Consider the following 453448-nt stretch of genomic DNA (forward strand, 5'->3'; position numbering starts at 1 on the left):
ACAAGACTGACACCGCCCCGACGAGTTCGCCTGCACCTGCGGCGGATCCGGGCGATCACCTCACCCACACCAGTCACACCCTCGACCTGCCCGGCGGACCGTTGCACTACACGGCCACGACCGGGCGGGTCGTGCTGCGCGAGGAGTCCGTGGAGGACGGCGTGTGGAAGGGGCACGTGCCCCGCGCCCAGGTGGGGATCACGGCGTACACCCTCGACGACGCCGACCCGCACACCCGGCCGGTCACCTTCGCGTTCAACGGCGGCCCTGGCAGTTCCAGCCTCTGGCTCCACATGGGACTACTTGGACCGCGACGCGTCGTGATGGGCGACGTCGGTGAGCTGGCAGTGCCGCCCTACGACCTTGCCGACAACACCGAGACGCTGCTGATCGACAGCGACCTGGTCTTCATCGACCCCGTCTCGACTGGTCGCTCGCGGGTCGTCGAGGGCGGCAAGCCCAAGGACTTCCACGCGTTCAAGCGCGACCTGGAGACCGTGGCCGAGGTGATCCGTCGGTGGGTCACCAAGGAGGGCCGCTGGATGTCGCCGAAGTTCCTGGCGGGCGAGTCCTACGGCACCACCCGCGCGGCCGGGCTCGCGCAGCTGCTGCAGGACGAGATGGGCATGTACCTCAACGGTCTGATGCTCATCTCCAGCGTGCTCGACTTCGGCACCGCCGAGTTCGACGGGCACGACGACCGCGGCCACGTGATGTACCTGCCCTTCTACGCCGCCACCGCGCACCGACACGGCAAGCACCCCGGCCGCTCGTTGCAGGACGTGCTCACCGAGGCCGAGGAGTACGCCGCCCGCGACTACCCGTGGGCACTCTCCCGCGGCAACCGGCTCACCGCCGACGAACGGGCCGACGCCGTACGCCGGATCGCCTCCCTCACCGGACTCAGCGAGGACTACGTCGACCGGGCCGACCTGCGGATCGAGCACTGGCGCTTCTTCGGTGAGTTGCTGCGCGACCAGGGCCTGACCGTGGGTCGCCTGGACTCCCGCTTCACCGGCCCGGCCGCCTCCGGCATCGCCGAGCACATGGACGCCGACCCGTCGATGGACGCGATCGTGGGCCCGTACGCCGCGGCGTACCAGGAGTATTCGCACACCGAGCTGCGCAACACCGACGATGCGCCCTTCAGCGTCTTCGGTAAGGGAGTGCTGGAGGACTGGAGCTACAAGGAGTTCGAGGGCCGCTCCGTCTACGTCGCCGACCGGCTGGAGCGGGCGATGCGCGCCAACGAGCACCTGCGCGTGCAGATCGCCTACGGCTACTACGACGGAGCGACGCCCTACTACGCCGCGCAGCAGACGGTCGCCCACCTGCGGTTGCCGCAGTCACGGCTGGACAACATCGAGCATCACTTCTACGACGCCGGGCACATGATGTACGTCCACCAACCGAGCCGCGAGCAACAGAGCCGCGACCTGGCGGCGTTCGTCCGCTCGGCCTCCGGGGGCCCGCGAATCAGTAGGTGATGGTGGCCGACCCGTTCTGGGCGGCGTTGTTCGCGCTGCCGCTGCTGGTGACCGTGTTGCCCGCGCCGGCTGTGTAGCTGCTGCCCGAAGCGCCGGCGCCGCCGTACGCGGCGTAGTTGGTGCCGGTCACCGCGCCACCGGCTCCGCTACCGCCACCGGCGTATCCGCCGCCACCACCACCTGTGCCCACGACGCGCGTGCCGCCGGAGGCCGATGTCGGGATTGTCACACCCGTGCCGCCGTTTCCGCCGCCGTTCGCACCGGTGCCGTTGTTGCCACCCGCGTTGCCGTTGTAGCGAGTGGTGGGGCTTCCCGTGCCGGTGGCACCGTTTCCGCCGGCCCCACCCGTGGCGCCACTCGGAGCCGCTCCGCCGACCGCGGTGAGGGCGGTGCCACCGGCGGTCGGGGTCAAGGTGACCGTTCCACCTGCGTTGGGGTTCGGTGTGGCGCTACCACCGGCGGTGCCGCTTGCGTTGTAGCCACTGGAGGATGCCGCCACCGCGCCACCGCCCCCACCGGCGACGACGAACGGCTTGCCGGTGGAGTCCAGGATCGCCGTGCCGCCTCCACCACCGCGGCCGAGGTCGGCCGACGTCGATCCGCCGTTGCCGTACCCCGCACCGCCCGTGCCCACACCCGCGGCACCACCGACACCGCCGACCACCACCGTGATCGTCGTGGCGGTACCGGGCAGGGTGATCGTCCCCGAGATGGTCGCCCCCGAACCACCGGTCACCGCCGTACTAGCGTTGGCCCCACCAGCGCCGACGATCGTGTACGTCAATTTCGTCGTGCCCGCTGGGATCGAATACTGGGTCGAGCCCACAGCGGGGGTCAGGGTGACGGGCGGACTTGCAGCCTCGGCGGGTGCGGCAGCGCCGATGGCGATGACCGGCACCGTCCACGCGATGTGCCCCGCGATGACGCGCCGGGACGGGCCCGTGCGCTTCATGCGAGTCGGCTCCTGCGTACTCATCCCGTAATTCCTAGAACTTTCTCTTTACCACACAGAATTTTTTCAGTGCGGATTCAGCTGATGTTCAGATCGCAACGCCGCATCTCTTGACCGCGACCAGACCAAAAATATACCAATGCCAGTCCAATCGGGCTCTTAGGCGTCCGCGAGTCGAGCGTTCATCGAGCAGTCACCGCCGAGGCGCTCTCGCCCGAGGAAACCGGTCACCATGCGCAGCCGTCGGGTCCAGCCGGATGGACCACGGACCCGGCCGGCACGTGATCACCCGGCCAGACCAAGGTGGCCGCTGCCCGGGGTCGGCGTGACGTCGGTGATGGCGGGTCCTGTGCGCCCCCACCACTCGGCCATGTACTGCACTTCGCTGCCGGCGATGCTCGGATTGGTGCGGAACCATTGCAGATCGGGATGGTTGCTCATCCCCGCGGCGAACACTGCCGCCGGTGCCAGCACCGGGTCGTCCGCCAGGCCTGCCAGGTCGACCTCGTCGGGTACGCACCCGGCGTGGGCGAGGGCCTGGAGCAGCGCGAACCGCTCGCCAGAGGTGACCATGAGCTCGACCAGTTGCTGCTGCTGCCCGGGGCGTGCGAGGTAGGTGAGCACGTGTGCCGCCGCTTGCGCCGCATACGGCTCGGCCGGGTCGACCATCTGCTGCACGGCAACGTCGGCCAGGACGTCCCGATAGGGACTGGCTGCCAGCATCAACAGCGAATGCTCCTGGCGTTCCACGAAATCGGGCGACAGCGCCTCGCGCAGGAGACGATCCAACATCGGGTCGTCCAGCCCCGACTCCCGCAGTGCGGCAAGCCGGTAGCTGCTGAGGGCGGCCGGGCTCTGCACCCGAGCACCCGCGGCGGTCGGTGCCGGGTAGCGCCCCAGCCTGGCCACGACCTGCTGGGTGAGGGTCGCCGACAGACGCTGCGCGAGCATGAACGCGGGTCGGCCGCGATCCATCCCATCGCTCGCGGCATGGATGATCGCGCGACTGAGGTCGGGGACCAGGTCCCCGGGAAGCGTGCCGCGGCAGATCGAGTTGAGCAGACCGTAGGCCGCACCCCACTGCTGCTCGCCCTCGGACCGCTCGAAGAGGCCCACCAGCCAGCGGAGCACGGCAGGGTCGGCACTGGTGCCGAGGACGGCCACGACCCGGGCGGAACCACGGGCTCCCTGCTCGGAGGAGACGCGCTCGACCGAGTCGAGCAGAATCCGGCTCGCGTCACCATCGGCCAGCAGCGACCCCACTGTGTGCAGTCGAGTCGTCGATGCGTGGTGCACCGATCGCATTGCCTCGGACAGCAGTTGATCCACCCAACTGTTCAGCACCGACGGCGGGAGCACCGGCCCGGTCGGTCGCGTGATGACGTCGGCCACCTGCATCCAGTCGGTCCCGAGCATGGCACCGGCGGGCACCCTGGTCTCCCAGTCGCCGAGGGCAGCGCCGAGCTGCACGCGCGACATCGGTGCATGCGCTTCCGGTGCGATCGCCGGACCGAACATCCGGTCGATGCCACAGATGACCCCGACAAGATGTCCGGCAGGCAGGCTCAACGCCGCTTCGTAGGCGCGGACCACCGAGAGCGGGACTCGTTCGGCACCGGTTTCGTAACGGCACAGGGTGCTGGGGCCCAGGTGACAACCCTGCGCTCGAAGCATCTCCAGGAACTTCCCTGCCGGGCCCGGCACTGTCGCGAGCCTGCTGAGCCGCAGCAGCCACGCGATGCGCGCCTGCGGGTCGACGCTGCGCCCACGCAGCGGTGTTCGGTCATACGGCATGGCGACCGGACGGCCACGCCCCGGAACCCAGCTCATCACGCCCCCTCGACGCGAGCCGTGCGACTACGCAGCTCGACGGGCGCACCCGGAGCATTCCCGTGCCGGCGTACGCCGGACGACGGCGGCGCGGGGTGATCCCGCAGGACCGCGTCGAGCATCTCCGGGTTCAGGCCACTGTGCGGCCCGAAGCACGCCTGCACATCGAGCACCATCGGCAGTCCGTCCGCGCCGCGCCGGACTCCCACCTCGAGGGGGCCGGTCAGGCCGAGAGCGCGGACCGCGGCCCGTGCGACTCCCTCCACCCCGACGGCGTGATCGTCCCCGACCAGGGTCATCGTGGCCTCCGTGTCGTCCCGGACGGACTCCTCCAACACCGTCGAGAGCCGGCCCTTGCCGTCCAGCGGCCGATAGAGGACGACGGAGTATGCCGGTCCGGGGACGAACCGTTGCACGAACCAGTCATCGCTCATGGCCGACCAGTCCACGTCGTCCGAGCCATTGAGGACCGTCGCCGCTTGCGCTCCGCTGGCCCAACGGGAGCGCAGCGTCAGCTGACCGCCCATCGCGTCCAGCGCGTCCTCGGCGTCGGCGAAGTCGCTCGGGACGCCGAAATCGGGGACCCCCACTCCATGTGACCGCAGGCTCCACGCGGTCAGCAACCGGTCGTGCGCCGTACCGGTGGGCCCGGGCCCCGGGACGACGACATCGACGCCGAGTGAGAGTCGACCGACCGAGATCGCCGGTAGGGCGTCACTACTCGCGGGTATGACGAGGTCGATGCCGTAGCGCTGCACGATCCGGGCCAGAGCGGGCAGGAAGCCGGGGTTCGTCGGCTCGGGCATGAGGTGGCACACCGCTGACGGGAGGCACATCGGCCGGCTGTCGGCGCAGTGCACCTGCAGGCCTCGGGTGGCCAGTTGCTCCACCAGGACATGTCCGGCAGCGCCCTCGGCGCCCGTGACGAGGATGCGGCGCCGTCCGGCCGTGAACTGCGGAGTCTCCCGCCCGTAATTCGCGTGCGGCTGATGCTCTGACAATGCGTGCCCCTTGGAAGGTCCCGAAAGGGAATAGCGCCGCGGCCCATGTGGTCGTGGCGCACTGATCTGGCGCACCGACCTTCGGAGACCGGTGCGTTTTATGAGAGGAAGATCGCCGCCCCCAGGTGGCTCGGCTTCTTCAGGTCTTGATTGGCTGCGAACGTAAGCCCTTACCTTTTCCTGGTCAAGCGTTTACGTTTTATTTACCTTTCGTTGACTGCTACTTACCGCTGGTGAACAGCGTCAAGTGTGTGTTACCGCAGGTCAGCGGGCCGACACATGCCCGTGAGGCCTGCCGGACAATCCCAAGGAGATGATGACCCCCTCCTGTCCAAGAGGTGGGGGTATTGCCGATTTTTTGCAGGGCTTCTTTCGCGCTCGCAACAGCTCGGCGCCGTATTGCAAGGCTCCCTAGTCTGCTCGCCACACGGCCACCCGGCACAGGACGGGAGACCTATGAGAGGAGTCGGCGTGAGGGGTTGCGTTGGCTATGCGCCGGGGGTGTACGACCTCTTCCATGTCGGCCACCTCAACATCCTGCGGCGAGCCCGCGAGCGGTGTGACTACTTGATCGCGGGAGTCGTCTCCGACGAGATGGCCGAGCGGGCCAAGGGGCGGACCCCGGTCGTCCCGACATCAGAACGGCTGGAGATCATCCAGCACATCGTCTTCGTCGACGAGGCGATCATCGAGACCGTCCCGCGCAAGTTGGACACCTGGCGCGAGCATCCGTTCGACGTCATCTTCAAGGGGGACGACTGGCGCGGTACCGCGAAGGGCGACCGGCTCGAGCAGGATTTCGCCGCGGTCGGAGTGACCGTGTGCTACCTGCCGTACACGATCCACACATCGAGCACGTTGCTGCGGGAGGCGTTGCACCATGCCGCGTCGTGAGGCAGCGGCGAGCACCTCGGTCACACCGGGCGGGGCGAGCTGAGTGTCCGTCGCACAGCGCAGCCCGGTGACCAGCCGCACACCCGACGAAACCCTGCGCCAGACGATCCAGCGGCTCTCCGGTGCGCAGAAGACCTCCAAGGGTGCGCCGGCCTACTCCCGGTTCGTCAATCGCAAGGCCGGCCGCCTGATCGCCGCGGTCGCCTACCACTGCCACCTCACGCCCAATGCCGTCACGCTGATCAGCGCGGGGTGGTCACTGGCGGGTATCGCGTTGCTCGTGTTCGGTTCACCGACAACGGCTCTCGGCATCGTCGTGACCCTGTGCCTGGCCATCGGGTACGCGTTCGACTCCGCCGACGGCCAGCTGGCCCGGCTCCGCGGCGGCGGCTCGCCCGCCGGCGAATGGCTGGACCACGTGGTCGACAGCGGGAAGGTCTGCGCGCTGCACCTCGCGGTACTCGTGTCCTTCTATCGCGCCGGCGACTCTGCCCGCGAGCTGCTCGTCCCGTTGATGTGGACCTGGGTCGCCAGCGTGCTGTTCTTCGTCATCATCCTCAACGACCAGCTGCATCGAGCACGGGGCACCGCGCCGGCGAAGGATGCTGCGGCGCCCGTCCTGCGCAGTCTGCTCGTCGCGCCCACCGACTACGGCGTTCTGCTGCTGACCTTCGTGCTCATCGGGCAGCACCAGCTCTTCCTCTGGGTCTACGGACTCCTGCTGGTGGCGAACATCGCGTATCTGGCAGCCGGCCTGGCGAAGTGGTTCCGCGCGTTGTCGCACCCCGAGACCACGGGTGCGCCCGCATGACCCCGACCCTGCTCATCGCGAACCCTTCGGCGGATGTCTACGGCTCGGACCTGCAGATGCTCCAGACCGTATCGGCGATGCGCGGCCGAGGCTGGCGAGTGGTCGTGGCCATCCCCGGCAACGGACCGTTGGTGCCCCTCCTCACCGCACGCGGCGCGGAGGTCGAATTCCTTTCCTTCCCCGTGGTGCGCCGATCGAACATGTCCGCCGCCGGGATACTTGCTCTGGGCGTCGACGCCGCGCGGTCGCTGCCGGGCATGCGGCGCCTCTTGAAGTCCGTCGCTCCCGACGCCGTCTACGTGAACACAGTCACCATCCCCTGGTGGATCACCGCGGCGCGATCCGGCCGAATCGGTGTGGTCTGCCACGTGCACGAAGCGGAGGCGGAGGATCGCCGAGCGATCAGAGTCGCACTGAACACACCATTGCTCGCTGCCAATTCGCTCATCGCCATCAGTCCGTCGGTGGTGGATGCGACCGTTCGCGACGTGCCGGCGCTGAAGCGACGGACACACCTGATCTACAACGGTGTCCCCCAGCCATCCGCCGAGCCCACCGCCGCCCCGGAACCACGGCCGTTCCGGCTGGTCGTCATCGGGCGCCTGTCGCCGCGCAAGGCGCCTCACATCGCACTGGAGGCTGTGGCTCAATTGCGTCGCGCCGGACGCGACGTCCGCCTGGAAGTCTGTGGGACGCCGTTCGCCGGGTACGAGTGGTACGAGGAGGAGCTCCGCGCCCGCGCCGAGGACGACGACCTCGCAGGCTCGGTGACCTTCTCCGGATACGTCTCACCCGTCTGGCCGGCACTCGCCCGATCGCACGCCGTCCTCGCGCCGTCCCTGCGCGAACCCTTCGGAAACGCCGTGGTCGAAGCGCAATTCGCGTGCCGGCCGGTCATCGCCGCCGCCGCGATGGGACACCTCGAAACTGTTCAGCACGAGGCGACGGGCCTGTTGGTCCCCCCAGGGCAGGCCGATGCGATGGCTGCCTCAGCGGCTCGCCTGATGGATGACCCGGGCTTGGCGACGTCCCTGGCCCAGAGGGCGAGGGTCCGCGCTCTCGACCGGTTCACGGTCGACCGCTACGGCACCGAGGTTGCCGACCTCATCGGGGGCCTGTGCCGTGATCGCCGCCAAGCGCACAGGCACGTTGCGTCCACCCGACCACGAGAGGTCGTGCGTGGCGCATGAGTCACACGACAGCAGCCGGAGCGGTATCGCCGCCGACGGTCCGAATTCTGGGGACGCATGGAATCCCCGCCGCGTACGGCGGATTCGAGACCGCGGCCGAGAACGTAGCGCTCTACCTCCACGCCCACGGGTGGCGGGTGGTCGTCTACTGCCAGGAGCAGGGTGTCGGCCCGATGCGGGAGGACGTCTGGCGCGGCATCGAACGCGTCATCGTGCCGGTCGACCGCGACGGATGGCTCGGCACCTCGACCTTCGACTGGATCACCGTGAGGCACGCGGCACGCCATCGTGACGTGTGTCTGACGTTCGGGTACAACACCGCGATCTTCAACGTGCTGCAACGGATTCGTGGCATCCCCAACGTCATCAACATGGACGGCATCGAGTGGTCCCGCGCCCGGTGGGGGAAGTTGCGCCAGGCGATCCTCTACACGAACGAGCGGATCGCGTGCGCCGTGGGCGATCACCTCATCGCCGACCACCCCTGCATCAACGATTACCTCGAGCGCAAGGCACCGGCACGCAAGATCTCGACGATCACCTACGGCGCCCACCGCGTCAGCGAGGCATCGACCGAGCCCGTGCTCGACATGGGGCTGACGCCCGGCAACTACCTCACGTTGATCTGCCGCCCGATCCCGGAGAACTCGATCCTCGAGCTGGTGCAGGCGTTCTCGGCGAAGTCCCGCGGACATCAGTTGGCGATCTTCGGCAACTACACACCCGACACCGATCCCTACCACCGAGCCGTGATGGACGCGGCGAGCGACGAGGTGCGCTTCGTCGGTGCGATCTACGAGCCGGCGCAGGTCGCGGCGCTTCGCCTGCACAGCGCGATCTACCTGCACGGCCACACGGTCGGTGGCACGAACCCGTCGTTGGTCGAGGCCATGGCGGTGGGCAATCCCGTTGTGGCGCACGACAATCCGTACAACCGTTGGGTAGCAGGCGACGGTGCGCTCTACTTCGACGACGTCGAGTCGGCGAGCAGCTGCATCACCGAGCTGCTCGACTCAGCCGACCTGCGCGAGTCGCTGTCGGCGGCGAGCCGAGCGCGGCACGCCCGTGAATTCACCTGGGAGCACGTCGCCGGCCAGTACGAGGCCGTCCTGCGGCAGTTCGCGACGTCCCATGACAGATCCGCCAGGACGAGAGCAGGAGTAGGAACATGAAGATCGGTGTCGTCGGACTCGGCAAGATGGGGTTGTCCCACCTGTCGATGATCAATGCGCATCCGGATGTCGAGGTCGCAGGCATCGTCGACTCGGCCGGTTACCTCCTGGACGTCCTCGGGAAGTACACCGGCATGCAGAGATTCAGCGACTACGAGACCATGCTGGACACGGTCGAGTTGGACGCGGTCCTCATCGCCACCCCGACCCGCATGCACGAGCCGATGGTCCGCGCCGCGCTCGAACGAGACCTGCACGTGTTCTGCGAAAAGCCGCTCTGCCTGACATCGGCCGAATCCATCGCCCTCGGCGAACTCGCCGACGAACGTGGGCTGGTGACCCAGGTCGGCTACCACAACAAGTTCGTCGGAGCGTTCCAGGAAGTACGAAATCTCCTCGACGCCAAAGCGATCGGACAGGTCACCCACGTACTGGCGGAGGCGTACGGGCCCGTCGTCCTCAGGGCGAAGGGGTCGACCTGGCGCAGCCGTAAGTCCGAGGGCGGCGGCTGCCTCTACGACTACGCGGCGCACCCGATCGATCTGCTGACGTGGTATCTCGGCGCACCGGTCGGCGTCGGCGGCTCCCAGCTGCGGCGCGTCTTCTCCGACCATACGGAGGACGAGGTGCTCGCGACCATGTACTTCGAGGAGGGAGTGAGCAGCCAGATCAGCGTCAACTGGTCGGACGAGTCCTGTCGCAAGATGACCACGAAGGTGACGATCTGGGGTACGGCCGGCCGCATCCAGGCCGACCGTCAGGAATGCCAGGTCTACCTGCGCGACACCGTCGAGCCCCCGCCCGGCTATCAACACGGCTGGAACACCAAGTACACCACCGAGTTGACCGACCCGACGTGGTTCTATCTGCGCGGGGAGGAGTACAGCGCGCAACTGGACTACTTCGTGCAGCGCGTCCGGGCAGGCAAGGTCGAAGGCGTCAACACGTTCCAGAGCGCCGCGGTCACCGACCGTGCCCTCGAGCTGATCTCACAGGACGCCGCCGTCGGGACCTCCCTGCGCGAGTTGCGCCCTGCGCAACCGACCCCAGCAACGACCACCGATCGCATGAAGCGACGCATCTTCCGGAAGCAGCCATGACGACACAGATCGCCCCTTCGCCCGCCCACCGGACCGACCGGATGCCGCGACTGCTCTTCGGGGACAACCAGTTCTTCGGTGTGAACCACATGTCGGAGGAGAAGGCGCGCCAGCAGGCGATGCGCTTCCAGAACCTCGATTCCATCGTTCGGGTCCTCGACGCGGCATGTGACGAAGGCATCGACACCTTCATGTGCACCACGCACGACCGGATCGGCGAGATCTGCGCTCACGTGCGCGCAAACCCCGAGCGCTACGCGGACTTCACCTTCTACCCGTGCATGCCCTACGCGCACAAGTACGCCGATGCCGTCACCGAGGACGGCATGCTCGGGGCGATCCGCCGGTTCCTGCCCGAGGAGGGTCTGTTCAACGCCGCGTTCCGGGGTGGCCGCGCACTCGCGACCAAGGATGTCGAGGGCATCATCACGCTGCTCGTCGACGCCGAGATGGCAGCCTTCCGAGGTGTTCGCACCCCGGTGATCTGGCTGCAGAACGTGGTCGTCGATCTCCTCCTCGGACTCGACTTCAAGGACGCCTTCTCGATCTTCGATGAGCACGTACGCACCCGGTACGGCGCCGAACCCGGCTACATCACGATGAACCTGCCGCGCGCGCTGGACATGTTCGACGACATCGGCCTGGTCAACCCCATCGTCTGCTCGAACATCAACAAGCTCGGATTCCGCATGTCGGGCGGGATCGAGGAGTACCAGGCCGCACTGCGCGACCGGCAGTTCCGAGCGGTCGCGATGTCGGTCTTCGCGTCCGGCGCGATCCCGCCGCGTGAGGCCCTGGAGTGGGTGTGCAGCCAGCCGCAGATCGAGTCCATCGTCTTCGGAGCATCGAGTCGGGCGAACATCGCCCAGACCGCCGAACTCGTTGCGGAGTTCTGCTGACCATGGCTGCGGGCACTGCATTCGCTTCGTCCCGGGCGCGGGGCCGCGGGCTGCTGCATCCTGAGCCGCTGAGGAGGCCGGCGTTCGACGTGAAGGCGGCGACCGTCCTGCGCGCCACACGGACTGCCTACCGCGAGCATCTGGCGCATGAGCGGATGGATCCGGAGGCGCTGCAAACGCTGCAGGATCAGCGGACGATCGCGCAGGCTTCGTTCGCCATGCAGCATTCGCGCTTCTACCGCGACCTCTACCGGTCCGCGGGATTCTCCATCGAGGACCTGCGAGACCCTGCAGCCTTCTGCCAACTGCCCACCATCGGCAAGGAGGACGTCCGCGAGCGCTTCGCCGACTTCCGGACGGATGAGGCCATCAGCGCGAACACGGCGCTGAACGTCACCGGCGGCAGCACGGGAGAACCCCTGCGGATTCTGCGTGATGTGCGGGTGCCGGCGCGGGCCCTGGAGTGGCAGTTGTTCCACTGGTGGGGCTTGGACCCGTCTGTGGATATTGCGATCGTGCAACGCCACACGAAATCCCAGAAGGATCGACTCCGCCACGCGGCGTCCTGGTGGCCGTCCGTACGGTTCCAGCTCGACGCGTTCCGGATGAACGAGGAGACGATCGGACAGTTCCTCGCGCAATGGCAGTCGGTCGAGCCTTCCTTGTTGATCGGCTACGCCGGTGCGATCAGCGAAGTAGCCGCAGAGCTCCTCGCGCGGGACATCCGTGTCCATCAGCCGCGAGCAGTCGCCACGACCGCGGCCCCGCTGACCGACCCCCAGCGAGCCACCATCTCGGAGGCGTTCGACGCACCCGTCTACGACCACTACCGGTCATCGGAGGTGCCCTGGATCGCGGGTGAGTGTGCCGCCCATGAGGGACTGCACGTCTTCGCCGACGTCCGCAAACTCGAGCTTCTCGACGAGACCGGCGTCCCCGTGGCCGCGGGCACCGTGGGTGACACCGTCGTCACCGACCTCAACAACAGGGTGTTCCCGCTCATCCGTTATCGACTCGGTGACCGAACCGCTGCGATCGACGCCCCGTGCGCGTGCGGTGTCACGCTCCCTCGGATCCAGCCCATCAGCGGGCGTCAGACCGACGCGTTGCGTCTGCCCGGTGGGCAGGTCGTGGCGGGTGAGGGCCTCGCGCAGATCTTCAGCCGACACCCTGGCGCGGTCCGACAGTTCCAGATACATCAGATCTCCGACCGCTCCGTGGTGCTGCGATGCGTATCGGCGCACCGGCCCGACTCCGCGCGCGACATCCAGGTGGTCGCGTCGAACCTTCGAGAGCTCCTCGATCACCAGGTGAAGGTCGCCGTCGTGCTCGTCGACCGGATACCTCACGCGGGTGGGAAAGTCAGATGCGTGACCAGCGACGCGCGGTAGCGGAGCTGGTGCGGGACTCGACCGCGACACCGTTGACGGTGCTGCAATCCGGGCCCCGACCGCTCCCGACCACCAATCCCTACAACATTCTGCTCGCCCAGAGTGTGGAAGCACGTGACGCCATCGACTACCGGTACTTCTCATGGAGAGAAGCGCTGCTGGGACGGCATGAGGTCTTCCACGCCCACTGGCCGGAGGCGATGCTGCAGGGCCGCACCCCGCTGAGATCGGTTGCTCGACAGGCCCTGTTCGCACTGCTCCTGGTCAAGTGGAAGGCGCGTCGAACGGCCGTCGTACGCACGGTGCACAACATCGGTCTGCCCCAGGGGATCTCGCGTCGAGAAACCCTGCTGCTGCACGCCTTCGAGCATCAGACCGTGCTCGGCATCTGCCTCAACGAGCACACCCCGGTACCCCACGCACGTGCTCGACATGTCATCCCCCATGGCCACTACCGCCCGTGGTACGACCGTTATCCCCACAGCACGGCACGGACCGGACACTTCGCCTACTTCGGAATGATCCGGCGGTACAAGGGGGTGGACGGTCTTGTGCGGGCATTCCAGGAGACGACCGATCCCGCCCTGAGTCTGACCGTCGCCGGCAAACCGTCGACGCCGGCGCTCGGCGCGGACCTGGAACGACTGGTCAGCACAGATCCTCGGATTAGCTTCGCCCCCGGCTTCCTGGAGAACCCCGACCTCGTCACCGCGATCACAGAAGCGGAGATGGTGGTCCTGCCGCATCCGGAGATGCACAACTCCGGAAGCGCTCTGGCCGCACTGTCACTGGACCGTCCCGTGCTGATCCAGGACAACGCGGTCAACCGCGATCTGCAGTCGGAGGTCGGCGCCGGCTGGGTCCACCTCTACGCCGGCAACCTCACGGGTACGGACCTGGTGGACGCACTCGAGGCGCTGCGCGCGAATCCGCCGAAGGGTCGCCCACGGCTGGAGACCCGTGAGTGGGACCTCTCCGCGGCCCTTCACGAGGACGCCTACCGTCACGCCGCATCCATCGTCAACGCGGGTCCTCGTTCCATGCGCCCGGGCCTGCGATGAGCACGACCGAACAGCACACCGATCTTCGCACCGGCCGAGGACCAGGTCCGGTGCATCGTCCTCTCACTCTCGTGGTCGCGATACTCACCTTCCGCCGCTGTGAGGAGTTGCGCAGACATCTCCCCGAGGTCGCCAGACATGTCGAGTCTCTGACCGCCGCCTCGCCAGGACCGATCTCGGCATCCGTCCTCGTCGTCGACAACGATCCGTCGGGGTCGGCCGGTCCCGTCGTCGAGGAGATGGGCCCGGCCGTGCGCTATGTGTGCGAGCCCGATCCGGGGATCGCAGCTGCCCGCAACCGCGCGGTCGACGAAGCGGCCGGAGCGGATCTCCTGGTGTTCATCGACGACGACGAACGACCGCTTCCAGGGTGGTTGCCCGCGTTGGTCGACACATGGGCGGTTCATCGCCCGGTGGCTGTTCCAGGACGGGTCCTCCCCCGGTATGCGTCTCCTCCTGAGACGTGGTTGATCGCGGGCGGGTTCTTCGACCGCCCGGTTCGGGCCTCGGGCACGCGTATGCCGACCGCCGCCGCGGGAAACCTCCTGATCGACCTACGGCAGCTGCGCTCCTCAGGTCTTCGCTTCGAGGAGCCCTTCGGCAGAACGGGCGGTGAGGACAGCCTGCTGGGCAGGCGCCTCGTTCAGCAGGGACTGCAGATCATCTGGTGTGCCGAGTCGGCGGTCGAGGACGTCATCCCAGCTGAACGTCTCACGAGGTCGTGGGTACTTCGCCGAGCGTGGTCACAGGGCAATCTGCAGAGCTTGATCGACGTGCGTCTCGCGGCGGGTCGGTGGCGACGGGCGTACGTGACCGCCTACCGGCTCGCGGCAGGGTGCGCCCTCATCGGCAGGGGGATGCCGCGAGTAGTCATCGGCTACGCGTGTCGGAGGAAGCGTCTTCAGGCGCAAGGGGCGGGCGCGTCGTTCCGAGGGATGGGCATGATCGCCGGAGCCTGCGGACGTCGGTTCGAGCAGTACGCACGATCTGACGCACCCACCTGACGACCCCAGGCTTGCAGCCAGGTATCACGCGTCATGGTTGTTCGCGACGTGCGCGCGCCACCACCGGAGCGCTGCCCAGGAGCAGCGTCAGCGTCGGCGCTGCTGTCCACAGGGGCGTGCCCAGCAGATCCCAGACAGTGACGCACGAGAGGAACAGCACCAGCGCATTGACCCGGCTCCCGGAGATGGCCGCCGTCAGGAATCGGAGAGCGACGACCGCGATGATTCCTGCGAGGACCAAACCGAGGATCCCGTAAGGCGCCCACAGATCAGCCGTGATGCTGTGCAGTTCGAACTGACCCGAATAGAACATGTACTTGTCGAGGCCGCCGAGCCGCGGGTCCGCACCGATGGCTTGCATGGCGTTCTCGGCGATCGAGATGTCGTGCATGTTGGGCTGGACGCCCATTCCGTAGCCGAGCGGATGCTCCATCAACAGGCTCTTGAACCCCACCAGCTCGGGACGGCCGCCCAGGAGCAGCGATCCTGAACGGTTGAGTTGCAGGACGGTGCGCTGCTCGGTCTCGGCTCCCAGATATCCCCGGAGGATCAGAGTCTGGCCGAGAGTCAGGATCGCTGCCAGAACGACGACGAGCAGACCGGCCTTCGCGAATGACGCGCGAAGGTCGTCCCCCCACGTGTATCGACCCGCGCACAACAGGAGGGCGCCGGTCACGATGTACGTCGCGAAGAGTGACCTGGAGTCGGTGCCCGCAGCGACCGCCATCAAACCACCGAGCGCTGCGAGTTGGGGCCACTTCATGCGCGTGGCCACGGCGATGCTGAGCACCACGATCGTCACGGGGGTCGCGTAGCCGAACTTCCACGATCCCGTCGAGTAGACGAAGGTCATCCTCGGCACGCTCATCAGACTGCCCAGACCGAAGCACAGCCCCACCAACCACAACGGCAGGATCGTCCGGGCCCAGAGGACGGTGCACACCCCGAGGAGAATCCCCCCGAGAAGGGCAGCCGCAGCGATCTGTGCGCGGCCCACCACGACATGGTCGACCGCGGTCGATCGGCTGAGGAACAACCCAGCGACCATGGCGGCCATTCCGCACGCGAGCGCCCATTTGGCTCCCCAGTACCGGCCGAGCGTGGGGAGCGACAGCGGAAGCAGGAGGAATGCGAGCACGTCCCCACTGGTGACCCCGTAGTGCACCGTCAGCCGCAGTCCCAGCAGGAAGAGGCAGAGCACCGCAAGGACCTGCTCGACGAGGACGGTCCTGTTGACGATCTCGGTGTCACGTTCGCGACCGGCGCTCGAGCCCGCCCCGCCCTGTGTCGACCCCGCCGGGGCGTCCGTCTCCCCTCGCGGCTCGTCCACGCGGCCCCGGGGGAATGCTGTGCTGTGCGACACGTCGGACCGACCTCAGACGCCGTTGTAGATCGGCGAACACTCCACGCAGCTGACGTCCGTGCTGCTGACGAGGAGAGGCTCTCGGTCGTGGCGCTCGGTCACCTGCTCGAAGGCTCGGGCGATCGGCTCCACACTCCGCGCGATCCGCTCGAGCACCTTCCTGCACTCACGGCGCGACATGCGCGCTGGGTCCTGGATGTCGTCGTCCCTCCCGGGAGCCCGGACCGCGCCTCGTGCGCGGGAGGCGTCCTCACGCAACTGCCGAAGAGCGTCGGACGGTGTTGCTCCGCAGCTGTTCGAGCGGCACGAGCTGCGGTACGTCAGCGCGTCATCCAAGAGACGTGCGAACTCCGGCACCGTGAAGACCTTTCGCACGACCGAGGGACACATGGAGACGACTTCGGAGCGGTGCACGCGCGTCATCACGAGAATGAGGTCGGCCTCCAGCAACATCGCGGCGGTCAGCCTGGTCGAGCGGAAGGTTGCTGCGCCGTCTGACAGATCCGCGGGAAGCTTCTGTTGCATGGCCGCGACCATCTCGGAACCCTTCAGCGCACGGGTACCTGCACTGACGACCGAGATCGCGAGCGCATCCTGCAACGACGACCTCAGCAGGAGCGCTGTGGCGGGAGACCTGCAGATGTTCGCGGTGCACACCACCAGGACCTTGAAGCAGTCGCTCGCCACGTCATCTCACCCCCCTGCGGACACTTGCCTGCACGGTCGCGCCGGTACGGACGCTCGGCTTCCCGACGAGCTCGACAGGAAGCTCGGGCGAGTCCAGTTCAGGAGCATCCGCCTGAGGTACCGCTGTGGTGTGCCGGCCCGATTCCGCGCCGCCGTACGTGCGGTCACGACCTGACCGGAAGCGCTTCCTCGCCAGGACCACCCCGAGCAGTTTGGCGCCCCCCTGCTCCAGCGCACGGACACTCTCGGCCAGTCGCGACTGCGAGACGGATCCCGCACCCGCCACGAGCACCGCCCCGGAGGTGAGGTGGGCGATCAGAGCAGCGTCGGTCACGGGACCGAGCGGCGGACAGTCCAGGATCACGATGTCGTAGTCGTCGGCCAGACATTGCACGAGCACCGCCATCTGCGACGAGCTCAACAGCTGCCCGGGGTTCGGGGGCACGGCGCCGGAGGGCAGCACGAACAGCTTGTTGTCGGCGCCCGACGGCTGTACGACGTCCTCGAAGGCGGACAGCCCGGACAGGATGGACGAGAGGCCGGCACTCCCTTCGATGCCGAGTCGTTGCGCCACCGCCGGTTTGCGCAGGTCGGCGTCGATCAGGAGGACTCGGTCGCCGGCCTCGGCGCACGCGAAAGCGAGGTTGAGCGCCGTGGTCGTCTTCCCCTCCGATTCCTCGCTCGAGGTGATGACCACGGAACTGCGCCCGCTCCCGACCTGCATGAACCTCAGGTTCGTCCTCAACTTGCGGTACGACTCCGCACGCCCACTCAACGGAACGTCGCGCACCGGCAGCTGAGCTCCTCCGGACCACCGAGACCGCCGTGGCATCGTCACCTCGCCGAGCACCGGCTTGTCGACGACCTCGCTGAGATCGGCGGCGCACCGCACCTTGTCGTCGAGCTTGTCCCGCAGCACCCCGATCGCGAAGGCGAGGATCAGGCCACCGAGGAAGCCGGCCGCGATGTTCCGTTTCGTCGCCGGCACGGCCGGTTTCGTGGGGACCCGCGCCGCACCGACCGCGTAGACGTCCACTGTCGGGCGCCCGCGAGAGTCCTTGGGCGACAGGCTCTTCGCGGTCACACCCAGGACGTCGGTGACCTTGTTCGCGATCGCTGCCGCGTGCTGTGGAGACCGGTCGGACGCACTGATGTGGATGATCACCGTGCCTGCGGCGACACTCGTGGACACTTCACGAGCGAGCTGTGCTTCGGTCGCGGGGAACGGGAGCATCGTCGCAACCTCCCCCAGTACCCGGGGGCTGGTCGCGAGCATCGCGTACGACTCCATCTGGGCCTGCGTGTAGGACGACCCCTGCGACAGATCGACCGCGCTGTTCCCGTACGACAGCGAGAAGTACACGCTGGCGCTGGAACGGTACATAGGTGTCGTCGTCACCGACCACAGCAGCGCGGCGATCACACACGTGGCGAGCAGGCCCAGCATGATGCGCCAACGCCGTCGAACGATCTGGGCATAGGTGTGAATCGTCATCGCGAACAGTCCCCTTCGACATTCATTGCGCTAACTTCCCCTTCCGGCGAACAACCGACTGAACGGTGTGAACGATGTCCTCGACGTCGCGGCGCACGGCCGGCGCGAGCGCCGCCGCGCCCGCGATGGCGGCCACGCACGCGCAGGCGCTCAACAAGATCTGTGTGAGGGGCGCCAACGGCACCACCGAGCAGGTGACGAAGCCGGCTGCGCCGCACAGGACAGCCATGGCGGTCACGCGCGTTGCATCACGGACCATCGCGCGGACCGGACACTGCGTCTTGCGTGCGGCGAACCAGAGCGAGAACGGCCACTTGATGGCGGCGGAGACGGCGTACCCGGTCGCGACGCCCACCACGCCCCACCTGCTGCCAATCACCAGGCACGCGATGCGGATTCCCGTTTCGACGTACGAGAGCTTGACGAGCTGGCCGGTGATCTCCCGCGACAGGTAGATCCAGAAGCAGGCGAAGGAGAACGTCTGGACAGCGCCCGCGACGGCGAGCATCCGGAAGATCGGGACGACCCCGCTCCATCGGTCTCCGAGGACCAGGACGATGACCGGCCTCGCCGCTCCGGCCAGGAACGCGATGGGAAGGACGAGCAGGTAGCCGAGGGCCAGCTGGCCGCGAAGCACATATCGGTCGTGCCGAACCGAATCGTCCCGCAGCCGCGACAGCACCGGGAGCGCAACGCTGGTGGTCGGTGAACGCACCTGGCCGAGAGGTGCCATCAGGAGCTGGAATCCCCGGTTGTACAGACCGAGCGGTCTCGCCCCGAACCGCGTCCCGATGATGAAGGAGTCGGCGTTGCTGCCTACGTACTGGATGAGCTGGGCGCTGACGTAATGCCACCCGAAACGCAGCAGATGCCTCATCGGTTCGTGACGCGACGGTTTGCCGGGGATCCACCGCGAGACGCCGACGACGATCATGAGTCCGATCACCGCCTGCCCCAACTGTTGGGCGACCAGGGCCCAGTAGCCGGCCCCCCACACCGCGAGCAGCACAGCGAGGGCGGCCGCCAGCATCACCGAGACGACATCGGTCGCGGCCAGGACGCCGAATCGCATGTTCCGATTCAGGTCAGCGCGGTACTGGGTCGCCAGACCGTCGAACAGGAAGACGAACGACAGCACCATGGCGATCCGCCGCAGTTCGGGCTGCCCGTAGATCAGTGCGATCAACGGCGCCCCGGCGATGATGACAACGGTGAGTGACGCGCCCAGCCCGGTATTGATCCAGAACAGATTGCTGCGTTGCCCGGCCGACAGGGTCCGCGCCTGGACCGCCGCGTAGGACAGACCGAAATCGCGAAAGATCTCGGCCACCCCCACGATGGCGACCACCATGGCGAGCAGACCGTAGTCGCGGGGACTCAGGATCCGGGCCAGCGCGACGACCCCGGTCATCTGGATCAGGATGCGCACGACCTGGCCGCCCACAGTGACGATGGCGCCTCGTGCCGCGCGTTCGCCCAGCCCCTGGGAGGGGATCCTCGTCTCGTAACCACCTCCCTCCTCCTCGTCCACCTCAGGAGGAGGGAGCTCACTGACCCCGGTCACTGGCGACTGCCTGCGATCCCGTCTCGGTGGTGCATCCCACGTCGGTTCATGAATCGTTCCACTTCGAGATCGCGTGGAGCTTCTTCGCATTCTCCTTCGTCACGGTCTGCATCCACTGCAGCTTCACGCCCTTGGCCATCGCCTTCATGGCCTGCTGGTTGATCGTGGTCGCGTCGTAGACCCGCAGACCGTCGAACGAGACGGTGACCGGGACGGTGGTCGCGTTACCGGAAAGGTAGGCGGCAAGCCCCGGACTGCCGGCTGTCTGCAACCCTGCCGTGGAATCCGTCGCCTGCACCTGCCACGTGCTCGGTTCCGGAGTGCCGTCGGCCCAGACCTTCGCCCGCAGTGTTGTGGGGGTGGTGCCCGTTGCGTCGAAGCGCACATCGAAGGTCTTGCCAGGTGAAGCCGTTAGACCGGAGATCGCCTGAAGCGGCACCGTCGCGACCTCGGTGGTGCCGGACATCCGACTGATCGCGAGGAACACCTGGCCGTCGTTCCTGATCCACACCTTCGCCCGGTAGTCGCCCACACCGGCCACACGACGGCCGAGAACGTATACGTACAGGCTTCCCGTGCTCTGCATGGTGTCGGAGGAGAACTGCACGCGTACATCCGACTGAGTCGTCGAGACCGCATTGGCGTACGCGCTCGGACCGGTCCCGGCCTGGGTGATCTTCATCCGCCCGACCCCGCCGCCGACCGACAGCCCCGAGCCGCTGGAGCTCCACGCCCCGCCGCTGTCCAGAGAACCCCACCCGCTGGCTACCGTGCGACCGAAGTCGTCCGCCGCGAGGGTGGTGGGTGGCGCCTGGGCGACGGTCACGGCATGGGACACGGAGTTGGTCGCGCCCTGGTTGTCGGTCACCGTTAGCGTCACGGTGTAGGTGCCCGCGGACGTGTACGCGTGCGTCGGATTCACGCCCGTACCGGCGGTGCTGTTGTCACCGAAGTTCCACGAGTACGACGCCACCGTGCCATCCGGATCGGTAGACCCCGACCCGTCGAAGGACCCCGTCAGGTTGTTCACCGACGAGGTGAACGCCGCCACCGGAGGCTGATTCACCGGCGGTGCCGTCACCGTGATGCTGTGCGTCACCGAGTTGGTCGCGCCCTGGTTGTCGGTCACCGTCAACGTCACGTTGTACGTCCCGGCGGACGTGTACGCGTGCGTCGGATTCACGCCCGTACCGGCGGTGCTGTTGTCACCGAAGTTCCACGAGTACGACGCCACCGTGCCATCCGGATCGGTAGACCCCGACCCGTCGAAGGACCCCGTCAGGTTGTTCACCGACGAGGTGAACGCCGCCACCGGAGGCTGATTCACCGGCGGTGCCGTCACCGTGATGCTGTGCGTCACCGAGTTGGTCGCACCCTGGTTGTCCGTCACCGTCAGCGTCACGGTGTACGTACCTGCGGAGAGGTACGCGTGCGTCGGGTTCACGCCCGTACCCGCGGTGCTGTTGTCACCGAAGTTCCACGAGTACGAGGCCACCGTCCCATCCGGATCACTCGAACCAGACCCGTCGAACGACGCGTTCAGGTTGTTCACCGACGACGTGAACGCCGCCACCGGAGGCTGATTCACCGGCGGCGCGGTCACCGTGACGGTGTGCGACACGGAGTTGGTCGCACCCTGGTTGTCCGTCACCGTCAGCGTCACGGTGTACGTACCTGCGGAGAGGTACGCGTGCGTCGGGTTCACGCCCGTACCCGCGGTGCTGTTGTCACCGAAGTTCCACGAGTACGAGGCCACCGTCCCATCCGGATCACTCGAACCAGACCCGTCGAACGACGCGTTCAGGTTGTTCACCGACGACGTGAACGCCGCCACCGGAGGCTGGTTCGGGAGGGTTCCACCGCCTGCGAGGTAATGCGCCTGGACGGTGCTCGCACTGAGCTCGCTGGAGTACACGGCCACTTCGTCGATGGTGCCGGCGAAGTAGTTGCTGCCGGCCCACGAGCTGTCGCCGCCCACACGCCAGTACCCCGTGTAGCTCTGCGCTTGCGTCTGAGAACCGCTGGCAACGTACTGCCCGTCGACGTAGAGGTTCATGCCGTCCGGGCCCTGGGTGGCGACCATGTGGTGCCACTTGCCGTCGTTGTAGGAGTTGGGCGAGGTGATGATGGTGGCCGAGCCGGGATAGACGCCGAAGTTCAGCCGGCCGTCCGGCGTCATGTAGACGTGACGGTCGTAGTTGCCGCTGTTCCCGCTCTGCTGGTCACCGAACCCGATGAGCTTGCCACCGGACGTGGTGGTGGTGTTGAACCACAGCTCCTCGGAGTAGACCGTCGGGTTACTGACCGGGTCGCTGGAGCCGATGGTGCCATCCGTGCCGTTGAAGGTCACAGCGGTGCCCTGGGAGCCGAGCGCGCCCGGCTGACCCAGCGTGACGCCGCCCGAGTAGACACCAGTCTCCCCATTGGCGCTCGCGTCGGCCGCGGTCGATCCCGCCGTGTCGTCCAGCCGCCAGTAGAGATCGGGGTTGGAGTTGTAGACGGCCTTGCCGTAGGCATCGGTCGGGGTCGTCGGGGTCGGCAGACTGCCGCCACCGTCGGTGTAGTGCGTCTGGACCTGCGCCAGGCTGAGCGCGGCAGGGTAGATCGCCACGTCGCCGATGGTGCCCGCGAAGTAGTTGCTGCTCGGCTGGTTGGTCCACCCGCTGAGGTTGTCGCCACCGATCTTCCAGTAGCCGGTGTAGCTCTGCGCGGAGGTGACGCCGGCGTTGGCGGCCACCTTCTTGCCGTCGACGTAGAGGGCGATGCCCGCGGTCGGGTCCATGGAGGCGACGATGTAGTGCCAGGCTCCGTCGTTGTAGGTGTTCTTGCTCTGGATCGTCTGGACGGACCCGGGGTAGACACCCCAGATGATGTGTCCGGCGTTGTCCATGTAGACGTGCCGGTCATAGCTGCCGCTGGTCCCGGTGTTCGAGTCGCCGTAGCCGACGATCTTGCCGCCGCTGGTCGTGGTGGTCTTGATCCACGCCTCCACACTCAGCGCCGGAGTCGTCGCGACCGTGGAGTTCGTCGCTGCGAACCCGTTGGAGCTCCCGCCGAAGGTCGAGGCCGTCGTGGAGTCACCGCTGATGGGACCTGCCGCCCCGCGAGTGACATCCGACTGAGCGGTCGCGTCGTTGAACCCCGCACTGTCGTAGATCGTGCTGCCGCTCGGCTCCCCCAGCGTCCAGAAGTCGCTCGCCCCGTCCTTCGCGACGTCCTGTGCGTACGGGCTGGGAGAACCACTACTGGCCGTGACCGAATTGGTCGTCGGCAAGGTGTAGGTGTTACCGAGCGAATCCGAGGCGGTGATCTTGTAGGTGTACGCCTTCCCGCCGACGAGACCGGTATCGCGATATCCCATCTGCGGGCAGTTCCAGTACTGGTTGCTCTGGATCGTCGTGTAGATCGGCGCCGCCGTGCCCGACCGGTACACGTTGTAGGTCAGATTCGCGTTGTCCGGGTCGGTCGCCGCCTGCCAGGAGACCCGTGCGGATCCGCCGGCCATCGCGAGCGCAGAAGGAGTCGGCGCGGCGTAACAGGCTGTCGGCCCCATCTTGTTGGGGGCCTTGCTCCGCACCGCGAATCGCACGAGCCCGTACTGGGCCTTGCCGTTGACGGAGGGGAACTCACCGCCGATGGACAGATAGTTGCCGTTACCGGTGATCGACCAGCCGGACTGCTTCTGCGCCGTGTAGGAACCGAAGAGGAAGTTCGGGTACCACGTGAGGATCTTGGCGTACTGGTAGGCGCTGTAGTTCCACCCGTACTGATCGGGTCCCCGGTCGTAGTTGCCCGACGACGTCGTCGAGAACGCCAAAGCGTGCTTCTGGTTGATGCTCCAGTCGCTGAGCTGGGTCAGCCCACCGATCATCTCGCAGTTGTGCACGTGACTGACGGTGTAGAGCGCCCCGTTCATGGGAAAGGTGTTGTAGGTGTCGCCCTGGCAGTCGTTCAGCCAGTTGATCGATCCGTCTGCAGGGTTCAGTGAGAATTCGCCCTCGAAGGATGCGCCGGACCCGAACGCGTAGCCCGAACCGTAGATGGACGTGCCGTCCGTGCTGAGACCCATGATCGCGCCGTGCACCGCGTCAGGGATCTTCGTCGACGCAGCCCATGGAACCAAGCTTCCGGTGACCGGATCGACAGCCGCCAAGCCGTCGACCTCCTGACCGTTCAGCGTCACGAACTGGCCGCCGATGACGACCTTGGACTGATCCGGGGTCATGATCATCGTCCACGGAACGTAGTTGTCCGTCACCGGCGCCCAAGGCAGTCGGGCGCCGTTCGTGATGCTCATGGCGGCCAGGTGATGGCGGTAGACGCCGTCGTCATAATCGAACGCGCCACCGGCGTACACCGCGCTGGATGAGACGGTAATGGCCTTGACCTCACCGCTCAGATTGGGGCTGAAGCTGGGGACGAGCGCACCGCTCGCGACGTCGAACGCAGCGATGTGACCCCGGGGTTGGCCGTCGACCGTCGTGAAGTCGCCGCCCACGTAGATGCGTGAGTTGTCGGGGGACTTGGTGATGACCAGTGCCTGCGCGTTGAGGGTGTGGTTGAACGACGTGATGAGGTTTCCGGTGGTGATGTCGTACGCGATCAGGTTGCCCACATTGACCGATCCGGGTCCCCCCACCGCGACGCCCGGCGGACGCGCCTGGGAGAACTCGCCCGCGACGTACACGGTGTTGCCGATGGTGACCTGACTCCACACGACGCCGTTGATCTGCCAGGTCGGCAGGGCGTCGTCGCTCACGGTCGCGGGGGTGCCCGCCGGCGGATCCGTGTCGGCTCGCGCCGAGGTCGCGCTCGAGACGATCACCATCCCGAAGGTGAGCAGCACCATCGCGGTCGCCATCGCGATCAGGCGAGTCAACCGCTGCGACAGGGTGGTTCGTAGTGCGGTCATCGTCGCTCCTGAACACTGTGATGCGGGGTGAGGGGTCGTCACCGGGTGGGCCGAGTGGGTGGGTGTGACGGCCGGACGGGGGGTCTGCTCAGTCACGTCACTTTTCCTCTGAACGTCGCAAGCTGGTGGAGCCCGTCGAGATCGACGGTCATGGTGACCTGGCTCAGATCCGCTGCCGGCACCGAGAACCCGTACACGGCGTTCCCGGACTTGCCCGGTTGAACGGTGCTGGCGAAATCGACCGAGTTCTGGTCGTAGACGAGGTGGGCGAGGCGGGCCGGTGAGCCGTAACTGACGGTCACGACCACGGCGTCGAACGACAACGGCTTCTTGGTGCCGTTGGTCAACGTCACGTAGAAATCGGTGACCGGCCGGCCGGGGAACACGCCCGGCCCCTGACCGGTGACCTTGCTCTGGGTCATCCGGGTGATCCTGAGCCGCAGCCCGTCCGCGTACTCGACGGGCTGGGTGAAGGGCCTGGCTCCACCGATCGCGGAGATACTCGGCCGCACCTTCCGGCCGCTGCGCTCGACCGGTACGACCGCCGATGATGCGAGCGGGTCGCTCGGGATCGCGGTGCTCGCGCCCTTGGGCAGCTTCTGCTGGGTCGAGGCCTGCGACGTGTCATCCTGCGGGCCGGCTGTCGGGGTCGACGTCAGCCCCGCGACGGCGTTCGGCACACCGGACGCGGTCGACCCCGGCCGGTCGGCCGCGCCGTCGTGCGCGGAGCTCGCGCATCCCGTCACGGCGACACCGAGTGCCACACAGGCGACGGCGATCAAGGATCCTCGACGTCCTCGTCCGGAGTGACTCAGCGTTTCTGATGCCATCAGTAGGCTCCCGTTCCACGTATCACGGCACGCACCGTGCGCCAGAGGATCTGCACGTCGAGGAACATCGACCAGTTGTCGACGTACCGGAGGTCGAGTCGAAGCGACTCGTCCCAGGACAGGTCGCTGCGCCCGCTCACCTGCCAGAGTCCCGTCAGCCCCGGCTTGACCCGAAGTCGTCGGACCGCGTCCGCGCCATAGCCGTCGACCTCGGACCGCAGGGGTGGCCGCGGGCCCACGATCGACATGTCGCCGTGCATGACGTTGACCAGCTGTGGCAGCTCATCGAGTGAGAACCGCCGCAGCACCTTGCCGATCGGGGTGACCCGAGGGTCGTGCCGACGCTTGAAGAGCACCCCGTTGCCGTCGTCGCCATCGATGCGCACCATCGCCAGTTGGTGCTCGGCGTCGGGCACCATCGAGCGGAACTTCAACATGGTGAAGTCCTTTCCATCGATCCCCACCCGCGTCTGCCGGTAGAACACCTGGCCGCCGTCGCGGACCTTGATGAACACGGCGACGAGCAGGAGCAGGGGTGACAGGAGAACGACCAGCAGCCCCCCGACCACCCGGTCGAAGAGCGCCTTGCTCGCCGCGTTGAGACCGTGCAGTGCCGGTCGCTCGATGTGCAGTAACGACAGATTCGCCGCCGGCCGGATCGACATGCGCGGTCCGGTCACCTCGACCACCCCGGGAGACACGACCAGCTCGATACCGAGGTCGTCCAGCTCCCAGGACAGGCGTCGCAGTTCGATCCCGTCGAGGTCGGAGGGGCTGGCCACCACGACGACGTTCGCGGCGTACTTGCGCGCGACCTGGACCGTCTCGTGCACCGACCCCTCCCGATGGACGCCGCCGACCGTGTCGACGGTGTCCCCGGTGCAGATCGCGACGGGACGGATGCCGTGCTGGGTCTCGCGGTGCAGGTCGGCGACCAGGTTGCGCACGGCATGGTCCTGCCCTGCCACCACGGCACGCTGACACGCGAGTCCCTGCCACCTGGCCCGGTAGAGCTGCCTGCGCAGCGCGAACCGCGCCACGAGCGACGTGCCCAGGAGTGTCGGGAAGTAGACGAGGACGAAGAAGCGCGACAGGTAGGGACGGTCGACGTAGATCGCGTAGGACACGAACGCCGACAACGCCAGCAGGCGGATCGCAGCGGAGATCAGCGCCCGGTACTCCTCGGCTCCGATCCCGAGATAGCGACGCTCGTAGCCGTGGCACACCGTGACCGTGCCCACCCAGGCGAACGGGCTGAGAACGAGGAGCACCACGTACGGCAGCGGGATGGGATCGCGCAGTGGGACCGCCCCGGAGACCGCCACGGCGGCGACGCCGCACACGATCGCGCAGAGCACATCGACCACGAGCGTCGCCGCGAGATACGGCCTCGACCAGTCCTGGGCGCGCGCACGCTCGATGGGAACGGCGAGCGCGGTGCCTGCGCCCCACGCCCCGGCGACCGCCGGCCCGTCCACTGTGACGGGCGCCGGCGCGGGCATCGGGATCGGGGAGACCGCTTCGAGGTCGCTCACGGAAGGGTGCACGACGCCCGAATCTGCGAAATCGGTCACGACCCTCCCATCAGGTGGTCCGAACATGGGTGATGCCAAGCCCTTACGGCTGGTCAAGTTCGAAAGAGCATTCCACCTACGGCCCGATGGGAGCGCAGCTCTGCTATGATCCGCGGCCGCTTGCAAAATATCGCGTATGGAGGTCCCCGGCGCCGCTCGGTGTGGTATGCGCCCACTTCGGGCCACACAGGGTGCGGCTCGCGATTTAGGGAGCGAGGGGAAGATGGAGGAGCCGCAGAGCCACTCGGCCTCCTCCTACGATGCGCGTCGGCGCAGTGCGGGCCCATTCGAGAGGTGTGGTGACCGCAGCGCCGACAACCCTCCTGGGCCGACGCAGGCGAACGTCTGAAGTGACCGCATCGCCGACAACCCCCACACGGCCGACGTTGGCCGACCTAGGAAAGTTTCAGTTGGTCCACCACGTGACGGTGGCCGCAAGGCCCTCGTCGAGGGACTCGGGCTCGATGTCGGGGAAGAGTTGCAGCAGAGTGTCGTTGGCAGCTCGCGAGTGCTTCACGTCGCCGATCCGACCGGGCACGTGCTCCACCTGCGGATGTGCGCCGGCGGCACGCCCGATGGCCGACACCAGGTCGTTGATCGAGGTCTGCGTGCTGTAGGCGAGGTTGACCGGCTCGGGGTGCCAGACGCCGCGTTCGACCGCGGCCAGCAGCACCCGGCACACCGTCGCGACGAAGAGGAAGTCGCGGGTCTGCTCCCCGTCGCCCTCGATGCGCAGGGGGCGCCCGGCCAGGGTCGCGTCGAGGAAGGCCGGGATCACGGCGGCGTACGCGTGATCGGCCCGCTGGCCCGGCCCGTAGACGTTGAACGGGCGGAAGACCAGCGTCTGCAGGCCGTAGGACTGCTGCGCGGCCAGCAGGTACTGCTCCCCGCTCAGCTTGCTCGCGCCGTAGGGCGACATCGGCCGCACCCAGTCGCGCTCGCCGATCGGGGTGGCCGGGTTCGCGCCGTACACCGCGGAGGAGGAGAAGAACACCACGTGCCGGACACCGGCGGCGCGTGCCGCCTCGATCAGGCCGACGGTGCCGGTGACGTTGACCTCGTTGCAGCGCACCGGATCTTGCACGCTGGAGGGCACGCTTCCGATCGCCCCGAGGTGCACGATGTGCTCGACGCCCGCGACCGCACCGGCCAGCACCTCGGGGTCGGTCAACGACCCGATGACCACCTCGGCCTGGACGTCACCCAGGTTGTCGCGCAACCCCGTCGAAAGGTCGTCGAGCACCCGCACGGTGTGCCCCGCCGCGAGCGCCGCCCGGGTGAAGTTGGAGCCGATGAAGCCCGCTCCCCCGGTGACCAGGATCGTTGCCAACGGCTCAGCCGGCCATGGCCTTCTGCAGGTTCTCGTCGATCGCGCCGAGGAACTCCTGCGTCGTCAGGTAGGGCTGGTCCTTGCCGATCAGCAGGGCCAGGTCCTTGGTCATCTTGCCCTCTTCGACGGTCTCGATGCAGACGCGCTCGAGGGTGTCGGCGAAGGCGGTGACCTGCGGGGTCTCGTCCATCTTGCCGCGGTAGGAGATGCCGCGGGTCCAGGCGAAGATCGACGCGATCGGGTTGGTCGACGTCGGCTTGCCCTGCTGGTGCTGCCGGTAGTGCCGGGTGACCGTGCCGTGCGCGGCCTCCGCCTCGACGGTCTTGCCGTCGGGGGTCATCAGCACCGAGGTCATCAGGCCGAGGGAGCCGAATCCCTGCGCCACCGTGTCGGACTGGACGTCACCGTCGTAGTTCTTGCAGGCCCACAGGTAGCCGCCCTCCCACTTCAGGGACGCCGCGACCATGTCGTCGATCAGCCGGTGCTCGTAGGTGATGCCCAGCGCGTCGAACTTCGCCTTGAACTCGTTGTCGAAGATGCGCTGGAAGATGTCCTTGAACTGACCGTCGTAGGCCTTGAGGATCGTGTTCTTGGTCGACAGGTAGACCGGCACCTTGCGGTCCAGGCCGTAGGTGAGCGAGGCGCGCGCGAAGTCCTCGATCGACTTGTTGTAGTTGAACATCCCCATTGCGACGCCGCCGTCGTCGCCGTACTTGGCGACCTCGTACGTCGTCTCCTTGCCGCCACCCTCGGGCGTGAAGGTGATGGTCACGGTGCCGGCGCCGGGCACCTTGAAGTTCTGCGCCTTGTACTGGTCGCCGTGCGCGTGACGGCCGATGATGATCGGCTTGGTCCAGCCCGGCACCAGCCGCGGGATGTTGCTGATGATGATCGGCTCGCGGAAGATCACGCCGCCGAGGATGTTGCGGATCGTCCCGTTGGGGCTGCGCCACATCTCCTTGAGACCGAACTCCTCGACGCGCGCCTCGTCCGGGGTGATCGTCGCGCACTTCACGCCGACGCCGTACTGCTTGACGGCGTTCGCGGAGTCGACGGTCACCTGGTCGTTGGTCGCGTCCCGGTTCTCGATGCCCAGGTCGTAGTACTTCAGGTCCACGTCCAGATAGGGATGGATCAATCGGTCCTTGATGAACTGCCAGATGATGCGCGTCATCTCATCACCGTCGAGTTCGACGATGGGGTTCTTGACCTTGATCTTCTCCATGCGGGCGGTAGCTCCTCGAGGGACGGTGTGTCGTCGGGCGGCCCGTCGCGGATGGGAACTGGGCCGCCCTGCGAGAGTATCGCGGGGCGGCCCGTTGGCCGGAATCGGTGGGGTTAGCCCACGGTATGGACCGCGTCGGCGACGATGGTGAGGACGATCCGTTGCTGGTCGCGACCGCCGTACCAGGGATAGGGCCGACCGGTGTAGCGCTGCGACAGCGCCTCGATGTGCTCGACCGCGCCATCGGTGCTCATGGACACGACCCGTCCGCGCACCTCGAAGTATCGCCACGGCTGCTGAGGGTCGGAGACGGCCACTGCCACCCGGGGATCGCGCTGCACGTTGCGGACCTTCTGGAAACCGACGACCGTGTTGACCAGGACGTGTTCGCCGTCGGTGTCGACCCACGTCTGGGTGATCTGCGGGCCGCCGTCCGGCATGAGCGTGGTGACGAAACACGGGCTGGGCGCACGCAGCAGAGCGAGCAGTTCAGCGGGCAGGTCCATGTCGGCTCCTCGGCGGGGTGTCGTCCTGGGGTCAGCCTAGGGACGGGCGCGTCCGTCGTCCGGCATCCCCTCTCGGCCATCGCCCGCAGGCCGTTTCGGCCCGCAAACCCGCGCTGCTACCGTCGAAGTCATTCACTGGGCGCGCCCTTCTGCGCGTGCCCGCCGTCCACACGAAGGGGTTCCCACCCGTGAGCACCACGCCCGTCAAGGTCGCCGTCACCGGCGCCGCCGGCCAGATCGGCTACAGCCTGCTTTTCCGCATCGCGAGCGGCGCGCTCTTCGGGGCCGACACCCCGGTCGAGCTGCGGCTGCTGGAGATCACCCCGGCGCTGAAGGCGCTGGAGGGCGTGGTCATGGAGCTGGACGACTGTGCGTTCCCGACGCTCGCCGGCGTGCAAATCGGCGACGACCCCAACACGATCTTCGACGGCGTGAACCACGCGCTGCTGGTGGGCGCCCGTCCGCGCGGACCCGGCATGGAGCGCGGCGACCTGCTCGAGGCGAACGGCGGCATCTTCGCCCCGCAGGGCAAGGCACTGAACTCCGTTGCGGCAGATGACATCCGGGTCACCGTGACCGGCAACCCGGCCAACACCAACGCGCTCATCGCCATGTCGAACGCCCCCGACATCCCCAAGGAGCGCTTCTCCGCGCTGACCCGTCTGGACCACAACCGCGCCATCTCGCAGCTGGCCGCCAAGACCGGCGCATCCGTGACCGACATCAAGAAGATGACGATCTGGGGCAACCACTCCGCCACCCAGTACCCCGACCTCTTCCACACGCTCGTCGGTGGCCGCGTCGCCGCCGAGGTGGTGAACGACCAGCAGTGGCTGGAGTCGACCTACATCCCGACCGTCGCCAAGCGCGGCGCAGCGATCATCGACGCGCGCGGCTCGTCCTCGGCCGCGTCCGCCGCGTCGGCGACCATCGACCACGTGCACGACTGGGCCGCCGGCACCCCCGCCGACGACTGGGTGTCGATGTCGGTCTGCTCCGACGGTTCGTACGGCGTGCCCGAGGGCCTCATCTCCTCCTTCCCTGTCACCGTCGCCAACGGCACGTGGTCGATCGTCCAGGGCCTGGAGATCGACGACTTCTCCCGCGGCAGGATCGACGCCACCGTCAAGGAGCTCGGCGAGGAGCGCGACGCGGTCAAGGGTCTCGGCCTGATCTGACCCACCGCTCCACGACGAAGGCCCGGCGCGAGCGATCGCGCCGGGCCTTTCGTATATGCGTCTCAGATCTTGACGACGGCGAAGATCACGACGACCGCCAGCGCGAAACTGCACAGCGTCAGGACATCGACCATCCGCGAGCGCACGGCGAGGCCGTCGGTGACCGACGCGGGCAGGAGACGCAGGAACGCGGCGAGCAGGAGCACGACCGCGAGCGCGTACCCGCCGGCACGCAACGACCCGAAGTAGGCGATGAGCAACGCCACGACGCTGGCCAGCGCGATGGTCCACCAGGCGGGACCGAGGCGCGCGGGCTTCATCGAAGCCGGCGCTCGGCCGCCTCGACGACGTTGACCAGCAGCATCGCGCGCGTCATCGGCCCGACACCCCCGGGGTTCGGCGACACGTGACCGGCGACCTCGGCGACATCGGCCGCGACGTCGCCGGCGATCTTGCCGTCGACCCGCGAGACACCGACGTCCAGGACGGCCGCGCCCGGCTTGACCATGTCGGCGGTGACCAGGTCGGGCACCCCCGCGGCGGCCACGACGACGTCCGCGGTGCGCACGATCGAGGCCAGGTCACGCGTGCCGGTGTGGCACAGCGTGGCCGTGGAGTTCTCGGTACGGCGGGTCAGCAGCAGCCCTAGCGGCCGGCCCACGGTCAGCCCGCGCCCGATGACCACCACGTGCGCGCCGGCGAGCGGCACCTCGTAGCGGCGCAGCAGCTCGATGACGCCGATCGGCGTGCACGGCAGGGGGCCGCTCTCCCCGAGGACGAGCTTGCCCAGGTTGAACGGGTGCAGCCCGTCGATGTCCTTGTCGGGGTCGACTCGCGACAACAGCGCGAATTCGTCCAGACCCGTGGGCTGTTGGACCAGAAACCCGGTGCAGTCGGGGTCGGCGTTGAGCTCGTCGATGACGGCTTCGACCTCGGCCTGCGTGGCGCCGGCGGGCAGGTCGCGACGGATGGAGTTGATGCCGATCTTGGCGCAGTCGCGGTGCTTGGCGCCGACGTACCAGTGGCTGCCCGGGTCATCGCCGACGAGGACGGTACCGAGCCCCGGAGTGACGCCGCGCGCCTTCAGGGCCTCGACGCGCACCCGCAACTCGTCCATGATCGTCGCCAGGGTGGCCTTGCCGTCCATCACGATCGCCGTCACGGCGGACATCCTCGCACGGGCGCCTAGGCGAGCGGGGTCTGGTCACGGGCGCCCGGTAACGTCACCGATCGTGAGCTGGACCGTCCGCACCGTGGCCTACACCGATCCCGACGCGCAGACCCTCATCCGCGAGCTCGACGACGACATGACCGCGCGGTACGGCGGCGTCGATGCGACGCCGGTGGCGCCCGACCAGTTCGCGCCGCCCGTCGGCACGTTCGTGGTCGCCGCCGACGAACGCGGCCTGATCGGCTGCGCCGGGCTGCGTGCGGCGAGCGCCGGCGACGTGGAGCTGAAGCGGATGTACGTGCGTGCGTCGCGGCGTCGCGAGGGGCACGCGGCGCGCCTGCTCGGCGTACTGGAGGAACGGTCGCGGGCCCTGGGGTTCACCCGGCTGATCCTCGAGACCGGGACGGCGCAGCCGGAGGCGATGGCGCTCTACGAACGCCTCGGCTACGACGCGATCCCCGGCTTCGGCTACTACAAGGACGAGCCGCTCTCCCGCTGTTACGCCAAGCGCCTCACCTGAGCGGCCGGCTTCAGCCGGGCAGCACCGACAGACGCACCTGGCGGACGGGGTTGTCGACGTTGAGGTCGACCAGGCAGATGCTCTGCCAGGTGCCGAGCGCCAACTGACCGTCGACGATCGGCACCGTCGCGTACGGCGGGATCAGCGCCGGCATCACATGCGAGCGCCCGTGGCCCTTGCTGCCGTGCTGATGGATCCACCGGTTGTCGGCGGGCAACAGGTCCCGCAGCGCGTGCAGCAGGTCCTCGTCGCTGCCCGCGCCGGTCTCCAGGATCGCGACGCCGGCCGTGGCGTGCGGGACGAAGACGTGCAGCAGTCCCGAGTCCACCCCGCGCAGGACTCCCTCGCACTGCCGGGTGATGTCCAGGACGACCTCGCCATCGCCGGTGCGGATCTCGATCGTCTCGGTCTGCATGACCCCATCCTCCCGCTCAGTGCGCGAAGTGGCGGGTGCCCGTGAAGTACATCGCGATGCCCGCCGCCTGCGCCGCGTCGATGACCGACTGGTCGCGCATCGACCCGCCCGGTGCCACGACCGCGATGACGCCGGCGTCGATGAGCACCTGCAGCCCGTCCGGGAACGGGAAGAACGCGTCGGATGCGGCGACCGCGCCGCGCGCCCGCTCGGCGCCCGCACGGTTCACCGCGAGGTAGCAGGAGTCGACCCGGTTGACCTGGCCCATGCCGATGCCGACGGATGCGCCGTTGCGCGCCAACATGATCGCGTTGGACTTGACCGCCCTGATCGCGCGCCACGCGAACTGCAGGTCGCGCGCGATGTCCTCCTCGACCGGATCGCCGGACACCAGCCGCCACGAGGCGAACTGGTCGCCTCCGACGACCTTGCCGGCGTCGTCGTGCACGATCGCGTCGACGTTGTCGGAGTGCTGCATGAGCATGCCGCCGGAGATGTGCCGGATCTCGCCCACCTGCTCACGCGGGTCGGCCAGCAGCAGCCGGATGTTCTTCTTGCCCTTCAGGATCTCCAGCGCCTCGGGATCGAAACCGGGCGCGACGACGACCTCGGTGAAGATGTCCTTCACCGTGTCCGCCATCTCGGCCGTGACGTCGCGGTTGGTGGCGATGACCCCGCCGAACGCCGACGTCGGGTCGCAGTCGTGTGCTCGCCGGTGCGCATCGGCGATGTCGCTGCCCACCGCGATCCCGCACGGGTTGGCGTGCTTGATGATCGCCACCGTCGGCGCCCCGCCATGGTCGTACGCCGCCCGGTGAGCCGCGTCGGCGTCGACGTAGTTGTTGAAGGACATCTCCTTGCCGTGCAGCAGTTCCCCCTGTGCCAGACCCGGCGAGGGCAGGAAACCGTCGTAGTAGAGCGCCGCCGCCTGGTGCGGGTTCTCGCCGTACCGCAGCGCGCGCGCCTTGTCGTACGTCGCGCCGACCCACGCCGGGAAGCCCTCACCGTCGCTGGTGTCGGTGAGCACATTGCCCATCCACGACGCCACGGCCACGTCATATGTCGCGGTGTGCACGAACGCCTCCGCCGCGAGCCTCTGACGCTCGCCCAGCGTGAACCCGCCCGCGCGGACGGCCGCCAGCACCTCGTCGTACGTCGTGGGGTCCGTCACCACGGCGACCGAGCGGTGGTTCTTGGCCGCACCGCGCACCATGGACGGGCCGCCGATGTCGATCTGCTCGACACACTCGGCCTCGCTCGCGCCGGAGCCGACCGTGTCGGTGAACGGGTAGAGATTGGAGATCAGCAGGTCGAACGGCTCGATCTCCAGATCGGCCAGTTGCGCCACATGCGAGGGGTTCTCGATGTCGGCCAGCAGCCCTGCGTGAACCTTCGGGTGCAATGTCTTGACCCGCCCGTCCAGGCACTCGGGGAAGCCGGTCAGGTCCTCGACCGCCGTCACCGGCACGCCGAGGTCGGCGATCAGGCGCGCGGAACCGCCGGTCGAGACGAGCGCGACGCCCGCATCGTGCAGGCCGCGCACCAGCGCCTCGAGACCGGTCTTGTCGTAGACCGACACCAACGCCCGGCGGATGGGGCGTCGGCGTTCGTTCGCGTGCTGTGTCACGGGATCTGGACCTTTCGTCCGTTGACGGTGAAACCTTCGCGGGCCATCCGGCCCACGTAGTCCACGAGCTGGGGGCGCTCGACGGACTTGATGCGCTCGGTGAGCGCGTCGACCGTGTCGTCGCCGTGCACCGGCACGGTGGCCTGGGCCACGATCGCGCCGGTGTCGACGCCCTCGTCGACCACGAAGAGGGTGGCGCCCGATACCTTCACGCCGTACTCCAGCGCATCGGCGGGGCCGTGGATGCCGGGGAAGCTGGGCAGCAGCGCGTTGTGGCTGTTGAGGTAGCGACCGCCGTACCGCGCCAGGAACCGCTCGCCCACCAGCTTCAGGAAGCCCGCGGACACCACCAGGGCCGGGTCGTACGCCGCGACCATGTCGGCCAGTTCGGCGTCCCAGGCCTGCCGGTCGGGGAAGTCGCGCACCCGGCAGACGAAGGTCGCGATCCCGGCGCGTTCGGCACGGGCGAGGCCCTCGATGTCGGGGCGGTCGGCGCCGACGGCCGCGATCCGCACGCCGTACGCGGGGTCGGCGGTCGCGTCGATCAGGGCCTGCAGGAGGGTGCCAGACCCGGAGACGAGCACCACGATGGACACCGGTGCAGCGGCTACGGACACGATGAGCAGGCTACCGGGTGGCGTGGGGGCCTCCCGACCGCGCACCAGCGCGGGCGATCGCCTCAGACGTGCGAGCGGCGCACCCTGATGTAGTGCAGGGCGGCGGCAGCGACGAGCGCTCCGACCACGAACTCGAGCGCGAAGAGGGGCAGGACGACCAGGCCCACCTGAGCGCGGGCCAGCGGCGCACCGCTGACGTGCGCCCCGGCGATCCAGGCGAGCAGCGACATCCCCACCGTCAGCAGGCCGGCGGCGCTCGCCGCGGCCGTCAGCTTGGTGCGCAGCCCCGACAGGGTGCTGAGCGCCCCGGCGGCGCGGGCCCCCGCGTAACCACCGGCCAGGACGACGACGAGCGGCACCACCCGCAGGTACACCGGGAACGCGCCGGGGTCGGGGATCGCACCGAGCACCGGGATGCTGGGCAGCAGACCGGTGTGCACGGCACCGGATGAGACCGTGGCGGTGCCGAGGTGGACGCTCGCGCCGCTGGTCCACCCGGTGATGAGCACGATCATGTTCGGCACGCTGGCCAGCTGCGCCAGCGCCAGGATCACGGTGCCGACCGCGCCCGGGCCGAGCAGCCCGTTGACCTGGCCGATCCGCGACGTGTGGGTCGCGACGAGGAGCACGAGCACCAGGGTGGCGACCGCGAAGAGCGCGAGTGCGGCCTCGCACGCGGGGCGCACACCACGGCGTACGCCGTCCGGCACCCGCTCCCACCAGTCCGCGCACACGGCGTACGCCGGGGCGTCGGGCTCGGCGCGCAGGGCCCAGCCGAAGCCGGCCGCCGCCACCACGATGGCGCCGGGGACGACCGTGAGGAAACGGGGTGTCGCCGTGCCGGTCGCACCGAGCAGGGCCAGTAGCAGACCGGCGATCAGGTATCCGCCGATGAAGAGGGCCACGGGGTGCCACCAGCGACCGGCGTCGCGCCCCTCGTGCTCGACCTCGCGCAGAAGGGCCTTGGCACCGGCGCGGGCGCACCAGAGCGCGAGCGCGGTGAAGATCAGGGGGGCGAATGTGACTACGTGCGTGACGCTGCCGGCCGGTGCGCGCAGCGACCCGTGATGGGCCAGCACCCACCCGTCGCCGGCGACGGACATCGCGTCCAGCCAGCTCACGCTGCTGCGCGAGTCGGCGGTCCAGGCGACGAGCGAGGGGACGAGGAGCACGAGCGCGAGCACGACGGCGCCGACCGCGCCGTACACCAGGGCCAGACCGCCGAGGCGGCGGTTGAAACGGCCTGCCGGGCGCAGGACGGTCACGTTGCGGTCGCGTTGGAGCACACTCATGGTGGCCCTATGCTCGCCGCTCGCGGGCGTCGGATGGGTGCGGCGCGCCGACGGTTCCCAGGGACGCGGAGGAGCCCGGACATGGAACGAGCGACGCAGGTCACCCTGCGTCGCTCGTCCTATCTGAAAACCGCTGTGGCTAGCGGGCGTCCATCTCGGTGAAGTGACGCTCGGTCTCGCCGACGTAGATCTGGCGCGGGCGGCCGATCTTGGTGGCCGGGTCCTCGATCATCTCGCGCCACTGGGCGATCCAGCCCGGCAGGCGACCGATGGCGAAGAGCACCGTGAACATCTCGGTCGGGAAGCCCATGGCCTTGTAGATCAGGCCGGTGTAGAAGTCGACGTTCGGGTAGAGCTTGCGCGACACGAAGTAGTCGTCCTTGAGGGCGATCTCCTCGAGACGGATGGCGATGTCGAGCAGCGGGTCGTCGACGCCCATCTTCTCCATGACCTCGTGCGCGAACTTCTTGGCGATCGCGGCGCGCGGGTCGTAGTTCTTGTACACGCGGTGCCCGAAGCCCATGAGCTTCACGCCGTCTTCCTTGTTCTTGACCTTGTTCATGAAGGTCTCGACGTCGTCGCCGCTCTCGTGGATCTCGCCCAGCATCTCCAGGACGGCCGAGTTCGCGCCGCCGTGCAGCGGACCGGACAGCGCGTGGATGCCGGCCGAGATGGAGGCGAACAGGTGCGCCTGCGCCGAACCGACCAGTCGCACCGTGGAGGTGGAGCAGTTCTGCTCGTGGTCGGCATGCAGGATGAAGAGCATGTCCAGCGCCTTGGCGATGGTGGGGTCCACGTCGTACGGCTCGGCGGGGAAGCCGAACGTCATGCGCAGGAAGTTCTCGACCAGGTTGAGGCTGTTGTCCGGGTAGAGCAGCGGCTGACCCTGGCTCTTCTTGTGCGCGTACGCCGCGATCGTCGGCAGCTTGGCCATCAGGCGGATCGTCGACAGCTCGATCTGGTCGGGGTCCTTGATGGAGAGGCTGTCCTGGTAGAAGGTGCCGAGCGCGGAGACCGCGGCCGACAGCACCGACATCGGGTGCGCGTCGCGCGGGAACGCCGCGAGGAGGTCCTTGAGGTCCTCGTGCAGCATCGTGTGCCGGGAGATGCGGGAGCGGAACGCGTCCAGCTGCTCAGCGGTCGGCAGCTCGCCGTAGATGAGCAGGTAGGAGACCTCGATGAAGGTCGACTTCTCCGCGAGCTCGTCGATGGGGTAGCCGCGGTAGCGCAGAATGCCCGCGTCACCGTCGATGTAGGTGATCTCGGACTGGCAGGACGCGGTGTTGACGAAGCCGACGTCGAGCGTGACGTTGCCGGTCTCCTTCAACAGAGCGGCGATGTCGTATCCGGAGCTGCCTTCTTTGGCCGGGACGAGCTTGAAGTCCAGCTTGGTGTCGCCGGCCGAGAAAGTGGCCGTGCCCTGATCCGTCATGTGCCATCCGTCCTTGTTGTTCCTGGGCGCGTGCTGCGCGCGTCTGGGCGCGTCGAACGCACCCGAAATTGAGGCATCTTGGACGGTACCTCAGGTCGAGAACACCCCCGGACCGACCCCCAGCCGCAAAAAGCGCGTTGTTTGTGGCCCTGTCAACCCACGCTGAGACGCTGTACGGCGGCGGCGATCCGCTCGTCCGTGGCGGTGAGTGCGATCCGTACGTGCTGCTCCCCCGCTGCGCCGTAGAAGTCGCCGGGCGCCGCGAGGATCCCGCGTTCGGCGAGGCCCTGGATGCTGTCGCGGCAGGGCCGGTCCTGCGTCGCCCAGAGGTAAAGACCCGCTTCAGAGCTGTCGATTCGCCATCCCGCCCCCTCCAGCGCGGCGCGCAGGGAGGTACGCCGCGCGACGTACACCCGCTTCTGCGCGGCGACCGCGTCGTGGGCAGTCAGACCCGCGATCAGGGCCCGCTGGATCGGCCACGGCACGATCATCCCGGCGTGCTTGCGCACCTGCACCAGGCGGTCGACGAGGCGGGGGTCGCCGGCCGCGAACGCGGCTCGGTAGCCCGCCAGATTGCTCTGTTTGGACAGCGAATACACCGCCAGCAGGCCGGAGTGATCTCCGCCACATACGCGGTCGTCGAGGATGCTCGGGGTCGTCGGACCCTCGGCATCGTCGCGCCAGTCGAGCTCGGCGTAGCACTCGTCGCTGGCCACCACCACGTCGTGCTCACGCGCCCAGGCGACCACCTTCGCCAGGTGCTCGATGGGCAGCACGCGACCGTCGGGGTTGCCGGGAGTGTTGAGCCACAGCAGTTTCGGAGGCATTGGGCCGAACGTCAGGGTGCTGTCCGAGGCGACCGGGGTGGCGCCGGCGAGGCGCGCGCCCACGTCGTACGTCGGGTAGGCGATCCGCGGGATGCCGACCACGTCACCCGCGCCCAAGCCCAGCAGGGTCGGGAGCCAGGCGACGAACTCCTTGCTGCCGATGGTCGGCAGCACCCCGTCCGGATCGACGCCGGTGGCGTGCCGCCGGGCGGCGAACCACGCCGCCACGGCCTCCCGCAGGTCGGGGGTGCCCCACACCTGCGGGTAGCCGGGCGCGTCCGCCGCGTCGCGCAACGCCTGCTGCACTGGCTCCGGGGTGGGGTCGACCGGCGTACCGACCGACAGGTCCACCACGCCGCCGGGGTGGGCGGACGCGGTGGCCTTGGCCTGCGCGAGCGAGTCCCAGGGGAAATCGGGCAGCGAGGCGATGCTCACGGGTTCTTACTCGTCGTGCTCTTGGATCGGCAGATCGGCGATGACCGGGTGGTCCTTGTTGATCATGCCCATCTTGGCGGCGCCGCCGGGGCTGCCGAGGTCGTCGAAGAACTCGACGTTGGCCTTGTAGTAGTCGGCCCACTGCTCGGGGACGTCGTCCTCGTAGTAGATGGCCTCGACGGGGCAGACCGGCTCGCACGCACCGCAGTCGACGCACTCGTCCGGGTGGATGTAGAGCGAGCGTTCACCCTCGTAGATGCAGTCGACGGGACACTCTTCGATGCACGCCTTGTCCTTCAGGTCGACACACGGCTGAGCGATCACGTAGGTCATTGCGGGCAGACCCTTCCTGCATGTGGTGGGGCGCGGACGCCATCGGGCGCGTCCTTCGGCTCGACTTAGTATGACGGCCCGATGCCTGAGCCTCCCAACCAGCCTGACCTCACCCGCACCCTGACGGTGGGGATGCGGGTGGTGTTGCGGCACCGGCTCGACGGCGGGCTGACCGATGCGCTGGGTCCGCTGGTGTCCGCGGACGACACGACGCTCGTCGTACAGACCCGGCGCGGGCGCGTCACGGTCGCGCGCGTCGACGTGGTCGCGGCCAAGGAGGTGCCCCCTGCCGCAGTACGCCGGGGCGCGCCGCACCTGGCGCCGTCGATGGCGGATCTGCAGGAGCTGATGGTGGCGGGGATGCCGCCGCTGCGCTCGGAGTGGCTCGGCCGGTGGTTGCTGCGGGAGGCGTCGGGGTACACCGGTCGCGCCAATTCCGTTCTGCCGCTGGGTGATCCGGGCGTGCCGTTGTCCGATGCTCTCGCCTTCGTCGCCTCTTGGTATGCCGACCGCGGCGGAGTGCCGCTGCTGCAGGTCTACGGCCCGTCGGGCTTCTCCGTCGCCGACGACGCGGTCGGTGGCGCGGCGATCGATGCCGGGTGGACGGCCTTCCAGCGCACGCTGGTGATGACGGGTTCGGTGGACGCGCTGGCCGTCGGTGGCGGGTCCTCTACGGCGACGGTCGCGGACCGGCCGGACGACGCCTGGTGGTCCGGCGCGGCACCGCGCGAACAGGAGCACCGCGCCACGGCGACGGCGATCTTCGACCAGATACCGGACGCCGCGTACCTCACGCTCCGCGCGGATGCCATCCGTCCCGAGGTCTCGGGCGGTGCGGATGCCGGCCGTCCCGAGGTCACGGCCGGCGAGGTGGTCGCGGTCGGGCGCACGGCCTTCGCGCACGCGTGGGCCGGGGTGCTCTCGGTGCACGTGCCGCCGGCGTACCGGCGCCGCGGTCTGGCCCGCCAGGTGATGACGCTGGCTGCGCGCGAGGCACGGGCGCGCGGCATCCGCTCGATGTACCTGCAGGTCTCGCAGGACAACACACCAGCGGTGCAGCTCTACGAATCGCTCGGCTTCGCGATCCACCACGAGTACTACTACCTCCGCGCCCCCACCGCCCCACGAGCTGCACGAGCCGCACGCGCCCCACGCTGACGGCGTTCGCGACCGTTGACGGCGTTCGAACGCCGTCAACGAACGGGAAGACCGTCAGGGTGGGAGACCCAGGGCCGGCCCGGCACCGGTTCGAGGCCCGCCTGCACCAGGATCTGGCGCAATCGAGCTGGCTCGAACGCGTCGTCCCAGATCCAGCGGACCACCCGATGAGTGCGTCGGATCGCGTCTTCGCGGAGCTTCTCCCGCCAGACGACCTCTTCGGCAGCGCCCCCTGAGAAACCGTCGGCGCGGTACTTCACTCGTCCGTCGAACTCGCCGATCAGATCACCCCATCCGAAGTCGCCGTAGGCCGCGCGGCGTTCGCCGTCGAGGAGGCGCACTTGCAGTTCGGGTTGCGGGAACCCCATCTCGAACATCCGCGCTCTGCTGAGCGACTCGCCTTCGGAGCCGCTGCGGTGGTCTGCGAGGCTCACGACTCGCTGCGCCTGCCGGCGTCCTATCGCGCGGGATGGGAGGGCAGCGATTTCGGCGGTCAGCTGGGCCCGGACGCACTTCCCTTCGCGCAGCGCCGCGTCCGCGGTCACCAGGGCCGAACAGAACAGCGTGCTGCGCGCGAGGTCGACGACAGTGCGCGCGACCGACGTCACCGGCAACCCCGAGACGTAGTCGGCGGGCGGCACCTCGTGCACGCGATGCCGCCGCACGAGCGCGCTGGAACCGGCGGCGTCCGATGACACGGTGACATCGACGTGTTGAGGCCACGCGCCCACGATCGGCAGCCCCCACAAGGCCGCGGCGGCATGGAAGGAGAACAGGGGGTGCGGCCGCTTGTACATCTTCGCCGCCGTGGCATGCACCAGGGTCAGGTGCCGCTGGCCGCCGTACATGCCGTCCCACTCGTCCGACTCCACGTAGCTTCCCCGACGGATGCGGCGCAGTGTCGAACCGTCCAAGGGGTCCTCGCGGGCGCGGGTGAGCTCGACAGCATGGACGATCAGCGATCGTGGGTCCGCCTTGGGCATCCCCCGACGGTGGCACTTCTGCGTACCCGACGTCCGAAGTTGTCCACAGGGCGTCCAGGCTGACGGCGTTGGCGTTCATTGACGGTGTTCGAACGCCGTCACCGAACGCAAAGACCGTCAGGGTCGCGGAAGGAAGCGCGGCGGGGCGTCAGGTGGTGCGGGGGGTGAGGCGGCGCAGGGAGGACTCCCCCACCACGACCGCCGCGAGCAGCACCACCCCGAGCCCCGCGCCGAGCAGGCAGACGCCCGACCAGTGGTAGGTGGAGGCGACCCTCGTGGCGACCCACGAGCCGGCGGCACCGCCGACGAAGTAGGCCGTCATGTACGCCGCGTTGACCCGCGCTCGCGCGTCTCCGGCGAGGGAGTAGATGCGGCTCTGGTTGGTCACCTGCAGCGACTGGCAGGCGAGATCCAGCAGCACCACACCGATCAGCAGCGCGATGAGCGACGCCCGCCCCCCGGCGAGCAGCGCCCACGACACCAGGAAGAGCAGCGCGGCGCCGACCGAGGCGTAGAGCTGGTGACCGCCGTCGGCGAGCCGTCCGATGAGGGGCGCGGCCAGCGCACCGGCGACACCGGCCAGCCCGAAGAGGCCGATGACGCCCTCGGAGTAGTGATACGGCGACCCCGACAGGAGCCCGGTGATCGCGGTCCAGAGCACGCTGAACTGGGCGAAATTCAGTGCGCCGTAGAGCATCCGACGCCGCAGTATCGGCTCGGTGCGCACCAGCCGCGCGACCGACCCGAGCAGTCCGCCGTACGACGTCCGCACCGTCGGCGGGCTGTCCGGCAGCCCTCGCCAGAGCCCGGCCGCGAGCAGCAGCACGAGTGCTGCGGCGACGAGGTAGACCGAGCGCCAGCCGCCGACCTCGGCGAGCAGCCCCGCCAAGGTGCGGGCCAGCAGGATGCCGATGAGCAGCCCGCTCATGACGGTCCCGACGACAGAGCCGCGGTCGTCGTCGGAGGCGAGCGCGGCCGCGAGCGGCACGACCACCTGGGCGACGACCGAGAGCAGCCCCACGATCAGGAGCATCACGAGCAGCCAGGCCTCGTTCTGGGCGAACGCGGTCAGCACCAGAGCCACAGCGGTCGCCAGCGTCATGCCGACGATGAGCCGCCGCCGTTCCAGCAGGTCGCCGAGGGGCAGCACGAAGAGCAGGCCCGCGGCGTACCCGAGCTGGGTGACCGTCACGAGGATCCCCACCGCACCGGACGCGATGTGCAGATCGCGTCCGATCAGGTCGAGCAACGGCTGGCTGTAGTAGAGGTTGGCCACCGACACGCCGGCGGCGAGAGCCATCAGCAGGACGAGCGGCCGCGACAGCTGCGATCCGCCGGTGGCGGTCGTCTCAGCGGGGGCGGCGGTGGGCACGGCCTGGCTCCTGACGGTCGAGGTGGGTCATCGCCTTGCGCAACCGGTTCGGCTGCCGATGTGTTCCACCGAGCCGGTGAGGAGCGGCGCCTCAGCCGCAGACGACCAGGTCCGCCGGCTGGTAGGTCGTGGTGAGCGACTCGTTCTTGACGACCTTGCCACCTCGCTTGACCACCCGGGTCACGGTGACCTTGAATCCGGGCACCGCCGGCTGCGGGAGGCAGCCGGGCGTCTTGATGTGCTGCACTCCGGCCTTCTTGATGTCGAACTGCGGCCCGGTGGTGCTCGTGACGGAGAAGACCGATGTGCCGTAGAGGCGCATCACCGAGTAGTTGGACTCGGTACGCGCCTCGATGACGATGCCGTGACCGGTGTCGTTGGTCCACTTGTTGTCGATGGTCGGGACCGACAGCGTGGCCTCGCGGCCCATCGGGTAGCGCGAGATCCAGTAGGAGTGCGCCTGGTGGGTGTCCTCCTGCACCCCCGCGAAGAAGGTCGCGTTGTACATCGTGGTCGACACCTGCGACAGCCCGCCGCCGGTGCCGAGCACGTCGCGACCGTCCTGCAGCACCGGTGCGTCGACGTAACCGTTGGCCTTCGTGATCGGCGAGAGGGCGGCCAGCAGGCTGAACTGCTCGCCGGGCGCGACGTAGGTGCCGTTGAGCTTGGAGAGACCGTTCTTGATGTTGATCGTGCGGGCGGCGTTCTGCGCGCCGAGCGGGTAGCGCGACCGGAACTCGCTGATCACGGTGGTGCTGATCTGCGACGGGTCGACCGTGACGCCCTTCTGCGGGACGACCGAGGCGGTGACGGTACGTCGGCCGGCCTGCAGCGCCGCGATCAGCGCGGCACCGGTCTTGACCGGATCGACGGCGGTGCCGTTCTCGCCCGCGATGACCTTCTTGGTCGGCACGATGTCGTTCATCTCGACCTTGGCGTTGCGCGCGGGCGTCGCCAGCTGAGCGCCCAGCGTGCTCATCAGGGTCGCCATCGCGGACGGGATGATCGCCAGTTTCAGCGAGTTGCCGCTCGGCACCGTCTTCAGCACCTCGGACAGCTGGGCCGGGGTGATGCTCACCTGCTGCGAGCCGTTGACGAGGGTCACCGGACCGGACAGCGCCGCGGTGGCGGGTCCGGCGGCGAACGCGTCGACGGTCTTGTCGGTCAGCACCGGCGACTGCCGGGTCAGCGTGGCGGTGTACGACGTCCGACCGGGCCACCCCGCCGCGATGCTGGTGGCGAGCGAGGCGGCGTCGACCCCGCGACCGGGCTGGGCGTGGGTGACCTTGACCTTGCCGCCCAGGAGTTTCACCGTCCCCGGCGCCGGCGCGCCCTTGATGGAGGCGCTCGCGGCGGCGATCGCCGCTTGCAGCTTCGCCTTGTCGACGGTGGTCTTGAGCTGGCGGGTGGGACCGCCGGTGTAGCGCTTCCACAGTGCGCTGGGGGACAGCGTGAAACCGGTCAGGCCGTTCAGGGCTCCGGTGGGGTCGTATGCCAGGCCCGCGCTCGCCGGGGTGATCTGCAGAGTGCGGCCGGCAGCGGTGAACGTGACCGGCTTGCGCTCGGCGGCCGCGACGTGAGCGGCCAGGCGCTGCTCGGCGGCGGCCTTGCTCTGCCCCCCGACGACGACTCCGTCCACGGTGGTACCGCTCGGCACCCAGTCGGTGTGGACGACCGCGACCCCGGCGTACGCCGCGAGCGCGACGACGAGCACTCCGATCCCGCCGACCAGTCCCCAGCCCTTACGGGATCGCCCCGAACCCTCGCTCACGGATGTGCTCCAAACCGTCCTCGGTAGTAGGTGAGGGCATCCTGCGGCCGCTCGGCGTCCCGCATGGCGACCACCGCTCCGACGACCAGGGTGTGATCCCCGGCGGCGTGCGCGTCGACCGTGCGGCACTCCAGCTGAGCCAGGGCGTCGTCCACCAGGGCGACCCCCGTCGCCCCGCCACGAGTATGCGGCACCCGGTCGAGCTGATCATGTAACGGACGCCCGCGGGTCGCCAGCCACGCCGCGGTGCTGCGCGCGCTGGCCGGCAGGATGCTGATCCCCCACACGCCCGCCTCGATGATCGCGTCGTGGAAGCGCGCCTCCTGCTCGACGCTGGCCACCACGAGCACCGGGTCGAGGGACACCGACATGACCGCGCTGGCGGTCATCGCGTGATCGAGGCCGCCGGCGTACGTCGTGAGGACGGTGACGCCCGTGACCAGTCGCCCGATCACCCGGCGGTAGTAGTCGGGGTCGACGCCCTGCACCGCTCCGGTGCCCGGCTGCTCGGCGGTCATACCGGCAACCCCTGTCGCGGCGTCGCCTGCGCGGCGATGAGTTCCCCTGTCGCAGCATCGATCTCGGCGAACCCCTCACGCCCGGAGAGGACGGCGACGATGTCATTGGAGAGGGCGTAGTAGTGACCGTCGTGGACCGTGACCTGGGTGCGATGGCACCGCAGCGCCTCGGCCTGCGTCTCGATGCACGACTGATCGACCACCTCATGGGTCACCTGCCCATCCGGGACCACCGACGGGGGGAACGGATCATCCAGGCCGAGGGTGGTGCAGCCCTCGATGGAGGACTCGAGGCACATCTGGCGGTCTTGCTGCGCCCACGATCGCGGGGTGAGGGTGGCGAACAGACGCGGACGTTGTCCGGCAGCCAACGATCCGACCCCGGAGACGACCGCCCGGTGCACCTGGATGTGATCGGGGTGGGCGTACCCGCCGTGCTCGTCGTAGGTCACGACCACGTCCGGCGCCAGCTCGCGTACGACGCCCGCCACGGCTGCGCCCACGACCTCGACCGGCGCGGCAGCGAATGCCCGCGGGTGCCGGGACGCCGGAGATCCCGCCATCCCCGAGTCCCGCCAGTCACCGGGCAGGAACCGTGACGATGTGACGCCGAGCGTCTTCATTGCACACGCGAGCTCCGCACGGCGTACGTCGGCCAGCGGGTCCGCGACGTCGTCCGGACGGGGCTGCCCTGCCGGCAACTCCAGGTGGGCGAGGTCGGCCGGGATGACCTCGCCCTCCTCGCCCAGGGTCGCGGTCAGCACGTGCACCTCGTGCCCCTCGCGCACGTGATGCGCGATCGCGATCCCGTTGGCGAGCGTCTCGTCGTCGGGATGCGCGTGCACGAAGAGCAGGCGTGCCATCGAGGCCTAGCGGCGTGCCCGGGACAGCGCGCGACCGCGTTCGTTCTGGTCGAGGATCAACTTGCGGATGCGCACCGACTCCGGTGTGACCTCGACGCACTCGTCCTCGCGGCAGAACTCCAGGCTCTGCTCCAGCGACAGCTTGCGCGGCGGGAAGATCTTCTCGAAGTTGTCGGCGCTCGAAGCTCGCACGTTGCTGAGCTTCTTCTCCTTGGTGATGTTCACGTCCATGTCGTCGGAGCGCGAGTTCTCGCCGATGATCATGCCCTCGTAGACCTCGGTTGTCGGGTCGACGAAGAGGGTGCCGCGCTCCTGCAGGTTGACCATCGCGAACGACGTCACGGCGCCCGAGCGGTCGGAGACCAGGGACCCCGACGTACGGGTGATGATCTGGCCGAACCACGGCTCGTACCCGTCGAAGACGTGGTTGGCGATGCCGGTGCCGCGGGTCTCGGTGAGGAACTCGGTGCGGAAGCCGATCAGGCCGCGCGACGGCACCTTGAACTCCATCCGGATCCAGCCGGTGCCGTGGTTGGTCATCTGCTCCATGCGGCCCTTGCGCGACGCCAGGATCTGGGTGATCGCGCCGAGGTACTCCTCGGGGGTGTCGATCGTGAGGCGCTCGACCGGCTCCTGGAGCTTGCCGTCGACCTCGCGGGTGACGACCTGCGGCTTGCCGACGGTCAGCTCGTAACCCTCGCGGCGCATCTGCTCGACCAGGATGGCCAGCGCCAGCTCACCACGGCCCTGCACCTCCCACGCGTCCGGACGCTCGGTGGCGAGGACACGCAGCGACACGTTGCCGATGAGCTCGCGGTCGAGGCGGTCCTTGACCATCCGGGCGGTGACCTTGCTGCCGCGCACCTTGCCGACCAGCGGCGAGGTGTTGGTGCCGATGGTCATCGAGATGGCCGGCTCGTCGACGGTGATGAGCGGCAGCGCGATCGGGTTCTCCGGGTCGGCCAGCGTCTCGCCGATGGTGATCTCGGGGATGCCCGCGACGGCGATGATGTCGCCGGGCCCGGCTTCCTCGGCGGACTGGCGCTCCAGGCCCTCTGTCATCAGCAGCTCGGTGATCTTCACGCGCTGCTGGGTGCCGTCGTGGCGGCACCACATGGCCTGCTGGCCCTTGCGGATCACGCCGTTGCGCACCCGCAGCAGCGCGAGGCGGCCGAGGAAGTTGCTGGAGTCGAGGTTGGTGACGTGCGCCTGCAGCGGGGCCTCGTCGTCGTACGACGGGGCCGGGATCGTCTTCAGAATGGTGGCGAAGAGCGGCTCGAGGTCGCTGCCCTCGGGCATCTCACCGTTGCCGGGCCGGGTCAGCGAGGCGATGCCGGCGCGGGCCGAGGCGTAGACGACCGGGAAGTCGAGCTGATCGGCGTGGCCGTCGGCGTCGTCGAGCAGGTCCATGAAGAGTTCGTAGGTCTCCTCCTCGACCTCCTCGATGCGGCTGTCGGGGCGGTCGACCTTGTTGATGCAGAGGATGACCGGCATCTTCGCGGCGAGCGCCTTACGCAGCACGAAGCGGGTCTGCGGCAGGGGGCCCTCGGACGCGTCGACGAGCAGCACGACGCCGTCGACCATGGACAGGCCGCGCTCGACCTCGCCCCCGAAGTCGGCGTGACCGGGGGTGTCGATGATGTTGATGGTGACCGGGTGGCCGTCCGCGGCCGGACCGTCGTACGAGATCGCGGTGTTCTTCGCGAGGATCGTGATGCCCTTCTCGCGCTCGAGGTCGCCGGAGTCCATCACCCGCTCACCGGTGGTCTCGACGGTCTGGCGATCGCTGAACGCACCCGTCTGCCAGAGCATCTTGTCCACGAGCGTGGTCTTGCCGTGGTCGACGTGAGCGACGATGGCGACGTTGCGTACGTCGTCCCGAGTTTTCATGGGCATGATGTCGATTATCTCAGGGAAACGGGGCGTTTCTGACCACGCACCATCGGTGGCCGCCCACGACCACCGGCGATCCTGCCGGCGAGCAGCAGCCCGAGAAGGGCCATCAGCACGGGCACGCTGAGCAGCGTGACGAAGGTCGCAGGCCGCAACTGCGCGCGGTACGCCGCGATCCAGGCGCCTCCGATCGCCGTCACGACGCTGCCCGCGAGCGAGGACGCCAGGTAGATCGCGGACTGGTAGCGGCCCTGCTCCTGCACCGGGGCGAGGGCCAGCGAGGCCACGGACAGGGCGGGCACGACGGTGCCGATCCCCAGGCCGGCCACGGCCCAGGCGATCAGGGGCAGCGCCACCGGCACCGTGGGGACCGCGAGCGCGACCGTGCCGGCGAGACCGGCGGTCATGGCGGCGAAACCGGCGCGCACCCGCAGGGTCGGCGACGTCCGGGCCTGAATCTTGTCGCGGCCGTGCACCCACGACCCCGCGGCCCAGAAGACGCCGGTGATGGTCAGCGTGATGCCGGTCGTCGCCGGCCCGAAGCCGCGCACGCGGGTCAGCGTGAGCGGTAGGAAGCCGCCCGATATCCCGAACCCCGCGCTCGTGAGGGCGCGCAACGCCACGACCGCCGGCATACCGCGTGCGGCGCGCAACGTGCCCGCCGGCAGCGCTCGCCGGGTGAGGACGAGCAGGGCGGGCAGGGACGCGAGCATCAGTGCGGCACCGAACCACTCCGCGGGGCCGCCGAGCAGGGCTCCGGCGAGGACCAGGATCGCGGCCACCAGCGAGCAGCCCGCCCCCGCACGCACCAGACGTTTCCGGTCGTCCGGCCAGGCGCCCGACGGGTCCGACAAGCCCCGTGCCGGGCCGCGCAGAGCAGGAGAGAGGAGCGCGTACGCGGGCAGCAGGAGCAGCGCGGTGACCGTGAAGGCCCAGCGCCAGCCGAGGGATTGGGCGATCAGACCCGACACCGGAGGTCCGACGACCGAGGGCAGCACCCACGCCACGGCCATCGCACCGAACATCCTGGGACGGAGCACCTCCGGGAGGGCCTGCGCCAGCAGCACCGTGACGCCGATGTCCAGCCCGGCCTCGGACACCCCGGACACCCACCGCGTGCCCACCAGCACCAGCATCGTGGGGGCCAGCGCCGAGCCCAGCTGCCCGACGACGAAGAGCGCCGCGGACCGGCGCAGCAGCCAGGACGGTCCGCGGCGGTCCACGATCACCCCGAAGAGCGCGACCGCCGCGATGTAGGCCACCATCGGCGCCGCGCCGGCCGCGCCGAAGAGTGCCAGGCCGTGCAGCTGGGTCGAGGCCGCGGGCAGCACCGTGCCGGTGGCGCGGTCGGCGTACGCACCGAGCGTCACCATCGCCAGACCGCCTGCGGTGACCGGCAGCCTGCCGCGTGACCAGAGACCGGTGGTGAGAGCGGCGTCCGGCGCTTCGTCGATCGTCTCGGATGTCACAGACCATATGTTCTTAGTTAAAGTCGACTTGAAGTCAAGGGGTGGCCTGAACCGGAGGGACACGATGGACACGCGCGACGAACTGAGCATCGGACAGGTAGCCGAGCGCAGCGGATTCGCCGCTTCGGCGGTTCGCTACTACGAGTCCGAGGGGCTGCTGCAATCCACCCGCGATGCCGGCGGACGACGGCGCTTCCGGCGTTCGGTGCTGCGCCGCCTCGCGTTCATCCGGGCGGCGAGCAACGTCGGATGCTCCCTGGAGGAGATCCGCGAGGAGCTCGATCGGCTGCCGAGCGGCCGCACCCCCACCAAGGCCGACTGGCAACGCATCTCACGGCACTGGCGTACCCGGCTCGACGAGCGCATCGAAGCGCTGCAGAAGCTGCGCGACGGCTTGGACTCCTGCATCGGGTGCGGCTGCCTGTCCCTCGGGACGTGCCGGATGTCCAACCCGCAGGACACCGCCGCGTCCGACGCCCGCGCGCCCGGCGCGGCGTTCCTGCCGGCGGCCCTGCGGCGGCCGGGCGGTTCCCCTTCCTCTGCAAAGGTGTAATGATGTAATCAAGTAATCATTACCGAGGAGGACACCATGAACCACTCCCGTACCGGTGGACGCGGCCGCTCCGGCGGCTGGCAGCAGGCGGACCTGCCGTCCGCCGATGACGCGGCCGGCTGGTTCGCCGGCCGCCTGCCGAACGACCTCTACACCGGGGCCCCCACCGTCACCGTCGACCGCGACGAGATCGTCGTTGTCGGTGACATCGATGCCCCCGACCTGCCCGAAGGCACCGATGCGGCAGCCACCGAAGCAGCCGTCTCCGGTCGGATCACGCGCTTCCGGGAAGAGACGCGGGGCGCGCGGATGGCCCTGGCGGACGAGGCGCAGGCCCGCTACCGGCGCAAGGTCGCGTGGGGAGCCCGGATCGGCGACACCGAGGTCGTCTTCACCAACATCGCCGTCCCGGTCATGACGCGCCTGCGGCAGGACGAACGCCGCGTGCTCGACACCCTGGTGGACGCCGGGGTCGCCCGATCCCGCGCGGACGCCCTGTCCTGGGCCGTGAAGCTCGTCGGCGAGCACAGCCAGGAGTGGCTGGCGGAGCTGCGCGAGGCCATGACGGCGGTCGACGACCTGCGGGCCAAGGGTCCGCAGGTCTGAGAGACCGACGACGCTGACGGTTTGCGTCGGTGGCCAGGGCTGCAGCCCTGGCCACAGACGCACAACCCCCACCCGTGTCTCCGTGCGGTCTCAGCGGACGAGGACCGGGGTAGCGGCGGCCGGGTCTCGCTGGCCAGTACGACGGTCGCCCCGGCTCCACGCGCGTTCCCCGAGGAGGCACAGCGCGGCAGGCAGCAGCACCAGTCGCACGATGGTGGCGTCCACCAGGATCGCGACCGAGAGCCCGACGCCTATCTCCTTCATCTCCACCAGCCCAGAGAAGGCGAACACCGAGAACACCGACACCATCACGACCGCGGCGCTGGTGACCACGCCGGCGGTCTGCTCCAGGCCGAGGCGCACGGCGATCCGGACCGGCACCCCCGCACGCACGTGTTCGCGGACCCGGCTCAGCACGAAGACGTGGTAGTCCATCGACAGACCGGTGAGCACGGCGAGCAGGAACGTCGGGATCCACGTGATGATCCCGCCGGTGGAGTGGAAGTCCAACGGACCTGCGCCCCACCCGCGCTGGAAGACTAGTGTCACGACACCGAACGCCGCGCCGACCGACACCAGGTTGAGCGCTGTGGTGAGCACCGCCAGCACCGCGTTGCGGAAGACGACGCCCATCATCACCAGCACCAGCCCGAGCACCACGATCAGCACCCGCCACAGCGCGATGTCCGCGTGCCGGATCGTGTCGTAGGACTGCGCCACATCACCGCCGACCGCCCAGGTGGCACCGGTCGGCCGGACCGCCTGCGGCACCACCGTCTCCCGCAACCGGAGGACCTGCTCGCCCGCCCGGGAGCTTCCCTGCGCGGCCGAGGTCGCGACAGTCGCCACCGCCGTACGGCGATCGACCGAGACCACGACCCCGGCGGGTGACCAGTCACCGGTGGCCGCGGCACGGCGTTCCACGGCCTGCGCAGTGCTGCCCGCGTCCGCGCCGCTCACGACGACCCGTGCCAGGTTGCCGTGGCTCGGATACTTCGCCTGGATCTGCTGCATCGTGCGCACCTGCGTGATGCTGTGCGGCAGCGCTTCCAGCGAGTCGGTCTGCAGGCGCATCCCGAGGGCCGGCGCGGCGAGCGCCACCATGACGGCACCCCCACAGATCAGCGCGGCCGCCGGTCGGCGTAGCACCGGGCGCAGCAGCCGACCGCTCACGGCACCGGTCGGGATACGCCGGGAGACCCTCCACCACAACGGGATCCGCGGACGGTCCACCCACTTGCCGAGGAGGGTCAACATGGCGGGGAGCACCGTGAGCGAGCCCAGCACCGCGATCACCACGACCAGCAGTGCGCCCGTGCCGAGGCTGTCGAACGTCGTATCGCGCGCTGCGTAGAGGCCGCCCATGCTGATCGCGACCGCCAGACCCGAGACCACGATCGAGTGGCCTGAGGTCTCGCCCGCGACGCGGATCGCGTCGGCCCGGGTCGCGCCTTTGTCACGCTCGGCGCGTTCGCGTTTGAGATAGAAGAGCGAGTAGTCGACGCCGACCGCCATCCCGATGAGGAGGATCATGCTCGAGACCGTCGGCTCCATCGGGATGATCAGCGAGATCGGTCCCATCAGACCCATCGTGGCGAAGACGCTCGTGATTGCCAGGACGACCGGCAGCCCCGCCGCGATCAGCGCGGCGAAGACGATCACCATGATCACCAGTGTGATCGGCAGGCTGATGAGCTCCGCCGACCCGAGATCCTTACCCACCCGGTCGTTCACGGCCTTGTTCACCGAGACGTCCCCCGCCTCGTCGATGCGCAGACCCGGGTACGCCGTGCGGGCGGACTTCGCGACCTGCGCGATGCCGCGCACGTCGGCGTCGCGGCCGCGCACAGTCGCCGCCAGGAGCAGCGCCGTGCCGTCCTTGGACAGGACCGGCGGCGCCACGGACGCGACGACGGGCTGGGTCGCGAGCCGGTCGCGCACGTCGGACGCGGCTCTCAGGGCCACCGGCCGGTCGAGAGCACCACGCGGGGACCCGATCAGCACGTACTCCTGGTCGGGCGCGTCCAGACCGGCCGCCGCGATCATCGCCGCTGCCCGGCCGGACTGCCCCACCCGGTAGTCGGCGTCCTTGGTCTGATGGGTGCTGATGGCCGATCCGAGGCCCACGGCCATCACCACCATGAGCGCCCAGACGCCGACGGCGCGCCACGGATGCCCCGCACTCCAGCGGCCCAGTCGTTGGGCCGCACCGATCCGTGCCATGACTCCTCCTGCGATTGGAATGGGTTGTCGTCACAGGGTTTCGCCGGACGGGCGCGGCGTCAGGAGAGCCAGCACCCGCACGGGGGTGTAGCTGGGTGCACCCCCGAGGTCTGCAGGTCGGGAACCTGAGTGCACCGCCGTGCGGCCCGGATTCGGCGACGATGGTCGGATGAACCGACGACCCGGCCTCCTCGCGTCGATCGGGCTCAACCTCGCAAGCCTGGTGATGACGCTGCCGGCTCTCGCACTCCTGGGGCTGACCGTGGCGGGCATCGCATCGTCCGTGGCGATCGTCGGCCTGTTCGTCCTGACCGTGACCCTGGTGCTCCTGCGACAGCTCGCCGGGGTGCAGCGCCGCCTGGTCAGCGCGGGCCTCGGCGAACCGGTCGCCCGCGCGTACTCCGACACGCGGGGCCTGTCACCGGTCGCCCGGGTCCGCCGCTGGTTGACCGACCGAGCGCGGTGGGCCGACGCCGCGTGGGCGCTCTTCACCTGCACCGTCGGCGCGATCGTCTCGGTCGTCGCGCTGGCCGTCGTCCTCTACCCGGTCTGGAGCATCACGTGGTACTTCCTGTGGCGATCGCTCCCGGCGGACCTCCCGCAGCCGTATCACTTCCTGCACGTCGCGGACCCGGCGCGCGGAGCCATCTTCACCGTCGTGAGCGTGCTGGCAGGGATTGCCGGGATGCGTTGGCTCACACCGGCCCTCACCCGGTGGCGTCTCCTGATGGACGCATCGATCATCGCCGACTCGCGCACCGCGGCCCTCGAGGAACGGGTCGAAAGGGTGACCGCTTCGCGCACCAGCACCGTCGACGCGGCGGCCGCCGAGCTGCGCCGCATCGAGCGTGACCTGCATGACGGCCCGCAGGCCCGGCTGGCCGCTCTGGGCATGGAGCTGGGTCTGGCCGAGCAACTCGCGCTGCGGGATCCGCAGGCGGCGGCCGGCCTGATCGCCGAAGCACGCGCGAACGCGCACACGGCGCTCGCCGACATCCGATCGGTCGTGCGTGGCATCTATCCACCGGTGCTCGCCGATCGCGGCTACCCGAGTGCGATCAGCGCGTTGGTCGCAGACCTCCCACTCGCGGTCTCCCTCGATCTCGAACCAGGCGAACGCCTTTCGCCGCCTCTGGAGTCGGCGCTCTACTTCGCCACCAGCGAATGCCTGGCCAACATCCTGAAGCACGCGCACGCCGGCCAGGCGTGGGTCTGCCTGCGGCGCACCCCCCGAGCGATCCGCGTCGAGGTCGGCGACGACGGGGTCGGTGGCGCGGCTGCCGACGGGGCGGGTCTGCGCGGTGTCGCACGGCGGCTCACGGCGTTCGACGGCATGATGAGCGTGACCAGCCCGCCCGGCGCGGGCACGAGGATCGAGATGGAGGTGCCGTGCGAGCCGTCGTCGGGGAGGACAACGCGCTCCTTCGCGACGGACTGACTCGCATCCTCACTGCGTACGACATCGACGTCGTGCAGGCCGTAGACAACGCGCCGGCCCTGTCCCGAGCACTGCTCACCGAGCGACCCGACATCGCGATCGTCGACGTCCGGATGCCGCCGACCTTCACAGATGACGGACTGAGAGTCGCCATCGAGGCGCGCGCTCAGCTGCCCGACCTGCCGGTGCTGGTGCTCTCGCAGTACGTCGAGCAGCTCTACGCACAGGAGCTGCTCGACTCCGGCTCGGGCGGGGTCGGCTATCTGCTGAAGGACCGCGTCTCCGACGTCGCGGGGTTCATCGACACCGTACGGAGGGTGGCCGCCGGTGGGACCGTGCTGGATCCCGACGTGGTGCGCCATCTATTGACCCGGCAACGGGCAGGGACCCCGGTCGACCGGCTCACCGCCCGCGAGCGCGAGGTCCTGGAACTGATGGCCCAAGGCCGCTCGAACGCGGCGATCGCGGGTGCACTCTTCGTGACCGAACGATCGGTCAGTAAACACACCAACTCGATCTTCACGAAGCTCGATCTGCCCATCGACGCCGACGACAACCGGCGGGTCCTGGCGGTGCTCACCTACCTGCGCGGCTGAACCGGCGCCCCACCCCGTCGGCGCCGAGCGCACGACGAGGTGCGCGGTTTGCGTTTGTGGCCAGGGCTGCAGCCCTGGCCACCGACGCACAACCCCCACACCGACGCCAAACGGGTCAGTGCAGCAGAGCCCTGATCGCGTCCACGATGGGCAGGTCCGCGGGCAGCCACGGGACGTCGTACAACTGGGCCGGCGTCAGCCAGCGGACCTGGTCGTGATCGACCAGCCGCATGGTGCCGGTGGTGATCCGCGCGAAGCGCACCTGCATCACGAAACCCGGCTTCAGGGGCCAGCCGGTGGCGTCGTCCAGGGCGACCGGGCCGGTCACCTGCGCGCCGAGCTCGACGGTGACGTCCAACTCCTCGGCGAGCTCACGATGCAGGGCCGCCTCGAGCGACTCGTCGTGCTCCACCTTGCCGCCGGGGAACTCCCACCCGCCCGCGAGCGCGCTGGGCGCCGTACGCCGGGCCGCCAAGAGGACCGTGGGGTGCGTCAGGTCGTCGACGATCGCCGCGCCGACCACCAACCGGGTGATCGGCTGTGCAGCCGCGTCGGTCACGTCGCGATGTGCGCGGGAGTGCGATCCGCGGAACCGGCGCCAGCGCGCGTACTCGCAGCGCTCGACCCACGCGCGGCGTGCGCTCCCCGGCGGGCGTGCGGGTTGGTGAAGAACGCGACCGCGACGATCGCCACCACCGCCAGCAGCGCCGGCAGATAGAGCGACTCGCCCATCGCCCGGGCGAACCCGGACTGGACGGCCGCGGGCAGCGATTTGCCGGGAGTCTGCGCGCCGCCCGAGAGCGCAGCGCCGCGGGCACCGAAGTGCGACGTCAGCCGGGACTCCATCAGCGAGGCGATCGCCGCACTGCCGAGGACCGCACCCACCTGACGGGTCGTGTTGTAGACACCCGCACCGGCACCGGCGTTCTGCGGCGGGAGCATCCGGGTGGCCGTCACCGACAGCGGTGCCCACATGAAGGCGTTGGCGAGGCCGAGGACCACCATCGGAAGCAGCAGGGCCCAGATGTGCGTGCCGGGTCGCAGGATGTACCCCAGCCACGCCACCGCCACGCAGAGGCAGGTGAGGCCGAAGCCCGCGATCAGGCTCGGGTGGTACCTGTCGACCAACTTGCCCACGACCGGCGACAGCAGCAACGTCACCAGGGCCATCGGGACGAGCAGCAGCGCGGCCCTCGTCGGCGTCAGGCCGCGGACGGCCTGCGCGTAGAGCATGAACGGGAAGACCATGGCGGTGATCACGAACCCGACCACGGAGATCCCGACGTTGGCGAGGCTGAAGTTGCGGTCGGTGAAGAGCACCAGCGGCACGAGCGGCTCGGCCTTGTTGAAGCGCTGCCACACCACGAATCCGGCGAGGACGAGCACGCCGAGGACGATCAGCAGGGGCACCGAGATGATCCCGGTGATGGTGCCCCAGTGGTATTCGTGGCCCTCCTGGATCCCGAAGACCAGCAGGAACATGCCGACCCCCGACAACCCCACCCCGAGCCAGTCGAAGCGGTGGCTGTGCACCGGCAGGCTCGGCACCAGCCACATGGCCAGCCCGAACCCGATGACCCCCACCGGGACGTTGATGAAGAAGATCCACTCCCAGCTGAGCTGGTCGACCAGCACCCCGCCGAGGATCGGGCCCGCGAGCGTCGCGACACCGGCGACCGCGCCCCAGAAGCCCATGGCCTGACCGCGGCGTTCGGCGGGGAAGATCCGGGTGATGACCGACATGGTCTGCGGCGCGAGCAGCGCGGCCCCGAGGCCCTGGAAGACCCGCGCCACGATCAACGTGCCGATGCTGCCGGTCAGGCCGCACCACAGCGACGCCAGCGTGAAGATCGCCAGGCCCACCAGGTAGACGTTCTTCGGTCCGTAGCGGTCACCGAGCCGGCCGGTGATGAGCAGCGGCACGGCGTACGCGAGCAGATAGGCACTGGTCACCCACACCACGTCGTTGATGTCGCTGTGCAGGCTGCTGATGATGTCGGGCGTCGCCACCGACACGATCGTGGAGTCGACCAGGATCATGAAGAAGCCGACGCACAGCGCGATCAGGGCAGGCCAGGGGCTGAACCCCTCGGCGTCGGCCTGACGGCGTGTCTGGCTCTTGGTGAGCGTGATCTGGTCTGGCGTGTCTGCCACGTGCCGCTCCTCCCGTGCTACCCCTGCGGTACGCCGTGACGGGCGAGGGCCACCGCCGTACGGCGCTCATGCCGTTCCAGAATATTCGATCGCCGCGCGCAGGGCGGTCTCCGGCCGTGAGGGAAGAGCAGCCTCACCTGCGTGGACAGCACCGCGGGGCGCAGGCACCGTAAAGGCAGAAGAACACTTCCCTGCAGGAGGAACCGACCATGACCGACGCCGAGCGCCTGGCCTCCCCCGGCGGCGCGCACCTGCCCGACGACAGCGCCACGAACGATTCCCCGGCGTACGAGCCCCACCCCGACGAGCCGCACGACGCGAGCATGGCCGGCCGGCTGAACTGGCTGCGCGCGGGCGTGCTCGGCGCGAACGACGGCATCGTCAGCGTCGCGGGCATCGTCGTGGGCGTCGCCGGCGCGACGGCCGGCAGGCAGCCCATCGTGGTCGCGGGCGTCGCCGGACTGGTCGCGGGTGCGCTCAGCATGGCGGCCGGCGAGTACGTCTCGGTCAGCACCCAGCGCGACACCGAGCAGGCGTTGCTGGAGAAGGAACGCACCGAGCTGCGCGAGATGCCGGAGGAGGAGCTCGAGGAGCTGACCGGCATGTACGAGAGCAAGGGGCTGCCCCGGTCGCTCGCCGAGCAGGTCGCCCATCACCTCACCGAGCACGACGCACTCGGCGCGCACGCCGAGGTCGAGCTCGGGATAGACCCCGACGAGCTCACCAACCCCTGGCACGCCGCGTTCGCGTCGCTGGCGGCGTTCTTCGTCGGTGCGCTGCTGCCCTTCATCGCGATCCTCGTGCCGGGTCACTCCTGGCGGGTGCCGGTGACGTTCGTCGCCGTGCTGATCGCGCTGGCGGTCACCGGCAGGGTCAGCGCCGACCTCGGCGGGGCGCCGCGGCGGGCCGCCGTCCTGCGCAACGTGGGCGGTGGAGCGGTCGCGATGGTCATCACCTACGCGGTGGGCCACCTGGTCGGCGGAGTGATCTGACCTTCGCCGCACGGGCGGGGCGGGTCAGCCCCGCGGGTCGAGCAGGCCGGCGTCCTGCGGCGCCCACGCCGGGTCCGAGCCCAGATCGACGATGCGGTTGGTCTCGTCGACGAAGACCACGCTCGGGGTCATGAGGGCAGCCTCGGCGTCGTCGTACTGGCCGTAGCCGATCACGATGACCAGGTCGCCGGGACTCACGAGTCGGGCGGCCGCCCCGTTGATGCCGATCCGGCCCTCGCCGGCCGGGCCCTCGATGACGTACGTCGAGAGGCGGTTGCCGTTGTCGATGTCGACGATGTCGACCTTCTCCCCCTCGAGCAGGTCGGCCGCGCGCATCAGGTCGGCCGACACCGTCAACGACCCGACATAGTGCAGGTCGGCGTGCGTCACCGTGGCCCGGTGGATCTTCGATTTCATCATCGTGCGCTGCATGCCCACGATTGTCCCCGACCCGCCCCCAGCATCCGGCCGGGGACCGGTGCACGGTCATAGTTGAGGTCACCATGAGCAGAGCGCGTTTCCACGGGACCATCACCGGTATCGGCACGACCAGCGGAGTGCGGGTGGTCGTCGGCCAATGGCGCGACACGCCGTACGGCAGCTTCGACGACGTGATGCTCCAGACCAGTGAGGGGCACCGCCGGCTGCTGGCGCCGACGGCTCAGGTCGCCGAATTCATCGAGCAGACCTACGAGTTCGACGAAGTGAGCATCACCCCCGTGACGGTGGTGACCGACGGCGAGACGGTCCGGCTCACCGCCGACGACCTGTCGATCGCGTGGACCGTCGGGCGGCGTACGGCGATCGGCAGGCTGCTGCGTGCCGTGCCCGCGCGCCTCGCGACGGCTCCCGCGTGGAGTCGGCTGATCGACCCGGTGGCCCGCGTCGTGATGCGCGGGGTCCGCACCGCGGGCACGGCGCGCGCCGGCCGGCGGGAGTTCTACGGAGCCCGCGACATGCACGAGCTCGTGCGCGCGTCGGGTGAGTACGCCGGCCGCGACCTGGGTGATCTGGCGCCGGTCAGCCCGGCGGTGTCGTTCGGGTTCGGTTCTGCGCCGGCGCGCCCGGCGGTGACCACGATCGTGACCACGGTGATCGAGCGGTCAGCGCAGCCCCAGCCACAGGCCCAGTGACGCCAACGCGACCCCGCCGAGCAGCGTCCCCAGCCCGCTCCACAGCGCCGGCCCGCGCCGGCCGTCCTGCAGGAGTCGGGCGGTCTCGAAACTGGCCGTGCTGAACGTGGTGTAACCGCCGAGGACGCCGGTGCCGAGCACGGCGAGGGCGTCGGACCCGAGCGCGCCGCGTTGCGCCAGACCGGCCAGCACCCCGAGTGCGAGGCACCCGGTGAGGTTGACCAGGATCGTGCCGACCGGGATGTGCGTCCGCACCCGTGCCTTGATCAGCCCATCGACGACGAACCGCAGCACCGCCCCGACGCCCCCTCCCACACACAGGAGCAGGTAGGTGCCGACACTCACCGGTGCACCCGCTGCGCCGCGGTGATCCCCGCGAACGACGCGAGCAGACCCACGCCGAGCGTCAGCCCGCAGTAGCCGACCGCCATCCCCGGCTCGCTGTCCCGGATCAACTGGGCGGCCCCGTCCGCGAAGGTGCTGTAGGTCGTGAAGCCGCCAAGCACGCCGGTCCCGAGAAGCAACCGGACGGTCCGCCGGCGTCCGTGATCGGGGCCGCGGCCGGCGAGCAACTGCACCAACGCGCCGAGCAGGAACGCCCCGGACACGTTGATCGCCAGGATCGTCCAGTTGACCCGGTCAGCGGGGGTGGGGAACCACAGGCTCATCGCCTCGCGGATGCCTGTCCCGACGAAACCCCCGAGCGCGACGTACGCCGCGTACCTCGCGCGCAGGTGCACCGGACGCCCGTCGTCGTTGACGTCGACATCGGGGTCCTCGGGCAGCCAGGGGTTCCGCAGAGCCGCCCGGGCGGCGTCGGCGGGTCTGCTCATACCGCGGAACCACCCGCGCCAGGACTCCCGGCGGCGGCCAGCACCGGCACCTCGTCGTCCTCGACCAGGCCCTTGATCTCCGAGCGTTCCTCGACCGCCGGTGCCGAACCCCACAGGTGGCGCGCGTTCGACTCGGGCAGCAGGTAGACCGCGACGGCGCCGATCACGCCGGTGGCGATCAGGTAGTACGCCGGCCAGTCGAGGTCGCCGGTCGCGCTGACCAGCGCTCCGACGACCAGCGCCGTGGTGCCGCCGAAGAGGGAGATGGCGACGTTGAACCCGATCGACAGTCCGCCCGCGCGTAACGGGGTGGGGAAGAGCGACGGCAGCGTGGAGGGCATGGTGGAACTGAAGCAGATGAGCAATAGGCCCATGATCAGAAGGCCCAAGAACGACGAGATCGAGGACCCTGCGCGAGCCAGCACCACGGCCGGCAGCGAGAGCACGATCAGCCCGATCGCGCCGGTCAGCGCGATGGGCTTACGGCCGATCCGGTCCGAGAGACGCCCGAACATCGGGATGAAGACCAGCAGCACCGCGATCACGACGATCTGCAGGATCTGCGAGGTCAGGTCGGAGAGACCGCCGCCGGTCTTGTCCGGGGCGGTGGTCGTCAGGTACGTCGGCATGTAGGACGTCAGCATGTAGTTGGGGATGTTCCACGCGAGCACCAGCGCCACGCACACCAGCAGCGAGGGCCACAGCTTGAAGATCGCGCCGAGCTCGCCGCCCGTGCTGCGCTCCTTCTCCTCCTTGTCGGCCTTGGCCTCCATCGCGGCGTACGCCGGGGTGTCGGCGAGGCGGGACCGCAGGTAGACCCCGATCAGGCCGAGGGGAAGGGCCACGAAGAACGGGATGCGCCAGCCCCAGGTCAGCAGCTGGTGCTCCGAGAGCACGCCGCCCGCGACCGTGACGAGCGTCGCGCCGAGCAGGTAGCCGGTGAAGGTGCCGAACTCCAGCCAGCTGCCGAGGAATCCGCGTTTGCGGTCCGGCGCGTACTCGGCGATGAAGGTCATCGCGTTGCCGTACTCACCACCGGTGGAGAAGCCCTGGATGAGCCGAGCGACCAGCAACATGAACGGCGCCCACAGCCCGATCGAGCTCTCGCTGGGGATGACGCCGATGACGAAGGTGCCGGCGGCCATCATGATCATGGTCGTGGCGAGGACCTTGTTGCGACCGATCCGGTCGGCGAGCGGGCCGAAGAACAGGCCACCGAAGGGGCGAACCAGGAAGGCCACCGCGAACAATCCGAAGGTCAGGATCGTCCCCGTGGTCTTCGGAAGGTCGTCGAAGAAGACCTTCTGGATCGTGGGTTCGAAGTAGGCGTAGACGCCGAAGTCGTACCACTCGGTGATGTTGCCGATGGCCGCGGCGCCGATGGCCCGGCGGACCGTCGAGTTGTCGGTCACCGTCACCTCGTCGGCGGTCCACTGCTGTTCGTCGCCCAGCTGAATCATCTGGTCCTCTCACATAGGCAACCTTCGACGTTACCCGTGGGTCCCATTCTCTTGAGAATCGAGTGAGCGCGATCGAGACGGCCGATCGGGCCCTGCGCGGGGTGCGCTGAGGCAGGGATCACACCGCTCCCGTGGCGTATATCCCCTGCTTCATCACCGCGGCCGGCTCCCTGCAACGAAGGGGAATTCGCCGTCGTTCCCTCTACCCACGCGCCTACCGCGGGGACCTCACCCGCCGACCGCAGGACCTCGACCGGTACTAGGAGCACGACGCCGATGAGGTGGACCTGAGCACGAGACCACCGCTGAACGCGTGACCAACTTCACCTCATACGAGTGTCCGCAGTTCCGTGCGTACGTGCACACGGAACTGCGGACACTCGACGTCGGACCGGTTACCGCCTGCGCATCGATCCGGTCGGGAACGACACCGCCAGGGAGTAGCCGTCACCCTGCTTCGAGGACACCTTGATCCGGGTGCCCGACCCAGCGACCTTCACCGACCCGGCCGGGTTGGCCGCGTAGTAGTAGGCGTTGGGGTTGGTGTCGTCGAACGTCGACACGGCCGGCCGCGACGGCACCTTCGCCGCCAGACCCTGCTTGTGCAGGGTGAAGGCGTCGGTTCGGTCCAGGCCGAACGTCGCGTCGTACGGCTGGATCCTGTTGTTCACCGCGACCCCGTCCGGCCACACCATCGGGGCGGCGTGCGCGTCGACGGGCAGCACCAGTCCCCCACCGGGGTGGGCCGAGGTGTTGTTGTCCTTGAACTCGTTGTTGACGTACCAGATGAGCACGCCGTCCTGGTAGGGGAAGTGCTCGACCACGTCGGGGCGGCGGGGTCCGAAACCGAAGTTGTACGGGCCCTGCTTGAGCGTGGTGTCGTATCCGCTGTAGCGGCGCGACTCGGCCAGGTAGTAGTTGGTCGCCACGCGGGTGTCGGTGCCGTTCATCCGGGTGAACCCCGCAGGTGTCCAGACCGAGCTCGCCGACTCCGCGCCGTCCGTGGTCGTGGTGGTGCCGACCGTCGTGGCGATGTCGTCGAGGAACGCGCCGGCGCCGTTCGTGCCGCCGTCGGTCTGGTAGAGGAAGCGGAAGGTGAGCTTCTTGCCGGCGTACGGCGTGAGGTCGTAGGAGATCGTGCTCCACCCCGTGCTGGTGCCGGTCACCGGCGTGCCCACGTTGGTCCAGGTGGCGCCGCCGTCGGTCGAGACCTGCCCGTAGAGGTAGTCGTAGTCGGCCTCGATGTCGTACCAGGCCGACGCAGAGATCTTCCCGGACGTCGCCCCGGTCAGGTCGACCGACCGCGTGAGGCTGTTGTTGAGGTCGTCGTCGCGCCCCGACCACCACTCGTACGAGCCCGTCTTCGGGGTGTTGTACTTCGTGGCGATCGTCTTGTCCGGCAACGAGATCGCCAGGGTCTGCGGCTTGCTCGCGCTGTCCTGGTCGGCCGGGCCGAGCGAGACCTTGCCGGAGTTGCCGTAGCGCACGGTCTGGGTGTCGGACCAGCCGAGCTGGGTCTTCTCCCACGCGCCCATGTAACCAGGGGTGGTCCCGATCGCGTTGCCGCCGTGATTGAGCCACGAGCCGCTGTTCATCAGGCTCCAGAACGACACGCTGTTGGTGCTGGTGTTTGTGGTGTCGTAGAGGTCGGGCAGGCCCAGGTCGGGGCCGTACTCGTGCGCGAAGACGCCGAGGCCGCCGTTCTCCGGCTCGGTGGTGTAGTCACGGATCCAGATGCCGGTGTTGCCGATCTGGGTGCCGCCGTTGAGGTTGCCGGTCGGGCCGGCCTTGCCGGCGCCGGTCTGCACGGCCCAGCGGTGGGACCAGATGGCGTCCGCGCCCTGCGCGCCGCCGCCGGCCTCCTCACCCTCGCCGGCGTGGATCGCCTGGAAGTGGTCGATGTAGCCGTCGGGCTCGTTGAAGTCGCCGTCGTGGTCGTAGTCGTAGCGGTCCCAGACGTCGTACTTCTTCAGCTCGGTCTTGATCTGCGCGTCGGTCTTGCCGGCCGACTTCTGCGCGGTGTACCAACTCGTGGCCGTGTCGCCGATGTAGGACCAGTAGCGGTCGGCCTCCGAGCCGGTGTTGGAGCCGTAGCGCGCCTCGTTGTAGGGCACGGTCACCCAATCGGACACGTCGCCCTGGGCCTTGTAGCGGCCCTGGGACTGGGACTTGTAGAAGTTCGAGAAGCTCTCGCCCGTGGTCCCGAACATCATGTTCTTGTAGTGCGCCTGGTTGAAGTCCTTCTCCCAGTACGTGGAGTTGTCGTCCGACGCGGTGCCGTCGATGGTGCGGTCCGGCTCGGGGATCTGGTTGTGCCGGGGTCCCGCTCCGCCGCCGGCGGTGGGGTCGGTCTTGGTGCCGAAGTCGGTCAGCACCGTGAAGATGTTGGCGGTCTGCTGCGGGTCGTACTCGACGTACTTGGGCTTCGCTGCCTTCGCGTTCCTGCCGCGCGCCTTCTGCTGAGCGGCCGTCGGCTTGCCGTCGTCGACGACGATCACCCGCTTGCCGTTCACAGTGGCGGTCTTGGCCTCGCCCTTGATCAGCTGGTCGACCGCGGTACGCCGCAGCTCGGCCTGCTTGCTCTGCAGGGGATCCGGCTTGTTGTCCGGACGGACCACGGTGCTGGGCGATGTGCCGCCCGACGTCGGGGCGCCTCCCGCCGATGCCGCGTAGGTCACTCCCGGGGCCAGCGCCAGGGCCGTCGCGGCCAGGGCTCCCGTCATGAGCACGGTTCGCTTCACGTTTCCTCCTGGGTGTCGCCGGCCGCGGGATGTAGCGGCGGGCGCCGTCAGTGTCGGCTGACGCACCCGTCATCCAGAAGGGCTGCGACGCCCTCGAAGGCGGAAACTGACAGAGAGTTGATCTTTTCCTGACTGTTTCCTGTGTACTCGCCGGTACTTCGGAGCGAGCCGGTCAGAGCCGGCTCAGCAGGACACGCAGGTCACGCTCGGCGATCAGGCGGTGCTCCCACTCCTCGTGGATCACCGCCCGCAGGCACCGCCGGACCTCGTACCGACCTGGCGGCGGGTAGCCCGGGCCGGTCACGTCGGTGTCGCTCGCGAGATGCTCGTCGGTGAGCCCGGCGAACAGCGCCCGCATCTCGGCCATCCGGTCCGCACGCAGAGCGAGCAGCTGCTCCAGCGTCGGGCGCGCCGTGCGGTCGTTCGGCACCCCGTGGTCGTTCGGGTCGTGTTCGTCGTGTGGCAGGCCGAGGGGGTCGAAGGGTGACGGGTCATGCAGGACAGCGTGTTTCGCCCACCCGTCGACGACGAAGACCAGATGCCGCAACGTCTCGATGAAGGACCACTCGTCGTCGACCCGCTCGTGCAGTTGGTCCGGCGGGAGACTCTGCGCGAGCGCGACGGTCGATGCCCAGCACGCCTCGATCACCCCCCACGCCTCCCGGAAACCGTCCGCGTCCGTCGGCCGCAGCTTCACGCGCTCCGGATAGCGCCGGTCCAGCTCGGCCTCGACGAACGGCGTGACGTCGACGCCGTTCACGGTCAGATTGCGCACCAGGCCGTCCAGCTCGAGATCGGTCATGTCGACGCCCCGGAGCCGCGCTCCCGTCAGGTAGACGTTGCGCATCCGCGCGCCGCTCAGGTCGACCTGCTCGAACCGCGACCCGGACAGACCGACTCTCGTGAAGCTGGAACCACCCAGGTCCACATCCGTGAAATCACCCATGCAAAGACCCTGCCACCGTCCACCGACACCGGACAGTGGCTCGCCTCTCGTCGTGGGTGTCCGCACTCCGGTGCCCCCGTCCGCACGAAACCGCGGACACTCGCGGACCGCTCACCCCTCCTGCTCGGGCCACCCGTCGAGGAGCTTCTCGATGTCCGCCAGCTGCGCCGTGGAGACCCACGACGGATTGGACCCGACCGGCAGGCGCTGCACCTCCAAGTCGTCGATCCCGGTGGCGCGCAGCTCCTCGTCCGACACGGTGTCGTGCAGCAGAGGAATGTGCAGGCTCACGTCACCTCGCGCTTCACTGCTCACCCACCCCACGCCGGCGATCCCGCGCGTCACCGTGCCACCCGCGGCGGAGACCCACAGGATCGCCTTATGGCCCGGTCGCATCATTCGGCTGCGGTAGTTGTCCGCGACGCACCAGTCCCGCACGACGTGCTGTCGGTGCTCCAGCAGGGCGCGGCGGACGCGCGCATGCTGCTGCGGGTCGCACTTGATCACCCAGGCGCCGAGGTTGTCCTCGGTGATCTTGCGCTGGGCCACGCTCCAGTCCTACCAGCCGCCGGGGCCGCCGGCACCGGGTGGGAGCGACGCACAATGGACGCGTGCCGCACAACGACCTTCCCCCGCTGACTGACGACGGGCACCACATCGTGGTCGACGGTCGCAAGTGGCGGGCCACCGATCCCGCCATCCCCGACGCTCTGCGCAAGGAACTGGTGGCGGAGTTGATGAGCGCACGCCGCGATGTGCGCACCGACGCCGAGTCCGCCCGCCCGCGGGTACAGGACGCGAAGGTCGCGCTCGGTGAGCGTGGCGACCCGTGGTGGGAGCCGACGCCCGACGGCCGCCGTACGAGGCTCGCCGCGACGATGCGGACGCTCCTTCGTCACCGCGACGCGGAGGCGACCATCTGCCCGAGTGATGCCGCCCGGGTCGTGGGTGGTGAGTCGTGGCGCGACCTGATGGACGACGCCCGCTCCGTGGCAGGCGAGCTGGCTACCGGCGGGGTCGTCGTCGTACGCCAACACGGCCAGGACGTCGACCTGGACGCGGCGGTCGGGCCGGTGCGCCTGGCCCGCGGCCCGAACTGGTGAGCATCACTGCCCCGTCGATGGTGCGCCCCGCAATGCGGTCCACCGTGGCGCGACTGCCAGCGCGACCGCGAGCAGGGACAACACGACGGCGATGATCACCGAGGTCACTGCGACGCCGAGGTAGCCGTGTCGGCCCGGATCCATGAACGGATAGGGATACCAGCCGACGATCCCGCCCCGCACCAGGCTGTAGACGAGGTAGGCCAGTGGTCCCAACAGCCACCCCAGCGCGGCCCGGACCGCCATCGCCCGGCGACCGGTGAGCAGCAGCCAGTCGAGGATCACCACGATCGGCATGATGTAGTGCAGGACCGTGTTGTCCCACGGGACGGCGGTGAGCTCGGATGCCGGGTAACCCGACAGCAGCACGATGAAGATCAGGATCACGGTCGTCATGAAGAACGCCACCGCACCGCGGTACAACTCCAGCCCTCGACTCGACCACCGACCCGCCGCCGCGAACGCGCTCAGCATCAGGCTGATGACCGTGAGCAGATTGGCCTCGACGGTGAAGTAACTGAAGAAGTGACCGGCACCGAACCTGTGCTGAGCGACGAGAGTCGCGACCTCGGTCACCAGGGCACTGAATCCCAGGAACGCGAACAGGACCCTCACTGTCACGATCGGCCACACCGTGGGCGGGCGTTGCGGGTGGATCACATGTTCACTGACCACACCGCGCCTCCGGAGCCTGGGTTACCGGGCCGATGCTAGCGGCGGCCCGCCTCTCCGGCCGTGCCCCGCGCCGGAGCACCGTCGGGAGCGGCGGCATCTGCCGGTCCTGAGGTCACATTCAAGCGGCCGAAGTGCCAGGAGAACGGTGACTCCCTGACCATGGACATCACGAGGGGTCGCCCCTGATGGAGGCGACCCCTCGTCGTCAAGACCGGTCAGGAAGTCAGCGTTGCGAGGTGGGGCTGGTGGTGCCGAAGATGTAGGGCTGTTCGGTGTAGACCGCCCGGTAGTCCCGAGTGGCCGAGCTGGTGTAGCTGTAGGAGGTGGCGCCGGCGGAGTTGGTCGTGAAGGCTTTGAGGTCGGTCCAGGTGCTGCCGCCCTTGGCCCGGTACTGGATGACTCCTGTTTCGCTGGCCCAGGGGATGTTCATGTCCAGGCTGTAGGCGTAGCGCACGGCGCGGGTGTTGATGGTGACCTTGCTGCCGGACCGGGAGGTCTGCAGGCCGGCCCAGGACCCGACCTTCACCGTGGTGACCGGGGCGTTCTGGGTGTACGTGTGGCCCTGGTCGTCGAAGGCGAACCGGCCCTTCCAGGTCATCACGCCGACGTAATCCAGGTTCTCGGATTCGTCGATGATGTCGGTGTCGAAGAGCACCGTGTACGCGGCGTCGGAGACGTTGTCCCCGCCGGCGTACCAGGAGGCTGTGACGACTCCGTGCAAGACGCATCCACCCGTGAGGGAGGGCATGTCGGACGGGTCGCCTTCGAAGTCGGAGGTGAGGCGGATCGTGCTGGGCACGACCAGCTTGCAGGTGCCGTACGGGGTCCCGGACGTGGCCGGGTGGATCCGGGCGATGTTCCGGATCATGGCCTGGCGGTTCACGTGATGAACCGTTCTCGTGGCGGTTGCAGCGCCGGCGGGCGCGGTGACGGCGACCCCCAGGGCTGCGATGGCGGGCACTGCGCCCAGGGCGGCAAGACGACGAATCATGGATGGGCCTGCTTTCGCGTGGTTGGCGTGGTCCCCCAAGTCGGCCACACCCGGTCGCAGCCTATGGGTCACCTGTGCCCGAAGTGGGCTGATTCGGTCGAGCTGTCCCGATGCGATCCGTTGCTGAAGACGCGCGCAGCCAATATCGATCGCCTGAACCCTAGAGACGGCGCCGGGGAGGTCCCCGTGGCGCCGTCCGAAGCACCATCCTCGACCGCCGCCTGCGGCCGCCTCGGGCGGGTCGGTGGTGTCGCAGTCAGATCCCGGGGTCGCATTGGCGGCGACTACGCGCTGACTCTTGCGCCCGCTCTACCGCTCCTGTGCTGCCACGGGATCGACGACCCCTCTGCGTATGGTATCAAGCGGTATCATGGTGGCATGGCCATGACCTTGAGGATGACCGACGAATTGACCGAAGCGCTACGACAGACCTCCGAACGGGAAGGTCTGTCGATGCAGGCCGTCGCCGTTCGAGCGATCGAGGAGTACACATCCCGTCACGCGCACCTGCGCGACCAGCTGCTGAGCACCCTCGTGGTGGAGGACCGCGCCGTGATCGCGAGGTTGGCGGACGCGTGAACGACGACGAGCCGACCGAGTTCCTGACCTTGGAGGACATCCTCGCCGTCGGCAAGGCGTATCTGGGCCGCCGTCCTCAGGTGCGCGATTACGGCATCCTCGAAGCCGCCGCGGGCCGTCCGCGGGCAGTGGTGTTCGGCGAGCCCGTCTACCCGGACATCCACTTCAAGGCCGGGGCGTTGCTGCACTCGCTGGTGAAGGGCCACGCCCTGGTGGACGGCAACAAGCGACTTGGGCTCGGCGCGCTTAGGTTGTTCTACGCCCTCAACGGCTTCACGGTCATCGCTGATGACGACCAAAAGTTCGAACTCGTAATGGACGTGGCCGAAGGGCGCCTTGTGGCAGTGGAGGACATCGCGGCCCGCCTGGAGAAATTCGCTCGTCACAGTTGAGAGCGGGACCTCAACCCGTCACGGTTGCTGCCGCTGGCGCGATCGGTTCGGGCCGGGTCGACGTCGCCGATCGCCGGGAGCTGGCGATGGGGTCTTGGTCGCCCGTACCTACCCGCGCGTAGCCCACGACCTGTCCCGACATGTCATACCTTCGGGCAGAATTGTCACAAGGCCCAGGATCGGACCCTAGATGCTTGCGTCGCGGACCAGCCCAGGATGGACGTCTAGGGCATACCCCAGGTGCACACCTCATTCGGATGCTGGCGGCCACTACGCCGGCGGTGGCACATCCTCCCTCGGACGCCGGCGGTCTGTGTACAGCGGCAGCTGGTTCAGCCCGAGACAGCGGACGCGATGGGGCTGACACGAAAAAGACGCTAGGCGTTGCGGTGACTGATGAGCGCTCGCTCCTCGTCCGTCAGGTTCGCCTCGGCAAGAAACTGGGTAGCCACGTTGCTATCCTCGTAGGGGTAGTCGACCGCGAACAGCACTCGTTCTGCGCCGAATTTGGCAAGGCAGTACTTCAACGCGTCCTGGTCGAACATGCCACTCGTTGTGATCCAGAGGTTGTGCTGGAAGTACTCGCTGGGCTTGCGCTCGAGTCCGACCATATTCAGTGATTCGCGCGCCCAGGCGTAGGCCTTTGCATACATGTTGTCGGTTCGCCACAGCCAGAACGGGAGTCCCTCGCCGAGGTGGCCGAGGACCACGCGCAGGTTTGGGTGCCGGTCGAACGCGCCGCTCATGATCAGGCGCATCGCGTTGATACCGGCTTCGGCCTGGAAGCCCCACATCGCCTGCTGCAGTCCGTAGGAGTTGTAGGGCTCGAGCATCTGCGGACTAGGCATACGAGGGTGCAGGTAAAGCGTGCTGTCGGTTTCCTCCAAGGCGGCCAAGATCGGCTCATACTCCGGCTCGTCCAGGTAATGGCCGCCCGTGTGGCAACTGATGAGCACGCCACCGAACCCGAGCGTGCCGACGGCGCGACAAATCTCGTCGGCGGCAGCGTCGGGGTCCTGCGGTGCCACGGCCGCGAGTGCGCCGAACCGGGTCGGGTTCCCTGCCACGATCTTGGCGAGCGCGTCGTTCATCTCGCGCGCCAGTGAGGTCGCTGTTGCCGCATCGCTCCATAGCTGAGCACCTGGCGGGTTCAGGCTGAGCACCGATACGTCGACACCAGACTTGTCCATATCGTCGATTCGGGTCTGCAGGTTGGTCAGTCGACCGCTGATGTAGTCGTTATTGATGAAGCTGCGGCTGTACGCGCGTTCGGCGTCCTCGCCAGTAGGCGCTGGGGTGCTTGCCGTCTTCTCCCAGTAGTCGGTAGTCACGAAATGTTCCTCGACCGCGATGACGCGTGAGCTGGTTTGATCAGTCATTTCTCGTTCCGTCCTTGTTGTTGTTCTGTCGCCATCGACGTTACGAAGATGGGTCGACGGCAGGCTGCCCCCTGCCGTTCCTAGGGACGCCAGGGTCACCCTCGGATGAAGTCGGCATATGAGTGGCAGCAATCTGCTGGGCGAGATTGAACGGTGCTTCTACGAGACGTCTGTAGCCGGTCATCCCGGTGCAGATGTAGTGGAGCCGCTTGCTGCAATTTGGGTGCGGACCTGCTTTGCCGATGAGCCTCAAGCATCGTCGCGTCTTTGATGGCGGTCGTCCGGGCTGAGCGCAGCTAGCCCATCCAGCATCGGGTTGACCAGTCCAGCAAGCAGCGAGAAGTGTCCTTCGCCTGGCGCACGGGTTAGTGATGCATCTGTTAGCTGTTCGGCCACCCATCGGCCATGGCCGAAGGGGACGTTGCGGTCCTGGTCGCCGTGCCAGACCGAGACGGGGACTTTGACCTCATCGAGGTCAAACCCCCACGGCTTGGTGAAGGCGAGCTCGTCGTCGACCCACCCGTCTATGCCGCTGCTCAGTCCGTCCCGGTTGGCCGCGGCTAGGTCATCGGCAAACTGCCCGGCCAAAACAGCCGCGTCTGCGGGGGGCAGGTTTTGGGTGACGTCTTCAGCGTCGTCCTTGCTTTGCGGCTGAGTGAGTGCAGCCGCAGAACGCTCGACGATTGCACGAAGCTGGGCCTCGCTCTGTAGGGCCGCGTTCCACTCGGTGACCTCATCGCGGCTCATGCCGGAGAGGAAGTCGAGTCCTGCGCCGTCGTACGGCGCGATACCGGAGATCACCAGCGCCCCTATGACACCTGGCAAACGTGCTGCGCATGCGAGGGCATGCGGGCCGCCACCGGACCACCCGGCTACGAAGAATCGTTCGGCTCCGACAATCTGGAGTACTTCGGATGCGTCAGCAACGACGTCGACCACCGCACGTCCAGCGAGCCTGGTGGAGTCCGCGTAACCGGCCCGCGAGAGCGTGATGAGCTTAGATCCGCGTTCGTGCACCGCGTTCTCGAAGTTGCGAGTGGGCAACGTGCCACCTGTGCCGTGGTGATACAGCACCGGCACGCCATCCTCAGGTCCACTGACCCGCACCTCGAGAACTCGTCCGTCCTTGAGCGTCAGCATTGCCATGAGACTTCCTTTCTGTACGACTGCCGGAGTCCTTCGTGGAAGGCGGGGGCGAGTGTAGACGTGGTGTCGAAGGGCTCGGCGTTCAGGTTCAGTCGCCGTCTAGCGCGGACAAGCGGCGACTCTGGTAGAGGAAGAACAGAGTCAAATACACTGCGCCGAAGGCGATCCCGCCCGCCAATGCGATGTTGTGTGCAATCGCAAGCGGCTCCTGCAGGAGCAGCACGACCGTCGTTCCGCCCACGACCCCATCGACGAAGGCGACCATCGTGGCGAGGGTGCACACGCTCAGCAGTCGACTTCGACGAAGGCCCATTCCGCCCAGTGCGTCGTCGGTGGACGCAGCGGATACGGGCGGAAAGAATGTGGACGCCTCAGGGGCGAGGGTCGCGTAGTAGGAGCGGATTTGCGCCATCTCTGTGAGGTGAAGCAGGTTCTCTCCGCTGGTGTCCACGAGGCGAATCACGGTGAACAGTCCGAGCAAGAAGATTGTTGGAGCGATGACAGCCAGGGAGGGCAGGAGCAGCTCCGGGCGACTGGCCGCGAACCCGAGGGCGATCAGGGAGCTCGACAGCACACCCAAGAAGATCGAGGCGCGTCCCACGGCCTCGCTCACGGTGGTGCTCGCAGCCGACTGCAAGGCGAACTGTTGGGTCGTCAGTGCGGTCAGCAATGCCGACGCCTGCTCAGACGTCGGTGCATCACCTGATGCGACAGAGTCCTCAGAGAGCATGGCTGTCTCCGTTCTTGGGGCTGGCGTAGATGGGTGGTTGGTCTTTGGGCTGAACCGTGGGTGAGACGTCAGCCAGGACCTTGTTCACTGCGTCGACGTGCCCGGCGTGTGAAAGGGCCGCGAGATAGCCGTCGGGTCGGATCAGCGCGAGGGTTAGGTCGTTCGCGCCGTACGCCGCATGCAGCGAGCCGTGGGTATCGACGATCTGGTCGGGTTCACGTGCCTCGACGGCGACGCGCAGAGTTTGGATGTCGACGCCCGGGTGATGGTCGATCGGCGGCATGCCGCCGAAGGCCAGCAGGGTGAACCGTCCGCCCCGGGTGAGGTCGAAGAGGCGGTACTCGCCGTCCTGCGTCCTTAGTCCTGTGGCATCTGGTGCCCGGTCACCGGCGCGCAGGTCCGCGTTGTCATCGCGATCGTCGAGCGCCAATGTGGAGCCGCGGTAGTTCAGATCAAGTTGCAGGGTGCTGGCATCACGACGGGTGGCCATGCCTCCCTGCACCGTCTGTGCCAGTCGGGCGTTGGAGAGGCCGAGGACCAGCTCGGCGATGGGCCGCCGCTCGGCCTCGTAACTGTCGATCAGCGCGTTCGGAGCGCCCTGCACGACCGCCGCGAGCTTCCATCCGAGGTTGTGGGCGTCTTGGATGCCGGTGTTCATGCCCTGCCCCCCGGCGGGTGAATGCACGTGTGCGGCATCGCCTGCCAGGAGCACCCGGCCTCGCCGGTAGTGATCTACGAGGCGGATATTGGCGCGCCAGAGCGATGACCACGTTGGCTCGTGTAGGCGAAGGTCGGTGCGGCCGCTTCGCCGTTCCAGGATCGACTGCAGGTTGTCGAGACCCAGCTGTGGATCCTGTCCGGGGGCGATGCTCGATTGGTACTGGAACACGTCAGTCGACGGCAGCGGACACAGACTGAGGAAGCCGTCCGGGTGGCGCCACATCTGCCAGGCGTCCCGGTCGAGGCCATCGACGCCCACGTCGGCGACGATCATCCGCACGTCCTCGAGCGTCTCGCCCTCGAACGGGATCGCTGCCTGTCTGCGGACGGAGCTGCGCCCGCCGTCGCAGCCCACCAGCCACTGCGCCTCGATGGCCTCGACCCCCTCGCCGCTCTCGACCACCGCCGAGACACCGAGGTCGGACTGCGTGAAGCTGAGCAGCGGCGCGCCGAACTCCACTGCACCACCGAGCTCGGACAGTCGCAGGCGTAATGCCTCCTCGACGCGCCATTGCGGCGTCACCAAGCTCGTCGTATAGGGGATGTCCGGCCGGTTTTTCAACGATTCCGGCTCAGCGCCACCGAGGGTCACCCGACCGTCGGGGGCGGTGGAGCGGATCGGCATCGCTAGTTGCCCGTGGGCGAGGACCCGTCCGGCAATGCCGAGGTCCTCGAACACCTCCAGGGTGCGGGGCTGAATTCCTTTGCCGCGCGAGCCTTCCTGCGGACCAGGCACCGCCTCAAGCAGGCGGTGGGAGATGCCGCGCCCGGCGAGCTCTACGGCCAGAGTCAGACCGGTCGGGCCGGCCCCCACGATCAGTACCGCGCAGACAGTGGATGTCTGCGCCGTTGGTGTCGCGTGTGTTGTCTCACCCATTATTTCTCCTACGAGGCCGGTGACTTCTCGAGTGCGACTGGGATGTTCGCGAAGAGGTGCGTAGCGAGGAAGGCCAACGTGGGGATGATGGCGTCCTCCAGATAGCCCTCGGCGTGCCGTGCGCCCGGCAGAAGGAGGGTCTGTGCGGCCACGTTTGACCGGGCAAGTGCGCAGGCCATAACGGACACTTCCGTGGCGGGCACCAGCTCTTCGGTTGAGTTGACCAGGAACATTGGGCGGCAGCGACTGGTGATCCGATGTGACGCTGTGGCGGCAGAGACTTCGGCCGCGTCGGTGGAGCCGACCAGGTTCATCACCAGCCACTTGTAATAGGCGGCGTCGGCGCCGCTCTGATCGATCGACGCGCTGTTTGCGGTCGGGTCAACGTTGATCCGGTGAGCTGGGGTGGCTTGGTGGCGTTGCATGAATGCGTCGAGCACGATCAGGCCCGACCAGGAGACGACGGGCAGGCTGTGGCGGATCCCGATCTCGACCGCGAGGTTGCCTCCGGAGGATCCGCCGACGACGGCGATGCGATCGCGGTCGAAGACCACATCGGACTGTTTCAGTGCAGTCAGAGCACGGGAGACGTCGTCCACCTGTGTCGGGTAGAGGTTGGTCCGCGTCTGTGCGTCAGCGAGCCGGTAATTGGGAGTGGCGACCACGTAGCCGGCGCCGGCGAATACACGCGCCGCTACGCGCTCCTTGCTTTTGTCTCCTTGCCACCAGCCTCCGCCGTGAATCAGCAGGATCGCCGCCCCGTTGGCGGTGTCGGGTTGATGGACGTCGAAACGTTGACGTTCGTCCTTGCCGTAAGGGACGTCCAGGATCGTGTTCATGGCTCGAGCCGCCCCAGGGAGGCTGACGGCGCCGGCAGTGTTGTTTGGTGTGCGACCGGCGCTTCGGTCGGAGCCGGTGGCAGCGGCCAGCGGCGGAAGATCCCGACGTGGATGATGATGGCGGCGGCTGCGCTGTTCAGTGCGTAGGTGATCCAGCCCGTCGCTGCGCTTCCTGTAAATCCCAAACCCTGTGCCGCGGCGCTGAACACGGCGAGGCTAAGGACACCCAGCGCGACCATGAGCAGGACAGCGACAAAAATCGCGGAGCGTTGCTGCAGGTGCTTGGTTGGCCAGCCTTCAAACAGCATTCCTACGACCAAGCCGGCAGTGGTGAGTGCAGCGCCGAGTGCCCCGACGAACAGTTCGTCGCGGTAGCAGCCCGCGAGAATTGCATGCGTTAGCAGGCCAAGGACAACTGTGGCCACGTTTCCAAGTACCAGTCGTTGCGCGCGTGATTGCACCTTCGCCAGCGCAAGGCCCTGGAGCACGACCCAGCCGGCGACCTGAAAGACCGACACCCAGGACAAAACGGCAAGGAAGGTAACGGGCGCGACGAGTCCGGTGGCGACGAACAGTTGCTCCAGCGCTAAGCCCAGCACCCACGTGAGGGCCAGGGCGAGAGTGCCCCCGGTCAGGCGACCACGAGAGCGCAGTGGCCACCCTTCGGTGACCAAGGTGAACTGGAGGAAGACAGTGAAGATGGCTGCGCCCAGCGGCAGTAGAACGGGGAAAGGTGCGGCGTGCCGGGCGGTGCCCTGAGCGATGAACAGCGCACGGATGTCGAAGCGCTGCACGATTGTTTGTCCGAGCGCGGCCAGGGCGGTGCCCGCGACGGCAACGATTGCGATGTCAGCCCACCCCGACCATCGCGGCCGAAGTTGCGCGCCGGGCCAGTCCTCCCACCACAACGCGACCAAGGCGGTGACGGGTAGGGCGTAGAGCACGAGGACTCCAAAGACCCGAAGTGTGCTGTCCGCTCCGCCCCAGGCGAACAGGAAGACTACCGTCAGCAGCGCCACGATGGTGAGCCCAAAGAGTCCAGTTAGTGGCTGGGCGGCGTGCTCTGCTTTGAGGATTCGGCTGACGCCCTCGTTGTGATGTGCGGCGTGGCTGATCGGTGGACGCGTGGCCAAGGGGTGGCTTGGCCGGTAGTGCCGATTGGGCTGCTCTGGTCTGTTCGTCATTGGTCTATCTCCACGAGTCCTGCCGAAATGAGCGGGTGAATGTTGGGTGTTGGGTTTGACGGTGCGACCTGGGCGCTTTGGGTGGAAAATCCCGTGAGAGTCGCTGGTCGCGGGGTCCTCGTACCTGACCGGTGACGGCGTGCAGTGTCAGAATCAGGGCCACCGCGAGGAGAAAGCTCGTGGGCGACCAGGAGCGGCCACAAAGCAGCAGGAGCAGTAGCGCGGCGCAGAGCACGAGCCGAGTGTTGGTGAGCGAGTCGGCGCGAGGAACCCGCAACACCCAGCTCATCGTGTTCATGGACAGCAGGTACGCGGCCGCACCTAGGGCGATGGCTGTAGCGGCTGGCACGCCAATCGCTTCATCGGCGCGACTGAGTCCGAGCTGGATCCCGGCGGCGGTGGCGGTAATGCCCACGATCAAGGGGAAGTGCAGGTACGCGCACACAGTTGCGGCCGACTGGCCGCTGCGGGTGCCTTCGAGGGTGTTGTAGCGGCGTTGCCAGGAGCCGCGTTCGAAGAAACCCCACCACAGGGCGACGGCCGTGACGCCCGCCTCCGCCACGAGCACGCGACGATGCCAGGTGGTGAGCTCGTGATCCGATGCCAGGGTGAGGGTGTCAACGATCTGTTCACCGATCACGATGATGACGAACGCGGCGCAGCGCTCGGCCAAGTGACTTCGATCGACGGGCAGGAGGCGGCCCCACAGGCTCGCCAACCGTGGCATGAGTACATCGACCACCATCGCTACGCCCCAGATGAACGGTCGGAGGCTCGACGGCAGCAAGGTTGATGCCAGCCACACGGTTCCGATGGCGGAGAAACCCGTGGCGTAGAAGCGAGCCAATCGGCCGCCGTCGCGTGCCGTGGCTCGAATATGAAGATAGTAGGCCGCGACCATGAAACGGACCGTCGCGTATCCGAGGGCGAAGGGGACTTCGCCAGTGCCGGGTACCACGGGGATCGCTAGTCCCATCACGCCGGTTGCTCCGGCCGCAGCGATGACCAACCCTTGCGCGATGGTGTCGTCAGCGGGGAATCGGTCAGCGGCAAAGGTGATCCCCACCCATGCCCACCACACCGGGACAAAAAGGAGGACAGCCGTGATCGCGGTCCGCCCTGACGCGTCTTCTCGGTACGTTTTGGCGATTTCGGCGACGCAGAAGACGAAGATGAGGTCGAAGAGCAGCTCTAGGCCGGTGAAGCGTTCGCCGTGACCTGGAGAGTTCCTGTTCCGGGCAATGACGGGTTTGCTCACCATGGAGTGCTCCTGCGTGGGGCATTGAAACGAAGCCAACGTGAGATTGAGTGCGAGACGCAGCCACCCGTGCCATAGATTCACGCGGGCGGCTGCGTCGTCATCCCCGCCACGGGGTGGACGGCGGCCACAGGGGTGGGTGTTCAGCTACCCGATGCCGACCTGCGTGTTAAAGGTCTCGGTGTCATAGAACAGCCACTCCTCATCCATCGTGCCGTTCTTGTTCCAGACGCCGACGGTGGCCATGTTGTACGCCCACGCCTTGTTCGTCGGAGCGATCTGCCCGCCCTTGCCGTCCGCCATCGGCCTGGTGAAGGTGCCGGCCATGACCCCGGTGACACAGGTCAGATTCCCCTTCGCCACCCGCAGCAGGTGGTGATGGATGTGCGTGTCGGGCGAAGAGACGAAGATCTCCTGCATGTCCTTGAGGTGCTGGTCCAGACCGTCGGCGTAGTGCCCATCAGGGAAGTGCACCCGGATGTTCTGGGCGTGGCTTTCCCCGAACCGGGCCCAGTTCGCCGTGCTGAAGACCTCGAAGTCGAGTTCATCGAATGTCTTGAGGTGCTGGAGTTCCTCGGCGCTGAGCCCTGCTGGGAACGGCGGGTCGGGAAGGTCGGTTGATGCGGGGTCGGGCAGCAGGTCTGGAGTGACCGGACCTCGGTCTGTCTTGCTTGCGCGCCCGACCGTCGTCATGGACAAGCTGGTGCCGGCCATGACTGCCGAGATCGCAGCGACTCCCAGAACCGTCGCAGCCGGAGCTAGCGTCCGCGGATTGACCAGCCTTCCGTGGGTGCCTTTCGGCGAGCCGGGGCCGTGCTCTAGATGACGTGCCATCGTTCCTCCAACGGGTTGGGATCAGCTCCTCGCTGATCGATTACTGAACGTGGACCCGCGGTGTGTCCGGACGGTCACGTCTCGCGAAGCCATACCGACCGTAGGAAGTCGAAGTGACTGTTGAGTGCGCTGTTCCACGCACCTGCGGCGCACCAGCTGTGAGGCCGACACCGTTCCTGCGGACACCGTCAATGCGGCGCTGTACCAGGGTTCGCTCCGGATCTGGTTGGTGGGGGCGGTGTCGCCGAGGAGTTCAACTGGAGAACTCCAGGACGGTCACCACGTCGTCCAACGACGTGAGCTGGACTAGTTCGGCGTGATGGAACGCGACCAGCTCGGGCATCGAGCTTTGGCTGGTGACGATCACGTCGCTTCGTCCCGGGCCGGGTAGCAGGGGCTTGATCTGCGCGAAGTCACGTGCGTCGTCGAGCAGGATCAAGACCTGCAGAGCCGACAGAACGCTGCGCAGTAGCCCCGACCGTGCGCCGATGCTCTGCGGCATGGCGTGGGAAGGAATATGCAGGCCGACGAGCATGTCCTCAAGAGCGTCGAGCACGTCGGTTGGTGTGCAGGTCGGGTCGTGCCCGTGCAAGTCGACGTAAAGCTGGCCATCGGGATATTGCCCAACGATCTGGGTCGCGTGCCGGACTGCCACGCCTGTCTTGCCAACCCCAGCGGCTCCGGTCAGGTGCAGGACACGTCGCTGCGTCGCTGACTCTGCCAGCGCAGCAAGCAGCCGGCGGCGTCCCCCGAAACCAGGTAATGGCATCGGCAGCTGGGCTGGCCGGGGCAGGGCTGTCTCCTTAGGTTGTGCCTCGGTGTCGACCGGCCGTGAGGAGTTGTGACGAAGCGCGTCCGCCAGTGCGCGCTTCAGCTGCGGCCCCGGTTCGCATCCCAGTTCCGTTGTGAGCCTGCGGCGAACCGTCCTGTAGAGGTGCACCGCCTCCGCGCCACGCCCTGTGTAGGCCAGCGCATCCATCAAGCTTGCCGCCAGCGCTTCATTGAACGGGTGATGTTCAGCTGCCGAGCGAAGGGCCGGAAGGATTGCTGCGTAGTCGGTCGCCCGCCGACACTGGCCCGCAGCCGTGAGGATCGCGCTGACCCTTTCGTCCTCGATCGACGCGAACTCCGGCATGTCGTGCATGCCCTCGGCTCCAGCCGGCGATGAGGCGACCGCAAGAGCCTGCAGCGACTGCTGCAAGGCCGCGGCGTGCTCGCCGGTGTCACCGAGCTCTCGCGCCCGAGCAGCCACCTGGCGAAATTCTGTGACATCGCAGGCATCCGGATCGACCGCCATTCGGTAACCGCGGCCGATACCGGTGATGAACCGACCGGAGTGTCGGCGACCGAGCCCGGGCTGGCAGGCGCGACGTAGTGCGCCGACGTGGCGATGAATCTGGTTGACAGCTGTGGGTGCGGGTTCGCCGTTCCACAGGGCATCCACGATCGAATCCACGGTCAGTGTCTCGCCAACGTTCGCGAGAAGTAACGCGAGCAGGCCGCGTTGCTTGGGTTGAGTCACCGCGATCTCAACCCCGTCACGGACGATGCGGACCCCGCCGAACAGGAAGAACCGCACATTTTCCGGTGATCTCGTCATGACGGGTCACCGGCCTACGAAGACCGTGCCCAGCACGATCAGATCGAAGACGGCAGGGCGCCGACCGCATGCTGGAGCGGCGTCTCTGAGGCTTAGGTGTCGAACCATCAGATCTTCTCCTTTGACATCTACTGTTCAGTCAGTTACTGATTGAGCAGTAACTGACTAGTCAGCAAGTGTGCATCCAACGGTTGCTACTTCGCAAGAGATCGAAGTCACGCTGATCGCGTGTGGGTGCAGCACCGGAGGCGCGGGCGGATGACGCGGCGACTCAGTCACGCCAGGAGGGTGCGCAGCCAGGACGGCCGAGGATGGGCCAGGGATGAGACAGGCGGTTCTAAACGCCGTCGCACATCGGCCTGGGCCCTTCCGATCGGACGCATTCAGAAGTCACTTCGACTTCTTATCGTCTGAAGTGAATCCGGGCACCGGACTCATCCCGTGCCCTTGCGGCGCCGTCCTTAAGACCGCCGTAGATCACTACAGACGCAGGAGAGATGCCATGACCGTGCGAGTTGCCGTCGTCTACTACAGCGCTACCGGCAGTGTCCATCGCCTGGCGGAGGGCGTCGCCGACGGCGCCCGCACCGCGGGAGCCGACGTGCGGCTACGTCGCACTCCCGAATTGGCCCCGGACACCGCGATCGCCGCCAACCCGGTATGGCAGGCTCACGTCGACGCGACGAAGGACAGCGTTGAGACGGCCACGCTTGCCGATCTCGAGTGGTGCAATGCGTTAGCACTGGGCACCCCGACACGCTTCGGGACCCCCGCGGCGCAGCTCAAGCAGTTCATTGACTCCACCGGTGGCCTCTGGCAGGCCGGCGGATTCAATAACAAGCCCGCCACCAGCTTCACCTCATCCAGCAATCAGCACGGCGGGCAGGAGTCCACGATCCTGGCTTTGAACAACGTCTTCTACCACTGGGGATGCATCATCGTGTCCCCTGGCTACACCGACCCGCTGGTCTCAGCAGCCGGCGGGAACCCTTACGGCACCTCATGGCCCTCCGGCGACGGGGAGCTACCGGACGCGGCAACAGTGACCGCCGCCCACTACCAAGGCAAGCGTCTGGCCGCCATCGCTCAGCGCCTACAGGGCTGATGCCGCAGTGGTCGCGGCGCACCAGGTCGCCGCCGTTCAGCTGACGCGTTGAACCGCCCACCTCGGGGGGTAGGCGGTTCAACGCGTCGCACAAGCGCAGCTACAACCTGCCGTGGCTTCCTGTGAAACCTCTACATTGCGGACCCTAGACAGTAACTGACTAGTCAGTTACTGTCTGAGCATTGATCCTGCTTGATCGGCGGGTGAGGGGACACGTCGGAGCGGTCTATTCGACCGCACTGATCCGTATTCAGGAGGAGCATCGGATGGCATCAACACAGTCGCGTGACACTCGCATCGCTACCGATTCGGAGGCACTCATCGGTAGTGACGATGTGACCCTCGCTGGTTTGTTGATGGAAACCGCCAACGGCTTAGGACTGCGGATGGATGAGGGCCTGCGCCGCACCTCCGACCTGCCGGTCTCTACTTTCGAGGTACTTGTCCGTCTTCTTCGTTCACCCGGAGCCTGCATACGGTCAGGCGACCTGGTCCGTGAGCTCGCCATCACCACCGGCGGGGTGACGCGGCTGCTGGACCGATTGGAACAGCAGGGGCTGGTGGAGCGCAGTCGTGAGGGCACCGACCGCCGTGCGGTGTACGCCAAGCTCACGCCGGCCGGCCGGCGCACCGTCCTCCATGCGCTCCCTGGCCACATCGATGACCTTGTCAGCATGTTCTCCGCTCTGGCTCCGTTGCAACGGCAACAACTCGAAGCGGCCCTACGAGTCCTGCGGGACGTCGTCAACGAGCGAGACCCGGACGCGCGCCGCAGGAAGGCTCGCCACGCGGCTGAGCGGTCATCAGAGAAGGCGTCCTGACCGTGAGCCGATTGCTCGCGCTGGCTTGTGGCTCGTGGGGTAACGAGAACCGGTCATCCATGAAGTAGATACGAACATCGGGAGAATGAAGTGCCGCAGTTGATCAGATACCTCGCACGCGGGTATTTCACCCCACGCCATGGAAGGCGGTCGGTGCCGGCATTGATCGCCTGCGTGCTCGCGATTGCAGGCCCGGCGGCATTCGCGAACGCTTCTGACCAGATGACGGCCCGGGTGCTGGTCAACGGCCCAATCCTGACGGCTGCAGCTACCCAAGTGGGGTCGGTGCCAGCGGGGCAGCCGGTCACTGTGCAGGTGTGGCTCACGCCGCGCGTGTCTGCAGCCGAGCAATTCGCTGTGGCAGCGTCCACCCCGGGGACTGCAAGTTTTCACCAATACTTAAGTCCGAAGGCATACGTTGCCCGGTTTGGGCCCACCCCCTCGCAGGCGCAAAACGTCTCACGGTGGCTGACCGGTGGTGGTCTTACCGACGTCAAGGTCGCTCCCGGGCGCGACTATGTCTCCGGGGTAGGCCCGGCGCGGTCAGTCGGTCCCTTATTTGATGTGAGGTTGAACCGGTACCGGACGACGGACACATCGACGCTGTTCCAGGCCGCTGACCGCCCAGCATCGGTACCGGCTTCCATCGCGCCCGATGTGACGGGTGTGACTGGTCTCGACGACAGGCGGACGGCAGGTGCGGATGCAACGACGATGCGCGCGGCGAGTCCGGTCTGCTCGCACTACTGGGCGCAGCACGTGCACGCGATTGTGCCGGCGTTCCATGGCTTGAAGAAGGGCGTCCTGCCGATCTGCGGTTACTCCGCACGGCAGTTGCGTAGCGCGTACGGTGCCACCTCGGCGGCAACGGGGACCGGCGTGACGATCGCGCTCACCGAAGATGAGGCGCCTACCGCGATGGCGTCCACCCTGCGCATCTACGCCGCACGCAATCACCTGCCTGCCCCGAAGGCCGGCCAATACCGTCAGATCTCGGCTGGCCGAAGTTCGTGTGCCACGAGCATCTCCGCCTCCCGACCACTCCCACAGGCGCAGTACGAGGACGAGGCTGAGATGGACTCCGAGGCTTCCTACGCGATGGCGCCGGACGCAAAGCAGCTCATGGTCATCGGCACCGGATGCGACGAGGACTCGGCCCTACTCAACGCCGATCTGGCCGTACTGGACGGAGACGGCAGACATCCGAGCGCAACGATCGTGTCCAACTCCTGGCAGATCCCACAGGGCGAGGTCTCAGCTTCCACGCTGCACGCCATCGACGTGCGCGCAGCCGCAGAGGGTGTGGGGATGTACTTCGCCTCCGGCGACGCCGCGGGTCTGACCGCCACGGCGTCCGACCCGTTCGTGACCGCGGTGGGCGGCACCACACTCGGAATCGGCGCGGGCGGCACCAAGGTGTTTCAGACGGGCTGGTCACTCGACACCGCCGAGGCCGACCACGGCCAATGGGATGACCTGCAAGGCGGCAGCGCAGCCGGTGGTGGAACCAGCGACACGTACCCACAGCCGCGATACCAGCGGAACGTTGTGCCCGCGTCCATATCTCATATACGAGTAGGCACGAAGACTGTTGTCGGCCGGGCAGTTCCTGACCTCGCCGCCGACGGCGACCTCACGAGCGGCATGCTGACTGGCTACACCTTCAGCGGCAAATACGTCACCGCCGTCAACGCCGGCACGAGCTTGGCCACCCCCCTGATCGCCGGCCTGCTTGCCGACGCCCAACAGGGCCAAACCACTAGCTTCGGCCTGATCAACCCGCTGATCTACCGCCTCTACCGGACAGCGGCGCTGCTCGACGTCCTACCAGTCGATAAGCACACCCCTCAGCAGAACCGGATCGCGTACACACCCCCAGACAGCGACGATGCTGCCGAACTCAACCTCTTCGACTACCAGTCCCCGAGAGCAACGAGCCAGGTAACCACCCGCGGCTACGACACCATGACCGGCCTCGGCACCCCGAATGGGCCCAGATTCATCAGCGCCCTACGCAGCGAGTCAGCAGGCGGGTGCCATCACGTTCGGTAGCCGGCGCTCCGCTGCCCGGCCATCGCGCTGGTCAGCATGACCTACCCGCGGCGTGGTCGCTAACTCAGACAGCAGACGCCATCCGCAGATTGAGCACCCGCCACCTGCCCCAATGCGAAAGGACACTCACTCATGACTGATCTCCTTACCGGCAAAACGATCTTGATCACCGGCGCGTCAGCAGGGATCGGCGCACACGCCGCTCGGCTGTTCGCCCGAGAAGGAGCGAACCTGGTTCTGGCCGCGCGTCGACTCGCGCAACTCGACCAGGTAGCACGATCAATCCGAGAAGACGGCGGTGATGTTCTTGCCGTGCAGGCCGACACCACTTCAGCAGACGATATTGACCGCGCCATCACCACCGCCTTCGATCGATGGGGCGGGCTTCACGGGGCACTCAACAACGCCGGCCGCAGCCAAGGCGGAGGGCGACTAGCCGAAGTTCCGACCGACACCTTTGAAGCAGTCCTCGACGTGAACTTTCGAGGAACGTGGCTAGCCATGCGTGCGGAGATCGCCGCCATGACCTCCCCCGGTGCGACGGGCGGATCGATTGTAAATATCAGCAGCATCGGCGGCACGTTCGGGACGCCCGGGCAAAGCATCTACGGGGCGACCAAGGCTGCCGTCATCGCGATGAGTCGCTCCGCCGCCACCGAATACGGGCGTGACAATATTCGCGTCAACGCCATCGCGCCCGGGGCGACCATGACAGACATGATGACCGCATGGCAGGAACGCGAACCTGGAATCGTCGACAAACTCGGCTCGCTGGCAGCACTGGGTCGAGTCGGGCAACCTGACGAAATCGCTGAAGCTGCTGCCTGGCTAATTAGTGACCGAGCAAGCTACGTGACAGGCATGGCTCTCGGCGTCGACGGTGGCACCGCACCATGGCCGCACTAGACACACAGCTGTGGCGCCCCCAAACGCACCTAGCCATCACGCGCAGCTGGATTCACCGACAAATACGAAGGGCTCCACAAGCACACAACCAGTACTTCTGTGCCGGCGAGCCGTTGGGACGCCCGCCGGCACAGGCCCCCGACCAAAATGACGGTCACGACCGGCGTTCTAGGCGTCACGATGTGCGCCTGGTCGACGCTGGCTTCGAACAACGCCGCGAGCCGCGGACCACGATCCTGCTGGGCGGGTCGACACCCGTGGGTAGCCCCGGACCCGTCACGCCGCTCCCCCCACCCACGGTTCGGAAGTCACATCTGCGACAACTTCTAGACCACTCTGGTGGTGGATCAGGCTTCCGGCTCGATTCTCGCTGGCGCGTCGAGGGTCCGTCGAGAGTGGTCCGGAAACGATCGACAGTGGACCACTTCCCCGGTCCGCCACGAACCCGTGCTCGAAAATCGCCACGATCGGACATCTCGAGCACCGCCTGCACTGGGCACGGCTTTCGAGCACCAGTCTTCGCGAATCTGAGCGTGCGGCTGGAGGCCCACGCAGCTGCTCGAAATGAATCGCCACTGAGCAGAGGCCGCGAGGGTCTGGGTTGAAGCTCGTCACCTCGTTATGGGTCGAGCTCCACCGCAACTCATACACTGCCCCGGTGGGGGCCTACATCCGGTTTCAGAGCGCAGCGCCGAACCGCCACGGTCGATTTCCTGGGGTCTTCGCCATGGCCAACGGACTAGCCAAGAAGCAACTACTGAGCTCCCGCGACGCCGAATGGCTGCGTTCGGCGAACGCTCACGCCAACGCCGCATACGCCGACCCTTCGCTGACCGGCAGCGGGTGTTACGACCTCGACCGCTTCCCCGGGGCGCGCGCGTGGTTCAAGGCGACGGCCACCTACCTGCTGGAGATGACCGGCGAATACCTCGAGCTTCTCGACCGCTACGACGTGCCGTGGGTGGAGCTGCGTACCGCCCGCCCTGGCCGCGTCGTGTACGAGGACAACGTCCAGGTCGTCACCACGCCGTTCAGCTACCCAGCGGACTGGCCCTTCAGCCGCTAACTCGCCGCGCCCTGATCGGCCTGCGGAGCATGCCACAAGCCGATGACTTACGGTCTGAGTTCCGGCGTTCCATCACCTTGGTTGGATCAGTCACGCTCTGCCCAGAAGTGGTAGAGCCAGGAGTCGTAGAACCGTTCGGCGAGCCACGTGTCCTGTCCCCGTGGCATGGGCTCGAGGAAACGCCGCTGCATCTCCCATTTGAGGTGTTCGTCCGATGCGGGTGGGGACTCCGAATTCACCGCGACATACGTCGTGGTGAACTCGGAGCCGAAGACTTTGTCAAGGACCATGGCGACGCGCGGAATCCTCCAGTGCGCCAGGGGAAGGACGATCTCCCGCGGCCGCCCCGCTCGGATGAGTTCGCGCTTGACGTAGTAGAGATTGCTGACGACGTCACGGGACTCCCCTTCGCGGACGATGTCCGCCTGGCAGACGCCGTGCTCGATCAGATGGTCTGCCATGCGGTCGCATTCGCGGAACGGCTGGGCCACGTCATCACGACAAAATTCAAGACTGCGGTCACCCGACGTGATGACCAGCGGCTTTGATGCCGCAGCGTCGTACCGCGCGACCGCCCAATTCAGCGTGTCGTACACATGACGCGGGAAATGCCAGGTGATGGGATCCGGCTGGGACCCCAGCAGGATGATGGCTTCGCGTCGATCCACGGCGACCTCGATCCTCACTCGGGCGTCTTCCCACGCACGAACGTAATCTTCGATGGTAGTGAGCGCCTTGATGGGGCGGGTCCGACACCTGATCCCCATCCCACCGGCGCCTGACGGCCGAACGGAGCATCGACGATGAACAGCTGGGGCAAACGGGCGGACATGCTCGTACACGAGGAGGCGCCGTTCAACGCCGAGCCCACATCGGCCGCGTTGGCAGCCTCCTACCTCACCCCCACCGACACGTTCTACAGCCGCAACCACGGCCCGATCCCGACGCTCGATCCGGCGACCTGGCGCCTTGAGGTCGACGGGCTCGTGGACCGCTCACTTCGACTCTCCCTGCAGGAGTTGCAGGACCGGTTCGAGGAGCACGAGGTCACCGCCACTGTGCAGTGCGCGGGGAATCGCCGGGCGGGATTGATCGCCGTGCGCAACATCCCCGGTGAGGACCCGTGGCGGGACGGGGCGACCTCGACAGCGGTCTGGGCCGGGGTCCGCCTGGCCGACGTGCTGGCCGCGGCCGGCGTCACGCAGGGCGACGCCGCGGCGGACGAGGTGCACGTGGCGTTCCAGGCCCCGGATGTCTCCGAGCTGGCGCGACCGTCTCAGGCGTACGGCGGTTCCATTCCCCTGACGAAGGCGACCCGCCCGGAGGTCTTGCTCGCCTGGTCCATGAACGGCGAGGCGCTCCGCCCGGTGCACGGGGCCCCGCTGCGGGTGGTCGTGCCGGGCTGGATCGGCGCCCGCAGCGTGAAGTGGCTCGAGCGGGTCGTCGTGCGACGCGGACCATCGGAGAACTACTTCCAGTCCGTGGCGTATCGGTTGCTGCCCCCCGACGCCGACCCGGACGCGGCCGGTCCGGGCGACGGCCTGTCTCTGGGGCCGATCGCACTCAACAGCGCGATCCTCTCCCCTGCCGACGACAGCACGGTCAGCGCCGGCACTGTGCTGGTCGACGGGTACGCCTTCGCCGGCGACGGACGTCAAGTCGCGCGGGTCGACGTGTCGTCCGACGCGGGCGAGACATGGGTGCAGGCCGATCTTGGCCGCGACCGCGGGCCCTGGGCGTGGCGGTTGTGGCATGCCGAGGTCCACCTCGCCGCCGGGGATGCCGTGCTCGTAGCCCGAGCCTGGGACGGCACTGCCGCTGCCCAGCCCTCGGAGGCCGCGCAGCTCTGGAACCCCAAGGGATACGTCAACAATGCCTGCCCCCGAGCGAGGGTGCACGCCGTCCACCGGTGATCTGAGACCGACGGGCCTTTCAGGAGGACGCGGCACCCCGCCTCGAGCCACACGCGGTGTCAGGAAAACGTCCAAAACTGCTGCTCGGAAGCCCTGCTCAGCGGAGGCGCTTCTCGAAAATCTCCGATCGGGGCGACTTTCAAGTACACGCCGTCTTAGCAGGGGCAGGTTCCAGATCGAGCTCGCAGGTCCTACAGCTCCCATGTGTGTCGCGTAAGCCGATCGGCTACCGGTCGGCCCTGTGTCGGGTGTCCAGCAGAAGCCCCCGACGCGGTCACCTCGCCTCGAGCCTTCTGCGCCGGAGTCTGGCAACGGTCGTCGAGCCGGCATTGGTTCGCACGTGGAACGGTGGAATCTGGCAGTTAGCGGAAGAGTGCTGTCAGCCGGTTCAGCAGTTGGTCGAAGCGGTTGAGGTCAAGCCAGTCTTCCCAACCTGGGGCCTCATGAACGTCGATGCCGGGGTCGGCATCCCAGTACTCAAGGTCGGCCCATCCGCCTTTGAAGAGCACGACGCGTCCGTACTGCTCGCCCTTGCGCAAACAGACGCCGACCGAATCCGGAACAACCGCTTGTGCTCGGTTCGTAGTGATCGGAGGCGGCCAGCCGCTCTCCTCGTCGCGCCACGTGAGTTCGTCGGGCTGGATGCCAGCTGCGCTCCACTCTGCTCGGCGCGCCTCGATGAGCCGTGCAGCCTCATCGAGGTCAATGCGAGACTCCATAGGGCTGAGTATCCCTGGGACTCGTGGCTTCTGAGGTGCCGCAGAGAAAGACCGGGCCGGAGTCGCCCGCAGTCGACCACGCTTCCGCGGCCCTCACCGATGGGCGATCGTGCCACGGGAATTGATGGCCTCGATCTTGGTGATAGAGGTGTTCTGTCCGTGCAGCTCTCACTGAGCGCTCGATGGCGCCGGCCGGGGGAGGACGGCGAGGGCGCTGTCGGCGATGCCGGTGACAGTTTTCGGGTCAACACCGGCTTTGCCCACCGCCTCGATGCCGCGCAACACCGCCAGTAAGAGGGCCGCCAGCTGCTGTGGGTCGGCGTTGTTGTCAATGTCGCCGTGGCGCTGGCAGGCCAGGATCTGCGTGTGCAGCAGCGCCAGGAGCGCGTTCATGGTCTCGGCGGACCGGCGGGCGACTACCGGGTCGTGCTGGGCGAGTTCGGCTGTGCCTTTGGCCAGCAGGCACCCGCGACGATCGGTGTCCTCGCAAGTGTTCTCCGCCACGAAGTGGGCGTACGCCGAGAGCCGGGCGAACGCTTCCTTGTCCGAACCACCGGTCAGCCTGAGTGCGGCCTGCTCGACGATCGCGGCAGCCCACTCGTCGAACACCCGGTGGAACAAGGCGCTCTTGTCGCCGAAGGCCCCGTAGAGGCTGCCCTTGCCCAGGCCGGTGGTCGCGGCGATCTGGTCCATCCGTGTACCGGCATAGCCGGTTGCCCAGAACTGCTCCCGGGCCAGCTCTAGGACCTGGACCTCATCAAAGCTCCGTGGTCGCGACACGCGGGCCACGATACCGCTTTCTTGACTAGAAGGTCCATAACCTCCTAAGTTATGGACGTCACGTTCCAGAATCGCCCCAGGTCAGTCGTCTCGCGCGGCCCCGTTCCAGGAAGCAAACACATCATGAGCAGCATCAGCATCATCGGCTTGGGGGGCATGGCCCGCGCCCTGGCCACCCGGGCGCTCAGCGGCGGCAACACGGTGGAGGTCGTCGGCCGCGACCAGGCGAAGGCACAGGAGCTGGCCGCCGCGCTGGGTGATGGCGCCTCGGCCGGGACCTTCGGCGCTACCCCGGCCGGTGATCTCGTTGTCCTCGCCGTGCCCTACGCCGGCGCCGTCCCGATCGTCACCCAGTACGGCGACGCGCTGGCCGGCAAGGTCGTCATCGACATCACCAACACCTCCAACGCCGAGGCCACCGGGCTGGTCACCCCCGACGGCACGTCCGGTGGGCAGGAGATCGCCAAGGCCGCTCCGGGAGGTGCGCAGGTGGTGAAGGCGTTCAACACCGTCTTCGGCCACGTCTTGGCGAAGGGCGGTTCGCTGGACGTGCTCGTGGCTGGCGACGACGCGGCCGCCAAGGAGAGCGTGGCGGCACTCATCGAGAGCATGGGGCTGCGCCCGCTGGACGCTGGAGGCTTGAACGTGGCGCGCTGGCTGGAGGGTGTCGGCGTGCTGATGATCAGCCTCGCCGGCCATGGCGTGGGGGACTGGAACTTCTCTCTCGGGGTGAACCCCGCCGGCTGAGAGCACCCGCACCACCTTTGATCGCGTGCCAGAGCGCACAACCGATGCGGGCTTGAACAGCCCCCACCATTAGAAGGAGTACTAGTGAAGGTCTTCATCACCGGCGGGACCGGCCATTCCGGTTCGTACATCGTCCCCGAGCTCGTCGCCGCAGGGCACGAGGTCACCGGACTGGCCCGGTCGGACACTGCTGCGGCGACGTTGTCCGCGCTCGGCGCGACCGTACGCCGCGGCGACCTGCAGGACCTCGATGCTCTCAAGGAGGCGGCCGCGGACAGCGACGGCGTCATCCACGTCGCGCACCGGCAAGATCTGCTCCCGTCCGGCGGCATGAACGCGGTGGCCGCCGCGGAGCTGCCGATCATGCTCGCCTACGGTGAGGCACTCGCCGGGACCGGCAAGCCGCTCGTCGCGGCAGGAAGCATCGGCTCGTCCGGTCAACTGGGGCGCCCGGCAACCGAGCACGACCCGGCTCTTCCCGTCGGCGAGGAGCACAAGGGCACCTTGCGGGTCCGCAACATCGTCGAGACCGCCGTGATCGACCTGGCCGAGCAGGGAGTGCGGTCCTCGGTCGTCCGGATCGCCAACATCGCGCACGGCACCACCGACCGTGTCGGCTTTCTACCCACCCTGATCGCGCTAGCGAAAACCCAGGGCTTCGCCGGCTACCCCGGTGAAGGCACGAACCAGTGGAACGCCGTGCACATCCGCGACGTGGCCCCGTTGTTCCGCTTGGCGCTGGAGAACGGACCAGCCGGCAGCTACTGGCACGCTGTCGCGGACGAGGGCATCGCGTTCCGCAGAATCTCCGAGGCCATCGGTAACCGCTTGGGCCTGCCGGCCGTGAGCGTCCCCCTGGACGAGCTGATGACCCCGGGGTACTTCGGGTTCCTCGCCAACATCGTCACGCAGAGCTACCCGGCATCCAACGCCATCACCCGCCAAAAGCTCGGCTGGGAACCCGAGCAGCCCCGCCTGTTCGCGGACCTGGACAACGGCCACTACTTCCCCACCAGCTGAAAGGCCCAGAACCGTGACGACTGTGGCGCTCATCGGGAGCGGCAACATCGGCAGCACCATCGCGCGGCCGTGCCCGGAGGTTCTATGAGAAGCACGGCTGGCAACCTGTCCACCGTCGCTATCGAACCGACTTTCCACCGCGCCCCTGGCTATTTGAGTACGCGCGACGACCCGGCACCTGAGCCCTGCCCAGCGACCAGTCGAGCGAATGCATCCGTTCGCGCTCCTGTGGGCGGGTTGTGGCACGCTCCGCGTGCCGATCGGGTTGTGGCACGCTCCGGGTTCCGATCCGTTGGGGGGACAGGGCAACAACAGTTCTGTTGTCTGACTGGTCAAGGAACTCGCGCCAGCGGGCACGCGCTTCTCCGCACTGCATTCGCGGTTCAGGCGCGGCCGACTATGAACCTGTAGATCGGCGCGCTGTGCCGGTCGTCGCTGACGGTGGCGGTCCCAGCGGGCGTACCGGCTGGAAGTTGCGTCGTCGCGGTGAAGCCCATGTCCCTGCCCGCGGGGGTGAACGGGCCCAGTCGTAGGACTGACCCGCCGGGAAGGCTGACGGTCAGACGTGTGGGCGGGAGCGGTTTCGGTGACCATTGACCGCCGGTGTCATCACACCCGCTGGTGTACCAGTGCCCGTGCAGCGTCAGGGCCGCGCCGGGGTTGACCGTCGGTGGTGCTACGCCGTAAGTGCCGGTAGGCGGTTGATCGTCGACGTAAGGACCTACACAGGATCCGCCCGAGCCGCTCTGGCTGCTCCCGCAGGCGGCGAGCAACGGAAGCAGCGCCAAGCCGCCAACGATCCATCCTCTTCGCCCCATCGACGCATCGTCCCACTCAAACGCGCCTAAGATCCGTTTGATCATTCAATCCGATTGAGACTTGTCGCCACGCGACGGCTCAGCGGTCGAAAGACGATCGGGAAACGGCATGCTGTCCGTTACAGGAGACATTGGGGGTGGCCGCCGCCTTTCTATGCAGCGGACACCGCAACTACTGATGACCGGCAATTCCGCTGGAGATCTTGCGCCTGAGTCGCCAACCCCGAGGTGGCGGCACCACAATCTGGCCGGTCTCAACCTGCACAACGAGTTCACGCATCCTGGCAGCCACATCCCCCTCCTCGACCCGCTCCACATGGAATCGCCGCCGGCCTCCCCACGGTCCCTCATCAACCGACAAGACGCCGATAATCCACCGCTTGGTGAACTGAGCCGCCGCGAACTGCAGCACATTGATCGCTCCAACAGCGAGGTCGCCAGCGAAATCACCAGAACCGTTTTGTACCTCGCGCAAGGTCTGGCCGCGAGGTACGGCGCAGACGTAGACCCATCGCCCGTTGGGGGCTTGAACATGCAGATCTTCGGGCGATCTGCTCCGCGCGCGCATGGCGAAAGTATGCGCGACTCTCAACTGGGCGACAGTGACGTGCCCCGCGCCGGTCCCACCTGCGGGGTAGGCATCCCCCCAGTCCTGTGACTCGCCAGCCGGGCGGCCCGGTCAGTTCGTGACCCGGTTGTGGCACGCCCCGCGTGCCGATCGGACTACAGGCAGTTCAGTTAGACCGCTTGCCACCACGTTGCCGGGTGATCGCAAGCAAAGCTACGCCCGCGCTGATCATGAAGAAAGGCACCGAAAAGACGGGATGGTGAGCGGTCGCGATGACCGCGCCGAGACAGAAGAAGACGACTGCGCTCAGCCCAAGTGAATAACTCTCCCGCATCGCCGAAACCTACCCCCATGACTCGTCCGTGCGCTGCGCCACATTGGCGAGGTTGTGGGACAGGCCGGGACGAGCTGATCTGAGTTCTGAAGCCAAAACGCTCACCGATCAGCCATCGTGTTGTGGCATTGAGCAGTAGCCTGCGGGCGTGCCCACCCTCATCAAGGACGTCCTGGTGGTGGTGCTCGTCGCCGTCCTCGTTTTGATGCCTTACCGCGCGCGTGACGGTTGGAGAAGCCCCTTCCTCAGTAGGCTCAACCGCACGATTGGCGGGTGGGCACGAAGCCGCAACGCGGAGGGACGGGAGAACTTCGTCACGCGGCTCTTGCGGAACCTCTAGATCCCGGGATTCTCGACGGGTAGCCCACCGTGAAAGCAACGCATCTTCTGCCTCAACTGGCTTCGGTCGTGCTTGAACCTCAAGGACCCACGATTTCGAATCGTCAACGTAGACAATGTATCTAGCGTAGTCTAGTAAATAGCCGATAATAACGATTGTGACAATTGAGCCCCGGCAGAGGGATTACGACCCCTGGCCGAACCTCCGGTCGTCGACTTGGGACCTCCTTCCGCCGGCCCCCCTGCACTTTCGAGGGTGCGGTCGAGGTGGTCCGTAAACGATCCACGTGCGGACGCACTGAGCGATCCGCCCACGGGCACCTCGGTCAGGTTGGCAGGTGCGCCAGCACGGGTTCGTCGGACCAGAGCTGAACCTCGATGTAGGTGTTGATGCGGTGACGCTGGTGGCCGGCGTACCCGGCGAGCCCGTCTGGTGCGGTGTCCCCGGGAGGTTCGTACTGGGTCAGAAGTTCGCTGAGTTCGTGGAGCCGGTAGACGCGGTCCGCGTGCTGGGGGTGTGGTGCTGGTAGTCCCATCGGCAGTCCGAGGCCCATGGCGGTGATGCTGTCGGCGTAGGTGAGGCTCGTTGCATCGTCAGGCAGCGCGGCCAGGGGTAGACGTACTTCGGCGGTGTCTTGGTAGAGACCGGCGAACCAGGTGCTCTCGCCGAGCACGAAGTAGTGCGGGGCGCGGCGTTGTGGTCGTCCACCGGCGGCGACGAAACGTTCCCGCAGGCGGGCCTCGGTGGCTGTGCGTAGGGCCATGTAGCGAGGCCCGAATCGACGTGCCGACACCGTCTGATGCTCTAGTGAGGCGAGGTCAGCAAGAACCAGCGCAAGTTCGAACTCGGGCAGGTCGGACAGATTGCGGAACGCGTGCTTGCCAGCACGGTAATAGTGCGTGACGTAGGACGGCGCGACGGTCACAGGCTCCATCCTGGCCCCCGTCAGTCCTCGCATGGCAAGCCGTGATTCGTTCGCCGATCGCTCTCCGAAGAGCCGTCGGGCTGGGGACTGTGTAGTGAGCAGGGTCGTTTCGTCTCGTGGGGTAGATCTGGCCGCGAGAGGAGGAGCGCGACGGCACACTGGTCATCCATGGAACCTGACGATCTGCTGTCGCTGATGGGTGCTCGGCGCGGTCATTTCGTCTTCGAGTCCGGCTATCACGGCGACCTCTGGCTCGACCTGGACGGCATGTTCGCTGCGCCGGCCCAGCTTGCCAGCATCCTCAATGATCTCTCGCGCCAAATCGCTGCGGTCGGACCGGATGTGGTGTGCGGGCCTATGACCGGTGGGGCGCTGGTGGCATTCGCTGTGGCCACCAAGCTCGAGGTCGGTTTCCGGTGGATCTACCGCGAGCAGACGCCGAGCGGTCAAGGCCTGTTCCCGTACAGGTATTACCTCGATGCGGCCGGCGCGGAACTGGCCAACCAGCGCGTCGTGGTCGTTGATGATGTCATCAACGCTGGATCGGCCACTCGGGAAACGCTACGGCTGCTGCGTGAGCAGCACGCGATCCCGGTCGCAGTCGCCGCGCTGCTGACACTCGGGCAGGCACCAGAAAAGCTGGCACGCGACGAGGGCCTCGACCTCGTGACCCTAGCCAACGCCGAAAGCCCGCTGTGGATGCCCGATCACTGCCCGTTGTGCGCAGCGGACGAGCCCGTCACTTCTGCCTGAGCTGTTCGACTGGATGACGAACGGCTCGCGACGACTCGACCCGCACGAGGATCCGTTGCGGCACGCGCTGCGGGGTGGCGCCAGCTCGCTAGCGGCCACCGTGCAGGGCTTTCATTTAGTGAGCCGACAGCACGTCGTCCACGAGTTCCATGAGCGTGCGAGTGGGGACGGCGCCTAGGACGCGTGCTGCCACCCGATGGTAGCGATCCAGCACCAACGTGGTGGGCGTGTCACCGCTGCCTAGGTATGCACCGAGGCCTGATAGGGGCTGCCCGTCGTCATCGCGCAGAGAGGGGTAGGTGATGCCACGGTTTTTGAAGGTAGCCCGCGCGGTGGCAGCACCCTCTTTGGTGTCGATTCCCATCAGCAGAACCGGTTGCTTGGTGGTTTCCACTGGGTCCACGCTTCTTGCAGACCTGGCAATTCTGCCTGACAGGGACCACACCACGACCCTCACACGTTGAGGACCACAACATCCCCTGCAGCGTTCGCGCTGCTTGACCAATGCGCCCCGTTCAGTTCGGTGCCTGAGACCGTCACCGGCTGACCGCGACGTGCAACCGCCAGCTGCTCGACGGCACTCCACCGCCGACATCGTTCCCTTTGCCTTGTGCCTGCGAGGAAATTCCGCCATCGCTACTGCACCCCGCCAACAAGACGGACACCGCTACAGCCGCCACAAGTCGCTGACCGGCCCCGGCTTGGCCCCATCGTGTGACTCTCCGCATGATCACCATCATTCCCCTGGGTCGCTGTTCGCGGCGTGGCTGCGGCGGACAAACCCATAGCCTGCAGGCATGCCCACCCTCATCAAGGACGTCTTCCTGGTGCCGGTGCTCTTGTCCATCCTCCTTTTGATCGGCTACCCCACACCTGACGGCTGGAGAAGCCCCCTCCTCATTTCGCTCAACCGCACGATTGGGACGGTTGGCAGGTGGGCACGAAGCCGCAACGCAGAAGGACGGGAAACCTTCATCACGCGGCTCTTGCGGAACCTCTAGATCCCGGGAATCTCGGCAGGCAGACCACCGTAAAGCGACGCACCTTCTGCCTCAACTGGCTTCGATCGCGCTTGAACTCAAGGACCAACGACTCCCAATCATCAATGTTGGCAGTGTATCTAGCGCTATCTAGTAAATAGCCGATAATAGATATTATGACGAGTAGCGCGATAGTCGGGAGAGGGGTCCTTTGGCAAGCCCCTCTCCCGGCGATGCCAATGCGACAGGGGCCTGGGGCGCTCTGCTCGGAAGGCCTTCTATAGCAGGCCGGCGTCTGGTCCCTAGGTCATGCTGTTGTGGTGAAGCTGTTCAAGGTGGCCGCGGTGACCGGTGCGTGTGCAGTCGCGCTGTCGGCGTGCAGCAGCGGGAGTGGCTCATCTCCAACCCTGTGCGCAGACTCACTCATTGGCACCGGGGTGGGGATCTCCTCCTCTGGGTTCGGCGCTGGAACCAAGCTTGCGGTGCGGGTGCGCGTCGCTCGAACGTGTCACGAGACGGTTTTCGTAACCAGGAAAGGGCCCACGACCTGGACCGGCGCCGACATCGATCCACGGGCCATGAAGGGTGTGCACACGATTTCCGTGACTGTCCGAGACCGCTCACGCCGCATCATCGCGATGAACCAAGCCGTCAGCGTGCGTCAATTAGAGGTCACCGACGGCTGCACCACCACCATCTACAACGCCGCTGTCCAAGTCTCCCCAGGACGCATCACTGCAGCGACGCACGCGTAGGGCGTCGGCACCTAGCAACTGGTGCCAAACCCTCCGGAGCCCACTGGCTCACCGCAGCGCGTCAGGTCGACTCGTTACGCCATGATCCCGAGATGACGTTCACATACGCAGACCGCCCAGTAGCCCGTCACCTCGACGCCGACGACGCCGAAGCCCTGACCGAAGAGCTGAACTTCTACTTCATGAACCTGACGACGCGAGATGTCGCAGCCAAAGTCACGGTGCTCGCCGGACCGCAAGTGTGGTGCGAACCTAACGGGCGGATGCACGCCCTGCTCATCGTAAAAAGCGACGTCGAAGACGCGCCCTACGACGACATCAGCCTCCAGATCCACGGGAACGAACTCGATGAATAAGTCACGCCCACGCCACTCCCCCGGCCCTACGGTTCAGAAGTCACGTCTACGACAACTTCCGAACCGATCTACTAGTGGACCAGGCTTCTGGACCGGTTTCAACCGTCGTGTCGAGGGTCCGTCGAGAGTGGTCCGGGAACGATCGAATCTGGACCAAGCGGCGGTTCTCGTCGGAAGTCGACAAGGAGGGACCCGCGCGGTGCTGGCTGCGGCTGCGGTGTCCGCCGCGCGGGCCGGTGCTGGACCGTTGTCTGAGCGATTTGCCGATGACGCTGACTAGGAAAGCGATACTCTTCAGCGCCAATTGGTCGATTCGCTACAGGGGGATGGTGTGCCTCACAGTCTTGTTACCGCCTCGCACAGTGTGCGAGTTACAGGCCTACCCGCATTGCTGATCATCTTGGTCATCATCGCGTTGCTCGTCATCGGCGTGATCGCCGTCGTACGAACCATTTCCGGACGGCGCCGATGAACGACCTAGCCGGCCTCCCCAGCAAAGGAGGTGGGTACACAAGTGTCGGCTTCTGGGTTGTGATGGCCCTCATCGTCTTCGTGGGTCTGCCCCTGACCTTGCGGCGACTGCGCCGCGGTGGCCCCGGCCCGGCTATGAACTGGATCCCCGATCGATGCGCGGCAAAGCCAATCAGCGGTACCGCGAGCACGGATGGCAGGAACCCTTCGACGACAACGGTGACCGCAACCCCGATCGCACACAGCTGTAGGGGTGGATGCATGAGACGCGGGAAACAGATCCGAATTCCTATCAAAACCGGCACCTACCGTGCCCGAGCGACCATTGACGGGACTGGCCACCGGGAAATTGACTGTGACGGTGCAGCTGGCCAGGACAGATCGCTGACGGTTTACCCAGCCGGTACAGCTTTCGAACTCTGGTCGGCCGTAGGCCGGACCAAGAACCTGATACTCCAGGACTGGTCGGGCGCGCCACCGGCACGGAGCCTTACGAGTGGGGCTGAGCTGCAATGAGTCACGACCAACAGGCCACCCCATCCCTAAGCCGAGACGCCATCGGGCGAAGGGCTCAGAGCCGTTGGGCCGTAAGGATGGTCGCCATTGCCATCGTGGTCCCGGTGGCAGTCCTGGTGCTGAACTCCACAATTCTGCGGGAGAACCACCCCACGAGTAGTGCTCATCAAGCTCATCACCGTTGGGTCAGCGTGGCTGTGCTCATCGTGGTAATCCTGTTCGTGTGCGGCTTCACCTTCCTGGTGATCCGCAGGGGTCGACGCACGCCGAGCAGCCTGTTCGCGCCTCCTCTGGTCGCGGGGCTGCCGCGCCGTCAACGCCGGTCGGCGATGCGCAACATCCGGCGTGGCACACCCAGCTCAGACCCCACCCAAGCCCAGGTCGAACGAGAAGTCGCCCAGACCACCGTGCGCTCTAGGCGACGCACACTGGTGATCTTCGGAATCTTCCTCGTCCTCGAGCTGGTGGAGGCAGTCACCCGGCGCACCACCCCAGCACGCATCTTCTTTGCCGCCGCAGCAGTGCTGTTCGCCTTCTTCCTCGTCATGACGTTGCTGCAGCTACGTGGCGCGCGCACCTACCTCGCGAACACCCCCGAACCACCCGCACCACAAGGTTGAACCTGTTCGAATATCACCGTCATCGGACATGTCGAGCAGCGTCGGCACCGAGCACAGCTTTCGAGCAGCAGTCTTCGCGGGTCGACGCGTGCGATAGAACGCCCATACTGCTGCTCGAAAGGATCGTCACTTAGCAGAGCCGTGGGACCCTCGAAGCGTGAGCCGCTTCGCTATGAAATACCGCCGCCTCTGTCAGTTCTTAGGCATCACCTACAACGAGGACGGCACCTGGAGCGCAGGACACTTCAACGTTCCTCGCACCGCCGCCGGCAAACCACGGTTCGGCTTCAACGAGCCGCCCGTAAATAGTGCGTGCGATGTCCGCTAGGCGGTCTCACGGGATTGCGACAAGTCAGCGCTGGTCCGCTAAGCGGAGATCAGCACACCGCCTCGTGCAGCGCATTCCCCGCTCCCGGCAGAGAGGGCTGATCGGAACCTGTCTTCTCCCAGCATCCATGTATAACCTCAGCGCACCATGACACCCGACCGCCGCTAGAGCCACCGGCGGGCACGGGCTGGCCGCTGGCCGCATCAGCAACGATCGGACCCCTGATGGCGCTTCACCAGTTTTACGTCGAAAGTATCTCCATCCGACGAGGATCACCCGGTGGTTGGATCTTTACGGGCGTCCTAGCCGCGGTCTGCATACCCATCGCGATTTGGAAGAAAACTCGCCGCAAGTAGCCGCCGAAGTGAGGCTCGAGCAGCTGCTCGAGATAAATCCTTACGGAGCGCCACCGCAGCGTCGCCGCCGCCACACATGACGTTAGCGACCGTCCTCGTCGAGGATGCCAAGGTCTAACCTGGCCCGATGTCCACTGCTGATCGTGAGGGTGCCGACGGCCAGACAGTTGAAGACATGGCTCGCCGGCTGTTCCGGTTCGGATCGACCACTGCGGCCACCCCGTTCTTTGGTCTGCTGCTGCTAGTCCCCAGTGTCCGAGCGGACGCTGTCCGCAAGTGGGAGTCCCTGCCCGAACACACCAAGGAGTGGTATCGCGCGGACGCCCGGCGGGCCCTGGCGCGGCAAGGACGAGGGACTGGCCGCCGTGAATGAGATCCTGAAGGTGGCCATCACCGCACTGATCGGCAGTGCTCTGTCAGCACTTCTCGCACCGCTGCTACGGCGGATGCGCTGGACACGGCTAGAAGCAGCCCTTCGCTTCCCAGGTCAACGCTGGCAACACGGGCAGCTCACGGTGGGGCCGGGGGTGCTGAGATTCCAGCCCTACCGGGGGCAGTTTCGACTGCGACAGGGCAGCACCCACGACCTGCACGTCCTCAGCTTCTCTCGAGCGCCACATCGATCCCCGGGTCGACGCACGATCTGGTCGCTCAACCCCAGAACGCAGATCGTCGACCTCTCAACCACCAACGGACAACTCGAGCTTGCGGCCGTGCCCAGAACGCTGCGTCTGATCATGGACCAATTAGAGCCGCGCGGCTGATCTGTCAACGCCAGCGGGGACCTGATCGACAACCCCCATCGAAGTATGCAGCGGGTTCCGTTCGCGGTGGAGGCTGCGGACACATCTGTCCGGAAACCAGGATTAGGACCCTAGACGGACACATGTCACCCCTTCTCGCGCTGTCGTTCTGGTGTACCCCAGAACGACAGTTGCGGCAGGGCAATTCAGGAGTGGCCGTAGGCCACGCGGCGGGCGAGCTGGGGTGAGAGAACATCCCTGCATGGAGAACAGGGGGAGGGAGTGGTTGGCCGCGGCTTTAGCCGGGATGTTCACCACGGGTTCTTCTGGGTGTTGAGTTTTCTGTCGCAGGACCTGAGGCATCCTCCCCACCTCGGGGTTGCCGACATCGTCGTTGACCATGCTGTTGGGCTCGCGGTAGGGGTTGATACTGGCTTGCTTTTCCAGGTCGCGCTCGGGGGGTCGGACAGGTGGGCGGGGATACCTTGGCTTTGACGGTGGCCCTTCTTCTTCGCGTTTTGGTGCGCCGCGGTCACCTTTATCTTGCTGCAGGCGGAGAATCGGCCTACGTGGTTCGTTGTAGAGGCCCTGGTCTTGGCCTGCGCCAGCTTGACGGTCGGCGCATGGGGCTTCCGCGCCCAGGAGATGCGGGACGCTGCTGGCTCTCAGCTAGTGGGTTCGCACGACCCGGCGGGGCTGCACTGATGCTCGGACAGGCAGAGGAGTGCCCGCCGTCCGCTGGTTCGAAGACGAGGGGTGAGAAGTGGCTGAGCTGATCGTGCACCGGGCCAGCAAATTGGGGATCTTGCGTTCCTACGCGGTCTTGATCGATGGGCAGCGGCGCGGTCGTATCCGGTGGCGCGCCACTGAGCGGTTCGTGGTGCCCGATGGACCAGTGACCGTGCAGGCTCGGATCGACTGGGCGGGATCGCCCGTCTGGCACGGTCACGCCGGGTCGGAGCCAACGCGGGTGACGATCAGCACCGGCGACCCCGTCCTGGGGATGGTGTCCCGAGATCGCATGCTCGTTCTGCACGAAGACGGGCACCCACTTACTGCCGAGCAGCAACACCTCATGGAGCAGGGCAACTCTGCGGTGCGGTGGTTCAACGGCCTCATGCTGGTCTCGGCTCTCTTCCTTGTGGCCCTCTTCACCTCGCTGACCACCCACCACCCGGCCTTGGTAGGAGTGGCTGCGCTGCTGTACATCGCGGCCGTCGGTGTCGGGCTCGGGGTGTTCATTCGCTCCAGGTTGGCCGCCTCCAGCGACCAGTCCGCTGCACCCTCATGAGCCGGCACGCGGAGGGTCACGGCCAGATCCGGTATGACTCGCTAGCGCGCCGGCCATGGTGGTTCAAGTGCTCCAGCGCGGCGGTCGGGTTGTACTTGGCCTACCTGGTCATCACCCGTATCGAGCACGGTGCGCCGTGGTGGGGCACCGCCGGGGTAATTGCGATGTGCGCGTTGATCGCGATGCCGTACACCGGCATCGTGAGGGCAGTAGTCGATGAACGTGGCGTGCGGCCCCCCGTGCGACGTCGCATCCCGTGGTCCCAGATCGAATCGGTCCAGGAGCCTGGCAGGTACGGCAACGGTGTCGTCCTGCGGATGGTCGATGGCCGCTATGGCGAGTCGGACTGCGGACCGGCCGACCGCTTACCGTGATGGAGTGTGCGGGATTGTCGTGAGTCGACGCCCTTTCCGACGCGAGCTCGCCACCCATATGCATCCAGCAGCGCCCAGCACTGGCAACATCGCCACCACAGCAAGTCCAGCCGCCAGACCCACGACGTCGCTTACGGCCAGGACGGCCGCTTGGACTACGAGCAACGCCATGAATAGCGCCGCGATTCGTCGCCAGGTGGGGAGCCTCTCAGCGCTATGCGTGTTCACCAGTTCTGACTGCCCCACGCTGAGCGCGTCAACCGGCGCCCGACCCGCGCCGACGTCTGTGATGTCCCGGTGCCAGTACTCCAGCACCATTGAGGTTTTCGCATCAGCACTACCCACCCATAGTCCGCACCGGTACCAGCTGAACACGATCAGAGCCCGCACGTCCCCTCCAGGTACCTCGACGGTCGTCGTATGCCCCCCGCGAAGACGGTGCCGGTCTCCGTTGACGTAAAACGAACCGAACGACAGCGGCGGACTCGCGCCCTTCACAATCGCGGTGCGCACGATCACCTGAGGCATGCGCGCATCGTGGCAGATACACCCCGCGCCCGCCTTTCTCTCAGCACTACGGCGCCAACGGCAGCACATCCCGGTCGCTGTGGTGCGAACTTCACCATTGAGGCAATCTCTCCCTCAGAACGACACTGCAGGTTGCCACTGAGCACGATCAGTGGGCGCCATACTCAGGGCGTGGCCCCCGACTCTCCACTGACATCGCTGGAGAGCTGGTTTTTCCACCATCATCGCCAAGTGCGACTGGGATGCGCGGCCTTCATCGTCGTAGCGGTGGTGTGGGCCCTGTATCTCCTCGCGAACGGCCTCGTTGGCGACGCCGTGGTGGCGGTCGCATCCTGCGGTGGACCCGTTGCGCTGCTCGCTGGCACCAGGGCGATCGAACAACGAGTTACCCAGCGCGACGTGGTGTAGCACGTGAGGCCAACGTCATGAGCCAGCCAACAGACACACGCGGCGAGATCCGGTACGACCTGCGGGCACGCCGCCCACGGCTCGCGAAGTGGATCGCGGGATTGGTGGTCGTAGTACTGGCCTGGACAGTCGTGCGGGACGCCGCTCGGGGGGCATCGCCTATGCACTACGTCATCCCAGCCTTCTTCGCCGTGCTGTTCTGCATCAGCTCGACCCGGACCCTCAACACCGTCGTGGTCAACAGACAAGGCATCCGCCGCCCGACCCGGCGATTCATCCCTTGGTCACAAGTGGAAGCCGTCCACCAAAGCAAGTACTCCGACCTAGTCTCACTGCACCTGGTTGGAGGCCGCGATTGCAGCACCGGGCTACCCGCCGAATACGCGGAGCGAGTGGTTCAGATCGGCAACGTGCCACTGTCCTAACGCAGCAATCTAAGACACTCTAGTAACGGGTACCTCAGGCTAGGACAAATCAAAGCTAGGCGACCCCTGCTGCCGTTCGGTCCCGGTGTCGAAAAAGTGATCTAGGTAGTCCTCGGTGTCCAGCCCGCTGGACCGCATCAGGGAGAAGACCCCAGCTCCAGGCTCCATTTCATCCGAGAGCTGGTTCGCCTGGGCAAGCCCGGTGTACTCACCGTCAAGGTCGGCGGCGTACTCAAGCGCTTCGGCTTTGGCCAGTTCGATCGCTGCATCCATGTCCGTGGCCCGCCACAACGTGATGCGCTCTTCGTACACCTGATCAGCCACCGCATAGCAGTGCCGGCGCGGTAGACGTCCCTCTGAGGTCGAGACATTCGGCTAGATCTGTCCTGAAACCCGCGATGAGCGGCAGGGAGTCGATCCACTCGCACCTACGCATGGGAGAGGCAACAGCTAGGGGGACGGCCGTCGGGATGCCCTTGCCCACGCCCCGTGCGCCGCGCGGGTCCGTTCCCCATCGGAAACCTGGCCTGCTCATCGCGTGACCTCCGGACCCACGTCACAACATTCCTCTGAGACGCCGCAGGCTGAACACTCGACAGCTATCACCGAACCTCCCATCCGGGCCGAGCCATTCCCGCTCTCTCTGCCGCCTCCAGATGGCGATCGTTGGCCGTCATTGGTCCCGAAAATCTGTCGAAACGCACACCCGCTCTGCGTTCTCAACACCTCCCACCCAAGCGGCACGCATGCTACGAAGGTTCGTAGATGGGCCGCCCGTGATCGGGCGGGCCATGCGGCATTTCTAGGGGTCCGTCGGTTGCTGACGGACGTCGTTGAGGCGGTGATCCGGGTGCACGGTGGCGTGAAGTTCGACCGCGGCGCGGCGAGTGCGGCCCGCGCGTATGTCGAGCGCGATCGCTCCCGCGCAGACGACTACTACCTCGGTGAAGGCAGCGGCGTCGCCACCCGACTCATGGCCGGCCCCGACGGACCGGTGAGAAACGCGGGCGCGATGACCGGCGAGACGTACGAGGCGTGGGTGGCCGGGACCGACATCTCCACTGGATGCAGGAAGGGTGTCGTCCGCAATGACGCGAACGCGCTGCGGTTCGTCGAGGTGGTGGTCAAAGGGCCGAAGACCTGGTCGCTCGCGGCGCCACTGCATCCCGAGATCTCCGATGCGCTCGACGCAGCCCAGGACAAGGCGGCGGCGCTTGGCGGCCCCGCCTGGCCCGGAGCGGCGTCGGTGGCCAGTCCCGGAGAGTGACCAGACGGGCGTGCCCGAACGCCTCCTGGCAAGGCCGTCCGGGGGTCGCTCCGGCCGCGGTCAGCGCACCGATGCAGGCCCCACCGCGGGCACCCCACGGCGGGGCCTGGCGGCACTTCGGACGGCCCGTTCGAGGCCACCGTTCTGAAATTCTTGCGGACTAGGTGCGGACTAAACGACCCCCACAAGCCTCTGACCTGCGCAAACGCGCCGATTCAGACGTTGAAGCGGAACTCCACCACGTCGCCGTCGGCCATGACGTAGTCCTTACCCTCCATGCGGGCCTTGCCGTGTAAACGCGCTTCGGCGACGGAGCCCAGCTCGACCAGGTCCTCGTACGAGATGACCTCGGCCTTGATGAAGCCCTTCTGGAAGTCGGTGTGGATGACGCCGGCGGCCTGCGGGGCCGTCGCACCGACCGGCACGGTCCAGGCGCGCGTCTCCTTGGGCCCGGCCGTCAGGTAGGTCTGCAACCCGAGGGTGTGGAAACCCTTGTGCGCCAACTGATCCAGCCCCGACTCGGTCACGCCGACCGACTCCAGCAGCTCGGTGGCGTCGTCCTCGTCGAGCTCGGCGAGGTCCATCTCGAGCTTGGCGTTGAGGAAGATCGCCTCGGCCGGCTCGACCAGCGCCTGCAGGGACGCCTGCAGGTCGGTGTCGGTCAGCTGCGCCTCGTCGACGTTGAAGACGTAGAGGAAGGGCTTGGCGGTCAGGAGACCCAGCTCGCGGATCGGGGTGAAATCGAACGAATCCCGCTGGGAGAAGAGCGTGTTGCCCGCATCCAGGACGTCCTTGGCGGCGAGCGCGGCGTCCAGCACCGTCTTGTCCGTCTTCTTGCCCTTGACCTCCTTGTCGAGCCGCGGCAGCGCGCGCTCGACGGTCTCCAGGTCTGCCAGGATCAGCTCGGTCTCAATGATCTCCTTGTCACGCACCGGGGAGATCGACCCGTCGACGTGCACCACGTCGTCGTCGTCGAAGGCACGGATGACCTGGCAGATGGCGTCGGCCTCGCGGATGTTGGCCAGGAACTTGTTGCCCAGGCCCTCCCCCTCCGAGGCGCCTTTGACGATGCCGGCGATGTCGACGAAGGACACGGTGGCCGGAACGATCTGCTTGCTGTCGAAGATCTTGCCCAGCACCTCGAGGCGCCCATCGGGCAGCGGGACCACCCCGACGTTGGGCTCGATGGTCGCGAACGGGTAGTTCGCGGCCAGGACGTTGTTCTTGGTCAGCGCGTTGAACATCGTGGACTTGCCGACGTTGGGCAGTCCGACGATTCCGATGGTGAGGGCCACGGGGACAAGAGGTTACGCGGTCGCGGCGAGGGCATCCACCACGTCGCGCGCTCCGAATAGGACTCATGACCCGTTTCCTCGATCGTCTGCGGTCGGCCATGCCCCCGAGACGATCCCCCGGCACCCCCGATGACGGGCCTGCCGCACCGGCATCGGGCGCCGCGTCCGACACCGCCGCCTCCCTGGAACGCGCCGACGGCGGGTCGCGGACCAAGCGAATACTCAATCCCCACAACCCGATCGGCACGGTCGGACGACTGCGCGCCATCCTCATCGGCATCCTGGCTGCAGGCCTCGGGATGGCCCTCGGCCACCTCGTCGCGTCGTTCCGCAAGGCATCGGCCTCCCCGGTCCTCGCGGTCGGCGAGGCAGTGATCGACCGCACACCGACCGCGCTCAAGGACTTCGCGATCAAGCAGTTCGGCACGAACGACAAGCTCGTGCTGTTGCTGTCGGTCTCCGCCGGTGCACTCGTCCTGGCCGGCATCGCGGGCCTGCTGGCGCGAAGGATCTTCCTGCTCGGCCTGGCCCTCGAGCTGGTGCTCGTGGCCGTCGCCGGGTACGCCGCGATGACCCGCCCCGCTGCTGTGGCCTCCGACATCGTCCCGACCATCGTCACCGCCCTGGCAGGCACCCTGGCGCTGTTCGGACTCTTCTGGCTGTCCGGCGATGCCTTCACCCAGCGCACGGTCGACCGTGTCCTGCGACGCCCGACGGCGAGCGATGAGCCCACTCTCGCGAGCACCCGCCGGGTCTTCCTCGCAGGATCGGGGGTAGTGGCGGCCGGCGCTGTCGGCAGTGCGGCGATCGGCCAGAAGCTCGGCGCCGTACCTAGCACGGCCGGGTTGGCGCTGCCCGTCGCCAAGGAGAAGGCGCCGGCGATCCCCGTCGGCCTCACGGCGCAGTACCCCGCGATCACCCCCTTGCGCACCCCGAACAGCAAGTTCTACCGGGTCGACACCTCCCTGACGGTGCCGAACGTCGAGCGCGACTCCTGGCGGCTGCGGATCGACGGCGACGTCGACCACCCGCTCGAGCTCAGCTACGACGACATCACCAAGCTCGACCTGATCGAGCGCAACATCAGCCTGACCTGCATCAGCAACGAGCCGGGCGGCAGCTACGCCGGCGGGGCGACCTGGCTCGGCGTGCGCACCAAGGACCTGTTGAAGATGGCCGGCGTCAAGGATGCGGGCAAACCGGGCCGGCAGGTCTTCAGCACCTCCACCGAGGGCTTCAGCATCAGCACCCCGCTCGGTGCGATGACCGATGACCGCGACGCTCTCCTCGCGATCGGGATGAACGGGCAGGCACTCCCCCGGGCGCACGGGTTCCCCGCGCGCCTGGTCACGCCCGGCCTCTACGGGATGCTCGGCTGCACGAAGTGGGTGACCCGGATAACCGTCACCGACTACTCCAAGGCGAAGGCCTACTGGACCAAGCGCGGCTGGACGATCGACGGCCCGATCAAGCCCTCGACACGCATCGACACGCCCGGGTCCTTCGCGACGGTCAAGGGCGGCAAGGTCGTCATCGGCGGCGTCGCGTGGGCCCAGCGGCACGGCGTCGTACGCGTGCAGGTGAGTCTCGACGAAGGCCCCTGGAAGGACGCCACCATGGGTCCGGACGTGAACGTGGACTACTGGCGACAGTGGGCCTACGTGTGGAACACCACGGCGACAGGGCAGCACGCTGTCCGTGCGCGGGTCGTCTACGGCAAGGACTCGCTGCAGTCCGAAGCACGCAAGGACGTCTTCCCGGACGGCTCGAGCGGGGTCGTCAACCTCATCTTCAACATCGGGTGAAGGATTGGGCGCCAATCCAATCCGGCTCACTGTGCACTCCGAATGACTCATGTACTTCAACCAACGAACTCGTCGTAGCGCGAGACCTCACCAGGAGATCCACATGAAGACGCGTTCCATCACCTCGGCTGCCGCCGTCACCGCGATCGGCGCCATCGCGCTGACCGCCTGCGGCAGCAGCAGCGGTTCCGGCAGCTCCAGTGCCGCCCCCTCAAGCTCCTCCAGCTCCTCGTCCTCCTCGGGCTCGACCGCGACCGCGGCCGTCCCCTTCGGCCCCGGCTGCTCGGCCGTACCGAAGACCGGTAAGGGCTCGTTCGGCGGCATGACGCAGGACACGGTCGCCACCGCGGCCTCGAACAACCCGCTGCTGTCGACGCTGGTCACCGCCGTCAAGAAGGCAGGCCTGGTGGACACGCTGAACAACACCCAGAACCTGACCGTCTTCGCGCCGACCAACGACGCCTTCGCCAAGCTCCCCAAGGCGACCCTCGACAAGGTTCTCGCCGACAAGACGATGCTGACCAAGATCCTCACCAACCACGTCCTGGCGACCCGCCTCGGCCCGGACAAGATCGTCGGCACCCACCAGACGCTCGCCAAGACCAGCGACACGGTGAGCGGCACCGTGCCCACCCTGACCGTCAAGGGCGGGGCCACCGCGAAGATCATCTGCGGCAATGTGCAGACCGCGAACGCCAACGTCTACATCATCGACACGGTCCTGGTCCCGGCCAGCTGATCTGTAACGAATCTCGTTCACTGTGACGTCGGTAGCGCTGTCGTGGGGCCCATCAGTCAAGATGGGTCCCATGGCAGGCACCTTGCGGACAGTGGACACCGGGCTCCACGAACCGGGTCCGGAGCTTGCCGACCTGCTCACGGCGGCGGGTCGAGGGGATGAAGACGCGTTCGCGCGGCTCTACGACGCGACCAGTCCCCGTATCAACGGTCTGGTCGTCCGACTCATCGTGGACCGGGCGCAGGCCGAGGAGATCACCCAGGAGGTCTTCCTGGAGATCTGGCGCACCAGCCCCAAGTTCGATCCGCAGAAGGGGTCGGCGCTCAGCTGGATGTTCACTCTCGCCCACCGCCGGGCGGTCGACCGTATCCGGTCGGCGCAGGCCACCCGACGGCGGGACGAGACGTACACGCGGGAGTCGCAGGAGACGGCGTACGACTCCACGGTCGATCAGGTGACGGCCTCACTCGACGCAGAACGGGTCCGCAGCGCCCTGGGCACTCTGGGCGAGAACCAGCGGCAGGCCCTCAGCCTGGTGTATTTCGAGGGTCACACGCACGCAGAGGTCGCCGAACGACTCGGCATCCCCCTCGGCACAGCGAAGACACGAATACGCGATGGACTGCAGCGGTTACGCACCGCGATGGGAGGTGAGCGATGACCAACGACACGCACATCGATGCCGTGGGCTACGCCCTCGACGCCGTCGACGACCTGGAACGGGCCCGCTCCGAGCGTCATCTGCAGGACTGCGAGTCCTGCCGCCGCGAGGTGGCCGAGGTCGCCGAACTCACCGTCACACTGGCCTCAGACGTCCCCCCGCTCGCTCCATCGCCCGACGTGCGTTCCTCGCTGCTGGCACAGATTCAGCACACCCCGCAGACGCCTTCGTCGCGAGCCGAGCGTTCGATCGGGGCGAGGTCGGCGCGTACGTCGGGCAGGAAGCGCCGCGCGGTCCTCGGCCTCGTCGCGGCTGCCGCCGTGGTGGTCGCCGGCGCGGGTGTCATCCACGCCCAGCCGTGGGCCGGCTCGTCGAACGGGGTCACCAACGCGCAGTCCCGGATCGAGCACGCACCCGACGCGACACGCCAGACCGTGCAGTTCCAAGGCGGCACCGTCACCGTGATCAGCTCGCGCTCGCTCAATCAGGCCGTCGCGACCCTGCACAAGGTCGCCGCGACCAAGGGCGACACGACCTACCAGGGCTGGTTCATCAAGAGCGACGGGCCCACCAACGCCGGCATCCTCAAGACCGATCACACCAATCGGCTCACCGCCAACGTCCAGGGCGCCAAGGAGTTCGACATCACCGTCGAACCCGCCGGCGGGTCCCAGGTGCCCACGAAGACGCCCATCCTGGCGCTGCCGCTCACGACGACCTGACGGGCCCCCTCGGGGATCTACCCTGCAGGCATGCTCATGCACCTGCGGCTCACCGTCCCGGACGACCTCAGTGCGTCCGTGGCGGCGTTGCTCTTCGAGCACCCGGCAGCGACCAACCTCTCGAGGGTGCGCGGTGCAAGCCTGCGGCCGCCCGGCGATGTCATCGAGGTGGACGTCGCTCGAGAGGCGACCAGCCAGGTGCTCGACGCGCTGCGCGGCACCGGGTTGTGCGACCGGGGAGGGGTGGTCCTGAGTCAACCGTCGGCCACTCCCTTCCGGGCCGCTCGTGAGATCGATCTGGCCGTCGAGGGCGATCCCGACGATGCCGTGGTGTGGGACGTGCTGCTCGAGCAGGCGCAGGACGCCGCACGGCCCACCCTCAGCTACGAGATCTTCCTCGTGATCGCGGTCGCTCTCGCCTCCGTCGCGGTCATCACCGACTCCTCCATCCTGGTGGTGGGCGCGATGGTGGTCGGGCCCGAATTCGCCACCGTGGCGGCGATTTGCACCGGCCTCGCGCTCGGAGGCGGCCGCCTGGCGCTGCGGAGCATCGCCGTCCTACTCGGCAGCTTCGCGTTCGCGGTCGCCGTCATCTCCCTGATCGCCGTGCTCGCGCGTTTCGCCGGGATCGTCCACCCCGAGATGGTGGCTCGCGCACGTCCGCAGACGCAGTTCATCTGGCAACCGAACACGTGGTCGTTCGTCGTAGCCCTTCTGGCGGGGGCGGCGGGCGTGCTCGCTCTGTCCGTCGAGAAGGCGCAGGCGATGGTCGGGGTGTTCATCTCAGTCACCACGGTCCCGGCGGCCGGCAACTTCGCGCTGGCGCTCGGCCTGTGGGTGCCCCACGAGATGACGGGGTCGGCTGCTCAGCTGGGCCTCAACCTGGTAGGCATGGTCGCGGCGGGCACGCTGACCCTGATCGTGCAACGTCGCGCGTGGCACCACGTCCAACGAGTGGTCAAGCCGGTCCTCCGTGCAGGGCGCGCCTGAGTCGGATCGCCACATTGTCGGTGCACCGTGCCACGCTCCGTCCATGACTGTGATGGAGGCTCTTCTCGCTGGTGCCGTGATCGGCGCGCTGATGGCCGTGATGACGCTACGTGCGGTGTACCTCGCCCGCGGCGTCGCGCTCACGACCGAGCGCGACCTGCTGCGCGAGCGAATCGTCGACCTGGAACTGGCCGACCGCGACGGCCAGCGCACCGCGGGTGTCCTCGCCCCATTGGGCGAAACGCTCCTGCGCGTCGAGCGCCAGGTGGGAGTGCTCGAACGCGACCGCCTGGCGCAGTGGGGCGAGCTCGGGGCACGACTGGATCAGGTGGGGGCGACCACCACCCGTCTGCAGCAGGAGACGGCCGCGCTGGCCGGGGCCCTCAAGTCCTCCAACATCAGCGGCACCTGGGGTGAGACCCAGCTGCGGCGCCTGCTCGAACACGCGGGAATGCTGTCCCGCTGCGACTTCGAGGAGCAGGTCAGCGCACGGGCCCGGGACGGCGTCGCGGTGCGCCCGGACGTCGTGGTCCACCTGCCGGGCGAGCGCAAGCTGGTGATCGACAGCAAGGCGCCCCTGACCTCCTACCTGGCCGCCCAGCGAGAGGGCATCGACGACGCCGCGCGCTCGGCGGCGCTGCGGGCGCACGCCCGTGCCCTCAGCGGGCACCTGGACGCGCTCGCCGCCAAGGGCTACTGGACCGCCTTCGCCGGCTCTCCGGAGATGGTGGTGGCGTTCGTCCCGTCCGACGCGGTGCTGTCAGCGGCCCTGCTGGCCGATCCGGCGATCTTCGAACGCGCCATCTCCCGCCGGGTGGTGCTCGCGTCGCCGAGCACTCTGCTGGCTCTCCTGCGCACGGTCGCATTCAGTTGGCAGCAGGACGACCTCAACGCCAACGCCAGGGAACTGCTGGAGCTGGGCAGGACGCTCTACGAACGGCTGGCGACCCTCGGGCGACACACCGACAAGCTCGGAAGCTCGCTGCACCGGTCGGTCGAGGCCTACAACGCCCTGCTCGGCACCATGGAGAGCCGGGTGCTGGTGACCGCACGCAAGATGCACGAGCTCGGGCTGGCAGATCACCCCCCGGCCTCCCCGTCTCCCCTGCAGGACGCCGTACGCCCGCTCACGGCCCAGGAGCTCATCGACGCGGTCGATCGCGACATGGAGCAGACCGGTGAGAGCGCCCGCCCCCAGCTCGACTTCCGCGCCGGGGTGTCAGGAGAGGAGGATGAGGCTCAGCGCAGCGCGCCGGCGTCGTGACGCACTTTGTCGTCGCCGTTGCCCGCGAGCTTCAGGTCACGGCGCAACTCGTTCGGCAGCGCGAAGAGCAGGCTCTCCTGCGCGGCCTGCACGGCCGTGACGTCCTCGTAACCGCGTGCGGCCAGATAGTCCAGCACGTCCCGCACCAGCACCTCCGGCACCGACGCACCCGACGTCACGCCCACGGTCGTGACGCCGTCGAGCCAGCTCTCGTCGATCTCGTCGGCGTAATCCACCAGATGACCCGCGCGCGAGCCGTGCTCGAGCGCGACCTCGACGAGGCGGACGGAGTTGGAGGAGTTGCGGCTGCCGACCACGATCATCAGGTCGGTGTCCGGCGCCATCTGCTTGACCGCCAACTGACGGTTCTGGGTGGCGTAGCAGATGTCGTCCGACGGCGGATCCTGCAGCTTCGGGAACTTCTCCCGCAGTCGCCGCACGGTCTCCATCGTCTCGTCCACCGACAGCGTGGTCTGGGAGAGCCAGACGACCTTCTCCGGGTCGCGCACGGTGACCTCGTCGACGTGGTCGGGGCTCTGCACGAGGGTGATGTGCTCGGGCGCCTCGCCCGCGGTCCCCACCACCTCCTCATGGCCTTCGTGCCCGATGAGCAGGATGTCGAAGTCGTCGCTCGCGAAGCGCACGGCCTCGCGGTGCACCTTGGTGACCAGAGGGCAGGTGGCGTCGATCGTCTTCAGCTTGAGGGCAGCGGCCTCCTCGTGCACCACCGGCGCTACGCCGTGCGCGGAGAAGATCACCGTCGCGCCCTCGGGCACCTCGTCGGTCTCCTCCACGAAGATCGCGCCGCGCTTCTCCAGGGTGGTCACGACGTGCTTGTTGTGCACGATCTCCTTACGCACGTAGACCGGCGGACCATAGAGGTCGAGCGCCTTCTGCACGGTCACCACGGCGCGGTCCACTCCAGCGCAATACCCCCGCGGGGCGGCGAGCAGGACCCGCTTGGTGCGCGAGGGTGCGGCCGCCACTGGAGTGCTCGTCATGCCCATCAGTCTACGGTGGCCGCGTGACCGCGCCGCTTCCGGAGAAGGCCGCCGACACCACGGCCGAGCAGCCCTGGCCGGTGCGCACCCTGTCGATGCGGATCAGCGAGTACGTCGACAAGATGTCGCCGCTGTGGGTCGAGGGCCAGATCGTGCAGTTGCAGCGGCGGCCGGGCGCTCCGACCTGTTACGTCACTCTGCGCGACCCCGACGTGGACATGTCGCTGTCGGTGACGGTGCACGTCAACACCCTCGATGCGATGGGTCCGGGCATCGGACCCGGCGCCCGGGTCGTGGTGCAGGCCAAGCCGACGTTCTGGACCAAGCGTGGCTCTCTGCACCTGGACGCCCGGCAGATGCGGCCGGTCGGCGTCGGCGATCTCCTGCTGCGCCTGGAGCACCTCAAGCAGCTGCTGCGCAGCGAAGGGCTCTTCGACGCCTCGCGCAAACGTCCGCTGCCGTTCCTTCCGCGCCGGGTCGGCCTGATCTGCGGTCGCGCGAGCGCCGCCGAGAAGGACGTCGTGGAGAACACCCGGCTGCGCTGGCCCGCAACGCAGTTCGAGATCCGACAGGTAGCCGTGCAGGGGCCGGGCACTGTCGAGCAGGTGGGCGCGGCCCTGGCCGAGCTGGACGCCGCGCCCGACGTCGACGTCATCGTGATCGCCCGGGGCGGTGGCGCGTTCGAGGATCTGCTGCCCTTCAGCAACGAGGCCCTGCTGCGCGCGGTCTCCGCCGCGCGCACCCCGGTGGTGAGCGCCATCGGGCACGACGTCGACACACCGCTGCTCGACTTCGTGGCGGATCTGCGCGCCTCGACCCCCACCGACGCCGCACGCCGGATCGTGCCCGACCTGGCCGAGCAGCACGCCGGGCTGGACAGGCTGCTCGATCGAGCAGCGCGCTCATTGCGTCACCACGCAGCCATCGAGCGACGGCACCTGGATCAGCTGTGCGCGGCTCCGGCGCTGCGCGACCCGATCACCATGGTGACGCGCCGGGCGGATGCGGTGCAGCAGCTGCGTGCACGCTCCTCCTCCGTCGTGACCCGTCGTCTGGACCGGGCACACGATCAGGTGGGTCACCTCGGCGGACAGCTGCGGGCACTGTCGCCCTGGGAGGTGCTGCAACGCGGCTATGCCGTCGTGCGCACCCAGGACGGGCAGGTCGTCACCGACGTGGCCCAGGTGGCACCGTCCGACCTCCTGCGGGTCACCGTCGCCCAGGGAGACTTCGCGGTGCGCCCGGTGACGAAGCCGTGAGGCGCGCATGACGCGGGAACCTGCCGCCCGACCGGTTCGCACGGCACGACCATCGACCATCCGAGGAGTTCTAGACATGGCCACCAGCGAGCAGCAGGCAGCCGACGGCGCGGACGAGGTACCGGCCGCCGACGCCCACGACGACATCGCCCACCTGGGGTATGAGGACGCGCGCGACCAGTTGGCCGCGATCGTGACCCGGTTGGAGAGCGGCGAGCCCAGCCTCGAGGACAGCATGCGGCTGTGGGAGCGCGGCGAGGCGCTCGCCGCGCACTGCCAGAAGTGGCTCTCGAACGCGGAGCAGCGGATCGATGCGATGACCGCCGATCGGGACTGACCGGGACCCACGAAGCAGGGCCCTACCCGGATCTCAGGGCCTTGAGCGCTCAGCCGGTGCGAGACCCCGCGAGCCTGCCCGACCACGCCTCCGCGCCCGCGAGGACTGCGGTGAGGATGCCGAGCCCGGCCGAGACGCTCACGCCGTACTCGAAGGCTTGGGAGAAATCGCCCCGGCTGCTCGCCAACTGGCCGAAGAACACCGATCCGACGACCGCGATGCCGAGTGCCGTCCCGGTGCGCTGGAACACCTGGTACGCCGCGCCGGCCGAACTCGCCTGCTCCACCGGCACCTGGGAGACCACCCGCGTCTGGTTGGCGGGCAGCACCAGGCCGTTGCCGAAACCGGCCACCACGAGCGGCACTGCGATCCACCAGCCCACATGCGAACCGGACTCGATCTGCACCGCGAGGATCGTCAGCAGCAGGCCGGCGGCGAAGAGCAGCGACCCCGTCACCAGGAAGGCGATGGGGTGGTCGGGGCCCTTGGAGCCCGACAGGCGCGAGGCCGGGATCGTGGCCGCGGCGAATGCCGTGACCGTCAGTCCCGCCTGCCACGCGGAGTAGCCCTGGCCCATCTGCAGATAGACGGTGAGCACGAAGAAGATCGAGGTGAAGGCGCCGAAGTAGAGCAGCCCGGTCACTGAACCGAAGCTGAAGCTGCGCAGCGAGAACAGCCGCAGATCGAGCACCGGCGCCTTGCCCCGGGACTCCACGCGGCGCTCCCACAGGACGAAGAGGGCCAGGAAGAGCACGGCGACCGCGTACAACGGGTAGCGCAGCGCGCCGGACCACTCCCGCTGCTCCACCAACGGCAGCAGCAGCGAGACGATCCCGACGCAGAACAGCAGCGAGCCGACGGGGTCGAGCTGGGGACGCCGACCGGTGCCGCGGCTGCTCGTCACGCCGGCCCGGGTGAGCAGACGCGCGGCGAACGGGATCGCCACCAGGCCGATGGGCAGGTTGACGAAGAAGACCGTGCGCCAGCCGTGTTCGGTGCCGAACAGGGCGATGAGCCCGCCACCCGCCAGCGGCCCCGCGGCGGTCGAGACGCCCGCGATCGCCCCGAAGTAGCCGAAGGCCCGGCCGCGCTCGGGACCGCGGAAGAGCTGCTGGATGATGCCGTTGACCTGCGGGGTGAGCAGTCCGGCGAAGATGCCCTGCAGCAGCCGGAAGACGACGATGGCGAGCGGGGACCAGGCCAGCCCGCACGCGACGCTGGCGATCACGAAGCCGGTGATCCCGATGAGGAACATCGTGCGCCGCGAATAGGCGTCACCGAGCCGGCCGGCAGGGACGAGCACGAGACCGAACGTCACGGCGTACCCCGACAGCACCCACTGCAGATCGGACGACGTCGCCTTGAGGCCCTCCTGCATGGAGGGCAGGGCGACGTTGACGATGCTCACGTCGAGCAGGCACATGAACACCGCGCCGAGGCAGACGTAGAGCGCGAGCCATCGCGCCGGGTTGCTGCCCTCGGGGTACCCGTCGGCGTCTGTCACGACGTCGGGTGCAGCGTGCTGTGGCTGAGCGGCCGAAGGGCCTTGGCGAACAACGTCAGCTGCGACCACGGCGCGGTCCCGATCACGGCGGTGTGCAGGCCGCCGAGCGGGGTGGAGCGCACCAGCGCGCGCTGCTCGCCGTCGTTGCGGTCATAGCGCGTCCAGGTGGCGCCGCCGAGGGAGACCGTGCCGACCTTCTTGGCGGCTCCGGTCTGGCGTGTCACCCACGAGGGATCGTCGCTGCTGGTCTGCACGACCGCGGCGTAGTGGGTGCCCGGGGTGGTGTAGCCCGCCTGCCAGGTGTCCGGCGGGTCGTCGGTCATGAGCGTCACGTTGGTGGCCGTCCAGCCCTTCGGCAGCCCGTCGGCGACGGCGACGTCCCATTTCTGATCGGCGCCGACCTCCCGGGCGATCGCCGCGACGTTCGCGACCGGTTGCTGGACCGAGCCCACCCGCGGCACGAGCGCGATCAGCACCAGACAGCCCGCGATGAGCACGATCATCGAGATCACCATGTTCTTCGCGGTGCCGCTCATCCCGCGCCGTGCGGGGGCCGGTGCGCCGGCCTGAGCCTGCGCGGAGGGTGGAGTGCTCACCCCACCATCGTCGCCCATGGCCGAGCACCAGGCGCAGCCGCCCGTCGTCTCACCCCCGATAGACTCACCGAGCGAGATCGAGGGGCCCCGCTGGCGGGCCCGACCCGCCGACCGAGGAGTCGCATGTCCACCGATGAGGCAAGCCGTCACAGCGCCGAGGTGCCGGATCGCAACCTGGCACTGGAGCTGGTGCGGGTCACCGAGGCAGCCGCCATGGCCGGCGGCCGCTGGGTCGGGCGCGGTGAGAAGAACGACGCCGACGGCGCGGCCGTGGCCGCGATGCGCCGGGTCATCTCCTCGGTCGCGATGAACGGCGTGGTCGTCATCGGCGAGGGCGAGAAGGACGAGGCGCCGATGCTCTTCAACGGCGAGCACGTCGGTGACGGCACCGGGCCGGGCGTCGACGTCGCCGTCGACCCGATCGACGGCACCACCCTCACCGCCAAGGGCATGAGCAACGCGGTGTCGGTGATGGCGGTGAGCGAGCGCGGCTCGATGTACGACCCCAGCTCCGTCTTCTACATGGACAAGCTTGCTGCCGGGCCGGACATCGCCGACGTCGTCGACATCCGCCTCCCCGTGGCCGAGAACATCCGGCGGGTGGCCAAGGCCAAGCGGGTGAGCGCCGCCGACGTCACCGTGGTCGTGCTCGACCGGCCGCGTCACGAGCAGCTCGCGAGCCAGATCCGCGACGCGGGAGCGCGCATTCGCTACATCGCCGACGGCGATGTAGCGGGCGCGATCATGGCAGCACGACCCGACACCGGCATCGACCTGCTGCTCGGCATCGGTGGCACCCCCGAAGGCATCATCACGGCGTGCGCGATGAAGGCCCTGGGCGGCACCATCCAGGGCATCCTCGCGCCGAAGGACGACGACGAACGCCAGAAGGCCATCGACGCCGGCCTGCACCTGGACACCGTGCTCAGCACCAACGAACTCGTCCGTGGCGACAACGCCTTCTTCGTCGCGACCGGCATCACCGACGGTGAGCTGCTGCGCGGGGTGCGCTACCGGGCCGACGGATGCTTCACCCAGTCGTTGGTGATGCGCTCCAAGAGCGGGACGATCCGGTTGATCGACGCGCATCACTCGCTGGCCAAGCTGCACGAGTACGCGACCGCGGCGGGCTGAGGAAACCGCCGTGCACGCCTCGACGTTGGTCATCGGTGAGGCCCTGATCGACATCGTGCGCCGCCCGGACGGGTCGGAGCGCGAACACGTCGGCGGCTCGCCGTTCAACACCGCCGTCGGCCTGTCCAGGCTCGGCCACCCGGTCTCGCTCGCGACGTACATCGGCGACGACGAACGCGGTCTGGCCATCAGCGACGCCCTGGCCGTCGACGGCGTGGACCTCACACCGGGAAGCGTGAGCGCGGCCCGGACTCCGACCGCTCTCGCGACGTTGGACCAATCCGGCGCTGCCACCTACGAGTTCGACCTGGCCTGGGATCCCTCCACCCCGCTCCCAGGAGGGCGGGGGCATCTGCACACCGGATCCATCGCCACCGCCCTGCAACCGGGCGCCAGCGCCGTCCGGGACGCCGTGGTCGCCCATCGCGCGCAGGGCACCGTCTCCCTCGACCCGAACCCTCGGCCGACCATCATCGGGGAGGCCGCGTCGGTCCGCTCCGGCATCGAGGAGCTCATCGGCCTGTCCGACGTGGTCAAGGCCAGCGACGAGGACATCGCGTGGCTGTACGGCGACGGCGTCGATCTCGGCGAGGTGCTGCGCCTGTGGGCTCAGCTGGGTCCTTCACTGGTGGTCGCCACCCGCGGTGGCGACGGCGCGCTCGTGCACCTGAGCGGCACCGGTGAGCTGGTCGACGTGCCGGGTCGGCGGGTGGACCTGGTCGACACCGTGGGCGCCGGCGACTCGTTCATGTCCGGGATGCTGTCGCAGCTGTTGGACGACGGGCTGCTCGGCGGCGCCGACGCCAGGGAACGCCTGCGCGCGGCAGGCCGCGACGCGTTCATGGCCGCTGTCGATCGTGGGATCGCGACGTCGGCGGTGACCGTCTCGCGGGCCGGGTCGCAGCCGCCGACCAGGGCCGAGCTGGGTCTACCGGGGCCCGGGACGGACTGACAGGTCGTCGACCGACGCGTCCGCGGGCATCTCTATGGCGAGGCGGACGGCGGCCGCGATCGACGACGGTCGGATGTAGAGGCCGCCGTCGTACTGGCCGCCCTGGGCCTCGACCAACTCGCGCTGCATGTCGGTGTCGACGCGTCCGGGGTAGATCGTGGTGACCCGCACCCCGTGCTCGCGCTCCTGCTCCCGCACCGAGTCGGCCAACGCGCGCACGGCGAACTTGCTGGCCGAGTAGAGCGCGGAATCGACGCGCGCGGTGAGACCGGAGCCGGAATTGATCACGACGACGGTGCCCTGCGCGCGGCGCAGCTGCGGCAGGAGCAGGCGGGTGAGGTCCGCCACCGCGACGACGTTCAGCTCCATGGTGCGCCGCCAGTCGGCGCGGCTCAGCGACGTCAGCGGTCCGTGTCCTACCAGACCGGCCGAGTGCACGACGGCATCGAGTTCACCGATGGATTCCGCGGCGGCGGCGGTGGCTTCCTCGTTCGCCAGATCGGCCACGAAGGGCTCGGCGGAGCGCAGGGCGACGCAGGTCTGCTTCACCGACGCCTCGTCACGACCACCGATCAGCAGGTGGTGACTCGCGGACAGGCTCTCGGCGACGGCCCGACCGATTCCTCGGGTGCCACCGGTGATCAGGACCGTCTTGCCAGTGCCGCTCATGGGGGCACCCTACGAAACGCGGTGCGCCCCCTCACCACCGCAGGCCTGCCTTCAACAGCGCGGCCTCGACGTGCAGCCGCTCCTCGCGCGTCAGGGGCGGCCGTGCGGGATGCGGCAGTTCGAGCGCGGCGCAGCACTCCAGCAGGACGTCCTCATAGGCCAGCTCGATCGCCGTCAGGCGGCGTTTGCGGGCCGGTCCCCCGCCTGCCCGCACCAGTTGCAGCTCCGAGCCCAGCCGGTGCAGATCGTCGGCCAGCCGCTCGATCGGCCGGTGGGTGGTGTGCAACGCCTGTGCTCCCCGGCGCAGCCGATGAAGCAACCACGGGATCTTGAACGCCAGGCTGATCACCGCGGCGGGCACGATGCATATCAGCAGGTACTCGACCACGCGCATCCGGCCTCCCCGCCGTACCCCGCAGGGCCGGACCCATGGATCGGACCCGGCCCTGCGGTACTACTGTCCTGCCGACGATCAGGAGGCCTGCCGCGGCTCCGCACTCTGCGCAGCCGCATTCGACTCCCGGGTGCGTGCCCGCTCGAGGGCGGCCTTGCGCTGCTCCTCGTTGTCCCGGGCGATCTCGGCGGCGCGGTCGTCGTCGCGGGTCAGGCAGTCGCCGGACTCCGGGTCGAAGACGTGCATGAAAGACGGGTCGAAGACCAGATCGGCCTCCTGTCCCTCCCGCACCCGTGAGCGCGAGTCGAGGTTGACGACCATCTGGGTGCGCATCCCCTCACCGTCCAGGTCGCGGTCCAGCTCCTCCAGGGTGCCCTGCAGGGACGGGTCGGAGTCGAACGGGATGTAGGCGTACTGCTCGTTGCCCAACCACTCCGTCACGTCGACCACGGCCTTGAACGGCACACCGTGGGAGATGTTGTCGCCGAGCGAGGCGTCCTTGATGTGCTCGGGCCGCAGTCCCACGATGACCGCGTTCTTGCCCTTGACCTTCTCCGCCAGCTCACCGGACAGCTCGACGTCGGCGATGGGCAGCTTGAGGGTGTTGCCCTCGACCCGTGCGGGCAGGAAGTTCATCGGCGGAGAGCCGATGAAGCCGGCCACGAACAGGTTGACCGGCTGTTCGTAGAGCTCCCGCGGCGACGCGCACTGCTGCAGGACACCCTTCTTCAGTACGGCGACCCGGTCGCCGAGGGTCATGGCCTCGGTCTGGTCGTGGGTGACATACAGCGTCGTGACGCCGAGCCGGCGCTGCATGCGCGCGATCTCGGTGCGCATCTGACCGCGCAGCTTGGCGTCCAGGTTGGACAGCGGCTCGTCGAAGAGGAACGCATCGGCCTCCCGGACGATGGCGCGGCCCATCGCCACACGCTGGCGCTGGCCACCGGACAGGTTCGCCGGCTTGCGCTCGAGGTGCTCGCGCAACTCCAGCATGTCGGCCGCGTCGTTGACCTTCTGCTTGATCTCGTTGTCGCTGTGCTTGCCCTTGGCGAGGCGCAGCGGGAACGCGATGTTCTCGAACACGGTCAGGTGTGGGTAAAGCGCGTAGTTCTGGAACACCATGGCCAGGTTGCGGTCCCGGGGCGCCAGGTCGTTGACCCTCTTGCCGTTGATGTCCAACTCACCGGAGGTGATGTCCTCCAGGCCGACGACCATCCGCAGCAGCGTGGACTTCCCGCAGCCGGACGGCCCGACGAGGATCATGAACTCCCCGTCGGCGATGTCGAGCGAGATGTCGTTCACGGCGGGGAATCCGTCGCCGTACTTCTTGACGAGGTTCTTCAGTTCGATGCTTGACACTGGCTAGCTCCTTCGTGCGATGCGGCGGGTAGGCCGGTCAGCCCTTGACGGCGCCGGAGGTGAGTCCGGCGACGATCCGGCGCTGGAAGAGCAGCACCAGGATGACGACGGGAATGGTGACGACGACCGCTGCCGCACAGATGGCACCGGTCGGCTGCGTGAACTGGCTGGCTCCGGTGAAGGAGTTCAGTGCGGCCGGGACGGTCTGCGCGCGGGCCGCGGTCAGGTTGCTGGAGAAGACGAAGTCGTTCCACGCGGTGAAGAACGCGATGATCGCCGTGGTGAAGACTCCGGGCGCGGCCAGCGGGGCGACGACCTTCACGAACGCCTGCCAGCTGCTGGCGCCGTCGACCTGTGCGGCCTGCTCCATCTCCCACGGGATCTGCTGGAAGAAGGCCGACAGGATCCAGATCGACAACGGCAACGTCAGCGTGATGTAGGGGATGATCAGCCCGGGCAGCGTGTCGAACAGGTGCAGCATGCGCCACAGGTTGAACAGCGGCGTGACCATCGCGATCACCGGGAAGAACGACACCGTGAGGGCGGTCACCAGGATCGCCTTCTTGCCGGGGAAGTCCAGCCGGGCGATCGCGTACGCGCAGAACGTCGCCAGGATGACGCTGATGAACGTGGCCACGATGCACACCACGACGGAGTGCCACAGAGCCGGCACGAACAGGTCCTTCGCGCCTCCAGTGAAGATGAGGCTGTAGTTGTCCCAGGAGATGCTCTTGGGCCAGAAGTTGCCGAAGACGTTCTGCTGCTGGTCCGCCAGCGCCGCCGTGCTCTTCAGCGAGGTCGCGACGATCCACAGGATCGGGATGAGCGTCCAGAGCATGATCGGCACGGAGACACCGGCGAGACCCCACTTGGTCCGGCCGTTCATTCTTGTGTCCATTACTTGGCGCCCCCTGTCAGGTCGACCTTGAAGAGCCGGACGAGTCCGGCGGCGATGATCAGGACGAAAATGAACAACAGCACGGCGAGCGCTGATCCCATGCCGATCTCCGTCTGATTGACGGTGGTCTGACCGACCAGCATCGACAACGAGTTGGTGTTGTTGGCCCCGCCGGTCATCACGAACGGGTTGTCGTAGATCCGGAACGCGTCGAGCGCGCGGAAGACGACGGCCACCATGATGGCGCCCTTCATGCTCGGGAAGACCACCTTGATCTGGCGTTGCCACCACGAGGCACCGTCGACTTCGGCGGCTTCCTCCATCGACTGGTCGACCTGGGCCAGACCCGCCAGCAGCAGCAACGACATGAACGGCGTGGTCTTCCAGATCTCCGAGAGGCAGACGATCGTCAGCGACGACCAGGTGCCGCCGAACCAGTTGTACGACGGGTCGAAGGCGCCGAAGGAGATGAAGTGCAGCCAGTGGTTGACGAAACCGGTGTCGAACTTGAACGCGTACAGCCATGAGAACGCGGAGACGACGGTGATGATCGAGTAGGGGATCAGGACCACGGTGCGCAACGTCCTGCGGGGCAGCACGATCTTGTTCATGACCATCGCGATCGCCATTCCGAAGACCAGCTCCACGACGAGCGTGACGATGGTGATCAGGGCGGTGATGCCGGTGGCCTTCCAGAACAACGGGTCGCTGAGCGAGGTGATGTAGTTCTGGAACCAGACGAACCTACGGGCGGCCGGGTCGGTCAGCCGGTAGTTGAACAGCGACAGGTAGAGCGCGTAGACGATCGGGTAGAACGTCACCAGCAGCATCACGACGAATGCCGGGCCGGCGAGCTTCCAGCCGAGGCGACGTTCGCCCCTGGTCCGGTCCGAGAGGCCGGCTTTCTTCTCGGAGCGGCGAGCGGTCGAACGCTCGCCGGTCGTGGTGTCCGCGACGGTACTCACAACAATGCCTTCCCCTTCAGGACGTTGGAAATGAAGGTCTGCGCCTTCTTCGGTGTGTTGCTGTTCACCGAGGAGGGCGGGCTGAACTGCTGCTGCAGTCCGGTGGAGATGTCAGCCCAGTAGGGCGACAACGGTCGAGGCGTCGCCGTTCCCAGCGACTCCAGGATCGTCGCGGCGATGCCGTTGGGGAACGCCTTCTTCACTGCGGCATCGGAGAACGCCGCCTTGCGGCTGGCCGGGTTGCCCGCCTTGGCCATGTACGACGCCTGGTTGGTCTCGTCGGTGATGCACGCCGCGGCGTCGTAGGCCAGATCGGCGTGCTTGCTGGTCTTGCCGACCGCCAGGTCGATGCCGCCGAACGGCGGCGCGGCCACCTTCCCGTCGACCGTGCGCGGGTAGAGGGTCGCCGCGATGTCGCTCTTGTTGCCGGTGAGCGCGGCGTAGGTGTAGGGCCAGTTGACCAGGAACGCCGCGGCACCGCTCTGGAAGAGGTTCAGCGCCGCCGTCTCGTCCGAGGACCCCATGGCGGGGCCACCGAGACCGGACTTGGCGATCTCGGAGATGATCGTCGCCGCGTCCTCACCGGCCGGGGTGTTGAGACCGAGCTTGGTGTCGTCGGCCGTCGCGCTCGGGTTCTTCACGATCGAGCCGCCGCCACCGGCGACCAGGGCGTTGATCCACACCGAGTAGCCCTCGTAGAGCTTGGCCTGGACCCCGATCTCCTTCTTCTCCTTCTTCGCGGCCGCGATGATCTGCGCCCAGGTGACAGGCTTGCTCATGTCGAGGCCTGCGGCCTGGGCGACCGACTTGCGGTACCAGAGCAGCTGGGTGTTGGCCCAGAACGGTGCCGCGATGAGCTTGCCGTCGAAGGTCGCGCCCTTGATCGCCGACGGCACCCGGTCGTCCTCGAAGTTGGAGACCATGTCGGCCGGCACGGGCGCGAGCAGCTTCGCCGAGGCGAACTGGGTGACGTAGGCAGGGTCCATGCTCATCAGGTCCATGGAGCTGTCGCCCGAGATCAGCCGTCGCAGCAGTTGGGTGCGCTGGTCGTCGGCGGAGTTGGGCAGCAGTTGCACCTTGATGTCGTACTTCCCGCCCGAGGCCTTCGAACAGGCCAGCGCGAGCGATGCCTGACCGCCCTTGCTCGCATCGGTGTTGCCGACGTCCGGGTTGATGTACCAGGTGAGGGTCTGCTTGCCGCTGCTGCTGCCGCTGCTACCGCAGGCCGCGAGCCCGCCGCTGGCGAGCATCACACCCGCCGCTGCCAGGGCTAAGCCACGACGTCGTGGCGTTGGGTTCTTCATTCGGTGGGGCTCCTGCCTCGACGGTCGTGCGTGTCGTGTACGACCTCAGTGTGACGCACACCACTCTGGCCATGGGGACCTTCGACGGCAAGGCGATCGCACAGACTTGTGCGAATGTGTCCGAATCGGTACCTACCCGTCGGTATCGGCTCAGATCGTCGTGGTAATCGGTCCGAGGGTCGCCCGGCGGCCCCGGCGGGAGCACGGCATACCCTGGCGGCCAGCGAACCAGCACCCATCCCCGCGAAGGAACGACCCTCTTCATGTCTTCTGCACCTCGCTTCAACTACGAGGACCTGCTGCCCATCGGGGCGGACACCACGACCTACCGCCGGCTCACCGCCGACGGCGTCCGGACCGTGGAGGGACCCGGCGGGCGCACCTTCCTGGAGATCGACCCGGCGGCGCTGCGACTGCTCGCCGATACCGCGATGCACGACATCGCGCACTATCTGCGCCCCGCCCATCTCGCGCAGCTGCGTCGCATCGTCGACGACCCGGACGCGAGCAACAACGACAAGTTCGTGGCGCTGGACCTGCTGAAGAACGCCGGCATCGCCGCCGCCGGCGTGCTGCCGATGTGCCAGGACACCGGCACCGCGATCGTGATGGGCAAGAAGGGTTCCCACGTGCTGGTCGACGGCGGGGCGCCCGACGAGGCCGCGCTGGCCCACGGTGTCCACGACGCCTACACCCGGCTCAACCTGCGCTACTCCCAGATGGCGCCGCTCACCACCTGGGAGGAGACCAACACCGGCTCCAACCTGCCCGCGCAGATCGAGCTGTACGCCGACAGCGCGGCCGGCCACGAGACGACGTACAAGTTCCTCTTCATGGCCAAGGGCGGTGGCTCGGCCAACAAGTCCTTCCTCTTCCAGGAGACCAAGGCGATCCTCAACCCCGACGCGATGCTGGCGTTCCTGGACGAGAAGCTGCGGGGGCTCGGCACCTCCGCCTGCCCGCCGTACCACCTGGCGATCGTGATCGGCGGCACCAGCGCTGAGTTCGCCTTGAAGACCGCGAAGTACGCCAGCGCCAAGTACCTGGACGAGCTGCCGACGCAGGGGTCGCCGGTCGGGCACGGGTTCCGCGACGTCGAGCTGGAGGAGCGGGTGCTCGAACTGACCCGGCAGTTCGGGATCGGCGCCCAGTTCGGCGGCAAATACTTCTGCCACGACGTGCGGGTGGTGCGTCTGCCGCGGCACGGCGCGTCGCTGCCCGTCGCGATCGCGGTCAGCTGCTCCGCCGACCGCCAGTGCCTGGGCAAGATCACGGCCGAGGGCGTCTTCATCGAGCAGTTGGAGACCGACCCGGCGCGCTTCCTGCCGGAGGTCACGCAGGAACAGCTGGACGGGGACGGCGACGAAGCGGACGTCGTCGAGATCGACCTGAACCGCCCGATGGACGAGATCCTCGCCGAGTTGACCAAACACCCTGTCAAGACTCGACTTTCGCTGACCGGGCCGCTGGTCGTGGCGCGCGATATCGCGCACGCCAAGATCAAGGAGCGCCTGGATGCCGGTGAGGAGATGCCGGACTACCTGAAGCAGAACGCGGTCTACTACGCCGGCCCGGCCAAGACCCCGGAGGGCTACGCGTCCGGTTCGTTCGGACCCACCACGGCAGGTCGGATGGACTCCTACGTCGAGCAGTTCCAGGCCGCGGGCGGCTCGATGGTGATGCTCGCCAAGGGCAATCGCAGCAAGCAGGTGACCGACGCGTGCCGCACGCACGGCGGTTTCTACCTGGGCTCGATCGGCGGTCCCGCGGCCCGTCTCGCGCAGGACTGCATCACCTCCGTGGAGGTGCTGGAGTATCCGGAGCTGGGCATGGAGGCCATCTGGAAGATCGAGGTACGCGACTTCCCGGCGTTCGTGGTGGTCGACGACAAGGGCGAAGACTTCTTCGCCGCCACCGCCAAACCCACCGCGTTCACCATCGGGAAGCGGCCCGGGCTGTGAGCGGGTTCGAGGACCTGCTGCGGGCCAACGAGGCGTTCGCCGACGCCTTCACCCTTCAGGGGCTGGAAGGCGCCGCGGCCGCGGGCGTGGCCATCGTGACCTGCATGGACTCGCGCATCGACCCCCTGGCGATCGTGGGTCTGCAGGTGGGCGACGCCAAGATCGTCCGCAACCCCGGCGGCCGGGTGACCGACGCGGCACTCGAGGCGCTGGTGCTCGCGGTGCAGCTGCTCAAGGTCGACCGGGTCATGGTCGTCCCGCACACCCGGTGCGCCGTCGCGTCGGCCACCGAGTCAGAGTTGCGTTCCCGCGTCAGCGCATCCGCCGGCACGGATGCCGCGTGGCAGCGGTTCCACGTCGTCGACGACCAGCTCCGGACGCTCGCCGACGACGTCGCTCGCGTGCACAGCCATCCGTTGATTCCCGACCGGGTGCAGGTGGGTGGTTTCGTCTACGACGTCGACACCGGCCTGCTGCACCAGCACGTCTGACCCGCACCATCACCTCCACCGATCGGAGCACCCGTGCCTGAGGCGCAGCCCATCCCGCAGCGGTACGACGAGGCGGCGCGCCGCCTCGCCCGGACCGCGTACGAGACCCTGGAGCCGCTGCACGTGGTGGCGTACTTCAACCCGGTCATCCGCGAGCAGCAGAAGAGCAGCGGTCTGTCCAGGATGGCCCGCTACCTCGCGGGTCGCGGCGCGCCGCTGGGCGACTGCCCGGGCGCGGTCGTGGCCGCCACGTTCTACAACTTCAACCCGACCGCCGTCGGGCCCGCGTGGGACGAGGCGGTCGCGTACGGGCTGGACCGCACCTACGCGATGCACCTCGAGGCGATCGAAGTCACGCTGCGCACCGCGCTCGGCCCCCTGACGCAGGACCCCGAACTCGCCCGGGTCGCAACCCGATTCGCACAGATCGCCCAGAGTCTGTCGTACGCCGGCCGGCCGCTGGCCGCCGCGTGGGCGTCCACCGAGACACCGGACGCAGCTGCCGCGCCGCACCTGCAGCTCTGGCACGCATTCGCCGCACTGCGGGAGTACCGCGGCGACGGGCACCTGGCCACGCTCGTACAGGCCGGACTCAGCGGCGCCGAGGCGCTCGTCTTCCACGAGGCGCCGCACCCCGACCCGACCCTGCGCCGACGAGCGCTCGGCGCGGACTTCGCGCGGGCGTCGCGCGCCTGGTCCGACGAGGAGTGGGGCGCGGCGACGCTGTCCCTGCAGCGGCGGGGCCTGCTGGACGACCAGGGCACCATCAGCCCGGCCGGTGTCGTGCTGTACGACGCGTTGGAGGTCGCGACCGACGACGCCGCGGCCGGCATCTTCGACGGGGTGGGCGATGCCACGGAGCTGATCGCCGCCGGCCGTCCGTTCGTCAAGGCCGTCCTGGACGCCGGGATCCTCCCGGGGACCGTCGCCAAGGGCGCCTGAGGCACCGCGCTCATGCAGGTCAGCGGGCTGCGGGTCCATCCGGTGAAGTCGACGGCGATCCGGCCGGTGCAGGCGGCGTACGTCAGTCGCGCCGGCGTGCGCGGCGACCGCGAGTGGATGGTGGTGGACGGTGACGGCAAGCTCGTCTCGGCCCGCGAGCTCCCCCGCCTGTTCTCGGTGACGGCCGACAACCGGGCGACCGGCGTCGACGTCGATCTGCGTCTCGGCGCGCCGGGGATGCCGAACCTGGACGTGCAGCATCCGCGGACCGACCTCGTCACGGTCCGGATGTTCTCGGAGCCGCCGATGCAGGCCCGTCCGGTCGGCGAGGAGGCCGACGAGTGGTTGCAGCAGGCCGTCGACCATGACGACCTGCACCTCGTGTGGTGCGACGATCCGACCCGGCGCGCGCTCGACCCCGACTACAGCCGCGACGGCGACCACACGGCGTTCGCCGACGGATTCCCGCTCAACCTGGTCACAGACGCGTCGGTGGCGCAACTGGACACCTGGGTCCGCGAAACGGCTGTCGAGCGCGCGGAGGCACCGACCGTCATCACCGCGGCGCGCTTCCGCGCCAACATCGAGATCAGCGGTGCACCAGCGCCGTTCGCCGAGGACCAGTGGTCTCGCATCCGGATCGGCGAGGTCGACTTCCGGGTGCCGCTGCCGTCCGCACGCTGTGTGATGACGACCATCGACGAGGACCTGCGCAAGGGGAAGGAGCCGATCCGGACGCTGGCCCGGCACCGCAGGTGGGAGGGCGCGACTTGGTTCGCCGCCAACCTCATCCCGGACACCGAGGGCACCATCCGGGTCGGCGACGAACTCACCGTGCTGGAGCAGGTCGCGCCCGGCTGAGATCACCGCAATGGCGCCTCACATTTCTGCGTAACGAGGCATTCTGCGCGGGTCGCCACCTACCGTTGCTGTGTCACGTCATCCTCGGAGGACCCCGATGGCACCTTCTCCTGCGACCTCAGGCGGCCGGATATCACGCCGAGCCGCCGTGGGCGGGGGCCTCGGCGCGGCCGCGTTGGGCGTGCTGGTGGGGTGTGAGGCGCTCGAGCGGAGGACGAGCACCAGCACGGGTGCGGGAACGAGTGCGACTCCGCCCTCGAGCACCTCCACGCGGGTGACGCCGCAGCCGGTGCAGACCCCCAGGGGTTCCGGCGAACCGATGCCGCAAGGCGACCTGGCCGGGTGGAAACAGGTCATCGCCGAGGACTTCACCACCGACATCGGGGTCGGCGGCTTCGTCGTGGGGGACGACGGGCTGCTCACCGACAGCTGTGCCGCGCACGCGGCGTACGGCTCGCGGCTCAGCGGATACCAGGACGGCCCCACGGACAACGGCGGCCTCTACCGGGTCGCGCGCACCGTCTCGGTCACCGACTCCATCCTGGACATCCACACCCGCACCGACCCCGTGACGGGGAAGCTGCTCAGCGCAGCCATCTACCCGTTTCGGGCAGGCCAACCCTCCAATGCGCACACCTACGGCCGGTGGTCCTACCGGCTGCGCTCCCTCGACGCCACCGGGACCGGCATCATCTGCGTCAGCCTGCTCTTCCCGGAACGCAAGCAGGACTGGCCCAGATCCGGTGAGATGGACTGGCCGGAGTGCGACGTCAGCGGGGCCGTGGGCGGGAACCACCACCCGGCGGGTTACCGCACCAACATGGCAGAGCAGATCTCGGGCCTGGGGCTGCGGTTGCACGACTGGCACACCTTCACCCTCGACTGGCGCAAGGGTTCCCTCTCCTACCTGGTGGACGGCATCACGGCCTTCTCGACCAAGACCCACGTGCCGTCCGGCTCCCTGAAATGGGACATCCAATGCTCTCCCGATCCCGCGCGGCGCACCCTTCCGCGCAATCTGTCCGCGCACGTCCAGCTGGACTGGGTGGTCGCCTACGACCCTGCGTGAGCCGGTCGACGTCTCACCCGGCCACCCCGGCGTCTTCCGTATCGCGCATGGATCGGACACCCTGAACCAGGCAGATCCATTTTGGACTATCGACGAACGGTCGACTGCGAGGCTCGCATGTCCGCACATCTCCCCCTCCCCGCTGCGGTGGCCGGTGCAGACGGGGAACCACACCGCGGTACCGGCGGGGCCTGCGCGTCTGCAGATCGACCGGGTCGTCGGATACGACCGGTCCTGAGCCGACCGACGCCCCCGCCCGCTTTACGCGCGGCACATCGAACCTTGACCGAATCCATCGACTTCTCCGAGGCCCGGCCGCCCTACCCCGAAATTAGCCTCGTGCACGAGGCCACCTCCCACGCCTCCGGTCGACCCGCCCGAGCGGTCCGGGAGGACGCGAGCAGAGGCAGGACACCATGAGGGCGCACCCGATCAATCGACGCGCACTGCTCGGCGGGTCCGCCGGCCTGGCACTCGGCGCAGCCGTCTCCGGTGCAGCCGGAGCCACCAGCGCGTCCGGAGCCGCGCTGCCGGTCGGCGATCTGCCCGGCTGGAAGCAGGTGATCCGCGAAGACTTCACCACGGCCGTCCCGAGGGGCGGTTTCGTCGCCTCTCCGACCACGTACGGCGAGCTCGCCACCACGTGCGCGGCCTACCGCGCCTACGGGAAACGACTCGGCGTCTACGGCAACGGACCGGTGAACACGTACGGCTACTACGACGTGAGCAAGACGCTCTCCACGTCGGGTTCGCTGCTGGACATGTATCTGCACCATGACACCGCGACCAACCGCAACGTCAGTGCGGCCGTCTTCCCCTTCCGCGCCGGCAGCACCACGAACGCCCACCTCTACGGCCGATGGTCCTACCGGATGCGCTCCTACAACGCCACCGGGACGAACTGGGCGTGCGTGTCGCTCCTGTGGCCGGACGTGGACAGTCAGTGGCCGATGGCCGGCGAGATCGACTGGCCCGAGGGAGACGTGCGCGCCGTGCCGTCGGGCGCACGCGGCAACGTCGCCGGGTTCTTCCACCCGCGCGGCGCCCAGTCCGGCCACGAGGGGACGGTGCCGATCCCGGGCCTCAACGGCCTGTGGACCAACTGGCACACGTACACCATCGAGTGGCTCCCGAACTCGTTGAAGTGCTACCTCAACAACCACCTGGTCCTCTCCCGCACGACCAGGGTCCCGTCGACCCCGATGCGGTGGATCACCCAGTCCTGCCCCAGCAACGACAACAGGGGCGCGCCGCTGCGACCCGCCGGATCGGCTCACGTGCAGATCGACTGGGTCGTCGCCTACGACCGGGCCTGATCCGGCGGCCCGGCATGCGCCGGGACGGCCAGCTGTTTACGATGTGACATATGACGTCTACTCGTAGCTCGGCCACCGATGAAGAGAGCCTGCTCGACGCCGCCCGGGACTGCGTCCTGGCCGTCGGGTGGCGTCGTACGACGGTCACGGATGTGGCTCGCCGTGCCGGCGTCTCCCGCATGACGTTCTACCGGCGGTGGCCGGACATGACCGCGCTCACCGCGGACCTGATGACGCGTGAGTTCGCCGGGGCCGGAAGCTCCGTACGCGGCAGGTCGGCCGACGACGAGGTGGACGCCGCCTCGATCGCCGCCCGCGTGTCGTCCGCCGTGACCGAGATCCGCAAGGACCCGCTCTTCCAGAAGATCATCGATGTCGATCCGGAACTCCTACTGCCCTACCTGCTCGACCGGCGCGGCCGCGCGCAGGACACCATGCTGGCGGCACTGGTCGACCGGATCCGCGAAGGCCAGAGGAGTGGCGGCGTGCGCAGCGGCCGGCCCGAGGTGCTGGCGCGCACCGTGCTCCTCATCTGCCACGGCTTCGTCATCTCGGCCCAGACCATGCAGGACAGTCGGTACTCCGATCGCATCGCACGGCGTGAGCTGACCCAGGCGGTCGAGAGCTACCTGGCCTGAAGAAAGGCCACTCACACGACTGCGCCCCGTGCCGCACAAGCGGCACGGGGCGCATCACGCGCTGCGGGGACGACTCAGGCCACAGACACCGTGACGTCGATGTTGCCGCGGGTCGCCTTGGAGTACGGGCAGAACTGGTGAGCCTGCTCGACCAGCTGCTGCGCGGTCGCCTCGTCGACGCCGGGGATGTGCGCGACCAGCTTCACGGCGAGGCCGAATCCCTCGCCCGTCTTGCCCAGGCTCACCGAGGCGGTCACGGTCGACTCGCTGGTGTCGTGCCCGGCCCGGGAGGCCACGGCGTTCAATGCCCCGGAGAAGCACGAGGCGTACCCGGCGGCGAAGAGGGTCTCGGGATTGGCCTTGGGGTTGGACTTGCTCCCCGGCTTGCCGAGCACCACATCGATGACGCCGTCCTCGCTCTTGACGTGTCCGTCGCGGCCGCCCTCGGCGGTTGCGTCCATCGTGTAGACGACCGAGTCGAGTGCTTCGTAGGGCATGGGGGAACACCTTTCGTTGGGGAGCTGTCACCTAGGTCAACGTGCTGCGGTGACAACCATTCCCCCGGCCAACCGCCTCGAGAGGCCTCTCAGTCCAGCGCGAGCTCGGTGGCGACGACCGCCGCGAGCTGCTCGGCCAGGTCGTCCGCCTGCTGGGAGGTCTGCGCCTCCACCATCACGCGCACGAGGGGCTCGGTGCCGGACTTGCGCAGGAGCACCCGCCCGGTGTCCCCCAGGGCCGCCTCGGCGTCCTGGACGGCGGACAGCACGGTCGCGTGGTGGTCCACGGCGTCCTTGTCGACATGTGGCACGTTGACCAGCCGCTGCGGCAGCCGCGTGACGCAGGCGGCGAGCTGCGCGAGCGTCGAACCCTGCGAGGCGACGCATGCCGCGAGCAGCAGCCCGGTGAGGACGCCGTCCCCGGTCGTGCCGTGCTCGAGCAGGATGACGTGGCCGGACTGCTCGCCGCCGAGGGACAGGCCGGACCTGCGCATCTCCTCCAGCACGTAGCGGTCGCCGACGCCGGTCTGGCGCACGGTGATCCCCGCGGCACGCATGGCGTGATGCAGGCCGAGGTTGCTCATGACGGTCGCTACGAGCGTGTCCTGCGCCAGCCGGCCACGACGCTTCAGGTCGATGGCGAGCACCGCCATGATCTGGTCCCCGTCCACGTCGTGCCCGTCGCCGTCGACCGCGAGGCAGCGGTCGGCGTCACCGTCGAAGGCCAGCCCGAAGTCGGCTCCAGCGGCCGGTACGGCCTGGCGCAACGGTTCCAGGTGGGTGGAGCCGCAGCCCTCGTTGATGTTGACGCCGTCGGGAGCGGCACCGATGAGCGTGACGCGGGCCCCGGCCTTCTCGAAGACGCGCGGTGCGACGTCGTACGCCGCGCCGTTGGCCGTGTCGAGGACGATGTGCAGGCCGTCCAGGCGGTGCGGGAGCGCTCCGAGCAGGTGGGCGACGTAGCGGTCCGCGCCTTCCTCGTACGCCGTCACGCGACCGACCGACGCCCCGATCGGGCGGTCCCAGTCCTGGGTCAGGTGGGTCTCGATCGCGTCCTCGATCGTGTCGGGCAGCTTGTGGCCCCCACGCGAAAAGAACTTGATGCCGTTGTCGGACATCGGGTTGTGCGAGGCGGAGATCATCACTCCGAGGTCGGCGCCGCTGTGCGCCGTCAGGTGGGCGATGGCGGGGGTCGGAAGGACCCCTGCGTCGTGCACGTCGACACCGGCCGACGCCAGACCCGCCACGGTCGCGGCGGAGAGGAACTCGCCAGAGGCCCGCGGGTCGCGCCCGACCACGGCGTGCGGCCGGTGGCCGGCGAACTGGCCCTCCTCGGACAGCACGCGCGCTGCGGCGGCGGCGAGACCGAGCGCGAGCTCCGCCGTCACCTCACGATTGGCCAGGCCGCGCACCCCGTCGGTGCCAAACATTCGTCCCATGGGCACACCTTCCTACATCACGAACATGAAGAAGCCCCGGCGCCTGGGGTGTGTTCCAGGCGCCGGGGACCTCTTCCGACGTACGCCGCGGGATCCCACGACGTACCGGAGCGAAGCGGAGAACTTCGCGGGGTGACTCAGCGCTTGCTGTACTGCGGCGCCTTACGGGCCTTCTTCAGACCGGCCTTCTTGCGCTCGGGCACACGGGCGTCCCGGGTGAGGAAGCCGGCCTTCTTCAGCGGGGCTCGGTTGAGCTCGGGGTCGATGCCGTTCAGCGAACGCGCGACGCCGAGGCGGACGGCGCCGGCCTGGCCGGAGGGGCCACCGCCGGAGACGCGCACGAGCACGTCGTACGCACCGTCGAGCTCGAGCACCCGGAAGGGCTCGTTGACGAGCTGCTGGTGGACCTTGTTCGGGAAGTACTCGGCCAGCGTGCGGCCGTTGACCTTCCACTCGCCGCTACCGGGCACGATGCGCACGCGGGCGATGGCCTGCTTGCGACGGCCGGTGCCGGCGCCGGGCTCCGATGCGGAACGACGGACGGGCGCCTCCGCGTCGTCGCCGACGGGGCCGGCGGACTCTGAGGTGTATTCGGACAGTGCGGGCTCGTCGGTCTCGAGGACGTCGAGCTCGGTGGTCTGGTCGTCAGCCACGATTCTCCTGAAGTCTTGAAAGGGTGGTGGGCAGCCGGCGCGTTACTGCGCGACCTGGGTGATCTCGAACGGGACGGGCTGCTGGGCACCGTGCGGGTGCTCGGGGCCGGCGTACACCTTGAGCTTGCTCATCTGGGCGCGACCGAGGCTGTTCTTCGGGACCATCCCGCGGATGGCCTTCTCGACGGCCTTGGCCGGGTCCTTGGCCATCAGGTCGGTGTAGGAGGTCGCCTTCAGGCCGCCCGGGAAACCGGAGTGGCGGTAGGCGATCTTCTTCTGCATCTTCGAACCGGTCAGCGCCACCTTGTCGGCGTTGATGATGATCACGAAGTCACCGGTGTCCATGTGCGGCGCGTAGGTGGTCTTGTGCTTGCCGCGCAGCAGGCTCGCCGCGTGCGTGGCCAGGCGGCCGAGCACGATGTCCGTGGCGTCGATGATGTGCCAGGCGCGCTCCTGCTGGAGCTGCGCCGTCTTGGGCGTGAAAGTGCGCACGTTCGTCAACTTTCTGAATCGTTTGTCGTGCTGGGCTGTCGGACCTGCCACCGGCCGATCGCCCGGTGAGGGCGCATCTGCGGCGACGACCGAACGTCGATGGGCGCGTGAACGCGACCCCTCAAGTTTACGGAGTTCCCGTCGTTCAGCCCAAATCAGGCTGACGCCCTGTCATACCAACGAGATTCGAGGACGTAGGGCACTGCTTCGGTCGAATGCAGAGAGATTGTGCAAAGCTATTGTGCATGCCTTCATCCTCCGCGTCGACCCCGCAGACCGGCTCGCAGAGCCTGCGCGTGCTCGCCCACCCGCTCCGCTCGCGCCTGCTGGCCCGGCTCCGCGTCCACGGTCCGGGCACGGCCACCGAGCTCGCCGAGGCGCTCGGCACCAACTCCGGGGCGACGAGCTACCACCTGCGGATCCTGGAGGAGTCCGGACGGGTGCGGGACACCGGCACGGGCACCGGGCGGCGCCGGGTGTGGGAAGCGGTGGCCCTGCCCGCACGCGAGTCCGCCGAGCCCGACGCCGACGCCGACGAGACCGCCGCCGCGCGCTGGCTCGAATACGACCTGGTGCAGTACGTCGCCGAGCGCACCGATCGGTGGATCGAGCAACAGGACGGCTGGCCGACGCCGTGGCGCACCGCGTGCGGCCTGGACGACCACGACGTCCTCGTCACCACCGAGCAGCTCTCCGCGATGGCCGAGGAGCTGGCGGAGGTCCTGCAGCGGTACCGGCGGGTCGGAGCCGGCAGCCCCGGGGCTCGGCGCGTCGCGGTCTACACCACCGTGCTTCCCGTCGATCCCGCACCGCGCACCGCCTGAGCGGGCAGGTCAGCGCGGCTTTCCGCCGCTGACCAACCGGTACAACTCGGCGTCGGGCGTGCGCACCACGATGCTCCACTGCGTGGATGCACGGACCGCCGCGCGGAGCCGGACGAAGTCCGCGTACGACTGGTTGCCGTAGCGCTCGTCGTACGCCCCGATCTGGTCGGAGACGAAGAGATAGTGAGCGGTGGCCGGCTGCTTCGCGAACTCGGCGGTGACCTGACGCAGATCGGTGACGGGGTCGTACTTCGCGCCCGCGGTGGTGGGGTACCCGGTGGTTCCGGGCTTCGCCTCCAGATCGCGGCTGGTGTAGATGACGTCCTGATAGCGGGCGGCCTGCAGTGCCGGCGAGGCGTTCTGCGTCCCCAGGTCGAGTACCAGCGACCCCGCGAGAGCCTGCGTCTCGAAGATGTAGTCGGCGCGCACGGCCCCCGGGCTGATCACCCGCGCCCAGTCCATCCCCGTCTGACCCACGACGGCGATGGCCAGCATCCCCGTGGCCGCCAGTGCGACCACCGGGGTGCCCAGCCGCGCCCGGGCGAGCCACCGGCCCACGCCCAGGTGTCGCCCGGGCACCTTCCGCAGGGCGAGGATCGCGAGCCAGGGCAGCGCGAACAAGGTGATCCGGAAGATCCCCTCACCGCCGTAGTTCGTCCCGAGCGAGAGGGTCACCGGGCTGGCGGCAGCGATCGCCAGCGTCCATGCGACCCGGTCGCGAGTGCGTACGAACATGAGCAGGGCGACGAAACCGATCACGAAGAGCGCGGACGCCGGGAGGAGGAACGTCGCCTGCGTGACGAGCGGCTCGCCGACTGCTGACGGCGGGTGGGTCGGCGGTGCGATGTTCGCGATGACGTTGCCCACCTCGCCCGGTTCGACGTACGCCCGCAGGATGCCGAGGTTGGCCACTGTCCAGGCGAGCGCCGGCACCAGGACTATCAGCGGCGACCACCACGGCTTGATCGCCCGGGTGACCACCAGCACGCCGAGCGCGGCAGTCACGATGAACGGGGTGATCTGATGCTGGACGACGATGGCGCACGCCACCGGCACCGCTGCGAGCACCCGCAGCCGGGCCCGGCGCTGGGACTCACCCTCGGGCGGAGCGAGCAGCAGCGCCACGATGCTCAGCCCGGGCGCGAAAGCGAGGACCTGCGGCGCGAAATAGACCGTGTTGAGGGTGTTGCCGAGCGCGAAGATCCCACCGGCGATCCACGCGCGCCGCGGCGAGAGGATCCGGCCGGCGAGGACCCGGACGGCGAGCGCCTCCATCCCCATCGCGAACACCGGCCACCACGTCGCGACCGTGAACGGGTCGTGGATGCCGCTGGCGGAGATGAGCCATGCCTGTCCGGTGAAAAGACCCGACCACGCCTGATAGATGTCGGTGCTCGGACGCACCTGGTGGTAGGTGAGGACGTAGCGGATCACCCCGACGTGCCGGGCGGCGGTCGGGAGTGCCGGCAGCGCGTAGACCAACGCCTGGCTGGCGATCACGACCACAGCCGCCGAGATCACCGACACCCATGGCCTGACCCTGCGCGTTACTGCAGCCACGAACGCCGTAACGATCAGCGCCAAGCCGAGGAACCAGGTGGGCAGCACCAGGGCCGTCAGGCCTCCGCGTACCGGCCCGGAGTGGTGCGGCTGCGCGCTCAGCAGGCTGATCAGCACCCCCACGACCGCGGGCCATCCGGTCCACAGCGCGTCGCGGGAGGTCAGCGGCCGCACCGACCAGAGCAGCCAGTCGACGTCGCGGTGTCGCACGACGAACGCAGCCAGCGAGATCACGCTGGCGCCGCCGACCACGGCGTACGCACCGCCTGGGTGCCATTGCGCGGACAGCGCCATGCCCATCCCGACACCGGTGACGACCGTGGCCGACCCGACCCAGCTGAAGAGCACCAGCGACGAGGGGCGCAGGCCCTCGACCCAGATGCAGACCGCGAGACCGGGCACCAGCTGCAGCAGCAGCCAGGTGCCGCCGCTCCCCAGGTCGTGCACCCCCAGCACCCGTGCAGCCAGCACCACCGCGACGGCGCCGAGCGTGACGATCGCGATGTCGACGTACGAGGTGACCGACAGCCCGCCGCCTGAGGAGGACGCCGGCGGGGTCCACGGTGTCCAGCGAGCCCACCGGGCCCGCAGCGAGGTCCCTGGCGTGCGGGTCGCCTGCCCCGGCTCGTGCGGCGGGGCGTACGGCCCGGCGGCGCTTCTCGCGACCGGCGGACCGACCGCGCCGGTGCCGCGCGGGGCCGACCGGGGCATCCTGACCTGGAGCCGTGCCATCAATGTCCCTCCGCGGGTCCACCGCGTGTCGGAGCCGCCCCCGGAGGTGGCAGGAACGGCGGGGTGGTCGGGGTCGGACGATCTGCCCTGCAGCGTGCGCAGCGACATCAACAGGGGCACGACGCACAACATCCCGAAGACGAGCCGCCCGACGTTCCACCAGGTGCTCTGCGGGAGATAAGTCGAACCGCCGGACAGCAGCATCATCGCGACGAGGAAGCCCAGGCTGGTCCTGCTCGACGGCGAGCGGCCGTGCAGCGCCACGACCGACCGGCGCAGCCACAGCGTCTGAGCGCTCAGCCCGGCCAGCGTGCCGATCGCGGCCGCCTCAAGATGGAGTGAGGACAGCAGGGCGAAGGTCACCACCAGCTTGGCCACCACGGCGATCCCGGCGCTCCAGGCGATCGGTGCCGATCTGCGCACCGTGATCAGCATCCGCGAGGACGCCGCACCGGCCGCCACCGGGAGGGAGGACAGGCCCACCAGGAACACGATCCGAGCCAACGGAGCCGGGTGGTAGCTGGGGGTGACGAAGACCCGCAGGAGCGGTGGGGCGGCGACGGTGACGGCCAGGAGAGCCCACCCGAGCAGCCAGTAGAGACCGTCCCGTGAGGCACCGATCACCCGCCAGCGTTCCTCGACGTCGAGGATGCTCTTGAATCTGGGCAGCCAGGCGCGGTTGGTGAAGAGCAGGATCAGCGTGACCGCGTTGCCGATCACGAACGCCACCTGGTAGCGGGCCACCTCCCCCGGACCCAGCGCGCGCTGGATGATGAACCGGTCGCCGGCGGTGAGGATGAAGTCCGACAGACCCGCGAAGACCAGGGGTATGCCGAGCCGGAGCGCGATCCGCGTGGTCGCCAGGTCGGCGATCCCCCGCCACCGCGGCCGGGTCCAGATCACCCCCAGGACCAGGGCCGCCCACTGCGCGGTGACGATGCCGAGGCCGTACATCTGCGCCGACCGGTGGACGCCGAGCACCAGTGCCAGACCGATGAACTGCCCGCTCACCGTGGACACGACGCTCACCGTCATGAACCGGGCCAGACGGTCCTCGGCCTGCAGGAGCGCCAGCACCATCTGCACCGCGGCGCCCGGTGCCGTCCAGGCGAGAGCGACGTAGACCATGTGCCGGCTGCCGGTGAAGCCCAGCGCCGGGCCCCACAACGGCGAGAGGACGAGGAAGGCCGTGATGACGACGAAGGCGAAGACGATGCCGGTGGCGAGCAGTCCGCGTCCGCGCCGATCGTCCGCACCGTCCTCGACCCGCTGCATCTCCAGCGCCTGGTCGAGACCGAACGTCGCCAGGACCGCGACCAGCTGGTAGAGCGCGATGGCCGCGGACAGGACACCGAAGTCCGAGCGCGGCAGCAGGTGGGTGAGGAACGGGGAGACCAGCGTGGAGATGAGCAGCTGACCGGACCAGGCGAGGACGTAGAGCAGGCCGCGGCCGAACAGTCCGTGAGTGGCGGTGGCGTCGACCGCCGGGGCGTCCGTCGCCGCTGCGGTCATGCGCGGCGCCGGGCGCGCTGGGGGTTCGGCTCGGCGCACCACATGGCGCCGATTCTAGGTGCGGAATCGCTCGGATGTAGGGCAGTTGACGGACTCTCGCGACCGCTCGGTACCCACCCTGGTAACGGTGTCGACACCCGGGGATCCAGCACCCCAGCGGCTACCCTCGTCCGCATGACTGCCAGTGACGGATCCGTCGGCCCGGCGATCCGTCCGCAGGACAGCATGCACCGGCGTCTCAACACCTCCCTGCGGATCGGGTACCGGTTGCACGAGAGGGGTCACCGCCGCCTCGGCCTCGCGGTCGACGCGCTGAACAGGTTGGTGTTCACCGCGGACATCCCCGGCCGTCTCGCGCTCCCGGACGACGTCACGTTCATGCACAACGGGCTCGGCACCATCGTCGACGAGCACGTGGTCTTCGAGGGCCCGGCCCTGATCTACCAGCACGTCACGCTGGGTTACGCGGTGCGCTGGGGAGGCGACGACGCGGTGCCCACCATCGGTTCGCACGTCATCATCGGGGCCGGTGCGACGGTCGTGGGCGGCATCCGGATCGGGTCCGGAAGCTTCATCGGCGCGGGCGCGGTGGTCAATTTCGACGTACCCGACAACCACATGGTCGCGCCGGGGCGCGCCACGATGAAGCCGCTGGAAGTGCCTGGCGCGCAGAAGTACTGGGAGACGTGCTGATCGGGTCGTCGCGGCCGGTACGGGCGTCACCGTGAGTGATGACGACCGCGGCGCGGGCGGCCACGAGCACCGGTTGCCGCCGACGATCGCCGTGCTGGTGGCGATCGCGCTCTACGCACTGCTGCCCAACACCCTGCTCTTCGCCCCACGGTTCGTCATCCCGGCGATCGAGATCCTGCTGCTCATCGCACTGGTCGCCACCAACCCCCGGCGGCTCACCCGCGAGACGCGCTGGTCGGGGTGGCTGTCCATCTTCCAGTGCGGGTTGCTCATCGTGGCAAACCTGGTTGCGCTCGGCATGCTCGTGCACGCCGTCGTCCACGCCGCCAAGAGTCACGACCTCCTCTACGGCGGACTGCAGGTGTGGGCCACCAACGTCATCGGATTCGCGCTTCTCTACTGGGAATTGGACCGCGGTGGTCCGGTACGCCGCCGCGAGGCTCCCCGCTCCCAGCTCCCGTCGGCCGACTGGCGCTTCTCCCAGGACGAGAACCACGACGCGGCCGCCGAAGTGGCGCGGACATCCTCGATCACCAGCAACTGGCGGCCGGTCTTCGTGGACTACCTCTACCTGTCACTGACCAACTCCAGCGCATTCAGCCCCACGGACACGATGCCGTTGACCAGCCGCGCCAAGCTGCTGATGGGCACCCAGGCCACGGCTGCGCTGCTCACCTCCCTGCTGGTCGTGGCGCGGGCGGTCGGGGTCATCGGCTGACGGACCGGCGTCCGTCGGTTCCACGGTCGCCTCCCGTGACCCGCAGGTTCGCGGACTCCCCCGTCGGTGATGTTTGGGGTCGCCTGCCGGACGGGTACCTCCACCATGGCCGCGCCTGCGATCAGCTGCGCGGACACGAGCACGACGAATGCGGCGTACGCCGCGCGGACGGACGGCACCACATGAGAGCACTCACCTGGCAGGGCACGGAAAAGGTCAGCGTCGAGACCGTGCCGGATCCGAGCATCCAGGCACCGACGGACGCGATCATCAAGGTCACCTCGACGGCGATCTGCGGATCCGACCTGCACCTGTACAAGGTGCTCGGGCCGTTCCTGCACCCCGGCGACGTCCTCGGCCACGAGACCATGGGTGTGGTGCAGGAGGTCGGCTCCGACGTGCACCACATCGCGCCCGGTGACCGGGTCGTCATCCCCTTCAACATCTCGTGCGGGCACTGCTGGATGTGCGAGCGCGGGCTGATGGCCCAGTGCGAGACCACCCAGGTGAAGTCCCAGGGCAAGGGCGCCAGCCTCTTCGGGTTCACCGACCTGTACGGCGCCGTGCCCGGCGGACAGGCGCAGTATCTGCGGGTGCCGCAGGCCCAGTTCGGTCCGATCAAGATCGAGGGCGACGGCCCCGACGAGCGCTACCTCTACCTGTCCGACATCCTGCCGACCGCCTGGCAGGGCGTGGAGTACGCCGAGGTCCCCGACGGCGGCACGATCGCGGTGCTCGGTCTCGGCCCGGTGGGTCAGCTCGCCACCCGGATCGCCCACCAGCGCGGCCTGCGGGTCATCGGGGTCGACCTGGTCCCCGAACGCCTCGACGCGGCCGCCAGGTTCGGCATCGAGGTCCTCGACATGAGCCAGTCCGACGACGTGGCCGCCGAGCTGCTCGACCGCACCGACGGCCGCGGCCCGGACAGCGTGCTGGACGCCGTGGGCATGGAGGCCCACGGGTCGCCCCTGCTGGAGACCGCGATCACCGCCGCCGGCCACCTTCCGGACATCATCGCCAAGCCGTTCACCGACAAGGCCGGGGTGGACCGCACCGCAGCGCTCATCACCGCCATGAAGGGCGTGCGCCGAGGCGGCACCGTGTCGGTCAGCGGCGTCTACGGCGGCGAGGCCGATCCGCTGCCGATGATGGAGATGTTCGACCGGGGTATCTCCATCCGGATGGGCCAGTGCCACGTGAAGCGCTGGATCGATGACCTGATGCCCTTCGTGGAGGACCCCGCCGATCCGTTCGGACTGACCGAGCTCGCGACCCACCGGCCGTCGCTGGAGGACGCACCCGCGGCGTACGAGATGTTCCAGAAGAAGCAGGACGGATGCGTCAAGGTGGTCCTCAAGCCGTGAGCGCGTCCGACGAGAGCGACTGGCTGCCGTTCTACCTGCGTGATCACTTCGCCGGGGCGACGGCGGGTGTGCAGCTCTTCGACCGCGTCGCGAACGGCCATAGCGACGAGACGGTGCGCGAGGAGGTCGCGCAGTTGCGCGTGGAGGTCGGCGAGGACCGTTCCGCACTCGGCTCGATGATGACGGCGCTGCGGATCCGGCAGCTGTCCCTCACCATGCTGGTCGGCATGCTCGGTGAGTACGCCGGCCGTCTCAAGCCGAACGGCGCGCTGCTGCAACGGTCCTCCGGATCCGACGTCTTCGAGCTGGAGACTCTGAGCTCCGCCGTGCAGGCCAAGTCACGCGTGTGGGAGACCCTTCTGGTCCTGGCCGAGCACGACAGCCGGCTGGATCCCGAGCGACTGCAGCAGCTCCTGGACCGCGCCGAGGACCAGCGCCAGCGTCTCGGCGACCTGCACGCCCGGTTCCTGCAGCAGCTGATCGGTCGCTGACCGACGCCGCCAGGGTCGCGGCGCGCTCGATGGGGCGCGCCGCGACCCTGCTCGCTCAGCGGGCGCGACGTACCCGGCGTTCGTCCCACACCGGCTCGTCCGACTCGTAGACGTCGCCTTCCTGACCGAAGACCAGGAAGCGGTCGAAACCGCGGGTGAACCACCGGTCGTGCGTGACCGCCACGACGGTGCCCTGGAACGCCGCGAGCCCCTCCTCCAGCGCCTCGGCCGAGTGCAGGTCGAGGTTGTCGGTGGGTTCGTCCAAGAGCAGCAACGTCGCGCCCGACAGCTCCAGCAGCAGGATCTGGAACCGCGCCTGCTGGCCGCCGGACAACGAGTCGAAGGTCTGCTCCGCGGAGCGCGCCAACTCGTAGCGGTCCAACGCCCGCGACGCCTGCTCGCGAGCCATCCCGTCGCGGTGCTCGTCGCCGCGGTGCAGGATCTCCAGCAGCGTGCGTCGCAGCAGCGCCGGGTGCTGATGGGTCTGCGCGAACCACCCCGGCCGCACCCGGGAGCCCAGGCGCGCGATGCCCTGGTGCAGCACGGGATCCGGCTGCACGTCGCCGACGGGCTGGTGCTCCAGGTCGGGGTCGCTGCCCCCGGCTGCGAGCAGCCGCAGGAAGTGCGACTTGCCCGACCCGTTCGACCCGAGAACGGCCACGCGCTCGCCGTACCAGATCTCCAGATCGAAGGGTCGCATCAGGATCTCGCTCGGCGACGACGTGCCGCCCGCAGCGAGCTCGAGGCGCTCGCAGATCACCGCGCGCTTGGCGGTCCGGCCGCCGGTGAGGCGCATCGTGACCTTCTGCTCGTTCGGGGTGACCTCCGGCGGGCCCGCCTCCTCGAAGCGGCGCAACCGGGTCTGCGCGGCCTGGTAGCGCGCCGCCATGTCGGAGTTGTAGGCGGCCTTCTGCTTGTACATCAGCACGAGGGCCTTGAGCTTCGCCTGCTCCTCGTCCCAGCGCTTGCGCAGCTCCTCCAGCCTGTTGTTGCGGTCTATACGTGCCTGCGCGTACGACGCGAACCGTCCCGGGTGCATCCAGGCGATCGACCCTGCGCCGGTGGGCTCCAAGGTCGCGACGCGCGTGGCCACCTGGTCGAGCAGCTCCCGGTCGTGGCTGACGAAGAGCACCGTCTTGGGCGACTCGTTCAGCGCGCTCTCGAGCCAGCGCTTGGTGGGCACGTCGAGGTAGTTGTCCGGCTCGTCGAGCAGCAGCACCTCCTGCGGCCCGCGCAGCAGCGCCTCCAGCACCAGCCGCTTCTGCTCACCGCCAGACAGGGTGGCGACATCGCGCCACTGCGCCTTGTCGTAGGGCACCCCGAGGGCCGCGACCGTGCAGACGTCCCAGAGGATCTCGGCCTCGTAGCCGCCCACCTCACCCCAGTCGACGAGCGCCTGGGCGTAGGCCATCTGGGTGGGTTCGTCGTCGCGCTCCATCATGGCCAGCTCGGCGGCGTCCACCGCCCGCGCCGCCTGCGCCACGAGCTGCGGGGCGACGCCGACCAGCAGATCCCGCACGGTGGCACTCGTGCCGTCGCGGCCCACCTTGCCGATGAACTGGCGCATGACGCCGAGTCCCCCGGTGCGGGTGACGGCACCGGAGTCGGCCTGGATCTCCCCCGAGATGATCCGCAGCAGCGTGGTCTTCCCGGTGCCGTTGGGCCCGACCAGTGCGACCTTCGCGCCCTCACCCACCCGCAGGCTCACGTCGCCGAGCAGCGGCCTGCCGTCGGGCAGGTGATATCCGATGCCGTTCACGTCCACGTGGCCCACAGGCGTCGATTCTCCCTGTCGACGCATGATGCGTCATTTCGTTTTCTCCGCCGGATGTCGGTGGCCGCTCCTATCGTCGATGCACGGGAGAGATCTGGCAGGAGTAAGCGAGAGAGGACCGATCATGCCGGCACCGGGAGTACACACCGAGAACGAGGACGTCGCGCTCTTCCTGGGCGCGCAGATCGGCGCCATCCGCAACGCGGCGTACGGGCTGACCGAGGCGCAGGCGCGCGAGACGCCCTGTCGCAGCACCCTTTCCATCGGAGGTCTGATCACGCATGCGATCTACGTGATGGAGGGCAGGTTGCGGCGCGATGCGGAAGGCACTCGCACGACGGAGCTCACACCGGAGGGTTTCGCCAGATTCGCCGGCAGCTTCGCCCTGGCCGAGGACGACACCCTGGAGGCTGCGCTGCAGCGGTTCGACGCCGCTGCCGAGGCCTACCTGGCCAGCGTGCGCTCCGCCGATCCCGATGCCACATCCATCGAGCCGCCGGCGCCCTGGGACGGCGTGCTGGAGGACACCCCCACGAAGGAGCGGTTCTACCTGCTGCACCACATCGAGGAGCTGGCCCGGCACGCCGGGCACGCCGACATCATCCGGGAGCAGATCGACGGAGCCGACGGAGCATCGCTCGCGGCCGCGTCCGAGGGGCGCCCGGCCAACGACTTCGTCAAGCCCTGGTCGCCGCCCGGGTGAGAATGGCCCGGTGAGCGCCACCATCGACCTGAACGCCGACCTGGGTGAGAGCTTCGGTCGGTGGCAGCTCGGCGACGACGACGCCCTGCTGGAGCTGGTCACCTCCGCGAACGTGGCCTGCGGTTTCCACGCCGGCGACCCGGCCACGCTCGTGCGCACCTGCCAGGCCGCGGCTGCGGGCGGCGTACGGGTGGGCGCCCAGGTCGGCTATCGCGACCTGGCCGGATTCGGGCGCCGCTTCATCGACGTGTCACCGCAGGATCTCTTCGCGGACGTCGTCTATCAGATCGGGGCGCTCGACGGGATCGCCCGCACTCAGGGCACCCGGGTGGCATATGTCAAGCCGCACGGCGCGCTCTACAACACGATCGTGCACCACGAGGAGCAGGCCGCCGCGGTCGTGGCTGCCGTCCGCGCGGTCGACGAGAGCCTGCCGATCCTCGGGCTCCCGGGATCCGCGGTGCTGGCCGCGGCACGTGAGTCCGGTCTGCGGGCCGTCGCCGAGGCGTTCGCCGACCGCGCGTACACCGCCGACGGCGTCCTGGTCGACCGCCGCCGTCCCGGCGCCGTGCTCAACGACGCGGAAGCGGTCGCCGAGCGTGTGGTGGCGATGGTCGTCACCGGGCGGGTGCGTTCCATCGACGGGTCGGACGTGGAAGTGACCCCGGACTCGGTGTGCCTGCACGGCGATTCGCCGGGTGCCGTCGCCATGGCACGGGCGGTGCGCTCAGCCCTCTCGACAGCCGGGGTGCGGATCGCCTCGTTCCTGGACTGAGGGTCGGGCGATGCGACTGCTGCCGTGCGGGGAGTCGGCCATCCTGGTCGAGCTGGACTCCACCGAGGAGCGGGACGCGCTGCACGACTGGTTGCGCTCGTCGCGCCCGGCCGCCGTCGCCTCATACGTCCCGGCGCATCTCACGGTGCTCGTCGTGGTCGTGACACCCGCGCAGGTGCCGTCGGTCGCCGACTGGCTGCGCGCCCTGACACTGTCCGACCCGCCCGCACGGCCGACCGGGGCGCCGGAGGAGCTCGTCGTGGAGGTGACCTACGACGGCGCCGATCTGCGCGATGTCGCCGACCATCTCGGCATCACGCCGGACGAGGTCGTACGACGGCACACGCAGCAGCGCTGGCACGTCGAATTCGTCGGTTTCAAGCCCGGGTTCGGCTACCTGATCGGTGACAGCGGCGGCCTGCACGTGCCCCGCCGGGAGTCGCCGCGCACCCGCATCCCTCGGGGCGCGGTCGCACTGGCCGGCGACTACTCCGGTGTCTATCCATCGCCCTCACCCGGCGGGTGGCAGCTCATCGGGCACACCGGACAGGTGCTCTTCGACCCGGACGCCACGCCTGCCGCCCGGCTGACCGCCGGCACCGTGGTGCGCTTCGTCGAGGTGCCTGCCCGTGGCTGAGCTCGAGGTGCTGGCCGTCGGGCCGCAGGCGCTGGTCGAGGATCTCGGCAGGCCGGGGGTCGCGCACCTCGGCGTCCCCGCCTCCGGCGCTGCCGACCGCGCCTCGCTGGCGCAGGGCAATCGGCTCCTCGGCAACCCCGCGGGCGCCGCGGGCATCGAGGTGCTGCTCGGCGGCTTCGCCTGCCGCGCCGACTCCCCCGTGCTGCTCGCCCTCACGGGCGCACCGGTCGCCGCCACGCTCGATGACGAGCCGGCGCCCTTCGGCGCCCCGTTCGCCGTACGCCGAGGCCAGCGGCTCACGCTCTCGACCCCGGAGCACGGGATGCGGACCTACCTCTGCGTGCGCGGCGGCCTCGGCGGCACCCGGCACTTCGGCAGCGTCGCCGCCGACCCGACCTCCGGGCTCGGCACCCCGCCCCTCGCGCCCGGCGACCGTCTTTCGATCGGGACCGCGTCCGATGAACCCACCGCAGGCCTCGCGGTCGCCGGTGTCGACACGGCGGGCGCCCCCATCGAGGTTCGCGCCACATGGGGACCGCGTCAGGACCGGCTGACCGGGCGCGCGGCCCGGCAGTTGGCCGAGGGCGTCTGGACCGTCAGCCCGCAGCTCGACCGGGTGGGCATCCGCCTCGACGGCGCCACGCTCAGCCTGCGCAGCGACGAACAGCTGAGCAGCGAGGGCGTCGTCCGCGGCGCGGTCCAGGTGCCGCCGTCCGGTGCTCCGGTGATCTTCCTGGCCGACCACCCCACGACCGGCGGGTACCCCGTAGTGGCCGTGGTGACCGATCGCGACACCGACCGGCTCGCTCAACTGCGCCCCGGTGACCGACTCCGGCTGCGGCTGCGCCCCGTGTCCTGGAGCACCGACTGAGCCTGCAGCTCAGATCGGGTCGCGCGTCCTGCGGGACTGCGCGGCCCGCGCCGCCAGTTCGTCGTCGGGCGGGTAGGTGACCTCTTCGAGGCACAGTCCGTGCGGTGGCATGACCGTCACCGCCGGGTGGCGACCGCGCTCGCGCAGCACCTGAGTCGGCCACTGCACCTCCCGGCGCCCTTCGCCGACCGGCAGCACGACACCCACCAGCGACCGCACCATCGAGTGGCAGAAGGCGTCGGCGAGCACGGTGGCCGCCACCGTGCCGTCCTCCTCGCGCACCCAGCGGTAGTCCAACAGGGTGCGCACCGTGGTCGCACCCTCCCGCCGTTTGCAGAACGCCGCGAAGTCGTTCAGGCCCACCAGGTTCTGCGCCGCGGCGTCCATCAGACCCACGTCGACGGGGTGCTTGACCAGGACGGTGTCGCGGCGCCGCACCGGGTCGAGGGTCGCCGGGTCATCGCAGATCCGATAGCTGTAGCGACGGCTGGTGGCCGAGAAGCGCGCGTCGAAGCCCTCCGGCGCCCGCTGCACCCGGCGGACGACCACGTCGCGCGGCAGCACCCCGTTCAGGCGACGCACGGCGGCATCGGCCGGCGTCCGTGGTGAGCGAGCGGGCAACCCCTCGTACGACGCGTCGTCCAGGTCGAGGTGGCAGACGGCGCCTCGCGCGTGCACTCCGGCATCGGTGCGCCCCGCGACGGTCAGACGGGGTGCGTCCTGGCGCAGGATCGTCCCCCACGCCTGCGCCAGTGTCTCCTCGACGGTCCGCAGACCGGGTTGTGCAGCCCACCCCGAGAAGTCGCTGCCGTCGTACCCGAAGTCCATCCGCAGCCGCACGCGTAGAGGGTATCCGGCGGCGCGTCAGGTCACATCGGCCAACGGACCCCGTCGTACGCCGCGGACGTGCCACCATGCGCTGGTGCCCCCACCCGCAGACTTCACCCGACGCCGGGTCGCGGTGGCCGGCGGGTTCGCCACCCAGGGCCTGGTCTTCATCGCGCTCAGCACCAGGCTCCCGGCGATCCAGCACCGGTTCCACATCGGACCGGGCGAGTTCTCGGCACTGCTGCTGGCCCTGGTGGCCGCCGCCGGGGCCGGCTCCCTCACCGCCGAGCAACTGGCACCCCGGCGGGGAAGCGCCACCGCGCTACGCGTCGGTTTCACCCTCATGCTCCTCGCGCTGCCGGTCGTCGGGTTCAGTCATCGGCTGTGGCTGCTCGCGATCGGGATGGCGCTCTACGGCTGGGCTCTCGGCATGGTCGACGCCACGACGAACATGCAGGGAGTGACACTCGAGCACGCGGTGGGTCGCCCGATCATGCCGACCTTCCACGCCGCATGGACCCTTGGCGGCATCCTCGGCACCCTGCTGGCGCTGGCGTTGACCCACGTGTCCCTGGGGGTCGCCGCGCTCGTCCTCGCTCTCCTGCCCCTGGCCGCCATCTTCCTGCCGTACCTGCGGGCGAGCGGACCCTTCGAGGCGGAGCCGCCGACGGACCTGGGACCCGCGGGCGTCGAGGTGCCGTGGCGTCGCATCCTCGTGGTCGGCGCGGCCCTGGTGCTCTTCTACATGGTCGACACGGCGGTCACCACGTGGGGGCCCACCTACCTGGACCGCACGTTCGGTGCCCCGGGAGGACTCGTCGCGGTCGCCACGCTGCCCTACCTCGTGGCGTCCCTGATCGGTCGTGGGTCAGGTGATCGCCTGGCGGCGCGCTTCGGGGCCACGCCGCTGCTGCGGGTGGGCGCCTGCCTCGGCGCGGTGGGACTCGCGATCGTCGTCCTCGCGCCGTCCTCGTACGTCGCGATGGGCGGCTTCGTGGTCCTCGGCGTCGGTGTCGCGGTGGTCGCGCCCCTGAGCTTCTCCGCGGCGGCGTCCATCGCCCACGAAGGGTCCGGGCTCGACCCCGCGGCCGAGCGCGCACGGGTCGACGCGGTCATCGCGCGCTTCAACCAGTTCAACTATCTAGGTGCGGTGCTGGGGTCGGTGATGACCGGAGCGGTCGGGAAGGATTCGCTGCGCTACGGATTCGCCCTCCCGATGGTGCTGATCCTCGGCATCGTCCCGCTCGCCCGGGCCTTCGGCCGCGACGCCGGCTCCCGGGGAACGACGACAGGGTCGCAGCGCGCCGTAGAGGGCGCGCCACGACCCTGATCTGGCTGGAGAACGCTCAGCCGTTGGTCGCCTCCGGGTCATCCGAAGCGGACTCCGCGTCAGCCGCGGTCGCCCCGGCCGAGGCCGTCTGCGCGCTCTTGTCGTCCGCTTCGGTGGTGCCTGCGGGAGCATCCTGCTCATGTTCAGGGGTCGTGCCGACGTCGCTGGGATCGGTCATCGATTCCTCCTAGGGGCGAAGTTGTGCCGCCCCCAGCCTCGCATCCCGCCGGCCGCCCCGCGGCAGCGCCGGGTCGCCATGTCCGGGGACGGCGAAGGGCCGCCACCCCATCGGGGTGACGGCCCTTCGACCAGGGTGTCCTGGGTCAGTCGTCGGATTCGGACGAGGCGTCGGACGCCTCTTCCGGCGCACCGGCCTGTGCGGCCTCGCCGCCGGCCGGCTCGAAACCGGCCGCAGCTGCTGCCTCGGGCGTGGTGAACCAGACCTCGGCCACCGTCGACTCGAACCAACGCGAACCCTCGACGTGGTACTTCATGGAGTCCTCGTTGCCCTTGACCACGAACTTCTCGGGGTCGGGCGACGCGCCGCCGTCCAGGGGGGCGGCCGAGTCGGCGCCGTACTTGCCCTCGGCGGTCTTCGCGGAGTCGTCAGCCTTGTCGGCAGCTGAACGCCGGGTGGCGCCCTCTGCCTCGGCGACGACGGCGCGCTTGGGCTTGGCGTTGACGGTCTCGCGGACCAGCTCGATCACGGCCATCGGGGCGTTGTCGCCCTTGCGCGGCGCGATCTTGGTGATCCGGGTGTAACCGCCGCTGCGCTCGGCCATGTCGGGCGCGATCTCGGTGAAGAGACGGTGTACGACGCCCTTGTCGCGCACCACCGTCAGCACCCGGCGACGGGCGTGCAGGTCACCGCGCTTGGCGAAGGTGACCAGGCGCTCGGCCAGCGGACGCAACCGCTTGGCCTTGGCCTCGGTGGTGGTGATCCGGTCGTGCTCGAACAACGCCGTGGCCAGGTTGGCCAGGATGAGCCGCTCGTGCGCAGGACCGCCGCCGACGCGGGGGCCCTTGGTAGGGGTAGGCATTGAATCTCCTTGGTCTACGAATCACGCTGCGGTGGCAGCGGATTCAAAGCGGCTCAGTACTGCTCGTCCTCGGCAAAACTGACGTCGGTCTCGGGTGCATCCTCATCGTCGTCGTACCGGTCGGCGATGGCGCTCGCGTCGAACCCGGGAGGGCTGTCCTTGAGCTGCAGACCCATCTCGACCAGCTTCTCCTTGACCTCGTCGATCGACTTGGCACCGAAGTTGCGGATGTCGAGCAGGTCGGCCTCGCTGCGTCCGACGAGCTCACCCACGGTGTGGATGCCCTCGCGCTTGAGGCAGTTGTAGGAGCGGACGGTGAGGTCCAGGTCCTCGATCGGCATCGACAGGTGAGCCGCAAGAACGGCGTCCGTCGGCGAGGGGCCCATGTCGATGCCTTCGGCCTCGACGTTGAGCTCGCGGGCCAGACCGAAGAGCTCGACCAGCGTCTTACCGGCCGAGGCCATCGCGTCACGGGGGGCCATCGAGTTCTTGGTCTCGACGTCCACGATCAGCTTGTCGAAGTCGGTGCGCTGCTCCACACGGGTGGCCTCGACCTTGTAGGTCACGGACAGCACCGGGGAGTAGATGGAGTCGACCGGGATACGGCCGATCTCCTGGTCGGCGGACTTGTTCTGCTGGGCGGAGACGTAACCGCGGCCACGCTCGACCGTCAGCTCCATCTCGACCTTGCCGGAGTCGTTCAGCGTCGCGATCTGCAGGTCGGGGTTGTGCACCTCGACACCGGCGGGCGGCGCGATGTCCGCGGCCGTGACGGCGCCGGGGCCCTGCTTGCGCAGGTACATGACCACAGGCTCGTCCTGCTCGGAGGACACCACCAGGCTCTTGATGTTGAGGATGATCTCGGTGACGTCTTCCTTGACACCGGGGATCGTGGTGAATTCGTGCTGCACACCATCGATGCGCAGGCTGGTGACGGAAGCACCGGGGATGCTGGACAGCAGGGTCCGGCGCAGGGAGTTGCCGAGCGTGTAGCCGAAGCCGGGCTCCAGCGGCTCGATGACGAACCGTGAGCGGTTGTCGGCGACGACTTCCTCGCTCAGGGTGGGGCGCTGTGCGATGAGCACTGTTTCTTTCCTTCCCACGGGCGACCGCTATTTGACGCCTCGTGTACGCAGCGCGTGAGCTTCGGTCCACTCACGCGCGTTCTGCAGCGACCTTCACCGGTTGTCAGCGGATTCGAGGCGTATCCGCCAGGAATCCGCTGACAACCGAAGAGGGATCAGTTCTTGGAGTAGAGCTCCACGATCAGCTGCTCGGTCAGCACGCTGTCGATCTGCGCGCGGGTCGGCAGCGAGTGCACCAGGATCTGCAGCGTGCCGGGCACGACGTGCAGCCAGGCCGGGACCGGGCGCTCACCGAAGGTCTCGCGAGCCAGCTGGATCGGGAAGATCTCGCGGGACTTCTCGCGGACGGTGATGATGTCGTACTGCTCCACCCGGTAGGACGGGATGTCGACGTTCTTGCCGTTGACCTGGAAGTGGCCGTGGCTGACCAGCTGACGCGACGCCCGACGGGTGCGGGCGAGGCCGGCGCGGTAGACCACGTTGTCCAGCCGCGACTCCAGGATGGTGAGGAGCACCTCACCGGTCCGGCCCTGACGGCGGACGGCTTCCTTGTAGTAGCGGACGAACTGCTTCTCCATGATGCCGTAGGTGAAGCGAGCCTTCTGCTTCTCCTGCAGCTGCAGGAGGTACTCGTTCTCCTGGATCCGGCCGCGGCCGTGCTGGCCGGGCGGGAAGGGGCGCATCTCGAAGGATTTGTCACCCCCGACGAGGTCGGTCTTGAGGCGACGCGACTTCTTGGTGATGGGGCCGGTGTAACGGGCCATGATTCAGATCTCCTTGAAAGACTCGGGTCGGCGCTCAGCTACGACGCTTGGGCTGGCGGACACCGTTGTGCGGCTGAGGGGTGACGTCCTGGATGGCGCCGACCTCGAGGCCGGCGGCGGCCAGGGAGCGGATCGCGGTCTCACGACCGGAGCCGGGGCCCTTGACGAAGACGTCGACCTTCTTCATGCCGTGCTCCATCGCCCGACGCGCGGCGGCCTCGGCGGCCATCTGCGCGGCGTACGGCGTGGACTTGCGGGAGCCCTTGAATCCGACCTGACCGGACGAGGCCCATGCGATGACGGCGCCGTTGGGGTCGGTGATCGAGACAATCGTGTTGTTGAAGGTGCTGCGGACGTAGGCGTGGCCTGCCGCAACGTTCTTCTTCTCCTTGCGGCGCACTTTCTTGGCGCCGGCCGCGGGGCGGCTCTTGGGAGGCATATGTATGAATCTCCTGGTTCGACTTCAGCGAGTAACGAGGGTGGAAGAGCGAAGGGACGGACCCCGGCGGGGTCTTACTTCGCCTTCTTGCGGCCGGCGACGGTGCGCTTGGGGCCCTTGCGGGTACGCGCGTTGGTCTTGGTGCGCTGGCCGTGCACGGGCAGGCCGCGACGGTGACGCAGGCCCTGGTAGGAACCGATCTCCACCTTGCGGCGGATGTCGGCGGCCACCTCACGGCGCAGGTCACCTTCGAGGCGGAAACTCGCCTCGAGGTGGTCGCGGAGCTGAACCAGCTCCTCCTCGCTGAGGTCACGGACACGGGTGTCCGGGTTGACGCCGGTTGCTTCCAGCGTCTGGGTGGCGCGGGTGCGACCCACGCCGTAGATGTAGGTGAGTGCGACCTCGACGCGCTTCTCGCGCGGCAGGTCGACACCGATGAGGCGTGCCATCTGGCGGTTCTCCTGTGTGTCTTCGGAGGTCTGGTGCGGGTACCGGTCCCATGACCAGCCGGAGAGGGCTGAGATGGGTCCCCGGCCTCCGAGCCGGGGGTGACGTCCGGTGAGGGGTGCTCACCGGGGCCGGGTACCTGCAATAGCGACGACGTACGTCGTCGCACTGATATCTGTCGTCGTATGAAGTTGTGACGTGCGCGTTCTAGGCGAAGAACGCGACCGCTGCCGGTTGGCTGCGGGTCAGCCCTGCCGCTGCTTGTGGCGGGCGTTCTCGCAGATCACCATGACCCGGCCGTTACGGCGGATCACCTTGCAGTTGTCACAGATCTTCTTGACGCTCGGCTGGACTTTCATCGCACCTTTTGTCTTCGAAGTCGGTGCCCGACACCCGCGAACGGGATCGGGCAGTGATGGGTTCGTGCAGTTGCTCCGTCAGCGATACCGGAAGACGATGCGGCCACGGGTCAGGTCATACGGGCTGAGCTCCACCACGACCCGGTCCTCGGGGAGGATCCGGATGTAGTGCTGTCGCATCTTCCCTGAGATGTGGGCCAACACCTTGTGACCGTTACTCAGCTCCACCCGGAACATCGCGTTCGGGAGAGCTTCGACGATCGTGCCCTCGATCTCGATGACACCGTCCTTCTTGGCCATGTCCTCCAACTCACCTGCGGAACGGGTGCGCCCATGATGGACGTCCCTGGAATGTCGATTCGCGAGTCTGCCTGCGACCCCCCGGTCCGCGTCCTCACCGCACGAGGGCCGCAAGGGCCAGCCGTGAGATCGAGACGAGGAAGAGGTGGTCGCGCAAGCCGAACCCGTCCTGGGCACGAAGTAGCGCGGAACACACCCGTGAACCGACACATCAGCTTACCTGTCCCACTGATCCCGCCCAAATCGCGCCGAACGACGCACCGGTCACGCGGTCCCGGTGTTGCGCCCCCGATGGCTCACCGGGGCCGCGTCGGCCGCGCCGTGACCGTCACGGTCGCGGTCGTGGTCGCGGTGCGGGTCACGGTGGTGCCGGGCGCGGTCCGGGTCACGGTGGGGGTGGTACTCGCGGTCGCGGTGCGGGTCACGGTCGTGCCGGGTGTTCGAACGGTGGTGACGGAGCCGGTCACCGTGACCGTGCGCGGCGCGGCCGCCAGCGTCGTGGTGAGGACCCGGGTCTGCTCACGGCCCGCCGCCGTCGACACGCTCGAGACGGTCGTGGTGACGGGGGCGGCCGTGGTGGTGACGGTGGTGGAGGCGGTGGTCGTGCTCGCGGCGGCGGACGTGCCACCCCCGCTGCGGGCAGTTCCCACGGCGAACCCCGCGATCGCGAAGGCGACCGCCCCGAGCAGGCCGCCGAGCAGCAACGGCAGCACGGGGGTGTGGCCGTCGCGAAGGTCGCGGCGGTACTCGAAGTCGTCGTCGTCGTCCTGCTGGGTCTGCGGCTCGCGGGGGAAGAAGTTCTCGAAGTCGCTCATCGCCCACTTTTCTCGCTGCGGCCCGTCGCCCGGTCCGATTGACCCGTCAACCGGTCATCCTGCCTCAACGATGCAGGTCATGCCCCGGTTTCGTCAGCGCAGGGGCGCGTATGTCGCGCCCGCCGCCGCGAGGTCGGCCTCGCCGCCGTCGACCGCCGTCAACACCCACAATCCGCCCGGCGTCGCCGCGACCGTGTGCTCCCAATGGGCCGCCCGCGCCCCGTCATCGGTCCGGACGGTCCAGCCGTCCTCCAACTCGTGGGTCTCGTGACCGCCCAGAGTGACCATCGGCTCGATCGCGACGGTCGCCCCCTCGCGGATGACCGGCCCGGAGGCACGCACCCGTTCGTTGAAGACGGTGGGCTCCATGTGCATCTCCTGCCCAATGCCGTGCCCGGTGTAGCCGTCGACGATGCCGAAGTCGACCGACAGGCCGTCCGCCTGCCAGGCCGCCGCCCCCGCGGCCACCCGCTCCTCGATGACCTGGCCGAGCTCGTATACACCGCGCCCGGGCCGGAACGCGGCGATGCCGGCCCACAGCGCGTCACGGGTGGTGCGGGTCAGCGCGCGGTCTCCTGCGGTGGCGTACCCGCCGACGGGCAGGGTGATGGCCGCGTCACCGTGCCAGCCGTCCACGATGGCGCCGCAGTCGACCGAGACGAGGTCGCCGTCCTCCAGCACCCGCTCCCCCGGGATGCCGTGCACGACCTCGTCGTTGACCGAGATGCACAACGTCGCCGGGAAGCCCTGATAGCCGAGGAAGCTCGGCTTCGCCCCGGCATCGCGGATGAAGGCGTGCGCGAGGTCGTCCAGGCGACCGGTCGTCGTACCCACGACGGCGTGTTCGCGCACCATCTGCAGACACCGACCGACGACCAGACCCGCCGCGCGCATCGAGTGCAGCTGGTCGGCGGTCTTGACGGGCAGTCGTTCCCTGCCGAACATCACACGGTTCCGTCCGGCGTCAGGCCGTGCGGGAGACGAGCTGGTCGAGTGTCTCGTCGATACGCCGGGTCACCTCGTCGACCTCACCCATGCCGTCCAGCTCGTGCAGCAGACCGCGCTCGGCGTAGGTCTGCGCGAGCGGGTGGGTCTCCTTGTTGTAGATCTCCTGACGTTCCCGGATGACCTGCTCGGAGTCGTCGACGCGTCCGGAGGTCTTCGCGCGCTCGGTGAGGCGCGCGACCAGCTCGTCGTCGTCGACCATCAGGCGCAGCACGCCGTCGACGTGGTGGCCGTCGCGGGCCAGGAGCGCGTCGAGAGCGTCCACCTGGGCCATGGTGCGCGGGTAGCCGTCGAGCAGGAACCCGTCGGCCGCGTCGGGCTGCGCGAGCCGGTCGGCGACGATCTGGTTGGTGATCTCGTCGGTGACGTAGCCGCCAGCGTCCAGGATGTCCTTGACCTGCTTGCCGAGCGGGGTCTCGTCCTTGATGTTCGCCCGGAAGATGTCACCGGTCGACACGTGCGGGATCCCGTGGGTGGCGCACAACCGCTCCGCCTGCGTGCCCTTGCCGGCCCCCGGGGGGCCCAGGATGATCAACCTCACACCCGGCCTCCTGCCGTCTGCTCCTTCTTGGCTGCCTTGGTGGCCTTCGGCTTCGACTTCGCACCGGGCTCGTCGGACCGCAGAAATCCCTCGTAGTGATGCTGCTGCAGCTTGGAGTCGACCTGCTTCACCGTCTCCAGGCCGACGCCCACCAGGATCAGGATCGAGGCGCCGCCGAACGGGAAGTTGGAGTTGGCACCCACCATCGCCAGAGCGATGAGCGGGATCAGGGCGAGGACACCCAGGTAGACCGCGCCCACGACGGTGATGCGGGTCAGCACGTAGTTCAGGTAGTCCGCCGTCGCCTTGCCCGCGCGCACGCCGGGGATGAACGACCCCGCCGACTTCAGGTTGTCCGCGACCTCTTCGGGCTGGTAGGTGATCGAGACGTAGAAGAAGGTGAAGAACACCACGAGGACCGTCGACAGCAGCATGTAGGACCAGTGGTCACCGCGGTTGAGGTTGTTCAGCACCCACTGCGCCCAGCCCGCCGCCGGCTTGCTGCGGTCACTCGGTTGGGCGAACCCGGCGAGCAGCACCGGGAGGGACAGCAGGGAGGTCGCGAAGATGATCGGGATGACGTTGGCCATGTTGACCTTGAGCGGCAGGTACGTCGACATCCCGCCGTACATCCGCCGGCCCACCATCCGCTTGGCGTACTGCACCGGGATGCGTCGCTGGGAGTTCTCCACGAAGACCACGGCGACGGTGACGACGAGGCCCATCACGACGACCAGCAGGAACTTGCCCCAGCCCTGGTCGTGGATGGCCCACACCGAACCGGGCACCCTGGCCGCGACGGCGGTCAGGATCAGCAGCGACATGCCGTTGCCGATGCCGCGCTCGGTGATCTGCTCACCGAGCCACATGATCAGGCCGGTGCCGGCGGTCAGGACCAGCACCATAATGATCAGGTAGAAGACGCCCTGGTTCGGCATGATCGTCGGGCAGGTGCTGGAGTCGCCACCGAGCAGCGTCGAGGGGTTCGCCTTCGCGGCGGTGACCAGGGTCGCGGACTGCAGGAGCGCCAGGCCGATCGTCAGATAACGCGTGTACTGCGTCATCTTCGTCTGGCCGGACTGCCCCTCCTTCTTCAGCTCCTCGAAGCGAGGGATCACCACCGTCAGCAGCTGCACGATGATGCTGGCCGTGATGTAGGGCATGATCCCGAGCGCGAAGACCGACAGCTGCAGCAGGGCGCCGCCGGAGAAGAGGTTGGCCAGACCGAGAAAGCTCTGGTTGGACCCGGCGCCCTTCTGGCAGGCCTGGATCAGCTTGAAGCTGATCCCGGGGGTGGGGATGTGCGATCCGAGCCGGAAGATCGCCATCACCAGGAGGGTGAACAGGATCTTCTTGCGCAGGTCCGGCGTCTTGAACGCACGGGCGGCGGCGGTGAGCAACAGGTCCTCCTACGGGCGGCCGACCTCCGGTGAGGTGACGACCTGTTCTACGGACTGACCGGGCGCTTCAGCATCCGGTCCGCCGTCCCGGTCGACGTGCGAGGCGGGTGGGCAATGAGCTGACAATACCTGGCATGCCGACGCCCCGGCGGCGAGACCCTCGTGAGGGTGCCACGCTACCGGGGCGCAGGCCTTGTTCGTACGCCGGTCGGCCTACCGCCGGGGCGGCAGGCCTGCACGGGTCACGCCGAGGTGATGGAACCGCCGGCGGCCTCGATCTTCTCTTTGGCGGAGTGCGAGAACGCGTCGACCGTCAACTGCACCGACACACCGATCTCGCCGGTGCCGAGCACCTTGACCGGCACGCCCTTGCGGACCGCGCCCTTGGCGACGAGCTCGGAGGTGCCGACAGCGCCACCCTCGGGGAAGAGGGCGGTGATCTTGTCCAGGTTCACGACCTGGTAGGTCACCTTGGCGGGGTTCTTGAAGCCCCGCATCTTCGGCAGACGCATGTGCAGCGGCGTCTGACCACCCTCGAACGCGGCGGACACCTGGTAGCGGGCGCTGGTGCCCTTGGTGCCACGACCGGCGGTCTTGCCCTTGGAACCCTCACCACGACCCACGCGGGTCTTGGCCTTCTTCGCACCGGGAGCGGGTCGCAGGTGGTGCACCTTGAGCGCGTGCTCCTTGATGGGCGCCGAGGTGGTCTCGGCGTTCGTCTTCTCAGTCATCAGTCAGTCTCCTCGACGGTCACCAGGTGGGCGACCGAGCGGACCATCCCGCGGAACTCGGGACGGTCCTCCTTGACGACGGTGTGGCCGATGCGCTTGAGACCGAGCGATCGCAGGGTCTCGCGGTGCTGCGGCTTGCCACCGATGTCGGAACGAATCTGCGTCACCTTCAGCGATGCCATCACGCACCTGCCTTCGGGGACGCGGCAGCCTCCGCCATCGCGCGCTGCATACGGGCCGGGGCCACGTGGTCCAGCGGCAGTCCGCGGCGGGCAGCCACGGCCTCGGGCCGCTCCAGGCCCTTCAGCGCGGCCACCGTGGCGTGCACGATGTTGATCGCGTTGTCCGAGCCGAGCGACTTGGACAGCACGTCGTGGATACCGGCGCACTCCAGGACGGCGCGCACCGGACCACCGGCGATGACACCGGTACCGGGCGAAGCCGGCTTCAGCAGCACGACACCGGCGGCCGCCTCACCCTGGATGGGGTGCGGGATGGTCTCGCCGATCATCGGGACGCGGAAGAAGCTCTTCTTGGCCTCCTCGACGCCCTTGGCGATGGCCGAGGGGACCTCTTTGGCCTTGCCGTAGCCGACGCCGACGCTGCCCTGGCCGTCTCCGACCACGACGAGCGCGGTGAAGCTGAACCGGCGGCCACCCTGGACCACCTTGGACACGCGGTTGATGGTGATCACGCGCTCCAGGTACTGGTTGCGGTCGTCACCTCCACGGCCACCGCGGCCACCGCGGTCGTTGCCGCCGCGCCCGCCGCCACGACCACCACGGTCGTTGCCGCCGGCTGCGGCGTTGCTGTTGTCGGATCCGGTGCCCTGACTCGGGCCACCGGCACCTCGACGCTGGGGTCCAGGCATCAGTGGTTCCTCACCTTCGTGATTGCAAGTTCGGTCATGGCAGCCATCACAGGGTCAGGCCACCCTCGCGGGCGCCGTCGGCGATCGCTGCGACGCGGCCGGCGTACTTGTTGCCTCCGCGGTCGAAGACGACGGATTCCACGCCGGCTTCCTTGGCGCGGGCGGCGACCAGCTGGCCAACCTGCTTGGCCTTGGCGGTCTTGTCACCGTCGAAGATGCGCAGGTCCGCTTCCATCGTGGAGGCGGACGCCACGGTCTTGCCGACGGTGTCGTCGACGACCTGGACGAACACGTGACGCGAGGAGCGCGAGACGACCAGCCGGGGACGCTGCGTCGTACCCGAGATGCGCTTGCGCAACCGGAAGTGACGACGTGCCCGGGCAGCCTGCTTGCTCGTTGAGCGCTTGATGATCTTTGCCATGGCTTACTTACCAGCCTTTCCGACCTTGCGGCGGATGCGCTCGCCTTCATAGCGAACGCCCTTGGCCTTGTACGGGTCGGGCTTGCGCAACTTGCGGATGTTCGCCGACACTTCGCCGACGAGCTGCTTGTCGATGCCGGTGACCGAGAACCGGGTGGGGTTCTCGACGGCGAAGGAGATGCCCTCGGGGGCGGTCACGGTGATCGAGTGGCTGTACCCCAGAGCGAACTCCAGGTTGGAACCCTTCGCGACCACGCGGTAACCGGTGCCGTGGATCTCCAACTTCTTCGTGTAGCCCTCGGTGACACCGACGACCATGTTGTTGATGAGGCTGCGGGTGAGGCCGTGGCGGGCGCGGGACTCACGCTCGTCGTTGGGCCGCGACACCTGCAGCACACCCTCGTCCTGGGCGACCGTGATCGGCTCGGGCAGCGTCAGATCCAACTGACCCTTGGGTCCCTTGACGTTGACGGTACGACCGTCGATCGACACATCGACTCCGGCCGGGACCGGAACGGGGAGACGTCCGATACGAGACATCGTTGATTCCTCCTTAGTTCCTGGTCACCAGACGTAGGCGAGGACTTCCCCGCCAACGCCCTTGTTTGCTGCCTGCCGGTCGGTCAACAGACCGGAGGACGTGGACACGATCGCAACGCCGAGGCCACCGAGCACGCGAGGCATGTTCGTGGACTTGGCGTAGACACGCAGACCCGGCTTGGACACCCGTCGGACGCCCGCGATGGAGCGCTCCCGGTTGGGGCCGTACTTCAGGTCGATGATCAAGGTCTTGCCCACCTCGGCGTCCTCCACCCGGAAGCCACCGATGTAGCCCTCGGCCTGCAGGATCTCGGCGATGTGGGACTTCAACTTCGAGAACGGCATGGACGTGGAGTCGTGGTGCGCCGAGTTGGCGTTCCTGACCCGCGTCAACATGTCCGCGATCGGATCGGTCATGGTCATTGGGCTGCTCTGCCCTTCCTCACCGCGGTTTCGGGGCCACGGGATGTCCGCGGCCGACCTACGGTGTAGTTCGTAGTGATGTCCTGGCTCGCATCGGTGCGACCCATGACGGGAAGTTGTTCGACGTACGTCGAGCTCACCAGGAGCTCTTGGTCACACCGGGCAGCTCGCCACGGTGTGCCATCTCACGCAGGCAGATGCGGCACAGGCCGAACTTGCGGTACACCGCGTGCGGCCGGCCACAGCGCTGGCACCGGGTGTAGCCGCGGACGGCGAACTTCGGCTTGCGCTCGGACTTCTTGACTAGGGCGGTCTTGGCCACGGGTCAGTTCTCCTTGAACGGGAAGCCCAGTGCGCGCAACAGCGCCCGGCCCTCGTCGTCGTTGCTGGCGGTCGTCACGACCGTGATGTCCATCCCGCGGACCCGGTCGATGCGGTCCTGGTCGATCTCGTGGAAGACCGACTGCTCGGTGAGGCCGAACGTGTAGTTGCCGTTGCCGTCGAACTGCTTGGGCGACAGGCCACGGAAGTCACGGATGCGCGGCAGCGCGACCGAGACGAGGCGGTCCAGGAACTCCCACATGCGGTCGCCGCGCAGCGTGGTGTGCGCGCCGATCGGCATGCCCTCGCGCAGCTTGAACTGCGCGATCGACTTGCGGGCCTGAGTGACCGCCGGCTTCTGGCCGGTGATCGCGGCGAGGTCCTTGATGGCACCGTCGATCAGCTTGGAGTCGCGGGCTGCGTCGCCCACACCCATGTTGACGACGACCTTCACGACGCCGGGCACCTGCATGACGTTGCCGAAGTCGAACTGCTCGCGCAGCGCGGCCTTGATCTCGGCGTGGTAGCGCGCCTTCATGCGGGGCGTCGACGATGCCGATGCCGTCGTGGTCGGAGTGGCAGTAGCAGTCATCACAGGTCCTTTCCGGAACGCACCGCGACACGGGTACGGACGGTCTTGGTGCGCCCGTCACGCTCGACCTGCTCGACGCGGGTCCGGATACGGGTGGGCTTGCCGGTCTCGGGGTCGACCACGGCCACGTTGCTCACGTGGATCGGCGCCTCGACGACCTCGATGCCGCCGGAGCCACCACCGGGCTGACCCGCACGCACGTGCTTGGTCACCCGGTTGATGCCCTCGACGAGCACCCGACCGTTCTCGGGGTACACCGCGATGACCTTGCCCTGCTTGCCCCGGTCACCGCCGTTCTTCTGCGAACGGCCGCTGATGACCTGGACCAGGTCGTTCTTCTTGATCTTCATGGTCGGCTTGGTAGGAGCCGCCACCTTCTTCTTCAACGCCATGGTTCAGAGCACCTCCGGGGCCAGCGAGATGATCTTCATGAAGCGCTTCTCGCGCAGCTCGCGGCCCACCGGGCCGAAGATGCGGGTGCCCCGGGGGTCACCGTCGCCCTTGAGGATCACCGCTGCGTTCTCGTCGAATCGGATGTACGAGCCGTCGGCCCGGCGGCGCTCCTTGCGGGTGCGCACGATGACAGCCTTGACGACGTCGCCCTTCTTGACGTTGCCACCGGGGATGGCGTCCTTGACGGTCGCCACGATCGTGTCACCGATGCCGGCGTAGCGACGGCCCGAGCCGCCGAGAACCCGAATGCACAAGATCTCCTTGGCACCGGTGTTGTCGGCGACGCGAAGTCGCGACTCCTGCTGGATCACTGGTTTTCTCCTGTCGTCTCACTGGTTCTCACCGCGCAGCGGTGAGCCTTGCGGAACTAGTGGTTTTTGGGTTACTTCGCTCGTTCGAGGATCTGCACGATGCGCCAGTGCTTGTGCGCTGACAACGGGCGGGTCTCCATGATCTGGACGCGGTCGCCGACACCACAGTCGTTGGTCTCGTCGTGCGCCTTGATCTTCGTGGTGCGACGGATGACCTTGCCGTAGAGCGCGTGCTTGACGCGGTCCTCGACCTCGACCACGACGGTCTTGTCCATCTTGTCGCTCACGACGTAGCCCTGCCGCGTCTTGCGGTAGTTGCGATCGTCATCGGTCACGGTCTTCTCCTGCGTGTTCTCGCTCATGTCAGCTCACCTTCGAGGGGGACTCGTCGGTGGGCGCCTGGCCGATGCCGAGCTCGCGCTCACGCATCTCGGTGTAGAGCCGGGCGATGTCCTTGCGGACCGCGCGCAGCCGGGAGTTGTTCTCCAGCTGGCCGGTCGCGGACTGGAACCGCAGATTGAACAGCTCCTGCTTGGCCTTGCCCAACTCTTCGTCGAGACGCGCGTCGTCGAACTCACGCAGCGCCTTCGGCATGAGGTCCTTGGAACCGGTAGCCATCAGAAGTCACCACCTTCACGTGCGACGAAGCGGCACTTCATCGGCAACTTGTGCATCGCCAGGCGCATGGCCTCGCGTGCGACGTCTTCGGACACACCGGACAGCTCGAACATCACGCGTCCGGGCTTGACGTTGGCGATCCACCACTCGGGCGAACCCTTACCGGAACCCATCCGGGTCTCGGCCGGCTTCTTGGTCAGCGGGCGGTCGGGGTAGATGTTGATCCACACCTTTCCGCCTCGCTTGATGTAGCGGGTCATGGCGATACGAGCGGACTCGATCTGCCGGTTGGTGACGTAGGCGGGCTCGAGAGCCTGGATGCCGAAGTCACCGAACGTGACGCGGGTGCCGCCCTTGGCGGCGCCGCTGCGACCCGGGTGGTGCTGCTTGCGGTGCTTCACACGACGGGGAATCAACATCAGGCCTGCACCCCCTCGGCGGTCGGCGCGGGTGCGTCGGTCGCGGGGGCAGCGCTCTGCCCGGCAGCCGGCGCGTCGTCACGACGGGGACGGCTCGCGCCCCGGTCGCCACCACGGTCGGTGCGCGGACCACGGTCGTCACGCCGGTGGGCCGGACGCGACGGCGCGGCGGCCTGCTCGCGTGCCAGTTCCTTGGCGGTGAGGTCACCGTTGTAGATCCAGACCTTCACGCCGATGCGACCGAACGTCGTCTTGGCCTCGTAGAAGCCGTAGTCGATGTTCGCGCGCAGCGTGTGCAGCGGGACGCGGCCCTCGCGGTAGAACTCGGTGCGGCTCATCTCGGCGCCGTTCAGACGACCGGAGACCATCACCCGGATGCCCTTGGCACCGGCGCGCTGGCTGGACTGCATGCCCTTGCGCATCGCACGACGGAAGTTCACCCGCGCCGACAGCTGCTCGGCGATGCCCTGCGCGACCAGCTGAGCGTCGGCCTCGGGGTTCTTGACCTCGAGGATGTTCAGCTGCACCTGCTTGGCGGTGAGCTTCTCCAGCTCGCCACGCAGCCGGTCGGCCTCGGCGCCGCGGCGACCGATGACGATGCCGGGACGCGCGGTGTGGATGTCGATGCGGACCCGGTCACGGGTGCGCTCGATGTCGACGCGGCTGATGCCCGCGCGCTCCATGCCCTTGGACATGAGGCGACGGATGGCCACGTCTTCCTTGACGTAGTCGCGGTAGCGCTGGCCGGCCTTGTTGCTGTCGGCGTACCAGCGGCTCTTGTGCTCGGTGGTGATGCCGAGGCGGAAACCGTTCGGGTTGACCTTCTGACCCATGGTTATCGCCGTCCTTCCTGCGAATCCGGCTGGGTGACCTGCACGGTGATGTGGCTGCTGCGCTTGAGGATCTGGCTGGCCCGACCCTGGGCACGCGGGCGGAACCGCTTCATCGTGGGGCCCTCGTCGACGTACGCGGCGCTGACCACGAGGGTGCGCTCGTCGAATGCCTGCGAGTGCTTGTCGGCGGTGACGCGGGCGTTGGCGATGGCGCTGCGAAGCACCTTCAGCACCGGCTCGCTCGCCGTCTGCGGCGCGAAGGTGAGCACGGCGATGGCTTCGCCGGCCTGCTTGCCGCGGATCATGTCCACGACTCGTCGGGCCTTCTGCGGCGTGACCCGGACGTACCGGGCCGAGGCTGTGGCCTGCATCGCGCTCCCTTCGGAAATCGTCTCTGTATTCGTCATCGGTGATCCCCCCGCGTCAGCGGCGGCGCCCCTTCCGGTCGTCCTTCTCGTGACCCTTGAAGGTGCGAGTCGGTGCGAACTCCCCGAGCTTGTGGCCGACCATCGACTCGGTCACGAAGACCGGGACGTGCTTGCGACCGTCGTGCACGGCCAGGGTGTGGCCGAGCATGTCGGGGGTGATCATCGACCGGCGGGACCAGGTCTTGATGACGTTCTTGGTGCCGGCTTCGTTCTGGACATCGACCTTCTTCTGAAGGTGGTCGTCGACGAAGGGACCCTTTTTCAGGCTACGTGGCATGTCTTATCGCTTCTTTCGACGGCGACGCACGATGAGCTTGTCGCTCTCCTTGTTGGGGCGGCGGGTACGGCCCTCGGCCTGTCCCCACGGGCTGACCGGGTGGCGACCACCGGAGGTCTTGCCCTCACCACCACCATGCGGGTGGTCCACGGGGTTCATCGCGACACCGCGGACGGTCGGGCGCTTGCCCTTCCAGCGCATCCGGCCGGCCTTGCCCCAGTTGATGTTGCTCTGCTCGGCGTTGCCGACCTCGCCGATCGTGGCGCGGCAGCGGACGTCGACGTTGCGGATCTCACCGGACGGCATCCGCAGCTGTGCGTACGGGCCGTCCTTGGCGACGAGCTGCACGCGGGCACCGGCCGAGCGGGCGATCTTCGCACCGCCACCGGGCCGCAGCTCGATGCAGTGCAGGACCGTACCGGTCGGGATGTTGCGCAGCGGCAGGTTGTTGCCGGGCTTGATGTCGGCCGACGGACCGTTCTCGACCAGGTCGCCCTGGCTGAGGCGGTTCGGCGCCACGATGTAGCGCTTCTCGCCGTCGGCGTAGTGCAGCAGCGCGATGCGCGCCGTGCGGTTCGGGTCGTACTCGATGTGCGCGACCTTGGCGGGGATGCCGTCCTTGTCGGAGCGACGGAAGTCGATCACCCGGTAGGCGCGCTTGTGACCGCCACCGATGTGCCGGGTGGTGATGCGCCCCGAGGAGTTGCGACCGCCGGTCTTGGCGAGCGGGCGCACCAGAGACTTCTCCGGTGTCGAGCGCGTCACCTCGACGAAGTCCGCCACGCTCGACCCACGCCGGCCTGGCGTCGTCGGCTTGTACTTGCGGATAGCCATACTTACGTCCTTACGTCCTTGTCCCTCTAAGTCCTATGTGCGACAACATGTCTCGCGGGTCAGCCGGCAGTGCCGACCTCACCGAAGATGTCGATCGCACCTTCCTTGAGGGAGACGATCGCGCGCTTGGTGTCCTTGCGCTTGCCGAGGCCGGCCTTGGTACGACGCGTCTTGCCCTTGCGGTTCAGCGTGTGGACCGAGGAGACCTTGACGTCGAAGACCTTCTCGACGGCGATCTTGATCTCGGTCTTGTTGGCACGCGGGTCGACCACGAAGGTGTACTTGCCCTCGTCCATCAGGGCGTACGACTTCTCCGAGACGACCGGCTTCAGCAGGATGTCGCGGGGGTCCTTGATGTGGATCCGGCTGGTCACTTCGCGTCCTCCTGCGTGGTGAGCTTGGCGGCCTGCAGCGGTCCGGCGAGGAACGCATCGAGCGCGGCCTTGGTGAAGACCAGGTCATCGGCGCAGAGCACGTCGTAGGTGTTGAGCTGGTCGGCGTACAGCGTGTGCACGGCTTCCAGGTTGCGCACCGAGAGGAGCGCGTTGCGCTCGTCACGGCTGAGCACCACGAGCAGGTTCTTGCGCTCGCTCACGTTGCCGAGCAGCGTCGCAGCCGTGCGGGTGGAGGGCACGTCGCCCTCGACCAGTCCGGTGTAGACGTGGATGCGGCCGTGGCGCGCCCGGTCGGAGAGGGCACCGCGCAGGGCGGCGGCCTTCATCTTCTTCGGGGTGCGCTGGCTGTAGTCGCGCGGCTGCGGGCCGTGGACGACGCCACCACCGGCGAACTGCGGCGCACGAGTGGAACCCTGACGCGCGCGGCCGGTGCCCTTCTGGGCGTAGGGCTTGCGGCCACCACCGCGGACTTCGCCGCGGGTCTTGGTGGAGTGCGTGCCCTGCCGTGCGGCAGCGAGCTGCGCGACGACGACCTGGTGGATCAGCGGCACGTTGGTCGCCACGTCGAAGATCTCGGCGGGCAGCTCGACGGTGCCGTCGGTCGCGCCGGCGGGAGTCTGGATGTCAACGGAAGTCATCGGCCTCAGGCGCCTTTCTCGGTCGACTTGGCCGCAGTGCGCACCAGCACCAACCCACCCTTGGGGCCGGGGACGGCACCCTTGATGAGCAGTACGCCGCGCTCGGCGTCGACCGCGTGAATGGTCAGGTTCTGGGTGGTCTGGCGCTCGCCGCCCATCCGGCCGGCCATCCGCATGCCCTTGAAGACACGGCCCGGGGTGGCGCAGCCACCGATCGAGCCCGGCTTGCGGTGGTTCTTGTGCGCGCCGTGCGAGGAGCTCACGCCGTGGAAGCCGTGACGCTTCATGACGCCGGCGAAGCCCTTGCCCTTGGTGCGGCCGATCACGTCGACCACCTGTCCGTCGCCGAAGGTCTCCGCGGTGACGTCCTGGCCGAGCTGGTAGTCGGCCGCGTCCGCGGTGCGGATCTCCACGAGGTGGCGACGGGGGGTGACCCCGGCCTTCTCGAAGTGACCCAGCATCGGCTTGGTCACCTTGCGCGGGTCGATCTCGCCGTAGGCGAGCTGCACCGCGTGGTAACCCTCGCCGTCACCGCGTACCTGCGTCACGACGCAGGGGCCGGCTTCGACCACGGTGACCGGGATGAGTCGGTTGTCGGCATCCCAGATCTGGGTCATGCCGAGCTTCTTGCCGAGGACGCCCTTCACGGAGCGCTCAGTCGTGTGTGTCATGGATGAGTCACCTACCGATCTAGAGCTTGATCTCGATGTTGACGTCCGCCGGCAGGTCGAGTCGCATGAGCGAGTCGACGGCCTTCGGGGTCGGGTCGATGATGTCGATGAGCCGCTTGTGCGTGCGCATCTCGAAGTGCTCGCGGCTGTCCTTGTACTTGTGCGGCGAACGGATGACGCAGAAGACGTTCTTCTCCGTCGGCAACGGCACGGGGCCGACCACCGTTGCGCCGGCACGGGTCACCGTGTCGACAATCTTGCGCGCCGAGCTGTCGATGACCTCGTGGTCATACGACTTCAGCCGGATGCGGATCTTCTGTCCCGCCATCTGAGTGCGTCTCTCTCTCGCCGTCATCGTGCTGTGAAAAGAACTGTTGTGCCCTGCCGTTCCTCCGACCCCCGCGCTCGGGTGTGTCGCCCTTACGCCGCATGCACGCCTAGAACGAAACTGCTACCCGTGGGTGGTCTTGGATCCGGTGGGACCCCGCCTGCGCTTCCCTCACCCGTCACGCGCCGGCCACTTGGGCTGCACGTCGTACGTTTTCGGGCGGCGGGTCCGGTCGGTGCGAACGACATCCCGGTACGAACCGGCGCCGTGCACCGCCCGACGCCCGCGCGTCAAGCAACCCCGACAGTCTGCCAGAGCCCCCCGCAGTGCTCCAAATCGAGCAGCCCGCGGCCGCATATGACCTCCCGCACGTCGTACGCCGCGTAAGCCCGCCCGCTGCCGGACCTGCTCACGTAGCGTGTGAGCGCATGGGGGTCATCGACATCGACGGGGTCCTCGTGCAGTACCCGAAGGTGCGGGCGCTGGACGACCTGCGCGTGCAGATCCCCGAGGGGATCACCGGCGTCGTCGGGGTGAACGGCGCCGGGAAGTCCACTCTCATCAAGGTGCTGCTCGGCCTGCTGCCCCCGACCTCCGGCACCGCGCGCGTGCTCGGCATGGACACCGCCACCGAGGGAGCCCGGATCCGGGAGCTGGTCGGTTACCTGCCGGAGCACGACTGCCTGCCCGCGGACGTCACCGCCGCCGACTTCGTCCTGCACATGGCGATGATGTCCGGCCTGCCCCGGGCCGCCGCCCGCGAGCGCACCTCGGACTCGCTGCGGCACGTCGGCCTCGACGAGGAGCGACACCGCCCGATGGGCGGCTACTCCACGGGCATGCGCCAGCGCGCGAAGCTCGCCCAGGCGATCGTGCACGACCCACGGGTGGTGCTCCTGGACGAGCCGACCAACGGGCTGGACCCCCGCGCGCGCGACGACATGCTCGGGCTGATCGACCGGATCGGCCACGACTTCGGCATCTCCGTGGTGGTCACCAGCCACCTGCTCGGCGAACTGGAGCGCACCGCCGACTACATCGTGGTCATCGACGGCGGTCGCCTGCTGCGCGCCTCGAGCACCCAGGACCTGACCCACACCACCGGCAACGTGCTGGTCGAGGTGCTGGGGCCGCCCGGCAGCGACCGCGCCGTGGGACAACGGCTGGTCGAGCACGGCGTACGCGCCTGGCCGGTCGGCGAGCGCATCGAGGTGCGGGTGGAGGACCCGGCCACCCTCGATCTGATCCGCGACGTGGTGGTCGACCTGGACCTGGGCCTGGTGCGCATCCACGAGGTGCACCACACCCTGGAGGAGGTCTTCGCCATCGAGGGCAGAGACGACGGTGCCGCTTCGAACGACAGAGCCGGAGGGCTGCGATGAGCACCCCGGCGGGTCGACGCGGTGTCATCCACGACATCGGCTACCGCTCGTTCGAGGGCCGCCGCCGCGGGACGGGGGCGATCGCCGCGTCGCTCTACGTGACCTCGCTGCGCAACTGTTTCGGGCTCGGTCGGTCCGGCAAGTCCAAGATCGTGCCCTGGCTGATGGCCGCGCTCATCCTGCTGCCCGCCGTCGTGCTCGCGGGGCTGATCCTGCAGCTGAAGAAGATGGCGCTCTCGGACCAGGCCGACCTCTTCGCCCCGTTGTCGAACTACTTCGGGCTGCCGTACTGGACCCAGCTGCTCGTCACGATCTTCGCGGCCGCCCAGGCGCCGGTGCTCTTCTCCCGCGACCTGCGCTACCGCACGATCGTGCTCTACTTCGCCCGGCCGCTGTCCCGCTCGCTCTACGTGCTGATGCGGCTCGCCGCGCTCGCGACCGCGCTCTTCGCCGTCATCGTCGTCCCCGTCACGATCTGGTACGCCGTCGCCCTCACCTCCGACCTCGACCACGCCGAGCACACCCGGCACTACTTCTCCGCACTGTTCGGGATCACGGTGCTCGCGCTCATCCTGGCGGCCGTGAGCGCCCTGATCGCCGCCCTGGCGACCCGGGCCGGCCTCGCGGTCGCCGCGGGCATCGCCGTGCTCCTCGTGAGCTCGGGCGTGGTGACCGCCGTACTCGGTGCCAGCTCCGCGTCCGGCAGTACGACCACCGCCCAGATCGCCGCGGCGTTCAACCCGTTCACCGCCGTGGCCTCCCTGACCTCCGTCATCTGTCATCAGCCCACCCCCAGCGACACGATCGTGCGCCCGCACGGGTTCGGGTGGGGCGCGTTCTTCGTGGTGGTGGCGCTGCTGTGGATCGCCGTGCCCACCCTGCTGCTGATGTGGCGCACCCGGAAGGCGGCGTCCCTGTGACCGAACTGCTGTTGCACGACGTGTCCCGCTGGTACGGCAACGTCGTCGCCGTCAACGACGTGACCATGAGCATCGGCCCGGGGATCACCGGTCTGCTCGGGCCCAACGGAGCCGGCAAGTCCACCCTGCTGTCGATGATGGCCGGGCTGCTGCCACCGTCCAAGGGAAGCGTCACCATCGACGGGGTGCCCACCCGCGGCGACGTGCGGATCTACCGGCGGATCGGGCTCGTGCCGGTGGCCGAGCCGCTCTACGACTTCCTCACCGGCGCGCAGTTCGTCCGGCTCAACGCCGACCTGCACCAGGTCCCCGACCCGGCCGCCGCGACGGCGTACGCCGTGGGCGAGGTCGACATGGCCGGCGCCGCCGACCGCCGGATCTCGACGTACTCCAAGGGCATGCGGCAGCGCATCAAGGTGGCGAGCGCCCTGGTGCACGACCCGGACGTGCTGCTGCTCGACGAGCCGTTCAACGGCATGGATCCGGTGCAGCGGCGCCACATGATGGGGCTGCTGCAGCGCTACGGCGACGGCGGCAAGGTGATCGTCTTCAGCTCCCACATCCTGGAAGAGGTCGAGCAGATCGCGCGGCAGGTGGAGGTCGTGGTCGCCAGCCGGCACGCGGCGTCCGGCGACTTCGCCGAGATCCGCCGACTGATGACCGACCGCCCCAACCAGTACGTCGTGCGCAGCTCGGACCCGCGCGCGCTCGCCGGGCTCCTGCTGGGCGACGACTGCGTACGGGGCGTGCGGCTGCGCACCAAGGGGCTGCTCGAGGTGGAGTCCGACGACGCCGGCCGGTTCGCGCGGGTCGTGCCGCGACTCGCGCGCGAGCACGGCATCCGGATCCTGGAGCTGACACCCACCGACGAGTCGCTCGAGAGCGTCTTCAGCTACCTGGTGGGTGCATGAACTCGGCCATCCTGCGCCTCGGCGTCCGCTCCCTGGTCGGCCGTGCCCGCGTCTACCTGATGCTCGCCCTGCCCGTGCTGCTGGTGCTCCTGGCCCTGCTGTTGCGCTCGCTCGCGGGCGCCGACTTCGGCCCCGGCGACAAGATCGGCTTCCTCAAGGTCTTCGGCGTCGGCGTCGTCGTACCGATCGTCACGCTCATCGCCACCTCGACCCTGATCAGCTCCGAGCTGGACGACGGCTCGATCATCTACCTGCTGAGCAAGCCCGTCCCGCGCATCGCGATCGTGGCCAGCAAGGCCGTCGTGATCCTCGCCGCGGTGGTGCTGTTCGCGGCGGTCCCGCTCGGTCTGGCGGGCCTGATCCTGGCGGGCGGCTCGGACCGGATCGCGCTGGGGGCGTTCGCCGGCGCGCTGCTGTCCGGGACGGCGTACGTCGGGATCTTCATCGTCCTCGCGACGCTGCTGAAGCGCAGCGTGGTGGGCGCTCTCGTCTACTGGCTGGTCTGGGAGTCGACCCTCTCCTCCCTGATCGGGCCGGTGAAGTGGCTGTCGGCACGGGCCTGGGGTTCCTCGGTGATCGACAGCATCTCCACGGTCTCCTCCGACGCGAAGGGCGTGCCGTGGTGGTACGCCGTGCTGACGATGCTGATCGCCGTGCTGGCCGGGGTCTTCCTCGCCGGTCGCCGGTTGTCGTCGATGACACTCTCGGACGAGTAGTCGCCCACGCCACAACGGACCGCGCGGCGCCGTTGCGCTCGCTCGCACCCTGCGCCGGCACTCACACCGGACCGCGCGACGCCCTTCTGCTCGTTCGCGAGTTCGGACCGTACGGCGTCGTCACACGGCCCACCTGCCAGCGGGTCCGGTCAGGACGTCAGCGCCTGGGTGCCGGTCACGTTCAGCAGGGCGAGCTTGGAGGCGTCGGGCGAGCCCGGTGCCGCGGTGTAGACCACGATGCGCAGGTCGCTGCCGGGCACTGTGAGGACGTCACAGTCGATCTCAATCGGACCCACCGGCGTCGACGTCGCGGTCTTGGTGCTCGACCGGTGCCGCGCAACGTGCGCCCGGCTCCAGCGGCGCTCGAAGTCGGGACACTCCGCGCGCAGCCGGGCGATGAGGGCGGCCAGCGCGGGATCGTCCGGATAGCGGCCGGCGGCCTCGCGCAGATCCGCCGCGAGATCGTCGGAGAACTCCTCGGCGTGCTGGTCGTCGAACGCGATGACCCCGGGCGCGTGACTGAAGTGGTGCCAGGCGACGTTGCGATCCACCCCGCGCAGCCCGGACGGATCCCCGGTCAGCGCGGCCCAGAGCGGGTTCCACCAGAGCAGGTCCCACGCGGCGGAGTGCACCCCGATCGGGACGTCGCCGAGCCGGTCGAGCAGGCGCTGCACGCCGGGTGCGATGTGCTGGGACACCAGCCGCTGCGACGGCACCGCGGCACCGCTGACGCGGTAGAGGTGGTCCCGCTCGCCGTCGGTGAGGCGCAGCGCCCGGGCCAGCGCGCCGATCACCTGCGGCGACGGGTGTCGGGCCCTGCCCTGTTCCAGCCGCACCAGGTACTCGACGCTGACTCCGGCCAGGGTCGCCAGCTCCTCCCGGCGCAGACCGGGTGCGCGCCGCCTGGCGCCGGCGGGCAGGCCCACCTCGCTCGGGCCGATCCGATCACGCCACGCGCGCAGCACTTCGGCGAACTCGTCCACGCTCTCCATCATGCGCCCCGGTCACGGGATCCTGACTGGTACCGCCAGGGCCTACCCACGCCGCGAGCGAAGGCCGCAGCGTGGAGGCATGACAACGACACTCATCACAGGAGCCGGCCGCAGCCTCGGGCTGGAGACCGCTCGACGCCTCATCGACGCGGGCCACACCGTGTACGCCGGCCTGCGCAACCCCGACGCCGGCGACGCCGTGCGCTCGATCGGCGCCCACGTCGTACGGCTGGACGTCACCGACAGCGCCTCCGTGCAGGCGGCGCTCGCCGAGCTGCCGCAACTGGACGTGCTGATCAACAACGCCGGCATCCTCGGCACGGCGTACGGCGTCGACGACCTCAACGCCGACGCGATGGCCACGGTGCTCGACACCAACGTCACCGGCATCGTGCGCGTCACCCAGGCGGCACTGCCGCTGCTGCGCCGATCCGCGAACCCGGTCATCGTCAACGTCGCCTCGGGCGTGGGGTGGCCGCGTTACCTGCAGGACCCCACGCACGACGAGTACCCGGTGCAGGCCGTGCCGTACGCGGCGTCCAAGGCCGCCGTCATCGCCCTCACCGTGCAGTACGCGAAGAGTCTCACGGGGATGCGGGTCAATGTCTCCGATCCCGGCTACACCGACACCGACTTCAACGCGCACAGCGGCCACCAGACCGTCACCGAGGGCACCGACGCCACCGTCGCGCTGGCCACCCTCGACCAGGACGGCCCGACGGGAGAGTTCCACGACCGGACCGGCCCGATCGCCTACTGACGTGGGTGGTCCAGGGTCTCGGCGAGGGCCGTCGCGAACAGGTCCGGCAGCGTGATGCCGGCCGCGGCGGCCATCACCGCGACCACGCTGGTCCGCGCGAACGAGCAGTAGAGACCGGCCTCGAGGAACCACGGCTCGCCGTGCTCGTCGATGCGGAAGTCGAAGAGGCTGTAGTACCGGGCGCCCATCGCCCGGTGGCACCGGCGCGCGGCCTCCTGGACCCGTTCGGTCAGCGGGTCGGCGGCGTCCACGATCCACGCGTGCTCGGCGTCCTTGGCCATCAGCTTCAGGCCGCCCTCCACGCCTGCGCCGATCTTGTCGGCGTGGTCGCGGATCGGCTTGGTGTCCGGGTGGACGCTGTACTCCTCCAAAGGCAGGCCGACCAACTCGCCGCTCCGCTCGACCAGCCCGACCCGGACCTCGCGGCCGAGCTCGACGTAGGACTCGACGAGCACTTCGTCGGAGTGGGCGAAGGCCGCGGCGAGCGCGTCGTCGTACTCGTCGCTCTCGCGCACCAGGCCGATGCCGAGAGAGTTGTCGGCGTCGACCGGTTTGACGACGGCCGGCGGGGCGATGCTCGGCCGCTCGCCGATGCGCAGCACCTCCCCCGCGGGCACGCTCACGCCCGCGGCTGCCACGACGGACCGGGCGCGGGCCTTGTGAGCGCCCAGCGCCATCGCATCCGGAGTGTTCCCGACGTAGGGGATGGCGAGCACGTCGAGCAGCGCGCGGTACGACGTCATCCCGGGGATGCAGAACAGCTGCGGCACCGCGACGTCGAGGTCGAGCGACGCGAGGTGCGCGAGCGCCTCGCCCACCTCCATCGACGGCGCGGCAGCGATCGCCTCCGGGGTCAGGTCGGACGGGAAGCACCACCGCCCCCCGGGCGCGACGTACGCCGCAACGAACTCGTAGCGCTCCGGATCGGCCGTGGCGACGAGGGCGTCGGCGGCGTAGAGACGCGACAGGTCGGCGTAGAAGTCGCTCACCGGCGACCCCGCCAGGTGCAGCACGCGTAGCGTCATCAGTCCCCCGCCGCCTGCACCAGCTTGCCGATGTTGAAATCGATGCGGATCCAGTCCTTGAACCGCACGAGGTTGTGCAGCAGCAGCGACGGGATCTGCAGGTGGTGCACGAGCAGGAACGGCAGCGGGTCGGCCGCATCGAAGATGGCGTCCTTGCCGCGCCCGATGGTCCGCAGCCGGCCGGGGACGGCACGCGGCTGGGTGATCAACCGCCATACCTCGTGGTAGATCCAGTAGGTCGGGCGGCTGGACGGCAGGGGTGTCACGAGCGGATGGCCGTCCTGCAGATAGGCGTCGGCGAGCTCCGGGTGGTTGTAGAACATCGTGATCGCCGAGTGCGTCCGCGGGTTGCACTCGATGGCGTAGACCTGCCCGTCGCGCGCCTCGATGAAGTCGAAGGAGACCTGGCCGGTCAGTCGGTGAGACCCGACGAAGCGGGTCACCCAGTCGCGGATCGCCGGCTTGTCGACCATCTCGTAGTTGATCTGGAACGCCGAGGACGGGCAGCAGCAGTAGACCTGCACGCGCCCGTCACGCACTGTGCTGTGCGTGCAGTACTCATCCCCCGCGACGAACGCCTGCAGGATCCACGGGTTCGCCGCAGAGATGTCCTTGCCCGCCAGGAAGTCCTCCAGCTCCTCGGGGGTCGCCGTCGGCAGCCGGGTCATGTCGAGGCGGTTGACCGGGTCGTAGGCGAGGTTCTTCAGGATGAACGGCGTTGCGCGCGAGGCGAAGTCGAAGTCGCGCAGCTGCTGCGCCGACGTGATCCGGTGGCACTCGGGCACGGTGACGCCGACCCCGGTGGCCATCGCGGAGAACTCGAACTTGTCGTCCAGCCTCGCGACGACCTCCGGCGTGCCGTGCAGCACCTCGCAGTACGCCGCCAGCGCCTGTCCCGCGACCGCGTCCGGATAGCTCGCGGCCGGAGCGCAGACTGGGACGTAGACGTCGACGCCCTCGGAGCGCACGATGTCGAGCAGCGCGTCGGTGTAGTCGGGCCCGCCGGGCGTAGGCACGGTGTAGAACCGGTCGACGGCACGGGAGAAGCGGTGTCCGGTGTAGCGGTAGGCCGGCGTCTCGACCAGGACGACGCGGTGTCCGGCGCGGTGGAAGGCCCGGGCCAGCGCCAGAGCCTTGGTCATCTTGCCGCCGCTGATCAGGATGGTCCGGCTCACCGCGGGCCGTGCTGGGGCGACGTCCTCGCGCCGCCGACGTACGAGCTGAACGCCCGTGACCGCGAGGTTGAGTGGCAGCGCTGCCGTCAGCAGCGTCAGGATGCCGAGCGTCTTGAGGGTGGCGCGGGACGCACCGGTCACGCGGCGATCCGTTGCGGGTAGTCCGCCACCATGCCCCGGTGCATCACGCGGTCGCCGACGACGCCCTCGTGGTCGGCGCGGTGCAGCACGCAGCCGTTGTCCCACATGACCACATCCCCGGGCGACCACGCGTGCCGGTAGAGGTTCTCCTCGCGCGTGGAGTGCTCCAGGAGGTACTGCACCGTCTCGCGTGTCTCGTCCTCGCCCATCCCGCTGATCGAGCGGCAGCGGGCCGCGGTGGTCAGATAGAGCGATGTGCGCCCGGACACCGGATGCTCGCGGAAGATCGGGTGCTCGGCGGACGTCTCGTCGTCCGGGCCGAGATCCAGGCCGGTGACCACGTGGGTGATGGTGCGGCCCCGCAGCCTGTCCTTGACCTCATCGGGAAGGGTGTCGTACGCGCGGTACTGGTTGCTGAAGAGGGTCTGCCCTCCCGAGCGCGGGATCTGCACGGCGCGCAGTGCGGTGTACGCGGGCGGCCGGCTGACGTAGCTCGTGTCGACGTGGAAGGTGCTCTTCGGCGGCACCGCGCGGCCCACGTTGCTGATCAGGTTGAGGTCCGCGCATCCCGGCACCGGCGTCTCACCGGTGGAGAAGGTCAGCTGCCCGAACGCCTGGAGGAAGGCGACGAAGGTGCCGTCGTCGATGTCCTGGTCGGGCAGCACCAGCACCCCGTGCTCGGAGAGCAGGGCCTGCAACGACGCGACCGTGCCCGGGTCGATGCCCACGAGTGAGAGGCCGCTCACCCGCATACCGACCGGTCCTACGGCGACGGTGTCCATCACGACTCCTCTGTGTCCTCGTGTTCGGTGTGGATATGGCGGTCGGCCGTCACCGGTCGACGCGCCGGATGACGGTCAGCCCGTCGCGCAGCGGCACCAGCACCTGCTCGACGCGCGGGTCGCGCGCGACCTCCCGGTTGAAGACGGCGATGGCCTCCCCGTTCGAGGTGGGCGGGCCGTCCAGGTACGGCTGGCCCTGCAGCAGGGTGTTGTCCACGCAGACGACGCCGTGCGGGCTGAGGAGGTCCAGCTCCAGCACGGTGTTGAGATATCCGGTGTATCCGGCCTTGTCCGCGTCGACGAAGACCAGGTCGAAGCGCTGGCCGGCACGGGCAAGCTCGGCCAGGGTGTCCAGGGCGGGGCCGACCCGCACGCTCACCTTGTGCCCCTCCGCCGAGGAGGCGAGGCACTCGCGGGCGATTGCGGCGACGTACTCGTCGATCTCGCACGCCACGACCCGCCCGTCCGGGCCGAGGGCCTCGGCCATCGCGAGCGCCGAGTACCCGGTGAACATCCCGATCTCCAGCACCCGTTCGGCACGCGTCAGGTGGACCAGCATCTTCAGCAGCTGCCCCTCGACGTGCCCGGAGAGCATCTCCTGCTCCAGGTAGCCCGCTCCCGGACCGCCCGCCCAGTCGACCTCCGCGGTGCGCCGCGCGAGCGCCCGCAGGTCCGCCGACTCCGGCGTGGTGCACCGTTCGAGGTAAGGGTCCAGACCCGCGACCAGATCCCGGCAGTCGCGCAGCTCCTGCAGCCACTCCTGCCCGAGGTCGGACCCGACCGATCCGGCCTCCGCCTGCTCCACCAGCCGCGCCAGGTGGCGCGCGGCGATCGAGACCGGCGTGACCGGCCGTGCGGTGCCCGCGGCGTACGGCGTCGAACGGGTGGGGAGCACGACGTCAGCCCGCGACCAGATCCGTGGCCTCACCCGCGCGCGAGTCGATGAACATGTCCTCGCCCTCACCGCCCCGCGGATAGTGCCCGCACAACTCGCGGTGCACCTCCAGCGTGCTGCGCATCTCCGCCTCGGGCAGATCGTTGATGAAGTCGCAGGTGCCGATCGGGTGGGGCACGGCCGCGCGCAGCAGCCCGTCGCGGGTCTGCACGATCGACTCGGTGCCGCGCTGCAGCAACTCGGGTGTCAGGTACGGGCTGTTCAGGGTGAGCCCGATCCGGCTCATCAGCCAGAAGATCCGGTCGCGCTCGCTGATGCTGATCAGACCGCGCTGCTCGGCCAGGGTCGTGGAGAACGCCATGTCGATGTTGACCGCGTGACCGTGGAAATAGGGCACGGGCGGGGTCAGCTCGAGCGTCGGACTCCAGGTGTGACCGAAGGCGATGACGCGGTCCAGGTCGAGCTCCTGCAGGTTGGGCACCTCCAGCTCCAGCATGGTGTTGATCGCGTCGTAGGTGACTCGATGGGCGATCTCGCGCAGCTCCGGCGTGCCGTCCAGGTGCCCGAACCGGGTGGTCAGCAGGTCCTCGCCGTACTTCTCCAGCAGGTCGAAGATCGAGGCATTGCCGACGATCGCGATCTTCAGCATCTCCGCCATCCCGTTGCGGACCTGCTCGATCGGCAGGGTGCGCAAGAAGGAGAAATCGAGCAGCACCTGCTGGGAGGCGTGGAAGGCGCCGAGCCGGTTCTTGTACGACCCGTGGTTGACGGCCACCTTGATGGCGACGCTGGCGTCGATGAGCCCGATCAGCGTGGTCGGGATCCGGATGTAGTTGGTGGCCCGACGGAAGGTCGCGCACGCCATCCCGGCCACATCGGTGGTGAGGCCGCCACCGACCACCAGCACCGGCTCGGTGCGCACCAGCCCGAAGCGGCCGAACGCGTCGACGATGCTCTCCAGCGTGCGCAACGTCTTGTCCGGCTCCTTGATGCGCACCGGGAAGACCGTGAGGGCGATGCCGTGGTGCTCGAAGTACCGCTCCATCTGCTCGCGGTGGAGCCCGTGGACGGTCTCGTCGACGACCATCAGGCACCGGCCGTAGCGCCGGTAGCTGTCGGCCAACTGCTCGTTCTCCACGGAGAAGACGCCGTCGACGTACGACAGGGAGTAGCTGATCTTCTCGTAGGCCTCGACATGGAACGAGGTCTGCGTGGCCTCGAAGGTGGCATGCGGATTCGACATGGGGTTCCTGACTGGTTGAGGAGAGGGAGGGGCGGGGTTCAGCGACTCGGGATCAAGCTCTCGAGTTCCTCGAACCGCACCTGCTCCACCCGCCGCTGCGCGGCACCGAAGTCGTGCTTCGCGGTGTTCTCGTTCGGGAAGGCGACGCAGGTGAGGCCCGCGGCACGGGCCGCCTGGACACCCCCGACGTTGTCCTCGATCGCGATGCACCCGGCGGCGTTCTCCCCCAGCTGGGCCAGAGCGAACTCGTACGCCGCCCCCGAGGGCTTGGGCTCCTCGACATCGGTGGCGTCGACGATCACGTCGAAGACGTCACTGGTGAGGTCGGGGTTGAGCGCATCGAGCAGCGCCGAGATGTTCTGCCGTGACGTGGTGGTCACCAGACCGACCTTGTACCCGGTGGTCTTGGCATCGCGGATGGTCTGCACCACCTCCGCGCGCGGACGCGCGTCGGACGACGCGAGGTCGCGCTGGAAGATCTCCGACTTCGTCTTGTGCACCGCGTCGGCGTCGACGGTCTCGCCGCGTTCCTTCGCGTACTGCGCGATCCTGTCGCGGCCGCCGTTCTGGCCGAGCATCTCCAGGTAGTCGTCGCGGTCCCACTGCCAATTCAGGCCGTGCGACGCGAAGGCCTTGTTGAACGACTGCCGCTGGAGTTCGGAGGTGTCTGCGATGGTGCTGATCGAGCCGAACAGGACTGCTGACATTGAGACTCCTGATAGGTACGAGGCAAGGGGCGCCGGCAGGTCGCATCGGCACAGCCGTCACTTCGCACCTGCCACGCAGGTCTCGGACCGGCCACACCTGTGCACTCCTCCGCGCGCCGACGACTCCTCGTGCCGCCGTCACGCGTAGGCTCCCGGCAGCCACCGAGGTGATGGACACCGCGGTGACTTGTGAACTAGTCCGAAGTTAGTGGACAATCCGTCCAGGAGCAAGGAGCGAGGTGGAGCATGGCCGCCGCACCGGACAGCTCTCCCGACGCCCGGGTCGTCCGCACCCGCAACGACATCCTCGCTGCCGCGCTCAAGATCCTCGCCGACGAGGGCCAGGAGTCCCTGACCCATCCGCACCTCGCCCGGGTCGCCGGCTACTCCCGGGCCACGGTCTACAAGCACTGGCCCACCCGCGCCGATCTGCTGCAGGACGCCTTCGACTGGCTGCACGACATGCCGCACCACACGCCGACCGGTGATCTGCGCGAAGACCTCGTCGCCGAGTTGACCATGTTCCGCACCGTCATCCGGACCTACCGGGTGGACCGCCTGCTGGCCGTGCTTGCCGATCTCGCGGTGTCGAGCGCGCAGATGGCCCAGGTCCGCGACCAGATGGTGGCCGACGGAGAGGCGGTCGTGCGGTCTCTGCTCGGCACCGTGACCCACGGTCCGGCGCTTGATGCAGCGGCCCTGATGCTGACCGGCTTCGTCATCAACGCCGCGATGCTGCACGGCGGCCCGCCGGACGACGAGCTGATCGCCGCGGCCGTCGACCTCACCCTGGCGGGCATCCGGGCCGAGGACTGACCGACGTCGCGGGAAGGCGCGCGCTGCATCCAGCGCGCCTTCTCACGGCGTCAGGACGAGGGGGCGATCCGCACGCTCGCCTCGTCGTTCGGCACCCACCCGAGGGGGTCGCCCCACCCCAGGTCGCCGACCCCGTGCTTGTCGAGCGCCAGCGCGACCAGCGTGCGACGGTGCGCGGCGAAGGTCAGCACGTGCGCGATCATCCCGCCGTAGGTGAAGACCCGCGGGGGCGTGCACGTGGTGTCCACGAACGTGTCGTCCAGTTGGCCGAGGTCGATGGCTTCGTGGACACGCGCCCCGAAGGTCGCACCGTCGGTGCGCAGCCGTTCGCGCATCGAGGCGACCGACTCGTGCTGCTCGACGTCCCAGTCGTACGGGCGCAGCGCGAGCGCGGCGTTCCACATCGCCATCTGCCCGACCAGGCGGGACAGCAGGCGCCGCAGAGTCATCTGGTCCGGGTCGTCGTCCAGGCCGTACTCGATGGGCTCGTCGAGCACCTCGTCGGGCAGCCGCGCCGCCCGCTCCACGAACTCACCCGTGAGCCAGACGTGATGGTCCACCATCCGATCGATCAGATTCATCGAACTCACCTTCCGCAGTCCGGGCAGCCGGATGCTCCCCGGGGGTTGGAAATGCACGTTGTTCGGGGACTCGATCGCCACGCCGGCCGGTCCGCGCCGCCACTGCGCGGGCGCCATCCCGAAGCCGCGGGCGAACGCCCGGGTGAAGGCCTCGTGCGAGCCGTATCCGGCCTCAGTCGCGACGGCCAGGATGGTGGCGTCGGTCGAGCTCAACCGGTACGCCGCGCGCTCCAGCAACAGCCGTCGCCGCAGCGCGACCGGTGACTCGCCGGCGACCGCCGACACGATGCGGTCGAGGTGGGAGCGCGAGACGAAGAGCTGCGCCGCCAGATCGGCGGGCGCGCTCCCGGCGTCGTCGAGGGCACGCGCGAGCATCGCCACGAAGTCGCCGAAGAGGTCACCGTGCGTTGCCATGCACCGATTCTGGACCGGCGCCGGCGTGCCCCACTTGATCGATTTCGCCCGTTCAGGCGGTGCGGACGAACAGATCGGGTGTACCCGCGCGCTCGATCCAGCGCGCGGGTACACCCGATGGGTGAGGAGGTCAGGCCTTGGCGCGTTTGGCCAGCCGCAGCCAGGTCTCCACGACGGTGTCCGGGTTGAGCGACATCGACTCGATGCCCTGGTCCAGCAGCCAGTCCGCGAGGTCGGGGTGGTCCGAGGGGCCCTGACCGCAGATGCCGACGTACTTGCCCTTGTCGCGGCATGCCTTGATCGCCATGGTGAGCATCTTCTTCACCGCGGGGTCACGCTCGTCGAAACCGGCGGCCACCAGGGAGGAGTCGCGGTCCAGGCCCAGCGTCAGCTGGGTCATGTCGTTGGACCCGATCGAGAATCCGTCGAAGTGCTCCAGGAACTCATCCGCGTTCACCGCGTTGGAGGGGATCTCGCACATCATCACGACCTGCAGGTCGTGCTCGCCGCGCTTGAGGCCGTGCGTGCCGAGCAGGTCGATGACGCCCTTGGCCTCGGTGGTGGTGCGTACGAACGGGATCATCACCTTGACGTTGAGCAGCCCCATCTCCTCGCGCACGTAGCGCAGCGCCTCGCACTCCATCGCGAAGCACTCCGCGAAGTCCTCCGAGAGGTACCGCGACGCCCCGCGGTAGCCGATCATCGGGTTCTCCTCGTGCGGTTCGTACGCCTCGCCGCCCAGCAGACCGGCGTACTCGTTGGACTTGAAGTCGCTCATCCGCACGATCACCGGCTCGGGCGCGAACGCGGCCGCCAGCATCGAGACACCTTCGGCGACCCGCTTGACGAAGAACTCGCGCGGGCTGTCGTACGCCGAGATGAGCGGGGCGATCTGCGCCTTCAGGTCCGCATCGAGCGTGTCGAAGTCGAGCAGCGCCTTGGGGTGGATCCCGATCTGGCGGTTGATGATGAACTCCAGGCGCGCGAGCCCGATGCCCTTGTTCGGCAGCCGGGAGAACTCGAAGGCCTGGTCGGGTGTGCCGACGTTCATCATCAGCTTGACCGGGATGTCGGGCATCTCATCGAGCGCGGTCTCCTTCACCTCGAAGTCCAGCTCGCCGTCGTAGACGAAACCGGTGTCGCCTTCGGAGCACGACACGGTGACCTCGCGCCCCTCGGCCAGGTCCTTGGTCGCGCTGCCGGTGCCCACGACCGCGGGGATGCCGAGCTCGCGGGCGATGATCGCGGCGTGGCAGGTGCGCCCGCCGCGGTTGGTGACGATCGCCGACGCGCGCTTCATGATCGGCTCCCAGTCGGGGTCGGTCATGTCGGCCACGAGCACGTCGCCCTTGGCGAAGTCGTGCATCTGGTCCATCGAGGTGAGCACCCGCACCTTTCCGGCGCCGATCTTCTGCCCGATCGCCCGCCCCTCGATGATGACCTCGCCGCGCGAACCCATCACGTAGCGCTGCAGCGTGGAGCCGGCCTGGCGCGACTTCACGGTCTCCGGACGCGCCTGCAGCACGTACAACTTGCCGTCGACGCCGTCCTTGCCCCACTCGATGTCCATCGGGCGGCCGTAGTGCTCCTCGATCTTGAGGGCGTGGGTGGCCAGCTCCTGGACCTCGTCGTCGGTCAGGCTGAGGCGGCCGCGCTCCTTCTCGTCCACGTCGACGAACTCGATGGTCTTCCCGACCGTCGCGTCCTTCGTGTAGACCATCTTGGTGGCCTTGCTGCCGAGGCCGCGCTTGAGGACGGCAGGCTTGCCCGCGCGCAGCGCCGGCTTGTAGACGTAGAACTCGTCGGGGTTGACCGCGCCCTGCACCACGGCCTCCCCCAGCCCGTAGCTGGAGGTGATGAACACCGCATCGGAGAAACCCGATTCGGTGTCGATGGTGAACATGACGCCGGAGGAACCGATGTCGGAGCGCACCATCTTCTGCACGCCCGCCGACAGCGCCACCGAGGCGTGGTCGAAGTCGGAGTGCACCCGGTAGGAGATGGCCCGGTCGTTGTAGAGCGAGGCGAAGACCAGCTTGATGGCGTGCAGGACGTTGTCGATGCCCTTGACGTTGAGGAAGGTCTCCTGCTGACCGGCGAACGACGCGTCGGGCAGGTCCTCGGCGGTCGCGGAGGAGCGCACGGCCCAGCTCGGCTCGTCATCGTCGCCGACGAGCTTCTCGTACGCCGTCCGGATGTCGTCCTCGAGGTCCTTGGGGAAGTCCTGCTCCTCCACCGAGGTGCGGATCTGATCCCCCACCCGGGCCAGCTCGCGGGTGTCGTCGACGTCCAGGTCGTCCAGCAGTGCGTTGATCCGGTCGGCCAGGCCGGTCTCGCCCAGGAAGCGCCGGTAGGCCTCGGCGGTGGTCGCGAACCCGTCGGGTACGCGGACGCCCGTGTCGGCGAGGTTGCTCACCATCTCCCCCAGCGACGCGTTCTTGCCGCCCACCCGGTCGACGTCGTCGAGCCCGAGATCGGCGAACCATTCGATGTTGCTGCTGGCCATGACGGCGTACCTCTTCTACCGGGCGCTCAGTGAGCGCGGTTCAGCTTCTGGGTCTGCATGATCACCGCGGCCATCTCCTCCACCGACATGGCGGCGGAGTTGATGCTGGGGATCCGATGTGCTCGAAACATAGCCTCGGCGCGACGCAACTCGTAACTGCACTGCGTGAGCGACGCGTACGCGGAACCGGGTCGGCGCTCGCCGCGCACCTGCGAGAGCCGGGTGGCGGTCGTGAGGATGCCGAAGCACTTCTTGGCGTACGCCCGGATCGGACGCGGCAGATCGGTGGACTCGAAGTCCTCCTCGACCAGGGGGTAGTTGGCCACCAGCAGGCCGTGCTGGAGCGCCAGGTACATCGTGGTCGGGGTCTTGCCACACCGTGACGGCGCCGTGAGGATCAGGTCGGCGCGCTCGATCGCCCGCAGGCTCTGGCCGTCGTCGTGCTCGATCGCGTACTCGACGGCCTTCATCCGCGCGTCGTACTGCAGGGGGTCGCCCACGCCGTGCGCGCTGCCGGAGTCCCGGGTGGCGTTGACGTGCAGCACCCGCTCGACCAGGTCAAGCTGGGACCCGAAGAGGTCCACGAACGCGCATTCTGTGCGCATCAGCACCGCGCGCAGCTCCTCGTCCGCGACGGTGGAGAAGACCAGCGGGATCACCTCGTCGGTCTTGGCGTCGTCGAGGTTGGCCAGCACCTCCTCGGCGTGCGCGACCGTGGTGATGAACGGGACCTTCTGCCGGATGAACCGGACGGTGGGGAACTGCTGCAGGATCATGTTCCCCAGGGTCTCGGCGGAGATCCCGGTGCCGCCCGCGAGGAAGAAGACCGGTGTCGCGTCGTCCATGGGCATGGGGCTCACCCTCGCACAGGAGGGCGAGCCCGTCGGCCTGACCGGGCGGACCGGCTCACCTCAGGCGCCGAGCTTCTCCGCCGCCGCCACGAGCACACAGGTGGCGACCGCCTGCATGGCCTGCGTGACCTCGTCCAGGGGCGGCATGGTCGGCGCGAGTCGGATGTTGCGGTCGCGCGGGTCGTCGCCGTACGGGAACGACGCGCCGGCCGGCGTCAGGGCGACCCCGGCGGCCTTGGCGAGCTCCACGACCCGCGAGGCGGTGCCGTCCAGCACGTCCAGGCTGACGAAGTATCCGCCGGCCGGGGTGTTCCAGGTCGCCACCTCGTGCTCTCCGAGGCTCTCGCGCAGCACCCGCTGCACCTCCTCGAACTTCGGGGCGATGATCGCGCGGTGCGCGCGCATGTGCGTGCGGACGCCGTCAGCGTCGCCGAAGAACTGCGCGTGCCGCAGGTGGTTGACCTTGTCCGGGCCGATCGAGCTCTTGGCGAGGTGACCGGTGTACCAGGCGATGGTCTCGGTCGACCCCGCGAGGAACGCGACGCCGGCGCCGGCGAAGGTGATCTTGGAGGTGGAGGCGAAGACGATTGGCCGGTGCGGGTGGCCCGACACCTCCGCGAGCGACAGGATGTCGGCGCTCTTGGCCTCCTCGTCGGTGAGGTGGTGGAAGGCGTACGCGTTGTCCCAGAAGATCTTGAAGTCCGGCGCGGCCGTGTCCATCGCGGCCAGGGCGGAGGCGACCTCGAGGGTGCAGACGGCGCCGCTGGGGTTGGCATAGGTCGGGACGATCCACATCCCCTTGATGCTGGGATCGTCCGCGACCAGAGCCTGCACCGCGGCCACGTCCGGGCCGTCGGGGGTCATCGGCACGGTGAGCATCTCGATGCCGTAGTGCTCCAGCAGCGAGAAGTGCCGGTCGTAGCCGGGCACCGGACAGATGAACTTGACCGATTCCTCGACACCCCAGGGGTTCTCGGAGTCCACGCCGCCGTGGAAGAGGTGGTAGAGCAGGGTGTCGGACATCATCGTCAGGCTGGCGTTGCCGCCGGCCACGATCTGATCGGTGCCGACACCGAGCAGCTCGGCGAAGATCCCCCGCAGCTCGGCCAGCCCGGTCAGGCCCCCGTAGTTGCGCACGTCGGTGCCGTCCGCCGCGAGGTGACCGTGGGGCAGCGACAGCAGCTCCTCGGACAGGTCCAGCTGCGCCGCGCTCGGCTTGCCGCGCGTGAGGTCCAGCTTCAGCCCCTTGCCGACCAGGTCGTCGTACGCCGCGCGCTGGGTCGCTGCGAAGTCACGGAGTTCATCGGCCGACAGGTCGGTCAGGGCCACGGCGGTTCACCATTTCTGTGCGGGTGGGGCGGAGTCTGCATTCTCTCAGGGCGGCCGGGGCGCGAAGGACCCCGTCTCAGTGCGCGAGGCACGCGACCGGCGTCCTCTGGCAATCTGCGGCGCCATCGATAACGTATGGCTATGGTCATAGCTGTATCTACTTATCTTTGGGAAGGCTCGATCATGACCGCGACCGACGACTACCTGGCCAACAACGCGACGTACGCCGACAGCTTCCACGGGCCGCTGCCCCTGCCGCCCGCCAAGCATGTCGCGGTCGTCGCGTGCATGGACGCCCGGCTCAACGTGTACGGCGCGCTCGGCATCGCCGAGGGCGAGGCGCACGTCATCCGCAACGCCGGCGGCGTCATCACCGAGGACGAGATCCGCTCCCTGGCCATCAGCCAGCGGCTGCTCGGCACCACCGAGATCATCCTGATCCACCACACCGACTGCGGCATGCTCACCTTCACCGACGACGACTTCAAGGCGTCGATCGAGAAGGACACCGGCGTACGCCCGGCCTGGGCGGCCGAGGCGTTCGGCGATCTGGAGGGCGATGTGCGCCAGTCGGTCGCCCGCATCAAGGCCAGCCCGTTCATCCCCCACAAGGACCAGATCCGCGGGTTCGTCTTCGACGTCGCCACCGGGAAGCTGAAAGAGGTCTCCTGACCACCTGCCCGGTGTCCGCAGTTCCGGGGCGCCCTCGCCTCGAATCTGCGGACAACCGGCATGCGACCATCAGGTCGCATGGACGACATCGAGTCTGTGCTGACCGGAGTGGGACCGCGGTTGCGCGCCGTACGGGAGCAACGCCGCTCGACGCTGGCCGACATCGCCGCCGTCACCGGCATCTCGGTGAGCACGCTGTCCCGGTTGGAGTCCGGGCGGCGCAAGCCGACGCTGGAGATGCTGCTGCCCCTCGCGCGCGAGTACGCCGTCCCCATCGACGAACTCGTCGGAGCGCCCGCGACCGGGGATCCGCGCATCCACCTGAAGCCCGTGCGCCGGCACGGTCAGACCCACATCCCGCTCAGCCGACGCCCCGGTGGCACGCAGGCGTGGAAGATCGTGCTCCCGCCCGGGGTGCCGAACGCCGTCCCCGAGCCGAAGACGCACGCCGGATTCGACTGGCTCTACGTGCTGTCCGGCCGGCTGCGGCTCGTCCTCGGCGACCGCGACATGGTGCTCGCCGCGGGCGAGGCCGCCGAGTTCGACACCCGTGTGCCGCATTGGTTCGCCAGCGCCGACCCCCAGCCGACCGAGGTGCTCAGCCTGTTCGGGACCCAGGGCGAACGCGCCCACCTGCGCGTCCGCGCGTAACCCGGCCCATACACAGCGTTTGTCCGCAGTTTCGTGCAGACGGGTGCACGGTTTTGCGGACACCCGACGTACGCCGCCGCGGTTGTCAGCACTCCTGTGACACCGACACCACGAGAACGCGGACAACCGGCACGATGTCGGGATGGCGTTCACCGCACAGCTGTCGACCCTGATCGACGACCTGGCATCGCCCGACCCGGTGGTCCGGGACGAGCGCGCCTACCCGGAGCTGGCACGGATGATCCGCGCGGGCGAACTCACCCGCGCCGAGGCCTTCGACCTGGGCCGGCTCATGGTCGAGCGGCTCGCCCGTCAGACCGTGCAGGCCAGGTCCTTCGCGTCCCTGATCCTCGCTCGGCTCGCCGAGCACGGCACCTGGTCCGACGCCTGGACGCGGCCCCTCCTCGCCTGGTGGACCGGCGAGACGGACCTTCGCGGGTACGACGATCGGTTGGGTTGGCTGCACGCCGTCGCTCACGGCGCCGACTGCGTCGGACAGCTCGGGGCGCGGGGACTGCACGACCCCGCGGCCCTGCTGGCGGCCGTCTCCGAGCGACTCGTGACCGCCACGGATCAGGTATGGCGCGAGCAGGAGGACGACCGGGTGGCCGCAGCCGTCGTCGCGATCCTCTGGCAATCGGGGGCGGCGGACGACACCTGGTTGGGGCCGGTCCGGGCACTGTTCGACGCAGGCGAACCGGGCCCGGTCCCTGCACACGCCTCGAACACGATGCGCACCCTGCGCAGTCTCTACGTCGCGCTCGACCACCCGGTGGCGCCGACCGGCGATGTGCCGAGGCGCGTGGAGGGCGCGGATGACCTGCAGGTCCGGCTCGCCGCACTTCCGCACTCCGTCACCCCGACACTCTGGGTCGAGCGCTGATCGGATGTCCGCACTTTCGCGCAGGCGGGTGCACGAATCTGCGGACACCCGACGTACGCCGGTGCGGTTGTCAGCGGATTACCGACGCCGGCGCCAGTAATCCGCTGACAACCGAGGGGTGCCGACCTACGGGAAAGGCCCCGGCCCGCCGAAGCGGACCGGGGCCTTCCCGGTGATTCACCTCCTCGCGGAGGCGGCGATCACTTGGTGATCTTGGTGACGCGACCCGCGCCGACCGTCCGGCCACCCTCACGGATGGCGAACCGCAGACCCTCGTCCATCGCGATGGGCGCGATGAGCTCGACGGACATCTCGGTGTTGTCACCGGGCATGACCATCTCGGTGCCCTCCGGCAGCTTCACGACGCCGGTGACGTCGGTGGTGCGGAAGTAGAACTGCGGGCGGTAGTTGTCGTAGAACGGCGTGTGACGGCCGCCCTCGTCCTTGGACAGGATGTAGACGCTCGCCTCGAAGTTCGTGTGCGGGGTCGTGGTGCCCGGCTTCACGATGACCTGGCCGCGCTCGACGTCCTCGCGCTTGATGCCGCGCAGCAGCAGGGCGGCGTTGTCGCCGGCCTGGCCGGAGTCGAGCATCTTGTTGAACATCTCGATGCTGGTGACCGTGGTCTTGACCGCACCCTCGTTGAGGCCGACGATCTCGACCTCCTCGTTGATGTTCAGGACACCGCGCTCGATACGACCGGTGACGACGGTGCCACGACCGGTGATCGTGAAGACGTCCTCGACGGGCATCAGGAACGGCTTGTCGGTGTCGCGCACCGGCTCCGGGATGTTCTCGTCGACGGCGTCCATGAGCTCCAGGACGCTCTTGCCCCACTCCTCGTCGCCCTCGAGGGCCTTGAGAGCGGAGACCTTGACGACGGGGAGGTCGTCACCGGGGAACTCGTAGGAGGACAGCAGTTCGCGGACCTCCATCTCGACAAGCTCCATGATCTCCTCATCGTCGACCATGTCGGCCTTGTTCAGCGCGACGACGATGTAGGGGACGCCGACCTGACGGGCGAGCAGCACGTGCTCCTTGGTCTGCGGCATCGGACCGTCGGTCGCGGCGACGACGAGGATGGCGCCGTCCATCTGCGCGGCACCGGTGATCATGTTCTTCACGTAGTCGGCGTGCCCGGGGCAGTCGACGTGCGCGTAGTGACGCTTCTCGGTCTGGTACTCGATGTGCGCGATGGTGATCGTAATACCGCGCTGCTTCTCTTCCGGCGCCTTGTCGATCTGGTCGAACGCGGACTGCGCGTTCAGGTCCGGGAACTTGTCGTGCAGCACCTTGGAGATGGCCGCGGTCAACGTCGTCTTACCGTGGTCGATGTGACCGATGGTGCCGATGTTGAGGTGCGGCTTGCTGCGCTCGAACTTGGCCTTACCCACTGGATGCTCCTTCAAAAACTATTGCTCTGACGCCGGGGCGTCCTGATGGTTTCGTGTTGCTTTGGGAAGACGACGTATGCCGTCCCTGAGCGTCCCGCCGCGTCACCTGCAGAGCAGACGACGCGACGGGGAAAGCTCATTCGCCCCGGATCTTCTTGATGATCTCTTCCGCCACGTTCTTGGGAACCTCGGCGTACGAGTCGAACTGCATCGTGTAGTTGGCTCGACCCTGGGTCTTGGACCGCAGGTCGCCAACGTACCCGAACATCTCGGACAGGGGCACGACCGCTCGCACGATCTTGGCCCCGCTGATGTCCTCCATGGCCTGGATCTGGCCACGGCGGGAGTTGAGGTCGCCGATCACGTCACCCATGTAGTCCTCCGGGGTGCGGACCTCGACCGCCATCATCGGCTCCAGCAGTGCGGGGTCGGCCCGACGGACCGCTTCCTTCAGCACCATGGATCCGGCGATCTTGAACGCCATCTCCGAGGAGTCGACGTCGTGGTAGGCGCCGTCCAGCAGGGTGGCCTTGATGCCCACCAGCGGGTAGCCGGCGAGGACACCGAGCTGCATGGCCTCCTGCATGCCCTGGTCCACCGACGGGATGTACTCCCGCGGGATGCGACCACCGGTCACCGCGTTGTCGAACTCGTAGAGCTCGCCCTCGGCGGTGTCCAGGGGCTCGATGGTGACCTGGACCTTCGCGAACTGGCCGGACCCACCGGTCTGCTTCTTGTGGATGTAGTCCAGCTTCTCCACCTTGCGGCGGATGGTCTCGCGGTAGGCCACCTGGGGCTTGCCGACGTTCGCCTCGACGTGGAACTCCCGCTTCATGCGGTCGACCAGGATGTCGAGGTGAAGCTCGCCCATGCCCTTGATGATGGTCTGGCCGGTCTCCTCGTCCTGCTCGACCTGGAAGGTCGGGTCCTCCTGCGCCAGCTTCTGGATCGCGGTGCCCAGCTTCTCCTGGTCGCCCTTCGTCTTCGGCTCGATGGCCACCGAGATGACGGGCTCGGGGAAGGTCATCGACTCCAGGACGACCTGGTTGCTCACGTCGGACAGGGTGTCACCGGTGGTGGTGTCCTTCAGCCCGATGAATGCGTAGATGTGACCCGCGGAGGCGGTCTCGACCGGGTTCTCCTTGTTGGAGTGCATCTGGAAGAGCTTCCCGACGCGCTCCTTGCGGCCCTTGGTCGTGTTCATGACCTGGCCACCGGTGGACATCCGGCCGGAGTAGACGCGCACGTAGGTCAGCGTCCCGAAGAACGGGTGGGTCGCGACCTTGAACGCCAACGCCGAGAAGGGCTCCTCGGTGTTCGGCTTGCGGACGATCTCGGTCTCCTCGTCGCCCGGCTTGTGGCCGATCATCGGGGGGACGTCGAGCGGGTTGGGCAGGTAGTCCACGACGGCGTCGAGCATGGGCTGCACGCCCTTGTTCTTGAACGCCGTGCCGCAGAGCACCGGGTTGACCTCGCCGGCGATGGTGATCGCACGGATGCCGGCCTTCAGCTCCGCCTCGGTCAGCTCCTCGCCGCCCAGGTACTTCTCCATGAGGGCGTCGTCGGACTCGGCGACGCGCTCCACCAGGTGGGTGCGGTACTCGTCGGCCTTGTCCTGCAGCTCGGCCGGGATCTCCTCGACCTCGTAGTCCTCGCCCAGCTTGGTCTCACCGCGCCACACGAGGGACTTCATGCGGACCAGGTCGACGACGCCGATGAAGTCGGACTCGCTGCCGATGGGCAGCTGGATGACCAGCGGCGTCGCACCGAGACGGTCCACGATGGTCTGCACCGTGTAGTAGAAGTCGGCGCCCATCTTGTCCATCTTGTTGACGAAGCAGATGCGCGGGACCTTGTACTTGTCGGCCTGACGCCAGACGGTCTCGGACTGGGGCTCGACGCCCTCCTTGCCGTCGAACACGGCCACGGCGCCGTCCAGCACGCGCAGCGAGCGCTCCACCTCGACGGTGAAGTCGACGTGCCCGGGGGTGTCGATGATGTTGATCTGGTTGTCTTTCCAGAAACAGGTCGTCGCGGCGGACGTGATCGTGATGCCGCGCTCCTGCTCCTGCTCCATCCAGTCCATCGTGGCCGCGCCGTCGTGGACCTCACCGATCTTGTAGTTGATACCGGTGTAGAAGAGGATGCGCTCGGTGGTCGTGGTCTTGCCGGCATCGATGTGGGCCATGATGCCGATGTTGCGGACCTTCTTCAGGTCGGTCAGCACTTCCTGCTGTGCCACGGTGTGGTTCCTTATCCGCTCGTCGAATGTTGTGGTGCGGCTCCCGTGTGGTCGCCGTTCTGGCCGGCGACCACACGGGTCAGCCGTGGATCACCAGCGGTAGTGCGCGAAGGCCCGGTTGGACTCGGCCATCTTGTGGGTGTCCTCGCGGCGCTTGACCGCGGCACCCAGGCCGTTGCTCGCGTCGAGGATCTCGTTCATCAGTCGCTCGGTCATCGTCTTCTCGCGGCGCTGCCGGGAGTAGCCGACCAGCCAGCGCAGCGACAGGGTCGTCGCCCGGCCGGGCTTGACCTCGATCGGCACCTGGTAGGTCGCGCCACCGACACGGCGGCTCTTGACCTCGAGGCTGGGCTTGACGTTCTCCAGCGCGCGCTTCAGCGTGACGACCGGGTCGGTGCCGGTCTTGTCGCGGGTGCCCTCGAGGGCGCCGTAGACGATGCGCTCGGCGACGGACTTCTTGCCGTCCAGCAGGATCTTGTTGATCAGCTGGGTGACCAGCGGCGACCCGTAGACCGGGTCGATGACGAGGGGGCGCTTCGGGGCGGGACCCTTACGTGGCATTACTTCTTCTCCCTCTTCGCGCCGTACTTGGAACGAGCCTGCTGGCGGCTGCGGACACCCTGGGTGTCCAGCGAACCGCGGACGATCTTGTACCGCACGCCGGGCAGGTCCTTCACGCGACCGCCGCGGACGAGCACGATCGAGTGCTCCTGCAGGTTGTGGCCGACGCCGGGGATGTAGGCGGTGACCTCGATGCCCGAGGTCAGCTTCACGCGGGCCACCTTGCGCAGCGCCGAGTTCGGCTTCTTGGGGGTCGTGGTGTAGACGCGGGTGCACACACCGCGCCGCTGGGGGCTGCCCTTCAGCGCCGGCGTGGAGACCTTCGTGGCCTTGTCCTGCCGACCCTTACGGACGAGCTGGTTGATGGTAGGCAACCTGTTGACTCCGTCTGTTCGTGTCTCGTCGTTCGCCCGGGCTGCTGCCCGGACGATTCCTTGGATTGCCGGCGCCACCCCTACCGACCCCCGCACTCGGGTGTGTCGGCCTGGCGTACGCCGGAGCCCTCCCCCGCACTTCCTGACATCCCGTGTCGATCGACACGATCCGGTCAGGCTGCCCGGCGAGGGCGTGTGTCGTGGCCTGATGCGCCGCGAACAACCTCTTCAGCGCGGAAACGCACGTGTTTGTTCCCGTGCACCGCGCCATGCCGGTCGTTCGAGCGCAGGGCAGAGCCACGCACAGTCCTTAAGCGTACCGGGCCGGTGATACCGCTCCAAATCCACTCCGGGGCCGCGCGCGCGGGCACCCGGTGCGCGTTCGGCGCCCTATCCCTCCGGAGCCGGGTGCAGGTCCGCCGCGTGCCCGGAGGCCGGTCGTTCATGCCGCTGCCGGGAGGGGATCGTCGCGAGCACCACGAGCAACGGAGCAGCGATCAGCATGCCGATCGGCGGGATGCCGGTGCCGGAATCGTTGGCGAAGAAGCCGATGACCCAGCAGATCACGGCGGCGGCGAGCCCGTTGCCGAGGAAGGGGATCTGCGACCACAGCCGGGCTATGGGGCGGCTGAAGCGTCGACTCGGGGCCACGAGCACCACGACGGCGAGCACGAGCAGGAGCGGCACGAAGAGGGTGAGCGGCGACGACGTCAGCATCTGCGCGTTGAGCTTGCCGATCCTGCCGAGGGTCCCCGCCTGACCGTGGTGGCGCAGTCCCGCGACGAAGTCACCGAGGTGGGTCCGGTACTTCGGCGGCCGCAGATAGTCCAGGACCGCCAGTCCCCCCACCACCAGCGCGGTCGACCCGCCGATCATCGCCACCCGTTGCCACGTCACCCGCAATCCGGCGGCGTTCAGAGCGAGATAGGCGAACGCCGGGATCATGGCCACCGGGCCGCCGGCATCGGCGCCCCATGCGGGAGAACCGTCGACGAGGATCGCCGGCACCGCGACGAGCACCACGGTCGCGGTCGCCAGGTCGCGACGGCCGGCCCTGATCAGGGCATCGGCCAAGAGGGCCGCGATGAGCAGTGCGCTCGTCGCGAGCATCGCGTACCCGACGTTGCCCATCCCGTAGTAGCGCCCGCCGTACAACGGTTGCAGACCCATCATCGAGGTGAGCTGCAGCCGGGAACCGTGCATGGCGTCGTCGAGGACGGTGTAGCCGGTGACCACCAGGATCACCAGAAGCGGGCCGATCGGGTGCCGCCGCCAGGGCCCGGCCCACGCGATCACCGAGATCGCGACCGCGATCAGCAGGACGCCGGCGGTGAGCGCGACGCCGGGATGGCCCGTGCGGTACCAGGGCAGCACCCCGATCAGGAACGTCGCCGCAGGCAGCGACGCCAGCGCACCGGCGGTGACCCCGATGCCGGCCCGCAGGAAGGGATGCGACGCCGTCGAACGCTCGGCCCGCCGCGTCCGCCATACCCCCAGGCGCCACAGGAGCACGCCCAGCACGACGATCACCGCTCCGATGATCAGGGCTCTCGGGAAGAAGGTGCGCAACACGGAGTGCTGGACCGCCAGCTCCTGGCCGAGGTCGCGCGCCAGGGTGACCGGGCCGTACGCGCTGCTGGACGGCTCGACCGAGGGGACCCTGGCCTCGGGAAGGGTGGGCGCCGCGCTTCCGAACCGGTGCAGGATCAGCGCGGTCAGGTCGACGGTGCCGATCATCCCGATCTGGCGAGTGTTCAGCGATGTCAGGCGACCGTGCGGCACACCGGGCCCGGTGATGACGACGGAGCGCAGATGCTCCCGGGAGGCGTCGTCCGCGAGCGAGGCCACCACGAGCGTCGCGTCGGCCGGGACCTTGGCGACGACCTGACGCAGGGCGGAGTCGTCACCGGTGGTGAGGCTGACCAGCGTGATCGGGCACGACGTGAAGTCGGCCTGTGAGACGCGGGGTACGTAGTGCGCGACCTTCCCCTGACGGTCCGCCGCCCCGAGGCTGGCGCCGGCGCCCACAGCGGTGACGCACTGATGGGCCGCCGCCGCCGTGGAGGCCAGTCGCCCGATGTCCGCCTTGGGGGTCCGGGACAGCGCGATCTTGCGCCATTGCGACCACTGCGGGAAGTACCCGGTGCTCGCACTCGTGAGGGTGGCGGTGGGCACGCGCGGACACTGCCCGACCGCGGCACCGGGAAGGGTCTCCTTCACCACGGCGCCGACCGCCGTGCGGGTGCCGGCGGACAGGGTGAGCCACGCGTCACCGGTGCAGCTGTGCCCGGACAGATCCCGCGTGAGCATCGCGCCGACCGCGCCCTTGCGGGCCAGGGAGTAGAGGGTGGGGTTCGCCGTGGTCGAGGTGGAGTTCCAATCCAGCTGCGGCACCCGCACGACCACGATCGGACCCGGTTGGGAGATCTGCTGCAACGCGGGACGGTGGGTGAGCACCGAGGTCAGGAGCACCCCGCCCAGACCGGATGCGAGCACCAGCACGCACACGATCAGCCAGCGCCGGGTCACCGGGTCAGGGTACGGCCACCGTTCGACGGTCCGGCCTGGCGGCTGAGAAGGGCATCAGGAACCCGTTGGTACTGTCGTCCCCGCTCAGTCACCCACCGTCGGAAGTCATCGATGTCCACCCATGAGGCGACCGTCCGCCCCTCACCGGCGGCGCACAACGGCAGCGGGCTGCGTCAAGCGTTCCGCTTCGGCGTGGTCGGCTTCGTCGGCTTCGTCGCCGACGTCGGCGGGTTCAACCTGCTGCGTATCGAGGGCCCCGGCCCGCTGCACGACTACCCCATCTCCGCGAAGGTCATCTCCAGCATCGCCGGGGTCATCGTGGCGTGGCTCGGCAATCGCTACTGGACCTTCCGTCATACCCGCCGGGACCGGATGCACCACGAGTTCCTGCTCTTCGCAGTGGTGTCGGCCGTCGGGATCGCGATCGCCGCCGCGTGTCTGGCCGTCTCGCACTACCTGCTCGGCTACGACTCGCAGCTGGCAGACAACATCAGCGGCAACGGGATCGGGTTGGTACTCGCCACGGTCTTCCGCTTCTGGGCCTACAAGCACCACGTCTTCGTCTCGCGCAACGGCGAACCATTCACTGCCGCCTACGAAGACGAGGACGATGAGGCCTGAACGCGCGGCTCCTTCTTGGGATACGTGAAGCGCTTGCGCGCAGTCATGGTGAACATCTCCATGCCGAGCGGAATGGTCTTGCGCAGCTCCCCGGTGACCGAGGACTCCCCCACCCGTGGGTGATAGTTGACCGGGACCTGCACCATCTTCGTGCTGCTCTTGGCGGTGAGGAGCAGCATCTCCAAGCCGTACGCCGACCCGTCGAGCGTCGAGTGCTTGAGCAGATGGTCGGCGTGGGCCCGTGTCATCACCCGGAACGTGCAGCCCACGTCCGAGAGGCTGGTGGTGTTGTAAAGCACCTCGACCCACTTGGCGACGCCCCAGTTGCCCCACTTGAGGAACCAGCCCATGTTGGCGCCGTCCCAGATGAACTCGGCCACCGTGCGCGAGCCGACCACGAAGCCGCACTCCGGCATGAACGCGAGCAGCTTGCGCAGGTCCGCGGGGTCGAAGGTGCCGTCGGGTTCGCAGACAGCGACCAGATCCGTACGCGCCTCGCGCAACCCCCGCTGGATCGCGGCACCGTAGCCCTGGCGGCTCTCGTGAACTTCCCGGGCGCCGGTCTTCGCGACCTCCTCGGAGGTGCCGGCGGCCGCGTTGTTGTTGACGACGAGCACCTCGTCGACCTCTGCCATGGCTTCGAACGCCGTGATGCAGGCGGCGATGCTGTCCTTCTCGTTGTAGGTGGGCAGCACCACCGTGAGCGAGAGACGGTCGGGCATGTTCACTCCTTCGATCGGCCGGTGATCACGAGCATCTGACCGGCAAGAGGTTTGGCCGGCGCCGCCAGGTACCACGCCACCAAGGACGAGAGGGGGGAGCCGGGGGATGTCATGGTCAAGAGCATGGAGCGGGGCCTGACCAGCTCCACCCGCATGCCGGGCGAGGAGCGGTGGTCGCGAAGTAGCCCGAGCAGATTGAAGGCAAAGCCCGCATCGAAGGACGCGTCCGTGAAGAGTGGGGTGCCAGCCGAGTCTCGAAATAGCGAGACCGACGGCTGCCCGGCACGCCGCCATGCACCGCCGCGTCGTCCTGCCGCGTCACCGCGTCCTTCCCATCGAGTGGGGCCGGCTCGTCCGGCCTCCCTACGTGTCGCACCGTAGCTGAACGAACCTGAACGAACCTTGCAGAACCTGCAGCTACCGTATCGCCGTGCACGCGACCCAGACCCTACCTGCCGTCCGCCGCCGCGCCGCTTTCGCACGCACCGCAGGCGGTTACTGGGTTCTCCTGGCCGTGTTGGCCCTGTATCTGGCGTACGCCGGCGTCGACGGCCTGTCCGGGTCGGAGGTCGTGCGCGCCGTTCTCGGCGTGGCCGTGACCCAGCTGCTGCCCGGTGTGCTGCTGTGGCGGTGTGTCCGCCCTCGTGACGGCTGGCTGCTCGAGGACCTGGCGATGGGGTTCGCGATGGGCATCGCGATCGTCGTGCCGACCCAGACGATCGCCGGGTACAGCCACCAGCGGTGGATCGCGCTGGTGCTCCCGCTGCTGGTCGCGGCGCTCCTGCTCGCTGTCCCCGTGACGCGGCGCCGGATCATGTCGGCACGCTGGTCGCCGCTGCCGTGGTGGCTCGGCGGGGGTATCGCGGCGCTGTCCGCGTCCACGTTCCCGATGCTGGTTGCGTACTTCCGCGTGAACCAGCCGCGCTGGGCCACTGGAGTGGGTCAGCCGCACGTCGACACCTATCTGCACCTGGCGTTGTCCTCCGAGCTGCTCGAACGCGGCCCGGCCGCCTGGCCGACGGTCATCGGGGAGGCGCTCGGCTACCAGTGGTTCGCGCACGCGTGGATCGCCCAGGTGACCGCCTCGACCGGTGTGCCGCTGGACGAGGTGCTGATGCGCTTCCTGCCGGCGATCATGCCCATCGTCTCGGTGACCTGCGTCGCGGCCCTGTGCCTGCGACTGACCCGCAGCGCCGGCATCGCCCTCGGGGCGGTCGCTCTGGCGTCACTCGCGGGTGTGACCGCGCCGGTGCGGACGCTGGCGATCAATCCGATGATCACCCCGCAGTCCCCCACGCTGGGCCTGGGGATCCCGACCCTGATGGCGTTGATCGCGATCCTCGCCATGCGGTGGCGGGGAGAGGCTCTACGCGGCGCGATCGTGATGGTGCCGATCCTCACCGTCATCGCCACCGGCACGAAGGGGTCGACCGCACCGGTCGTGATCGCCGGGCTGGGTCTGGCTCTGCTCGCGGCGCTGATCTGGCGCCGACGTCTGGTGCCGCATCTCGTGGTCGACCTGCTGATGATGGGGGTGGCGCTGGTGGCCACGCTCGCCATCGTCTTCCACGGGTCCGCGTCCGGCCTGATGCTGGGGGTGACCGAATCCGCCAAGCAGACCCGGCTCGCGGGTGAGCTTGGCGGCGCACCGACGTACTTCCAACAGCGCGCCCTCTCCGCGATCACCATCCTCATCGGGCTCGGGCCTGCGTTGCTGGGATTCGCCGCGCTGTGGCGCCGGGAGGACCGGCGCGACCCGGTCATCTGGGTGCTCCTCGGGGCCTCGATCGCGGGAGCCGCCGCGACCGGGTTGTTCTCCCACCCCGGCAAGAGCCAGGGGTACTTCCTACTGACCGCCCTCCCGCTCGCCGCCATCGCCACGGCGATCGGGGCGGACCGGGTGCTGCGTACGTTGAGCGTGCGAGGGCGGGCCTTGCTGCTCGGCTTCGCCGGCCTGGGCGCCGTGGCGTTCGTGCTTCTGCCGACGCTGGTCCTCGGACCGCTTCGGACACACACCTTCCGGCGGTTGGAGGAATCGGTGCTGATCGGCCTCGTCATCCTCGTGGCGGCCGGCGTGATCGCGGTGATCGCGACCCGTGACACCGATCGTCGGTACGGCGCGCGCATCGGCCTCAGCGCCGCTGCCGGGGCTGTCGTCCTGTCCGGACCGGTGGTCTACGGCCAGTACCTCTCGAACGTCAAGGAGCCCTCAGCTCACCAGCACATCAAACTCAGTGAGGCCGGGGCCAGCTCGAACGCCCAGATCGCCGCCGCCGTCTACATCCGCGACCACTCCGGCGTCGAGGACCTGGTGATGACCAACCGGCACTGCACCCGTCAGAGCGCCCCGTACCACTGCGACACCCGCCGCTGGCTCGTCACGGCGTTCTCCCAGCGGCAGGCTCTGATCGAGGGCTGGACCGCGACCAACACCGCTACCCGGCTCGCTCCACACGGACGCGACTCGGTGACCATCGACTACTGGCATCCGCAACTGCTGCAGTTGAACGACGGCTTCTACACCCACCCGACCGCGGCCGCCGCACGTCAGCTGTGGGACAAGGGGGTGCGCTGGGTCTACGAGGAGAACACCATGAAGCACGCGAAGACCCTGGCGCCCTACGCCACCTTGCGCTTCCGCGACTCCGGCGCGAGCGCGTGGCAGCTGAACCGCCCCAGCTGACCGCCGATCTGCGGGTTCCCCGCACACCGGCACCGACGTAAGAAGAAGGACCGGCACCCACCTGCGCCGATAGGCCGCGGGTCGGAAAGTGACCGCACGACCGTCAACCCACCTCGGTGGGCCGGTTGCACGGTCGGGTCATGTCTGAGGCGCCTGGAAGGAGCCGCCCGTTCCGGCTGCCGCTCCCGGCTTGCCTCGCGCAGGAAAGTGACCGCAGCGCCAGTAATCCACCCGGGCGACGTGCGTCCTAGGAAAGTGACCGCAACGCCACACTCCGACGCACCCGGCGGCCGACAACGGCAGTGGACGGCAACGCGCCTCATCCAGGCCGTCTCAAACCGGCACCGGCGCAGGAAAGCGACCACACCGCCGACGACCCACCCCTCGCCCGCACTGAACCTCACGAACGAAGCGCGCCCCACGAACCTCTCGGTCCGTGGGGCGCGCTTCTGCTACGTCGGTCAGTCGAGCCCGAGCGACGCGTCGTCCAGGCGGACGGCCTCGCCCGACCCCGGCCCGAAGGACGGGTAGTCGTAGCTCTGGTAGTCCGGCAGGGCGTACAGCGCCGCCTTGGCCTCCTCGGTCGGCTCGACCTTCACGTTGCGGTAACGCGTCAGGCCGGTGCCGGCGGGGATGAGCTTGCCGAGGATGACGTTCTCCTTCAGCCCCAGCAGCGGGTCGCTCTTGGCGTGCATGGCCGCCTCGGTGAGCACCCGGGTGGTCTCCTGGAAGGAGGCCGCCGAGAGCCAGGAGTCGGTCGCGAGCGACGCCTTGGTGATGCCCAGCAGGTCGGGACGACCCGATGCCGGACGGCCACCCTCGGCGACGGTGCGCCGCGAGCTGTCCTCGAACCGGCCGCGCTCGGCCAGCTCACCGGGCAGCAGGTCGGTGTCGCCGGCCTCGATGATCGTGATCCGGCGCAGCATCTGCCGCACGATGACCTCGATGTGCTTGTCGTGGATCGAGACACCCTGCTGGCGGTAGACGCTCTGCACCTCGTCCACGAGGTGCTTCTGCACCGCACGGGGGCCGAGGATGCGCAGCACCTGCTTGGGGTCGATGGCGCCCTGCACGAGCAGCGCGCCGACCTCGACGTGGTCGCCGTCGGAGACCAGCACCCGCGCACGCTTGCTGACCGGGTAGGCGTGCTCTTCCGAGCCGTCGTCCGGGGTCAGCAGGATGCGACGTGCCTTGTCGGTCTCCTCGATCTGCACGCGGCCTGCGGCCTCGGCGATCGGGGCGACACCCTTCGGCGTACGCGCCTCGAACAGCTCCACGACGCGGGGCAGACCCTGGGTGATGTCGTCACCCGCGGCGCCACCGGTGTGGAACGTGCGCATCGTCAGCTGGGTGCCGGGCTCACCGATGGACTGCGCGGCGATGATGCCGACCGCCTCACCGATGTCGACCAGCTTGCCGGTCGCGAGCGACCGCCCGTAGCACTTGGCGCAGGTGCCGACCCGGGACTCACAGGTGAGCACCGAGCGGACCTTGACGTTCTCCACGCCGGCCGCGAGCAGCCGGTCCAGGTTGACGTCACCGAGGTCGGAGCCGGCAGCTGCCAGCACCTCCCCGCCGGACTCGACGTCCGTGGCGAGCGTCCGCGCGTAGACCGAGGTCTCCACGTCGTCGTGCTCGGTCAGCGAACCGTCGGCGGCACGCTGTGCCACCGGCAGGGTCAGGCCACGGTCGGTGCCGCAGTCGTCCTCGCGGATGATCACGTCCTGGCTGACGTCCACCAGACGACGGGTGAGGTACCCGGAGTCGGCGGTACGCAGCGCGGTGTCGGCCAGACCCTTGCGGGCACCGTGCGTGGAGATGAAGAACTCCAGCACGGACAGGCCTTCACGGAAGTTGGACTTGATCGGGCGCGGGATGATCTCGCCCTTCGGGTTGGCCATCAGGCCACGCGCACCGGCGATCTGCCGGACCTGGTGCCAGTTGCCACCGGCACCCGAGGACACCATCCGGAAGATGGGGTTGTTCGGGTCGAAGTTGGACTGCATCTCTGCAGCGACCTCGTTGGTGGCCTGGGTCCAGATCTCGATGAGCTCCTGACGGCGCTCATCGTCGGTGATCAGGCCACGCTCGTACTGACCCTGCACCTTGGCGGCCTTGCCCTCGTAACCGCTCAGGATCTCCAGCTTGCGACCGGGGGTCTGGACGTCGGAGATGGCCACGGTGCAACCGGACCGGGTGGCCCAGTAGAAACCGGCTTCCTTCAGCGCGTCCAGGGACGCGGCGACCTGAGCCTTGGGGTAACGCTCGGCCAGGTCGTTCACGACCGTCGACAACGCCTTCTTGTCGATGGCGGTGTTGAGGAAGGGGTAGTCCTCGGGCAGCGTCTCGTTGAAGAGCACCCGACCGAGGGTCGTCTCCAGCGTGAGGCTGGAGATGCGACCGAGCTCGTCGGCGACAGCGCCTTCGGGCAGCGCGTGTCCGGTCGGCGGCACCTGGTCGGTGAGCCGGATCCGGACCGTCGAGCCGAGCTTGATCTCGCCACGGTCCAGCGCCATCCGCGCCTCGGCGGGGGTGCCGAAGGAACGCAGCTGCTCCTGGTCGCCCTCACCGACGGTCACCTGTCCGTCACCGGAGGTGAGGAAGAAGATGCCGGTGATCATGTCCTGGCTGGGCATGGTGACGGGACGGCCGTCGGACGGCTTCAACACGTTGTTGCTCGACAGCATGAGGATGCGGGCCTCGGCCTGCGCCTCGGTGGACAGCGGCACGTGGACCGCCATCTGGTCACCGTCGAAGTCGGCGTTGAACGCGGTGCAGACCAACGGGTGGATCTGCACGGCCTTGCCCTCGACCAGCTGCGGCTCGAAGGCCTGGATGCCGAGGCGGTGCAGGGTGGGCGCACGGTTCAACAGCACCGGGTGCTCGGTGATGACCTCTTCGAGGACGTCCCAGACGACCGGACGCGCACGCTCGACCATCCGCTTGGCGGACTTGATGTTCTGCGCGTGGTCCAGGTCGACCAGACGCTTCATCACGAACGGCTTGAACAGCTCCAGCGCCATCTGCTTGGGCAGACCGCACTGGTGCAGCTTCAGCTGCGGACCGACCACGATGACCGAACGGCCGGAGTAGTCGACGCGCTTGCCCAGCAGGTTCTGGCGGAAGCGTCCCTGCTTGCCCTTCAGCATGTCGGACAGCGACTTCAGCGGACGGTTGCCGGGGCCCGTGACCGGGCGACCACGACGGCCGTTGTCGAAGAGGCTGTCGACGGCCTCCTGCAGCATCCGCTTCTCGTTGTTCACGATGATCTCGGGCGCACCGAGGTCGAGCAGACGCTTGAGGCGGTTGTTGCGGTTGATGACTCGACGGTAGAGGTCGTTCAGGTCGGAGGTCGCGAAGCGGCCACCGTCCAGCTGCACCATCGGGCGCAGGTCCGGCGGGATCACCGGGACGCAGTCCAGGACCATGCCGACAGGGCTGTTCTTGGTCTGGATGAACGCCATGACGACCCGCAGCCGCTTCAGGGCGCGCGTCTTGCGCTGGCCCTTGCCGGTCGCGATCGTCTCGCGCAGCGACTCGGCCTCGGCGACGAGGTCGAAGGTCTCCAGACGCTTCTGCAGCGCCTGGGCGCCCATGCCGCCCTCGAAGTACAGACCGAAACGGGTCCGCATCTCGCGGTAGAGGACCTCATCGCCCTCGAGGTCCTGGACCTTGAGGTTCTTGAAGCGGTCCCAGACCTGCGTCAGGCGCTCGATCTGAGCGTCCGAGCGCTTGCGGATCTGGTTCATCTCGCGCTCGGCGGACTCGCGCACCTTGCGGCGGGCGTCAGCCTTGGCGCCCTCCTTCTCCAGCTCGGCCAGGTCGGACTCGAGCTTGGCGGCGCGGGTGTTCACGTCGTTGTCGCGACGGTTCTCCAGCTCCTTCTTCTCCACCTCGATCTGGGCCTCCAAGGAGGGCAGGTCGGCGTGCCGCTGGTCCACGTCCACCGAGGTGATCATGTAGGCGGCGAAGTAGATGACCTTCTCCAGGTCCTTCGGAGCAAGGTCGAGCAGGTAGCCGAGGCGGCTCGGGACACCCTTGAAGTACCAGATGTGCGTCACGGGGGCGGCGAGCTCGATGTGGCCCATCCGCTCACGGCGTACGGCGGAGCGAGTGACCTCGACACCGCAGCGCTCGCAGATGATGCCCTTGAAGCGCACCCGCTTGTACTTGCCGCAGTAGCACTCCCAGTCACGGGTCGGACCGAAGATCTTCTCGCAGAAGAGTCCGTCCTTCTCCGGCTTCAGGGTGCGGTAGTTGATGGTCTCGGGCTTCTTGACCTCGCCGTGGCTCCACTGGCGAATGTCCTCGGCAGTTGCGAGACCGATGCGGATCTCGTCGAAGAAGTTGACGTCCAGCACAGTTGCTGTCCTTCTTTCGTTTGTTTCTAGCTAGTCAGGAGATGAAGAGCGATCCCCGTACGGCGGCGGCTTGCGCACGCCGCCGTACGGGTGGCGATCACACTTCTTCGACGCTGCTGGGCTCGCGCCGCGACAGATCGATGCCGAGCTCCTCCGCTGCGCGGAAGACCTCCTGGTCGGAGTCACGCAGGTCGATGATCTGACCATCGCTGCTCAGGACCTCGACGTTGAGACACAGCGACTGCATCTCCTTGATGAGCACCTTGAACGACTCCGGGATGCCCGGCTCCGGGATGTTCTCGCCCTTGACGATGGCCTCGTAGACCTTCACCCGGCCGATCACGTCGTCGGACTTGATGGTGAGCAGCTCCTGCAGCGCGTACGCCGCGCCGTAGGCCTCCAGTGCCCAGACCTCCATCTCACCGAACCGCTGACCACCGAACTGCGCCTTACCACCGAGCGGCTGCTGGGTGATCATCGAGTACGGACCGGTGGAACGGGCGTGGATCTTGTCGTCCACCAGGTGGTGCAGCTTCAGGATGTACATGTAGCCGACCGAGACGGGCTCGGGGAACGGCTCACCGGAGCGACCGTCGAACAGCTGCGTCTTGCCGGACGCACCGATGAGGCGCTTGCCGTCCCTGGTGGGACGGGTGGAATCGAGCAGTCCGGTGATGACGCCCTCGGACGCACCGTCGAAGACCGGGGTCGCCACGCGGGAACCGGGCGGGGCCTGGTGCGCGTCGGCGGCGATCTCGGACTTGAACGAGGTGTCGCCGGTGTTCTCGGCGATGTCCCATCCACGGCTGGCGGCCCAGCCCAGGTGCAACTCCAGGATCTGCCCGAGGTTCATCCGGCGCGGGACACCGTGCGGGTTGAGCACGACGTCGACCGGGGTGCCGTCCTCCAGGAACGGCATGTCCTCGACGGGCAGGATCTTGGCGATGACGCCCTTGTTACCGTGTCGGCCGGCGAGCTTGTCGCCGTCGGTGATCTTGCGCTTGTTGGCGACGTAGATGCGCACCAGCTGGTTCACACCCGGGGGCAGCTCGTCACCCTCCTCGCGGTCGAACACCTTGACGCCGATGATCGTGCCGGTCTCGCCGTGCGGAACCTTCATCGACGTGTCACGGACCTCACGCGCCTTCTCACCGAAGATGGCACGCAGCAAGCGCTCCTCCGGGGTCAGCTCGGTCTCGCCCTTGGGCGTGACCTTGCCGACCAGCAGGTCGCCGTCGCGGACCTCGGCACCGATGCGGATGATGCCGCGCTCGTCCAGGTCGGCGAGGACCTCCTCGGCGACGTTGGGGATGTCGCGGGTGATCTCCTCCGGGCCCAGCTTGGTGTCGCGGGCATCGATCTCGTGCTCCTCGATGTGGATCGAGGAGAGCACGTCGTCCTGCACGAGACGCTGGCTGAGGATGATCGCGTCCTCGAAGTTGTAACCCTCCCAGGGCATGAACGCCACGAGCAGGTTCTTCCCGAGGGCCATCTCGCCGCCGTCGGTCGCGGGACCGTCGGCGATGACGCCACCGGCCTCGAGACGGTCACCCTCGGTGACCACGACGCGCTGGTTGTAGCAGGTGCCCGCGTTGGACCGGGTGAACTTCGCGATCTTGTACGTCGAGTAGGTGCCGTCGTCGTTCATGACGTTCACCAGATCAGCAGAGACCGCCTGAACGACGCCCGCCTTCTCGGCGCGGACCACGTCACCGGAGTCCAGTGCCGCGCGGTACTCCATGCCGGTGCCGACCAGCGGCGCCTCGGAGCGGACCAGCGGCACGGCCTGACGCTGCATGGCCGCACCCATCAAGGCGCGGTTGGCGTCGTCGTGCTCCAGGAACGGGATCAGCGCGGTGGACGCGGAGACCATCTGGCGTGCGGACACGTCCATGTAGTCGACCTCGCCGGCCGGTACGTCGCTGGCCTCGCCGCCCTTGGTGCGGCCGAGCACGCGCTCCTCGGCGAACGTGCCGTCATCGGTCAGGGCCGCATTGGCCTGCGCGATGACGAACTTGTCCTCCTCGTCGGCGGACAGGTAGACGACCTCGTCGGTGACCCGACCCTCGGTGACCTTGCGGTACGGGGTCTCGATGAAACCGAACGGGTTGATCCGCCCGTACGACGCGAGCGAGCCGATCAGGCCGATGTTCGGGCCCTCAGGGGTCTCGATCGGGCACATCCGGCCGTAGTGGCTGGGGTGCACGTCGCGCACATCCATGCCGGCGCGGTCACGGGACAGACCACCCGGGCCCAGCGCGGATAGTCGACGCTTGTGCGTCAGTCCGGCGAGCGGGTTGTTCTGGTCCATGAACTGGCTCAGCTGGCTGGTCCCGAAGAACTCCTTGATCGAGGCCACCACGGGGCGGATGTTGATCAGGGTCTGCGGGGTGATCGCCTCGACGTCCTGGGTGGTCATCCGCTCGCGGACGACGCGCTCCATCCGCGACAGACCCGTACGGACCTGGTTCTGGATGAGCTCGCCGACGTTGCGCAGGCGACGGTTGCCGAAGTGGTCGATGTCGTCGACCTCGACGGGCAGCGTGACCTCGTTGCCCTCACGGGTGCCGGCCATCTCGGTCTCGCCGGCGTGCAGCGCGACCAGGTACTTGATGGTGGCGACGATGTCGTCGACCGACAGCGTGGAGGTGTTGAGCGCGACATCGAGGCCGAGCTTCTTGTCGACCTTGTAGCGGCCGACCTTGGCCAGGTCGTAGCGCTTGCCGTTGAAGTACAGGTTGTCCAGCAGGTTCTGGGCAGCCTCGCGGGTGGGCGGCTCGCCCGGACGCAGCTTGCGGTAGATGTCCAGGAGGGCTTCGTCCTGGGTGGTGGTGTGGTCCTTCTCCAGCGTCCCGCGCATGGAGTCGTACTGGCCGAAGGTCTCCAGGATCTGGGCCTCGCTCCAGCCGAGGGCCTTCAACAGGACCGTGACCGACTGCTTGCGCTTGCGGTCGACGCGGACGCCGACCTGGTCGCGCTTGTCGATCTCGAACTCGAGCCAGGCACCGCGGCTGGGGATGATCTTCGCGGTGTAGACGTCCTTGTCGGAGGTCTTGTCCAGGTTGCGCTCGAAGTACACGCCGGGGCTACGCACCAGCTGGGAGACGACGACGCGCTCGGTGCCGTTGATGATGAAGGTGCCGCGGCCGGTCATGAGCGGGAAATCGCCCATGAAGACGGTCTGGCTCTTGATCTCACCCGTGGTGTTGTTCATGAACTCCGCGGTGACGAAGAGCGGCGCGGCATAGGTCATGTCGCGCTCGCGGCACTCCTCGATGGAGTACTTGACCTCTTCGAACCGGTGGTCGCGGAACGACAGGCTCATGGTCTCGGCGAAGTCCTCGATCGGAGAGATCTCCTCGAAGATGTCCTCCAGACCCGAGCGGTCGTTGACCTCGGCCTTACCGGCGGCCTTCGCCGCGGCGACCCGCTCTTGCCAGCGCTCGTTGCCGAGCAGCCAGTCGAAGCTCTCCGTCTGGGGAGCCAACAGATCGGGCATTTCCAGCGGTTCGCGAATCTTCGCGAACGAGAGGCGGCCCGATGCCGTCTTCGCCGTAGTGAGTTTCGATGTCGCAGTGCGCGAGGCAGCCAAGGAGAGTCCTTCCACAGGCCTGACGGGCGGGCGGTTCGGTCACGCGTTCCCAACCGGCATCCGACCCTGTCGTCCTGGTCGCGGACAGCGCGACACCGGCTCTGCAAATCGAGTGTCTTCACCGCGGCGGTAGTAGCCGACCGGGCCGATGAGGACGCACGAAGTGAGTGCCGTGGACAGTGAGGATTGGCTGATGGAGGGCAGCGCAAAGCACAACACTACACCTGAAGGCATGGGCTGTCCACCCGCCACCAGGCTTCGACCGCCTCGGACCGGTCACCGGTCTTCAGTCGGACGCACCCGGACCGGCCAGCCTGCGAATCCCCCGGCCGCGCGTACGTGCGCTGGCTGGTGATCGCGGCGCTCGGTCCCGACGCGCTTGCGTGGTTTGCAGCACCGAGAGTGCACCCTGAAGACTTCCGGGTCAAGGACCACGCGCCAGAAATCTTCGCGGGGCCGCCCACGACGGGCACGCCGAGCACAACGAGGACGGCGGGACCAGCGAGCACTCACGCCCGCCAGGACGGGGGAACGGAGGCTGGGCGGAACGGGCGAGGGCCGGCCCGGGTGATCTCCCGGGCCGGCCCTGCCACCGGTCGATCAGGCGGTCACACGCCGGCCGTGCTGGAGATCCATCCCCGGCTGTCGGTCAGGTTCGCGTAGTTGGACGTCGCGTGGATGTCCGAGCCCGGGTCGGCGGTATCACCGGTCGAGCACACCCCGACGACCACGCCGCCGACGAAGAGGGGGCCGCCGGAGTCGCCGTGGTTGGACGCGCCGTCCTGACCCTGCACGTGCACGGCCCGTCCCCCGTAGGCGTCGGTGCTGGAGCCGAGCACGTTCACGTCGGCCTTGTAGAGGTAGTCCGGCTGTGCGCCGCCGGCGCGCAGGCCGTAGCCGTAGATGGTGCCCGAGTCGCCGGAGGCGGGGCTGTAGGAGTTCGCGAGCGGCGCGTAGCTCCCGATCGAGGCCGAGCGCGACAGGTGGACGAGCGCCACATCGCCGTCCGGCGAAGCCTCGAAGTCGTCGGCCGCGATCGCCGGGCCCGGGTTGGAGGTGTCGTTGCTGAAGTAGACGTTCATCGAGCTGGTGCCGTCGATGCAGTGCTGGGCGGTGAGCACCCAGTCGGCCGAGATGGCCTCACCGGTGCAGCCGTAGGTGCCGCTGCCCTGTTGGAAGACCAGTTGGGCGATGTAGGGGGAGCTGGCCTGCGTTCCGCCGATGATGTGCGGCTGGGCGTGCGCGGCGGGGGTGCTCGCGTGCGCGGGTCCTGCGGCGACCGCGGCGAGCGCCAGGGTGGCGGCGAGCCCGCTCATCGTGCGAAAGGCTGTGCGTGCGTTGCTCATGCGTTACGTGTCCCATCGTGAGGGTCGGCGTTGCGTGACATGTGTGTTGCGTGCGTGACGCGGACGCCCGGTCTGGAGCGTCCGTGCGGATGAGCACACACCAGACGCACAAGATCGACAAGCAATATTCGAAGCCTGGAGAGACAATTTACTTCGGCCTTACCGGCCGGTAACGTGCGCGATCCTCCCTGGAAAACGACGAACGGCGGGACCGACCCGTAGGTCGATCCCGCCGCTCACGCGCAGTACGCGCGGGTGGGCGTGGCTGGGCGCGAACGCCCCGTCACACCCGGGTGATCACTTGAGCTCGACGGTCGCGCCGGCGCCCTCGAGCTGCTCCTTGGCCTTGTCGGCCGCAGCCTTGTCGACCTTCTCCAGGACGGCCTTGGGGGCGCCGTCCACGAGGTCCTTGGCCTCCTTCAGGCCGAGGGAGGTGAGGGCGCGCACCTCCTTGATGACCTGGATCTTCTTGTCGCCCGCGGCGGTCAGGACGACGTCGAACTCGTCCTGCTCGGCCTCGGCCTCGGGGGCGGCGCCACCGGCACCGGCGGCGGCGACGGCCACCGGGGCGGCCGCGGTCACGTTGAAGGTGTCTTCGAACTGCTTCACGAACTCGGAGAGCTCGATGAGGGTCATTTCCTTGAACGCGTCAAGGAGCTCGTCAGTGCTGAGCTTCGCCATGAGGTGGCGTCCTTTCTGTTGGTACTGCTGCCGTGAGTGGCGGATGTACTGGTGGATTGCCGACGTCCTGCGGATGCAGGGAGGTCAGCTCTCGTCGCCACCCTCGGCGACGTCGGTCTCGGGTGCCGGCGCGGTGGCCGGACCCTCCTGCTCGGTCTTGGCGCGCAGCGCCTCGACCACGCGCGCCGTCTGGGACAGCGGCGCCTGGAAGAGCGCAGCCGCACCACTGAGCGATGCGTTCATCGCTCCGGCGAACTTGGCGAGCAGGGTCTCTCGCGACTCGAGAGCCGCGAGCTTGTCGATGTCAGCCGCCGTGAGGGTGTTCCCGTCGAGGACACCACCCTTGATCACGAGCAGCGGATTGGCCTTGGCGAAATCACGCAGGCCCTTGGCCGCCTCGACCGGTTCACCGGTGACGAAGGCGATCGCGGACGGTCCCTGCAGCTGGCCGTCGAAGGCGGTGACGCCCGCATCGGCAGCAGCACGCATGGTCAGCGTGTTCTTCACCACGACATAGGTCGCGTGCTCACGCAGTGAGCTGCGCAGCTGCGAGAGCTGCGCCACGGTCAGGCCGCGGTACTCCGTGAGAACGGCCGCATCGGACTGACGGAACTTCTCCGTCAGTTCGGCGATGGCAGCAGCCTTGTCAGCTTTCGCCATGCGGACCTCCTTCGATGGTGTGGCCGTCGGCGTGATGGGCCCGCATACGAAGAAGAGCCCCGGCGCGGTGGCGCGGGGCTCGTGTCGACTGCGCTCTCGCGCGTCATCGGATCCGACGCGATGGTCGGATCTGCCTCTTGCTCACCTGCGCTGGTTGCCCTACCTGGAAAGGCGGGACCTTCGGCGGGCTCGGGTGAGCCTGCAGCCGGCGGTCTTTGGTGCGCTCAGTCTAGGAGCGGCGCGGCCGGAGGACCAAATCGGCCCTCCGGCGCACCGATCAGGTGGACTGCACGCCGCTGATGTCCGCGACCTGGGAGGCCGGCGGCACCGTGATGGTCACCGGCTTGCCGAAGTCGTAGTACTTGATGGTCGAGGTGCCCGTGGCGGCTTTGGTCACCGTCGAGACGGGCAGCCCCTTCGCATCGAGCGTGTCGGTGACGTTCGTGCCCGCGGCCGGCGATGCGGTCAGGGTGGTGCCGCTGGCAGAGGACGACGCCACCGTCCACTGCTCGGCGTTGCTCAGGCTTCCCCCGCCGGCCAGGTTGAGCAGCGGTTTGAAGCTCTCTGCGAGGGTGCCCGTGCTGTTCTTGGTGACCTTCAGGTAGGGCTTGGCGCCGAGTCCCGTCCCGGAGATGTAGGCCACCCCGTCGACGATGATGACCGTCACCTTCTTGCCCCGGATGACCTCGTGCACGGTCGCATCCGTGCGGGCGCCGGTGATCTTGGACTGCGACGTCGAGGTCAGGACGCTGGACGTCGTCGTGGAGGAGTAGGTGCCGCCGGCCTTGACGATGGCCGCCTTGATCCGGTTCTGCAGTGTGCCCGCGCCGATCTTCTGGCCCGCGGTGTACGACGACGCTGCCGCACTGCTGGACGGTGTGGAACTCGAGGTCGAGCGGGTGCTGGAGCTCGTGCTGGAGCCGCCGGACGTGGCGCTGGAGCTGCCGCTGCTCGAGGTGACTCCCGGCGAGCCCCCGCTGGAGCTGCAGCCCACGACGAAGATGGAGCCGGCGGCAAGTACAGCGACTGCGGCGGCTGTGCTCGGTCGATGGGTCGACGTGCGCGAAGTGTTCATGGGTTCCCCTCGTGGCGGCGTGTGTCGGTACGACGCCCGTCAACCTAGACAGGTTCCCTGGAGTTCGGGGCGCGGACGACGAAGCGCCCCCCACCCGAGAGGGTGGGGGCGCTCCGTACGTCGATCGATCAGGCGTCGGCCGTGGCCTCTTCCAGCAGGTTGCGGGTGCGGGAGGAGTCCAGCGGGATGCCGGGACCCATCGTCGTCGACATCGTCGCCTTGCTGATGTAGCGGCCCTTGGAGGAGGCCGGCTTGAGGCGCAGGATCTCCTCGAGGGCGGCGCCGTAGTTCTCCACCAGCAGCTTGTCGTCGAAGGACGTCTTGCCGATGATGAAGTGCAGGTTCGCGTGCTTGTCGACGCGGAACTCGATCTTGCCGCCCTTGATCTCGGTGACGGCCTTGGCGACGTCCATCGTCACCGTGCCGGTCTTCGGGTTCGGCATCAGGCCACGCGGGCCGAGGACCTTGCCCAGACGGCCGACCTTGCCCATCAGGTCCGGCGTCGCGACGACGGCGTCGAAGTCGGTCCAGCCGCCGGCGACGCGCTCGAGGAGCTCGTCGGACCCGACATAGTCGGCACCGGCGGCCTCGGCGGCTGCGGCGCGGTCACCGTTGGCGAAGACCAGCACGCGGGCGGTCTTACCGGTGCCGTGCGGCAGGTTGACGGTGCCGCGGACCATCTGGTCGGCCTTGCGGGGGTCCACGCTGAGGCGGAACGCGACCTCGACCGTGGCGTCGTACTTGGTGGTCGAGGTCTCCTTGGCAAGGCGAACCGCGTCGAGGGGGCTGTAGAGCGCGTCGGCGTCGATCTTCTCGACGGCGGCGCGGTAGGACTTGCTGCGCTTCATGGTGCTGCTCCTTGTGGGGTGGTGCGTGGAGTCGTGGTCCTCGGGCCGAAGCCGGCCCTGCCACAGGACGCCGGCGGACGGGATGCCCGCCGGCGCAGAGTCGATCAGGCCTCGGTGTCGATGCCCATCGAACGAGCGGTGCCGGCGATGATCTTCGACGCCTGCTCGATGTCGTGCGCGTTCAGGTCGCTCATCTTCTGCTCGGCGATCTCGCGCACCTGAGCCTTGGACAGCTTGGCGACCTTGGTCTTGTGCGGCTCACCGGAGCCCTTGGCGACGCCGGCGGCCTTCTTGATCAGCTCGGCGGCCGGCGGGGTCTTGGTGATGAAGGTGAAGGACCGGTCTTCGAAGACCGTGATCTCGACCGGGATCACATTGCCGCGCTGGGCTTCCGTCGCGGCGTTGTAGGCCTTGACGAACTCCATGATGTTGACGCCGTGCTGACCGAGCGCGGGACCCACCGGGGGTGCGGGGGTGGCGGCGCCGGCCTGGATCTGCAGCTTGATGAAGCCGGAGACCTTCTTGGACTTGGGGGGCATGCTGAACTTCCTTTTCCTGGTGATGGGCCCACGCCGTGGGCGATGACCCGGTTGCAAACCTCGCCGCAGCGGCGAGGGCGGTGCTGCCGATCAGATCTTGGCGACCTGCTCGAACGACAGCTCGACCGGTGTCTCCCGGCCGAAGATGGACACCAACACCTTGAGCTTCTGGGTGTCGGGGTTGATCTCGGAGATCGTCGCGGGAAGGGTCTCGAAGGGCCCTTCCATGACGGTGACGGACTCGCCGACGTTGAAGTCGACCTCGGGCGCCTCGGCGCCCTTGCCCTGCGCGCCCGAGCCGGACGTCGTACGACCGGTCTCCTTGCCCTCGGGCTCCTCGAAGACCGGGTTCAGCATCGTGACGACCTCGTCGATCGTCAGCGGGGACGGCTGGTGGGAGTTGCCGACGAAGCCGGTGACGCCGGGCGTGTGCCGCACCGAGCCCCAGCTCTCGTCGGTCAGATCCATGCGCACCAGCACGTACCCGGGCATCCGGACGCGGGTGCCGACCTTGCGCTGGGAGTTCTTGATCTCGGTGAACTCCTCCATCGGCACCTCGACCTGGAAGATGTAGTCCTCCATGTTGAGGTTGGAGATGCGGGTCTCCAGGTTGGCCTTGACCCGCTTCTCGTACCCGGCGTAGGAGTGCAGCACGTACCACTCGCCGAACTGCGAGCGCAGTTCCGCCATGTAGGTCTCGCGAGGGTCCTCGTCGGCGGTCAGCCCGTCCTCCTCCGCCTCCTCCTCAGCGGCGACGTCGGCCTCATCGGCCTCGGCGTCGACCTCGGCCTGGGTGCCCTCTTCGACCTCGGGGGCGTCCGGGATGCCGGACAGGTCGACGTCCTCGGTGCTGGTCTCGTCGAGATCGGTGACGTCGACGTCGTCGGCGGCCACGTCACCCGGGTCGGGGGTCGCGCGCTGCTCGGAGTCGATGTCGCCGTCGGCGCTCTCCGCGTCCAGCTCGGCCGCAAGGGTGTCGTCCGCGGACGCCGTCTCACCGGCTCCGGAATCGACCCTCGCTGCGTCCGCCTCGTCGGCTTCGGCGCTCTCGGGCGTCCATTGATCCGTCATTGACCTGCTTCCTTCATTGCGTCGTGCGTGTGTCGTGCGGGGCGCGCCCAGGCGATCTGCCGGTGCCGGCTGTTCCTGCGCGTACGTCGGTTCGGCGACGTAGTCACTCTCCGAGTACGAAGCTGACCAGACGCTCGAAGACCTGGTCCAGGCCGACGACGAAGCCCATCACCAGGCAGATGAAGACCACCACCACCGCGGTGTAGTTGAGCAGCTCCTGCCGGGTGGGGCGCACCACCTTGCGCAGCTCGTCGATGACCTGACGAATGAACAGGACGAGCCGGGCGACCAGGCCCCTGCGGGCAGGCGTGCCCGCGCTCGCACCGCGCTGTGCAGCGGTCGTGCTGGCATCCGTCACCGGCGGCGCTCCTTCTTCTCGTCTGCTTCTTCTCGTCTGAGGTACGTCTGCATCGGCTTGTCCTCATCGGTCGACGCCGGACGTGGATGTCCTGCTCCGGCCGACGTTGTCGACGCAGGGCACGAGGGACTTGAACCCCCAACCCCCGGTTTTGGAGACCGGTGCTCTACCAGTTGAGCTAGTGCCCTTCACGGGTCACCAGAATGCAACCCCGGGTGGCACGACCGCCCTTCGCCGCTTGCCGCCGCACCCACCGGGTCCGGACAGCAGCCAGCGTGGTTGCGGTCAACCACCCAGCGATCGAGTGTACGCGACCGCCGCGACGTGGCGCGAACCCGCGCTGGGCGCCGGCTCCCAGCGGACACTCCATCCCCGGGCGGGCGCTGCTCACAGCCGGTCGAAGATCGCGGCCGTGGCGTCGAGCGTCGGCTCCTCGAACACGAGGAAGGTGCGGGTGTTGACCACTCCGGGCATCTCCTGGATCACTCCCAGCACGAGCCGGCCCAGGTGGGCGTTGTCGATGGCCCGCACCAGCAGGATCACGTCGAACTCACCGCCGACCAGCCCGATGTGCACGACACCGGGCAACTCTCGGAGCCGCTCGCGGACCACCCGCCAGTCCGCCTGACGCAGGTTCAGGGTCACGTACGCCGTCGTGCCGAGGCCGGTGGCGACCGGGTCGAGATCGGCGCGGAAGCCACGGATCACGCCAGACTGCTGGAGTCGGTCCACGCGCGCGTACGCGTTGGCGCGGGAGATGTGCAGCAGTTGCGCCAGTGCACGGACCGACATACGCCCGTCCTTGGACAACTCGACCAGGATCCTGGTGTCGATGACGTCCAGCGGTGTCATCTGTCTCACTCTTCCGGGCCGGCAGCGCGCTCTTCTGGACGAATGGTCACCAGGCGAGTCTTGATCGAGCACTCTATCTCCGTTTCGACCCGGGTGTTGCGTACGACTGGCGCTCCGCGCAGCATCTCCCCATGACATCTGAGGACGTGCTGGGTCTCCTGCCGGCGGACGATCCGGTCCGGCTCATCGATGCCGATGGCACGAAGGTGCAGGGATCGGGCAGCGAGCGCTACGAACTGCCGTCGGACGCAGACCTGCTCCGCGCGTACGAGCGCCTCGTCGTGGCACGCAGGCTGAACGACCAGGCGAACGCCCTGGTGCGCCAGGGCCGCCTCGCGGTCTACCCCTCCTCGCATGGGCAGGAGGCGTGCCAGGTGGGGGCGGCGCACGTGCTGAAGCAGGGCGACTGGCTCTTCCCCACCTACCGCGACACGGTCGCGGCGGTCGAGCGCGGGGTCGACCCGGTCGACGTGCTGACGCTGCTGAAGGGCGACTGGCACAGCGGCTACGACCCGTACGAGACGCAGGTCGCGCCGGCCACCACCCCGTTGGCCACCCAGTTGCCGCACGCGGTGGGCGTGGCCCACGCCGCGCGCCTGCGCGGGGAGTCCACGGTGGTGATGGCACTGACCGGCGACGGCGGCACCAGTGAGGGCGACTTCCACGAGGCCCTGAACTTCGCGGCCGTCTTCAAGGCGCCCGTCGTCTTCTTCATCCAGAACAACGAGTACGCCATCTCCGTGCCGCTGGCACGTCAGTCCGCTGCGGCTTCGCTGGCGCACAAGGGCATCGGCTACGGCGTGCCCGGGCAGCGCGTCGACGGCAACGACATCGCCGCGGTGCTCGCGGTGCTCGGCGACGCCGTCGAGCGGGCGCGCCGCGGCGAGGGCCCCCAGCTCATCGAGGCGCACACCTACCGCATGCAGGCCCACACGAACGCCGACGACGCCACGCGCTACCGGCTCGACTCCGAGGTGGCGTCGTGGGTCGACCGGGACCCGCTGACACGGCTGGAGAAGCACCTGCGCAGCCGTGGCCTGATGACCGACGAGACGCATGAGCAGGCCAGGGCGGCGGCGGACGCGGTGGCGGAGCACGTGCGCGAGGGACTCAACCGGGACATCGAGCCGGACGCACGCGAGTTGTTCGCCTACGTGTACGCCGAACAGACCCCCCAGTTACGTGAGCAGGCCGCGCAGGTGGCCGAGGAGTCGAGCCGAGAGGTGGCCGGGCGATGAGCACGATCGAACACGAGAAGCTCACCATGGCGCAGGCGCTCAACCGGGCGTTGCGGGACGCGATGCTCGCCGACGACTCCGTGCTGATGTTCGGCGAGGACGTCGGCGCCCTGGGCGGCGTCTTCCGGGTGACCGACGGACTCAACGAGCGGTTCGGCGACACCCGGTGCTTCGACACCCCACTGGCGGAGTCCGGCATCGTCGGGATGGCCGTCGGGATGGCGATGAACGGGATGCGCCCCGTCGTGGAGATGCAGTTCGACGCGTTCGGCTACCCGGCGTTCGAGCAGATCGTCAGCCACGTGGCCAAGATGAGGAACCGCACGCGCGGGCGGGTGCACCTGCCGATGGTGATCCGGGTGCCGTTCGGCGGCGGCATCGGCGGCGTGGAGCACCACTGCGACTCCTCGGAGGCCTACTACGCCCACACGCCCGGGCTGCACGTCGTGACACCGGCCACTCCGAGCGACGCCTACACGCTGCTGCGCGCCGCGATCGCCTCCGACGACCCGGTGGTCTTCATGGAGCCCAAGAAGCTCTACTGGAGCAAGGAGGAGGTCGCGCTGGGAACGGACGGACCCGGCATCGGCACCGCTGTCGTACGCCGCGAGGGGACCGACGCGACCCTCATCGCGTACGGCCCGTCGGTGCCGGTCGCCCTCGAGGCCGCCGAGGTCGCCGCCCAGGAGGGTCGCAGCCTGCAGGTGGTCGACCTGCGCTCGATCGTGCCGTTCGACGACGAGACGGTCGCCGCCGCGGTCCGCAGCACCGGTCGCGCCGTCGTGGTCGCCGAGTCCGCCGGCTTCGCGAGCGTGTCCTCGGAGATCGTCGCCCGGGTGACGCAGCGCTGCTTCCATTCGCTGGCCGCGCCGATCGGCCGGGTGACCGGTTTCGACATCCCCTACCCCCCGCCGAAGCTGGAGCACTTCCAGCTGCCGAGCGTCGACCGGGTGCTCGACGCCGTCGACGATCTGCAGTGGGAGGACCAGTGAGCGACCAGACCTTCCTGCTCCCCGATCTGGGCGAGGGGCTGACGGAGGCCGACATCGTGCGGTGGCTGGTCAGCGAGGGTGACACCGTCGTCGTGGACCAGAGCATCGTGGAGGTGGAGACGGCCAAATCGGTCGTCGAGGTGCCGTCGCCGTTCGCCGGCGTCGTGGCCACGCTGCACGCCGCCGAGGGCAGCACCCTGGACGTCGGCCGGCCGCTGATCACGGTGGCGAGTGCGATCTCGACGCCCTCCCCCGACGCCACCCCGGCGCAAGAGTCCGCTGCGAGCTACCGCGAGGAGGAACGCGCCGGGTCCGGCAACGTCCTCATCGGCTACGGCACCTCCAGCGACGCCCCCACCGGTCGGCGGCGTCGACCGCGCGCAGCCCACGCCGCTGCCGCATCTTCTGTGTCTGCCCCGCCTGCTGCGTCCAGCAGGGACACGATGCTGCCCGCGGCCTCGGCGCCGAACGGCCACCGCGCCGAACCTGCCGCCCCCGCCGCCGCGAAGCGGGTGCCGCTCGTGATCTCTCCCCTCGTCCGCAGCCTGGCCCGCGAGCGCGGTCTGCGCCTGGACGCCATCGAGGCCACCGGGGCCGGCGGAGTGATCACCCGCGCCGACGTCGAGCGCTCCTCGGCCGCGCGATCCACGGCGGCCCCCGTCCCCGCGGTCGGGCCGGTCACCGGCGAGGTGCGCATCCCGCTCAACGGCTTCCGCAAGGCCGCTGCGGCGGCGCTGAGCCGCAGCAGGTCGGAGATCCCCGAGGCGACGGTGTGGGTCGATGTGGACGCCACCGCACTGTGGGAGCTTCGCGAGCGCACCCGTGCCGCCGGCTCATCCGGACCTGGCCTGCTCGCGTACCTGTCGCGCTTCACGGTCGCCGCGCTCAAGCAGTACCCCGTGCTGAACGCGCGACTGGACACCGAGCGACAGGAGATCGTGCAGTTGCCGCATGTGAACCTGGGGATCGCGGTGCAGGGCGACCGGGGCCTGGTGGTGCCCGCAGTGATCGGCGCGGACGCGATGACGACCTCGCAGCTCGACACGGCCATCCGGCGGGTGACGGCGACCGCGCGCGAGGGCCGCAACACCACCGAGGAACTGAGCGCGGGGACGTTCACGCTCAACAACTACGGCAGTTTCCGCGTCGACGGCAGCGCCGCGATCATCAATCACCCTCAGGTCGCGATCCTCGGTTTCGGCCGCATCCTGGATCGGCCCTGGGTCGTGGACGGACAGATCTGCGCACGCAGGATCACCCAGATGAGCTTCGTCTTCGACCACCGCGTCTGCGACGGCGGGACTGCCGCGGGTTTCATGCGATGCGTGGCCGATGCGATCGAGGACCCCGCAGCGGCGATCGCCGGACTCTGAGGCACGCCCCCGGCAACGCGCCGGGGGCGTCCGCCCGCCGTACGAGCTCCCCTCTCCCGTAGCGTCGGCTCATCATGCGATCGATCGCGCGGCTGCCCAAGGCGCACCTGCACCTGCACTTCACCGGCTCCCTGCGGGTGCAGACCCTGCACCAGCTGGCCGCCGAGCACGAGCTGCGGCTGCCGGAGTCGTTCCGCGGCGAATGGCCGCCGACCCTCAGCGCGGCCGACGAACGCGGCTGGTTCCGGTTCCAGCGGTTGTACGACGCCGCGCGGGCGTGCGTGCAGGAGGAGGCCGACCTGCGCCGACTGGTGCGGGAGGCCGTGCAGGACGACGCGGCCGAGGGCTCGCGCTGGCTGGAGATCCAGGTCGACCCGACGTCGTACGCCGGGCGGCTGGGCGGCATCTCGCCAACCCTGGAGATCGTCCTGGACGAGGCGGCCACGGCCGGTGCGCAGTTCGGCGTCGGCGTCGGCGTCATCGTGGCGGCCTCCCGGATGCGGCACCCGTTCGAGGCGCGGACCCTGGCGCGGCTGGCGGCCAAGTACGCCGGCACCGCCAGCGGCACGGTGATCGGCTTCGGCCTGAGCAACGACGAACGCCGCGGCGACACCAGCGAGTTCGCGCCCGCGTTCCACATCGCCCGGTCCGCCGGTCTGGCGTCGGTGCCCCATGCCGGTGAGCTGCTCGGGCCCCAGGCGGTGAGCGAGACGCTGGACAGCCTGCTGCCGGACCGGCTGGGGCACGGGGTCCGGGCGGTGGAGTCCACCGCCGTCCTCGACCGGGCACTGGATGCCGGAGTTGCCTTCGAGGTGTGCCCCGGATCCAACGTCGCGCTCGGCGTCTACCCCGACCCCGCGGACGTCCCGCTGCGGCGGCTCTTCGACGCGGGCGCGCAGATCGCCCTGGGGGCGGACGACCCGCTGCTGTTCGGAAACCGTCTGGTCGCGCAGTACGCCTCCGCGCGCGAGGACCACGGATTCACCGACGCGGAACTGGCCGAGCTGGCCCGCCGTTCGCTGCATGCCTCGCGGGCGCCGACGGAGCTCAAGCGCGCGGCGCTGCTCGACATCGACGCCTGGCTGGCCGAGCCGGCGTAATCGCCCATCGACGGCGAACGGCCGCGCGCACCCATGAGGTGCCCGCGGCCGTCCGCTGTCGCGCTGCGTCAGCGACGCGAGGTCGGGCTGGTCGCGCCCCAGATGTAGGTCGCCTCCTTGTAGACCACGCGGTAGTCACGCGCGGCGCTGGAGGTGTAGCTCCAGGAGTAGTTGCCGCTCTTGTCGGCCACCACGTCCTTCAGGCCGGTCCAGGTCGACCCGCCGACCGTCTTGTACTGGATGACGCCGGTCTCCCCCGCCCACGGGATGTTGACCTCGTTGGCGGTGGAGTAGCGCACCACGTGAGTGCTCAGGGTGACCCTGCTGCCGGAGCGCGAGGTGTTCAACCCCGCCCAGGACCCGACCTTGGTGGTCGTCTGAGGGCTGTTCTGGCTGTAGGCGTTGTCGAAGTTCTCGTCGTAGGCCCCGTCGCCGGCCCAGGTGTGGGTGCCGAGCGGGGTGTCGTCGTACATGTCCCACGTGGTGCTCTTCTGATCGTCGAAGAGGATGAAGTCGGACGGGTTCTCCTCGCTCCCGATGATCCAGGCGGCGTTGGGTCCGGGGTGCAGGGCGCACCCGCCGGTCACCCGCACGGGCACCTGGTACTCGGGCTGCACGACACGGGCCGTGGCCGGGACGATGAGGGAACAGCTGCCGATGACCGGAGCGTCGCCGTCGGCGTGGGTGCGGACCTTCGCGCTGAAAGCCTTCAGCGCGCCCTGGTGGTGACCGACGACCGCGGCATCTGCGTGGCCTGCGGTCGCGGCGCCCAGCGCCAGAGTGAGTGGGATCGCGGCGAGCGCGACGGAACGACGGGACATGGAGGTCTGCTTTCCTGGGACGGCACGGCCCCCTGGCCGTGCACCGCCCGGAGCGTACGTTGAGCGGCACGGCCGCCGGTGGTTCCCCGCCTCCACGAGACCGAACCGTGATGATCGGCCGCAGACGACTCCGGGTCAGTGAGCGCGCTCTCGCAGCCCCAGGTAGTCGCTCATGGCGCGCATCTCGAACTCGAACAGCGCGCCCGGGTCCTCGATGCCGCCCTCGAAGCGACCGAACAGTTCGAAGCTCAGGGCCCCGAAGAGCTGTGTCCAGGCGAGCAAGCCCCGGGCCACGAGCGCGCCCGGGAGTTCCAGCACGTCGAGGAAGGCGGCAGCGGTGACCATGTCCGCCCGCAGTCCTCGACCCAGCCGGTCCCCCTGTGCTGCCGTCGACGACCTCCCGGCCGCCGCGTCACGCAGGATCTGCGCGAGCAGCAGTTGTGGGCGGCTCGCCGGCCCGACGGTGTCCTCCGGAGCCTGGTAACCGGGCACGGGACTGCCGTAGAGCAGCGCGTACTCGTGCGGGTGAGCGAGCGACCAGGCTCGGATCCCGCGGGTCAGAGCCATCCATCGTGCGTGCGGATCACGGCGGGGCGCCGTGCGTTCCGCCTCGTCGGCGGCGTCGGCCAGTTCGTCGTACGCGTCGACCACGAGCGCGGTGAGCAGGTCGTCCCGACTCGGGAAGTAGCGGTAGACGGCCGAGGAGACCATGCCCACGTCTCGGGCGACCGCGCGCAACGACAGGTCGGCGCCGTCGGTGGCCAGGTGCTCTCGCGCGACCCGCTTGATGTCCTCGGTCGTCTCGGCGCGGACCCGCTCACGCGCCCCGGTGCGGCGTTCTGTCATGGGCCGATCATGACACATTCGAGAGCAGTGCCAACAAAAAAGAGCAGTGCTCTTGACATGGACCCAGTACCGGAGCGATGCTCGTAACCGAGAGCACCGCTCTCGTATTGCTATCGACAGAGGAGATCATCATGGACAAGCACGTCGTCGTCGGAGCCGGTCCGGTCGGCTCGGCAGTGGCCCAGCAGCTGGTGGAGCGCGGCGCGGAGGTCGTCGTCGTCACTCGCAGCGGCACCGCGGTGCCCGGCACTACGGCCGTCGCCGCCGATGCGTCGAACGCCGCTCGCCTCAGCGAGATCTGCGCAGGCGCCCGCGCGATCTACAACTGCATCAACCCGCCGTACGACCAGTGGCAGGAGACCTGGCCGCCGATGGCCCAGGCACTGCTCGCCGCGGCCGAGAGCTCCGGTGCGGTGCTCGTCACCACCGCCAGCCTCTACCCGTACGGTCCGGTCGACGGCCCGATGACCCAGGGCATGCCGGACAGCGCCACCGGCCACAAGGCCAAGGTGCGCGCCCGGATGACCGCCGACGCCATGGAGGCCCACCGCGCCGGACGGCTGCACGCGGTGGAGGTCCGCGGCAGTGACTACCTCGGCGGCAACTCCTACATGGAGGCCACCATCACGCCTGCCTTCCGCAAGGGACGCACGGCGTACGTGCCGGCCGACCTGGACGCGCCGCACACCTTCACGAACGTGCAGGACATGGCGCGCACCCTCATCGCGGCGGCCTACGACCCGAGCAGCTGGGGCAAGGTCTGGCACGCTCCGAGCGTCGCACCGTCGACGATGCGCGAGCTGGCGACGATCGCCGCGGCTCAGCTCGGCGCGAAGCCCAAGGTCCGGTCGATGCCCTACGCCGCCGTGTGGATCGGTGGGGTGTTCAACCCGTTCATCAAGGAGATGCGCGAGACGCAGTACCAGTTCCGCGGGCCGTACGTGATGGATTCGAGCGCGGCGCAGGAGCACTTCGGGATCACGCCGACCCCCCTGGAGGACTCGGTGCGCCTCGACCTGGCGCACACCGCTCAGAGGGCGTGACCGACCATGACCGGCTCGGCGACCAGCTGCACGCCGAACGCGTCGTGTACCCCGTCGCGCACCTCACGCGCGAGGGCCGCGACGTCGGCGGCGGTGGCGCCGCCGCGGTTGGTGAGCGCCAGCGTGTGCTTGGTCGACAGGGCCGCCGGACCGGGCATCGCGTATCCCTTGCCGAAGCCCGCCTTGTCGATCAGCCAGGCGGCCGCCGTCTTGATGCCCTCGTCGGACGGGAACCTCGGCGGCCGTGGGGCGTCCGGGCCCAACCGGGCCGCAGCGCGCTGCTCGAAGAGGTCGAACTGGGCGGAGCTCAGGATCGGGTTGGTGAAGAACGAACCGCAGGACCAGGTGTCGTGGTCGGACTCCTGCAGCACCATCCCGCGCCGGCCCCGCTGCTCCAGGACCGCTGCCCGTGCGTCGGCCAGGGGCACCCGGTCACCCACCTCGACACCGAGCCCGGCGGCCAGGTCGGCGTACGCGATCGGCTGGGACAGGTCGGCGGGGCGCAGCTGGAAGAGCACGTCCAGCACGACGTACCGCTCGCGGCCCTTGAAGAGCGAGTGCCGGTAGGTGAAGTGGCAGTCAGCGTTGGCGAAGGTGCGCACCGCCTCCTCGCGGCGGTCCCAGACCCGCACCTGCGCGATGGTCTGGGAGACGTCCTGGCCGTACGCGCCGACGTTCTGCACCGGCGTCGCGCCGGTCAACCCCGGGATGCCCGACAGTGCCTCGATGCCGGACCAGTCGCTGGCGCAGGCCTGCTCCACGAGGTCGTCCCAGGGCTCTCCGGCGGCGACCCGGACGAAGACTCCCCCGCACGCGTCGGCGGAGTCCACCTCGACACCGCGGGTCGCGATCCGCACCACGGTGCCGTCGAAGCCCTCGTCGGCGATGACGACGTTCGAACCTCCGGAGAGCACCAGGAGCGGCTCCTCGGCGTCGTCACACTCGCGGACGGCGTCGACCAGCTCGTCGGTGCTCGTCACCGTCACCAGCCGGCGCGCGGGACCGCCCACCCGCATGGTCGTGAGGCCGGCGAGAGGGACGTCGAGCTCCTCCTTCACGCCAGGGTCACGGTCGCGAGCGCCCGCGACAGCACCGCCGTGCCGTCGACCGTCGCCGTCAACGCGATCGTCGCCGTGCCCGCCTGCTCGTCGACGGACTTCACGCTCGCCTCGACCCGCACGTCGGCGCCGCCGTCGTGCGGCACCGGCACCGGCGCGCTGAAGCGCACGGAGTAGTCCGACACCCGGCCGGCGTCGCCGAGCCAGTCGACGACCACCTGCACGGCGGCGCCCATGGTCCACATGCCGTGCGCGATGACGTTCGGCAGGCCCACGGCGGTGGCGGTCGCCTCGTCCCAGTGGATCTGGTTGAAGTCGCCACTGGCCCCTGCGTAGCGCACCAGGGTGGCCCGATCGACATGGATGGTGCGGCCGGGCAGTTGCTCGCCGACCTGGGGAACCGGGCTCATGCGTCGCCTCCGCCGCGGATCACCAGCAGAGATGTGGCGGTGGTGGTCAGGTCGCCACCGGTGGTCTTGATCTGCGTCTCCAGGGTCACCATCGAGTGGCCGCCGGCGGCCCGGACCCGGGCGATCGTGGTCTGCGCGACGACCTCGTCACCGGCGACGAGCGGCCGGTGGTGGGTGAACTTCTGCTCGCCGTGCACCACCCGCGAGTAGTCGATGTCGGCCTCGGGGTCCAGGATCGCGGCAGCTTCCGCACTCTGGGAGATGCCGATCGCGTACGTCGGGGGCGCGACCACGTCGGCGTATCCCCGGCGTCCGGCCTCGGCGACGTCGGTGTGGGCGGCATCGCGCGCACCCACCGCGGCGGCGAACTCGGCGATCTTCGCCCGGGAGACGACGTACGGATCGGTCGGCGGATAGGTGCGACCTTCCACCTGTGGATTCACGGCCATGGCACGCGAGCCTAACCGGCACCCGGCGGGGGCAGAGGCAGGGCGGCCGGGATCCATCCTCGGCGCCACGTCCGTCAGGGACGGAACGGACGAACCGGCCGCGCCGGGAGCGGTGGACGCTCCCGGCACGGCCGGTTCGGTGGTCGTACGGGCTGACCGAACGGGTCAGCGGGTCTCGCGGTGTGCGGTGTGCTTGCTGCAGCGCGGGCAGAACTTCGCGATCTCCAACCGGTCAGGGTCGTTGCGCTTGTTCTTCTTGGTGATGTAGTTGCGCTCCTTGCACTCCGTGCACGCCAAGGTGATCTTGGGACGGATGTCTGCGCTCTTGCTAGCCACTGGGCTACCTGCCTTCGGGTGATACCGGTTTTACTCAAGGACGATTCTCGTAGCGGGAGCGGGGCTCGATCCCGCGACCTCACGATTATGAGTCGTGCGCTCTAACCAGCTGAGCTACCCCGCCAGGTGGAACAGTCGCATCGGGAAAAATCTTCCCGATGCAGGCGTTACCGAGCCCCCAAACGGAATCGAACCGTTGACCTTCTCCTTACCATGGAGACGCTCTACCGACTGAGCTATAGGGGCCTGCGCGACCTTGGGACGGATCCGACCGACGTGAGTCCACGTGGTCGCCCACCGTCCCGGCAGCGCAGCGAAGAGGCTACCTCAGAGCCGCTTCGATCATGAAATCGTGCTCGGCGCCTGCGCCCTGATCGATCCGGTCATGTGCACCGTGCCCTTGCGGGCATTCGTCAGCGCCAGATCCCATGACGAGTCTCGTTGTTGTGCAACGAAGTTCACGGAAGACGGGATCAGGATGGGTTTCTTGAACTCCACCGTGTAGGTGAATCCGTCGGGCAGGCGGTTGGCCAGAGCCGCGAGCGCGTGCGACGCACTCCACATCCCGTGCGCGATGGTCGTGGGGAAGCCCAGCGCCTTGGCACCCAGCGGGTGCAGGTGAATGGGGTTCACGTCGCCGGCCACCGCGGCGTACCGGCGTCCGATGTCTCCCGGCACCCGCCACAGCGCCCCGGCCACCGTCGGCAGCTGAGGGTCGACGCTGCGCAGGGGGGCAGTGCCCGCCACCTTCTGGCCGCGGAAGAGATAGGTGCTGACCTCCTGCCAGACCGTCTCACCGGCCACCGACACCTCGGCGACCAGGTCGACCTGTGCGCCGCGGAAATGCGGGCGCACGTCGGTCGCCCTGACCTCGATGTCCAGGAGCTCACCGGCCAGGACCGGACGGTGCTGGACGATCGTGTTGGTCAGGTGCACGCTGCCGACGAGCGGGAACGGGAACGCCGCGTCGGCCATCACCCGGGTCTGCAGGGGGAATACCAGCACGTGGATGTACGTCGCGGGCAGGGTGTCGCGGAGGGCGAACCCGCACACGTCGTCGTACGCCGCGAGCTGGTCGCGATCGACCGACGCGCCGAGCTGCCGCACGACCAGGTCCGGAAGCTCGCGGCCCTTGCGGAACGGGGCCCGGACCACGGCCTGGGCGAACAGCGGCCCGAGCGAGGGCGCCGAGGACAACTCCACGGTGCGTGTCACCTCAGGCCCCCAGCTGACTCTGACCGCAGACGCGCAGGACCTGGCCGGTGACGCCGGCGGACCCGGGCTCGGCGAAGAACGCGATGGCCTCGGCCACGTCGACCGGCTGCCCGCCCTGCAGCAGCGAGTTGAGCCGCCGTCCGACCTCCCGCGTCGCGATCGGGATCCGCGCTGTCATCTCGGTCTCGATGAACCCGGGGGCCACCGCGTTGACCGTGATGTGCCGGTCCGCGAGCTCCTGCGACAGCTCGCGCACCATGCCGATCACACCGGCCTTGGACGCCGCGTAGTTGGACTGGCCGCGGTTGCCGCCGATCCCGCTGATCGAGGCGACGCTGACGATGCGGCCGCCGTCGCGCAGGCCACCGGCGGTGGCCGGGTCGAGCAGCACTTTGTTCATCCGGAACTGACTGCGCAGGTTGACGTCGAGCACGCTGCCCCACCGGCCCTCGTCGGTGTTGACGAAGAGCTTGTCGCGGGTGATGCCGGCGTTGTGCACGATCACGTCGAGGTGGCCGGACAGCCGGCTGACCGCGGCGGCGATCCGCTCGCCCGCGTCGGGCGCCGTGACGTCCAGTTGCAGTGCGGTCCCGCCGATCTCGTTGGCCACCGCGGCCAGCGAATCGCCTGCCGCCGGGATGTCGACGGCGATGACCTCGGCGCCGGCCCGGGCGAACACCCGGGCGATCTGCGCACCGATGCCGCGCGCGGCACCGGTGATGACGGCCACCTGGCCGCGCAGCGGCGCGTGCACGTCCTCGGGCTGCTGCACCGGTGCCTCGAGCACGCGGATCGGCTGGCCCGAGACGTAGGCCGAGCGGCTGGACAACAGGAAGCGCAGCGGGGCCTCGAGGACGCCGCGGTCACCGGATGCCTCGCTCGCCACCCAGAGCAGGTTGGCGGTGCCGCCGGCGCGCATCTCCTTGCCGAGCGAGCGGGTGATGCCCTCCAGCGCCTGCTGCGTGGCGGCTCCTTCGGCATCGTGGACGTCGGCCGGCGGCGTGCCCAGCACGACCAGGCGGCCGTTCTTGCCGAGCGCCTTGAGTGCCGGGCCGAGGACGGCGCGCAACTGCTCCAGCTCATCGAGGGTGCGAGCGCCGGAGCCGTCGAAGACGACGGCCGCCGGCTTGCTGCCGTACTCCGTGTCCGCGGTCGCCTCGACGCGTGCCACGCCGGCGTCGGCCAGGATCGCCTCCACCGCAGCGACGTTCGGGCCCTCGCCGATGCCGCCCACGGCGACGGAGCCGTCGACCAGCACCTGCCCGGGCTCGTAGCGATGCAGGATCGTGGGGCGGGGCAGCCCGAGCTGCACCGCGATCTTCTTGCCGATGCCCTGGTTGACCAGGGTCGTCAGGGTGTCGGTCATTCCGCTGCCTCCAGGATCGCGACGACGCCGATACCACCGGCGGCACAGATGGAGACCAGGCCGCGGCCCGATCCCTTCTCGTGCAGGAGTTTCGAGAGGGTGGCGACGATGCGCGCACCGGTCGCGGCGAACGGGTGTCCTGCCGCGAGCGAGGATCCGGCGACGTTCAGCTTGGAGCGGTCGATCGCGCCGAGCGGCTCGTCCAGGCCCAGGCGCTCCTTGCAGAACGCCGGGTCCTCCATGGCCGCGAGGTGGCAGAGCACCGTCGAGGCGAACGCCTCGTGGATCTCGTAGAAGTCGAAGTCCTGCAGCGTCAGGCCGTTGCGCTTCAGGAGACGCGCGATCGCGTACGGCGGAGCCATCAGCAGGCCCTCGTCACCGAACACGTAGTCCACAGCGGCGGTCTCGGCGTCCACGAAGCGCGCCAGCGGGGTCAGCTCGTGCTCCTGGGCCCATTCCCGCGAACCGAGCAGCACCGCGGACGCGCCGTCGGTGAGCGGCGTGGAGTTGCCGGCGGTCATGGTGGCCGCGTCGCCCTTGCCGAAGACCGGCTTGAGGGTCGCCAGCTTCTCGACCGAGCTGTCCGGCCGCAGGTTCTGGTCGCGGGTGACCCCCAGGTAGGGCGTCACCAGGTCGTCGAAGAAGCCGCGGTCGTACGCCGCCGCGAGGTGCTGGTGGCTGGCCACCGTGAGCTCGTCCTGCGCCTCCCGGGTGACCCCCCAGGCCTTCGCGGTGATGGCCATGTGGTCGCCCATCGACAGCCCGGTGCGGGGCTCGCCGTTCTTCGGCTGCTCGGGCGCGAGCTGCGAGGGCCGGATCTTGAGCAGGGCCGAGATCCGCTGCTTCGGGGTCTTCGCGTAGTTGGCCTTGAGCAGCGTCTTGCGCAGGTCGTCGTTGACCGCGAGCGGGGCGTCGGACGTGGTGTCCGAACCGCCGGCGATCGCCGAGTCGATCTGACCGAGCGCGATCTTGTTGGCCGTGAGGATGGTGGCCTCCAGGCCGGTCCCGCAGGCCTGCTGCACGTCGTACGCCGGGGTGGCGGGTGACAGGTGGGAGCCGAGGACGGCCTCGCGGGTCAGGTTGAAGTCGCGCGAATGCTTGATCACGGCACCCGCCGCGACCTCGCCGAGGCGCTCGCCCTGCAGGTGGTAGCGAGCGACCAGGCCGTCGATCGCAGCCGTCAGCATGTCCTGGTTCGAGGCCTTGAGGTATTTGCTGCCGGACCGGGCGAACGGGATGCGGTTGCCGCCGAGCACGAACACGTCGCGTGGGCTCATCGATTCATCTCCTGCAGGTGAGGGGTCCCCGTCGGCCGGGGAGAAGTTACCGGTACTCAAAGTAGCAGATACACCGCGTTTCGGATACTCTGCTCTCCATGACCAGATCCCGCACGCACCGTGTCGACGGGCGCGACGCGCGATGGACCGCCCACCGCGAAGAGCGGCGGGTGCAGTTGACGGAGTCCGCCCTTCGGGCGATCCGCAGGCACGGCGCAGGCGTGGGCATGGACGAGATCGCGGCCGAGGCGGGCACCAGCAAGACCGTGATCTACCGCCACCTCGGCGACCGACTCGGCCTCTACCTCGCTGTTTGCGCGTCGGTGGACCGGCTGATCCTGGCGGACTTCAGCGCCGCGCTGGACCGCACCGATGCGGCCCGCCGGCCGTCGTCGGTCGACCCGCGCAGCGTGCTCATCGCCGCCATCGACAGCTACCTGGCACTGGTCGAGAACGACCCCGAGGTCTACCGCTTCGTGACCCGTCCCCCGCAGGTCCAGGTCCCCCGGGATTCCGACCCGGTGATCGGCCTGTCGGCGAGCATCGCCGAGCGGCTGAGCGACCTACTCGCCGCCAATCTTCGCGAAGGGGGACGCGACGAGGCGCTGGCCCCGATTCTGGCCGCCGGACTCGTCGGTTTCGTGCGAGAGTCTGCCGACAGCTGGGTCACCGACCCGCAACGTGTGCCTCGCGCGGAGATCGTGGAGCAGCTTGCGGAATTCGCCGCAGTCGGCTTGAACGGATTCATCGAGAACCATCAGAGAGAGTCGTGATGACCACCACCTCCACGTCAGACCCGCAGCCGGACGCCGCCCAGCAGACGCCTTCGAAGGCTCAGGACTCGACCACGGCAGCGTCCAGCCCGTCGTCGGTCACCCCGACGCCGGGCATCTCACCGGTCGCGGAGCAGCTGCGCCGCACGGTCGACGGTGCGTGGTGGGAGCTGCGCGAACGCGCCCGCACCGAGCTGGCCCCCGAGGATCTCCTCGGCGAGCCGGGACTGCCCGTCGAGGAGCAGCGCGAGCGGGTGCTGCGCCAGCTGCTGCGGGTCGCGGAGCAGGGCTACGGCCGGGTGGGCTTCCCCACCGAGTACGGCGGCACCTACAACTACGGCGCATCGTGCGTCCTCTTCGAGATGCAGGCCCTCGGCGACCTCTCACTGCTGGTGAAGACCGGCGTGCAATTCGGCCTCTTCGGCGGCGCGGTGATGCGCCTGGGCACCGAGCGTCACTTCGCCACGTACCTCGAAGACATCATGACCTGCAAGCTGCTGGGGTGCTTCGCGATGACCGAAGTGGGCCACGGCAGCAACGTGCAGCGCCTGGAGACCACCGCCGTCTACGACGATGCGACCCAGGAGATCGTCCTGGACTCCCCCACGGAGTCCTCCGTCAAGACCTACATCGGCAACGCCGCGCGGGACGGGCGGATGGCCGTCGTCTTCGCTCAGCTGCGCACGGCCGAGGGCGAGCACGGCGTGCACGCCATCCTCGTCCCGATCCGTGACGCCGAGGGCACGCCGCTCCCCGGAGTCACCATCGGCGACAACGGCGACAAGGCCGGCCTGCCCGGCGTCGACAACGGCACCCTCGCCTTCCACGGCGTACGCGTGCCGAAGGCCAATCTGCTCAACGCCTTCGGCGACATCGACGACAACGGTCGCTACGTGTCGGACATCGAGAGCTCCAACCGCCGCTTCTTCACCATGCTCGGCACGCTCGTGCGCGGGCGGGTCTGCGTCGGCGGCGGGTCCGGTGCGGCCGCGAAGAAGGCGCTGGCCATCGCGCTCCGCTACGGCTCGGTCCGCCGCCAGTTCGAGGCGCCCGGTCAGGAGGAGGAGACCGTCGTCCTGGACTACCTGGCGCACCAGCGCAAGCTGCTGCCGCGCCTGGCGAAGTCCTATGCGCTCAGCTTCGCGCAGAACTCGGTGACCGAGTTGCTGCAGGAGCTGCACGGGACGCCCCAGGTCGACGGCCAGGAGCGCGACGAGAACGCCGGCCGCGAACTGGAGACCCGCGTCGCCGGGCTCAAGGCCACCACCACGTGGCATGCCGTCGACACCATTCAAGTGTGCCGCGAGGCCTGCGGCGGTGCCGGCTACCTGGCCGACAACCAACTCGGTCAGATGCGTGCGGACGTCGACGTCTTCGCGACCTTCGAGGGCGACAACACCGTGCTCATGCAGCTGGTCGCCAAGGGACTGCTCACCGAGTTCGCCGAGGTGTGGGGCGGCCTGGCCGGTCCGGAACTGGTGAGCAAGCTGAGCAAGCAGGTCGCGGGCGGGGTCGTCGAGCGCACCACCGGGCGCGCCGGCATCCAGCGACTGGTCGACCTGGCCAAGGGCCGCGACAACGAGAGCGCGATGGACGACCACGGCTGGCAGCTCTCGATGTTCGAGCAGCGCGCCGACCACGCCTTGGAGACGCTTGGCATGCGACTGCGCAAGGCGAACAAGGAGAACGCGTTCCAGCTCTTCAACAACGCGCAGGACCACGTGCTCTTCGCGGCCCGCACGCACATCGACCGGGTCATCCTCGAGGAGGCGCAGGCGGCGTACACCGAGATGACCGGCGGCCCCGCCAAGGAGCTCCTCGGTCGCACCCTCACGCTCTACGCGCTCGACTCGATCGAGCAGGACAAGGCCTGGTTCATCGAGCACGGTCGCCTCAACACGACCCGCTCACGGCTGGTCACGGCGACCATCAACGAGCTGTGCGGCGAGCTGCGCGGCCACGTGACCGATCTGGTGGACGCGCTCGGCATCCCCGACGAGCTGATCACCGCACCCATCGCCCAGCGCTGAGGGCCGAGCGGTCGGGGAACGTCAGGGGGTCGCAGACGACGCGTCGCCGTCCGGCGCGCTCGTGACCTGGTCGATCTGCCGTCCGCCGACCGCGACCGTCAGCAGCAGCCCGACGGCCACCAGGGCGGCGCACACCCACATCGAGGACCGATAGGCGCGGGCCACTTCGTGCCCGACCCGGTACTGGTCGCCGCTGAGGCCCACCACCAGGGGCAGCGCGGCGATGGCGAGCAGTCCCGCAGTACGGGACACGGCGTTGTTGATGCCACTGGCCAGTCCCGCCTCGTGGTCGGGCGCCGCGGCGAGGACGGTGCCGGTGAGCGGCGCGACCAGCATGCTGAGCCCGAACCCCATCAGCAGGATCCCGGGCAGCAACTGGGTCAGGTACGTCGGATGGTCGGGCGCCAGCGCCAGCCAGCCGAGGCCCACCGCGAGCAGGGCGCTCCCGGCCATCATCGGCAGCCGGGCTCCGAACCGGGTCGCCACACCGCCGAACCGGGACGCCAGCACCAACATGATGAGCGAGACGGGCACGGTGGCCGCCCCGGCGGCGAGCGGCGTCCACCCACCACTGACCTGCAGGTAGACGGCCAGGAAGAAGAAGCTCCCTGCCAGCGCGGCGTAGACCGCGAGCGTGACCAGGTTGATCACCGTGAAGACCCGGTCCGCGAAGAGGGAGGGCTGCACCATGGGGTGCTCGGTGCGCCGCTCGACGACCACGAACGCGACGGCGGCGAGCACTCCGACGACCAGCGGCAGGACGGTGCGCAGCTCGGCACCGTCGTTCGGCCACGCGGTGAGCGTCCAGGTGATCCCCGCGAGCGCGACCGGCGCCAGCACCAGGCCCGGGATGTCGAAATGGGTGCTGGCCTCGTCGTCCTTGGACTCCGGCGCGGTGCGCAGCAGCCAGAGCACCACCGCCGCCAGGGGCACGTTGATCCAGAACGCGAGGCGCCACTCGATGCCGACCAGCCAGCCGCCGACGAGGGGCCCGGCCGCGGTCGCGATGCCGAGCATTCCGGTCCAGGCGCCGATGGCCTTCATCCGGTCCTCCTTGCGGAAGGAGGCCTGCAGCATCGCCAGCGACCCGGGCGTGAGGAGAGCGGCCGCGACCCCCTGGAGCATCCGGGCGCCCACGAGGATCTGGATCGTAGGGCTGAGGGCGGCGAGCGCCGAGGTGACCGCGAACGCCGCGATGCCGGCGCCGTACACCTTCTTACGGCCGAACCGGTCCCCCAGCGAGCCGCCGACGAGGATCAGCGCGGCGAGGGTCAGGGTGTAGCCGTTCACCACCCACTGCAGCCCGGCGAGGTCGGCGTGCAGATCGCGCCCGATGCGTGGCAGCGCGACGTTGGCGATGGTCCCGTCGAGGAAGGCCATGCCCGAACCGAGGATGGTCGTCGCGAGCAGCCGGCGCCCAGCCGGGTCCCCCATCCGCAGCAACGGGCCGTCGTCAGCACGGACCGGCGCGGAGGTCATCGGGGCAGGTCGGGCTGATCAGGCCGTGGGAGGCCGTCGATGAATCGCAGCCGCGCGGACCGTTCCGAGCGCCATCGGCAGAACACGAGCGAGCCGATTGGAATGACGACGAAGATGACGAGGAAGGCCAGGTACCTCCACCCGCTGAACCGCACGCGGTCCTCGTCCATCAGCGTCGCGAAGCCGAATACGACGAAGAACCATCCGACCAGGGCGACCCACACCCACGGAGATGGCCCGCGACGGATCCTCGACATCGCACCAGTATGGAGCCGAGCAGCCGGTCGTGGTGGGCGCTCGGAGCATGGTCCACGCCAGACGCGGACAGCGCGCCCCGAAGGACGCGCTGTCTGCATCGAACACTGCTGGTGCCAGGTGAAGGATTCGAACCTTCGAAGCTTTCGCGACGGATTTACAGTCCGCTCCCATTGGCCGCTCGGGCAACCTGGCATGAGTGCGAGCGCAAGGGTAGCAACGGGTGCCCGACCACTCCAATCGGAAAGGTGACACACCCGGTCCGGGCGGGCCGATCGCCGTCGAGGCGACCGCGTCGGGGCGGGTCCGGCATACTCGATTCCCGCCGACGCACCACCCCCAGCCGAAGGAGCAGCCATGGCCGACTCGTCGTTCGACGTCGTGAGCAAGGTCGACAAGCAGGAGGTCGACAACGCGATGAACCAGGCGTCCAAGGAGATCGGCACCCGCTACGACTTCCGCAACGTCGGCGCCTCCTGCGAGTGGAGCGGCGAGACCATCGTCATGAAGGCCAACACCGCGGAACGGGTCCTGGCGATCCTCGACGTGCTGCAGACCAAGCTCGTCCGGCGTGGGGTGTCGTTGAAGTCGCTCGACATGAGCGACGACGGCGAGCCCAAGCTCTCGGGCAAGGAGTACCGGCTCTCGGCCACGCTGAAGGACGGCATCAGCCAGGAGGACGCCAAGAAGATCAACAAGCTCATCCGCGACGAGGGGCCCAAATCGGTCAAGTCCCGCATCGAGGGCGATGAGCTGCGGGTCTCCTCCAAGTCCCGCGACGACCTGCAAGAGGTCCAGCAGCTGCTCAAGGGCGCCGACCTGGACGTCGCGCTGCAGTTCACCAACTACCGCTAGGACGGCTCGACCACCCGCACTCGTAGACCGGCCGACGTGGACTCGAAGACCACGTCGGCCAGGGATGCCACCACGAGATCGGCATCCAGTTCGTGGGCGGTATGGCTGGTCGTCAGAGCGAGGGTCGCGCACCCGGCGGCCCGTGCGGCGGTGAGCCCGTTGGGCGCGTCCTCGACCACCAGGCACTGATCGGGCTCGACCCCGAGAAGGCGGGCTGCGATGAGGAACGGCTCGGGATCGGGCTTGCCGCGGGTGATGTCGTCGGCGGTCACCAGCCTGGTCGGCGTCGGGATGCCCGCCGCGCTCAGCCTGGCGGCGGCGAGGTCGCCGGTGGCGGAGGTGACGATCGCGCAGCGGTCCCGGGTCGCCTCGACGGCCTCGACCGCGCCGGGCAGAGCCACCACATCTGCGGTGTCCCGCAGCTCCAGCTCCTCGATCCGGGCCAGTGCGGCCACCGGTTCGACCCCCGGCGCGACCTTGGCGATGATCGCCGCCGCCGGCATCCCGGCGATGCCCTCGAGGGCCGACCGCGGCACGTCGTGCTCGTCGGCCCACTGCACCCACGCGCGGGCCGCGGCCGGCATCGAGTCGACCAGCGTGCCGTCGTTGTCGAAGAGCACCGCACGGAAGGTGCGTCCGGTCAGCGGCATCAGGCGCGCACCATCCGCACGGCGAGATCGGCGAACTCCCGGGCCAGATCGGTCGCGGCCGTGCCCGCGTCGTCACGGAACCAGCGCGCGACGTCCACGCCCATCCCGGCGATCGCGCTCGCGGCCACGTGCGTGTCCCCGACGGCGAATTCCCCAGCGTGACAACCTCGTTCGAGGATGTCGATCAGGGAGTCCTGGATCCGCGAACGCCAGAGCTCGACCTCGACGCGGTGCTCCGGGGTCAGCGCCTCGAGCTCGTAGTTCACGATGCGCGCCGTGGTGTGTCCGAGCGCGTGGCCGGTGACGAACGCCGTCACCCAGGCGTGCAGCAGCGCCACTGCGTCGTCCGGGCAGTCGTGGACCGCGGCGTCGAGGGAGGCCATCGTCGCGCGGTGCCCCTCCAGCGACAGTTCGTGCAGCAGCGACTCCTTGGTGCGGTGGTGGACGTAGACCGCGGCGGGGCTCATGCCGGCGGCCGCCGCGATGTCTCGGGTCGTCGTACCGTGAAAACCCTTGTCAGCGAAAGACGTCCGCGCAGCATCGAGTAGTCGGTCTCTCGCGGCCCGGGCCGGCGGCGCGGGAATGGCGGCGGACATGTTGACGAGCATGCCGCAGATTTGGGACGCTAAGCAAGCGCTTAGTCAGTGACGGAGCGCTGCACCGTTCACTTCCGATGCCCCCTTCGCGACACGAGGACACCGCCATGCCCCGCAACATCTACTCCGAGGACCACGAGGCGTTCCGCGCCTCCGTGCGCGAATTCGTCGAGCGCACCCTGCGCCCGCGGGCCGAGGAGATGGTGCGCGACAAGACCATCGCGCGCGACATGTGGCAGGAGGCCGGCAAGCAGGGCTTCCTCGGCCTGGACATCCCCGAGGAGTACGGCGGCGCCGGAGTCGACGACTACCTCTTCAACGCGGTGGCCGCCGAGGAGATCGCGAAGTTCAACGCGGCGGTCTCCTCCTCCTTCGGCATCCACTCCGACGTCTGCCCGCCGTACATCGTCGACCTCGGCACCCAAGAGCAGAAGCAGCGGTGGCTGCCCGGCATGGCCGCCGGCGAGAAGGTCTGCGCGATCGCGATGACCGAGCCGTCCGGCGGTTCCGACCTCGCGGCGCTGAAGACGACCGCCGTCCGTGACGGTGACGGCTGGCTGATCAACGGCTCGAAGACGTTCATCACCAACGGTTTCGGGGCCGACCTCATCATCGTGGCGACGCGCACCGACCCGGCGAAGGGCGCCAAGGGCATCACCCTCTTCATGGTCGAGGACAGCATGCCGGGCTTCACCCGCGGTCGCAAGCTCGACAAGGTCGGACAGGAGGAGGCCGACACCGCCGAGCTCTTCTTCGACAACGTGCGCGTCTCGGACGAGAACCGGATCGGCGAGGAGGGCATGGGCTTCATCGCGATGATGCAGCGCCTGCCGCAGGAGCGCATCGGGGCCGCAGTCAGCAACATCAGCCACGTCGCACAGATCCTCGCCGAGACCCTGGACTACGTGAAGGAGCGCAAGGCCTTCGGGCAGCCCATCGGAAGCCTGCAGCACAACAAGTTCAAGCTGGCCGAGATGGTCACGCGCGTCGAGGTGACCCAGGCATACGTCGACGACTGCCTGGTGGCGCACGCCGCAGGCACTCTCACCTCGGTGGACGCCGCGAAGGCCAAGTGGTTCACCGCGCAGGTGCAGAACGACGTCCTCGACGAGTGCGTGCAGCTCTACGGCGGCTACGGGTTCATGAACGAGTACCGGGTCGCCCGCGCATGGCGCGATGCCCGGGTCACCAAGATCTGGGCCGGTTCCAACGAGATCATGAAGGAACTGATCGGTCGCGATTTGGGTCTTTGACCCCGCTCCCGCGCAAGTCGTCCGCAGATCGTGACCTCGGACGGCGGCACGGGACGCCGACGGGAGGCATGATCGACCTATGCCGTCCGTGAAGCTGCGCCTGCCGAGCTCCCCACCGCCCGGATGGCCGAGCGAAGACCGCGGCCGGCTGCACCACGAGTCGGTCACGGCTCGACTCGGCACTGCTGTCGGCATCGCGTTCGGCATCTGTTTCGTGACCGGCGTGATCAGCCACTACCAGTCCCACCCCTGGATGTGGCTCCCGCCGCCCGCGACACCGGCCGGCGGATACCGCTTCACCCAGGGACTGCACGTCATCACCGGCTTCGCCTCGATCCCGTTGCTGCTCGCCAAGCTCTGGTCGGTGCAGAACAAGCTGGCGCAGTGGCCGCCGGTCCGCTCGGTGCTGCACGCGCTCGAGCGTGCGTCCGTCGCCGTCCTGATCGCCGGGGCGCTGGTGCAGCTGACCACCGGGATGCTCAACGTGTTGCAGTACTACCCGTTCAAGTGGCCGTTCGCGTCGGTGCACTACGCGCTCGGGTGGGTGGTCATCGGCGCGCTCCTGCTGCACATCGCCGTCAAACTCCCGATCATTCGCCGCGGGCTGTCCACGAAGCTGGACGGACCCATGGTCGACGAGCACGGCCTGACCCGTCGCGGCGCCGTGACGGGCGTGGGCATCGGGGCGGGCATCGTCGGGCTCACCACGGTCGGCCAGGTGGTCGGCCCGCTGGCGAAGGTGGCACTGCTGGCGCCCCGTCGACCCGACCGCGCGCCGCAACAGGATCTGCCCGTCAACCGCACCGCGGCTGCTGCCGGAGTGCGCAAGACCGCGGTATCCGCGGACTACCGGCTGACCGTGCGGGGCGGCACCGGCACCGGCACCCGGACGCTCACTCTGCAGCAGATCGAGGCGATGCCCGCGCAGACCCGCGATCTGTCCATCGCGTGCGTGGAGGGCTGGAGTCGGCGCGCGACCTGGACCGGGCCGTCGCTGCTCGACATCGTCGCGATGGTCGGAGGCACCGCGGACAGCATCGTGACGGTGAGCTCCCTGGAGAAGCACGGGTTCAGCAGGTCGACCATCACGGCAGGACAGTTGAAGGAGGCCCTCCTCGCGACCCACCTGCACGGTGAACGGCTCACCCTCGACCACGGATACCCGCTGCGCCTCATCGCCCCGGACCGAAAGGGCGAGCTGCAGACGAAGTGGGTCGACACGGTGGTGGTCTCGCATGCCTGAGCGCATCGTCCGCGGCGCCCTCGGCGTGCTCGGGATGGCGGCCGCCGTCTGGGGGCTGCATCTGCTCTGGGTGGACCGGCCTTATATCAAGACCCTCAACTTCGGCGAATGGCTGATCAGCGGGATCCTGCTGCACGACCTGATCATCGCGAACGTCGTGCTCCTGGTCGGGTGGCTGCTCGCCAAGCTGCTGCCGCCGCATCTGCGCGGGTTCGTGCAGGGCGCGCTGCTCGTGATCGCCCTGGTCGGCTCGGTCGCGTTCTTCGTGGTCTGGCGTCAGGGCACTGCCAGCAGCCCGTCCCTGGCGCTGCTGCGGCAGAACTACGTGGCGAACTTCGGGATCATCGCGGCCGTCGTGGTCGTCTGCACGGCGGTGCTGTACGTGCTGTCGCTGCGGACCATGAGGAAGTCCCGGCCGGAGTGAGTCCAGTGCTCCACGAGCGCGAGGCCCGCCTCCTCGGCGTAGCGCTGCAACACGTCCGCTGACGCGACGGCCCACGGGAAGGTCGGCGCGTCCTCGCCGTCCGTGCTGAAGCTCGCGGTGAGCACCTCGTCCGTGCCCGGCACGCTGGTCGCGGCCTCCAGGATCACCGTGCCGTCGGCGGCGGTCAGCTCGCGCATCCGGCGCAGCAGCGCCGGCACGTCGCCGCCGATGCCGCAGTTGCCGTCGAGCACCAGGACCGTGCGCCAGCGTCCTTCGCCGGGCAGCCGGGAGAAGATGTCCCGGGCCAGGGCCAGGGCACCGCGTTGCAGGGTGATCTCGACCGCGGCGTCCGCGATGTCGACGCCGAGGGCTGCCGTGCCGGCAGCGGTCAGTGCTCCGACGATGCGACCCGGGCCGCATCCGACGTCCAGCACCGGGCCCACGCAGCGCTCCAACACCGTGGTGTCCGCGGCGTCGGCGTCGGCCAGATAGCGGGCCATGTCCAACTCGATCCGGTGACCGGACGTGGTGTGCAGACCGAGAGGGCCGCGGTCGCGCAGCGCCTGTTCGTACGCCGCCAGTGCGCCGATCCTCATACGTCGGCCCCTGCGGCAGTCGCCGCCATCGCCGTCGTCCAAGCACCGGCGAACGCGCTCGCCGGCACGAGAGCGGCCACCTGCGCCGCATCCTCCGGGGTGTCCACATCGAGCAGCGGCGCCAACTCCTGCACGCGCAGACCTGCGTGCAGCATCCGGGCCAGCTGATCGGCCCCGGTGTGGTCGGTCGACATCGGAACTCCTTCGATCACCTCGGGTGCCATGGCGGGATCCGCGAAGCCGATGGCCCAGTAGCCGCCGTCGGTCGCCATCCCGAGGCACGCGTCGTAGGAGTTCGGATCGAATCCGCACATGGATGGGGTGACCTGGGGGGTGTCCATCCCGACCAGCAGGCACGGCCCGGGCGGGAGGCCGCCGATGACCGTGGCCAGCCGGCGGTCCAGCCCACCCTCGGGCTGGGCCACGACCGACCAGCCGGCCGGCACCCATTCGCCTGCCTCGCCGTCGAGGGCCAGCACGTGACGGTGAGCCGGGACCATGCTCATCGCATCCAGGGTGTCGCGGATGGCTGCGGCCGCCACCGCGGCCGCCTGCTCCGGGCTGATGGCGACGGTGAGGCGGGTCTTGACCCGACCGGCCACCGGTTCCTTCGCGATGACCATCACGCTCGCGAGCGTGATGGTCATCGGGCGAGCACCACGGTCATGTCCCGCATGGCCTGCACGGTGCCGCGCACGGTCCCGGTGACCTTGGATCGTCCGTGTCGGGGGTGATAGTCGACGTCGGTCTCCACGACCCGCCACCCGGCCTTCGCCGCCAGCACCATGGTCTCCAGCGGATATCCGCTGCGCCGGTCGATCTGGGCGAGATCGATCAGAGCCGTGCGACGCGCCACCCGCACGGCGCCCACGTCGTGCACGGGCAGACCGAGCGTGCGCAACCGCCAGGAGAGCACACCGTTCGCGAGACGCGCGTGGGCCGGCCACGCACCGCGGGCCACCGGTCGGCGCCGGCCGACGGCGAGGTCGGCACTGCCGTCCAGGACCGGCGCCGCGAGCGCAGGCACGATCGAGAGATCGAACGAACCGTCGCAGTCGACGAACGCGACAAGATCGGCGGTCGCCGCCATCAGCCCGGCGTGGCAGGCAGCGCCGTACCCGCGCTGGGTCGCTGTCACCACGTGCGCGCCGAGCGAACGCGCGATCTCGGGGCTGCCGTCGGTGCTGCCGTTGTCGACGACGAGCGCTCGGGTGCCGTCCGGGAGGTCGCCCAGGACGTGCGGGAGAGCGGCTGCCTCGTCCAGGCAGGGAAGGACAATATCGATCATCACCCGACAGCCTGCCTCATCGGGGACCCGTGCGCTGCATTCGCGCGGCCGGGGATGTGTCGACACCGTCCGCACCTCTGGAGCCTTAGGCTCGCCAACGTGCCCCACCACTTCCTCCACATCCTCGCCATCGCACTGCTGTGGGGTGCAGGCGGATCGGCGGTGGCATGGGTGCTGACCTGGCCCGTCCGCCGTCGCGGCTGGACGGGCGGACACGTCTCGATCGCCGTGGTGGCGACCTTCGCGACCGTGGCGGCGATCGCCGGGAACGCCCGCGCGATGCTCATCAGCACCGACGACGGACACGCGACCATCGTCGCCGCCGTCATCGCCGGACTGTTGGCATCGGTGGCGGCGCTGCTGAGCGCACGCACCTTCCGGCGCGACAGCGCGTTCCTGCACACCGACATCGCCCACATCAACAGCGGTGGCGTCCCGACGCGGAACACCGAACCCATGTCACCGGAACTGCGCGGCCTACACCACGCGATGCGCGAGATGGGTGCCAACCTCGCCGACGCCCGAAAGCGGGAGTACGCACTGGAGGCCTCACGCCGCGAGCTGGTCGCCTGGATCTCCGATGATCTGCGCACCCCTCTCACCGGCCTGCGGGCGGCCGCCGAGGAGCTCGGGGACGACATCGGCGCCGATCACGCGCGACACCACGACCGCATCACCGCGGAGGTGCAGCAACTCACCGAGATGGTCGACGACCTCTACGAGCTCAGCCGGTTGCATGTGGGGATGGGCAAGCGCCGCAACGAGCGGGTGGACCTCTCGGCGCTGCTCTCGACGACCATGTCGAACCTCGAGCGGGTCGCGCACGCGGAGAAGGTGCGCCTGACCGGCTCGGCGGCGGTCGCCGCCGAGGTGATGGGTGATCCGGGCCAGCTCAACCGCGCGCTGACCAACCTGGTCTACAACGCGATCCGTCACACCCCCGCGCGCGGCGCGGTCACCGTCGAGCTGCGCGCCGGGGAGAGACCCGGCCAGGCGCTGCTGCGGGTCACCGACCGGTGCGGCGGTTTCGCACCCGGCGACGTGCCCCGCCTGCGGGACATCGGCCTGCACGGCGACCCGCTCGACGACGCACCGTCGGGCGAGACCGCCGGGGGAGGTCTCGGGCTGACGGTGACCCGTGAAATCGTGGACGCGCACGACGGCGCCGTCGAGTTCGAGAACACCGACGACGGCTGCGCGTTCACGATCGTGCTCCCACTCGCGAGCTGAGGCCACCTGTTGCGCATCCTTCTCACCGGCGGTGCCGGTTTCATCGGGCAGCACGTCCTGCGCGCCGCGCTCGCGGCCGGGCACGACGTGCTCGTGCTGGACAATCTGCGCGCCGACGTGCACCCGGTCCCGTCGTGGACCCCACCGGACGGTGCGCATTTCCTGCGCGGCGACGTCCGCGACGCGGACGCCTGCGACGAGGCGCTGCGCGAGGTGGACTCGGTGATCCACCTCGCCGCGAAGGTCGGGCTGGGCGTCGATATCTCCGACCTGCCGGACTACGCCTCCTCCAACGACGTCGGCACCGCCACCCTGCTCGCGCGGATGGCGGCCGCAGGACGGCGCGAACTCGTGCTGGCCGCCTCGATGGTCGTCTACGGCGAAGGACGCGGCGAATGCGAGGTGCACGGGCTGAGCAGGGGTCTCCCCCGCACTCCGGAGCACCTCGAGGCCGGTGACTTCGAGCCGCGGTGTGTCACCTGCGGGCGGGTCCTGGCCCCCGCACTGGTGGCCGAGGAGGTCGCCGCAGACCCGCGCAACGCGTACGCGGTGTCCAAACTCGCCCAGGAGCACTACGCCACGACATGGGCCCGCGAGACGTCGTCGTCCGCGACCGCGCTGCGCTTCCACAACGTCTACGGACCGGGCATGCCGAGCAACACGCCGTACGCCGGTGTCGCCTCGCTCTTCGCGGCCGCGTCACGGCGGGGCGAGGCGCCGCGCGTCTTCGAGGACGGCGGCCAGCGCCGCGACTTCGTGCACGTGCGCGACATCGCGAGCGCCGTGGTGGCCGCGGCCGAACAGCCGCGCGAGGGCTTTCGCGCGTACAACGTCGGATCGGGCACCCCGCGGACCGTCGGCGACCTGGCCACGGAACTCGCGACCGCTCTCGACGGGCCGGCGCCCGTCGTGACCGGCCAGTGGCGCCTCGGCGACGTCCGGCACATCACCGCCGACTCCGCCGCCATCCGCCGTGACCTGGGCTGGGCACCGCGCGAGGACTTCGCGGCGGGCGTCCGCGAGTTGGCGGTCAGCGGCTCGTGAGAACGTAGGGGTGGAGCCGACGGCGCCGCCCCGCGGCGCCTCACCACCACCAAGCACCTGACGAGAGACAAGGACGTTTCCATGCCAGAACAGAGCACCCGCACCGCCATCGTGACCGGCTCGGCCCGAGGGATCGGCGCCGCCGTCGCCGAGCGGCTCGCCGCCGACGGGATGGCCGTCGGCGTCCTCGACCTCGACCAGGACGCCTGCACCGCCGTCGCCGAGCGCATCGTCGCTGCCGGCGGCAAGGCTGTCGGCGTCGCGTGCAACGTCGCCGACGAGAGCGACGTGCAGGCCGCCGTCGAGAAGGTCGCCGCCGAGCTCGGCGCGCCGACCGTGCTCGTCAACAACGCGGGTGTCCTGCGCGACAACCTCATCTTCAAGATGAGCGCGAACGACTGGGACACCGTCATGAACGTGCATCTGCGCGGCAGCTTCCTGATGACCCGCGCGGTCCAGGCGTACATGACCAAGGAGAAGTACGGCCGCATCGTCAACCTCTCGAGCACCTCCGCGCTCGGTAACCGCGGCCAGGTCAACTACGCCGCCGCCAAGGCCGGCATGCAGGGCTTCACCAAGACGCTGGCGATCGAGCTCGGCAAGTTCGGTGTCACCGCCAACGCGATCGCCCCCGGATTCATCGAGACCGACATGACCAAGGCGACCGCAGAGCGCGTCGGGATGGACTTCGAGGAGTTCAAGAAGGCCGCAGCCGCGGGCATCCCCGTCGGCCGTGGCGGCAAGCCCGAGGACATCGCCGCCGCCGCGTCGTTCTTCTGCAGCGAAGAGGCCGGTTTCGTCAGCGGTCAGGTGCTCTACGTGGCCGGTGGCCCCAGGGACTGACCAGCACCTCTCTCGAGCGGCTTCGGGCTTCGGCCCGGGGCCGCTCGATCGTTTCAGGAGGCGGCCGACTGGAGGCGGTCGCGGATCTGCCGCCCGATGTCGCGCATCCGGGTGATCACCTCGTCCAGCATGTCGCCGTCGGTCGCCTGGTCCCACTGCGCGATCACGGCGTATGCCGTCCGCTCACCTCCCGCGTGCGCGAGACCGGTGTCCGCGCGGATTCCCGCGTTCGTGCCGGTCTTGTTCACCAGCGTGAAGCGGCCGGGATCGCCGCCGCCGATGCTGTTGTGCGCCAACGGGTCCAGTCCGAACGCGTCCGCGACCATCGACAGGTCCGTGTCGAGTGAGAGCCACTCCCCCACCTCGGCGCTGATCCGACCGGCGTCCAGCAACTCCATGAAGCGGATCAGCGCCGACGCACTTGCGACCGAGAGCGTCGGCGCGACGTCGGGATCCGCCGGGTCACGATGGCCTCGCGCATAGTCCAGCAGCACCAATGGGGCCAGGCCGAGGCGATCGGCGTACTCCCGCACCTGCGCGATGCCTACGTGATACAGCAGGACGTTGGTCGCCAGATTGTCACTGTGCGCCCCGATGAGTCGGCACACGTCGACGGCGGGCAGGACCTCCTGCTGCAAGGTGTGCCACACCCCGGAGTCGCGCACGAAGACCCCGTCGGCCCGGCACAGCGGCGCCTCGCGCGACAGGGTGCCCGCCTCGAACATCTCGGCGGCCACCCCCAGCAGGAGCAGCTTGCCGATCGACGCCGCGGGGAGCACCAGGTCGACATCCTCGGCAAGCCACGGCGCGTCACCCACCGACCCGACCTGGACGCTCCAGCGCAGCGTCACAGCGAGTCGGGGAAGTACCTGCGCCGCGAGGTGATCCGCTCCTCGAGGGCGGCGGTCTGGTCGATCAGGGCGCGTCGGATGCCCGCCGACAGGCCCTCGCCGTCGATGGCGGCTCGCGCGGCCTCCAGCGTCGCCGGCTCGACCACGACGTGCGGGAAACCGGCGCGGGTGAGCTGCTCGGCCGGCATTCCTCCGAAGGTCTGCGCCAGCGAGCCGACCTGGGCGAAGTACCGCGCGACATACGGCCGGACCAGATCGATCTGGGAGGGCCGGAAGATTCCTCCGAGAACCGCACCGGCCTCGTAGTTGGACAGCTGCTGGCCGCCGAACACCTGATGCCACGCCCACTCCTTGGAGTCCTGCGTCGGGATGGAGGCCTTCGCGGTGAGCCCGTCGAGGGCGGCGGACATCGAGCGGTCCTGCGCCAGGTGGGAGTCGACGTCGGCCGCGGTGAGTGCGCCCAGGGTGCACAACCGCCGGATCGCCAGCCAGCGGAAGTCGGGGTCGCCCTCCAGGGCGGCGGGGGTGTGCCGTCCGTCGGCCCAGTCGCGCAGGGTCGCCTCGTCGTGCGTGGTGTGCGCGACCATCGTCGCGGCGGCGATCCCTGCAGGCAGGCTGACGTCGTCCGCTGCCAGCATCGTGCGGGCCGCGTCGTCGAACGCCTCCGCTGCCGCTGTCGATTCGTCGGGCGGCAGATATCCGCCGAGGAGGGCACCCCGACTCTGCGACGCGACGTACGCCAGCAGGGTGAAGCTGGTCTCGGCCGGCCAGAAGTCGAGCACGCTGTCGCGCACCAGACGGGGATCGACGCCGCCGGTCAGCATGCCGTTGAGCAGCGCCGACCACGCGGCCGCCCTGGTGCCGGAGTCGGGCAGCGTGCGCAGCCCGGTGCGCAGCGCCTCCAGGCTGGACGTGTCGAGCGCGACCTGCGCCCAGGTCTCGTCGGAGGCGTTGGGCAGCAGGATCTGCGGCACTTCCCGGCCGGTGAGCTCGCCGAGCGGGGTGACGTCCGCCGCGGCCTCGACCTGGGTGCGCCAGATCTGCGCGCCGTCGGTGTAGCCCGCCACGTCGAGCACGTGCGGCCGGTCGGCCGGGTGACCGGCGGGCGGCGTACGCCGCAGCTCGGCGTCCGCGACCGTGTCGCCGTCGGTCTCGGTGTGGACCTGCAGCACGTCCGCGCCGGACGTGCGCAGCCACTGCTCGCTCCACTGCGTGAGGTCGCGCCCGCTCGCCTTCTCCATCGCGCCGAGGAAGTCCGCCAGGGTGGCGTTGCCGAAGGCGTGCCGGGACAGGTAGTCGCGCACGCCCGCGACGAAGGCGTCGTCGCCGACGTAGAGCACCAGTTGCGCCAACGCTGAGGCGCCCTTGGCGTAGGAGATGCCGTCGAAGTTGGTGAGGGCCGAGAGCGCGTCGGGCGCGGGCGAGCCGGCGATCGGGTGGGTGGAGGGTGCCCGGTCTGCGGCGTACCCCCACGTCTTGCGCTGCGCGGAGAACGCGATCCGCGACTCGTCGTGGTCGGTCGCCTCCTCGACGGCGCGGCCCGCCATGTACTCCGCGAACGACTCGTTGAGCCACAGGTCGTCCCACCAGCGCAGGGTGACCAGGTCGCCGAACCACATGTGCGCCATCTCGTGCGCGATCGTGTTGGCGCGGGACAGCAGGTGGTCGGGCGCCAGCGTGCCGCGCATGATCATCGTGTCGCGGAAGGTGACGCACCCAGGGTTCTCCATGGCTCCGGCGTTGAACTCCGGCACGAAGAACTGGTGGTAGTCACCCCACGGATAGCGCACGCCGAAGAGCCGGTGGTAGTGGTCGAAGGACTGCTTCGTGACCTGGAAGATGTCCGGCGCCTGCTCGTCCAGCTCCTTCGCGAGGGCGGCGCGCACGTGCACCTCCAGGTGGATGCCGTCGTGCTCGTCGGTGACGGTGGCGTAGGGGCCGGCGCAGACGGTGAAGAAGTAGGTGGCGATCGGCTTCGTCGTCGCGAGGGTCCACTCGCCCGGCGCCGTGCGGGTCGCGTCGCCGTTGCCCGCGACCACCCAGTCCTGCGGCGCGCGGACGCGCACGTCGTACGGCGCCTTCAGGTCGGGCTGGTCGAAGCAGGCGTACATCCGCGGCGCCGCGTCCATGAACGACATGCCGTAGACGTAGGCCTTGCCGTCCTCGGGATCGACCGCGCGGTGCAGTCCCTCGCCGTCGCGGCTGTAGCTCATCGTGGCTGCGACGTGCACCTCGTTGTCGGCGGCCAGGTCGGTCAGGGCGACCCGCCCGTCGTCGATCGCCGCGGGGTCGACCGCGGTGCCGTTCAGGGTGATCGACCCCACGCGCGCGGCCTTCAGATCGAGGAAGGTCGACTCCCCCGGCTGCCGGGCGCTGAACCGGATGGTCGTGACAGAGCCGAACTCGGTGTCACCCCGGTCGAGGTCGAGGTCGACGTCGTACGACGTGACCTCGATCAGGGCTGCGCGTGCCTCGGCCTCGGTGCGTTGCAGAATCGCCATGGCCACACCCTGGCATGGCGCCCGACCGACCCACCACGGGGTCGGATCACTTCTGGATCTGGCCGTACGCCATGCCCTGCAACCGCTTGATGCGCTCCTGCGTCGGGGGGTGCGTGGAGAACGCGCGCGACACGTCCTGCGCGCGGAACGGGTTCGCGATCATCATGTGGCTGGCGTTGACGACCTTCGGTTCCGGTGCGAGGGGCGCGCGGGCCACACCGTCCTCCAGCTTCTGCAACGCCGACGCGAGGGCGAGCGGGTCGCCCGTCAGCTTGGAGCCGTCCTCGTCGGCGTCGTACTCGCGGGTGCGGCTGATGGCCAGTTGGATCACGGTCGCCGCGATCGGCGCGAGGAACGCCATGGCGAGCATGACGATCGGGTTGGGGCGGTCCTCGTCGTCACCGCCGCCGAACATCCCGAAGAACATCATCATCTGGGCGGCGGAGGTGATGATCCCGGCGAGCGCTGCGGCAACGGAGGAGGTCAGGATGTCGCGGTTGTAGACGTGCATGAGCTCGTGCCCGAGCACCCCGCGCAGCTCACGTTCGTCGAGCAGCTGCAGGATGCCCTCGGTGCAGCAGACCGCTGCGTGACTCGGGTTGCGACCCGTGGCGAAGGCGTTCGGAGCCTGGGTCGGTGAGATGTAGAGCGCGGGCATCGGCTTGCCGGCGGCGGTCGACAGCTCGCGCACGATCCGGTACATCGCGGGGGCCTGTGCCTCGCTGACGGGGTAGGCCTGCATGGCGCGGATTGCAAGCTTGTCGCTGTTCCAGTAGCCGTAGAACGTGGTGCCCAGCCCGATGAGGGCGAAGATCCAGATGAACCGCCCGCCGGCCACGAGGGCGCCCACGCCCAGCAACAGCACCCAGATGCCACCGAAGAGCAGCGTGGTCTTGAGCCCGTTGAAGTGCCTGTGCATGCCCTGAAAACGCTTACCGGGAGGCGCTTTGTTCCGCAGTCGCGGACGGGTCCTGCGACATCACCCGAACAGCCCCAGGGCGGCCTGCGGCAGCACGCTGCAGACGAGTAGCGCGAGCACGGACGCGCCGACGACGAACAGGTGCACCGGGTGCACCGGGTCGGGCTCCTCGGGATCGATCGAGGCGCCGAGCATGATGCGCACCCACCGCAGGTATGCCGCCACCCCCAGCATCGCGTTGGCGGCGGCGAGCACCGCGAGCACCCACAGGTGGCCGGTCGTGATCGGTTGCAGGGCGACGATCTTCGCGGTCAGGCCCGCGAGGGCGGGCGGCAGCCCGGCGAAGGTCAGGAGGGACAGCAGCAGCGCGCCCCCGAGGAGGGGATGACGACGCAGCAGTCCGCCGTACGACGCGAGGCGGGTGACGTGCTGGCGCCCCTCGGCGTGCGCGAGGGCGGTGATCACGGAGAACGCGACGATGGTGGCCAGCGCGTAGACGGCGAGGTACTGGGCACTGCGGCGACCCGAGTCCGCCGTGGCCGTGGTGAACGGAAGCACGATCCATCCGGCCTGCGCGACGGTGGACCACCCGAGGAAACGCAGGGCTCCGCGCTCGCGCAGGGCCATCACGTTGCCGACCGTCATGGACAGCACGGCGACCACGCCGACGGAGGCCATCGACGCGGAGCTGAGGTCGGTGACCGTGCGGAAGACCGCCACGAGGGCCGCGACCGCTGCCACCTTGGAGGTGGTCGCGAGCAGCGCGCCCACCGGCACGGACGACGCGCCGATGGTCTCCGGGGTCCACAGGTGGAACGGCGCCAGGGAGAGCTTGAAGGCCAGCCCCGCGACGATGAATCCGACAGACAGCACCAGGATCCGGCGCAGGTCCGGGTTGTCGCCGGCCTGCAGCGCGGCGTGCGCCTCCAACCGCGCGGTGCCGGTCGCGGCGAACCACAGGCCCGCGCCCATGGCCAGCACCGCGAACGAGACCAGCGACGTCGTGAGCAGCGTGAGCCCGGCGTCGATGGCCGCGTGCCGCGCCCGCAGCACGACCAGCGCGATCGTCGGCAGCGTCGACACCTCCAGCGCGACCAGGAACGAGCCGAGGTCGTGCGCTCCGGCGACGGCGACCGCACCGGCGGCGCTGGTGAGCAGCAGCGCCACCTGGATCGGGGCGCGTTCGTGAGGGATGCGGATGGGGTAGGCCAGCAGAGCGACGCACATCGACGCGAGCAGCGCGACCAGCTGCAGGCCCGCGCCCACATGATCGACGGCGTACCAGCAGGTGCCCTCGGTGCAGAGCGTGGCGCGTGAGCGGTGCGCCGTGTCCAGGAGCACGGGGGTCGCCGTCGCCGCGCCGGCCGCGAGCAGCAGCGCGCCGAGCATCCAGTGGACCCGCCCCAGCGTCGGGAGCAGCGCGTCGAGCAGGAGGATGCCGATCGCCCCGACCGCGGGGATCAGCACCGGCGCCAGCGTCAGCCAGCCGAAGGTGGGGTTCACGGCGCACCCCCGACCAGCACGCGGGAGACGTGGGCGAGGCCGTACGCCGTCTGATGCATGACCGGGATCGGCCACACGCCGAGCGCCACGACACCGGCCACTAGCAGCGCGATGACGACCCACTCCACCGAGTGCGCGTCATCGGCGACGACGTCACCGTCGTACGGGAGGGAGCCGGTGCCCGCCCAGACGCCGCGCAGCACCCGCAGCGCGTACGCCGCCGCGAGGACCGACCCCGTGGCCGCGGCCACCGCCAGGATCCGGAAGAGGGTGAGCGGCCGGTCGCCGGGGGACCAGGCCGAGAAGAGCGTGAGGATCTCGCCCCAGAAGCCCGCCAGACCGGGCAGTGCGAGCGACCCGGCGAACCCCACGACGAGCGCGAGCCCGAGGCGCGGGCTGACCTGGCGCAGCGCGTGACGCGCGGTCTGCAGGTCGTCGCCGCCCCAGCGCTTCTTCAGGCCCCCGACGACGACGAAGAGGAGCGCCGAGATGACGCCGTGCGCGATGTTGCCGTAGAGCGCGGCCTGGACCCCGAGCGTGGTGCCGGTCATCAGGGCCAGCACCACGAACCCCATGTGCGCCACCGACGACCACGCGATGAGTCGCTTGAGGCTGCGTTCGACCAGGCAGACGAGCCCGCCGACCAGGATCCCGATCACCGCGAAGACCGCGACGAAGGGCGCGACGGTGTGCAGGCCACCCGGCAGGGGGAAGACCACCAGGCGCACCACGGCGTAGGTGCCCATCTTCAGCAGCACCGCCGCGAGGAGCACCGAACCGCCGGTCGGCGCGGCCGTGTGCGCCGCGGGCAGCCACGAGTGCAGCGGCCAGATGGGGATCTTGATGCCGATGCCGATCATGAGGAGCGCGGCGACCACGGTCTGGGTGCTCCCCGCCAGGTGGGCCGTCTGCAGCCGGGTGAGGTCGGAGGTGCCCGCAGACACCACGAGCACCAGGATCCCGACCAGCATGAGCGTCGAGCCGAGCACGGTGTAGAGCACGAACATCGTTGCGGCTCGGTCGCGCTCACCGGGGCGGGTGGTGTCGCCGAATCGCGCGATGAGCAGCCACATCGGCACCAGCACGAGCTCGAACGCCAGGAAGAACGCGATGGCGTCCTGCACGAGGAACGTCGCGAGTGCGCCTCCGGTGACCATCAGCAACGCGCCGAGATACGTCGCGGAGGGCTCCTTCCACCCGGCGTGCAGCACCACGAGCACGCCGATCGCCGCCGTGAGCACCACCAGCGGCGCGCTGATGCCGTCGATGGCGAGGTGCAGCCGCATCCCGATGGCGGGCACCCACGAGTGGTCGATCGCCGGACGCTTCCAGACGGAGAGGAGGGCCGCGGCCAGCGCGACGACTGCGAGCGCGAGGGCGACGCCGTACGCCGCCGCGGTCGCGATCCGCAGGCGGCTGCGGTCGGCGGCGATCAGTGCGACCCCACCGAGCAACGGTGCGAGTGGGGCGACGAGCAGGGCTGCTACCACAGGGATATCCCGATCAGGCCGACGGCGACGACACCGACGGCGACCGCGACCAGGCCGGCGGTCGGCGTGCCGTTCTGCAGCCGCGCGCCCGCTCCGGCGAGCCCACGCGCCCCCTTGGCGGTGGAGTGCACGCCGGTCTCCAGCCCGCGCTCGCCGTCGGCCACCAGCCGCGCCAGCGCCAGCACCGGACGAGTGAGGGCGACGTAGACCCCGTCCATCCCGAGGCCGCGGTCGGCCCTGCTGCGCAGGGTGATCGGCAGACGCGCAGCCGCGTCGCCGTACGGCGTGCCGAGGGACTGCACCCGGACGAAGACGGCGACGGCGGCCATGAGCAGCAGGGTGGCGGCGATCAGCGCCCACGCCGGATGCGCCCAGTCCAGGTCGATCAAGGGGGTCGTCACCACGAGGCCGCCCACGACGGCGAGGATCGCGAGCACCCGCAGCCCGAGCCGCGAAGCGGCGTCCGGCCGCGGGATCCGCTCCGGTTTCGGCTCGGGTTCGGGTTCGACGGGCACGGGGGCCGCCTGGCCCACCTCCCGGCCGCGCCGGTCGACCTGCGCGCTGGTCACGAACAGCTCCACGATGCCCACCTCCTCGACGGTGACCGAGTCCTGCACGATCTCCAGCGCCTCGTGCCGCTCCACGACGGAGCGGTGGTCGAGGATCAGCCAGGCACGCATGCAGTAGGCGGCTGTCAGGGCGACCGAGAGTGCCAGCGCCACGAACGCGATCCGACTGACGCCGTCGCCGTCGACCGCGCGAGTGGCGGCCTCGTCGACGATCAGGTCCTTGCTGACGAAGCCCGCCATCGGGGGCACACCGGCGAGCGACAGCAGCCCGATCGCGACCAGGGCGCGGGTCGCGGGGTGGGCGCGGGTGGCGCCGGACATCCGCGCGACGACCGTGCCGCCGACCAGGACCGACAGCCAGCCGAAGACCAGGAAGAGCAGGGCCTTGAACATCGCGTGCGAGACCAGGTGGTTCAACGCCAGATCGCCCCGGTGGCCCACCGGCACGACCGCGATCCCGATCAGCATCAGACCGACCTGGGAGACGGTGGACCAGGCGAGCAGCCGCTTGAGGTCGGTCTGGCAGTAGGCGAGGAAGCCGGCCAGCACGGTGGAGACCCCGGCGACCAGGACGAGGACGGTGCGCGCGGTGTCGGAGCGCTCGAGCAAGGGCAGCAGCCGGGCCAGGACGACGGTGCCGGCGGCGACCATGGTGGCCGCGTGGATGAGCGCCGAGGCGGGCGTCGGGCCCTCCATCGCGTCGGGCAGCCAGTCCTGGAACGGCACCTGCGCGGACTTGCCCGCGACGCCGACGATCACCGCGATGAGACCGCCGGTGAGCAGTGCCGAAGGGCGCGCCTGCCAGTGCGTGACGATCCCGGAGATGGCGGTGGTGTGGGCGCCGGTGGCGAGCAGGATCAGGCCGATCGCGAAGGGCGCGTCCGCCAGCCGGGTGACGAGGAACGCCTTGTACGCCGCCCGCCGGGCCTTCTCCCGCTCGCTGTCGTGGCCGATGAGCAGGTAGGAGCACCAGCCCATCAGCTCCCAGCCGACGACGGTGAGCAGCACGTCGTCGGACAGCACCACCAGCTGCATGGCGGCGGTGAAGAGGCTCACGGTGGCGGCGAACCCGGCGTACCGCGCGTCCTCGCGCAGATACCAGCGGGCGACCAGCTGGACGACGAGCGCGACCAGCGCGACGGTGACGGCGAGCAGCACGGCGAACCGGTCGACGCCGAGCCGCATCGGCGCCTGCAGCACCCGCCCCAGCGGCAGTGCGCCGACGGTGCCGCTGGACCCCTCGGCCGTGCCGCGCAGCTGTTGCACCATCAGCGCCGCAGCCGCGACCAGGCCGAGGAGCGAGCCGAGCAGGGCGATGACGAACGCGGGCACGCGGGCCCGGCGCACCAGCACCAGGGAGAGGCCGGCGGCCAGGGCCGGCAGCAGGACGATCAGCTGCGAGGGGTGCACCGGCCAGCCGCTGCTGTCGGTCAGCGTGTCGATCACAGGTCGTCCTCACCTGCCACGGTCACGTCGATGTCACCGCGCGAACGGTAGACGGCCAGGATCACCGCGAGCGCGACGGCGATCTCGGCGGCCGCAATCGTGATCAGGAAGATGGTGAGCACGTGCCCGGCGCGGGCGGTGTCGCGGATGGTGGATCCGAAGGTGACGAAGAGCAGCCCGGCGGCGGCCAGCATCAACTCGACGCCGACCAGCACCAGCACCGCGTTGCGACGGGCCAGCACACCGAAGAGCCCGGTGCCGAAGAGGATCGCGACCAGCAGCAGCGGTGGCCAGAGGTGGATCACGAGTCCTCCCCGGTGCGGCGGGTCGCGCGCGCGGGCACCAGCGACCGGCTCATCGCCAGCGCCCCGACGAGCGCCGCGAGGAGCAGCAGCGACAGCAGCTCGAACGGCCAGACCCACGTGGAGAAGAGCATCCGGGCGAGCCCGTTCGTCGAGCCGCCGTGCACCCGCACGGTGCCGCCGCGGACGCCGGTGATGAGCACGATGCCGAGCAGGACCCCGGCGGATCCGGCGATGACGAGGGCGACCGCGCGCTGCAGCAGCGGGGTGTCGTGGTCGTGGCTGCGGCCGATCGGCGCGCGGGTGAGCATGAGGGCGAAGAGCACCAGCACGACGATCGCGCCGACGTAGACCAGCAGCTGCACCAGCGCGACCAGCTCGGCACCGAGCACCAGGTAGCACCCGGCCAGGGTCGCGAGGCACACGATCAGCCACAGCGCGGCGTGCATCAGGTGCCGGGTCGTGACCGCCGCGAGCCCACTGGCGGCGCAGAGGATTCCGAGGATCGAGAAGAAGATGTCGTACGTCGTCACGGCGCCGGCTGCTCCGTCTCCGGAGGTTCCGTGGATCCACCGACGTGAGACGGCTGGGGTGAGGTGGGCGCGCCCTGATCCAGCGCGGGCGGCGCGGGGACCGTGGCCATCCACTGGCCCAGCCGGTCCTTCTCGTGCAGCAGGTCGCGGATGTCGGTCTCGGCGTACTCGAACTCCGGGCTCCAGAAGAGCGCGTCGAACGGGCAGACCTCGATGCAGATGCCGCAGTACATGCAGAGGCTGAAGTCGATGGCGAAGCGGTCGAGCACGTTCTCCTTGCGCTCGCGCCCGCCCTCGGTGGTCGGGGGCACCGTCTCCTTGTGGGAGTCGATGTAGATGCACCAGTCCGGGCACTCCCGCGCACAGAGCATGCAGGAGGTGCAGTTGGACTCCTCCAGGGCGATCACTCCGCGCGAGCGCGGTGGCAGCCGCGGTGAGACGTCGGGGTACTCCTGGGTGTGCGCGTGCTTGGTCATCGCCCGCGCGGTGGTGCCCATGCCCTTGAGCAGTCCGGGGACGAAGCCCTTCTTGTCCTGATCGGTCATGTCGTCAGCACCACCCCTGCAGCGGTCAGCACGATCTGCAGCAGCGCCAGGGGCACGAGCCCGAGCCAGGCGACCCGCTGCAGCTGGTCTTCACGCAGCCTCGGCCACGACATCCGCATCCACAGGATGATCACGGCGAAGAAGAACCCCTTGAGCAGCACCCAGAACGGACCGATCTGGTGGTCGAAGGGGCCGGTCCAGCCGCCCAGGTAGAGCACGGCGAGCAGCAGCGAGACCACCACGATGCCGGCGTACTCGGCGAGCAGGAAGAGGGCGAACCGCAGGCCGGTGTACTCCGTCCACGGACCCATCACGACCTCGGAGTCCGCGACCGGCATGTCGAACGGCGGACGCTGCAGCTCCGCGGTGCCCGCGACCAGGAAGACGATCGCCCCCGGCAGCTGCCACAGCAGCCACCACGGGGTCCACGCGTGGGCGATCGAGACCAGGGAGAAGGATCCGGCGGCCATCGCGAACGAGGCGCCCGCGAGGATCAGCGGCACCTCGTAGGAGACGAGCTGGGCCGCGGAGCGCAGGCCGCCGATGAGCGCGTACTTGTTGCCGCTGGACCACCCGGCCATCAGCGTGCCCACCGTGCCGATCGCGCCGACCGCGAGCACCCAGAGCAGGCTGCCGGTGATCCCGGCGGCGACCAGGTGCGGCCCGAACGGGATGACCGCGAGCGCGAGCAGGTAGGACACGATGCCGAGCGCGGGCGCGAGACGGAAGACCGGCTTGTCGGCGGCGAGCGGGACGATGTCCTCCTTCTGGGTGAACTTCACCCCGTCCGCGACCAGCTGCGCCCAGCCGTGGAAGCCGCCGGCGTACATCGGGCCGAGGCGTCCCTGCATGTGCGCCATCAGCTTGTGCTCGGTCTGCCCGACGAGCAGCGGCAGCACGAGGAACCCGATCAGCACGCACAGCGACCGCAGCACGACCTCGCCGAACGTGCTCACCGTGGACCCCAGGTGGGGTCGGGGATGCCGGGCGGCTGCATCCGGCGGCGCGGCGCGCGTGCCGGTTTGGCGTCGGTCTTCGCCGGTTCGGCCTGACCGGTCGGGGTGTCAGCTGGGTCCTTGGCGCCCGGCCACGGCTTGCTGACCCGGGCGGTCAGCACGAAGGACTTGCGCAGCGGGGTGCCGACGAACCCGTCCGGCAGCAGCAGCGGCCGCAGACCCAGGCCGGTGCCGTCGTCGAATCCGTCGAAGGGGATGCCGAACATCTCGTGGGTCTCACGCTCGTGCCACGCCGCACCGCGCCACAGACCGGTGCAGCTGGGCACCGCTTCACCGTCGGGCACCGTTGTCGTGACGAGGGTTTCGCGCAGGGCACCGGGCGTCGGGTCGTAGAGGTGCGCGACGATGTCGAAGCCCGGCTCGTCGGCGCGGTCGGTCTCGTCGACCGCCGTCAGGAAGTCGAACATCGCGAAACCGCCGCTGCGCGCGTCACGCAGCGTGTCGGTCCAGTCCGCGAGAGCGCAGCGGACGGTGGGGATCTCGTCGGTCACGAGCCGGCCTCCGGGGGTGCCGGAGGTGCGACCAGCGGGCGACTCACCTCGGCCGCGGTGGCGCGGCGACCGGCGTACGGACCGAGCTTCTCGCGCAGCGACGCGGTGCTGGGGCGCTCGCTCGCGATGCGGTCCTGCAGCGCGAGGATGCCCTGCAGGAGCGCCTCGGGCCGCGGCGGGCAGCCGGGCACGTAGACGTCGACGGGGATCAGCTGATCGACGCCCTTGGTGACGCAGTAGGAGTCCCAGTACGGCCCGCCGGAGTTGGAGCAGGCGCCGAACGAGATCACGTACTTCGGCTCGGGCATCTGGTCGTAGAGCCGGCGGATGGCGGGCGCCATCTTGTCGGTGACCGTGCCCGAGACGACCATCAGGTCGGCCTGCCGCGGACCCGGAGCGAACGGGATGACGCCGAGGCGGATGAAGTCGTGACGGGCCATGGAGGCTGCGATGAACTCGATGGCGCAGCAGGCGAGCCCGAAGTTGAAGACCCACAGGGAGTAGCGGCGGCCCCAGTTCAGCACCAGGCGCATCGGCTTGGGTGCGGCTACCTGCGCGGGGCCGACGCGCGGCAGGGGGAGATCGGTCGTCATGGCGGCTCCCCTCTCAGTTGTCGAGCGTCCAGCGCAGCAGCCCGCGCCGGGCGGCGTGCGCCAGGCCGACCAGGATGACGGCCGCGAAGATGCCCATCTCCAGCAGGCTGGCGCGGTTGATGGCCTTGTCCCGCAGTACGAGCGCCCAGGGGAAGAGGAAGACGGAGTCGACCGCGAAGACCAGGTAGAGGAACGCGAACGTCATGTAGCGCACGTGGGTCTGCGCCCAGCCGCCCGCGACCGGGTCGACGCCCGACTCGTACGTCGATGCCTTGGCCTGGCTGGGCGCGCGCGGCGCGAGCAGGCGCCGGGCCAGCATGGCGGCGACGAAGAGCAGCACGCCGGCCGCCGTCACCCCGGCGAGTACGAGGTACCCGCTCAACCCAGAACTCACGGTCCGCAGCCTAACGAGCGGGGGTCTCCGCGTTCGGCACCGTCCATTTCCCGTGTCGCCGCCCGCTCTCGCGCTCAGGTGTGATGATGCGCGGATGAGCGATCTGGAGTCGATCGAGGACCGGCTCACGGCGTGGTCGCAGGAGTACGCCGACCTGCCGCTCTACAGCTCCATCACCGCGAACGCCGCCCGCGACGACGAGGTGGCGGGGCTGTTGCTGTCGGCTCAGCCCGGCCAGGCGCGCCCCGTGCTCCTCCTGGCGGCCCTGCACGACCTCGTACTCGATCACCCCGGTCTGCCCGTCGCCCAGTGGTATCCGAGCGTGGTCGGGCCGGACGCGGTGGCGACGGGAGACCCGTGGCCAGAAGTGCGCGACGCGGCCATGGCACACGCCGACCGGCTGCGCGAGGTCATCGCGACCCGCTCCACCCAGACCAACGAGGTCAACCGCTGCGTCTACCTGGCCGCGCTGCTGCAGCGCGCCTGCACGGACGTGCCCGATCTGCCGGTCGGGCTGGTGGAGATCGGCGCCAGTGCCGGGTTGCTGCTGGGCATCGACCGCTACCGCACGACGATCGAGACGCCTGGCGACTCGCACGGTGAGCGGGCGGCGTACGGGCCGGCGGACTCCAACGTGCAGTGCCTGGGCGAGGACCGCTCCGCCCGACCTGCCGGCGGGTTGCGACTCCCGGCGATCGCGAGCGCCCGCGGCATCGACCTGCACCCCGTCGACCTGTCCGACGAGTCCGCCGTGCGGTGGCTGGCCGCGTGCCTGTGGCCGGAGGTGCCGGGCCGGTACGAACGGTTCACCGCAGCCGTGGACCTGCTGCGCGCCGATCCGCCGGCCGTCGATCGCGGCGACATGATCGACGACCTGCCGGCCACCCTGGCACGAGCGGGCGGCGACCACCTCGTGCTCTTCAGCTCCTGGGCGCTGACGTACGTCGAGCGGTCCCGCCGTCCGCTGGTGGCGCGCCATCTGGCCGCCGCGGCCCGTGACGGGCGACCGGTCAGCTGGATCACCGCCGAGCCGCCGCGCTGCATGCCCGAGGTCGAGCTGCCGCCGCATCTGCGGGACGCGCAGGGCGGCACGGTGCTGGGGGCCCGCCGCTGGCGCGACGGGGCGGAGTTGGAGCCGGCGTACTGGGGCACCGCCCATCCGCACGGTCACTGGTTCGACTTCGCCTGACTGCGCACCTGAGCCTGACGGCGTTTGCGTTCGTTGACGGCGTTCGAACACCGTCAACGAACGCGAACACCGTCAGCGTGCTTGCCCGACCGGCCTGATCACCCGGGGTGGGTGTGCCGGGTCTGAGCACGGCCGGCGACGTGCTCGAAGATCAGGGTGGTCTCGGTGAGGGCCACGTCCTGGGAGGCGCTGAGGTTGTCGACCACGAAGTTGCTGAGCGCGGAGGGCGATTCGCATGCCACGTGCAGCTGGAAGTCGTTGGCGCCCGCCAGGAAGTACACGTTCAGCACCCCCGGCAGCGCCGCCAGCCGACCGGTGAGCTCCCTGATCCGCGAACGCGATCCGGCGCGCAGCCGGACCGAGACGAACGCCTGGATCGGGCGTCCGATCGCCTCCGGATCGATGTCCGCGTGGTAGCCGCGGATCACCCCGCGCTCACGCAACAGCCGCACCCGGTTGAGGCAGGTGGACGGCGCGATGCCGGCCGCGCGCGCCAGGGCCTTGTTGGCCATCCGGGCGTCCGCCGCGAGCAGTCCGAGCAGCACCTGATCGGTGTCGTCCAGCGGCGCCGCGCTGTGACCCACACCACCGGACCGAACTTCCTTCATCAACACCCGTCCCATGGCAGCAGAATCGACAGAAGTTCATCCCGCCGCGACTCTGGCGAATAATCGACAGAATCCTAGCGTTGCGACCCGTCCAAGTTCGATCCTGGAACGACGAGTTGTCATCGACCCAGGAGGATCACCGTGCGCGTCGGCGTACCCAAGGAAGTCAAGAACCACGAGTACCGGGTGGCCATCACCCCGATCGGCGTGCACGAGCTGGTCACGCAGGGCCACGACGTCTGCATCGAGAAGGGTGCCGGCGTGGGCTCCTCGATCCACGACGAGGAGTACGTCGCGGCCGGTGCGAAGATCATCGACTCCGCCGATGACGTGTGGGCCGACGCCGAGATGATCCTCAAGGTCAAGGAGCCGGTGGAGCAGGAGTACCACCGCATGCGCGAGGGCCAGCTGCTCTTCACCTACCTGCACCTGGCCGCCGACAAGCCGCTCACCGACGAGCTGCTGAGGCGCAAGGTCACCGGCATCGCGTACGAGACGGTGCAGCTGCCCTCCGGCGGCCTGCCGCTGCTCTACCCGATGTCCGAGGTCGCCGGGTGCCTCGCACCGCAGGTCGGCGCGCACTCCCTCATGAAGGCGCAGGGCGGTCGCGGCGTGCTCATGGGCGGCGTCGGCGGCGTCGCCAACGCCAAGGTCGTCGTCATCGGCGCGGGTGTCTCCGGCCAGAACGCCGCGAACATCGCGCTCGGCATGGGCGCCGACGTCACGATGCTCGACACCGACCTGGACAAGCTGCGGATGTCGTTCTGGCGCTACAGCAACCGGGTGCACGGGCTGGCGTCGTCGTCGCTGGCGATCCGCCAGCAGCTGCTGGAGGCCGACATGGTCATCGGTGCGGTGCTCATCCCGGGCGCGCGCGCCCCGAAGCTGGTCACCAACGAGCTGGTCTCGCAGATGAAGCCCGGCTCGGTGCTCGTCGACATCGCGGTCGACCAGGGCGGCTGCTTCGAGGACACCCACCCGACCACGCACGCCGACCCGACGTACATGGTGCACGACTCGGTCTTCTATTGCGTCGCGAACATGCCCGGTGCGGTGCCGAACACCTCGACGTACGCGCTCACCAACGCGACGCTGCCCTACACGGTCGCGCTCGCCCGCAAGGGCTGGCAGCAGGCCTGCCGCGACGACCACTCGCTCGCGCTGGGGCTCAACACGTACGACGGCTCGCTCACCAACGCCCCGGTCGCCGAGGCGCACGGGCTGACCTCGACCTCGGTGGAGGACGCCATCGCCTGACCTGCACCGACTGCAGCGACCGACATGCAGTTCGTGGTCTCGTCGTCGGTCGATCCGCGCAGCCGCGCGGATCGACCGGTGGCGGCGCCGCGGACTGCATGTTCGTCGTTACAGGGCGAAACGTGGCCGACACATTGAGTTGCTTCACTGGCCCGCATGCACCTGACACCCGCCGACACCGAGAAGCTGCTGCTCTCGGTCGCCGGGATGGTCGCCCGCGACCGGCTCGCGCGCGGCGTCCGGCTCAACTACCCCGAGAGCGTCGCCCTGCTCTCGACGTGGGTCATCGAGCGGGCCCGTGAGGGCGCGCTGGTCGCCGACCTGATGGAGTCCGGCCGTGAGGTCCTCACCCGCGATCAGGTGATGGACGGCGTGGCCGAGATGATCCCCGACGTCCAGGTCGAGGCGACGTTCCCCGACGGACGCAAGCTCGTGACGCTGCACCACCCGATCGCATGAGCGGCGGCAACGACGGACCGGGCGCCATCCGGGTCGCGCCCGGCACGCTCACCATCAACGAGCGCGCCGACGGCGACCGGCGCACGCTGGTCATCGTCAACACCGGCGACCGGCCGATCCAGATCGGCTCGCATCTGCACCTGCCTGACGCGAACGTCGCCCTGGACTTCGATCGCGCTGCGGCGCAGGGCTTCCGGCTCGACGTGCCCTCCGGCACCTCGGTGCGTTTCGAGCCGGGGATGTCTCGCGAGGTCGGTGCGGTGCGCCTGGCCGGGCGGCAGAAGGTGCCTGGCATCCAGACGGGGAAGCACGATGGCTGAGCTGGACCGCGCGAAGTACGCCGCGCTCTACGGCGGGACGACCGGCGACCAGGTGCGCCTCGGCGACACCGACCTGTGGATCGAGATCGAGCGCGACCTCACCGCGACGATGCCGGACGGATCGATCTCCTACGGCGACGAGGCCGTCTTCGGCGGCGGCAAGTCGATCCGCGAATCGATGGCGCAGGGCACCCGCACCAGCGCCCAGGGCGCCCTCGACACCGTGATCACCGGTGCGATCGTGCTCGACCACTGGGGTGTCGTACGCGCCGACGTCGGCATCCGCGACGGGCGCATCGTCGGGATCGGCCGCGCCGGCAACCCCGACATCACCGACGGCATCACGCCGGAGCTGGAGATCGGGCCGGGCACCGACGTCATCTCGGGCGAAGGCCGCATCCTCACTGCCGGCGGCATCGACATGCACGTGCACTTCCTGTCGACCAGTCAGGTGCACGAGGCGCTGGCGACAGGTCTGACGACCCTCGGCGGTGGCGGCACCGGGCCCTCGGAGGGCTCGAAGGCCACCACCGTGACGCCCGGCCCCTGGCACCTGCAGTCCGTGCATCGAGGCCTGGACCATCTGCCGGTCAACCTGCTGCTCATGGGCAAGGGCAACACCGTGAGCGCAGAGGGCCTGCGCGAGCAAGCGCTGGCGGGGGCGGCGGCGTACAAGGTGCACGAGGACTGGGGCTCGACGCCGGCGGCGATCGACGCGGCGCTGCGGGCGGCGGACGCGTACGAGATGCAGGTCGCGCTGCACTCCGACAGTCTCAACGAGGCCGGGTACGTCGAGTCGACGCTGCGTGCGATCGGCGGCCGGTCGATCCACGCGTTCCACACCGAGGGCGCGGGCGGCGGTCATGCACCGGACATCCTGTCGATCGCCTCTGAGCCGAACGTCCTTCCCGGATCTACGAATCCGACGCTCCCGCACACCGTCAACACCGTCGCCGAGCACCTGGACATGCTCATCGTCTGCCACCACCTGAACCCCTCGGTGCCGGAGGATCTGGCGTTCGCGGAGTCCCGCATCCGTGCAACCACGATCGCGGCGGAGGACCTGCTGCACGACATGGGCGCGCTCTCGATCACCTCCTCGGACGCGCAGGCGATGGGCCGGATCGGGGAGGTCATCACCCGGACCTGGCAGGTCGCGCACGTGATGAAGGCCCGCCGCGGGTCGCTCGGCGCGTCGCTGCCCGCCGACAACGAGCGCGCCCGCCGCTACGTCGCGAAGTACACGATCAACCCCGCGATCGCGCACGGCATCGAGCACGAGGTCGGGTCGATCGAGGTCGGCAAGCTGGCCGATCTGGTGCTGTGGGAGCCGAAGTTCTTCGGAATCCGCCCGTCGGTGGTCGTCAAGGGCGGCGCGATCGTCTGGGCCTCCCTCGGCGACCCCAACGCCTCGATCCCGACCCCGCAACCGGTGCTGATGCGGCCGGCGCTCGTGGCATCGGCCGGAGCGGACCTCTCGATGTCGTTCGTGTCGCCGCTCGCGCTGGACGGCGGGCTCGCGGACCGGCTCGGGCTGCGGCGCGCACTGGTCGCCGTGCGCGGCACCCGCGACGTCGGCAAGGCGCAGATGGTCAACAACTCCGCCACGCCGCTCATCGACATCGACGCCGAGACTTTCGCGATCGCCATCGACGGCGAGGTCGTGCAGCCGGCGCCCGCGGCGGAACTGCCGTTGGCGCAGCTCTACTCGATGTTCTGAGATGTCCTCCGCCACAGGCTCGCTCGCGACGTTGCTGCTCGGCGACGCGCGGCTGCCCACCGGTGGGCACACCCAGTCCGGCGGTCTGGAGCCCGCGTTGCTGGCGGGTATGCCGAGCGGCGACATCCCGGCGTACCTCACGACGCGCCTCCGCACCGCGACCCTCGTCGACGCGGCGACGGCGGTGGTCGCGCTGCGGGTGCTGCTCGCGGGTGGTCCGCTCGAGCCGGTCGAGCAGGCGTGGGCCGCGCGGACGCCGAGTCACGTCGTACGGCAGGCGTCGGTGGAGCTGGGTCGCGGGTACGAGCGCCTCCTCGCCCGCCTCACCGAGGAGCGCGACGTGCGCAGCGGGCAGGTCCGCCGGGGTGCGCCGCGGCCGATCGCCATCGCCCGGATCGCCGCCCGACTCGACGTGTCGGCCACCGACCTCGCCCGAGTGATCTGCCACGACGATGTGCAATCCGTGTGCGCCGCAGCGCTCAAACTCGCGCCGCTGGATCCGGTCGACACCGTCGTGTGGGCGCTCGAGGTGGCCCCGCTCGTGGAGCAGATCGTCGTGCAGGTCGCCGACCTGCGCACGCCGGCCGACATACCGGCACCGGCCGCACCCGCCGCCGAGATCTGGCAGCACGCCCACGCCACCGCCCGAAGGAGACTCTTCCGTGCCTGATTCGCCCGGCTCGCCCCACCACCCCACCCGCACACTGCGCCTCGGCATAGCCGGCCCGGTCGGCACCGGGAAGTCCTCGCTGATCGCGACGCTGTGCCGGACGCTCGCGGGCCGGCTGCAGATCGGCGTGGTCACCAACGACATCTACACCGATGAGGATGCCCAGATGCTCCGTGCCGCAGGGGTGTTGGACCCGGCGCGCATCCGCGCTGTCGAGACCGGTGCGTGCCCGCACACCGCGATCCGGGACGACATCACCGCCAACGCGATCGCCGTCGAGGACCTCGAGGCCGACTTCGCACCCTTGGATCTGGTGCTCGTGGAGTCCGGCGGCGACAACCTCACCGCGACCTTCTCGCCCGCGTTGGTCGACGCGCAGATCTTCGTGCTCGACGTCGCCGGCGGCGGTGACGTGGTCCGCAAGGGCGGGCCGGGCATCGCCCGCGCCGACCTGCTGGTCGTCAACAAGATCGACCTCGCCGAGCATGTCGAGGTCGACGACGAACTCATGGTCGAGCAGGGGCGCGACGCCCGGGACGGCAGGCCTGTGCTCGGGCTCTCCCGCAAGCGTCCGGAGACCGTCGCCGCCCTGGCCGACTGGGTCGTCGCGATGATCGCGGCCCACCGCGACGGCACCCACCACCCGGTCGATCCGGGTCCGATGGCGCCGCACGCCCACATCGACGGCACGGTGCACTCGCACGAGCACGCGGCGCACACTCCTTGACCGACCGGGAGACCGTCGTCCGCGTCGAGTCCTGCGGCTCCGAGCCGGCGAGGGTGCACCTGCGGACCGGGGTGCTGGCTCCGCGGCTGGTCGCGCGGACCGCGGACGCCGTCGAGGTGGCGCTGGTCGCGACGACCGCCACCCTGCTCGGCGGCGATCATGCGCGCGTGCGCCTCGAGGTCGGCGCAGGGTGCCGCCTCGTCGTACGCGATGTCGCAGCGACCGTTGCGTACGACGGGCGAGGTGGGACAGCGTTGTGGGACAACGTCATCGACGTCGAGAAGGGCGGTGTGCTCGTGTGGCAGGCCGAGCCGTTCGTCGTGAGCGACGGCGCCGACGTACGCCGCTCGACCCGGGCCGAGGTGGCCGAGGGCGGCCGGTTGCTGCTGCGCGACACCGTCGGCATCGGCCGGTCCGGGCAGGCCGGTGGAGCGCTGCGCTGCCGCACCCGCATGACGTACGACGGAACGCCCGCCGTCGCGGAGGATCTCGATCTGTCACCCGAATCGCGTTCGCTGCCAGGGATGCTGGCAGAAGCCCGGATCATCGACACGATCACGGCACTCGGTTGGCGACCCACCCCAGCAGCCGACCACTTCGAACTGGCCGCACCCGGTGCCGTGGCACGCCGCCTCACTCAGGATGCACACGCCTCGGACCTGGACGCGACGTGGTCCCGGTGGAGTTCGCAACTCACCCGAGATTGATCCCCTCACCGTGTGCTACATCGTCCACGGCTACGTGTCGGAGGACTGGCCCTGCGGCGTCGTACGTTCTATCCGCGCCAGTGACGGGAACTTCCACCACACCTGGGACCGCGCGGACTGCCGGTCATCCGGCCCCCGCGCGCGGTGGCGAAACCGGCCCCGCACGCGGTCATCACCGACGCCTTGTCCCGCTCCGATGAACGGACCGGGCTGAAGATCCGCCTGGCGCCGAGCTCGGCCTACGCTGCGGGGAAATCGCCCGCACCCACGCCCGGGACCTGACCCCGCGACTACGCCGGGCACCTGGCCCTGACCGTCACCGGCAAGGGCGGCCACCAGCGCCGCATCCCGTACACCGGAGACCTGGCCCGCCACCTGACCGAGGCTGCGGCCTACACCGGCGACGCGCACCTGTTCCCCGGCAACGACGACGGGCACTTGTCCCCCGCCTACGTGGTCAAGATCCTGTCCAACGCGCTCGGGGCCGCTACACCGGCCACACCCTTCGCCACCGTTGTCTACGCGCCCACCCGCGACCTGTTCACCGCGCAGACCCTGCTCGGGCTCGCCTCTCCCGTCACCACCCGCCGCTACGTCGAGCTGCCCGCCGAAGCGCTGCGCGAGGCCACCGCGGCCGCCGTGCTCTAACTGGCCCCGCGCGGTCCCGCGCGGGGCCATCCGATCCCGTGTGGGAGCTATGAGCAGGTGGACACGTCGGCGCCGTCAACGTCGACGGCGCCCGTTGCGCTCCAAGCTCCCGTGACGCCGTCCAAGGCGTGGGGGAAGGCAAGCCCGGAGAGTCCCGCGTCGGTGGCGGTGAGGTTGGTTTGATGGGAGGTGCCGAAGTCGAACACGAACTGATCGGGGGCGTGATCCGTGACGTAGAGCGTCTTGGCGACCTGGCGCGAGGTGTGGCCGTCTGCGCTGCTGAGGGTGACGACGTAGGAGACATATTCGGCGCCCCGGTTCTCCTGCGGGGTCCATGTCACGGCGACATCGGTCGGACTGCCGTCGACGTTGCTGATCTGCGCGGCCGATCGCTGCCGTACTCGTGGAAGAGCCGGCGCGCCCAGCCGTGGACGTTCTGGTAGTCGATGAGCACCGTTATCCGGTCCGGATCGGCCACCCTCGACACCCTTCTGGGGAAAAAAAATCCCCGCCAATCCCGGAGGACGGCGGGGCGGAATGACGCAAATGTAACAGCGTGGGATCTCAAACGCCATATCGACCACGAAACCAAAGACGAAACCGACCACGTAATGCTCAACGCAACTGGGCGACAGGTCGTGTTGGAACGCTGTGCACCGGACCCGTCGAGCAAGCGGACTGGCGACGGCCCGGCGCGAGCGGCGGGAGCAAGCTAATAGCTACGGTGCCCCTAACCGCTCTGGGTGCATGCTCCGGCGGGAGCAAGATGGAGGGATAGGGCACCCAACTCGCCCTGTCGCCGGGACCGTCGCGAGAGGTGCAGAGTGTCCATGCCGCATGACGACGGGGACGCGAGTCACCTTCCCCAGCTACCTGACGAGAGCTACGCGGACTACCTACAGCGCAGTGGGATCTCGGTGGTCCCTGATGAGAGCGTCCGCGCTCGGGAGCAAGAGCGCGGAGCGCCCGTGCTCGGTTGTGTCCTCATCTACGAGGTTGACGAAGACGGCTTCGTATACGCGCTTGCTCATCATCCCGACCTCCCCCCAGACGCCCTCGATGCGTTCTGCCGGGAAGGCATGAGCCGCTGTGCGCACTTCGCTGAGCACGGCCCAGACGGAGAGTTCCTCTGGGAGAAGCGATCCGATGCGGGGTATCAGGCCTGGATCGTCGCCCACCAGCTCCCATCGCTCTAGTCCCGCAGATAACGCCCTGTATCTGCGGTGCCTATGGCACCGAAGCGCGCAACGGCGGGCCTGTCGGGGCCGCCATTACCGTCCGCAGCACTGATTAACTGCGGAAGGTGCCCCGATGAGCCGCCCCACCCCGACGCCGCCCCCGGCGGGATCAGCTGGGCCGCGGCTGTGGCCGCGTTCCTGGAGCGACCCACCGCCGCCACCACCCGGCGCACCTAGGCGACCGCGCTGCGCCAGATCGGCGCGCAGCTGCCCGAGGGCACGCCCCTGGCCGCGCTGGACGCCTAAAACTACGAGGCCGCGCTGCGCTGCGCACCGCGTACGACGCCGCTGCACCGGCCACCTTCAACCTGGCGATCAACGCCCTCCGCGGCCTGCTGGCGTACGCCGCCTATCGGGAGTGGTGCACCGACGCCACCGCCTACCGGTTCGGGCGACTGGTGCACGTGCGGCGCATCCCGCAGCAGCACGACCGCGCGCTGAGCCGAGAGGACTATCGAGCGGCTGTGCACCGATCCGCGCCACGCGCTGCGCGAGCGGGCACTGTGGCGGATGCTCTACGAGACCGCCGCCCGCGCGGAGGAAGTCCTGCGCCTGGACGTGGGCGACCTGGACCTGACCAACCGCACCGCTCGCACCATCCGCAAGGGCGGCGACCGGGACACCCTGCACTACGCCTCGGGCACCGCGCGGCTACTCCCCCGGGTACTCGCCGGCCGCGACCGCGGCCCGGTGTTCCTGTCCAGCCGGCCCCCACGCACCGACGCCCTGCCTGCCCTGTCCGACCTGGACCCCGCCACCGGGCACGCCCGGCTGTCCTACCGCCAAGCCTCCGCCCTGTTCACCGACGCGACCCACGGCGCGACCCTGCACCAGCTGCGGCACTCCGCACTGACCCACCTCGCCGAGACCGGCGCCAGCAGCGCCCTGCTGATGGCGAAATCACGGCACGCCGCACTGTCCAGCCTCCAGCGCTATGTCGCGCCCTCTCAGACCGCCGTCGCGCAGCTGACCGCCGGCCTGGACCCGCACGGGCGCCGGCGGAAAGTCGACGGCTGAGCCTTTCGCCCGAAAGACTGGGCACATGAGCGTTGAAGCCACCCCATACCGCTGCCCGTCCTGCAACGAACAGGCCGTCAGCCGTGTCCTCACCCCGGTTCGCAGCTTCGGCACCAACGACCCCACAGCGCACACCGACCAGTACATGTGCAACAACGGCACCAACCACATCCCGTTTGGGTGGACCCCCGACAGCAAGGGTTAGCAGCCGCCCTGGGACCAGATGGCCCCGTGCGGTACCGCGCGGGGCCAGAGCGATGCGCGTAGGTTGCGCCCATGACTCACAAGCGCGACGGTCTTCCCTGCGTGGTCTGTGGGGCGGAGTCGACCATTCACCCGATTCGGACCGGTTCGGTCGTGAGTGAGCCAGACGAGCAGGGCAGAAGCCAGGTACGACCCGGGCCGGTAGTCGATTTCTGCGAGCAGCATTTCCGCGACGATCGGCAGGGACTTGTCGCGCTCAGCTGGTGCGGACAAGGAGAGGGCCACGTCACGACCGGCGTTGGCCCGTGTGCCGTGCACGGTGGCCGCCTCGACCCGTTGCCGTAGGTCACGACGAAAGGCGGGCAGCTGCCGAGTCAGCAGCCGCGTCGGGCTGCCTCAGCCTCGACCGCTGCGGCGAGGACTCGCTCGGGTGTGCTGCCGGCCGCCTCAGCCGTTGCGGCGAGCCGGTCCAGCAGGTCATCGGCCAGGACGCCGCCGGCGACCTCAGCGCGCAGCGCGCGCACGATCAACGCACCCACCGGCACGCCCAGCCGCTCGGCTCGCACCTCGAGCGCGTCGTAGAGATCTTGCGGCACCCGGTTGGACAGCTTGCGACCCCAGATCGCCGGCTCGCTCGGTGTTCCACGGCGGCCACTGGCGCGGCCGGCGTCGGTGTAGTGCTGCCCGTTGTCGGGGGCCGGTGTCAGGGGCGCGGTCTGCGCGGGGCGTGCCTCGGGTGGCATGGTCAGCCTCGTTCCTTGTTCGCCTGCTCGGTGACGATCTGCGCCAGCTGCGCGAATTCCTCCACGATCGCCCCTATCTCTGCGCCGCAGGCCGCTGCGGGTCCGCCGGCCCCCTCGGCCTTGACCATCACCGCGCGGCGCGGGACGACGCCCAGCACGGGCCATTGCTCGCGTAGCTGTGCGAGCAGCTGCGCCGGGTAGGACTCCCGGGCCGTGTAGTTGGAAACCACCACCCCCAGCACTCGCGGCGCCCCGTCGCAGTCGGCGCGGACCCCCTCCAGCGTGCGCGTCACCCGCGCCAGCGCCTCGACGGCCCCGAGCACGGCCTCGGTCACCAGCAGCACCACATCGGCGGCCCGCAGTGCGCACTCTCCGATGGGGGCCGCCAGGCCGGACACGGTGGTGACGGTCGAAGTCGACTGACGCAGACCCGGGTGGCCTCGGCGTCAGGACGACGAACGCGAGCCGTGCCCGCTGCGGACCGGATCGTCCTCCTCTTGGGATGGGGCGACGAGGACGGCCGCACGCTCGGCGGACTCCGCGGCGGCGTCCTCGCGAGAGGGCGCACCGGCCACCAGGTCGCCGAACCAGGTCAGCCCGTGCGCGATGTGCCGGTCGAAACCGCCGGCCCTGCCCCGCGCGCGCACCTGCTTGCGCGAGCCCTCGGGGTAGCGCCGGTACCAGGGCGAGCCGGGTCGCGCGAGGCGCACCGCACCGACGTACGCGACGATCGGCACGATGGCGGCGAGCACCACCAGGCGGTACTTCCCCTTCGCCGCACAGATCAGGCAGCAGACGAAACTCGTCAGCAGGATCGCGACGGTGGCCCAGCGCACGGGCGCGTTGCGGTCGGTGAGCTCGTCGACGTTCTCGGGGGTGAAACCGAGCAGCGTCAGCCCCATCACCATCCCCGCGAGCGCAACGGCCTGCACCGACGCCCGTCCCTGACGCGCCCAGTACACGTCGCGCAGGTGCAGGATCAGCGCGAACTCATCGAGTACGAGCGAGGCGCCCGCACCCACGCAGAGCCCCGCGATGTTGAGCGACGTCGAGTCGTACGACGCGAGCGAGGTGAGAGCGCCCGCGAGGAGCAGGAAGAGCCCCGGCACGGCGTGGTGGATGTGCAGTCCGGTGGAGCTGACGTTGTTACGGAACGGGCCACGGCCGCTGCGGATCGTCCGGGTCACGAGGCGGGTCAGCAGGAACGTCGCGATGAACGCCACGAGGCACAGCGCCACGGGCTCCTTGCCGGCCTCCACGATCCGGTCCTGCCACCAGGTCACAACCGCGAGCGTATGCCGCCCGTCTGGGCGATAGCTCCTTCTCGCACGAGCACATTCTGAAAGCGTGCTGTCGCGAAGCAGCAGGAAATCCTGTGAAACCGGGGGGTACGGGCGGGATGAAATCGCCTGCGGCCTAGGTTGGAGAAGGTAGACCGACCCCACGGGAGCACTCGCCACATGAGCAGCAAGTCCCAGCAGACCCTCGATCGTGTCGTCATCCGATTCGCCGGCGATTCCGGCGACGGTATGCAGTTGACCGGTGACAGGTTCACCGCCGAGACCGCGAGTCTCGGCAACGACCTGTCGACGCTGCCCAACTTCCCCGCCGAGATCAGAGCGCCGCAGGGCACACTGCCGGGCGTCTCCTCGTTCCAGCTGCACTTCGCAGACCACGAGGTGCTCACCCCCGGCGACGCGCCCGACGTACTGGTCGCGATGAACCCGGCCGCCCTGCGTGCCAACCTCGGCGACCTGCCTCGTGGCGGCGTGATCATCGCCGACGCCGACGAGTTCACGAAGCGCAACCTGGCCAAGGTCGGTTATCCCAGCAACCCGCTCGAGGACGACAGCCTCGAGTCGTGGGCGCTGCACGCCGTGCCGCTCACCTCAATCACGGTCGCGGCGCTCGCCGACTTCGAGCTCACCCGCAAGGAGAAGGAACGCGCGAAGAACATGTTCGCGCTCGGGCTGCTGTCGTGGATGTACTCCCGGCCGACCAGCGGCACCGAGTCGTTCCTCAAGCGCAAGTTCGCGGGCAAGCCCGCCATCCTCGCCGCCAACCTGGCGGCTCTGCACGCGGGCCACGCGTACGGCGAGACGACCGAGTCGTTCGCGGTCTCCTACACCGTGCGGCGTGCGCCGAAGGCAACCGGCACCTACCGCAACATCACCGGAAACCTCGCCATCGCCTACGGATTCGTGGCCGCGGCACACCGCGCGGACCGACCCCTGGTGCTGGGCAGCTACCCGATCACCCCGGCCTCGGACATCCTGCACACGCTGTCCAGCCTGAAGCGGTTCGGCGTGACGACCATCCAGGCCGAGGACGAGATCGCCGGCGTGGGTGCCGCGCTCGGCGCGGCGTTCGGTGGCGCGATCGGCCTCACCACGACGTCGGGGCCGGGCCTCGCCCTCAAGGCGGAGACCATCGGGCTCGCCGTCTCCCTGGAGCTGCCGCTCGTGATCGTCGACGTGCAGCGCGGCGGTCCGTCCACCGGGTTGCCCACCAAGACCGAGCAGTCCGATCTGCTGCAGGCGATGTACGGCCGCAACGGCGAATCGCCGGTCGCCGTGATCGCCCCTGCGACACCGGTCGACTGCTTCGACGCGGCGCTGGAGGCAGTGCGCATCGCGACGACCTACCGGACGCCGGTGATCGTGCTCTCGGACGGCTCGCTGGCGAACGGCTCCGAGCCGTGGCGGCTGCCGCAGATCGGCGACCTGCCGAATCTGCACGTCGACGCCCCGACCGAGCCCAATTCCGTCGACGACAAGGGCAACCCGGTATTCGCGCCCTACCTGCGCGATCCCAACACGCTGGCGCGGCCGTGGGCCGTTCCGGGCACGCCGGGGCTGGAGCACCGGGTCGGCGGCATCGAGAAGGCCGACGTCACCGGCAACATCAGCTACGACCCGGACAACCACGACCACATGGTCCGCACCCGCCAGGCCAAGATCGACGGCATCGACGTGCCCGACGTCGTGGTCGACGACCCGTCCGGCGACGCCCGCGTGCTGGTCCTGGGGTGGGGTTCGACGTACGGCCCGATCGCGGAGGCCACCCGGCTGTGCCGCGCTGCAGGATCGAAGGTCGCGCGGGCGCACCTGCGCCACCTGGCGCCGTTCCCTGGGAATCTCGGCGAGGTGCTGCGCGCGTACGACCGCGTGGTGCTGCCGGAGATGAACCTCGGCCAGCTCGCACTGCTGTTGCGCGGGAAGTACCTGGTCGACGTGCGCAGCCACACCGCCGTTCGCGGCCTGCCCTTCACCTCGACGGAGATCGCAGCCGTCATCCACGAGCACCTGGAGGACCTCACATGAGCATCGATCTGGGTATGCCGAAGCTCGGCACCTCCGGAGTCCCGCGGCTCGGCGACGACGAAGCGCAGACGAAGAAGGACTTCACCTCCGACCAGGAGGTGCGCTGGTGCCCCGGGTGCGGCGACTACGCGATCCTCGCCGCGATGCAGGGCTTCCTGCCCGACCTCGGGCTGCGCCGGGAGAACATCGTCTTCATCTCCGGAATCGGGTGCGCCGCCCGCTTCCCGTACTACCTGGACACCTTCGGCATGCACTCGATCCACGGGCGCGCGCCCGCGATCGCGACCGGCCTCGCCACCTCCCGCGAGGACCTGTCGGTGTGGGTCGTGACCGGTGACGGCGACGCGCTGTCGATCGGCGGCAACCACCTGATCCACGCCCTGCGCCGCAACGTCAACATCAAGATCCTGCTCTTCAACAACAAGATCTACGGCCTCACCAAGGGCCAGTACTCCCCCACGTCCGATGTCGGCGCGGTGACCAAGTCCTCGCCGCTGGGATCGGTGGATCAGCCGTTCGACCCGGTGTCGCTGGCGCTCGGCGCGGAGGCCAGTTTCGTTGCCCGCACCATGGATTCGGACCGCAAGCACCTGACCGCGACGCTGCGCGCGGCCGCCGAGCACCGGGGTAGCGCCCTGGTCGAGATCTACCAGAACTGCCCGATCTTCAACGACGGCGCCTTCCAGCTGGTCAAGGACCGTGACGAGGCGAGCGCGCGCATCATGCAGCTGGTCGACGGCGAGCCGATCCGGGCCGGCGAGGGCGAGACGGCGCGCGTCGTCGTACGCGGCCCCGAAGGCCACCTGGCCGTCGAGCCGGAGGCCACCGCTGATCCGGCACGCGTCGTGCGGCACCGGGTGAACGACAACGACCCGAGCCAGGCGTTCGCGCTGAGCCGCCTGGACGACCCGTCGTTCGCGCAGCTGCCGATGGGGGTCTTCCGATCGGTGTCGAGACCGACGTACGACGACGGGGTCCGCAGCCAGGTCGCCGCCGCGATCGACACGGCCGGCGGCCCCGCCGACGACCGGGCACTGGAGCAGCTGCTGCACGGTCACGACACCTGGACCGTCTCCGACTGATCCCTGCCAGCCGTGGATCGTGCGCGGCGAGGTGGCCGGTTTGCGTCGGTGGCCAGGGCTGCAGCACTGGCCACGGACGCAGAACCCCCACCCGGTTCGGCGGCGTCCGTCGGCCCGATAGCCTTCGATTTCAAAGCCTCCACCGACCGATCGAGGGACCGCCCGATGGCGAACGGCAAGCCGGCCCGCTCCGAGACGAGCACGGGCACGGCGTACGGGTTCGTCGCCTACCTGCTGTGGGGCGCCTTCCCGCTCTACTTCCACGCCATCGAGCCCGTCGGCGCGTGGGAGGTCCTGGCGCACCGGGTGCTGTGGACGCTGCTCGTGTGCGCGGTGATCCTGGCGGTGCGTCGGCGGATGGGCTTCGTACGCGAGGTGCTGGCCGAGCCGCGCCGCCTCGTCGCACTGAGCATCGCCAGCCTGCTGATCGCCGCGAACTGGACGATCTACGTGCAGGCGGTCGTCACCGGCCACGTCACCGAGGCCGCCCTCGGTTACTTCCTGAACCCGCTGGTCACCGTCGCGCTCGGCGTGGTGGTGCTGAAGGAACGGCTGAGGGTGCTGCAGTGGGTGGCCGTCGCGATCGGCGTCGCCGCGTGCGTCTACCTCGCCGTCGACTACGGCAAACCGCCGTGGATCGCGGTCAGCCTCGCTCTGTCGTTCGCCGGCTACGGGCTGATGAAGAAGCGCGTCGGCGGCCGCCTGACCGCGTTGGAGAGCCTGTCGTTCGAGACGGCGGTGCTCGCGCCGATCGCCGTGATCCTGTTGGCGGTGCTGACGATCCGCGGTGACTCGACCTTCACCACGGAAGGCACAGGCCACGCTGTTCTCCTCGCGGTGTCCGGCATCGTCACCGCGGTGCCGCTGCTGCTCTTCGCCGCCGCAGCACGTCGGGTGCCGCTCGTGACGATCGGGCTGCTGCAGTTCCTCACTCCGATCCTGCAGCTCATCTGCGGGGTCGCCCTGCTGGGCGAGCACATGTCGTCGGCGCGCTGGATCGGCTTCGGGATCGTGTGGATCGCGCTGGTGCTGCTCGTGATCGACTCGGTCATGAGCGCCAACCGAGGGCGCCGTCTCAGCCGGTCGGCGGCCAGTCTCGCCGCCTGATGGAGCAGGTCTGGTACGCCGCGTACGGCTCGAACCTGTCACGTGACCGGTTCAGTCACTACCTCTTCGGCGGCCGACCGTCGGGTGCCTCGCGCACCTACCCCGGAGCCCGCGACCGTACGCCGCCCACCGGCGACCACCCGCTGCTGCTGCCCGGCCGGCTCTACTTCGCGTGGGAGTCACCGACCTGGACCGGCGGTGTCGCGTTCTACGACCCGACGGTGCGGGACGGGGCGCCGACGGTCGCGGCACGCGCGTACCTGCTCACCGTGCAGCAGTTCAGCGATGTCGCCGCCCAGGAGATGCACCGACCGCCCGGGGACGAGGTGGACGTCGCCGGCCTGCTCGCGCACGCACCGGTGGCGACGCTCGGCCCCGGCCGGTACGAGACGTTGCACCAGGTCGGCGAACTCGAGGGTGTCCCGGTCGTGACGTTCTCCGCGCCCTGGACGATCGAGACCGCGCCGCTCAACGCACCCAGCGCGGCATACCTGCGCCGGATCGCGGACGGTCTGCGCGAGGCGCACGGCTGGTCGGCGGAGCAGATCTGCGACTACCTGCTCGACTGCCCCGGCGTGCGACCCACCTGGAGCCGCGCGTCGCTCGCGGGAGCGACCGACTAGCGCGGCCCTCCGTCACCCCCACTCCAGGAGTTCGAAAGCCTCGCCGCTGACCGGCAACTCGTCCAGCAGCGGCCGGAAGTGCGGGTCGGTGTCGTGCCCGTCGAAGCTGATGGCGGCGATGCCGTCCTCGGCGAGCGACAGCAGACTGTCCCGCACGCACGCGCGCAGGAGTGCGAGCCCGTCAGTCTCGTCACGCTCACGACACTCGGCCACCACCACCGGCTCCGGTGCATCGGCGAAGACGAACGCCGCGGCCCTGACGCGACCCTCACCGACGACCCTGGTGTGCACGAGGTCGAGCTCATCGGCGAAGTCCTCGAGCAGGGGCTCTTCGAACCCTGGTGCCACGGGAGCCCAGTCGGCGTGCATCCACTCATAGATGTCGGTCCATGCACGCTGCAACTCGGAGAGGTCCACGGCGGTGCCCGCGACGGTCGCGACGGGCGATCTCGTGAGCCGCGCGGCATCGACCGTCTGCACCCGTTCCGGCGGGCAGGTCTGGTAAGCGTGCGCGCCCAGGCCTCGTGCGAATTGCACAGCCGCGGAGGAGACGAAGCCGCGTGAGCACATCGGCTTGGGATCGGTTCGCAGGTCCGCCAGGTACCTCGCGATGCTGCGACCGTGGCCACGGCGGCGGCGCTGCGGCGCGACCACGACCTCCACCCAGTACCGGTCGTCGCGCACAGGGCTGGTGAACAGATGACCCGCGGCCACGACCATGCCGTCCTCCGTCCCCACGACCGCGCGCGTGGCATCGTCGCGCCACCGGTCCGCGCGCAGGTCGATGCCCGCGAGCCAGTCAGGCGCCGCCGTCACGTCGCCGGCGGTCGCCGGGCGGATGTCCATCACCCCATCCTGGACCGCGACGAGCGCGCGCATGCGGGCCGGAATCCGAACGGTTTCCGCCAGGGCCTGGCGGTGGCATGCTGCACAAATGGAGACGGAGACTCTGTACGACGCCGCCGGCGGAACGGTGGGGCTGACCCGGTTGGCACATGCCTGGCACGAGCGCGTGATGGCCGACGAGGTCGTGGCGCATGCCTTCCATCACGGATTCCGTCCCGACCACAGCGAGCGACTCGCGGCGTACTGGGTGGAGGCGCTCGGTGGCCCCCGTGCGTACACCGGCACGTACGGCGACGAGACGTCCGTCGTCCGCCTGCACGCGGGCGAGGGCGAGCACGAAGACATGGACCAGCGCGCGATCGCCTGCTTCGATCAGGCACTCGCCGACACCGGTCTCGCCGGGGACCCGCGCCTCGCCGGTGCCTTGCACGACTACTTCGCGTGGGCCACCACCATGTCCATGGCGAAATACCCGCGCAGCGCGGACGACGTACCTGACGGTTTGGACATTCCGCAGTGGACGTGGGACGGCCTGAAGGAATCGCGTTGAGGCAGAGGGTTGCTCGCCCGCCCCACTGCTCGACGTAGGGGCCGACGTGTTCGCGAGCACCACTCCCACTGACGCCGAACGCGCGGCCGCGCGGCCGGGCGATCACCGTGTCGCGCGCGCCGACGTGATCATGGACCGCGCCTTCACGCTGGACGCCCCACCGGCCACCGTGTGGCCGTGGCTCGTGCAGCTGGGGAAGGCACGTGCCGGCTGGTATCTGCCGCGGTCCATCGAGCGTCTCCTGCCCCACGGTCGGCGTGCCGCCCGAAGCCTCCTGCCGCAGTGGCAGGCACTCGCCGTGGGCGACGTCATCCCGGACTACGGCGGCACGCAGGAGACCTTCCGCGTGGAGGAGCTGGAGCGGCCCACGTCGATCGTCTACTCCTCGCAGCGCGGGAGGACGGCGATCACCTGGTCGATCACGCTGCAGCCCGACGCGAGCCCGGACCGCACGCGGGTCTGCCTGCGGCTGCGCGCGGCGCCGGTGCGAAGGAAGCGTCTGATGCAGACCGCCGGAGGATTCTTCGACGCGTCGACCATCGCGGTCATGGCGGCGGGCCTGCGCGAGCGTCTCGCCGAAACCCCGGTTGTCAGCGGATCTGTGGCGCCGACACCACCAGGACGCTGACAACCGAGAGGGTCCCTCCACCATTGTCAGCAAATCTGTGGCGCCGACACCACCAGGACGCTGACGATCGGGTGGTCAGTCGAGCCTGATCAGACCCTCCCGGTACGCCGCGCTGACTGCTGCCGTGCGGTCGTTCACCCCCAGCTTGGCGAACGCGCGGAGCAGGTGGGTCTTGACGGTCGCCTCGCCGATGAAGAGCCGCCGACCGATGGCGGCGTTCGACAACCCGTCCGCGACGAGGGCGACGATCTCGATCTCGCGGGCCGACAGTTGCGCGGAGCGGGCGACCTGGCCCCGCGCGGACAGCCTGGCAGCAACCTCCGGGGCCAACACCTCCTCACCGCGCACGGCGCTGCGGATCGCGTCGACCAGGGTCTGCAGCGGCGCATCCTTGAGCAGATAGCCGCGGGCGCCCGCCTCGATCGCCCGGACGATGTCGGTGTCGCTGTCGTAGGTGGTGAGCACCAGCACCGGAGGCGCTCCCGGGGTCGCGCTCAACCGCGCGGTGGTCTCGACACCGTCCATGACGGGCATCCGCAGATCGGTCAGGACCAGGTCGGGCGCGAGATCCGCGACCAAGTTGAGGCACTCGGCGCCGTTACGGCCGGTGCCGACCACCTCGAGTCCGTCGTGCTCGCTCAGCATCGCCACGATGCCCGCGCGGACCACGGGATGGTCGTCGACGACGACGATGCGAAGGGGTCGCGTCTCACCCTGGGCGGCGGTCATCGCGGCACCCGCACCGACAGCCGGGTGCCCCGTCCGGGCCCGGTCTGCAGGTCCACCTGGCCCCCGACGGCATCGGCGCGGGACCTGATGCCTCCCAGACCGAACCCCAGGGGCGCAGCCGCGGGGTTGAAGCCGACACCGTCGTCACTCGTGCACAACGTGATGCAGTCGCCTCGCGTGTAGTCCAGGGTCACCCCGAACATCGTGGCGCCACTGTGTTTCCGGGAGTTGGTGAGGCACTCCTGTGCGATGCGCAGCAGGGCCGTCTCCACGGCGGGCCCAGCGCCCTGTGGCGGCCCCATCACGTCGAGACGACCCTCCATGGCGGTCGCCTGACGGATGGTGTGCACCAGTCGTTCCAGCGCCTGCACCAGCGTGTGACTGCTCACCGCGGACAGTTCGGCCACGATGATCCGTGCCTCGTCGAGGTTGTCCTGGGCGGTCGTCTCGATGAGGCGCAGCCGCTCGGCCACCCGGGCACCGTCGCCGCGCTCCTGCGCCAGCTGTGCCGCCCGGCTGAGCGCCACCACGGAGGTGAAGCCCTGCGCCAGGGTGTCGTGGATCTCCCCCGACAACCGCTCGCGCTCGGCGTGGATGCCCTCCAACCGCTGCGATCTCGCCAGTTCGGCCTGGGTGGCGCGCAACGTGTCGATGATCTCGGCACGCTCCTGCGACGTGCGGGCGATGGAGTCGACGAACCAGCCCATGCAGACGGCGAAGGCCCAGCCACCCCCGACGGTCGCGAGCACCACCAGGAAAGCCTTCGTGTCGGCCCCCGACCAGAGCCAGATCACCGCACCGAACACCACGAAACCCGCGGTCACCAGCCAGGTCGCAGCCGTCCGCTCCATCAGCGCCCAGGTCTGGGTCACGACCAGGAAGGCGCAGACCGTGCCCGCCTGGTAGGACCCGACGGTGATCATGATCGCGGCGCACCACGCGAGAACGGGGTAGACGGTGGATCCCGGCGGGTCGGCCGCGAAGCCGCGGCCACCTCGTACGCCGTATGCCGCGACGAGTGTCAGCACGCCCACCACCGCCACACCGAGCCGTGCACCGTGCACCGTCGTGAGCGCCAGGACCGGGACCGTGACGAGGCACCCCACCAGGTGCAGGACATGCCAGCCGCGGTTGCGACGCCACCAGGGCGAGGGCAGCGCGACACCGACCGCCCGCACAGCGCCCTGTCCGCTCACCGTCCCGATCATGCCGGACGCTTGGAGATCCAGCGGAAGGTGAGCAGAGCGACGACCAGCGCGGCCAGGCTCCAGCCACCGAGGACCAGGGCGGTCTCGGCGTGCTGCCAGCTGTGCGCGACCTCCTGGGAGCGCAGCGAATCGGGCAGGAACACCGACCGCTCGCCCTGCGCGATCCACTTGAGGGGGAAGACGGCGGCGATCTGCTGCAGCCACCGCGGCAGGTCGGGGTAGGACAGGTAGACCCCCGAGATGAACTGCAGGATCAGAGCCGGAGCGACCACGATGGGCGTCGCGCTCCGCGCGTTGGGGATGAACGAGGAGTAGGCGATCCCGCAGATGGTGCCGGTGCCGACGCCGAGCGCGAACGTCCACGCGAAGGTCAGCCAGTGCTGCGCGTCGCTCGGCAGTTGGACCCGGAACACCGCCCACGCCACCAGGATCAGCAGCCCGAACTGCGCCGCCGAGGACACCAGCACCATCCCGATCTTGCCGAGGAAGTAGGACGCCGCCGGCAACGGAGTGCCCCGCAGTCGTTTGAGGGTGCCGTCGTCGCGTTCGGTCGCCACGCCGATGGCCATCGACTGGAAGCTGGTCAACAGCAGCCCTGCGGCCGTCATCGCGGGCAGGAAGTGACGGGCGGCGTTCACCCCCGGGGCGGCGTCCGCACCGCCGAACTGGTTACTGAAGACGGCGGAGAAGAGAGCCAGCATCAGCACGGGGAAGAGGAACACGAAGAACAGGGCCTCCCTCTCGCGCACGAATTCGCGCAACTCGATGCCGGTCCGGTCGATGCCCAGGGTCAGGGTGCGCATCAGAACTCCTCTCGGGTGGGGGTGGTGGCGGCGATCAGCCGCAGATAGGTGTCCTCGAGAGACGGGCGGCGTACCTGCAGGCCGGGCACCTCGGCACCGAGTTGCTCCTGGAGGCGTCGCACGGTCGCCGTGGGCGTGCTGGTCTGCTCCTCGCGTACGCCGTCCGCTGCGTGCCAACTCACGGTCGCCACCGCCGCCTCCCGCCCGCCGAGTGCCTGCGGCGTGTCCAGGGCCACCAGCCGGCCGTTCGCCATCACGGCCACCCGGTCGGCGAGGTGCTCGGCCTCCTCCAGGTAGTGCGTGGTGAGCAGGATGGTCGTGCCGTCGCGCGCCAGCCCGGCGATCAGCTCCCAGAACGCCCGTCGCGCCTCCGGGTCGAAACCCGTGGTGGGCTCGTCCAGGAAGAGCAGTTCGGGGGCGCCGATGATGCCGAGCGCGACATCCACCCGGCGCCGCAGACCTCCGCTCAGCGACCCGATCCGCTTGTCCGCGTGCTCGCCCAGCCCGACGACGTCCAGGGTCTCCCCGACGTCGCGGGGGGTGCTGTAGGAGCGCGCCACGCTCCGGACCACCTCCCGGGCGGTTAACGACCCCAGCCCGGTGCTCGTCTGCGCCACGATGCCGATCCGGTCCAGCCAGGACCGGCGGGCGCTCGGGGCGGCGCCCAGCACCGCCATCTGCCCGCCGTCCGGTGTCGTGTATCCCTCCAGCATCTCCACGGTCGTGGTCTTGCCGGCGCCGTTGGGCCCGAGCAGGGCGAGCACCTCTCCGTGCCGCACCTGCAGATCCAGGGCATCGACGGCGACCCGGTCGCCGTACCGCTTGCTCAGTCCCGTCGTGTCGATCGCGAGGTCAGCCATATCGTCAGCATCGCGATCCGGCCGATGCCCGCGCGACGCCCGAACGGTCTACTCGGCGTCCACCGATCGGTGGACGCCGAAGACTCAGCCGAGGACGCGCTCGAGGTAGGGGTTACCGAAAACGCGACTCGGATCGAGCGCGTCGCGCAGCGCGACGAAGTCATCGAATCGTTCGTAGCGCGAACGCAGTTCAGCGGCGTCCAGGTCGTGCATCTTGCCCCAGTGCGGCCGCGCGTCGTGGTCGCGCAGCATCGACCAGAACGCCTCGAAGTACGCGCGGTGGTCACGTCGGTGGTACTGGTGCACCGCGACGTACCCCGTCTCCCGCCCGTACGCCGTCGACAGCCACAGGTCGTCGGCCGCCGCGAACCGCACCTCGACGGGGAACGGGATCCGCGCGTCGTGCCGGTCGCACCAGGTGCGCAGCTGACGCAGCAGATCCGGCACCGCCGCGCGCGGCACGCTGTACTCGCTCTCCCGGAAACGCACCGTGCGGCGGGTGGCGAAGACGTCGTACGACGTGTCGGTGTAGGTGCGCGCCGAGAGCGCCCGGGCGACGACCTGGTTGGCGGCAGGCGTCAGCCGCGGCACGCGGGTGAGCAGGCGGTTGACGCCCTCGAAGACGGTGTTGGACAGCAGGTCGTCGTCGAGCCGCGCGCGCCACGCGGGCAGGGGGTCGCGGCGCGCGACGTCGGCCACCCTGGTGTTGGTCTTGGTCTGCACCCGATCGGTGTGCGGGAACCAGTAGAACTCGAAATGGTCTGCGGCATCGACGGTCTCGTCCAGTGACGCCAACACGGAGTCGAGCACATCCGGCTGCTCGTGCGCCTGCAACAGGAACGACGGGACGCATTGGATCTGCAACGCCGTCACGATCCCGAGCGCGCCGAGCGACAGCGCGACACCGCCCCACTCGGGGTCGTCGCGGTCGTATCGCCGCACCTCTCCGTCGGCCGTCACCAGCTCCACTCCGGTGAGCTGACCGGCCAGCCCGGTGTACGCCGCGCCGGTCCCGTGGGTGCCCGTCGACACGGCCCCGGCGATGGTCTGCCGGTCGATGTCGCCCATGTTCGTGAGCGCGAGGCCCTCCCTGGCGAGCAGCGGCCCGAGCACGTGCAGCGGCGTACCGGCACCGACCCACACCCGCGCCGTCTCGCGGTCGACCGCCCGCACTCCGCTCAGGCGGTCCACTCGCACGAGCACGTCCGTCGCCTCGGCGATCGCGGTGAAGGAGTGGCCAGAGCCGACCACCTTGAGCGCGCCCCCGGAGGCTGCCGTCATCCGGCACAGCTCCTGCGCGTGCGGCACGTCGCGCACCATCACCTCGGCGCGCGGCGTTGCACGCACGGTGCCCGCCCAGTTCGTCCACTCCGCCACCGGTACCTCCTGTGCTCCTCGATCCGTCCCGGACCTGCTGACCCGGCTGAGCTGACGGTGTTCACGTTCGTTGACGCCGTTCGAACGCCGTCAACGAACGCGAACGCCGTCAGCGTGCACCCCGGGGCGACAGCTGTCAGCCGAAAGTGCGCCCCTCACCTCGGTACGTCAGCGCCCGCTGCACCACCGCACCGTCGCGCACCAGCAGCAGTTCGTCGAACCGCTCGCACATCTCACCGGCCTTGGCGTAGCGGAACCACACGGGATCGCCCACCCGCAGCGACCGGGCGCCCGGCCCGCGCAGCGGGGTCTGCACCTCCCCCGCGCCCTCCTGCCCGAAGTACGAGAGACCCTGCGGGTGCACCGGTTTCGGTGTGCGGGACTTCGACGCCGGGCCGGACGCGACGTACCCGCCCGCGAAGGTGACGGCGACGGCGGGCGTCGGCTTGCGCACCACGGGCGACACGAAGTACGCCGCCGGCGTCAGGCCGCTGTCGTCGTAGGAGTCGAAGAGGGTCGGCGTGAAGAGGCCCGAACCCGCGGCGATCTCGGTCACCGACGGGTCGCGCCGGGTGGCCGCGATGCTGCCGGTGCCTCCGCCGTTGACGAACTCCAGCGGCGAGATCTCTGCGACGGCCCGCACGATCTCCGTGCGCCGCGGCAGCAACTGCGCCATCGAGCGGAGCTTCATCGCGCGGACGACGCGGCTGCTGTCGGGCACGCCCGCCACCTGGGCCTCGTAGAACATCAGCCCGACCAGCGTCACTCCGGGGGTGTCCGCCACCAGCCGGGCGATACGACACACCTCCTGCGTGGTGTGCACGCTGGAGCGGTGCACGCCGAGGTGCAGGCGACCGATCCGCAGCGACGCGTCCACGTCGATGCACACCCGCAACGGGGTCGTGCCCGCGGCGGCCGCGAGCATCGCCACGTGCTCGGGCAGATCCACCATGAAGGTGACCTGTTCCGCCAGCGACGGCGCCGCCGCCGTATCGGCGATGGTCTCGGAGTCGACCGTGGGATAGCCGACCACCACGTCGCGCACGCCGCACGACACCAGCCAGGCGGCCTCGGCGGCGGAGTAGGCGAGCACCCCGGAGAAGCCGGGCGACTCCAGCGCCCGCTCGATCAGCGCGCGGCAGCGCACCGACTTGGAGGCCAGCCGCAGCGGCCTCCCCTGCGCCCTCGCCACCATGGCGGCGAGGTTGGCGTCGAACGCGTCGAGGTCGACCACCGCGGTCGGAGCCGCGGGCGCCGGCACCGACGACCACAGGTCGCCGCCCGGCACGCCCGACTCCGTCCGGACACGGCCCACCCGCGGGCGGGAGGGTTCGTGCGCGGACACCGGGTCAGACCGTGCGCTCGGCCACGGAGATCGGCAGGGCCCGCAGGGCCTGTACGGCGTCCCCGTCGGGCAGGTCCGCGAGCAGGTCGGCCGCCTGGTTCGCGACGGACATCGTGTGGTCGCGCGCCTGCTGCATGGCCTTGTGCGCCCGCAGCAGACCGAGCGCCTCGTCCAGCTCGGCGGGATCGGAGATTGGGCGCGACAGCAGCTGCTGCAGGCGCGCGTCGTTCGGGTCGGCCGACGATCGCACGTAGAGGACCGGCAGCGTGGTGACGCCCTCGCGCAGGTCGGTGCCGGCCTTCTTGCCGGACTCCTCCTGGTCGGAGGTGATGTCGATCAGGTCGTCGGACAGTTGGAAGACCATGCCGAGCAGCTCGCCGTACCGCACTACGCGCTCGATCGTCGTGGCCGGGAGGCCGCTGAAGATCCCGCCGTAGCGCGCGGCCAGCGAGATCAACGAGCCCGTCTTGTCCTCCAGCACCCGCAGGTAGTAGGCCATCGGGTCCTGACCCTCGGGCGCCTGCCGGTCGTCCTCGATCTGTCCCGCGCACAGCCGCACGAAGGTGTCGGCCTGGATCCGCACGGCTTCGGCACCGAGACCGGCGACCAGCTGGGAGGCCCGCCCGAAGAGCAGGTCGCCGATGAGGATCGCGGTGGAGTTGTCGTAGACGACATTGGCCGCGGTCACCCCGCGCCGCAGCGTCGCCTCGTCCATCACGTCGTCGTGGTAGAGCGACGCGAGGTGGGTCAGCTCGACCCCGGCAGCGGCGTCGATGACGCGCTCGTTGCACCCGGTGCCGAGCTCGCTCACGAGCAGGGTCAGCAGCGGCCGGAACCGCTTGCCCCCCGCGTCCAGCAGGTGCCGGGAAGCGCCGGCGATGAACGGCTCGTCGTGCCGCAGCACCTCGCGCAGTCGTTGGTCGACCAGCTCCAGCCCGTCGCTCAACCGTTGGTCGAAGGCGCTGTCGAGGCCGGGTACGACGGTCACTCCGGTGACCTCATCGCATGAACTGCGAGTAGTTGTGCGCCATGTCCAGCAGCGGCGTCGGGAAGACGCCGAGGGCCACGGTGAGCACGGCCGCGACGGTCACGGCGATGCCGGTGAGCGCCGACGGGGTGAGCACGACGGTGTCGCCGGTGGGCTCGGAGAAGTACATGAGCACGATGACCCGCACGTAGACGAAGGCGGCGACGGCGCTGAAGATCACACCGATCAGCGCCAGCCAGGTGCCGCCGTGGCCGACGGCAGCGGAGAAGATCGCGTACTTCGCGGTGAAGAGCGAGGTCAGCGGGATTCCGGCGAAGGCGATCATCATCAGCGCCATGAGCGCCGCGACGACCGGACTCGTCTTGCCCAGGCCGGCCCACTGCGACAGGTGAGTCGCCTCGTTGCCGCCCGAGCGCACCATCGCCACCAGCGCGAAGGCGGCGATCGTGGCGAACCCGTAGGTGATGACGTAGACGATCGTGCCGGACACGGCCTGCCGGTCGAGCGCGACGACGCCGACGAGGATGAAGCCCGCCTGGGTGATCGAGCTGTACGCGAGCAGGCGCTTGATGTCGGTCTGGGTCACCGAGAGCACCGCGCCGACGACCATCGTGAGGATGGCGACGACCACGACGATCGGCTGCCAGTTCCACTTCATCCCGGGGAACGCCACGTAGAAGACGCGCAGGAACGCGCCGAACGCCGCGACCTTGGTGCAGGCGGCCATGAAACCGGCCACCGGGGTCGGGGCGCCCTGGTAGGCGTCCGGGGTCCAGGAGTGGAAGGGCACCGCGCCGATCTTGAAGAGCAGGCCGACCGCGACGAGGAAGATGCCGGGGATCAGGATCCCGTCCCGGCCGCTGCCGGTCGAGACGGCCGACGCGATCGTGCTGAAGTTCAGCGACCCGGCGTACCCGAAGACGAGGGCGGCACCGAACAGGAAGAATGCCGAGGAGAACGCGCCGAGCAGGAAGTACTTCATCGACGCCTCCTGCGACAGCAGGCGGCGGCGCCGGGCGAGCCCGGTCAGGATGTAGAGCGGCAGCGAGAGCACCTCGAGCGCGATGAAGACCGTCAGCAGGTCACCTGCGGCGGGGAAGAGCATCATGCCGCCGACCGCGAAGAGCACCAGCGGGAAGACCTCGGTGGAGGTCGCGCCGAGGCGCACCGCGTTGGTCTCCATGGGCGACCCGGGCACGGACGCGCCGGACTGGGTGAAGGCGTCGATCGAGGAGCTGTCGAAGCGCTCCGCCATCACCAGCACAGCGAGGAAGGACAGCACCAGGACGGTGCCCTGGAACATCAGGGCCGGGCCGTCGATGACGACCGATCCCCCGGCGGTGATCGCCTTGTGGTCGCGCGCGCTGAAGATCAGCGTGAGGAACGCGGCGAGCAGCCCGAGCAGCGTGACGGCCACCTGGACGACGTACCGCGACCTGCGCGGCACGAACGCCTCGATGACCACGCCGAGCATGGCGACGCCGAAGATCACCAGCATCGGTACGACGGCGGCGTACTCGATCTTGGTCTGGGAGAAGCCGGTGGCGGCGGCGATCACTTCGAGTTCACCTGACTAGTCGGGACGCTGGGCGCCGGGTCGTGCATCTGGACCAGATTCATCGTGGCGTTCGTGGCGGGACGCAGCACGTCGAGCACCGGCTTGGGGTAGAAGCCCAGCGCGACGATGATCGCCACGAGGACACCCGCGACGACCCGCTCCCGCAGGTCGAGGTCGGGTACGACGAGCACCCGCCCGCGCGCAGCTGCGTGACCCGTCGGCGCGTGGCCGGCGGCGTGGGCACCGTGCTGGTCGCCCTCGTCGGACGCGGCGTACTCGCCGTGCTCACTGTGCTCGCCGTGCACCGAGGCGTGCGGGCCGTCGGCCTGACCGGCCTGGGTCGCGACGCTGCCGCCACCGGCGGGTACGAGTTCGCCTGCACGACCGTCGCCTCCACCGTGTTCTCCGGGCTCGCCATCGCCGGCCTCGTGCGCCAGCGGCGCCGGACCCGTGAAGACGTTCTTGTAGAGCAGCAGCACGTAGAGCGCGGCCAGGATGACGCCGACGGCTGCGACGCCGCCCGCGACCTTGTAGCGCTGGAAGGTGCCGGCCATGACCAGGAACTCGGAGATGAACGAGTTCATCCCGGGCAGGGACAGCGCGGACAGTCCGGCGATCAGCATCACACCGGCGAGCACGGGCGTGACCCGCTGCCAGCCGCCGTAGTCGCGGATGTCGCGGCTCTTGCCGCGCACGACGAGGAAGCCGCCGAAGAGGAAGAGCGCCGCGGTGGTGAAGCCGTGGTTGACCATGTAGAGGTCCGACCCGGCCTCGGACGTGCTCGTCATCGCGAAGATGCCGAGGACGATGAAGCCGAAGTGGCTGATCGAGGTGTAGGCGATCAACCGCATGATGTCGGTCTGTCCGATCGCGACCAGCGCGCCGTAGATGATCGAGATCAGCGCCAGCACGATGATCACCGGCGTGGCCCACTTGCTGGCGTCGGGGAACAGCTGCAGGCAGAACCGGATCATCCCGAAGGTGCCGACCTTGTCGAGCACGCCGACGAGGAGTACGGCGGTCGCGGGGCGGCTCTCGGACGCGGCGTCGGGCAGCCAGGTGTGCACCGGCCACATCGGCGCCTTCACCGCGAACGCGAAGAAGAAGCCGAGGAAGAGCCAGCGACCCGGCCAGGTGCCGAGGTGCAGCCCGGTGAGGTTGGACAGCAGGAAACCCTGGTGCCCGCCCGGACCGTAGTTGTAGAGCGCGATGACGGCGATCAGCATCACGAAGCCGCCGAGCAGGCTGAAGAGCAGGAACTTCACCGCGGCGTACTGCCGGCGGGCGCCGCCGTAGGACCCGATCAGGAAGTAGACCGGGATCAGCATCGCCTCGAAGAAGACGTAGAAGAGGAAGACGTCGGTGGCGGAGAAGACCCCGACCATGAACGTCTCCAGCACCAGCATCAGCGCGAAGTAGTTCTGCATCCGGCGGGTGCCGTCGGCGGGCACGTCGCGCCACGCCGCGAGCAGCGAGACGGGCACGAGCACCAGGCTCATCAGGATCAGCGCGAGCGCGAGCCCGTCGATGCCGACCTGGTAGGAGACGCCGAACTGACGGATCCACTCGTGCGTCTCGACGAACTGGAACTGGTGGTCGGTGGTGCCGGTCTTGAACTGCGTCCACATCGCGATGCCGACCACGAGCGCGGCCAGCGAACCGACCAGGGCGACCGGACGAGCCGCGCGGCCCGCGACGCCGGTGGGCAGCGCGAAGACGACGACCGCGGTCACCAGAGGGATGAGGCCGAGCACCGTCAGCCAGGGAAAGCTCGAAGTCATCACTGCACCACCCAGACCACACCGAGGATCGCGACGACGCCCACCAGCATGGTGAGGGCGTACGACCGCACAAAACCGTTCTGTGCCCGCTTGACCCGGGCCGACGTACCACCGATCGCGGCCGCCAGACCACCCGAGGCGCCGTCGACGCCGCGGTTGTCTGCGAAGACCAGAGCGCGCGTCAGGTACAGGCCCGGGCGCTGGAACACCGCCTCGTTGAGGTCGTCCTGGCCGAGGTCGCGCCGCGCGGCCTGGGTCACGAGCGACCCGACCGGTGGAGTGACCGGCACCTCGTCACGCCAGTAGCGCAACCAGGCGAGCGCGACACCGGCCGCGACCAGCAGGAAGGTGATCACCATCAACAGGGCGGAGGGGATCTTGGGGTCTCCTTCGGTGTGGCCGGTGACCGGCTCCAGCCAGTGCTGGATGATGCCGGTCGGTCCGAGGATGAGGCCGAGGAACGCCGACCCGACGGCCAGGATCATCATCGGGACGGTCATCGTCAGCGGGGACTCGTGCGGGTGCACGTCGTCGGTCCAGCGGCGCTTGCCGTGGAAGACCATGAAGAACAGCCGCGACATGTAGAACGCGGTGATGCCGGCGGCGATCAACGCCGTGAGGCCGAACACCCAGGGGCGCCAGCCGTCTCCGACGAATGCCGCTTCGATGATCTTGTCCTTCGACCAGAACCCCGACAGCAGCGGGAAGCCGATGATCGCGAGGAAGCCGAGCCCGAAGGTCACCCAGGTGATCCTCATGACCGCTGACAGTCCGCCGAAGCGGCGCATGTCGACCTGGTCGTTCATCCCGTGCATCACCGATCCGGCGCCGAGGAACATGCCGGCCTTGAAGAAGCCGTGGGTCAACAGGTGGAAGATCGCGAAGACGTAGCCGACCGGGCCGAGCCCGGCGGCCAGGATCATGTAGCCGATCTGGCTCATCGTGGAGGCGGCGAGCGCCTTCTTCATGTCGTCCTTGGCGCACCCGACGATCGCACCGAACATCAGCGTGATCGCCCCGACGATGCAGACCGCGAGGCGCGCGTTCGGCGCCGCGTCGAAGATGACGTGGCTGCGCACGATCAGGTAGACGCCGGCGGTGACCATCGTCGCGGCGTGGATCAGCGCGGACACCGGCGTGGGGCCTGCCATCGCGTCGCCCAGCCAGGACTGCAGCGGGAACTGCGCGGACTTGCCGCACGCCCCGACGAGCAGGAAGAGGCCCATCCAGGTCAGCGAGGTCTGGCTGGCGTGCGGCGCCGCGGCGAAGACGCCGTTGAAGTCGAGCCGACCGAAGGTCAGGTACATCGTGAAGAGCGCCAGCAGCATGCCGAGGTCACCGACGCGGTTGACCACGAACGCCTTGTTGGCGGCCGTGGCGTAGGCCGGGTTCCAGTTCCAGAAGCCGATGAGCAGGTACGACGCGAGGCCGACGCCCTCCCAGCCGACGAAGAGGCCCACGAAGGAGTCCGCCAGCACCAGCGTCAGCATCGCGGCGACGAACAGGTTCAGGTAGGCGAAGAACCTGCGGCGATCCGGATCGTGCTCCATGTAGCCCAGGGAGTACACGTGGATCAACGTGCCGACGAAGGTGATCAGCATGACGAAGGTCAGCGACAGCTGGTCGACGCGCAACCCGGCCGCGAGATGCAGCGAGCTGGTGTCGATCCAGTCGAAGAGGTGCACGTCGCTCTTCAGCCCGCGGTCCTGCGTCGACATGCCGCGGGTGTGCAGCAGCATGATCAGGCCGAGCACGAACGAGGCCCCGGACAGGCAGACCGCGAGCAGCGGTCCGACCTTGTCCAGCGCCTTGCCGCCGACCATCAGCAGAGCGGCACCGAGCAGCGGCAGCGCGATGACCAGCCACGCGTACTGGTTGATCCCGGTGGCGGCGGTTGTGACCGCGCCGGGATCGGACGAGGGAAGACTCCCCACCAAGGACAGCAAGAGCAGGCTCCCTTACAACTTCAACAGGTTCGCGTCGTCGACCGAGGCCGACCGGCGAGCACGGAAGATGGACATGATGATCGCCAGACCGACGACGACCTCGGCGGCGGCCACGACCATCACGAACAACGCGATGACCTGACCCTCCAGCGAGCCGTACATCCGGGCGAAGGTCACGAACATCAGGTTGGCGGCGTTGAGCATCAGCTCCACGCCCATGAAGACGATGATGGCGTTACGCCGCAGCAGCACCGTGGCGGAGCCGATGCTGAAGAGCACCACCGACAGGTAGAGGTAGACCTCCACGCTCATTTCGACTCCCCTCGGTTGGCCTCGGACATGTCGCCGGCCTCGGTCTCGATCTCGTTGCTGACCGCGACCTGCTTGCCGGCACCGAGGACCTGGCCGCGGGCCTTGAGCACCCGGTTGATCGACAGGTCGCTGGGGCTGCCGTCGGGCAGCAGCGCCGGGGTGTCCACGGCGTTGTGCTGCGCGTAGACACCGGGCGCGGGCAGACCGGCCACGTTGACACCCTCGCGGATCCGTCGGCGCGACCAGTCGGCCTGGCTGGCCTTCGGGGTGAGCCGCTCGCGGTGAGCGAGCAGCATCGCGCCGATCGCCGCGGTGATGAGCAGCGCGGAGGTGACCTCGAAGGCCCACACGTACCGGCCGAAGATCAGCTGGGCGATGCCGCCGACGTTGCCGCCCTGCGCGGCGTTCGCGGCGTCCAGGCCCTTGCCACTGGCGAACGTCGCCCTGCTGACACCGGAGACCAGCAGCGCGATGAGCGCGAGGGACAGCAGCAACCCGGCGGCCTTCTGTCCTCGGATGGTCTCCACGAGGGAGTCGGAGGAGTCGACGCCGACGAGCATGACGACGAAGAGGAAGAGCATCATCACCGCGCCGGAGTAGACGAAGATCTGGATGATCCCCAGGAACTCCGCCTGCTCGGCGATGTAGAAGACGCCGAGCATGATCATGCACAGCGCCATGCCCATGGCCGCGTGCACGGCCTTGCGCGCGAAGAGCAGTGCGAGGGCGCCGACCACGGACAGCGGTGCGCCGAAGAAGAACAGCGTGGACTCAGCCCCGCCCAGGTGCATCATTTCTTGGTCTCCGAGTCGAGCAGGGCGCGGTCCATCGGACCGTCGCCGTCCGGTCCCTTGTCGGGTCCGCCCTGAGCCACCGGCCGACGCGGTCCGCCCCCCGGACCGTGGGTCTGGTCGGGCCCGCGGTCCTCGAACGCGACGTTGGGCTCGCCGGTGACGGAGCCGGACTCCGAGGGGGTGCCCTCGTCGCGCGTCGCCGGGTCGAACTCGTCCTGCCGGGCGGCGGCGTGGTGGTCGGCGTTCTGCTCGACCCAGTCGCGCTGCGCGGGGGTGGCCCCGTCGACCTTGCCCTGGTAGTAGTCGCGCTCCTCCATGCCCTCGACCATCGGGTGGGGCGCGGGCAGCATCCCCTGCTGGATCGGGGCGAGGAGCTGGTCCTTGGTGAAGATCAGGTCGGCGCGGTTGTTGTCGGCCAGTTCGTACTCGTTGGTCATCGTGAGCGCGCGCGTCGGGCACGCCTCGATGCACAGCCCGCAGAAGATGCAGCGCAGGTAGTTGATCTGGTAGACGCGGCCGTACCGCTCGCCGGGTGAGAAGCGCTCCCCCGTGGCGTCCACGTTGTTCGCGCCCTCGACGAGGATCGCGTCCGCCGGGCAGGCCCAGGCGCACAGCTCGCAGCCGACGCACTTCTCCAGCCCGTCCGGGTGCCTGTTCAGCTGGTGGCGGCCGTGGAAGCGCGGCTGGGTGGGCCGCTTCTCCTCGGGGTACTCCTCGGTCGCCACCTTGCGGAACATCGTCGAGAAGGTGACACCGAAACCGGCGACCCCGGCGAAGATGCCGGGCCGCTCGGGCTTGGAGGGCGGCGCGCTCGCGTGCGCGCCGTGGGTCTTCTTGTCAGCCACGGGGTTCCTTCTGACGTACGTCGTCTTCTCGGCTGGACTCGCGCGTCACCCGGGGGCCGGACGCGGCGGTGAGGACAGGCATCGGCTCGACCAGGCGCTGCCCGGGGAGCGGTGGCACCGGGTGTCCACCCGCGAACGGGTCGACCTCGTCGGGCACCTGCGTACGGTCGGCGGCTTCCTGCCGTCGTGCGGCGCCTGCGTCCCAGATCCACGCCGCCGCGAGCACGAGCACGGCGGTCGCCGCGATCACGATCAGGGTCGCGCGGTGGATGTTGCGGCCGAACAGGCTCACCTGCGTCTCACCGAGGAAACCGGCGTTCGAGGCGCGGATGAAGGCGATGACGACCACCCAGACCAGGGTGCTCGGGATCATCAGCTTCCAGCCCAGCTTCATGAACTGGTCGTAGCGCACCCGCGGCAGGGAGCCGCGCAGCCACACGAAGAAGAACATGAAGATCCACAGCTTGACGACGAACCAGAGGACGCCCCACCAGCCGTGGTTGAACAGGCCGCCGTCGATGGCCGCGATCCCCGGAGGGGCCTGCCAGCCGCCCAGGAAGAGGGTGGTGGCGAGCGCGGAGACGGTGAACATGTTGACGTACTCGCCGAGGAAGAACATCGCGAACTTCAGCGAGGAGTACTCGGTGTGGAAACCACCGGTGAGCTCGCCCTCGCCCTCGGCGAGGTCGAACGGCAGTCGGTTGGTCTCGCCGACCATCGTCACCACGTAGATGATGAAGGAGAAGAACGCCGGGATGATGTACCAGACCCCGTGGCCCTGGGCCAGGACGATCTGGCTGGTCGACATCGAGCCCGCGTAGAGGAAGACCGCGACGAGCGCCAGGCCCATGGCGATCTCGTACGAGATCACCTGGGCGCTCGAGCGCAGCCCGCCGAGCAGGGGGTAGGTCGAGCCGCTGGACCAACCGGCGAGCACGATGCCGTAGACGCCGACGCCGGCGACCGCGAGCACCAGCAGCACCGCGACGGGGGTGTCGGTCAGCTGCAGCGGCGTGTAGTGGCCGAACATCCACACGTTGCCCGAGACCGGGATGATCGCGAACGAGACGAACGCCATGGCGCCGGCGATGATCGGCGCGATGATGAACATCAGCTTGTCGGCGTTCTTGGGGGTCAGGTCCTCCTTGAGGGCCAGCTTCACCCCGTCCGCCAGCGTCTGCAGCAACCCGAACGGGCCGACCCGGTTGGGGCCGGGGCGCTGCTGCATGCGGCCGATGACGCGTCGTTCGAACCAGATCACCAGCAGCGTCTGGACGAGCAGGAAGACGAAGAGCAGCACCGCCTTGATCAGCGACAGCCACCAGGGCGTGTCGCTGAAGTCCGCGGCCGGCGTGCCGGTGGCGGCCGCCAGACCCGAGAGATGACCCAGCTGCGTCATACCTGCACCTCCGTGCGGCGTCCGAGGGAGACCAGGTCGCCCGCGTCGGCGTGCAGCGTCGCACGCACGGCGCTGCCGGCCGAGTTGGTGGGCAGCCAGACGACGTGGTCGGGCATGTCGGTCACGGCGACGGGGGCGCTGATCGCGCCCGCGCGGGTGCTCACCGTGAGCTGGTCACCCTCCTGTACGCCGACCGCCTCCGCGGTGGCCGCGGACAGGCGCGCCGTCGCGATGGGCGCGGTGCCGGCCAGGAACGGCTCACCGTCCTGCATCCGGCCGCGGTCCAGCAGGTGCGACCAGGTCGCGAGCACGGCCTGTCCGACGAGCGGTCGCGGCACGCCGGCGGCGCGGACGCGCGGGGCTGCGGGGCGGGCGCCGGTCCACGGACCGAGCTCCTGCATCTCCTCGCGGATCTGCTCGGTGGTGCGGGTGCCGAGGAACTCCCCCAGCTCGCCGGCGAGCAGGTCGAGCACGCGGTAGTCGCTCATGGCCAGGCTCTCGATAGCGCGCTCGAAAGGCCGCACGCGACCTTCCCAGTCGACGTACATGCCGGTCTTCTCCTGCTGCGGAGCGACCGGGAAGACCACGTCGGCGTCCTGCGTCACCGCGCTGGCGCGGATCTCCAGGCTCACCGTGAAGGCCCGGCGGACCGCTTCGGTCGCGAGGGCCGGGTCGGGCAGGTCGGCGGTGTCGACACCGCCGATGACCAGACCGGCCAGCTCACCGGATGCTGCCGCGGCGAGCATGGCGGCCGTGTCGCGGCCGGCACCGGCCGGGAGGTCGGCGCCCCACACCGTGCCGACCTGGGACCGGGCGGCCTCGTCGTCGACCGGGCGGCCGCCGGGGAGCAGGTTGGACAGTGCGCCGACCTCGAGCGCGCCGCGCTCACCGGCGCGACGGGGCACCCACGCGATGCGGGCACCCTTGCGGTCGGCGAGCCGCAGTGCGGCCGAGAGGGCACCCGGGACGGTCGCCAGTCGTTCACCCACCAGGATGATCGAGTCACCAGTCAGCCGTGCGCCGTGCTCGGCGAGCTCACCGGTCGTGGCGCTCAGCGCCTCGACGACCTCGGCCTCGGTGCCGGGGGCGGCCTGGATCAGCACGCCGCCCATCTTGGCCAGGCCGCGGGTCGCGAACGGCGCCACGGACAGCACGGCGGCCATGCCCTTGCGGGAGGCCTTGCGCAGTCGCAGGAAGATCATCGGCGACTCCTCCTCGGGCTCCAGCCCGAGCAGGAGGACGGACGACGCGTGCTCCAGGTCCTCGTACGTCACGGCACCGGGCGCACCCGGTCCGGTGGCGGCGACACCGTGAGCGAGGAACGCCGCCTCCTCGGCCGAGTGCGGCCGGGCACGGAAGTCGACGTCGTTGGTGCCGAGCACGAGACGCGCGAACTTGCCGTAGGCATAGGCGTCCTCGGCGCTGATGCGGCCGCCGGTGAGGACACCGACACCGCCGTGCTCACGTGCCGCGGACAGTCCCGCGGCAGCGGCTTCGAGGGCCTCGGGCCATCCGGCGACCCGCAGCTCACCGTCGGCTCCACGCACGAGCGGCGACTGCAGACGGTCGGCGGCGTCGGCGTACGTGAACGCCCAGCGGCCCTTGTCGCAGTTCCACTCCTCGTTGACGGCCGGGTTGAGCAGAGCCATCCGGCGCAGCACGTGGCCGCGGCGGGTGTCGGTGCGGGTCGCGCAACCGCTGGCGCAGTGCTCGCAGACGCTCGGCGTCGAGACCAGGTCGAACGGGCGGGACCGGAAGCGGTACGCCGCGCCGGTGAGCGCGCCGACCGGGCAGATCTGGACGGTGTTGCCGGAGAAGTAGGACTCGAACGGCTTCTCCTCGTAGATGCCGACCTGCTGCAGCGCGCCGCGCTCGATCAGGGCGATGAACGGGTCGCCGGCGATCTGGTCGGAGAAGCGGGTGCACCGGGCGCACAGCACGCAGCGCTCGCGGTCCAGCAGCACCTGGGAAGAGATGTTGATCGGCTTGGGGTAGGTGCGCTTGACGTCGTCGAAGCGGCTGCGCGGACGACCGTTGCTGATCGCCTGGTTCTGCAGCGGGCACTCCCCGCCCTTGTCGCAGACCGGGCAGTCCAGCGGGTGGTTGATGAGCAGCAGCTCCATCACGCCCTGCTGCGCCTTGTCGGCGACCTGCGAGGTGTGCTGGGTCTGCACGGCCATGCCCTCGGTCGCCTCGAGCGTGCAGGACGCCTGCGGCTTGGGCATCGGTCGCATCGAGCCGTCCGGGCCCTTGGTGGACACGTCGACCAGGCACTGGCGGCAGGCGCCGACCGGGTCCAGCAGCGGGTGGTCGCAGAAGCGCGGCACCTGGATGCCGACCTGCTCCGCCGCGCGGATCACCAGGGTGCCCTTGGGCACGCTCACGGGGACGCCGTCGACCGTCAGGCTGACGGCGTCGGGCGCCGTGGGCGCAGGGCTGGCGTTCCCACCCTTGTCGACGGCGTTGCCGCCGCCGGCGGGCGAGGTGAGTGTCGTCATACGGACACGGCCTCCTTGATCTCTCGGGCGGGAACGTCGAACAGGACGGAGCGCTCCGGCGGGAAGGCCTCCCACCAGGGGGTGTGCGTGCCGGCTTCGAACTCCTCGCGGAAGTAGTGCACCGCGGAGGTCACCGGGCTGGTGGCGCCGTCGCCGAGCGCGCAGAAGCTGCGGCCCAGGATGTTGTCACAGATGTCGACGAGCTTGTCGATGTCCTCCGTGGTGCCCTGCCCGTGCTCCAGGCGCGTGAGGATCTGCTTCAGCCAGAAGGTGCCCTCACGGCACGGCGTGCACTTGCCGCAGGACTCGTGCGCGTAGAAGTCGATCCACCGGCTGACGGCGCGGACCACCGACACCGACTCGTCGAAGATCTGCAGCGCGCGGGTGCCCAGCATGGAGCCCGCGGCCGCGACCGACTCGAAGTCCAGCGGGACGTCGAGGTGCTCGTCGGTGAAGATCGGCGTCGAGGAGCCGCCGGGGGTCCAGAACTTCAGCTTCGCGCCGTTCCGCATACCACCGGCCATGTCGAGCAGCTCGCGCAGCGTGATGCCGAGCGGCGCCTCGTACTGACCCGGCCGTGTGACGTGCCCGGAGAGGCTGAAGATGCCGTAGCCCTTGGACTTGTCGGTGCCCATCGCGGAGAACCAGTCGGCGCCGTGCAGCACGATCGAGGGCACCGAGGCGATGGACTCCACGTTGTTGACCACGGTCGGGCGGGCGTAGAGGCCCTCGACGGCGGGGAACGGCGGCTTGAGGCGCGGCTGACCGCGCCGGCCCTCCAGGGAGTCCAGCAGCGCGGTCTCCTCACCGCAGATGTACGCGCCGGCGCCGGCGTGCACGGTGACGTCCAGGTCGTAGCCGGTGCCGTGGATGTCCTTGCCCAGGTGACCCGCGGCGTACGCCTCCTCGACCGCCTTCAGCAGGCGACGGTAGACGTGCACGAGCTCACCGCGCAGGTAGATGAACGCGTGGTGGCAGCCGATCGCGAACGACGTGATCGCGACACCCTCGATGAGGAAGTGCGGCGCCGCGAGCATCAGCGGGGTGTCCTTGCAGGTGCCCGGCTCTGACTCGTCGGCGTTGACCACGAGGTAGCGGGGTCCGCCGTCCGGCTTGGGCAGGAAGCCCCACTTCATGCCGGTCGGGAAGCCCGCGCCGCCGCGGCCGCGCAGACCGGAGGACTTGGTCGCGTCGACCAGCTCCTCCTGGGTCATCGTCAGGGCCTTGTCGAGCGCCTGGTAGCCCTCGTAGCGCAGGTAGGTGTCCATCGTCCAGCTCTGGGGCTCATCCCAGAAGCGGGTCAGAATCGGTGTCAGCGGAGTGCTCATGCTGGGCCCGCCTTCTCGCCGGCCTTGCTGTCGGCGGGGTTCGCTGGGGTGTCGGTGGAGCCTGCCAGGCCCGGTGCCGGTGCGTCGGCGGGGCTCTCGGCATCTGAGTCGCCCCGGATCTCACCGGAGGACGCGTACGGGTCGAAGCCGTCGGCCTTGGCGAGGCGCAATCCCTCCAGGGACGGCCCGCCGGCGCCGACACCCTCGTCGGCCAGTCCGTCGTTGAAGCCTGCCAGCACCCTGGAGACGTGCTTGAAGCTGCACACCTTCGAGGCTCCCCGGGTGGGGCGCACCTCCTTGCCGGCGCGCAGGTCGTCGACCAGCTGCGTCGCCGACGCGGGCGTCTGGTTGTCGATGAACTCCCAGTTGGCCATCACCACGGGCGCGTAGTCGCACGCGGCGTTGCACTCGACCCGCTCCAGGGTGACCTTGCCGTCCGGGGTGGTCTCGTCGTGCCCGATCCCGAGGTGCTCGCTCAGCGTGTCGAAGATCAGGTCGCCGCCCATGACCGCGCAGAGCGTGTTGGTGCAGACGCCCACGGTGTACTCGCCGTTCGGGTGGCGCTTGTACTGGGTGTAGAACGTCGCCACGCCGCTGACCTCGGCATCGGTCAGCTCCAGCTTCTCGGCGCAGAACGTCACGCCGCGGCCGGTCACGTAGCCGTCGACGCTCTGGATCAGGTGCAGCAGCGGCAGCAGCGCCGAGCGCTTCTGCGGGTAGCGCGCCACCACCAGGTCGGCGTCGGCGTGCAGGGCGCGCAGCGTCTCCTCGTCGTACGGCGTCTCACTGGCGTGCAGCGGCGTCAGCTCGTGGAACGGAGCCTCCACGTGTGCGTCTGTCATCGGTCTACTCCACCCATCACAGGGTCAATGGAGGCGACGGCCACGATGACGTCGGCGACCGAGCCGCCCTCCGCCATCACGGCGACCGCCTGCAGGTTGTTGAACGACGGGTCGCGGAAGTGCGCCCGGTAGGGGCGCGTCGCGCCGTCGGAGACGATGTGCGCGCCGAGCTCGCCCTTGGGGCTCTCCACGGCGGCGTATGTCTGGCCGGGCGGCACGCGGAAGCCCTCGGTCACCAGCTTGAAGTGGTGGATGAGCGACTCCATCGACTCGCCCATGATCTCGCGGATGTGATCGAGGCTGTTGCCCTGACCGTCCGAGCCGACCGACAGCTGGGCCGGCCAGGCGATCTTCTTGTCGGCGACCATCACAGGGCCCGGTTCAGCGTCGAGGCGCTCGATGCACTGCTCGACGATCCGCAGCGACTGGTGCATCTCGTCGATGCGCACCCGCAACCGGCCGTACGCGTCGCAGCTGTCGCGCGTGGGGATGTCGAACTCGTAGGTCTCGTAGCCGCAGTACGGCTCGGCCTTGCGCAGGTCGTACGGGAGCCCGGCGGCCCGCAGGATCGGACCGGTGATCCCGAGCGCCATGCACCCGGTGAGGTCGAGGTAGCCGACGTCGACGGTGCGGCCCTTGAGGATCGGGTTCTCGTTGAGCAGCGCCTCGAGCTCGCCGAGACCGCGACGCAGCTCGGGGATGATCTCGCGCACCTGGTCGGTCGTGCCCTCGGGCACGTCCTGCGCGACGCCGCCGGGGCGTACGTACGCGTTGTTCATCCGCAGCCCGGTGACGGCTTCGAACACCTGCAGGATGCGCTCACGCTCGCGGAAGCCGATGGTCATGACCGTGGTCGCGCCCATCTCCATACCGCCGGTCGCGAGGGCGACCAGGTGCGAGCCCATCCGGTTGAGCTCCATCATCATCACGCGGATGACGCTGGCGCGCGCCGGGATCTGGTCGGTGATGCCGAGCGCCTTCTCGATCGCGAGGCAGTACGCGGTCTCGTTGAAGGTCGGCATGAGGTAGTCCATGCGCGTGCAGAAGGTCACGCCCTGGGTCCAGGTGCGGAACTCCATGTTCTTCTCGATGCCGGTGTGCAGGTAGCCGATGCCGGCCCGCGCCTCGGTGACGGTCTCGCCGTCCAGTTCGAGGATGAGCCGGAGCACTCCGTGGGTGGAGGGGTGCTGCGGACCCATGTTGACGACGATCCGCTCCTCGTGGAGGGCAGCGGCCTCGTCGACCAGGTCGTCCCAGTCGCCGCCGACGGCGTTGAGGACGGGCGTGCTCTCGTCGACGCCGGCGTCCGGGGTCGTGGCTCCGAATGCGTCTTGCTGGGCAGTGGTGCTCATCGGTAGGACCTCCGCGTGTCCGGGGGCGGCACGGTGGCGCCCTTGTACTCCACCGGGATGCCGCCCAGTGGGTAGTCCTTGCGTTGCGGGTGACCCGGCCAGTCGTCCGGCATCAGGATCCGGGTGAGGGCGGGGTGACCGTCGAAGATGATGCCGAACATGTCCCAGGTCTCACGCTCGTGCCAGTCGGCACCGGGGTAGGTCGAGACGATGCTCGGAATGTGCGCGTCGCTGTCGGCGACAGCGACCTCGACACGGATCCGCCTGCTGTTGTTGGTGATCGACAGGAAGTGGTAAACGGCGTGCAGCTCGGCGCCGGTCTCCTGCGGGTAGTGCACGCCCGAGACGCTGAGGCACATCTCGAAGCGCAGGCGGGGCTCGTCGCGCAGGGCGCGGGCGACCGCGGGCAGGTGCTCGCGGCGTACGAAGAGGGTCAGCTCGTCGTGGGAGACCACGGTGCGCTCGACGGCCTCGTCGTACGACGAGTCGGCCTCTCGCAGCGCCGATCCCAGCGCGTCGGCCATCAGGTCGAACGTGCCTCCGAACGGCCGCTCGGTGTTGCCCGGGAAGAGCACCGGGCGCTGCAAGCCGCCGTACCCGGTGGTGTCGTTGCCGAGGGAGGAGCCGAACATGCCCTCGCGCTGCGCCACGACGACGGGACCCGCGTCTCCGACGTCATGGTGCTCACGCGGCTGGACCGCGCCCTCCTGGTCGGCCGTCGTCCGGTCGACGGGGCCGCCGGACGGCTCCTTCACCGGTCCGGTCGCGGGGTTGCCGGCGACCGGCTTCGCGTCGTCACTCATCAGGCCGTACCCCCTGGGCGCGATTCCGCGCTCACTCCATTCGCGCCTTCCAGCGCGGCGAACCCGGCGTACCCGCTCGCTGTCATCACGCCAATAGCCCCTTCATCGCGTGCGTGGGCGTCGCCTCGAGCGCTGCGGCCTCCGCGGCGCGGGCGGCAGCGACCCGGTTGACACCGAACTTCATGCCCTGGATCTGCTTGTGCAGCTCCAGGATCGCGTTGAGCAGCATCTGCGGGCGGGGCGGACAGCCCGGCAGGAAGATGTCGACCGGAATGATGTGGTCCACACCCTGCACGATCGCGTAGTTGTTGAACATGCCGCCAGAGCTCGCGCAGACACCCATCGAGATGACCCACTTGGGCTCGGGCATCTGGTCGTAGACCTGGCGCACGACCGGCGCCATCTTCTGGCTCACCCGGCCCGCCACGATCATCAGGTCGGCCTGGCGCGGGGTGGCGCTGAAACGCTCCATCCCGAAACGCGCGATGTCGTAGTCGGGGGTGCCGACCGCCATCATCTCGATCGCGCAGCAGGCGAGGCCGAAGGTCGCCGGCCACACCGAGCCCTTGCGCATATAGCCCGCCACCTGCTCGACCGTGCTGAGCAGGAATCCGGCCGGGAGCTTCTCTTCGATACCCATGTTCACACTTCGATTCGCATTGTCGTGCCCGACATTTCATGCATGTGTTGTGCCGCGCTCAATCCCATTCCAAGCCACCCCGGCGCCACACGTACGCGTAGGCCACGAAGACGGTGATCACGAAGAGCACCATCTCGACCAGCGCGAACAGACCCATCCGGTCGAAGTTCACCGCGAACGGGTAGAGGAAGACGCTCTCGATGTCGAAGACGATGAAGAGCATCGCGGTCAGGTAGTACTTGATCGGCACCCGGCCGCCGCCATCGGCGTGCGGGCTCGGCTGGATGCCGCACTCGTACGCGTCGGCCTTGGCGCGGTTGTAGCGCTTGGGTCCCGCGAGTCCCGCGGCGCCGAGCACGGAGAAGACCGCGAAGCCGGTGCCGAGGGCGGCGAAGATCAGCAGCGGGTAGTAGGAGTAGTGGTTCATACGGGCTCCTTCACCAAGTCCCGGGCCAGCCCGAGGTTACGACCGATCCACCCGACGACGGGCGCACTGGGGTCCATCATGCCGCCGGTGTCATCCGGGACAGCAGGGCGAGGGCCCTGTCGTCGATCCGGCCACCCGTGGTGTCCCCCAGGTTGGCCATCACCTTCAGCAGGAACTGCATCATCGTCTTGCGCGGCAGGCCGTACTTGACCGCCAGTCGCATGACGTCGGGGTTGCCGATCATCTTGGCGAACATCCGGCCCAGCGTGTAGTAGCCGCCGAGCGCGTCGCGCATCACCTGCGGGTAGCTGAGGAGCACGCGCTCGCGACTCGCGTCGTCGGTGCGGGCGAACGCCTGGGCGACCACCTCGGCCGCGAGACGGGCCGATTCCATCGCGTACGCGATGCCCTCACCGTTGAACGGGTTGACCATCCCGCCGGCGTCGCCGACCAGCAGCAGCCCGTCGGCGTAGTGCGGCTGGCGGTTGAAGCCCATCGGCAGCGCGGCGCCCTTGATGGGGCCGGTGATGGTCTCCTCGTTGTAGGTCCACTCCTCCGGCATGGTGGCGACCCACTGCCGCATGACCTCTTTGTAGTCGGTCTTGCCGAACGCGGAGGAGGTGTTGAGAATGCCGAGGCCGACGTTGGAGGTGCCGTCGCCGACGCCGAAGATCCAGCCGTAACCGGGCAGCAGCACGCGCTTGCCCTGCGCGTCCTTGGACCACAGCTCCAGCCAGGACTCCAGGTAGTCGTCGTCGTGCCGGGGGCTGGTGTAGTACGCGCGGACGGCCACGCCCATCGGGCGGTCCTCGCGCTTCTCGCGGCCCATCGCCAGCGAGAGGCGGCTGGAGTTGCCGTCCGCGGCGATGACCAGCGGAGCGCGGTAGCTCATGGTGGCTCCCGTGGCGCGCCCGTCGACGCCCATCTCCTTGGCCTCGACCCCGACGATGTGCCCGTTCGCGCCACGGACCGGCGCCACGACGTTCACGCCCTGCCGCAGCTGTGCGCCCTGCTTGACCGCGTGCCGGGCCAGGATGTCGTCGAAGTCCTGGCGGGTGCGCACGAGGCCGTACGGCGGGAAGCTGGCGTTGTCCGGCCAGTCCAGCTGCAGTCGCATGCCGCCGCCGATGATCCGCAGGCCCTTGTTCTTGATCCAGCCGTCGTCCTCGGGCATCGGGATGCCCAGGCTGACCAGCTCCCGGACCGCGCGCGGAGTGAGCCCGTCGCCGCAGACCTTCTCCCGCGGGAAGTGCGTCTTCTCCAGCAGCAGGACGTCGAGCCCGGCCATCGCGAGGTAGGCGGCGACCGACGATCCACCCGGACCGGCGCCGACGACGATGACATCGGCGGTTTCCGGAGCGGACGTGGTGAGCGCGCCGCCCGACAGTGACTGGCTCACGGGGCGTCCTTGGGAGGTCTTGTGACAGTTTTCACGAGCGTCTGAACTCTACGACCGCGTCGTTCGTTCGCGAACTGAGGGCCCCCTAAGAACCACCTGAGGACGGCGCTCACCGGAGTCCACGACCCGGTCAGGGCGCCTTGTGCCCGCGGTGCATCGCGACGATGCCGCCGCTGGAGTTGCGCCACTCGACGCTGGACCAGCCCGCGTCCTGCAACAGGCCGGCCAGTCCCCCCTGGTCCGGCCAGGACTGGATCGACTCGGCCAGATAGACGTACGACTCGGCGTTCGACCCCACGCGGCGGGCGATCTTGGGCAGCGCCTGCATCAGGTACTCCGAGTAGACCTTGCGGAAGACCGGGTTGGTCGGCATGGAGAACTCGCACACGACCAGGCGCCCGCCCGGCTTGGTCACCCGCAGGAACTCCCCCAGCGCGACGACCGGGTCGGAGACGTTGCGCAGGCCGAAGGACATCGTGACCGCGTCGAAGACGGCGTCCGCGAAGGGCAGCCGCATGGCATCCGCGGCGGCGAACGCGAGTCCGGGATAGGTGCGTACCCCCTGGCGCAGCATGCCGAGCGAGAAGTCGGCCGGCACGACGTGGGCGCCGCGGTTCTGGAAGGGCAGGCTGCTCGTGCCCGTTCCGGCGGCGATGTCGAGCACGGTCTCGCCCGGCTGCGGATCGACCGAGGCCAGGACGACCTTGCGCCAGCGCCGGTCCTGTCCCAGCGACAGCACGTCGTTGGTCAGGTCGTAGCGCTTGGCGACGTCGTCGAACATCCGGGCGACGTCGGCCGGCTGCTTGTCCAAGCTGGCGCGATTCATGCCCGCATCCTTCCGCACGCCGCTGACCGGCTCGTCGTCCGTACCGCCGAAGCGGTCCAGGAACGGCACCCCACGACGTTACCGACGGGTAGCACCTCTACTTACTCTGCGGTAACCTCGGGCGCATCGTGTGACCCCGATCACCTGGAGCGTTCATGAAGACCCGCCGTCCGACCCGAGCAACCCTCGCCACCCTCGTGGCCGCAGCAGCCGTCGCGGGAGGGGCCGGCGTGAGCATGCCGAGCGCTCACGCCAGCGGCACCGACGCGTTCTACAGCTACGACGGCAGCGCGCCGTTGTCGTCGTACGCACCGGGAACCGTGCTCAAGACGCGGACCCTCCCCTACCACGTGGCGGGCATTCCCACCCCCGTCAAGGCCGTGCAACTGCTCTACCGCACCACGGACGCCCAGGGCCGCCCCGTCGCCAACGTGACCTCCGTGCTCGAGCCCAACGTCACCGCGAACCCGGACAAGGTCGTGTCCTACCAGTCGTTCTATGACTCGCTCAACCCCGAGGACTCGCCCTCGCGCTCCATCGCGGGCGACGTCTCCCTGGGGGGCGCGATCAACGACGCCGAGGCGCTCTTCATAGCCCCGGAGCTGCTCCAGGGGTACCCGGTGATCGTGGCCGACACCCAGGGCCAGAAGGCCGACTTCGCGGCCGGCCCCGAGTACGGCACCAACACCCTGGACTCCATCCGGGCGGTCACGGCCTCCTCGGCGACCGGTGTCTCCCCGTCGGCCGAGGTCGGGCTGCTGGGCTACTCCGGCGGCGCGATCGCCACCAACTGGGCGGCGGCGCTCGCACCCAGCTACGCCCCCGACGTCAACAAGAACCTCATCGGCGCCACCGAGGGCGGCCTGCTGGTCGACCCGGCGCACAACCTCGGATACGTCAGCGGCAGCTCCATCTGGGCCGGCATCGCCCCGATGGCCCTGATCGGCGTCGCCCGGGCGTACAACCTGAACCTGCAGCCCTACCTCAGTGCCTACGGCGCCTCGCTCTTCACGAAGCTGCAGAACGCGTCGATCGCGAACGTGCTCGGGCAGTACCCCGGCCTCACCTACCGGCAGCTGGTCAAGCCGCAGTACGCCGACCCGAACTCGATCCCCGCGTTCGTCACCGCGGTCAACAAGCTCAACCTGGGCTCGCGGCCCACGCCGACCGTCCCGCTGTCGATCTCGCAGGGCGAGGGCGGCTGGGCCGAAGGCACCTCCGGTGACAAGCCCGGGATCGGCAAGGGCGACGGCGTGATGATCGCCGGCGACGTGCGCACCCTCGCGCGCCAGTACTGCTCGACCGGCAACAGCTCGGTGCAGTGGACGCCGTACCCCCTGACCAGCCACATCCCGACGGCGGCGCTCTGGGCACCGACCGCGCTGGCGTGGCTGGATGCCCGGTTCGCCGGACTGAAGGCTCCGAGCAGCTGCGGTTCGATCCCCACCGGCAACCCGCTCACCCCGCAGGCCCCGACCGCGGGTTGATCCACGATCGAGGAGGGCGGGCCCGCGGCGACCGCCGCTGGCCCGCTCGTCGTCGGTGCCTGAAGGCGGCGCATCCGGCCGGGCTAGGGTGATCGGTCGTGACGTCGCTCGTGGCCGCTGGACCCCTCGGCATTCCCGACCTGGTGGTCCGCACCACCCGCATCCCTGACCCCGGTGACCTGGCCCGCCTGATCCCCGACGGCGTGCCGTCCGGCGATGTCGTGAGCTGGATCCGCAGTGGAGACGGGCTGGTCGGCTGGGGCCGCGCCGCGCAGATCGACACCAGCGGGACGCAGCGCTTCCGGGACGCGGCCGACTGGTGGCAGGAGGTCACCACCAGTGCGATCTGCCGCTCCGAGGTCGACCTGCCCGGAGCGGGCCTGGTGGCGTTCGGGTCGTTCGCCTTCGCACCCGACTCCCCGTCCGGCGGGTCGCTCATCGTGCCCTCGACCGTGGTCGGACGGCGCGGCGGCATCGCGTGGGTCACCCGGATCAGCGACCGTCTCGAACCCAACCCGGCACCCGACGTGGCCCCCGCACCGATCGGACCGGGTGCGGCCCGGTTCGCCGACGGCGCCCTGAGCGGCGAGCAGTGGACGCAGGCGGTCGCGCACGCCGTACGCGGGATTCTCGCCGGCGAGGTCGACAAGGTCGTGATGGCCCGCGACGTCATCGCGCAGACCGAGGCGCCGATCGACCCGCGGTGGCTGATCGGCCGGCTGGCGGCCCGCTACGCGAACACCTGGAGCTTCGCCGTCGACGGTCTCATCGGCGCCACCCCGGAGATGCTCGTACGCCGCGAGAAGGGCCTGGTCACCTCACGGGTCCTGGCCGGCACCATCCAGCGCACCGGTGACGACACGCACGACCTGGCGCTCGCCGGCTCGCTCGCGCGCTCCTCGAAGGACCTCGAGGAGCACGAGTACGCCGTGCGGTCGGTCGCCGACGCCCTACGCCCGCACTGCTCCTCGATGAACGTGCCCGAGTCGCCGTTCGTGCTGCACCTGCCCAACGTCATGCACCTGGCGACCGACGTGGTCGGGGTGCTGGCGGACTACACCACCTCGCTCACGCTGGCCGAGTCGCTGCACCCGTCGGCCGCGGTCTGCGGCACACCCACCGACGCCGCCGCGGCGGTGATCGCTTCGCTGGAGCACCTCGACCGCGGCCGCTACGCCGGCCCGGTCGGATGGCTCGACGCGAGCGGCGACGGCGAGTGGGGCATCGCCCTGCGCAGCGGACAGCTCGACCCGGACGATCCCACCCGGATGCGGCTCTACGCGGGCTGCGGGATCGTGGCGGGCTCCGAGCCGGACGCCGAGTTGGCCGAGTCCGAATCCAAGCTGCTGCCGATGCGCGAGGCTCTCGCGGACTGACCCGGTCCCCCGCCCGCGGCATCCGGGATCGTCCCCGCACCGAACGTCGTACAAGCCCCTGTACTCCCCTCACGAAGGACGCCTCGATGACCACACTGCACGACTTCACCGCCGACACCCTCGCCGGTCAGGAGCAGCCCCTGTCGCTCTACGACGGCAAGGTGGCGCTGGTGGTCAACACCGCGAGCAAGTGCGGTTTCACACCGCAGTTCGAGGGACTGGAGACGCTGTGGCGGCGGTTCGGCAGCGAGGGTCTGGTCGTGCTGGGATTCCCGTGCAACCAGTTCAACTCCCAGGATCCCGGTGACGCTGCGCAGATCGGCGAGTTCTGCCAGGCCAACTACGGCGTGAGCTTCCCGATGTTCGACAAGATCGAGGTCAACGGCGACGGCGCGCACCCGCTCTACCAGTGGCTGCGCAAGCAGAAGGGCGGCCTGCTCGGCAGCCGCATCAAGTGGAACTTCACCAAGTTCCTGGTGGGTCGCGACGGCCAGGTCATCAAGCGCTACGGCCCCACCACCAAGCCCGCCGACATCGCCTCGGACATCGAAGCGGCGCTGGCCGCCCCCGCCTGACCCCCTCGGTTGTCAGCGTCGTCGTGGCGCCGACACCAGAGATCCGCTGACAACCGCTGCTCTCACAGGCGGCCGCGGCGTACGCGGTCGGCTGACTCCTCGTCGCCCTCGCCCGCCAGCCCTTCGAGCACGCCGGCGCGGTCGGCGGCGTCCTTGTCCTGGCTCCACTTGGCCCGCGCCTGCACCGACTTCACCGCGATCTCGATGCCGACGATGGCGCGCAGCCGCCCGTCGACCCACTTCGCCGGGGCGTCGTCGACCGCCCAGGGCCGCTCGCGCGGCGACTCGTGCGCCTGCGTGAGCCGGGTGACCATGTCGAGGGTCCAGGCGGCGTCGTCGTGCAGTTGCACGGTGCCGCGCAACTGCACGGCGGAGTAGTTCCAGGTCGGCACCACGCGGCCGTGCTCGCGCTTGGACGCGTACCAGCTCGGCGTGATGTAGCGGTGCGGCCCCTGCACGACCAGCAGCGCCTGCGATCCGTCGACCACCCGTGACCACTGTTCGCCGGCCCGGGCGAGGTGCGCGAGCACCCGGTCGCCCTCCCACAGCACCGGCACGAAGGTCGCGTCGGGCGTGCCATCGGCGCCCACCGTGATCAGCGTGCCGGCAGCGGCGGCTGCCACGAAGTCGCGCGCTTCCTGCTCGTCGACCCGGTTGTGTTCAGGGGAGTACATCGGCTGCCACCTCGAAGAGCCGCTCCTGCAGGGCACGTTGCTGCGCACGATCGAAGTGCACCTCGACGACGCGAATCCCTGCGCCGGGGTTGCCGATCCGCGCAGCGAGGCCGTCGGCATCGTCGACCAGCTCCCACGGCACGCCGTACGCCGCGCAGAGCGTCGCGATCGACACCCCCGTAGGCGTGCCGAAGACCCGTTCGTACGACGCGTCGACACCGGCGAGGGAGTCGCCGGAGGCGCCGGCACCCGGCTCCAGCGTGCCGAAGATGCCCCCGCCGTCGTCGTTGAGCACCACGATCGTCAGGTCCGGTCGCGGCTCGCCGCGGCCGATGAGCAGCCCGTTGGCGTCGTGGGCGAAGGTCAGGTCGCCGAGCACGGCGTACGACGGTCGGCCGCCGCGGGTGAGTGCGAATCCGATGGCGCTGGAGACCGATCCGTCGATTCCGGCGAGGCCGCGGTTGGCGACGGACACCACGTCGCGGGCCACCTGGCGGGAGTCTCGGGCCAGGTCCAGGTAGCGGGCCGCGCTCGAGGACCCGACGAAGAGCCCGGACCCCTCCGGCAGGGCGTGGGCGATCACGCGTGCCGCCGCCAGACCGCTCGGCCACGACCGGTCGATGACCGGTCCCGCTTCGGTGGCGAGCCGTTCGCCGGCCGACATCCAGGCGTCGGCCCACACCCGGTCGGCGCAACCGGCGACCGACCCATGACCGGCGTCCAGTGCTCCCCACCCGTGCACGCGACGCGCGGCGTGCGACGGGTCGGCCCACACCCCGCCGGGTGCGACCACCTCCACCTCGACGTCCGGGTGGCGCAGCAACTGGGCGACGGCGCGGTCCAGGGTCACGCGACCGCCGACCAGGACGCGATCGGGCAGATGCGCTCGCACCCAGTCCGTGGCCTGCAACAGCAGCGGTCCGTGCGGCAGGGTCCGCGGGCTGTCGAAGGTGCCGAACGGCTCTGCCAGCAGCGGCCATCCGGCCGATTCGGCGAACCGGGTGAAGCGTGCGGCCTGCGCGGGATCGGGGAGGTCGCCGAGCACCGCCAACGTGCGCGGCACCGCCGCGATCGTGTCGCCGCCGTCGGGGGTCGCCGGGGTCGTCACGGACCACGGCGCGCCGCCGGGACGGCCCTCCAGGGAGTCGATCCACTCACTGCCGCCGGTGGGGACCAGCGGTGCCCGGAGCGGCACGTTGAGATGCACAGGCCCGGCGTCCCCGGACGGAAGGCCGCGAGACATGGCAACTGCGCGTGAGGTGACGGATCGCCAGAGATCGCCCTGCCCGGGTCGTTCGTCGGGCGTCCCCAGGTCGTGGAACCAGCGTGTCGCGCCACCGAAGATGTGCACCTGATCGGTGGTCTGGTTGGCGCCGGTGCCGCGCAGCTCGGGCGGCCGGTCCGCCGACAGGATCAGCATCGGCACCTGGGCGTGCGAGGCCTCGAGCACCGCGGGATGCAGGTTGGCCACGGCCGTGCCGCTGGTGACGACGACGGGCACGGGCACGCGGGTGGTCTTGGCCAGGCCGAGCGCCAGGAACGCCGCCGTCCGCTCGTCGACCCGCACGTGCAGCCGCAGCCGTCCGGCACGGTCGGCCTCCTGCAGCGCGTACGCCAGCGGTGCGGAGCGCGACCCTGGCGACAGGACGGCGTCGCGGATCCCGTGGCGGACCAGCTCATCGACCAGGGTGCTCGCGAACGCGGCCGTGGGATTCACCCCGTCATGATCCCCCACGCGCCCGCCCGAACCCGCCCTCCCCCGAACGATCCGCCCACCGGCGCGAATCCGATGCCCGCCCCGTGATTCAACCCGGCCCGTGCCGGGTACACGCACGGCGTGCGCCGGGGCTCGAACCCGGCGGCACCCGCGGAGGGAGTTGGACCCATGCGTAGCGACTCGATCGAGGCAGAAGGCGCACGACGGCGACTGCACGACGCCTTGCGCGCCGTCCGGAGCGCGGATCGGCAGGTGCCGTGCGAAGTCACGCCGCAGCTGTGGACGAGCAACATCCGCTCCGAACGCGAGGCCGCGGGCTACCGCTGCCGGTCCTGCCCGGTGCGGGTGCAGTGCGTGGAGGCCAGCGAGTTCGAGCGGGTCGGCGTCTGGGGCGGAAAGGTGCGCGCGGCCGGTTCCCTGGAGTGGTGAGCAGGGCTCCAGCGGTCAGGACGGGGAGCCCGCCAGGGCGTTGACGGCGGCGTCGAACAGCCACGGCGCGCGCCGTGCGGCGGGCACGATCGTGCGGCGTACGACGCCCACCCGGGTTGCTCGCAACAGGCCGGCGGTGAGCGCCTGGTAGCGCCAACTCGCGATACGCCAGGTGCGTTCGTAGTCCTGCGATCGCCCGGCGGCGACGGCCTCGACCGCCGCCTTCGCGTGCGCCATCCCGAGGGCGATGCCCTCCCCGGTCAGCGCGTCGATGTAGCCCGAAGCGTCCCCGACCAGCAGCACCCGCCCCGCGACCCGTGCCGTGCTGCGCTGCCGCAGCGGACCGGCGCCGCTGATCTTGTCGTGCGTGACGGTGGCCACCCGCTCGGCGATCTGCGGGAACTGAGCCAGATGATCGGCGTACGGGCCGCGCTCCGAGGTGAGCACGGCGACGCCGACGACATCGTCCGCGACGGGCGTGATGTAGGCCTCGCACCGCGGCGACCAGTGCACCTCCACGAACGAGCTCCACGGCGCCATCTCGAAGTGGGTGCGCAACCCGAACCGCACCGGGCCGCGCGCCTGCCGGTCCAGGCCCAGCGACCGCCGGATGCCGGAGTGCAGTCCGTCCGCTGCGATCAGATGCCCGAACGGCACACCGTCGACCAGCACCTGCCGGTCGTCCTGGCGGATGTCTTTGACGGCGCGCTGCTCGACCGGCACGCCCGCGGCCTCGACGGCCGAGCGCAGGGCGTCGTGCAAGGTCGTGCGACGCACCCCGCGCCCGCTGCCGGCGGCGAACGAGGCCTGCGCCTCGGACCCGCCTGCGATGTAGCGGATGCCCGTCAGGTCGTGCCCCAGGGGATCGACGCCGAGGTCGAGCAGCGCGGCGAGTGCGGCCGGCATCAGGCCCTCGCCGCACGCCTTCTCGATGCTGCCCGCGCGCGGCTCCCAGATGGTGACGTCGAGACCGGCGCGGGCGGCGTACAGAGCCGTGGCCAGACCCGTGGGACCGCCACCCGCGACCAGGAGGTCTCTGCGATCGCTCATGGGCTCGTCACGGGAACCGATGCGGGAGAGGGAAGCTGGGCCAGTGCTGCATTCTCGCAGCGGATGCGGACGGTGAGCAGCCACGCGTTGAGGACGGTGAAGGCGACGGCGGTGATCCAGGCGGCGTGCACCAGCGGCAGCGCGATGCCCTCCGCGACGACCGCCACGTAGTTGGGGTGGGTGAAGAAGCGGTACGGCCCGGCCGTGACCGGTGCCAGACCGGGCACGATGATCACCCGGGTGTTCCAGCGATGCCCCAGGGTCGTGATGCACCACCAGCGCAGGCCCTGGGAGGCCAGCAGCACCAGCACCATGAGCACGGCGAACCAGGCGTCGACGTGCGGACGTCGCACCCACACCTCGATGAGCGCGCCGGCCAGCAGACCGGTGTGCAGCACGACCATCGGCGGATAGTGCCGCGCACCGAACTCGCGTCCGTCACGGGCCATCGACCAGGCCTCGTTGCGCTTGGACACCACGAGCTCGGCCACGCGCTCCAAGCCGACGAGCAGCACCAGGACGGTGTAGGCGATCTCGCTGCTCATGCCGCGATCTCCGGCGCCTGCAGCAGCACCAGCTCGGAGCAGAACCCCGGGCCCATCGCGATCATCAGCCCGTAGCTGCCCGGCTCCGGCGGACGGTCGGCGAGCGTGTCGGTCAGCACGTGCAACACCGAGACCGACGACATGTTGCCGACTCGCGACAGCGAATCCCAGGTGACGGCAAGCGCATCCGCGGACACACCCAGCGTGTCCTGCATGGCTTCGAGCACCTTCGGTCCGCCGGGGTGCGCGACGTACCAGCCGATGTCGGCGCGGGTCAGGCCGTGGTCGGCGACGAACGCGTCGACGTCGTCGCCGAGATAGGTGCGCACCACGTCGGGCACGGCCGCGTCGAGCACGATGCGCAGCCCGGAGCTGGTGACGTCGAAGCCCATGGTGCGCTCGGAGTCGGGGTAGAGATGGCTGCGGGTGGCGAGGATGCGCGGCTGCACGGGCTCGCGGGTGATCCGGTCGGCGAGCGATGCGGCGCGGTGGGTGCCGGCCGCGACCACGGCGCCCGCGCCGTCACCGAAGAGGCCGCTGGCGACCAGGTTCGGCAGCGACCGGTCGGTGCGCTGCAGCGTCAGCGAGCACAGCTCGACGGCCACGAGGACCCCGACGGCGTCCGGCCGTCCGCGCAGGTAGTCGTCCAGCCGCGCCACGCCCGCGGCCCCGGCCACGCAGCCCAGGCCGACCAGCGGCACCCGCACGACGTCCGGGCGCAGCCCGATGGTCGCCGCGATCCGGGCGTCCAGCGAGGGCACCGCCAGCCCGGTGACCGTCGCGGAGATGATCACGTCGACGTCGCTGGGCTCGAGACCCGCAGCCTTCAACGCGTCGAGCACGGCCTGCGACCCCAGCTCGACGGCGACCCGGATGAAGGTGTCGTTGGCCGCGCCGAAGTCCGCCAGCCCGGCGTACTCCTCCAACGGGACGGCCGTATGCCGATACGCGACACCGGCATTGCCGTGGAAGCGGCGCACGAGACGCTCGTCGGTGCCCGGCACCATCGACTCCAGGAACGTGTCGGTGATGTGCTGCTGGGGGTAGCGGTGGGGTGGCAGCGCACCCCGTGAGCTCAGTATCTGCACCGTCATCCGATGTGCTCCGTCCGCTGGGTGGCCGTTCCGAGGAGGTGGCGAGCAAGGCGCCGCAGGACCACCGGGGTGATCCTGCCGTTCGCCAGTCCGAGGTCGACGAGGTCGTCGAAGACGCGTTGATCCGACTGCGCGGCCCGGACCCCGGCGTCCAGCAGTCGACCGCTACGACACAGTCTCGCGGCCAGGGCGCTGTGCCGCAGGTGCGGTCCCAGCTCGGTCCGCACGCGGCGGGTGTAGTCGCGGCCGAAGAGGTGCAGGTCACCGGTGTCGAGGGCCGCCGCGGCGGCGCGACCGGCGAGCAGACCGGTCAGCACGGCGTAGTAGATGCCTTCTCCGGTCATCGGATTCACCATCCCGGCGGCGTCGCCTGTCAGGGCCACCCGGCCGCTGGCGACCCGGGCGCCCCACCCCGACAACGGCAGGTGGGCGCCCTTCCACTGCGTGCCGTCCGCGGTCGAGCCGGGCAACAACTGCTCGATCTGCGCGAGCAGTTGCGGCCGCGAGAGCCGCGGCGCACCGGGTGCCTGCACCTCGCCGTACCCGACGTTCGCGAGGCCGTCGCCGCGGTCGAAGGACCACGCGTACGACGGCTGGCGCGAGGTGCCGAAGACCATCGCCTGGGTGCCGACGCGGCGGTCGGTGGTCGGCGCGTAGCCCCGCAGCGCGAACGCCGTCGGCCCCGGCGGCAGCCCGATCGCCCGGCGGACGACGGAGTGCGCGCCGTCGGCGCCGACCGCGAGCGGCGCACTGAAGCGGTCGTCGACCCGCACGTCGTCGGCGCCGACCGTCACCTGGGACACGCGGTGCGTGTGCGGTTGCGCACCGGCGCGCACGGCGGCCTGGTGCAGCCGTTCGTCGAAGACGGCCCGCGGAATCACCCAGGTGGACCGGACCATCGTGCGCTCGACGACCCGCTCCCCGCGTCGCATGGACAGGCGGTCGACCGGGGCCCAACCGTCGGCGACCCCGGGCACGCCGGCGTCCGTCAGAAGGTCGAACACCTCGGGTGCGATCCCGTCTCCGCAGGTCTTGTCGCGCGGGAAGTCGGCCCGGTCGAGCAGGGCGACGGACATCCCGGGTCTGGCCTGCAGCGCACCGAGCGCGACCGCCGCGCCGGCAGGACCGCCGCCCACGACGACCAGGTCGTGGCTGGTCATCGGGCGCCCGACACCAGCAGGCCGGCGTCGATCAGGGCGATGGCGACCGCGGCCCGGAACGGAGTACGGCCGGTCCCTCGCAACGCCACTGCGCCGAGGGCGCCGTTGGCGGCAAGTGCCGACCACGCGACGGGAGAGGGAGTTGCGTTGGGGCCCAGCACGATCGCCACCGAGGCGAGACCGAGCAGGCCGGTCGCCAGCTGTCGTCCGCGCTCCGCGCCCAGCCGGTGCGGCAGACCGTGGACACCGGTGGCGTCGTCCTGCGCGAGATCCGGCAGGGCGTTGAGGATGTGAGCGCACACCCCGAGAGCAGCTGCCGGCGCCGTGATCCATGCGGGCGAGCGACGCCGGTCGCCACCGGCCTGACTCACCACGGAGGGCAGCGCTCCGAACGCGACGGCGTACGGCGCCCACGACCAGGCGGTGCTCTTCAGCCCCAGGTTGTAGGCATGGGCCGGGCCGACCCCGAGCGCGAGATGGGTCAGGGCACTGCGTCGGCCGAGGCTCGCTGAGGCGGCGACGCATCCGAGGAGGGCGGTCGCCAACGCTCCTGCGACCACGGGCGCCCCGACCTCGCCGGTCGCCAGTGGTTTGTCGGCGCGCGCGACGGCGCGGTCACGTGCGGCGTCGACCAGGTCGTTGCCCCAGCCGATCGACAGCTGGCCCAGGAAGACGGCCGCGGTGCTCGCGGCGATCTCGCGCGGACGCAGCCGGGCCGATGAGCCGAGCAGCGCGGTCAGGGTGGTGACGGCGAGGCCGGGTCCGAGGTGGGCGGCACGCAGCAGGGGCAGCACAGTGTCTGGGGGTGTGACCCGAGACCGAACCGCCATCTGTGCGTCCTTCCTGTCCGCAGGTGTTCACAGTAAGCCGCGAGCCCCCGGCATCTCGCACGGCCGCCCGACTCCCGGCATCGGTCGTCTCGCCGACGGCCTGCAGATGCAGTACCCGCCCCGTGCTTCGCATAACGGACCGGGGACCTGCTTTGTCCCGCGGCGGTCAGCCCGCCGCGTCGATGAGGTCGTCCCTCGCCTGCTCGCCGGCCTCGGCGTCACGGACCAGCTCGGCGTACCGTCCGCCCTCGGCGAGCAGCTCCTCGTGCCTGCCGCGCTGCACGATCCGGCCGTGGTCCAGCACCACGATCTGGTCCGCGTGCCGCACGGTCGACAGCCGGTGGGCGATTGTCAGGGTCGTCCGTCCGACGCTCAGCTCGTCGAGAGCCTCCTGCACGGCTCGTTCGGTCGTGTTGTCCAAGGCGCTCGTGGCCTCGTCGAGCACCAGGATCGGCGGATTGCGAAGGATGGTGCGTGCCAGCGCGATCCGCTGTTTCTCTCCGCCGGAGAAGCGGTATCCCCGAGCGCCCACCACCGTGTCGTACCCGTCGGGAAGTGCTGCGATCAGCTCGTGCACCTGCGCGGCCCGGGCCGCCCGGACGAGGTCGGCGTCGGTGGCGTCGGGCTTGGCGTAGCGCAGGTTGTCCGCGATCGAGGCATGCAACAGATAGGTGTCCTGCGAGACCACACCGACGGCGGAGGCGACGGCCGCGAGCGGCAGATCGCGTACGTCGTACCCGTCGATGAGCACGCGCCCGACGCTCGGGTCGTAGAGGCGCGAGACGAGCGCGGCAAGCGTGGACTTGCCGGAGCCGGTGCTGCCGACGACGGCCACTCGCGCACCGGCGGGCAACTGCAGGTCGATTTCCTGCAGTGCATCCTCGGACGAGCCGGGGTAACGGAAGCCGACCCCCTCGAACCGCACCTCGCCGCTCAGGGTCGACGCATGCATCGCGGCCGGCACGACCGGGTCGTCGATCTCGACGGGCGCGTCGAGGAACTCGAAGACCCTGCTGAAGAGCGCCATCGAGGTGGTGACCTGGATGCCCACGTTGAGCACACCCATCACCGGGCGGAAGAGCGAGGTCTGCAGCGCGGTGAAGGCGACGAGCGTGCCGATCGTCATCCCGCGGCCGGTGGCCGGCAGACCCGCGGCCAGATAGATGAACGCCGGGATCGCGGAGAAGATCAGTGCCATCGAGCCCATCCGCCAGCGGCCGGCCATCTGGGACTGCAGCTCCTGCTCGGTCAGCTCCTGCGAGATCTGGGTGAACCGTCGCGACAGCATCGGGCCGGAGCCCAGGGTCTTGGCCAGCTGTACGCCGGAGATCGACAGCGACTCCTCGATCTGGGTCTGCATGTCGGCCAGTGAGCGCTGCGCGCGGGTCTGGATCGACCGGCGCAGCCGGGCGACGCGGCGGGTCAGGTAGATCGCCGGGGGCAGGATCACCAGGCTGATCAGGGACAGGCGCCACGACAGGGCGACCATCGCGACGGCGACACCGACGGTGGTCGTGACGTTGGTGGCGATCGAGGTGGCGGTATCGGTGACGACCGACTGCATCGCGTTGACGTCGTTGGTGATCCGCGACTGCAGCTCCCCACCGCGGGTGCGGGTGAAGAAGCCCAGCGGCAGCCGTTGCAGGTGGGTGAAGAGCCGGGTCCGCAGGGTGTGCATCACCTGCTGGCCGATACGAGTGGACACGTACGTCTGCACCACCCCGAGCAGCTGGGTCACCGCGGTGATCCCCAGCATCGCCCCGACGAGCAGGACGAGCAGCCGCACGTTCTGCTGCGGGATCGCAGTGTCGATCAGGGCGCGCAGGATGAACGGCCCGGCCAGTCCGAGCAGCGCGCTGATCACGATGATCGAGGTGACGCCGAGCAGGGGACGGCGGTACGGCGCGAAGAGGCCGAGCACCCTGCGGGCGCCGACCGGGTAGTCCTGCAACTGCGCGGTGTCGGCGGCGCTGACCTGCAGGGACGCGCGCTGGCCGGGTCCGGGGCGACCGGTCATGCCGGTGCGGGTACGAGCTGTGGTGGGTGTCGTCATACGACCCTCCTTCCGATGGGGAGGCGACTCGTCCTATTGCTGAGGTTACCTCACAATGAAGTAACAACAGCATTCGGCGTAGCATTCCCGGATGACGACGGACGCGGCGGGACTCGGGGAACTGGTGCTGCGCACCGCCCGCGTGCTGCGACGGGCGCACAGGGAGGCGCTCGGTCCGTACGGTCTCTCACCCCACCAGTCCCGCGCGATGGGCGTCATCGTGCGGTCGGGCACGGAGGACGGCGAGGGCCTGCGCCTGTCCGACCTGGCGGCACAACTCGGCATCGCGCCTCGGTCGGCGACCGACGTGGTGGATGCCCTGGAGGAGCACGGCCTCGTCGAACGCAGCCCGAGCGCGCAGGACCGCCGTGCCGTCGACATCCGCCTCACGCCCGCCGGCAGGGCCTTGCGCCGCACGCTCGACCGCGCCCGCACGACGGTCAGCGACGAGCACTTCGCGTCGCTGACGGCGCCGGAGCGCGCCACTCTGGCCCGGTTGCTGCAGGCCGCGCTCGACGACACCGCCCGGCGCGACGCGGACGCCTGACGGCCCGTCGTACGGCGGATCGACCCCACCTGCGGGATGACGCCGAGCGTGTCGCGCTGTTCAGCCCCCACCACGCCACCGGGAGCCCTACGATCTGGCTCACGCCGGCGCTCACAGGGGGCGAAGCCGACAAGAGAGCCGAGTCACCCATGATCCGTCGCATCGCCATCGCCACCGTTCCAGCCATCGCGGCGCTGGGTGTCTCCCTCGCCGCTCCTGCGGGCGCTGCCGGGGCGCGTCCTTCCGTGCCGAGTCCTTCGGTCCGGTCACACCTGCACAGCCACAAGGCGTCCGGTCAATCCCCGTACGGCACCTGCCGCCTCGTCGTCCCCGCCACCGCGCGCGTCGTGCGGCCGGGTACCGCGGTGCCCGTCCGGGTCACCGGCGGGTGCGCCCTGCACGCCGACTCCAGCACGCTTGCAGGCTGGTATGTCGGCGCGTCCGACAACCCGAGCGACTACATCTTCTTCGACTTCTCCAACCGGGCCACCTGGGAGCTGTACTCCTTCACGCCGCTCGGCACTCGCACCTGGCGGGGCGACGGGGCCCTCGACGCCGACGCCGCGTCCGCGCCCGGCGAGGGGTCCGACCCGACCTCGGGGGGCAGCTCCGGCGACGACGCGGGCTACGCGCAGAACGCTCCCCGTACGACGGTCAAGGTCGGGTCCTGGGCCGGGCTGTCGACGAGCCGCAAGGGCAACACGGTGACGCTGCGCACCCGAGTGATCCGCTACTCCACCGGCCGCGACGAGAACATCCCCTGGGCCGGCCAGGTCGGCGTCATCCAGTACCGCGCGTCCGGTGCGACGAAGTGGACCGCGTTGAAGAATGTCCGGAGCAACGCGGCCGGCGTCGCGTCGTACTCCTACGCCTCGTCGGCCCCCCGCGACTATCGCGTGGTGTACGGCGAGGCGCAGTACGTGTGGGGCACCACCAGTCCCACCTCGCACCGGTGACGACCATCTCGGTCGTCCACAGCCGTCACCCGGGCCCCGCGGCCCACTACCCAGGAGGAACACATCGATGAAGAAGGCATGGGGAGCGGCCCTCGCCGTCGTGGCGGCCGGCAGTGCGCTCACCGGGTGGGGAGGCTCACCGGTCCGTGCGTCGGCGGCCACCGAGAAGAACTCGGTCTACTACCACGGCACGACCCGAGAGGCTCAGTTCACCAGCCGCGCCACCTGTGACGCGCACGCCCGGGCCGAAGTGAAGCTCGTGCAGGCCCACCCATCGCAGGCCGTGGTGATCCCCGCGGCGTCCGCACCCGGCGTCACCGGGCCGGAGCTGCGCACGTCGTGCTATCCCGTTGCCTCCGGACACTGGTCCTACCTCATCGCCTACTTCGCCAAGAACGGGGTGCCGCTCTCGAAGTACGACCACTATGTGAACCTCGACAACCGCTTCGACCCCGGCTTCCCGCAGGACGACGAACGCGTCTACCTCTACGAGCACACGGCCATCCACCCTGCCGCGTACTGGAGCGTCGCGACGTGCAACAAGTACGCGAACGGCACGGCGTCGACTGTGCGCTCGCGCGCGTCGCTGCGGCTGCTCTTCGCGCAAGAATGCTCCTCCGGGCATGGCGTCGTGGGGTACAGCGTCTTCTACTCCGCCCCCGCGCTGGGGATGGCCGCCGTCCGCGGTGACACCGTCCAACTGGTCGGCACCACCGTCAACAATTCGTTCGCCATGATGGACGCCCTCGGTTACGACTACACCTACCTGTCCGGTCCGATCGGGCTCGTCTCGGCCTCGACACATCAGGCCGCTCTGCGCGCCCGGCTGCAGACCGCGCGCGGCTGACCTCGACCCGGCGGCCACGTCGCCGGGTCGCTCAGGCGCGCGGGTGGTAGCGATGCTCGGGCCTGCCGGCGGCGCCGTACTTCAGTCGTAGCTGCACGAGACCCTGCTGTTCGAGGTAGTTGAGGTAGCGCTGGGCCGTGGCGCGACTGATCCCGACCTCGCCCGCGACCTCGGCGGCCGACACGTCACCGGTCGTGGACCGGACGACGTTGCGGACCAGCTCCAGCGTCGGCGCGGAGTGTCCCTTCGCGGGGCGGGGCATCGGCGAGGGCGTCGCGCGGAGCATCCCGAACAGTTCGTCGACCTCGGACTGCGCCGGCTCGCCCGGCAGACCGGCGAGGCGGTGACGCAGCTGCCGGTACGCCGTGAGCCGCTCGATCAGCAGACTGAAGTCGAACGGCTTCACCAGATAGTGCACCGCTCCCAGCTGCATCGCCGCCCGGACGGAGGCGATCTCGCGCGCCGCGGTGATGACGATGACGGCGGGAGGATCGGGCTCGTCGAGCAGGGTACGCAGCACGTCCAACCCGTTCCCGTCGGGCAGGTAGACATCCATGAGCACCAGATCCGGGCGCAGTGTCCGGACCTGGTCCACCGCCTGCGCGGCGGTGTGCGCCTTTCCGACGACCTGATACCCCGGGACGCGCTGGACGAGGGCGCCGTGGATGTCGGCGACACGGAAGTCGTCGTCGACGATGACCACACCGAGCACGTCCTCGCTCATTCGGGCGCACCGCTGCCGATGGGCACGGACGGGGAAGCGATCGGCAGCCGCACGGTGAAGCGGGCGCCGGGGCCACCGGAGACGACGGTCGAACCGCCCAGCTTGGTCACGAGCCGTTCGACCAGCGCGAGGCCGAGCCCGCGGGGACGGGCGCCGGCCTGCTCGTTGGTGCTGTAGCCGTCACGGAAGATCATCCGCTCGCTCCCGGCGGGGATGCCGGGACCGTTGTCGGCGACGGTGATCGTCACCTCGCTCTCGTCCTCGACGATCGCGACCACCACTCTGCGCGGCGCGGGCACCGTGCCGAGCGCGGCGAACGCGTTGTCGATCAGGTTGCCGAGGATGCTGGTGAGCGCCTGCACCTTGTCGGGCGATTCGCCGAGCCAGGTCTCCGGGGCGATCACCAGCTCGATGCCGCGCTCGCTGGCCTCCGCCGCCTTTCCCAGGAGGAGTCCGACGACCTGCGGCGCCTCGATGTGCGTGCGCAGCGTGTTGTCGAACTCCGCCCCGGTCCCCTGGATCTGCAGGACGTAGTCGAGCGCCTCGTCGGAGTACCCCAGCTGCAGCAGTCCGGCGACGGCGTGCAGCCGGTTCGCGAACTCGTGTTGCTGAGCGCGCAGGGAGTCGGTCAGGCCGCGCTCACCGTCCAGCTCGCTGCGCAGGCCGGCCACCTCGGTGCGATCTCGCAGCGTCACGATCGAGCCGTGCGGGCGCCCGGCCACCGTGACGGGCATCCGGTTGATCACCAGGATCACGTCGTCGGTGAGGACGATGTCGTCCCCTTTGGTGTCCCTCCCGGCGAGCGCATCACGCAGGCGCCCCTCGGGCAGTACGTCGTTGAGGTGCTCCCCCACCGCGCTCACCTGGACGCCCAGCAACCGCTGCGCCTCGTCGTTCACGACGCTGACGCGGTCACGCCGGTCGAAGGCGATGACGCCTTCGCGCACACCGTGCAGCATGCCCTCGCGCTCCTGCAGCAGCTGGGAGATCTCGTCGAGTTCCAGCCCGAACGTCCGGCGTTTGAGGTGCGCCGCGAGACCGAATGACGCGATCGTGCCGAAGGCGAGCGCGATTGCGAACCACGTTGCGTACGAGGGGAGTTCCTGACGCAGCGCACTCGAGACCGAGCTCTCCCTGATGCCCACGGACACCTCGCCGACCATCCGGCCGTCGAGCCCGTAGAGCGGCGCTTTGCCGTTCGCCGAACGGCCCGTGCTCCCGTTGTCCGCACCCAGATGGACACGGCCGTCCGACGTGACGATCGGCTCCGTCACCGGCTGTCCGATCAGCGCCGGATCCGGATGTGAGTGACGCACCCGATGCATGTCGATGACCACGACGTACGACGCGTGGGTCTCGCGGCCGATGGACATCGCGATCGTCTGGATCGTCGTGGCACAGCCCGGCGCGTCGTGCTCCATGCAGCTGCGGATCGACGGCACCCCCGACACCGTGGAGGCGATCGAGGCCGCGCGCGCCTCGTACTCCCTGTCGAGGTGGCCGCGCTCCACGTGTGCGAACAGCACGAAGCCGACCCCGATGGTCGCAGCCAGGATGACCAGCTGAGCCATCAGGATCTGGCTGGAGAGCCTGCGCATCCGGGACCGCACGCCGTCATTGTGACCTCGGTCACGCCCCGCGACAAGCTGGGTGCGCACAATGCGCAAAACCCTTGAATACGAAGGTTTATAGGGGATTCGACCACAACCGTGACCTGGCTCACACCGCCTCCGTACGTTCTGCCCAGCACCTCCACCGGCAGAACGAAAGGAGCCGCCCATGACAGCCGACGACGCGGCGCGTATCGAGATCTCAGGTCTGACCAAACGCTTCCTCACCCCCAAGGGCGAGGCCTTCACCGCCATCCACGACGTCAGCCTCGTGATCGAACCGGGGCAGTTCTGCGCGATCGTCGGCCCGACGGGGTGCGGCAAGTCGACCACGTTGGGCCAGGTCTCCGGACTCGAGCGCCCGAGCGCGGGGACGGTCAAGGTCGGCGGCAAGGTCGTGAACGGCGTGACCCAGGGCGTCAGCTTCATGTTCCAGGCCGACGCGCTCTTCCCGTGGAAGACGGTGCTCGCCAACGTGATGACCGGGCCCACCCTGCGCGGGATGGGCAAGAAGGAGGCCGTCTCGCTCGCCCGCGACTGGCTGCGACGGGTGGGACTGTCCGGTTTCGAGGACCGCTACCCCCATCAGCTCTCCGGCGGCATGCGCAAGCGGGTCGGGATGGCCGCGGCCCTGATCAACGAGCCGAAGATCCTGCTGATGGACGAGCCGTTCGGTGCGCTGGACGTGCAGACCAAAGCCATCATGCAGACCGAACTGCTCGGGCTGTGGGAGCAGTCGCGTCCCTCGGTGCTTTTCATCACCCACGATCTGGACGAGGCCGTCGCCCTGTCCGATCGGGTCCTGATCATGACCAGCAGCCCGGGGTCCATCAAGCAGTCGTTCGACATCGATCTACCCCGCCCGCGGGGGGACGTGCAGACCATCCGCCATGAGCGGCGATTCCTCGAACTGCAGGACCGCATCTGGTCGTCACTGAAGGACGAGGTCCAGCGGGCCTACGCCCAGACGGCAGGTGCGGCATGAGTTCGACGATCCCCGGGCGGACCGGGCTGGTCGAGACCGAATCCGACGTGCAGGTGACCTCGCTGCGGGCCCGACGCCGTCGTACGCGGAAGCTCTGGATCGCACGAATCCTGGTGCCGGTCATCGTGATCGGCGGATGGCAACTGCTCACCTCCGTCGGTTGGCTCGACAAGTTCTTCTTCGGTCAGCCGACCGGCATCTGGCACAGCCTGGTGCACCTGTTCACGAAGGGCACCGCGTTCGGCACCATCTGGTTGAACCTGTGGATCACCATCTCCGAAGCGCTCTACGGCTTCCTCCTGGGCACCGTGACGGGGATCGTGGTCGGTCTCATCCTCGGCCAGAACAGGTTCCTCGCCGACGTGCTCGGTCCGTACATCAAGGTGCTGAACTCCATCCCCCGGATCATCCTGGGCTCGATCTTCATCGTGGCGTTCGGCCTGGGGACCTTCCCCAAGGTGCTGCTGGCATCGGTGCTCGTGTTCTTCATCGTCTTCTTCAACGCCTTCCAGGGCGTGCGCGAGGTGGATCAGAACCTCATCGCGAACATCCGGGTGCTCGGGGCATCGCCGTTGCAGGTCGCCCGGCACGTCACGATCCCGTCGGCGCTGACCTGGATCATCGCGAGCCTGCACACCGCATTCGGCTTCGCCATCATCGGCGCTCTCGTGGCCGAGGTGCTCGGCGCGCAGCACGGGATCGGCCTGATCATCAGCCAGGCGCAGGGCAACTTCGACCCGGACACCGTCTTCGCCTCCATGGCGATCATGGCCGTCGTCACGCTCACCGCGGAGTACCTCATCACCCTCCTGGAACGGCGCGTCCTGTCGTGGCGGCCGCCGAGCCGATGGGAGATCCAGGCCATCTGAGCGCACCCTCACATCTCCCCGCAGTCCCCCACGAAAGGAACCCATTCCATGTACAAGTCCGCGATCGCGATCGCCGCTGCCGGGGCGCTCGCCCTGGGCGTCACTGCCTGCGGTAGCTCCAGCTCAGGTGCCGGCAGCGCCTCCGGCTCGACGTCGGCCGGCGGCTCGAACGGCGGCTCGATGCCCACCGTCAAGCTGATGGTCGGCGGCATCGACAAGCAGATATACCTGCCCTACCAGCTCGCCCAGAGTCTCGGCTTCTACAAGAAGTACGGCGTGAAGGTGGAGCTGTCGACGGAGACCAACGGCGGGGTCGGCGCCGAAGAGGCGATGGCCTCGGGCCAGGTCGACATGGCCGGCGCGTGGTACATCCACACGATCGACTTCCAGGCCAAGGGCAAGGACGTCATCGACGTCGTCCAGCTGTCCGGCGCACCCGGGGAGCGTGAGATGTGCGGCAACTCCAGCGGCGTTCACAGCGCCGCCGACTTCAAGGGCAAGACGCTGGGTGTCACCGACCTCGGGTCGGGCACCGACGAACTCACCCAGTTCCTCGCCGCTCAGAAGGGCGTCAAGCACAGCGATTACCACACGCTCGCGGTCGGGGCCGGGACCACTGCCATCGCCGCCATCCAGCGCAAGTCGGCGCAGTGCGTGATGACGACCCAGCCCACCGTCGGAGCGTTGGAATCCAAGAAGCTGGGCTACTCCGCGCTCGACCTCGCGACGACGGCCGGCGCCACCCAGGCGCTCGGCGGCGCCTGGCCGGCGGCCGGCGTACTGGCTCAGTCGAGCTGGGTGAAATCCCACCAGGCCGCCACCCAGGATGTGGTGGATGCTCTCGTGGCGACGATGCACTGGATCAACACCCACTCGGCGGCCGACATCGCGAACGCACTGCCCGCGGACTTCGTCTCCAATGCCACCATCACCAAGGCGCAGTACATCGCGGGCCTGACCACCGACAAGGGCCAGTTCCTCCCTGACGGCATCATGCCCGCCGGCGGCCCGAAGACGGTCTACGCCATGGAGAAGCAACTCGGTGTCGACGTCGCGAAGGTCTCGCTGGCCGGCACCTTCACCAACACGTACGCGATGAAGGCGAACAAGCTGGAGGGCACCAAGGTGACCACCACCCCGGCCGGCGCCACCGGCTGACCAGGAACGCACGAGGGGCTCGGGTCGCGGCCGCGACCCGAGCCCCTCGTGGCGTCTTCGGTAGAACGGGAGCCGGAGACAGGAGTCGAACCTGCGACATCCTCATTACAAGTGAGGCGCTCTACCAACTGAGCTACACCGGCGCGGACCCGCGATACCGCGCGGACCGGCACCGATCGTACCGGCGGCCTCAGGTGGCGGTGAGCAGCGCTCCCAGCGCACCCAGCAGCAGCGACGGGCCGAGCGCGACGTGGGTATGCCGGGTGGCCCGGCGCGTGAGCACCATCACGAGCGAGACGACCCCGCCGATCACGAAACCGCCTGCCAGTCCTTGGATCAGCACCGGGTAACCCCACCATCCGAGTGGCAGTCCGAGCAGGGCGGCCAGCTTCACGTCGCCCAGGCCGAGACCGCCGGGCACCGCCAGCGCGAGCAGCAGGAAGACCAGCCCGGCGAGCCCCCCACACAGCAGCGAACGCGGCAGTCGGTGCACGTCCGAGTCCAGCGCGAGCAGCAGGGCGATCGCCGGGATGGCCGGCAGGGTGAGTCGGTCGGGCAGCCGATGGACGTCCAGATCGATCGCGGCCAACGGCAGCGCGACGGCGATCAGCACGACGTACGCCGACACCAGGCCCCAGCGGTGCAGGTCTGCCAAGTGCCACACCGCACCGGCGGCCGCGAGTGCCGCGACAGGCACGAGCCACCTGCGGGCGGGCAGCGGTGCGCTCTCGTCGGGCAACCGGTAGCGCCCCGTCGCGAGCGAACGCCGCAGCCACTCCCCGTACGCCGCGCCGACGGCGGCAGCGAGGAGGACGGCGACCGCGATCATCGCGTCAGTCTGATGGAGCGAGCGCCCGCGCGTGCGCAGTCTGTGGACAACGGTCGATGCTCACAAGGGACCACGCGGCGCCCTTGAGCCGGGTCACCACCGTTCGCGCCGCGCGCAACGGACAGGGCGGTGCCCTTGTGACGGCCGAGCCCCACGCGCACGCCGCGTTTCGGGGCGAGCGGGCCACGACGGGCCCACACCCCTTGCCGCACCCCGCATTTCGGACTGAGCGGGCCGAAACGTGAGCAACGTCCGTGAAACACACCGCACGACGACGAACCGCCCGCCCCTGCAACAGGGACGGGCGGTTCGAGTGGTCGGTCAGACCAGCACGTACGCGTTCAAGAAGGTCTGCAGGCCGCGGACGGTGCGCGTGTTCATGTACGACGCGCCATCGCGGCTGATGCCGATCTTGGTCTGCAGGGCGGCGACCGTCTTGGGGCCGATGTCGCCGTCGGGGGTCGTGCCGACCTTGCGCTGCAGGGCGGTGCGGGTGGAGTAGGACATCGTGCCGGTCTGCGACACCCCGACCCACTGCTGCACCGCCCTGATGGTGAGCGGACCGAAGGAGCCGTCGACGGCGAGCTTGCGGACGGTGCCGCGGGAGGGGGGCGGCTGAGGAGTGGGGTTGCCGCTCCCGGGGTCGACCACCACGGCAAGACCGTTGGCGCGGGTGAGCCCGGCGCGCACGCTGCACACCGGCCAGGCGCCGGGGCCCTGAGCGCGCAGCACCGCCTGCGCGATGTAGATCTGCTGGTCGCGGGTGGCCAGGTTGGCGGTGGCGCCGTACTTCGAGCCGCCGAAACCGGTCCAGGTGCTGGCCGAGAACTGCAACCCGCCGTAGTACCCGTTGCCGGTGTTGATCGCCCAGTTGTTGCTGCTCTCGCAGGTCGCGACGCGGTCCCAGACGTTGTACGGGGACTCCGCGTGGGCGGCGCCGGCGGTGGCCAGGCCGGCGCCGACGGTGGCGGCAGAGGCCATCATGACTCCAGCGGTGCGTCGTCCGGTGATGGACGACGGTCTGGCGACAGCGTGTTTCGGTGCGTAACGCAAGAGCGTTCCTTCCTGACGAACGCCTGCGGGGTGAGCTGTCGGGTTCGGGCTGTCAGGTGCCCGGCCGGCGTACCGGCTTCACCCCTAGGCAGACACGTACGGCGTCCGCCGTTGTTGGGTCCCCCGTCCTCGGCCGGCGTCCTCGGGAGTGAGGGGCCGGTGCGTCCGATGAGGTTCGGCGTCCGGACGCGCGGGTGTGCGGTATGCAGTTGTGACACTTCCCCGTACTTGTGACGTATGAGGTGCGTGTGACTGGTGATCACATCGTGCAGGGGCGGCAAACATTACCGGAGGTTTGCGACACGCGGGCGAAAATGCTTGCCCTATCTGAAAGATCAGCGTATGCGGGCTCGGCGGCGCCGCAGCGCGTTGCGATCCAGCGGTGCCGCGAGCACATCGCCGAGTACGACCCCCGTACTGATGGCGAGGGCGACTCCCGCGGCGCCGAGCAGGGTCGGGAACGCCGCCGCGCTCTGGGTGTTGGAGGCGGCGGAGCCGATCACCGATCCGACGATGGCGTCGTACATGCCCTCGAAGATCCGCAGACCGGGAAGCATCGGCGAGACCGCCGGCAGTACCAGCACCAGGGCGGGCGCGCCGAGCCGTAGGCCGATCACGCGGGCGAGCACCCCGACCGACACCGACGCCACCGCGATGGAGGTGGTCGCCCCGACGGCCCACACCAGGTGCGCCAGACCCGACAGGCCCAGCGCCAGGCTGCCGAGCACCGCGGTCGGCAGGATGAAGCGCGGCCTGCTGCGCATCGTGAGCGCACCGGCGGCGGCACCGACCGCGCCGTAGAGGAACTGCAGGCTGAGCGTCGCGTTCGAGGAGCCGAAGTGCAGAGCGCCCGGTGAGGTGAGCTGCAGGTTGAGCGCCGAGTCGAGTTTGAGGGTGAGGGACAGGCCGCCGGCGACGCCGACGATGATGCCGGCGGCGCTGAGGAAGACCGTGAGCAACCGGCCTGCGCCGGTCACCGGATACCCGGTGATGGCGTCCTCGACCGCCGAGGCCATCGCGCGTCCGGGCAGCAGCACGACCAACCCGCCGGAGACGGCGTACGCGAAGTCGGCCGTCGACATCTGCAGCCCGAGGTCGCCCTTCGCGGCCAGCAGGTAGCCCAGCCAGGCCAGCATCACCGACACGGCACTGCCGACCGCGTCGATGTAGAACGACGGGATGTTGCGCTTGCGGATCAGACGGCCGAGATAGTCGGTGACGAAGGCGGACAGCACGGCCACGACGATGGCCATGCTGCCGCCGCCGAGCAGCGCGCACACCGATCCCGCCAGCGCCGAGTAGCCGACCGCGATCAACCACCGCGGGTAGATCCGGGTGCTGCGCTGGATCCGCTTGAGCCGTCCGAGCGCCTCGTCGATGTCGGTGAAGCCGCCCCGGGTCAGCTCCTGCACCATGACGTGGACGTCGGTCAGCCGGGCGAAGTCGCGAGTGCTCGACCGCACCACACGCAGCATCGTGACGGTCTCCCCCGACGGACCGGGCGCCTGCACCAGCAGCGACTGGTTGGTGATGTCGACCTCGAGACGTCGCAGGCCCGCCGCCGCGGCGACCGCGACGACGCTGGCCTCCACGTCCCGGGTGCCCGCGCCGCAGCGCAGCAGCAACTCCCCTACCCGCACCGCGAGATCGAGCGCCTTGCGGGTGCCGGCGTCCTTCTCCGGTGCGCTCATCGTCGCGGGGTGCCGGTAGGGCGAGTTGCGCAGCGCGTCCGCGATCGGCATGGGCTCGGTGACCGGCTCGCCACGTAGGAAACGCATCCGTCGCGCCACCGCGAACCCATGGGCCGGCGACTCGGCGAATGAGGAGTCGGTGTCCTCGGGGATCCGGTAGCTGCCGGAATCCGGGTCGGGCAGGGGTGCCTCGTGGCCGTACTGCGCCATGGGTCTCACGCACCTCCGGTACGTCGGTCGGGAAGGTTCGATACTCCCGCACCCGCCACGCACGGGCCCGACGGGGACGTCGGCTCAGCGAGCGGGGCACACGGGAGACGCCCCGCGGGGCGATCCCGTCATGCTCTCTCAGCCACCTGGCAGCGAGGGAAGAACGTCGCTCAGCGGGAGCTGTGCGGTGTCGGCATACGGAAAGGTGCTCACCCCCTGGTCCAGGGAGCCCAGACCGTAGAGGGCCGCGAGCAATGCGATCGCGACGCACACCCCGATCACGACCCGGGTAACGGGCACGTCCCGGGCGACCGAGCGCACGATGCTGCGCGAACCGCGCCGCATCCCCGCGCTGCCCGGGCCCCACCACAGCACCGCGCAGCCGGCCAGGGTGCCGAGCACCATCGGGATCGGGCGGTCGACGGCGGCGGGCGCATGCCGGGCGAACGCCGTCACTACGGCGGTCCCGGCGGCGACGCATGCCCCCACGAAGAACGGGATGACCATGGTGAGCAGCGCCGAGAAAGCGCCGACGACGGCGTGCAGCGGCGATGTCGCCACCGCCACCATCGGATCGGACCTGCGGGGCCCCGAGTTGTAGCGGCGCAGCACCATCGAAGTGATCGCCCGGTCGTTCCAGCGGGCGGCGAACGACCATAGGAACGTCACGATCAGCGCCAGCACCGGCCAGTGCACCGCGAGCCCCACGTCCGCGGCGGCGAGCGCGGCGAGGGTCCCGGTGCGAGCGGGCCGTCCGATGCGGGGATCCAGGTGGGTGCGCCCGGAGCCGGCGTACGACGGGTCGGGCGATGGGGTGGCGCCCCATCCCGGGTCGACGGACTGCCGCGGCGCCGGCCGGTAGTCGCGGGTCGGGTCCGGGGTCCGGGCGACCGGCGGCAGCACGGGAGCCGCAGGCCCCGTGGGCTGGGCGCGACGCGGCGCCTGGCTGCCCCACGGCCCGGCGTCGCTGCGATCCTCCCGTCCTTCCCGAATTCGCTCGCGCCCCTCGGGCAGCTGGGTGGTGGCCGGGCGGGTCCGCCGCACGGCGATGCCGGTCGTGTGCCCGCCGGTGGAATAGACATGCAGCTGCTCGAGCACCTCGGCAGCGCTCGGGCGGGCGCTCGGTTCGGGGCTGAGCGCGGCGGCGAGCAGAGGGCGCATCCGCGGGTCGACCCCGCGCAGATCCGCACGGCCCTCCGACACCCGGTCGAGCACAGCGTGCATGGGCCCGCGACCGAACGGCGCGGTGCCGGACGCGGCGTACGCCAGGGTGGCCGCCCAGCCCCACCAGTCGGTGGCCTCCGTGACGTCGCCGCCCTCGACGATCTCCGGCGAGAGGTAGCCGGGGGTGCCCATCACCAGACCGGTGCTGGTCAGCCGGGTCTCGTCGGCGACGTGCGCGATGCCGAAGTCGATGAGCACCGGCTCCTCGCCGTCCATCAGCACGTTGCCGGGCTTGAGGTCGCGGTGCACGATGCCGGCGCGGTGGATGTCGCGCAGCGCCTCCGCCACGCCGCTCCCGAGTGCGGCGAGCTGCGCGGCACCCAGCGGCCCGGTCTCCTCCACGACGGCGTCCAGCGGCGGGCCGTTGACGTAGCGCGTCACCAGGTAGGGGCGGTCGCCGTCGACATCGGCGTCGACCACCCATCCGATCCGCGATGAGCGCACCAGGGAGAGCGTGGTGACCTCGCGGCGCAGGCGCTCGCGGGCGCCGTCGTCGTAGGCGATGTGGGCGCGCAGCACCTTGAGGGCGACGACCTGGTCACGCCGGTCGAGGGCCTTGTAGACCACGCCCATGCCGCCCTCGCCGACCTTGCCGAGCAGCCGGTAAGGGCCGATGGTGTCGTACGCCGGTGCGCCCTGTGCCGCGTTCCTCCGGGCCGGCCCCGTGGGCAGCCGGATGGCGTCGGTCGAGGCACCGGTGAAGCCCTGGGAGGCGTCGGTGCGGCGATCGGGGGAGGACATGGTTCAACCGTAAGTGCTCCCACGGTGCGGCGAACGGGAGCCTTCCCGGCGCGGCGTGGCACGCACGGACGGCTCACTCGCCGGGATGGCCTGCAGAGACCGTCGGCCGGTCGGCCGGGACGTGCGGTCGCTGAGCCTGAGCCCGCGCGATCCGCCCGGTGGCCCAGAAGGACAGCAGCATCGCGGCGACCAGCAGCACTCCGATGAGGAAGGTGCGACCGTCGAGCGGCCCGACCTGGCCGCCCCCGGCCTCGCTGCGGGCCGAGCCGGTGAGGAACGGCACCACGACGAGCACCCCCAGCCCGAGCAGCGTCTCGGCCACGGCGACGCGCGGGAAGTGGTCAAACACGGCTCTGCCGACTCGCGTCTCGTCGTGCTCCCGCATCGCGCGGGTCACCCGGGGCAGCAGGACCAGCTGGTTGTACGCGCCCGCGAGCAGCATCAACCCCACCAGCGCCACCTTCGCGAGCAGGAACCGGCCGTACGGCGTGGTGACGAACTGCGCGAACGACCCGACGTGCTCCCACGCCAGCCACAGGCCCGACACGAGGATCCCGCCGGCGCAGCCCATCGCGAGCACGCTGAACCGGGACCAGATCCGCGCCCAGGCCAGCCCGCTGCCCTCGCCCCGGGACCGGATGGCGAGGTAGGCCAGTACGCCCAGGCCGCCGACCCAACACACCCCGCTCAGGATGTGCACCTGGACCAGCGTCGTGTGCAGCCAGTCGTCCACGGTGAGCCCGCCGAACGCGGTCGGGACGCTCGGGGCGAGCTCCCCGACGACGGCGACGAGCAGCGCGACGGCGGCCCACCGCACCGAGCGCAGCCGGCCGGCGACGATCGCCAGCGCCGCACCGCCCGCCAGCAGGGCGACCTGGAGTGACCGCAGCATCGAACGGGCGACCCATTCGCCGCTCTCCCTCGGAGTGTTGAGGAAGTCGCCGATCGCACCCGGCTGCAGGCCCCTGCCGAAGCCGAACTCACCGGCGCGCGCGGTCAGCGCCGCCATCTGCAGGTAGAGCGCGGCGAGCATCAGCAGGCCGATGAGCGGGAACATGCCGAGGGCGCGACGCCGGGCGCGATGGTCGGCAGCTGTGGCGCCGCCGTCCTCGTCGCCGGTGGCCGCGGGAAGTACGACGAGCAGCACGGTCACGAGCCCCCCGATCAGGGCGCAGAGGGCTCCGAAGTACCCGACTTCGATGAGCACGCGCCATACCTTCGGCGCGACGTACGGGGTGGCGGCAGCGGCAATCTGAGTCATAGTTAGGAGAGGCTAACCTAACTACGGCCCTCGGGATGCCAGGCATGGGCGCGCGCACGCCCGACGGTCGGAACGCGATAAACCTAGGGTGGGGCAGCCAGACCGGCCGACCCGACGACAGCAGGAGTGTGCCGCGTGCCCGACCCGAAGACCTTCGACTTCGTCATTGCCGCGAACCGGCTGCCGGTCGACCAGAACACCGACGACGAGGGCAACGTGACGATCTCGCGCAGCCCCGGCGGCCTGGTGACGGCCATGGAGTCGGTGATGCGAGGGCGCGAAGGCGCCGCGTGGATCGGCTGGGCGGGCGAGACCGGGGAGGCGCCGGAGCCGTTCGAGGACAACGACATGTATCTGGTCCCCATCGGCCTCAGCGACGACGAACACGTCGACTACTACGAGGGATTCAGCAACGACAGCATCTGGCCGCTCTACCACGACGTCATCGTGCCGGCGACCTTCAAGCGACGATGGCGCACCGCATACGAGCGGGTCAATCAGCGCTTCGCGCAGAAGATCGCCGACCTGGCGGCGCCCGAGGCCACGGTGTGGGTGCACGACTACCAGTTGCAGCTCGCGCCCGCGATGGTCCGCGAGCTGCGCCCCGACGTGCGGATCGGCTGGTTCAACCACATCCCCTTCCCGCCGGTCGAGCTCTTCATGCAGCTGCCCGGCCGCGAGGACCTTCTCTGGGGTCTGCTCGGTGCGGATTTCCTGGGGTTCCAGCGCTCGGCGGACGCCGAGAACTTCCTGCGCGCGTGCCGCCGACTGCTGCACGTGCGGGTGCGGGGCGATGTGGTGCACCACGGCGACGGTCGCACGACGCGCGCCGCAGCGGTGCCGATCTCGATCGACTCCCACGACGTCTACGCCCTCGCGCACTCGGACGCCGTGCGCGAGCGCGCGGCCCAGATCCGCAAGGATCTCGGCAACCCCAAGAAGCTGCTGCTCGGCGTGGACCGGCTGGACTACACCAAGGGCATCCGGCACCGGCTCAAGGCGTACGGCGAGCTGCTCGCGGAGGGGACCCTCGACCCGGCCGACGTCACGCTCGTGCAGGTCGCCACGCCCAGTCGTGAGCGACTGCAGGCCTATCGCACGCTGCGGGGCCAGGTCGAGCAGACGGTCGGTCAGATCAACGGCGAGCACTCCCCGATCGGTTCGCCGGCCGTCACGTACATGCACCGGTCCTTCCCGCGCGAGGAGATGATCGCCCTCTTCGTCGCGGCCGACGTCGCCCTGGTCACGCCGCTGCGCGACGGGATGAACCTGGTCGCCAAGGAGTACGTCACCTGCTGCGCCGACGACGGGGCCCTGGTGCTCAGCGAGTTCACCGGAGCCGCAACCGAGCTCGCGCGCGGTTCGTTCCTGTGCAATCCGCACGACATCCGCAGCCTGAAGAAGACGATCATGGCCGCGATCGAGGCCCCGGAGAAGGAACGCCGGTCCCAAATGAGGCGGCTGCGGAAAGTCGTGCTGGACAACGACGTCCAGAAGTGGGCGGGCCACTTCCTGGCCGCTCTCGAGGCCGCACCCGAGAGGCCGGCGTCGTGAGCAACCTCGACCCGGCCCTGCAGCAGGCACTCACGACGTACGCCGCACACGACCGGATCCTCTACGGCACCGACTTCGACGGGGTGCTGGCCCCGTTGGTGCTCGACCCGTCGACGTCGTCGCCGATCGACGGCTCGGTGCAGGCGCTGCGCGAGGTGGCGGCCTCGGACGGCGCGACGGTCGCCATCGTGTCCGGCCGCGACCTGGCGACCCTGCGGCACCTGTCCGGGATCGCCGAGGACGAGCCCATCGTGCTGATCGGCTCGCACGGAGCCCAGCCGAGCATCCCGTTGGACACCGGCGAGGTGTGGGACGACGCTGCCGCGGACCGGTTGCACACCGTCGTCGACGCGCTCGAGCAGGTGGTGGCACAGCACCCCGGCACCCGGGTGGAGCGCAAGGCAGCGGGTGCGGCGCTGCACACCCGCGGGATGGACGGCGACGTGGCGAACGAGGCGATCGCCGCGGCCGAGGACGCTGCGCGGCAACTCGTCGGCGTGCACATCATCGCGGGGAAGAACGTGCTGGAGATCGGCGTCCTCGACACCAACAAGGGCGCCGCACTGCGGGCGCTCGCGGACCACGTCGGCTCGCAGGTCATCTGCTACCTCGGCGACGACCGCACGGACGAGCGCGCGTTCGAGGTGCTCCCCGCGAGCGCCGGCCACGTCACCATCAAGGTCGGCGCCGGCGACACCGTCGCGGCGCACCGCATCCACGACTCCGCCGACGTGCTGGCCGTCATCCGGCAGGTCGCCTCCGCACGCGATAGCTGACCGTTCGTACCAGCGGCCTCGACCCAGCCGCGACCACCGCACGAACCGGCAGCAGGTCCTCTGACAAGCAGCATCCCGCCCGCGGCGTAGGTGCGGGCCCGGCTGTCGCGGTCGTCAGCAATCGATCAGGCGGCTGGCTTCGTGACGGCTACGTGGTCGACGTGCGATGGGAGTATCCGACGGCCGTGCTGCATTCTCGACGACGGGCGTCGGCTCGCGACCCCCGCGCTCGAACTGACGATCACCGACTGCGCCGTCCCACCAGCGGACGGAGAGTGCGTTCGAGACGCGCCCGACCCCGGTTCGTCACGCCCCTCCCCACCGGAGGCCGCTATTCACCGGGAATTCAGCTGAGGCTCATGGCTCGGGGATTTGATTGGTCACGCAGAACGGGTGACCGGCGGGGTCGATCAACACTCGCCATCGATCCGGGCTCGGTTGAGCAGACGCGCGAGTTGCCCCCAGGGCGACGGCGGCCCGCTCGCCGTCATCAAGATCCGCGACGGCGAGCTCGAGGTGCAGCTGCTTGGGGACCTCCCCGGTGGGCCAGTTTGGTGGGCGATGATCGGCGACACGCTGGACGGTGATGAGCACGGCGGCGCCGCGTAACGCGACGAAGTCGTCGTTCTGCCAGATGATCTGCAACCCGAGCAGATCCCGCCAGAACTCCGCCTCTGGAAGCGGGTCGATCGCGTCGAGGGCCACCGCGGCGAGTCGAACACTCGGACGGTCTGAGGACGACATGACCGCATGACACCACACGACGCCGTCATCGCGGCCGTCCATCACCGCGAGACGACCCCCTTCCCGGGACTGATCTGGTCGCGTGCCTCCCGAGCGCTGGCATCGACTTCGCAACTCGACTGGACCACACTTGGCGAGTGCGCCCGCCGAGGAGAGGGAACCTGTGACCGTCGAGCTCAGCCATCCTGCAGGCCTGCTCCGCCAGAGCGACTACGCACCGCTCGCGATCGGCACGGGATCGCGGCTGCTGTTCCTGGCCGGACAGACCGCCACGTCACCTGACGGCATCGTGGAGGCTGACGACCTGGCCGGCCAGGTGTACGGCGCGCTTCGTTACGTCGTTATCGGCGTTCGCGGAGGCGGCGGCGAGGCCAAGGACATCGCACGACTCACCTGCTACATACCCGACTGGCGGTTGGACAAGTGGGATGCGGTGCTCGACGGCGTCGCGCGAGCCCAGGAGTCCGAGGGGATTGCCAAGCCCATGCCACCCATCACGATCATCGGTGTGCAGGCGCTGTTCAATCCCAAGCTTCTGATCGAGATCGAGGCCATCGCAGTCGTCGGCTGATTGCAGTGATCGGGCACGTTGACAGATCCCCGGTCAGTACAGCGGGTGGTCTGCTGCGTAACGGCCGATGATGAAGCAGATTCCCGATCGGGATCGCCCTGCGGGCGGTTCCGTCAGTGGGTTGAGCCTGCTTCGTTGAGCACGCGGCGGCCGATTTGTTCTACCTGATCAACTGTCCAGGTCTGTGCCTCGGGTAGGTGGTCGCTTCAGGCGGCGCACAAGAGGAGAGACGGGGACCTGGGCTTGAGCCGCGCGGTGCCGCAACCGGATGTTGAAGTCTTTGTCGATGCGCAGCTTCAACGGGATGTTGAGGGCCGAGTTATGTTCGGCATGACCGGGGCTGCCGCTTCCCTCGGCTGGTCAGTGGTGTTCGGTCGACTTATGTCGGGAGCGACCCTACGAAGCTGCCCAACTGCCACAACACATTCACGGAAGCAACGCCTCGATGTGTGCGGCGATGAGTTGGGGTTGAGAGATGAACGGGTGGTGCCCAGTGTCTATCTCTGCGGTCCTGGTGGCTCGGCTCGCGTGGGATCGCTGCAACTCGACCGAGGTGCTGCGGTCGTTGCCGCAGACGATGTAAGTGGAATCGATATTGCGCCACCCGGCGGCGCTCGTGACCGTCAGGAAGGCACCAACCGCCTGAGGGGTCACGCGGCTCCAGGCTTGTTCCTGGATGTCCTGATCAGTGTCCTGTAGAAACCTGGCACCGAAGGAATCCGCGTCATATCCGGTGACGCCGAGCATGCCGCCGCCGACGTCGCTGACCGCCACCGGGTTCGTCTCCTTGCTCATGATGTCGCTCTGTGTCTGTCCGACGTCGGGCAGGTAGGACGACACGTACACCAGGTGTGCCACCGACGGATGGTGGCCCGCTTCGGCGATGACGGTTCCTCCGTAGGAATGCCCGACGACGATCGCGGAATCCACCAGGTCCAGTTCACGACGTAGCGCAGCCGCGTCCGCGACAAGGCCTCCGGCCGCTTCCTCGGGTGTGGTCTCGCCACACGACGGCAAAGCCAGGGCACGACTGGTCATCCCGGTGCGCTCTCGCAGCACATCAGCAGTCGGCTGCCACCACCACCCACCGTCGCGCACCAATGCCCCGTGAACGAAGACCACTTCCATCGACTGCCCCTTGCGTCGCCGTTCCCGAGCACCCGACGTTATCCGCAACGTCTGGTACGCGTGAAAGGCACACCAGCGCAACGTCGTTGATCCAATCGATCATGTCAGGCGCGCCCTCCCGGATACCCAGCGATCTGGCGGTCGCGGTCGGCCGACTGAGCTTTCGACCCAAGCGGTAGCCCAGGGCGGTGCAGCCTTGGTCGCTCCTATCGGTGGCCGATCCCGGCCCGGCACAGAGATTCAGCTCACGGCTCCGGCTTGGAACGTCCATGCTGTCGTTATGAAGCTGTACCTGGGACCGGTACTCGGTGTGTGCGCCCTCGCCCTGGCAGGGTGCGGCGGGGACAGCGGACTTTCGGGAAGAGCGTGCGCAGAAACACTCAGCGAGACCGGTGTCGGCGTCTCCTACAGCGGCTTCACGCCCGGCACCAGACTCTCCGTACTGGTCTGTGTCGGGCGGTCATGCCACGAAAGCATGGTTACGACAACGCGGACGTCGGAGACGTGGATCGGCGGCGGCATCGATCCACGGGTGATGAAGACCGCACGGACCATCGCCGTGACCGTGCGAGATGACTCGCACCGTGTCATCGCGAGTGACCTAGCAGTATCCGTGCATCGATTAGAGGTCACGGAAGGCTGCACCACCACGATCTTCGACGCCGCCGTTCGCGTGTCCCCCGGACAGGTCCTGCCTGCGATGGCGTAGCGCAGATGCCGTCGCCTCCGCTAGCGCTGTCTCCGCTGAGCTCGCGCTACTCGCCGACATGAGCGCTGGCGCGGCGGTCCGCAGCAAGCCGTCCAGTCGGTCGATGTCGTTTCATCTACGTGATCGAGGTGTGGTGTGAGCATCTGACAGCCGCTCGCGCACGTCACCCAGCACAATGAATCAGGAACCGAGGCCGCGTCAGGGCCGCGGCCGCTAACCGCCAATGGTTCCTCGACCGCAAGAGGCGCTTCGGAAGGAGTGAGTGCGCGATGGACCCCGGCGATATTCGAGAACCGACAGCACCGGAGGACGTCGACCACCAGGCGTACGAGTTCTTCGACGAGGCCCGCCTCCTGGTCGGTGACCGCTTCGCCGAGGCGAGATTCGATCCCGACCGCGGTCTGCGCGTCACAATCATCGACCTCACCGATCAGGACACAGCTTCCATCAGCAACGCAGCCGCACAACTCGGCATTCTCCACTGGGTCCGCATCGAGCACGCTGATCCAGCCGCTCTCGCGACCTGGGAACGGCTCAGACACGATCTGCTGCGGCTGCAATCCGCTGAGCCTCGCCAGCTGATGGGGTATCCAACACCTGATCCCGGCTACCGCCGTCCGCCGGTAGACATCGACCTCACCGCCGACGCCCAGGCCACAGCAGCCGATCTGCACCAGACCTACGGCGACTTCGTGGCGCTGCACGTCGGTGCCCTGCCCTACCCACCCGAGCCACCATCAGCGAGCACCAGGCGAACGGCTGGCCCTCCAGACGAAAGGGAACCGGCGAACCCGGCTGAGATGCACATCGCGCTGGAGTCACCGCTGACGATAAGGAGCGGCCAGACGCGCATGCACGGGCTTCTGCTCACCAACCTCGGGACTGAGGACATCCATGTCCCTACCAACGGCAACCTCACCGCGAGCATCGTCGACGACGCCGGGACGGTTGTCGGCGGATACAGCGGCCCAGAGCCCGCACCGCTGATGGTTTACACAGCCGGCCCTTCCGAGACCGTCCGAATACCGCTGCTTGTCGGCACCGCGAGCTACCGGCCTGAACTCGGTTATGCGATCCCACCAGGAACCTGGCATCTGACCGCCCCGCTGAACCTCGACGACGGTCGCCGGCTCACGACACCTGCGCTCGAACTGACGATCACCGACTGAGCCGTCGCAACAACGGACGCGGAGTTGATCCTGCAGTGCGTTCGAGACGGGCCCGACCCCAGTTCGTCGCGCCACTCCCCCACCGGAGACCGCTACTCGACGGGAGTTCAGCTGTGGCTCATGGCTCGGGGATTTGATTGGTTACGCAGAACGGGTGACCGGGCGGGGTCGATCAGCACTCGCCATCGATCCGGGCTCGGTTGAACAGAAGCTCGAGTTGCCCCCCAGGGCGACGGCGCCCGCTCGCCTCCATGAAGATCCGTGACGGCGAGCTCGAGGTGCAGCTGCTTGGGGACCTCCCCTGTGGGCCAGTCCAGTCGGCGATGCTTGGCGTCACGCCGGACTCTGATGAGCACGGCGGCGCCGCGTAACGCGACGAAGGCGTCGTTCTGCCCGATGATCTGCAACCCGGGCAGATCCCGCCAGAACTCCGCCTATGGGAGCGGGTCAATCGCGTCGGGGGCTACAGTGGCGAGTCGAACACTTGCAGGTCAGTCGATTGCCCCAGTGCCGGTCGCTTCCCGGGGTCCTGGAACTTCCTAGGCCCCGCCGCGCCACACCTTAATTGCAGGCTCTACCGCGTCGCTGATCTGAACGCCAGCGCGGCGCAGCAATTGGACCAACTCCCACGTGTGTGTGCCCCAGAAGTAGAAGTCGCTGCCGTCTGCGGCGGTGAAGGCAACTCCCACGCCGAATACCATCCCCGACCTACGCACCAGTAGACCCGCTTCAGCTCGTCAAACCGGGCGGCCAACCGCGGAGCGCCGCCGAACCTGCCGAACACGCGTAGACGCATCGACACCATTGTGGCGTTCACCTCAACCACCGCTAACGGCGACGAGACATCGACCCTCGACCACTCGCCGGGTACGTTCGCGGCGCCCACCACCCGAAACGGTAAGTCATCACCGTTCGACGTGGAGACCTCATGGGTTGATCGGCCGCAACCCATCCCCCAAATCCTCCTCTTGCGTCGTTTGCGAGTGTCGACACCTATCTTTTCCTGCGGAACAGTCCAAATTTACTATCGAGGAACAGCATCACGGGGACCAGGACTACTATCACGATTACTGCCACCACCGTCCGCATACGTCAACTCTCCTTCACCATGAATAGCTGAGACTCCGCTGCACTTGGTGCAACGGTCGAGCAGGGATTCAGGCGGTGGTCTTCTGATTCTTGAGGGCCGCGGCGGCCGTCATCGCCCCCTTGGGTGCGGTGATCTGTTGATCGGTGCCGTAGTTGGTGAAATCGAGTTCACCCTTGCTCGCCGCAGCTTTGTCCACGATTTGCAAAGGCACCGGCGAGGCGGCGTCGGCCACCGTCAGGGTGCTGCCATCCTTCTGAGTCAAGACCAAGGCCTTCTTACCGTCCAGGGTGGTCTTCTTCACGCCGGGCCCAAGGGGAGAGTCGGTGGAGTTCAAACCGGCGGCGATGCTCTGCAAAGTCAACGAGTCCAGCACAGCGCTCGATCCGCTCGATTCGATCCATTTCCCGGCCAGCCCGGCGGCTTTGCTCCCGGCAATTTTGGCCCAGAAGGCGGCCGGTGCCTTGATGTAACCCTTCGATCCGACCTTGACGATGTTGACGACGATCCCACCCGATGTTTCCGTCCCAGACGTGTTGTTGCCTTGGAACCGCAGATCCAGTTTCTGCTGCTGCCCTTGCTCGGTGACCGTCCCCTTGATGTCCACCGACGAGGCGTTGAACAGCGCCGACTTGGCGTCCTTGAGGACCTCGGCAGGGGATTTGCTTCCCTCACTGCCACCACCGCCGGAAGAGGCGGTAGTGCTACTGGTTCCGCTGCCACCGGATGCCGAACTGCTCGAAGGTGAGGCGCTGCCCGCGGAACTGGACGACCCGGCCGATCCGGACGAGCCACACGCTCCCAAACCCCCCACCATCAGAATTGACAAGCTATAGACCAGAGTGTTTCGCGTCGCACTCACGTGATGTTCCTTCCCCCACCGGGACCCTCCCACGAGGGGCCGCCATCGTGGGCGACCGTAGCAGCTAACAAGGCGCGCTGGGGGCCACGCTTCGGCTCTCGCCCGCGCAAGAATTTGAGCATCGGATCTCGCACAAGCGAACACGGATCGCGGATCTGAGCATGCCCAGAAAGCGGCACCGATGACAACGGCCACGCCAGCCGTTCGGCACGCGGAGCGTGCCACAACCGGATTGTCGGCGGTGCCGGGTGACAACGAGTCAGCCAGCTCGTTCCTTAACTACTCAGCTGGACGGCGCTCGAGGTTTCGAGGATTGTGCGCAAGCGGATGCCCAGTGTCGTTGAGAGTCGAATCGTCCATTTCTTGCTGCAGCTTCCGTTGCCATAGCCGATGTCACTTTGGACGAGGACCCGCGTGCGCGTCGGGTTTGTGGCGGTGATGAGACCGTCGACACAGCTGGGCAGAGTCCAGCTGGCCGATACGTGCCCGTCGACATTCATCCGTACGAGCCGCGATGGCGAGAGCATCCCTGACCCGGATTCCTGCGCCGCCACGATCCCTGACGTTGTCCAGGCGGGTGCCAAGTAGCCGTGCTCGCTTGGGTCGGGAACCCGACGTGCCGTAGCAAAATCGAGCTTGGTTGAGTCGAAGATGACCACCTGGTCACGGTTTCCGCTGTACCCAGCGGCGATCTGGTGCCCGTTGGGACTCCAGCTCAAACCGAACAGCGGGTGCCCGGGCGTATCGGTCGCGGTGCGGGTGCCGCGCCCGGTGGCGAGGTCCAATACGACGATGACACTGGGATTGAACATTTCCGGCCCGGCGCAGATGCTCTTACAAGTGGACACAACGCACCTCGGGTGCGTCAGATACGCCAGCCGGCTGCCATCCGGGCTCACCGTGATGCCGGTGACGTCCTCGGTGAGGTGGTCCAACACGGTGACGTGCCCGGTTTCGGGATCCACTCGTTCGACAGTGGCTCGACACCCCGTGGTCAGCGCGACGATGAGTGCCCCCGAGCGCTCCCGTGTTGCTGAGACGGTCGTCGCGGCGCGGCTGTGTGCGGAGGTGATCAGCAGCCCGCCATCATCGATGCCACGTATCTGCACCTGCCCGCCGCGCGCCGGATCGTTGATGGTGGTGACGAACGTGTCCGATGGATCTAAAGGCGACGTGTGCAACGCGGTCTTCGACTGGTGGACGCTTCGGGGCTCCGGTGCTGTGCGAGGGCCCGGTTGGGACGTCAGTCCGCATCCGGCCAACGCGACAACAGCCACGGCAGACACGAGGGCACTCGGGCCGATTCGGCAACATTTGGCAGCAAAGCTGCGCACCTGTCTCACGTCCCTGATCATCGCGCGGCACACGGATTCATAGCCGCACACCTGGCAGTTCGACCCCAAATTGCAACAGGCGAACAGGCCCGATCGGCGATGGGCGACTGGGTCTTAGACATTCTGGCTGTTCTGAAAATGCCACCCCAACAATCATTGTGTTCACACTGTTCCGCTACCAGATTCGCTGAACGCAGTGATCCCGTCGTTCTGCACCACTTCGTGCCAGAATTCGCGAATGAAGAACCGGCCGGCTGCGCGATCTATCACGACGGTCGCGGTGTCGATAGCGGCCGTGTTGGCCTCGGCGACCGGGTGCTCCACCCCCTCGGATGCGACCACTGCTCCGGTCCTGGTCGCGACCAGCATCAACCACGGCTACCGCGTGGAGGCTGTCGCATGGATGCAGGAAGGCAACCTGTGCGCGGCGTGGGATTCGGTCGCGGCGGCTGCTAAGCCACCGACCCCCGTACAGGTTAAGAACGACGACCGCGGCTACCGCGGCTGCGGGTTCGAGGATGGCTCCGCCGTAGGTGCCTCGTACGTGGACAAAGCGAACGGCTCGGTAGACGTCCCGGACGATGTCATGCCCATCTACTTCGGCCCGCTCCCGCCACACGCGGTTGCGGTCAGGGTCGGCTTGCGAACGATCCCGGCGCGAACCGCCACGAAGCAGATGTTCGCCGGAATCCTTCGGAAGTACTGGACCTACAGTCCGGCCACCCCCGCACAAGACCTCGTTTTCCCGGACCAGAACCCCGTGGTGCCCGTCGACAGAGACGGCACACCGGTCAAGTACGCAAAGTCCTACGACCCGACCTTTTGATCGAGCGCCAACGAGTCATCTACGCTCGGCGTCCCGACGGACGAACGGGGCACAGCCACTGCAGGTGGCGCAGCGGGTCGTGATCCCCACCCGCGCAGTGATCCCGCACGGAGCGCGGTCGCTGTGACCGCGTCCGCGAACCGATCCCTCAGTGCGACGCGTCTGCCGTACGCGCGATCGGCGACGCATGCTCAACGGCGGCTTGAGATCGGGTTGCGTCGGGCAGAGGGCGTAACGATGTGGTGCGACCATGAAGCAGTGGGGCATGACGCTCGAACCTTGACCTTCGATGGGCACCGGCTTGCCTACCGCGTGCATGGCAGCGGGCCGGCACTGGTGATCGTCAACCAGTACTGGCGCGCCGAGGACGAGGTTCACACCCAACTGTTGAGCGATCGATGGCAGCTGTTCCACATCACGCCCGTCGGCTACGGCGAAAGCGCTCGAGTACCGGGCTATGCAGGTGAAGCGTTGTGCGATCAGGTCCTGGCTGTGCTCGATCGCCATGAAGTCGAACGGTGCGTCATCTGGGGCTATTCGGCGGGCGGCGCGATGGCCGCGTGTGTTGCACGAGCGACGACGAGGGTCTCAGCGATGGTCTGCGGCGGCTATAGCTTGTTCGATCCGCTCACGCCCGGCACCCTGCGGCAACTGGACCACAGGCTGCGACCCGATCACGCGAGCCGCAGCCTGTGGTGGTGGGTCAACAGGTTTGACTGGAGCAACGAAGTGGCCACCATGCCGTGCGCCAGCTTGTTTTACTGGGGCAGCGACGACCGGCAGATGGCGACCAAGCTGCGGCGCGCGCAGAACCAGCTGCTGCTGGGCGATGCCGAGTTCGTCGAGTTCGCTGGACTCGACCACGCTTCCTGCAACACGCACGACGCTCTTCGCGAGCACGTGATCCCGATGATCACGGAGCGTCTGCGGTCTCGAGCCGGTCGTAGCGACTAAACCAAACCCACACGATCGCCAAACCCCGATCACGACGACATGGACATACAGGACGAGATGCCGGTCGACGTGCCCCGCCTCGGCCCGAAGTGCGGTCGGGCCTTCGTCTGTTGTGGCGAAGACCAGGATGCGTGCGGCCGAACGCCAGGTGTGGGCAAGCTCGTGAGCAGGGACCGCATAAGGGAGCGCGGTTGACTCCGGCGGCAATCCCATCGTCGCTGCCCCTAAAGCGACTGCGCCCCGACCGGCGGTCGGTCATTTCGTGGGGTCAGCCGACCAGCACCCTGGGGTGCGGTCGATAGCCATCATCGGCTATCCGACCACGGGTCCCCCGGTTGCCCAGGAGACTGTGGCGATGTCGATGTGCCGCACCACGTTCTTGGTCCCGGAGCCCGAAGTGATGTACTCGTAGGCGATGTAATGGGTGCCGTTGGTGGTCGTGACTTCCGCGGCGCCCGGGCCGTACCCGTACTTGGCGCCCGAGGTCATCACGGGGCGCGGATTGGCGAGCAGGCCTAGTTTCGCGCCCTGCCACACTTGCGTGTAGTAAGCGTTCTTTCCGGTGGCGGTGTTGAATGCGCCCCGCGATACGAAAAGCCACAGACGGTTCTTCTGGTAGATCAGGCTGGGGGCTTCGATGACCGTGTTCTGAATGGGGGTCAGCGGGAACGGTCCCTTCCTCGCGGTGAGGGTGACCGGCTTGCCTGATGAATGATAAGTAATCGCTTCGGCCATGATCTGGTACTGGCCACCGGGGAATCCGACGACGTGTCCGCGCCGCCAGGCCAGGTACGACGTACGCGCCGCGGCTGAGTAGTAGGTGGTGGGGTCGATCGCCTCCCACCCCTGACGGATGTCAGCATCACATTTCAGGGCAGAATAAGCGGTGAACCCACGATCGGGTGCGGTCGACGCGGCGACATATACGTAGTGTTCTGTGTTGTTGCGCGCGGAGTTGTTCGTACTCTTGGCGGTGAAGAACAATACGTACCGGTGGGAGTTGTAAACCACATGCGGAGCCCATTCCAGGGAGTACCCCCGGAAACTGATCGTCCGGTCGTACGCGTAGCCGCGGCCGGGGCTGCCGCTTCGGTACACGGCAATCCCTCCGGGGCCGGTGGCGTACAGGTAGTAGTAGCCGCCGTGCTTGCCAGCCAACAGGCTTGGGTCGGCCACATTCTTGTCGGTGATCTTGGAACCGATCCTCGGAGCCGGGTACGACGCCGCAGCGTGGGCGGCGGGTGCCACCCCAACTACGGTCATCGCTGCTATCGCCCCTGCCGCCGCTGCCCTCGAACGCCGTCCCATAACTGTCCCCTGCTGCCGCGCTACCAGATTTAGCCACGTTGCTCGTGCTCTCACCCGATGTCAAGCACCCTCGGTCACCCTGACCACGCCCCGGCGAAGAATGATGTGGTGCCCAGCGTGGATCCGGGCCGGCGCAGTCCGAAGGTCGATCCCTTTGTGGGCATCGGCAGCTAGCAACCGGTGACCGGGTGTGTGGCTGCAGTCACGGTCGCCTGGAAGTCCCAAGGAGAGGGCGCCGCATCGCTGGGTCCACCCAGCAATTGAATTGCTGCTTTTGACCCGTTCGAACGCTTCCGCTTCCAGTACCACGCACCGTCTGACGAGTCACTGTCAGGAACCCAACCCAGTTTGTGCAGCGAGGCGTTGATGGCGGAGACCGTCTGGTCCGGCGACTTGACGTGATCGAACTGCGCGGTCACGGTCACGTCGTCCCATCCGTAGGTCGACTTCACACCGTCGCACGAGTCCCAGTTCGGCGGGACAAACTGTTGACCGAAGATATGCACGGTCGACGGGATAGCCGACAGTGTGGGTTTTAACTGAGCCATCAACCGCCCGTGAGGGTGCGGATTTCCAATCGCTCTGGGTAGACCACCACCACAGGCGCACAAAGCACCCGTTACCAACAAGACAACGCAGCCGCCCTCAATCAGCCTGCCGCCCATGCCTCGACGTTCCCCCATGGGGACATCCTGACACGGGCACATACGACATCGTGGTCCTCTTGCACGGACGGAGTTGTTAGCGATTGCGTGGCGACCGCGGCCGCGGCCGCCTCCCAGATCTATGACCATCCTTCGAGCGCCACCCGTGTCTCTCCGAAGGATCGGCCCGCGGAGCGTGCCACAACACGATCGGCTAACGGGTCGGCGGGTGTCGGCGCCACCATCTCTGACGTTTGACCATGGCTCCTCTGGCAAGTGCAGCCGCGAGATGGTCGGTCACGGTGTCGGCCGCGTTGCCGAGTTTCTCCTCGGTCGTAATTGACGGTGACGCGAGTAGCTCCGCATCGCCTAAGCCGGCCTAGACGACTTTACGGATCGCCACCCAGTCATGATCGGTGCCCATGCCCGCAAGTGTCGGGGGTTCACTCATGCGGGGGAGACTTCTCCGGACAGTCAGTTTCGGCTCTTTCCCTCGGCTAGTTCGCCGTCGGCTGACCAGTACACCGTTGCTCTCCACCACGAGCCGTATTCGGTGATCTCATCGCCGGAGATGTGCACGTCAAGCACCTGGCTCGTCGCGAAGTCGGCGCCCTCGATGCTGTCGGCGAGGCGACGCAGCAAGAGAGGGAGGTCATTGGACGTGGGTCCTTGTGCGTTGCACACGCTGAAGTGACGGCAGGGGTAAGAAGGAGAAGCCATCCGGTGAGTATCCAGGTCACCAATCACAGACCTACCCACGTGATCCGCTTCAGCCCGAGTGCCGGTGTGGTTCACCAGGCGGGGCTCGGCACGCAGCAATTGGGAATCGATGCGACCCTGAGCCATGCGCTGGTGGCGACGGGAAGTGATTCGTGTGGTTTCAGGTCCTTTGGGCCCGATGGAGCCCGTGTTGTCCGCTGAGGAGCGTGGCAGTGTGACGCCAGCACACCGCCAGCTCATCTCTACTCTCACCCAGAGCCAAGAACTCGAATGGTCTGGTGTGGCGCTGTTGTCATGCCTGCGGTGGTTGTGCACCAGCACGCTGACGGAGGCGCCCGAGGTGCAGGTGGATGGGGCGTGGACCGATGGGTCCGAGACGTTCTGTGTCGTGTACCGGGTGCCTTACGGGCCCCCGAGGGGGGTCGGGTTTTGGTGTCACCGCGCTGAAGGCAACCCGATCGGAACGATTGATTCTGATGGCGACGACTCAGAACCCGTGGAATTCGGGCGGCAGGTCGCCGATTTCGAGATCGGAGAACCCCTTGGCTCGAGGGTTATGCGACTACGGCGGGACGAGCACGGTGTGGGGTGGTGGGGGTCCTTGGTCGACGACCTTCCTGTTCGGTCTTCGACACAGAACTAGACCCCTTGGTGCCACTCAGCGCATGTTGGCGATCCGTGGCTAAGTTCTCAGCCCGTCCCGTTTAGGGAAGCGTCGACGGGACGCCCTGGCGGCACGCGACTGTGCCAGCCGGTGAGTTGCGCCAATCATCCCGCAAGACCCGTCCGGTGACGCATCCCGGTCAGGGGAGGTCAAGCGAGAAACCCGAAGAGTTCTCATGCCGCTTGTCCCCCACCCGGCACAAGCCGCATAAATAGGCCGCCATCTCGTCGAATCGCTACCAAGCTGCTGCGGAGGTCAAGAAGTCACCGGCGACGAGCGGCGGGTGCCACCGACCGGACATCCGCCGCACTCTGAAGAACTACCTTGCCCGCCACCTGTGGCACGTCGTGGAACGCCACGAGACCCTTTAACCGCCCACGGATAGTGGCCTCTGACCCCGGTTGACCCACTGCCACCAAGAACGACCGGAAAGCGTCTTCGCTGCGGCCGTGACCACTATGGTTCGGCCTGTGAGGGGTCAGAATATTCGAGGAATCGCAGCCCTGCTGGCTATCGTTGTCCTCCTGGCGGCTGCCGTGTCAGCAGTTCGCTACCGCCACGCCTACGGCACCTTCAACGTGGCGGTTCGACCCGTACACCTCTATATCGGCGGATACCGTTTCGAACCAATAGACCAGGTTGACCTCTCGCCCCAGGAGCTCGCCAGGTTCCGCCCAGGAGCGCCCCACCTGCACTCCGTCGGCACATGGTCTCTGCTCCCGGTTGTCGGCGGACGATCCAAAAACGTCATTACACCGGACACCGGCAAATGCATCGCCTTGGCTGCCATCGAACTTGGGCACAATCACCGAGCGTTTTACGCGATGGAAGACATCGCCAACAACCCTGCCTGCGGCGTCTGACAGCCACGTCGGAGGACTCCGCACTTGACGACGCTCTATGGGAGCGTCGTTACCGAACCGGCCTCAAACACAGTTCGTGCCGGTGCCATGCCGGTAGGTTCACCGTCATGACCGCCCCAGGCGCCGACACGATGTCGATCGGCCGACGTGTCGACCGTCGTTAGCCGACCGCGCCATTGGCCGCGGAAGGCCACTCTCGCGGCGGTCAGCGCGGTCCTCGTGGTGTGCACCGCGGTCGCGCTACTTCTGGGCGCTCTCGACCATCGGTACGGCCCCATCCGGGGCGGCAGCTTCAGCGGCCCGGTGTCCAACGACTTGGCCCTCAGCAGCGAGGACTCCTCATACCGCCTCACCTTGGCCCCGAGAACCGCGGGACAGGTGATCGGCTCCCTCTACAACCCCGGGTCGCACGCCGTGACGATCCGTTCCGCCAGCGCCGGGGACATGGCGCCCGCAATCGGCGTGCAGTGGTCGGTCTTCCACACAGTGCCCGAGGGGTCGGCCTTCGGAGTCGACACACCCTGGCACTCATTCCCGGCCACGATCCCCGCGCAAGGATTCATCCGCCTGCTCCTCACGCTGCACCGACCCAGCACCTGCCCACCGAACGCCAGTTTCCGCAGTGACAGCACCTTCGACGGTTCGCTGCTGCTGCGGTGGAAGTCCTTGCTGCGAACCCACACGACGTTCGCCGACAACGTCACCCTGCCCATCAAGATCTGCTGACCCGCCCAGCACACGGGAACACGCTGCCAACCGCAATCACCTGTTGATGGAATGGGATCCGAGTCGGACAGATGAGCTCGAAATCCCGATCGGGACCTCAGACCACCACCTCTAGGCCCGTTGTCGGTGTCGTTCTGGGGTCCCCAGAACGACAGCCAGCATTCGCACGGCAGCCACATCGCACGCCATCGACGCACAGACCTCGAAGGCCAACCTCTAGCGCCGTTTCGACGTCTCAGGAACAAAGCTGGGACTAGCGTCGGCACGCAGGAGAAGTATCGCGATAGCCACCCGGCCATTGAGGAAAGCGTGGCCACATGAAAACCGTCCGTCTCCCGCTGGTGTCCATCGCGTTGCTCGGGTTTGCATCGCTCTGCGGCTGCGGCTCCGAATCGCGCCCTCCCGCGCAGGCCGCGCCCTGGGCCCCCCTTGCCCGGGGAACGATTACCGGACTGGACCTCGGGTCCTTCTCCTGCTTCGTATCTGCCGCTACGCCAGGCTCAACTGCCCCGAGGCCGGCCATCGCGGCCGTAGCGGATAGTCACGGGCGATGGGCGTGGAGAATGCAACCCAGGACGAACTACGTTTTCACAGCAACAAGCCACGACAAGCTCGGGAGCACCGTGCCCGTGTTCCAGGGCTCGAGCTTGAAGATTTTCGCGCCGACGTCCGCCCGCGAGATGAGTGTCGCAATCCACGTCGCGAAGGCGTAGACCGATCCGACGAGGACGATCGGTCATGACACTTCGTCTAAGAAATGACCGGTAATCGGGACTGCGACAGATGGATGATCGAGAACGCCGGCCCGATTGGTCTTTGTCCACCACCGCCGCGCTAAGCCCATGGCGCGTACGTGGCGGGCCGCCGAATTTGATCGGCGCCGGGTACTGCGTCAGTCGGCGGGCGTGCCTACCGGGACGGGCTTCTCCGCCGCCAGGCTGTTGCCGGCCGGAATCGTCGAGCAGGTGCTGGGCGCCGGGACGCCGGCGAAACGGGCCTGCACCCACGCCGCCGCCGTGGTGAGCCAGGTGATGCCCACATCGGTGTGACCCAGCGCCCCGAACTCGGTGTACTGCACGGCGTTCCCGGCCGCGCAGTACCTGCGAGCGATGCTGCGCACATCGCCGGTGACCATCACGCCGTCCCCGGTGCCGTACTTCGCCGACGGCTGGGTGCCCTCGCCGACGCCGTACGCGCCCTGCAGGATCTGGAACGGGATGGTCGGCGACGGGGCGAGCCCGGCGTTGACCTTGTTCAGGACGGCGGCCAGTCCCGGGATCGAGTCGGGGTTGGCGTACTGCGGCTTCACGAGCTGCTGGAACGTCAGTCCGGGGTACTTGCCCTCCGCGTCGCCGATGCCCGCGTTCTTCGTCGCGCCGAGCACGGCCTTGCCGTACGTCGACAGGTAGGGCGACAGGTCCATGGCGAACCCGCGCTCGAGCCCGTTGATCGCGAGCAGGGCGACCCCGCTCCACTTGGTCGAGCCGTTGACGTACTTCAGGTTGTGCGCCGGGTCGACGTAGACGCCGCCCTCGGTCGCCCCGACCAGATGGCGGTTGATGTCGGGCGCGTACGACGGCGCCAGTTGCGCGGCCCACTCCGTCGCGATCGACCCGCCGGAGTAGCCCATCATCGCGAAGTCGGTGTTCGATCCCAGACCGAGCGCGCTCGACTTGCCCACGGCCCGCATCGAATCCAACGTCATGTAGCCGTTCTCCGGACCGATGGTGTAGTGCGGCACCTGACCCTCGAAGTCCGGGACGTTCACGTCGTAGCCGGCGCTCAACAGGGAGGTGAACGCGAGCTGCTCCTCCGCGAAGGTCTGCGCGCCGGGCGAGGTCGACCCCGCGATGCTGCGCGACGGGCTGTCCGCGACGTTGAGGGAGTCGTAGAACGAGTTGTAGGTGACGACCTTGTGAGTGACGTCGGGGACGGGCGAGTGGATCACGCTCGTCACGTTGGCGACGGCCTGACCCGTCTGGGTGCGGGTGCGATAGAGCAGCTGGGTGACCTGCACGGGCGTCGCGATCCCCTGCACGTGGTAGGTGATCGTGCGGCTCTTCAGCACGGTGCCCGGCGCGAACGACGCGAGCGTGCGAGCGCCGGTATAGGCGTAGAACGGCCCGGTGCGCTCCCATCCGCCCTTCGACTGCGGCGTCGCCGCGTGTGCCGGGAGGGAGCCCGTCGCGATGGCACCTGCGGTCATGAGCAGCGCGGCGGTGGCGACGCCGTAGCGGCGTAGAGAGGTGGTTCGCATCAGGATCCTTCGCGGAGAAGTCAGCGCCGATCGACGATGTGTCGTGGGTCACTGTCGTGCTGTCGAGGCTACCTTCGGGTAACCCGCCCGACAAGGCCATCGCCGGCGAGGCCGTGCCCGGCACGCCCGGAAGTGACACGATGCAGGTGTGGGCCTGGACATCACCGCCGCCCGGCCGTGGCCGGCACTGCTGGATCTCCCCTGGGAGACCCCGCTCGAAGACTGGCCCGAGGACCTGCTGGCCGCACTTCCGCGCGGAATCTCCCGTCACGTCGTGCGATTCGTGCGCATCGAGGGCCGGATCATCGCGGTCAAGGAGATCAAGGCCGATATCGCCCGCCGGGAGTACTCGCTGCTGCGCAATCTGCGCCGCCTCGACCAGCCTGCGGTGGAGGCCGTCGGCATCATCGCCGGGCGCGTCGACGTGCACGGCGAACCCCTCGACGCCTGCCTGCTGACCCGACACCTTCAGTTCTCCCTGCCGTACCGCGCGATGCTCAGCCAGGCGCTGCGGTCCGGCACGGTGCAGCGTCTGATCGACGCGCTCGCAGTGCTGCTCGTGCGACTGCACCTGAACGGCTTCTGGTGGGGCGACGTGTCGCTGTCGAACACCCTCTTCAAGCGCAACGCCGGCGAGTTCGCGGCCTACCTGGTGGACGCCGAGACCGGAGAGCTGCACAACCGACTGAGCGACGGCCAGCGCGCCCACGATCTCGACATCGCCCGGGTCAACATCGCCGGCGAGCTCATGGATCTGCAGGCAGGCGGGCTGCTGTCGGACGAGATCGACGCCATCAGCGTCTCCGAGCGGATCATGACCCGGTACGCCGAGCTGTGGGCCGAGCTGACGCGCGTCGAGACCATCGACCGCGGCGAACGCTGGCTGGTGGACGAGCGCATCCGACGCCTCAACACCCTCGGCTTCGACGTCGGCGAGCTCGACATCGAGACCGATGTCGACGGCACCCGGATCCGCATCCAGCCGAAGGTGGTCGACGCCGGGCATCACTCGCGGCGGTTGCTGCGGTTGACCGGACTGGACGTCGAGGACAACCAGGCCCGGCGACTCCTGAACGACCTGGACTCCTTCCGCGCCGCGCACGACCGCCAGAACGATGACGAGGAGATCGTGGCGCACGACTGGCTCACCACGATCTACGAGCCCATCACCCGCGCCGCGCCGCGGGATCTGCGCGCCAAGCTGGAGCCGGCTGAGCTCTTCCACGAGGTGCTGGAGCACCGGTGGTACATGTCGGAGAAGCTCGAGCGCGACGTCTCGATCGACGAAGCGGTGCGCGACTACGTGGACTGGGTGCTGCCCGACAAACCGGACGAACGGTCCGTGGTCGGCGTCGACACCCAGTCGATCCCCGTACGCGCCAGGGACTGAGGTGCCGGTGAGCCCGAAAGGGACTCGCGCGGCACGCGGTCCCACTACTGTGCTCCGCACTGACCACAACGTCGACGGGGATCACGCATGAGCAACAACGACAATCCGTGGGAACAACCTCCGAGCGGTGAGGGCGAGCCTTCGGGCTACCCCCAGTACGGCGGGCAGCCGAACCAGGGCGGATACGGCCAGCCCCCCGCTCAGGGTGGCGATTACGGCCAGCAGGGCGGGTACGGCCAGCAGGGCGGCTACGGCCAGCCCCCCGCCCAGGGCAGCGAGTACGGCCAGGCACCGGTGCAGGGCGGTGGCTACGGGTCCCCGCAGCAGTACGGCGGCGCGCCCCTGGCGACGCAGAGCGGTCTGTCCGGCTGGGGCAAGCGGGCCGGGGGCCTCCTGATCGACGTCATCGTGCCCGGTTTCGTGGTCTACATCGTGGTGATCGTCGCCTCGGCCATCAACGGCAAGCTAGGGCTCCTCGTGGGCTTGATCCTCTACCTGGGGCTGCTGGCGTTCCACATCTGGAACCGTTGGCTGAACGGCGGCCGGACCGGACAGACGTTGGGCCGCAAGCAGTTCGGCACCAAGCTGATCGGCGAGGAGACGGGGCAACCGATCGGCCCGTTGACGGCCTTCGTACGCGACATCGCGCACCTCGTGGACACCGTGATCTGCTACATCGGGTGGCTCTTCCCGCTGTGGGACACCAAGCGGCAGACCCTGGCGGACAAGATCATGAAGACGGTGGTCATCGACGTCCGCTGAGCGCGCGACGACTCACACAAGCAGCGACGAGCCCGCATCCTCTCCGGAGGGTGCGGGCTCGTCTGCTGCGGGGATCAGCGCTCGTGGTCGGGTGCCAGCGCACCCGACAGGTGGTCGTAGGCCACGTGGGCGTGTAACCGCACCCCGGTGGCCAAGGTGTCGTCGTCGGCGTAGAAGTGCGGGTTGTGGTTGGAGGCCACGCCGCGCCCGCCGGGGATCGGCGTCAGGTCGGTGCGGTCGTCGTTGAACCGGGTGTCCTGCACGCCGAGCATGACGTAGAGGCCGCCGTACGCGTTCACGAACTCCGAGACATCGTCGTAGCCGAGGGTGGGCGGCGTCTGGATCACGTTGTCCTCGCCGCCGACTCGCCGCAGCGTCGGCAGACCGGCGTCGACCCACGCCTGGGTGTGGTGCACCGCCGGCACGTCCTGCAGGAATTGCGTGGTCGCGGTGCACCCGTACGCCGCAGCGCTGTGCTCGGCCAAAGTAGCGACCCGCTCCTGCACCTGGGACATGTCCGATTCGACGGAACAGCGGATCGTGCCCCACAGCGTCACCGTCTGGCCGATCACGTTGAAGCGCCCGACGTCCTGCACGTGCCCGATGCTCACCGTCACCGGATTGAACGCGTTGACCTGTCGGTAGATCTGGCCGATGCCGGTCAGGACGGCTCCCGCCGCGGGCATCGGGTCCACACCCATCCACGGAGTCGACCCGTGCACCTGCTCGCCGGTGATCTCGGTCTTGATCAGGCAGGAGGCGCCGTACTGGTTGCCGACCCGATACCCGATCACGCCCTTGGGCAGGGGTCCGACGTGCATGCCGAAGACCATCGTCGGGTCGACGCCGTCGAGCGCACCCTGGGCGATCATCTCCCTGGCGCCGCCCTTCTCGGTGACCGGCGGACCCTCCTCGGCCGGCTGGAACACGAACACCACCGTGCCCGGCAGCTGGTCCCGGACCCCTGCCAGCACCGTCGCCGCACCGAGGAGCATCGCTGTGTGGCAGTCGTGCCCGCAAGCGTGCGACACCGGGAACGGGCCGCCCGGGTACTCCTCGTCGACCACCGTCGAGGCGAACGGCACCCCGGACAGGTCCTCGACCGGGAGCGCGTCGATGTCCGCCCGCAGCACGATCACCCGGTCACCAGGGCGCCCGCCGCGCAGGATGCCCACGACGCCGTGCCCGGCGATGTCGGTGCGGACCTCGTCCAGGTCGAGGGACCGTAGGTGGTCGGCGATGAACCCGGCGGTCTTCACCTCACGGTTGGACAGCTCCGGATGCTCGTGCACGTGGTGGCGCCAGCGCACCACGTCATCGGCGACCTGGTCGACTCCGCGATCCAGCTCGGCGTACACCTCGGCATCGGTCACGGCACCTCCACGGGCGTCGGATGTGGTCAGGACCTCGTCGCGCGCTTGCGGGCGATCTCGTAGAGCGCGACGGACGCCGCGATGCCCGCGTTGAGCGACTCGGTGCTCGCGCTCATCGGGACCGACACGATCTGGTCGCAGTTCTCCCGGACGAGCCGGGACAACCCCTTGCCCTCCGAGCCCACGACGACGACCAGCGGCTCGGTCGCCAGCTGTACGTCGGGCAGCTCGACCTCGCCGTCCATGTCGAGCCCGAGGACGAAGAACCCCGCCTTGCGGAAGTCCTCGAGGGTGCGGTTCAAGTTGCCCGCGAGGGCAACGGGCACCCGCGCCGCGGCGCCGGCCGACGTCTTCCACGCCGACGCCGTCATGCCGACCGACCGTCGTTCGGGCACGATCACGCCGTGTCCGCCGAAGGCACCGACCGAGCGGAGGATGGCGCCGAGGTTGCGGGGGTCGGTGATCCCGTCCAGCGCCACGACGAGCGGGATCCCGGGTGCCTCGGGATCGAAGAAGTCGTTGGGGTGCGCGTAGTCGTAGGGCGGCACCTGCAACGCCAGACCCTGGTGTACGGCGCCGTCGGTGATCCGGTCGAGCTCACCGCGCGGGGTCTCCAGGATGGGAATGGCCCGGTCCGCGGCCAGCTTCAACGCGCTGCGGACCCGGTCGTCGGACTCGATGCGCCCGGCGACGTACATCGCGGTCGCGGGGATCTCGGCCCGCAGCGCGTCCAGCACCGAGTTGCGGCCGGCGACGATCTCCGAGCTGGGCTTCTTCGAGCCCGAGCGACCACGCGACGGTCCGCGCGACGAGGAGCCGCCGCTGCCGCCACTTGATGAAGACTTGCTGTACGCCTTGTGATTGGGCCGCTCGGTCGCCTTCGGGGTCGGGCCCTTGCCCTCCAGTCCGCGTCGTCGCTGACCGCCGCTGCCGACGCTGGCGCCCTTGCGGCTCGCACCCTTGCGGATGGCGCCGCGGCGCTGGGAGTTGCCGGCCATGATGTGCTCTTTTCCTTGAAGTGCGTGGGCGCGATGGGTGTCGCGCGCGGGTCAGGTCTGTTCGGTGGTGGCCTCGGCCAGGGACCAGCGGGCGCCGTCGGCGGTGTCCTCGACGACCACACCGGCGGCCGCGAGCTGATCGCGCACCCGGTCGGCGGCGGCGAAGTCCTTGGCGGCTCGGGCCGCGGCACGTTGCTCGATCAGCGCGTCGACGAGGCTGCCGAGGGCGTGACCGCTGCGATCACCGCCGTCGGAGGCCCATTCGGGCGCATAGGGATTGACCCCGAGTACGTCGGTCATCGCGACGACCTGCAGGGCCAGCTCGCGTGCCTTCGCCGACTCGTGCTCGTCCAGGGCGATGTTGCCCTCGCGCACGGTGTCGAACACGACGGCGAGCGCACCGGAGACGTTCAGGTCGTCGTCCATCGCAGCCGAGAACGCCTGAGGCAGCCCAGCGTCGAACGCGGTCGGCGCACAACCCAGCGCCCGGTCGAGGAACCCCTCGATCCGTGAGACCGCGGCGGCGGCCTCATCGAGGGATCCCTCGTGGTATTCGATCGTCGAGCGGTAGTGCACCGCGCCGAGGTAGTAGCGCAGCACCAGCGGCCGCACCGTCTTGGTGATCTCGGTGACAGCCAGGGTGTTGCCGAGCGACTTGCTCATCTTCTCGCCGCCGAGCGTCACCCAGCCGTTGTGCATCCAGTAGCGCGCGAAATCCATTCCGGCCGCGCGTGACTGGGCCAACTCGTTCTCGTGGTGCGGGAAGCGCAGGTCGATGCCTCCGCCGTGGATGTCGAACGTCTCGCCGAGCCAGCGCCGCGCCATCGCCGAGCACTCCAGGTGCCAGCCGGGCCGGCCGCGACCGAACGGCGTCGGCCAGCTGGCCGACTCCGGCTCGTCACTCTTGCGACCCTTCCAGAGCGCGAAGTCGCGGGGGTCGCGTTTGCCGCGCGGGTCGGCGTCCGCGGCGTCCTCCATGTCGTCGATGTTCTGGTGGGTCAGCTCGCCGTACGCGGGCCAGGACCGCACGTCGAAGTAGACGTCGCCGCTGTCGTCGGGCGCGGCATACGCGTGACCCTTCTCGATCAGCGTCTCCATCAGCTCGACCATGTCGGTGACGTGGCCGGTGGCACGCGGCTCGTACGTCGGTCGGCCCACCCCGAGCAGGTCCAGGGCGTCGCTGGTCTGCCGCTCATGCTCGTAGGACCACGCGAACCACTGCGCGTCGTTGGCCCGCGCCTTGTCGAGGATCTTGTCGTCGATGTCGGTGACGTTGCGGACCAGTGTCACGTCGTACGCGTGCCCGATGGTCAGCCAGCGGCGCAGGATGTCGAACGCGACGGCGAAGCGGACGTGGCCGATGTGCGGGCTGCCCTGGGTGGTGAGGCCGCAGATGTAGAGCCCGACCCGGCCTTCCTGCAACGGCTGGAACTCACGCAGCTGCCGCGTGGCGGTGTCGTAGATGTGCAGGCTCACCCGCCGAGTTTATCGGGACCGCGCGGGCCCGACCGACCATCGCCGGCGCCCGAGTGGGTTGTGAGCGCCACGGTCACTTTCCTGCGACGGCGTACGGCGGGCGCGTGGGTTGTCGGCGCTTCGGTCACGTTCCTGCACGCGGCGCTCTCGCGCAGACGCCCGGTCAGGAGCCGGCGTCGATCCACTCCTGCAGGTGCGGGGCCTCATCGCCGATGGTGGTGGCGTCGCCGTGGCCTGTCAGCACCCGGGTCTGCGGCGGCAGGGTGAGCAACCGGTCCCGGATCGAATCGATGATGACCGGGAAGCTGCTGAACGAGCGTCCCGTGGCTCCCGGGCCTCCATGGAAGAGGGTGTCGCCGGTGAGGACGATCCCCAGGTCCGGGAGGTGGAAGCAGCAGGCGCCCGGTGAGTGACCGGGGGTGTGCAGCACCTCGATCCGCGCACCCGCCACGGTCTGGACGTCGCCGTCGGCGAGGTCGTCGTCGAAACGCTGCTCTGGATAGGTGAGCTCCCACAGCGGCCAGTCGTCGGGGTGCAGCGCGATGCGCACGTCGGGCTGCACCTGCTTGATCCCCGCTGCGGCATCGATGTGGTCGTTGTGCGCGTGGGTGCACCAGATCCCGGCGATCCGGCGTCCGGCGACGGCTGCCAGGATCGGACCGGACTCGTGGCCGGGATCGACGACCAGCACGCTGTCGTCGTCACCGATCAGCCAGACGTTGTTCTCCACGTCCCACGAGCCGCCGTCGAGCTCGAAGGCCCCCGACGTGGTGACCTTCTCCACCCGGACGCCGTCACGCTGTGCCACGACCTCGCTCACAGCACGACCACCGACCGCAGGACGACGTCCTCGCCGCCACCGTGCATCTTGTCGAACGCCGCCTCGACCTGATCGAGGCCGACCTGCTCGGTGACGAAGGTGTCCAGGTCGAAGCGACCCTGGCGGTAGAGGTCGATGAGCATGGGGAAGTCGCGCTCGGGCAGGCAGTCGCCGTACCAGCTGGACTTCAGGGCCCCGCCGCGGCCGAAGAGGTCGATCAGCGGCAGCTCCACCTTCAGGTCGGGCGTCGGTACGCCGACCAGCACGACCGTGCCGGCCAGATCCCTTGCGTAGAAGGCCTGTTCGTAGGTCTCCGGTCTGGCGACGGCGTCGATGACGACGTCGGCGCCGTTGCCTCCGGTCAGCTCGCGCACCCGCTCGACGACGTCCTCGGAGCGCGGGTCGATCGTGTGGGTGGCACCGAAGTGCTTGGCCAGCTCCAGCTTGCGCGGGTCGACGTCGATCGCGATGACGGTCGTCGCACCGGCGATGGACGCGCCGGCGACGGCGGCATCCCCCACCCCGCCGCAGCCGATGACGGCGACACTGTCACCGCGTGTGACACCACCGGTGTTGACGGCCGCGCCGAAGCCCGCCATCACGCCGCACCCGAGCAGGCCGGCCGCGGCGGCCGGTGCCGCGGGGTCGACCTTGGTGCACTGGCCGGCGGCCACCAGGGTCTTCTCCGCGAACGCGCCGATGCCGAGGGCCGGGGTCAGTTCGGTGCCGTCGGTGAGCGTCATCTTCTGACTCGCGTTGTGGGTGGCGAAGCAGTACCAGGGCTTGCCCTTCTTGCAGGCCCGGCACTGCCCGCACACCGCGCGCCAGTTGAGGACCACGAAGTCGCCGGGCGCGACGTCGGTGACGCCTTCGCCGACCGCCTCGACGACACCGGCGGCCTCGTGGCCGAGCAGGAAGGGAAAGTCGTCGTTGATGCCGCCCTCGCGGTAGTGCAGGTCGGTGTGGCACACCCCGCAGGCCTGCACCGCCACGAGCGCCTCGCCCGGCCCCGGATCGGGCACCACGATGTCGACCACTTCCACGGGCTGGTTCTTCGCGCGGGCGATGACGCCCCGAACGGTCTGCGGCATACCGAAACTCCCTCGATCGACGTTTCCCCCAACCTAGGCCGTCGCCATCGGAGCAGCAGGGTCAGGCGGTGCGCCGCCTGCGCAGGAACGGGTCGGTGAGCGCGTCGGTGGTGTACGCGTTGCCGTCGTCGGAGATGTCGGTGCCGGGCGCCACGATCTCGTCGATCCGGTCCAGCACCTCGGCGCTCAGGTGCACGTCAAGAGAGCTCAGCTGACTGTCGAGCTGCTCCATCGTGCGCGGCCCGATGATGGCCGACGTGACGCCCGGGTGCTGCATCACGAACGCCAGGGCCAGTTCGATCAGCGTGATCTCGGTCTGCTCTGCGAGCACCGCGAGGTCCTCGACCGCGTCCAGACGGCGCTGGTTCGCCGGGGTCGACAGGTCGAAGCGCTTGGGCATCATCTTGGTCCGGTTCGTCGTGGGCATCTCCTGCCCCTTGCGGAACCGCCCGGACAGCCAACCACCGGACAGCGGACTCCACGCGAGCACACCCATCCGGTACTTCTCGGTCACCGGCAACACCTCGCGCTCGATGCCGCGCGCCAGGATCGAGTACGGCGGCTGCTCGGTCACGAACCGCGACAGCGCGCGGTCGCGTGCGATGACCTGGCCCTCCACGATCCGGTACGCCGGGAACGTCGAGGAGCCGAACGCGCGGATCTTGCCCGCCCGCTGCAGGTCGGTCAGAGCCGCGATGGTCTCGTCGTCGTCGGTGCCGGTGTCCGGGCGGTGCACCTGGTAGAGGTCGATCCAGTCGGTCTGCAGCCGGCGCAGGCTGTTCTCGACCTCCCGCACCATCCAGCGCCGGGAGTTGCCGCGCTGGTTCGGGTCGCCGCCGGGCGCGCCCATCGCGACGTCCATCGGGCTGTGGAACTTGGTCGCAAGAATGACGTCGTCGCGCCGCCCCTTGAGGGCCTTGCCGACGATCGTCTCGGACTCGCCCTGGGAGTAGACGTCGGCGGTGTCGATGAAGTTGATGCCGGAGTCCAGCGCGTGGTGGATGATCCGCGCCGACTCCTCGTGGTCCTTCTCGCCCCAGGCGCCGAACATCATGGCGCCGAGGCAGAGCGGGGTGACGTGCATACCGGTGTGACCGAGGTTGCGAGTATCCATGTCTCGCAGCGTAGGCCTGCCCCCGAGTGGCATACATATGCGTCGAGTGGCGCACCTCCACGGGTGCACTCGGCACACAGGTATGCCACTCGGCGGGGTCAGGCGGCGGGTCCGGCCACGGGCTCGGCGGGGTCAGGCGGTGGGCACGACGAGCGCGGTCGCGATCGCCGCCACGCCGTCGCCTCGCCCGGTGAGGCCGAGGCCGTCGGTCGTCGTCGCCGCCACGGAGACGGCCGCGCCGCCCAGCGCGTCCGAGAGCGCCTGCTGCGCCTCGAGCCGCCGCGGGCCGATCTTGGGCCGGTTGCCGATGATCTGCACTGCGACATTGCCGATCTGGAAACCGTTGTCCTGCAGCAGCTCCCGCACCACCCCGAGCAGCACCGCGCCCCGCGCACCCGCGAGCTCCGGGCGGGAGGTGCCGAAGTGCTGACCGAGGTCTCCGAGGCCGGCGGCGCCGAGCAGCGCGTCGCACATCGCGTGCGCGGCGACGTCGCCGTCGGAGTGCCCTTCGATCCCGCGCTCCCCCGGCCACTCGAGGCCGGCAAGGTAGAGGGGGCGGTCGTCGTCGGCGTACGGGTGGACGTCGACACCGATGCCGGTACGCGGCAATGGACTCATCGGGTGATCCTCTCCCCCGAGCTGGGAGCGGCCAGCGCCGCCAGGATCGTGTCGGCGATCCGACCCGGCGAGTGCGCGGCGGTGTCGATCCGCAGGTCGGGCTGCCACGGGTGGTACTCCCGCTCCTGGATCTGCTCCCAGCTGGGCTGCGGCATGCCCTCGATGTCGCCCACCCGGGTGGACGCACGCCGGCGGTGCTCGTCCTGGTCGCTGCAGAACAACTCGACCTCCAGCAGGCGGACGCCACGACCGGCCGCCAGGTCGCGCCACGCGTCGCGGGCGTACGGCACGCCGTTGACCATGTCGGCGACCACGGTCATCCCCAGATCCAGATGATGGGCTGCCAGCTCGTAGGACACCCGGTAGCCCACCTCGCCGACCGGGTGCTGCTCCAGGCCACTGTCGACGACGGCCTGCTCGATGACGTCGACTCGCAGATGGGTCAACGCCTTTCGCGCCGCCAGTGCCCGCGCCGTGGTGGTCTTGCCGACCCCAGGAAGTCCGCCGAGCACGATGAGCGTCGCTCCGTCCGGCGGTCGCAGGCGGCTCGCGGCGTTCTGCAGATCTGCCGCGGTGGTGATCTTCTCGGCCAGAGGATCGCCCTCGATGACCAGCACCCGCCCACCGGAGCGCTCGACCATGGCGGCGTCGTCGGTGGCGGCGGACCCACCGCTGTGGGCCCGCTGCAGCGCGTCCCGGGTGAAACCCTGCGGGGTCTGTACGGCGCGCAGCCCGTCCCGGTCGGGGGTGGCGGTGACCAGACCCGCGTCGTCGACCTGCTTGACGGTGTCGTGCACGGCCAGACCGGGCACGACCGCGTCGTACCCCTCGCGGACCGCGCTCGCGACCCGGTCGAACAGGGCGGTCGGCGCGAGCGCACGCGCCGCGTCGTGCACCAGGACGACGTCGATGCCCGGCCCGAGGGCGCCCAGACCGGCCGCCACCGAGTCGGTGCGTTGGGCGCCGCCGGCCACCACCACGGCATCCGGGACGAGCGCCCGGAACTGCTCCAGATCAGGGGCGGGAGCGACCACGACCAGTTGCCGCAGACCTCGTACGCCGCGGGCCGCACGTGCGGCGTGCACGACGAGGGGTTGACCGGCCAGCGGCACCAACGCCTTCGGCATACCGGCGCCGAGGCGGGTGCCGAGCCCGGCGGCCACGACGACGACGCCCACCTCAGCGGAACTGGGGTGGGCGTCGTTCACGTGCGGTTCGGACGTCAGGAGGCGAGCACCTCATCGAGCGTGGCCTCGGCCTTGTCCTCGTTGGTGTGCTCGGCCAGTGCCAGCTCCGAGACGAGGATCTGGCGCGCCTTGGCCAGCATCCGCTTCTCGCCGGCGGACAGGCCGCGGTCCTGGTTGCGGCGCCACAGGTCACGCACGACCTCGGACACCTTGATGACATCGCCCGAGGCGAGCTTCTCCAAGTTGGCCTTGTAACGACGCGACCAGTTGGTCGGCTCCTCGGTGTGCTCGGCGCGCAGCACCTCGAACACCTTGTCCAGGCCTTCCTTGCCGACGACGTCACGGACGCCGACCAGGTCGCAGTTCTCTGCGGGTACCTCGATGGTCAGATCGCCTTGGGCGACCTTCAGCTTGAGGTAGAGCTTCTCCTCACCTTTGATCGTTCGTTTGTTGATCTCTTCGATGAGAGCCGCACCGTGATGCGGGTATACGACCGTCTCGCCGACCTTGAAAGCCATCTGTTGTTAGCCCCTTTCGCGACCTCCAGAATACCACGGCCGAACGGGCCCTCAGAAACGTTTCCGCAGGTCAGAGGGCATGCCGGCGATCCACAGGCCATAAATCGACCCTTGACAGATCGGCGTCTGTCGTGCACGCGCGCGGTCATCCGGTGTCCGTCGCGCAACCGGCTAGCGCCCCTGTCCGGCCGAGCCGGTAGTCTCAGCGCCGTGACGCGACGACTTCGAGCCGGCAGGTCCGCACTGGGCGCCCTCGGGCTGGCGACCTCGGTGTCGCTGCTCAGTGGCTGCATGTACCTGTCACCCACGCAGACCGATGTCAGCTACAACGGGAGCAACGGTACGAACGCGACCGTGGGCGACCTGACGCTCTCCGGTGTGCTCATCTCGGCCTCGAGCAAGGGCGCCCCCGGCACCATGCAGGGGATGGTGACCAACAACAGCGACAGCGCGATCGCGGTCACCGTCGCCGTGGGCGGCTCCCAGGCGAAGCTGTCCGTGCCCGCCGACACCGCGGTGCGGCTGGACGGTCAGCCCTCCGGCAACTCCACCAGCACCGTCAGCGCCGTCAAGGTCGCCTCGACTCCGGTGGCCCCGGGCGCGAAGACCACCGTCATCTTCGCCACGGCCAGCAGCGGTCAGTCGCCCGTGGTCGTGCCGGTGCTGCTGCCCGGCCAGGCCTACAACTAGCCCATCGGCCACGGCCGCCTGGGGCGGCCGCTCAGTCCGTCGTCTCGAACTTGTAGCCCAGCCCTCGCACCGTGAGGATGAAACGCGGGTTCGCCGGGTCCGGCTCGAGCTTCGCCCGCAGCCGCTTGATGTGCACGTCCAGCGTCTTGGTGTCGCCGACATAGTCGCTGCCCCACACCCGGTCGATGAGCTGACCGCGGGTGAGCACCCGGCCGGTATTGCGCAGCAGCATCTCCAGCAACTCGAACTCCTTGAGCGGCAACGCGATCGCCGCGCCGTCGACGCTGACCGTGTGCCGGTCGACATCCATCCGCACCGGGCCGGCCGACAGCGTGGGGGCCATCAGCTCCTCCGGTTCCTGGCGTCGCCGGATGACCGCCTTGACCCGTGCGAGCAGCTCCCGTGAGGAGTAGGGCTTGGTGACGTAGTCGTCGGCGCCGATCTCCAGCCCGACCACCTTGTCGACCTCGCTGTCCTTGGCGGTGAGCATGATCACCGGCACGTTGGAGCGCTGCCGCAGGGCGCGGCATACGTCGATCCCGGACAGTCCCGGCAGCATCAGATCCAAGAGCACGAGGTCGGCCCCGTTGCGGTCGAACTCTGTCAGCGCATCCGGCCCCGTCTCGGCCAGCCCGACGTCGTACCCCTCCTTGCGCAGCAGGTAGGACAGCGGATCGGAGATGGACTCCTCGTCCTCGACGACCAGGATGCGAGTCATGAAGTGGCCTTTCCAGGGACGGTGGGTGAGGCGTGTGACGGCAGGCGGTCGATCGACCGACCGCCGGGGTCCGGCGCGTCCTCGAGAGCGGGCGGGACGGGCAGGTGGAGCGTGAACGTCGAGCCCTGACCCTCCTCGGACCAGACCGACACCTCGCCGCCGTGTCCGGCGACGACGTGCTTGACGATGGCCAGCCCGAGTCCGGTGCCGCCGGTACGCCGCGAGCGCGCGGGGTCCACCCGGTAGAACCGCTCGAAGATGCGCTCCTGGTCCACGGGCGAGATCCCGGTGCCCTGATCGGTGACCGCCACCGAGGCTAGAGCCCCTTGACGACGCACCGTGAGCGCGACGCGGGTGCCCGGGTCGGAGTAGTGGATGGCGTTCTCGAGCAGGTTGCGGATCGCGGTCGTGAGCAGCGCCGGGTCGCCGAAGATGCGCACGTCGGTGCCGGTCGGGCTCGCCTGGATCAGCTCGATCCGCTTGTCCTCGGCAAGCAGCCGCACATGATCGACCGCCTCGCGCGCGCACGCCACGACGTCGACCGGCACGGGCTCGTCGAACGTGTCGGACACCTGCAGCCGGGACAGCTCCACGATCTCCTGCACGAGCCGGGTGAGACGGGCGGTCTCGGCGTGCATCCTGCCGGCGAAGCGGCGTACGGCCTCCGGGTCGTCGGACGCGCCCTCGACGGCCTCGGCCAGCAGGGACAGCCCGCCGACCGGCGTCTTCAGCTCGTGACTGACGTTGACGACGAAGTCGCGCCGGGTCTCCTCGACGCGCCGGGAGTAGGTCAGGTCCTCCACCAGGGCGATGACGTGCTCGGCGCCGAGTCGCGCCACCTGGATGCGCAGGGCCAGGGTGCCGGGACCGACGGGTCCGCGTGCGACGTCGAGCTCGACCTCCCGGGTGTCGCCGTCGCGGCGCACGGCCCGGACCAGGTCGAGGATCTCCGGGTGCGCGAGCTCGCTGCGGCGCACCAGTCCGAGCGCGTCAGCACGCGGCGACGCACGCTCGACCCGATCGGAGGCGTCGACCACGATCGACATGCCCGGCAGCGCCTGGATGACCTCGATGACCTGGGGCGACAGGCTCGTGGGTCTCGTGCTCGTGGCGGTCTGCGTGGTCGCGGCACGCCGTCGCCATCCCGCGGCGGCGACACCGAGGAGGAGGCCGACGACCAGAGCGGCAGCCAGACCGAGCACGACGTACACGCGGGTTAGCGTACGCAGCGAACGGAGCGCGGATGACGCGTCGGCTCGCGTCTGCCTGGTGTTCACCTGCGAGCCTGATCCCGTTCACCGACCGATGTCAGCCTCTGGGCGACCCGCCCGGCAAGCCGAGGACAATGAGCGCATGCGCGACGCCTTTCACGAAGACCTGGACAAGATCTCCGACGACCTGGTCGAGATGACCCGACTCGTCGGCATCGCGATGACCAGGGCTACCGACGCACTGCTCCAGGCGGATCTGTCGCTGGCCGAGAGTGTCATCGCGGCCGACGACGACATCGATCAGCTGCGCCGGCAGGTCGACGACCACGCCATCGACCTGCTCGCCCGCCAGCAGCCGGTCGCCACGGACCTGCGGATGGTCGTGACGGCCATGCACATGGCCTCCGACATCGAGCGGATGGGCGACCTGGCCCGGCACATCGCCAAGGTGGCGCGGATGCGCTACCCCGAGCATGGCGTGCCCGACGAGCTGCGTGAGGTCATCACCGACATGGAGAAGACCGCCGCGCACCTGGCTGCGAAGACCGGTGAGGCGATCGCCCACAAGGACGCGCTGGCCGCCGTCGAGATCGAGAAGGACGACGACGCGCTGGACCAGCTGCACCGCAAGGTGTTCGCCACGCTGGTCGACCACAGCTGGGCGCACGGCACCGAAGCGGCTGTCGACGCGACGCTGATCAGCCGTTACTACGAGCGGTTCGGCGACCACGCCGTCGCCGTGGCGGCCCGCATCGTCTACCTGGTGACCGGCCGGTACGCCGACCAGCAGAGCTGACACTCCCCGCCGCCTGCCCGGCGACGCACGTTGACGTCGTTCGCGACGGTTGACGGCGTTCCAACGCCGTCAATGAATGCGAACGCCGTCAGGGTGGGGTCGCGTCGGACCGCCTTCACCCGGAGGTGAATCCCGACCACAGCAGTGGATCGGTGTCGCCCCTCGCCCGACGGGCGAACCGGCCACGGGTGGCGGGCGGATCGGCGATCTCGTCCCACCCGTCCATCGTGTACTCCCCGCCGTCGACCCACATCACCGCGAAGTGCTCGGTGGTCGGACGCAGCTCGGGCGGAACCGTCGACAGCCACCGCTCCGGGTCGACGTGCACTTCGTCCGGGGTGTGGGCGTGGGCGCGCCACAACCTCGCCCGGGTCGGCGAGAGACCGACCCCCGACCACCGCAGCGCTTCATCGGCGCTGAAGCCGTAGTAGATCCACCACCTGCCCTGCTCGGCGATCGCCGGGTCCTCGAACGTGCGCGCCTCTTCGGGCAGCAGGTCCGGGTCCATGCTCAGAAGATCGAAGGTGTCCTGTGCGTCGAAGCCGGCGTCGCGCCATACGCGCGCCCGCGAGAGACCTACGTCCCGGACCTGCGGGGCGTCCTCGGGCGTGAATCCCGCGTCCAGGATCGCCCGTAATTGCTCCATCGGTTCCTCGCTCCACTCGGCAGCGAGCTCGGGGTCCTCAGGAAGCCGGAGTGTCCGCCACCGCCGTATGAAGTCGATGAGCTCATCGCCGGTGCGATCCGTCTGCTCCGACCACTCCGCTACCTCCGCCGCCGTCCATCCCGTGTCGACCTGCACCCGGTCGCAGTCCGCGGGCGGGTAACCCAGGTCGATGAGTCGATCGACGACGTCGGGGTCGAGACCAGCACGGTCAGCATCGCCGGCACGTTCCGACCACTGCCCGATGAGTCCGCGCTCGCGGGGTGCGATCGCGGCCAGGGCGGTCGCCTCGTCCCACCGCAGCACGCGGCGGCCGGCGGTCGCCATTGCGGGTATCTCGTCGGGACCGAGACGGTCGTCGAGCTGGTCGAAGATCAGTCGAAGGGCCCGCTCGACCGACACCGACGGCCAGGGTGACTGCAGCAGCCAGGTGCGGTTCGCAGGTGGCGGGGGTGCACCGGCGGACTGCGCCCATCCGGAGCGATCCTGGTCGGGCCATGAGTCGCCGTCCGTCTCCGACGGTACCCAGGTGCGCAGGTGTCCGGGCCAGACAGCGGGCATCAGGTGGTAGAGGGGAGCGGGCTCGAGCCGGGTCCAACCGTGGGCGGTCAGCCACGCGACCGTCCTGTCGGCAGCCGGTTCGTGACGACCCCAGGGATCGACACCCCATACGTCGTCGCCGAGCTCATCCCCTGTCCCCATGGCGACATCCTGCACCGGCGCGGGGTGCTTGCGGCGCGGAATGCGCGCACCGTCGCAGCACCCTGACGGCGTTCGCGACGGTTGACGGCGTTCGAACGCCGTCAATGGATGCGAACGCCGTCAGGGTCGGTCCCGGCCGGCGTTCAGCGACCCTGGTTGGCCACCGCTTCGGCCGCCGCCCTCGCGGTCTCCGGGTCGAGGTACTCCCCACCGGCCACGGTCGGCTTGAAGTCGTCGTCGAGGTGGTAGACCAACGGCATCCCGGTGGGGATGTTGAGGCCCACGATGTCGTCGTCGCTGACGCCGTCCAGGTGCTTGACCATCGCGCGCAGGCTGTTGCCGTGCGCGGCGACCAGCACGGTCTTGCCGTCCTGCAGGTCCGGCTTCAGGTCCGACTCCCAGTAGGGCAGGAAGCGCGCGATGACGTCCTTGAGGCACTCGGTACGCGGCGCGTCGGCGCCGAGATCGGCGTACCGGGGGTCGCCGTCCTGGCTGAACTGCGAGCCCGGCTCGATCGGGGGCGGCGGCACGTCGTACGAGCGGCGCCAGGTCATGAACTGCTCCTCGCCGAACTCCTCCAACGTGGCCTTCTTGTCCTTGCCCTGCAGCGCGCCGTAGTGCCGTTCATTGAGCCGCCACGAGCGCTTCACCGGGATCCAGTGGCGGTCGGCGACGTCGAGCGCCAGGCCGGCGGTCGTGATCGCCCGGCGCAGCAGCGAGGTGTGGACGACGTCCGGCAGCAGGCCGGCGTCCTTGATCAACTCCCCGCCGTGCACAGCTTCGTCGCGACCCTTGTCCGTCAGCGGGACGTCGACCCACCCGGTGAAGAGGTTCTTCGCGTTCCAGTCCGATTCGCCGTGCCGCAGCAACACCAGGGTGTGAGTCATGCCGGTCAGTCTAGGAGGGGGTCAGTCCTGCAGCAGATGTGCGAAAGCCTCGAGGTTGCGGGTGGACTCACCGCGCTTGATCCGCCAGGCCCACTCGCGCTTCATCGACGACAGGAAGCCGATGACCAGCAGCTCGTTGAAGGGCGCGTCGGCCGCGTCCAGGACGGCGCCGAGCACGTCGTCCAGGTAGTCCGGTCCGACCGCCGCGAGCGGCACCCGGCCGCCGACGTAGACGTCGCCGGTGCCGTCGATGGAGTAGGCCACCGCCCCCATCCGCAGGTTGCGCCGCAGGAGGAACGTGTAGAACTCCTCGGCGTTCTCGTCCGGGTGACGGATGACGAACGCCGTTGTGGTCAGTGCCTTCTCGCCGACCAGTAACGACGTGACCGTCTTGAGCTTGCGATCGCCCGGGAGGGTGACGACGTACTCGCCGTCGCGGGCGCCGGTCTCCCATTCCAGATCGGCGTCGGCGAGAAACGCGCGGATGGTCTCGTGGACCTCCGCGTGCGCGGGGCTCACGGGATCACGGCCTCGGCGAGCGGAAGCTCCAGCAGCCGCCCCGAGCCCGCGTCGTCGGCTACGTCGGTACGCGCGTCGCGGCAGGCCCGCTCGTAGACCGCCAGCAACTCATCGGTCGTGCGTTCCCAGCCGTAGCGCTGCGCATGCTCGACGGCCCTGTCCACCAAAGCTTTCCGCTCGTCCGGGGTGCTGTCGAGCACCGCCAGCAACCGCTCGGCCCACACCGCCGGGTCATGTCCCTGCACGAGGACACCGGCGCTTCCGACCGCGCGCGGCAGGCCGCCGACGTCGGCGGCCACGACCGTCGCGCCGCAGGCCTGCGCCTCCAGGGCCACCAGGCCGAACGACTCGGAGCGGGAGGGGACGGCGACCGCGTCGCTCGCGCGGAACCACTGCGCCAGCTCCTGACGCGGCACGGGCGGCACGAACTGCACGATGTCGGCGATCCCGAGCTCGCGGGCCAACGCCTGCAGGGCACGCGGCTTCTCCAGCCCCGATCCGCTCGGCCCACCGATGACCGCCACGATCAGGCGCCGCCGTCGTTCGGGGTCGCGCCGCACCATCTCGGCGGCGGCCCGCAGCAGCACATCCGGTCCCTTGAGCGCCTGGATCCGGCCGACGAAGAGCACCAGCTCCGCGTCCTGCGGCAGCTCGAGGGCCTCGCGGGCGGCCTGTTGATCGCCAGGGGCGAAGGTGACCAGATCGACCCCCGGCGGTACGACGCGCACCCTGGCCGGATCGGCGTCGTACAGCTCGACGAGCTCTCGCGCCTCGATCTCGGTGTTGGCGACCAGCAGACTGGCGGCTCGCACGACCTGCTCCTCGCCGATCTCCCGACCGGCCGGCTCGGGCCGATCGCCTTGTGCCAGCGAGCGGTTCTTCACCTTGGCCATCGTGTGCATGGTGTGCACGAGCGGCACATTCCACCGGTCGGCGGCCAGCCAGCCGACCTGACCGGACAGCCAGTAGTGGGAGTGCACCAGGTCGTAGTGACCTTCGGGGCTGATCGCCACGAGCCGCATCACCCCGGCCGCGAACGCGCACAGCTGACCCGGGAGGTCGTCCTTGGACAGTCCCTCGTAGGGGCCGGCGTCGATATGACGCACCAGGACGCCGGGTGCGACGGGTACGACCTCGGCCGACGCGGCGCTCGTCCGCCGGGTGAAGATCTCGACCTCCACACCGCGCTCGCCGAGGCGACGTGCGGTCTCCAGGACGTAGACGTTCATCCCACCGGCGTCCCCGGTGCCGGGCTGCTCCAGCGGCGACGTGTGCACGCTGATCATCGCCACTCGCCGTACGGCGGAGGGGATCTCGGGCAGAGGTGACATCGCCGTCCAGTCTGGCACGGCCCGGACAGGGCGTCCCGATACCCTCGCCCGGTGCGAAAGGTGAAACCGGTCGGTCTGGTGACCCGAGGCACCACCGCACCGAATCGGCTGCGCCGCTGCGACCGGTGGCTCACTGGACCTCAGGCGTGGCGGCTTCGCACCGTCGACCGGCCCCTCGTGGTCGACCTCGGATACGGCCGCCACCCCGTGACCGCGGTCGAGCTGCACCACCGGCTGCGCACCGTACGCCGAGACACCGAGGTGGTCGGCGTCGAGATCGAACCCGCCAGGGTCGCCGACGCCCTGCACCTGCAGCGACCCGGACTGTCCTTCGTACGAGGCGGATTCGAGATACCGGTGAGCGGGCGGGTGCAGGTCGTCCGCGCGTTCAACGTGCTGCGCCAGTACGACGAGGCGCACGTCGCGCAGGCCTGGCCCCGGATGCAGGCGAGGCTCGCCCCCGACGGTCTGGTGGTCGACGGCACCTGCGACGAGATCGGTCGGGTCGCGAGCTGGGTGGCGCTGGACGCGGGCGGCCCGCTCTCGCTGACCGTCTCGCTGCGACTGGCAGATCTGACGACGCCGTCGGTCGTGGCCGAGCGCCTGCCCAAGGCCCTCATCCATCGCAACGTCCCCGGCGAGCGGGTGCACGCGTTCCTCGCCGCGCTCGACGAGGCGTGGGAGCGGGCCAGCCCGCTGTCGGCGTACGGCTCGCGCCAGCGTTTCATCTCCGCCGCTCGCGCACTGCACGATGCCGGCTGGCCGTTGCACGACGGACCCGCCCGGTGGCGGATGGGCGAGATCACCGTCGACTGGGACGCGGTCCGCCCCGGCTCCTGACCGGGGCAGAGGCGTTCAGGCGGGTCGACCGGTGGCCGCGACGTACGCCGTGCCGGTGCCCGTGAACGACAGCGCTCCCTCGGCCGCCTCGACGAACACCGCCTGACCCGGGCACAGGGTCAGAGCCTCCCCGTCGCACGTCACCCGCACCGACCCACCGAGTGCCAGCACGATGCGCGGACCGGTCTCGGCGACCTGGGCCGGCTCTTCTCCCTGATCGACCAGGGACAGCGAGAACTCTTGCGCCGACTGCGGATAGCGCACCACCCGTCCGACCCGCTCGCCGACCTCGGCGACCATCTGGCGGTGCACCTGCACAATCCGCAGCAGCTCGGCCACGTCGATCTTCTTGGGCGTGAGCCCCGCGCGCACGACGTTGTCGGAGTTGGCGAGGATCTCGATGGCGGCACCCCGCACGTAGGCGTGCAGCACCCCCGCGGGGACGAAGACGTAGGTGCCCGGAGCCTCGACCCGATGGTGCATCGTGAGCAGCACGACGAGACCGACATCGCCGGGGTAGTCCAGGGCCACGGACCGGACGGCGTCCGCGACATCGGCCGGGACCGCGTGCGCCCCGTCGAGCGCCGCGAGCGTCCGCTCGACCAGGTCCGGGCGGGCGTCGACCGGAGTCGCCAGGATGCCCGCCAGGATGTCGTGCGCGGTGAGGGATTCTCTTGCGATCGCCCGCAGTTCCGGCACCCCCAGACTGCCGAACCGGGCCACGATCTCGTCGTACGGCACCATCCCGGCGAACATCTCGAACGGCGTCAGCGGGACGACCGCCTCCGGCTTCGGGGAGCGGTCGGTGTAGGTCCCGGGCGCCGCGTCCAGCGCCTGCCGGGCGTCCGGATGACACTGGATCGACAGAGCCCGCTCAGGGGCGAGTACCTTGAGCAGGAACGGGAGCCGATCACCGGTGCGCGCCGCGAGGTCCGCGCCCAGAGTGCGCGCCGGGTCGGCGGCGATGATCTGGTCCAGCGTGGTGTCGTCGAGCAGCGCCGGCGCCGCCTCGTGAGCGCCGAGCCACAACTCCGCCTCCGGCTCGTGCGTCGGTGCGGATCGCCCGGTGAGTTCGGCCAGGACGGTGTGCGAGCCCCAGGCGTAGGACCGCACCCGGCCGGTCAATCTCCGCATCAGTGCTGGGGATTCACCAAGGTCCGTAGGGGCCCTGGTTACTGGACTCCCTGGCCTTGCCGAGCACCTGTCGCAGCGCGGGGCGCACGTCGACGAGGTAGACGGCCGAGCCCACGATCGCGATGATCCCGAGGAAGCCGATCGGGCTCTGCACCGTCAGGATCCCGAGCAGCAGCGCGATCCCGGTGATGAGCAGCCACTTGTTCTTGGTCAGCTTGCCCGCGGCGCGGAACGCGTCCTCGCGGTGGCGCAGGCAGTCCACGAACGCCACGACCTCACACGCCAGCATGGCCAGACCGAGGACCAGCGCGATCCAGTACTGGACGAAGGAGAGGCCGGTCAGCAGGTTCATGGCGAGAGTCTACGTTCGTCACCTGTGCCGATTCCCCGGTATCCGGCGCGACGATTCGCGCAATTGGTGGGCCCTCGGGCCTGCCGCGGGTCGCCTCAGGTCTCGAGCAGGATCGTGAAAGGGCCGTCACCGGTGAGGGTGATGCTCATCCGTGCTCCGAAGCGACCCGTCTCGACGTGTACCCCTCGCTCCCGCAACGTCGCCACGACATGCTCGACCAGCGGCTCGGCATACGCCGCGGGCGCCGCCGCTGCCCAGGACGGTCGCCGCCCGCGTCGGGTATCGCCGTACAGCGTGAACTGGGAGACCACAAGCACCGGCGCTCCCAGATCGAGCACCGACCGCTCATCGGACAGGATGCGCAGCTCGGCGATCTTGCGGGCCAGGAGCTCCGCCTCGGCGGTCGAGTCCTCGTGCGTGACACCGACGAGCGCCACCAGACCGGGGGTGTCGATCCGCCCGACGCACTCCTCGCCGACGTCGACGCGCGCCTGCGTGACGCGTTGCACCACCGCCCGCATGCGGGACTCAGATGGCTACGGGGAGCACGGCGCCTACGGGCTGCCCGTGACCGAGGACCGGGACGTCGGCGATCTCGTCGAGCCCGGGGCTGTCGACACCCGCGGAGCGCAGCAGCGCGGCCATCACGACCTGGCGTGCCCGCTGGCTGCCGTCGGCGATCTTCACCGCGAACCCGCGACCGTCGGGCAGACCGACGGCGTAAACGGCCTCCGCACCGTCCTTCGCGACGGCCCCCGGCACTGCGCGGATCAGCGCCGTGACGTCCCGGCGGGTCCCGCCGAGGTACTCCGGGTGCGCGCGGATGGCGTGCGCGACGCGGCCCTCGTGGGTTGCCTCGTCCGCAGCAGCGATACGTCCGAACGCTCGCGCGAGACCGGCCAGCGAGATCGCCATCACCGGGGCGCCACAGCCGTCGACAGCGGTCGCGCTCACCTGCTCGCCCGCGATCTCGGAGATGGTCTGCTCCATCGACTGCTGCAAGGGGTGCGCCGGGTCGAGGTAGGTGCTCGGGTCCCATCCGGCGGCCTGGCACGCGCCGAGCATCCCGGCGTGCTTGCCGGAGCAGTTCTGCGCGAGGGAGGTGGGGCCGTGGCCGGCCGCGAGCCAGTCGTTGCGGGCCTGCACGTCGTACGGCAGGTCGGGGGTGTTCTGCAGGTCCTCCGGCGAGAAGTCGTGCTCGGCCAGGATGTGGCGCACCCCGTCGAGGTGGAAGGCCTCCCCCGAGTGACTGGCCGAGGCCAGAGCTAGCAGCGGGGCGTTGAGCTGCAACCCCGCCTTCAACATCGCCACGGCCTGCAGGGGCTTGTTGGAGGACCGGGGGAAGCAGGGAGCGCCGGCGTCCCCGATCTGCCGGACCACCGCGCCGTCCGGGGCCGTCAGGACCGCGCAGCCGTGGTGCACCGACTCCACGAATCCGTTTCGCACGACGTGCGCCACCACGGGCGCACCGGACAGGGCTTCGACCGAACTCACCCGAGCACGATAGGTGCCCGCCCCGAAAACACCGAAACTCCCCGTCCTACCGACGAATCGGTGCGACAGGGAGTCGCGTGGTGCTGCCCGGTGCGCCGCCGTCGGGCAGCGCACCGGACAGTGCTCAGGAGCTGGAGCTCGTGGTGCTGGGGGTCGAGCTCGAGGTGGTGGTGTTCGCGGTGGTGCCGGTCGACGCGGGCGTGGTGGACGTGGTCGTCTTCTTCGCTGCGGTCTTGCGGGCCGGCGTGGCCTTCGCGGTGGTGGTTTTGCGGGCCGGGGTCGCCTTCGCGGTGGTGGTCTTGGACGCGCTCTTCTTGGCGGTCGACTTCTTCGCGGTGGTCTTCTTGGCGGCGGCCTTCTTCGGGCCGGGCTTGCGGGCGCTCGGCTTGGCGTTGCCCTCCTTGGCGGCGGCGCTGCGGCCGTCGCGCTCGGCGACGCGGCTCAGACGCGAGGTGTCACTGGACACGCGGGCGGCCACACCGGCGACGTTGCGGGCGACCTCCTTGCGACCGGCGAAGACGGTGCTCTTGGCGGTTGACGTGGTCCCCGCCGCAGTCTTGCGGGCCTGCTTGCGCACGTCGTCGGCCTGCTTGCGGGCCCGACCGGTGATGCTGTCGGTTTGCGCCTGCAGCTTCTTGGCGACCGGCTGGTTGCGCAGGTCGTCGATGACCTTCTGGCCGCGGGCGACCAGGTCGTTGTAGGACTTCTCCAGGTCGCTCTGCACCTGGGTCACGGTGGAGGTCGCGGTCTGCGGCAGCGCCTCGATCTGGGCGACGAGGTCGTTCACGGCCTCGGTGACGCGGCCCTGGGTCTCGGCGAGCCGGGCCTGGACGGCCTTCGGCTGGGCCTCGGTGCGCAGCGCCTCCGCACGCTCACCGGCCTGGTCGAGCAGCTCGAGCACGTTGTTGACGGCCGCGTCGGCGGCGCCCACGAGCGCGTAGAGGGGGGTGTTGTTCTCGGTCTTCTTCGATGACTTGGCAGCCATGATCAGTACCTTTCCGTTGGACGTGATGGGTGTTCGGTTCAGCTGGAGCGCTTCGGTTCGTCGTCGACGAACGATGCGTAGAGATCGAGCAGGACACCGCGCTGACGATCGGTGAGCAGCGGATCGGCGCGGATCGCCGTACGCACGTCGAGTGCGCTGCGCTCACCGCCCGACGGATCGGCATCGAGCAGACCGGCGTGCACGTAGAGCTGCTCGGCGGAGATGCGCAGCCCCTTGGCGAGCGCCTGCAGGATCTCGCCGCTGGGCTTCTTCAGGCCCCGCTCGATCTGGGAGAGATAGGGATTGCTGATCCCGGAGCGCTCGGCCAGCTGCCGTAGAGAGAGCTGCGCCTGCTGGCGCTGCTCCTTGAGGAAGCCGCCCAGATCGTTCACGGGACTCGGTGTCATACAAACAGTATGCTTGCTGCAGTTAGCAGAGCGCAAGCTGAAGCAAGCGTGATGCTACTCACAAGTAGTAAGCGGCTCCCCCTAGGCCGGGCGGGCGAGCAGCAGGTAGCAGCGGCGGCTGGGGTACTCCGCGTCCGGGATGGGCGCGCGCACGCAGTGGGCCACCTCGACGAGCCCCGCCGCGGCGGCGATCCGCGCGACCTCGTCGGGGTCCAGGAACCACCCGTCGAACGTGACGGGGTGACCCAGGAAGTTCTCGGAGCGGTGCGCCGTACCCATCGGGATCCCCGGCGCGTCGATGTGGAACGCGATCAGCAGCTGCCCGCCCGGTCGCAGCACCCTGGCCATCTCCCGGAACGCCACGGGACGCTCGTCCGGGTGCAGATGGATGATCGAGTAGAACGCCGTCGCCCCCGCGAGCACGCCGTCCGCAAGCGGCAGGGCGCGCAGATCGCCCGCCGCGAAACCGAGGTCACCGTGCCGCGCGCGACCGGTGGTCACCATCGGCGGCGACAGGTCGATGCCCACCACCTGGCGGGCGCCGCACCGGCGCAGATGCGCGGCGACCTGACCGGGCCCGCAACCGAGGTCCGCCACCGGGCCGTCCCCGATGCTGTCGACCAGTCCGGCGAGCAGCGCCCGGTCCAGGGGCTTGGTGTCGAGTTCACTCGAGAGCGCCTCGTCGTACGCCGTCGCGACAGTGTCGTAGAGGACGCGGACCGGGTCGCTCACGGCGTGACGATCACCGTTTGCGCTGCGGCGCAGTCGTCGGCGACCAGGTCGACGTCGGTCGGAGTGCTGCGCTTGACGACCGCGAGCGCGATGGGGCCGTCCTCGTGGTGGCGCGCGACCGTGGTGATGACACCCACCGGACGCTCGACGCCCGGGACGCGCAACTGCGCGCCCGGCTCGGGGAGCAGGTGACCTGAACCGTCGAGGTGCAGGAAGACCACCCGGCGCGGCGGACGGCCGAGGTTGTGCACCCGCGCGACCGTCTCCTGCCCGCGGTAGCACCCCTTGTGCAGGTGCACAGCGGTGCGCAGCCAGTCCAACTCGTGCGGGATCGAGCGGTGGTCGGTGTCGGCGCCCAGCCGGGGTCGCCAGTCGGCCACCCGCAGCGCCTCCGCGGCCAGCGTGCCCGACAGCGGCCGGTCGCCGACGAAGTCCGCGGCGCGGTCGCGGGGCACGATGACCTCGCGCCAGCGCCGTCCGGTCGCGGGATGCGGGCCGTCGCCGGAGTACGACGCGGTGTCCGGTCCCATGGTCGGCCACGGGTCCACCCAGACCAGGGTGCCGTCCGCGGCGTACTGCTCGGCGCTGCCCGCCTCGTCGCAGACCTGGCCGAACTGGGCGAAGTCGGCGCTGACGTCGGTGACCTGCACCCGCAGCATGAACTGCATCGAGGTCAGCCACTGCACCAGTGCGTCGGCGGTGCCGGGCTCCACCCCGAGCCAGGAGGACTCGCCGTCGTCCACGACGTGGATCGCGTGCTCGACGTGCCCGTGCGGGCTGAGGACCAGCGTCTCCACGCCGTGGTGCGGCGCGAGGTCGTCCAGCTTCTGGGTGGTCATCGAGTGCAGCCAGGTGAGACGGTCGGGCCCGGTGACGCGCACGAGCCCTCGGTGGGACAGGTCGACCAGCGCATCTGCGCCCAGGAGGCGGCGCTGCTCCCCCATGGGGTCGCCGTAGTGCGCGGGAACTCCCGCGTCGATCCCCTGCCCGTCGACCGCTCCGGGGCGGGTGAGCGAGGAACTCGGCGTTGTCGTGGTCACCTTGACAACGGTACGCCGGGCGACCACGCACGCCGATCCGGCAGTGGCCGGTCACGCAGCTGTGAACTGCCCGATGACCAGCGTCGGGACGCGTTCTCGGGACCGGTGCCCACCTACACTGACCGCCATGACGCAGGACCCCGCGCATCAGGGCGCCGCCTCCGGACCCGACGACGCGCGAGACGCCGAGACCTCGCCACACCCCGGCGGCACCGAACCGGCCGGCAGGGAGTCGACCCCGACCGAGGACGCCAACCAGGCCGCGGAGCAGGCACCGCCGGAGGAGAAGAAGCGCGCCGGCTGCTTCAAGGTCGGGTGTCTGACCCTGCTATCGATGATCGTCGTCATCGCTCTCGCCGTCGGCGGCCTCGCGCTCTACGTCAACCACCAGCTGGACCAGATCCAGCATTCCAACTCGCTGCTGCCCTCGGACGGGCCGACCCGCGACGCGACGGCCGGCAAAGCGCAGAACATCCTGCTGCTCGGCTCGGACTCCCGCGGGAAGAACCTGCGCGACAACGGACGCTCGGACGTCATTCAGCTCATGCACGTGAGCAGCGACCGGCGCAGCATCCAGGTCGTGCACTTCCCGCGCGACCTCTACGTCGCGATCCCCGGACACGGGATGAACAAGATCAACGCGGCGTATTCCTTCGGCGGGTCCAAGCTGCTCGTGTCGACCATGCAGAACCTGCTGGGCCTGCACATCGACCACGTCGCGCAGATCGGCTTCGACGGCTTCACCAAGCTGACGAACGCGATGGGCGGGGTCGACGTCTACGTGCGCTACCCCTACAGCGAGGGCAGCTTCGGCTCCTGGACGCAGGGCTACCACCACATGAACGGCCAGCAGGCGCTCGGCTTCTCCCGTGAGCGCCACCAGCTGCCGCACGGTGACATCGACCGTGGGGTGGACCAGCAGGAGTGGATCAACGCCATGGTCACCAAGGCGCTGTCCCGCGGCACGCTGGAGAACCCCAAGCGGGCACTCGACATGATCTCGGCCATCGCGCCGTACACCCTGACCGACACCTCGACGTCGTACCTCATCACGCTCGCCGTCAGCCTGCGCAACATCAGCCGGAACGACCTGACGTTCTACACCGCACCGTTCTCCGGCTTCGCCAAGAACTCCGTCGGAGACGTCGACGTGGTCGACATGCCGAAGATGAAGCAACTGGGCGCCAGTCTGCGCACGGACTCGATGAGCAGCACCTCGGTGACGCCCAACACCGTGAGCTGAGCGCGCCCACCCACCCCCGCCGTACGATTCCGGGCATGCCTTTCGAACTGGACACGGACATGCCGCGTGAGCTGGCACCCCTGGCGTGGCTCATCGGCCGGTGGGAGGGCGCCGGTGTGATGGGCTATCCGGGCATCGAGTCGGTGAACTTCGGCCAGGAGGTCGTCTGCGGCCACGACGGCCGGCCCTTCCTGGAGTGGCGCAGCACCACCTGGCTGCTCGACGAGGCGGGCAACCAGGTCGAGCCGCTCACGAGCGAGCTCGGCTACTGGCGGCCGCTGCCGGACGGCGAGGTCGAGTTCGTACTGGCCCATCCGACCGGTGTCGTGGAGATGTACTACGGCAACACCACCCCCGCGAAGATCGAACTGCGTACCGACGGGGTGCTACGCAGCCCGAGCGCCATGGAGTACTCCGCCGCGACGCGCCTCTACGGCTACGTCAACTCCAACCTGATGTGGGCCATGGACATGGCGGCCACGGGGCACCCGCTGCAGAGTTACGCCTCCGCGGAGTTGAAGCGAGTCAGCTGATCTGCGCGAAGAACCAGGTCGCCGCGGTCGGCAGCACGCCGACGAAGAGCACGGTCGCCGATCCCAGGGCCAGCTGAGCCGCGGGTCCGCCCAGCCGCGCCGCTGCGCGCAGGATCGAACGGAACGCATGCGACACGCCGGCGCCGAGCAGGCCGGCGACGAGCGGGGCGTTCCACGGGACGCCGGCGACGGCCGCTGCGATGAGTCCGGCGCCGATCCCGAGGAGCAGCGACACCGGCAGCGTCGCCTCGGACAGCCGCTCCCGACCTCGAAGGGCGACATCCAGCGCCGTACCGAGCGAAGCACCGGCCAGCGCGGCGACGACGGCCTCCCGCCCGTGGTCGCGTAGTGCCGCGTCGGCGATGAAGGCGCCGCTGGCGAGCGCCCCGAGACCGAGACTCATCACCGCGAGGGAAATGACCACGCGTTCGCGCTCCCCCCGGCTGACCAGGGACTGCAGGAAGACCAGTGCCAGGGAGATGGCCAGTGCCGCGGTGACCCAACGGATCCCGTCGGCGGTGTCGGCCCATCCGACGATCACGGTCATCGAGACCGCGGCGATCCCGAGGACCAGGGAGCTGGACCGCTCCCGCGGCAGACCGAGCAGCATCGGCCAGCCGACCGCCACCACGAGCGCACTCAACAGGTAGGCGGCCGCGAGCGCGACGGACCCGGCGTACGCGCAGAATCCCAGGAGAACGGCGAGCACGATCGCGCCGACACCCGCCAGGAACGGGGAGGCCGAGGCGCTCCTCACCCGCGTCGCGGGTGCGTCGACCGGCTGGGCGGTGGTCTCGCTTCCCTCGGGCACGACCCGAATCCTGCCACCACCTCGCCGGCGAGGGTGCCGCGTGGCCGCACGGGGCGGGCAGGCACGCCCCCGCGGACGTCTCCTGCTGGCAGCCTCAGCCGCCTGCGAAGGGCGGCAGCACCTCCAGGGTGGCGCCGTCGACCAGTGGGTCCTCGGCGTCGACCCGGCTGCCGTTCATCAGGAGCGCTGCAAGCGCGAAGACCGGCCGCAGCTCCGGGTGTTGCTGGGTGGCCGCGGCGACCACGTCGCCGACGGTGAGGCCGTTCAACTGTTCGGTCGGGGTGCCGGCAGCAGCCTGTGCTCCGGCCCAGTACCGCACGACGATCTGTGCCATGGCCCCTCCTGATCTCCGGCAGGATCCCGGAAACCGGCCCCCGCCGCATGATGTGGCACGCGTCACGCCCGGCCGTACTGGCCGGTCGTCCTACCTGCAACATCGTATTCTTGAGCAGCATGGCACGCCTGTTGCTCCTCACCGACGCTCGCGGCGCGAGTGTCGAGGTGCTTCCGGCCCTCGGTCTTCTCGGCCATCGGGTGCGCGTGCTGCCCACCGAACCGCAGGCCCTGGTCGATCCTCCCGAGTGCGACGTCGTGCTGCTGGACGCCCGACGCGACCTGGCCAATGCGCGCGGGCTGACCCGGGTGCTGCGTACGACGGGGCTGTCCACCCCACTCATCGCGATCTTCACCGAGGGCGGTCTCACCGCGCTCACCAACGAGTGGCAGTTGGACGACGTGCTGCTGGAATCGGCCGGCCCTGCCGAGGTCGAGGCCCGGATCCGGCTGGCGATGACCAGGACGACGACGCAGGCCGAGGACGAGCCCACCCGCATCCTGGCCGGTGAGCTCACCATCGACGAGGACGCATACTCCGCCCGCATCCGCAGCCGAGCGCTCGATCTGACGTACAAGGAGTTCGAGCTGCTCAAGCACCTGGCGCAGCACCCGGGTCGGGTCTTCACCCGCGCCCAGCTGCTGCAGGAGGTGTGGGGCTACGACTACTTCGGCGGCACCCGCACGGTCGACGTGCACGTGCGACGCCTGCGCGCGAAACTCGGCCCGGACAACGAGTCGCTGATCGGTACGGTGCGCAACGTCGGCTACCGCTTCGTGGGCGCGCACGAATTGCGCGCGCCGGAGGAGCAGATCGCCCCGGCCTAGACCGGGCATCGCACGGGGACCCGCACCGTCCGGCCCAGTCGCGCGAGGTCCCGACCGCGAAAGTGATCGTCAAGGCCTCGACCGCCTCCACAGCGCATGCCGGACGAGCACGCCGTACCTCACGAACGCCCGCCTCGCCGCATGCAGCGATGGGGTGAGCTCCTCCGCAATCCGGTGGACCCGCATGAACAGACCCAGGTTGCTGCCGGTGTCCAGTGCCAGCCGCGTTCGATTCCTTCGGTCGCGCCGCGGGCCGCAATTGCATCGTGCGTCCTGATACCGCATCGTGTGCCCGTAGAAGGTACAAGTGGTACTACTGGTCGAATAGTAGGACGGATGCGACGGCAGCCAGGTGCACTGGAGCGTGAGGTGGTTGCGGCCATCGCCGCCGCGGGCGAGGAGTTGACGACCCCCCAGATCCATGCCGCGCTCGACCGCACCGCGGCATACACGACCGTCATGACGACGCTCACCCGATTGTGCGACAAGGGTGTGTTGCGCCGTACCCCGGTCGGACGCACCTACCGGTACGGGCTGGTCGAATCGACCGCCACCATGGGCGCGGCACTGACAGCGCTCCAGATGCGCCGCCTGATGGAGGCGCACGAGGACCGGTCGGCGGTGATGTCACGCTTCATCGGTGACCTCAGCGCCGAGGACGCGCGCCTGCTCACCCAGCTCCTGATCGAGGCCACCCACGTGCCGCAGACCGGCGATCCAGGGGCGCAGGCGTGATCGTCGCCGCACTGATCGCCTGCCTCGGGGCCGGCATCGCACTGGCCCTGGCCGCTCCGGTGCTGGGGCGCTCGATGCGGCCCGCGCCGGCGACGGTGCTGCTGACGGCCGGCGCCTTCGTGGTGAGCGCCGGCACCGGGTTCATCGCCTGCGTCATGTGTTTCGAGACGATTGCGGGCATCCCTGCCATCGCGGCCGCCTGCGGCTGGAGCGCGCGTCAGCTGCACAGCTCGAGCCCCGCACCGTGGGCCGGCATGCTCGCCGGGGCGGTCGTATCGGTCCTGCTCGCCCGTTCGCTCATCTCGGTCGTCGGAGAGGGCCGATCGTTGTGGCAGTCCGCTGCCGCGTGTCGGCGGATGCCGAACGTAGCGGGACTGGTCATCATCCCAGAGCTCGAGTCGCCGCGCGCGATAGCCGGATTCCCCGGTCGGGTCGTGGTGGGCGCACCCGTCCTGGCGGCCTTGGGTCCGAGGCACCGGCAGGCGCTGATCGCCCACGAGCAGGCGCACCTCATCGCTCATCACCACGCGTACCTCCAGCTGGTCGAGGTCGCAACAGCGGCCAATCCGATCCTGCGCCCGGTACGCCGGGCGGTGCGCCTCTCCACGGAACGCTGGGCCGATGAGATAGCCGCCGATCAGATCGGCGACCGGCGCGTCGTTGCCGGCGCCATCGTCGCCGCGGCCACCGTCACCTCAGCGGACGCGACGATCACCCGCCTCGCCTTCGCCCAGGACGAGGTGGCCTACCGGGTGCAGGTGCTGCTCCAGCCACGACGTCGTTCGCTGCCGGCCGCCGCCGTGCTCGGCGCACTCCTGGTCGTCGTTCCGGCCGGCGCGGTCGCTACTACCGCTCACATCACCGAGGGCACCTTCGAGCGCGCTCATGCTCGACTCGTGCACCCGCACGCTCCGCTGACCCGCTGGGTGCACAGCGTGGTCGTCACTGCCCATCCCGCCGGGCCGATGCCGGACACAGCGGCTCAGTAGCCTGGCTTCGAGCCACGACTTCAGTGTCGGGCCAGGTCCGGCACCTCGATTCACCCGCCGCCGCACGCCGTTCAGGTGACTGCGATCGGACCGTGCCGCACGCCGTACGTATCCTCACGACAGGAGCTGGACATGACCACGATCGCGATCATCGGAGCAGGCCGGGGCCTCGGAGCCGCCGTCGCTCGTCGGTTCGGCGAGGAGGGTTTCGCGGTCGGCTTGATCTCACGACACCGCGGACGTGTCGACGACCTCGCCGCCGAGCTGCAGGAGGACGGTGTACAGGCCGCCGGTTTCGTGGGCGACGTCCGAGACCCGGCATCGATCACGGCCGCACTGGAGCAGGTCACGCAGACCCTCGGCCCGATCGAGGTGCTGCAGTACAGCCCCCTGCCGCAGAAGGACTTCATGCGTCCGGTGCTGGAGACCACCCCGGCCGACCTCGTCGGTCCTGTCGAGTTCTCGATCTACGGACCGGTCGCCGCCGTGCACCAGGTGCTCCCCGGGATGCGCTTCCTCGGGGAGAACCGCGGCACGATCCTGTTCGTCAACGGCGGCTCGGCCGTCACCCCCGGCCGGGGCGTCACGGGCACCTCGGTCGCCTTCGCCGGCCAGGCCGCGTACGCGCAGCTGCTGAACGAGGTGCTCGGCGAGGAGGGCATCCAGGTCTCCCAGCTGATCATCGGCGGCCAGATCATCGCCGGCGACAAGGAGAAGAGCCCCGAGGTGCTCGCCCAGCACCTCTGGGAGCTGCACTCCGAGCGCAAGGAGTTCCGTCGACAGGTCAGTGCCGACTGATCCGCTCGGCTTTCCCACCGGCTCGGGATCGGCGTCGTACAAGGTTCGCCGACGGCTGCGGGTCTGATTCGAGTCCTGCAGAACCGTGCATCATTCCGACTCTGACCCCCATCCTCGGAGCGCCGCTGGTTCCCCTCCGGCGACGCCCCGACGAGGACGAATTGAGTCTGCTAGGTCCGCCAACGACGGCGCCCGGCTATCTACAACCAGCCCGATCCGGCGGTTTGTGCGGGGATGAAGCCGGGGATCGCGGCCGCGTGCCGGGTCAACTGTGTCCGTCCACTGCAATGGAACAAAACGCCTACCTGTCCTCAAGGCGGCTCGCTTCCGCCACCTTGCTTGCCGCACAATTCAATGTGCGCTTGGCGGTGCAATCTGCGACCGTGCCCTTTCTAATCAAAGGGTGCGGACGCGGGCACCCCTGAGTCCGAGGTAGGCCAATTCCACCCGAGGTCTCCAGACCCCTAATATCATCGGTCTCTCTTTCGCTACAAGTGGCTCTTTAATTCAAACCATGCTTTGACCGCCTCATTCGACGCCACGAAGACAGTGCCAGCAGAAGCAATAATCCTTCGCGCTCGACGCAGCCTAGAAATAACCTCATCCTCGTCCGGGGAGTCCTTACCAGCTTCTCGCTCTATGCCCGATGCGACGTCATTCATCTGGTCGCGGTACGGCTGAGGCGCCTTTTCAGCATCACGGCGAAGTACATCCACGATCCGATCGAGAACTTCCGGGTTGAATGGAGCTTCGCCTAGATTGTTCCCGACGCGCTTCTGTGACACCTTGGCATTGCGCCCGGCCATCGTGGGTGGCGAATTAACGAAGGTGCCTTCGTTGTGTTGCACAAATCCTCCTATGATTGTGTATCCGCTGACTCCATGCGTCATTCGATCGAAGGTGCCGTCAGTAAGGCGAACGAATTTCGGCGGTATGGCAGTTCCCGTCTTGACGATCACCCAGACAGCCTTTCCGAGCTCACTCAGCATTTCTCCGACCATGTCGAGTAGCGACTCGACAAAACCCGAATCCGGCTGCTGATTTTCGCGGTCCGCGCGAACTGGAACGTCCGGCAGTTCGATATGCCGTTGTCGAATAAGCTCGCCGATGACCTGGGTGCGGACTGTCATCGGAACTCTTGAAGAAAGAGCCTCCCCACCCCTGCCGGGATAGGACTTAGATTCATTTCTCCAGAAGGAGTACAGCCCTACGCTTTCATGCCTGTCGCCGCTGCCGGCCCTGACGAAGTCAAGGAGACGCGCTTCTAACCCTCTACGCACCTCTGGAGGGATCTCGTGCTTACGCGCCAAACGCTTTTTGTTCCAAATCGACCACGCTAGCAAGACTAATAAAATTCCAAACAATCCACCGAACACAGAAACAATCCACTTCATTGCAGCTGACCACCTGCCCTCCACCTGTGAAGCATTGTTCGTGGTCGGATCGTACACGGGCAATCGGACATCGCATGTGTCTTGAGTGAGAGGAGATACTAAAATAATTCACCGTTTCTCAAATAGACTTGTGTGGTGGGTGTGACTAGCGGTACGACGTGGGTCACGAAAGACGCTGCCTTTGCCCCCACTGGTACCCCGTGCTGATTGGGACGGTCGGCTCGTTATGAGCTCGACGAGGCGCTTATATCAATGGCTACTGCGTTAGGCGCGCGGCGCGGCGGCCCGGGATCTGGCGGGACGGGGCTGATCGCGGCCCGCGCGACATGCCCGTTGAGCACACCTAACAGGCCGGCGCACCGCCAGCCGCCACCGGTGCGAAAATGGGGGCACTCGGGCACTCCTGCGTCCGTGGGCGGCATATGGCGCTTTTCTTACGCCGGACGCAGGAGTGCCCCCCGAGGTGCTGCTCGGCTGGTCGATGAACGGTGCGCCGCTCAGCCTGTGCACGGAGCGCCGCTGCGTGCGATGGTGTGGCTGCTTCGGGACACGCAGCGCGAAGCAGCTTGAGCGGGTAACCGTGACGTGACCCTTCGAATAACTACCTCCCGTCCGTGGCCTACCGGTTGCAGCCCCCGAAGCCGATCCAGATGCTGCGGGCCAGGCGACGGCCTGTCGCTGGGACGATCGCACTCAGCAGCGCCATCCACTTCTGAGCGCACGGAGGCACCGGTCGTCGCCCGGCCCCTGCACGTCAGCGGATACGCCTTCACCGGCGACGGCACCCGGTCGCCCGGTCGCCTCCCGCGATCGACGCACCCCCAGGTCTCTGGTGGAATCGCCGGTATGACCCTCACCGCGGAGCAGGTCCGCGCCCAACTGCCCGATCTCGCGCGCGCGGCCCAGGAGGTCGACGGCGTGGCCCCGCTCTCGGAGCAGACGTTGCTGAATGCCCGGCACGGCGCACCCGACGGCGAGTCCCCTGACGGAGAGGGGCCTGCCATGGTGTGGCACGACGTGGACGGTGAGCTGATCGCGATCGCGGTCTCCGACGCGAGCCGCGCGTCGTACGAGCTGGTCGTGCGACCCGATCACCGGCGCAACGGGTACGGCGCCAGCCTGCTGGACCTCGTCGTCAACCAGGTGAGCGAGGAGGGTGCCGCGCGGGTCTGGGCACACGGCGACCTGCCGACCGCCCGGTCACTGGCCACCAGCCACGGGCTGCACGTGGTGCGCGAGCTGTGGAAGATGGCACGACCCGTGGACGGTGAGCCGGGGATCGAAGAGCCATCTCTGCCAACTGGATTCGCTTCGCGCCGCTTCGAGCCTGGTGCGGACGACGAGGCATGGCTCGGGGTCAACGCACGCGCGTTCGCCCACCACCCCGAACAGGGCCGAATGACCCTGGCGGACCTGCGGGAGCGGATGGACCAGGACTGGTTCGATCCCACCGGGCTACTGCTCATCGAGGACGTCACCGGGGAGCGGCCCGTGCTGGCCGCCTCGCACTGGACCAAGATCGAGCCGCCCGGCGCCGCGGAGGGCGAGGTCTACGTCGTCGCCGTCGACCCGGCGTACCAGGGTCGCGGGCTCGGCCGGGCCGTGACCACACTGGGCCTGGCACACCTGGCAGCGGCCGGAGTGCGCACCATCGACCTCTACGTCGAAGGCGACAACGCGCCGGCAATCGCGACCTACCGCGGGTGGGGTTTCGACAAGGCCAGCGCGGACGTGATGTACGCCCTGTAGCCCCGAATCGACCGGTGACCAGGCGTGACCGCCCGTGGGAGGATCGCGCCATGGAATCCCAGCCCGGAGCCACGTCCCACCGCGTCGACGACAGTCCGGTGCAGGACGACGACCAGAACATCGACCACTCGACATCCAGTGACGCCAACCTGGTGCGCCTCGCCCGGCGTTCGGCCGGCGCGCACGCCCGTGCCCGCGGCGCGAACGGCCGTTTCGTCCGCGTCGCGCCCGAGCTGAAGTTCGATCCCCAGGACGAGGAGCTGCCCGACGACCGGTTCCTGGACCGGGAGATCTCCTGGATGCAGTTCAACGAACGCGTCCTGCAGCTGGCGGCCGACCCGGCCGTCCCGTTGCTCGAACGGATCCGCTACCTGGCGATCTTCGCCAGCAACCTGGACGAGTTCTTCATGGTGCGGGTGGCCGGCCTCAAACGCCGAATCGCTACGGGCCTCGCCGTGCGCTCCGCCTCCGGCCTGGAGCCCCGTGAGGTGCTCGATGAGATCTCGCACGCCGCTCACAAGCTGATGCAGGTGCACGCGCAGCTCTTCCAGAAGCAGCTGCGGCCGGCCGTGCAGGACGAAGGCATCCGCATCCTGCGGCCCGCGGAGCTCACCGATTCAGACCGCGCCCACCTCGGCGACCTGTTCCAGTCCCGGATCTACCCGGTGCTGACCCCGCTGGCGGTCGACCCGGCGCACCCCTTCCCGTACATCTCCGGGCTGTCGCTCAACCTCGCGGTGATCCTGATCAACCCCAAGACCGAGCGCGAGCATTTCGCCCGCGTGAAGGTGCCGCCGCTGCTGCCGCGGTTGATCGAGCTGGAGCCGGACGAAGGGGAGGATCCCCTCTTCAACACCCGGTTCGTGGCCATCGAGGACGTCATCGCCGAGCACCTGGGCGCGCTCTTTCCAGGTATGGAGGTACGCGAGCACTTCACCTTCCGGGTGACGCGCAACGAGGACCTCGAGGTCGAGGAGGACGACGCGGAGAGCCTGCTCACCGCGCTGGAGCGGGAACTGACCCGGCGCCGGTTCGGGCCGCCCATCCGCCTCGAGGTCGCCGACGACATGGACGACCACGTGATGGACCTGCTGGTCCGGGAGCTCAACGTGCACGAGCGGGAGGTCTACCGCCTCCCCGAGCCGCTGGATCTGCGTGGCCTGAACGCGGTGGCCGACCTGGACCGGTCCGAGCTGCGCTGGCCGCCGTTCGTGGCCATGGTGCACCCGGACCTGGCGCCGATCGAGCGGTCGGCCCAGTCCGACGTCCTGGAGGCGATGCGCGGCGGCGACATCCTGCTGCACCACCCCTACGACTCGTTCTCGACCTCGGTGCAGGCGTTCATCGAGCAGGCCGCGGCCGACCCCAACGTGCTCGCGATCAAGCAGACCCTCTACCGGACGTCCGGCGACTCCCCCATCATCGACGCCCTGATCGAGGCCGCGGAGACCGGCAAGCAGGTGCTCGCGGTGGTGGAGCTGAAGGCCCGCTTCGACGAGGAGAACAACATCACCTGGGCGCGCAAGCTGGAGCGCGCGGGCGTGCACGTGGTCTACGGGATGGTGGGGCTCAAGACGCACGCCAAGCTGTGCCTCGTCGTACGCCAGGAGGGTGAGTCGATGCGGCGCTACTGCCACATCGGCACCGGCAACTACAACCCGAAGACGGCCCGGCTCTACGAGGATCTGGGCATCCTCACCTGCGACCCCGAGGTCGGCGAGGACCTGTCCCGGCTGTTCAACCAGCTGTCCGGGATGGCGCCGCGGGCCAAGTTCCGCCGGCTCCTCGTCGCGCCCCGCTCGGTGCGCACCGGCCTGGTCGAACGGATGAGCAAGGTCGCCGACGCCGCCCGTGACGGCAAGGACGCCCGCATCCAGATCAAGGTCAACTCTCTGGTCGACGAGCAGATCATCGACGCCTGTTATCGCGCGTCCCAGGCCGGAGCCAAGGTCGACGTCTGGGTCCGCGGCATCTGCTCGCTGCGCCCGGGCATCGAGGGCTTGTCGGAGAACATCAAGGTGCGCTCGGTGCTTGGCCGCTTCCTGGAGCACTCCCGCGTCTTCCGTTTCCAGATCGAGGGCGAGGACGACGTCATCTTCATCGGCAGCGCCGACATGATGCATCGCAACCTGGACCGCCGGGTCGAGGCGATGGTGCGCATCACGACGCCACGCCACGTAGCGACGCTCGGACACCTGCTCGACCTCGGCGTCGCCGACGAGACCTCGTCGTGGGCGTTGCACGGTGACGGGCGGTGGGAGCGGCACAACCTCGACGAGAACGGCGCACCGCTGCGCGACCTGCAGCAACATCTGATCGACACCTACGCGAAGCGCCGCAAGAAGGCGCGACGTCGGTGACCGCACAGGGCGGTGGGCAGCCGGCTGCCGGCGCGCTCGTCTGGCGCCGTGAGAGCGGGGTCCTGCAGGTCGCGTTGGTGCACAGGCCCCGGTACGACGACTGGTCCTGGCCCAAGGGCAAGCTCGACCCAGGCGAGTGCTGGGCCGGTGCCGCCGCGCGGGAGGTCCTGGAGGAGACGGGGCTGCGCCCGCGCCTCGGCATCCCCCTGCCGCGCGCCGTCTACGGGCTGCGCGACGGCAGCCTCAAAGAGGTGCGCTACTGGGCAGCGCAGGCCGTCGGCGGATCGGGCACCCTGGAGAACGAGATCGACCGGGTCGAGTGGCTGACCCCGCCGGCAGCGCGTGAACGGCTGACCTACGCACGGGACTCCCTGCAACTACAGGCCCTGCTCGACGCCGATCGCCGGGGCGCGCTGCGTACCTGGGTCCTCGCGGTGGTCCGGCACGGCGACGCGGTGTCCCGCTCGTCCTGGGACCGCTCCGACACGGACAGGCCGCTCACTCCGCAGGGCAAGAAACGCGCGGCCGCTCTCACGCCGGCGCTCGGCGCGTACGGCGTGCGCCGCCTGGTCTCCTCTCCGTCGACGCGGTGCACCGCAACCGTCGCCCCCTACGCGCGCGCCCACCAACTGCAGATCAGGGAGAAGCGCGGGCTGTCCGAGGAGGTCTTCGCGGACGAACCGGGGCGTGCCCTACGGCACATGGAGCGGGCCCTGGAGCGCGGCGAGTTCACTGCGTTGTGCACTCATCGCCCCGTCCTGCCCGCACTCCTGCATCGCCTCGCGGAGCAGGCTCCCGGCGCGGCCTGCACGACCCTGCTCGAACGGGCGCGCGACGGGCTGGAGAAGGGCGAGGCCCTCATCTGCCAGATGGTGGATGTGGGAGAGGCGGCGCGCGTGGTGTCGGTGGAGCGCAACCGTCCCTGACGGCGTACGACACGCACCGGACGCTTTGACTTGACCGTCTATATACCTCACTGTCCCCCGGCGTCGGTGTGAGCGCCGCCCGATCGATAGGTGTCGTTCACCGTGCGTTCACCCGGTAGGGGCCAGCGGGTCACCCAGTCTCCTTAGCGTGCGGTCTCGTCGGGCCAGTCGGGTCCGCCAGTCGTTCGTGTTTATGTCGCCTGACCCGAGAGGTCCCACGAAGTGAAGATCACGTCCATCGGCCGCGCCAGCGGTGTCGCCGTTGCCGCAGCGCTCGCCCTGTCCGCCTGCGGTAGTTCCTCCAACACCGGCTCGACCGGCTCGGGCTCGGGCTCCAGCTCCGGCTCGTCCTCCAGCTCGAGCGTCTCCGCCGGCACCGCGAGTGCGGACAGCAGCTGCTTCAGCGGCAACCTGAGCGGTCAGGGCTCCACGGCCCAGGGCAACGCGATGCAGCTCGCCACCACCGACTTCGCGAGCAAGTGCTCCGGCGCCAAGGTGAACTACGCACCGACCTCCTCCGGCCAGGGCGTCACCGCGTTCCTCGCCAAGCAGGTCGGCTGGGCCGGTTCGGACTCCGCACTGAACTCGGAGAAGGGCGAGCCCGCCAAGGCCGCCACCGCGTGCGGCGCCCCTGCCTGGGACCTCCCGATGGTCGTCGGCCCGATCGCGGTCGCCTACAACCTGAAGGGTGTCGGCAAGCTGACCCTCTCGTCGACCCTGATCGCCAAGATCTTCAGCGGCAAGATCACCAAGTGGAACGATGCAGCCATCGCAGCCGAGAACAAGGGCGTCACCCTGCCGAGCACGCCGATCTCGGTGTTCTTCCGCTCCGACTCCTCGGGCACCACGGACAACTTCACCAACTACATGAACACCACCGACCCGACCGACTGGACCGCCAAGCACGCCAAGGCGTGGGCCGGCAAGGTCGGCCAGGGCAAGCCCAAGAGCGCGGGCGTCGGCTCGGCCGTCAAGGCGACCGACGGTGGCATCACCTACGTGGAGTGGTCCTACGCGATCACCAACAACCTCGCGATGGCCCAGGTCGACAACGGTGGCGGCGCTGTCGCGCTGACCGCCGCGTCCGCCAGCAAGGCCGCCGAGGCAGCCACGATCGCCGGCACCGGCAACGACCTGAAGCTGAAGCTGGACTACGCCACCAAGGCGGCCGGGACCTACCCGATCGTCCTGGTCACCTACGAGATCGTCTGCAGCAAGTACGCGGACGCGACCACCGGCAAGGCCGTCAAGTCGTTCCTCTCGTACTTGGTCTCGCCGGAGTTCCAGGGCAAGCTTTCCACCGTCGGATCCGCTCCGCTTCCCTCGGCCATCCAGAGCAAGGTCGTCACCGCGGTCAACGCGATCGGTTGATCGGCCCCGGGCTCCGCGAGACTCTGGGGGGATCTCGCGGAGCCCGTCCTCGCTCCTTCCCCCAACCCACGCCCTCAAGGAACTCATGTCATCGATCACCGGAGTCTCTGTCGGCGACGAGCTGTCCGATCCATCGGGCGCCCCGAACTCCGGCGCCGGAGCCTCGACCGGCACCAAGGGTGACCGGGTCTTCGGCGGTCTGGCGATGGGCGCCGGCCTCCTCGTCGTGGCCATCGTCAGCCTCGTCGCGATCTTCCTACTCGTCCAGGCGATCCCGGCGATCGGCAAGGACAAGATCAACTTCCTGACGTCGCGGGAGTTCACCTCGGCCCAGCTGCGCTTCGGCATCGTCCAGCTGCTCTGGACGACCGTCACCTCCTCCCTGGTGGCGCTCGTGCTCGCCGTCCCGTTCGCGGTCGGGATCGCGCTCTTCCTCACCCACTACGCCCCTCCGTGGTTCTCCCGGATCGGCGCAGCGCTCATCGACCTGCTGGCCGCCGTGCCCTCGATCGTGTACGGGCTGTGGGGGTTCTACGTCGTCGCGCCGAAGTTCGTGCACGTGCAGGACGCCCTGAACTCCGTCCTCGGCTGGATCCCGCTCTTCGGCAAGGTGGACACGGTGACCGGCGGGGCGACGATCATGATGGTCGGTGTGGTGCTCGCGATCATGATCCTGCCGATCATCACGGCCCTCTCCCGCGAGGTCTTCGCACAGACCCCGGTGACCCACAAGGAAGGCGCCCTGGCGCTCGGGGCCACCCGCTGGGAGATGATCCGCACCGCCGTCCTGCCGTTCGGCCGGCCGGGGGTCATCAGCGCCTCGATGCTGGGCCTCGGACGTGCGCTCGGTGAGACGATCGCCGTCCTGTTCATCCTGTCCGCGCTGCCCGGCACCACGAAGTGGACGTGGTCGCTCTTCAACGGCGGCTCGACCTTCGCCTCGCAGATCGCGAACGACGCCCCCAACGACCAGAACGACGCCAACTCGATGGGTGCGTTGATCGCCGCGGGCCTGGTGCTCTTCGTCCTGACCTTCGTGGTCAACGCGATCGCCCGGGTCATCATCGAGCGCCGGAAGGAGTTCACGGAGTGAGCACCATGGATCAGGGCAGCAGCCCCGCCACGATCGGCGAGGAGGCCCTCCCGGGTCTCGACACGGGTCGCTCCGGCGGCCGAGCGTTGAAGAACAACCTGGCTACCGTGCTGATCTGGCTGGCCTTCCTGATCGCCCTGATCCCGCTCGTGTGGATCCTCTGGGAGGTCATCTCCAAGGGCGCGCACTCGGTCACTTCTGCCACCTGGTGGCAGAAGGACCAGTCCGGGGCGCTCCCTCCCGGCTTCGACCACAACATCCGGGGCGCACGGCACGCAATCGTCGGCACGCTGGAGATCGGTCTGATCACAGCCATCATCGCGATCCCCATCGCAGTACTGACCGCCATCTACCTCGTCGAATACGGGCGGGCCGGTGGCAATCTCAACCGGCGGATCGCGCGGGTCGTGAGCTTCATGGTCGACATCCTGAGCGGCATCCCCTCGATCGTCGCGGCGCTCTTCGTCTTCGCGGTCTGGGTCACCACGTTGAACCTGCACCTGGTGCCCTTCTGCGTCTCGTTGGCGCTGACGATGCTGATGATCCCCGTGGTCACGCGGTCCACCGAGGAGATGCTGAAGCTGGTCCCGACGGAGCTGCGCGAGGCGTCGTACGCGCTCGGCGTGCCCAAGTGGAAGACCGTGCTGCGGATCGTGCTCCCCACCAGCATCTCCGGGATCATCACCGGTGCGCTGCTCGGTCTGGCGCGGGTGCTCGGTGAAACAGCTCCCTGGCTGTTCCTCACGACGTACTTCGCCTACCTGACGTACAGCCCGTTCGGCGGCAACGGCATCGCGTCGCTGCCGACGCTGATCTCGGGGCAGGCCGACAACATGTCGGGCGCGCCGATATCCGCCGACCGTGTCTGGGGCGCCGCCCTCACCCTCATCATCATCGTGCTGGCCATCAACCTGCTGGGCCGCCTCCTCGGGCGACTCACCCGGGTCAAGAGCTGACCTTCCAACTGCTGAAAGCGACAGAGCGAAAACTCATGGGCAAGCGAATCGACGTTCAGGACCTGAACGTCTACTACAGCGCCTTCAAGGCCGTCGAAGACGTCACGATGACGATCGAGCCGCGCTCCGTGACGGCCTTCATCGGCCCGTCCGGCTGCGGCAAGTCGACGTTCCTGCGCACCCTCAACCGGATGCACGAGGTGACACCTGGGGGTCGGGTGGAGGGCAAGGTGCTGCTCGACGACACGGACCTCTACGCGCCCGGCGTGGATGCCGTCGGCGTACGTCGGACCGTGGGCATGGTCTTCCAGCGACCCAACCCGTTCCCCACCATGTCGATCCAGGACAACGTGACGGCGGGCCTGCGGCTGAACGGCATCAAGGGCAAGAAGGTGCTACAGGAGAAGACCGAGCAGTCACTGCGCGGGGCCAACCTGTGGAACGAGGTCAAGGACCGTCTCGGCAAGCCCGGTGCCAGCCTGTCCGGCGGTCAGCAGCAGCGGCTGTGCATCGCGCGGGCCATCGCGGTGGAGCCGCAGGTGCTGCTGATGGACGAGCCGTGCTCGGCGCTCGACCCCATCTCGACACTGGCCATCGAGGACCTGGTCACCGAGCTGAAGGACCGCTACACGATCGTCATCGTCACCCACAACATGCAGCAGGCGTCACGGGTGTCGGACAAGACGGCGTTCTTCAACCTCGCTGCGACCGGCAAGCCGGGTCGGCTGATCGAGATGAACGACACCCAGAAGATCTTCAACAACCCCGAGGTGAGCGCGACGGAGGACTACATCTCCGGTCGCTTCGGCTGACCTGAGGAGCGCGCAGCGAAGGGTGGGCCGAGCGAAGCGAGGTCCCGCCCGCAGCGGAGCGCGACGAAGGTCAGCCGAGAAGGCTCGGCTGACCTGAGGAGCGCGCAGCGTAGGTTGCGGGCGAGCGCAGCGAGCACGCGGCCGAAGCGGAGCGCGACGAAGGTCAGCCGAGAAGGCTCAGCTGACCTCGTCGGGAGACGTGTGCCGTAGAAGTCTTTCTGCAGCCACGTGGATGTTTTGCGTCGGTGGGCAGGGCGGCAGCACTGGCCGAGAACGCAAAACCCCCACGGGCCGAGCGACGTACGACGGTGTGCGCGGTTTGCGTCGGTGGCCAGTGCTGCAGCACTGGCCGAGAACGCAGAACCCACACCTCGGCCTACGGGCCGTGACGGGCAGGCCGCAGCGGCGTGCACAATTGCGGGGTGGCGAAGGACAAGTCCAAGGACAAGGACAAGGACAAGAAGAAGCGGAAGAAGTCAGCTTCTTCTGAGGATCCCGCCCCTGTTGTCGAGCCCGACAGCTCCACCAAGGACGACGGCAGCTTCGCCTACGGATTCTGCAAGAGCTGCGACTGGCGCGGCCGGGCGCGCCGCTCGCGGGACAAGGCCAGGGCCGACGTCAAGGACCACGAGCAGTCCTGCAAGGGCACTCACAAGGTCAAGCTGAGGACCACCGACCGCCGCGACTGACGGGTGCGCCGTCCGGGCGGTCCCCCACGGCCTGAGCAAGGCTGCGAACGCCCCGCACGCGGTCCAGGGAGGACGCTCCGGCGAGGAAGTGTGCACGTCGGGCCGGGAGCGCCTCACGGCGCGTGGCCGCTCGTAGCGGCTTTATTTGGGACCCGGGGCTGCCGCGGCCCGACGCACACCAGAGCCTAACGGGGTCACCGCTTCGGATGTTCCCCACCGGCCCGGTCTGTGGACGAAGCAGTCCAGGTCGCCGCATCGGGGTCCGGCCGATTCCGGCTGGAATCGGGGCGCATACGGTTACGGCATGCGAACCGTGATGCGCCCTGGTGACGATGGCGTCAAGTCCTATCCGCTGCTCAACTCGCTCGTCGTACCGCGTCCCATCGCCTGGGTGTCGACGGTGTCCGGCGAAGGTGTCGGCAACCTGGCGCCGCACTCGTTCTTCACCGTCGTGTGCGCCGACCCGCCCATGGTCGCCTTCTCCTCGGTCGGCGAGAAGGACACGGTCCGCAACGTGCGCGAGACCCGCGAGTTCGTGGTGAATGTCGCGACCGAGCGGCTCAAGCACGCCGTCAACAACAGCTCGGCGCGCTTCGACCCCGCGGACGACGAGGCCGCTGAGCTCGGCCTCACCATGGAGGACAGCGACACGGTGCGGCCGCAGCGGGTGGCCGCCTCGCCGGCGTCGATCGAGTGTGTGATGCACACCATGCTCCAGCTCGGCGATTCCACCCTGATCATCGGCCGGGTGACCGCGTTCGCGATCGATCCGGACATCCTGGACGGCGACCACCCCACCTTCGAGGGGCTGGCACCGATGTCGCGGCTGGGTATCAACGAGTGGGGTATGCCCCCGGAGGTCATCCACCTCGACCGGCCCGGACCGCCGTCGGACATCCACCAGTTCGACTGACCGGCAGGATCACGAAGCCGCACGCTGACGGCGTTGCCGACGGTTGACGGCGTTCGAACACCGTCGATGAACGCCAACGCCGTCAGCGTCGTCCGGCACCGCGCCTGCCGCCTGGCTGCCGTCAGTCGAGCTTGCCGGCCCGCCACAGCGCGGCACAGCGGGACAGGTCGGATGCCGTGGTGAGCAGCGCGGCCGCCCGAGTGGTCTGCGTGGACGCCGCGCTGTCCTGGTCGTCGACCCGGTGGGCGCGGCCGACGGAAACGACCCTGCAGAACGCCGATGCCCGCTCGAGCGCGACCGCCAGATCCCCCTCGAAGACGCCCGCGAGGATCTGATCGGTCAGCTGTTGGAGGGCCTCCGGCGTCGGTGGCTCGGCCGAACCGGCCACCGCGTGCGCGACCTCCGCACTCCCGCGGCCGGCCTCGTAGTCACGCGCCGCGCCGACCGGGTCACGACGCACCCACTCCCGCAGCGTGTAGAGGCGCCACAGAGCCCCGGGCAGACTCGTCGCTGGGCGGTCCGCCCACAGTTCGGCCAGCGTCGAGATGCCCAGCTCGTCCACCAGATTGACCAGTTTCGCGGTCACCTGCGGGTCGTGCGCCGCCCGGCCCGTGCCCACGAGGGCGGCTGCCGTCTCGTGCGCGGCCTCGGACAACTGCGCGGGATCACTCGAGCCGGCGTACGCCTCCAACTCTCCGGACGACCGCAGAGCAGGACGCCGAGGTGGGCGAGAATCATTGTCGGACAATCGATCTCACTCCTCCACAGGAGGTCCGTAGATGGCTGATCCGTCCGGCGCGATGGTCAGTACGCCGTCGCCGGGCTCGGCGTCCCATCCGGCCAGGAGGTGGCGATTCCCGTCGAGAGGATGCGCAATCTCCTGGGGAGACAGGTTGACGACGACTGTATAGCCGCCTCGCGTGTACGTGAGCACATCGCCGTCACGGCGTACGTCGGTCACGCCCAGCGCGGGGTCGGCGAGGGCGGGCACCGCTCGACGCAATCGGAGCAGCTCGCGGTACCACTCGAGCAACCGCGCATGCTCCGGCTGCGACACCTCGTCCCACCGGAGCGTCGAGCCATGAGCGGTCGAGGCCGCTTGCGGATCGGGCACCGCGTCGCCCCACCCGTGCTCGGCGAATTCCCTGCGGCGCCCCTCGGAGACGGCCTCGGCAAGCTCCGGCTCCTGGTGGTCGGTGAAGTAGGCCCACTTCGTCGAGGCGCCCCACTCCTCCCCCATGAAGAGCATCGGCGTGTACGGCAGGGTCAGCAGCAGCGTCGCCCCGGCCGCCAGCCTGCTGCGGCCGACCAGTTGCGACAGACGCTCGCCGGTGGCCCGGTTGCCGACCTGGTCGTGGGTCTGCAGGGAGGCCACGAACTTCCACCCCGGAGTGAGGGCGGGTACGACCGGCCGGCCGTGGTCACGCTGGCGGAAGCTGGACCAGGTGCCGTCGTGGAAGAACGGTGTGCGCGCGATCTTGGCGAAGGCACCTGGGTCGGTGAAGTCGGCGTAGTAGCCCTGCGACTCCCCGGTCAACAGCACGTGCAGCGTGTGGTGCACGTCGTCCGCCCACTGGCCCGCCAGACCGAAACCACCGTCTCCCCCGTCGGCGCGAGCCGTGACGGTGGCCGGGTCGTTGCGGTCCGACTCTGCGATAAGCGTTAAAGGTCGACCCGATGACGTTGCCAGACCGTCGGTTTCGGCGGCAAGCTGCTCGAGCACGTGGACAGCCCGCTCGTCCACCAGCGCGTGCACCGCGTCCAGCCGGAGGGCATCCAGGTGGTAGTCGCGGAACCACATCAGCGCGTTGTCGATGATGAAACGGCGCACCTCGTCGCTACCGGGAGCGTCCAGGTTGACCGCCGCACCCCACGGTGTGTGGTGCCGGTCGGTGAAGTAGGGCCCGAACTCCGAGAGGTAGTTGCCGCTGGGCCCCAGGTGGTTGTAGACGACGTCCAGGCACACCCCGAGACCCCGCGCGTGGCAGGCGTCGACGAACCGCGCGAGGGCCTGCGGACCGCCGTACGCCGGGTGCACCGCGTAGAGATCGACCCCGTCGTAGCCCCAGCCGCGGTCGCCCGGGAACGTCGCGACGGGCATCAGCTCGACCAGCGTCACCCCGAGCTCGACGAGGTGGTCGATCCGCTCGACCGCCGAGTCGAGCGTGCCATCCGCGGTGAAGGTGCCGATGTGCAGCTCGTAGATCACCGCGGTCTCGAGCGCGACGCCATGCCACGCGTCGTCGGTCCAGGCGAAGGTTGCCGGGTCGACGATCTGCGACGGGCCGTTCGGCCCCTCGGGCTGATACCTGGATCGGGGGTCCGGGAACGGTCCCGCGCCGTCGACCCGGTAGGAGTACCGCTGGCCGTCCGCCGCCGCACGGTCGGTCGTCCACCGGTCGCCCGCCCGCGTCATCGCGACCGTCTCCTCCGGCAGCACGAGCTCCACGCGCTCGGCGGCCGGTGCCCACACGTCGAAGCTCGGCATCAGGCGACCTTCTCCAGGAAGAGGACCGGCGTGCCAGCGAAAAGATGTGCCGCAGCGACGCGTTCGTCGACATCGAACGACCGGCCACTCAACAGATCGGTCCAGGTGCCGGACTCCAAGGTCACCGTCTCACCGGTGAAACCGCCCTCGCGCTCCCACCGCGAGGGCGCGCGCAGCACCAGCGTCGCGAACGTCGCCCGACGGCCACGGTGCAGCACGCCGGACACCAAGCCCGGTGCGTGGGCGCGTACGAACCCCACCGCGTGTTCGGAGTCGGACTGCACCGGTGTGTATGACGACTCGGCACCGAACGCGGCCGGCTCGCGGCGACGCGCGGCGAGCACGGCCGCCACCAGCTGCAGTTTCTCCACATCCAGGTCGGAACGGTCCGTAGCGGCCAGAGCCTGCGCGCGTGCTGCGTAGTCGACGGGGCGCCGGTTGTCTGGATCGACCAGGGACAGGTCCACGGACTCGCACCCCTGGTAGGTGTCGGGCATCCCCGGCATCGTCAGCTGGATCAGCTTCGCGCCGAGGGTGACGGCCCGGATCGCGCCGGCGTTGGCGGCGACGGCACGATCCAGCGCATCGTGCAGGGGCCCCTCGCGCATCGCGGTCGTCGCGAAGTCGATGACGCGCTGCTCGTACTTCTCGTCGCCGTCGACCCAGGCCGTGTGCTCCTTGGCCTCACGCAGCGCCTTCTGCAGGTAACCGCCCAGCCGCTCGTCACCGATGTCACCGACCCCGAGGAGGGTCTGCCACACCAGGTGCGCCGTCGGCAGATCGACATCCGCCGTAACGGCGAGTTCCCTTGCGATCCCCGATAGTTCGGACCACGCCGCGGGGTCGCCGGCGACGGCGAGGATGCGTGCGCGGGTGTCTTCGCTGCGCTTGGTGTCGTGGGTCGACAGGGTGGTCATCGTGTGCGGCCAGTGCTCCTGCTGCCACGCCGCCCAGTCGTGCAGTGCCGTCGGCGAGGCATCGCCGAGCACGGTCGGGTCGCTACCGACCTCGTTGAGCGCGACGAGGCGATGCCACCGGTAGAACGTCGTGTCCTCGATGCCCTTGGCCATCACCGGACCCCAGGTCTGCTGCAGGCGCACCGCGAAATCCGTTGCCGCGTCGTCGTCCTCAGCCATCACGGTGAGGGGCACGAGGGCCTCGAGCGTGGCCGCGAGATCGGGCCGGGCCTCCATGGCGCGCCCGAAGGCCTCCGCCAACCGTTCGCGCGCGACCCTGCTCATCCGGTGTTCCGGCCGCACGTACGCGCGGTAGACCTCGCCGGCGACGAGCAATTCCACGATCGCCTCGCGCAGCGGCTCCGTCTCCAGGTCGGGCAGCGCCTCGCGTGCCCGACGGATGAGGCGCTCGACCTCGGGAGCCAGCGACTGCGCCACGACCTGACGCTTCGCGGCGAGCACCTCCTCCTCGAAGTCGGCGTCGCCGCCGGTGGCGGCCCACTCCTGCGCGATCACGGGCGCGGCCACGGGATCGGTCAGGGCCGCCTGCAGCACGCGCAGGCCGTCGTACCCGGTGGTGCCGGTGCACGCCCAGTTGCTCGGCAGGCGTTCGTCGCCCTCGAGGATCTTCTCCACCCAGATCGGCGTGCCACTTCGGCAGGCGCGGGTGAGTCGCTCGAGGTACTCGACCGGGTCGGCGAGGCCGTCCGGGTGGTCGATGCGGAAGCCGTCGATGAGACCGCGGTGGTGCAGCTGCAGCAGCAGCGCGTGGGTCGCGTCGAAGACCTCCTGGAGCTCCACGCGTACCGCGATCAGTCCGTCGACCTCGAAGAACCGGCGGTAGTTGAGCACCTCGTCCTTCTCGCGCCAGCTCGCGAGCCGGTAGTGCTGCCGGTCCAGCAGGGCGGCGCAGTCCTCGATGTGCTCCGAGCCGAGTGCCAACGGGAAGACGTGGTCGAAGTAGCGCAGCACCGGTTCGCCGTCGAGCTCGTCTCGGGTGATCTCCCCCGCGTCGATCACCTCCTGGAGCGACGACCCGAGGATCGGCAGGCCGAGACGACCGCCGCCGGCCTTCCAGTCCACGTCGAACCACTCCGCGGTGGGGGCGTCGCGTCCGTCGCGCAGCAGCTCCCAGACCGGGTGATTGACGTTCTCGGGCGCCACGAACGACATGTGGTTGGGCACCACGTCGACCACGATGCCGAGGTCGTCCGCGTGCGCCGCAGCAACCAGGGCCTCGAAACCCTCGAGCCCGCCGAGGTCCGCGCTGATGCGCGAGTGGTCCACGACGTCGTAGCCGTGCATCGAGCCCGCAGCCGCCTGCAGGATCGGCGACAGGTAGAGGTGGGAGACGCCGAGGGAGCGCAGGTAGCCCGTCTGCTTCGCTGCGTCCGCGAAGGTGAAACCGGCGTGCAGCTGCAGGCGATAGGTGGCGGTGGGTGTCGGGCTCACATGTCCTCCGGTTCGATGCTGCGCGGATCGCTCGATGCTGCCCGCACCTGCCACGCCGCGCTCGTCGCCTCCACCACGTCAGTGGTCGAGCCGGTTGAGGCCGAGGACCACGACGACCGCGGTGCCCGCATCGTCGCACGCGGCAATGGGCAGCTGAGCGTCGATGCCCCAGTCGTGGTCACCCGCGGGATCGTCGATGACCTGGCGCACCTCCCAGGTGTCCTTACCCTCGCGGATCTGCAGGTATGCCGGCCCGCGTGCTGCCGGCCCCGCTCCCATCTCGTCGTGATCGGCGAAGTACGCCGCGAGATCCTCGACCCACGCCTGCTCGTCCATCACGATCTCGGTGGGCGGCTCGGTGGCCGCAGCCGCGTCCCGGTCCAGGGCGGCGAGCGCGACGATGTCCCGACGCGCGGCGAGCTGCACCCTGCGGAACATCGCGTTGCGGATCTGGACTCGGAACGCCCTGGGATTGCTGGTGATCGACCGCTTCTGCGGGGGCGCGGGGGTCGCGTCGAGGAGCTGAGCGGCGGGATCGTTGAGGCGGTCCCACTCGTCGATGAGGCTGGAGTCGGTCTGCCGGATCACCTCGCCGAGCCATTCGATGAGGTCGGCCAGCTCCGGGGTCTTGCGGGAGTCCGGCACCGTCTGGCGCAGCGTGCGGTAGGCGTCGGTGAGGTAGCGCAGCACGATCCCCTCGGATCTGCTGAGTTCGTACTGCTTGACCAGGTCGGCGAACGACCACGCGTACGAATACATCTCGCGTACGACGGCCTTGGGTGAGAGCGCGTTGTCGCCCACCCACGGCTGGTTGCTCCGGTAGGTCTCGAACGCTGCGTCGAGCAGCTCCGCCAGCGGCCGGGGCCAGGTGACCTCCTCCAGCAGCTCCATCCGCTCGTCGTACTCGATCCCCTCGGCCTTCATCCGGGCCACCGCCTCGCCCCGGGCGCGGAAACGCTGCCCCATCAGGATGGGTCGGGGATCCTCCAGCACGGCCTCGATCACCGAGACCGCGTCGAGCGCGTACTCGTCGGACTCGGGGTCGAGCAGCTCCAGCGCGGCGAGCGCGAACGGCGCCATCGGCTGGTTGAGCGCGAAGTTGTCCTGCAGGTCGATCGTGAGCCGCACCCCACGTCCGTCGACCTCGGGGGTGTCCAGCCGCTCGACGACACCCGCTGCCAGGAGCTCGCGGTAGAGGTCGATCGCCTTGCGGGACAGACGTGCCCGCCGTCGCGGGTCCTCGTGGTTCTCCCGCATCAGCCGGCGGACACCGGCGAACGGGTCGCCGTCACGTGCGATGACGTTGAGCAGCATGGAGTGCGTGACACGCATCCGGGACTGCAGCGCCTCCGGCTCGGCGCCGACGAGACGCTCGAACGTCTCCTCGGTCCAGTTGACGAAGCCCTCCGGCGGCTTCTTGCGTTGCACCTTGCGCAGCTTCTTGGGGTCGTCGCCGGCTTTGGCGACCGCCCGCGCGTTCTCCACGGTGTGCTCCGGGGCCTGGACGACGACCGACCCGCTGGTGTCGAAGCCGGCGCGCCCCGCGCGGCCCGCGATCTGGTGGAACTCCCGCGCCTTGAGCACCCGCTGGCGCGACCCGTCGTACTTGGTGAGGCCGGTGAAGAGCACGGTGCGGATCGGCACGTTGATGCCGACACCGAGGGTGTCGGTGCCGCAGATGACCTGCAGCAGTCCCGCCTGCGCCAGGGTCTCGACGAGGCGGCGGTACTTCGGGAGCATCCCCGCGTGATGTACGCCGATCCCGTTGCGCACCAGCTTGTTAAGCGTCTTGCCGAAACCGGCCGAGAAGGGGAAGTTGACGATCGCCTCGGCGATGCGCTCCTTGTCGGCCTTGCTGGTGATGGTGATGCTCAGCAGCGCCTGCGCCCGCTCCAGCGCCGAGGCCTGGGTGAAGTGCACGACGTAGACCGGTGCCTGGTGGGTGCTGAGCAGCTCCTCGATCGTCTCGTGGATCGGGGTCATCGCCCAGGAGAACGACAGCGGCACCGGGCGGTCGACGCCGGTGACGACGGCGGTCGACCTGCCGGTGCGGGCGGTCAGCTCGCGCTCGAAGAGCCCGACGTCGCCGAGCGTCGCCGACATCAGGACGAACTGCGCCTGCGGCAGCTCCAGCAGCGGCACCTGCCAGGCCCAGCCGCGCTCGGGCTCGGAGTAGAAGTGGAACTCGTCCATCACGACCATGCCGACGTCCGCCTTCGCGCCCTCGCGCAGGGCGATGTTGGCGAGGATCTCCGCGGTGCAGCAGATGATCGGGGCATCGGCGTTGACCGACGCGTCACCGGTGAGCATCCCGACCTGGTCGGAGCCGAAGACCTCACAGAGCGCGAAGAACTTCTCCGACACCAGCGCCTTGATGGGCGCGGTGTAGAAGGACACTCGGTCGTCGGCGAGCGCCGCGAGCAGCGCGCCCGTGGCGACGAGGGACTTCCCGGAGCCGGTGGGGGTCGACAGGATGAGATTGGCACCGGCCAGGATCTCGACGACGGACTCGTCCTGATGCGGGTAGAGCGTCAGCCCCTGCTGGGTGGCCCAGGTGGTGAACGTCGCATAGACCTCGTCGGGCCCGGCGTCGGGCGGAAGGGCGTCGAGGAGGTTCATCACCCCCAGTTTCCCCTACCTGCAGCGCCCCGCGGACCACTCAGGCAGCCGGATCAGGCGGGTCGCGCGTCTTCCTTCCGTCCGCGCAGCACCACACGGTCGTCGCTGCGCGCACGCGGCGTGCCGTGTGTCACCCCGTCCCCGATGACCCCGTGGAAGCCGGGCTCGGCGTGGCCGAGCCACTCCAGTGCGACCGGCATCACCGCCTGCCACACGTCGAACCGGTGACCGGCCCCGGGCAGATACACCGACGTCACCGACATCCGCCCGTGCGCAGCGTTGATCAGACTCCTGCTCGGGGGCCCCGCGAAGCGATCACCCTCGGACACCTCGATCCACACGTCGACGGGGGGCGGGGTCTGTCGCACGACGTTGAGCATGGAGTAGCGCGCCGGCCAGATGCTCCGACGACCGTAGGGCGTCCAGTTGCCCCAGCTGGGGTTGTTGTAGGTACCGAAGAGCATCACCGACCCGTACTGCTGGGGGTGCAGGAAGGCGCTCACCTCGGCGCAGAAGCCTCCCGCGCTGAAGCCCATCACGGCCCACGACTCCTTGTCGGGACGCACCCGCAGGTGTCGCACGGTCCACGCGGGGACCGTCTTGGTGAGCCAGGTCTCCATGTCGATGCCGCCGCTGTTGGTGCACTCGGTGTCGATGCCGGACGGCGTGTAGTCCGGCACCACGACCACCGGCTCGATCAGGCCGGACTTCTGGTGGGCTCGCACGATGATGTTCTGCAGGCCCATCCGCTTCTGATAGTCCGCCGGACTGCCGGGAATGCCGGCGTACGCCTCGATGACGGGATAGGTCGCCTGGGAGGGCCCGTCGACGTACGCGGGCGGCAGCCAGATCATCGCCTTCCCGGCGCCACGCCCTGCCGCCTTGCCGAGCCCGGGGATGACGACGTGCAGCCACTGGCCGTGCGGACCGGGCGCGACATGCAGTTTCGCGTCGCGCGCGAACACCGCGCGCTCCGGACCGAACAACCGCTGCGCGCGCAGGTCGGCCTCGGCGGCGGCACTCGCGCTGTACTGCCCGGCCGTCTGCAGGTCACCCTTCACCGCCACCCGCTGCACCGAGGGCGGCGTACCCATCAGGTCGCGACCCAGATCGGACCAGGTGCCGTACCAGCCGTTCTGCTGATTGAGGGTCGCCGCGGCCGCGAGCACGACCAGGGCCGAGGCGCCCACCTGCGTACCGAGCCTGCCGAGCAGCGCCAGCGGACGACGCCGCGCCAGCCTCGGCCACAGCACGACGACAGCGACCACCGCGGCCGCGAACGACACCCACAGCAGCACCACGAGTGCCACGCTGTTCGGCTCCAACATCTCAGGGGACCCCGCCTCGATCTGCGCGCCTCGTCGCGCACGACGACATGCTCACTCGGATGCCTGAGAGCAAGATGGGTGCGCGCTGCATGCAAGGCGACCTCGTCGGGACGTGCGCGGCGTCCTCCGGTGAGCCCGGCGATGTTCCCGGCCACGGGGTTTCGCGGCGGCGAACGGGTGCAACTACGCTGTCGGGGCGCTACACGCGTCACGGGCCTTTAGCTCAATTGGTAGAGCTGCGGACTTTTAATCCGTAGGTTCCGGGTTCGAGCCCCGGAGGGCCCACTTCAACCGGTCCAGAGAGGCCGGTGCGCCGTCTACTTCGACCCGGGGGCGGGGCGTCGACGGTAGTTTGGCGGCGTGGCTGAGCCCGGACGGCACGCGTGGATCGACGCCGGAGCCGGCATCGCCGGCGACATGCTGCTCGGCGCCCTGGTGGACGCCGGGGCACCCGTCTATGTGATCCAGGATGCCGTGGACGCCGTCGTGCCAGACGCCGTGCGGATGACCGCGCGCGAGGTCACCCGTGCCGGCCAGCGTGCCACGAAGGTGGACGTCGCACCGGTCGCCGCCGACCAGCCGCACCGCCGGTGGAGCGACATCCGGGACCTCATCGATCGGGCTCCCCTCGAACCGGCCGTCGCGGCATCGGCGCAGCGGGTCTTCGAGACGCTGGCAGCCGCCGAGGGCCGCGTCCACGGGGTGGAGGCCACGCAGGTGCACTTCCACGAGGTGGGCGCCTGGGACTCCATCGCCGACGTGGTCGGGGTCTGCGCGGCCCTGCATTGGCACGCCGTGCGGTCCGTCAGCGCCGGACCGATCGCGGTCGGATCGGGCCGAGTGACCGGCGCGCACGGCGACCTGCCCGTGCCGGTGCCCGCGGTGCTCGAGCTCGGCACCGGTTGGGAGTTGCGGGCGGGCGGCACCGGCGAACTGGCCACTCCCACCGGCGTCGCCCTCGTACGCGCCCTCGCGGCGACCTGCGAACCCCTACCGCCGATGCGGGTGCGGGCGACCGGCGTCGGCGCGGGCTCACGGGACACTCCCGGGCGCGCGAACGTCGTACGAGTCTGCATCGGCGAGCGCACCGAGACAGCCGGACAGCCGGCCACCGAACAGCTGTGGGTGCTCGAGGCGAATGTCGACGACCTCGACCCCAGGGTGTGGCCCACGGTCCTGACGGCGCTGCTCGAGGCCGGCGCCGCGGACGCCTGGCTGACCCCGATCCTGATGAAGAAGGGGCGACCCGCGCACACGTTGTCCGTCCTGTGCGCCGGCGGTGACCGATCGCGGATGGGCGACCTCGTCCACTCGCTCACCAGCACCTTCGGCAGCAGGTCATACGCGGTCGATCGTGTTGCACTGCAACGTGACTGGCGCATCATCCAGGTCCACGGCCACTCGGTGCGGATCAAGGTGTCGCTCGACGGCTCCGGGCAGATCGTGCATGCGACGCCGGAGTTCGAGGACGCCGCGACGGCCGCCCGGGCCGTCGGGCTGCCCGTCCGGAGACTGCTCGACGACGCCGCGGCGACTGCGACAGCACAGGGCCTGCGGGCCGGCTCGCTCCTTCCGCCGATCGACTCCTAGCGGGCGATCGGCCTGGTGGTCAGTCGGAGGATGCAGCGGGCGCGGCGATCTGCGCGGCCAGGTGGCCCGCGCCGTACCCGTTGTCGATGTTGACGACGGCGACTCCCGGGGCGCAGGCGTTGAGCATGGCCAGCAGCGGTGCGATGCCGCCGAACGCCGCGCCGTACCCGACCGAGGTCGGCACGGCCACGACCGGCGCCGACACCAGGCCCGCGACCACGCTCGGCAGTGCACCGTCCATGCCCGCGACGACCACGATGACCCGCGCGGCCCGAAGCACCGGCAGCCGGGCGAGGATTCGGTGCAGCCCGGCGACTCCGACGTCGACGACGAGTTCGCAGTGCCGTCCGAGGTAGGCGGCGGTCAGCAGCGCTTCGCGCGCCACCGGTAGGTCCGAGGTGCCGGCGCACACCACGACGACAGGGCCACCGACCGGCGCGGGCGGCGCCGGCGGCCAGGCGACGAGACGCGCGGTCTCGTCGATGGCCGCGTCCGAGAAGACGTGCGAGAGCACGTCCAGATGGTCGTCCGAGCACCGGGTGAACAGCGTTGCTCCACCTGGCTTCTCGCCCTGATCGGCATCTCGCACCGCCTCGGCGATCGCGCGTACCTGGTCCGGCGTCTTGCCCTCGCAGTAGACCGCCTCGGGGTATCCCCTTCGTGCCGCCCTCTGCAGGTCGAGCTCGGCCACTCCCTCCAGGGGATCGGGCTCAGCCACCGGTCACCGCCACGAGCGGCAGGCTGAACGCGCCGGACTGGATCCCTCCGAGGTCGAGCGCCACGAAGTCGAACCCGGCCGCCCGCCCGGCGGCCACCACCTGCTCGCGCAGCGGCGAGGCGGCCGCTCGGATCAGGTCGTCGGCGGTCACCTCGATGCGGGCGACCTCCCCGTGATGACGCACCCGGCAGTCGGCGAATCCGAGCTCCCTCAGCGCGTGCTCGACCGCCTCGACCTGGGCGAGCCTTGCCGGGTCGACGGGAGTGAAGTGCGGGATGCGCGACGCCAGGCAGGGCGCGGCGGGTTTGTCGGCGTTGGGAAGTCCCAGCTCGTGCGCCAGCGAGCGTACGTCGGCCTTGGTGAGTCCGAGGTCGGCGAGCGGCCGCAGCACGCCGTGCTCGGTCGCTGCGCGCGAGCCCGGCCGGTCCGGGCGACGGGTGTCGTCGGCGTTCTCGCCGTACGCGACGGCTGTCAGGCGGTGAGCGGCGATGACATCGCTCCCGATCCGGGTGAACAGCTCGTCCTTGCAGTGGTAGCAGCGGTCGGGACCGTTGGCCCGGTACGCCGGGTTGTCGCCCTCGTGCGTCGCGATCTCGACGACGGGTACGCCGATCGCGGCAGCGACGTCGTGCGCACCGGCGCGTTCGTCCGCGGCCAGCGACGGGGAGACACCGAGGACCGCGACCACCCGGTCCGGGCCGAGCGCGCGCACGGCCAGCGCGAGCAGTAGGGAGGAGTCGACGCCGCCGGAGTAGGCGACCCCGAGGCGTTGCACACCGTCGAGCGCGCGCTCGACCTGCGGGGTGACCGACGCCAGATCTCGATTCATGACCTCAGCCTCCCTGATGCCCTGGGGTGAGTCGGAAGAGCACCTCCCCGGCGTCGGGCACGACGAAGCTGCCGGCGGCGATCTCCGCGTCCAGGTCGATCGAGTCCGGGTCCAGATAGCCGAGGTTCGCGGCGCGACACACCTCCTCCGGGATCCGGGTCGCGAGGGTGACGTTGACGCGGAATCGCTCCGTACCGGTCTCGGGGTCGTAGCTGCCCGCGCCTCTCAGGTGGGTGGAGTGGGCCAGGGTGCTCCAGTGCACGTCCTTGAAGCGGTCCCACTGCTTCACGAAGTAGTCGCGGCAGTGGTAGCCGATGGTGTCGATCTCCGGGTGGCTGGCCGAGATCTGCGTGATGTGAGGGGCGTAGAGGATCACCTCGCCGCCGTCGGCGACCGCGGGCTCGAGCTTGTAGAAGCCCTTCGCGCCGGTCCAGATGTCGTCGTACATGGTCGGCACCAGCGAGATGACGCGCCGTACCGGCTCGTCGAGGTAGGTCACGTGGGTGGCGGCGCAGACCTCCGCGGAGTCGGCCCACGCCGAGATGGTGTCGCCGAAGGAGATGGAGTGCAGGTCGTGGGTGCCGGCGGCTCCGACGAAGCAGAACGCGAGCTTCTCGGCTGGCACCATCGCTGCGCCCTCGTTGATGAGGGCCCGGACCGGGGTGACGTCCGTCGTGCCGATGATCTCGGCCGAGGTGATGAGTGCGCCGATCCAGTGGGACACGTCGATGATCTGCTGACCGGTGACACCCGGGAAGAAGTACTTGTTGCCGCCGGAGATGCCCACGACCTCGTGGGGCAGCACCGGGCCCACGACCAGCGCGACGTCGTGCTCGACCACCGCTTTGTTCAGCAGCACCGGCACATCGAGGCTGAGCCGGCCCTCGGACAGTTCCTCGAGGCGCGCGGCCGGGATCATCCCGAGATCGGCGAAGGTCTCCGGTCGCCACCACTCGTGGTTGAGCACGGTCATCCCCGGATAGGTGTCCTGCAGGGCACCCGGTGCGTATCCCAGGTGCCGGGCGATCGCCTCCTCGCTCATCGCCTGGTGGGTGCCGAGGGCTATCAGCACCGTCATCCTCTCCACCCGACCGGCGAGCGCGCCGTGGACGGCGCCGAGCAGCAGGGGCAGTGGGCAGGTGCGGGTCGCGTCCGGCACCAGGATGCAGACGCTGCGCCCGTCGAGATCCACCGAGTCGAGCCGTTCCCGGACGAACCGGCGCACCTCGTCCTCGCCCAGCACACCGTCGACGCCCCCGACCCGCGTGGCGGGCAGGTGGGTCTGTGCGGGTCCGTCGGCGAGGCTCGTCATGCGACCACCTTCACCCGCCACCCCGTCGGCGGCAAGCGCGACCGGCGACCCGTCGCCCTCGAGCAGGGTGGGAGGGCGACGATGGGCGTCATGACGTCCATGCCCGCGCCCGCGGATCGACTCACGCTCTCACCCGACCGGCTCCTCCCCGCCGACCCCGGCACCCGGGCGATCGCGCGGCGGCTGTACGCCGCGGTGCGCGACCAACCGATCATCTCCCCGCACGGTCACGTGCCAGCGCAGTGGCTGGCCGACGACGCACCGTTCGAGGATCCGGCCTCGCTGCTGCTCTCGCCGGATCACTACGTCTTCCGGCTCCTGCACGCACAGGGCATCCCCCTGGAGCAGCTCGGGGTCGGCCCGGGCAGCACCCCGGACACGGACGGCGCACGTCATGCCTGGCGGTTGTTCTGCGGCCGGTGGGGCGCCTTCCGCGGCACGCCGAGCCGGTTCTGGATGGAAACGGTCCTCGCCGACGTCTTCGGGGTGGCGGACCGCCCGTCGGCGGAGTCCGCCGACGCGATCTACGACCGGATCGCCGACGCCCTGGGGCGCCCGGACTTCCGCCCGCGGGCGTTGATGAACCGATTCGCCATCGACGTCCTCGCCACGACGGACGACCCCGTCGACGACCTGAGCTACCACGCCGCGCTGCAGCAGGACAGCGGGTTCTCCCACCGGGTGGTGCCGACGTTCCGCCCGGACAAATACCTGGAGCCCGCCCGGCCGGACTTCCCCGCGCTGATGGCCGCGCTGGCGCAGGCGTCGGCGATCGACACCGGCTCGTACGCCGGATACGTCGCGGCGCTGGCGGACCGGCGCCGCTATTTCAAGGATCACGGCGCCGTCTCCTCCGACCACAGCCACCTCGACGTGGTCACGCTGACCCTGGACGACGCCGAGGCGACCCGGATCTACAGCGACGCGATCGCCGGGCGCGTGAGTCCGCAGGACGCCACGGCCCTGCGCCGGCACATGCTCGTGGAGATGGCCCGGATGGCCACCGAGGACGGCCTGGTGATGACGCTGCACCCCGGCGTCCACCGCGGCCACCACACCGAGACGACGCGGCGCTTCGGCCCGGACACCGGCAGCGACATCCCGGTGGGCGTGGAGTTCACCCGCGGGCTGCAGCCGCTGCTGGACGAGTTCGGGACGGCGCAGGGCTTCCACCTGATCCTCTTCACCCTCGACGAGACGGTGTTCTCCCGCGAGATCGCACCGCTGGCCGGCTTCTACCCGAGCGTCTACGCCGGGGCTCCGTGGTGGTTCCTCGACGCGCCGGACGCCGTACGCCGCTTCCGTGCCGCCACGACGGAGACCGCCGGTTTCTACCGCACCTCCGGGTTCGTGGACGACACCCGGGCGTTCCTGTCCATCCCGGCCCGACACGATATGTCGCGCCGCCTGGACGCGGGCTATCTCGCCCGGCTGGTCGCCGAGCATCAGCTCGAGGAGGACGAGGCGCTGGAGACCGCCCTCGACCTCGTCACCACCGTGCCGACCACGGCCTTCAAGCTGTGAGCGCGCCGCTGCGCGCGCTCGACCGGCGCAAGGACGGTCGCCCTGCCGCGCCCGTGCGGCTGCTGCACCTCGGGCTCGGCAACTTCTTCCGTGCGCACGCCGCCTGGTACACCGAGCACGCCCCCGACGCCGCCGCATGGGGCATCGCCGCCTTCACGGGCCGGTCGCCGGCGGCCGCGGTCGCCCTCCGGGCACAGGACGCGCTCTACACGCTGCTCGTCCGCGGCCCGGACGGCGCTCGGCCCGAGGTCGTCTCGAGCGTGAGCGCGGTACACACGGCCGACGACCTGGTGGCGCTGCGGGCGTACTTCGCGAGCACCGATCTGGCGGTCGTCACGGCGACCGTGACGGAGGCGGGCTACTGCCGGTCGTCATCCGGAGACCTCGATACGGCGTCGCCGGCCGTCCGACGCGACATCGAGGCGCTGGCCGCCGACCCGGTCGCCGGGCCGGTCGACACCGTTCCGGGACGCGTGGTGGCCGGACTGCTCGCCCGACGGGCTGCGGGCGCCGGCGCGCTCGCCATCGTCTCCAACGACAACCTCCCCGACAACGGTCAGGTCATGGCCCGTGTCGTGAGCGGACTCGCCGCCGCGGTCGATCCCACCCTTCTCCCCTGGATCGAGGACAGCGTCTCGTTCGTCACCACCGTGGTCGACCGCATCACCCCCCGCACCACGGACGAGGACCGCGCCGAGGTGTCCCGGCAACTCGACGTCGACGATCCCGAGGTCGTGCCGACCGAACAGTTCACCGAGTGGATCCTCGCCGGGGACTTCCCGAACGGCCGGCCCGCCTGGGAGGGCGCCGGCGCGCGATTCGTCCGCGATGTGCGCCCCTTCGAGCAGCGCAAGCTGTGGCTGCTCAACGGAGCGCACTCGCTGATGGCGTACGCCGGGTCGATCCGCGGCCACGAGACCGTCGCCCAGGCGATCGGCGACCCCGTGGTGCGCGGGTGGGTCGAGGAGTGGTGGAGCTGCGCCTGCGCCCACCTCGAACTGCCCGCCGCCGAACTCGACGACTACTGCACGAGCCTGCGGACCCGTTTCGGCAACGCCGCCATCCGACACTTGCTCGCGCAGATCGCCGCCGACGGCTCGCAGAAGGTGCCGGTCCGCGTGGTGCCGGTGGTCCGCGCCGGACTGGAGGACGGCCGGGTCGACCCCGGCGCGACCCGTCCGGTCGCCGGCTGGATCGCGCACCTGCGCGGCCACGGCGCCCCGGTCACCGACGTACGCGCCGACGAGGTCACCGACCTGTCGAGGGGCACCACGCAGGAGGCGGTCGCCCGGGTGCTGACGTGGCTCGGTGTCGCGGACGAACGCGTGGCGCGGGTGGTCGCCCTGCAGGTCGCCGACCTGGAGGAGTTCCCGTCGACGTGACGGAGAAGTGCGCTGCACATTCTGCGTCGGGGGTCCGCTCGACCCGTCCGATTTGACAGCGGATCATCTACGCTGTACCGCAACAAAAAATCAGCCAGCGGTCAACTGCGAGTAAAAAAGGCATACAACCAGTCCGAATTCCACTCGACACGCCGATAATTGCCGAATTCACCAGGATTACAACGGCAACCAATGCGCCTTCGCTCCTTAGGTTTCGTGGCCTCACCAGTCACATCCGCCTCAAGGAGCATCAATGGTCATCGCCATCCGCCGCGCCGCCGGCGCGGTTATCGGCATCACCGCCCTCACCGCGCTTGCAGCCGGCCCGGCCCAGGCCGCACAGCCCCACCCCGACGCCAGCACGCAGACCGCACACGCCCCCGCGGCCGTCCAGCACGCGGACTCGCAGGTGTGGACGCTGTACACCGGAAGCGCGGGCGCCTCGTTCCGCGCGAACTCGTCCAACACCGCGACCTTCGTCGCGAGGCCGGGCACCGGATACCAGTTCACGGGCGTCCTCGGCAGCGGCAGCACGGCCGGGTGGGTGCAGGCCACCTCGGGCACGTACACCGGGCAGTGGATCAGCGCATACAGCGTCACCACCACCAACCCGGCACAGCCGCTGGGCTCGGGCGCAGGCTCCAGCGCGGTGGTGTCCACCCCCAACGTCACCCGGTACGTCGTCACCGGCTGGGCGACTCCCAACATCCGCGCGTCCTACAGCTACCGCTCGGCGATCGTGGCGACCGTCAAGCAGGGGGTCGCGTTCACCGGCACCTACGTCAACTACGCGTGGTTCCGCATCACGTCCGGGACGTACGCCGGCCGCTTCATCAGCACGGCGATGCTCCAGACCTCGCCCAACCAGGCGTCGTACAACGGCGTGATGCCGGCGGCGGAGATGTGCGCGGCCGACAGCGCCCTCGGCACGTCCTGGGAGCCCACCACCCCGCGCTACCTCGCGTGTGGCGCACGGGATTCGTTGGCCAACATGAACGCCGCGTTCAAGGCCACCTTCGGCTACAACCTGTCCATCTCCGAGGCGTACCGGCCGTTGGTCAAGCAGCAGTTCTACTACGACCTGCTCGGCTCGCAGGCCGCTGTGCCCGGTACGTCCAATCACGGGCTGGGGCAGGCGATCGACTTCGACACCCAGACCACCAAGGGCGGTTCGACCTCGATCTACTACTGGGGCACGCCCCAGGACAAGTGGCTGACGGCGAACGCGCTCAACTGGGGCTTCCAGCGCCCCAAGGAGTACTCCACGCCGGGCGTCGGGGAGTACTGGCACTACACGTTCGTGGGCTGACACAGGTGTGAACGACGGCGGCGGTCCGGGGCACGTCCCCCGGGCCGCCGCCGTACGTCGGCACCGGCTCAGCCCGCGAGGTCGCCCTCGGCCAGCTCGACGTCACCGGTCGCGATGTTGTCCTCCAGGTGCGCGACGGACGACGTGCCAGGGATGAGGAGCACGTTCGCCGCCCGGCGCAGCAGCCACGCGAGCCCGACCTGCGCCGGCGTGACGCCGAGCCGCTGCGCGACGGCCTTCACCTGGTCGTCGTCGGTGACCTTGGGCATCTGCGGGAAGGCCGAACCCAGTGGGAAGTACGGCACGTAGGCGATGCCCTGCTCGGTGCAGTAGTCGAGTACGTCGGCGTCGCTCTGATCGACATAGCTGAAGGCGTTCTGCACACAGACCAGCCCGACGCTCTCGTGCGCGGTGCGGACCTGGTCCAGCGTCGCCGTCGAGATGCCGATCCCGGCGATCTTGCCCTCGTCGCGCAGCTGCTTCATCGCCTCGAGCTGGGCCGCCAGCTCGTCCTGCGGCTCGGCGTCCTGCACCGAGCCGTCGTCCTCGTGCAACCGCAGGTTGACCGCGCCGAGCTGCTCGGTGCCGAGGGTGCGCAGGTTCTCCTCCACGTCCTCCTTCAGCTGCTGTGGCTGCAGCGCGGGAAGCCATGCGCCGGCGGCATCCCTGCGGGCGCCCACCTTGGACACCAGGACGAGATCGTCGCCGTACGGGTGCAGCGCTTCGCGGATCAGTTCGTTCGAGACATCCGGGCCGTAGAACTGGGCGGTGTCGATGTGGTCGACGCCGAGCTCGACGGCCCGGCGCAGGACGGCGATCGCCTGGTCGTGATCGCGCGGCGGTCCGAACACTCCGGGACCGGGCAGCTGCATGGCACCGAAGCCGATGCGGTGGACGTCGTGGCCGGCAAGGGGATATGTGGATTTCAGCACTCCCGAAACGCTACTCCGGGGCGCCGCCGGGCCGGTAGGGCTGTGCGAGTGTGAGCGCCATGAGCATCTCCCTGCGAGACATCGGCCGCCGCGTGCAGTCGCAGATCTATCAGGCGGGCGTCTTCGGCACCACGCCGAAGGTGCCGGTCAGTCCGGATCGGCTGGAGCACGACGGGCTGCGCGCGATGAGCGGCGACGCCCGGTCCTACGTCGAGACCGGGGCGGGCACAGGGCGCACGATCATCAACAACCGCAACGCGTTCGCGCACTGGCAACTCGTGCCCCGGGTGCTGCGCGACGCGTCCGAGCGCGACCAGTCCATCGAGTTGTTCGGCCGGCGGCACCCCAGTCCGTTCCTCACCGCGCCCGTCGGCGTGCTGGAGATGTGCCACCCGGACGGCGACCTCGCGGTGGCGCGTGCGGCGAGGGCCAGCGGCGTACCCATGATCATCTCCTCGCAGGCGTCGTACCCGATGGAGGCGATCGCGGACGAGCTCGGCGACCACGAGCGGTGGTTCCAGCTCTACTGGAGTGCCGACGACGACCTGGCCCGCAGTTTCGTACGTCGCGCAGAGGCGATCGGCGCGAGCGCCATCGTCGTCACCCTCGACACGATGCTGCTGGGTTGGCGCACGCTGGATCTGGACCGCGCGTACTCCCCGTTCGCCCGCGCCCGCGGCATCGCCAACTACACCTCCGACCCGGTCTTCCAGGACATCACGCGGAAACGGTTGCAGGAGGGGCAGATTCCCTCCGTCGACCGGCGGCCGACCCCCTCAGCGGTGCGCTCGCTCGGGACGATCGCGCGCGCCCACCCCGGTGACTTCCGGGCCAACCTGCGATCCAAGCTGCCGATGGCCTCGATCCGCACCTTCCAGGAACTCTTCGGGCGCCTGTCGCTGAACTGGGAGGAGCTGGCGTGGCTGCGCGACCTGACCGACCTGCCCATCCTCGTCAAGGGCATCCAGTCGCCGGAGGACGCGGAGCTGGCTCTGAAGTACGGCGTCGACGGCATCATCGTGTCCAACCACGGCGGCCGCCAGCTCGACGGTGCGATCGGCTCGCTGGATGCGCTCCCGGCGGTCGCCGAGCGCGTCGGCGACCGGGTGCCGATCCTCTTCGACAGTGGGATCCGTTGCGCTGCAGACGCGTTCAAAGCACTCGCGCTGGGCGCCACAGCGGTCTGCATCGCCCGGCCGTACGTCTACGGCCTCGCGTTGGCCGGTGAGGACGGCGTGCGCGAGGTGCTCCGGAACTTCCAGGCCGAGTTCGACCTCAGCATGGCGGTGGCCGGGCTCACTTCGACCGACCAGTTCACCCCGGACATCCTGGTACCCGCGACGCATTGACGACAGGTTCGAGTACCGGGAGTACGCGCCCGCCGGATCGAGCGCGCGTACTCCCGATGCGGCGGACTCAGCGGGTGGCGTCCAGATGCTTGAGCAGGTTGGTGGCGAACCTGCTGCCCATCGCCGCCATCACCGTGTTCATCCCGGCCAGCACGCCCGGCTTGGCGAGCTTGGGCAACGGCAGGTCCACCGAGACCTCCAGGTCGATCGCCAGGTGCGTCCGAGCGCCGTTCGGCGTGAGCGTGTAGGAGCCCTCCGCTCCGGCCTGCTCGTCGGTCTTGCTCGGGTCGTGGGTGAACGTGATGTGCGTCATCGGCTCGAAGGTCATGACCTCCGTGAAGCTCGGTGAGATCTGCTTGGTCAGCACCGGGATCGAGGTCAGGGTCCACACCCACTTGCCGTCGACGACGTCGATCCGCTTCAGGAAGGGCGTGAGCCGGGGCAGCAGCTCGGTGTCGGTCAGCGCCGTCCAGATCTGCTCCTGCGACGCGTCGACATCGGCGGTCGAGTGGTTGTGCGCGGTGAATCGGGTCATGGTGTCCTTCGAGATTCTCTGTGAGAGAGCAGGATCGGGCCGCTCAACCGGCCCAGGTGGGGTCGGCCGACGTCCGGTACGCCGGGTCCTGGGCGCCCGGCTCGGGCAACCGACCGGGCTCGCCCCGCCCCTCGTTCTCCAGCGCGGCGAGCACGGCCAGCTCGAAGCTGAGCAGGCCGCCGAGCTCCGGCTCGATCAGGTCCTCGATGTCGTGCTCGTGGCAGATGACCTCGTGCACCAGGCTGCCGACCAGCGGCGCGGCCACTCCCCGGGGCACGGGCGTCAGCCGTCCGACCACCTCGCCGGCGATGCCTGTCAGCAGCTTCGGGGCCTGCAGGGTCAGCAGATGGCGGCGATGCAGACCGGCGATGTCGGCGTACTGCAACACCATGTCGCGGTAGCTGAGCACATCCGGGCCGCCGATGTCGAAAGACCGGTTGACGTCCGGCGCCATCGCGGCGCTCTCGACCAGGTAGTGCAACGCGTCGCGGATCGCTATGGGCTGCAGGCGATTCAGCACCCAGTCGGGCGCCGGCGCCACGATCAGACGAGCGCTCAGGTGCCGCAGCAGCTCGAACGACGCCGAGCCGGCCCCCAGCACCACTGCCGCCTGCAGCACCGTCGTCGGCACCTCACCGGCGAGCAGGATCTCCCCGACCTCCACCCGCGAAGCGAGGTGCGGGCTGAGCGGACCGCTCGGGTGCAGCGCCCCGAGGTAGACGATGCGTCGTACCCCCGCGTCGGCGGCCACCTGCGCGCACACGTCCGCGAGTTCACGGTCCCGCTGGGCGAAGTCACCGGTGCCGTCCATCGAGTGCAGCAGGTAGTAGACGACGTCGACGTCCGCGCAGGCGGTCGCCATGTCCTCCGCACTCGAGGCATCGCCGCCGACGATCTCGGCCCGGGCGCTCCAGGCACGGTCGGTCAGACGCTGCGGGTGCCGGCTCATGACCCGCGTGGACCACCCGGCATCCAGGAGCTGCGGCACGAGCCGGGAGCCGACGTACCCGGTGGCGCCGAGCACGAGGGCCCGACCGGGGGTCATGGTGTCCATCCGGTCTGCACGGGCCGCCTCAGCGGCGGTACTCGATCAGCGGTGGCAGCACGAGCAGCATGCCCGTCGACCAGGTGAGATGGATGATGATCGGCCCCTGGACGCCGCCGGTGGTGCGACGTTCGATCGCCACGAGGAGGCCGAGGACGCCCGCGGCGAAGACGAGCATCGGGTTGCCGGTGATGCCGGTCGCGACCGTGTAGATCGCCGTGGTCACGGCGATCTGGTGGGGTTGCTTGGTCGCGGCGTAGAGCGCGCCGCGGAAGAACAGCTCCTCGCCGACACCGGTGATCAGGGTGAGGGGCACGACCACCGGCAGCGACCCGAAGCGCGCGTGGTTGAGGACGGCGAGCACCGGTCGTCGCAGGGCCGGGATGCGGGCGATGACCGCCGCGCCGGCGGCGAAGAACACGACGGCGCCGGCGCCGATGGCGAACGGCCGCACCAGTGGGCGGGCGTTCTTCTCGGGGTCGCGGGTGCCGCTCCAGCCGGCGTGCAGCGGGCCCGACGCGAACGCGCCGCCCGCCCAGACGCCCGCGAGCAGCACGGTCGAGGCGTAGAACTGTCGGCTGCCGGGTTTGCGCGACAGAGCATGGCGCAGCACGGGGGTACCGACCGCCAGCGTCACCGCGGTGACCACCCGGCGGTGCTGGAACTCCCGCTGGGTCTGCCAGTGGTCGCGCTCGATGGGCACGACCCACGACAACTGGGAGCCTCGGCCCACCATGTCGCGGGCACGTGCCACCACGGCATCCCACGCACTCATGCCCTGGAGTCTGCCAGCCGGTCCTGCGGCCGCGAGGCCCCACCAGCCCAGATCAGCACCGGCGACCCCCAGACGGACGAGTTCGACTGCGTCCACGCCGGGGGGTCGATGCCGTCCAGCCCGGGGGCCGATCGAGCCTCACGGCCCGGCGCGCCGACAGCCGCACCCCGGTCGCCACCTCACTCCGCGGGCGGATCACTGACCCGGTTGTGGTCCGTCGTATCCCTCGATCACGATCAGCTCCATGGTCGCCGCGTCCTGTCGCAGAGCGCGCGCCGCCTGGTAGAGATCTGAGCGGTAACACGCCAACGCTTCGTCGTACGAGGGGAACTCGATCACCACGTTGCGCGACCGGGCGGCACCTTCGACGGCCTCGAAATCCCCGCCGCGCACCAGCAGCCGACCGCCGTACGCCGCGTACGCGGCCCCGTTGGCCGCGGCGTACTCCGCGTACCGATCCGGATCGGTGACATCGATCCGGCCGATCCAATAACCCTTCGCCATGCTCTGCACGCCCCTCGAATCTTTCGGTCCTGCGCCGCCCACGATGCGCGGACGCCTCCGATCATGCCGGTAGAATCGGCGGCGCACAGGGAACATGGCGCGACCGTTGGGTGGGAGGTCGCGCACCGGACCGCACCATCGGAGTCACCTGAGCATGTCCCCCGTCGCGTCCTATCGGGCGCTCTTCGCCATCAGTGGCCGCCGCTACATCGCCATCGCCTTCCTCGCGCGCCTGCCGCTCGCGATGAGCCAGCTCGGCGTCCTGCTGCTCGTCGCCGGACGCACCGGCAGCTACGGCATCGGCGGCGGCTGCGCCGGTGCGCTCGCCCTCGCCAACGCCGTCGGAGCGCCGCTCTTCGGCTCCGCCGCCGACCGCATCGGCCAGCGACCCGTCGCGTTCTTCCAGTCGGTTGCCGGTGCGATCGGGCTGGCGCTCGTCGTGCTCCTCACCCGCTCGGGGACCGCGTGGCAGGTCGACGCCGCGATCTGCGCCGTCACCGGCTTCCTGCTGCCCCAGGTCGGACCACTGGCGCGGGTGCGCTGGCGGCCGATCATCGCCCGGCGCGGGCATCCGGTCAGCCTGGTCGACACGGCGTTCTCCTACGAGGGCGCCGCCGACGAGGCGTCGTTCGTGCTCGGCCCGGCGTTCGTCGGCATCTTCGGAGCCCTCGCGGGGCCGCAGTTCGCGCTCGAGGGGGCTGCGGTGATCCTGGCGGTCTTCGGCTCCTGGTTCGCGTTGCATCCCACGGCGGCGCTCGCCCGGCGCGCCATCTCCGGCGACTCGCCCCACACCCGCCTGGTGACCAGGTCGATCGCCGTCCTTTGCGTGGCGCAGCTGCTGATCGGTGCCGTCTTCGGTTCGGTCCAGACCGGCACGACGGTGATCGCGACGAACGCCGGGCACGCACCTCTCGCCGGGCTCTTCCACGCCCTGCTCGGAGTGGGCAGCGTGCTGGCGGGCATCGGCATGGCCGCGGTCCCGGCGTCGTTCGGGTACGCCGCGCGCCTGCGGGTCGCCGCCGTCGCCCTCTTCGTGCTGTCCACCCCGCTGCTGCTCGTGAACTCACTGGTGACGCTGGTGCCGGTGCTGCTCGTGCTCGGCCTCTGCGTCGCGCCGTACATGATCACCACCTTCACGCTCGGTGAGACGCTCACGCCCGCACCGCGCGTCGCCGCTGCGATGACGCTCCTCGCAGCAGCCACCGGGCTCGGATATGCCTGCGGGACAACGGTCGCCGGTCACCTCGCCGACGCGCAGGGTGCCACCGGGGCGTTCGCGACCACGGTGTCGGCCTGCGCACTGGCCGCCGTCCTCGCCGTCACCGCCCGGGGAGCGCTGCACCGGTCGAGCTCGCAGGTGGACGAGACGGCGTACGCCGCGGCATAGGCTGACGCGCATGGCCTCTACCGACCTGTTGCGCTCCCCGATCGTCCAGAACGCTGCCGCGGCCGCCGCCGCCGGGGCAGGTGTCTTCCTGCGGCCCGCACGGCTGCCGAAGTGGGGTCGCCGGGGTTTGCGGCTCGCCAACACGGCCGGCACCGCCGGCTCGGTCTTCCTGGCGTCGCGCGGTGGCTCCGACGACGGCGGCGACCTCGGCACCAAACCCACGCGCACCCGCGCGGCCACGGCCGCGTCCGCCGGGTCCGCCATCGCGGCCGCGGCGGGTGGCCTGACCCTCATCAGCTCCGGCTTCGGCCTCAAGATGGACGCGCGAGCCGAGAAGTTCCTGGTCGGCAAGGGCATCAAGCACCCGCGCATCTGGATGGCGGTCGGCACCGTCGTCATCGTCTTCGCTGCCAAGCAGGCGCAGGACTACGGCACCAAGAAGGCCGAGGCCGCGGCGCGCAAGCAGCTGGAGAAGCAGCAGAAGTCCTGACCGTGCCCGAGCAGGTCCGCAGCACGCCGGACATCGCGGCCGTACGCGCCGCCGCCGGGCGGCTGGAGGGCGTCGCGCATCGCACGCCGGTGCTCACCTCCTCCCGGCTGGACTCCGAGCTCGGCCTGCGGCTCTTCCTCAAGGCCGAGCACCTGCAGCGCACCGGATCGTTCAAGTTCCGCGGCGCGTACAACGCCCTGCGCACCCGGGTCGGACCGGCCGGCGTGGTGGCCTTCTCCTCGGGTAACCACGCGCAGGCCGTGGCGCTGGCGGCACGGGTCCTCGGCGTACCGGCCACCATCGTCATGCCGTCCGACGCGCCCGCCATCAAGCTGGCCGCGACGCGGGGGTACGGCGCCGACGTCGTTCTCTACGAGCGGCATACGCAGGACCGGGCAGCCATCGCGGCCGAGATCTCCGGGCGCACGGGTGCCATGCTGCTGCCGCCGTTCGACCATCCCGACGTGATCGCCGGACAGGGCACCGCAGCGCTGGAGCTGCTGGATCAGGTCGGGCCGCTGGACGTCGTGATCACCCCGCTCGGTGGCGGCGGGCTGCTGGCGGGCACCTGCCTCGCCGTGCGGGCGACCTGCCCCGATGCCGTCATCTACGGCGCCGAGCCGGCCGCCGGTGACGACGGCAAGCAGTCCCTGGACGCCGGCCAAATCGTGCGGATCGACGTGCCCCACACGCTCGCCGACGGCGCGCAGACGACCGCCCTGGGTGAGCTGACCTTCCCCGTCATCCGCCGGGAGGTGCGCGACATCGTGCGGGTGGGCGACGGTGAGCTGGTGGAAGCGATGCGCTCGCTCGCCGCCACCTGCAAGGCCGTGGTCGAGCCGACCGGCGTCCTGGCGTACGCCGCTGCCCGGAGCCTGCGCTCCGAACTCGCCGGTCTGCGGGTCGGGGTGATCCTTTCCGGCGGGAACGTCGACCTGGCCCGGTACGCGGCCCTCATCGTCGACTGACCGACGCTCGCCGCGGAAGGCGTCGGACCCGACGGTGTGCGCCCGCGCCGGCGGTTTGCGTTGGTGGCCAGTGCTGCAGCCCTGGCCGGCGGCGCAAACCGCGCACCTGCGCCAACCGGCCGTCCTGCCGATCAGTCGATGTGGTGCCAGAAGAGCACGTAGACCGCGGCCAGCATGACCACCGAGCCGGCGACGGCGTACGGCCGCCCGACACGCGCGATGCGGTCCGCCACCTGCGCGGGCGCGCCGAGGTCGACCATCCGTTGCTGCGGGCTACGCCGCAGCCGGGCCGCGGTGCGCACGGGCGCCAGCATCGCGGCGTACGGCACGTAGAGCGCCAGGACGAGCACCGCTGCCGGGATCCGCACGTAGAACGCTGCCCAGAGTTGCTCGCTCAGGACGCCCAGGGCGAGCACGCCGCAGGCCAGGATCAACGCGGCCGATTCCGCGCCGACGGTGACGGTGCGGGCTCGGGTGATGTCACCGCGGGCCCGCCGCACCAGCCAGGTCAGGTGCCGCTCCTGGAACCGGCGACGGGCCAACCACACCCACAGCAGCACGGCGGCGAGACACCCGATCACCAGCGCTGCCTTCACGACCGACGACCCTACGTGGCCGCTATGCCCGCCGACGAGAGCGGCGTCGTCGGAGCGCAGCGGTATCGAAGGGCCAGCGGAGGAAGCGAAACTTCGTGGGGTGACGTGTCGGGGTCCTCGCGAAGTATTCGCTGGAGGAGCGCAGCGGAGGAAGCGAAACTTCGTGGGGTGACGTGTCGGGGTCCTCGCGAAGTAGTCGCTGGAGGAGCGCAGCGGAGGAAGCGAAACTTCGTGGGGTGACGTGTCGGGGTCCTCGCGAAGTATTCGCTGGAGGAGCGCAGCGGAGGAAGCGAAACTTCGTGGGGTGACTAAGGCATGGTGGGGGCATGGCTGCCAGTGACGACGCCGCGATCGAGCCGGTCGACGCCCTGCGTCGGATCGCCTTTCTGCTGGAGCGGTCCCGGGCCGGCACCTACCGCGTCCAGGCGTTCCGCAAGGCGGCGGACACCGTGCTAGCGACATCGCGCGCGGACCTGGACCGGCACGCGGCGGAAGGGTCGTTGCAGAGCCTGCCGGGCATCGGCAAGGCCACCGAGGCGGTGGTGCGCGAGGCGCTGGCCGGTGAGCAGCCGGCGTACCTCACGTCGCTGGAGGAGAAGACGTCCGGACCGCTCGTCGAGGGTGGTGAGGAGTACGCCGCACAGTTACGAGGCGACTGTCACTGTCATTCCGATTGGAGCGACGGCGGTTCTCCGATCCCTGAGATGGTCGCGACCGCAATGGAACTCGGGCGGGAGTACCTCGTCCTCACCGACCACTCCCCTCGCCTCCGCGTCGCCAACGGCCTGTCCGCCGAGCGGCTCACCCAGCAGCTGAAGATCGTCGACACGATCGACCGGCACGTCGAGGACTTCCGACTGCTGCGCGGCATCGAGGTCGACATCCTGGACGACGGCTCGCTCGACCAGAGCGAGGACATGCTCGGACGGCTCCAGGTGCGCGTGGCGTCCGTGCACTCCAAGCTGGCCATGAGCAAGGACGCGATGACCCGGCGGATGATCGGCGCGGTCCGCAACCCCCGGACCAACATCCTGGGCCACTGCACCGGACGCCTGGTGGAGGGCGACCGCGGGAAACGCAAGCAGTCCACCTTCGACGCCAAGGCGGTCTTCGAGGCGTGCGCCGAGCACGACGTGGCGGTCGAGATCAATTCCCGGCCGGAGCGCCGCGACCCGCCGGACGAGCTCATCGCCCTCGCCATGGAGGCCGGCTGCCTCTTCTCGATCGACAGTGACGCGCACGCGCCGGGTCAGCTGGATTTCCTGGTCTACGGGGCCGAACGGGCCCAGCGCCTGGGAGTGCCGCTGGAGCGCATCGTGACCACCTGGGAGGTCGATCGGCTGCTCGACTGGGCATCCGGGTGACCTTGGTTTGGCGCGCACCGGAGCACCCCCTATAGTTGCGGTCGTCCTCAACGGGTCCGAAGCTGCGGCACGCGGTGGTGATCCTGAGAAGGCGGGTCCCCATCGTCTAGCGGCCTAGGACACCGCCCTTTCACGGCGGCAGCACGGGTTCGAATCCCGTTGGGGATACGCAGTAACGCAGGTCTTGCTTTGTCAAGGCCCCGTAGCGCAGTTGGTTAGCGCGCCGCCCTGTCACGGCGGAGGTCGCGGGTTCGAGTCCCGTCGGGGTCGCTTTGTTTTGTACCGGGCCAGATAGCTCAGTTGGTAGAGCGAGCGACTGAAAATCGCTAGGTCGGCGGTTCGACCCCGTCTCTGGCCACCCGAACGTGAAGGCCGTCCCGCATCGCCGGGGCGGCCTTCGTGGTTCCCCCGCGCCGGACCCCTCGGTCGACGCCCGGCAGGATGGCCGAAGATGGCCCGTGTGACCCATCGCCGCGCCCGTCCGCTCGCGCTCCTCGTCCTGCTGCTGCTACCGCTCCTGTGGGGTTCGTACGCCGCTCCCGCCTTCGCGCACGACCGCCTGGTGGGTACGACGCCCGCGTCCGGTGCCAGCGTCACGTCGCCGACGTCGGTGCAGCTGAGGTTCGCCGAGAAGGTCGTCTCGACCGGCACCCGCATCGAGGTGAAGGACCCCCGCGACAAGGTCGTCTCCAGCGACCTGCGAGTCACCGGCGACATCGTGTCGGTGCGGTTGGCGCAGCCGACGACCGCGGGCACCTACCGGGTCGTCTGGCGGATCACCTCCGACGACGGGCACCCCGTCAGCGGCGGGTTCTCCTTCCGAGCGGCGCCTGCCGCGGGAGCGACGGCCACGGCCACCTCCAGCGCCACCACGTCCTCCGCCGGCGCGTCCTCCAGCAGCAGTCCGGTGCCCACCCAGCAGGTGCCCACCAACTCGACCAACAACGCACCGTGGTTGATCATCGGCGCGGTCGTGATCGCCGTTCTGGCCATCGCCGGCGGCGTCGTCGTCTCACGCCGCCGGCTCAAGGACGACGAGCCGTCCAACGGCTCCACCTGAGCACCGTCCGGAATACCAGGGCCGGCGTCGCGGTTCGGTCGGAGGTGGACGCGGGTCGCGACACGTCGGGCGAGCAGCCTGAGGTACCGTTGAGGCCACGACAAATCACCAGGAATCGACATGAGGGGGTCTCGCCATGGGGCGTGGCCGGGCGAAAGCCAAGCAGACCAAGGTTGCCCGGGAGCTGAAGTACTACTCTCCCGACACCGACCTCAGCGCTCTGCAGCGTGAGTTGCGTTCGCACGAGACGAACGGCGTGCAGCCGACCCGTGCGGAGGAGCGCGACGACTCCGACGATGACGGCCAGGGCGACTATTCGCAGTGGTCCTCCGGCAGTCGCTGACGCGAGTCAGACCCGCACCGTCGGGCCTGCGAACGTAGCCTGAGCGCCACACCCGCCGGTGTGGCGCTCAGCTATGCCGGCTGGGCCCGCCAGGTGAGTGGGGTCGGTCAGGAACGGTGTCGGCCGATGAGCTGTGCGCCGCCGCCCGTGGTGCCCTTGGCACCCGTGACCACCTGCGCTGCGTGGCTGTCGACCTGCTCTGCCGCCTCGATGCGACCGAGCGACCACGCGTCCAGGCCGAGCGCATCGAGTACGCCGATCGCCTGCTCGGCGTGCTCGGCCGGGAGCACGACCACGAAGCCGACCCCCATGTTGAGGGTGCGCTCGAGGTCCTCCTGCGGCACGCGGCCCAGCTGACCGACCACCTGGAAGACCGGCGGCGGTGACCAGGTCGACCGGTCCAGGACGGCAACGACACCGGTTGGCAGCACCCGCGCGACGTTCGCGACGAGCCCGCCACCGGTGATGTGGGAGAGCGCGTGGACGTCGACGCCGTCGGTGCGGATCAGCTTCAGCAGGTCGGCGGCGTAGACACGGGTCGGTGTCAGCACCTCCTCGCCGAGGGTGCGGCCGAACTCAGCCACCTCGCGATCCCAGCCCCACCCGGCGGAGGCGACCACGCGTCGTACCAGGGACAGCCCGTTGGAGTGCAGGCCGGAGGAGGCGACGGCCAGGACCGCGTCGCCCACGCGCACCCGGTCCGGGGTGAGCAGGTCGGCGTACTCCACGACACCGGTGGCGGCGCCCGCGACGTCGTACTCGTCGGGTTCGAGCAGGCCCGGGTGCTCCGCGGTCTCGCCACCAACGAGCGCCACCCCGGCCTGCGCGCAGGCGGCGGCGATGCCGGAGACGACCGCGGCGATCCGCTCCGGGACGACCTTGCCCGTCGCGATGTAGTCGGTCATGAAGAGCGGCTCAGCGCCGCAGACGACGATGTCGTCAACGACCATCCCCACCAGGTCGAACCCGATGGTGTCGTGCTTGTCCATGGCCTGCGCGACGGCGACCTTCGTGCCGACGCCGTCCGTGGAGGTGGCGAGGACAGGCCGGGTCATCCCGGCTAGCGCGGACGCGTCGAACAGGCCGGCGAATCCGCCGAGACCGCCGATGACCTCCGGGCGCTGCGCGCGCCGCACGGACGCCTTCATCAGCTCGACTGCCTTGTCGCCGGCTTCGACGTCGACTCCGGCGCCGGCGTAGGTGATGGGAGCGTCGGTCATGGTGTCCTCGGATGGTTTCGTCGGATTACGGGGAGTCTGTCGGTTCCCGAGCGCAGCGGAGAACTTCGTGGGGTCTCGGTCGGGGTCCCCCGCAAAGTATCGGAGCGGATCGGAGAACTTCGTGGGTGTCTTACGGGTGCAGCAGGGCGCCGCTGCCGCCGCCCGCGACTCCCACATTCACCCCGTCGGCGTCCCGCCGGCCGTCGACCTCGCCGCGGTCCGCCGGGGTGTGCTCGATCGAGGCGTCGTGGCCGGTCCGCAGCTCGATCGGCAGCGTCTCCAGCAGATGTTTGCCGATCCGGCCGTCCTCCGGCAGTGCGATCGGGTAGTCACCGGTGAAGCAGGCGCTGCACAGCTCGCTCGCCGGCTGGTCGGTCGAGGCGATCATGCCGTCCTCGGAGATGTAACCGAGGGAGTCGGCACCGATCGAGGCTCGGATGGCCTCCGTGTCCAGGCCGTTGGCGACCAGCTCGGCCCGAGTGGCGAAATCGATGCCGTAGAAGCACGGCCACTTCACCGGCGGGCTGGAGATGCGCACGTGGATCTCGGTCGCGCCGGCCTCGCGCAGCATCCGGATCTGGGCACGCTGGGTGTTGCCGCGCACGATGGAGTCGTCGATGACGACGATCCGACGCCCGCGGATGGCGTGTTCGAGGGGGTTGAGCTTCAGCCGGATGCCGAGCTGGCGCAGGGTCTGGCTGGGCTGGATGAAGGTGCGGCCGACGTACGCGTTCTTCACGAACCCCTGGCCGAACGGGATGCCGGCCTCCTGCGCGTACCCGGTGGCGGCGGGCACGCCCGACTCGGGCACCCCGATGACCAGGTCCGCCTCGACGGGGTGCTCGCGGGCAAGCTGACGGCCCATCTCCACGCGCGCCTCGTGCACGACGCGGCCGCGGATGACGGCGTCGGGGCGGGCCAGGTAGACGTACTCGAAGACGCAGCCCTTGGGCTTGGCCTCGGCGAACTTGTGCGACCGCAGACCGTTCTCGTCGATCGCGATCAACTCGCCGGGCTCGATCTCGCGTACGACGCTCGCGCCGATGGTCTGCAGCGCCGCGGTCTCCGAGGCCACCACCCAGCCGCGCTCGAGCCGGCCCAGCGCGAGGGGTCGGACCCCCTGCGGGTCGCGGGCGGCGTACAAGGTCTGCTCGTTCATGAAGACGAAGCAGAAGGCGCCGCGCAGCTTGGGCAGCACCTCCAGGGCGACGTCCTCCAGGGAGCGCTCGGGCTGGTCGGAGAGCAGCGCGGTCACCAGCGCCGTGTCGGAGGTGTTGCCGCGGCCGATCTCGCCGCCGATCTTGCGACCGGCGTGCTGCTCGTCGACCAGGTCGCGCAGCTCGGCGGTGTTGATCAGGTTGCCGTTGTGCGCGAGAGCGACGGTGCGTTCCTCGCTGCCGCCGAGCGTGGGCTGAGCGTTCTCCCAGGTGCTGCCGCCGGTGGTGGAGTAGCGGTTGTGCCCGATCGCGAGGTGACCGCGCAGGGAGGAGAGGCTCGACTCGTCGAAGACCTGCGAGACCAGACCCATGTCCTTGTAGATCAGGATGCTCTCGCCGTCGCTGGTCGCGATCCCGGCGGACTCCTGACCGCGGTGCTGCAGCGCGTAGAGGCCGAAGTAGGTCAGCTTGGCGACGTCCTCACCGGGCGCCCACACCCCGAACACCCCGCAGGCGTCTTGGGGGGAGTTCTCCCCCGGCATCAGATCGTGCGAGAGCCTGCCGTCACCGCGCGTCACGTCGACAAGTGTCCCACGGCTCGGCGGGTGCGCTCAGCGCAGGGACCGGTGGTCCATCAGGACCGCCAGCAGACCGCCGATGACCGCGCCGATGACCGCGCCGGTCACGGCGAGGAGACCGACCGCCGTACCGTGCGAATAGTTGCCGGTGCTGGCGCGTACGCCGATCAGCGAGCCGATGGCGATGCCGATGACGGCGCCGGTCAGCAGGAACGCGACGATGTTGGGGGCGCGGCGCACCGGACGTAGCGGGGGCGGACGGTGGTCGGACACCCCTCAACCGTAGGTGACGTTTGGCTAGGGTGACGACGTCCCCCACCACACCCGTAGAAGTGAGTTCGCATGATCTGGGCCGTCCTCGTCCTGGCGATCATCGCCGTTGCCGAAGGTCTGTACATCGCGCTGCGCGATCCCAAGCGCGGCGGTTCGATCGGCATCCACGGTGTCTCCGGCGACCGGAAGGGCAGTCCGGAGGTGGCGGAGGCGCCCGCGGCCGAGCCGGAGTCGGTGCAGGCGGGCGGCTCGCGGGCGCGTACGCCGGCCGAGAAGCCCCTCGAGAAGCAGCCGGCCGCGGAGCAGCAGGCCGCGAGCATGCAAAACGAGGAGGTCGCGAAGGCTCAGCCGGAGTCGGCGCGCACCCCCGACGAGAAGGACGAGTCGGCTGCGGCCGGAGGCGACGATTGGGACGCCGCACCTGCGGCCGTGGCCGACAGTGCCCAGCCGGCGGCCGAGAAGACTCCTGAGAAGGCCCCCGAGCCCACGAAGTCCGAGCCGGCGGAGTCCGAGCCCGAGAAGAAGCCGGCGCCTGCTGTCGCGGCCGCCGGTGGAGGCGACGACTGGGACGCCGCGCCGCCCGCCCTGGACGACAAAGCCCCCGCCGAGAAGTCGACGGAGAAGGCACCCGAGCCGGCGACGTCCGAGCCCGAGGAGAAGCCGGCGCCCACTGCGCCCGCAGCCGGTGGAGGCGACGACTGGGACGCCCCGCCCCCGCCGCTGGACGACAGCGCCCCTGCCGAGAAACAGACTGAGAAGCCGGCCGAGGAGCCCGCTGGGGCCGCGAAGGTCGAGGAGAAGGCCGCCGAGCCTGTGGCCGAAGAGAAACCGACCCCCGCTGCCGCGGCCGCGCCCTCCGCAGGTGGAGGCGACGACTGGGCCACCCCGCCCCCGCCGCTGGACGACAGCGCCCCTGCCGAGAAACAGACTGAGAAGACGGCCGAGGAACCCGCTGGGACCGCGAAGGTCGAGGAGAAGCCCGCCGAGGCCGCCGAGCCCGCGGCCGAAGAGGAACCGGCCCCCGCTGCCGCGCCCTCCGCAGGTGGAGGCGACGACTGGGCCACCCCGCCCCCGCCGCTGGACGACAGCGCCCCCGCCGCCGAGAAGTCCGCGAGCCAGGCTGCGCCGGTGGCCGAGGAACAGCGCGAGGACACCGACGACGACCAGGCCCAGGAGCGCGCCGAGCGCGCTCACGAGGCCCCCGCCACGGAGCAGGTCTCGGCGTCGACGACCGCGGACGCCGGGGCCGAACCCGCCCCGGCCGGCACCCCGGCAGCCGATGCTCCTGCCGCGGGCGGTGGCGACGACTGGGCCACCCCGCCCCCGCCGCTGGACGACACCGCTCCCCCCGCTGCCAAGCCGGCCGCGGAGGCAGCACCGCCCGAGCCCGCACGGGACGAGGACCGCGAGCTGGCTGCTAACGAGCAGCGCGAGGACACCGACGACGACCAGCCGGAGGAGCGCACCGAGCGGGCCCACGAGGCCCCCGCCACGGAGCAGGTCTCGGCGTCCACGACAGCCGACGCCGGCGCCGAACCCGCCCCGGCCGGCACCCCGGCAGCCGATGCTCCTGCCGCGGGCGGAGGCGACGACTGGGCCACCCCGCCCCCGCCGCTGGACGACGCGCTGTCGACGAGTCAGGCCCCGCAGGAGGCCCCGGCCGCCAGCAGCCCGGTCTCGGATCACGCCGCCGAGCACGTCTCCGACGGCTCCGACGAGGCATCCGCCGGCGATGAGGAGGACGGCCCCCTCGGCCCGGGTTCCGCGGCTCCGGCCGAGGACGGCTCGGGGCCCAAAGGCTGGGTGAAGGGTGACGACAACGACATGTCCTTCCACACACCCGAGTCGCCCGGTTTCGACGACGCCGAGGCCAGCGTGTGGTTCAAGGACGAGGCGGCCGCCCGGCGCGGCGGTTTCCGGCACTGGGACCCCAGCAAGCGCTAGGTCTCACCATTCGGACATGCCGGGCGGGTCATCTGTGACCCGCCCGGCATGTCCATTTTCAGGGGCGAGTGAGGTAGCGGTCGGCGACCGCTTCCAGGACGTCGCGTGAGCCGGCGTACGGCCCATCGGGGCGCGGCCAGTGCGTGATCACGTCGGTGAAGCCGAGCTCCTCTGCACGTCCCACCATGTCGGCGAAGTGCTCGACGCTGGAGAGGGCGTACGCTCCGCCGCCGTCCAGGTTCAGGTGCCGTTCGAAGTCGTCCTCACGTTCGCGGGCCGCGAGAGCGCAGGTCATCCGCTCCGACACGTCGGCCAGGCCTGCCCACCACGTCGGCTCGTCGGCCGGCTTGCCGTAGGTCACCCATCCGTTGCCGCGCTCGGCGGCGATCGAGATCGAGCGCGGTCCGTTCGCCGCGAGGATGAACGGCGGTCGCGGGTTCTGCACCGCGCGGGGCAGCGTCCGGGCGTCGTTCGCGCGGAAGTACGCGCCGTCGTACGACACATGGTCCTCGCGCAGCACGGTGTCCAGGCGGGTGACGAACTCCTCGTAACGGTCGACGCGCTCCCGCGTGCTCAGCGTCGGCTGCCCGATGACCTGCGAGTCCCGGTCACCCCCGACCCCGATGCCGACGATCAGACGGCCGGCGGAGATGTCGTCGACGGCCAGGATGTCGCGCATGAACGTGACCGGGTCACGGAAGTTGGGCGAGCTCACGAACGTCCCGAGCCGGGCCCGTGAGGTGACCATGGCCGCTGCTGTCAGGGTCGGCATCGTCCCGAACCACGGCGAGTCCGGCAGCCCTCCCCAGGTGAGGTGGTCGTAGGTCCAGAGGTGGTCGAAGCCCAGCTCCTCGGCGGCCCGCCAGAGGGGTGCGGCGTCGGACCAGCGGTGCTCGGGCAGGATCGTGATTCCGAAGCGCATGGCCGCAGCCTACGAGCGACGTACGAGGGGAAGGTAGGCCGACAGGTCCGCTCGACCACCCGACGCGCTCAGCCGACCGCTGGACTCCGCCTCCGACCAGGTGAGGTCGCCGACAGCCAATGCGAGCCACGAGTCAGCCTGCAGCTCAACGACGTTCGGGGGCGTGCCGCGCCGGTGCGTCGTGCCCTGGATGACCTGCACAGCGCCGTACGGCGGCACGCGCACCTCGACGCTGCGGCCCGGGGCCTGCAGGGACAACTCCTCCAGCGTGTAGCGCACGGCGGTCGCGAGTGTGGAACGGTCCAGGGTCGTCGAATCGGCCATCCAGGCGCGCAGCGCGGCTCCGCCTGCGGCCGGATCGATACGTCGGCGCGGCATCCGTCCATCCCACCACGAGCCGCCGCCGCGGGTGTCCGCGGTTTCGTGCGGACGGGTGCGCGATAGTGCGGACAGTCGGGGTTCGCGAGGCTTCCAGCAGACTGTGCGGATGGCCGACATCGAGTTCGCGACCGACGAGCGCGGTGGGGTGACCGTGATGCGCGACGGGCACCCGCAGTCCCATGTGCAACCCGACGATCCGCGGCTTCTGGTCTTCGAGTACGTCCAGCACTTCGCTCTGGTCCTCGATCTGCTGCCGCCCGGCCCGCTACGGGTAACGCACGTCGGCGGCGCCGGCCTCACCCTGGCTCGCTACCTGCAGGCCACCCGCCCCGGGTCGCCGCAGATCGTGCTCGAACCCGACGTCGAGCTGACCGAGTCGGTGCGACGCGAGATCCCGCTCCCCCGCCAGCACCGCATCAGGGTGCGCCCGGCCGACGGTGCTGCGGGCGTCCGAGCCCTGCGGGACGCCAGTGCGGACGTGATCGTGCTCGACGCGTACGCCGACGGCAGGGTGCCCGCCGAACTCACCGGGAGTGCGTTCCTCGCCGAGTGCGCACGGGTGCTCGCGCCGGGCGGGCTGCTCCTGGCGAACCTCGCCGACGAGCCCGGCATGCGGTACATCCGCCGGGTGGTCGCGACCCTGCCCGCCTCGCTGCCCGAGGTGGCGCTCCTCGCGACCAACGAGGTGCTGAAGGGGCGCCGGTTCGGCAACGTCGTACTGCTCGCGTCGGGGGCGCCGGCGCCGCTCGACGTACGCGGGCTGCGACGAGCCGCAGCCCGCGCCGACTTCCCGACCGGCCTACGCGCCAATGCAGAGGTCGCGGCTCTGGTGCGCGGCGTCCCGCCGTTCGGCGAGACCGGTGAGCGCTCCCCCGCGCCCCCGGAGCTGGGCGGCTGGCGGGTGCGCTGAGCGGCGCGTCCGTCGACGGTCGGGGATGCGCCAGCGCGATCTCGGCGCAGCCCCGACCCGTCGGTTACGCGTCCGCCAGCGGGTAGATCGCGGGCTGGCCGGCCATGAGCGGCCCGGCGACCGAGAACGCCTTGGCGATGTGCTCGGACTTCATGTGCTGATCCAGGTCGTCACGCGAACGCCACTTCTCGATCGTGATGAACGTGGTCGGTGCGTCGGCAGCGACTCGCAGTTCGTAGCTGACACAGCCCTCTTCGGTACGGGTCGCGGTCACCAGCTCCTCCAGCGCAGCCTTCACTTCCGCCTCGTTCCCCGGCTTGGCTTCGATCACGGCAACGACATCCAGATCGGACACGGTGACACCTTCCAACTCGTGCGGGATCGACGTCGACCCCGTCTCCGCGCAGTCTGACAGGCTGCCCGCGCGGGCGTCCGGAGATGGTGACGCCTCGGGTGGTCATGCGGCAGGCTGCAGGGATGAGCGACGACGCACTGCGGACCCTGATCGCGGACTCCCGGATGGCAAGCCTGGCGACGATCAAGCGCGACGGGCGGCCGCAGCTGTCCAACGTGGTCTATCTCTACGACCGCTCGCGCGACATGTGCACCGTGTCGGTCACCGCTGACCGCGCGAAGACCCACAACCTGCAACGTGATCCGCGTGCCAGCATCCTCGTCAACGCCAAGGGCGGCTGGCAGTACGCCGTGGCGGAGGCCGATGCCGAGCTGATGCCCGTGAGCGCCGACCCGCAGGACGCCAGCGTGGAGGAACTGGTCGACCTCTATCGCGCGCTACAGGGCGAGCACGACGACTGGGACGACTACCGGGCGGCCATGGTCCGCGACCGGCGCCTGCCGCTGCACCTCCACATCACGCACCTCTACGGCTCCGCCTGACCCTGCCCCACCCGCCGAGTGGCATACATATGTCTCGAGTGGCGCACGTTTACGTGCGCCACTCGAGACATATGTATGCCACTCAGGGAGAGGCAGAACCCGGAAGGATTAGCCGAAGACGGCCGGCAGCGTGTCGGTGTGCGCCCGACGCAGTTCTTCGAGAGTCATCGAGTCGACGCCCTCGATCTGCAGACCGTCGATCTCGGCCGCCGTGACGCCGATCGCCGACATCTCCACGCCGTGCTCGTCGCACAACGACGCCAGTGCGTCCGCGTGCTCCGGCGCGACAGCGACCACCGCGCGTGCGGCCGACTCGGAGAAGAGGTCGGTGAAGACGTTGTCGGACAACGAGATCCGCGCACCGATCCCGTGTCGCAGCACACCCTCCATCAGCGCGACCGCGAGGCCGCCCTGCGAGAGGTCGTGCGCTGCTGCGAGGACGCCGTCCCGCGCTCCCTGCACGAGGACGTCCGCCAGCGCACGTTCGGCGGCGAGGTCGACCCGCGGCGGCGTACCGCCGAGGTGGTCGTGCACGACCCCGGCCCACTCCGAGCCGTCGAACTCCTCGCGGGTCGCACCGAGTTGGAAGAGGTAGAGACCGCCCGTCGACCAGCCGGACGGCGTACGCCGCGCGACGTCCTCGAGCACTCCCAGCACCGACAGGACAGGCGTCGGATGGATCGCGGTGGCGCCGGTCTGGTTGTAGAACGACACGTTGCCACCGGTCACCGGCACGCCGAACGCCCTGCAGCCGTCGACGATCCCGTCGACCGCCTGGGAGAACTGCCACATCACGCCGGCATCCTCGGGTGAGCCGAAGTTGAGGCAGTCCGAGACCGCCACCGGCAGCGCGCCGGTGGTCGCGACGTTGCGGTAGGCCTCGGCCAGCGCGAGCTGCGCACCGGCGTACGGGTCGAGCTGCGCGAAGCGGGCGTTGCAGTCGGTCGAGAGCGCGACGCCGAGTCCGGTCGACTCGTCGACGCGTACGACGCCGGCGTCGTCGGGCATCGCCAACGAGGTGTTGCCGCGGACGTAACGGTCGTACTGGTCGGTGATCCAGGACTTGTCGCAGATGTTCGGCGATGCCAGCACCTGCAGCAGCTGCTCGCGCAGCTCGGCCGGGGTCGACGGCCGAGTGAGCCCGAGTGCCGAATCAGCCTGCAGCGCATCGAGGTACGCCGGTCGCTGCATCGGTCGCTCGTAGACCGGGCCGTCGTGGGCGACCGAGCGCGGCGGCACGTCGACGATGGTCTCGCCGTGCCAGCTGATGAGAAGGTGGGTGCCGTCGGTGACCTCGCCGAGGACCGTCGCCTCGACGTCCCAGCGGTCGGTGATCGCCAGGAACTCCTCGAGCTGATCCGGCGCGACGACCGCCATCATGCGTTCCTGCGACTCGGACATGAGGATCTCCTCAGGCCGCAGAGACGCGTCGCGCAGCGGCACGGTGTCGAGCTCGATCGTCATACCGCCGTCGCCGGCGGAAGCGAGTTCGCTGGTGGCACAGGAGAGTCCGGCTCCGCCGAGGTCCTGAATTCCTTCGACCACGCCGGCGCGGTAGAGGTCGAGGCAGCACTCGATGAGCACCTTCTCCGCGAACGGGTCGCCCACCTGCACCGACGGCCGCTTCGTGGGGCCGGCAGAGTCGAAGGTCTCCGACGCGAGCACCGAGACCCCGCCGATGCCGTCGCCACCGGTCTTGGCGCCGAAGAGCACGACCTTGTTGCCGACACCGGTGGCCTTCGCCAGGTGCAGGTCCTCGTGCCGCAGAGCACCCACGCACAGCGCGTTGACCAGCGGATTTCCCTGGTAGCACTCGTCGAAGACGACCTCGCCGCCGATGTTGGGGAGGCCGAGGCAGTTGCCGTAACCGCCGATCCCGGCGACCACGCCCGGCAGCACCCGCAGGGTGTCCGGGTGGTCGAGCGCGCCGAAGCGCAGCGGGTCCATCACGGCGATCGGGCGGGCGCCCATCGCCATGATGTCGCGCACGATGCCGCCGACGCCGGTCGCGGCGCCCTGGTGCGGCTCGATGTACGACGGGTGATTGTGCGACTCGATCTTGAAGGTGACCGCCCAGCCCTGGCCGATGTCGACCACGCCGGCGTTCTCACCGATCCCGGCGAGCTGCTTGCCGATCGGTGTCTCGGCCGGCAGGTCGCCGAAGCGACGCAGGTGGACCTTGGAGGACTTGTAGGAGCAGTGCTCGCTCCACATCACCGAGTACATCGCGAGCTCGGCGCTGGTGGGACGACGACCGAGGATCTCGCGGATCCGTGCGTACTCCTCCTCCTTCAACCCGAGCTGAGCCCATGGCTGTACGACGTCGGGAGACTCCGCTGCCCGGCCGACCGTGTCCACGCCTTCGGTGGACGGCGCCTGGATGATGTTGTCCGTCATAGCTATTCGTAAGACCTCACGCGTCGACGAGCGAGTGCAGCACTGACGTGAAGAACGCCAGGCCGTCGGTGCTGGGCCCGAATCCGGACTCCACACAGTGTTCGGGGTGCGGCATGAGCCCGACGACGTTGCCGCGCTCGTTGGTGATGCCGGCGATGTCCCGGTAGGACCCGTTGGGGTTGGCGCCGAGGTAGCGGAACGCCACCCGGCCCTCACCCTCGAGGGCGTCGAGGGTGGCCTCGTCCGCGACGTAGCCGCCCTCGCCGTTCTTCAGGGCGATCAGGATCTCCTGGCCGCTCTCGAAGTCGCCGGTCCAGGCGGTGGAGTCGTTCTCGACCCGCAGCCGCTGGTCGGTGCAGATGAACTTGCGGTGGTCGTTGCGGATCAGCGCGCCGGGCAGCAGGTGGGACTCGCACAGCACCTGGAAGCCGTTGCAGATGCCGAGCACCGGCAACCCGCCCTGCGCGGCCGGCACCAGCTTGTCCATGACGGGCGCGAACCGGGCGATCGCACCGGCACGCAAGTAGTCGCCGTACGAGAAGCCACCCGGCAGCACGACGGCGTCGACCCCGTGCAGGTCGGCGTCCGCGTGCCAGAGCGACACGGCCTTGCCGCCCGCCAGGCGGATCGCGCGCTGCGAATCGTGGTCGTCCAGGGATCCCGGGAACGTGACGACGCCGATCTTCACGCGTCCGACTCCAGCGCGTGCACGCTCACGACGTCCTCGATGACCGGGTTCGACAGGAGCGTGTCGGCCGCCTCGCGGGCCTGGGCGAGGACCGTGTCCGTGACGGGGCCGTCGACCGCGAGCACGAAGCGCTTGCCCTGGCGTACGTCGGTGAAGTCGCCGAAGCCGAGCCGGGGCAGGGCGCCGGCCACCGCCTGGCCCTGCGGGTCGAGGATCTCGGGTTTGAGCATGACGTCGATGACGACGTGTCCCATTGCTGTTTCTCCCACGGGGGCCGGTGACGCAGACCTGATCGAACCCGGTAGATGCTACCGGCGGCTCAGGGGCGGAACGTGCGGCCGGTCAGCTGCTCGTACGCCTCGACGTAGCGATCGCGGGTCTGCCCGACGACGTCCTGCGGCAGCTCGGGCGGCTCCTCACCCGACGCGCGGTCCCATCCCGAAGCCGGTGAGGTGAGCCAGTCGCGCACGTACTGCTTGTCGTACGACGCCTGCGGGTGGCCCGGCTCCCAGGACACCGCCGGCCAGAACCGGGACGAATCGGGCGTCAGCACCTCGTCGGCCAGCACGATCTCGCCATCGGCGCGGACGCCGAACTCCACCTTGGTGTCGGCGATGAGGATCCCCCGCGGCGCTGCGATCTCGTTGCTGCGGTCCAGGATGCGCACGGTCAGGTCACGCACGCGCGCCGCGAGATCGGGGCCGACCTTCGCCGTCACCTCGTCGTAGGTCATCGGCAGGTCGTGCTCGCCGACCGGAGCCTTGGTGGTGGGGGTGAAGACGGGCTTCGGCAGCCGGTCGCCGTCGACCAGCCCCGCCGGCAGCTCGACCCCGCTGACCGCGCCGTCCCGCTCGTACTCCGACAGGCCACCACCGGTCAGGTAGGCGCGGGCGATGCACTCGACCGGCACCATGTCGAGGCGTTCGACGAGGACGGCCCGCCCGGCGACCTGCTCGGGCACGTCGGTGGAGACGATCTGGTTCGGCACCAGGTCGGCCAGCTGATCGAACCACCACAGCGACAGCTGGGTGAGCACGGCGCCCTTGTCCGGGATCTGCGAGCGCAGCACGAAGTCGTAGGCCGAGATCCGGTCCGAGGCGACCAGCAGCAGCCGGTCCGTACGCGGCGCACCGTCGTCGCCCAGCGGCGCGTAGAGGTCGCGGACCTTGCCGGAGTAGACGTGCGCGAAACCCGGCAGCGTGAACGTCATGGCGCGCATTCTGTCAGTGCGGGGGAACCGCGGAGGGTGGCCACCCGTTGGACGGGTAGCAGGCAACCTGGCTCACGAGGGGACATACTCGTAGCTACGTGCACAACAATTGGAGGAATCATGGGCATTGGTGACAAGATCTCGAATCTCGTGCAGCAGGGCAAGGGCAAGGCCCAGGAAGCGGCCGGCAACGCTACCGACAACCCCGACCAGGTAGCCGAGGGCAAGGCCAACCAGTCCGGCGGCGAAATGAAGCAGGCCGGCGAGAACATCAAGGACGGCGACCTCAAGGGCGCCGCGTCGGACGCCAAGGACGCTTTCGACCACTGATCTCACAGCAGAGCCCCCGGCCGTCAGGTCGGGGGCTTTCGCATGCCCGCTCACGTGATGGGGCGAGCTCGAGGATCCGGGTTCAGGGCACGTGGACCTCGCCGCGCTCCGCGGCCAGCGCGATGTCGGTGCGGTGCCGGCTGCCGCGCATCCGGATGCCGTCCACGCACGCGTACGCCGCGGCACGCGCCCCGGCGAGGGTGTCGCCCAGCGCCACCACGGACAGCACCCGACCGCCGGACGACACCAGTGACCCGTCACGTCGCGCGGTCCCCGCGTGCAGCACCGAGACCCCGTCGGAGACGTCGATGCCGGTGATCTCGTCACCGGTGACCGGGCTCGCCGGGTAGTTCTCCGCGGCGATCACGACCGTGACCGCGCTCTGCTCCCGCCACACCAGTGGGTGCTGGTCGGCGAGGGCCCCGGTGGCAGCCGCGTACAGCAGGGCGCCCAGCGGTGTGCGCAGCCGGGCCAGGACGACCTGGGTCTCCGGGTCGCCGAAGCGGGCGTTGAACTCGATCACCCGCGGCCCGGCGGAGGTGAGCGCCAGGCCGACGTAGAGCACGCCGACGAACGGGGTGCCGCGTCGGCGCATCTCGTCGACGGTGGGCTGAGCGACCCGGCGTACGACGTCGTCCACCAAGCCTTCGGGCGTCCAATCCAGCGGCGAATAGGCCCCCATTCCACCAGTGTTGGGGCCTTCGTCACCATCGAGCGCTCTCTTGAAGTCCTGCGCGGGTGCGAGCGCGCGGACGGTCTCGCCGTCGGTGAGGCAGAAGAGGGACACCTCCGGACCATCGAGGAACTCCTCGACGACGACCTCGCTGCCGGCGGCCAGACAGGCCCGGCCGTGCTCCAGCGCCGCGGTCAGGTCGTCGGTCACCACGACGCCCTTTCCTGCTGCCAGACCATCGTCCTTCACGACGTACGGCGTGCCGCTGGCATCGAGCGCGTCGCGCACCTGCTCCTCGGTGCGGCACACATGGCACCGGCCGGTGGGTACGTCGGCAGCGGCCATCACGTCCTTGGCGAACGCCTTGCTTCCCTCCAGCCGGGCAGCCTCGCCGGACGGGCCGAAGACGGCGAAACCGGCCTGGCGCAGGACGTCGGCCACCCCGGCGACGAGCGGCACCTCGGGTCCGATGACGACCAGATCCACGGCGGCTTCCTCGGCGATGGCCCGGATCGCGTCGGCGTCGCGCACGTCGGGCAGCTCACGACACTCGGCCAGCTCGGCGATCCCCGGATTACCGGGTGCGGCCACCACGCGCGTCACGTCCGGATCGATCACCAGCCCCTGCACGAGCGCGTGTTCGCGGGCACCGGCACCGACCACAAGGACCTTCACGAGCACAGAGCCTAGGGCGACCCGGGCGAACGAGGGTCAGCGCGGGCCGCCGCGGGCGCGCGCAGCCCACAGAGCCGCAGGCAGAGGTGAGGAAGGTGGTGGGACCCTCCCGAAAGTCAGGGGGGAGGTCTTTCGGGAGGTTCCCACCGCGAGGCGCGGTGGTCTGCCGAGGGGGGTCGGCGACGCTTCCGCAAGCTCGCACAGCCCAAGGGCTGCAGGCACAACTATGCGGTCCCGGCTCCAACGTTTCAAGTCGGGCGTTGTCGGATATCGTCATTGGCGAAGACCCGCCAATCATCGGACCCGGGACGGCCCCGTACCCGCGTGGTGGGCTTCGGCAACGGGAGGAGTGGCTGTCGTGGCACCTGAGGAAGAGAGCGACCGGAGTGACTTCAGGACCGGCGCGCCCACAAGGGACGGCGGTCCCGAGGATCCCCTCGGCGACGCGGACCTGACCGACATCTACCTGGCGGCGCTGGCGCATCCCCTGCTGCGACGGGAGGACCTGCTGGCCGGCGGTTTCAACGAAGCGGACATCAACGACACGCTCCCCCTGCTCGAGGCGCGCGGGATGATCCAACGCCTGGACCGGTCCAGTTGGCGGGTGCTTCCCCCGGACGTCGTGCTGCCCGCGTTCGCCGCGCGACTGGAGGACCGGGCCCGTTCGGTGCGGTCGTCGGCGGCGGCGATGACGCGCGTCTTCCAGCAGCACCAGGAGCGGCCGCAGGACCGCGACCCGTTCGAAGGCGTGCAGATCGTGACGTCGTTCGCCGGGATCAACCAGGCACTGACCCGGCTCATCGGCACCGCGCGTCGCGACGTGATGATGGTCTACGCCGACTCCCCGATTGCCCGGATGCTGCTCGATCAGCCCATGGCGGCCCATCAGCGCGACCTGGTCAACAGCTCCGGTGCGCCCGTGCACGTGCAGGCCAACTACTCCGACACCCTGCTGGACCACCCCAACTTCCCCGAGATGCTCCGGCTGCGGGCCGCCAAGGGTGACGAGCAACGCGTCACCCCGGGCATGCGCCTGACCACCCTGGTCAACGACGTGGGGTTCGCCATGGTGGATCTGGAGGACGACCAGGGTCAGCCGCACGGGCTGGTCGTGACCGACAGCGCCTTCTCGACCGCGATCGCCGAGGTCTGTCGCTGGGGGTGGCAGATCGGGGTGCCCTGGCGGATGGGGGCCGACGGCACGAACACCATGGGTGCCGCCGACCAGGAGCGCGCCATCCTGCAGATGATGGCCGCGGGCGCTTCCGACGCCGCCATCGCCCGGCACCTGAAGCTGTCCCAACGCACCGTGGAGCGCAGGGTGCGCGCGCTGATGGACCGTCTCAACGCGACGACGCGCTTCCAGGCGGGGGTGCTCGCCGTACGCCGGGACCTGCTCTGAGCATCCGCCCACCCAGCGGCGACGATCCGCTCACGCACGGTGACTACAGTTATCGGTCTTTGGCGTCGACGTCTTCTGGAGCAACGTGAGCGTGACCCACCGCCCGGCCACCCCACCGATCCCGCCGCAGGTCGCGGCCGAGATCGCGCACGAACAAGAGCATGTCGATCGCGTCTACGTCGAGCTCGGCAAGGCCGGCGAGCGCGCGCGGCTCGTGGAGGCCGAGGGCCTCGGCCGCGGGTTCAGCGACCGCGGCGGCGCGATCCGCGACGACGAGGTGACCGGCCTCTTCCAGCGGGACGCGCTGGTGTTCAACGCCGGCCGTCGGCGCCAGGCGCTGGAGACCCAGTACGAAGGCCTGGTCTTCGGACGCCTGGACCTGCAGGACGAGGTCCGGTACGTCGGCCGGCTGGGCGTGCGCGACGACGAGTACGAGCCGCTGGTCATCGACTGGCGCGCTCCTGCGGCGTCGCCGTTCTACCGCGCCACCCCGGTCGACCCGCACGGCGTCGTACGCCGCCGCGTGCTGCGTTGCCGCGACGCCCTGGTGCTCGGGGTGGAGGACGACCTGATGGTCCCCGAGGCGCCCGAGGGGATGGTCGTCGTCGGCGACGGCGCCCTGATGGCCGCCCTCAGCCGCTCGCGGGGCGGCCGGATGCGCGACATCGTCGCGACCATCCAGCAGCACCAGGACGAGGCCATCCGGGCGAGCGCGCGGGGGGTCACCGAGATCACCGGCGGCCCCGGCACGGGCAAGACGGTCGTGGCCCTGCACCGGGCGGCGTACCTGCTCTACTCCAACCGCCGGCGTTTCGAGAGCGGCGGCATCCTGGTGGTCGGGCCGTCCAGCTCGTACACGGCGTACATCGAGCGCGTGCTGCCCTCGCTCGGCGAGGACAGCGTGTCGTTGCGCTCGCTCGGCGACGTCGTCGGCGGCATCACCGCCTATCGTCTCGACCATCCGGAGGCGGCCCGGGTCAAGGGTTCGCTGTCGATCCGTCAGGTGCTCGCGCGGGCGGCGCGCGATGTGCCGCCGGGCAGTCCCGATCAGCTCCGCACGATGGTCGCGGGGTCCCCCGTGCGCATCGAGGGCGCGGCGCTGGGCAGGATCCGCCGCCAGGTGCTGCGCGGCCACCGGCACAACACCGGTCGCAAGGCCGCGCTGGAGGCGTTGACGGAGGCCGCCTGGGCGCAGGTGCGCACCGGGGAGCGCCCCGAGTTCGTCGACCAGTTCCAGGAGCACCGTGAGGTGGAGGCCTTCATCGAACGCTGGTGGGCGCCGCTCGACCCGCGCGAGGTGCTGCTGTGGCTGGCCGATCCCGAGCGCCTGCACCGGTACGCCGGCGACGTGCTCTCGGCGTCCGATGTCGCGGTGCTCGGTCGGTCGATGGCCGAGACCCTCGACACCGGCCAATGGTCGGTCGCGGACATCGCGCTGATCGACGACCTGGTGACCCGGCTGGATACCCCGCCGGAGGCACCCCAGGAGGAGCGGGGTTTCTACGAGATCGAGGAGCTGGACGACGTACGCGGTCACGGTGTCGCCGAGCTCGGCACCGTCGGGGGTCCGGTCGGAGCCCAGCGCACCAGTCGGTCCGAACGGATCGCCGGCGATCCGCGGGAACGCCTGATGCGGGGGCGGATCGGCGAAGCCGAGGAGTACGCGCACGTCCTCGTCGACGAGGCGCAGGACCTCTCGCCGATGCAGTGGCGGATGGTCGGGCGGCGCGGCCGTTACGCGTCCTGGACCGTCGTGGGCGACGCGGCACAGAGCTCCTGGCCGGTGCCCGCGGAGGCCGAACGCGCCCGCGAGGAGGCCTTCGGCACTGCGCCGCGGCAGCGCTTCCACATGGACACCAACTACCGCAACGCGCGGGAGATCTTCGACTACGCGGCACGTGTGGTCCGTGCGCAGATGCCGGACGCCGACATCCCCGATGCGGTCCGCGAGACCGGCGTCGATCCGCTGGTCCTGCAGTCCGATCCGGCCGGTGTCGGCCCGCTGGTCGACGACGCCGTACGCAACCTGCTTAGGGAGGTCGACGGACTGGTGGCCGTGGTCAGTCCCGCGGCCCACCGCGCCGCGCTGACGGCCGCCCTGGCGTCGGACCCGCGGGTCGTCCTGGTCGACCCGATGTCGACCAAGGGCCTGGAGTACGACGCCACGGTCGTGGTGGACCCTGCGGAGATCACCCGCGAGTCCCCCGGCGGCGTCCGGGTCCTCTACGTGGCGCTCACCCGCGCCGCCCACCGGATGACGATCGTCGAGGTATCCGAGGATGGAGCACGCCATGAGTGACGACGACGCCCTGCACGCCTCGACCGAGACGCCCGACGTGGCCGCGGACGGGGTCCTCACGTCGTACCGGCAGTCGATCGACAACATCGACGCGGCGCTGATCCACCTGCTCGCCGAGCGCTTCAAGATCACCCAGGCGGTCGGGGTCTACAAGGCCGAACACGACCTGCCGCCGGCGGATCCCGCCCGTGAGCAGCGTCAGGTCGCACGGCTGCGCGGGCTGGCGAGCGCGTCGCAACTCGACCCGGAGTTCAGCGAGAAGTTCCTGCGCTTCGTGATCGACGAGGTCATCCACCACCACGAGCGCCTGCGCGACGACTGACGCCGCTCAACGGCACCCGTCGGGGCCTCCGGTCAGGGGGCGAGCAGCGCGCGGACCCGCTCCGGGCCGATCGCGAGCAGCAGCGTGGGCAGCCGCGGGCCGGTGTCCCTGCTGATGAGCAGGTTGTAGAGCAGCGTGAAGAACGCCCGCTGGGCCGCGCCGAGTTCCTTGTCGCCCTTCACGATCTGGTCCGCAGCGAGCCCGCGCTGCACCTTCGGCACCCCGTAGACCTGATGGGTGAGGGTGTCCAGCGACCACCCGTCCTCCAGGCGTCCGAGGTCGGCTCCGTTGCCTTCCAGCAGGATCCGCACTGCGTCGCGCTCCTGGTCGGTGAGGGTCGCCAGGTGGTCCAGGTCCGGTTCGCCGCGTACGACGGTCCGGTCGGATGAGGGCATCTGGGTGGCGACCCAGTGCTCCACGCAGTCCAGTCGCGGGCGCAGGTCGTCCAGCGACCGCACCTGCTGCGAGGGGTCGAGCTGCGCGACGATCCGCAGCGTCTGCTCCTCGTCGCCGGTCGTGATGTCGACGATCGAGGCGAGCGTGCGATAGGCGACGGGTACGGGCGTCTGCGTCAGCACGCCCTCGGCGGTCGAGGTCGCCCGCGTCCATGCCGCCACGTCACCGGGCTGACCCTTGCCGCCGGCGACCTTGCGGCACAACGCATCCCACTCGTCGTACATCCGCTGCACGTCGGCGTCGAAGGCCACGCTGAAGGACTGGTTGGGGCGGCGCCGGGCGTAGAGCCACCGCAGCAGGGCCGGCTCCATGATCTGCATGGCGTCCGACGGAGTGGGCACGCCACCGCGCGAGGACGACATCTTGGCCATCCCCTTCATCCCGACGAAGGCGTACATCGGGCCGATCGGGCGCTCCCAGCCGAAGACGGGCGCGAGGTCCTTGCCCACGACGTATGACGATCCGGGCGACTGGTGGTCGACGCCGGAGGGCTCGAAGACGACCTTCTCGTAGGCCCAGCGCATCGGCCAGTCGACCTTCCAGACCAGCTTGCCGTGATGCTCGGTGTGCAGGTCGATCGTGTGCTCGTCGCCGTCGCTGCGGTAGGTCAGGGAACCGGTCGCGTCGTCGTACGCGGTCACGGTGGTCTCGTCGGTGCCCGTGGTGGCGCTGTACGGACGGTAGGGGAAGTACCCGGACCCGCTGGACCCGTCGTCCTCCGCGGCGGCTCCGGAGCCTGCCTCGGCCTCGGCCACTGCTGCCGCGTCGTCCTCGGAGATCTTCTGCTGCTGCTTCTGCTGTGCCGGCTTCGGGTCGTCCGTGGCCGCCAGCGTGCGGTACTGGTCGAGCACTTCGTCGATCCGGTCGCGATGACTCATCGCGAAGAGCACCTGGTCGGTGTAGGCGCCGCTGGTGTACTGCTCGGTCTGGCTGATGCCGCGGTAGACGATGCCCAACTGGGCCAGACCCTCCTCGCACTGGGCGCGGAAGTGCTCGGCCCAGGAGGTGTAGGGCGACCCGCTCGGCGGCGGGACCGACGTCAGCGGCTTGCCGATGTGCTGGGCCCAGGAGTCGTCGACGCCGGGATAGTTCGGCACCTTGCGGAAGCGGTCGTAGTCGTCCCAGCTGATGATGTGCTCGCACTCGACGCCGCGCCGCTTCACCTCGTCGGCGACCAGGTGAGGGGTCATCACCTCGCGCAGGTTGCCCAGGTGGATGGGGCCGGACGGAGACAGACCGGAGGCGCAGACGACCTTGGTGTCGCGTCGTTCTGCCTCCTCGATCACCTCGTCGGCGAGGCGGGAGACCCAGTCGTCCAAACGTTCCGTCACGGGAGGCGAGTCTACGGGCGGCGCCGCACCCGCCTTCGCGAGTGTCCGCAGTCGCGGGCCGACGCCTGCACGGTTCTGCGGACACCCGCGATACGTCGTCGCGGCTGGGAAGAGCAACGGTGGCGAGGCGGTTACCTCTGACATGACTGAAGAGACGACACAGCGGGTGGCAGTGCTCGGCACGGGCGTGATGGGCGCGGGGATGGCGCATGCGCTGCAGCGCGCCGGGCACGACGTGGTGGTCTGGAACCGCACCCGATCGAAGGCCGAAGACGTTGCCACCGAGGGGATCTCGGTCGCGGACTCGGTCACGGACGCAGTGCGTGGTGCCGACGTCGTCGTCACGATCCTCTTCGACGCCGACGCGGTTGTGCAGGTCGCCCGCGAGCTGGTGCCGGCGCTGGGATCGGACACGGTCTGGCTGCAGAGCACGACCGTCGGCCCCGCGGGGATCGCACGCATCGCGGACGAGAGCGGCAGCGACCGGATCGTCGACGCGCCGATGCTCGGCACCAAGGCGCCGGCCGAGCAGGGCAAGCTCGTGGCGCTCCTGTCGGGCCCGACCGCGCTCCTCGACGCCGCGCGACCCGCTCTGGAGGCGATGACCGCCCGCAGCGTCGTCGCGGGCGAGGCGCTCGGCAAGGCCAGCGCCCTGAAACTCGTGTGCAACGCCTGGATCGTGTCCATCACCGCGGCCACCGCCCAGTCGGTCGCGCTCGCCGAGGGCCTGGATATCGACCCGGCCCTCTTCCTCGCCTCGATCGAGGGCGGCCCCACGGACTCGGCGTACGCGCAGCTGAAGGGGAAGGCCATGATCGGCGCCGACTACAGCCCGTCGTTCGCGGTGGACGGCGCATTGAAGGACACCGGGCTCATCCGGGACGCCCTGGCCGGTGCCGAGCTGCGCACCGACCTCGCGGACGCCGTGCTCGCCCTCTTCACGCAGACCTCGAGCTCCGGGCACGGCGCCGACGACATGTCGGCGGTCCGAACGGCGTTCTGAGGCAGGGCGTGCGGGCCGATCGGACTAGAGGTTCACCCGGCGCACGCCGACGAGGTAGACGAGGAACGACGCGGCCACCAGGATCGCCCCGATCCACCCGAGCGCGGGCACGGCGACCACGCCGAGCAGCCGGGAGCCGACGAGCGCCCCTCCTGCGATGCCCAGGTTCGTCGTCGCGTTGACCAGGGAGCTCGCGGCATCGGTCGCGTCTCCCGCCGCCCGCAGCATGACCGTCTGCGTCAGCGTGGGGAAGGCCCCGAACGCAACCCCCCACAGGGCCACGACCGCGATGATGCCGCCGCTCGAGCCGATCACGGCCGCGAGCACCAGGCTGAGGCACATCAACACGATGTCGGCGACCAGCGCCAGGCCCGGACGGCGACTCACCGCCCATCCCGCGGCCACCAGTCCGACGACGCCGCCGCAGCCGTAACCGAAGAGGACCGCTCCCACATCGGGGTGGGTGATCCCGTCGTGCAGCAGCAGTGGGCTCACGTAGGTGTAGAGCGTGAAGTGCCCGAGCGCGAGCAGGGTGATCACCACCGACATCACGATCACGGCCGGGCGCCGGATGCCCGTCATCACCGGGATCCGTGCGTTCGTCCGCGGAGGGTCGCGCGGCGGAAGCACCCGCAGGACCGCGACGGCGAGCCCGCTCAGCGCGACCGCGATGACCACGAACGCCCACCGCCACCCGAGCGCCGTGCCGAGCACGGTGCCGAGCGGCACCCCGAAGACCAGGGCGATCGCGTTGCCGGTCAACACCACCGCGATGGCCCGGCCCGAGGACGCGGGGTCGACGAGGGACACCGCCGCGGCGATCGCCACCGCGAAGAACCCTGCGTGGGCCACCCCTCCGATGACCCGGGCGACCATGGCGACGGCGTCATCGGGTGCCGCGGCGAAGATGAGGTTGCTCACCGCGTAGGTGGTGAGGAGGACCGCCAGCACGCGCCGACGTGGCCACCGCTCCGCGACCGCCGCGATCGGCACCGACATGATCGCGACGATGACGGCGTACGACGAGACCAGGATGCCGGCCGTCGAGGCCGAGATGTCGAGCCCCGCCGCGATCTGGGGCAGCAGACCGACCGGGAGCATCTCGGTGCAGATCGCGAAGAAGACGCACGTCGCGAGCAGGGCCAGTGGCGCTCTCGGCAGGTCTCTCAGCGGCATGCGGACGGCGTCTCAGCTCACCTGGATCGCCCAGTAGAGCAGGAAGATCCCGAAGAGGGCGGCCGGCACCCCGCCGACCAGCAGGCACCCCGCCTGCGCGGCCCTGCCCTGCTCGCGTTGCTCCGGCGACAGCGACCGCAGCTTCCAGCTGGCCACCAGGGCTCCCACCGCGATGACCAGGAAGACGACGGTCAGTGCCCACAGCGTGATCAGGAAGCCGGTCGGCGGGCGGTTGCCGCTGACCGTCCTGGTGATCACCGGGTTTCCAGCAGGTCGTGGCGTACGACGACCTCGTCGCGCCCCGGGCCGACCCCGATGACGCTGATGCGCGCGCCGATCCGTGACTCGACGAACTCCACGTACTCCCGGCACGCCTCCGGCAGGTCCTCGTAGCGGCGCGCGTGGGAGATGTCCTCGAACCACCCGGTGAGCTCTTCGTAGATCGGCGTCGCGTGGTGGAAGTCGGACTGCGACACCGGCATCTCGTCGTGGCGCACGCCGTCGACGTCGTAGGCCACGCACACCGGCACCCGCTCCAGACCGGTCAGCACATCGAGCTTGGTGAGGACGAAGTCCGTCACGCCGTTGACCCGGGTCGCGTACCGCCCGATGACCGTGTCGATCCACCCGCAGCGCCGCGGACGGCCGGTGGTCGTGCCGTACTCGGCGCCGGTCTTGCGCAGGAACTCCCCACTGTCATCGAGCAACTCGGTCGGGAAGGGACCCTCGCCGACGCGCGTCGTGTAGGCCTTGAGGACGGCGATGACCGAGTCGATCCGCGTCGGCGGGATGCCGGCGCCGGTGCAGGCGCCGGCGGAGATCGCGTTGGACGAGGTGACGTAGGGGTAGGTGCCGTGGTCGACGTCGAGCAGCGTCGCCTGGCCGGCCTCGCACAGCACGCTGTCGCCGCGGTCGAGTGCCTGCGAGAGCTCCAGCGACGTGTCACGCACCATCGGGCGCAACCGCTCGACGTACTGCAGCAGCTCCTGCACGGTCTCCTCGACCTCGATCGCGCGCCGGTTGTACATCTTGACCAGCAGTTCGTTCTTCACGTCGAGCGCCGCCTCGACCTTCTGTCGCAGGATCGACACGTCGAACAGGTCCTGCACCCGGATGCCGATGCGGCTCATCTTGTCGGCGTACGTCGGTCCGATGCCCCGGCCTGTCGTGCCGATCCGGCGCGAGCCGAGGAAGCGCTCGGTGACCTTGTCCAGCGTCTTGTTGTAGCCGGCGATCACGTGCGCGTTGCTGCTCACGATCAGCCGCGAGGTGTCGATGCCGCGCGCGTTGAGCCCGTCGATCTCCTCGAAGAGCACCGCCAGGTCGATGACCACGCCGTTGGCGATCACCGGCACCACGCCAGGGGTGAGGATGCCGCTGGGCAGCAGGTGCAGCGCGTACTTCTCGCGGCTGCCGTCGGGCTGCTCGATGACCACCGTGTGCCCGGCGTTGTTGCCGCCGTTGAACTTCACGACGTAGTCGATCCGGTCGCCCAGCAGGTCGGTGGCCTTGCCCTTGCCTTCATCGCCCCATTGGGCGCCGACAAGCACGATCGCTGGCATCGCAGGTTTCCCGTCCGTGGTCGGTGCTGGCTCCGGCGTGGCCAGGAGGCCGACGCGAGTGTGCGTGCGCCATACCGCCGGTTGGCGGCCTGACCCACGCGACTCCCGAGCCTAACGGAGGGGTACGACGGGCCCGAACCGTGCGCGGGGCCCGCCCGTTCAGCCGGCCCGACCGCGGCGTTCGGCGAGGCGCAGCGCCAGCTGGAAGCGGGTGTCCACACCGTGCTCGGCCATCAGCGCGGCGACGCGGCGTCGTACCGTCCGCAGCGAGATGCCGAGCACCCGTGCGATCGCCTCGTCCTTCAACCCCTGCCGCATCAGCTCGAGCAGACCCTCGGGTTCGTCGGCTGCCGGTTCGAGGGCGGCCGAGGCCGACCACAGCCGGTCGAAGAGCTCGACGAACGCCGCGACCACCATCGGGTCGCGCAGCACGACGAAATCCCCGTCGGACCGACCCCATTCGGTGCTGCCCAGCGCGACGTCCGTGCCGAAGACGACGAAGTCGGACGGCAGCGTGCGGGCGACCCGCGCGGCCTCGCCGGCCTGCGCCCACGCCGCGCGCCAGGTCGCGCAGCGCTCCACGACGTCGGCGGCGTAGAGGGACCGCAGCTCCCGGCCCTCCTGCACCTGGTGGCGCAGCGTGGGGTAGGCCGCAACGTCCTGGCTCGGTGCCGTGCGCGCGGCCTGCCGCACCGCACCGACGGTCGAGGCGGCCAGGTGCTCGTGCACGGCGACCAGCTCGGCGCGGTCCACCCGCTCACGATCGGGAGCGGACGCCGACGACAGCTCCCGCCCGATGCGGTGGTCTGCGGCGAACTGGTCGATCGAGTCGCGCACCCGCGCCAGGTCCTGCCGGCGGGTGGCGAGACGCGCCTCCTCGGCGCTGACCAGCCGCTCGAGCGCGGCGCGGGGATGATCGGTGACGAGCTCGCCGCCGGGGCCGACGCGTACGAGTCGCTGGGTGCGCAGCTCCAGCAACGCCGCGTCGCCCTCGGCGTCGGTCCACCCCAGCCGACTGCGGTGCGCGGCGAGCTCGAGCCGCGGCATGCGCAGGATGTTGCGGTAGAGCGCCTCGGCCTGCTCCCCCACCCCGAGCACGGCCAGTCGCGCAGTCACCCGTTCACCGTATGCCGCACCGCGCGCCCCGTCCCCGGCGAGCCGGTCGCCCTACAGGCCGAGAGCCCGCGCACCCGTGGCGCTGGAGTCGTGCAGGAAGTCCGCGCACCGGCGCTGCTCGTCGGTCTCGCCGATCACGCCGGCCGCCCGGGACAGGGCAGCGAGCGCGCGCAGGAATCCGCGGTTGGGCTCGTGCTCCCAGGGCACCGGACCCTGCCCTCGCCAGCCCGACTTGCGCAGCGAGTCCAGGCCGCGGTGGTAGCCGGTGCGGGCGTACGCGTACGCCTGGACCGGTTCGCCCGCACCCAGCGCGGCCTCGGCGAGCTCGGCCCACGCCAGCGACGAGGTGGGGTGCTCCCTCGCGACCTGGGTGGGGTCGGCGCCACCGGCGAGCAGGGCGGCGGCGGGGTCGACGGGCAGGCGGGTCTCGGGGATGCCGAGCAGGTTGTCAGTCACCCGCCCATCATCGCTCAGCCCCGCCGACCGCTCGCCACCCGTCGAGTGCCTCGTACGGTCAGGTCAGGCGTGCTTGCCGGCGGAGCCGAGGCTCTCGCAGGCCTCGACGACCCGGGCGCTCATGCCCGCTTCGCCCGCCTTGCCCCACGCGCGCGGGTCGTACTTCTTCTTGTCGCCGACCTCGCCGTCGATCTTGAGGACGCCCTCGTAGTTGCCGATCATCCAGCCGGCGACCGGCCGGGTGAACGCGTACTGGGTGTCGGTGTCGACGTTCATCTTCACCACGCCGTACGAGACCGCTTCCTTGATCTCCTCGGCGCTGGAGCCGGAGCCGCCGTGGAAGACCAGGTGGAACGGCTTGTCGGTGTCGGTGTGGAACTCCTTGTGGACGGCGTCCTGGGCCTTCTTCAGCACCTCGGGGCGCAGCTTGACGTTGCCCGGCTTGTAGACGCCGTGCACGTTGCCGAAGGTGAGGGCCGTCATGAAGTAGCCGTTCTCGCCGGTGCCGAGCGCCTTCGCGGTCTCGATCGCGTCGTCGGTCGTGGAGTACAGCTGCTCCCCGCCGCCGCCCTCGACGCCGTCCTCCTCGCCGCCGACCACGCCCACCTCGATCTCGAGGATGATCTTCGCGGCCTTGCACTTCTGCAGCAGGTCCTCGGCGATCTGCAGGTTCTCCTCCAGTGGCACCGCCGAGCCGTCCCACATGTGCGACTGGAAGTAGGGCAGCCCGCCGCCCTTGACCCGCTCCAGGGACGCCTGCAGGAGCGGCCGGACGAACCCGTCGAGCTTGTCCTTGGGGCAGTGGTCGGTGTGCAGGGCGATGTTCACGTCGTACTTCTTGGCGATCTCGTGGGCGAACGCCGACATCGCGAGGGACCCGGCGACCATCTCCTTGACGCCCTGCCCGGAGAAGTACTCCGCCCCGCCGGTCGATACCTGGATGATGCCGTCGCTGCCCGCGTCGGCGAAGCCCTTCATGGCCGCGTTCAGGGTCTGGCTGCTGGAGACGTTGATCGCCGGGAAGGCGTAGCCGTTCTTCTTCGCACGGTCCAGCATGTCGGCGTAGACCTCGGGCGTTGCGATGGGCATCTGCTCACTCCTTCGTGTGGAACGACGGCGCGTGGGGCGGCGCCGCCGCGGTGGGCCGTCCGTCGGGATGGCCCGCTGCTGGCACTGTCCGAATTCGAGTGCAGTCTCGCACGCCCGAACACTCAGGGGGACTGGTCGAAAACGTGCCGGCGGGCCCACGCGTGCATCGAGATCGCGGCGGCGGCGCCCGCGTTGATCGACCGGGTCGAGCCGAACTGCTCGATGTGCAGCACCACCTGGCATTGCGCCCGCATCGCGTCGCTGAGGCCCGGGCCCTCCTGCCCGAAGACCAGCACACAGGACCGCGGCAGATCGAACGTCTCCAGGGGCCGTGATCCCGGCAGGTTGTCGATGCCGATGAGGGGTATGCCGCCCGCCTCCTGGCGCGCCCACGTCGCGAGCGCCGCGGCGTCGTCGTGGTGGTGCTCGTGCTGGTAGCGGTCGGTCACCATGGCCCCCCGCCGGTTCCACCGCCGTCGGCCCACGATGTGGAACGCGGCGGCGTTGAACGCGTTCGCCGTCCGCACCACGGACCCGATGTTGAAGTCGTGGCCCCAGTTCTCGATGGCGACGTGGAACTCGTGCCGCCGGGTGTCGAGGTCCGCGACGATCGCGGCCATCGTCCAGTAGCGGTAGCGGTCCTGCACGTTGCGGCGGTCGCCGTCGCGCAGCAGCTCGGCGTCGTACCGCGGGTCGATGTCACCGCCCGAAGTGACGGGCCATGGACCTGGCCACGGTCCGACGCCGATCGCGTTCGCGGGAATCGGGTCGGTCACGGCACGAAGCGTGTCATGCTTCGCGGCTGAATCCGATGGAACCGTTCGGTCGCGGGACGCATCGGAGCCACGCGAACGACCCACGATCCGGAGAGGGCACCCACATGAGCACCGACGACCCGTACGGCACCGGCGGATCCCAGTCCAGCGGCGACGGACCCGATCTGAACAAGCCCGGCAACACCGGACCCGGCCAGGGTCCCCAGCAGGGCGGGTACGCCGGATCGCCCCCGTCGGGCGGGCCCGGTGGCTACGGCCAGGGACCGCAACAGGGCGGGTACGCCGCGCCGCCGCCACCCCCTTCCGGGCCCTACGGCCAGGGACCCCAGGGTGGGTACGGCCCCCCGCAGTCCGGTGGGGGTGACCAGTTCTTCGCCTTCGTCGACGGTGCGGAGCGCGGCCCGCTGAACATCGCCGACTGTCAGCGACTCGCCGTCGACGGTGCCCTGCACGGCGACACCCCGGTGCGCACGACCAGCGGCCAGCAGATCCTCGCCCGGCAGATCCCGGGGGTCTTCTCCCACCGCGAGTGGCTGACCGCGCTGCTGCTGTCGATCTTCCTGGGGGGCCTCGGGGTCGACCGCTTCTACCTGGGCCAGACCGGCCTCGGGGTGCTCAAGCTCATCACCTGCGGCGGCTGCGGCATCTGGAGCATCGTCGACCTCATCCTGATCATCCTGCGCAAGCTGCCCGACGTCGACGGCAAGGCGCTCGCCTGACGCACGCTGGGAATTCCGGTGGCGCGAAGGGGCGTGCGTCCGATGGGATGAACCGGTGCCCTCCTCGCGAACAGCCAGCCCGAAACGTCTGCCCGAGCCGCCGCACCTGGCGCAGCCGAAGCTGACGCAGGTCACCGACCGCACCTGGACGTCGTGGCACGACACGGTGATCGCCGGGTTCCAGGGGAGCGCCGAGACCGAGACCACCGCGCTCAGCCGGGATCTCTTCCCCCCGGCGGGCTGCTTCGGGCTGCGGGTGGGTCGTGCCTGGGTGGCGACCGCGTCGAGCACCGTCCGGTCGCTCTCGGTGCCCGGCGGCGAAGTGCCCTGCGCGGCGGTCTCGGACGTGACGGTCGCGCCGGCGTACCGACGCCGGGGCCTGCTGAGCGCGATGATCCGCCACCAGCTCGATGACCTCACCGCCCGGAAAGTGCCGGTGGCCGCGCTGTGGGCGAGCGAGTCGGGGATCTACGGCCGGTTCGGGTACGGCGTCGCCACCTGGTCGGCCACGCTGAGCGGCTCGACGCACGAGAGTGCCTTCCTGCCCGACATCGCGACGGAAGGGTCGGTCGTCGAGGTGAGCGCCGACCAGCGGCTGGCAGCGGCGCGCCCCGTGCACGAGTCGGTGCGCGCGGAGCAGCCGGGCATGTTCGACCGCCCGGGCCGCTGGTGGGAGATGGAGACCGTGGATCCCGAGCGGTGGCGCGAGGGCCGCTCGGCGCGGCGCTACCTCGTGCACTTCGACGCGGGCGGCACGGTCGACGGGGTCGGCACCTACCGCTTCAAGGACGACTGGAACCGCACGGGTCCGGCCGGAAAGGTCAGCGTGGGGCCGGTCCTCGCCAGCACACCCACGGCGTACGCCGGCCTGTGGCGCTACCAGCTCGACCTCGACCTGGCCCGCACCTTCAGCGCATCCGGTGCGGCGGCACAGGAGACCCTGTTGCACCTGCTGGCCGACCCGCGGGCCCTCGACATCCGCCCGGCCGACGGGCTCTACCTGCGGATCCTGGACGTCTCCGAAGCGCTGCAATCCCGGAGCTACCTCGCCGATGCCGCGCTGGTGCTCCAGGTCGCGGATCCGGTGCTCGCGAGCGTCGACGGGCGCTACTCGCTGAGGATCGCCCGTGGCCACGCCGAGGTCGCCCGCACCCGCAAGGCACCCGATCTGACCCTGAGCGCGCGCGATCTGGCGGCGGTCTACCTCGGCGGCGTCTCGGTCGGCGATCTGCACCGGGCTGGACGAGTGCGTGAGCACACGGCGGGCGCGGTGCGGGAGGCGGCCGGAGCCTTCGGGTGGACGCGCTCGCCGTACTGCCCCGACAACTTCTGAAGGCGACTGCCGGATCCGTCGTACCCCGACACGGTCATCGCGCGACCGTGGTGGCGGTGTGCGTCTGTGGCCAGGGCTGCAGTCCTGGCCACAGACGCACACCGCAGTACTCGTCGCCCGGCGTACGAACCGCATGGCGCTTCCGGGCAGCCGGCACAGCGTGTGCTCAGTGGATCCCCCGTAGCCTGGAGCGGTGATGCATTCCCTCGGCCCGAGCTTCATGGACCCCAACTACCTGCTCGGACAGTTCGGTGGTGCGTTCTTCTGGTTCTCGATACTGATCGTCTTCATCGAGTGCGGGGTGCTCTTCCCGTTCCTGCCCGGCGACTCGCTGCTCTTCTCGATCGGACTCTTCACCGCGACGTCCAGCACCAGCGGCTTCCACATACCGCTGTGGCAGACGATGCCGCTGCTGATGATCGCGGCGTTCGCGGGCAACGTGGCGGGGTACGAGATCGGCCGGGTCGCAGGTGCGCGGCTCTACGAGCGCGACGGCCGGGTGGTCAAGCGCAGCCACTTCGACAAGACCAGCGCGTTCTTCGACCACCACGGCAACAAGGCCCTGGTCATCGGTCGTTTCGTGCCGGTGGTGCGCACCTTCATCACCCTGGTCGCCGGTGCGTCACGGATGGACCGTCGGCGGTTCTTCACCTGGAGCGCCGTGGGTGCGGTGCTGTGGGTCGCGATCGTCACGCTCGCCGGGCTCGCGCTCGGTAAGACCTTCCCGGGCCTGGGCAAGAACATCGACGTCGTGATCCTGGCCGTCGTCCTCGTCTCGCTGCTGCCGGCGCTCTTCGAGTGGTGGCGTCACCGCAAGGCCACGAAGGAGCTCATCGACGAGTCCGCCGACGCCGTCGAGAAGGTCGCCCACCGCGACTGACGGACCCGCTCGACAGCACGACGACCCAGGTCAGGACGTAGCGAGGATGCAGTCGCCGCAGACCGCGCGGGGTCGCACGTCACCCCCGACGCGGTAGATCAGGCAGCAGCTGCGGCGCCGGAAACGCGAGGTTCCGACCAGACCCGTGTGCACGCCGAGTCCGCCCGGGCCGGGCAGCCCTGCCAGCAGTGCGTCCGCGACGGTACGCAGCCGAGCGGACAGCTCGGGGTGCGTGGCTGATCCCGCGATGACCGCGCCGTTCACCGCCGAGGCGGTGTTGCCCCACAGCACCGACGGCGATCCCTGCACGGCATCCACCAGAGGAGCCAGCAGATCGCGGACGAGCCCGACCGCCCACGCGTCAAGCGGACCCGGTCGCGCTCGGTCCAGCGCCCGCGAGGCGACCGACAGCTCGAAACCGCCACCGAGCGACGGGATCCACCACAGATCGTCGACTCCCACCGGCAGGAGGACCCCGTCCCGTGCCGCCAGGCCCACCCACGGCGAGACCAGGCGCGCGACGAGTCCGAGGTGCATCACCGAGGCGGCCACTCGCAGCTCGACCCGCGACGGGTCGAGGCCGACGCCCGAGGCGAGGTACGCGCGCACCTGCTCCACCCGTGGCGCAGGATCGGCCAGCAGGTCGGTGACCGGGCTCCACGGCGCGGGTGGCGGACCCTCGCCGTGGGTACGCACGACGAAGAACGGCCCCAGATCCCGCAGTGCATCGAGGGATCCGGGGCCGAACGGTCGTGCGTGGGTCACCTCAGGGACGCCGGCGCCGTGTCCCGCCGTGCCGGCTCGGGCGCGCTCGGAGGTGTGAGGACGCGTTCGGCCATCGGCGCGAACACCAGCCCGATCGCGCCCCACAGGATCACCTGCGCGAGCAGCGAGTAGATCCGGAAGGTCGCCAGGGTGTCGGCCGGGAAGCCGGGGTAGACGATGCGGCCCTGTGCGTCCTTGAGCGGCAGCGGCGTCTCGGTGGCGTGCCGCCCGAACGTGTGCACGTTGGCCGCCAGCTCACCGAACGACGGCAGCAGCGCCATCACGATGCCGACCGCGACGACGTACGCCGCGCCGGCCGCCAGTGCCGCGTTCCAGGTGCCGAGCCGCGCCTGCAGCCACCGACCGAGCAGTACCGCGCCGATCAGCAGCAGTACCGCCGCCAGCGTCATCGTCAGGTAGAGCACCGACCGACTGCGGATGGTGTCCTCGTGCCCGATGGCCGGGGGGTTGGCGGGGTACTTCAGGAACGGGACGACGTACATCGACAGCAGCCCGCCCCCGGCGACGAGCAGGGCGAGCGTACGTGCCCGCACGCCGCCGACGCGGCCGAGGCAGATCGTGTAGGTGACCGCGAAGAGCAGGCCCATGGCGACACCGAAGAAGACCATGCCGACGCCGATGCCGACGTTGGCCTGGACCGTGCGGCTGAAGATGTCCGGGCCCATCGCCGGGACGGCCTGACCGGCCGCCTTGTCCAGCGCGTCCTGGGCGGCGTCGCGCCCGCTCTCGTAGTTGATGGCCGCGGAGATCTGCGGCTCAGCGAAGATTCGTGCGAAGACGAATGCCAGGAGCCCGCCGACGGCGCCCGCGAGGGCGCCGCGCAGGATCAGTGCGCGTTCCATATCGAGTTGTCCGTCCGGCCGGGGTCAGTGGCAGGGGAACCCGAGGAAGTGACGCGAGTCGTGGACGAACTCGTGGATGTGGGTGTCGCTGCCGAAGACGGAGAACGCGCCCTGGTCGACGCCGATGAAGTAGTAGAGGGCCAACGCGACGATGGCGGCACCGAAGATCCACGCGAACGCGCGTGCCTCCGAGGTGACGACGGGCGTGGCGGATGCGCGCGCCGTGGGGGCGGTGTTGGGAATGGTGCTCATGGTGG

At 69.1% G+C, this 453448-nt stretch carries 454 protein-coding genes, 9 tRNA genes, 1 pseudogene and 1 riboswitch (1 of these 465 only partly in view); of the genes and pseudogenes, 176 read left to right on the forward strand and 288 right to left on the reverse strand.

The genetic code is table 11. From position 1 onward, the window contains the following. Nucleotides 1-1487, forward strand: the 3' portion of a protein-coding gene (locus tag HNR15_RS12560; RefSeq protein ID WP_179482281.1) for a S10 family peptidase. The gene continues 13 nt to the left of window position 1, outside the view; the window shows 1487 of its 1500 coding nt (coding positions 14-1500); its start codon lies off the left edge, out of view; its stop codon occupies nucleotides 1485-1487. Here the strand turns inward: HNR15_RS12560 and HNR15_RS18665 are convergent. The 3 genes from HNR15_RS18665 to HNR15_RS12575 form a co-directional block, all read right to left on the reverse strand. Then, nucleotides 1477-2439, reverse strand: coding sequence for a hypothetical protein (locus HNR15_RS18665; protein ID WP_179482283.1), 963 nt, complete (start codon nucleotides 2437-2439; stop codon nucleotides 1477-1479). The two genes, HNR15_RS12560 and HNR15_RS18665, sit on opposite strands and share 11 nt — an antisense overlap. 285 nt (nucleotides 2440-2724) lie before the next feature. Next, nucleotides 2725-4269 carry a hypothetical protein gene (locus HNR15_RS12570; RefSeq protein ID WP_179482285.1) on the reverse strand — a complete coding sequence of 515 codons (1545 nt, stop codon included), beginning with the start codon at nucleotides 4267-4269 and terminating at the stop codon, nucleotides 2725-2727. After that, nucleotides 4269-5270, reverse strand: coding sequence for an ATP-grasp domain-containing protein (locus HNR15_RS12575; RefSeq protein WP_179482287.1), 1002 nt, complete (start codon nucleotides 5268-5270; stop codon nucleotides 4269-4271). The genes HNR15_RS12570 and HNR15_RS12575 overlap by 1 nt, the downstream gene beginning before the upstream one ends. Before the next feature lie 471 nt (nucleotides 5271-5741). Between HNR15_RS12575 and HNR15_RS12580 the strand changes: the two genes are divergently transcribed. The 9 genes from HNR15_RS12580 to HNR15_RS12620 are packed head-to-tail and all read left to right on the forward strand — an operon-like array spanning nucleotide 5742 to nucleotide 14792. After that, a complete protein-coding gene (locus HNR15_RS12580; protein ID WP_179482289.1) occupies nucleotides 5742-6164 on the forward strand; it encodes an FAD synthase family protein in 423 nt (140 codons plus the stop codon). A gap of 43 nt (nucleotides 6165-6207) precedes the next feature. After that, nucleotides 6208-6975, forward strand: a complete 768-nt coding sequence (locus tag HNR15_RS12585) for a CDP-alcohol phosphatidyltransferase family protein (protein WP_343048533.1) — start codon at nucleotides 6208-6210, stop codon at nucleotides 6973-6975. Then, nucleotides 6972-8165 (forward strand): glycosyltransferase family 4 protein, encoded by a 1194-nt coding sequence (locus HNR15_RS12590; protein ID WP_179482291.1) that lies wholly within the window; start codon nucleotides 6972-6974, stop codon nucleotides 8163-8165. The genes HNR15_RS12585 and HNR15_RS12590 overlap by 4 nt, the downstream gene beginning before the upstream one ends. Next, nucleotides 8162-9337, forward strand: coding sequence for a DUF1972 domain-containing protein (locus HNR15_RS12595; RefSeq protein ID WP_179482293.1), 1176 nt, complete (start codon nucleotides 8162-8164; stop codon nucleotides 9335-9337). Before HNR15_RS12590 ends, HNR15_RS12595 begins: the two co-directional genes overlap by 4 nt. Then, entirely contained in the window at nucleotides 9334-10437 is a 1104-nt protein-coding gene (locus HNR15_RS12600; protein WP_179482295.1) for a Gfo/Idh/MocA family protein, read from the forward strand. Before HNR15_RS12595 ends, HNR15_RS12600 begins: the two co-directional genes overlap by 4 nt. Next, nucleotides 10434-11336 carry an aldo-keto reductase family protein gene (locus HNR15_RS12605; protein ID WP_218883705.1) on the forward strand — a complete coding sequence of 301 codons (903 nt, stop codon included), beginning with the start codon at nucleotides 10434-10436 and terminating at the stop codon, nucleotides 11334-11336. The genes HNR15_RS12600 and HNR15_RS12605 overlap by 4 nt, the downstream gene beginning before the upstream one ends. A 2-nt stretch (nucleotides 11337-11338) precedes the next feature. After that, complete coding sequence (locus HNR15_RS12610) at nucleotides 11339-12727, forward strand: phenylacetate--CoA ligase family protein (RefSeq protein ID WP_179482297.1); 1389 nt, start codon at nucleotides 11339-11341, stop codon at nucleotides 12725-12727. Continuing rightward, nucleotides 12703-13788, forward strand: coding sequence for a glycosyltransferase (locus HNR15_RS12615; protein ID WP_179482299.1), 1086 nt, complete (start codon nucleotides 12703-12705; stop codon nucleotides 13786-13788). The genes HNR15_RS12610 and HNR15_RS12615 overlap by 25 nt, the downstream gene beginning before the upstream one ends. Before the next feature lie 50 nt (nucleotides 13789-13838). Continuing rightward, a complete protein-coding gene (locus HNR15_RS12620) occupies nucleotides 13839-14792 on the forward strand; it encodes a glycosyltransferase (protein ID WP_179482301.1) in 954 nt (317 codons plus the stop codon). 31 nt (nucleotides 14793-14823) lie between these two features. Here the strand turns inward: HNR15_RS12620 and HNR15_RS12625 are convergent, their stop codons facing one another. From HNR15_RS12625 to HNR15_RS12670, 10 genes are all read right to left on the reverse strand, one after another. Then, complete coding sequence (locus HNR15_RS12625) at nucleotides 14824-16122, reverse strand: hypothetical protein (protein WP_179482303.1); 1299 nt, start codon at nucleotides 16120-16122, stop codon at nucleotides 14824-14826. A gap of 45 nt (nucleotides 16123-16167) precedes the next feature. Continuing rightward, on the reverse strand, nucleotides 16168-16842 hold the full coding sequence (locus HNR15_RS12630; protein ID WP_179482305.1) for an arsenate reductase/protein-tyrosine-phosphatase family protein: 675 nt from the start codon (nucleotides 16840-16842) through the stop codon (nucleotides 16168-16170). A gap of 1 nt (nucleotide 16843) precedes the next feature. After that, nucleotides 16844-18337, reverse strand: a complete 1494-nt coding sequence (locus tag HNR15_RS12635; protein WP_179482307.1) for a tyrosine-protein kinase domain-containing protein — start codon at nucleotides 18335-18337, stop codon at nucleotides 16844-16846. A gap of 22 nt (nucleotides 18338-18359) precedes the next feature. Beyond that, entirely contained in the window at nucleotides 18360-19868 is a 1509-nt protein-coding gene (locus tag HNR15_RS12640) for an oligosaccharide flippase family protein (RefSeq protein WP_179482309.1), read from the reverse strand. Nucleotides 19869-19947: 79 nt separating this feature from the next. Then, nucleotides 19948-24813 carry a PKD domain-containing protein gene (locus tag HNR15_RS12645; RefSeq protein ID WP_179482311.1) on the reverse strand — a complete coding sequence of 1622 codons (4866 nt, stop codon included), beginning with the start codon at nucleotides 24811-24813 and terminating at the stop codon, nucleotides 19948-19950. A 92-nt stretch (nucleotides 24814-24905) separates the two neighbouring features. Next, nucleotides 24906-25643 (reverse strand): hypothetical protein, encoded by a 738-nt coding sequence (locus tag HNR15_RS12650; RefSeq protein ID WP_179482313.1) that lies wholly within the window; start codon nucleotides 25641-25643, stop codon nucleotides 24906-24908. Continuing rightward, nucleotides 25643-27178, reverse strand: coding sequence for an exopolysaccharide biosynthesis polyprenyl glycosylphosphotransferase (locus tag HNR15_RS12655; RefSeq protein ID WP_179482315.1), 1536 nt, complete (start codon nucleotides 27176-27178; stop codon nucleotides 25643-25645). The genes HNR15_RS12650 and HNR15_RS12655 overlap by 1 nt, the downstream gene beginning before the upstream one ends. 445 nt (nucleotides 27179-27623) lie before the next feature. After that, a complete protein-coding gene (locus HNR15_RS12660) occupies nucleotides 27624-28547 on the reverse strand; it encodes an NAD-dependent epimerase/dehydratase family protein (RefSeq protein WP_218883706.1) in 924 nt (307 codons plus the stop codon). A 4-nt stretch (nucleotides 28548-28551) separates the two neighbouring features. After that, nucleotides 28552-29772, reverse strand: coding sequence for an NADP-dependent isocitrate dehydrogenase (locus HNR15_RS12665; RefSeq protein WP_179482317.1), 1221 nt, complete (start codon nucleotides 29770-29772; stop codon nucleotides 28552-28554). Nucleotides 29773-29885: 113 nt separating this feature from the next. Continuing rightward, the gene (locus HNR15_RS12670; protein ID WP_179482319.1) at nucleotides 29886-30278 is read right to left on the reverse strand and encodes a PPOX class F420-dependent oxidoreductase; all 393 of its coding nucleotides are present in this window, start codon (nucleotides 30276-30278) and stop codon (nucleotides 29886-29888) included. Between the two features lie 188 nt (nucleotides 30279-30466). Between HNR15_RS12670 and HNR15_RS12675 the strand changes: the two genes are divergently transcribed. Continuing rightward, the gene (locus HNR15_RS12675; RefSeq protein ID WP_179482321.1) at nucleotides 30467-31456 is read left to right on the forward strand and encodes a malate dehydrogenase; all 990 of its coding nucleotides are present in this window, start codon (nucleotides 30467-30469) and stop codon (nucleotides 31454-31456) included. A gap of 62 nt (nucleotides 31457-31518) precedes the next feature. Here HNR15_RS12675 and HNR15_RS12680 read toward each other — a convergent pair whose 3' ends face one another. Further along, complete coding sequence (locus tag HNR15_RS12680; protein WP_179482323.1) at nucleotides 31519-31776, reverse strand: DUF3017 domain-containing protein; 258 nt, start codon at nucleotides 31774-31776, stop codon at nucleotides 31519-31521. Further along, on the reverse strand, nucleotides 31773-32618 hold the full coding sequence (locus tag HNR15_RS12685) for a bifunctional methylenetetrahydrofolate dehydrogenase/methenyltetrahydrofolate cyclohydrolase (RefSeq protein WP_179482325.1): 846 nt from the start codon (nucleotides 32616-32618) through the stop codon (nucleotides 31773-31775). Before HNR15_RS12685 ends, HNR15_RS12680 begins: the two co-directional genes overlap by 4 nt. A gap of 70 nt (nucleotides 32619-32688) precedes the next feature. Between HNR15_RS12685 and HNR15_RS12690 the strand changes: the two genes are divergently transcribed. Then, nucleotides 32689-33147: a GNAT family N-acetyltransferase gene (locus HNR15_RS12690; protein WP_218883709.1), complete on the forward strand. Its 459-nt coding sequence runs from the start codon at nucleotides 32689-32691 to the stop codon at nucleotides 33145-33147. A gap of 10 nt (nucleotides 33148-33157) precedes the next feature. Here HNR15_RS12690 and HNR15_RS12695 read toward each other — a convergent pair whose 3' ends face one another. The 7 genes from HNR15_RS12695 to fdxA form a co-directional block, all read right to left on the reverse strand. Then, on the reverse strand, nucleotides 33158-33562 hold the full coding sequence (locus HNR15_RS12695) for a secondary thiamine-phosphate synthase enzyme YjbQ (RefSeq protein ID WP_179482329.1): 405 nt from the start codon (nucleotides 33560-33562) through the stop codon (nucleotides 33158-33160). A gap of 16 nt (nucleotides 33563-33578) precedes the next feature. Further along, entirely contained in the window at nucleotides 33579-35189 is a 1611-nt protein-coding gene (gene purH, locus HNR15_RS12700) for a bifunctional phosphoribosylaminoimidazolecarboxamide formyltransferase/IMP cyclohydrolase (RefSeq protein WP_179482331.1), read from the reverse strand. Continuing rightward, a complete protein-coding gene (gene purN / locus HNR15_RS12705) occupies nucleotides 35186-35809 on the reverse strand; it encodes a phosphoribosylglycinamide formyltransferase (protein ID WP_425484561.1) in 624 nt (207 codons plus the stop codon). The genes purH and purN overlap by 4 nt, the downstream gene beginning before the upstream one ends. A 59-nt stretch (nucleotides 35810-35868) precedes the next feature. Further along, nucleotides 35869-37098 (reverse strand): cell division protein PerM, encoded by a 1230-nt coding sequence (locus tag HNR15_RS12710; RefSeq protein WP_179482335.1) that lies wholly within the window; start codon nucleotides 37096-37098, stop codon nucleotides 35869-35871. Between the two features lie 139 nt (nucleotides 37099-37237). Then, the gene (locus HNR15_RS12715) at nucleotides 37238-38530 is read right to left on the reverse strand and encodes a citrate synthase (RefSeq protein ID WP_179482337.1); all 1293 of its coding nucleotides are present in this window, start codon (nucleotides 38528-38530) and stop codon (nucleotides 37238-37240) included. 152 nt (nucleotides 38531-38682) lie between these two features. Beyond that, nucleotides 38683-39792, reverse strand: a complete 1110-nt coding sequence (gene dapC / locus HNR15_RS12720) for a succinyldiaminopimelate transaminase (protein ID WP_343048534.1) — start codon at nucleotides 39790-39792, stop codon at nucleotides 38683-38685. A gap of 6 nt (nucleotides 39793-39798) precedes the next feature. After that, nucleotides 39799-40125: a ferredoxin gene (fdxA, locus tag HNR15_RS12725; RefSeq protein ID WP_179482340.1), complete on the reverse strand. Its 327-nt coding sequence runs from the start codon at nucleotides 40123-40125 to the stop codon at nucleotides 39799-39801. Nucleotides 40126-40206: 81 nt separating this feature from the next. On the opposite strand from fdxA, the gene HNR15_RS12730 reads away from it, so the two are divergent. Next, on the forward strand, nucleotides 40207-41283 hold the full coding sequence (locus tag HNR15_RS12730; protein ID WP_179482342.1) for a GNAT family N-acetyltransferase: 1077 nt from the start codon (nucleotides 40207-40209) through the stop codon (nucleotides 41281-41283). 35 nt (nucleotides 41284-41318) lie between these two features. Here HNR15_RS12730 and HNR15_RS12735 read toward each other — a convergent pair whose 3' ends face one another. The 7 genes from HNR15_RS12735 to HNR15_RS12765 form a co-directional block, all read right to left on the reverse strand. Beyond that, a complete protein-coding gene (locus tag HNR15_RS12735) occupies nucleotides 41319-42131 on the reverse strand; it encodes a hypothetical protein (protein ID WP_179482344.1) in 813 nt (270 codons plus the stop codon). A gap of 283 nt (nucleotides 42132-42414) precedes the next feature. Continuing rightward, the gene (locus HNR15_RS12740; RefSeq protein ID WP_343048535.1) at nucleotides 42415-43638 is read right to left on the reverse strand and encodes an MFS transporter; all 1224 of its coding nucleotides are present in this window, start codon (nucleotides 43636-43638) and stop codon (nucleotides 42415-42417) included. Nucleotides 43639-43729: 91 nt separating this feature from the next. Next, nucleotides 43730-45409, reverse strand: a complete 1680-nt coding sequence (locus HNR15_RS12745) for a VanW family protein (protein WP_179482346.1) — start codon at nucleotides 45407-45409, stop codon at nucleotides 43730-43732. Continuing rightward, nucleotides 45406-45927 carry a flavin reductase family protein gene (locus HNR15_RS12750; RefSeq protein ID WP_179482348.1) on the reverse strand — a complete coding sequence of 174 codons (522 nt, stop codon included), beginning with the start codon at nucleotides 45925-45927 and terminating at the stop codon, nucleotides 45406-45408. The genes HNR15_RS12745 and HNR15_RS12750 overlap by 4 nt, the downstream gene beginning before the upstream one ends. After that, nucleotides 45924-46790 carry a PIG-L family deacetylase gene (locus HNR15_RS12755; RefSeq protein WP_179482350.1) on the reverse strand — a complete coding sequence of 289 codons (867 nt, stop codon included), beginning with the start codon at nucleotides 46788-46790 and terminating at the stop codon, nucleotides 45924-45926. The genes HNR15_RS12750 and HNR15_RS12755 overlap by 4 nt, the downstream gene beginning before the upstream one ends. A gap of 6 nt (nucleotides 46791-46796) precedes the next feature. Beyond that, entirely contained in the window at nucleotides 46797-48686 is a 1890-nt protein-coding gene (typA, locus tag HNR15_RS12760; protein WP_179482352.1) for a translational GTPase TypA, read from the reverse strand. An 8-nt stretch (nucleotides 48687-48694) separates the two neighbouring features. Next, nucleotides 48695-50152, reverse strand: a complete 1458-nt coding sequence (locus tag HNR15_RS12765; RefSeq protein ID WP_179482354.1) for an MFS transporter — start codon at nucleotides 50150-50152, stop codon at nucleotides 48695-48697. A gap of 64 nt (nucleotides 50153-50216) precedes the next feature. On the opposite strand from HNR15_RS12765, the gene soxR reads away from it, so the two are divergent. Further along, nucleotides 50217-50705 (forward strand): redox-sensitive transcriptional activator SoxR, encoded by a 489-nt coding sequence (gene soxR, locus HNR15_RS12770; RefSeq protein WP_179482356.1) that lies wholly within the window; start codon nucleotides 50217-50219, stop codon nucleotides 50703-50705. Nucleotides 50706-50741: 36 nt separating this feature from the next. Next, nucleotides 50742-51311, forward strand: a complete 570-nt coding sequence (locus HNR15_RS12775) for a hypothetical protein (RefSeq protein ID WP_179482358.1) — start codon at nucleotides 50742-50744, stop codon at nucleotides 51309-51311. 90 nt (nucleotides 51312-51401) lie between these two features. Here the strand turns inward: HNR15_RS12775 and HNR15_RS12780 are convergent, their stop codons facing one another. After that, nucleotides 51402-53534 carry an MMPL family transporter gene (locus tag HNR15_RS12780; RefSeq protein WP_179482360.1) on the reverse strand — a complete coding sequence of 711 codons (2133 nt, stop codon included), beginning with the start codon at nucleotides 53532-53534 and terminating at the stop codon, nucleotides 51402-51404. Between the two features lie 169 nt (nucleotides 53535-53703). Here HNR15_RS12780 and HNR15_RS12785 point away from each other — a divergent pair, with 169 nt between their 5' ends. After that, entirely contained in the window at nucleotides 53704-54972 is a 1269-nt protein-coding gene (locus HNR15_RS12785) for a sensor histidine kinase (protein ID WP_179482362.1), read from the forward strand. Beyond that, complete coding sequence (locus HNR15_RS12790; RefSeq protein WP_179482364.1) at nucleotides 54924-55568, forward strand: LuxR C-terminal-related transcriptional regulator; 645 nt, start codon at nucleotides 54924-54926, stop codon at nucleotides 55566-55568. Before HNR15_RS12785 ends, HNR15_RS12790 begins: the two co-directional genes overlap by 49 nt. 115 nt (nucleotides 55569-55683) lie before the next feature. Here the strand turns inward: HNR15_RS12790 and HNR15_RS12795 are convergent, their stop codons facing one another. Both HNR15_RS12795 and HNR15_RS12800 read right to left on the reverse strand, forming a co-directional pair. After that, entirely contained in the window at nucleotides 55684-56127 is a 444-nt protein-coding gene (locus HNR15_RS12795; RefSeq protein ID WP_343048536.1) for a (deoxy)nucleoside triphosphate pyrophosphohydrolase, read from the reverse strand. Continuing rightward, nucleotides 56124-57608 carry a DHA2 family efflux MFS transporter permease subunit gene (locus HNR15_RS12800; RefSeq protein ID WP_179483765.1) on the reverse strand — a complete coding sequence of 495 codons (1485 nt, stop codon included), beginning with the start codon at nucleotides 57606-57608 and terminating at the stop codon, nucleotides 56124-56126. The genes HNR15_RS12795 and HNR15_RS12800 overlap by 4 nt, the downstream gene beginning before the upstream one ends. Nucleotides 57609-58045: 437 nt before the next feature. Between HNR15_RS12800 and HNR15_RS12805 the strand changes: the two genes are divergently transcribed. Beyond that, the gene (locus tag HNR15_RS12805) at nucleotides 58046-58714 is read left to right on the forward strand and encodes a VIT1/CCC1 transporter family protein (RefSeq protein WP_246306282.1); all 669 of its coding nucleotides are present in this window, start codon (nucleotides 58046-58048) and stop codon (nucleotides 58712-58714) included. A gap of 24 nt (nucleotides 58715-58738) precedes the next feature. Here the strand turns inward: HNR15_RS12805 and panD are convergent, their stop codons facing one another. Next, nucleotides 58739-59146: an aspartate 1-decarboxylase gene (gene panD, locus HNR15_RS12810; RefSeq protein ID WP_179482368.1), complete on the reverse strand. Its 408-nt coding sequence runs from the start codon at nucleotides 59144-59146 to the stop codon at nucleotides 58739-58741. A 71-nt stretch (nucleotides 59147-59217) separates the two neighbouring features. Here panD and HNR15_RS12815 point away from each other — a divergent pair, with 71 nt between their 5' ends. Continuing rightward, nucleotides 59218-59847, forward strand: a complete 630-nt coding sequence (locus HNR15_RS12815) for a hypothetical protein (protein ID WP_179482370.1) — start codon at nucleotides 59218-59220, stop codon at nucleotides 59845-59847. Here HNR15_RS12815 and crcB read toward each other — a convergent pair. The 6 genes from crcB to HNR15_RS12845 form a co-directional block, all read right to left on the reverse strand. Continuing rightward, the gene (gene crcB, locus HNR15_RS12820) at nucleotides 59818-60192 is read right to left on the reverse strand and encodes a fluoride efflux transporter CrcB (protein WP_179482371.1); all 375 of its coding nucleotides are present in this window, start codon (nucleotides 60190-60192) and stop codon (nucleotides 59818-59820) included. The two genes, HNR15_RS12815 and crcB, sit on opposite strands and share 30 nt — an antisense overlap. Beyond that, on the reverse strand, nucleotides 60189-60680 hold the full coding sequence (locus tag HNR15_RS12825; protein ID WP_179482373.1) for a fluoride efflux transporter FluC: 492 nt from the start codon (nucleotides 60678-60680) through the stop codon (nucleotides 60189-60191). Before HNR15_RS12825 ends, crcB begins: the two co-directional genes overlap by 4 nt. Then, complete coding sequence (locus HNR15_RS12830; RefSeq protein WP_179482375.1) at nucleotides 60677-62140, reverse strand: MFS transporter; 1464 nt, start codon at nucleotides 62138-62140, stop codon at nucleotides 60677-60679. The genes HNR15_RS12825 and HNR15_RS12830 overlap by 4 nt, the downstream gene beginning before the upstream one ends. A gap of 395 nt (nucleotides 62141-62535) precedes the next feature. Beyond that, entirely contained in the window at nucleotides 62536-64881 is a 2346-nt protein-coding gene (locus tag HNR15_RS12835) for an immune inhibitor A domain-containing protein (protein ID WP_343048537.1), read from the reverse strand. Between the two features lie 172 nt (nucleotides 64882-65053). Continuing rightward, the gene (locus tag HNR15_RS12840) at nucleotides 65054-65827 is read right to left on the reverse strand and encodes a DinB family protein (RefSeq protein ID WP_179482377.1); all 774 of its coding nucleotides are present in this window, start codon (nucleotides 65825-65827) and stop codon (nucleotides 65054-65056) included. Between the two features lie 111 nt (nucleotides 65828-65938). Continuing rightward, a complete protein-coding gene (locus HNR15_RS12845; protein WP_179482379.1) occupies nucleotides 65939-66376 on the reverse strand; it encodes an EVE domain-containing protein in 438 nt (145 codons plus the stop codon). Between the two features lie 62 nt (nucleotides 66377-66438). Between HNR15_RS12845 and HNR15_RS12850 the strand changes: the two genes are divergently transcribed. Further along, nucleotides 66439-66930, forward strand: a complete 492-nt coding sequence (locus HNR15_RS12850; protein WP_179482381.1) for a DUF3253 domain-containing protein — start codon at nucleotides 66439-66441, stop codon at nucleotides 66928-66930. A gap of 3 nt (nucleotides 66931-66933) precedes the next feature. On the opposite strand, the gene HNR15_RS12855 is transcribed toward HNR15_RS12850, so the two are convergent. Further along, nucleotides 66934-67551, reverse strand: coding sequence for a Pr6Pr family membrane protein (locus HNR15_RS12855; RefSeq protein ID WP_179482383.1), 618 nt, complete (start codon nucleotides 67549-67551; stop codon nucleotides 66934-66936). Nucleotides 67552-67828: 277 nt separating this feature from the next. Further along, on the reverse strand, nucleotides 67829-68596 hold the full coding sequence (locus HNR15_RS12860; protein WP_179482385.1) for a hypothetical protein: 768 nt from the start codon (nucleotides 68594-68596) through the stop codon (nucleotides 67829-67831). A 378-nt stretch (nucleotides 68597-68974) separates the two neighbouring features. On the opposite strand from HNR15_RS12860, the gene HNR15_RS12865 reads away from it, so the two are divergent. After that, nucleotides 68975-69175, forward strand: coding sequence for a CopG family transcriptional regulator (locus HNR15_RS12865; RefSeq protein WP_179482387.1), 201 nt, complete (start codon nucleotides 68975-68977; stop codon nucleotides 69173-69175). Continuing rightward, nucleotides 69172-69567, forward strand: a complete 396-nt coding sequence (locus HNR15_RS12870; RefSeq protein WP_179482389.1) for a type II toxin-antitoxin system death-on-curing family toxin — start codon at nucleotides 69172-69174, stop codon at nucleotides 69565-69567. Before HNR15_RS12865 ends, HNR15_RS12870 begins: the two co-directional genes overlap by 4 nt. A 377-nt stretch (nucleotides 69568-69944) precedes the next feature. Here HNR15_RS12870 and HNR15_RS12875 read toward each other — a convergent pair whose 3' ends face one another. From HNR15_RS12875 to HNR15_RS12915, 9 genes are all read right to left on the reverse strand, one after another. Beyond that, nucleotides 69945-70946, reverse strand: coding sequence for an amidohydrolase family protein (locus tag HNR15_RS12875; RefSeq protein ID WP_179482391.1), 1002 nt, complete (start codon nucleotides 70944-70946; stop codon nucleotides 69945-69947). A 249-nt stretch (nucleotides 70947-71195) separates the two neighbouring features. After that, nucleotides 71196-72092 (reverse strand): alpha/beta fold hydrolase, encoded by an 897-nt coding sequence (locus HNR15_RS12880; protein WP_179482393.1) that lies wholly within the window; start codon nucleotides 72090-72092, stop codon nucleotides 71196-71198. An 88-nt stretch (nucleotides 72093-72180) separates the two neighbouring features. Continuing rightward, a complete protein-coding gene (locus HNR15_RS12885) occupies nucleotides 72181-72822 on the reverse strand; it encodes a hypothetical protein (RefSeq protein ID WP_179482395.1) in 642 nt (213 codons plus the stop codon). After that, nucleotides 72812-74419, reverse strand: coding sequence for an FAD-dependent oxidoreductase (locus HNR15_RS12890; protein ID WP_179482397.1), 1608 nt, complete (start codon nucleotides 74417-74419; stop codon nucleotides 72812-72814). Before HNR15_RS12890 ends, HNR15_RS12885 begins: the two co-directional genes overlap by 11 nt. Nucleotides 74420-74427: 8 nt before the next feature. Beyond that, nucleotides 74428-75258: an alpha/beta fold hydrolase gene (locus tag HNR15_RS12895; protein WP_179482399.1), complete on the reverse strand. Its 831-nt coding sequence runs from the start codon at nucleotides 75256-75258 to the stop codon at nucleotides 74428-74430. Beyond that, nucleotides 75255-76277: a hypothetical protein gene (locus HNR15_RS12900; protein ID WP_179482401.1), complete on the reverse strand. Its 1023-nt coding sequence runs from the start codon at nucleotides 76275-76277 to the stop codon at nucleotides 75255-75257. Before HNR15_RS12900 ends, HNR15_RS12895 begins: the two co-directional genes overlap by 4 nt. 169 nt (nucleotides 76278-76446) lie before the next feature. Next, nucleotides 76447-77703: a low temperature requirement protein A gene (locus tag HNR15_RS12905; protein ID WP_179482403.1), complete on the reverse strand. Its 1257-nt coding sequence runs from the start codon at nucleotides 77701-77703 to the stop codon at nucleotides 76447-76449. Nucleotides 77704-77847: 144 nt separating this feature from the next. Continuing rightward, entirely contained in the window at nucleotides 77848-78414 is a 567-nt protein-coding gene (locus HNR15_RS12910; protein WP_179482405.1) for an ester cyclase, read from the reverse strand. A 373-nt stretch (nucleotides 78415-78787) separates the two neighbouring features. After that, a complete protein-coding gene (locus HNR15_RS12915; protein WP_179482407.1) occupies nucleotides 78788-80134 on the reverse strand; it encodes an AfsR/SARP family transcriptional regulator in 1347 nt (448 codons plus the stop codon). 502 nt (nucleotides 80135-80636) lie between these two features. Between HNR15_RS12915 and wrbA the strand changes: the two genes are divergently transcribed. The 5 genes from wrbA to HNR15_RS12940 all read left to right on the forward strand — a co-directional run bounded on the left by wrbA (nucleotide 80637) and on the right by HNR15_RS12940 (nucleotide 86084). After that, nucleotides 80637-81239, forward strand: coding sequence for an NAD(P)H:quinone oxidoreductase (gene wrbA, locus HNR15_RS12920; RefSeq protein WP_179482409.1), 603 nt, complete (start codon nucleotides 80637-80639; stop codon nucleotides 81237-81239). 182 nt (nucleotides 81240-81421) lie between these two features. Continuing rightward, the gene (locus HNR15_RS12925; protein ID WP_179482411.1) at nucleotides 81422-82060 is read left to right on the forward strand and encodes a MarR family winged helix-turn-helix transcriptional regulator; all 639 of its coding nucleotides are present in this window, start codon (nucleotides 81422-81424) and stop codon (nucleotides 82058-82060) included. Nucleotides 82061-82213: 153 nt separating this feature from the next. Next, the gene (locus HNR15_RS12930) at nucleotides 82214-84112 is read left to right on the forward strand and encodes a protease pro-enzyme activation domain-containing protein (protein ID WP_218883711.1); all 1899 of its coding nucleotides are present in this window, start codon (nucleotides 82214-82216) and stop codon (nucleotides 84110-84112) included. Nucleotides 84113-84244: 132 nt separating this feature from the next. Then, the gene (locus HNR15_RS12935) at nucleotides 84245-85018 is read left to right on the forward strand and encodes an SDR family NAD(P)-dependent oxidoreductase (RefSeq protein WP_179482413.1); all 774 of its coding nucleotides are present in this window, start codon (nucleotides 84245-84247) and stop codon (nucleotides 85016-85018) included. A 727-nt stretch (nucleotides 85019-85745) separates the two neighbouring features. Then, a complete protein-coding gene (locus HNR15_RS12940; RefSeq protein ID WP_218883719.1) occupies nucleotides 85746-86084 on the forward strand; it encodes a hypothetical protein in 339 nt (112 codons plus the stop codon). Between the two features lie 86 nt (nucleotides 86085-86170). On the opposite strand, the gene HNR15_RS12945 is transcribed toward HNR15_RS12940, so the two are convergent. Continuing rightward, nucleotides 86171-86752: an ElyC/SanA/YdcF family protein gene (locus HNR15_RS12945; protein WP_179482417.1), complete on the reverse strand. Its 582-nt coding sequence runs from the start codon at nucleotides 86750-86752 to the stop codon at nucleotides 86171-86173. A 135-nt stretch (nucleotides 86753-86887) separates the two neighbouring features. Here HNR15_RS12945 and HNR15_RS12950 point away from each other — a divergent pair, with 135 nt between their 5' ends. Beyond that, entirely contained in the window at nucleotides 86888-87997 is a 1110-nt protein-coding gene (locus HNR15_RS12950) for a sulfite oxidase (protein WP_218883721.1), read from the forward strand. Between the two features lie 362 nt (nucleotides 87998-88359). Here HNR15_RS12950 and HNR15_RS12955 read toward each other — a convergent pair whose 3' ends face one another. Continuing rightward, nucleotides 88360-88716 (reverse strand): hypothetical protein, encoded by a 357-nt coding sequence (locus HNR15_RS12955; RefSeq protein WP_179482419.1) that lies wholly within the window; start codon nucleotides 88714-88716, stop codon nucleotides 88360-88362. Between the two features lie 168 nt (nucleotides 88717-88884). Further along, nucleotides 88885-89505: a TetR/AcrR family transcriptional regulator gene (locus HNR15_RS12960; RefSeq protein WP_343048538.1), complete on the reverse strand. Its 621-nt coding sequence runs from the start codon at nucleotides 89503-89505 to the stop codon at nucleotides 88885-88887. A 114-nt stretch (nucleotides 89506-89619) separates the two neighbouring features. On the opposite strand from HNR15_RS12960, the gene HNR15_RS12965 reads away from it, so the two are divergent. Then, a complete protein-coding gene (locus HNR15_RS12965; protein ID WP_179482423.1) occupies nucleotides 89620-90243 on the forward strand; it encodes an NADPH-dependent F420 reductase in 624 nt (207 codons plus the stop codon). 84 nt (nucleotides 90244-90327) lie between these two features. Continuing rightward, entirely contained in the window at nucleotides 90328-91263 is a 936-nt protein-coding gene (locus tag HNR15_RS12970; protein WP_179482425.1) for an NAD-dependent epimerase/dehydratase family protein, read from the forward strand. Nucleotides 91264-92253: 990 nt separating this feature from the next. On the opposite strand, the gene HNR15_RS12975 is transcribed toward HNR15_RS12970, so the two are convergent. Both HNR15_RS12975 and HNR15_RS12980 read right to left on the reverse strand, forming a co-directional pair. After that, nucleotides 92254-92649, reverse strand: a complete 396-nt coding sequence (locus HNR15_RS12975; protein ID WP_179482427.1) for a hypothetical protein — start codon at nucleotides 92647-92649, stop codon at nucleotides 92254-92256. 166 nt (nucleotides 92650-92815) lie between these two features. Next, entirely contained in the window at nucleotides 92816-92983 is a 168-nt protein-coding gene (locus HNR15_RS12980) for a hypothetical protein (RefSeq protein ID WP_179482429.1), read from the reverse strand. A gap of 148 nt (nucleotides 92984-93131) precedes the next feature. Between HNR15_RS12980 and HNR15_RS12985 the strand changes: the two genes are divergently transcribed. Then, entirely contained in the window at nucleotides 93132-93323 is a 192-nt protein-coding gene (locus HNR15_RS12985; RefSeq protein ID WP_179482431.1) for a hypothetical protein, read from the forward strand. A 325-nt stretch (nucleotides 93324-93648) separates the two neighbouring features. On the opposite strand, the gene HNR15_RS12990 is transcribed toward HNR15_RS12985, so the two are convergent. Next, nucleotides 93649-94248 carry a hypothetical protein gene (locus tag HNR15_RS12990; protein ID WP_179482433.1) on the reverse strand — a complete coding sequence of 200 codons (600 nt, stop codon included), beginning with the start codon at nucleotides 94246-94248 and terminating at the stop codon, nucleotides 93649-93651. A 168-nt stretch (nucleotides 94249-94416) separates the two neighbouring features. Between HNR15_RS12990 and HNR15_RS12995 the strand changes: the two genes are divergently transcribed. After that, complete coding sequence (locus tag HNR15_RS12995) at nucleotides 94417-95001, forward strand: phosphoribosyltransferase family protein (protein ID WP_179482435.1); 585 nt, start codon at nucleotides 94417-94419, stop codon at nucleotides 94999-95001. A gap of 115 nt (nucleotides 95002-95116) precedes the next feature. Here HNR15_RS12995 and HNR15_RS13000 read toward each other — a convergent pair whose 3' ends face one another. After that, the gene (locus tag HNR15_RS13000; RefSeq protein WP_179482437.1) at nucleotides 95117-95395 is read right to left on the reverse strand and encodes a TlpA family protein disulfide reductase; all 279 of its coding nucleotides are present in this window, start codon (nucleotides 95393-95395) and stop codon (nucleotides 95117-95119) included. A 403-nt stretch (nucleotides 95396-95798) separates the two neighbouring features. On the opposite strand from HNR15_RS13000, the gene HNR15_RS13005 reads away from it, so the two are divergent. The 7 genes from HNR15_RS13005 to HNR15_RS13035 all read left to right on the forward strand — a co-directional run bounded on the left by HNR15_RS13005 (nucleotide 95799) and on the right by HNR15_RS13035 (nucleotide 101417). Continuing rightward, nucleotides 95799-96002: a hypothetical protein gene (locus HNR15_RS13005; protein WP_179482439.1), complete on the forward strand. Its 204-nt coding sequence runs from the start codon at nucleotides 95799-95801 to the stop codon at nucleotides 96000-96002. A gap of 299 nt (nucleotides 96003-96301) precedes the next feature. Further along, the gene (locus HNR15_RS13010; RefSeq protein ID WP_179482441.1) at nucleotides 96302-96736 is read left to right on the forward strand and encodes a hypothetical protein; all 435 of its coding nucleotides are present in this window, start codon (nucleotides 96302-96304) and stop codon (nucleotides 96734-96736) included. Nucleotides 96737-96828: 92 nt separating this feature from the next. Beyond that, nucleotides 96829-97092, forward strand: a complete 264-nt coding sequence (locus tag HNR15_RS13015) for a hypothetical protein (protein WP_179482443.1) — start codon at nucleotides 96829-96831, stop codon at nucleotides 97090-97092. A gap of 1178 nt (nucleotides 97093-98270) precedes the next feature. Continuing rightward, complete coding sequence (locus HNR15_RS13020; RefSeq protein ID WP_179482445.1) at nucleotides 98271-98699, forward strand: hypothetical protein; 429 nt, start codon at nucleotides 98271-98273, stop codon at nucleotides 98697-98699. 157 nt (nucleotides 98700-98856) lie between these two features. Further along, the gene (locus HNR15_RS13025) at nucleotides 98857-99027 is read left to right on the forward strand and encodes a hypothetical protein (RefSeq protein WP_179482446.1); all 171 of its coding nucleotides are present in this window, start codon (nucleotides 98857-98859) and stop codon (nucleotides 99025-99027) included. Between the two features lie 721 nt (nucleotides 99028-99748). Next, nucleotides 99749-100147 (forward strand): hypothetical protein, encoded by a 399-nt coding sequence (locus tag HNR15_RS13030; protein WP_179482448.1) that lies wholly within the window; start codon nucleotides 99749-99751, stop codon nucleotides 100145-100147. A gap of 949 nt (nucleotides 100148-101096) precedes the next feature. Continuing rightward, the gene (locus HNR15_RS13035; protein WP_179482450.1) at nucleotides 101097-101417 is read left to right on the forward strand and encodes a hypothetical protein; all 321 of its coding nucleotides are present in this window, start codon (nucleotides 101097-101099) and stop codon (nucleotides 101415-101417) included. A 365-nt stretch (nucleotides 101418-101782) separates the two neighbouring features. Here the strand turns inward: HNR15_RS13035 and HNR15_RS13040 are convergent, their stop codons facing one another. After that, nucleotides 101783-102319, reverse strand: a complete 537-nt coding sequence (locus HNR15_RS13040; RefSeq protein WP_179482452.1) for an mRNA cleavage and polyadenylation factor CLP1 — start codon at nucleotides 102317-102319, stop codon at nucleotides 101783-101785. Between the two features lie 171 nt (nucleotides 102320-102490). Between HNR15_RS13040 and HNR15_RS13045 the strand changes: the two genes are divergently transcribed. Then, nucleotides 102491-102727, forward strand: coding sequence for a hypothetical protein (locus tag HNR15_RS13045; RefSeq protein ID WP_179482454.1), 237 nt, complete (start codon nucleotides 102491-102493; stop codon nucleotides 102725-102727). A 464-nt stretch (nucleotides 102728-103191) separates the two neighbouring features. Here HNR15_RS13045 and HNR15_RS13050 read toward each other — a convergent pair whose 3' ends face one another. Next, a complete protein-coding gene (locus tag HNR15_RS13050) occupies nucleotides 103192-103476 on the reverse strand; it encodes a hypothetical protein (protein ID WP_179482456.1) in 285 nt (94 codons plus the stop codon). A gap of 493 nt (nucleotides 103477-103969) precedes the next feature. Between HNR15_RS13050 and HNR15_RS13055 the strand changes: the two genes are divergently transcribed. Next, complete coding sequence (locus HNR15_RS13055) at nucleotides 103970-104419, forward strand: relaxase domain-containing protein (protein ID WP_218883722.1); 450 nt, start codon at nucleotides 103970-103972, stop codon at nucleotides 104417-104419. 215 nt (nucleotides 104420-104634) lie between these two features. On the opposite strand, the gene ychF is transcribed toward HNR15_RS13055, so the two are convergent. Further along, complete coding sequence (ychF, locus tag HNR15_RS13060) at nucleotides 104635-105714, reverse strand: redox-regulated ATPase YchF (protein WP_179482458.1); 1080 nt, start codon at nucleotides 105712-105714, stop codon at nucleotides 104635-104637. Between the two features lie 65 nt (nucleotides 105715-105779). Between ychF and HNR15_RS13065 the strand changes: the two genes are divergently transcribed. After that, the gene (locus HNR15_RS13065) at nucleotides 105780-107519 is read left to right on the forward strand and encodes a molybdopterin-dependent oxidoreductase (RefSeq protein ID WP_246305931.1); all 1740 of its coding nucleotides are present in this window, start codon (nucleotides 105780-105782) and stop codon (nucleotides 107517-107519) included. Between the two features lie 87 nt (nucleotides 107520-107606). Here HNR15_RS13065 and HNR15_RS18870 read toward each other — a convergent pair whose 3' ends face one another. Next, a complete protein-coding gene (locus tag HNR15_RS18870; protein ID WP_343048539.1) occupies nucleotides 107607-107843 on the reverse strand; it encodes a hypothetical protein in 237 nt (78 codons plus the stop codon). Here HNR15_RS18870 and HNR15_RS13070 point away from each other — a divergent pair. The 5 genes from HNR15_RS13070 (at nucleotide 107842) to HNR15_RS13090 (ending at nucleotide 111895) form a co-directional block, all read left to right on the forward strand. Then, nucleotides 107842-108258: a fasciclin domain-containing protein gene (locus HNR15_RS13070; protein ID WP_343048540.1), complete on the forward strand. Its 417-nt coding sequence runs from the start codon at nucleotides 107842-107844 to the stop codon at nucleotides 108256-108258. The two genes, HNR15_RS18870 and HNR15_RS13070, sit on opposite strands and share 2 nt — an antisense overlap. A 70-nt stretch (nucleotides 108259-108328) precedes the next feature. After that, nucleotides 108329-108919 carry an ECF RNA polymerase sigma factor SigK gene (gene sigK, locus HNR15_RS13075; RefSeq protein WP_233767085.1) on the forward strand — a complete coding sequence of 197 codons (591 nt, stop codon included), beginning with the start codon at nucleotides 108329-108331 and terminating at the stop codon, nucleotides 108917-108919. Continuing rightward, nucleotides 108916-109641, forward strand: a complete 726-nt coding sequence (locus tag HNR15_RS13080) for an anti-sigma factor (protein ID WP_179482465.1) — start codon at nucleotides 108916-108918, stop codon at nucleotides 109639-109641. Before sigK ends, HNR15_RS13080 begins: the two co-directional genes overlap by 4 nt. Before the next feature lie 30 nt (nucleotides 109642-109671). Beyond that, nucleotides 109672-110631, forward strand: a complete 960-nt coding sequence (locus HNR15_RS13085) for a DUF389 domain-containing protein (protein ID WP_179482467.1) — start codon at nucleotides 109672-109674, stop codon at nucleotides 110629-110631. A gap of 43 nt (nucleotides 110632-110674) precedes the next feature. After that, nucleotides 110675-111895 carry a DNA recombination protein RmuC gene (locus HNR15_RS13090; protein WP_179482469.1) on the forward strand — a complete coding sequence of 407 codons (1221 nt, stop codon included), beginning with the start codon at nucleotides 110675-110677 and terminating at the stop codon, nucleotides 111893-111895. On the opposite strand, the gene HNR15_RS13095 is transcribed toward HNR15_RS13090, so the two are convergent. Then, the gene (locus HNR15_RS13095; protein ID WP_425484540.1) at nucleotides 111871-112896 is read right to left on the reverse strand and encodes a 4-hydroxy-3-methylbut-2-enyl diphosphate reductase; all 1026 of its coding nucleotides are present in this window, start codon (nucleotides 112894-112896) and stop codon (nucleotides 111871-111873) included. The genes HNR15_RS13090 and HNR15_RS13095 overlap by 25 nt on opposite strands. Before the next feature lie 23 nt (nucleotides 112897-112919). On the opposite strand from HNR15_RS13095, the gene xseA reads away from it, so the two are divergent. Both xseA and HNR15_RS13105 read left to right on the forward strand, forming a co-directional pair. Next, nucleotides 112920-114155, forward strand: a complete 1236-nt coding sequence (gene xseA / locus HNR15_RS13100; RefSeq protein WP_179482472.1) for an exodeoxyribonuclease VII large subunit — start codon at nucleotides 112920-112922, stop codon at nucleotides 114153-114155. 76 nt (nucleotides 114156-114231) lie between these two features. Beyond that, entirely contained in the window at nucleotides 114232-114492 is a 261-nt protein-coding gene (locus tag HNR15_RS13105; RefSeq protein WP_179482474.1) for an exodeoxyribonuclease VII small subunit, read from the forward strand. A 49-nt stretch (nucleotides 114493-114541) separates the two neighbouring features. Here HNR15_RS13105 and HNR15_RS13110 read toward each other — a convergent pair whose 3' ends face one another. Then, nucleotides 114542-115996, reverse strand: coding sequence for an MFS transporter (locus HNR15_RS13110; RefSeq protein WP_218883723.1), 1455 nt, complete (start codon nucleotides 115994-115996; stop codon nucleotides 114542-114544). Next, nucleotides 115993-116592 carry a DUF4245 family protein gene (locus tag HNR15_RS13115; RefSeq protein WP_179482478.1) on the reverse strand — a complete coding sequence of 200 codons (600 nt, stop codon included), beginning with the start codon at nucleotides 116590-116592 and terminating at the stop codon, nucleotides 115993-115995. The genes HNR15_RS13110 and HNR15_RS13115 overlap by 4 nt, the downstream gene beginning before the upstream one ends. 123 nt (nucleotides 116593-116715) lie before the next feature. Between HNR15_RS13115 and glpX the strand changes: the two genes are divergently transcribed. Further along, nucleotides 116716-117726, forward strand: a complete 1011-nt coding sequence (glpX, locus tag HNR15_RS13120) for a class II fructose-bisphosphatase (protein ID WP_179482480.1) — start codon at nucleotides 116716-116718, stop codon at nucleotides 117724-117726. Between the two features lie 10 nt (nucleotides 117727-117736). Beyond that, on the forward strand, nucleotides 117737-118678 hold the full coding sequence (locus HNR15_RS13125; RefSeq protein WP_179482482.1) for a PfkB family carbohydrate kinase: 942 nt from the start codon (nucleotides 117737-117739) through the stop codon (nucleotides 118676-118678). Here HNR15_RS13125 and HNR15_RS13130 read toward each other — a convergent pair. The 6 genes from HNR15_RS13130 to HNR15_RS13155 form a co-directional block, all read right to left on the reverse strand. Beyond that, nucleotides 118655-119347, reverse strand: a complete 693-nt coding sequence (locus HNR15_RS13130; RefSeq protein WP_179482483.1) for an SDR family oxidoreductase — start codon at nucleotides 119345-119347, stop codon at nucleotides 118655-118657. The two genes, HNR15_RS13125 and HNR15_RS13130, sit on opposite strands and share 24 nt — an antisense overlap. A gap of 31 nt (nucleotides 119348-119378) precedes the next feature. Further along, on the reverse strand, nucleotides 119379-119741 hold the full coding sequence (locus HNR15_RS13135; RefSeq protein ID WP_179482485.1) for a hypothetical protein: 363 nt from the start codon (nucleotides 119739-119741) through the stop codon (nucleotides 119379-119381). Between the two features lie 78 nt (nucleotides 119742-119819). Next, the gene (locus HNR15_RS13140; protein WP_179482487.1) at nucleotides 119820-121100 is read right to left on the reverse strand and encodes a sn-glycerol-3-phosphate ABC transporter ATP-binding protein UgpC; all 1281 of its coding nucleotides are present in this window, start codon (nucleotides 121098-121100) and stop codon (nucleotides 119820-119822) included. Nucleotides 121101-121137: 37 nt separating this feature from the next. Beyond that, complete coding sequence (locus HNR15_RS13145) at nucleotides 121138-121986, reverse strand: carbohydrate ABC transporter permease (protein WP_179482489.1); 849 nt, start codon at nucleotides 121984-121986, stop codon at nucleotides 121138-121140. An 11-nt stretch (nucleotides 121987-121997) separates the two neighbouring features. After that, on the reverse strand, nucleotides 121998-122963 hold the full coding sequence (locus tag HNR15_RS13150; protein ID WP_343048541.1) for a carbohydrate ABC transporter permease: 966 nt from the start codon (nucleotides 122961-122963) through the stop codon (nucleotides 121998-122000). Then, the gene (locus HNR15_RS13155; protein ID WP_179482491.1) at nucleotides 122960-124267 is read right to left on the reverse strand and encodes an extracellular solute-binding protein; all 1308 of its coding nucleotides are present in this window, start codon (nucleotides 124265-124267) and stop codon (nucleotides 122960-122962) included. The genes HNR15_RS13150 and HNR15_RS13155 overlap by 4 nt, the downstream gene beginning before the upstream one ends. Before the next feature lie 263 nt (nucleotides 124268-124530). On the opposite strand from HNR15_RS13155, the gene HNR15_RS13160 reads away from it, so the two are divergent. The 7 genes from HNR15_RS13160 to HNR15_RS13190 all read left to right on the forward strand — a co-directional run bounded on the left by HNR15_RS13160 (nucleotide 124531) and on the right by HNR15_RS13190 (nucleotide 131545). Then, nucleotides 124531-126228, forward strand: a complete 1698-nt coding sequence (locus tag HNR15_RS13160; RefSeq protein WP_179482493.1) for a fumarate hydratase — start codon at nucleotides 124531-124533, stop codon at nucleotides 126226-126228. After that, on the forward strand, nucleotides 126225-126719 hold the full coding sequence (locus HNR15_RS13165) for a carbonic anhydrase (protein ID WP_179482495.1): 495 nt from the start codon (nucleotides 126225-126227) through the stop codon (nucleotides 126717-126719). The genes HNR15_RS13160 and HNR15_RS13165 overlap by 4 nt, the downstream gene beginning before the upstream one ends. A gap of 33 nt (nucleotides 126720-126752) precedes the next feature. Next, on the forward strand, nucleotides 126753-127661 hold the full coding sequence (locus HNR15_RS13170) for an SCO6745 family protein (RefSeq protein WP_218883724.1): 909 nt from the start codon (nucleotides 126753-126755) through the stop codon (nucleotides 127659-127661). A 12-nt stretch (nucleotides 127662-127673) separates the two neighbouring features. Further along, nucleotides 127674-128522 (forward strand): MOSC domain-containing protein, encoded by an 849-nt coding sequence (locus HNR15_RS13175; protein WP_179482497.1) that lies wholly within the window; start codon nucleotides 127674-127676, stop codon nucleotides 128520-128522. Between the two features lie 319 nt (nucleotides 128523-128841). Continuing rightward, entirely contained in the window at nucleotides 128842-129591 is a 750-nt protein-coding gene (locus HNR15_RS13180; protein WP_179482499.1) for a glycoside hydrolase family 16 protein, read from the forward strand. Nucleotides 129592-130007: 416 nt separating this feature from the next. Beyond that, nucleotides 130008-130907, forward strand: a complete 900-nt coding sequence (locus HNR15_RS13185; RefSeq protein ID WP_179482501.1) for a glycoside hydrolase family 16 protein — start codon at nucleotides 130008-130010, stop codon at nucleotides 130905-130907. 50 nt (nucleotides 130908-130957) lie between these two features. Further along, complete coding sequence (locus tag HNR15_RS13190; protein WP_179482503.1) at nucleotides 130958-131545, forward strand: TetR/AcrR family transcriptional regulator; 588 nt, start codon at nucleotides 130958-130960, stop codon at nucleotides 131543-131545. Between the two features lie 74 nt (nucleotides 131546-131619). Here HNR15_RS13190 and HNR15_RS13195 read toward each other — a convergent pair whose 3' ends face one another. The 4 genes from HNR15_RS13195 to rplM all read right to left on the reverse strand — a co-directional run bounded on the left by HNR15_RS13195 (nucleotide 131620) and on the right by rplM (nucleotide 134626). After that, nucleotides 131620-132042, reverse strand: a complete 423-nt coding sequence (locus HNR15_RS13195) for an organic hydroperoxide resistance protein (RefSeq protein WP_179482505.1) — start codon at nucleotides 132040-132042, stop codon at nucleotides 131620-131622. Nucleotides 132043-132131: 89 nt separating this feature from the next. Continuing rightward, nucleotides 132132-133481 (reverse strand): phosphoglucosamine mutase, encoded by a 1350-nt coding sequence (glmM, locus tag HNR15_RS13200; protein WP_179482507.1) that lies wholly within the window; start codon nucleotides 133479-133481, stop codon nucleotides 132132-132134. A gap of 137 nt (nucleotides 133482-133618) precedes the next feature. After that, on the reverse strand, nucleotides 133619-134134 hold the full coding sequence (gene rpsI / locus HNR15_RS13205) for a 30S ribosomal protein S9 (protein ID WP_179482509.1): 516 nt from the start codon (nucleotides 134132-134134) through the stop codon (nucleotides 133619-133621). A gap of 42 nt (nucleotides 134135-134176) precedes the next feature. Further along, nucleotides 134177-134626, reverse strand: coding sequence for a 50S ribosomal protein L13 (gene rplM / locus HNR15_RS13210; protein WP_179482511.1), 450 nt, complete (start codon nucleotides 134624-134626; stop codon nucleotides 134177-134179). A 245-nt stretch (nucleotides 134627-134871) separates the two neighbouring features. On the opposite strand from rplM, the gene HNR15_RS13215 reads away from it, so the two are divergent. After that, a complete protein-coding gene (locus HNR15_RS13215; protein ID WP_179482513.1) occupies nucleotides 134872-135450 on the forward strand; it encodes a helix-turn-helix domain-containing protein in 579 nt (192 codons plus the stop codon). Between the two features lie 9 nt (nucleotides 135451-135459). On the opposite strand, the gene HNR15_RS13220 is transcribed toward HNR15_RS13215, so the two are convergent. Beyond that, nucleotides 135460-139254 (reverse strand): lipopolysaccharide biosynthesis protein, encoded by a 3795-nt coding sequence (locus HNR15_RS13220; protein WP_179482515.1) that lies wholly within the window; start codon nucleotides 139252-139254, stop codon nucleotides 135460-135462. A 174-nt stretch (nucleotides 139255-139428) separates the two neighbouring features. On the opposite strand from HNR15_RS13220, the gene HNR15_RS13225 reads away from it, so the two are divergent. The 4 genes from HNR15_RS13225 (at nucleotide 139429) to HNR15_RS13240 (ending at nucleotide 142520) form a co-directional block, all read left to right on the forward strand. Continuing rightward, nucleotides 139429-139947, forward strand: coding sequence for a serine O-acetyltransferase (locus HNR15_RS13225; protein ID WP_179482517.1), 519 nt, complete (start codon nucleotides 139429-139431; stop codon nucleotides 139945-139947). Nucleotides 139948-139978: 31 nt separating this feature from the next. Then, the gene (locus HNR15_RS13230; RefSeq protein WP_179482519.1) at nucleotides 139979-140665 is read left to right on the forward strand and encodes a hypothetical protein; all 687 of its coding nucleotides are present in this window, start codon (nucleotides 139979-139981) and stop codon (nucleotides 140663-140665) included. A gap of 182 nt (nucleotides 140666-140847) precedes the next feature. Further along, nucleotides 140848-142029, forward strand: a complete 1182-nt coding sequence (locus tag HNR15_RS13235; RefSeq protein WP_179482521.1) for a zinc-dependent alcohol dehydrogenase — start codon at nucleotides 140848-140850, stop codon at nucleotides 142027-142029. Next, nucleotides 142026-142520: a hypothetical protein gene (locus HNR15_RS13240; protein ID WP_179482523.1), complete on the forward strand. Its 495-nt coding sequence runs from the start codon at nucleotides 142026-142028 to the stop codon at nucleotides 142518-142520. The genes HNR15_RS13235 and HNR15_RS13240 overlap by 4 nt, the downstream gene beginning before the upstream one ends. 55 nt (nucleotides 142521-142575) lie before the next feature. Here HNR15_RS13240 and HNR15_RS13245 read toward each other — a convergent pair whose 3' ends face one another. Next, nucleotides 142576-144294, reverse strand: coding sequence for an ATP-binding cassette domain-containing protein (locus HNR15_RS13245; RefSeq protein WP_179483773.1), 1719 nt, complete (start codon nucleotides 144292-144294; stop codon nucleotides 142576-142578). Between the two features lie 124 nt (nucleotides 144295-144418). Between HNR15_RS13245 and HNR15_RS13250 the strand changes: the two genes are divergently transcribed. The 4 genes from HNR15_RS13250 to HNR15_RS13265 are packed head-to-tail and all read left to right on the forward strand — an operon-like array spanning nucleotide 144419 to nucleotide 147280. Beyond that, nucleotides 144419-144997, forward strand: coding sequence for a mycothiol transferase (locus tag HNR15_RS13250; RefSeq protein WP_179482525.1), 579 nt, complete (start codon nucleotides 144419-144421; stop codon nucleotides 144995-144997). A 10-nt stretch (nucleotides 144998-145007) separates the two neighbouring features. After that, nucleotides 145008-145772, forward strand: a complete 765-nt coding sequence (locus HNR15_RS13255) for a 5-oxoprolinase subunit PxpA (protein WP_179482527.1) — start codon at nucleotides 145008-145010, stop codon at nucleotides 145770-145772. 10 nt (nucleotides 145773-145782) lie between these two features. Beyond that, on the forward strand, nucleotides 145783-146409 hold the full coding sequence (locus tag HNR15_RS13260; RefSeq protein WP_179482529.1) for a 5-oxoprolinase subunit B family protein: 627 nt from the start codon (nucleotides 145783-145785) through the stop codon (nucleotides 146407-146409). Next, nucleotides 146402-147280 (forward strand): 5-oxoprolinase/urea amidolyase family protein, encoded by an 879-nt coding sequence (locus HNR15_RS13265; protein ID WP_179482531.1) that lies wholly within the window; start codon nucleotides 146402-146404, stop codon nucleotides 147278-147280. Before HNR15_RS13260 ends, HNR15_RS13265 begins: the two co-directional genes overlap by 8 nt. Nucleotides 147281-147289: 9 nt before the next feature. Here the strand turns inward: HNR15_RS13265 and truA are convergent, their stop codons facing one another. Further along, nucleotides 147290-148120 carry a tRNA pseudouridine(38-40) synthase TruA gene (gene truA / locus HNR15_RS13270; protein ID WP_179482533.1) on the reverse strand — a complete coding sequence of 277 codons (831 nt, stop codon included), beginning with the start codon at nucleotides 148118-148120 and terminating at the stop codon, nucleotides 147290-147292. Nucleotides 148121-148202: 82 nt separating this feature from the next. Between truA and HNR15_RS13275 the strand changes: the two genes are divergently transcribed. After that, nucleotides 148203-149438 carry an MFS transporter gene (locus HNR15_RS13275; protein ID WP_179482535.1) on the forward strand — a complete coding sequence of 412 codons (1236 nt, stop codon included), beginning with the start codon at nucleotides 148203-148205 and terminating at the stop codon, nucleotides 149436-149438. 16 nt (nucleotides 149439-149454) lie between these two features. On the opposite strand, the gene HNR15_RS13280 is transcribed toward HNR15_RS13275, so the two are convergent. From HNR15_RS13280 to rpsJ, 33 genes are all read right to left on the reverse strand, one after another. Further along, nucleotides 149455-149616 (reverse strand): hypothetical protein, encoded by a 162-nt coding sequence (locus HNR15_RS13280; protein ID WP_179482537.1) that lies wholly within the window; start codon nucleotides 149614-149616, stop codon nucleotides 149455-149457. A gap of 145 nt (nucleotides 149617-149761) precedes the next feature. Continuing rightward, nucleotides 149762-150478 carry a 50S ribosomal protein L17, sunset domain variant gene (rplQ, locus tag HNR15_RS13285; RefSeq protein WP_179482539.1) on the reverse strand — a complete coding sequence of 239 codons (717 nt, stop codon included), beginning with the start codon at nucleotides 150476-150478 and terminating at the stop codon, nucleotides 149762-149764. Nucleotides 150479-150531: 53 nt separating this feature from the next. Further along, entirely contained in the window at nucleotides 150532-151563 is a 1032-nt protein-coding gene (locus tag HNR15_RS13290; protein WP_179482540.1) for a DNA-directed RNA polymerase subunit alpha, read from the reverse strand. Between the two features lie 155 nt (nucleotides 151564-151718). Continuing rightward, entirely contained in the window at nucleotides 151719-152327 is a 609-nt protein-coding gene (gene rpsD, locus HNR15_RS13295) for a 30S ribosomal protein S4 (RefSeq protein WP_179482541.1), read from the reverse strand. Nucleotides 152328-152361: 34 nt separating this feature from the next. Then, on the reverse strand, nucleotides 152362-152766 hold the full coding sequence (gene rpsK / locus HNR15_RS13300) for a 30S ribosomal protein S11 (RefSeq protein WP_179482542.1): 405 nt from the start codon (nucleotides 152764-152766) through the stop codon (nucleotides 152362-152364). Nucleotides 152767-152840: 74 nt separating this feature from the next. Continuing rightward, nucleotides 152841-153215: a 30S ribosomal protein S13 gene (gene rpsM, locus HNR15_RS13305; protein WP_179482543.1), complete on the reverse strand. Its 375-nt coding sequence runs from the start codon at nucleotides 153213-153215 to the stop codon at nucleotides 152841-152843. A 243-nt stretch (nucleotides 153216-153458) separates the two neighbouring features. Continuing rightward, complete coding sequence (gene rpmJ, locus HNR15_RS13310) at nucleotides 153459-153572, reverse strand: 50S ribosomal protein L36 (RefSeq protein ID WP_179482544.1); 114 nt, start codon at nucleotides 153570-153572, stop codon at nucleotides 153459-153461. Nucleotides 153573-153650: 78 nt separating this feature from the next. Continuing rightward, nucleotides 153651-153872: a translation initiation factor IF-1 gene (gene infA, locus HNR15_RS13315; protein ID WP_013493543.1), complete on the reverse strand. Its 222-nt coding sequence runs from the start codon at nucleotides 153870-153872 to the stop codon at nucleotides 153651-153653. Nucleotides 153873-154168: 296 nt separating this feature from the next. Beyond that, on the reverse strand, nucleotides 154169-154687 hold the full coding sequence (locus HNR15_RS13320; protein ID WP_179482546.1) for a hypothetical protein: 519 nt from the start codon (nucleotides 154685-154687) through the stop codon (nucleotides 154169-154171). Between the two features lie 93 nt (nucleotides 154688-154780). After that, nucleotides 154781-155632 (reverse strand): type I methionyl aminopeptidase, encoded by an 852-nt coding sequence (gene map, locus HNR15_RS13325; RefSeq protein WP_179482548.1) that lies wholly within the window; start codon nucleotides 155630-155632, stop codon nucleotides 154781-154783. Between the two features lie 19 nt (nucleotides 155633-155651). Then, a complete protein-coding gene (locus HNR15_RS13330) occupies nucleotides 155652-156233 on the reverse strand; it encodes an adenylate kinase (protein WP_179482550.1) in 582 nt (193 codons plus the stop codon). Further along, nucleotides 156230-157633, reverse strand: a complete 1404-nt coding sequence (gene secY, locus HNR15_RS13335; RefSeq protein WP_179482552.1) for a preprotein translocase subunit SecY — start codon at nucleotides 157631-157633, stop codon at nucleotides 156230-156232. Before secY ends, HNR15_RS13330 begins: the two co-directional genes overlap by 4 nt. Before the next feature lie 242 nt (nucleotides 157634-157875). Beyond that, nucleotides 157876-158364, reverse strand: a complete 489-nt coding sequence (gene rplO / locus HNR15_RS13340) for a 50S ribosomal protein L15 (RefSeq protein ID WP_179482554.1) — start codon at nucleotides 158362-158364, stop codon at nucleotides 157876-157878. Beyond that, complete coding sequence (rpmD, locus tag HNR15_RS13345) at nucleotides 158364-158546, reverse strand: 50S ribosomal protein L30 (protein WP_179482556.1); 183 nt, start codon at nucleotides 158544-158546, stop codon at nucleotides 158364-158366. Before rpmD ends, rplO begins: the two co-directional genes overlap by 1 nt. After that, the gene (gene rpsE / locus HNR15_RS13350) at nucleotides 158546-159235 is read right to left on the reverse strand and encodes a 30S ribosomal protein S5 (protein WP_179482558.1); all 690 of its coding nucleotides are present in this window, start codon (nucleotides 159233-159235) and stop codon (nucleotides 158546-158548) included. Before rpsE ends, rpmD begins: the two co-directional genes overlap by 1 nt. A 46-nt stretch (nucleotides 159236-159281) precedes the next feature. Beyond that, nucleotides 159282-159656 (reverse strand): 50S ribosomal protein L18, encoded by a 375-nt coding sequence (rplR, locus tag HNR15_RS13355; RefSeq protein ID WP_179482560.1) that lies wholly within the window; start codon nucleotides 159654-159656, stop codon nucleotides 159282-159284. Between the two features lie 3 nt (nucleotides 159657-159659). Further along, the gene (rplF, locus tag HNR15_RS13360; protein ID WP_179482562.1) at nucleotides 159660-160196 is read right to left on the reverse strand and encodes a 50S ribosomal protein L6; all 537 of its coding nucleotides are present in this window, start codon (nucleotides 160194-160196) and stop codon (nucleotides 159660-159662) included. 24 nt (nucleotides 160197-160220) lie between these two features. Next, the gene (gene rpsH / locus HNR15_RS13365; RefSeq protein ID WP_179482564.1) at nucleotides 160221-160619 is read right to left on the reverse strand and encodes a 30S ribosomal protein S8; all 399 of its coding nucleotides are present in this window, start codon (nucleotides 160617-160619) and stop codon (nucleotides 160221-160223) included. A gap of 136 nt (nucleotides 160620-160755) precedes the next feature. Continuing rightward, nucleotides 160756-160941: a type Z 30S ribosomal protein S14 gene (locus HNR15_RS13370; RefSeq protein ID WP_179482566.1), complete on the reverse strand. Its 186-nt coding sequence runs from the start codon at nucleotides 160939-160941 to the stop codon at nucleotides 160756-160758. A gap of 3 nt (nucleotides 160942-160944) precedes the next feature. Continuing rightward, nucleotides 160945-161532, reverse strand: coding sequence for a 50S ribosomal protein L5 (gene rplE, locus HNR15_RS13375; protein WP_179482568.1), 588 nt, complete (start codon nucleotides 161530-161532; stop codon nucleotides 160945-160947). After that, on the reverse strand, nucleotides 161532-161924 hold the full coding sequence (gene rplX, locus HNR15_RS13380) for a 50S ribosomal protein L24 (RefSeq protein ID WP_243758099.1): 393 nt from the start codon (nucleotides 161922-161924) through the stop codon (nucleotides 161532-161534). Before rplX ends, rplE begins: the two co-directional genes overlap by 1 nt. 3 nt (nucleotides 161925-161927) lie before the next feature. Then, nucleotides 161928-162296 (reverse strand): 50S ribosomal protein L14, encoded by a 369-nt coding sequence (gene rplN / locus HNR15_RS13385; RefSeq protein WP_145229687.1) that lies wholly within the window; start codon nucleotides 162294-162296, stop codon nucleotides 161928-161930. Nucleotides 162297-162367: 71 nt separating this feature from the next. Further along, entirely contained in the window at nucleotides 162368-162658 is a 291-nt protein-coding gene (rpsQ, locus tag HNR15_RS13390) for a 30S ribosomal protein S17 (RefSeq protein ID WP_179482570.1), read from the reverse strand. Between the two features lies 1 nt (nucleotide 162659). Continuing rightward, nucleotides 162660-162914, reverse strand: a complete 255-nt coding sequence (rpmC, locus tag HNR15_RS13395) for a 50S ribosomal protein L29 (RefSeq protein ID WP_179482572.1) — start codon at nucleotides 162912-162914, stop codon at nucleotides 162660-162662. Continuing rightward, nucleotides 162914-163333, reverse strand: coding sequence for a 50S ribosomal protein L16 (gene rplP / locus HNR15_RS13400; RefSeq protein ID WP_179482575.1), 420 nt, complete (start codon nucleotides 163331-163333; stop codon nucleotides 162914-162916). The genes rpmC and rplP overlap by 1 nt, the downstream gene beginning before the upstream one ends. After that, nucleotides 163333-164166, reverse strand: a complete 834-nt coding sequence (gene rpsC / locus HNR15_RS13405) for a 30S ribosomal protein S3 (protein ID WP_179482577.1) — start codon at nucleotides 164164-164166, stop codon at nucleotides 163333-163335. Before rpsC ends, rplP begins: the two co-directional genes overlap by 1 nt. A 2-nt stretch (nucleotides 164167-164168) precedes the next feature. Beyond that, nucleotides 164169-164537: a 50S ribosomal protein L22 gene (gene rplV / locus HNR15_RS13410; protein WP_179482579.1), complete on the reverse strand. Its 369-nt coding sequence runs from the start codon at nucleotides 164535-164537 to the stop codon at nucleotides 164169-164171. 52 nt (nucleotides 164538-164589) lie between these two features. Next, nucleotides 164590-164871 (reverse strand): 30S ribosomal protein S19, encoded by a 282-nt coding sequence (gene rpsS / locus HNR15_RS13415; RefSeq protein WP_179482581.1) that lies wholly within the window; start codon nucleotides 164869-164871, stop codon nucleotides 164590-164592. Between the two features lie 3 nt (nucleotides 164872-164874). After that, the gene (gene rplB, locus HNR15_RS13420) at nucleotides 164875-165705 is read right to left on the reverse strand and encodes a 50S ribosomal protein L2 (protein ID WP_179482583.1); all 831 of its coding nucleotides are present in this window, start codon (nucleotides 165703-165705) and stop codon (nucleotides 164875-164877) included. Nucleotides 165706-165764: 59 nt separating this feature from the next. Continuing rightward, nucleotides 165765-166079 (reverse strand): 50S ribosomal protein L23, encoded by a 315-nt coding sequence (gene rplW, locus HNR15_RS13425; RefSeq protein WP_233766987.1) that lies wholly within the window; start codon nucleotides 166077-166079, stop codon nucleotides 165765-165767. Further along, nucleotides 166076-166738 (reverse strand): 50S ribosomal protein L4, encoded by a 663-nt coding sequence (gene rplD / locus HNR15_RS13430; protein WP_179482585.1) that lies wholly within the window; start codon nucleotides 166736-166738, stop codon nucleotides 166076-166078. Before rplD ends, rplW begins: the two co-directional genes overlap by 4 nt. 5 nt (nucleotides 166739-166743) lie before the next feature. Continuing rightward, nucleotides 166744-167409 carry a 50S ribosomal protein L3 gene (rplC, locus tag HNR15_RS13435; protein WP_179482587.1) on the reverse strand — a complete coding sequence of 222 codons (666 nt, stop codon included), beginning with the start codon at nucleotides 167407-167409 and terminating at the stop codon, nucleotides 166744-166746. A 19-nt stretch (nucleotides 167410-167428) separates the two neighbouring features. Next, nucleotides 167429-167737, reverse strand: coding sequence for a 30S ribosomal protein S10 (rpsJ, locus tag HNR15_RS13440; protein WP_012867945.1), 309 nt, complete (start codon nucleotides 167735-167737; stop codon nucleotides 167429-167431). 428 nt (nucleotides 167738-168165) lie between these two features. On the opposite strand from rpsJ, the gene HNR15_RS13445 reads away from it, so the two are divergent. Genes HNR15_RS13445 through HNR15_RS13460 form a run of 4 tightly spaced genes read left to right on the forward strand, consistent with a single transcriptional unit; the run spans nucleotide 168166 to nucleotide 171666 of the window. Further along, nucleotides 168166-169119 (forward strand): ABC transporter ATP-binding protein, encoded by a 954-nt coding sequence (locus HNR15_RS13445; RefSeq protein WP_179482589.1) that lies wholly within the window; start codon nucleotides 168166-168168, stop codon nucleotides 169117-169119. Beyond that, a complete protein-coding gene (locus tag HNR15_RS13450; protein ID WP_179482591.1) occupies nucleotides 169116-170039 on the forward strand; it encodes an ABC transporter permease in 924 nt (307 codons plus the stop codon). The genes HNR15_RS13445 and HNR15_RS13450 overlap by 4 nt, the downstream gene beginning before the upstream one ends. Continuing rightward, nucleotides 170036-170950 carry an ATP-binding cassette domain-containing protein gene (locus tag HNR15_RS13455; protein WP_179482593.1) on the forward strand — a complete coding sequence of 305 codons (915 nt, stop codon included), beginning with the start codon at nucleotides 170036-170038 and terminating at the stop codon, nucleotides 170948-170950. The genes HNR15_RS13450 and HNR15_RS13455 overlap by 4 nt, the downstream gene beginning before the upstream one ends. Further along, complete coding sequence (locus HNR15_RS13460; RefSeq protein WP_179482595.1) at nucleotides 170947-171666, forward strand: ABC transporter permease; 720 nt, start codon at nucleotides 170947-170949, stop codon at nucleotides 171664-171666. Before HNR15_RS13455 ends, HNR15_RS13460 begins: the two co-directional genes overlap by 4 nt. Nucleotides 171667-171815: 149 nt before the next feature. Here HNR15_RS13460 and HNR15_RS13465 read toward each other — a convergent pair whose 3' ends face one another. Next, the gene (locus HNR15_RS13465) at nucleotides 171816-172658 is read right to left on the reverse strand and encodes a helix-turn-helix transcriptional regulator (RefSeq protein WP_179483776.1); all 843 of its coding nucleotides are present in this window, start codon (nucleotides 172656-172658) and stop codon (nucleotides 171816-171818) included. A 79-nt stretch (nucleotides 172659-172737) separates the two neighbouring features. Between HNR15_RS13465 and HNR15_RS13470 the strand changes: the two genes are divergently transcribed. Further along, the gene (locus HNR15_RS13470) at nucleotides 172738-173418 is read left to right on the forward strand and encodes an SDR family NAD(P)-dependent oxidoreductase (RefSeq protein ID WP_179482597.1); all 681 of its coding nucleotides are present in this window, start codon (nucleotides 172738-172740) and stop codon (nucleotides 173416-173418) included. On the opposite strand, the gene HNR15_RS13475 is transcribed toward HNR15_RS13470, so the two are convergent. The 6 genes from HNR15_RS13475 to HNR15_RS13500 are packed head-to-tail and all read right to left on the reverse strand — an operon-like array spanning nucleotide 173412 to nucleotide 179386. Beyond that, the gene (locus HNR15_RS13475) at nucleotides 173412-174443 is read right to left on the reverse strand and encodes a D-alanine--D-alanine ligase family protein (protein WP_218883734.1); all 1032 of its coding nucleotides are present in this window, start codon (nucleotides 174441-174443) and stop codon (nucleotides 173412-173414) included. The genes HNR15_RS13470 and HNR15_RS13475 overlap by 7 nt on opposite strands. Next, nucleotides 174443-175759, reverse strand: a complete 1317-nt coding sequence (locus tag HNR15_RS13480) for an ATP-grasp domain-containing protein (protein ID WP_179482599.1) — start codon at nucleotides 175757-175759, stop codon at nucleotides 174443-174445. Before HNR15_RS13480 ends, HNR15_RS13475 begins: the two co-directional genes overlap by 1 nt. Further along, on the reverse strand, nucleotides 175756-176541 hold the full coding sequence (locus HNR15_RS13485) for a TauD/TfdA dioxygenase family protein (RefSeq protein WP_179482602.1): 786 nt from the start codon (nucleotides 176539-176541) through the stop codon (nucleotides 175756-175758). The genes HNR15_RS13480 and HNR15_RS13485 overlap by 4 nt, the downstream gene beginning before the upstream one ends. Nucleotides 176542-176590: 49 nt before the next feature. Continuing rightward, nucleotides 176591-177436 (reverse strand): class I SAM-dependent methyltransferase, encoded by an 846-nt coding sequence (locus HNR15_RS18875; RefSeq protein WP_179482604.1) that lies wholly within the window; start codon nucleotides 177434-177436, stop codon nucleotides 176591-176593. A 4-nt stretch (nucleotides 177437-177440) separates the two neighbouring features. Then, nucleotides 177441-178679: a sedoheptulose 7-phosphate cyclase gene (locus HNR15_RS13495; protein ID WP_179482606.1), complete on the reverse strand. Its 1239-nt coding sequence runs from the start codon at nucleotides 178677-178679 to the stop codon at nucleotides 177441-177443. 38 nt (nucleotides 178680-178717) lie between these two features. Continuing rightward, entirely contained in the window at nucleotides 178718-179386 is a 669-nt protein-coding gene (locus HNR15_RS13500) for an HAD family hydrolase (RefSeq protein WP_179482608.1), read from the reverse strand. Between the two features lie 246 nt (nucleotides 179387-179632). Between HNR15_RS13500 and HNR15_RS13505 the strand changes: the two genes are divergently transcribed. Beyond that, nucleotides 179633-180202 (forward strand): TetR/AcrR family transcriptional regulator, encoded by a 570-nt coding sequence (locus HNR15_RS13505; RefSeq protein ID WP_179482610.1) that lies wholly within the window; start codon nucleotides 179633-179635, stop codon nucleotides 180200-180202. Nucleotides 180203-180252: 50 nt separating this feature from the next. Here the strand turns inward: HNR15_RS13505 and HNR15_RS13510 are convergent, their stop codons facing one another. From HNR15_RS13510 to HNR15_RS13525, 4 genes are all read right to left on the reverse strand, one after another. After that, entirely contained in the window at nucleotides 180253-181197 is a 945-nt protein-coding gene (locus tag HNR15_RS13510) for a helix-turn-helix domain-containing protein (RefSeq protein ID WP_179482612.1), read from the reverse strand. A gap of 130 nt (nucleotides 181198-181327) precedes the next feature. Continuing rightward, nucleotides 181328-183703, reverse strand: a complete 2376-nt coding sequence (ppsA, locus tag HNR15_RS13515) for a phosphoenolpyruvate synthase (RefSeq protein WP_179482614.1) — start codon at nucleotides 183701-183703, stop codon at nucleotides 181328-181330. A gap of 26 nt (nucleotides 183704-183729) precedes the next feature. Further along, a complete protein-coding gene (locus HNR15_RS13520) occupies nucleotides 183730-184554 on the reverse strand; it encodes a pyruvate, water dikinase regulatory protein (RefSeq protein ID WP_179482616.1) in 825 nt (274 codons plus the stop codon). A 60-nt stretch (nucleotides 184555-184614) separates the two neighbouring features. Further along, nucleotides 184615-185883, reverse strand: coding sequence for an aspartate aminotransferase type Ic (locus HNR15_RS13525; protein WP_179482618.1), 1269 nt, complete (start codon nucleotides 185881-185883; stop codon nucleotides 184615-184617). A gap of 183 nt (nucleotides 185884-186066) precedes the next feature. On the opposite strand from HNR15_RS13525, the gene HNR15_RS13530 reads away from it, so the two are divergent. The 3 genes from HNR15_RS13530 to HNR15_RS13540 all read left to right on the forward strand — a co-directional run bounded on the left by HNR15_RS13530 (nucleotide 186067) and on the right by HNR15_RS13540 (nucleotide 188089). Then, entirely contained in the window at nucleotides 186067-186555 is a 489-nt protein-coding gene (locus tag HNR15_RS13530; protein WP_179482620.1) for a beta-class carbonic anhydrase, read from the forward strand. 78 nt (nucleotides 186556-186633) lie between these two features. Next, on the forward strand, nucleotides 186634-187206 hold the full coding sequence (locus tag HNR15_RS13535; protein WP_179482622.1) for a helix-turn-helix domain-containing protein: 573 nt from the start codon (nucleotides 186634-186636) through the stop codon (nucleotides 187204-187206). A 142-nt stretch (nucleotides 187207-187348) separates the two neighbouring features. Next, a complete protein-coding gene (locus HNR15_RS13540; protein WP_179482624.1) occupies nucleotides 187349-188089 on the forward strand; it encodes a DUF2785 domain-containing protein in 741 nt (246 codons plus the stop codon). Nucleotides 188090-188289: 200 nt separating this feature from the next. Here HNR15_RS13540 and tuf read toward each other — a convergent pair whose 3' ends face one another. The 5 genes from tuf to HNR15_RS13565 all read right to left on the reverse strand — a co-directional run bounded on the left by tuf (nucleotide 188290) and on the right by HNR15_RS13565 (nucleotide 195189). Beyond that, nucleotides 188290-189483, reverse strand: a complete 1194-nt coding sequence (gene tuf / locus HNR15_RS13545) for an elongation factor Tu (protein WP_179482626.1) — start codon at nucleotides 189481-189483, stop codon at nucleotides 188290-188292. 136 nt (nucleotides 189484-189619) lie between these two features. Continuing rightward, nucleotides 189620-191725, reverse strand: coding sequence for an elongation factor G (fusA, locus tag HNR15_RS13550; protein WP_343048542.1), 2106 nt, complete (start codon nucleotides 191723-191725; stop codon nucleotides 189620-189622). Between the two features lie 90 nt (nucleotides 191726-191815). Further along, nucleotides 191816-192286: a 30S ribosomal protein S7 gene (rpsG, locus tag HNR15_RS13555; protein WP_179482628.1), complete on the reverse strand. Its 471-nt coding sequence runs from the start codon at nucleotides 192284-192286 to the stop codon at nucleotides 191816-191818. Next, nucleotides 192286-192660: a 30S ribosomal protein S12 gene (gene rpsL, locus HNR15_RS13560; RefSeq protein ID WP_179482630.1), complete on the reverse strand. Its 375-nt coding sequence runs from the start codon at nucleotides 192658-192660 to the stop codon at nucleotides 192286-192288. Before rpsL ends, rpsG begins: the two co-directional genes overlap by 1 nt. 390 nt (nucleotides 192661-193050) lie before the next feature. Beyond that, nucleotides 193051-195189 carry a hypothetical protein gene (locus tag HNR15_RS13565; RefSeq protein ID WP_179482632.1) on the reverse strand — a complete coding sequence of 713 codons (2139 nt, stop codon included), beginning with the start codon at nucleotides 195187-195189 and terminating at the stop codon, nucleotides 193051-193053. A 111-nt stretch (nucleotides 195190-195300) separates the two neighbouring features. Here HNR15_RS13565 and HNR15_RS13570 point away from each other — a divergent pair, with 111 nt between their 5' ends. Continuing rightward, nucleotides 195301-195810: a GtrA family protein gene (locus tag HNR15_RS13570; protein ID WP_179482634.1), complete on the forward strand. Its 510-nt coding sequence runs from the start codon at nucleotides 195301-195303 to the stop codon at nucleotides 195808-195810. Here HNR15_RS13570 and HNR15_RS13575 read toward each other — a convergent pair. Further along, complete coding sequence (locus HNR15_RS13575) at nucleotides 195783-196532, reverse strand: glycosyltransferase family 2 protein (RefSeq protein ID WP_179482636.1); 750 nt, start codon at nucleotides 196530-196532, stop codon at nucleotides 195783-195785. The genes HNR15_RS13570 and HNR15_RS13575 overlap by 28 nt on opposite strands. Nucleotides 196533-196962: 430 nt before the next feature. On the opposite strand from HNR15_RS13575, the gene HNR15_RS13580 reads away from it, so the two are divergent. Beyond that, complete coding sequence (locus HNR15_RS13580) at nucleotides 196963-199215, forward strand: hypothetical protein (RefSeq protein ID WP_179482638.1); 2253 nt, start codon at nucleotides 196963-196965, stop codon at nucleotides 199213-199215. Between the two features lie 461 nt (nucleotides 199216-199676). Here HNR15_RS13580 and HNR15_RS13585 read toward each other — a convergent pair whose 3' ends face one another. From HNR15_RS13585 to HNR15_RS13640, 12 genes are all read right to left on the reverse strand, one after another. Beyond that, on the reverse strand, nucleotides 199677-203576 hold the full coding sequence (locus HNR15_RS13585; protein ID WP_179482640.1) for a DNA-directed RNA polymerase subunit beta': 3900 nt from the start codon (nucleotides 203574-203576) through the stop codon (nucleotides 199677-199679). Between the two features lie 97 nt (nucleotides 203577-203673). Then, nucleotides 203674-207168 carry a DNA-directed RNA polymerase subunit beta gene (gene rpoB, locus HNR15_RS13590; protein ID WP_179482642.1) on the reverse strand — a complete coding sequence of 1165 codons (3495 nt, stop codon included), beginning with the start codon at nucleotides 207166-207168 and terminating at the stop codon, nucleotides 203674-203676. Between the two features lie 608 nt (nucleotides 207169-207776). Next, entirely contained in the window at nucleotides 207777-208514 is a 738-nt protein-coding gene (locus HNR15_RS13595; RefSeq protein WP_246305932.1) for a S1 family peptidase, read from the reverse strand. Between the two features lie 297 nt (nucleotides 208515-208811). Next, a complete protein-coding gene (gene rplL, locus HNR15_RS13600) occupies nucleotides 208812-209195 on the reverse strand; it encodes a 50S ribosomal protein L7/L12 (RefSeq protein WP_179482644.1) in 384 nt (127 codons plus the stop codon). An 84-nt stretch (nucleotides 209196-209279) separates the two neighbouring features. After that, entirely contained in the window at nucleotides 209280-209855 is a 576-nt protein-coding gene (gene rplJ / locus HNR15_RS13605; protein WP_179482646.1) for a 50S ribosomal protein L10, read from the reverse strand. 277 nt (nucleotides 209856-210132) lie between these two features. Then, nucleotides 210133-210930: a hypothetical protein gene (locus tag HNR15_RS13610; protein ID WP_179482649.1), complete on the reverse strand. Its 798-nt coding sequence runs from the start codon at nucleotides 210928-210930 to the stop codon at nucleotides 210133-210135. 128 nt (nucleotides 210931-211058) lie between these two features. Next, nucleotides 211059-211778 carry a 50S ribosomal protein L1 gene (rplA, locus tag HNR15_RS13615; RefSeq protein WP_179482651.1) on the reverse strand — a complete coding sequence of 240 codons (720 nt, stop codon included), beginning with the start codon at nucleotides 211776-211778 and terminating at the stop codon, nucleotides 211059-211061. A gap of 104 nt (nucleotides 211779-211882) precedes the next feature. Continuing rightward, nucleotides 211883-212317 carry a 50S ribosomal protein L11 gene (gene rplK / locus HNR15_RS13620; RefSeq protein ID WP_179482653.1) on the reverse strand — a complete coding sequence of 145 codons (435 nt, stop codon included), beginning with the start codon at nucleotides 212315-212317 and terminating at the stop codon, nucleotides 211883-211885. 90 nt (nucleotides 212318-212407) lie between these two features. Beyond that, the gene (gene nusG / locus HNR15_RS13625) at nucleotides 212408-213388 is read right to left on the reverse strand and encodes a transcription termination/antitermination protein NusG (RefSeq protein WP_179482655.1); all 981 of its coding nucleotides are present in this window, start codon (nucleotides 213386-213388) and stop codon (nucleotides 212408-212410) included. A gap of 103 nt (nucleotides 213389-213491) precedes the next feature. Then, nucleotides 213492-213746 carry a preprotein translocase subunit SecE gene (secE, locus tag HNR15_RS13630; protein ID WP_179482657.1) on the reverse strand — a complete coding sequence of 85 codons (255 nt, stop codon included), beginning with the start codon at nucleotides 213744-213746 and terminating at the stop codon, nucleotides 213492-213494. Between the two features lie 115 nt (nucleotides 213747-213861). Beyond that, a tRNA-Trp gene (locus HNR15_RS13635) sits at nucleotides 213862-213934 on the reverse strand. A 199-nt stretch (nucleotides 213935-214133) separates the two neighbouring features. Then, nucleotides 214134-214598 carry an Lrp/AsnC family transcriptional regulator gene (locus HNR15_RS13640; RefSeq protein ID WP_179482659.1) on the reverse strand — a complete coding sequence of 155 codons (465 nt, stop codon included), beginning with the start codon at nucleotides 214596-214598 and terminating at the stop codon, nucleotides 214134-214136. A gap of 131 nt (nucleotides 214599-214729) precedes the next feature. Between HNR15_RS13640 and pdhA the strand changes: the two genes are divergently transcribed. The 4 genes from pdhA (at nucleotide 214730) to HNR15_RS13660 (ending at nucleotide 219301) form a co-directional block, all read left to right on the forward strand. Then, entirely contained in the window at nucleotides 214730-215836 is a 1107-nt protein-coding gene (pdhA, locus tag HNR15_RS13645; RefSeq protein ID WP_179482661.1) for a pyruvate dehydrogenase (acetyl-transferring) E1 component subunit alpha, read from the forward strand. Next, complete coding sequence (locus tag HNR15_RS13650) at nucleotides 215833-216828, forward strand: alpha-ketoacid dehydrogenase subunit beta (protein WP_179482663.1); 996 nt, start codon at nucleotides 215833-215835, stop codon at nucleotides 216826-216828. Before pdhA ends, HNR15_RS13650 begins: the two co-directional genes overlap by 4 nt. Further along, a complete protein-coding gene (locus tag HNR15_RS13655) occupies nucleotides 216825-218201 on the forward strand; it encodes a 2-oxo acid dehydrogenase subunit E2 (RefSeq protein ID WP_179482665.1) in 1377 nt (458 codons plus the stop codon). The genes HNR15_RS13650 and HNR15_RS13655 overlap by 4 nt, the downstream gene beginning before the upstream one ends. A gap of 74 nt (nucleotides 218202-218275) precedes the next feature. After that, nucleotides 218276-219301 (forward strand): adenosine deaminase, encoded by a 1026-nt coding sequence (locus HNR15_RS13660; RefSeq protein ID WP_179482667.1) that lies wholly within the window; start codon nucleotides 218276-218278, stop codon nucleotides 219299-219301. A 68-nt stretch (nucleotides 219302-219369) separates the two neighbouring features. Here HNR15_RS13660 and HNR15_RS13665 read toward each other — a convergent pair whose 3' ends face one another. Continuing rightward, nucleotides 219370-220122: a hypothetical protein gene (locus HNR15_RS13665; protein WP_179482669.1), complete on the reverse strand. Its 753-nt coding sequence runs from the start codon at nucleotides 220120-220122 to the stop codon at nucleotides 219370-219372. A gap of 135 nt (nucleotides 220123-220257) precedes the next feature. Beyond that, nucleotides 220258-220968, reverse strand: coding sequence for a TetR/AcrR family transcriptional regulator (locus HNR15_RS13670; RefSeq protein WP_179482671.1), 711 nt, complete (start codon nucleotides 220966-220968; stop codon nucleotides 220258-220260). Between the two features lie 131 nt (nucleotides 220969-221099). On the opposite strand from HNR15_RS13670, the gene HNR15_RS13675 reads away from it, so the two are divergent. Beyond that, entirely contained in the window at nucleotides 221100-222011 is a 912-nt protein-coding gene (locus HNR15_RS13675; RefSeq protein ID WP_179482673.1) for an NAD-dependent epimerase/dehydratase family protein, read from the forward strand. On the opposite strand, the gene HNR15_RS13680 is transcribed toward HNR15_RS13675, so the two are convergent. The 9 genes from HNR15_RS13680 to HNR15_RS13720 form a co-directional block, all read right to left on the reverse strand. Then, nucleotides 221999-223069 carry a UDP-N-acetylmuramate dehydrogenase gene (locus HNR15_RS13680; protein ID WP_179482675.1) on the reverse strand — a complete coding sequence of 357 codons (1071 nt, stop codon included), beginning with the start codon at nucleotides 223067-223069 and terminating at the stop codon, nucleotides 221999-222001. The genes HNR15_RS13675 and HNR15_RS13680 overlap by 13 nt on opposite strands. Then, entirely contained in the window at nucleotides 223066-223479 is a 414-nt protein-coding gene (locus tag HNR15_RS13685; RefSeq protein WP_179482677.1) for a MaoC family dehydratase, read from the reverse strand. Before HNR15_RS13685 ends, HNR15_RS13680 begins: the two co-directional genes overlap by 4 nt. Beyond that, nucleotides 223476-223928: an FAS1-like dehydratase domain-containing protein gene (locus HNR15_RS13690; protein WP_179482679.1), complete on the reverse strand. Its 453-nt coding sequence runs from the start codon at nucleotides 223926-223928 to the stop codon at nucleotides 223476-223478. Before HNR15_RS13690 ends, HNR15_RS13685 begins: the two co-directional genes overlap by 4 nt. 165 nt (nucleotides 223929-224093) lie before the next feature. Next, nucleotides 224094-224264 carry a 50S ribosomal protein L33 gene (gene rpmG / locus HNR15_RS13695; RefSeq protein ID WP_179482681.1) on the reverse strand — a complete coding sequence of 57 codons (171 nt, stop codon included), beginning with the start codon at nucleotides 224262-224264 and terminating at the stop codon, nucleotides 224094-224096. 50 nt (nucleotides 224265-224314) lie between these two features. After that, nucleotides 224315-224388: transfer RNA gene (locus tag HNR15_RS13700), tRNA-Met, on the reverse strand. A gap of 49 nt (nucleotides 224389-224437) precedes the next feature. Next, nucleotides 224438-224510: transfer RNA gene (locus HNR15_RS13705), tRNA-Thr, on the reverse strand. 96 nt (nucleotides 224511-224606) lie between these two features. Beyond that, nucleotides 224607-225479: a MaoC/PaaZ C-terminal domain-containing protein gene (locus tag HNR15_RS13710; RefSeq protein WP_218883742.1), complete on the reverse strand. Its 873-nt coding sequence runs from the start codon at nucleotides 225477-225479 to the stop codon at nucleotides 224607-224609. 1 nt (nucleotide 225480) lies between these two features. Next, nucleotides 225481-226845 carry a 3-oxoacyl-ACP reductase gene (locus HNR15_RS13715; protein ID WP_179482683.1) on the reverse strand — a complete coding sequence of 455 codons (1365 nt, stop codon included), beginning with the start codon at nucleotides 226843-226845 and terminating at the stop codon, nucleotides 225481-225483. Beyond that, nucleotides 226842-228122, reverse strand: a complete 1281-nt coding sequence (locus HNR15_RS13720) for an acetyl-CoA C-acetyltransferase (protein WP_179482685.1) — start codon at nucleotides 228120-228122, stop codon at nucleotides 226842-226844. Before HNR15_RS13720 ends, HNR15_RS13715 begins: the two co-directional genes overlap by 4 nt. 98 nt (nucleotides 228123-228220) lie before the next feature. Between HNR15_RS13720 and HNR15_RS13725 the strand changes: the two genes are divergently transcribed. After that, nucleotides 228221-228895 carry a TetR/AcrR family transcriptional regulator gene (locus tag HNR15_RS13725; protein WP_179482687.1) on the forward strand — a complete coding sequence of 225 codons (675 nt, stop codon included), beginning with the start codon at nucleotides 228221-228223 and terminating at the stop codon, nucleotides 228893-228895. Beyond that, entirely contained in the window at nucleotides 228895-230925 is a 2031-nt protein-coding gene (locus HNR15_RS13730; protein ID WP_179482689.1) for an acyl-CoA dehydrogenase family protein, read from the forward strand. The genes HNR15_RS13725 and HNR15_RS13730 overlap by 1 nt, the downstream gene beginning before the upstream one ends. Nucleotides 230926-230946: 21 nt before the next feature. Here HNR15_RS13730 and HNR15_RS13735 read toward each other — a convergent pair whose 3' ends face one another. The 3 genes from HNR15_RS13735 to HNR15_RS13745 all read right to left on the reverse strand — a co-directional run bounded on the left by HNR15_RS13735 (nucleotide 230947) and on the right by HNR15_RS13745 (nucleotide 232854). Beyond that, nucleotides 230947-232404 (reverse strand): MFS transporter, encoded by a 1458-nt coding sequence (locus tag HNR15_RS13735; RefSeq protein ID WP_179482691.1) that lies wholly within the window; start codon nucleotides 232402-232404, stop codon nucleotides 230947-230949. After that, entirely contained in the window at nucleotides 232401-232661 is a 261-nt protein-coding gene (locus HNR15_RS13740; protein WP_179482693.1) for a hypothetical protein, read from the reverse strand. The genes HNR15_RS13735 and HNR15_RS13740 overlap by 4 nt, the downstream gene beginning before the upstream one ends. A gap of 109 nt (nucleotides 232662-232770) precedes the next feature. Further along, nucleotides 232771-232854: transfer RNA gene (locus HNR15_RS13745), tRNA-Tyr, on the reverse strand. A gap of 162 nt (nucleotides 232855-233016) precedes the next feature. Here HNR15_RS13745 and HNR15_RS13750 point away from each other — a divergent pair. Then, a complete protein-coding gene (locus tag HNR15_RS13750; protein ID WP_179482695.1) occupies nucleotides 233017-233514 on the forward strand; it encodes a YajQ family cyclic di-GMP-binding protein in 498 nt (165 codons plus the stop codon). Here the strand turns inward: HNR15_RS13750 and HNR15_RS13755 are convergent. Continuing rightward, entirely contained in the window at nucleotides 233511-234164 is a 654-nt protein-coding gene (locus HNR15_RS13755) for an HAD-IA family hydrolase (RefSeq protein ID WP_179482697.1), read from the reverse strand. The genes HNR15_RS13750 and HNR15_RS13755 overlap by 4 nt on opposite strands. Continuing rightward, complete coding sequence (locus HNR15_RS13760; protein WP_179482699.1) at nucleotides 234164-234760, reverse strand: TetR/AcrR family transcriptional regulator; 597 nt, start codon at nucleotides 234758-234760, stop codon at nucleotides 234164-234166. Before HNR15_RS13760 ends, HNR15_RS13755 begins: the two co-directional genes overlap by 1 nt. Before the next feature lie 107 nt (nucleotides 234761-234867). Between HNR15_RS13760 and HNR15_RS13765 the strand changes: the two genes are divergently transcribed. The 3 genes from HNR15_RS13765 to HNR15_RS13775 all read left to right on the forward strand — a co-directional run bounded on the left by HNR15_RS13765 (nucleotide 234868) and on the right by HNR15_RS13775 (nucleotide 237680). Further along, on the forward strand, nucleotides 234868-236013 hold the full coding sequence (locus tag HNR15_RS13765; protein ID WP_179482701.1) for an acyl-CoA dehydrogenase family protein: 1146 nt from the start codon (nucleotides 234868-234870) through the stop codon (nucleotides 236011-236013). Nucleotides 236014-236092: 79 nt separating this feature from the next. After that, nucleotides 236093-237256, forward strand: a complete 1164-nt coding sequence (locus tag HNR15_RS13770) for a molybdopterin-dependent oxidoreductase (protein ID WP_179482703.1) — start codon at nucleotides 236093-236095, stop codon at nucleotides 237254-237256. Further along, the gene (locus HNR15_RS13775; protein WP_179482705.1) at nucleotides 237249-237680 is read left to right on the forward strand and encodes a hypothetical protein; all 432 of its coding nucleotides are present in this window, start codon (nucleotides 237249-237251) and stop codon (nucleotides 237678-237680) included. Before HNR15_RS13770 ends, HNR15_RS13775 begins: the two co-directional genes overlap by 8 nt. Here the strand turns inward: HNR15_RS13775 and HNR15_RS13780 are convergent. The 3 genes from HNR15_RS13780 to HNR15_RS13790 are packed head-to-tail and all read right to left on the reverse strand — an operon-like array spanning nucleotide 237578 to nucleotide 239564. Beyond that, the gene (locus HNR15_RS13780; protein ID WP_179482707.1) at nucleotides 237578-238276 is read right to left on the reverse strand and encodes a methyltransferase domain-containing protein; all 699 of its coding nucleotides are present in this window, start codon (nucleotides 238274-238276) and stop codon (nucleotides 237578-237580) included. The genes HNR15_RS13775 and HNR15_RS13780 overlap by 103 nt on opposite strands. After that, entirely contained in the window at nucleotides 238273-238923 is a 651-nt protein-coding gene (locus HNR15_RS13785) for a TIGR04282 family arsenosugar biosynthesis glycosyltransferase (RefSeq protein WP_179482709.1), read from the reverse strand. Before HNR15_RS13785 ends, HNR15_RS13780 begins: the two co-directional genes overlap by 4 nt. Beyond that, nucleotides 238920-239564 (reverse strand): glycosyltransferase family 2 protein, encoded by a 645-nt coding sequence (locus tag HNR15_RS13790; RefSeq protein WP_179482711.1) that lies wholly within the window; start codon nucleotides 239562-239564, stop codon nucleotides 238920-238922. Before HNR15_RS13790 ends, HNR15_RS13785 begins: the two co-directional genes overlap by 4 nt. A gap of 99 nt (nucleotides 239565-239663) precedes the next feature. Between HNR15_RS13790 and HNR15_RS18880 the strand changes: the two genes are divergently transcribed. From HNR15_RS18880 to fabG, 3 genes are all read left to right on the forward strand, one after another. Beyond that, nucleotides 239664-240794, forward strand: coding sequence for an ATP-binding protein (locus HNR15_RS18880; RefSeq protein ID WP_179482713.1), 1131 nt, complete (start codon nucleotides 239664-239666; stop codon nucleotides 240792-240794). A gap of 9 nt (nucleotides 240795-240803) precedes the next feature. Further along, nucleotides 240804-241838 carry an NAD-dependent epimerase/dehydratase family protein gene (locus HNR15_RS13800; RefSeq protein WP_179482715.1) on the forward strand — a complete coding sequence of 345 codons (1035 nt, stop codon included), beginning with the start codon at nucleotides 240804-240806 and terminating at the stop codon, nucleotides 241836-241838. An 81-nt stretch (nucleotides 241839-241919) separates the two neighbouring features. After that, entirely contained in the window at nucleotides 241920-242681 is a 762-nt protein-coding gene (gene fabG / locus HNR15_RS13805) for a 3-oxoacyl-ACP reductase FabG (protein ID WP_179482717.1), read from the forward strand. Nucleotides 242682-242734: 53 nt separating this feature from the next. Here fabG and HNR15_RS13810 read toward each other — a convergent pair whose 3' ends face one another. Genes HNR15_RS13810 through HNR15_RS13870 form a run of 13 tightly spaced genes read right to left on the reverse strand, consistent with a single transcriptional unit; the run spans nucleotide 242735 to nucleotide 255834 of the window. Continuing rightward, nucleotides 242735-243499 carry a serine hydrolase gene (locus HNR15_RS13810; RefSeq protein ID WP_179482719.1) on the reverse strand — a complete coding sequence of 255 codons (765 nt, stop codon included), beginning with the start codon at nucleotides 243497-243499 and terminating at the stop codon, nucleotides 242735-242737. Between the two features lie 29 nt (nucleotides 243500-243528). After that, entirely contained in the window at nucleotides 243529-246033 is a 2505-nt protein-coding gene (pepN, locus tag HNR15_RS13815) for an aminopeptidase N (protein WP_179482720.1), read from the reverse strand. Between the two features lie 46 nt (nucleotides 246034-246079). Next, nucleotides 246080-246952 carry a zinc metalloprotease HtpX gene (gene htpX, locus HNR15_RS13820; protein WP_179482722.1) on the reverse strand — a complete coding sequence of 291 codons (873 nt, stop codon included), beginning with the start codon at nucleotides 246950-246952 and terminating at the stop codon, nucleotides 246080-246082. Nucleotides 246953-247012: 60 nt separating this feature from the next. After that, the gene (locus tag HNR15_RS13825) at nucleotides 247013-248455 is read right to left on the reverse strand and encodes a proton-conducting transporter transmembrane domain-containing protein (protein ID WP_179482724.1); all 1443 of its coding nucleotides are present in this window, start codon (nucleotides 248453-248455) and stop codon (nucleotides 247013-247015) included. Further along, nucleotides 248452-249945 (reverse strand): NADH-quinone oxidoreductase subunit M, encoded by a 1494-nt coding sequence (locus tag HNR15_RS13830; protein ID WP_179482726.1) that lies wholly within the window; start codon nucleotides 249943-249945, stop codon nucleotides 248452-248454. The genes HNR15_RS13825 and HNR15_RS13830 overlap by 4 nt, the downstream gene beginning before the upstream one ends. Then, a complete protein-coding gene (locus tag HNR15_RS13835) occupies nucleotides 249939-251960 on the reverse strand; it encodes a proton-conducting transporter transmembrane domain-containing protein (protein WP_179482728.1) in 2022 nt (673 codons plus the stop codon). Before HNR15_RS13835 ends, HNR15_RS13830 begins: the two co-directional genes overlap by 7 nt. Further along, complete coding sequence (gene nuoK / locus HNR15_RS13840; RefSeq protein WP_179482730.1) at nucleotides 251957-252265, reverse strand: NADH-quinone oxidoreductase subunit NuoK; 309 nt, start codon at nucleotides 252263-252265, stop codon at nucleotides 251957-251959. The genes HNR15_RS13835 and nuoK (HNR15_RS13840) overlap by 4 nt, the downstream gene beginning before the upstream one ends. Next, complete coding sequence (locus HNR15_RS13845; RefSeq protein ID WP_179482732.1) at nucleotides 252262-252795, reverse strand: NADH-quinone oxidoreductase subunit J; 534 nt, start codon at nucleotides 252793-252795, stop codon at nucleotides 252262-252264. Before HNR15_RS13845 ends, nuoK (HNR15_RS13840) begins: the two co-directional genes overlap by 4 nt. Next, on the reverse strand, nucleotides 252792-253340 hold the full coding sequence (locus HNR15_RS13850) for a NuoI/complex I 23 kDa subunit family protein (protein ID WP_179482734.1): 549 nt from the start codon (nucleotides 253338-253340) through the stop codon (nucleotides 252792-252794). The genes HNR15_RS13845 and HNR15_RS13850 overlap by 4 nt, the downstream gene beginning before the upstream one ends. Further along, complete coding sequence (locus HNR15_RS13855) at nucleotides 253337-254296, reverse strand: complex I subunit 1/NuoH family protein (protein WP_179482736.1); 960 nt, start codon at nucleotides 254294-254296, stop codon at nucleotides 253337-253339. The genes HNR15_RS13850 and HNR15_RS13855 overlap by 4 nt, the downstream gene beginning before the upstream one ends. Continuing rightward, a complete protein-coding gene (locus HNR15_RS13860) occupies nucleotides 254293-254847 on the reverse strand; it encodes an NADH-quinone oxidoreductase subunit C (RefSeq protein WP_179482738.1) in 555 nt (184 codons plus the stop codon). The genes HNR15_RS13855 and HNR15_RS13860 overlap by 4 nt, the downstream gene beginning before the upstream one ends. Then, complete coding sequence (locus HNR15_RS13865) at nucleotides 254844-255440, reverse strand: NADH-quinone oxidoreductase subunit B (RefSeq protein ID WP_179482740.1); 597 nt, start codon at nucleotides 255438-255440, stop codon at nucleotides 254844-254846. The genes HNR15_RS13860 and HNR15_RS13865 overlap by 4 nt, the downstream gene beginning before the upstream one ends. 13 nt (nucleotides 255441-255453) lie before the next feature. Beyond that, nucleotides 255454-255834, reverse strand: coding sequence for an NADH-quinone oxidoreductase subunit A (locus HNR15_RS13870; protein ID WP_233766801.1), 381 nt, complete (start codon nucleotides 255832-255834; stop codon nucleotides 255454-255456). A 94-nt stretch (nucleotides 255835-255928) separates the two neighbouring features. Here HNR15_RS13870 and HNR15_RS13875 point away from each other — a divergent pair, with 94 nt between their 5' ends. After that, nucleotides 255929-257023, forward strand: coding sequence for a DUF2332 domain-containing protein (locus HNR15_RS13875; RefSeq protein WP_179482742.1), 1095 nt, complete (start codon nucleotides 255929-255931; stop codon nucleotides 257021-257023). A gap of 98 nt (nucleotides 257024-257121) precedes the next feature. Here the strand turns inward: HNR15_RS13875 and HNR15_RS13880 are convergent, their stop codons facing one another. After that, complete coding sequence (locus tag HNR15_RS13880) at nucleotides 257122-257646, reverse strand: Lrp/AsnC family transcriptional regulator (protein WP_179482744.1); 525 nt, start codon at nucleotides 257644-257646, stop codon at nucleotides 257122-257124. A gap of 126 nt (nucleotides 257647-257772) precedes the next feature. Here HNR15_RS13880 and ald point away from each other — a divergent pair, with 126 nt between their 5' ends. From ald to HNR15_RS13920, 8 genes are all read left to right on the forward strand, one after another. Beyond that, complete coding sequence (gene ald / locus HNR15_RS13885; RefSeq protein WP_179482746.1) at nucleotides 257773-258888, forward strand: alanine dehydrogenase; 1116 nt, start codon at nucleotides 257773-257775, stop codon at nucleotides 258886-258888. A 156-nt stretch (nucleotides 258889-259044) separates the two neighbouring features. Beyond that, nucleotides 259045-259347 (forward strand): urease subunit gamma, encoded by a 303-nt coding sequence (locus HNR15_RS13890; protein WP_179482748.1) that lies wholly within the window; start codon nucleotides 259045-259047, stop codon nucleotides 259345-259347. Continuing rightward, nucleotides 259344-259667, forward strand: coding sequence for an urease subunit beta (gene ureB, locus HNR15_RS13895; protein ID WP_179482750.1), 324 nt, complete (start codon nucleotides 259344-259346; stop codon nucleotides 259665-259667). Before HNR15_RS13890 ends, ureB begins: the two co-directional genes overlap by 4 nt. Beyond that, the gene (locus HNR15_RS13900) at nucleotides 259660-261387 is read left to right on the forward strand and encodes an urease subunit alpha (protein WP_179482752.1); all 1728 of its coding nucleotides are present in this window, start codon (nucleotides 259660-259662) and stop codon (nucleotides 261385-261387) included. Before ureB ends, HNR15_RS13900 begins: the two co-directional genes overlap by 8 nt. A gap of 1 nt (nucleotide 261388) precedes the next feature. After that, complete coding sequence (locus HNR15_RS18385) at nucleotides 261389-262057, forward strand: urease accessory protein UreF (protein ID WP_179482754.1); 669 nt, start codon at nucleotides 261389-261391, stop codon at nucleotides 262055-262057. Then, the gene (gene ureG, locus HNR15_RS13910) at nucleotides 262050-262784 is read left to right on the forward strand and encodes an urease accessory protein UreG (RefSeq protein ID WP_179482756.1); all 735 of its coding nucleotides are present in this window, start codon (nucleotides 262050-262052) and stop codon (nucleotides 262782-262784) included. The genes HNR15_RS18385 and ureG overlap by 8 nt, the downstream gene beginning before the upstream one ends. After that, nucleotides 262781-263491 (forward strand): urease accessory protein UreD, encoded by a 711-nt coding sequence (locus HNR15_RS13915; protein ID WP_179482758.1) that lies wholly within the window; start codon nucleotides 262781-262783, stop codon nucleotides 263489-263491. The genes ureG and HNR15_RS13915 overlap by 4 nt, the downstream gene beginning before the upstream one ends. A gap of 438 nt (nucleotides 263492-263929) precedes the next feature. Continuing rightward, nucleotides 263930-264139, forward strand: a complete 210-nt coding sequence (locus tag HNR15_RS13920) for a hypothetical protein (RefSeq protein WP_179482760.1) — start codon at nucleotides 263930-263932, stop codon at nucleotides 264137-264139. 47 nt (nucleotides 264140-264186) lie between these two features. On the opposite strand, the gene HNR15_RS13925 is transcribed toward HNR15_RS13920, so the two are convergent. Both HNR15_RS13925 and HNR15_RS13930 read right to left on the reverse strand, forming a co-directional pair. Beyond that, on the reverse strand, nucleotides 264187-264480 hold the full coding sequence (locus HNR15_RS13925) for a hypothetical protein (RefSeq protein ID WP_179482762.1): 294 nt from the start codon (nucleotides 264478-264480) through the stop codon (nucleotides 264187-264189). Continuing rightward, complete coding sequence (locus HNR15_RS13930) at nucleotides 264477-264617, reverse strand: hypothetical protein (RefSeq protein WP_179482764.1); 141 nt, start codon at nucleotides 264615-264617, stop codon at nucleotides 264477-264479. The genes HNR15_RS13925 and HNR15_RS13930 overlap by 4 nt, the downstream gene beginning before the upstream one ends. A gap of 352 nt (nucleotides 264618-264969) precedes the next feature. Between HNR15_RS13930 and HNR15_RS13935 the strand changes: the two genes are divergently transcribed. From HNR15_RS13935 to HNR15_RS13945, 3 genes are all read left to right on the forward strand, one after another. Then, entirely contained in the window at nucleotides 264970-265335 is a 366-nt protein-coding gene (locus HNR15_RS13935; protein WP_179482765.1) for a hypothetical protein, read from the forward strand. 504 nt (nucleotides 265336-265839) lie between these two features. Next, entirely contained in the window at nucleotides 265840-266394 is a 555-nt protein-coding gene (locus HNR15_RS13940) for a site-specific integrase (protein WP_281374007.1), read from the forward strand. A 25-nt stretch (nucleotides 266395-266419) separates the two neighbouring features. Continuing rightward, nucleotides 266420-266599: a hypothetical protein gene (locus HNR15_RS13945; RefSeq protein WP_179482767.1), complete on the forward strand. Its 180-nt coding sequence runs from the start codon at nucleotides 266420-266422 to the stop codon at nucleotides 266597-266599. Nucleotides 266600-266972: 373 nt separating this feature from the next. Here the strand turns inward: HNR15_RS13945 and HNR15_RS13950 are convergent, their stop codons facing one another. From HNR15_RS13950 to HNR15_RS13960, 3 genes are read right to left on the reverse strand one after another with little or no spacing between them, the layout of a single operon-like run. Further along, nucleotides 266973-267341: a hypothetical protein gene (locus HNR15_RS13950; protein ID WP_179482768.1), complete on the reverse strand. Its 369-nt coding sequence runs from the start codon at nucleotides 267339-267341 to the stop codon at nucleotides 266973-266975. A gap of 2 nt (nucleotides 267342-267343) precedes the next feature. Further along, on the reverse strand, nucleotides 267344-267739 hold the full coding sequence (locus HNR15_RS13955; RefSeq protein ID WP_179482769.1) for a hypothetical protein: 396 nt from the start codon (nucleotides 267737-267739) through the stop codon (nucleotides 267344-267346). A gap of 48 nt (nucleotides 267740-267787) precedes the next feature. Then, nucleotides 267788-268624: a hypothetical protein gene (locus tag HNR15_RS13960; RefSeq protein WP_179482770.1), complete on the reverse strand. Its 837-nt coding sequence runs from the start codon at nucleotides 268622-268624 to the stop codon at nucleotides 267788-267790. Nucleotides 268625-268801: 177 nt separating this feature from the next. Between HNR15_RS13960 and HNR15_RS13965 the strand changes: the two genes are divergently transcribed. From HNR15_RS13965 to HNR15_RS13980, 4 genes are all read left to right on the forward strand, one after another. After that, entirely contained in the window at nucleotides 268802-270664 is a 1863-nt protein-coding gene (locus tag HNR15_RS13965; RefSeq protein WP_179482771.1) for a 2-oxoacid:acceptor oxidoreductase subunit alpha, read from the forward strand. Beyond that, the gene (locus HNR15_RS13970) at nucleotides 270661-271746 is read left to right on the forward strand and encodes a 2-oxoacid:ferredoxin oxidoreductase subunit beta (RefSeq protein ID WP_179482772.1); all 1086 of its coding nucleotides are present in this window, start codon (nucleotides 270661-270663) and stop codon (nucleotides 271744-271746) included. Before HNR15_RS13965 ends, HNR15_RS13970 begins: the two co-directional genes overlap by 4 nt. Before the next feature lie 165 nt (nucleotides 271747-271911). Further along, nucleotides 271912-272853 carry an EamA family transporter RarD gene (gene rarD / locus HNR15_RS13975; protein WP_179482773.1) on the forward strand — a complete coding sequence of 314 codons (942 nt, stop codon included), beginning with the start codon at nucleotides 271912-271914 and terminating at the stop codon, nucleotides 272851-272853. Continuing rightward, nucleotides 272853-273476, forward strand: coding sequence for a histone deacetylase (locus HNR15_RS13980; RefSeq protein WP_218883746.1), 624 nt, complete (start codon nucleotides 272853-272855; stop codon nucleotides 273474-273476). Before rarD ends, HNR15_RS13980 begins: the two co-directional genes overlap by 1 nt. Nucleotides 273477-273488: 12 nt before the next feature. Here HNR15_RS13980 and HNR15_RS13985 read toward each other — a convergent pair whose 3' ends face one another. Continuing rightward, the gene (locus HNR15_RS13985; protein WP_179482774.1) at nucleotides 273489-274322 is read right to left on the reverse strand and encodes a GNAT family N-acetyltransferase; all 834 of its coding nucleotides are present in this window, start codon (nucleotides 274320-274322) and stop codon (nucleotides 273489-273491) included. 88 nt (nucleotides 274323-274410) lie between these two features. Between HNR15_RS13985 and HNR15_RS13990 the strand changes: the two genes are divergently transcribed. Both HNR15_RS13990 and HNR15_RS13995 read left to right on the forward strand, forming a co-directional pair. After that, nucleotides 274411-274872, forward strand: a complete 462-nt coding sequence (locus HNR15_RS13990; protein ID WP_179482775.1) for a group II truncated hemoglobin — start codon at nucleotides 274411-274413, stop codon at nucleotides 274870-274872. A gap of 46 nt (nucleotides 274873-274918) precedes the next feature. Beyond that, nucleotides 274919-275500: a hypothetical protein gene (locus tag HNR15_RS13995; RefSeq protein ID WP_179482776.1), complete on the forward strand. Its 582-nt coding sequence runs from the start codon at nucleotides 274919-274921 to the stop codon at nucleotides 275498-275500. A gap of 75 nt (nucleotides 275501-275575) precedes the next feature. Here HNR15_RS13995 and HNR15_RS14000 read toward each other — a convergent pair whose 3' ends face one another. The 23 genes from HNR15_RS14000 to HNR15_RS14110 all read right to left on the reverse strand — a co-directional run bounded on the left by HNR15_RS14000 (nucleotide 275576) and on the right by HNR15_RS14110 (nucleotide 301560). Next, the gene (locus tag HNR15_RS14000; RefSeq protein WP_179482777.1) at nucleotides 275576-276229 is read right to left on the reverse strand and encodes a response regulator; all 654 of its coding nucleotides are present in this window, start codon (nucleotides 276227-276229) and stop codon (nucleotides 275576-275578) included. Beyond that, nucleotides 276226-277425, reverse strand: a complete 1200-nt coding sequence (locus tag HNR15_RS18885) for a histidine kinase (protein ID WP_179482778.1) — start codon at nucleotides 277423-277425, stop codon at nucleotides 276226-276228. The genes HNR15_RS14000 and HNR15_RS18885 overlap by 4 nt, the downstream gene beginning before the upstream one ends. A gap of 8 nt (nucleotides 277426-277433) precedes the next feature. Continuing rightward, a complete protein-coding gene (locus tag HNR15_RS14010; protein WP_179482779.1) occupies nucleotides 277434-278240 on the reverse strand; it encodes an ABC transporter permease in 807 nt (268 codons plus the stop codon). Continuing rightward, the gene (locus tag HNR15_RS14015; RefSeq protein ID WP_179482780.1) at nucleotides 278240-279100 is read right to left on the reverse strand and encodes an ABC transporter ATP-binding protein; all 861 of its coding nucleotides are present in this window, start codon (nucleotides 279098-279100) and stop codon (nucleotides 278240-278242) included. Before HNR15_RS14015 ends, HNR15_RS14010 begins: the two co-directional genes overlap by 1 nt. A gap of 84 nt (nucleotides 279101-279184) precedes the next feature. After that, a complete protein-coding gene (locus tag HNR15_RS14020) occupies nucleotides 279185-280420 on the reverse strand; it encodes a D-arabinono-1,4-lactone oxidase (RefSeq protein WP_246306304.1) in 1236 nt (411 codons plus the stop codon). A gap of 193 nt (nucleotides 280421-280613) precedes the next feature. After that, nucleotides 280614-281765 (reverse strand): alanine racemase, encoded by a 1152-nt coding sequence (locus tag HNR15_RS14025; RefSeq protein ID WP_343048543.1) that lies wholly within the window; start codon nucleotides 281763-281765, stop codon nucleotides 280614-280616. Nucleotides 281766-281826: 61 nt separating this feature from the next. After that, on the reverse strand, nucleotides 281827-282810 hold the full coding sequence (locus HNR15_RS14030; protein WP_179482784.1) for a polyprenyl synthetase family protein: 984 nt from the start codon (nucleotides 282808-282810) through the stop codon (nucleotides 281827-281829). 10 nt (nucleotides 282811-282820) lie between these two features. Next, nucleotides 282821-284308 carry an NADH-quinone oxidoreductase subunit NuoN gene (nuoN, locus tag HNR15_RS14035; RefSeq protein WP_246306306.1) on the reverse strand — a complete coding sequence of 496 codons (1488 nt, stop codon included), beginning with the start codon at nucleotides 284306-284308 and terminating at the stop codon, nucleotides 282821-282823. Between the two features lie 56 nt (nucleotides 284309-284364). Next, nucleotides 284365-286149, reverse strand: a complete 1785-nt coding sequence (locus tag HNR15_RS14040) for an NADH-quinone oxidoreductase subunit M (RefSeq protein ID WP_179482788.1) — start codon at nucleotides 286147-286149, stop codon at nucleotides 284365-284367. Then, nucleotides 286149-288095, reverse strand: a complete 1947-nt coding sequence (gene nuoL / locus HNR15_RS14045; protein ID WP_425484541.1) for an NADH-quinone oxidoreductase subunit L — start codon at nucleotides 288093-288095, stop codon at nucleotides 286149-286151. The genes HNR15_RS14040 and nuoL overlap by 1 nt, the downstream gene beginning before the upstream one ends. A gap of 12 nt (nucleotides 288096-288107) precedes the next feature. Next, nucleotides 288108-288407 carry an NADH-quinone oxidoreductase subunit NuoK gene (gene nuoK, locus HNR15_RS14050; RefSeq protein ID WP_179482790.1) on the reverse strand — a complete coding sequence of 100 codons (300 nt, stop codon included), beginning with the start codon at nucleotides 288405-288407 and terminating at the stop codon, nucleotides 288108-288110. Continuing rightward, the gene (locus HNR15_RS14055; protein ID WP_179482792.1) at nucleotides 288404-289201 is read right to left on the reverse strand and encodes an NADH-quinone oxidoreductase subunit J; all 798 of its coding nucleotides are present in this window, start codon (nucleotides 289199-289201) and stop codon (nucleotides 288404-288406) included. The genes nuoK (HNR15_RS14050) and HNR15_RS14055 overlap by 4 nt, the downstream gene beginning before the upstream one ends. Continuing rightward, entirely contained in the window at nucleotides 289198-290046 is an 849-nt protein-coding gene (nuoI, locus tag HNR15_RS14060) for an NADH-quinone oxidoreductase subunit NuoI (protein ID WP_425484542.1), read from the reverse strand. Before nuoI ends, HNR15_RS14055 begins: the two co-directional genes overlap by 4 nt. Further along, nucleotides 290039-291445: an NADH-quinone oxidoreductase subunit NuoH gene (nuoH, locus tag HNR15_RS14065; RefSeq protein ID WP_179482794.1), complete on the reverse strand. Its 1407-nt coding sequence runs from the start codon at nucleotides 291443-291445 to the stop codon at nucleotides 290039-290041. The genes nuoI and nuoH overlap by 8 nt, the downstream gene beginning before the upstream one ends. Continuing rightward, nucleotides 291442-293943, reverse strand: coding sequence for an NADH-quinone oxidoreductase subunit G (locus tag HNR15_RS14070; protein ID WP_179482796.1), 2502 nt, complete (start codon nucleotides 293941-293943; stop codon nucleotides 291442-291444). Before HNR15_RS14070 ends, nuoH begins: the two co-directional genes overlap by 4 nt. Next, nucleotides 293940-295271 carry an NADH-quinone oxidoreductase subunit NuoF gene (nuoF, locus tag HNR15_RS14075; RefSeq protein WP_179482798.1) on the reverse strand — a complete coding sequence of 444 codons (1332 nt, stop codon included), beginning with the start codon at nucleotides 295269-295271 and terminating at the stop codon, nucleotides 293940-293942. Before nuoF ends, HNR15_RS14070 begins: the two co-directional genes overlap by 4 nt. After that, nucleotides 295268-296113 (reverse strand): NADH-quinone oxidoreductase subunit NuoE, encoded by an 846-nt coding sequence (nuoE, locus tag HNR15_RS14080; RefSeq protein ID WP_179482800.1) that lies wholly within the window; start codon nucleotides 296111-296113, stop codon nucleotides 295268-295270. Before nuoE ends, nuoF begins: the two co-directional genes overlap by 4 nt. Next, the gene (locus HNR15_RS14085; protein WP_179482802.1) at nucleotides 296110-297465 is read right to left on the reverse strand and encodes an NADH-quinone oxidoreductase subunit D; all 1356 of its coding nucleotides are present in this window, start codon (nucleotides 297463-297465) and stop codon (nucleotides 296110-296112) included. The genes nuoE and HNR15_RS14085 overlap by 4 nt, the downstream gene beginning before the upstream one ends. Then, on the reverse strand, nucleotides 297462-298268 hold the full coding sequence (locus HNR15_RS14090) for an NADH-quinone oxidoreductase subunit C (protein ID WP_179482803.1): 807 nt from the start codon (nucleotides 298266-298268) through the stop codon (nucleotides 297462-297464). Before HNR15_RS14090 ends, HNR15_RS14085 begins: the two co-directional genes overlap by 4 nt. 85 nt (nucleotides 298269-298353) lie before the next feature. Beyond that, nucleotides 298354-298908: a NuoB/complex I 20 kDa subunit family protein gene (locus tag HNR15_RS14095; protein ID WP_179482805.1), complete on the reverse strand. Its 555-nt coding sequence runs from the start codon at nucleotides 298906-298908 to the stop codon at nucleotides 298354-298356. 58 nt (nucleotides 298909-298966) lie between these two features. Continuing rightward, on the reverse strand, nucleotides 298967-299335 hold the full coding sequence (locus HNR15_RS14100) for an NADH-quinone oxidoreductase subunit A (RefSeq protein WP_179482807.1): 369 nt from the start codon (nucleotides 299333-299335) through the stop codon (nucleotides 298967-298969). 76 nt (nucleotides 299336-299411) lie between these two features. Next, on the reverse strand, nucleotides 299412-300734 hold the full coding sequence (locus tag HNR15_RS14105; RefSeq protein WP_343048544.1) for a geranylgeranyl reductase family protein: 1323 nt from the start codon (nucleotides 300732-300734) through the stop codon (nucleotides 299412-299414). 130 nt (nucleotides 300735-300864) lie between these two features. Then, entirely contained in the window at nucleotides 300865-301560 is a 696-nt protein-coding gene (locus HNR15_RS14110) for a demethylmenaquinone methyltransferase (protein WP_179483786.1), read from the reverse strand. 155 nt (nucleotides 301561-301715) lie between these two features. Here HNR15_RS14110 and HNR15_RS14115 point away from each other — a divergent pair, with 155 nt between their 5' ends. The 3 genes from HNR15_RS14115 (at nucleotide 301716) to HNR15_RS14125 (ending at nucleotide 304998) form a co-directional block, all read left to right on the forward strand. Then, nucleotides 301716-303047, forward strand: coding sequence for a lipase family protein (locus HNR15_RS14115; protein ID WP_179482809.1), 1332 nt, complete (start codon nucleotides 301716-301718; stop codon nucleotides 303045-303047). 98 nt (nucleotides 303048-303145) lie between these two features. Next, nucleotides 303146-304423, forward strand: a complete 1278-nt coding sequence (locus HNR15_RS14120; protein WP_370639680.1) for an isochorismate synthase — start codon at nucleotides 303146-303148, stop codon at nucleotides 304421-304423. Between the two features lie 86 nt (nucleotides 304424-304509). Then, complete coding sequence (locus tag HNR15_RS14125) at nucleotides 304510-304998, forward strand: glutathione peroxidase (RefSeq protein WP_179482811.1); 489 nt, start codon at nucleotides 304510-304512, stop codon at nucleotides 304996-304998. Nucleotides 304999-305060: 62 nt separating this feature from the next. Here HNR15_RS14125 and HNR15_RS14130 read toward each other — a convergent pair whose 3' ends face one another. After that, nucleotides 305061-305672, reverse strand: a complete 612-nt coding sequence (locus tag HNR15_RS14130) for an FMN-binding negative transcriptional regulator (RefSeq protein ID WP_179482813.1) — start codon at nucleotides 305670-305672, stop codon at nucleotides 305061-305063. Further along, nucleotides 305659-307389, reverse strand: a complete 1731-nt coding sequence (gene menD / locus HNR15_RS14135; protein ID WP_179482815.1) for a 2-succinyl-5-enolpyruvyl-6-hydroxy-3-cyclohexene-1-carboxylic-acid synthase — start codon at nucleotides 307387-307389, stop codon at nucleotides 305659-305661. Before menD ends, HNR15_RS14130 begins: the two co-directional genes overlap by 14 nt. 168 nt (nucleotides 307390-307557) lie before the next feature. On the opposite strand from menD, the gene HNR15_RS14140 reads away from it, so the two are divergent. Continuing rightward, nucleotides 307558-307818 carry a WhiB family transcriptional regulator gene (locus HNR15_RS14140; protein ID WP_179482817.1) on the forward strand — a complete coding sequence of 87 codons (261 nt, stop codon included), beginning with the start codon at nucleotides 307558-307560 and terminating at the stop codon, nucleotides 307816-307818. Nucleotides 307819-307833: 15 nt separating this feature from the next. Here the strand turns inward: HNR15_RS14140 and HNR15_RS14145 are convergent, their stop codons facing one another. From HNR15_RS14145 to HNR15_RS14170, 6 genes are all read right to left on the reverse strand, one after another. Continuing rightward, nucleotides 307834-308868 (reverse strand): NAD(P)/FAD-dependent oxidoreductase, encoded by a 1035-nt coding sequence (locus HNR15_RS14145; protein WP_179482819.1) that lies wholly within the window; start codon nucleotides 308866-308868, stop codon nucleotides 307834-307836. Further along, nucleotides 308865-309413, reverse strand: a complete 549-nt coding sequence (locus HNR15_RS14150) for an isoprenylcysteine carboxyl methyltransferase family protein (protein WP_179482821.1) — start codon at nucleotides 309411-309413, stop codon at nucleotides 308865-308867. The genes HNR15_RS14145 and HNR15_RS14150 overlap by 4 nt, the downstream gene beginning before the upstream one ends. Continuing rightward, complete coding sequence (locus tag HNR15_RS18670) at nucleotides 309410-310507, reverse strand: type III polyketide synthase (RefSeq protein WP_179482823.1); 1098 nt, start codon at nucleotides 310505-310507, stop codon at nucleotides 309410-309412. Before HNR15_RS18670 ends, HNR15_RS14150 begins: the two co-directional genes overlap by 4 nt. Continuing rightward, the gene (locus tag HNR15_RS14160) at nucleotides 310504-311667 is read right to left on the reverse strand and encodes an NAD(P)/FAD-dependent oxidoreductase (protein ID WP_179482825.1); all 1164 of its coding nucleotides are present in this window, start codon (nucleotides 311665-311667) and stop codon (nucleotides 310504-310506) included. Before HNR15_RS14160 ends, HNR15_RS18670 begins: the two co-directional genes overlap by 4 nt. Continuing rightward, entirely contained in the window at nucleotides 311664-312497 is an 834-nt protein-coding gene (locus HNR15_RS14165) for a UbiA family prenyltransferase (RefSeq protein ID WP_179482827.1), read from the reverse strand. Before HNR15_RS14165 ends, HNR15_RS14160 begins: the two co-directional genes overlap by 4 nt. Nucleotides 312498-312663: 166 nt before the next feature. Then, nucleotides 312664-314550, reverse strand: coding sequence for an ABC transporter ATP-binding protein (locus HNR15_RS14170; protein ID WP_246305933.1), 1887 nt, complete (start codon nucleotides 314548-314550; stop codon nucleotides 312664-312666). 91 nt (nucleotides 314551-314641) lie between these two features. On the opposite strand from HNR15_RS14170, the gene HNR15_RS14175 reads away from it, so the two are divergent. From HNR15_RS14175 to HNR15_RS14185, 3 genes are all read left to right on the forward strand, one after another. Continuing rightward, nucleotides 314642-315097 (forward strand): MarR family winged helix-turn-helix transcriptional regulator, encoded by a 456-nt coding sequence (locus tag HNR15_RS14175; RefSeq protein ID WP_179482829.1) that lies wholly within the window; start codon nucleotides 314642-314644, stop codon nucleotides 315095-315097. Nucleotides 315098-315246: 149 nt separating this feature from the next. Then, entirely contained in the window at nucleotides 315247-316053 is an 807-nt protein-coding gene (locus HNR15_RS14180) for a hypothetical protein (RefSeq protein WP_179482831.1), read from the forward strand. 67 nt (nucleotides 316054-316120) lie between these two features. Continuing rightward, on the forward strand, nucleotides 316121-316900 hold the full coding sequence (locus HNR15_RS14185) for a hypothetical protein (protein ID WP_179482833.1): 780 nt from the start codon (nucleotides 316121-316123) through the stop codon (nucleotides 316898-316900). Nucleotides 316901-316931: 31 nt separating this feature from the next. On the opposite strand, the gene HNR15_RS14190 is transcribed toward HNR15_RS14185, so the two are convergent. Together HNR15_RS14190 and HNR15_RS14195 are read right to left on the reverse strand one after the other, a co-directional pair. Next, nucleotides 316932-317624, reverse strand: a complete 693-nt coding sequence (locus HNR15_RS14190) for a response regulator (protein WP_218883747.1) — start codon at nucleotides 317622-317624, stop codon at nucleotides 316932-316934. Continuing rightward, a complete protein-coding gene (locus HNR15_RS14195) occupies nucleotides 317621-319234 on the reverse strand; it encodes an ATP-binding protein (protein ID WP_218883748.1) in 1614 nt (537 codons plus the stop codon). Before HNR15_RS14195 ends, HNR15_RS14190 begins: the two co-directional genes overlap by 4 nt. A 169-nt stretch (nucleotides 319235-319403) precedes the next feature. Between HNR15_RS14195 and HNR15_RS14200 the strand changes: the two genes are divergently transcribed. The 3 genes from HNR15_RS14200 to HNR15_RS14210 are packed head-to-tail and all read left to right on the forward strand — an operon-like array spanning nucleotide 319404 to nucleotide 322246. After that, nucleotides 319404-320219, forward strand: a complete 816-nt coding sequence (locus HNR15_RS14200) for an ABC transporter ATP-binding protein (RefSeq protein WP_179482835.1) — start codon at nucleotides 319404-319406, stop codon at nucleotides 320217-320219. Continuing rightward, entirely contained in the window at nucleotides 320216-321088 is an 873-nt protein-coding gene (locus tag HNR15_RS14205; RefSeq protein WP_179482837.1) for an ABC transporter permease, read from the forward strand. Before HNR15_RS14200 ends, HNR15_RS14205 begins: the two co-directional genes overlap by 4 nt. A 48-nt stretch (nucleotides 321089-321136) precedes the next feature. Then, nucleotides 321137-322246, forward strand: a complete 1110-nt coding sequence (locus HNR15_RS14210) for an ABC transporter substrate-binding protein (RefSeq protein WP_179482839.1) — start codon at nucleotides 321137-321139, stop codon at nucleotides 322244-322246. Nucleotides 322247-322316: 70 nt separating this feature from the next. On the opposite strand, the gene HNR15_RS14215 is transcribed toward HNR15_RS14210, so the two are convergent. The 6 genes from HNR15_RS14215 to HNR15_RS14240 form a co-directional block, all read right to left on the reverse strand. Continuing rightward, nucleotides 322317-322389: transfer RNA gene (locus HNR15_RS14215), tRNA-Thr, on the reverse strand. Nucleotides 322390-322436: 47 nt separating this feature from the next. Then, nucleotides 322437-323075: a prepilin peptidase gene (locus HNR15_RS14220; protein WP_179482841.1), complete on the reverse strand. Its 639-nt coding sequence runs from the start codon at nucleotides 323073-323075 to the stop codon at nucleotides 322437-322439. Between the two features lie 321 nt (nucleotides 323076-323396). Next, nucleotides 323397-324056 (reverse strand): transglycosylase family protein, encoded by a 660-nt coding sequence (locus HNR15_RS18675; protein ID WP_281373890.1) that lies wholly within the window; start codon nucleotides 324054-324056, stop codon nucleotides 323397-323399. A 77-nt stretch (nucleotides 324057-324133) separates the two neighbouring features. Beyond that, nucleotides 324134-324277, reverse strand: a riboswitch (cyclic di-AMP (ydaO/yuaA leader). 186 nt (nucleotides 324278-324463) lie between these two features. Then, complete coding sequence (locus tag HNR15_RS14230) at nucleotides 324464-326029, reverse strand: threonine/serine exporter family protein (RefSeq protein WP_179482845.1); 1566 nt, start codon at nucleotides 326027-326029, stop codon at nucleotides 324464-324466. 138 nt (nucleotides 326030-326167) lie between these two features. After that, nucleotides 326168-327994, reverse strand: a complete 1827-nt coding sequence (locus HNR15_RS14235; RefSeq protein ID WP_179482847.1) for a serine/threonine-protein kinase — start codon at nucleotides 327992-327994, stop codon at nucleotides 326168-326170. A 73-nt stretch (nucleotides 327995-328067) separates the two neighbouring features. Then, nucleotides 328068-329255: a copper resistance D family protein gene (locus HNR15_RS14240; RefSeq protein WP_179482849.1), complete on the reverse strand. Its 1188-nt coding sequence runs from the start codon at nucleotides 329253-329255 to the stop codon at nucleotides 328068-328070. Nucleotides 329256-329390: 135 nt separating this feature from the next. On the opposite strand from HNR15_RS14240, the gene HNR15_RS14245 reads away from it, so the two are divergent. Both HNR15_RS14245 and otsB read left to right on the forward strand, forming a co-directional pair. Then, on the forward strand, nucleotides 329391-330809 hold the full coding sequence (locus HNR15_RS14245) for a trehalose-6-phosphate synthase (RefSeq protein ID WP_179482851.1): 1419 nt from the start codon (nucleotides 329391-329393) through the stop codon (nucleotides 330807-330809). Next, a complete protein-coding gene (gene otsB, locus HNR15_RS14250) occupies nucleotides 330806-331585 on the forward strand; it encodes a trehalose-phosphatase (protein ID WP_179482853.1) in 780 nt (259 codons plus the stop codon). Before HNR15_RS14245 ends, otsB begins: the two co-directional genes overlap by 4 nt. Nucleotides 331586-331942: 357 nt before the next feature. On the opposite strand, the gene HNR15_RS14255 is transcribed toward otsB, so the two are convergent. Further along, nucleotides 331943-332290 (reverse strand): VOC family protein, encoded by a 348-nt coding sequence (locus tag HNR15_RS14255; protein WP_343048545.1) that lies wholly within the window; start codon nucleotides 332288-332290, stop codon nucleotides 331943-331945. A gap of 202 nt (nucleotides 332291-332492) precedes the next feature. On the opposite strand from HNR15_RS14255, the gene HNR15_RS14260 reads away from it, so the two are divergent. Beyond that, the gene (locus HNR15_RS14260) at nucleotides 332493-332900 is read left to right on the forward strand and encodes a Rid family hydrolase (RefSeq protein WP_179482857.1); all 408 of its coding nucleotides are present in this window, start codon (nucleotides 332493-332495) and stop codon (nucleotides 332898-332900) included. A gap of 426 nt (nucleotides 332901-333326) precedes the next feature. Here the strand turns inward: HNR15_RS14260 and HNR15_RS14265 are convergent, their stop codons facing one another. Next, entirely contained in the window at nucleotides 333327-334028 is a 702-nt protein-coding gene (locus HNR15_RS14265; RefSeq protein WP_179482859.1) for an alpha/beta hydrolase, read from the reverse strand. Nucleotides 334029-334308: 280 nt separating this feature from the next. On the opposite strand from HNR15_RS14265, the gene HNR15_RS14270 reads away from it, so the two are divergent. After that, nucleotides 334309-334737 carry a hypothetical protein gene (locus HNR15_RS14270; protein WP_179482861.1) on the forward strand — a complete coding sequence of 143 codons (429 nt, stop codon included), beginning with the start codon at nucleotides 334309-334311 and terminating at the stop codon, nucleotides 334735-334737. 269 nt (nucleotides 334738-335006) lie between these two features. Next, entirely contained in the window at nucleotides 335007-335906 is a 900-nt protein-coding gene (locus tag HNR15_RS14275; protein ID WP_179482864.1) for a hypothetical protein, read from the forward strand. A 107-nt stretch (nucleotides 335907-336013) separates the two neighbouring features. On the opposite strand, the pseudogene HNR15_RS18990 reads toward HNR15_RS14275, so the two are convergent. The 3 genes and pseudogenes from HNR15_RS18990 to HNR15_RS14290 form a co-directional block, all read right to left on the reverse strand. Next, a pseudogene (locus tag HNR15_RS18990) lies at nucleotides 336014-336328 on the reverse strand (hypothetical protein); the annotation flags it as partial. Nucleotides 336329-337063: 735 nt separating this feature from the next. After that, nucleotides 337064-337855, reverse strand: a complete 792-nt coding sequence (locus HNR15_RS14285; protein ID WP_179482866.1) for a hypothetical protein — start codon at nucleotides 337853-337855, stop codon at nucleotides 337064-337066. A gap of 275 nt (nucleotides 337856-338130) precedes the next feature. Continuing rightward, nucleotides 338131-339036 carry a hypothetical protein gene (locus HNR15_RS14290; protein WP_179482868.1) on the reverse strand — a complete coding sequence of 302 codons (906 nt, stop codon included), beginning with the start codon at nucleotides 339034-339036 and terminating at the stop codon, nucleotides 338131-338133. 391 nt (nucleotides 339037-339427) lie between these two features. Between HNR15_RS14290 and HNR15_RS14295 the strand changes: the two genes are divergently transcribed. Continuing rightward, nucleotides 339428-340015 carry a hypothetical protein gene (locus tag HNR15_RS14295; RefSeq protein ID WP_179482870.1) on the forward strand — a complete coding sequence of 196 codons (588 nt, stop codon included), beginning with the start codon at nucleotides 339428-339430 and terminating at the stop codon, nucleotides 340013-340015. A gap of 279 nt (nucleotides 340016-340294) precedes the next feature. Then, nucleotides 340295-340969: an alpha/beta fold hydrolase gene (locus tag HNR15_RS14300; RefSeq protein WP_179482873.1), complete on the forward strand. Its 675-nt coding sequence runs from the start codon at nucleotides 340295-340297 to the stop codon at nucleotides 340967-340969. A 312-nt stretch (nucleotides 340970-341281) separates the two neighbouring features. Here HNR15_RS14300 and HNR15_RS14305 read toward each other — a convergent pair whose 3' ends face one another. The 3 genes from HNR15_RS14305 to HNR15_RS14315 form a co-directional block, all read right to left on the reverse strand. Beyond that, complete coding sequence (locus HNR15_RS14305) at nucleotides 341282-342217, reverse strand: family 43 glycosylhydrolase (protein WP_179482875.1); 936 nt, start codon at nucleotides 342215-342217, stop codon at nucleotides 341282-341284. A gap of 230 nt (nucleotides 342218-342447) precedes the next feature. After that, nucleotides 342448-342942 (reverse strand): hypothetical protein, encoded by a 495-nt coding sequence (locus HNR15_RS14310; protein ID WP_179482877.1) that lies wholly within the window; start codon nucleotides 342940-342942, stop codon nucleotides 342448-342450. Between the two features lie 453 nt (nucleotides 342943-343395). Then, nucleotides 343396-343641 carry a hypothetical protein gene (locus HNR15_RS14315; protein ID WP_179482879.1) on the reverse strand — a complete coding sequence of 82 codons (246 nt, stop codon included), beginning with the start codon at nucleotides 343639-343641 and terminating at the stop codon, nucleotides 343396-343398. A 1134-nt stretch (nucleotides 343642-344775) separates the two neighbouring features. Between HNR15_RS14315 and HNR15_RS14320 the strand changes: the two genes are divergently transcribed. Beyond that, complete coding sequence (locus HNR15_RS14320; RefSeq protein ID WP_179482881.1) at nucleotides 344776-345168, forward strand: hypothetical protein; 393 nt, start codon at nucleotides 344776-344778, stop codon at nucleotides 345166-345168. A gap of 147 nt (nucleotides 345169-345315) precedes the next feature. Continuing rightward, nucleotides 345316-345894, forward strand: a complete 579-nt coding sequence (locus HNR15_RS14325) for a hypothetical protein (RefSeq protein WP_179482883.1) — start codon at nucleotides 345316-345318, stop codon at nucleotides 345892-345894. Nucleotides 345895-346786: 892 nt separating this feature from the next. Here HNR15_RS14325 and HNR15_RS14330 read toward each other — a convergent pair. After that, nucleotides 346787-348151: a lipase family protein gene (locus HNR15_RS14330; RefSeq protein WP_179482886.1), complete on the reverse strand. Its 1365-nt coding sequence runs from the start codon at nucleotides 348149-348151 to the stop codon at nucleotides 346787-346789. A 148-nt stretch (nucleotides 348152-348299) separates the two neighbouring features. Here HNR15_RS14330 and HNR15_RS14335 point away from each other — a divergent pair, with 148 nt between their 5' ends. Both HNR15_RS14335 and HNR15_RS14340 read left to right on the forward strand, forming a co-directional pair. Continuing rightward, nucleotides 348300-349541 (forward strand): DUF4032 domain-containing protein, encoded by a 1242-nt coding sequence (locus tag HNR15_RS14335; protein WP_179482888.1) that lies wholly within the window; start codon nucleotides 348300-348302, stop codon nucleotides 349539-349541. Nucleotides 349542-349628: 87 nt separating this feature from the next. Then, nucleotides 349629-350303, forward strand: a complete 675-nt coding sequence (locus HNR15_RS14340) for an RDD family protein (RefSeq protein WP_179482891.1) — start codon at nucleotides 349629-349631, stop codon at nucleotides 350301-350303. Between the two features lie 74 nt (nucleotides 350304-350377). Here HNR15_RS14340 and HNR15_RS14345 read toward each other — a convergent pair whose 3' ends face one another. The 9 genes from HNR15_RS14345 to HNR15_RS14385 form a co-directional block, all read right to left on the reverse strand. Further along, nucleotides 350378-351676, reverse strand: coding sequence for an amidohydrolase (locus HNR15_RS14345; RefSeq protein ID WP_179482893.1), 1299 nt, complete (start codon nucleotides 351674-351676; stop codon nucleotides 350378-350380). 26 nt (nucleotides 351677-351702) lie between these two features. Then, nucleotides 351703-352674 (reverse strand): 23S rRNA (guanosine(2251)-2'-O)-methyltransferase RlmB, encoded by a 972-nt coding sequence (gene rlmB / locus HNR15_RS14350; RefSeq protein ID WP_179482895.1) that lies wholly within the window; start codon nucleotides 352672-352674, stop codon nucleotides 351703-351705. A 51-nt stretch (nucleotides 352675-352725) separates the two neighbouring features. Next, on the reverse strand, nucleotides 352726-354150 hold the full coding sequence (cysS, locus tag HNR15_RS14355; protein ID WP_179482897.1) for a cysteine--tRNA ligase: 1425 nt from the start codon (nucleotides 354148-354150) through the stop codon (nucleotides 352726-352728). Nucleotides 354151-354313: 163 nt separating this feature from the next. Beyond that, nucleotides 354314-354970 carry an MBL fold metallo-hydrolase gene (locus tag HNR15_RS14360; protein ID WP_343048546.1) on the reverse strand — a complete coding sequence of 219 codons (657 nt, stop codon included), beginning with the start codon at nucleotides 354968-354970 and terminating at the stop codon, nucleotides 354314-354316. Beyond that, on the reverse strand, nucleotides 354967-356061 hold the full coding sequence (locus tag HNR15_RS14365) for an S-(hydroxymethyl)mycothiol dehydrogenase (protein ID WP_179482899.1): 1095 nt from the start codon (nucleotides 356059-356061) through the stop codon (nucleotides 354967-354969). Before HNR15_RS14365 ends, HNR15_RS14360 begins: the two co-directional genes overlap by 4 nt. A 61-nt stretch (nucleotides 356062-356122) precedes the next feature. Continuing rightward, nucleotides 356123-357175, reverse strand: a complete 1053-nt coding sequence (locus HNR15_RS14370) for an aldo/keto reductase (protein ID WP_179482901.1) — start codon at nucleotides 357173-357175, stop codon at nucleotides 356123-356125. 132 nt (nucleotides 357176-357307) lie between these two features. Then, nucleotides 357308-357793, reverse strand: coding sequence for a 2-C-methyl-D-erythritol 2,4-cyclodiphosphate synthase (gene ispF, locus HNR15_RS14375; protein WP_179482903.1), 486 nt, complete (start codon nucleotides 357791-357793; stop codon nucleotides 357308-357310). Next, a complete protein-coding gene (ispD, locus tag HNR15_RS18890) occupies nucleotides 357790-359001 on the reverse strand; it encodes a 2-C-methyl-D-erythritol 4-phosphate cytidylyltransferase (RefSeq protein WP_343048547.1) in 1212 nt (403 codons plus the stop codon). Before ispD ends, ispF begins: the two co-directional genes overlap by 4 nt. Before the next feature lie 14 nt (nucleotides 359002-359015). Next, complete coding sequence (locus HNR15_RS14385; RefSeq protein ID WP_179482905.1) at nucleotides 359016-359498, reverse strand: CarD family transcriptional regulator; 483 nt, start codon at nucleotides 359496-359498, stop codon at nucleotides 359016-359018. Nucleotides 359499-359708: 210 nt separating this feature from the next. Here HNR15_RS14385 and HNR15_RS14390 point away from each other — a divergent pair, with 210 nt between their 5' ends. Further along, nucleotides 359709-360188: a hypothetical protein gene (locus tag HNR15_RS14390; RefSeq protein ID WP_179482907.1), complete on the forward strand. Its 480-nt coding sequence runs from the start codon at nucleotides 359709-359711 to the stop codon at nucleotides 360186-360188. Between the two features lie 31 nt (nucleotides 360189-360219). Here the strand turns inward: HNR15_RS14390 and HNR15_RS14395 are convergent, their stop codons facing one another. Then, the gene (locus tag HNR15_RS14395) at nucleotides 360220-360906 is read right to left on the reverse strand and encodes a response regulator transcription factor (protein ID WP_179482909.1); all 687 of its coding nucleotides are present in this window, start codon (nucleotides 360904-360906) and stop codon (nucleotides 360220-360222) included. Further along, a complete protein-coding gene (locus tag HNR15_RS14400) occupies nucleotides 360903-362117 on the reverse strand; it encodes a sensor histidine kinase (RefSeq protein WP_233766603.1) in 1215 nt (404 codons plus the stop codon). Before HNR15_RS14400 ends, HNR15_RS14395 begins: the two co-directional genes overlap by 4 nt. A gap of 142 nt (nucleotides 362118-362259) precedes the next feature. On the opposite strand from HNR15_RS14400, the gene phoU reads away from it, so the two are divergent. Next, nucleotides 362260-362913 carry a phosphate signaling complex protein PhoU gene (gene phoU / locus HNR15_RS14405; protein ID WP_179482912.1) on the forward strand — a complete coding sequence of 218 codons (654 nt, stop codon included), beginning with the start codon at nucleotides 362260-362262 and terminating at the stop codon, nucleotides 362911-362913. 115 nt (nucleotides 362914-363028) lie between these two features. Here phoU and HNR15_RS14410 read toward each other — a convergent pair whose 3' ends face one another. From HNR15_RS14410 to mshA, 4 genes are all read right to left on the reverse strand, one after another. Then, nucleotides 363029-364279 carry a hypothetical protein gene (locus tag HNR15_RS14410; RefSeq protein ID WP_179482915.1) on the reverse strand — a complete coding sequence of 417 codons (1251 nt, stop codon included), beginning with the start codon at nucleotides 364277-364279 and terminating at the stop codon, nucleotides 363029-363031. 143 nt (nucleotides 364280-364422) lie between these two features. Further along, complete coding sequence (locus tag HNR15_RS14415; RefSeq protein ID WP_179482917.1) at nucleotides 364423-365166, reverse strand: phosphoglyceromutase; 744 nt, start codon at nucleotides 365164-365166, stop codon at nucleotides 364423-364425. A gap of 21 nt (nucleotides 365167-365187) precedes the next feature. Continuing rightward, a complete protein-coding gene (locus tag HNR15_RS14420; RefSeq protein ID WP_179482920.1) occupies nucleotides 365188-365685 on the reverse strand; it encodes a YbjN domain-containing protein in 498 nt (165 codons plus the stop codon). Further along, on the reverse strand, nucleotides 365682-367016 hold the full coding sequence (mshA, locus tag HNR15_RS14425; RefSeq protein ID WP_179482922.1) for a D-inositol-3-phosphate glycosyltransferase: 1335 nt from the start codon (nucleotides 367014-367016) through the stop codon (nucleotides 365682-365684). The genes HNR15_RS14420 and mshA overlap by 4 nt, the downstream gene beginning before the upstream one ends. A gap of 51 nt (nucleotides 367017-367067) precedes the next feature. Between mshA and HNR15_RS14430 the strand changes: the two genes are divergently transcribed. Then, the gene (locus tag HNR15_RS14430) at nucleotides 367068-367856 is read left to right on the forward strand and encodes a class I SAM-dependent methyltransferase (RefSeq protein WP_179482925.1); all 789 of its coding nucleotides are present in this window, start codon (nucleotides 367068-367070) and stop codon (nucleotides 367854-367856) included. Between the two features lie 15 nt (nucleotides 367857-367871). Here the strand turns inward: HNR15_RS14430 and manA are convergent, their stop codons facing one another. The 8 genes from manA to ygfZ form a co-directional block, all read right to left on the reverse strand. Then, a complete protein-coding gene (gene manA, locus HNR15_RS14435; protein ID WP_179482927.1) occupies nucleotides 367872-368990 on the reverse strand; it encodes a mannose-6-phosphate isomerase, class I in 1119 nt (372 codons plus the stop codon). A 13-nt stretch (nucleotides 368991-369003) separates the two neighbouring features. Beyond that, on the reverse strand, nucleotides 369004-369342 hold the full coding sequence (locus tag HNR15_RS14440; protein ID WP_179482930.1) for a DUF2516 family protein: 339 nt from the start codon (nucleotides 369340-369342) through the stop codon (nucleotides 369004-369006). A 95-nt stretch (nucleotides 369343-369437) separates the two neighbouring features. Next, nucleotides 369438-369863 carry a D-aminoacyl-tRNA deacylase gene (gene dtd / locus HNR15_RS14445; RefSeq protein ID WP_179482933.1) on the reverse strand — a complete coding sequence of 142 codons (426 nt, stop codon included), beginning with the start codon at nucleotides 369861-369863 and terminating at the stop codon, nucleotides 369438-369440. Between the two features lie 7 nt (nucleotides 369864-369870). After that, nucleotides 369871-370836, reverse strand: coding sequence for an asparaginase (locus HNR15_RS14450; RefSeq protein ID WP_179482935.1), 966 nt, complete (start codon nucleotides 370834-370836; stop codon nucleotides 369871-369873). Nucleotides 370837-370960: 124 nt separating this feature from the next. Next, on the reverse strand, nucleotides 370961-371821 hold the full coding sequence (locus tag HNR15_RS14455) for a hypothetical protein (RefSeq protein WP_179482937.1): 861 nt from the start codon (nucleotides 371819-371821) through the stop codon (nucleotides 370961-370963). A 38-nt stretch (nucleotides 371822-371859) separates the two neighbouring features. Beyond that, on the reverse strand, nucleotides 371860-372228 hold the full coding sequence (locus tag HNR15_RS14460) for a helix-turn-helix domain-containing protein (protein ID WP_179482939.1): 369 nt from the start codon (nucleotides 372226-372228) through the stop codon (nucleotides 371860-371862). Between the two features lie 81 nt (nucleotides 372229-372309). Beyond that, nucleotides 372310-372960, reverse strand: coding sequence for a methyltransferase domain-containing protein (locus HNR15_RS14465; RefSeq protein WP_179482942.1), 651 nt, complete (start codon nucleotides 372958-372960; stop codon nucleotides 372310-372312). After that, the gene (gene ygfZ / locus HNR15_RS14470) at nucleotides 372957-374000 is read right to left on the reverse strand and encodes a CAF17-like 4Fe-4S cluster assembly/insertion protein YgfZ (protein ID WP_343048548.1); all 1044 of its coding nucleotides are present in this window, start codon (nucleotides 373998-374000) and stop codon (nucleotides 372957-372959) included. Before ygfZ ends, HNR15_RS14465 begins: the two co-directional genes overlap by 4 nt. 127 nt (nucleotides 374001-374127) lie before the next feature. Between ygfZ and HNR15_RS14475 the strand changes: the two genes are divergently transcribed. Together HNR15_RS14475 and HNR15_RS14480 are read left to right on the forward strand one after the other, a co-directional pair. After that, on the forward strand, nucleotides 374128-375243 hold the full coding sequence (locus tag HNR15_RS14475) for an LCP family protein (protein WP_179482946.1): 1116 nt from the start codon (nucleotides 374128-374130) through the stop codon (nucleotides 375241-375243). Nucleotides 375244-375278: 35 nt separating this feature from the next. Continuing rightward, nucleotides 375279-375776, forward strand: coding sequence for a heme-binding beta-barrel domain-containing protein (locus HNR15_RS14480; protein WP_179482948.1), 498 nt, complete (start codon nucleotides 375279-375281; stop codon nucleotides 375774-375776). Here the strand turns inward: HNR15_RS14480 and HNR15_RS14485 are convergent. Together HNR15_RS14485 and HNR15_RS14490 are read right to left on the reverse strand one after the other, a co-directional pair. Further along, the gene (locus tag HNR15_RS14485; protein WP_179482951.1) at nucleotides 375769-376587 is read right to left on the reverse strand and encodes a hypothetical protein; all 819 of its coding nucleotides are present in this window, start codon (nucleotides 376585-376587) and stop codon (nucleotides 375769-375771) included. The genes HNR15_RS14480 and HNR15_RS14485 overlap by 8 nt on opposite strands. Nucleotides 376588-376681: 94 nt before the next feature. Further along, entirely contained in the window at nucleotides 376682-376921 is a 240-nt protein-coding gene (locus HNR15_RS14490) for a MoaD/ThiS family protein (protein WP_179482953.1), read from the reverse strand. 119 nt (nucleotides 376922-377040) lie between these two features. Between HNR15_RS14490 and HNR15_RS14495 the strand changes: the two genes are divergently transcribed. The 4 genes from HNR15_RS14495 (at nucleotide 377041) to HNR15_RS14510 (ending at nucleotide 380270) form a co-directional block, all read left to right on the forward strand. Beyond that, a complete protein-coding gene (locus tag HNR15_RS14495) occupies nucleotides 377041-377748 on the forward strand; it encodes a winged helix-turn-helix transcriptional regulator (protein ID WP_179482955.1) in 708 nt (235 codons plus the stop codon). Between the two features lie 336 nt (nucleotides 377749-378084). Beyond that, entirely contained in the window at nucleotides 378085-378483 is a 399-nt protein-coding gene (locus tag HNR15_RS14500) for a BlaI/MecI/CopY family transcriptional regulator (RefSeq protein WP_179482957.1), read from the forward strand. Continuing rightward, nucleotides 378480-379472, forward strand: a complete 993-nt coding sequence (locus HNR15_RS14505; RefSeq protein WP_179482960.1) for a M48 family metalloprotease — start codon at nucleotides 378480-378482, stop codon at nucleotides 379470-379472. Before HNR15_RS14500 ends, HNR15_RS14505 begins: the two co-directional genes overlap by 4 nt. Before the next feature lie 132 nt (nucleotides 379473-379604). Next, a complete protein-coding gene (locus HNR15_RS14510; RefSeq protein ID WP_179482962.1) occupies nucleotides 379605-380270 on the forward strand; it encodes an SDR family NAD(P)-dependent oxidoreductase in 666 nt (221 codons plus the stop codon). A gap of 488 nt (nucleotides 380271-380758) precedes the next feature. Here HNR15_RS14510 and HNR15_RS14515 read toward each other — a convergent pair whose 3' ends face one another. Continuing rightward, nucleotides 380759-381721 carry a hypothetical protein gene (locus HNR15_RS14515; RefSeq protein ID WP_179482964.1) on the reverse strand — a complete coding sequence of 321 codons (963 nt, stop codon included), beginning with the start codon at nucleotides 381719-381721 and terminating at the stop codon, nucleotides 380759-380761. A 789-nt stretch (nucleotides 381722-382510) separates the two neighbouring features. On the opposite strand from HNR15_RS14515, the gene mshD reads away from it, so the two are divergent. The 9 genes from mshD (at nucleotide 382511) to HNR15_RS14560 (ending at nucleotide 392533) form a co-directional block, all read left to right on the forward strand. Next, a complete protein-coding gene (gene mshD / locus HNR15_RS14520; protein ID WP_179482966.1) occupies nucleotides 382511-383413 on the forward strand; it encodes a mycothiol synthase in 903 nt (300 codons plus the stop codon). Between the two features lie 50 nt (nucleotides 383414-383463). Then, a complete protein-coding gene (locus HNR15_RS14525; RefSeq protein WP_179482968.1) occupies nucleotides 383464-385773 on the forward strand; it encodes an RNA degradosome polyphosphate kinase in 2310 nt (769 codons plus the stop codon). Next, nucleotides 385770-386699, forward strand: a complete 930-nt coding sequence (locus HNR15_RS14530) for an NUDIX domain-containing protein (RefSeq protein ID WP_179482971.1) — start codon at nucleotides 385770-385772, stop codon at nucleotides 386697-386699. The genes HNR15_RS14525 and HNR15_RS14530 overlap by 4 nt, the downstream gene beginning before the upstream one ends. 222 nt (nucleotides 386700-386921) lie before the next feature. Then, entirely contained in the window at nucleotides 386922-388070 is a 1149-nt protein-coding gene (gene pstS, locus HNR15_RS14535; protein WP_179482974.1) for a phosphate ABC transporter substrate-binding protein PstS, read from the forward strand. An 85-nt stretch (nucleotides 388071-388155) separates the two neighbouring features. Continuing rightward, nucleotides 388156-389163 carry a phosphate ABC transporter permease subunit PstC gene (gene pstC / locus HNR15_RS14540; RefSeq protein ID WP_179482976.1) on the forward strand — a complete coding sequence of 336 codons (1008 nt, stop codon included), beginning with the start codon at nucleotides 388156-388158 and terminating at the stop codon, nucleotides 389161-389163. A gap of 5 nt (nucleotides 389164-389168) precedes the next feature. Then, nucleotides 389169-390119 carry a phosphate ABC transporter permease PstA gene (gene pstA / locus HNR15_RS14545; protein ID WP_179483793.1) on the forward strand — a complete coding sequence of 317 codons (951 nt, stop codon included), beginning with the start codon at nucleotides 389169-389171 and terminating at the stop codon, nucleotides 390117-390119. A 35-nt stretch (nucleotides 390120-390154) separates the two neighbouring features. Next, nucleotides 390155-390931, forward strand: a complete 777-nt coding sequence (pstB, locus tag HNR15_RS14550) for a phosphate ABC transporter ATP-binding protein PstB (protein ID WP_179482978.1) — start codon at nucleotides 390155-390157, stop codon at nucleotides 390929-390931. 422 nt (nucleotides 390932-391353) lie between these two features. Then, the gene (locus HNR15_RS14555; protein ID WP_179482980.1) at nucleotides 391354-391620 is read left to right on the forward strand and encodes a hypothetical protein; all 267 of its coding nucleotides are present in this window, start codon (nucleotides 391354-391356) and stop codon (nucleotides 391618-391620) included. A 304-nt stretch (nucleotides 391621-391924) separates the two neighbouring features. Next, the gene (locus HNR15_RS14560) at nucleotides 391925-392533 is read left to right on the forward strand and encodes a flavin reductase family protein (RefSeq protein WP_179482983.1); all 609 of its coding nucleotides are present in this window, start codon (nucleotides 391925-391927) and stop codon (nucleotides 392531-392533) included. Between the two features lie 121 nt (nucleotides 392534-392654). Here the strand turns inward: HNR15_RS14560 and HNR15_RS14565 are convergent, their stop codons facing one another. From HNR15_RS14565 to HNR15_RS14585, 5 genes are all read right to left on the reverse strand, one after another. Continuing rightward, nucleotides 392655-393281, reverse strand: coding sequence for a hypothetical protein (locus tag HNR15_RS14565; RefSeq protein ID WP_179482985.1), 627 nt, complete (start codon nucleotides 393279-393281; stop codon nucleotides 392655-392657). A gap of 6 nt (nucleotides 393282-393287) precedes the next feature. Continuing rightward, nucleotides 393288-395021, reverse strand: coding sequence for a malto-oligosyltrehalose trehalohydrolase (gene treZ, locus HNR15_RS14570; protein WP_179482987.1), 1734 nt, complete (start codon nucleotides 395019-395021; stop codon nucleotides 393288-393290). After that, a complete protein-coding gene (treY, locus tag HNR15_RS14575; protein WP_179482990.1) occupies nucleotides 395021-397429 on the reverse strand; it encodes a malto-oligosyltrehalose synthase in 2409 nt (802 codons plus the stop codon). The genes treZ and treY overlap by 1 nt, the downstream gene beginning before the upstream one ends. A gap of 78 nt (nucleotides 397430-397507) precedes the next feature. Next, nucleotides 397508-400048, reverse strand: coding sequence for a DEAD/DEAH box helicase (locus tag HNR15_RS14580; protein WP_179482992.1), 2541 nt, complete (start codon nucleotides 400046-400048; stop codon nucleotides 397508-397510). A gap of 53 nt (nucleotides 400049-400101) precedes the next feature. Next, nucleotides 400102-401376, reverse strand: coding sequence for an alpha/beta hydrolase (locus HNR15_RS14585; RefSeq protein WP_179482994.1), 1275 nt, complete (start codon nucleotides 401374-401376; stop codon nucleotides 400102-400104). Between the two features lie 212 nt (nucleotides 401377-401588). Between HNR15_RS14585 and HNR15_RS14590 the strand changes: the two genes are divergently transcribed. Next, nucleotides 401589-401661: transfer RNA gene (locus HNR15_RS14590), tRNA-Lys, on the forward strand. A 75-nt stretch (nucleotides 401662-401736) separates the two neighbouring features. Then, nucleotides 401737-402966: a nickel pincer cofactor biosynthesis protein LarC gene (gene larC / locus HNR15_RS14595; protein ID WP_343048549.1), complete on the forward strand. Its 1230-nt coding sequence runs from the start codon at nucleotides 401737-401739 to the stop codon at nucleotides 402964-402966. A gap of 19 nt (nucleotides 402967-402985) precedes the next feature. Here the strand turns inward: larC and larB are convergent, their stop codons facing one another. From larB to HNR15_RS14610, 3 genes are read right to left on the reverse strand one after another with little or no spacing between them, the layout of a single operon-like run. After that, the gene (gene larB / locus HNR15_RS14600) at nucleotides 402986-403684 is read right to left on the reverse strand and encodes a nickel pincer cofactor biosynthesis protein LarB (protein ID WP_179482996.1); all 699 of its coding nucleotides are present in this window, start codon (nucleotides 403682-403684) and stop codon (nucleotides 402986-402988) included. Further along, nucleotides 403677-404513: an ATP-dependent sacrificial sulfur transferase LarE gene (gene larE, locus HNR15_RS14605; protein WP_179482998.1), complete on the reverse strand. Its 837-nt coding sequence runs from the start codon at nucleotides 404511-404513 to the stop codon at nucleotides 403677-403679. The genes larB and larE overlap by 8 nt, the downstream gene beginning before the upstream one ends. Before the next feature lie 4 nt (nucleotides 404514-404517). After that, nucleotides 404518-405825 carry a lactate racemase domain-containing protein gene (locus HNR15_RS14610; RefSeq protein ID WP_179483000.1) on the reverse strand — a complete coding sequence of 436 codons (1308 nt, stop codon included), beginning with the start codon at nucleotides 405823-405825 and terminating at the stop codon, nucleotides 404518-404520. Nucleotides 405826-405924: 99 nt separating this feature from the next. Here HNR15_RS14610 and uxaC point away from each other — a divergent pair, with 99 nt between their 5' ends. From uxaC to HNR15_RS14625, 3 genes are all read left to right on the forward strand, one after another. Further along, on the forward strand, nucleotides 405925-407349 hold the full coding sequence (uxaC, locus tag HNR15_RS14615) for a glucuronate isomerase (protein ID WP_179483795.1): 1425 nt from the start codon (nucleotides 405925-405927) through the stop codon (nucleotides 407347-407349). Further along, the gene (locus HNR15_RS14620; protein WP_343048550.1) at nucleotides 407346-408731 is read left to right on the forward strand and encodes a mannitol dehydrogenase family protein; all 1386 of its coding nucleotides are present in this window, start codon (nucleotides 407346-407348) and stop codon (nucleotides 408729-408731) included. Before uxaC ends, HNR15_RS14620 begins: the two co-directional genes overlap by 4 nt. Nucleotides 408732-408984: 253 nt before the next feature. Beyond that, complete coding sequence (locus HNR15_RS14625; RefSeq protein ID WP_179483002.1) at nucleotides 408985-410040, forward strand: M15 family metallopeptidase; 1056 nt, start codon at nucleotides 408985-408987, stop codon at nucleotides 410038-410040. Between the two features lie 68 nt (nucleotides 410041-410108). On the opposite strand, the gene HNR15_RS14630 is transcribed toward HNR15_RS14625, so the two are convergent. Then, nucleotides 410109-410972 (reverse strand): oxidoreductase, encoded by an 864-nt coding sequence (locus tag HNR15_RS14630; RefSeq protein ID WP_343048551.1) that lies wholly within the window; start codon nucleotides 410970-410972, stop codon nucleotides 410109-410111. A 59-nt stretch (nucleotides 410973-411031) separates the two neighbouring features. Here HNR15_RS14630 and HNR15_RS14635 point away from each other — a divergent pair, with 59 nt between their 5' ends. Then, nucleotides 411032-412321: an alpha-hydroxy-acid oxidizing protein gene (locus HNR15_RS14635; protein WP_179483004.1), complete on the forward strand. Its 1290-nt coding sequence runs from the start codon at nucleotides 411032-411034 to the stop codon at nucleotides 412319-412321. Nucleotides 412322-412388: 67 nt separating this feature from the next. On the opposite strand, the gene HNR15_RS14640 is transcribed toward HNR15_RS14635, so the two are convergent. The 4 genes from HNR15_RS14640 to HNR15_RS14655 all read right to left on the reverse strand — a co-directional run bounded on the left by HNR15_RS14640 (nucleotide 412389) and on the right by HNR15_RS14655 (nucleotide 415180). Continuing rightward, nucleotides 412389-412856, reverse strand: coding sequence for an SRPBCC family protein (locus tag HNR15_RS14640; RefSeq protein WP_179483006.1), 468 nt, complete (start codon nucleotides 412854-412856; stop codon nucleotides 412389-412391). Between the two features lie 43 nt (nucleotides 412857-412899). Further along, nucleotides 412900-413910, reverse strand: coding sequence for an NAD(P)H-binding protein (locus tag HNR15_RS14645; RefSeq protein WP_179483008.1), 1011 nt, complete (start codon nucleotides 413908-413910; stop codon nucleotides 412900-412902). Between the two features lie 19 nt (nucleotides 413911-413929). After that, complete coding sequence (locus HNR15_RS14650) at nucleotides 413930-414676, reverse strand: CPBP family intramembrane glutamic endopeptidase (protein WP_179483010.1); 747 nt, start codon at nucleotides 414674-414676, stop codon at nucleotides 413930-413932. Nucleotides 414677-414871: 195 nt separating this feature from the next. Continuing rightward, nucleotides 414872-415180 carry a DUF1330 domain-containing protein gene (locus tag HNR15_RS14655; RefSeq protein WP_179483012.1) on the reverse strand — a complete coding sequence of 103 codons (309 nt, stop codon included), beginning with the start codon at nucleotides 415178-415180 and terminating at the stop codon, nucleotides 414872-414874. A 154-nt stretch (nucleotides 415181-415334) separates the two neighbouring features. On the opposite strand from HNR15_RS14655, the gene HNR15_RS14660 reads away from it, so the two are divergent. Genes HNR15_RS14660 through HNR15_RS14670 form a run of 3 tightly spaced genes read left to right on the forward strand, consistent with a single transcriptional unit; the run spans nucleotide 415335 to nucleotide 418025 of the window. After that, nucleotides 415335-416567 (forward strand): MFS transporter, encoded by a 1233-nt coding sequence (locus tag HNR15_RS14660; protein ID WP_179483014.1) that lies wholly within the window; start codon nucleotides 415335-415337, stop codon nucleotides 416565-416567. 10 nt (nucleotides 416568-416577) lie between these two features. Next, nucleotides 416578-417057, forward strand: coding sequence for a hypothetical protein (locus HNR15_RS14665; protein ID WP_179483016.1), 480 nt, complete (start codon nucleotides 416578-416580; stop codon nucleotides 417055-417057). A gap of 2 nt (nucleotides 417058-417059) precedes the next feature. Continuing rightward, nucleotides 417060-418025, forward strand: a complete 966-nt coding sequence (locus HNR15_RS14670; RefSeq protein ID WP_343048552.1) for a pyridoxal-phosphate dependent enzyme — start codon at nucleotides 417060-417062, stop codon at nucleotides 418023-418025. A gap of 131 nt (nucleotides 418026-418156) precedes the next feature. Here the strand turns inward: HNR15_RS14670 and HNR15_RS14675 are convergent, their stop codons facing one another. Next, nucleotides 418157-418621, reverse strand: a complete 465-nt coding sequence (locus tag HNR15_RS14675) for a hypothetical protein (protein ID WP_179483018.1) — start codon at nucleotides 418619-418621, stop codon at nucleotides 418157-418159. A gap of 326 nt (nucleotides 418622-418947) precedes the next feature. Here HNR15_RS14675 and HNR15_RS14680 point away from each other — a divergent pair, with 326 nt between their 5' ends. From HNR15_RS14680 to HNR15_RS14705, 6 genes are all read left to right on the forward strand, one after another. Next, nucleotides 418948-419985, forward strand: coding sequence for a PHP domain-containing protein (locus HNR15_RS14680; RefSeq protein ID WP_179483020.1), 1038 nt, complete (start codon nucleotides 418948-418950; stop codon nucleotides 419983-419985). Between the two features lie 95 nt (nucleotides 419986-420080). Next, nucleotides 420081-420153 (forward strand) — tRNA-Glu (locus tag HNR15_RS14685). Nucleotides 420154-420181: 28 nt separating this feature from the next. After that, nucleotides 420182-420255, forward strand: a tRNA-Asp gene (locus HNR15_RS14690). A gap of 15 nt (nucleotides 420256-420270) precedes the next feature. Next, nucleotides 420271-420343 (forward strand) — tRNA-Phe (locus tag HNR15_RS14695). 102 nt (nucleotides 420344-420445) lie between these two features. Further along, the gene (locus tag HNR15_RS14700; protein ID WP_179483022.1) at nucleotides 420446-421045 is read left to right on the forward strand and encodes a copper resistance protein CopC; all 600 of its coding nucleotides are present in this window, start codon (nucleotides 420446-420448) and stop codon (nucleotides 421043-421045) included. 136 nt (nucleotides 421046-421181) lie between these two features. Further along, on the forward strand, nucleotides 421182-421388 hold the full coding sequence (locus HNR15_RS14705) for a DUF3073 domain-containing protein (protein ID WP_179483024.1): 207 nt from the start codon (nucleotides 421182-421184) through the stop codon (nucleotides 421386-421388). Nucleotides 421389-421495: 107 nt separating this feature from the next. On the opposite strand, the gene purM is transcribed toward HNR15_RS14705, so the two are convergent. From purM to HNR15_RS14720, 3 genes are all read right to left on the reverse strand, one after another. After that, complete coding sequence (purM, locus tag HNR15_RS14710; RefSeq protein ID WP_179483026.1) at nucleotides 421496-422608, reverse strand: phosphoribosylformylglycinamidine cyclo-ligase; 1113 nt, start codon at nucleotides 422606-422608, stop codon at nucleotides 421496-421498. Between the two features lie 130 nt (nucleotides 422609-422738). Further along, entirely contained in the window at nucleotides 422739-424343 is a 1605-nt protein-coding gene (gene purF, locus HNR15_RS14715; protein ID WP_179483028.1) for an amidophosphoribosyltransferase, read from the reverse strand. Nucleotides 424344-424376: 33 nt separating this feature from the next. Beyond that, complete coding sequence (locus tag HNR15_RS14720) at nucleotides 424377-424616, reverse strand: hypothetical protein (RefSeq protein ID WP_179483030.1); 240 nt, start codon at nucleotides 424614-424616, stop codon at nucleotides 424377-424379. A 69-nt stretch (nucleotides 424617-424685) separates the two neighbouring features. On the opposite strand from HNR15_RS14720, the gene HNR15_RS14725 reads away from it, so the two are divergent. Further along, on the forward strand, nucleotides 424686-426560 hold the full coding sequence (locus HNR15_RS14725; RefSeq protein WP_179483032.1) for a sunset domain-containing protein: 1875 nt from the start codon (nucleotides 424686-424688) through the stop codon (nucleotides 426558-426560). A gap of 58 nt (nucleotides 426561-426618) precedes the next feature. Here HNR15_RS14725 and HNR15_RS14730 read toward each other — a convergent pair whose 3' ends face one another. Continuing rightward, nucleotides 426619-427482 (reverse strand): LLM class flavin-dependent oxidoreductase, encoded by an 864-nt coding sequence (locus HNR15_RS14730; protein WP_179483034.1) that lies wholly within the window; start codon nucleotides 427480-427482, stop codon nucleotides 426619-426621. 9 nt (nucleotides 427483-427491) lie between these two features. Next, nucleotides 427492-427860: a sterol carrier family protein gene (locus tag HNR15_RS14735; RefSeq protein ID WP_179483036.1), complete on the reverse strand. Its 369-nt coding sequence runs from the start codon at nucleotides 427858-427860 to the stop codon at nucleotides 427492-427494. 109 nt (nucleotides 427861-427969) lie between these two features. On the opposite strand from HNR15_RS14735, the gene HNR15_RS14740 reads away from it, so the two are divergent. Further along, nucleotides 427970-428773 (forward strand): spermidine synthase, encoded by an 804-nt coding sequence (locus HNR15_RS14740; protein WP_179483038.1) that lies wholly within the window; start codon nucleotides 427970-427972, stop codon nucleotides 428771-428773. A gap of 64 nt (nucleotides 428774-428837) precedes the next feature. On the opposite strand, the gene HNR15_RS14745 is transcribed toward HNR15_RS14740, so the two are convergent. Next, nucleotides 428838-429128 (reverse strand): putative quinol monooxygenase, encoded by a 291-nt coding sequence (locus HNR15_RS14745; protein WP_179483039.1) that lies wholly within the window; start codon nucleotides 429126-429128, stop codon nucleotides 428838-428840. Between the two features lie 122 nt (nucleotides 429129-429250). On the opposite strand from HNR15_RS14745, the gene HNR15_RS14750 reads away from it, so the two are divergent. Next, the gene (locus HNR15_RS14750) at nucleotides 429251-429670 is read left to right on the forward strand and encodes a PPOX class F420-dependent oxidoreductase (protein ID WP_179483042.1); all 420 of its coding nucleotides are present in this window, start codon (nucleotides 429251-429253) and stop codon (nucleotides 429668-429670) included. 108 nt (nucleotides 429671-429778) lie between these two features. Here HNR15_RS14750 and purL read toward each other — a convergent pair whose 3' ends face one another. From purL to HNR15_RS14770, 4 genes are all read right to left on the reverse strand, one after another. Continuing rightward, on the reverse strand, nucleotides 429779-432067 hold the full coding sequence (purL, locus tag HNR15_RS14755; RefSeq protein ID WP_179483045.1) for a phosphoribosylformylglycinamidine synthase subunit PurL: 2289 nt from the start codon (nucleotides 432065-432067) through the stop codon (nucleotides 429779-429781). A 16-nt stretch (nucleotides 432068-432083) separates the two neighbouring features. Next, complete coding sequence (purQ, locus tag HNR15_RS14760; RefSeq protein WP_179483048.1) at nucleotides 432084-432755, reverse strand: phosphoribosylformylglycinamidine synthase subunit PurQ; 672 nt, start codon at nucleotides 432753-432755, stop codon at nucleotides 432084-432086. Next, nucleotides 432752-433009 (reverse strand): phosphoribosylformylglycinamidine synthase subunit PurS, encoded by a 258-nt coding sequence (gene purS, locus HNR15_RS14765; RefSeq protein WP_179483050.1) that lies wholly within the window; start codon nucleotides 433007-433009, stop codon nucleotides 432752-432754. Before purS ends, purQ begins: the two co-directional genes overlap by 4 nt. A 65-nt stretch (nucleotides 433010-433074) precedes the next feature. Continuing rightward, nucleotides 433075-433974 carry a phosphoribosylaminoimidazolesuccinocarboxamide synthase gene (locus HNR15_RS14770; protein ID WP_179483052.1) on the reverse strand — a complete coding sequence of 300 codons (900 nt, stop codon included), beginning with the start codon at nucleotides 433972-433974 and terminating at the stop codon, nucleotides 433075-433077. A gap of 111 nt (nucleotides 433975-434085) precedes the next feature. Between HNR15_RS14770 and HNR15_RS14775 the strand changes: the two genes are divergently transcribed. After that, the gene (locus HNR15_RS14775; RefSeq protein WP_179483054.1) at nucleotides 434086-434295 is read left to right on the forward strand and encodes a CsbD family protein; all 210 of its coding nucleotides are present in this window, start codon (nucleotides 434086-434088) and stop codon (nucleotides 434293-434295) included. 82 nt (nucleotides 434296-434377) lie between these two features. On the opposite strand, the gene purD is transcribed toward HNR15_RS14775, so the two are convergent. Further along, a complete protein-coding gene (purD, locus tag HNR15_RS14780) occupies nucleotides 434378-435643 on the reverse strand; it encodes a phosphoribosylamine--glycine ligase (protein ID WP_179483056.1) in 1266 nt (421 codons plus the stop codon). Nucleotides 435644-436001: 358 nt separating this feature from the next. Here purD and HNR15_RS18895 point away from each other — a divergent pair, with 358 nt between their 5' ends. The 3 genes from HNR15_RS18895 (at nucleotide 436002) to HNR15_RS14795 (ending at nucleotide 439666) form a co-directional block, all read left to right on the forward strand. Then, nucleotides 436002-437045, forward strand: coding sequence for a LuxR C-terminal-related transcriptional regulator (locus HNR15_RS18895; protein WP_179483059.1), 1044 nt, complete (start codon nucleotides 436002-436004; stop codon nucleotides 437043-437045). A 91-nt stretch (nucleotides 437046-437136) separates the two neighbouring features. Beyond that, nucleotides 437137-439344, forward strand: coding sequence for a HelD family protein (locus tag HNR15_RS14790; RefSeq protein WP_179483799.1), 2208 nt, complete (start codon nucleotides 437137-437139; stop codon nucleotides 439342-439344). Then, entirely contained in the window at nucleotides 439337-439666 is a 330-nt protein-coding gene (locus HNR15_RS14795) for a chorismate mutase (protein ID WP_179483061.1), read from the forward strand. Before HNR15_RS14790 ends, HNR15_RS14795 begins: the two co-directional genes overlap by 8 nt. A gap of 32 nt (nucleotides 439667-439698) precedes the next feature. Here the strand turns inward: HNR15_RS14795 and HNR15_RS14800 are convergent, their stop codons facing one another. Next, on the reverse strand, nucleotides 439699-441453 hold the full coding sequence (locus HNR15_RS14800; protein WP_343048554.1) for a lysine--tRNA ligase: 1755 nt from the start codon (nucleotides 441451-441453) through the stop codon (nucleotides 439699-439701). Between the two features lie 142 nt (nucleotides 441454-441595). Here HNR15_RS14800 and HNR15_RS14805 point away from each other — a divergent pair, with 142 nt between their 5' ends. Beyond that, nucleotides 441596-442456 carry an NAD(P)-dependent oxidoreductase gene (locus HNR15_RS14805; protein ID WP_179483066.1) on the forward strand — a complete coding sequence of 287 codons (861 nt, stop codon included), beginning with the start codon at nucleotides 441596-441598 and terminating at the stop codon, nucleotides 442454-442456. 24 nt (nucleotides 442457-442480) lie between these two features. On the opposite strand, the gene HNR15_RS14810 is transcribed toward HNR15_RS14805, so the two are convergent. From HNR15_RS14810 to HNR15_RS14840, 7 genes are all read right to left on the reverse strand, one after another. Further along, nucleotides 442481-443632 carry an MFS transporter gene (locus HNR15_RS14810; RefSeq protein ID WP_179483068.1) on the reverse strand — a complete coding sequence of 384 codons (1152 nt, stop codon included), beginning with the start codon at nucleotides 443630-443632 and terminating at the stop codon, nucleotides 442481-442483. 12 nt (nucleotides 443633-443644) lie between these two features. Next, nucleotides 443645-443890 (reverse strand): hypothetical protein, encoded by a 246-nt coding sequence (locus HNR15_RS14815; RefSeq protein ID WP_179483070.1) that lies wholly within the window; start codon nucleotides 443888-443890, stop codon nucleotides 443645-443647. Next, nucleotides 443887-445194, reverse strand: a complete 1308-nt coding sequence (locus HNR15_RS14820) for an adenylosuccinate synthase (RefSeq protein ID WP_179483073.1) — start codon at nucleotides 445192-445194, stop codon at nucleotides 443887-443889. Before HNR15_RS14820 ends, HNR15_RS14815 begins: the two co-directional genes overlap by 4 nt. A 159-nt stretch (nucleotides 445195-445353) precedes the next feature. Then, entirely contained in the window at nucleotides 445354-446310 is a 957-nt protein-coding gene (locus HNR15_RS14825; protein ID WP_179483075.1) for a helix-turn-helix domain-containing protein, read from the reverse strand. Between the two features lie 51 nt (nucleotides 446311-446361). Continuing rightward, the gene (locus HNR15_RS14830) at nucleotides 446362-446766 is read right to left on the reverse strand and encodes a DUF3151 family protein (RefSeq protein WP_179483079.1); all 405 of its coding nucleotides are present in this window, start codon (nucleotides 446764-446766) and stop codon (nucleotides 446362-446364) included. Between the two features lie 63 nt (nucleotides 446767-446829). After that, the gene (gene fbaA, locus HNR15_RS14835) at nucleotides 446830-447855 is read right to left on the reverse strand and encodes a class II fructose-bisphosphate aldolase (RefSeq protein WP_179483080.1); all 1026 of its coding nucleotides are present in this window, start codon (nucleotides 447853-447855) and stop codon (nucleotides 446830-446832) included. Between the two features lie 122 nt (nucleotides 447856-447977). After that, nucleotides 447978-448631, reverse strand: a complete 654-nt coding sequence (locus tag HNR15_RS14840) for a TrmH family RNA methyltransferase (protein ID WP_179483081.1) — start codon at nucleotides 448629-448631, stop codon at nucleotides 447978-447980. A gap of 104 nt (nucleotides 448632-448735) precedes the next feature. Here HNR15_RS14840 and HNR15_RS14845 point away from each other — a divergent pair, with 104 nt between their 5' ends. The 3 genes from HNR15_RS14845 (at nucleotide 448736) to HNR15_RS14855 (ending at nucleotide 451563) form a co-directional block, all read left to right on the forward strand. Then, nucleotides 448736-449350 carry a TM2 domain-containing protein gene (locus tag HNR15_RS14845; RefSeq protein WP_179483085.1) on the forward strand — a complete coding sequence of 205 codons (615 nt, stop codon included), beginning with the start codon at nucleotides 448736-448738 and terminating at the stop codon, nucleotides 449348-449350. 55 nt (nucleotides 449351-449405) lie between these two features. Then, nucleotides 449406-450683, forward strand: a complete 1278-nt coding sequence (locus HNR15_RS14850; protein WP_179483089.1) for a GNAT family N-acetyltransferase — start codon at nucleotides 449406-449408, stop codon at nucleotides 450681-450683. 196 nt (nucleotides 450684-450879) lie between these two features. Continuing rightward, nucleotides 450880-451563: a DedA family protein gene (locus tag HNR15_RS14855; protein WP_179483800.1), complete on the forward strand. Its 684-nt coding sequence runs from the start codon at nucleotides 450880-450882 to the stop codon at nucleotides 451561-451563. A gap of 30 nt (nucleotides 451564-451593) precedes the next feature. Here HNR15_RS14855 and HNR15_RS14860 read toward each other — a convergent pair whose 3' ends face one another. From HNR15_RS14860 to HNR15_RS14870, 3 genes are read right to left on the reverse strand one after another with little or no spacing between them, the layout of a single operon-like run. Beyond that, nucleotides 451594-452328: a (2Fe-2S)-binding protein gene (locus tag HNR15_RS14860; protein ID WP_179483091.1), complete on the reverse strand. Its 735-nt coding sequence runs from the start codon at nucleotides 452326-452328 to the stop codon at nucleotides 451594-451596. Next, the gene (locus tag HNR15_RS14865; protein WP_179483094.1) at nucleotides 452325-453191 is read right to left on the reverse strand and encodes a CbtA family protein; all 867 of its coding nucleotides are present in this window, start codon (nucleotides 453189-453191) and stop codon (nucleotides 452325-452327) included. Before HNR15_RS14865 ends, HNR15_RS14860 begins: the two co-directional genes overlap by 4 nt. Before the next feature lie 24 nt (nucleotides 453192-453215). Further along, nucleotides 453216-453443 carry a CbtB domain-containing protein gene (locus HNR15_RS14870; protein WP_179483096.1) on the reverse strand — a complete coding sequence of 76 codons (228 nt, stop codon included), beginning with the start codon at nucleotides 453441-453443 and terminating at the stop codon, nucleotides 453216-453218. Nucleotides 453444-453448 lie beyond the last annotated feature (5 nt).

The organism is Allobranchiibius huperziae (genome assembly GCF_013410455.1).
Taxonomy (GTDB): Bacteria; Actinomycetota; Actinomycetes; order Actinomycetales; family Dermatophilaceae; genus Allobranchiibius; species Allobranchiibius huperziae.

Excerpts from the sequence above, each read along its gene's own strand:
- HNR15_RS14205 (WP_179482837.1), top strand. The coding sequence starts at position 320,216 with ATGAGTTCGACGATCCCCGGGCGGACCGGGCTGGTCGAGACCGAATCC.
- HNR15_RS13505 (WP_179482610.1), top strand. The coding sequence starts at position 179,633 with ATGGCCGCCGCACCGGACAGCTCTCCCGACGCCCGGGTCGTCCGCACC.
- HNR15_RS12595 (WP_179482293.1), top strand. The coding sequence starts at position 8,162 with ATGAGTCACACGACAGCAGCCGGAGCGGTATCGCCGCCGACGGTCCGA.
- HNR15_RS13540 (WP_179482624.1), top strand. The coding sequence starts at position 187,349 with ATGGCGTTCACCGCACAGCTGTCGACCCTGATCGACGACCTGGCATCG.
- HNR15_RS14365 (WP_179482899.1), bottom strand. The coding sequence starts at position 356,061 with ATGCCGCAGACCGTTCGGGGCGTCATCGCCCGCGCGAAGAACCAGCCC.
- HNR15_RS12880 (WP_179482393.1), bottom strand. The coding sequence starts at position 72,092 with ATGGCAATGCTGACGCTCAAGGACGGACGAGTTCTCGAGGTGCGGGTC.
- HNR15_RS13720 (WP_179482685.1), bottom strand. The coding sequence starts at position 228,122 with ATGAGCCCACGCGACGTGTTCGTGCTCGGCGGCAACCGCATCCCGTTC.
- HNR15_RS14410 (WP_179482915.1), bottom strand. The coding sequence starts at position 364,279 with ATGGGGACAGGGGATGAGCTCGGCGACGACGTATGGGGTGTCGATCCC.
- HNR15_RS13575 (WP_179482636.1), bottom strand. The coding sequence starts at position 196,532 with ATGCCCGACCGTCTCTCGCTCACGGTGGTGCTGCCCACCTACAACGAG.
- HNR15_RS12980 (WP_179482429.1), bottom strand. The coding sequence starts at position 92,983 with ATGCGGGAGAGTTATTCACTTGGGCTGAGCGCAGTCGTCTTCTTCTGT.
- rplA (WP_179482651.1), bottom strand. The coding sequence starts at position 211,778 with ATGAAGCGCAGCAAGTCCTACCGCGCCGCCGTCGAGAAGATCGACGCC.
- HNR15_RS13195 (WP_179482505.1), bottom strand. The coding sequence starts at position 132,042 with ATGCCCTACGAAGCACTCGACTCGGTCGTCTACACGATGGACGCAACC.
- HNR15_RS14235 (WP_179482847.1), bottom strand. The coding sequence starts at position 327,994 with ATGTCCTCCCCCGATCGCCGCACCGACGCCTCCCAGGGCTTCACCGGT.
- HNR15_RS14495 (WP_179482955.1), top strand. The coding sequence starts at position 377,041 with ATGGCACGCCTGTTGCTCCTCACCGACGCTCGCGGCGCGAGTGTCGAG.
- HNR15_RS13445 (WP_179482589.1), top strand. The coding sequence starts at position 168,166 with ATGGGGGTCATCGACATCGACGGGGTCCTCGTGCAGTACCCGAAGGTG.
- HNR15_RS12915 (WP_179482407.1), bottom strand. The coding sequence starts at position 80,134 with ATGACGAGATCACCGGAAAATGTGCGGTTCTTCCTGTTCGGCGGGGTC.
- HNR15_RS12860 (WP_179482385.1), bottom strand. The coding sequence starts at position 68,596 with ATGATTCGTCGTCTTGCCGCCCTGGGCGCAGTGCCCGCCATCGCAGCC.
- rlmB (WP_179482895.1), bottom strand. The coding sequence starts at position 352,674 with ATGGCCGGCAACTCCCAGCGCCGCGGCGCCATCCGCAAGGGTGCGAGC.
- HNR15_RS14160 (WP_179482825.1), bottom strand. The coding sequence starts at position 311,667 with ATGACCAGCCACGACCTGGTCGTCGTGGGCGGCGGTCCTGCCGGCGCG.
- rplQ (WP_179482539.1), bottom strand. The coding sequence starts at position 150,478 with ATGCCTACCCCTACCAAGGGCCCCCGCGTCGGCGGCGGTCCTGCGCAC.
- HNR15_RS13735 (WP_179482691.1), bottom strand. The coding sequence starts at position 232,404 with ATGACCTCCGCGCCGGTCCGTGCTGACGACGGCCCGTTGCTGCGGATG.
- HNR15_RS13965 (WP_179482771.1), top strand. The coding sequence starts at position 268,802 with ATGAGCAGCAAGTCCCAGCAGACCCTCGATCGTGTCGTCATCCGATTC.
- HNR15_RS13760 (WP_179482699.1), bottom strand. The coding sequence starts at position 234,760 with ATGTCCGCCGCCATTCCCGCGCCGCCGGCCCGGGCCGCGAGAGACCGA.
- HNR15_RS13665 (WP_179482669.1), bottom strand. The coding sequence starts at position 220,122 with ATGTCCCGTCGTTCCGTCGCGCTCGCCGCGATCCCACTCACTCTGGCG.
- sigK (WP_233767085.1), top strand. The coding sequence starts at position 108,329 with ATGGCAGGCACCTTGCGGACAGTGGACACCGGGCTCCACGAACCGGGT.
- HNR15_RS13510 (WP_179482612.1), bottom strand. The coding sequence starts at position 181,197 with ATGGCAACGCACGGTGACCTCTTCGGCGACTTCGTGGCGATGCTCGCG.
- HNR15_RS13980 (WP_218883746.1), top strand. The coding sequence starts at position 272,853 with ATGGAGCAGGTCTGGTACGCCGCGTACGGCTCGAACCTGTCACGTGAC.
- HNR15_RS14370 (WP_179482901.1), bottom strand. The coding sequence starts at position 357,175 with ATGGATACTCGCAACCTCGGTCACACCGGTATGCACGTCACCCCGCTC.
- HNR15_RS13990 (WP_179482775.1), top strand. The coding sequence starts at position 274,411 with ATGGAGACGGAGACTCTGTACGACGCCGCCGGCGGAACGGTGGGGCTG.
- HNR15_RS12615 (WP_179482299.1), top strand. The coding sequence starts at position 12,703 with ATGCGTGACCAGCGACGCGCGGTAGCGGAGCTGGTGCGGGACTCGACC.
- HNR15_RS12800 (WP_179483765.1), bottom strand. The coding sequence starts at position 57,608 with ATGATCCTGGTCGACTCCACGATCGTGTCGGTGGCGACGCCCGACATC.
- HNR15_RS14645 (WP_179483008.1), bottom strand. The coding sequence starts at position 413,910 with ATGGACACCATGACCCCCGGTCGGGCCCTCGTGCTCGGCGCCACCGGG.
- nuoF (WP_179482798.1), bottom strand. The coding sequence starts at position 295,271 with ATGAGCACTCCGCTGACACCGATTCTGACCCGCTTCTGGGATGAGCCC.
- HNR15_RS14275 (WP_179482864.1), top strand. The coding sequence starts at position 335,007 with ATGGACCCCGGCGATATTCGAGAACCGACAGCACCGGAGGACGTCGAC.
- HNR15_RS12840 (WP_179482377.1), bottom strand. The coding sequence starts at position 65,827 with ATGGGTGATTTCACGGATGTGGACCTGGGTGGTTCCAGCTTCACGAGA.
- HNR15_RS14130 (WP_179482813.1), bottom strand. The coding sequence starts at position 305,672 with ATGTACTCCCCTGAACACAACCGGGTCGACGAGCAGGAAGCGCGCGAC.
- rpmJ (WP_179482544.1), bottom strand. The coding sequence starts at position 153,572 with ATGAAAGTCCAGCCGAGCGTCAAGAAGATCTGTGACAACTGCAAGGTG.
- nusG (WP_179482655.1), bottom strand. The coding sequence starts at position 213,388 with ATGACGGATCAATGGACGCCCGAGAGCGCCGAAGCCGACGAGGCGGAC.
- HNR15_RS14395 (WP_179482909.1), bottom strand. The coding sequence starts at position 360,906 with ATGACTCGCATCCTGGTCGTCGAGGACGAGGAGTCCATCTCCGATCCG.
- HNR15_RS14820 (WP_179483073.1), bottom strand. The coding sequence starts at position 445,194 with ATGCCAGCGATCGTGCTTGTCGGCGCCCAATGGGGCGATGAAGGCAAG.
- HNR15_RS13785 (WP_179482709.1), bottom strand. The coding sequence starts at position 238,923 with ATGACCATCACGCTCGCGAGCGTGATGGTCATCGCGAAGGAACCGGTG.
- HNR15_RS14315 (WP_179482879.1), bottom strand. The coding sequence starts at position 343,641 with ATGGCTTCTCCTTCTTACCCCTGCCGTCACTTCAGCGTGTGCAACGCA.
- glpX (WP_179482480.1), top strand. The coding sequence starts at position 116,716 with ATGTCCACCGATGAGGCAAGCCGTCACAGCGCCGAGGTGCCGGATCGC.
- HNR15_RS14660 (WP_179483014.1), top strand. The coding sequence starts at position 415,335 with ATGTCCCCCGTCGCGTCCTATCGGGCGCTCTTCGCCATCAGTGGCCGC.
- HNR15_RS14440 (WP_179482930.1), bottom strand. The coding sequence starts at position 369,342 with ATGAACCTGCTGACCGGCCTCTCCTTCGTCCAGTACTGGATCGCGCTG.
- HNR15_RS13465 (WP_179483776.1), bottom strand. The coding sequence starts at position 172,658 with ATGGAGAGCGTGGACGAGTTCGCCGAAGTGCTGCGCGCGTGGCGTGAT.
- HNR15_RS13235 (WP_179482521.1), top strand. The coding sequence starts at position 140,848 with ATGAGAGCACTCACCTGGCAGGGCACGGAAAAGGTCAGCGTCGAGACC.
- HNR15_RS12805 (WP_246306282.1), top strand. The coding sequence starts at position 58,046 with ATGGCCGGCCGGCTGAACTGGCTGCGCGCGGGCGTGCTCGGCGCGAAC.
- HNR15_RS13985 (WP_179482774.1), bottom strand. The coding sequence starts at position 274,322 with ATGGACATCCGCCCGGCGACCGCCGGCGACGTGACGGCGGCGCCTGAC.
- HNR15_RS18675 (WP_281373890.1), bottom strand. The coding sequence starts at position 324,056 with ATGGCCTCTGCCGCCACCGTCGGCGCCGGCCTGGCCACCGCCGGCGCC.
- HNR15_RS14640 (WP_179483006.1), bottom strand. The coding sequence starts at position 412,856 with ATGACCCGATTCACCGCGCACAACCACTCGACCGCCGATGTCGACGCG.
- rpsJ (WP_012867945.1), bottom strand. The coding sequence starts at position 167,737 with ATGGCGGGACAGAAGATCCGCATCCGGCTGAAGTCGTATGACCACGAG.
- HNR15_RS12635 (WP_179482307.1), bottom strand. The coding sequence starts at position 18,337 with ATGACGATTCACACCTATGCCCAGATCGTTCGACGGCGTTGGCGCATC.
- phoU (WP_179482912.1), top strand. The coding sequence starts at position 362,260 with ATGCGCGACGCCTTTCACGAAGACCTGGACAAGATCTCCGACGACCTG.
- HNR15_RS12775 (WP_179482358.1), top strand. The coding sequence starts at position 50,742 with ATGAACCACTCCCGTACCGGTGGACGCGGCCGCTCCGGCGGCTGGCAG.
- HNR15_RS12875 (WP_179482391.1), bottom strand. The coding sequence starts at position 70,946 with ATGACTGATCAAACCAGCTCACGCGTCATCGCGGTCGAGGAACATTTC.
- HNR15_RS12910 (WP_179482405.1), bottom strand. The coding sequence starts at position 78,414 with ATGGCCGGCACCAGCTTGTCCATGACGACGGTCGGGCGCGCAAGCAAG.
- HNR15_RS13690 (WP_179482679.1), bottom strand. The coding sequence starts at position 223,928 with ATGGCCGTGAATCCACAGGTGGAAGGTCGCACCTATCCGCCGACCGAT.
- nuoN (WP_246306306.1), bottom strand. The coding sequence starts at position 284,308 with ATGCTGGTGATCTTCGGCGTCGCCATGCTCGGCGTGGTCATCGAGGCG.
- HNR15_RS12785 (WP_179482362.1), top strand. The coding sequence starts at position 53,704 with ATGAACCGACGACCCGGCCTCCTCGCGTCGATCGGGCTCAACCTCGCA.
- pstB (WP_179482978.1), top strand. The coding sequence starts at position 390,155 with ATGGGCAAGCGAATCGACGTTCAGGACCTGAACGTCTACTACAGCGCC.
- HNR15_RS14210 (WP_179482839.1), top strand. The coding sequence starts at position 321,137 with ATGTACAAGTCCGCGATCGCGATCGCCGCTGCCGGGGCGCTCGCCCTG.
- HNR15_RS14165 (WP_179482827.1), bottom strand. The coding sequence starts at position 312,497 with ATGGCGGTTCGGTCTCGGGTCACACCCCCAGACACTGTGCTGCCCCTG.
- HNR15_RS14460 (WP_179482939.1), bottom strand. The coding sequence starts at position 372,228 with ATGACACCGAGTCCCGTGAACGATCTGGGCGGCTTCCTCAAGGAGCAG.
- HNR15_RS13660 (WP_179482667.1), top strand. The coding sequence starts at position 218,276 with ATGCGATCGATCGCGCGGCTGCCCAAGGCGCACCTGCACCTGCACTTC.
- HNR15_RS12645 (WP_179482311.1), bottom strand. The coding sequence starts at position 24,813 with ATGACCGCACTACGAACCACCCTGTCGCAGCGGTTGACTCGCCTGATC.
- HNR15_RS12715 (WP_179482337.1), bottom strand. The coding sequence starts at position 38,530 with ATGACGGATCAGGGCACGGCCACTTTCTCGGCCGGCGACACCAAGCTG.
- HNR15_RS13085 (WP_179482467.1), top strand. The coding sequence starts at position 109,672 with ATGCTCATGCACCTGCGGCTCACCGTCCCGGACGACCTCAGTGCGTCC.
- HNR15_RS13095 (WP_425484540.1), bottom strand. The coding sequence starts at position 112,896 with ATGACGAGCACTCCAGTGGCGGCCGCACCCTCGCGCACCAAGCGGGTC.
- HNR15_RS13250 (WP_179482525.1), top strand. The coding sequence starts at position 144,419 with ATGCCGGCACCGGGAGTACACACCGAGAACGAGGACGTCGCGCTCTTC.
- pdhA (WP_179482661.1), top strand. The coding sequence starts at position 214,730 with ATGACATCTGAGGACGTGCTGGGTCTCCTGCCGGCGGACGATCCGGTC.
- HNR15_RS13850 (WP_179482734.1), bottom strand. The coding sequence starts at position 253,340 with ATGACCGATCAGGACAAGAAGGGCTTCGTCCCCGGACTGCTCAAGGGC.
- HNR15_RS13755 (WP_179482697.1), bottom strand. The coding sequence starts at position 234,164 with ATGCCGCTGACCGGACGCACCTTCCGTGCGGTGCTCTTCGACAACGAC.
- rpmC (WP_179482572.1), bottom strand. The coding sequence starts at position 162,914 with ATGGCTACCGGTTCCAAGGACCTCATGCCGAAGGCGCTGCGTGAGTTC.
- HNR15_RS14040 (WP_179482788.1), bottom strand. The coding sequence starts at position 286,149 with ATGACTTCGAGCTTTCCCTGGCTGACGGTGCTCGGCCTCATCCCTCTG.
- HNR15_RS14635 (WP_179483004.1), top strand. The coding sequence starts at position 411,032 with ATGAGCATCTCCCTGCGAGACATCGGCCGCCGCGTGCAGTCGCAGATC.
- HNR15_RS14580 (WP_179482992.1), bottom strand. The coding sequence starts at position 400,048 with ATGAACCTCCTCGACGCCCTTCCGCCCGACGCCGGGCCCGACGAGGTC.
- HNR15_RS14525 (WP_179482968.1), top strand. The coding sequence starts at position 383,464 with ATGGAATCCCAGCCCGGAGCCACGTCCCACCGCGTCGACGACAGTCCG.
- wrbA (WP_179482409.1), top strand. The coding sequence starts at position 80,637 with ATGACCGTGCGAGTTGCCGTCGTCTACTACAGCGCTACCGGCAGTGTC.
- HNR15_RS13650 (WP_179482663.1), top strand. The coding sequence starts at position 215,833 with ATGAGCACGATCGAACACGAGAAGCTCACCATGGCGCAGGCGCTCAAC.
- HNR15_RS13185 (WP_179482501.1), top strand. The coding sequence starts at position 130,008 with ATGAGGGCGCACCCGATCAATCGACGCGCACTGCTCGGCGGGTCCGCC.
- HNR15_RS14610 (WP_179483000.1), bottom strand. The coding sequence starts at position 405,825 with ATGACGAGCCTCGCCGACGGACCCGCACAGACCCACCTGCCCGCCACG.
- HNR15_RS14100 (WP_179482807.1), bottom strand. The coding sequence starts at position 299,335 with ATGAACCACTACTCCTACTACCCGCTGCTGATCTTCGCCGCCCTCGGC.
- HNR15_RS18670 (WP_179482823.1), bottom strand. The coding sequence starts at position 310,507 with ATGACGGTGCAGATACTGAGCTCACGGGGTGCGCTGCCACCCCACCGC.
- HNR15_RS14415 (WP_179482917.1), bottom strand. The coding sequence starts at position 365,166 with ATGACTCACACCCTGGTGTTGCTGCGGCACGGCGAATCGGACTGGAAC.
- HNR15_RS14740 (WP_179483038.1), top strand. The coding sequence starts at position 427,970 with ATGGCCGACATCGAGTTCGCGACCGACGAGCGCGGTGGGGTGACCGTG.
- HNR15_RS14795 (WP_179483061.1), top strand. The coding sequence starts at position 439,337 with ATGAGTGACGACGACGCCCTGCACGCCTCGACCGAGACGCCCGACGTG.
- HNR15_RS14730 (WP_179483034.1), bottom strand. The coding sequence starts at position 427,482 with ATGCGCTTCGGAATCACGATCCTGCCCGAGCACCGCTGGTCCGACGCC.
- ppsA (WP_179482614.1), bottom strand. The coding sequence starts at position 183,703 with ATGGCCAGCAGCAACATCGAATGGTTCGCCGATCTCGGGCTCGACGAC.
- HNR15_RS12975 (WP_179482427.1), bottom strand. The coding sequence starts at position 92,649 with ATGCGCGCGCGGAGCAGATCGCCCGAAGATCTGCATGTTCAAGCCCCC.
- HNR15_RS13945 (WP_179482767.1), top strand. The coding sequence starts at position 266,420 with ATGAGCGTTGAAGCCACCCCATACCGCTGCCCGTCCTGCAACGAACAG.
- HNR15_RS14220 (WP_179482841.1), bottom strand. The coding sequence starts at position 323,075 with ATGATCGCGGTCGCCGTCCTCCTCGCTGCCGCCGTCGGCGCGGCGTAC.
- HNR15_RS12670 (WP_179482319.1), bottom strand. The coding sequence starts at position 30,278 with ATGGACCTGCCCGCTGAACTGCTCGCTCTGCTGCGTGCGCCCAGCCCG.
- HNR15_RS12935 (WP_179482413.1), top strand. The coding sequence starts at position 84,245 with ATGACTGATCTCCTTACCGGCAAAACGATCTTGATCACCGGCGCGTCA.
- HNR15_RS13595 (WP_246305932.1), bottom strand. The coding sequence starts at position 208,514 with ATGAGCAACGCACGCACAGCCTTTCGCACGATGAGCGGGCTCGCCGCC.
- HNR15_RS12815 (WP_179482370.1), top strand. The coding sequence starts at position 59,218 with ATGAGCAGAGCGCGTTTCCACGGGACCATCACCGGTATCGGCACGACC.
- HNR15_RS13530 (WP_179482620.1), top strand. The coding sequence starts at position 186,067 with ATGACCGCGACCGACGACTACCTGGCCAACAACGCGACGTACGCCGAC.
- HNR15_RS13475 (WP_218883734.1), bottom strand. The coding sequence starts at position 174,443 with ATGACGCTACGCGTGCTGCACCTGGCGGGGTCGCCGGTGAGCGACTTC.
- HNR15_RS13500 (WP_179482608.1), bottom strand. The coding sequence starts at position 179,386 with ATGTCAGCAGTCCTGTTCGGCTCGATCAGCACCATCGCAGACACCTCC.
- HNR15_RS14625 (WP_179483002.1), top strand. The coding sequence starts at position 408,985 with ATGGTCATCGCCATCCGCCGCGCCGCCGGCGCGGTTATCGGCATCACC.
- ispF (WP_179482903.1), bottom strand. The coding sequence starts at position 357,793 with ATGAGTCCATTGCCGCGTACCGGCATCGGTGTCGACGTCCACCCGTAC.
- map (WP_179482548.1), bottom strand. The coding sequence starts at position 155,632 with ATGTTCGGCAGGGAACGACTGCCCGTCAAGACCGCCGACCAGCTGCAC.
- HNR15_RS14665 (WP_179483016.1), top strand. The coding sequence starts at position 416,578 with ATGGCCTCTACCGACCTGTTGCGCTCCCCGATCGTCCAGAACGCTGCC.
- pepN (WP_179482720.1), bottom strand. The coding sequence starts at position 246,033 with ATGGCGATTCTGCAACGCACCGAGGCCGAGGCACGCGCAGCCCTGATC.
- rpsD (WP_179482541.1), bottom strand. The coding sequence starts at position 152,327 with ATGGCCCGTTACACCGGCCCCATCACCAAGAAGTCGCGTCGCCTCAAG.
- HNR15_RS13130 (WP_179482483.1), bottom strand. The coding sequence starts at position 119,347 with ATGAGCGGCACTGGCAAGACGGTCCTGATCACCGGTGGCACCCGAGGA.
- HNR15_RS13970 (WP_179482772.1), top strand. The coding sequence starts at position 270,661 with ATGAGCATCGATCTGGGTATGCCGAAGCTCGGCACCTCCGGAGTCCCG.
- HNR15_RS14510 (WP_179482962.1), top strand. The coding sequence starts at position 379,605 with ATGACCACGATCGCGATCATCGGAGCAGGCCGGGGCCTCGGAGCCGCC.
- HNR15_RS13765 (WP_179482701.1), top strand. The coding sequence starts at position 234,868 with ATGCCCCGCAACATCTACTCCGAGGACCACGAGGCGTTCCGCGCCTCC.
- HNR15_RS12995 (WP_179482435.1), top strand. The coding sequence starts at position 94,417 with ATGGAACCTGACGATCTGCTGTCGCTGATGGGTGCTCGGCGCGGTCAT.
- purS (WP_179483050.1), bottom strand. The coding sequence starts at position 433,009 with ATGGGACACGTCGTCATCGACGTCATGCTCAAACCCGAGATCCTCGAC.
- rplB (WP_179482583.1), bottom strand. The coding sequence starts at position 165,705 with ATGGCTATCCGCAAGTACAAGCCGACGACGCCAGGCCGGCGTGGGTCG.
- rplX (WP_243758099.1), bottom strand. The coding sequence starts at position 161,924 with ATGGCGTTGAAGAAGAAGGTGGCGGCTCCTACCAAGCCGACCATGAAG.
- htpX (WP_179482722.1), bottom strand. The coding sequence starts at position 246,952 with ATGCACAGGCACTTCAACGGGCTCAAGACCACGCTGCTCTTCGGTGGC.
- HNR15_RS12965 (WP_179482423.1), top strand. The coding sequence starts at position 89,620 with ATGAGCAGCATCAGCATCATCGGCTTGGGGGGCATGGCCCGCGCCCTG.
- HNR15_RS12730 (WP_179482342.1), top strand. The coding sequence starts at position 40,207 with ATGCCTGAGCCTCCCAACCAGCCTGACCTCACCCGCACCCTGACGGTG.
- HNR15_RS13470 (WP_179482597.1), top strand. The coding sequence starts at position 172,738 with ATGACAACGACACTCATCACAGGAGCCGGCCGCAGCCTCGGGCTGGAG.
- HNR15_RS13040 (WP_179482452.1), bottom strand. The coding sequence starts at position 102,319 with ATGCCTCAGGTGATCGTGCGCACCGCGATTGTGAAGGGCGCGAGTCCG.
- nuoH (WP_179482794.1), bottom strand. The coding sequence starts at position 291,445 with ATGACGCAGCTGGGTCATCTCTCGGGTCTGGCGGCCGCCACCGGCACG.
- HNR15_RS18870 (WP_343048539.1), bottom strand. The coding sequence starts at position 107,843 with ATGCCGCCGAACGAGCCCTTACCGGTCTTCGGTACGGCCGAGCAGCCG.
- HNR15_RS13015 (WP_179482443.1), top strand. The coding sequence starts at position 96,829 with ATGACGTTCACATACGCAGACCGCCCAGTAGCCCGTCACCTCGACGCC.
- HNR15_RS13485 (WP_179482602.1), bottom strand. The coding sequence starts at position 176,541 with ATGGACACCGTCGCCGTAGGACCGGTCGGTATGCGGGTGAGCGGCCTC.
- pstA (WP_179483793.1), top strand. The coding sequence starts at position 389,169 with ATGGATCAGGGCAGCAGCCCCGCCACGATCGGCGAGGAGGCCCTCCCG.
- nuoE (WP_179482800.1), bottom strand. The coding sequence starts at position 296,113 with ATGACAGACGCACACGTGGAGGCTCCGTTCCACGAGCTGACGCCGCTG.
- HNR15_RS14770 (WP_179483052.1), bottom strand. The coding sequence starts at position 433,974 with ATGCGCGCCATGACGTTCACGCTGCCGGGTTTCGCGCACGTCTACTCC.
- HNR15_RS14000 (WP_179482777.1), bottom strand. The coding sequence starts at position 276,229 with ATGACCGCCGCCCAGGGTGAGACGCGACCCCTTCGCATCGTCGTCGTC.
- HNR15_RS13070 (WP_343048540.1), top strand. The coding sequence starts at position 107,842 with ATGACGCAGGACACGGTCGCCACCGCGGCCTCGAACAACCCGCTGCTG.
- HNR15_RS14480 (WP_179482948.1), top strand. The coding sequence starts at position 375,279 with ATGCCTTTCGAACTGGACACGGACATGCCGCGTGAGCTGGCACCCCTG.
- HNR15_RS13280 (WP_179482537.1), bottom strand. The coding sequence starts at position 149,616 with ATGACCGATCCCAGCGACGTCGGCACGACCCCTGAACATGAGCAGGAT.
- HNR15_RS13180 (WP_179482499.1), top strand. The coding sequence starts at position 128,842 with ATGCCGCAAGGCGACCTGGCCGGGTGGAAACAGGTCATCGCCGAGGAC.
- HNR15_RS13890 (WP_179482748.1), top strand. The coding sequence starts at position 259,045 with ATGCACCTGACACCCGCCGACACCGAGAAGCTGCTGCTCTCGGTCGCC.
- HNR15_RS14070 (WP_179482796.1), bottom strand. The coding sequence starts at position 293,943 with ATGACGACACTCACCTCGCCCGCCGGCGGCGGCAACGCCGTCGACAAG.
- purM (WP_179483026.1), bottom strand. The coding sequence starts at position 422,608 with ATGACCGACGCTCCCATCACCTACGCCGGCGCCGGAGTCGACGTCGAA.
- HNR15_RS14140 (WP_179482817.1), top strand. The coding sequence starts at position 307,558 with ATGCGTAGCGACTCGATCGAGGCAGAAGGCGCACGACGGCGACTGCAC.
- HNR15_RS14845 (WP_179483085.1), top strand. The coding sequence starts at position 448,736 with ATGAGCACCGACGACCCGTACGGCACCGGCGGATCCCAGTCCAGCGGC.
- rpsH (WP_179482564.1), bottom strand. The coding sequence starts at position 160,619 with ATGACCATGACCGATCCGATCGCGGACATGTTGACGCGGGTCAGGAAC.
- HNR15_RS14560 (WP_179482983.1), top strand. The coding sequence starts at position 391,925 with ATGCGAACCGTGATGCGCCCTGGTGACGATGGCGTCAAGTCCTATCCG.
- HNR15_RS14085 (WP_179482802.1), bottom strand. The coding sequence starts at position 297,465 with ATGAGCACCACTGCCCAGCAAGACGCATTCGGAGCCACGACCCCGGAC.
- rplD (WP_179482585.1), bottom strand. The coding sequence starts at position 166,738 with ATGACTTCCGTTGACATCCAGACTCCCGCCGGCGCGACCGACGGCACC.
- rplV (WP_179482579.1), bottom strand. The coding sequence starts at position 164,537 with ATGCAGGCCACAGCCTCGGCCCGGTACGTCCGGGTCACGCCGCAGAAG.
- mshD (WP_179482966.1), top strand. The coding sequence starts at position 382,511 with ATGACCCTCACCGCGGAGCAGGTCCGCGCCCAACTGCCCGATCTCGCG.
- HNR15_RS13685 (WP_179482677.1), bottom strand. The coding sequence starts at position 223,479 with ATGAGCCCGGTTCCCCAGGTCGGCGAGCAACTGCCCGGCCGCACCATC.
- rpsK (WP_179482542.1), bottom strand. The coding sequence starts at position 152,766 with ATGCCTCCCAAGAGCCGCCCCGCGGCCGGCGCCAAGAAAGTGCGCCGC.
- HNR15_RS14115 (WP_179482809.1), top strand. The coding sequence starts at position 301,716 with ATGAAGACCCGCCGTCCGACCCGAGCAACCCTCGCCACCCTCGTGGCC.
- HNR15_RS14015 (WP_179482780.1), bottom strand. The coding sequence starts at position 279,100 with ATGGCTGACCTCGCGATCGACACGACGGGACTGAGCAAGCGGTACGGC.
- HNR15_RS13610 (WP_179482649.1), bottom strand. The coding sequence starts at position 210,930 with ATGAACACTTCGCGCACGTCGACCCATCGACCGAGCACAGCCGCCGCA.
- HNR15_RS12710 (WP_179482335.1), bottom strand. The coding sequence starts at position 37,098 with ATGAGTGTGCTCCAACGCGACCGCAACGTGACCGTCCTGCGCCCGGCA.
- HNR15_RS14775 (WP_179483054.1), top strand. The coding sequence starts at position 434,086 with ATGGGCATTGGTGACAAGATCTCGAATCTCGTGCAGCAGGGCAAGGGC.
- HNR15_RS14190 (WP_218883747.1), bottom strand. The coding sequence starts at position 317,624 with ATGAGCGAGGACGTGCTCGGTGTGGTCATCGTCGACGACGACTTCCGT.
- HNR15_RS12950 (WP_218883721.1), top strand. The coding sequence starts at position 86,888 with ATGAACAGCTGGGGCAAACGGGCGGACATGCTCGTACACGAGGAGGCG.
- HNR15_RS12695 (WP_179482329.1), bottom strand. The coding sequence starts at position 33,562 with ATGCAGACCGAGACGATCGAGATCCGCACCGGCGATGGCGAGGTCGTC.
- HNR15_RS14705 (WP_179483024.1), top strand. The coding sequence starts at position 421,182 with ATGGGGCGTGGCCGGGCGAAAGCCAAGCAGACCAAGGTTGCCCGGGAG.
- HNR15_RS14095 (WP_179482805.1), bottom strand. The coding sequence starts at position 298,908 with ATGGGTATCGAAGAGAAGCTCCCGGCCGGATTCCTGCTCAGCACGGTC.
- HNR15_RS14010 (WP_179482779.1), bottom strand. The coding sequence starts at position 278,240 with ATGCGCACCCTGACCCTGGGCATCGACCGGACCGGCATCGAGTTGCGC.
- HNR15_RS13780 (WP_179482707.1), bottom strand. The coding sequence starts at position 238,276 with ATGAGGATCGGCGCACTGGCGGCGTACGAACAGGCGCTGCGCGACCGC.
- HNR15_RS13145 (WP_179482489.1), bottom strand. The coding sequence starts at position 121,986 with ATGAACGGCCGGACCAAGTGGGGTCTCGCCGGTGTCTCCGTGCCGATC.
- HNR15_RS12890 (WP_179482397.1), bottom strand. The coding sequence starts at position 74,419 with ATGGGTGAGACAACACACGCGACACCAACGGCGCAGACATCCACTGTC.
- manA (WP_179482927.1), bottom strand. The coding sequence starts at position 368,990 with ATGCGGAGATTGACCGGCCGGGTGCGGTCCTACGCCTGGGGCTCGCAC.
- soxR (WP_179482356.1), top strand. The coding sequence starts at position 50,217 with ATGGACACGCGCGACGAACTGAGCATCGGACAGGTAGCCGAGCGCAGC.
- HNR15_RS13535 (WP_179482622.1), top strand. The coding sequence starts at position 186,634 with ATGGACGACATCGAGTCTGTGCTGACCGGAGTGGGACCGCGGTTGCGC.
- HNR15_RS14170 (WP_246305933.1), bottom strand. The coding sequence starts at position 314,550 with ATGACGACACCCACCACAGCTCGTACCCGCACCGGCATGACCGGTCGC.
- HNR15_RS12735 (WP_179482344.1), bottom strand. The coding sequence starts at position 42,131 with ATGTACGGCGGCCAGCGGCACCTGACCCTGGTGCATGCCACGGCGGCG.
- typA (WP_179482352.1), bottom strand. The coding sequence starts at position 48,686 with ATGCCCATGAAAACTCGGGACGACGTACGCAACGTCGCCATCGTCGCT.
- rpsC (WP_179482577.1), bottom strand. The coding sequence starts at position 164,166 with ATGGGTCAGAAGGTCAACCCGAACGGTTTCCGCCTCGGCATCACCACC.
- HNR15_RS13450 (WP_179482591.1), top strand. The coding sequence starts at position 169,116 with ATGAGCACCCCGGCGGGTCGACGCGGTGTCATCCACGACATCGGCTAC.
- HNR15_RS12750 (WP_179482348.1), bottom strand. The coding sequence starts at position 45,927 with ATGACCGCCGAGCAGCCGGGCACCGGAGCGGTGCAGGGCGTCGACCCC.
- HNR15_RS14680 (WP_179483020.1), top strand. The coding sequence starts at position 418,948 with ATGGCTGCCAGTGACGACGCCGCGATCGAGCCGGTCGACGCCCTGCGT.
- rplE (WP_179482568.1), bottom strand. The coding sequence starts at position 161,532 with ATGACTGCTACTGCCACTCCGACCACGACGGCATCGGCATCGTCGACG.
- fbaA (WP_179483080.1), bottom strand. The coding sequence starts at position 447,855 with ATGCCCATCGCAACGCCCGAGGTCTACGCCGACATGCTGGACCGTGCG.
- HNR15_RS12825 (WP_179482373.1), bottom strand. The coding sequence starts at position 60,680 with ATGAGCAGACCCGCCGACGCCGCCCGGGCGGCTCTGCGGAACCCCTGG.
- HNR15_RS12865 (WP_179482387.1), top strand. The coding sequence starts at position 68,975 with ATGGCCATGACCTTGAGGATGACCGACGAATTGACCGAAGCGCTACGA.
- HNR15_RS13935 (WP_179482765.1), top strand. The coding sequence starts at position 264,970 with ATGCCGCATGACGACGGGGACGCGAGTCACCTTCCCCAGCTACCTGAC.
- HNR15_RS18385 (WP_179482754.1), top strand. The coding sequence starts at position 261,389 with ATGTCCTCCGCCACAGGCTCGCTCGCGACGTTGCTGCTCGGCGACGCG.
- rpsE (WP_179482558.1), bottom strand. The coding sequence starts at position 159,235 with ATGCCTGGACCCCAGCGTCGAGGTGCCGGTGGCCCGAGTCAGGGCACC.
- panD (WP_179482368.1), bottom strand. The coding sequence starts at position 59,146 with ATGCAGCGCACGATGATGAAATCGAAGATCCACCGGGCCACGGTGACG.
- HNR15_RS14810 (WP_179483068.1), bottom strand. The coding sequence starts at position 443,632 with ATGCCGCTGAGAGACCTGCCGAGAGCGCCACTGGCCCTGCTCGCGACG.
- HNR15_RS13520 (WP_179482616.1), bottom strand. The coding sequence starts at position 184,554 with ATGCCCATGGACGACGCGACACCGGTCTTCTTCCTCGCGGGCGGCACC.
- rpsM (WP_179482543.1), bottom strand. The coding sequence starts at position 153,215 with ATGGCACGCCTCATCGGTGTCGACCTGCCGCGCGAGAAGCGCGTCGAG.
- dtd (WP_179482933.1), bottom strand. The coding sequence starts at position 369,863 with ATGCGGGCGGTGGTGCAACGCGTCACGCAGGCGCGCGTCGACGTCGGC.
- HNR15_RS13135 (WP_179482485.1), bottom strand. The coding sequence starts at position 119,741 with ATGCGCGTGGTCGAGTACCTGCTGATATGCATCGTGCCCGCCGCGGTG.
- pstC (WP_179482976.1), top strand. The coding sequence starts at position 388,156 with ATGTCATCGATCACCGGAGTCTCTGTCGGCGACGAGCTGTCCGATCCA.
- rplL (WP_179482644.1), bottom strand. The coding sequence starts at position 209,195 with ATGGCGAAGCTCAGCACTGACGAGCTCCTTGACGCGTTCAAGGAAATG.
- HNR15_RS13730 (WP_179482689.1), top strand. The coding sequence starts at position 228,895 with ATGACCACCACCTCCACGTCAGACCCGCAGCCGGACGCCGCCCAGCAG.
- HNR15_RS12590 (WP_179482291.1), top strand. The coding sequence starts at position 6,972 with ATGACCCCGACCCTGCTCATCGCGAACCCTTCGGCGGATGTCTACGGC.
- HNR15_RS13670 (WP_179482671.1), bottom strand. The coding sequence starts at position 220,968 with ATGACAGAACGCCGCACCGGGGCGCGTGAGCGGGTCCGCGCCGAGACG.
- HNR15_RS14150 (WP_179482821.1), bottom strand. The coding sequence starts at position 309,413 with ATGAGCAGCGAGATCGCCTACACCGTCCTGGTGCTGCTCGTCGGCTTG.
- HNR15_RS13065 (WP_246305931.1), top strand. The coding sequence starts at position 105,780 with ATGACCCGTTTCCTCGATCGTCTGCGGTCGGCCATGCCCCCGAGACGA.
- fdxA (WP_179482340.1), bottom strand. The coding sequence starts at position 40,125 with ATGACCTACGTGATCGCTCAGCCGTGTGTCGACCTGAAGGACAAGGCG.
- HNR15_RS14265 (WP_179482859.1), bottom strand. The coding sequence starts at position 334,028 with ATGGAAGTGGTCTTCGTTCACGGGGCATTGGTGCGCGACGGTGGGTGG.
- HNR15_RS13090 (WP_179482469.1), top strand. The coding sequence starts at position 110,675 with ATGACTGTGATGGAGGCTCTTCTCGCTGGTGCCGTGATCGGCGCGCTG.
- HNR15_RS14240 (WP_179482849.1), bottom strand. The coding sequence starts at position 329,255 with ATGACTCAGATTGCCGCTGCCGCCACCCCGTACGTCGCGCCGAAGGTA.
- HNR15_RS14185 (WP_179482833.1), top strand. The coding sequence starts at position 316,121 with ATGAAGAAGGCATGGGGAGCGGCCCTCGCCGTCGTGGCGGCCGGCAGT.
- HNR15_RS13790 (WP_179482711.1), bottom strand. The coding sequence starts at position 239,564 with ATGATCGATATTGTCCTTCCCTGCCTGGACGAGGCAGCCGCTCTCCCG.
- HNR15_RS14145 (WP_179482819.1), bottom strand. The coding sequence starts at position 308,868 with ATGAGCGATCGCAGAGACCTCCTGGTCGCGGGTGGCGGTCCCACGGGT.
- HNR15_RS14055 (WP_179482792.1), bottom strand. The coding sequence starts at position 289,201 with ATGATGCACCTGGGCGGGGCTGAGTCCACGCTGTTCTTCTTCGGCGCA.
- HNR15_RS13775 (WP_179482705.1), top strand. The coding sequence starts at position 237,249 with ATGCCTGAGCGCATCGTCCGCGGCGCCCTCGGCGTGCTCGGGATGGCG.
- rplR (WP_179482560.1), bottom strand. The coding sequence starts at position 159,656 with ATGGCAAAGATCATCAAGCGCTCAACGAGCAAGCAGGCTGCCCGGGCA.
- HNR15_RS13105 (WP_179482474.1), top strand. The coding sequence starts at position 114,232 with ATGGCCACCAGCGAGCAGCAGGCAGCCGACGGCGCGGACGAGGTACCG.
- HNR15_RS14090 (WP_179482803.1), bottom strand. The coding sequence starts at position 298,268 with ATGAGTGACGACGCGAAGCCGGTCGCCGGCAACCCCGCGACCGGACCG.
- HNR15_RS12665 (WP_179482317.1), bottom strand. The coding sequence starts at position 29,772 with ATGGAGAAGATCAAGGTCAAGAACCCCATCGTCGAACTCGACGGTGAT.
- HNR15_RS14310 (WP_179482877.1), bottom strand. The coding sequence starts at position 342,942 with ATGGGCGGCAGGCTGATTGAGGGCGGCTGCGTTGTCTTGTTGGTAACG.
- HNR15_RS14330 (WP_179482886.1), bottom strand. The coding sequence starts at position 348,151 with ATGCGAACCACCTCTCTACGCCGCTACGGCGTCGCCACCGCCGCGCTG.
- infA (WP_013493543.1), bottom strand. The coding sequence starts at position 153,872 with ATGGCCAAGAAGGACGGTGTCATCGAGATCGAGGGCACGATCGTCGAA.
- HNR15_RS13740 (WP_179482693.1), bottom strand. The coding sequence starts at position 232,661 with ATGTCGAGGATCCGTCGCGGGCCATCTCCGTGGGTGTGGGTCGCCCTG.
- HNR15_RS13175 (WP_179482497.1), top strand. The coding sequence starts at position 127,674 with ATGCAGGTCAGCGGGCTGCGGGTCCATCCGGTGAAGTCGACGGCGATC.
- HNR15_RS13155 (WP_179482491.1), bottom strand. The coding sequence starts at position 124,267 with ATGAAGAACCCAACGCCACGACGTCGTGGCTTAGCCCTGGCAGCGGCG.
- rarD (WP_179482773.1), top strand. The coding sequence starts at position 271,912 with ATGGCGAACGGCAAGCCGGCCCGCTCCGAGACGAGCACGGGCACGGCG.
- HNR15_RS14870 (WP_179483096.1), bottom strand. The coding sequence starts at position 453,443 with ATGAGCACCATTCCCAACACCGCCCCCACGGCGCGCGCATCCGCCACG.
- treZ (WP_179482987.1), bottom strand. The coding sequence starts at position 395,021 with ATGCCGAGCTTCGACGTGTGGGCACCGGCCGCCGAGCGCGTGGAGCTC.
- HNR15_RS12570 (WP_179482285.1), bottom strand. The coding sequence starts at position 4,269 with ATGAGCTGGGTTCCGGGGCGTGGCCGTCCGGTCGCCATGCCGTATGAC.
- HNR15_RS13865 (WP_179482740.1), bottom strand. The coding sequence starts at position 255,440 with ATGACGACCGATCTCCCCCTGCCGCGCGTCGGCCCCGCGCAGGTAGCC.
- HNR15_RS14805 (WP_179483066.1), top strand. The coding sequence starts at position 441,596 with ATGACTGAAGAGACGACACAGCGGGTGGCAGTGCTCGGCACGGGCGTG.
- rplF (WP_179482562.1), bottom strand. The coding sequence starts at position 160,196 with ATGTCTCGTATCGGACGTCTCCCCGTTCCGGTCCCGGCCGGAGTCGAT.
- HNR15_RS13190 (WP_179482503.1), top strand. The coding sequence starts at position 130,958 with ATGACGTCTACTCGTAGCTCGGCCACCGATGAAGAGAGCCTGCTCGAC.
- HNR15_RS12830 (WP_179482375.1), bottom strand. The coding sequence starts at position 62,140 with ATGATTCAGCTGGGCGACGAACAGCAGTGGACCGCCGACGAGGTGACG.
- larE (WP_179482998.1), bottom strand. The coding sequence starts at position 404,513 with ATGAATCGAGATCTGGCGTCGGTCACCCCGCAGGTCGAGCGCGCGCTC.
- HNR15_RS13570 (WP_179482634.1), top strand. The coding sequence starts at position 195,301 with ATGTCCACCCATGAGGCGACCGTCCGCCCCTCACCGGCGGCGCACAAC.
- HNR15_RS12780 (WP_179482360.1), bottom strand. The coding sequence starts at position 53,534 with ATGGCACGGATCGGTGCGGCCCAACGACTGGGCCGCTGGAGTGCGGGG.
- mshA (WP_179482922.1), bottom strand. The coding sequence starts at position 367,016 with ATGTCACCTCTGCCCGAGATCCCCTCCGCCGTACGGCGAGTGGCGATG.
- HNR15_RS13950 (WP_179482768.1), bottom strand. The coding sequence starts at position 267,341 with ATGCCACCCGAGGCACGCCCCGCGCAGACCGCGCCCCTGACACCGGCC.
- HNR15_RS12680 (WP_179482323.1), bottom strand. The coding sequence starts at position 31,776 with ATGAAGCCCGCGCGCCTCGGTCCCGCCTGGTGGACCATCGCGCTGGCC.
- rpsQ (WP_179482570.1), bottom strand. The coding sequence starts at position 162,658 with ATGAGCGAGAACACGCAGGAGAAGACCGTGACCGATGACGATCGCAAC.
- HNR15_RS14855 (WP_179483800.1), top strand. The coding sequence starts at position 450,880 with ATGCATTCCCTCGGCCCGAGCTTCATGGACCCCAACTACCTGCTCGGA.
- HNR15_RS14500 (WP_179482957.1), top strand. The coding sequence starts at position 378,085 with ATGCGACGGCAGCCAGGTGCACTGGAGCGTGAGGTGGTTGCGGCCATC.
- HNR15_RS13005 (WP_179482439.1), top strand. The coding sequence starts at position 95,799 with ATGCCCACCCTCATCAAGGACGTCTTCCTGGTGCCGGTGCTCTTGTCC.
- HNR15_RS14340 (WP_179482891.1), top strand. The coding sequence starts at position 349,629 with ATGAGCAACAACGACAATCCGTGGGAACAACCTCCGAGCGGTGAGGGC.
- rpmD (WP_179482556.1), bottom strand. The coding sequence starts at position 158,546 with ATGGCATCGCTGAAGGTGACGCAGATTCGTTCCGACATCGGTGGCAAG.
- fabG (WP_179482717.1), top strand. The coding sequence starts at position 241,920 with ATGCCAGAACAGAGCACCCGCACCGCCATCGTGACCGGCTCGGCCCGA.
- HNR15_RS13495 (WP_179482606.1), bottom strand. The coding sequence starts at position 178,679 with ATGTCGAATCCGCATGCCACCTTCGAGGCCACGCAGACCTCGTTCCAT.
- rpsS (WP_179482581.1), bottom strand. The coding sequence starts at position 164,871 with ATGCCACGTAGCCTGAAAAAGGGTCCCTTCGTCGACGACCACCTTCAG.
- HNR15_RS14230 (WP_179482845.1), bottom strand. The coding sequence starts at position 326,029 with ATGGCGCAGTACGGCCACGAGGCACCCCTGCCCGACCCGGATTCCGGC.
- rplK (WP_179482653.1), bottom strand. The coding sequence starts at position 212,317 with ATGCCCCCCAAGTCCAAGAAGGTCTCCGGCTTCATCAAGCTGCAGATC.
- HNR15_RS13460 (WP_179482595.1), top strand. The coding sequence starts at position 170,947 with ATGAACTCGGCCATCCTGCGCCTCGGCGTCCGCTCCCTGGTCGGCCGT.
- HNR15_RS13260 (WP_179482529.1), top strand. The coding sequence starts at position 145,783 with ATGCGACTGCTGCCGTGCGGGGAGTCGGCCATCCTGGTCGAGCTGGAC.
- HNR15_RS14725 (WP_179483032.1), top strand. The coding sequence starts at position 424,686 with ATGATCTGGGCCGTCCTCGTCCTGGCGATCATCGCCGTTGCCGAAGGT.
- HNR15_RS13160 (WP_179482493.1), top strand. The coding sequence starts at position 124,531 with ATGTCTTCTGCACCTCGCTTCAACTACGAGGACCTGCTGCCCATCGGG.
- HNR15_RS13220 (WP_179482515.1), bottom strand. The coding sequence starts at position 139,254 with ATGACCGCAGCGGCGACGGACGCCCCGGCGGTCGACGCCACCGCCACT.
- HNR15_RS14175 (WP_179482829.1), top strand. The coding sequence starts at position 314,642 with ATGACGACGGACGCGGCGGGACTCGGGGAACTGGTGCTGCGCACCGCC.
- HNR15_RS13875 (WP_179482742.1), top strand. The coding sequence starts at position 255,929 with ATGAGCGATCTGGAGTCGATCGAGGACCGGCTCACGGCGTGGTCGCAG.
- HNR15_RS14385 (WP_179482905.1), bottom strand. The coding sequence starts at position 359,498 with ATGGCTTTCAAGGTCGGCGAGACGGTCGTATACCCGCATCACGGTGCG.
- purL (WP_179483045.1), bottom strand. The coding sequence starts at position 432,067 with ATGACGGACAACATCATCCAGGCGCCGTCCACCGAAGGCGTGGACACG.
- HNR15_RS14200 (WP_179482835.1), top strand. The coding sequence starts at position 319,404 with ATGACAGCCGACGACGCGGCGCGTATCGAGATCTCAGGTCTGACCAAA.
- HNR15_RS13080 (WP_179482465.1), top strand. The coding sequence starts at position 108,916 with ATGACCAACGACACGCACATCGATGCCGTGGGCTACGCCCTCGACGCC.
- uxaC (WP_179483795.1), top strand. The coding sequence starts at position 405,925 with ATGCCCGCGCCCGCGGATCGACTCACGCTCTCACCCGACCGGCTCCTC.
- HNR15_RS12755 (WP_179482350.1), bottom strand. The coding sequence starts at position 46,790 with ATGGCACGCCTGCTCTTCGTGCACGCGCATCCCGACGACGAGACGCTC.
- HNR15_RS14125 (WP_179482811.1), top strand. The coding sequence starts at position 304,510 with ATGACCACACTGCACGACTTCACCGCCGACACCCTCGCCGGTCAGGAG.
- HNR15_RS13640 (WP_179482659.1), bottom strand. The coding sequence starts at position 214,598 with ATGACACCGCTGGACGTCATCGACACCAGGATCCTGGTCGAGTTGTCC.
- HNR15_RS13770 (WP_179482703.1), top strand. The coding sequence starts at position 236,093 with ATGCCGTCCGTGAAGCTGCGCCTGCCGAGCTCCCCACCGCCCGGATGG.
- HNR15_RS14110 (WP_179483786.1), bottom strand. The coding sequence starts at position 301,560 with ATGAATCGCGCCAGCTTGGACAAGCAGCCGGCCGACGTCGCCCGGATG.
- HNR15_RS12955 (WP_179482419.1), bottom strand. The coding sequence starts at position 88,716 with ATGGAGTCTCGCATTGACCTCGATGAGGCTGCACGGCTCATCGAGGCG.
- HNR15_RS14650 (WP_179483010.1), bottom strand. The coding sequence starts at position 414,676 with ATGAGTGCGTGGGATGCCGTGGTGGCACGTGCCCGCGACATGGTGGGC.
- HNR15_RS13215 (WP_179482513.1), top strand. The coding sequence starts at position 134,872 with ATGCCTTCATCCTCCGCGTCGACCCCGCAGACCGGCTCGCAGAGCCTG.
- HNR15_RS13715 (WP_179482683.1), bottom strand. The coding sequence starts at position 226,845 with ATGACCGACACCCTGACGACCCTGGTCAACCAGGGCATCGGCAAGAAG.
- HNR15_RS13725 (WP_179482687.1), top strand. The coding sequence starts at position 228,221 with ATGACCAGATCCCGCACGCACCGTGTCGACGGGCGCGACGCGCGATGG.
- nuoK (WP_179482790.1), bottom strand. The coding sequence starts at position 288,407 with ATGAGCGTGGAGGTCTACCTCTACCTGTCGGTGGTGCTCTTCAGCATC.
- HNR15_RS14655 (WP_179483012.1), bottom strand. The coding sequence starts at position 415,180 with ATGGCGAAGGGTTATTGGATCGGCCGGATCGATGTCACCGATCCGGAT.
- rplO (WP_179482554.1), bottom strand. The coding sequence starts at position 158,364 with ATGACTGAGAAGACGAACGCCGAGACCACCTCGGCGCCCATCAAGGAG.
- rplC (WP_179482587.1), bottom strand. The coding sequence starts at position 167,409 with ATGACACACACGACTGAGCGCTCCGTGAAGGGCGTCCTCGGCAAGAAG.
- glmM (WP_179482507.1), bottom strand. The coding sequence starts at position 133,481 with ATGGGACGAATGTTTGGCACCGACGGGGTGCGCGGCCTGGCCAATCGT.
- HNR15_RS14585 (WP_179482994.1), bottom strand. The coding sequence starts at position 401,376 with ATGTTGGAGCCGAACAGCGTGGCACTCGTGGTGCTGCTGTGGGTGTCG.
- rplP (WP_179482575.1), bottom strand. The coding sequence starts at position 163,333 with ATGTTGATTCCCCGTCGTGTGAAGCACCGCAAGCAGCACCACCCGGGT.
- HNR15_RS12650 (WP_179482313.1), bottom strand. The coding sequence starts at position 25,643 with ATGGCATCAGAAACGCTGAGTCACTCCGGACGAGGACGTCGAGGATCC.
- HNR15_RS14180 (WP_179482831.1), top strand. The coding sequence starts at position 315,247 with ATGATCCGTCGCATCGCCATCGCCACCGTTCCAGCCATCGCGGCGCTG.
- HNR15_RS13750 (WP_179482695.1), top strand. The coding sequence starts at position 233,017 with ATGGCCGACTCGTCGTTCGACGTCGTGAGCAAGGTCGACAAGCAGGAG.
- HNR15_RS14455 (WP_179482937.1), bottom strand. The coding sequence starts at position 371,821 with ATGGCTGCCAAGTCATCGAAGAAGACCGAGAACAACACCCCCCTCTAC.
- HNR15_RS13880 (WP_179482744.1), bottom strand. The coding sequence starts at position 257,646 with ATGGGACGGGTGTTGATGAAGGAAGTTCGGTCCGGTGGTGTGGGTCAC.
- HNR15_RS14475 (WP_179482946.1), top strand. The coding sequence starts at position 374,128 with ATGACGCAGGACCCCGCGCATCAGGGCGCCGCCTCCGGACCCGACGAC.
- HNR15_RS12605 (WP_218883705.1), top strand. The coding sequence starts at position 10,434 with ATGACGACACAGATCGCCCCTTCGCCCGCCCACCGGACCGACCGGATG.
- HNR15_RS13225 (WP_179482517.1), top strand. The coding sequence starts at position 139,429 with ATGACTGCCAGTGACGGATCCGTCGGCCCGGCGATCCGTCCGCAGGAC.
- HNR15_RS13320 (WP_179482546.1), bottom strand. The coding sequence starts at position 154,687 with ATGAGCGACTTCGAGAACTTCTTCCCCCGCGAGCCGCAGACCCAGCAG.
- HNR15_RS14865 (WP_179483094.1), bottom strand. The coding sequence starts at position 453,191 with ATGGAACGCGCACTGATCCTGCGCGGCGCCCTCGCGGGCGCCGTCGGC.
- rplJ (WP_179482646.1), bottom strand. The coding sequence starts at position 209,855 with ATGGCGAAAGCTGACAAGGCTGCTGCCATCGCCGAACTGACGGAGAAG.
- HNR15_RS12600 (WP_179482295.1), top strand. The coding sequence starts at position 9,334 with ATGAAGATCGGTGTCGTCGGACTCGGCAAGATGGGGTTGTCCCACCTG.
- HNR15_RS14020 (WP_246306304.1), bottom strand. The coding sequence starts at position 280,420 with ATGGTGCGCGACGTGCCGCACGCGCAGGAGCTGTGCCGGATGACGGCA.
- rpsG (WP_179482628.1), bottom strand. The coding sequence starts at position 192,286 with ATGCCACGTAAGGGTCCCGCCCCGAAGCGCCCCCTCGTCATCGACCCG.
- HNR15_RS12610 (WP_179482297.1), top strand. The coding sequence starts at position 11,339 with ATGGCTGCGGGCACTGCATTCGCTTCGTCCCGGGCGCGGGGCCGCGGG.
- HNR15_RS13675 (WP_179482673.1), top strand. The coding sequence starts at position 221,100 with ATGGACAAGCACGTCGTCGTCGGAGCCGGTCCGGTCGGCTCGGCAGTG.
- HNR15_RS12885 (WP_179482395.1), bottom strand. The coding sequence starts at position 72,822 with ATGCTCTCTGAGGACTCTGTCGCATCAGGTGATGCACCGACGTCTGAG.
- HNR15_RS14270 (WP_179482861.1), top strand. The coding sequence starts at position 334,309 with ATGAAGCTGTACCTGGGACCGGTACTCGGTGTGTGCGCCCTCGCCCTG.
- HNR15_RS12905 (WP_179482403.1), bottom strand. The coding sequence starts at position 77,703 with ATGGTGAGCAAACCCGTCATTGCCCGGAACAGGAACTCTCCAGGTCAC.
- HNR15_RS18665 (WP_179482283.1), bottom strand. The coding sequence starts at position 2,439 with ATGAAGCGCACGGGCCCGTCCCGGCGCGTCATCGCGGGGCACATCGCG.
- HNR15_RS12895 (WP_179482399.1), bottom strand. The coding sequence starts at position 75,258 with ATGAACACGATCCTGGACGTCCCTTACGGCAAGGACGAACGTCAACGT.
- HNR15_RS14735 (WP_179483036.1), bottom strand. The coding sequence starts at position 427,860 with ATGCCGCGCCGACGTATCGATCCGGCCGCAGGCGGAGCCGCGCTGCGC.
- ureB (WP_179482750.1), top strand. The coding sequence starts at position 259,344 with ATGAGCGGCGGCAACGACGGACCGGGCGCCATCCGGGTCGCGCCCGGC.
- HNR15_RS14295 (WP_179482870.1), top strand. The coding sequence starts at position 339,428 with ATGAAGAACCGGCCGGCTGCGCGATCTATCACGACGGTCGCGGTGTCG.
- HNR15_RS14750 (WP_179483042.1), top strand. The coding sequence starts at position 429,251 with ATGAGCGACGACGCACTGCGGACCCTGATCGCGGACTCCCGGATGGCA.
- HNR15_RS12940 (WP_218883719.1), top strand. The coding sequence starts at position 85,746 with ATGGCCAACGGACTAGCCAAGAAGCAACTACTGAGCTCCCGCGACGCC.
- HNR15_RS13900 (WP_179482752.1), top strand. The coding sequence starts at position 259,660 with ATGGCTGAGCTGGACCGCGCGAAGTACGCCGCGCTCTACGGCGGGACG.
- HNR15_RS14490 (WP_179482953.1), bottom strand. The coding sequence starts at position 376,921 with ATGGCACAGATCGTCGTGCGGTACTGGGCCGGAGCACAGGCTGCTGCC.